Here is a 459,476-nt window from a genome sequence, read left to right as displayed (position 1 = left end):
GCACGTTGTTCGGCCTGCAATCGGGCGGGCGTACCGAGTCGATCCTGATGTCGCTGCCGCCGCAGGTTCGCTGGGGTTACGACTGGAAAGCCGAGCCCGGCAGCGAAGAAGCGCGCCTGACCGAGTATTTCCTGCAAGACCGCGACTGGTTGGCCGAAGCCTGAACGAGGAATACCGATGGACCGTTACGTTGTTTTCGGCAACCCGATTGGCCACAGCAAGTCGCCATTGATCCACCGTTTGTTCGCCGAGCAAACCGGGGAGAAACTGGATTACACCACCTCCCTGGTGCCTCTCGATGACTTTTCCGACTTCGTCCTGGCATTTTTTCGTGAAGGTCGTGGCGCAAACGTGACGGTGCCGTTCAAGGAACAGGCATATCGTCTGGCGCACAGCCTGACCGCTCGGGCGCAACGCGCCGGCGCAGTGAACACCCTGAGCAAACTCGCTGATGGCTCATTGCTGGGTGACAACACTGACGGCGCCGGACTGGTGCGCGACCTTACGGTCAACGCCGGTTTCAGCCTAACCGGCAAACGCATTCTGCTGCTGGGTGCCGGTGGCGCAGTGCGTGGTGCGCTGGAATCTTTACTGGCCGAGCGCCCTGCCTCGGTAATTATCGCTAATCGCACGGTAGAAAAAGCCGAGTTGCTGGCCGAGTTGTTCGCCGACCTTGGGCCGGTGTCGGCCAGCGGTTTCGATTGGTTGCAGGAGCCGGTCGACCTGATCATCAACGCAACCTCTGCCAGCCTGACCGGTGACGTGCCGCCGATAGCCAGCAGCCTGATCCAGGCAGGTGAGACGGTGTGCTACGACATGATGTACGGCAAAGAGCCGACTTCGTTCTGCCGTTGGACGGCACAGCATGGCGCCGCCGTGGCGATGGATGGCTTGGGGATGCTCGCTGAGCAAGCGGCAGAAGCCTTCTTCCTGTGGCGCGGTGTGCGCCCGGACACGGCGGCGGTGCTGGCCGAACTGCGCCGCCAGCTCGCCGCATAAATCTTGTAGGAGCCGGCTTGCTGGCGATAAGAACTGCATGAGTTCCGTAGGAGCCGGCTTGCTGGCGATGAAAACGCCGCGGTGATTCAGACAGACCGAGTTGGCGCTGATCGCCGGCAAGCCGGCTCCTACAAAGTCGCTCTCAATCCTCAAACCGGATCGGGCATTTCTCCGCGCCTTCCAGCTTTCTTAATTCCTCGATTACCGGCGGCCGCGCGCCGCGCAAGGTCAGGCTGCGACCCTGCTTGCGCAATCGCCGTGCTTCCTGATGCAGCATTTCCACACCCGAATAATCGATGAAGTTGATCTGCTGCGCCTCGATCACCACGCGCTCGGCGTGCATCCGTTGCAGGCGCACCTGCAGATAATGGCTGGCGCCGAAGAAGATCGAGCCGCCGACGCGCAGGACATCTTCATCACCATTGCGCCAATGCTGTACCCGGGGTTGCGAGGTGCGTTTCAGATAGAAAAACAACGACGCCAGCACACCCGCGTAGATCGCTGTCTGCAATTCCAGCAGCAGCGTGGCTATACAGGTCAGTGCCATGACCACGAATTCGGCGCGACTGACCCGCCATAAGGCGCGGATGCCGCGATGATCAATCAATCCCCAAGCGATCAACAGAATGCTGCCCGCCATGGCCGGGATCGGAATGTGCGCGATCAGCTTCGCCCCGAATATCGCAAACAGGGCGACCCACAACGCGGAAAAAACCCCGGCCAACGGCGAACAGGCCCCTGCTTCGTAGCTCAGCCCCGAACGCGTGAAGGAGCCGGCGGACAATGAGCCGGAAAAAAATGCGCCGACGATGTTCGATAAACCCTGCGCGCGGACTTCCTGATTCGCATCGAGCATCTGTTGCGAACGAGCGGACAGCGAGCGGGCAATTGACAGACTGGTCACCAGCCCGAGCATGCCGACGGCCACGGCACTGGGCAGCAGGCGCAGGATCAGGTCAAGGTCCAGCGGCAGCGGACTGAACGGCGGCAGGCGCCCGACAAAGGCGCTGACCAGGTGCACATGGCCGAACATCGAAGGCCACAGCCACACCAACAGCCCGCTTAAAACCAACGTTATCAACAAGGTCGGCCAGCGAGGCAGCAGCATTTTCAACGTCATGCCAACCACCACCGTTGCCACGCCCAGTAGCAGCGAGGGCTGGTCTGCTTCACCGAGGTGATGAAAGAGCATCATGAAACTGTCCAGCGCGGTGGCCTGGTTCGGCACCTCCAGCCCCAGCAGATTCGGCATTTGCCCGATAGCTATCACCACGGCCGCCCCGAGGGTGAAGCCCAGCACCACCGAATGTGAGACGAAATTCACCAGAGCGCCGAAACGCAACAGGCCGAGTAGCCACTGGAAAATGCCCGCCAGGAGGGTCAGCAGCAGTATCAAGGTGACGTAGTCCTGCGAGGCGGGCACGGCCAACGGGCTGACGCTGGCGTACAGGACAATCGAAATGGCTGCCGTCGGACCGCAGATCAGATGCCACGATGAACCCCAAAGGCAGGCAATCAGTACCGGAACGATTGCTGCGTACAAGCCGTATTCCGGTGGAAGACCGGCAATCAGGGCGTAGGCAATGGATTGCGGTAACGCGAGGATCGCGCCGCTAAGGCCGACGATCAGGTCTCGACCGACACTGGCGCGAGTCTGCCGTGGCATCCACCTGAGGAATGGAAACAGTGAATGGCGGCTGGGTAAGGCCATGGGTCCTCTCAGGCTGGAGTTTTGCGCAAGGGTAACAGGAGCAGATAATGGCAGGTGCGAGCTTGCTTGCGAAAAACCTGATGGCGCCTTAGGGCACCAGGCTTCCGGCGTTATCGTTAACGCCCATCGCGAGCAGGCTCGCTCCCACAGGAATCACAGGGTGATTCTCAGGTGAATCAGAGTTTGGCTTTCACCGCCGCCAAAGCCTCTTTCCCGTCAATGGTCTTCACGCCATCCAGCCACTTGTCCAGCACTGCCGGATTCGCCTTGATCCACGCCTTGGCGGCCTGGGCATTGGTGACTTTCTTGTTCACCACCTCAGCCATGATGCTGTTCTCCATGTCCTGAGTGAAACTCAGGTTGGTGAGCAGTTTGCCGACGTTCGGGCAGGCCTCTGCATAACCTTTGCGGGTTAACGTGTGGACGCTGCCGGTGTCACCGAAATACTTCTCCCCGCCCTTCAGATAATGCATTTTCAACTGCACGTTCATCGGGTGCGGCGTCCAGCCGAGGAAGGTCACGAATTTCTGCTTCTTCACCGCACGCGAGACTTCGGCCAGCATGGCTTGCTCGCTGGACTCGACCAGTTTCCACTGACCCATGTCGAAGTCATTCTTCTTGATGATTTCCTGCAGCGAGATATTCGCCGGTGCGCCAGAGCCAATGCCGTAGATCTTCTTGTCGAACTTGTCAGCGAATTTGTTCAGGTCGGCAAAGTTATGCACACCCGCGTCCCAGACATAATCCGGCACCGCCAAGGTGAATTCGGTGCCGTCCAGATTCTTCGCCAGCTGCGTGACATCGCCGGTGGCGACAAACTTGTCGTAGAAGCCTTGCTGCGCTGGCATCCAGTTACCCAGGAACACATCCACCTGACCATCCTTGAGCCCGCCAAAGGTAATCGGCACGGCGAGCGTGTCGACTTTGGCCTTGTAGCCCATGCCGTCCAGCAGAAACCCGGTGATGGCGTTGGTCGCGGCAATGTCACTCCAGCCAGGATCCGCCATCTTCACCGTCTCGCAGCTTTGCTCGGCAAATGCCGATGCGCTGCCGAGCGCCAGTAGCCCGACCGTCAGTACTGTGGATAACTTTTGCATGGACTTCCCCTTAACATTATTGGTTTTGGCAGGGTTGTGGATAACGTGCTTTGCGCTCCAGATCATCCAGATCGATGTGGTTGCGCATGTATTGCTGACTGGCGTCCACCAGCGGCTGGTGATCCCAGCTCTTCAGCTTGCCGACCGTCAGTGCCTCGGCGACGAAACGCCGGCGACGCTGGCTGGCGAGCACCTGTTGATGAATCGCCGGGATATCCCATTTGGCCCGTGCTTCGGCCAGAAACTCTTCGAACAATGGGCGATGCTGCGGCGACTGGCTCAGTTCTTCCTGTTCGCGCGGGTCGTTGTGCACATCAAAGAGTAGGCAAGGGTCGTCTTCGCTGTAGATGAATTTGTAAGCACCACGGCGAATCATCATCAGCGGGCTGATGGTGCCTTCGGCCATGTACTCGCCGAACACCTCATCGTGGCCGCCCTGACCTTGCAGATGCGAGACCAGCGATCGGCCATCCAGCGGCAGGCCGGGCTCCAGCGAACCGCCGGCCAGTTCGACGAACGTAGGCAACAGATCCGCGGTCGAGACGGCAGCACTCACTCGGCCGGCGCCGAATTGTCCCGGTGCACTGATCAGCAGCGGCACGCGTGCGGCCATCTCGAACCAATGCATTTTGTACCAGAGCCCACGCTCGCCGAGCATATCGCCGTGATCACCGGAGAAGACGATGATGGTGTCATCAATCAGGCCTGTATCCTCGAGCGTTTGAAGGAGTTTGCCAACGTTGCTGTCGATATAGCTGCACGCGCCGAAGTAGGCGCGGCGGGCATCGCGGATCTTATCCACAGGCAGCGACTTGTCCCACAAGTCGTAAACTTTGAGCAGACGCTGCGAGTGTGGATCGAGGTCGGCCTGGGCCGGCGTTTCAGGCATCGGAATGTCGGCGTCGTCGTACATATCCCAGAAAGGCTTGGGAATCGTGTACGGATCGTGCGGGTGAGTCATCGATACCGTGAGGCAAAACGGCTGATCGCCGTCTTCGCGAATATGGTCGAACAGATATTGCTGGGCCTTGAACACCACTTCTTCATCGAAATCCAGCTGATTGGTGCGCACGCAGGGACCGGCCTGCAACACCGACGACATGTTGTGAAACCAGGTCGGGCGCACATCGGGCTCGTCCCAATTCACCGACCAGCCATAGTCGGCCGGGTAGATATCGCTGGTCAGGCGCTCTTCATAACCGTGCAATTGGTCCGGACCGCAGAAGTGCATCTTGCCCGACAGCGCGGTGCGGTAACCGAGGCGCCGCAGGTAATGTGCATACGTCGGCACGTCGGCAGGAAAGTCGGCGGCGTTGTCGTAGGCGCCAATTTTGCTCGGCAGCTGACCGCTGACCAAGGTAAAGCGCGAAGGCGCGCACAATGGGCTGTTGCAATAAGCGGCGTCGAACACCACACCTTCGGCGGCGAGGCGGCTGAGATTGGGCAGTTTGATAGGCGAAGGGCCGTAGAACGGCAACATTGGCGCGGCCATTTGATCGGCCATGATGAAAAGAATATTTTTGCGCTTCATGTGATCGCGGCATTCCATAGTGAATATTTATGCGAGAGTGCTGCGACCGAGCATGGAGTCCATATACTTTGTGGTAAAGCCCATGTCAGGCAATGACTAGGATAAGCACAGCTTATGTATGACGCGTTGGGAGATTTGTCGCTGGATTTGCTCCGCGCCTTTGAGGCAGCGGCCCGGCAGCGCAGCTTTACGGCGGCGGCGGTCGAGCTTGGCACTACGCAACCGGCGATCAGCCAGCAGATCAAACGGCTGGAGGACCAACTCGGGGCGCGATTGTTTGATCGGATCTATCGAGGCATTGAGCTGACCGAAGCGGGAACGATCCTTTTCGAGCAGGTTCAGCTCGGATTGCAGAACATCGACGCAGGTTTAAATGCGATCAGCGCGCAGCAACAGCATGAAGTCCTGCAAGTCGCCACCGATTTCGCCTTCGCCGCCTATTGGCTGATGCCTCGTTTGCACCGTTTCCATGCCGCACATCCGCAGGTGGACGTCAGCCTGGTGACCAGTGAGCGCAGCCATAACATGTTGCGCACCGATATCGACGTGGCGGTGCTGTTTGGTGATGGGCGCTTCAAGCAGGGCGAGAGTCATTGGCTGTTCAGCGAGGAAGTGTTCCCGGTGTGCAGCCCACTGCTGGTGAAAGACCGCCCTCTGCCCTTGCCTGCCAAAGCTTTGCTGGATTTGCCGCTGCTGCACTTGCGCGGGGAAAACAGCAGCAACTGGTTCGATTGGAGCGGCGTGTTTCGTGAGTTGGGCATCACTTCAGCGCCAGCGCCCGGGCAATTACGTTTCGACAATTACACCTTGCTGATTCAAGCCGCGATCGGCGGTCAGGGCGTGGCAATCGGTTGGCGGCACCTTGTGGATAACTTATTGGCCCAAGGTCTGTTGTGTCGACCGGTTACTGACGCGGTCATTTCGCGATTGGGTTATTACGTGGTGCTGCCGCAGCGTAAGCGGCGCGGGGAATTAATTCAGACATTCCTGGATTGGTTGATGGCCGAGCAGGCAAGCAGCGCGCAGTCGTTGAATGGCCTGCCGCTGCCGTCGGTTGCGGTTTGAATCAAGACGAGGCAGCCACAAAATTCACATGCTCACCTACATGCAGATTGAGGTGCAGCTCATCGGCAATCCCCACCGCTACACGGTTCAAGCGCTCGAGCGGTTCTTTCAATCCAGGCTCCAGGCTGCTGCTGACGTGGCTGAAATGCTCAATCGTCAGCCCGGCAACTCCGCGCGGCGCATTCACCAAGGTCCACTGCAGGCCACTGCTTTCCAGGGCTTCACGGATTTCTTCGGCGGCGTGACGCTGCAACCGGTCCTCGATTTCGGGGTCGTCCAACAGTTCGAAATCCCCTACCACAAACAATCTGGCGATGCCGGCAGCCTGCATGCCATCGATCAATGCATCTACGGCCAGGACTTGCTCTACCGGGCCTGGAACCACTTTTTCCACATGCTCGCTATTAAACGGTAGCCCCGGAGCGTCCAGCAGGCACACCACTGCCGAACAACCCGCGACGCTTTGCTTGACCCGCTCGGCGTCAAACAGATCCCCGGTCTTGGCGCGCAAGCCGGGACGCGGCGCGAGTGCGGTCAGGTCATCGAGAATCGCGATCACTTCATGCTGACGTCGCAGCATTTCAGCCATCAGCGCACTGCCCAGGCTACTCATGGCACCATAGAGCACCACTTTCACCACCTGGGTTTCTGCATTTTTCATGGCTGAGGTCCCCTCTTGTTATGCGTATATGGCGTGTGACCTGCGCGCATCGTTGAGGGTTCGAAGATTTGGAGGGTTACCCGATGCAAGCGATCAAGGGCTATCACGCTCACGTCTATTTCAACGCCGGCACTATCGATCAGGCGCGCGCCTTGTGTGAGCAGGCGGTGCAGTTGTTCCCGGTGAAAATGGGGCGAGTGCATGAGCGCCCGGTTGGGCCGCATCCCGACTGGAGCTGTCAATTGGCTTTCGAACCGAATGCAATCGGCGACGTGCTGCCGTGGCTGGCGCTCAATCGCAACGGCCTGGTGATATTTCTGCACCCAGACACCGGCAACGATTTGCTCGACCACACCGAGCATGCGATCTGGATGGGCGCCATGCGCCCGCTGAATCTGTCTAGTTTTTGATCAACAAACCCCGCCGTGCCCGTCCGACGACCGGTTGTACTTCCGGTCAATGCTTTCATCGGCGAAAGGTCGGTGAAAGCTTGCGCGATTAGGATCGCCCTCACTGCCGGCAACAGACCGGTGGCCAATGCCAGGTTTTTCTGACTCGCACGGCCCATTTAACAACAACAATGGTGATCCTGATGTCCTTCGCAACCCGCCGCTTCGCTGTCACTCCGTCCGTACGTTTCGTGCTTCCCGTTCTGCGCTGACCTCACCCGGTTCGCTCATTCCCTAGCCGCGCTACGCCTGGAGTATTCCCATGCTGACTTTCCTTGGCTTCGCCATGGTCATCACGTTCATGTTCCTGATCATGACCAAGCGCCTGTCCGCGCTGATCGCTCTGATCATCATCCCGATTGTGTTTGCGCTGTTCGGTGGTTTTGCGCCGAAGATCGGTCCGATGATGCTCGAAGGCATTACCAAGCTGGCGCCGACCGGCGTGATGCTGATGTTCGCCATCCTCTACTTCGCCTTGATGATCGACTCCGGCCTGTTCGACCCGGCGGTGCGCAAGATCCTCAAACTGGTCAAGGGCGACCCGCTGAAAGTGTCGATCGGCACCGCCGTGCTGGCTCTAGTCGTCTCCCTCGACGGTGACGGCGCGACCACCTATATGATCTGCGTCGCCGCCATGTTGCCGCTGTACAGCCGCATCGGCATGAGCCCGCGGATCATGGCCGGCCTGATCATCCTCGCCGGCGGCGTGATGAACATGACGCCGTGGGGCGGCCCGACCGCGCGTGCCGCCAGCGCGCTGCATGTCGACCCTTCGGACATTTTCGTGCCGATGGTGCCGGCCATGCTGGCGGGTGTGGTGGCCATTCTGGCGATCGCCTACTTCTACGGCATGCGTGAACGCGCACGTCTGGGTGAGCTGCACCTGGTGGGCGATGAGATTGATCACAGCGAAATCAGCGTTTCGCAGTTTCCGGATGCCCGCCGTCCGAAGCTGATCTGGTTCAACGCCGCCCTCACGCTGGTGTTGATGTGCACGCTGGTGGCCGGTCTGTTGCCGCTGCCGGTGCTGTTCATGGTGGCTTTCAGTATCGCCATGATCGTCAACTACCCGTGCCTGCAGATGCAGAAGGACCGCATCGCCGCCCACTCCGGCAGCGTGCTGGCGGTGGTCGGGTTGATCTTCGCCGCCGGGATTTTCACCGGTATCCTCTCCGGCACCGGCATGGTCGACGCGATGTCGAAGAGCCTGCTGGCGGTGATTCCGGACTTCCTCGGGCCATACCTGGCCGTGATCACCGCACTGGTGAGCATGCCCTTCACGTTTTTCATGTCGAATGATGCATTTTATTACGGCGTGTTACCGGTACTTGCCGAAGCAGCCAGTCATTACGGTATAACCGCGGTGGAAATGGCACGTGCCTCGATCGTCGGTCAACCCGTCCACTTGTTGAGCCCGCTGGTACCATCGACTTATCTGTTGGTGGCGCTGGCCGGGATCGACTTCGGCGATCATCAGCGCTTCACGCTGAAGTGGGCAGTGCTGGTTTGCCTGTGCATACTGGTCGCCGCATTGCTGATGGGGATTTTTCCGCTGTTCAGCACTCTATAAGCCCAAGACTCATCACGTCGGGTCCAGGCTTTGTGGTTTGAAGTCGGGACCCTTCGTGGTTTAACAATCGCTCAAAGGAATACACATGGAATGGCTGACCAACCCTGAGATCTGGGTTGCCTTCTTGACACTGACCGCCCTGGAAATCGTCCTGGGTATCGATAACATCATCATGATTTCGATCCTGGTCAGCCGCATGCCCAAGCACATGCAGCAGCGCACCAGGATTTTTGGCCTGGCCCTGGCCATGATCACGCGGATTCTGTTGCTGCTGTCGATCACCTGGGTCATGCGCCTTACCGCCGACCTGTTCGAAATGTTCGGCCAGGGCATTTCCGGGCGAGACCTGATCCTGTTCTTCGGTGGCCTGTTCCTGCTCTGGAAAAGTTCGCAGGAGATGTACCATGCGCTGGAAGGTGAGGATGAGACTCACGATGAGCCGAGCGTCAAGGGCGGCAACTTCCTCTACACCATCATCCAGATCGCGATCATCGACATCGTGTTCTCGCTGGACTCGGTAATCACTGCCGTGGGCATGGTGTCGCATGTACCGGTCATGGTCGCGGCGATTGTAGTCGCGGTACTGGTAATGATGCTCGCGGCGGGCACCATCAGCGCATTCATCGACAAGCACCCGTCGCTGAAGATGCTGGCACTGTCGTTCCTGTTGCTGGTGGGCACCGTGTTGATCGCCGAGTCCTTCGAAGTTCACTTGCCAAAAGGCTACGTGTATTTCGCCATGGCGTTCTCGCTGGCGGTGGAAGCCATCAACATCAAAATGCGCACCGCAATGGCCAAGAAGCGCAAACAGCAGGATCCGGTGAAACTGCGCAAGGATGTTCCTGGGCAGTAATGCTTTCACTGGAACCCCTGTGGCGAGGGAGCTTGCTCCCTGGCCGCGAAGCGGCCCTGAAACAGGCGCCTGCGATTATCAATAAAATCGCGGACGTCTGTTTTGCGCTTGCTTCGCAACCGAGCGGGAGCAAGCTCCCTCGCCACAAAACACAAGGGCCTTCGGGCCCTTTGTTCGTTTTTGCATCGAAATTGCTTTCATGACGCTTTTGTTTCAATCACTTCTTTAGCTATGCGATGCTGGCGCGCAGACCGTTAGCCAACTACAGCTTAAGTAAACCAACGTAGATCGTCGCGCGGCACCGTCAACTTGTCCCTATGGGACGCTGCCACCCCAGGGGGCCTTTATGCTCACCCTGCTCAATCTGTTATCTGCCGTGGCTCTGTTGATCTGGGGCACGCACATCGTCCGAACCGGCATCCTGCGGGTTTATGGTTCCAATTTGCGCCATGTGATTGGCCAGAATATGTCCAAACGCGGGTTGGCGTTCCTTGCCGGGATCATCGTGACCGCGATGGTGCAGAGCAGCAACGCTACCGCCATGCTCGTTACGTCCTTCGTCGGTCAAGGCCTGATGGCGCTGACTCCGGCGCTGGCGACCATGCTGGGGGCCGACGTGGGTACCGCGCTGATGGCGCGGGTGCTGACCCTAGATCTGTCGTGGTTGTCGCCGCTGCTAATCTTCCTCGGAGTTATTTTCTTTCTGTCGCGCAAGCAGACCCGTCTTGGCCAGATGGGCCGCGTCAGTATTGGTCTGGGTCTGATCATCCTGGCGCTGCAGCTGATTGTTGAAGCGGCGGCACCGATCACTCAGGCCCAAGGCGTGAAGGTGATTTTCGCTTCGCTAACCGGTGACATTCTTCTCGATGCCTTGGTCGGCGCGCTGTTCGCGATGATTTCCTACTCCAGCCTCGCCGCCGTCCTGCTGACCGCAACGCTGGCGGGTGCGGCGGTGATCAGCTTGCCAGTGGCGATCGGTCTGGTGATCGGCGCCAACATCGGCAGCGGCATCCTGGCGTTCATGAGCACCAGCATGCAGAACGCCGCCGGGCGCCAGGTTGCGCTGGGCAGTCTGCTGTACAAACTGATCGGCCTGCTGTTGATCATTCCGGTGCTCGACCCGCTGGCGCACTGGATCGACGGCCTGGACTACAGCCCGCAGGAAATGGTCATCGGTTTTCACCTGCTCTACAACACCGCGCGGTGCCTGATCCTGCTGCCCAGCGTCGGTCCGATGGCCAGGCTGTGCGCCTGGTTGCTGCCGCAGCGACCGGAAACCAATGGCACCGCCAAACCCCGTCATCTCGACCCGACGGCGCTGGTCACGCCAAGCCTGGCACTGGCCAATGCGGCTCGGGAAACGTTGCGCATCGGTGACCTGATCGACAACATGCTCGAAGCCATGCTCGACGTGTTGAGCGGCAAACAGACTGCCGTCACCCAGCAAGTGCGCTGCCTGACTGATGACGTCGAATCGCTTTACAGCGCGATCAAGCTGTATCTGGCGCAAATGCCAAGGGAAGACCTCAGCGATCACGACAGCCGGCGCTGGGCGGAAACCATCGAGCTGGCGATCAACCTCAAACTCGCCAGTGACCTGATCGAACGCATGCTGCGTAAAGTGCAGCAGCAAAAGACCTCGCAGCGACGGTCGTTTTCTGAAGTCGGGCTGGAAGAGCTGGCGGGACTGCACAGCCAGTTGATCGCCAACTTGCGACTGGGGTTGTCGGTATTTCTCAGCGCCGACAAGGAAGGCGCCCGCCAGTTGTTGCGCGAGAAACGCCGGTTTCGCGCGCAGGAACGCCGCTTGGCCCACGCGCATGTCAGTCGCCTGCAACGCAAGATCGTGCAAAGCATCGAGACCAGTTCGCTGCACCTGGAGCTGATCGCCGACATGAAGCGCCTCAATTCATTGTTCTGCAGCAGTGCCTATGTGGTGCTGGAAACGTCCGACACCGGCGCGCTGGCGGCGGATGATTTGGCCGACATCACGCATTCGCCTTGAACGACTGGCGGCAGGGTTAGTCAGTAACTTTGGTTCCGGTTCAAGATCATCCGAGCAAGCTCGCCCCGCACCTTACAGGTAGGAGCAAGCTTGCTCGCGATGGTTGCCCGGAAAGCGACACGGATCTCCAATCAGTCGTATGGAAGCTCGCTATGCGTTGTCTGTTGCTCGCCTGTCTATTGCTTGGCTCACTCCCCGCGTTCGCCCTGGATCGTTTTCAGGTCGAAGGTTACACGCTGCCCAACGGCCTGCAGTTGCTGCTCAAACCGGGCACGGAGCGTGGGCATGTGGCGATCCGCCTGGTGGTCGGCGTTGGCATGGATGATTTCGCCTGCAACGAAAAAGAGCTGCCGCACCTGCTTGAACATCTGCTGTTCAGCGGCATAGATGCGGCGGGCGAAGGCGGTCTGGAGGAGCGCATGCAAGCGCTGGGCGGTGAATGGAACGCTTTCACCAGCAACGCCGACACCACCTTCGTGATTGAAGCACCGGCGAAAAACCAGCGCAAAGTCCTCGACCTTCTCCTCGCGCTGCTGACCCAGACACGCATCGATGACAACGCTATCAACGCCGCCAAACAAGTGGTTGAGCGTGAGGAAGGGGGTCACTACACGCACTTGCAGCGTTGGCTCGATCGCCAGGACCTCGGGCACACGGCCAGCAATCAGCTGGCAATTGAGCTCGGCCTGAAATGCCCGGAGCGCGCCGAGGTCGACCACCTCACCCAAGAGCAACTCGAAACCGTGCGCGCGGCCTGGTATGCACCCAACAACATGACCCTGATTATCGTCGGTGACCTTGAGCGCTTGCTACCGGCTTATCTGGAGCGGGCCTGGGGCGCACTGGAACCCGTAGACCCCACCGATCACCCGCCACTGCCGGAGATCAATGCCAGCGCGGCGCATGAGCGTACGCTGAGCCACGGTCTGGTCGGCGGAAGCGCCAAATTGCATTGGTTGGTGCCGGAACCGGTGCTGGAAAATCAGCACGATCAAACCTTCGATTTGCTCAAGGACTATCTGGATTGGGCGCTCTATCGACAGCTTCGCCTGAGCCATGGTTTGTCCTACGGGCCTTCCGCCGAGCGCGAACTGTTCGGCGGGGTCGGCTTCATGAGCCTCAACGCTGACCTGGAGCGCGACGACGTGCCCCAGGCCGAACAGGTGCTGGAACAGTTGAAGGCCGAGCTGCTCAAGGACGGCTTGAATGCCGAAACCTTCGACCGTCTCAAGCAGGCTGCCATCGCCCGTCAGGCCTGGGCGGTTCAAGGCAACAGCGCGCTGGCCGATTACTATTGGAGCGCTTTGGGAAATTATCAGGACGGCCGTTTCGCCGACCCTGCCAGAGAGCTCAAGGGCGTGACGCTGGCCGAGGCCAACGAGGCCATGCGTGAATTGCTCAAGCAGCCCGGTTACCTGCGAGTCGAGAAGCCACTGATGAGTGACGATCAGTTTGTCTGGGCGGTTGCCGGGAGCCTGGCGCTGGTCGTGCTGGTGTTGTTGAGTTGGCGTGTTTATCGCAGAAAGTAACCGTTTCCTGTGGCGAGGGAGCTTGCTCCCGCTGGGGTGCGAAGCGCCCCTCAATACCCGAAAATCGCTTTTTTCTGCCTGGATAGGACGCGTCGGTTTTGGGGCGCATCGCGCCCAGCGGGAGCAAGCTCCCTCGCCACAGGAGCGGATTGGTAGCAGACGTATCCCCTCGCCACGCCGCCCCACCGGGCGGTACTCTGGCGAGGATTTTCCCTACGACTATTTGTGAATCGCCGAATGCAGACAATGAACGTGTACCTACAGCGCATTCTGGAGTTGATGAAGCGCTACCCAGGCGTCATTGCGCTCGGCGGATTCATCTCCGGGGTCGGCAGTTTCATGCTGGTCGATCGCCAGCAAGGGCTGGCGTCCTGGATCGCCGTCATCATGCTGATCAGCTGGATCTGGCTGATGCTGGAAAACAGCATGACCCGGCTGTTCGCGAAAATTTTCAAACGCGAAATCCCTCAGCCTTTACTGCGTTACGGCACGCAAATGATCCACCAGGAAAGCCTGTTTTTCGTCCTGCCGTTCTTCTTCATCACCACTACCTGGAACAGCGGACAGTTTTTCTTCACCGGCATGCTCTGCCTCGCGGCACTGATTTCCATCATCGACCCGATTTACTACAAATGGCTCGCGCCGAGGCGTTGGGCGTTTTTGGCGTTGCACACGCTGACCCTGTTTGCCGCCCTGCTCACCGCCCTGCCCGTCATCCTGCACCTGACCACTTCCCAGAGTTTCAAACTGGCACTGGGCATTTCCGTGCTGCTGTCGTTTCCCAGCCTGGCGTCGATCTTTCCGATTCGCACGGTGCGTAACGCCGTGGCGATTCTCTGCATCACGGTGGGCATTGGCGGCGTCGGTTGGGTCTTGCGTTCGTGGGTGCCGCCAGCGACGTTGTGGATGACTGATGTTGCGATCAGCACCCAAATGCAGGACCGCACGCCCGGCAAGAGTCTGGACGAGGTCAGCGCCGAACAGATTAGCGGCGACGGCCTGTACGCCTACACCGCGATCAACGCCCCGCGTGGCCTCGACGAGCGGATTTATCACGTCTGGCAATTCAACGGCAAAGAGGTCGACCGCATTGCGCTGGATATCCGCGGCGGGCGCAAGGAGGGCTATCGCGCCTGGACCCACAAGCGCAATTTCCCCGGCAACCCGGCAGGCAAGTGGCAGGTTCGGGTGTTGACCGAAGATGGCCAACTGATCGGCGTACTGCGCTTCAAGATCAAGGACAGCACACCGGTCAAAGAAAAGTCGGCCGGTTCGTGATATTACCTAACCCTGCGCAACAGCCACGCAAGCACGGAGCTTATGATCAGCAGCCCAATGGCCGGCGATGCCCGACTGGACACCACCAACACTCCCGCGCAATTGCGGATTACGGGTGACTGGACGCTCGCCCATTACGCGGCTCTGAAAAGCCTGAGCGAAAAGCTCCACGGCCAATACACCGGCAGCACCCACATCGACCTCAATGGCCTCGGCGCGCTCGATACCGCCGGCGCATCGCTGTTGGTGGAGTTGCTCGGTTCCGAGCGCCTTGGTAAATCCGCCGAGCACCCGGACTGCACGTTGTCGGCCGCCGACCGTGCGTTGTTGCAGACGGTGTATTGCTCGATGACCGATTTCTGCGTGCCGATCAAAGAGCCGGAAATCAACGTTGGCATTCAACTGCTGACGCGCATTGGCCGCGCAGTCGATGCCGTCTGGCAAGACACCTTGCAACTGCTCGGTTTCGTCGGTCTGATCATGGAAACCATCGCTCGCGGCTTGTTTCGTCCAAAACGCTGGCGCCTGACGCCGATGGTCGCGCACATTGAGCAGACCGGCCTCGACGCCGCCCCCATCGTCGCCCTCCTCACTTTTCTGGTGGGTGCTGTGGTGGCATTTCTCGGTGCGACGGTGCTGGCCGGTTTCGGTGCGACGATCTTCACCGTGGACCTGGTAGCGTTTTCCTTCCTGCGCGAGTTCGCCGTGCTGCTCACCGCCATCCTCATGGCCGGACGTACTGCCAGTGCGTTCACCGCGCAGATTGGCTCGATGAAAGCCAATGAAGAAATCGACGCCATCCGCACCCTCGGCCTCGATCCGATGGAGCTGCTGGTAGTGCCGCGTGTGTTGGCGTTGCTGGTGGCGCTGCCGATGCTGACCTTTCTGGCGATGCTCTCGGGGATCATTGGCGGTGGCGTGGTGTGCGCGGTGTCGCTGGATATCTCGCCGGCGATGTTCCTCTCGCTGCTGCAATCGGACATCGGCGTTCAGCATTTTCTGGTGGGCATGGTCAAAGCACCGATTTTTGCTTTTCTGATCGCCGCGATCGGTTGCCTGGAAGGCTTTAAAGTCAGCGGCAGCGCCGAGTCTGTTGGCGCACACACCACGTCGAGTGTGGTGCAGTCTATTTTTGTGGTGATCATCCTGGACGCCATTGCCGCGCTGTTTTTCATGGAGATGGGCTGGTGAGTCGTCAATCCCGAGCGCCCTGCGAGGCGGTGATCGAAGTGCGTGGGCTGTGCAACCGTTTCGGCAGCCAGAGCGTGCACGAGAACCTTGACCTGGACTTGTACAAAGGCGAGATCCTTGCGGTGGTTGGCGGGTCCGGCAGCGGCAAATCGGTATTGCTGCGCAGCATCGTCGGCTTGCGCCAGCCGAGTGAAGGCGTGGTCAAGGTCTTGGGCAAAAACCTGCCGACGCTCTCCGAGCACGAACGCTCACTGGTCGAACGGCGTTTTGGCGTGCTGTTCCAGAAAGGCGCGCTGTTTTCTTCGCTGACGGTCACCGAGAACGTCGCCCTGCCCTTGATCGAGCACGCCGGCCTTAGCCGCGAGGATGCCGAGCATCTGGCTGCGGTGAAACTGGCCCTCGCGGGTTTGCCCCTGTCGGCGGCCGATAAATACCCGGCGTCGCTGTCCGGCGGCATGATCAAGCGCGCGGCGCTGGCCCGGGCCTTGGCGCTAGACCCGGATATTCTGTTTCTTGATGAACCTACCGCTGGCCTCGATCCGATTGGCGCGGCGGCGTTCGATCAACTGATCCTGACCCTGCGTGATGCGTTGGGCCTGAGTGTGTTTCTGGTCACTCACGACCTCGACACGCTTTACACCATCACCGACCGTGTGGCGGTGCTGGCGCAGAAAAAAGTGCTGGTGGCGGACGCCATCGATGTGGTCTCGGAAACCGACGATCCGTGGATTCACGAATACTTCCATGGCCCTCGCGGCCGCGCGGCGCTTACCGCCGCCCAACAGCTCAACGAGGTCTGACATGGAAACCCGAGCCCATCATGTGTTGATTGGTCTGTTCACCGTGATCGTGGTGGCTGGCGCCCTGCTCTTCGGTCTGTGGCTGGCCAAGTCCAGCGTCGACACCCAGTTCAAGGATTACGAAGTCGTCTTTAACGAAGCGGTCAGCGGTCTGTCCCAGGGCAGCGCTGTGCAGTACAGCGGGATCAAGGTGGGCGATGTGGTGACCTTGCGCCTGGACCCGAAAGACCCGCGCCGGGTGCTGGCGCGAATCCGCCTTGGCGGCGACACACCGATCAAACAGGACACCCAGGCAAAACTGGCGCTGACCGGGATAACCGGCACGTCGATCATCCAGCTCAGCGGTGGCACGCCGCAGAGCCCGGCGCTGGAAGGCAAAGACGGCAACCTTCCGACCATCATTGCGTCGCCCTCGCCCATCGCCCGTTTGCTCAATGAGAGCAATGATTTGATAGGGGGCGTGAGCAGCTTGATGAACAACGCCAACCTGATGTTCTCCGAGCAAAACATCGAGCGCATCAGCAAGACCCTTGAACACCTGGAGCAAACCACCGGGACCATCGCCGAACAACGCGGCGACATCCGCCAGGCCATGCAGCAACTGGGCGCCGTCGGCAAACAGGCGTCGGCCACGCTCGAGCAGACGGCGGCGTTGATGCGTAACGCCAACGGTTTGCTCAATGATCAGGGCAAGCAAATGTTCGGCAGTGCCGAGCAGGCGATGAAATCGCTGGAGCACAGCAGCGCGACGATCAACACGCTGCTGACGACCAACAAGGATTCAATCAATAGCGGCATGCAAGGTCTCAACGGCTTGGGCCCGGCCATTCGCGAGCTACGCGAGACGCTGTCGTCGTTGCGGGCGATTTCCCAGCGACTGGAAACCAACCCCGGCGGTTACCTGCTGGGCAATGACAAGAACAAGGAATTCACGCCATGAAATTGCGCCTCGCTGCCCTCCTCGCTGCTGTTGCGCTGAGCGGAGCCTGCTCGATCCTGCCCGAGTCGCCGCCATCGGATGTCTATCGCTTACCGTCCGCGCATAGCCCTGCGGTTAACAACGGCATGGCGCAGCGCTGGTCGTTGCGGTTGAACAAACTGCAGGCGAGCGAAGCGTTGAACAGCGCGCACATCGCCGTGATACCGCAAGGTGATCTGATCAGCAGCTACGCCGCCTCGCGCTGGAGCGATCCGGCACCGGTGCTGCTGCGCAATCGTCTGCTCGATGGTTTTCAGCGTGATGGTCGGGTGTCATTGTTGAGCACTGATGACAGCAATTTTCAGGCGGACCTGGAGCTGGGTGGCAATTTGCAGGCGTTCCAGACCGAATATCAGGGCAGCACCGCGAGTGTCGTGGTACGCCTGGATGCCTTGCTGGTGCGCAGTTACGACCAGCGCATTCTGGCCAGTCGCCGCTTTGAGGTGAGGCAGCCGCTGAGCGATGTAAAAGTACCTGCGGTGGTGGCCGGGTTTGGTCAGGCCAGCGACCGCTTGACCGCGCAGGTGGTGAGCTGGGCCGTAGAGCAGGGCCAGAAAATCGCCCCGCCCGTCAGGAATACCGCGGAGACCCTGTAGCAGCTGGCGAAGCCTGCCTCCGGCTGCGAAGCAGTCGCAAAACATACCTTACAGATTCCGTATTACGGCTGACGGCTGCTTCGCCGCCGGACGCAGGCTTCGCCAGCTGCTACAAGGTTTCGGTCAGCCAAAGAACCAGTAGCAAACCCCGATAGCCCCAATCACTCCGGCCAACTCCGCCAGCAACGCACACCCCACGGCATGCCGCGCCCGCTGGATGCCCACCGCGCCGAAATACACCGCCAACACATAAAAGGTCGTTTCGGTACTGCCCTGCACCGTCGCCGCCACCAGTGCCGGGAAGCTGTCCACACCGGACGTCTGCATGGTTTCGATCAGCATCGCCCGGGCAGCGCTGCCGGAGAACGGTTTGACCATGGCCGTCGGTAGCGCATCGACGAAACGGGTGTCCCAGCCGGCCCATTCCACCAAATGCCGAATTCCGTCCAGGCCGAAGTCCAGAGCGCCGGACGCGCGCAACACGCCAACCGCACACAGCATCGCCACCAGATACGGCAGCAGATTTTTCGCCACGTCGAAGCCTTCTTTCGCGCCTTCGACGAACGCTTCGTAGACCTTCACTTTGCGTAATGCGCCGACGATCAGAAACATCATGATCAGACCGAACAGCGTCAGGTTGCCGAGGATCGAGGACAAGCCCGCCAGCGCGGTCGCCGAGAGCGTCGCCAGCAAGGCCATGAACGCACCGAGTGCGAGGGCCCCGGGTATCAGGTACGCAAGCACCACCGGGTCCCACAGCCGCAGGCGTTGCATGAACGCCACCGACAGCAGGCCGACCAGCGTCGAGCAACTGGTGGCGAGCAGGATCGGCAGGAATACCAGCGTCGGATCCGGCGCGCCTTGTTGGGCGCGATACATGAAGATCGTCACCGGCAACAGTGTCAGGGAGGACGCGTTGAGCACCAGAAACAGGATCTGCGCGTTGCTGGCGATGGTGGGGCTGGGGTTGAGCTCCTGCAGCGCTTTCATTGCCTTGAGGCCGATCGGCGTGGCTGCGTTGTCCAGGCCCAGACCGTTGGCTGCGAAGTTGAGCGTGATCAGACCGATGGCCGGGTGTCCGGCCGGCACTTCCGGCATCAGCCGCAAGAACAGCGGCCCCAGCGCCTTGGCCAGCCATTCGACAATCCCGGCCTTTTCGGCAATGCGCAGGAAGCCCAGCCACAGCGTCAAGGTGCCAAACAGCAGGACCATCACTTCGACCGACAACTTGGCCATGGCAAAGATGCTTTCTACCATCGCCGCGAAGATCCCGGCATTGCCGCCGATCAGCCACTGCGCCAGCGCCGATACTGCTGCCACGATGAAGAAGCCAAGCCACAGGCCATTGAGCATCAGTTGAATCCCCCAAAGAATGCGGCGAATGATAGCGGGGTCGCCAGAAACGACAAACCCCGGATTTCTCCGGGGTTTGCATATTCGACTCGTTCCCTTGTAGGAGTGAGCCTGCTCGCGATGAGGCAGCACATGCAACATCTCTGTTGTCTAGTGTACCGCTATCGCGAGCAGGCTCACTCCTACAAGGGGTGGTGTTAATTGCGGGAAATCTCACCCGCCGGCATTGGGTCCTTGCTGCGCCAGTGCGGCAGGGAATTCCAGTAGCGCTCGCCCTTCGCGTCGTCGTACATGCCTTCCCAGCGAGAGATGACCAGCACGGCCAGTGCGTTGCCGATCACGTTCAAGGCGGTACGGGCCATGTCCATGATGCGGTCGACACCGGCGATAAACGCCAGACCTTCCAGCGGAATGCCGACGCTGCCCAGCGTGGCCAGCAACACCACGAAGGACACGCCCGGAACACCGGCGATGCCTTTGGAGGTGACCATTAGCGTCAGCACCAGCAGCAATTGCTGACTGATCGACAAATCGATGCCATACAACTGCGCAATGAAGATGGCTGCAATGCTCTGATACAGCGTCGAGCCATCGAGGTTGAATGAGTAACCGGTCGGCACCACAAAGCTGCAGATCGCTTTCGGCGCGCCGTACGCTTCCATTTTCTCGATCACGCGCGGCAGCACGGTTTCGGAACTGGCGGTGGAGTAAGCCAGTACCAGCTCATCCTTGAAGATGCGCATCAGCTTGAGCACCGAGAACCCGAACAGGCGCGCTATCAGGCCCAGCACCACGAAGGCGAAGAAGATAATCGCGACATAAACCAGGATTACCAATTTGGCCAGCGGCAAAAGCGAGGCGAAACCGAAGTTGGCCACGGTCACGGCGATCAGTGCGAAAACGCCGATCGGGGCGTAGTTCATGATCATGTGGGTGACTTTGAACATGCTTTCCGACACGCCCTGGAACATCGTCACCAGCGGGTCGCGCAATTCCGGTTTGAGGCTCGACAGACCGAGGCCGAACAACACCGAAAAGAAGATGATCGGCAGCATTTCGCCACGGGCAACGGCGGCGAAGATGTTCGAAGGGATCAGGTTGAGGATGGTTTCGATGAACGCGTGTTCATGTTGAACCTCGGCGGCCGTCGCCTGGTACTTGGAAATATCCACTGTACCGAGGGTGCTCATGTCGATGCCGGCACCGGGGTGGAACACGTTGGCCAGCACCAGGCCGACAACGATGGCGATCGTAGTGACGACTTCGAAGTAGAGGATGGTCTTGAGGCCAATGCTGCCGAGCTTCTTCGCATCACCAACGCCGGCAATACCAACGATCAAAGACGAGATCACGATTGGAATCACGATCATCTTGATCAGACGGATAAAGATATCGCCTGCCGGTTGCAGGACGTTGCTGATCCACCAGGCTTTCTCGGCACTGAAGTGGTTAAGCAACGCACCGATTGCAATCCCCAACACCAGACCGATCAGGATCTGCCAGGCGAGGCTGATTTTTGCCTTCTTCATATCTTTACCCTTACTTGCGTTTGACTCAGGCAGATGCTGGAACTGGAACGCCCGCGGCGAAAAAATTCAGTGCATCTGCCCCCGTATAAGGTGCCCCCGGTTCGCGTTTTGACGGCGTTCTGGCAGGCGAAAAAAGGCGCAACTATTCCGATGCAAGGAAGCGACGTCTAATGCCGTAAACGACTACCCTATGCCGAATCGGCATGAGCTTTTTTGTTACAAAGTCGCGTCCCAAGCGGTTCGGTTACGACATTTCGGCAAACTTTTGTGCCGTGAACCGGCCATATACGGGACTATCGGGTGATATTCAGCGGACGCGGAAGCGGAGTATTTCGAGACTTTTCAGCTGACACTCAGAAAAAATCACGTTGAAAAACAGCGACTTTTTCTAGATATACGGTCGTAAAAAGGCATCGAAAGAAATGTTCAAGAGGAAAAAACGAGATGAAGCGAGCAGCGCTGCCGAATGGCTCGCTGGGGATATAGCGATTCGGGCATAAGCCCTTCGCAAGTTCGTCGGGCGTATGCCCGGCGAACTCGCGACGCAGCTATTACCTGACCCGGCCCTTGCGCAGGCACTCCCTGTGCCCGTAGGTCACTCCGCCCCTGACACAGGCAGAACATCCCGACCCCTTGGTCATGCGCCAACCTTCTTCAGGTGGCGCATTTTGAAAGAAGCCATGGGGCTTCTCTCAAGTCTTGAATCTTGAAATCAATACCAGTTCGGATCTTTTTTCAGCTGTTCCATCAGAAGCGTCTGCATGCCCTCATCGGGTTTGCCGAGGAACCGATAGTCCGCATGTCGCGTTGGCGACTTGTCGGCCGGCAGTCCTGCAGGCACCTCGACCAGCATTGCGTAAGCATCCTTTTTGTCGAAGCTAACGGCTACGATCAAGCGTTTGTTCAGGCAGGTGCTCTGTGTTTCGCACAGCGGCCCGACCAAATACTTGTCGCCATCTTCTTCTACTGCATTCATTTGCTGAGCGTCCCCGGTCAGGTTCATCACCCACTCCGGCAGCCGCTCTTCATCTTCCACCACGTCTGTCCATGTTTCGCGGTATTGCGGGTCGGCAGTCAACAACTCGTTGACCCGCGCCTGGCCGTCATTGGCCGCCGATGCCATGGCACTGCCGCCCAAAAGCAGGGCGGCTGCCAGCATTTTCAGTGAAACGTTCATCTTCAACCTCGACCGCGACGGCCAAAGAAGAACGAAACAACAAACATCACCAGGAATACGACAAAGAGAATCTTGGCGATACCCGTGGCGGTGCCCGCGATACCACCAAAGCCCAACACTGCAGCGATGATGGCAATGATCAAGAAAGTGATTGCCCAACTCAACATGGTGATTCTCCTTACGTTTCTATTTTGAGGTAATGCTTGTGGTGCTTTTCCCGGCGCCTGCAGCACGCCAAGTGTGTTGATTTTAAAAAACCCAGCGTTCCTGATGCGGCATGTCGTCTGCAGATTGAGCCTGATCGACGTCCATCATCCGCATCGAAGTGCTCTCGGCAGCGGTAACGCTGGCGGCGCTGAAGTGGGTTTGCATCGGATGTTGGATCGACACACGTGGCGCTTCTTGCTGCTGGCTCTGCTCCCAGTGCTGGTACTGCTGGACGGCGATCAAAGTGATCAGTAGCGCCAGAACAGCAAACAGACCTTGCTGGATATGCAGTGGAGAGATACGCAATTGGGCGGCACGTTGACGAGTCATCCTGAAGCTCCTCCCACATCGGGTGAATTTGGTAGAAGGCATCGCTAGGAATGCCTTGGATAACCAGACCATTGCAGCCTGCATGCCAGTTTTTTGTCGATTGTAAAATCTATATAAATCAATAAGTTGAGAATGAATAAAAATATCTCACGGACGCATCCTGCACGATGGTCCTTTTCCTGTCGTGCGTAATGCACGATAAATTTGTAGGAGATTTCATTATTTTTGAATTGCTGACGGTCAGTGGATGTCAGAAAGGGGCTTCAGAGGTTGGCTTAGGGCCGCTTATCCGATAAAAAAACAACAAAATCAGTCGATTAGCCGTAGGGTGCGGAGAGAGCTACCCCGTAGTGGACGAAATCGACCAGAATCAACCATGCAACTTGCCCGATTTTTCCGGGACTAACCAAGATCATTCATTAAGGAGCGTAGGAAAGATGGAATCAGCCACTGAGAATCAAGGCCGCATTCTGCTGGTGGACGATGAGTCCGCCATCCTGCGTACTTTTCGCTATTGCCTCGAAGACGAGGGCTACAGCGTCGCCACTGCCAACAGTGCGACTCAGGCTGAAGCGCTGCTGCAACGTCAGGTGTTCGATCTTTGCTTCCTCGATTTGCGCCTGGGTGAAGACAATGGCCTTGATGTGCTGGCGCAAATGCGGATTCAAGCGCCCTGGATGCGGGTGGTCATAGTCACGGCGCACTCGGCGGTCGATACCGCGGTGGATGCGATTCAGGCGGGAGCCGCCGATTATCTGGTCAAGCCTTGCAGTCCGGACCAGTTGCGTCTGGCCACCGCCAAGCAACTGGAAGTGCGTCAATTGTCGGCGCGTCTGGAAGCGCTTGAAGGCGAGATACGCAAACCCAAAGATGGCCTTGATTCCCACAGCCCAGCCATGAAAGTAGTGCTGGAGACGGCGCGACAGGTGGCCGGCACCGACGCCAACATCCTGATTCTCGGTGAGTCGGGCACTGGTAAAGGGGAGTTGTCCCAGGCCATTCATGGCTGGAGCAAGCGTGCGAAGAAGTCCTGCGTAACGATCAACTGCCCATCCCTCACCACCGAATTGATGGAAAGCGAGCTGTTCGGTCACACTCGCGGCGCGTTCACCGGCGCCAGCGAGAGCACTTTGGGGCGAGTCAATCAGGCGGACGGCGGCACGCTCTTTCTTGACGAAATCGGCGATTTTCCCCTCGCGCTGCAGCCAAAGTTGCTGCGTTTCATCCAGGACAAGGAATATGAGCGGATCGGCGACCCGGTCACCCGACGGGCTGATGTGCGAATCCTTGCCGCGACCAACCTCAATCTGGAAGACATGGTCCGCGATGGCCGCTTCCGTGAGGATTTGCTCTATCGCCTGAACGTCATCACGTTGCACCTGCCGCCGTTGCGCGAGCGTCGCGAGGACATCCTTAACCTGGCGGACCGTTTTCTCGCCCGCTTCGTCAAGGAATACGCGCGCCCGGCGCGCGGCTTCAGCGAGGAGGCGCGTGAAGCGCTGCTCGGTTACCGCTGGCCCGGCAATATCCGTGAGCTGCGCAACGTGGTGGAGCGGGCGAGCATCATCTGCCCACAGGAAAAGGTCGAGGTCACGCACTTGGGTATGGCCGAAACCCCGGTCAACAATGCGCCACGCATCGGCGCGGCATTGAGCCTGGATGAGTTGGAAAAGGCTCACATCGGCGCAGTACTGGCCACCGCCGATACCCTTGACCAAGCCGCGAAGACTCTCGGGATTGACGCTTCAACGCTTTACCGCAAACGCAAGCAGTACAACCTGTGAGCCTGCTCCGATGAAACTGGCGATGAAGTTGCGAACACGGCTCTTCCTGAGTATTTCCGCCCTGATCACTGTTGCATTACTGGGTCTGTTGCTTGGGCTGGTTAGCGTGATGCAGATGAGCGCCACGCAGGAAATGCTGATTCGCAACAACTTCGTGACCCTGGATCTGGGGCTCAAGTTGCGCCAGTCCCTGGGTGATCAGCTAATACTCATGTTGGGCGAAAAACCGGATCCTGCGGCGTTTGAGGCGTCTAAACGTCACTACTTTCAGCTGCTCGATCAGGGCATCGCCCATGAGCAAGGTCGCACCGACAGGCAATATGGTTTCGTCCAGGCCAAAGATGATTACCAGAGTTTCCTGAGGGCGCTCGACCAGTCTCGCGATCCGGCTCATGCATTCAGCGGCAATGAAGAACTCACGGCGAAATTCAATATTCTGCGTAACGGCCTGATCATCGAGCACAAGCAAGCGCTGGATAACATCGATGCTACCCAGCGCGAGGCCCGTGATCGCGCACTGCTGATTGCCGGAACACTAGGCCTGGTCGGGCTGGCTGTACTGATCATCGGCTTCATCACTGCCCATGCGATCGCGCGGCGTTTTGGTGCGCCCATCGAGGCACTGGTCCAAGCGGCGGACGATATCGGCCAAGGCAACTTTGAGGTGACCCTGCCTGTGTCTTCCGCAGAGGAAATGAATCAGCTGGCCCAACGCTTCGGGATCATGGCCGAAGCATTGCGTCAGCATCAGGCGACCAATGTTGACGAATTGCTCGCTGGGCAACAGCGGCTGCAAGCGGTGCTCGACAGCATCGACGATGGTTTATTGATGATCGATCGCGATGGCCATCTCGAACACCTCAACCCGGTGGCTCAGCGCCAGTTGGGCTGGGACACCGATCGTCTGGGTCAGGGACTGGGTTCGGCGCTTGAACGTCCCGAACTGGATGCGCAGCTGCATCTGGTACTGCGCGGCGGCACCCTGGAGCGGGCACCGGAAGATCTCAGTATTGAAGTGGACGGCGAATCGCGCTTGCTGACTTACAGCCTGACCCCGGTCAGCCACACGCAAGGCCATATCCTCGGCGCTGTGATGGTGTTGCACGACGTGACCGAGCAGCGTGCTTTCGAGCGAGTGCGCAGCGAATTTGTCCTGCGCGCGTCCCATGAATTACGTACCCCGGTGACCGGTATGCACATGGCATTCGGCCTGTTCCGCGAGCGGGCGCATTTCCCGGCTGATTCACGGGAAGCTGATCTGCTCGATACTGTCAACGAAGAAATGCAGCGCCTGATGCAGCTGATCAACGATTTGCTGAATTTCTCCCGCTATCAGAACGGCTTGCAAAAACTCACCCTGGCGCCGTGTTCCATCGACGAGTTACTGGAGCAAGCACGCTTGCGATTTGCCGAGGTTGCCAGCGAGCGGGGCATTGAGCTGGTGGTGGAAGTGCAGGGGCCGTTGCCGTGGTTACAGGCTGATCAACCGCAACTGGACCGGGTACTCGACAACCTGATCGACAACGCGCTGCGCCATACCGGCACGCAAGGGCAGATTCGCTTGCAGGCCCGGCGTCATGGGGAGCGGGTGATCATCAGCGTCGAAGACAATGGCGAGGGCATTGCGTACGGCCAGCAGGGGCGCATCTTTGAGCCGTTCGTGCAGGTGGGCCGTAAAAAAGGCGGGGCCGGACTTGGCCTGGCACTGTGCAAGGAAATCGTTCAGCTGCACGGCGGGCGGATGGGTGTCTATTCGCGGCCGGGGCAGGGGACGCAGTTCTACATGGCCTTGGCGGTATGAGGCCGTTTACGCTTCGTCATCGATTCGCCGCCCGGCCAGACGCCGACCTCGGGTAATCAGTTCGATGAACTGCACGGCACTTAGCGCATGGGCAAATAACCAGCCCTGGCCGAACTTCACCCCCTCGCTGGTGAGAAAGGCAGCTTGCGCTTCATGCTCGATGCCTTCGGCAATCACCTTGAGCTGCAGCGCCTGAGCCATGTGAATGATGTGTGGCGCCACGCCACTGCTGGCGGCGTCATGCCCCAGCGCATCGATGAAAGCCTTGTCGATTTTCAGACAATCCACCGGCAGCGTCTGCAGGTAGGCGAGGCTGCAATAACCGGTGCCAAAATCATCGATCAGTACCTGATGCCCGACATCGCGCAAGGCTTGCAGGTTTTCCCGGGCCACCACCACATCGACCAGGCCTCGCTCGGTGACTTCGAAAGCGATCTGCTGCGCGGCAACCCGATGCAGTGTCAGCAGGCGCGCCATCACCTGGCCGATGCGCGGCACCATGACGTCACACGCGGCCAGGTTGACCGAAATGTACAGTTGGGGATTGGCCCGCAACAAATGCCCCAGCTGTTCAAGCAGGCGCTGCAAGACGAAATCGGTCATCTGCCGGATTTGCCCGGTGTTCTCCGCCATCGGGATGAACAGGTCCGGGCTGGTCAGCGTGCCGTCCGGTCGGCGCCAGCGCAGCAGGGCTTCAGCGCCGACGCAGTTGCGGCTGTCGAGGTCGAAGATCGGTTGATAGAGCACTTGCAATTCACCGCGGCGTATCGCGCCTGCCAGCTCGGCGTCCAGGGACTGGCGCTGCCGCACCAGCAAAAACACCAGAAAACCCATCAAGCCGCCCAACGCCAGGCTGCCGGGAAGCAGCCACCACCAGACGGTGGGCACATGAGTGCCGGTGCGTGGAGTGATCAGCACCAGTTGGTACTCAGGATTGTTGGTGGGCATGCGGTAAATCAGGCGAGTCTCGGTCACTTGCAGCGCATCGCGATTGTTCGGCGGCCACGGTGCAGTAGGCGGCCATCGCTGGGCGGTACCTAACACCGGAATTGCCCGCGAGCCATGGTCGAGCACTACCAGCAGACTGCTTCCTGGGGACAGGTCGACCATATCGGTCAGGTGTCCGCGAGAGGTCGCCACGCGAAAGTTGCCACGCCCGAGCATCAGCGCCGCGCGGTTTTCATCGGGTTCGGTGGTGGTGTTCAGCCAATAGCTGTAGGTCGGCCCCTGGATGTCCGGCGCGCGAATCAGTGACAAACCTTCTTGGCGCGGGCGGTTGGAACAGATGCGCGAGGCATCCATGTAAGCGGCTTCATAGACGAAACGGTAATTGAAGGTGACCTGCTGCAGTGTCGCGATCATCTCGTCATCGCAACCTCGCAGCGGCTGCGCCTCGAGGTCATCCAGGCTCTCGCGTAGCTGACCGAACAATTGCTCGAGTCGGGCCAGAAAGCGCTCGCCCTGGGCGTTCATTTCCTGACTTTCACTCAGCTCGACCTGGCGCATGGCAACAAAAAGACTGAGCGCCATCAGTAGCGTTGCACTCATGGCAGCAGCCAGCATCGCCAAAAACCACGGGCGATAGAACCAGCTACGTAATGTCTCTCGAGCAACAGTCATCTAGGGAATCCGAAGATTTACCAATGAGTTATAGCTGCTGATTGAGAAAACGCCCTGACCGTCGGGCGGTCGTCATTATTTTGTCTGGTTCAGAACTGTCAACAGCGCCGCAGTTTGTGCGTCGGGCATGCCGTCGAAGCGGGCAGGGCGGAAGTGCATTTGAAACGCGGACAACACATGACGGGTGGCGACATCCAGTTCGCCGGTTTGTGGCGTCACATAGCCCAGACGGGACAGTTGCCCCTGGAACCAGCTGATGCTCGGCAGCCCGGTGTTGAACTGTTGTTGCTGTCGCGCCACAGCTTGCTCGTTCGGCCATACGCCAAGACCTTCGGCGGCCAAACGCTTCCACGGGAACAGCGGGCCTGGATCGAGCTTGCGCAGGGGCGCGATGTCGCTGTGGCCGATGATGTTGCGGGGATTGATGGCGTAACGTTTGCTGATGTCCTTGAGCAGAACGATCAACGATTGAATTTGCGCTTCGCTGTAAGGGTACCAGAGGCGGCTGCCGTCAGGATTGTCGGTGAAGCCGGGGTTGACGATCTCGATACCGATCGAGCTGGAGTTCAGCCAGGTCCGACCCTGCCACTCGCTTTCGCCGGCATGCCATGCGCGCAGGCTTTCATCCATCAGCTTGTAGATTGTGCCGTTGTTGTCGTCACCGATCAGGTAATGGCTACTGACTTCGCCATGGGTCAACAACTTCAGCGAGCGTTCCAGTGAGGCGGAGGTGTAATGCACCACCACGAACTGAATGCGACTGTCGTAATTGACGGAAGCGTGACTGGTGTCGATTTTCGGGCCGCTGGCACAACCGGCCAGCAGGATCAGCGACGTGATGAGAGCAAGAAATTTCATGGCAGGAGGCAGCACGCGAGAGACAGTAATGCAACAGTGTAACGTACCGCTTCGCCGGAGGACGGGCGGCAGGTCGATTTAAATAAAATGGAACACTTTCTCGTCAGCCCGATTCCACCCGGTTGCGCCCCGCGTGTTTGGCGCGGTATAGCGCCTGATCGGCTCGTTTCAGTACGACGTCACTGTGTTCTCCAGCCCTGAACGCGGTCAGACCCATGGAAAGGGTGATGGTGACTGGCTCACCTTTGAAGTGGAATGGGCAGGCTTCAATCGAGACGCGCAGATGTTCGAGAAGCTTGAGGCCGGTGGCTGGAACGGTAGCCGGCAATAACAGGACAAACTCTTCGCCGCCGAAACGAGCGATGAAGTCCGTACCACGCAGGCGTTTGCGCAACACGCTGGCAATAATCTTCAGTACCTTGTCGCCGGCCAGATGGCCGTAATTGTCGTTGATGCGTTTGAAGTTGTCGAGGTCGAGTATGGCCAGCAGAAGGGTGTTGCCGTGTTGCTGCCATTGACTGATTTCCTGCTCGAGCCGCTCGCCCCAAGCGGCGCGATTTGGCAGCCCGGTCAGCGGGTCGATCAAGGCTTTCTGGCGCTGTTCTTCCAGATGCTCGCGGTAACCCATGGCTTCCTGCTCCATATGGGCCACGCGCTCGGCGAGCCCTTGCAGGCGCACGGCCACTTCCTGCTCGCGCTCATCGCGCTGCTGGCGGTGCTGATCCATCGTGCCGAGCAAACCTTCCAGATGATTTTCCAGCACATGCTTGAGGTCTTCCAGATCGGCAGCTTCCTGCATGCTGCTGTGCAATCCGTCGACCTGTTCGCGAATTTGCGTGTCCATCTCGCGGGCGGCAGAGCGGCTGTCCGCATGCCCGTCGCTGGCGGCACGCAGGTTGCTCTGGAAAGCTTCCAGGCGTTCGTTGAGCTGTTGCAGGTACGCTTCGAATTCATGCTGGCCGCTGTCGGTAATGGCCAGCATCAGGGTGGCCAGATCATCGAGTATCGGCAGCAGCTCGTACCAGTTCAGCCCGTTCTGCAAACGTTCGCGCATGGCCTCGGCTTGTGGCCGATGCCGCTCCGGCAATGACAGGTCGTCGAGCAGGCCCAGCAACGTGTCTTCAATATGCTTGGCCACCGAGCTGTAGGACGGCTCGGGCGAATCCGGCAGCGCGTAGAGAATGTCGTGTTCCGCTTGTTCCGGATCGATGGCCGCCAGCGCCTGGGCCATGGCTGGTGGCAGAGGCAAACGGTCGAGAAACAACGTTACCGCCAATTCGTCAGGATTGTCGCTCGGCCGGACGCGCGGGGGCGGGGCGATATCCGGTTGTTCTGCCAAGGCTATGTCGGGCTGGCGCTGCGCAGGTGCAATCGTTGCCGGTTGCAGCGCTTCGACTGCGGGGGCTGGCTCGACGATTTCTGCGGGCGCAAGGGCCTCGGGTGCCGCGGGTCTGGCAATGGTCGCGGCTGCAACCGGCGGCGTCAGGGATTCATCAGTAGATTCCCGGATTGCCGGCGATGGCTCTGGAGTCCGGGCGACAATCGCTTCAACAGGCACAGGTCTGGACGGCAAGGTGTCTGCGACGGTGGTCTGCTGGGCGGTTTCATCCGTTTCGCGACTGCCGAACAAGCGTTGCAGCAATCCCGGACGCTCAGGCTCTGCGGGGGACTCCGCCCGACTCAGGGCCTTACCTTGCAGCCCGCTCAGTTCGCTGAGCAACAGCGGAATTTCGCGGGCGTGGCTGACGCGCTCGTCCAGCTGCTTGGCGAAACTCTTCAAAGGCCGGCTGACTTCGCGGGGCAGCGGCAATGCCTGCAACTGCGTTACCAGCGCAGACAGCGCAGCACTGGTCTGGCTGACGCGGGTTTCACGGCGTTGTTCGGAGTCGAGGACGGCTTTTTCCAGGCGAGGGAGCAGAGCGGCCAGGCCGGCGTCCATGTCATCGGTGCGAATAACGTCGCGGATTTCCTTCATGCATTGATCAACCGCGCGGTCCGTTCCTTCCGCGGCGAGGGTGCTGCGCACGAGCCCGCGGCGCAACAAGTCGAGCCGCGCCTCCCAGCGCCGCTCAAGCTTTTCCTGTTGTTCGATGCTTTTGAGGTATTTTTCTTTCCAGCGCTGTGCTTCGTCGCTCATTCAATGGATCCGCGATGGGCAGGACTCAACGCGGGCAATGCATCGGCCGTGAGCGAACCCGGCAGACGAATCTCTACCGCGACCGGCAGGTGATCGGAAATGGGGTGGGCCAGCACCTGGACCTTTTCAAGGGTCAGTGTCGGGCTCAATAAAATATGATCCAGGCAACGCTGCGGACGCCAGCTCGGAAAGGTGGCTTCCAGTTGCGGCGCGATCAGGCCGAGATCACGCAACGGCGAATTTTGCAGCAGATCACTGGCGTGGGTGTTCATGTCGCCCATCAACACCTGATGCTTGTAACCGCCAATCAGCTCGCGGATATAAGCCAGCTGTATGCTGCGAGTACGTGCGCCAAGAGCGAGGTGCATCATGACCACCACCAGCGCTTCCGGGCCTTCGCCAAATCGCACCAGAATGGCCCCGCGACCTTTCGGCCCCGGCAGCGGATGATCTTCAATCGCCCACGGCCGCAGGCGGCTCAAGACCCCATTGCTGTGCTGGCCAAGCCGGCCGAGATTGCGATTGAGTTGTTGATACCAGTAAGGGAAGGCGCCCAGTTGGGCCAGGTGCTCGACCTGATTGACGTAGCCTGAGCGCAGGCTGCCACCATCGGCCTCCTGCAAGGCGACCAGATCGAAGTCGCCGAGCAGATTACCGATTTTTTGCAGATTGTCGGCACGCCCGATGTGCGGCAACAGATGCTGCCAGCCTCGGGTCAGGTAATGCCGATAGCGCTCGGTACTGATGCCGACCTGGATGTTGAAGCTGAGCAAACGCAGACGGCCGTCTGCGGGCAGGCCCGTCGATTGCAGATGATGCTCGTTGACCCGCGGATCATGCAGGCCAACGACGCGTTCATTTTTCCAGCGACGCATGGCCGTCGCCGCGCTTAGTTGGTAGCAGCCTTGGTTGCTGCTCGTTCCTGATCGACGAGTTTGTCGGCCAGTTGCAGGGCTTGCTCGGCGCCGCCGGCGGAACCGATGTCAAAGCGGTATTTGCCGTTAACGACCATGGTAGGTACGCCAGTCACTTGATATTTCTTGGCCAGTTCGCGAGCCTGAACCACCTGGCCCTTGATGGCGAAGGAGTTGAACGTTGCCAGGAATTTATCCTTGTCTACGCCCTGCGTGGCCAGGAATTCGGCCATTTCTTCCGGATCAGTCAGTTTCTTCTTTTCTTCCTGGATAGCCTTGAAGACCGCAGCGTGAACCTTGTGCTCAGCGCCCATCGATTCCAGGGTGAGGAACATTTGGCCGTGGGCATCCCACGGGCCGCCGAACATGGCAGGAATACGTTTGAAGTTAACGTCGGAAGGCAGCTTTTCAACCCACGGGTTGATCACAGGCTCGAATTTGTAGCAATGCGGGCAGCCGTACCAGAATAGTTCCACGACTTCGATCTTGCCGGGCACTGCTACCTGAACCGGATTGGCCAGCTCAACATACGGTGCGGCGGGTGCTTCGGCAGCCTGGGCAGTCATGCCGAACAGGCTGGCAGCGACGAGTGCGGCGCTGATGATCAGATTACGCATGCTTTACTCCTGGACAAATGGGGTCGCCTCGCGCGACCTGTTTTGAGACAGGTCATGGCGGGCTTGAGTTCTGTAGTGTAACGGCAGCGGCCACAAAAAAGGGCAGCCTGAGCCACCCTTTTTATACTTGCTGCGACGGATTAATCGAGCGTTAACATTGCAGGAGATGTACATCCCGCTTGACGCTCAGTCGCCAGTCTTAGTGCAGGCCCTGAATGTAGCTGGACACTGCGGCGATATCTTCGTCGCTCAGCTTTTTCGCAATGCTCTGCATCGGTTTGGTATCGCCGTCGTTATTGCGGCCGCCTTCTTCCTTGCGAAAATCGGTCAGTTGCTTGGCGATGTATTGAGCATGCTGGCCACCCAGGTGCGGGAAGCCTGCTGGTGCGTTGCCCTTGCCGTCTGGCGAGTGGCAACCGGTGCAGGAGGGCAGGCCCTTGGCCAGGTCACCGCCGCGGAACAAAGCTTCACCGCGAGCCACCAGTTTCGGGTCGGCGGCGCCCACGCTGCCTTTCTGGCTGGCGAAGTAGGCAGACATATCAGCCAGGTCCTGATCGCTCAGGTTGGTCAGCAGGCCGGTCATTTCAAGTACCACGCGTTTGCCGGACTTGATGTCATGCAACTGCTTGTTCAGATAACGCTCGCCCTGGCCTGCCAGTTTCGGAAAGTTAGGCGCCATGCTGTTGCCATCCGGGCCATGACAGGCGCCACATACTGCGGCTTTCGCCTGACCAGCAGTTGCATCACCTGCAGCATGGGCTACGCCCGAGATCCCCACGGTCAACAGCAGACTCACGATCAATTTGTTCATCAGCTAATCCAACTACGGCTAAGGGTTAAAGAGTTATGGGCCGGGATCACTCGCTCATCCACTGGATGATGGCTTGGTAATCCTCGGCACTGCAGTCCATGCACAAACCACGCGGCGGCATCGCCTTGAAACCCTGGGTCACGTGTTGCACCAGCGTCTCCATACCTTTCGCCAACCTCGGCGTCCAGGCTGCCTGATCGCCCTTTCTGGGCGCCAAGGGTAGTTGGCCGGAATGACAGGCCCCACAAACACGGTTGTACACAGCTTCCGGATCCTGTGTAGCCTGAGCGCTATAAAGCGGCATCAAGACACCGGCAGCTAGCAGCCATTTCGTCATAAAACGACCTTTTCAGGGTTGAGAGCGTTCTGCGTTCTAATGCGCAATCAAGGTCAATCGCTCTCGTGAACTTCATCCTACGCTGGGACAAAGCGCACACAAAATCTGCGGCATTATATACTGGCGTCACTGAAACGGAAACGACACCGCTTGCCGCGTCCATTCCCGGCGCCGCCCACATCGGAAATCCCATGCAACTCAAGAATCCCATCCTCGGCCTGTGCCAACAGTCCACCTTCATGCTCAGTGCCGCCAAAGTCGACCAATGCCCCGACGACGAAGGCTTTGAAGTGGCCTTTGCCGGCCGTTCCAACGCCGGCAAGTCCAGCGCGTTGAACACCCTGACGCATGCCAGCCTGGCGCGGACCTCGAAAACCCCGGGTCGCACGCAACTCTTGAACTTCTTCAAGCTAGACGATGATCGTCGTCTGGTCGACCTGCCGGGTTACGGTTACGCAAAGGTGCCCATCCCGTTGAAGCTGCACTGGCAGCGTCACCTGGAAGCTTATCTGGGTGGTCGCGAGAGTCTGAAAGGGCTGATCCTGATGATGGACATCCGTCATCCAATGACCGATTTCGATCTGTTGATGCTGGATTGGGCGGTTGCCAGCGGCATGCCGATGCACATTCTGCTGACCAAAGCAGACAAGCTGACCTACGGTGCGGCGAAGAACGTCCTGCTCAAAGTCCAGGCAGACATTCGCAAAGGTTGGGGCGATGCGATCAGCATTCAGCTTTTCTCGGCACCTAAACGACTGGGCCTGGAAGACGCTTACACTGTACTGGCAGGCTGGATGGAGCTGGCAGATAAAGGCGCGGAACCTGTCGCGCAGTAAATCACAGGCAAAAAAAACCCCGGACTTCTTATGGGGAGAGGAAGTTCCGGGGTCCAAGCTCCGAACCGCTAGGGCGGGGTCCGGATATCTGCCAACACTTAACACAACATAGGAGCATTGAACGGCTTCACCAGCCGTCCAGTAACTCTGAGTGAGCGTTCACAGATTTAGTTCCGGGCGATCAGAAACGATTTGAAATAAATCGGTTCGAATTCCGAATATGCATGCTCCGCAGGAGCGAATCTCGCTCGCGATTGGAGCTAACCGGCACGGTGCCGCCAACGTCCAACCGCGAGCAAGCTTCGTTCCGGCAACGCGATCAGTGCGCTTCGTCCCAGTTATTCCCCACGCCCACTTCCACCAGCAGCGGCACATCAAGCTTCGCGGCCTGGCTCATGTGCAAGCGAATTTCCTCGCGAACCTTGTCAACCAGGTCTTCCCGCACCTCGAGCACTAATTCATCGTGCACCTGCAAGATGACTTTGGCGTCCAGACCGGACAGGGTCAGCCAGTTATCCACAGCCACCATGGCCTTCTTGATGATGTCCGCAGCGGTGCCCTGCATCGGCGCGTTGATCGCGGTGCGTTCGGCGCCTTTGCGCAAGGCCGGGTTCTTCGCATTGATGTCCGGCAGGTACAGGCGACGGCCGAAGATGGTTTCAACGAAGCCCTGCTCGGCAGCTTGCGCGCGGGTGCGTTCCATATACTCCAGCACGCCGGGATAACGGGTGAAGTAGCGGTCGATATAGGCCTGGGACTGCTTGCGATCCACGCCGATCTGCTTGGCCAGACCAAATGCGCTCATGCCGTAGATCAAACCGAAGTTGATCGCCTTGGCACTCCGGCGCTGATCAGTGCTGACATCTGCCAGCTCAACCCCGAACACTTCCGCCGCTGTGGCCCTGTGCACATCGAGGTCGTTACGAAAGGCGTGCAGCAAACCCTCGTCCTTGGCCAGGTGCGCCATGATCCGCAGTTCGATCTGCGAGTAGTCGGCGGCCAACAGTTTGTAGCCTTTTGGTGCGACGAACGCCTGACGAATCCGTCGGCCTTCGGCGGTACGGATAGGAATGTTCTGCAGGTTGGGATCAATCGACGACAAGCGCCCGGTGGCGGCGACGGCCTGTTGATAAGTTGTATGGATACGGCCGGTGCGAGAATTGATCTGTTCAGGCAGGCGATCGGTATAGGTGCTCTTGAGTTTGCTCAGCGAACGATATTGCATGAGCACTTTAGGTAGCGGGTAGTCCTGCTCGGCCAGTTCGGCCAACACCGCTTCGGCCGTGGAAGCCTGGCCCTTGGCGGTTTTGCTGAGCACCGGCAAGCCGAGCTTTTCGTAGAGAATCACACCCAATTGCTTCGGTGAGCCAAGGTTGAACTCCTCACCGGCGATGGCGAAGGCTTCACGCTCCAGCGCCACCAGTTTTTCGCCCAATTCGACGCTCTGGATACCTAACAGGTTGGCATCGACAAGTGCGCCCTGGCGTTCAATCCGCGCCAGCACCGGCATCAATGGCATTTCGATTTCGTTCAGCACCTTGCCCAGGCTCGGCGTTGCCGCCAGTTTTTCCTGCAGCGCCAGGTGCAGACGGAACGTGACATCGGCATCTTCAGCCGCATACGGACCGGCCAGCTCCAGCGAGATCTGATCGAAGCTCAGCTGTTTCACACCCTTGCCGGCAATGTCCTGAATATCGGTTTTGCTTTGTCCCAGGTACTTCAGCGCCAAACTGTCCATGTCGTGACGGGTGGCGGTCGAATCAAGCACGTAGGACTCAAGCATCGTGTCGAAGGCAATGCCCTGAACGAGAATCCCGTTGGCCTGATCACCACCGATTGCGCAGTTGGCAAGGATGTTGGTTTCGAACTTGGCATGCTGGCCGACTTTCAGCTTCTGCGGGTTTTCCAGCAGCGGCTTGAGGGCCCGCAGCACGTTGTCACGGTCCAGCTGATCCGGCACGCCCATGTAGGAATGAGTCAGCGGGATGTAGGCCGCTTCGTTGGCTGCGACGGAAAACGCCAGCCCCACCAATTGCGCGTGCTGCGCATCGATACCGTTGGTTTCGGTCACGAGGGCGATCAGCGGCGCCTTCTCGAGCTTGTCCAGCCAGACGTCGAAGCGCGCCTGATCGAGGATGGTTTCGTATTGGGCTTCGACCGCATCCGCCGGCTGCTCCTCGGCGACTTCGACAATCTCCTGGCCGGAACGCTTGGCGTCGCGCTGGTTTTCGTCGGACCAACTCTTGAATTCCAGCAGGGCGTAAAGCTCGGCGAGTTTGTCGTGATCGGGCTGGCCCATCTGCAGGTCATCGAGGCCGATATCCAACGGCACGTCGATTTTGATCGTCGCCAATTGATAAGAGAGAAAGGCCATCTCGCGATGCTCTTCAAGCTTGGCCGCCAGGGTTTTTGCGCCGCGAATCGGCAGCGTCGGCACGATGTCGAGCTGCTTGTAAAGCTCTTTCAGGCCACCGTTGACGCCCATCAGCAAGCCGGAAGCCGTCTTCGGCCCGATGCCTGGCACCCCCGGGATGTTGTCGGAGGAATCGCCCATCAGCGCCAGATAATCGATGATCTGCTCGGGAGCGACGCCGAATTTCTCTTTCACGCCTTCTACGTCCAACGCGCTACCGGTCATGGTGTTGACCAAGGTAATGTGCCCGTCGACCAGCTGCGCCATGTCCTTGTCGCCGGTGGAGATGACCACCGGTCGGTCAGCCGCCGCGCTGCTGCGGGCGAGGGTGCCGATTACGTCATCGGCCTCGACGCCATCGACGCACAGCAGCGGAAAGCCCAGTGCCTTGACGCTCTGGTGCAGCGGCTCGATTTGCACGCGCATGTCGTCGGGCATGCTCGGCCGATTGGCCTTGTACTCAGCGTACATGTCATCGCGAAACGTCCCACCCTTGGCGTCGAACACCACGGCGAACGGGCTGTCCGGGTACTGCTTGCGCAGACTCTTGAGCATGTTCAACACGCCCTTGACCGCACCGGTCGGCAGTCCTCTGGACGTGGTCAGCGGTGGCAGCGCATGGAAGGCGCGATAGAGGTAAGAAGAACCGTCCACCAGGACGAGGGGGGCTTGGCTCATGAGCACGATCAACCTTTTCGGCGGGTCCGGCGCTAGAATAGCGGGACCATTGACGACAAAGGGACAAGGTTATCATGCGCACACTAAATCGCTTGCTGCTGGCTGGCTTGTTTGCAATCGCACCGCTGGCTGTCATGGCTGCCGATGATGCGCCGACATCCGAACCTGACGTCACAATCCGCACGGAAGGGGACAAGGTTATTCAGGAATACCGCCAAAACGGATTTCTGTATGCAATCAAGGTCACGCCGAAGGGCGCACCGCCGTATTTTCTGGTGCGTGCAGACGGTACCGATGCGAATTTCATCCGCTCGGATCAGCCGGATATGCTGATACCGTCGTGGAAGATTTTCGAGTGGAAATAGGTTCTTAATCTCAACCGGCGTTGGCTCAAGCAGCGGCGCCCGTACTGGCAGTTTAAACATGTCTGTGTTCACCCCGCTGGCTCGGCCCGAGCTGGAAACCTTTCTCGCCCCTTACGGGCTCGGCCGCCTGCTTGATTTCCAGGGGATTGCCGCCGGTAGCGAAAACACCAATTTCTTCATCAGCCTGGAGCAGGGCGAGTTTGTCCTGACGCTGGTGGAGCGTGGTCCGGTACAGGAAATGCCGTTCTTCATCGAGCTGCTCGACGTGCTGCATGGCGCCGACCTGCCGGTGCCTTACGCGTTGCGCACCATTGATGGCGTCGCCTTGCGTGAGCTCGCCGGCAAGCCTGCCCTGTTGCAGCCGCGCCTGGCTGGTAAACACATCAAACAGGCCAATGCGCAGCACTGCGCTCAGGTCGGCGAATTGCTGGGTCACCTGCACCTGGCGACGCGCGACAACATGATCAAGCGCAAAACCGATCGCGGCCTGGACTGGATGCAGGAAGAGGGCACGCAGCTGCTTTCGCATCTGAATGACGAGCAGCAAGGTCTGTTGCAGCGGGCGCTGGAAGAAATCGCACAGCAGAAAGCGAAAATCCTGGCATTGCCACGCGCCAACATCCACGCCGACCTTTTCCGCGACAACGCGATGTTTGAAGGCACACACCTGACCGGTTTGATCGATTTCTACAATGCCTGCTCAGGGCCGATGTTGTACGACGTGGCCATTGCGTTGAACGACTGGTGCTCGGACGACGACGGCGTCATCGACGGGCCGCGGGCGAGGGCGTTGCTGGGAGCGTATGCGGCACTGCGTCCGTTCACGGCGGCCGAGGCCGAGTTGTGGCCGACCATGCTGCGCGTGGCTTGTGTACGATTCTGGTTGTCGCGCCTGATTGCGGCGGAATCGTTTGCCGGCCAGGACGTATTGATTCATGACCCGCAGGAGTTTCAGCGGCGCCTGGCGCAACGGCAGAAGGTCAGTACGCCGTTGCCTTTCGCCCTTTAAAAGCATCGCGGGCAAGCCATGCTCCCACAGGTTTGTGTCGTTCACACCATTGGCGAACGACATAAACCCTGTGGGAGCGTGGCTTGCCCGCGATTGGAGTCGACACAACTTACTGCACTACAACGACTCCAGGCACCCCGCCAGCTCATTCCCCAACTTCTCCAGCACCTGCTCATACCCCTGAGCAGTCGCTGGCGTGTATCCGCCTAACGCATCCAGTTCTGCCAGTTTCACCGGCAACCCCGCCACCAGCGTTTCCGCCAGACGTGGACGCAGCGGCGGCTCACTGAACACGCACGTCTTGCCCACTTCCTGCAATCGTGTGCGCATTGCCGCTACGTGCTGGGCGCCAGGCTGAACCTCTGCGGCGACACTGAATACACCGGCATGCTTGAGGCCGTAAGCCTCTTCGAAATAGTCGAACGCTTCATGGAAAACGAAATAAGGTTTGCCCGCGATCCCCGCCAGACGCGCCTTCAAACGCAGGTCCAGCGCATCCAGACGCTCATCGAATGCTTTCAGGTTGCTTTGGTAGCGCGCTGCGTTGGCGGAATCGACAGCACTTAAGTCAGCCGCCATTTTCGCTGCGATCACCCGAGCATTGACCGGGGATAACCACAGGTGCGCATCCAGGGTGCCGGGACGATGATCGTGGTCATGGTCATGGTCATGGTCATGGTCATCAGTTTCTTCCGCATGGGAGTGGCTATCTTCGGCGAAACGGCGAAGTTTCATGCCTGGGAGATCCTGCACTGCAACGCTCGGCAATGTCCGCCCATTGAGCACGCGCGGCATGAAGCCCTCCATGTCCGGACCGATCCAATAGAGCAGATCGACCGATTGCACCTTCCGTACGTCGGAAGGGCGCAGCGCGTAGTTATGGGGTGAAGCGCCCGGTGGTAACAGCACTTGCGGAATCGCCACGCCGTCCTGCACCGCTGCAGCAATCAGCTGCAGCGGCTTGATGCTGGTCAGGACCTTGACCTCGGCATGGGCTGCGCCAATCAGTAAGAAACTTGCGAGAAAAGCGACAAACACGGAAAAAAGTCGGGACACGATGACCACTCGAAGAGGCGAGAACGGGTAACATAATAACGTCTCTCACAAAACTCGTCGCCGCCCATGCCAAAAACTCCGATAGCCAGCCGTCCCCACGACCACTCTCATTGCGTTCACAGCGCTCTGTCGGAGGCCGATGCCTTGTGCGCCCGTCAAGGCCTGCGCCTGACCGCGCTGCGTCGGCGGGTGCTGGAACTGGTCTGGCAAAGTCACAAGCCGTTGGGCGCCTACGACATCCTTGCCGTGCTCAGTGAGCAGGACGGTCGCCGCGCCGCACCGCCGACTGTTTACCGTGCGCTGGATTTCCTCCTGGAAAACGGCCTGGTGCACCGTATCTCCTCGCTGAATGCCTTTGTTGGCTGCAACCACCCGGAGCACGCGCATCAGGGCCAGTTCCTGATCTGCCGCGAATGCCACGCCGCCATCGAGTTGGAACAGAAATCCATCAGCGACGCGATTGTCAGCAGCGCTCTGGATGTTGGCTTCATCGTGGAAAGCCAGACGGTTGAAGTGGTCGGTCTCTGCTCGGGCTGCCAGGGGGCTTGATGAGCGACGCTCTGATTCGTCTCGAGCACGTAACCGTTACGTTTGCCGGACAAAACGTATTGGATAATATTCAGCTGAGCGTTGAGCCGGGGCAAATTGTCACCTTGATCGGCCCTAACGGCGCCGGCAAGACCACGCTGGTGCGCGCCGTACTCGGCTTGTTGAAGCCCAACAACGGCAGCGTCTGGCGCAAGCCGAAATTGCGCGTCGGTTACATGCCGCAAAAACTTCACGTCGATCCGACGTTGCCGCTGTCGGTTCTGCGCTTCCTGCGCCTGGTGCCGGGGGTCGACCGCGCTCGCGCCCAGGCTGCACTGAAAGAAGTCGGCGCCGAACACGTGATCGACAGCCCGGTGCAAAGTGTTTCCGGCGGTGAAATGCAGCGGGTGCTGCTGGCGCGGGCGCTGTTGCGTGAACCCGAACTACTGGTGCTCGACGAGCCCGTGCAAGGTGTCGACGTCGCCGGTCAGGCCGAGCTTTACAGCCTGATTACCCGGTTGCGCGATCGTCACGGCTGTGGCGTGTTGATGGTCTCCCACGATTTGCACTTGGTGATGAGCACCACCGACCAAGTGGTTTGCCTCAATCGCCACGTATGCTGCTCCGGACACCCTGAGCAAGTCAGCGGCGACCCGGCCTTCGTCGAGCTGTTCGGCAAGAACGCGCAAAGCCTGGCGATTTATCACCACCATCACGATCACGCCCACGATCTGCATGGCTCGGTCGTCACTACGGCCCCGGCGGCCCAAACCCACGTTCACGGAGATGGCTGCAAGCATGGCTGATTTTCTGCTTTACGCCCTGCTTGCAGGTCTGGCTTTGGCGGTTGTCGCGGGGCCGTTGGGTTCCTTCGTGGTCTGGCGGCGCATGGCCTATTTTGGCGACACCCTTTCGCATGCCGCGCTACTTGGCGTGGCCTTGGGATTCCTGCTGGACGTCAGTCCGACGGTGGCCGTGACCGTAGGCTGCCTGCTGCTGGCGGTGTTGCTGGTCACCTTACAACAGCGCCAGCCGCTGGCGTCCGACACGCTTTTGGGAATTCTCGCACCCAGCACGCTCTCTTTGGGCCTGGTAGTACTAAGCTTCATGCACGAAGTGCGGATCGACCTGATGGCCTATCTGTTCGGCGACCTGCTGGCGATCAGCCCGAGCGACCTGGCGTGGATACTCGGCGGCAGCGCGGCGGTTCTGGGGGTCTTGGTGGCGATGTGGCGACCGCTGCTGGCAATCACGGTGCATGAAGAGTTGGCCAGAGTGGAAGGCTTGCCGGTACCGGCCTTGCGCCTGATCCTGATGCTGTTGATCGCCGTGGTCATTGCGGTGGCAATGAAGATTGTCGGTGTGTTGTTGATCACCTCGCTCTTGATCATCCCGGCCGCTGCGGCACAACGTCACGCCCGGTCGCCGGAGCAGATGGCCCTGGGCGCGAGCCTGCTGGGCATGCTCGCCGTGTGTGGCGGGCTGGCCTTGTCCTGGTTCAAGGACACCCCGGCCGGCCCATCGATTGTGGTAGCGGCGGCCGGGTTGTTTTTGCTGAGTTTTGTCCTGCCCCGTCGAGGGGTGTAGACTTGCTCGTTTTTTGCGCAAATAGAGAGTCGCAGGAATGAAGCCGTTCGCCTCCCGTTATCTGCTCCTTGTCGCATTTTCTCTGCTACTGGGTGCCTGCCAAAGCACGCCACCGGCGGCTACTGAAGCCCCCGATGCGCGGGCCACGGCCATCGCGCAGCTGGAGCAAAGCCTGGCCAGCAGCGAGTTAGCCACCGCCGAAGGGCAGTTGGCCGCTTTGCAGGCCGAATCACCGAATGATCAATCCCTTGAGCAATACCAGCGGCAATTGGCTGAAGCCTATCTGCGCCGCAGCCAGATCGTTCTGCAGAAAGGTGACGTCAACGCCGCCGCCACAGCGCTGAGCCGCGCCCGGGTATTGATGCCCAAGGCTCCAGCGCTGACGGGTGGAGTGAACGGAGCCATTGCAGAAGCACGCAAAGCCGAGCTGGAAAAAGCTGAAGCCGCGCTGCAGGCAGCCGAAGCCAAACCGCCGGCGAAAGTGATCGATCCGACCGCAGAAAGCACCACGGTGGCATTGAATCTTACTGACATGGCCAAGCTTCGCCGGCAGTTGGACGCGATCGCGGCCGACGTGGTGAATTATCAGTGTGATGTGAGTATTCAGGCACCGCGCAAACAGGATTTCCCCTGGTTGACGACATTGCTGAACAAGCGTGTGAAGAGGCTGGATTCAGCGTTCGAGCTGAACCTGGAGAAGCAGTTGTTGCGCAATATTCCGGTGCAGATGGTATTGAGTCCGCGTAAACCGTAAGAGCATCGTCGGAACGCCGCCCGGAGCAAGCTCGCTCCCACATTTGACCTCCGGCTTACACAATTGTGAGCCACTGAGATGAATTGTGGGAGCAAGCCTGCTCGCGAAAGCGTCCTTGCTATCGCAGCAAAACCTTAAGCCGGAACAGCCTTGGCTTTAGGTTCGCGATCCCAGACCCGATGCTGTGCAATCGCAGCGAAGAACGGCTTGATCAGGCTCGCATCCGTGCCCACGACCAGTCCCGCATCGACTTCCAGTTTCAGCACATCCAGTAACTGCTTGGCCTCGCCATGCAGGGCAATCGCTTTCAGGTGCTTGTACGCTTCGAGCACGTAGTGCAACGCGACGCCATCACCGCTCAACGCCTTGATCGACGCCGCGCCGCCCGGAACGAATACCGCATCGAACGCAATAGACGGCATGCCTTCCATCGACGCATCAACTGGCAGCGCTTTGCCGTCCGCCGTGGTCACCGGCGCCGAGGTCGGGCCGAGCAATTTGGCATGCGCGCCTTCTGCTTTCAGCGCAGCCTTCATTGCATCGATTGCCGCGCCATCGACGCCGTTAGCCGCCAGAATCGCAACTTTACGAGTCTTGATGTCGCCCGGCAGCAGGTTGGCCTGGCTCAGCGCCGGCGAACGGTCCAGAGAGGTTTTCGGCACATCGACGGTGCCTGCTTTTGGTGCTGGCAGGCCAAGGTTCTTAGCAACGCGAGCCGCCAGTTCCAGGTCAATGTTGGCGAGAATCTCGTTCACTTCACGGGCGCGGATGTACTCACGCTCGACTTTGCCCAGCTCGAAGCTGTAAGCCGCAATGATATGTTCCTGCTCGTGCTTGCTCATGCTGTGGAAGAACAGCCGTGCCTGCGAGAAGTGGTCACTGAACGATTCGCTGCGTTGACGAATCTTGTTCGCGTCGATGCGCTCCGGGTACGACTCGAAACCGCCATCCTGTGCAGCAGGTGGTGTTTCTTTCGGCCAGCCGCCGTCGATGGAGTTCGGTTCGTAAGAAGCGCGTCCCTTGTCGATCGTAGTGCGATGCAACGCATCTCGCTGACCGTTGTGGAACGGTGCGACCGGACGGTTGATCGGGATTTCATGGAAGTTCGGCCCACCGAGTCGGCTGATCTGCGTATCGGTGTAGGATAACAGCCGACCCTGCAGTAGCGGATCGTTGGAAAAATCGATGCCCGGCACGATATGACCAGGGCAAAACGCGACCTGCTCGACCTCGGCAAAGAAGTTGTCCGGGTTACGGTTGAGCACCATTTTGCCCAGTGGCGTGATCGGGACGATTTCCTCGGGAATGATTTTGGTGGGGTCGAGGATGTCGAAATCGAAAGAATGTTCGTTTTCCTCCTCGACGATCTGTACGCCCAGTTCCCATTCCGGATAATCGCCCATCTCGATCGCTTCCCACAGGTCGCGACGGTGGTAATCGGTATCTTTACCCGCCAGTTTCTGGGCTTCATCCCAGACCAGCGAGCAGGTACCGGCAGATGGGCGCCAGTGGAATTTGACGAAGCGCGATTTGCCTTCGGCATTGATCAGACGGAACGTGTGCACGCCGAAGCCCTGCATGCTGCGCAGGCTTTTCGGGATCGCCCGGTCGGACATCGCCCAGATAACCATGTGCGCCGATTCCGGCACCAGCGAGACAAAGTCCCAGAAGGTGTCGTGAGCCGAGCCGCCGGTTGGAATTTCGTTGTGCGGTTCAGGTTTTACCGCGTGCACGAAGTCAGGAAACTTGATCGCGTCCTGAATGAAGAAGACCGGCATGTTGTTGCCGACCAGATCAAAGTTGCCTTCGTCGGTGAAAAATTTCACGGCAAAACCGCGTACGTCGCGCACGGTATCGCCCGAGCCGCGTGGGCCCTGCACCGTGGAAAAGCGTACGAACACCGGGGTCTTTTTCGCCGGGTCTTGCAGGAAGCCGGCCTTGGTCAGCACGGAATGATTGTCGTAGCTCTGAAAATAGCCGTGAGCTCCGGTACCGCGGGCATGCACGATGCGCTCTGGAATGCGTTCATGGTCAAAGTGCGTGATTTTTTCACGCATGATGAAATCTTCCAGCAGCGATGGGCCACGGGCACCGACTTTCAAGGTGTTTTGGTTATCGGCGATCTTTACACCCTGGTTAGTACGCAGGGCCTGATCGGTGGCATCGGAGCGAAATTGTTCCAGGCTTTCCAGCTTGGCATTGGTGTTGCTGCGGTCCAGGGTGTCGGTCCCGGCCAACGCGCTTGTTGGGGCGCCAGGTTTTTTTGTACTCATCGGTCGTAAACTCCTCGTTGCGATTCCCGTCGTAGCCAGGAAGCTTGTCCATACCCCGGTCACGGCACCGGGGGCGGTGTGAGTTGCTTTATTAATGACTGATGACCTTTTGCGCCGTTCCTTTTTTTCTTACCTTTGATCGCGTTATTGCCAAATGGCAGGTTCAATGCGAAATAAATGCTAAGAACCTCTATACGGACAGGCTAAAATGCGCGCCCGGCTAACCGCTGATCCTTTTCCAACGCGCCCCACAAGGTTCGCTACGTGATCGAGTTTCAAAACGTCCACAAAACCTACCGCGTCGCCGGTAGGGATATTCCCGCCCTGCACCCGACCAGTCTGTCGATTGGAAACGGTCAGGTCTTCGGCCTGATCGGCCATTCCGGTGCGGGAAAAAGTACCCTGCTGCGTCTGATCAATCGCCTGGAAAACTCCAGTGGCGGCAAAATCTTCGTCGACGGCGAAGAAGTTACCGCGCTGGATGCCAACAGCCTGCGGCGTTTCCGTCAGCAGGTCGGGATGATTTTTCAGCATTTCAATTTGCTGGCCTCCAAGACCGTGGCTGACAACGTCGCACTGCCGTTGACTCTGGCCGGCGAGCTGTCGCGTAGCGAGATCGACCTGCGCGTCGCAGAGCTGCTGGCGCGAGTCGGCCTGTCTGATCACGCGAAAAAATACCCCGCGCAGTTATCTGGCGGTCAGAAGCAACGTGTCGGCATCGCCCGAGCCTTGGCGACCAAGCCGAAAATTCTGTTGTGCGATGAAGCCACCAGCGCGCTGGACCCGCAGACCACTGCGTCGGTCCTGCAACTGCTGGCCGAGATCAATCGCGAGCTGAAGCTGACCATCGTGCTGATCACCCATGAAATGGACGTAATCCGTCGCGTGTGCGATCAGGTAGCGGTCATGGACGCTGGCGTGATCGTTGAGCAAGGCTCGGTCGCTGAAGTGTTTCTGCACCCGAAACACCCGACGACCAAGCGCTTCGTGCAGGAAAGCGAGCAGATCGATGAAAGCGAGCAGCGTGATGACTTCGCCCACGTGCCGGGTCGCATTGTGCGTCTGACGTTCCAAGGCGAAGCGACCTACGCGCCGCTGCTCGGCACCGTCGCTCGGGAAACGGGTGTGGATTACAGCATCCTCGCCGGTCGCATCGACCGCATCAAAGACGTGCCTTACGGCCAATTGACCCTGGCGGTCACCGGTGGCGACATGGAGGCGGCGTTTGCCCGCTTCACCGCTGCCGATGTCCACATGGAGGTGCTGCGCTGATGGAAGCCCTGACCACATTCTTCGCCAACATCGACTGGTTCGAAATCTGGCTGGCCACTGGCGACACGCTGCTGATGTTGTTCGGTTCGCTGCTGTTCACCGTGCTGCTGGGCCTGCCGCTGGGCGTGCTGTTGTTCCTGTGCAGCCCGCGCCAGTTGCTCGAAGCCAAAGGCATTTACGCGATGCTGTCGCTAGCGGTGAACATTCTGCGTTCGCTGCCCTTCATCATTCTGCTGATCGTGATGATTCCGTTCACGGTGCTGATTACCGGCACATCCCTGGGCGTTGCCGGCGCCATCCCGCCACTGGTGGTGGGCGCCACGCCGTTCTTTGCGCGACTGGTGGAAACCGCCCTGCGCGAAGTTGATCGCGGCATTATCGAAGCGACCCAGGCCATGGGCGCGACCACGCGGCAGATCATCACCAATGCGCTGCTTCCGGAAGCGCGCCCCGGCATCTTCGCGGCGATTACAGTGACAGCGATTACACTGGTTTCCTACACTGCCATGGCCGGTGTGGTCGGCGCGGGCGGCTTGGGTGACCTGGCGATCCGTTTCGGCTACCAGCGTTTTCAGACTGACGTGATGGTCGTTACTGTGGTGTTGTTGCTGGTACTGGTTCAAGTGCTGCAAACCGTGGGCGACAAGTTGGTCGTCCACTTTTCACGTAAGTAAGCTTTTTAATGAAATGCATGAGCCGGCCATTCGCTGGCAGGTGCCAAGCGGGCACCCACATGGAGTTAGCTGAATGAAAAAATTACTCGTCGCATTTGCTGCCGTTGCAGCTTTTTCCGCCCACGCCGACACCCTGACTGTAGCGGCCACCCCGGTCCCGCACGCGGAAATCCTCGAATTCATCAAACCGGCTCTGGCTAAAGAAGGCGTCGACCTGAAGGTTAAAGTCTTCACCGATTACATTCAGCCAAACGTGCAAGTGGCCGAAAAACGCCTCGACGCCAACTTCTTCCAGCACCAGCCGTACCTCGATGAGTTCAACAAGGCCAAGGGCACCAACCTGGTATCGGTTGCCGGCGTGCACCTTGAGCCGTTGGGCGCTTACTCGAGCAAGTACAAGGCGCTGACCGAATTGCCTGGCGGCGCCAACGTGGTAATCCCGAACGACGCCACCAATGGCGGCCGTGCCCTGTTGCTGCTGGCGCGGGCTGGTTTGATCAAGTTGAAGAACTCGAACGATATCCTGTCGACCTTGAAGGACATCACCGAGAACTCCAAGGACCTGAAATTCCGTGAACTGGAAGCCGCGACCATCCCGCGCGTGCTGACCCAGGTCGACCTGGCGCTGATCAACACCAACTACGCGCTGGAAGCCAAGCTCGATCCGGCCAAGGATGCACTGGTCATCGAAGGCAGCGATTCGCCATACGTGAACATCCTGGTGGCGCGCCCGGAAGACAAGGACAGCGCTGCAATGCAGAAGCTGATCGCCGCGCTGCACAGCCCGGAAGTCAAAGCGTTCATTATCGAGAAGTACAAAGGCGCGGTTGTGCCGGCGTTCTGATTTGCAGCGGTAACTAAAAATGGGGCGCATTGATTGCGTCCCATTTTTTTATGCCTGAAATACCGAGTCTGTAGGAGCCGGCTTGCTGGCGATGGCGTCGGTGAAATCGCTATCGCCAGCAAGCCGGCTCCTACAAGTGTGTGTCGTTACTGTCGCTTCAGCATCACCGGCAATTGCGCGACCAACTTGGCGTTATTCAACGGCGCCCGGATAAACCCGCGCTGCGTGCCGTCCGGGCCGATCACTGCCAGGTTGCCGCTGTGATCTACCGTGTAATTAGGCTTGCTGGTGTCCGCCGGGATAAACGGGATGCTCACCGCGTTGGCGAACTTTTGCAGGTCTTCGATCGAGGGCGGGGTCAGGCCAATGAACTGCGGATCGAAGTAACCGAGGTACTGCTTTAGTTGCTTGGGCGTGTCGCGGTTCGGGTCGACGCTCACCAGAACGATCTGCAACTTGTCCCTGACGTCTGCTGGCAGTTCGCTTTTGATCTGACGCAACTGGGCGAGGGTGGTCGGGCAGATGTCGGGGCAGAAGGTGTAGCCGAAGAACAGCAGGCTCCACTTGTCTTTCAACTCGTTGACCTGCACCGCTTTGCCGTCCTGATCGGTCATCTTCACGTCAGGCAGATTGCGGCTTTGCGGCAACAGGATAATCCCGGCGTCGATCAGCGCCGTCGGATCGCCCTGGGCTTTGCCGGACAGCACTTTGTTGATGGTCAGGCCGAGGATCAGTGCGACCAGGGCGACGAGAATGAAGACGGTTTTCTGGGTTCGAGTCATAGGTTCAACAGTAAGTAGTGATCTACGAGCAACGCGATGAACAGCAGGAACAAGTAGTAAATAGAGTACTTGAAGGTGTTGATCGCCGCGTGCGGCCGAGTGCCACGGTACAGCACGATGGCCCATTGCAGGAACCGCGCGCCGAGTGCCAGTGCACAGATCAGGTAGAGCATGCCGCTCATGTGGATCACAAACGGCAGCAGGCTCACGGCCAGCAGCACGAAGGTATAAAGCAGAATGTGCACTTTGGTGTAGTGCTCGCCATGAGTGACCGGCAGCATGGGAATGTCGGCCTTGGCGTATTCCTCTTTGCGATGGATCGCCAGCGCCCAGAAGTGCGGCGGCGTCCAGGCAAAAATGATCAGCACCAGCAACAGCGGTTCGGCGCTGATATGACCGGTGGCCGCCGTCCAGCCGAGCAGCGGCGGGGCGGCACCGGCGAGGCCGCCGATGACAATGTTCTGCGGCGTCGCGCGCTTGAGGAACCCGGTGTACACCACCGCGTACCCGAGCAATGAGGCAAGGGTCAGCCAGGCCGTCAGCGGATTGGTGAAGGTTAGCAGCAAGGCTTGCCCCAGCAGCGCCAATACCAGTGCGAAGGTCAGCGCGGCGGCGGGTGATACCCGGCCTTCAGCCAAGGGCCGTTTATGGGTGCGCGCCATCACCGCATCAATGCGCCGGTCAACCACATGATTCACCGCTGCCGCACCACCCGCACACAGCGCGATGCCCAGATTGCCGAACACCAGCACCGTCCAGGGCACCCCGGCGCGGGTCGCCAGAAACATGCCGACCAGCGAGGTGATCAGCATCAGCACCACGACCTTTGGCTTGGTCAGCTCCAGGTAATCACGCCAGATCGCCTGGGTGGGACGTTCGCCAATCAGAGTCGCCATGGCATTTCTCCTTTTATTGTTATGGGCCCGGCCGAGTGTTTACGCGGACTGAATCGCCAGCGGGCGAAGCGCTGTTGCTTGACCCGAACCAGGCTGGTTCGCGCGTGATAATTGACCAGCACCATCGTCAGCAACAGGGCGGCGCCACCGGCGTTATGCGCGACCGCCACTGGCAGCGGCAGGTGAAACAGCACGTTGCTGATGCCGAGCATGATTTGCGCAGCGAGGGCAATCAGCACCAGTTTGGCCAGACGGCTCATGCCGACCACTTTCAGCTGCCATGCCAAACCCAGCAGCACCAGTGTCACCAGCAGCGCGCCGATACGGTGAGTCACATGAATTGCGGTGCGCGCATCGCTGTCCAGTTGTCCGCCGAGGTAGTTGGGGCCGATGTGTTGCGTCAGGTGAAAACCGTTGGCAAAGTCCGCCGGTGGCAGCCATTCGCCGTGGCAGGTCGGGAAATCGATGCAGGCCACCGCCGCATAGTTGGAACTGACCCAGCCGCCGAGGGCAATCTGCCCGATCACCAGCAGCAGGGCGGCCGTCGCCCAGTGCTGCAAGCGTCTGGGCACGGTGAGCGCTGGCAGCACCGCAGACAATCGCAAGGTCAGCAAAAACAGCAGGCTCAAGGTCGCAAAACCGCCAAGCAAATGCCCGGTGACCACTTGCGGCCATAGCTTGAGCGTCACCGTCCACATACCAAATGCCGCTTGAGCGATTACCACCGCCAGCAAAAACAACGGCAACTTCACCGGTTGGCCGGGATCACGCCGATGCATCCAGGCGCGTCCGGCCAGCACTGCAATGAGCAGGCCGAGTGTGCCGGCGAAGTAGCGGTGGATCATCTCGTTCCAGCCCTTGTGAGCTTCGACCGGAGCGTCCGGAAAATGCAATTCGGCATGGGCCAGTTGGGCTTCGCTTTTCGGCACGCTGATAAAGCCGTAACACCCGGGCCAGTCCGGACAGCCAAGGCCGGCGTGGGTCAGGCGGGTATAAGCGCCGAGCAACACCACAATCAGTGCCAGCAGCGTGGCAAACAGCGCGAGGCGAAATCCAGGTTTGGCCATGACGATGCCCTTATCCGATGTTCGACAGTTTCAACAGGTGGCGCAGGTCGTTGAGGAGGTCCTTGCCTTTGACCGTCGGCTCGTAGCGCAGCACCAGATTGCCGTGAGGGTCGATGATCCACAGCTGCGGCACCGCCTGATCGCCTGTGGCCTTGCTGAACGTGGTGAGGTCCAGTGGGTAACGCTGCAATTGCGGATACTCGCGTGTCAGCTTGGCGTCGTAATCACTGCTGAGCGGTTGCGCCGCGGCCAATGCGTGGGTGGCGCGTCCGGCTTCACGGCCGAGGCCGATCTGGATTTGTCGCGCCATATACACCAGTTGCTGACAGTCCACCGAGCAGCCTTTTGGAGCAGTGACCAACAGTTGCCAGCGCTCCTCCTGCGCCTGCACGCCAAGGTCGGCGCGGGTCTGGCCATTGCCGATCAGTTCACCGTGATAGCTGCGGCCCTCCGGCACCCAGAACTGCAGCTTGTACATGCCGGTGGCGAGGATCATCGGACCGACGACGCCGAACAGAATCAGCAACAACTGCAGGCGTCCCTTGCGCCGGTTCAACGGCGTTTTCGCCTCAGACATGCTGGGTGGATTCATGGCCGCTCCCATGGTGTTTCTCCTTTGCGTTGTGCCAGCCGAGATAGAGATAGAGGCCGAGCAGGGCGATCGCCATGGCGAACCATTGCACGGCATAAGCGAGGTGTTTTTCCGGGCCCATGGCCACGACCGGCCAATCGGCCTGATACGTGACGGCGCCGGATTCAGCGCGTAATTCGTGGGCAAAACCTTCACGTTCGAGCGTCGCCCATAGCCGGGCCGGCTCGATGGCGGTGACCAGTTGCGGCCAAGTGGCGCTGTTCGGGTCGGCATGCAGCTGGAACGTGGCGCCCGGCGGCACGTACACCCAGGCGTCGAGACTCAGCGCGTGTTCAGGCGTGGTGAATGGCGGCGGCGTGCGCCGATCCGGCCAGGGCAACCAGCCGCGATTGACCAGTATCCAAAGCCCGGTCGCTTGATCCTGAAAGGGCTGCAGCAATTCCACGCCGACCTTGCCGCCCCGCTGGCGGTTGTCCAGCAGCAAACTGTGCGCTGCATCGAACTGGCCGTGCAAACGCACACGGCGAAAGGCTGGATCTTCAAGCCCCGGCAGCGCATTGCTCGCCATCGGTTCGGCTACCCGGCGTTCGGCATAGGTGTGCAGCAGCGCGGTTTTTTCCGCTCCCCGGCTCAGTTGCCAGCAACCGAGCGCCACCATTAACGGCAGCAGGATCGCAACCACCAGGGTTGGCACGACGCCCGGGCGAAAGCGCTTCATGACGTCGCCAGAAAGTCGTTGGTCGCGATAGCTATACTCAAGTGCATCGCCTTTCCCCCGGGAGTTTCGCCATGCTCAAAACAGTCATCGGCGTGATGCTGTTTGCCACGGTTGTCAGCCTGTTCAGCGGCCTGTTTTTTCTGGTCAAGGACGACAGCAGCTCGAACCGCCTCGTCATTGCCTTGAGTGTTCGTGTGGCCCTGGCCGCCATTACAGTAGGCTTGATCGCCTGGGGATTCTTCAGCGGCCAGCTGGTGTCCCAGGTTCCCTGGTAGCTGCAAGCTGCAAGCTGCAGGCTATAAGCCTCAAGCTTCGTGCGCTTTAAACTTGAGGCTTGGAGCTTGCGGCTTGCGGCTTGCGGCTGCTTCTAAAGCACATAAACGAAGAAGAACAAGCCGATCCACACCACGTCCACGAAGTGCCAATACCAACTCGCCGCCTCAAAGCCAAACTGGTGCTCGTTGTCAAAGTGTCCGCGCAGAATGCGCATCAGCATCACGAACAGAATGATGGTGCCGATGGTCACGTGGGCGCCGTGGAATCCGGTGAGCATGAAGAATGTCGCGCCGTAAATGCCGGAGCCCAGAGTAAGGCCCAACTCTTTATAGGCGTGCACATACTCTTCGACCTGGAAGCCGAGGAACGCGCAGCCCAGCAAAACCGTAATGGCCAGCCAGAGTTTCAGCGCGCCGCGGTGACCTTTTTTCAAGGCATGGTGGGCGAAGGTGATGGTGACGCTGGAACTCACCAGCAACACCGTGTTGAGTAGCGGCAAACCCCACGGGCTGATCACGCCTGTGGGCGCGGGGAACAGTTTCGGGTCCGGATTGTTGAGCAGCGGCCAAGTGAACTCGAATGCCGGCCAGAGCATGTGTGCAACGCCTTTGGCCCCCTCACCCCCCAACGCCGGACCGGCGAGGACGCGCACATAAAACAGCGCGCCGAAGAAGGCGAAAAAGAACATCACCTCGGAGAAAATGAACCAGCCCATGCCCCAGCGGAACGAGCGGTCCATCTGCGGGCTGTACAAGCCCTGACGGCTTTCCTTTATGACCGTGCCGAACCAGCCGAACAACATGTACGCGACCAGCAGGCTGCCGACGAAGAAAATCAGCGGGCCGTTGGATTCCGGCCGCGCCGCCTTCAGATCATTGAACCAGGTCGCCAGGCCGAACACCGTGATGAACAGGCCAATCGTGGCGATGATCGGCCATTTGCTCTGCGCCGGAACGTAATAATGCTCATGAGTTGCCATTTATTGTTCTCCTTATCGGGCACGCTCAGCCGCCAGTGTTGACTGCCACCGGTGGATGTCGGGCGGTGATATCGAACAGCGTGTAGGACAGCGTGAGGTGCTTCACTTCCTTGGGCATGTCGCGATCAACGATGAACCGCACGGGCATCTCGATCCGCTCACCGGGTTGCAACACTTGCTGGGTAAAGCAAAAACATTCGGTCTTGTGGAAATACGCCGCCGCGTTGCTCGGCGCGATACTCGGCACGGCCTGGGCGCTCATCGGCTTGTCGGTCGGGTTGTGAGCGATGAAGACCATCTCGTTGACTGCTCCGGGATTGGCGGTCAGCTCATCGCTCTTGGGGTAGAAATTCCACGTCATTTCGGCGGAGTTGGTCGACAGAAACTGCACGCGTACCTGCCGCGAGGTGTCGACCGTTTGTTCGCCCTGGTACTGCCCCCCCGTCTTGCCGTTGATGCCGAACGCCTTGCACATCACGTCGTAAATCGGCACCAGGGCGAACCCGAAAATGAACATGGCCACCACCACCAGCAACAGGCGGGTGATCAGCTTTTTCATCGAGATCGAGTCAGCCATGATTTAAACCCTCCACCGATGTTTTTGCTGGAACCGGTGATGCCCTTGTGGCGAGGGGATAAATCCCCTCACCACATTGGCTTCGTCCTCTACCGTATTCATTTCACTTCCGGCGGCGTTGTAAACGTGTGATACGGCGCCGGTGACGGCACGCTCCATTCCAGACCTTCCGCGCCATCCCACGGTTTGGCAGGTGCCGGCTCGCCGCCGCGGATGGTCTTGATCACGATAAACAGGAAGAAGATCTGCGTGGCGCCAAACAGGAAGGCGCCGATCGAGGAGACCATGTTGAAGTCGGCGAATTGCAGGTTGTAGTCCGGAATCCGCCGCGGCATGCCGGCCAGGCCGACAAAGTGCATTGGGAAGAACGCCATGTTCATGCCGACGAAAGACAACCAGAAATGCAGCTTGCCCAGCGTTTCGTCATACATGTGGCCGGTCCATTTCGGCAGCCAGTAATAGGCCGACGCGAAAATCCCGAATATTGCGCCGGGCACCAATACGTAGTGGAAGTGCGCCACCACAAAGTACGTGTCCTGGTACTGGAAATCCGCCGGGGCGATGGCCAGCATCAGGCCGGAGAAGCCGCCGATGGAGAACAGAATCACGAACGCCACTGCAAACAGCATCGGTGTCTCGAAGGTCAGCGAGCCTTGCCACATGGTGCTGGCCCAGTTGAACACTTTGACCCCCGTGGGCACCGCGATCAGCATGGTCGCGTACATGAAGAACAATTCGCCCACCAATGGAATGCCGACCACGAACATGTGGTGCGCCCAAACGATGAACGAAAGGAACGCGATGGCGGCCGTGGCATAGACCATTGAGGTGTAGCCGAACAACGGCTTGCGCGAAAAGGCCGGGATGATCGAGCTCACCGCCCCGAAGGCCGGCAGGATCATGATGTACACCTCGGGGTGGCCGAAGAACCAGAACACATGCTGGAACAGCACCGGGTCACCACCCCCGGCGGCACTGAAGAAACTGGTGCCGAAGTGGATGTCCATCAGCATCATCGTCACGCACCCGGCCAGCACCGGCATCACTGCAATCAGAAGGAATGCGGTGATCAGCCAGGTCCAGACGAACAGCGGCATTTTCATCAGCGTCATGCCGGGGGCGCGCAGGTTGAGAATGGTCGCGACCACATTGATCGCGCCCATGATCGAACTGATCCCCATAAGGTGGATGGCGAAGATGAAGAACGTCACGCTTTCCGGGGCGTAGGTCGTCGATAGCGGCGCGTAGAACGTCCAGCCGAAGTTCGGCCCGCCACCGGCGGTGAACAAGGTCGAGATCAACATCCCGAATGCCGCCGGCAACAGCCAGAAACTGAAGTTGTTCATGCGCGGCAGGGCCATGTCCGGCGCGCCGATCATCAACGGGATCATCCAGTTGGCCAGCCCGACAAACGCCGGCATCACCGCACCGAACACCATGATCAGGCCGTGCATGGTGGTCATCTGGTTGAAGAATTCCGGCTGGACGATTTGCAGTCCGGGCTGGAACAGTTCGGCGCGGATTACCATGGCAAACGAACCGCCGAGCAGGAACATGGTGAACGCGAACCACAAATACAGCGTACCGATGTCCTTGTGGTTGGTGGTCAGCACCCAGCGCATCAGGCCTTTGGCTGGGCCGTGGGCGTGGCCGGCATGACCGTGGTCATCGATGACGGCGCTCATGGCTTGTCTCCTGTAAACAGATGGGCTGGGCAGGTCGGGGCGCAGTGCCCCGGCCGGTTCCTGAAGTGCGCAATAGACCGGGTCATTTGCTTTCCGCCTGTTTCAGTTCCAGCACTTCTTTGGGCGTGACCATGTCACCCTTGTTGTTGCCCCAGGCGTTGCGTTCGTAGGTCACGACCGCAGCGATATCAACTTCCGAGAGCTGCTTGCCGAACGCTGCCATCGACGTGCCGGGCTTGCCGTGGAAGACAATATCCAGGTGATCCTTGATCGGGCCGGTGGCAATTTTCGAGCCTTTGAGTGCCGGGAACATTGGCGGCAGGCCTTGGCCTTCAGCCTGGTGACAGGCCACGCAAGTGGTGTGATAGACCTTGTCGCCGCGCTCCTTGAGCTCTTCGAGGGTCCATTCCTTGCTGGTCAGCTCTTTGAGTTGAGCGGCTTCGGCCTTGCGCTCGCCGAGCCATTTTTCGTAATCGGCCTGTTCCTTGACCTCGACCACGATCGGCATGAAGCCATGATCCTTGCCGCACAGCTCGGCACATTGGCCGCGGTAGATGCCGGGTTTGTCGACACGGGTCCAGGCTTCATTGACGAACCCGGGAATAGCATCGCGTTTGACCGCGAAGGCCGGGACCCACCAGGAGTGGATCACGTCGGCGGAGGTCACCAGGAAGCGCACCTTGGCGCCGATCGGCAGCACCAGCGGGTTGTCGACCTCGAGCAAATAGTGCTCGCCCTTGGCTTCCTTGTTGTGGATCTGGTCGGCGGGGGTGGTCAGATTGCTGAAAAACTCAACGTCCTGGCCCAGATATTTGTAATGCCACTTCCACTGATAGCCTGTGACCTGGATATCGATATCCGGCTCGCTGCTGTCATACATCTGGATCAGGGTCGCTGTCGCAGGCACCGCCATGACCACCAGAATCAACAGGGGCACGATGGTCCAGAGCACTTCTACGGTCGTGTTTTCATGAAATTTAGCGGCCACCTGCCCGGTCGAGCGACGGTGGAGAATCATCGACCAGAACATGGCGCCGAAGACGATGATGCCGATCACCACACAGATCCAGAAAATGATCATGTGCAGGTCAAACACTGCGTGACTGATTTCAGTCGCTCCCGGCGCCATATTCACAGTCCATGCGGCGTGCGCAGGGCTGAAAATCGACCACAACAGGAGGCCCATCCAGACATGTGGATGTCGCATCATTGCGGGTTCCCCTTATCGTTCTTGTTATCCCGCCGGCTTTCACCTGCGGCAAGGGAGCGGCTGCATCAGACTACGAACTTGATTGCCGGGCCTTGCTGCGTGTGCAGTCGGGCGTCATCAGCTAACTCCATTCCAACCCGAGTATAGACAGCGACCGGCACCTCGCAATGTGCTCGCGCAAATGATCTGAAACGTCTGTGACTTGCGCTCAAGGTCACGAATGGAGAAGGATGCAGACGAGTGGCGGTAAATGGATATAACGGAGATGTCTCAAGGATGAAACAATTATGACAAATGCGTCTTAGCATTCTTCGTAAGCCAGCTAAGTTATGTTTTTCCTATTTCATTGCCATTGTTTCCTGGAGTTTTCATGAACACCGCCGCATTGCGCGAGCAGATCCAAAAAGCCCAACAACATGAAGCCGAGACCGGCCTGCTGACCCGTCAGCTGGAAAGCAAACTGCCTCATCTCCACCCCTCGATCCAATTACCGGAAGCTGATGCCAATGGCGTGCTGACGCGTTTTGTCGCCGCTTACATCGATGAAGTGCCTGATCTGCTGGATGCAGCCAATGAAGTGGCCAAGGAAGCGGGTATCGAATCGCAGATCAAACCGGTGCTGAAAATTGCCGAGCAATATTTCCTTCAGCCGCCGACGATCATGGCCGGTCACGTCGGCCTCGACAGCCTGCTGGATGAAGCGTACCTGGCGCATCGCTTTGTTGAAGAGGTAAACGATCTGTACATCAAGCATTTTGACCAGCCGTTGATCCCATTGGACATGACGGTGGCCAACCTTATTGCACACCAGTTGATCGGCGAAGAATTCGCCAACCAGCTCGATGAGGCCGTGCATCACGCAATAGACCAAATGCTCGACGACGAGAGCTTTGCGCTGGAGTCGGTGGAAGCCTACCGCGAGAAACTCAGCAGTCCCGACACCGGCGCCGCGTGGAAACGCTGGCCGTGCATGTCGCGGCGACTGGGGTTGAGTCTGGAGCTGGATCAGCCGGCTGCCTGACATTCAGGACCACCGATACCCCTGTGGGAGCGGGCTTGCTCGCGAATGCGGTCGATCATTCAACGTTGATGTCGACTGACACTTCGCTTTCGCGAGCAAGCCCGCTCCCACCATCCATTTGTTTTTTATGCCCCAGATCCTACGCCGGTGGTGGTGCGCAAACGCCCCTCCAGCCTGCGCTTCAGCCCGCGCGCCTCAATCAATAGCGTCGAACCCTTCGCCGCATTGGCCCGCCCCCAGTCCTCCAGCAATTCCAGGCACGAATGGTCGATGTAGCTCAGATTATTGAGCGGTACATGAACGGTCGCGCCCGCAGGAATTGTCCCCAATACTTGCGTCAACGCCGGCACCTTCAGAAAGGTTGCAGCACCCATCAGGCGCAGCTCCATCTCGCCTTCCTGGGGCAAATCGATCAGGCTGATCTTCAGTCTCGAGGCTTTCCAGGCGAGTTTGGCCAGGGTCAGACCAAAGCCGATCAAGACGCCGGTCAGCAAGTCGGTGAAGATGATTGCCAGCGCCGTCGCGGCATAGGTGAACATTGGCATCCGCCCATAACGACCCAAGCCTCGGAAGACTTTCAGATCGACCAGTTTGAACCCGGTGTACACCAGAACGCCCGCCAGGCTCGCCACCGGGATGCTTTGCAGCACGCTCGACAGCAGCAACACGAAAGCCAGCAGCCAGAGGCCGTGGAAAATCGTCGACATGCGCGTAGTGGCGCCGGCTTGGACGTTGGCCGAGCTGCGCACAATCACACCGGTCATCGGCAGTGCGCCGAGCAGACCGCAAAGCATGTTGCCGACACCTTGCGCGGACAATTCCCGATCAAAATCCGAGCGCGCGCCGCTGTGCATGCGGTCTACGGCGGCCGCCGACAACAAGGTTTCGGCGCTGGCGATAAACGCCACGGCGAATGCAGCGATCAGCAGGGTAGGGTCCGCCAGGTTAAGCAAATCCGCAGGCTTCAACCAATCGATGGCTTCTGCGAGATTCGCCGGCACCTCCACACGTTTGACCTGCAATGCCAGCACCAGGCTGGCGACCGTCGCCAGGCCGACACCGAGCAAAGCTCCGGGCACAAAGCGCAGAGAGTGCGGGCGCAGTTTTTCCCAGAGGTACATCACGGCGATGGTCGACAAGCCGAGCAGACCGGCCTGCCAGCCAAAAGACGGCAATGCCTGGGCCACGGCTGCCGGGAACGCCGTCAGGTTCTCCAGCCCCGATGGCTTGGGCACCGCGTCGAGCATCACGTGCACTTGCGACAGCACGATCAGCACGCCAATCCCGGCGAGCATGCCGTAAACCACCGCAGGTGCCGTCACGCGAAACCAGCAGCCCAGTTTCAGGCGCCCGGCGACCAGTTGCAGGAAACCCGCCAGCAGCAGAATCGGCCCGAGCATGTCGATGCCATGCTGGCGCACCAGTTCGAAGACCAGCACCGCCAGGCCCGCCGCAGGCCCACTGACCTGCAGCGGCGACCCGGCGATCCAGCCCACCACCAGACCACCGATGATACCGGTGATCAGGCCTTTGGCCGGCGGAAGTCCCGAGGCTATGGCGATGCCCATGCACAGGGGCAGGGCGACCAGAAAGACAACCACTGAAGCCAGCAGCTCTCTTGGCAGAACAGCTTTGAGTTGCGCAGCACGCATGATGATTCTCCCGAAGTTTTCTTCAGGCATGGCAAAGCCGTGCTGCTCAATCGGCAGCCACGGCTTTACCACACTGGGTGTTTAGGAGGATTTAGAAGCGCGCTTTGGGCGTCGCCACCGGAATCGGATGGCTGCCATCGAGCGGCAGGAAGCAGCCCTGATCCGCGTCGTAAGCTTTGATTTCGCTGGTTTCAATGCTGTAGACCCAACCATGGATGAACAGCTGACCGTTGGCCATGCGCGATGCTACCGAGGGATGCGTGCGCAAATGTTGCAACTGAGCGATGACATTCTCTTCGGTGAGAATCTTCATGCTTTCGCCTTCATTGGCGCAATTGCAGTTTTCCGAGACCATGGTTTTGGCCACTTCGGCGTGGCGCAGCCAGGCTTTGACCGTCGGCATTTTTTCCAGGCTTTGCGGGTTGAGTACCGCACGCATGGCGCCACAATCGGAATGTCCGCAAATGATGATGTGCTGCACGCCGAGCGCGAGTACCGCATACTCGATCGCGGTCGACACGCCACCGTTCATCTGTCCGTAAGGCGGCACTACGTTGCCAACGTTGCGGGTGACAAACAGGTCGCCAGGGGCACTTTGGGTGATCAGTTCAGGCACGATGCGCGAATCAGCGCAGGCAATGAACATTGCTCGCGGGCTCTGGGCCGTGGCGAGTTTCTTGAAAAGCTCTTCCTGCTGCGGGAAGACTTCGTGATGAAAATGCAAAAAGCCGTCAACGATATGCTTCAGCGCTGCATCGGCGGTCTCCGCCTCTGGTTGGGCTGAAGCCGACGCAGCCAGCGGCTGTTTATCCTTGTCACTCATGAATTCATCCTCTTGATCGGAATCAGGGAAGGGTCCCGTTTTTTCCGGTTGGAAGCCAGTGGCTGTTTAAAAAACGAGCGGGTCATAACCGTCGACCCGTCAGTCACTCGATGAACACGGTAGCTGTCGAAACTTAACTCAAACTGAATAAACCGCTCTAGAACGTGTGTTCCAGGTCACAAAAAACGTGACCGGCGTAGTGTCCAAGCGCTATTACACCTGCTCGACAACAGGTCTATTGTCCTTAAATCAGTGACATCTGGCGACCCGGCGGACAAAAGGAATCGCAGTCCAGAATGTAGCCGTCACGGCGATTGATCCCCAGCCGCTTGATGGCTTTGGCGAAACGTTGCGCCAACAGATCAGCAAACGGCCCCTCACCGCGCATGCGAGTGCCGAATCGACTGTCATAGAGCTCGCCGCCGCGGCTTTGGCGGATCAGGCTCAGCACGTGAGCCGCGCGTTGCGGGTAATGCGCCGCCAGCCATTCTTCGAACAGCGGCGCCACTTCCAGGGGCAAGCGCAGCATCATGTAGGCGGCACTCTGCGCACCGGCGGCGTAGGCTTGTGTCAGCAAACTTTCGAGTTCGCTGTCATTGATCATCGGAATCATCGGTGAACACAACACCCCGACCGGAATCCCCGCCTCACGCATCACGCGAATCGCCCGCAATCGCGCCTTGGGTGCTGCCGCGCGAGGTTCGAGAATCCGTTTCAATTCATCGTCCAGCGTGGTCAGGCTGATCATCACGGCCACCAGGCGTTGCTCGGCCATTTCGGCCAGCAGGTCGAGGTCACGAAGAATCAGCGAGCCTTTGGTGACAATGGTTACCGGGTGACGGTAACGCAGCAGTACTTCGAGTGTTTTGCGCGTAATCCGGTGTTCACGTTCGATCGGCTGATAAGGATCTGTGTTAGTGCCCAAGGCGATGGGTGCGCATTGATAACCGCGCCGGGAAAGCTGTTCTTCCAGGACATCGGCGGCGTTGGTCTTGGCGATCAGTTTCGTTTCGAAATCCAGCCCCGGTGACATGTCCCAATAGGCATGACTGGGCCGGGCATAGCAGTAGATACAGCCGTGCTCGCAGCCTCGATAAGGATTGATCGAGCGATCGAACGGCAGGTCTGGCGAGCTGTTGCGGGTGATGATGGTTTTCGCCGTTTCGATGCGCACCTCGGTCCCTTGCGTCGCCGGGACTTCCTGATACCAGCCGTCATCCTCGGCCACGGAGCGATTGGGGGCGAAACGGTTGTGCGGATTGGTCGCTGTGCCGCGTCCGCGGGGTGGCAATGGCGGGATCATGGGCAGAACTCTCTAGCTGTATGTGCATACAGTATCCGAGGGTTGCGAATTCGGCGAGTACCATTCGGCGCCTGCTGCCAATACTTCAATCTGGTTCAACTTGAAGCAATGCCGGGAAACATATAACGAATAGCACTTGCTGATTAAGGCTTAGTAGTATCCGGTTGGCACTACTTAATATTAATTACTAGTTTAAATGGAATTTAATCATGTCGTTTTTTAATCAGCGCGGTATCTTTCTGCAGTTGTTGGCTCCAACTATTACCAATCCGCGGGAGGCGCGAGTATCCATGCAACTGGGCCGTAAGGAATCAGGCTGGGATGCGGAGGCCGGCGCAGTGATGGATGTACTGGTGGACTCGGTCTACGTCGATGCGGTTTCCAATGATGGCGGGCGTTCTTTCAGTATCAAATCGGTCAATAGCGATGTTGATGGAGATGGCGATATCGACAATGACGACAAGGCAAAACTGTTGGCACTGGCAAAAGCTTACTCAAGCATAGTTAATCCTTGATTCATGGATACACCTGAATGAATCTTCATTCAGGTGTACTTGGATAATGCCAAGGAGAGACGCGGTATTTATAGGCGTTCAACTAATCAAGGCGTCGGGAAAAGATCCTGGTCAATCGTACGTTCAAGGAACACTTCAAGCGAAGTTAGCAGAGAGCGCGCATCACCCGGTGTAAAGACGGCCTCTCGAAAGGCCTTACCCGTTGCCACATGGAATACACCGTCTCGTTGAAACCGTTTGAAGGCTTCAGTTGCCAATACCCCTGACCACTTATAGGCATAAACCGATGCCTCGTAACCCGTCACCATGTAGTCGAAGCTGTTGGCGAACCGGCAATAGCTCGGCAGTTGCAGGTGCGGGATTTCTTTTTGAATGTCGTCAAACACCTGCTGCACGCTGCGGCCATCGCCGTGGCAGCGATGCAATTCAAAGTCGAAGAGCGCGCTCATCAACAGCTCTGCGGTTTGCCAACTGGTCTGAGCCTGAGTAGCAACCAGTGCCCGTTCGATCCGCTCGGCGCTCAAGCGCGCTCCGGTTTGATACTCGGCCGCAATCCACAGCAAAAACTCTTTCGACTGACACCAGAGTTCAAACATCTGCCCAGTGAATTCGGCGCCGTCCCGGGCGAATTCGGAGATTCCCGATAGGGTGAAATGGGGAGTGCGCGTCAGCACATGCTGCAGGCAATGGCCAAACTCATGGAACAGCACGCGCAGATCCTGATGCACGAGTAGACAGGGCATGTCAGCCACGCCCTCAGTGAAGTTTCCATAAAGAACGGCTATGGGTAGCGCCACTTGCCCTTCAGCGTCGCGATGCCTGTTTCGTAGCGTGGCGGTCCACGCATAGTCCGTGGACCCTACTCGATGGAAAGGATCAAGATAGATATACCCAACCACGCGATCATGTTCGCTGATTTCGAACAGTCGAACATTTTCGTGCCATTGATTGAACGCTTTCTGCTCGACAATTTTGATCCCGAACATCCGCTCGCCGAACAGGCACAACCGTCGCAACGTCCCATCGAGCGGGAAGTACGATTTCAGATTTTTGAGCGCACCGTCATGCGTGTGGCGGCGCAACTTTTCGGCAAGGAAAGCGCGATCCCACGGCTGAATATCGGCAATTTCATGCTCAAGGGCGAAAGCCTTGAGTGCTTGAACATCGATTTCGAGATCCGCTGTTACCAATGCGATTTGCTGGCGCAGGAAGGCGCTGACGTGCGCTTCGGATGCGGCCATTTTTGTTGCCAGACCCAGTTGCGCAAAGTTTGCGTACCCCAGCAGTCGGGCTTTACGTTGGCGCAGGTCCATTAACGATTCCAGCGCCGGACCGTTATCGTACTGGCCTGCGTGGGGACCTTGATCCGAGGCCCGGGTCGTGTAGGCGATGAAGTATTCCTCGCGAAGTGCTCGGTCCTCGGCGTGGGTCATCACGTGCTGGTAAGTGTTCTGGTCCAGCCGCATCAGCCATCCGGCGTGGCCCGCCTGTTGCGCATTGAGAGCAAGGCTCGCTTTCATGGCTGGGGACAAACCGTTGAGTGGCGCTTCGTCATCGAAGCGTTTATCCCAGGCTTGCGTGGCGATTTCCAGTTTCGCGATGAACAGGCCTTCGAACGTACCGATAGCATCATTGGTGCGCGCCAGTACTTGCTGTTGTTCGTTATTCAAATCGATGCCGGACATTTGAAACTTGCGCAGGATCTTGCGTAGCACAGCCTGACGAGGCTCATCAAAATTGAGCGCAATCGGACTATTTGCCAGCCGTTGATAAGTCTCGAACAACGCCCTGTTGTTCATCTTTTCGGATGTGTATCGCATAGCGGCGTTGCGACTCCAGTTGCTCGCCGTCTGCCAGACTTCGTCGTCGACGTTAACCCCGTCGAGGGTGTCGATCACTGCCATGGTCTCGGCGAGACGTGCATCCGTTTCGTCGACGGCAATCACCAGATCGTCCCAGGTTGGAAAAACGCTTTGGCTGGCCATGATGTCGGCGAGGGCCTGACGATTGTCCGCAATGATTGCATCGATGGCCGGCGCAAGATGCTCGGCGCGGATGGCAGTCCACGGCGGCAGTGTCCATTTTTGTAAAAGCGGATTGGTGAGGGTCATGCTGTCTTCCTTGAATGAGGGCTGATCGGTCAGCCTATTCAGGAAGCACAGGGGAAGGGCGGTACATAGTTACCACCTCTCGCGCTGTTCAGGCGAGAGAGGTGGCAGATTTTACTCTGGTTTTTTCTTCAACTTTGGATTGGGGAAGAACTGCACAGCCTGCACTTTTGTATCCGGCGCTTTCAACGCTGACGTATTGACCCGGGTGCCCAATTCTTTCGGCACCGACAGACCTTGTTCATTCAGCGTGTCGGCATAACCGCAGGCCACACACTCACGGTGCGGAACGTCATCTTCGCTCCACATCCGCAACTTGTCCGGCTCGCTGCACGCCGGGCATACGGCCCCGGCGATGAAGCGTTTTTTAGTGATCACTGGCCCCTCACTCATGCTGCGGCGTCCTCACTCAGGCCGCTATGACGCAAGAGTGCGTCAATCGATGGCGCACGGCCACGGAAGTCGACGAACAGCACCATCGGCTCTTGGGAGCCCCCGCGCGCGAGGATCGCTTCACGGAATGCGCGGCCGGTTTCGGCATTGAGCACGCCGTCTTCTTCAAATTTTGAAAAGGCGTCGGCCGACAGCACTTCAGCCCATTTATAGCTGTAGTAACCCGCTGCGTACCCCCCTGCGAAGATGTGCGCGAAGCTGTTCGGGAAACGGTTGTAGGCTGGCGGACGCATCACCGAGACTTCGTCGCGCACGCCTTCCAGCACTTGCAGGGGGCTACGGCCATCGCCGCGGGTGGCGTGCAGTTCGAAGTCGAACAGCGAGAATTCCAGTTGGCGCACCATCATCAGTCCCGACTGGAAGTTCTTTGCCGCGAGCATTTTTTCCAACAGATCCTGCGGCAGCGGCTCGCCGGTTTCGTAATGGCCGGAAATCAGCGCCAGTCCTTCTGGCTCCCAGCACCAGTTTTCCATGAACTGGCTCGGCAGCTCGACCGCATCCCAAGCCACACCATTGATGCCGGACACGCCGGCGTGATCGACGCGAGTCAGCAAGTGGTGCAGGCCGTGCCCGAATTCGTGAAACAGGGTAGTGACTTCATCGTGGGTCAGCAGCGCAGGTTTGCCGCTGTCGGCCGGGGTGAAGTTGCACACCAGATTGGCCACCGGGCTTTGCAGCACGCCGTCAGCGGTACGGCGACGGTCACGGGCGCCGTCCATCCAGGCACCGCCGCGTTTGTTGGCGCGGGCGTAGAGATCGAAGAAGAAACGGCCGACGTGCTGACCATTTTCCTTGATTTCGAACAGGCGAACGTCCGGGTGCCAGGTGTCGAAGCCTTTCTGTTCAGCGATTTCGATGCCGTACAGGCGCTGGACGATGGCGAACAGGCCGCTCAGCACTTTATCGATCGGGAAGTAGGCGCGAAGGGCTTCCTGGGCAACGCTGTAGCGCTGTTCGCGCAACTTCTCCCCATAGAAACCGCTGTCCCAGCTTTGCAGGTCCGGGCAGCCTTGTTCGGCCGCGTAGGCTTTCAGTTGCGCCAGGTCCTGTGCAGCGAATGGCTTGCTGCGCTTGGCCAGATCACGCAGGAAGGTCAGCACCTGATCGCTGGATTCAGCCATTTTGGTGGCCAGGCTCAGCTCTGAAAAACTGGCGAAACCCAGCAGTTTTGCCAGCTCCTGACGCAGGTCGAGGATCTCTTCCATGATTGGGCCGTTGTCATTCTGACCGGCGTTCGGGCCTTGGTCCGAGGCGCGGGTGCAGTAGGCCGCGTACACTTCTTCACGCAGGGCGCGGTCCTGGGCATAGGTCATCACCGCGTAGTAGCTCGGAAATTCCAGGGTAATGAGGAAGCCGTCGAGGCCTTTGGCCTGTGCCGCCGCAGCCATCTGCGCTTTGGCCGAATCGGTCAGGCCGGCGAGGACGGTTTCATCGGCAACGTGTTTGGTCCAGGCTTGCGTGGCGTCAAGCAGCTGATTGGAGAAGCGGCTGCCCAGCTCGGACAATTTGCTTTGGACCTCGGCGTAGCGCTGCTGCTCGGCAGGCGGAAGATCGATACCCGACAAACGGAAGTCGCGCAGCGAGTGCTCCAGAATAGTTTTTTGCGCCACGTCGAAACCGGCGGCTTCCGGGCTGTTTGCCAAGGCTTCGAAGGCCTGGAACAGCTCGCGGTTCTGGCCCATCTCGGTCGAATAGGCGCTGAGGGCTGGCAGGCACGACTCGTAGGCTTCGCGCAATTCGGCGCTGTTGCACACGGCATTCAAGTGACTGACCGGGCTCCAGGCCGCGCCCAGTCGATCATTGAGTTCGTCCATCGCCAGCACCAGGCCGGCCCAGGTCGGTTGTTTTCCCTGGGTTTTGAGGATTTCGATAATGGCGGCGCGGTTGTCAGCCAGGATCTGTTCAATCGCCGGTTGCACGTGTTCGGCCCGGATCGCCGAGAACGGCGGCAGGTCGTAGGACTGCAAAAGAGGGTTGTTCACGCTCACGTTTGGCACCTTGGCTGGAAGAAACATGCGCCCATCTTAATTACAATCGACGCTCACCGCAGCTATCAGCAAAAGAGAGAGAGCCTATCGTGACCCTTCGCAAGTATCAGAATCACACGCCGCTACTGGGCAAAGGCGCTTTTGTCGACAGCTCGGCGGTGGTAATCGGCGACGTCGAAATCGGCGAAGACAGCTCAGTATGGCCGCTCACAGTGATCCGTGGCGACATGCACCGTATCCGCATTGGCGCCCGCACCAGCGTGCAGGATGGCTGCGTGCTGCATATCACTCACGCCGGTCCGTTCAACCCCGATGGCTTTGCCTGTCTGATCGGTGATGACGTGACCATCGCTCACAAGGTCATGCTGCACGGTTGCAGCGTCGGCAGCCGGGTGTTGATCGGCATGGGCAGCATCGTCATGGACGGTGCAGTGATCGCCGACGATGTGATCATCGGTGCCGGCAGCCTGGTGCCGCCGGGCAAGCGTCTGGACAGCGGATTTCTCTATGTCGGCAGTCCGGTCAAACTGATCCGCCCGCTGACCGACAAGGAAAAAGCCTTTTTCACCTACAGCGCGGCGAATTACGTGAAGTTAAAGGATCTGCATCTGGCCGAAGGCTACGACAAAGATTGAATCATCCCGCCACTGGCCAGGAATTTTCATGCATTACCAAACGATTTTGTTCGACCTCGATGGCACGCTGACCGACCCGCGTGAGGGCATCACCCGTTCGATCCAGTTTGCCTTGAGCAAGCTGGGGATCGATGAGCCGGACCTGACCCGACTTGAACACTTCATCGGCCCGCCGTTATTGCAGGCGTTCATGCAGTTCTATGACTTCGATGAAGCGAAGGCCTGGCAAGCGGTGAACTTCTACCGCGAGCGCTTCAAAGTCACCGGACTGTATGAAAACCGTGTGTTCGATGGCGTCACGCCACTGCTGGAAACCCTCGGCGGTCAAGGGCGACAGCTGTATATCGCCACGTCCAAGCCGTGGGTATTTGCCAGGGAAATCGCCCGACACTTCGACTTCGCCAAACACTTCAAGGTGATCTACGGCAGCGAACTGGATGGTACCCGCACCAACAAAGTCGAGCTGATAGCGCATCTGATGGCTGAAGAAAACCTCGACCCGGCCAATACGCTGATGGTCGGCGATCGCAAACACGACCTGATCGGCGCCCGTAGCAACGGGCTGCATGCCGCTGCGGTGGGTTACGGGTTTGGCAGCCGGGAAGAGCTGTGCGCGGAACTGCCGACGTATCATTTCGAGACGCTGGATGAGATGCATCGGGCGTTTTTACGGAGTTAACGAATTCACCTTCGGCGGCGCGGTCTTTGGTTTGCGATTTGGTGGTAGGGCGCCATTGCGGGCAAGTCGGAGTGCCGCTCCACCTGCTCCCACAGGTCGCATAGCAGGCGATGTTGTGAACGATGATATCTGTGGGAGCAAGGCTTGCCCGCGCGATCGCTGGATCACCTCAAATCTTCGCCTCTGCCAACACCTTCAGTGCTGCTTTGCGCTCCACAACCGGCAACTCCGCGAGCTTCTCAGCTGCCGCATAAAACCTCACCCAGTCCCCGCCTGCCTGCCGAAACAACGCAGCAAATGCCGGTACCCATTGATCGTACAAACCAAACGGCAGCAACCGGGCATTGTTCATCGGTGCGTAGATCCAGGCGTCATAACGTTTGTCTCCCGCCCATCGGCTGTCGCGCAACTGCCGGTACTCGGTACGCAGTCGTTCAAATTCAGCGCCTTTACGCGCGCGCATTTCTTCCACAGTCAGAGGCTGGGCATACAACCGTTCCAGCCGCGAGCGGGTGTCCAGAACCAGCTGAATAAACTGTTCCCGCTGCTGGGCCCGGGCGTTGTCTTCAGGCGGCAGCTCACGAATCGCCCGCCACTGCCGCGTACCTTCCTGCTCGACAAACGTGGCGAAAGACTCGTTGAACTCGGTGTCGTCCTTCACATACAGCCGCTGGTGCGCCAGTTCATGAAAGATCAACGTCGCCAGCCTTTCGTCTCCCCAGCCCATCATCGAACTCATGATCGGATCATTGAACCACCCGAGCGTCGAATAAGCCTCGACGCCGCCAACCGACACGTCCATACCTTGCAACTGCATGACTGCCGCCGCGCCTCGTGCCGCGCCTTGGTTGTAGTAACCGCGATAAGCGACGCAGCCGGCGATGGGAAAACAATGGTTTTGTGGTGCCAGGGAAAATTCCGGCGTGGCGAAGACATTCCAGACTACGTAACGCCGATCGATGTCGGCATACAGTCTGTAACTCTGGTTGTCCGGCAGATGCAGATGCTGGCTGGCAAATGTCCGGGCTTTTTGCGATTGGGCGAGATGGTTGCGCAGCTTCTCATCGCGCGAAGGATCGGCGATCACTTGTGCGACCGGCACGCGAGCGTTCAGCAACCGCAGCTGGCCACTGACCAATTGGCCGTAATAGCTGACGCTGGTGCACCCACTGAGCAACAAAAACATCACGCCCGGAAACAAAATGCGCAAAACGCGATCAAGTAACCCAAGGCTTGGAAGCGGCCTGATCAAAATAAAATCATCCCTGGAAAGTCTGCTCGCAAGACTATCCCGCCTGACTGGAGCTCCGCTATGCGTAAGATGATGCTGACGAGCGGCTTATTAATGCTGACTGGCTGCGCTGGTTTTGGTTTGCCTGAACAAGACCCGGCCCAAGCCTGGATCGACCTGCACCCGCAGCAGGAAGACACCGCGCTGCAGGCTATGGAGGTCGACGACAAGGCCTCCACCGACAAACGCTATTTCGAAGTACAGCCCGGCAGCCATGAGTTGACGGTGCGCTATCAATTCCCGGTGCAGCCGACCAACATTGGTCCTGACGCCCAGCCTCTGTGGCGCGATTGCCAATTGAACGTGAAATTCAACGATTTCAACGCGGGGCAGAAGTACCAACTGCAAGCGGGAAACATCGGCTTTCGGCCGTGGGCAAAGCTCTATGATCAACAGCGAAAAGTGATTGGCGAAGGCACGCCGGCAGGCTGCCAACGTACCTGAACAGCGCTATGCTGAATGATCAGACATCGGGACATTTATCATGCGCAGGTTGACGTTGTTGCTCGCTGCCAGTGTGATGGCCGGCTGCACAAGCCCACTACCGGCGGTTAATCCGCAGATGGCGTGGGTCGATTTCTCAACGCCTTTTCCGAACGATAAACTGCTGATGGCCGAGCGCCTGGACAATCAGCGGACGCAGGACGGGCGTTACTTTCAGGTCACACCCGGCAGTCATGAGCTGATTGTTCGCTTCGATTTTGAAGTACCCGGTGGCGGTGGCATGAGCACGATGAGCAGCCCCAGGGAACGGTTGTGTTACCTGACCATCAACTACGATCATTTCGAAGCGGGCCAGCGCTATGTGCTGGAAGGACGGTCGATTTCGTTTACCCCGAGTGCTCGGCTGTACAACTCCAAGCGGGAGATCGTGGCAGAAGATCGGCAGGCCTACTGCATCATCTGAAGCCGATCATCAATCTTCGTTTTTTTGATAGATGATGCGTTTGGTGCCGTTTTCGCAGCTGCCAACGACCATGGCTACATCGTGCTTCTCACCCTCTTCCTTCGACACGATTTCCAACGTGTAAGAGGGCACTGCTTTAGCCTGAATATCGACTTCAATCTCTTTCCTGAGCTCTTCACAGTCTTTGGGTGCCGCGAAAGCCGACGTTGCCAGCGCACTGCAGAGAACCGCCAGGGCAAAACGTTTCATGGTTGAAGCTCCTTGATGCAGCACGCACGGAAGTGCGCTTCAGCTGCTGTCATTTATTGGACCACAGCGACGCCAGCGGGGTTTTGTTTCAGGACAAAAAAATCGCAGCCTGTCGAAGGCTGCGATCGCGCGTTGCAACTAAGCGACTTAGCTGATCAGCGTTGCATCCAGGCTGATCTTCGCGTTCAACACTTTGGAAACCGGGCAGCCTTCTTTGGCCTTGTTGCTCAGCTCTTCAAATTGCGCCTGGCTTGCACCAGGGATCCTGGCTTTCAGGATCAGCTTCACCGCAGTAATTGCGAAGCCACCTTCGACCTGGTCCAGCGTCACTTCAGCGTCGGTGTCGATGCTGTCAGCCTTGAGGCCGGCGTCGCCCAGGATCATCGAAAATGCCATCGAGAAACAGCCTGCGTGCGCAGCGCCGATCAGCTCTTCAGGGTTTGTACCCTTGCCACCTTCGAAACGCGCCTTGAAGCCGTAGGGCGCTTCTCTGAGGACGCCGGTTTCGGTTGAAATGGAACCGATGCCGGTTTTCAGGTCACCTTCCCAATGCGCCGATGCTTTCTTGGTAATAGCCATGTCTGCCTCCTCGAGTTCAGGCGCGGAGCGTCGCACCCTGATGATTTTCGGTTGCTAGGGTTCTGAGGATAGACGGTGGTGCAAAGTTCACCCGATCTGATTAGTCCTACCATTTTCGTAGGAAATTTTGCCCTGGCTATTGAATCTCGGGTATATGCCCTCATTGCATAGAGCACGCTTATGGATTCGGCAGGTTTTCGCTTACAAGAAAAAACCTGCGTCCTCAAATTGGAGAAGCAGGCTTATGAAACATCTGTCCGATATCAAATTCTCAGCGCTTGATCTGGTGCCCGTGCGCGAAAATGGCAGCCCGGCGGAGTCCTTGCGCAACTCGCTGAACCTGGCACAGCGTGTCGAAAAGTTCGGCTACAACCGCTTCTGGGTAGCCGAGCACCACAACATGGACGGGATCGCCAGTTCGGCGACCTCGGTGCTGCTCGGTTACCTGGCCGGCGGCACCTCAACCATTCGCGTCGGGTCGGGGGGCGTGATGCTGCCCAACCACGCGCCGCTGGTAATTGCCGAGCAGTTCGGTACGCTCGAAAGCCTTTACCCGGGCCGAATCGACCTGGGCCTGGGCCGCGCGCCCGGCTCCGATCAGATGACGGCTCGCGCCCTGCGCCGTGAACGTTCCGGCAGCGCTGATGATTTTCCCGAAGACGTTGCGGAGCTGATGCGTTACCTCGGCCCGCGAACTCCGGATCAGCGCGTCATTGCCATGCCGGGCACCAACACCAATGTGCCAGTCTGGTTGCTGGGCTCGAGCCTCTTCAGCGCACAGCTGGCCGGTCAGCGCGGTTTGCCCTACGCGTTCGCGTCCCATTTCGCACCGCGTTTCATACATGAAGCGATCCGCGTCTACCGCAATCACTTCAAGCCTTCAGCGGTGCTGGATAAACCCTACGTCATGCTCGGCGTTCCGTTAGTGGCTGCCGACACCGACGAGCAGGCTGATTATCTGGCGACGTCGGTGTACCAGCGAATTCTCGCGCTCATGCGTGGACAGAGCTTGGTGCAGCGTCCTCCGGTAAAGACCATGGACGGTCTGTGGTTGCCGCACGAGAAGGAGGCGGTGGGCGATTTCCTCGGACTTGCAATGGTGGGCAGCCCTGAAAAAATCCGTGCGAAGCTGGATGTGCTTATCGAGCAGACCCAGGCAGACGAGCTGATTTTCACCAGCGATCTTTACGAGCACGCTGATCGCGTACGTTCGTATGAGCTGCTCGCGCAGGTGATGAAGGGCTGATCCACAGGCACAAAAAAGCCGACGTCATGCGTCGGCTTTTTAATTGGCAGTGTCATCAGCCTACCTTTTGTAGACGATTACCTTGGTGCCTTTTTCGCAAGAGCCAACGACTTTGCCGTCAGCAGCAGCACCTTTTTCCACGATTTCCAATGAGTAGCCAGACACGCCCTTGGCATCGAGCTTCGCGGCAATCTCGGCTTTCAAATCCTCGCATGGCTTGCCTTGAGCCAACGCTGTACCGGCAAGGCTTAACAAACCTAACGCCAAAACAAAATTCTTCATCAGTCGCATTCCCTGGTCGGGTCATTAGGGACATCCGACGACCACGCCGGATGTATTCATGTAGCGCTTTGCCATTCCCTATGGCATTCGGCCAGCGCGCAAGTTCAGAAGACTAGCGCAAACTCAACTGCTGGCAATACGGAATCCGACCTTGAGCGTCACCTGGAAATGGGCGGCTTTACCGTTCTCGATGTGCCCGCGGGTTTCCGTCACTTCAAACCATTCCAGATTCTTGATGGTCTTGTTGGCTTCCGCCAGCGCGTTGTTGATAGCGTCTTCGATACTGCTCACGGACGAGCCAACGAGCTCGATTTTCTTGTAGGTGTGGTGATCGGTCATGGCGTTCTCCTCGGGGTTTGAATACAGCCTAGCAGTGATTTTTCCTATTTCTTCAGTGGGTAATTCCGACATGGAAGTTCAGATTTACTGCACTTTCTCGATCCACCGCAGTCCCAACCAACACACGCCACTCATCACCAATGCAGGAGAGCCACCATGGCCAACACTTCTTTACGTAAAGCCTCATTGCAAAGCATGGAAGCCGAGATCGAGAGTCTGCTGAAGTCTTTGGAAAACCTGAAGGACGACGCTTCCGACGAGTCGCGTAAAACCCTCAAAGTCTTGAAAACCAACGCCGAGAACGCGCTGAAGCATTCGCGCCATTTGCTCAGCGATGCGTACGAAGAAGTCAAAGTCAAAACCCGTGAAACCGGGATTGCGACGCGCGATTACGCTCAGGAGCACCCTTGGACTACAGCCGGCGTAGCAGTCGGCGCAGTCGGTTTGCTGGCGGCCTACTTGCTGTGCAAGCGCGGTAACTGATCTGATTGGCGCAGCTCATTTTTTAACCACTGCGCCAATTGCCGAGCGCGCCCGTCTGCGGCGCGCTTGGGCAGCCACAACGCCAGTTGCGCCGGGGTTTCACTGAAACCCCAAGGCGCAACCAGGCGGCCGGCTTTCAAGTCCTCGGCCACTAACGGCTCAGGCGCTATCGCTACACCAAGCCCCGCCACCGCTGCTTCCAGCAAATAATACAAATGCTCAAAACCCTGGCCGTACTTCAACGCATTGGCGTCGAGGTTGCTTTGCCGTGCCCAGCTTGGCCACGCCTGCGGGCGCGAAGTGGTGTGCAATAACGGTTCTTCCAGCAGCGCGCTCGGTGGCGCTTGTTTCAGCGATTCATAGGCGGCATAACGCGGGCTCATAACCGGGCCAATGCGTTCGCTGGTCAGTTCGTAGACTTGCATATCCGCCGGCCAGGGCGGCTCGGCGAACACCAGCAATGCATCCAGGCCAGGGCGGCGTGGGTCGAGATCGCCTTCGCCGGCGGACAGGTGCAGGCGCAGGTCCGGCAAATCCGCGTTCAATCGTCCCAGCCGCGGAATGAACCAGCGGGCCAGCAGACTACCCGAGCAACCAAGGACGAACGGTGCATCAGCAGTGCTCTGGGTAAGTTCGGCACACACCGTCCGCAGTCGCTCGAAGGCCTCAGTGCTGACATCACGCAGGCGAGCGCCTGCATCTGTGAGTTTAAGGCCGCGTCCTTCCTTGATGAAAAGACTCACGCCAAGATGTTCTTCAAGGACCTTTATTTGTCGGCTAACCGCACCATGAGTAACGTGCAGCTGCTCAGCGGCCTGACTGACGCTGTTCAAGCGAGCAGTGGCTTCAAAGGCGCGGAGGGCGTTCAGCGGAGGAAGGTCGTGGCTCATGATATCTGTGAGTTTTCCTGACAGGTTGTGGCGATCTTATCGGTTTTCAGCGCAGGGCGTCAGCGGTAGAGTTAGATCATTGTTCTCTCACGCATTCAACTGGAGCGACTCATGACCCAGACCAATCTGCGCAGCGGCCCCGACGTTAATGGCCTGTTTGGCGATTTCGGCGGCCGCTACGTTGCCGAAACCTTGATGCCGTTGATCCTTGAACTGGCTCGCGAATACGAGGCGGCCAAGGAAGATCCGGCGTTCAAAGAGGAATTGGCCTACTTCCAGCGTGATTATGTCGGACGTCCAAGCCCTCTGTATTTTGCCGAACGTCTGACCGAGTTCTGCGGCGGCGCGAAGATTTATCTCAAGCGTGAAGAGCTCAATCACACCGGCGCGCACAAGATCAATAACTGCATTGGCCAGATTTTGCTGGCGCGGCGCATGGGCAAAAAACGCATCATTGCCGAGACCGGTGCCGGCATGCACGGTGTGGCAACCGCCACCGTGGCCGCACGTTTTGGTCTGGATTGCGTGATCTACATGGGCACTACGGACATCGAGCGCCAACAGGCCAACGTGTTCCGTATGAAGCTGCTGGGCGCTGAAGTGATTCCTGTTGTTGCCGGCACCGGCACGCTGAAAGATGCGATGAACGAAGCGTTGCGCGATTGGGTCACCAACGTCGACAGCACGTTCTACCTGATCGGTACCGTCGCTGGCCCGCATCCGTATCCAGCCATGGTCCGCGACTTCCAGGCGGTAATCGGCAAAGAGACCCGTGACCAGCTGCAAGCTCAGGAAGGTCGGCTGCCGGACAGCCTGGTCGCCTGCATCGGTGGCGGCTCGAACGCCATGGGCTTGTTTCACCCGTTCCTCGACGACAACAGTGTCGAGATCATCGGTGTCGAAGCAGCGGGCCACGGTATTGAAACCGGCAAACACGCCGCCAGCCTGAACGGCGGCGTACCGGGTGTGCTGCACGGCAACCGCACGTTCCTGCTGCAGGACGACGATGGCCAGATCATCGACGCTCATTCGATTTCCGCTGGCCTCGATTACCCGGGCATTGGACCCGAACACGCCTGGTTGCATGACATCGGTCGCGTTCAATACACCTCGGTGACCGACGACGAAGCCCTCGATGCGTTTCACAAATGCTGCCGCCTCGAAGGGATTATTCCTGCACTGGAAAGCGCCCATGCCTTGGCCGAAGTGTTCAAGCGGGCACCGAATCTGCCGAAGGAACACTTGATGGTGGTCAACCTGTCCGGCCGCGGCGACAAAGACATGCAAACCGTCATGCACCACATGGAGCAGGCTCAACAAGAGCGCTCCCAGCAGGAGAAACACTGATGAGCCGCCTGCAAACACGTTTTGCCGAACTCAAAGAGCAGAATCGCGCTGCCCTGGTGACCTTCGTCACCGCAGGCGACCCCGGTTATGACACTTCTCTGGCGATCCTCAACGGCTTGCCCGGCGCTGGCGCTGATGTGATCGAGCTGGGCATGCCCTTCACCGACCCAATGGCTGACGGCCCGGCAATCCAGCTGGCTAACATTCGTGCATTGGCCGCCAAGCAAAACCTGACGAAAACCCTGCAAATGGTTCGTGAGTTTCGTGAAGGTAATAGCGAAACGCCGTTGGTGCTAATGGGGTACTTCAACCCGATTCACATGTATGGCGTAGCGCGTTTTATTGCTGACGCCAAAGAGTCCGGGGTTGATGGCCTGATCGTGGTTGACCTGCCACCAGAGCATAACGGCGAGTTGTGCGAGCCAGCACAAGCCGCCGGGCTGGACTTTATCCGCCTGACCACGCCGACCACCGATGATGTGCGTCTGCCGACCGTATTGAATGGCAGCTCCGGTTTTGTCTATTACGTGTCGGTCGCCGGTGTGACCGGTGCGGGCGCTGCGACCTTGGAGCACGTGGAAGAAGCAGTGGCGCGTTTGCGTCGCCACACTGATCTGCCGATCAGCATCGGTTTTGGCATTCGTACTCCAGAGCAAGCCGCATCGATCGCGCGTCTGGCCGATGGCGTCGTGGTGGGTTCGGCATTGATCGACCACATCGCGACGGCCGATACTCCGGAGCAGGCTATTGATGGGGTATTGAGTCTATGTGCGGAATTGGCTGAGGGTGTGCGTAACGCCCGTGGAAATGCGGCGGCGTAATACAGAAAAAAAAAGATCGTCCAAACGGACGATCTTTTTTCAGGGCAACTCCAGCCCACCTGCCGCCTTGTGCAATTTCCGCAAATGCTCGCCAACCTGTTTCAGGTTGGCTTCATTGGCGGCCATTTCCGCCGCACGGCTAGGCTCCAGCAACGCCCTCACTTCCTTGTCCAGATCCCCGGTTAGCGCTTGCAGCTGCTTCTGGCGCAGGCTGCTTTCCGATTCCAGACGCTGCCATTCGCTCGGTTGCGGTAATCCATAACCGCCAGTACCCAGCAGCTCCGCAGGGCGGCTGAGGAAACCACTGTTGGCGAGAATCTGTTGCAAGGTCGCGTTGGCCTTGTCCATGCCGCCGTTCTTCAACTCGCGGGCTCCCAGGTAACGCTGCTTGACCTCATCCTGTGCCAACACCATTTGCTGACGAAAACTGGCTTGCTCAAGCAGCAGCAACGCCGCGCTGGTGCGCAGGTTAGCCTGATCAATCCACGGTCGACGTTCTTCAGCCTTAAGGGCCAGCCAGTCTTCAACCTTGTCCTGTTTGATTGGCAGATGCTTTTTCAGCACCTCGAACATCGCTTGGTAACGATCCCGGAACGAATCGAAGCGATACCCCAGGCGGAGCGCCTCGCGAGGATCATCCAGCACGCTGGTGTCGGCCAGCCCGCGGCCTTTGAGCACTTCCAGCAAACCGTTGGGCATGATGCTGTCGAGGCCAACCAACTGTGAATTGTTGGAACCGCTGCGCAACAATTTCAGGCCTTCAACCGCACAGTTATTGGACAGGAAGAAATAATTACCATCGTAACTCCAGTGCATCTCGGCGGCGTGTTCCACCACGTCTTCTACTTCGCGACGCGACAAATTCAGCGGGATAGACGCCAGGCTGCGCAGTTCTGTCTTGGTGTATTCATCAATGACTTGAGCCAGCGGCAAGACGAACAGGCGCGAAGGGTATTTGCCCACCAGCCCGTCCCAACTCGACAGCTGCACATCGCCCACGAATGCGCGATAAGACAGCACCAGGTGCTGGTCAAGATCCAGTCGACAATCCGGACCCCGTGGCCGACCCGGGGCGCAGATCACCAGACGCAACATGCTGTGGCCCCAACGGCTGACCCAATTCTGGTTGGCCTCGGCGAGCAGGTAATCGACGGCGTAGACGCGCTCCGGATCGACCTGCCCCAACGGTTGCTTGGCGAAATCGTTGCCGGCATTGAGAAAGGCGAAGGATTTACCGCAAGTGGCTTTGTCCGCAGGCGCCCAGCCGAAATGGTCTTTGTAGTAGCGGTACAGCGCCGGACGACGGCAGGCATAGCTCGGGTCGAGCAGGAAATACTCCATGTTGACCGCGACAAATTCTTTCGGGCTGCTGATCTCGTAGATGTCCGGGCTGCGAGCAACCTGGCGGTTGTGCTGCTCGCGTTCCCCGCGACGGCCGACGTATTGCGGCCAGCCGGCCAGATCGAGCAGGCGCGGATCGTCACTCAGGGTGAAGCGTCGATCGGACTGCCCACGGCACTGATCAGGAATGCCAATGAGGCCAGAACTGTTGCTGCGCTGTGTGCAGCGCAGGATCAACGTCCGGTCGGCATCAGGCCACAACCGCGAGCGGTCATAAATATGGGTCAGTTCGTGCAGGACCGTCGCCAGCATCTCGCGGCGCACGGTGCCATGAGGTCGATTGGTTTTCCGGGTGGCAGCGCTGCCATCCGTGAGGCTGTCGAGAAGATTGCGGTTCAGATCGAGTTGGGAGACCAGCGATGCCTGACCGTAGGCATTGCTGGGCATCTTGTCGGTCCAGCCAACATCAATGCGTCGGTCGAGTTGCTCGATGAAGCGCGGCGGCAACGCCCGCATGGCTTCATCAAGCAGCATCTGGCTCGCCTGCTGTTGCGCGGGGGTCAGACCTTCGGTCTTGAGCTTTAATTGCAAGCCAGCCTGGGCCGTGTTGCCAAGCAGCAACATGAACCCGGCCAGCAGCCAGGCGAACGACGGTTTCACAGTGCGAGGATGGCTTCGGCGAGCACCTGATCACTGGCATCACGCGCTTCCGGTACCCGGGTACGCAACGTGCTGAAGGCCGCTTCGAGGTGCGCGCCGCGAATATCGCCCTCGCTGGCGACAAAGCTGGCCGCGTCATCATGGGCTTCGCGAATGATTTTCGAGTCGCGGATGGAAGTCGTTGTATCAGAGGTGAAATCGATGGTGCGGCGGGTGGCATTGACCAGAATGTTACTGGTGGCAACCAGGGTCTGCGCCTGGGCCATATCGGCGATAAACAGCAAGCCAAGGACGGCAGCAATCAAAGGGTTACGCATGGATCGACTCCGCAAAAATTAGGATAACTATTGGACGAGAATTGCCTGCGCCAGTTCAAGGTCGCTGGCATGAAGTTTTGGCTCGGTTCTGCGCAAGTAATCGAGTGCTGATTCCAGACGCGCTCCACGCAGTTCACCGTTGCTGGCGATGAACGCCGCCGCGTCATCCTGAGCGTCAATCAGCAGCTTACGATCGAATGGAGCCGAGGTCACCATGCTCGAGGCGTACCCCGTGACTACGATGCCTTGAGTAGACAGGTTGAACGCATCGAAAGCGTAAGCCGAACCTGTCCAGCAGGTCGTGAGAATCGGTATGAACAGGAGATTTTGGAGAAAACGCATGGGACTCGATGACAGGAAATGAGTCCCAAGGCTAGCGCAACGCCCGATCCAGAGCCAGTTCCGAAACATCGGGACACGCAGGGCATGTCCCGTCGGAACGGTGATTACAGTGTCAGGATAGCTTGGGCCAGTTGCGAGTCTGTGGCGTCCAGTTGCGGAGCCTGGACGCGGATGTGATCAAGCGCGCTTTCCAGCTTCACGCCGCGAATGGCACCTTCGGTGGCGACAAAACTTGCCGCATCGTCACGCGCTGCGCGGACGATTTTGTCATCGCGAAACGAGGATGTTATGTCGGAGGTTGCGTCCGAAGTGGCCTTCAGTGCGCCGACGATGGAGTCAGTGGTCACAATGAAGCTGGAGGCGTTGGAATTGGCAGCCACGGCAAGCAGGGCTGCAGCGCTGAGCAGGCGAAGACGGGACATGGTGTAACTCCTGTGATTGATCTGATTAGAAGTGATGCTGTTGGATCAGACGTCAGTGACACGTCGTTCGCTACTTCTAACTGCATTTTAGGCCTGCACGTCAGAATTCGCACAGCCTGTAATTCATTGAAGCTCTATGGTCGAGGTCGTCGTTTATAACTGTACTGGTTGATGTGCGATTATGAATAACTGTACTTATCGAGGATTTGAACAACCACAAACGACAAAGCCCGTCGCAGTTTCCCGCGACGGGCTTTGTTTTCTGAATTCGGTGCTGGCGGTGGACCCGGTGGGTCAGAGCCAGCGACGCTGATTTAGCGCCAGAACGGCTTGCTCAACTCTTCGTAGCGTTGTGCTTCGCTGATACCGGCGTCAGCCAGCAGACGCGAATCCAAGCGAGCCAGTTGATGGCGGCTGGAGATGCGACGCTGCCACAACATCAGGTTGGCGATAACGCGCAAAGGCATGGAAGCCTGAGTTTTTGCTGCAGTGTTTTCGAAGAACAGGTCGGAACTGAGTGTACGTTCCATGATTGACATCCTTCCGCTTGTGGCGGGATCAGGTAGTGGTTTAACTGATGCCAATGATCCTCTCGTTTGGCCAGTCTCTCCAGATACAGTTCACTTGTATTGTGAGAGACCAGTTAACTGTTAAAGGATGGTGTACTGGTCGAAAATGAAGCAACTGTACCTGTCGGCACTGATATGGTGCGTTTTAGCGTGTCTAACCCGCGCAGGTAGGATAAAGCTGTAGGAAAAGACCAGTACAGCAGTACAGTTTTATTCGCGGCAGCGGCTCTTATACGAGGACTGATCGAACCGTGCATTCTTCATCCGCTATCTGTACCCGTTAAGAGGCAAGCATTCTTCCCGTTTCTTCCAGGTTAATGTGCCAGCTCAATGCATCCCGCAGCATATGCGGCGTATGTCCGCCGACTGCACAGGCGGCTGTGAAGTAATCGTCCAAGGCCTGACGGTAATCCGGATGCACGCAGTTATCGATGATCACCCGAGCCCGCTCCCGTGGTGCCAAACCACGCAGGTCTGCCAAACCCGCCTCTGTCACCAGGATGTCCACGTCATGTTCCGTGTGATCGACGTGACTCACCATCGGCACCACACTGGAGATGGCCCCGCCCTTGGCAATCGACTTGGTGACGAAAATCGCCAGATGCGCATTGCGCGCAAAATCGCCCGAGCCGCCAATGCCGTTCATCATTCGTGTGCCGCAGACGTGAGTGGAGTTGACGTTACCGTACAGGTCGAATTCCAGCGCCGTGTTAATGCCGATGATGCCCAGCCGCCGCACCACTTCAGGATGGTTGGAAATCTCCTGCGGGCGCAGAATCAGCTTGTCCTTGTAGCGCTCCAGATTGCTAAAGACATCGGCGTTGCGACGGCTCGACAAGGTGATCGAGCTGCCGGAGGCGAAACTCAGCTTGCCGGCATCGATCAGGTCGAACGTCGAATCCTGCAGTACCTCGGAATACATCGTCAGGTCTTCGAACGGTGAGTCGATCAAGCCGCACATCACCGAGTTGGCGATGGTGCCAATGCCGGCCTGCAACGGGCCGAGCTTGTTGGTCATGCGTCCGGCAGCCACTTCCCGCTTGAAGAAGTCGATCAGGTGGTCGGCAATGGCTTGGGTCTCAACGTCCGGCGGCAACACGGTCGACGGGGAGTCAGGCTGGTGGGTGATCACGATGGCGGCAATTTTTTCCGGCGGAATCGGTATCGCGGTGCTGCCAATGCGATCATCAACCTTCACCAGCGGGATCGGCGTGCGCGTCGGACGGTAGGTGGGGATATAGATGTCGTGCAAGCCTTCAAGATTCGGGTTGTGCGCCAGGTTGATCTCGACAATGACTTGCTTGGCGAAAATGGCAAAGCTGGCCGAGTTGCCCACCGATGTTGTTGGCACGATGTGGCCCTGCTCGGTGATTGCCACGGCTTCAATCACTGCGATGTCTGGAAGCTTGAGCTGCTGATTGCGTAGTTGCTCCACCGTTTCAGAAAGATGCTGATCGATAAACATCACCTCGCCAGCATTGATGGCCTTGCGCAAAGTGCTATCGACCTGAAACGGCATACGTCGCGACAGTACGCCCGCTTCGGTGAGCTGCTTGTCGAGGTCGTTGCCCAGGCTGGCACCGGTCATCAAGGTAATTTTCAGCGGAGAGATTTTTGCGCGTTCGGCCAGTGCCTGAGGCACGGCTTTGGCTTCACCGGCGCGAGTGAAACCACTCATGCCGACGGTCATCCCGTCTTCAATCAGCGCGGCCGCCTCAGCGGCACTCATCACTTTATCCAACAACGAAGACAGGCGAATACGATCACGGTACATGGAGGGTTTCTCGGGTGTCGAAAGCAAGGTCCGCAGTTTAGTGAATCTTGCGGGTGCCCGTCTCGCTACAAAGGTCGCATTCGAGGCGTCTATTTAGCGGGTTTCAGACAAAACATCGTTGCCGGATCGGTAACAGACGCAAACAAAAACGCCCCGAATGTCGGGGCGTTTGTTTAGCAGAACGGCTTATTCGACGGCTTTGACCATGTCCTCGATGACTTTCTTGGCGTCGCCAAAGACCATCATGGTTTTGTCCAGATAGAACAGCTCGTTATCCAGGCCGGCATAACCGCTGGCCATCGAGCGCTTGTTGACGATGATCGTCTTGGCCTTGAAGGCTTCGAGAATCGGCATGCCGGCGATTGGCGATTTGGGATCGTTCTTCGCCGCCGGGTTGACCACGTCGTTGGCGCCGAGAACCAAGACCACGTCGGCCTGACCGAACTCGGAGTTGATGTCTTCCATCTCGAACACCTGGTCATAAGGCACTTCCGCCTCGGCCAGCAAGACGTTCATGTGCCCCGGCATACGACCCGCGACCGGGTGGATCGCGTACTTCACGGTCACACCACGATGGGTCAGTTTTTCCGTCAGCTCTTTCAGTGCGTGCTGGGCGCGCGCTACCGCGAGACCGTAGCCTGGAACAATGATCACGGTGTCGGCGTTGGTCAGCAGGAATGTTGCATCGTCAGCCGAACCGGATTTGACCGGGCGAGCTTCCTTATCGCCTGCAGGACCTGCCTCGGCGGTGTTGCCGAAACCTCCCAGCAGTACATTAAAGAAGGAACGGTTCATCGCCTTGCACATGATGTAGGAGAGGATCGCACCCGACGAACCTACCAGCGAACCGGCGATGATCAGCATCGAGTTGTTCAGCGAAAAGCCGATTCCCGCTGCCGCCCAACCGGAATAACTGTTGAGCATCGACACCACCACCGGCATGTCTGCGCCGCCGATAGGGATGATGATCAGCACACCCATCACGAACGCCAGGACCAGCATCAGCGCGAAGGCAGTCAAGCTGCCAGTCAGCATGAAGGTGATACCCAGGGCCAGCGTTGCAAGGCCCAACAGCAAGTTCAGTTTGTGCTGACCGCTGAACTGTACCGGTGCGCCCTGGAACAGGCGGAACTTGTATTTGCCCGAGAGTTTGCCGAACGCGATCACCGAGCCGGAGAAGGTAATTGCACCGATAGCTGCGCCGAGGAACAACTCCAGACGGTTGCCGGCAGGGATCGCATCGCCCAGCTGTTTGACGATGCCCAGGGATTGCGGCTCAACCACTGCAGCGATCGCGATGAACACCGCTGCCAGCCCGATCATGCTATGCATGAAGGCAACCAGCTCCGGCATCTTGGTCATTTCAACGCGTTTGGCCATGATCGAACCGGCAGTGCCGCCGACCAGCAAGCCGACGATGACGTAACCGATGCCGGCCGTTGCCAGCTCCGCGCCAAGCTTGTAGATCAGGCCAACAGTCGTGAGAATCGCCAGGCCCATGCCGAGCATGCCGAACAGGTTGCCGCGCCGCGATGTGGTCGGGTGCGAAAGGCCTTTGAGGGCCTGGATGAAGCAGATGGACGCGATCAAGTAGAGCGTCGTTACAAGATTCATGCTCATTACTTTGGCGCCTCTTCTTTTACTTTCGGGGCTTTTTTCTTGAACATCTCGAGCATCCTGCGGGTGACCAGGAAGCCACCAAATACGTTGACCGCCGCAAGCGCTACCGCCAGCGTGCCCATGGTTTTGCCCAGAGGCGTGACGGTCAACGCTGCTGCCAGCATGGCGCCGACGATCACGATCGCCGAGATCGCGTTGGTCACCGCCATCAATGGCGTGTGCAGTGCAGGTGTGACGTTCCAGACCACGTGATAACCGACATAAATCGCCAGCACGAAGATGATCAGGTTGTAGATACCGGGGGAGATAAGCTCTTCCATCGTCTGAATCCCTGCTTAGGCGTTTTTACGGATGACTTGGCCGTCGCGGCACATCAGGCACGCGGCGACGATGTCGTCTTCGAGGTTCACTTCGAATTGGCCTTCTTTATTGAAGACCAGCTTGAGGAAGTCCAGCAGGTTGCGCGCATACAGTGCCGAAGCATCTGCCGCTACCGCGCCGGCGAGGTTGGTCGGGCCGCAAATGGTCACGCCATTTTCGACGACGACCTGGTCGGCCACGGTCAGCGGGCAGTTGCCGCCTTGCGCAGCAGCAAGATCGATGACCACAGAGCCCGGCTTCATCTGCGCCACGGTTTCGGCGCTCAACAAAGTCGGTGCCTTGCGCCCCGGAATCAGTGCGGTGGTAATGACGATGTCAGCCTGTTTGGCACGCTCGTGTACAGCCAGGGCCTGGCGTTGCATCCAGCTGGCCGGCATGGGCCGCGCATAACCGCCAACACCGACGGCGCATTCGCGCTCTTCATCGGTCTCGTACGGCACGTCGACGAATTTGGCGCCGAGGGATTCAATCTGCTCCTTAACCGCAGGCCGCACATCGGAAGCCTCGATTACTGCACCCAGCCGTTTGGCTGTGGCGATGGCCTGCAGACCGGCCACGCCGGCGCCCAGGATCAGCACGCGCGCCGCTTTTACGGTACCCGCAGCAGTCATCAGCATTGGCATGAAGCGGGGATAATGGTGCGCAGCGAGCAGGACAGCCTTGTAACCGGCGATGTTCGCTTGAGACGACAGCACATCCAGACTCTGCGCACGGGAAGTGCGCGGCGCGGCCTCCAGTGCGAAAGCGGTAATCCCGCACTCAGCCAGTTTGGAAATCGTTTCATTGCTGAACGGGTTGAGCATGCCAACCACCACGGTGCCGCTCTTTATCAGCGCCAGCTCGCTGTCACTGGGGGCGACCACCTTGAGAATCAGCTCGGCACCAAACGCATCGTTGGCGCTGCCAATCGTCGCGCCTGCCGCTTCATAGGCGCTGTCAACGACACTGGCATTTAAGCCGGCGCCGCTTTGAACGGTAATCCTATGACCTTGGCCGATCAGCTTCTTGATGGTTTCCGGGGTTGCAGCAACCCGCGTTTCACCCGTTTGGGTTTCGAGAGGAACACCAATGTGCACGTCAAATCTCCTGCGTGATCTTGTTGAGTAAACCCAGGCACTTCGGATGGTGCGCTGGGGCGGCCGATCAGCACGACCCCGCGAATCAGGGCGGGGCGCGGCATTTTGCAGGCGAACTTTGTGCCCTTCAAGGGATTATGACGGGTGACGGAAAATTAACTACAAGTCACCCCGTGACCGAATGTCGCAACTATACGACTCAATGCCTTGCAGGCCGTGCTCTGCAACGATTTTGGCGAAATTCCGACAGTTTCCATATCGGCACCATGAATGAGGCGTTATTGCTCCGTGATAGAGGCTGAAGGCCACGTCTTAAGGCGCTTGTGGGACGTTTGTGCCGTCTTTCGGTACAGTCTATGAATATGCGACAAATACTTATATCTGTAGGGTTATAAAATTACTGACTACGGGGTCAGCTAACGATGAAAGCCTTTATTCATGCAGGTTGTAGCTGTGCGCCTGATTTACTAACCAGTCGCGGAAAGCCTTCAATGAGGCGGATTCGACTTTTCGTTCCGGAATCATCAAGTAGTAGGCCTTGATGCTGGCGAGTGCTTCGGGGTTGGCAATCACCAGACGCTTCTCCGCCAGCTCACGCTGAATCAGAAACGGCGGGATCAGCGCGATGCCCATGTCATGCATCGCCGCCTGGGCAAGCATGGAGAATAGCTCGTAGCGTGGACCTGTCATGTCTCGGGGGATATTGAGGTGTTGCGAGTTGAACCACTGACGCCAGGCATAGGGGCGGGTGGTTTGCTGAAGCAGCGGCAGCTCGGCGATCTCAGCGGCACTCAGACTTGTCATCTCGGCAAGCAGGACGGGGCTGCACACGGGCATAGGATTTTCGCCCATCAGCCTGTGGGATTCGGTACCTGACCAGTCCGCATCGCCGAAGTAGATAGCGGCATCGAAGTCGGTGTCGGCGAACAGAAAGGGCCGGGTGCGGTTAGTGAGGTTGACCGTCACCTCTGGATGCTTCTGCTGAAAATCCTTGAGTCGTGGCAGCAGCCATTGAGTGCCGAAGGTCGGCACCACCGCCAGTTCAATCACGTTGGCGCCCTGTTGGCCCATGACCGACAGCGTATCCCGCTCGACGGCATCCAGTTGAGTTGCAACCCTGCGGCTGTAGGAAAGCCCGGCTTCCGTCAACTTCACGCCACGTCGCGAACGTCGGAACAGCTCCACGCCCAGGAATTCTTCGAGGCTGGCAATCTGTCGGCAAATGGCTCCCTGCGTGAGGGAAAGCTCCAAGGCCGCCTTGGTAAAGCTTTCGTTGCGTGCCGCCGCCTCAAAGCTGATCAGCGCCGTAGTACTGGGTATCTTTCTGCGCATGTACTTCAACCTCACTAATACATCGCGAAAAGCCGGTTTCGCAACGTTACGGAGTGAGAAATTAGCACAACAGTATGCAAATTCCTCGTTTGCGCACACGCTAAACGGCGCCTAGGATCAGTCCACGTTATTTGACCCGATTCGAGAGGACGCACTCATGGGCGGCAAAGCTAGCTTCAACTGGATCGATCCCCTGCTACTGGATCAACAGCTCACCGAAGAAGAACGCATGATTCGCGACACGGCAGAGCAATTCGCTCAGCAGAAGCTTGCGCCGCGCGTGCTTGAAGCTTTCCGTCATGAAAAGACTGATCCGGCGATTTTTCGCGAGATGGGTGAAGTGGGCCTGTTGGGCGCAACTATCCCGGAGCAGTACGGCGGCAGCGGTCTGAATTATGTCAGCTACGGGCTCATTGCTCGTGAGGTGGAGCGCGTCGATTCGGGCTACCGCTCAATGATGAGCGTGCAATCCTCTCTGGTGATGGTGCCAATCAATGAGTTTGGTACCGAAGCCCAGAAGCAGAAATATCTGCCGAAACTGGCGACTGGCGAATGGATTGGCTGCTTCGGTCTGACAGAGCCTGACCACGGTTCCGACCCGGGTGCGATGATTACTCGTGCGCGCAAGGTGGAAGGCGGCTACAGCCTGACCGGCAGCAAGATGTGGATCACCAACAGCCCGATCGCTGACGTATTCGTGGTCTGGGGCAAGGACGACGCGGGCGACATCCGTGGTTTTGTTCTGGAAAAAGGCTGGAAAGGCCTGAGCGCACCGGCGATCCACGGCAAAGTGGGACTGCGCGCCTCCATTACCGGTGAAATCGTCATGGACAACGTTTTTGTACCGGAAGAAAACATCTTCCCTGATGTACGTGGCTTGAAAGGTCCGTTCACCTGCCTGAACTCGGCACGTTACGGAATATCCTGGGGTGCACTCGGCGCTGCCGAATTCTGCTGGCACACCGCTCGCCAGTACACGCTGGATCGCAAGCAGTTCGGTCGCCCGCTGGCCGCTACTCAACTGATCCAGAAGAAACTCGCTGACATGCAGACCGACATCACCTTGGCGTTGCAAGGCTGCCTGCGTCTGGGGCGCATGAAGGATGAAGGTACGGCAGCAGTCGAGATCACCTCGATGATGAAGCGCAACTCCTGTGGCAAGTCGCTCGATATCGCTCGCATGGCACGTGACATGTTGGGTGGTAATGGTATCTCTGATGAATTCGGCGTGGCCCGTCACCTGGTCAACCTGGAAGTGGTGAACACTTATGAGGGGACTCACGACGTGCATGCGCTGATCCTCGGCCGCGCGCAGACCGGCCTTCAGGCGTTCTATTAATAGGAGAACGTCATGGGCGCGCTTTCTCATTTGCGAGTACTGGATTTGTCGCGAGTACTCGCCGGCCCCTGGGCCGGGCAGATACTGGCGGACCTTGGCGCTGAGGTGATCAAGGTTGAGCGTCCGGGCAATGGCGATGACACGCGCGCCTGGGGGCCTCCGTTTCTGAAAGACACCTATGGCGAGAACACCAGCGAGGCGGCCTACTACCTGTCAGCCAATCGCAACAAGCAATCGGTGACCATCGATTTCAATCGCCCGGAGGGTCAGGCGCTGGTGCGCGAACTGGCGGCCAAGTCGGACATCCTGATCGAGAACTTCAAAGTCGGCGGGCTGGCGGCTTATGGGTTGGACTATGAGTCGTTGAAGGTGGCCAATCCGAATCTGATTTATTGCTCGATCACGGGTTTCGGTCAGACCGGTCCTTACGCCAAGCGCGCCGGATACGACTTCATGATTCAAGGATTGGGCGGCTTGATGAGCCTCACCGGTCGACCGGAAGGAGATGAGGGTGCGGGACCGGTGAAAGTCGGCGTGGCATTGACGGACATCCTGACCGGCCTTTATTCGACGGTAGCGATTCTTGCTGCGCTTGCGCATCGAGAACAGGTAGGTGGTGGTCAGCACATCGATATGGCATTGCTGGATGTTCAGGTGGCGTGCCTGGCTAATCAGGCGATGAACTACCTGACAACGGGGAATGCCCCGAAGCGGTTGGGTAACGCGCATCCGAATATCGTTCCCTATCAGGATTTTCCTACGGCAGATGGCGATTTTATCCTCACCGTGGGCAATGACGGCCAATTCCGTAAGTTCGCAGAGGTGGCGGGGCAGCCGCAGTGGGCAGATGACGTGCGCTTCGCCACCAACAAGTTGCGCGTGGCAAACCGGGCGGAGCTGATTCCGTTGATAAGGCAGGCAACGGTGTTCAAGACTACGGCTCAGTGGGTGACGCAATTGGAGCAGGCGGGTGTGCCGTGTGGGCCGATCAATGATCTGGCGCAGATGTTTGCAGATCCTCAGGTGAAGGCGCGTGGCTTGGCCATTGAGTTGCCTCACGTATTAGCTGGACTAGTGCCGCAGGTCGCCAGTCCTATTCGCCTGTCCGAAACGCCTGTGGAGTACCGCAACGCGCCGCCTTTGTTGGGTGAGCACACAGCGGACGTTTTGCAGCGGGTATTGGGTATGGATGCCAGTGCGGTGTCGGCTCTGCAAGAGTCGGGTGTGCTGTGACTACCTCTTCTATATAGAAGGCCTGGTTTTACTATCTATATAAGAGGCAGAACGGCTGTTTCTGGTCTTCCTGCAAGTTATTGATAGAAAAGCATAAATTAGGGGTTGACGGCAGATTCTGGAAGTCTATAATTCGCCCCACTTCCGGCGCAGTCGAAACGGAAAACTCCTTGGTAAACAATGAGTTAAGCGGTTTTCGACAGCGGCTTGCTTCAGATCATCGAAGCCTGGAAGGAGTTGGAAGAGCGGTGTTGTTTGGCTCTTTTGACGATTCGATCTTCTCGGTCGAAAGCGGAGAAAAAGAGGTGTTGACAGCAGCGAGTAACGCTGTAGAATTCGCCTCCCGCTAACGAGAGATCGGAAGCGCAAGTGGTTGAAGTTGTTAAGGATTTCCAAGCGAAACTTTGAAAACTTCTTAAAATAACCGCTTGACAGAAACACGGAGCGCTGTAGAATGCGCGCCTCGGTTGAGACGAAAGATCTTAACCAACCGCTCTTTAACAACTGAATCAAGCAATTCGTGTGGGTGCTTGTGAAGTCAGACTGATAGTCAACAAGATTATCAGCATCACAAGTTACTCCGCGAGAAATCAAAGATGTAACCAACGATTGCTGAGCCAAGTTTAGGGTTTCTTAAAAACCCAAAGATGTTTGAACTGAAGAGTTTGATCATGGCTCAGATTGAACGCTGGCGGCAGGCCTAACACATGCAAGTCGAGCGGCAGCACGGGTACTTGTACCTGGTGGCGAGCGGCGGACGGGTGAGTAATGCCTAGGAATCTGCCTGGTAGTGGGGGATAACGCTCGGAAACGGACGCTAATACCGCATACGTCCTACGGGAGAAAGCAGGGGACCTTCGGGCCTTGCGCTATCAGATGAGCCTAGGTCGGATTAGCTAGTTGGTGAGGTAATGGCTCACCAAGGCGACGATCCGTAACTGGTCTGAGAGGATGATCAGTCACACTGGAACTGAGACACGGTCCAGACTCCTACGGGAGGCAGCAGTGGGGAATATTGGACAATGGGCGAAAGCCTGATCCAGCCATGCCGCGTGTGTGAAGAAGGTCTTCGGATTGTAAAGCACTTTAAGTTGGGAGGAAGGGCAGTAAATTAATACTTTGCTGTTTTGACGTTACCGACAGAATAAGCACCGGCTAACTCTGTGCCAGCAGCCGCGGTAATACAGAGGGTGCAAGCGTTAATCGGAATTACTGGGCGTAAAGCGCGCGTAGGTGGTTTGTTAAGTTGGATGTGAAATCCCCGGGCTCAACCTGGGAACTGCATTCAAAACTGACAAGCTAGAGTATGGTAGAGGGTGGTGGAATTTCCTGTGTAGCGGTGAAATGCGTAGATATAGGAAGGAACACCAGTGGCGAAGGCGACCACCTGGACTGATACTGACACTGAGGTGCGAAAGCGTGGGGAGCAAACAGGATTAGATACCCTGGTAGTCCACGCCGTAAACGATGTCAACTAGCCGTTGGGAGCCTTGAGCTCTTAGTGGCGCAGCTAACGCATTAAGTTGACCGCCTGGGGAGTACGGCCGCAAGGTTAAAACTCAAATGAATTGACGGGGGCCCGCACAAGCGGTGGAGCATGTGGTTTAATTCGAAGCAACGCGAAGAACCTTACCAGGCCTTGACATCCAATGAACTTTCCAGAGATGGATTGGTGCCTTCGGGAACATTGAGACAGGTGCTGCATGGCTGTCGTCAGCTCGTGTCGTGAGATGTTGGGTTAAGTCCCGTAACGAGCGCAACCCTTGTCCTTAGTTACCAGCACGTAATGGTGGGCACTCTAAGGAGACTGCCGGTGACAAACCGGAGGAAGGTGGGGATGACGTCAAGTCATCATGGCCCTTACGGCCTGGGCTACACACGTGCTACAATGGTCGGTACAGAGGGTTGCCAAGCCGCGAGGTGGAGCTAATCCCAGAAAACCGATCGTAGTCCGGATCGCAGTCTGCAACTCGACTGCGTGAAGTCGGAATCGCTAGTAATCGCGAATCAGAATGTCGCGGTGAATACGTTCCCGGGCCTTGTACACACCGCCCGTCACACCATGGGAGTGGGTTGCACCAGAAGTAGCTAGTCTAACCTTCGGGGGGACGGTTACCACGGTGTGATTCATGACTGGGGTGAAGTCGTAACAAGGTAGCCGTAGGGGAACCTGCGGCTGGATCACCTCCTTAATCGACGACATCAGCTGCTCCATGAGCTCCCACACGAATTGCTTGATTCATTGAAGAAGACGATAGAAGCAGCTTTAAGCTCCAAGCTGATAGCTCATGGCTAACAGTTACAAGCTCGAAATTGGGTCTGTAGCTCAGTTGGTTAGAGCGCACCCCTGATAAGGGTGAGGTCGGCAGTTCGAATCTGCCCAGACCCACCAATTTTGTTATGGGGCCATAGCTCAGCTGGGAGAGCGCCTGCCTTGCACGCAGGAGGTCAGCGGTTCGATCCCGCTTGGCTCCACCATAAACTGCTTTGACACGTTAGAGTTTAGAAATGAATATTCTGCAGTGAATATTGATTTCTAGTCTTTGATTAGATCGTTCTTTAAAAATTTGGGTATGTGATAGAAAGATAGACTGGACCACACTTTCACTGGTGTGGGATCAGGCTAAGGTAAAATTTGTGAGTTGCTCTTAATTGAGTATTATCGAATTTTCGGCGAATGTCGTCTTCACAGTATAACCAGATTGCTTGGGGTTATATGGTCAAGTGAAGAAGCGCATACGGTGGATGCCTTGGCAGTCAGAGGCGATGAAAGACGTGGTAGCCTGCGAAAAGCTTCGGGGAGTCGGCAAACAGACTTTGATCCGGAGATGTCTGAATGGGGGAACCCACCTAACATAAGTTAGGTATCTTAAGCTGAATACATAGGCTTAAGAAGCGAACCAGGGGAACTGAAACATCTAAGTACCCTGAGGAAAAGAAATCAACCGAGATTCCCTTAGTAGTGGCGAGCGAACGGGGACTAGCCCTTAAGTGGCTTTGAGATTAGCGGAACGTTCTGGAAAGTACGGCCATAGTGGGTGATAGCCCTGTACGCGAAAATCTCTTAGTCATGAAATCGAGTAGGACGGAGCACGAGAAACTTTGTCTGAATATGGGGGGACCATCCTCCAAGGCTAAATACTACTGACTGACCGATAGTGAACTAGTACCGTGAGGGAAAGGCGAAAAGAACCCCGGAGAGGGGAGTGAAATAGATCCTGAAACCGTATGCGTACAAGCAGTGGGAGCCCACTTTGTTGGGTGACTGCGTACCTTTTGTATAATGGGTCAGCGACTTATTTTCAGTGGCGAGCTTAACCGAATAGGGGAGGCGTAGCGAAAGCGAGTCTTAATAGGGCGTCTAGTCGCTGGGAATAGACCCGAAACCGGGCGATCTATCCATGGGCAGGTTGAAGGTTGGGTAACACTAACTGGAGGACCGAACCGACTACCGTTGAAAAGTTAGCGGATGACCTGTGGATCGGAGTGAAAGGCTAATCAAGCTCGGAGATAGCTGGTTCTCCTCGAAAGCTATTTAGGTAGCGCCTCATGTATCACTGTAGGGGGTAGAGCACTGTTTCGGCTAGGGGGTCATCCCGACTTACCAAACCGATGCAAACTCCGAATACCTACAAGTGCCGAGCATGGGAGACACACGGCGGGTGCTAACGTCCGTCGTGAAAAGGGAAACAACCCAGACCGTCAGCTAAGGTCCCAAAGTTATGGTTAAGTGGGAAACGATGTGGGAAGGCTTAGACAGCTAGGAGGTTGGCTTAGAAGCAGCCACCCTTTAAAGAAAGCGTAATAGCTCACTAGTCGAGTCGGCCTGCGCGGAAGATGTAACGGGGCTCAAACCATACACCGAAGCTACGGGTATCACTTAGGTGATGCGGTAGAGGAGCGTTCTGTAAGCCTGTGAAGGTGAGTTGAGAAGCTTGCTGGAGGTATCAGAAGTGCGAATGCTGACATGAGTAACGACAATGGGTGTGAAAAACACCCACGCCGAAAGACCAAGGTTTCCTGCGCAACGTTAATCGACGCAGGGTTAGTCGGTCCCTAAGGCGAGGCTGAAAAGCGTAGTCGATGGAAAACAGGTTAATATTCCTGTACTTCTGGTTATTGCGATGGAGGGACGGAGAAGGCTAGGCCAGCTTGGCGTTGGTTGTCCAAGTTTAAGGTGGTAGGCTGAGATCTTAGGTAAATCCGGGATCTTAAGGCCGAGAGCTGATGACGAGTGTTCTTTTAGAACACGAAGTGGTTGATGCCATGCTTCCAAGAAAAGCTTCTAAGCTTCAGGTAACCAGGAACCGTACCCCAAACCGACACAGGTGGTTGGGTAGAGAATACCAAGGCGCTTGAGAGAACTCGGGTGAAGGAACTAGGCAAAATGGCACCGTAACTTCGGGAGAAGGTGCGCCGGTGAGGGTGAAGGACTTGCTCCGTAAGCTCATGCCGGTCGAAGATACCAGGCCGCTGCGACTGTTTATTAAAAACACAGCACTCTGCAAACACGAAAGTGGACGTATAGGGTGTGACGCCTGCCCGGTGCCGGAAGGTTAATTGATGGGGTTAGCTAACGCGAAGCTCTTGATCGAAGCCCCGGTAAACGGCGGCCGTAACTATAACGGTCCTAAGGTAGCGAAATTCCTTGTCGGGTAAGTTCCGACCTGCACGAATGGCGTAACGATGGCGGCGCTGTCTCCACCCGAGACTCAGTGAAATTGAAATCGCTGTGAAGATGCAGTGTATCCGCGGCTAGACGGAAAGACCCCGTGAACCTTTACTATAGCTTTGCACTGGACTTTGAATTTGCTTGTGTAGGATAGGTGGGAGGCTTTGAAGCGTGGACGCCAGTTCGCGTGGAGCCAACCTTGAAATACCACCCTGGCAACTTTGAGGTTCTAACTCAGGTCCGTTATCCGGATCGAGGACAGTGTATGGTGGGTAGTTTGACTGGGGCGGTCTCCTCCTAAAGAGTAACGGAGGAGTACGAAGGTGCGCTCAGACCGGTCGGAAATCGGTCGTAGAGTATAAAGGCAAAAGCGCGCTTGACTGCGAGACAGACACGTCGAGCAGGTACGAAAGTAGGTCTTAGTGATCCGGTGGTTCTGTATGGAAGGGCCATCGCTCAACGGATAAAAGGTACTCCGGGGATAACAGGCTGATACCGCCCAAGAGTTCATATCGACGGCGGTGTTTGGCACCTCGATGTCGGCTCATCACATCCTGGGGCTGAAGCCGGTCCCAAGGGTATGGCTGTTCGCCATTTAAAGTGGTACGCGAGCTGGGTTTAGAACGTCGTGAGACAGTTCGGTCCCTATCTGCCGTGGACGTTTGAGATTTGAGAGGGGCTGCTCCTAGTACGAGAGGACCGGAGTGGACGAACCTCTGGTGTTCCGGTTGTCACGCCAGTGGCATTGCCGGGTAGCTATGTTCGGAATAGATAACCGCTGAAAGCATCTAAGCGGGAAACTAGCCTCAAGATGAGATCTCACTGGGACCTTGAGTCCCCTGAAGGGCCGTCGAAGACTACGACGTTGATAGGTTGGGTGTGTAAGCGCTGTGAGGCGTTGAGCTAACCAATACTAATTGCCCGTGAGGCTTGACCATATAACACCCAAGCAATTTGCTTGCTCTAATGAGCACCAGATTGCGGTGTGTGAAGACGAGATGAACCGAAAGTTCGATGCTCACAAACACCGAAAGCTGTCACATACCCAATTTGCTGAAGCGCGGCCAGCTGGCCACGACTCAGTACCCGAATTTCTTGACGACCATAGAGCATTGGAACCACCTGATCCCATCCCGAACTCAGCAGTGAAACGATGCATCGCCGATGGTAGTGTGGGGTTTCCCCATGTGAGAGTAGGTCATCGTCAAGATTAAATTCCGAAACCCCTATCTGCGTATGCAGGTAGGGGTTTTGTTTTAGTAGAAGTCACGAATTTTACTGGCACGTTTCCTTTTAACGGGCTGGTCACAGATTTTCTTGACGACCATAGAGCATTGGAACCACCTGATCCCATCCCGAACTCAGCAGTGAAACGATGCATCGCCGATGGTAGTGTGGGGTTTCCCCATGTGAGAGTAGGTCATCGTCAAGATTGAATTCCCAGAACCCCTGTCTGCTAACGCACACAGGGGTTTTGTCGTTTTGGGCTGGTTTTACTGTGGTCTTGCCCGCTAAAGCAGTTGATCAGGCACGCGGTCAAAGCAAGCCTCAAGCAAATATCTTCAAAACATTTCCCATTGCATCGTCCGCAAACCCCTGCACGAATGCCTTGAACGCCGGCAGCCCCGCTTCACCACCTTGCGCCGGTTCGGCGATGATCGTCCAGGTTGCGCGGGATGTGTCAGTATTCAAGGCCTCGACACTCATGGCTGCCCACAGATTGGCTACGCCCAAGGTGTTGTAGATGGTTGTCCACGTCATGCTCCGTGCATCGTCGTCGCGCGTGTTCAATTGCTCGACCACCAGGTTACCGTCCCTGAAAAACTTCTTGCGCAGGGAAGACACACCTTCGCCCGTCATCTCAATGTGCGACAGCGCCGGAATGAAAGCGTCGAATCCGGCGAAGTCGCCAACTACGGCCCAGACCTTGGCCGCATCCGCGGGTACCTCTACGGAAGACGTAACGTGGCAGCCTTGTGGATTTTTGACGAGGGTATCGGGTTGCAGATTTTTCATGGTGTTGCTCCGCTTCAGTGACTCAGATGAAGTTGATTTCTTTGAGGTAGTCGCAGCCACGCCGTAGCAGCGCCGCGGATTTATGCGGGTAACACGCGCCCATCTGCCGCACGCCAGCGTGGGCGTTGGCATGGCCAATCAATGAGATGTCGCCGATGTCTTCTTCAAAGCCGTTGAGGTAAAAACCGAGCACGCCGAACAACGCATTGCTACTGTCGACCCGGCCCAACTGCTGTTGCCAGTCGGCCACGCTGACCATGGAAAACTCCCGACCGCTTTCACGGAAAGAAGCCACATAAGTGTCCCAGCTCAAAGGTTCGGGGTTGTGCAGGTTGAACACCGCTTGTTCAGGCTGATAGCGGCTTGTATGGAAGGCGATGAAACGGGCGAGAAAGTCCACCGGCATCAGGTCGAAGTTGAGTGCCAAGTCCGGCACCTGTCCCAATTGGATAGAACCCTTGAGCATCAGCATCAGACGGTTTTTGTGCGGTTGGCAGACGCCACTCACACTGTTGAAACTGATGTTACCGGGGCGGTAAAGATTGACCCGAACACCCCGCTCACGCGCGCGTTCAAGAATGCGTTCGGCGACCCACTTCGAGAGGTTGTAACCGTTCTTGATGTAGATCGGGGGAGTGGGCGCGGCGGGTAATTCTAGCACCCGGCCATCGCTGCCGATCGTGCTTGAGGCTGACAACGTAGAGACGAAGTTGAAGATCTTTTTGCTGCGTCCTTCGCACAGTCGCAGGCATTCAAATATTGGCTCGACGTTGTCGTTTGCCAGCGAATCGTAATCGAGCACATGATTGACGTTCGCGGCGTTGTGCACCAACGCACCATAATCCTGGTCAAGACGCGCGTAATCGTCTGCCGAAAGAGCCAGCAAGGGCCGCGTAATGTCCGCCGCATAGACTCGCACCCGGCTCATATCCAGATGCCCCAGACGATTTTCCTGCAACGCCTGCGTAAATCGTTCAGCCGCCGATTGGCTCTCGCTTTCGCGTACGAGACAGGCGACCTCGCTCGCCCCCCACTCCAGCAGCGCTTCGACGATGTGCACGCCGACGAAGCTATTGGCGCCGGTGACGATCACCTTGTGCACATCGCCCATACGACTTAACGGTAGAGCCTGCACAGCGAGTTCACGGCAGGCATCCGCCAGAGCCTGTTGGCTCAGCACTTCCTCCGTGCCCGAACCGCGGACGAGTGTCGCCAGCTTGGCGATGGTCGGCTGTTCGATGAAGCGGTTAATGGAGATGCTGCGACCGAACTCTTCCCGCAGGCGCAACAGCATTCGCGACAGCAAAATCGAATGTCCGCCCAGATTGAAAAAGCTTTCGTCGGTAGAAATCTCGCTGGCTGGCAATTCCAGCAACTCGCCCCAGATGTCGACCAACAGCGCTTCATCGGCATTGGCCGGCAGGCGCCGTTGCGGGTTCTCGACGATGCGGACGGGCAACTCCAGCAGCACCTTGCGATCCACCTTGCCGTTACTGGCAAAAGGCATGCTTGCCAGTTCCGTCCACGCTGTGGGCTGCATGTAGTCGGGAAGAAATTGCCTCGCATGCGTCTTCAGTGCTTCGAGCGCCGCACCTGGGTGATCGCCTTGGGGTTGTGCCATGAATGCGAGGATTCGCCGTTTGTGGTCGATCACAACCGCCACTTGCCGATAGCGCTGGCCATCACGCAGGCAGCGTTCTATTTCCTCCGGCTCGACCCGAAAACCACGGATCTTTACCTGGTTGTCCAAGCGTCCGCACAGCTCGATCCCGGCTGCCGTCCACTTCGCCATATCGCCGGTGCGATAGGCTCGTAAACATTGGCCATCCGGTAGGTTCAGATTCAGATACCGTTCAGCCGTCAGCTGCGAGTTGTTCAGATAACCCAGGCATACGCCCGGCCCGACGATAAATACCTCGCCCACGGTTTGCTCGACGACCGGCTGCAAATCTTGATCGAGAATGAGTATCTGGCTATTGGCGATCGGTGCTCCGAGCGTGCGGTTATTGTCACCGTGGCGCAGTTGTCGTGCGGTGATCAACACTGTGGCTTCGGTGGGGCCGTAAAGGTTATAGAGCTTACCCTCACGCGTCAGTTGCTCGATCACAAAAGGCTCGCAGACATCACCGCCCGTCATGACGTGATCCAGCGCCTGCAATTGATCAAGCGGCAGAATGCTCAACAACGCAGGCGGCAGAAAGGCGTGGCTCAATGTCCGCTGGCGGATCAATTTCACCAGTTGCAGCGGGTCACGCTTTTGATCGTCGTTGGGCACGATCAATTCGGCGCCTTGCACCAGTGTCGGAAAGATATCAATCAGCGACGAATCGAAACCCAGCGACGAGAACTGCAACACACGGCTGCGCTCGTCCAGTTGCACATAGGCGGCGTACCACGCGGTGAAGTGCGCAAGGTTCGCCTGACTGAGCAACACGCCTTTTGGAACGCCCGTGGTGCCCGAGGTATAGAGCGCCATGCACGGTGCTTCCAGGGCAGGGCGCTGGCGCATCAGTGGTTGATCGGCTGCCAGGCTTTCAGCGTCGATTGCCGTGATGTCCAGACCGGGTATCTCGGTCGCGAGCGGGTGTTTGCCGTCGTGCAGCAACAGCGCCGCCTTGGCATCCGACAGAATGAAACGCTGACGTTCCAAGGGATGGTCAGGTTCCAGCGGCAGGTAGATCGCGCCGCTGCCAAGAATCGCCAAAATTCCCGCGTACAAGGCGCTGCATTTTGGCAAACAAATGCCTATCACCAATGGCCCTTCGTGCTGCCTTGAAACCGCCTGCAACTGCTGCTGAATCGCGCGGCTGTGAGCGTGCAATTGGCGATAGGTCAGGCAGGTGTTGGCGATGTGCAGCGCGGGTCTGTCGGCGGACTTGATGAAGCGCTGTTCGAGCCGCTCAATCATTGGTATTTGAGCGAGTTGCAGCAGCCCGGAGTCTGTTGTCGCATTGAAGCGATGGACGAACGCCAGGGATTGGAGAAATAGCAGACCTTCCACCCTTTCGTAATCGAACGGCGCTAAAGGCTTGGCCTGTAGCAAATACTCCGTGTCCCGCGAGAAACGACTGACTAGCAATGCCGCCTGATCTATCAGTTCGACGACCGCGCACTGACGCAGCGCCTGACCGTTACCTGACAGTTCGTCTGCAATCGGCACACGGCAGATTGCTGCCGAACCGTACAGACACAGCAGGTCCAGCGACGGCAATCCGGATGTTCCGGGCGCGTTCACCCCCAGGCACACTGTCAGCCGCGCTGTACTGCCGAAGTCCTGCGGGGGCAGGCTAGCATCGTCGATCCACAGGTCGACATGGCCTGACGGCTGCACGTCGAGGGTGGTCGACAGCCTCACCGCATGCCCTTGATGTTCGAGCTCAAGCGCCAGGTCGTTCAACGCCTGGCTGCGACCGCTGAGCAAAATGTCGAGACGTTTCATGCTGTGCTCCTCGCTAAACCAGGTAATCGCTCAAGGCCGACTGGATGCACGGCGAATCCAGCAACGAACTGCTGCGGAAGAAACGCACAATGTTGGCGACCAAGGGATGATGTCGGCTGATCGGGAAGGCCATTGCCGACACTTCGCTGTTGAGTGCACTGCGCGCGGTATCACTGATCTGCAGGGATGCAATCAGGCGCAAATCGAACGATTTCTGGATGTCGTGGGTCAGGTACTGCCCGATGAACACCGGCAGAATCTGTGCGATGCACTGACGGTCATCTTCGTTCGCGGTGTGCCAGTAGATGCGCACCAGACGCGACCAGAATCCCGAGTGCCGGCCCTCGTCGAGCAGGTGATCGGCCATCAACCCCTTGATCGACTGCTTGACCGTGTCGTCCTTGGCGAATGCCGCCACATCGCCGGTCACGGTGTTCTCGGCGATGGCCACGCAAATCAACTCGATGACACCGCGCAAGTGTTCGGGGGCGAGAGCGACGGCGGCCGGGATCGCCCGGCTCAGCTCGATTTCATCCGGCAGTTCAATCGGTGCGATGCCGGTCATGGCGATGGTTTGTTGCATGAAGTCCATGGCCACCAGCGCGTGGTAATCCTCGTCCACCACCACGGTCATCGCGTCGTAGCGACAGGCAAACGGGAAGGCGACCGGGAAACGGTTCTTGGCGATGTTGCGAGCGGTCTTGTCGACGATCTCGGTTTCGAAAATCACCACGTCGTTGATAAATTTGTAGAGCGTCTGTACCAAAGCGAAATCACGTTGCTCGGGACATCCGCGCAGGAAGGTATCGCTCAGCACCAGCGGTTGACGGCTCAGCGGATAAATCAGTTTCTCGTCGTTCTCCAGGATGCGGCGCGGGCGAGTGCGGATAGTTGCGCGGCTTTCCCATGTCTCGGCAAAGGATTGGTAATCGGCAGCGTTCATGCGACCACCTGCGCAGCCGGCGCGCTCATGCTCAGGCGCAAACCGTCCCATAGCGCGAGACGGCTCTCCACGGCTGCAAGGGCACTTGCGTAAACGTCTTTTTCGCGTTGCGGGTCACCACCGACCAAGCGCGCGAGCAGTCTTTCCGCCGCCGGGCCGTGGTCTTCGGAGTCGACTTCGATATGCCGCTGCAAGTAATAACGGAAGGTTGGCGCCTGCTCGAGGCCGATGCCCCAGTCGTCGAGAATCCGCTGGAACATCTGCGGGATGACGCTCTCTCGACCATGCAGAAATGCAGCCGCCACGCAATGGCCAGGCGCATGCAGCGCGATTTGCAAGGTGTGCCGTACAAAGCGCGCAGTCGCCGGGTCGACATCGACGCTCTGCAACGCCACTTCGTAACCCACACCCTGCTGTTGCAGGCTGATAAAACGTTCGATGGCTGCGGTGCTTGCGCCGACTTCGCGCATCGCATCCAGATACAACTCGAAATGACTGTAATGACCTTCTGCCGGACGATCATCGGATTCTTCGCCCAGTACGATCTCGTTGATCAATCGTGTCGCCTGTGGATCTCGCGGTGGCAACCACGGCAGCTGAACGCAGGTCAGTTCCTGCTGCAGGCGTTTGGTCAATGACATGAAATCCCATACTGCAAATACATGCGATTCCATAAAGCGTTGTAATACCGGAAGCGAATCAATTTCGGAGAATATTGGATGCGCGCCGAGTGCTGTTTTCTTCTGATCTAAAAGTTGTTTTGTTAAATTCATTGTATGACCTTTAGGTGTTCTGAAGAGCAGTGGTTGAAGTGTCTTGTCAGTTCTGAAGGTTTTCCATTGGCGAACGAGTGCCTCAAACGAATTGATGGCATTCGTCAGCAAAAGCTATGCGTTGTGCGGCGTTCCGCCAGGTCCAGTGGCGGCTGAAGAAAACTAATACATGTAGAAAGGCCCGAGCAAGATATTTTTATATTATTTAAATGCTCTAATAAACTGGGCGCGATAAGTTTCAATAAAACTTTTATTTAATGTTTTATTTGGGCGTAGTTGCTCCTTCCGACGCTAACAGGTCAGAATTAAAATGAAGAGTGAATGCCTCACTCGAAGCAACTTTCAAAGTGCATTTCATTTGGTGATTTGGGGAGGAAGTCGACTGGACGCCGGATCTTCCTTGCCCGTGACAAGACTCCTTCCGTAGGTTCTTGATGCGGGCGCGCGAGACGTCACCCGTTGATTGCATATTGGCAGTCCAAGAGTGAGCGTAAATCAAGGCAGCCGCTATCACCGCCGCTTCATGCTGTCAGGGTGAGCAGGGACGCAAACAGCAACCTGGCGTGAGGCTGCATCATGCAATGCGCGAGCAGATCGACCTGCTCGCAGAAGGGCAACTACGTTTATTTCGAGGTTTTTCTGCTTTGAGCTTCTGGGCTGGCGAGATAGCGGGTGATCACCTCGACGCCCCTGTTGAGGTGCGATTCAAGCAGCCCCACCGAGCGTGCGACATCGCGGTTTTCCACGGCTCGCAGCAAGGCGCGGTGATCTTCCTGAGAGAGCTTGCCCAGGCCCATCGCTTCCAGATTGAACCGCAGGAAGCGTTCCTCTTCGTTCAAACCGTCTTCCACGAGGTGCAGAAGCCGGCGGTTGGGCGCTTTTGCGTACAGCGCCATGTGGAAGAGGCGATTGAGCCGGCCGATCTCAGTGTAATCGTGCTGGATGTCCAGCTCTTCGATGTAACGCGCAGCCAGCGCGATGTCCTCGTGGGTGAGTAGAGGGACCGACAGACGCAAGGCTTCTGACTCGAGCAGAATGCGCAGCGAGTAGGTCTCAACGGCATCGCCCTGAACCAGTGGCGCCACCACTGCGCCTTTGTGAGCAATGACATTGAGCAGCGATTGCGCTTCGAGCTGCCGCAGGGCTTCACGTACGGGCATGCGACTGACGCCGAACAGGTCAGCCAGGTCTTGTTGGCGAAGGGCCGTGCCACACGGGATACGACCATCGAGAATCGCTGCTCGCAGGGTTTCCTCAATCACCGAGCGGGCCAGGTGCGCGGGTATCGGGCCGTTAACCTTTATGCTGTGGAGCGGATTAGGCTTTTGTGTCACGAAAACGCACCCTGACTGACTGGGAATTCTGGATCCGAGAGGGACACTAGTGAGTGCCTGCCGGGTTGTCAAACACACCAAAGTTCATCCTTAAGCGTAGTCCGTCGACAGTGATCTCATCGTGCCATTGTCTTTTGAACGGCTAACCTTCAACATCAATCGATTCCATCTGCCTACCTGGATGCCTCGCATTGTCGGTACGTTTCGCGATCCCCCGGATATTGCGCTGGCTGTGCTGCGCGTTGCTGATCGCCGGCTTCTTGCCGGGCGGTCTGCATGCCGATTGGGATTTTTCCGTGATCAGCCGCAAGGCTCAGGCCCTTTACGGGCCTTTGGGCGACGGTCAGCGACGGATCGATGCCTGGCAGCAGTTGCTGGCGACGCAAAAGCAAATCGGCGAGCTGGAGCAGCTCAACGTGGTCAACAAGTTCTTCAACAAGCAGATGCGTTATGAAGAAGACACCGATTTGTGGCATGCGGTCGATTACTGGGAAACCCCGATCGAAGCGTTGTGGAAGGGTGCCGGTGATTGCGAAGACTATGCCATTGCCAAATATTTCAGTTTGCGTCGCCTCGGCGTACCCAGTGCCAAATTGCGCATTACTTATGTCAAAGCCGTGAGCCTGAATCGCGCGCACATGGTACTGACTTACTACGCCAGCCCTGAGGCCATGCCGCTGGTGCTCGACAGCCTGATTGATTCGATCAAGCCGGCCAGCCAACGAACCGATCTTTTGCCCGTCTACTCTTTCAATGCCGAAGGGTTATGGTTGCCGGGTGCGAAGGGCAACAAGAAAGTCGGCGACACAAAACGTTTGTCGCGCTGGCAGGATGTATTGAAGAAAATGCAGGCAGAAGGTTTCCCGGTCGAGACGACTAACTAGGAGCACACGCTCAGATGTCTTTGTTCAAACAGCTGTTGATTGCTATCTGTCTGTTCCTGGTGATCGCCTTCACTGGCAGCTTCATGGTCAGCCTCGAGAGCTCGCGCGCTCAATACGTCAATCAATTGCGTTCCCACGCTCAGGACGCGGCCACCGCGCTGGCGCTGTCGTTGACGCCGAATATCGATGATCCTGCGATGGTCGAATTGCTGGTCAGCTCGATTTTTGACAGCGGTTATTACGCGAGCATTCGAGTCGTGGATGTGGCGAACAACACCACGCTGGTGGAGCGCAGCGGTATCCCGGCGGTGAATAACGTACCGGACTGGTTCGTCAAATTGATTGGTCTGGAACCGGCCGGCGGCGACGCAATCATCAGTCGAGGCTGGGAGCAGGCGGCGCGCGTCGAGGTGGTCAGCCATCCAATGTTTGCGCTCGCCAAGCTGTGGCAAAGCGCACTCGGCAGCCTTGGGTGGCTGCTGCTGTGTGGCGCGGTCAGCGCGGGGTTGGGCGCGCTGCTGTTGCGTCGACAACTGAAGCCACTGGACTACATGGTCGAGCAGTCCCACGCCATTGCCCGCCGCGAATTCCTCAGCCTGCCGGACTTGCCGCGCACACCCGAATTGCGACGGGTGGTGCAGGCCATGAATCAGATGGTCGAGAAACTGAAGGCGTTGTTTCAGGAGCAGGCCGAGCGCAGCGAGAAACTCCGTGACGAGTCTTATCAGGATGCGCTGACCGGGCTGGCGAACCGGCGCTATTTCGAAATGCAATTGAACGCCCGCGTGAGCAATCCGGAACAGGCCAGTTCGGGGTATCTGTTGCTGCTGAGGGTTAGCGATCTGGCTGGACTGAATCAGCGTCTGGGTGGCCAGCATACGGATGGGTTGCTTAAAGCCGTCGGCCAACAACTCACGCGCGTGTGCGCCAAATATCCGGAAACGCTGAACCTGGTGACACGTGTGCGCGGTGGCGAGTTTGCTGTGCTGGCGCCTGGGTTGATGCGCACCGAAGCGCTGCAACTGGCGCAAACCCTGGAGAACGCGCTCGCGAGTCTGCACGCGACCGGCGCCACCGATGTTATTTCGGTGGCGTCTATCGGGCTCGCACCGTTTGCCCATGGCGATACGCCGCAAGCGGTGATCGGGTTGGCTGATCAGGCTCTGGCCCAAGCCGAGGCGCAAAGTGATTGCACCTGGGTCTGCCTCGACCACAGCGTCTCCGCCAGCGTCGGCGAAGATCATCACGCCTGGCACACTCTGCTTGATCAGGCGTTGAGTCAGCGTCGTCTCGAGTTGTATTTTCAACCGGTGGTGGCCAGCCAGGACACCACCCTGGTGCTGCATTACAAAGTGCTCTCGCGTCTGATCGACGAACAGGGCCAGGTGATTCCCGCCGGACGATTCCTGCCGTGGCTCGAGCGTTTCGGCTGGACCGCGCGGCTCGATCGCCTGATGCTGGAACTGGTGCTGGCTCAAATGACCCGGCACGAGGCGTCACTGGCGCTGAACCTCTCTTCTGCAACCCTGACCGACCCGCAGGCGCTGAGCAAAATCTTCGACATTCTGCGCGCGCATTCCAATCTGGGTTCGCGCCTGACGCTGGAAATCGGCGAGGAACAACTGCCGGCTCAAGCAGGCCTGGAGGCGCTGACGCGGCGGCTGCGTGAACTGGGCTTCTCATTGAGCCTGCAACATTTTGGTGGCCGCTTCAGCATGATCGGTAACCTTGCGCGGCTCGGGCTGGCGTATTTGAAGGTTGATGGCAGCTATATCAGGGCGATTGATCAAGAAGGCGACAAACGTCTGTTCATCGAGGCGATCCAGCGAGCCGCGCACAGCATCGATCTGCCGTTGATCGCCGAGCGGGTCGAGACCGAAGGGGAATTGTCAGTGATTCGCGAGATGGGAATTTATGGGGTGCAGGGCCAGTTGGTGGGTGAGCCGAAGCCTTGGGAGTAAAGGGTCGGCTCTACCGTTAATTACTTTCGGAGGCTAGATCAGCCCCGCGTCATCATCATCCACCAGATGACTCAAACCTCCCAGCGCCTCCCGCGCCTGGGAGCGGTCCATCAGCTTGGCCTGCGCCGCCGCCGGCAGGTCGGTGACGCGGATCACGCCTTTATCGGTCAACACCTGAATCAAGTCATCGAGCACCCGGATCATGTCCAGGTCGCTCTGCTTGAGTTGCCTCAGATTGCTCGCAACCACCTCGCTGGCGAACCAGGCCTGAACGTCGGGGTGATCAGCCGGCAGCGTCTCGCTGAAATTGGCATAAGCCTGAGCTTCCACGCGCATCAATTGGCCTTGCGCATTGCGTTGCACGTAGAACATTGGGCATCCCTCAGTCATGGAGCAGTCATCCTGTCAGCAGGATAGGCGAGCCCCGCCATATGCTCATCCGCTAACAGTATTTAATTCTCGTCTTATACCCATCATGTCACCTTCCTGCGTACCGTGCCCAAAGAGGCGCTGCTGAGCGTGCAGCTGAGCTCGTTCACCCTGCCGATTCCGCTGCCAACGTTGATGCTGACGCAGGCCTGGCACCCGCGGTTCGACAAGGCCCCGGCGCACCGATGGATACGTGAAACCCTAAAAAGCTGTTGCGGCGAAATCCTGAAGGCCAGGGCGCAGCTAAAAAACGCGCGTGATGCTCAAAGCTCCCTCGCCACGGTGCCGTTTGATCATTCTCTAGCGGACAAATCCGCCATGCCTTTGAGCAACTCGATGGGCAGCGGGAAGACGATGGTGGTGGTTTTATCGCCGGCAATCGAGCTCAGCGTCTGCATGTAGCGCAACTGCATGGCGCCCGGCTGGCGTCCGAGCATCTCGGCGGCCTGCATGAGTTTTTCCGAGGCCTGCAACTCGCCTTCAGCGTGGATCACTTTGGCCCGCCGTTCGCGCTCGGCTTCAGCTTGTCTGGCGATGGCGCGGACCATCGATTCGTTGAGGTCGACGTGTTTGATTTCGACATTGGCCACCTTGATGCCCCAGGCGTCGGTCTGGGCATCGAGCACTTGCTGAATATCGACATTCAGCCGTTCGCGCTCCGCCAGCAATTCATCCAGTTCATGTTTGCCCAGCACTGCACGCAAAGTGGTCTGAGCCAATTGGCTGGTGGCCATGAGAAAATCTTCAACCTGAATAATCGCCTTCTGCGGATCGAGAACGCGGAAGTACAGCACTGCGTTGACCTTGACCGAGACGTTATCGCGAGTGATCACGTCTTGCGTCGGCACGTCGAGAACGATGGTGCGCAGGTCTACACGGACCATTTGTTGCACCACCGGAATCAGCAGAATCAGCCCGGGGCCTTTGACCTGCCAGAAGCGTCCCAGCTGGAACACCACGCCTCGCTCGTACTCGCGCAGGATGCGAAAAGTCGCTGCCGCGAGGACGATCAGTAACAGCAGCAGTGCGGCAAATCCCAGTTGCAAACCCATGACTATTCTCCACCCGGCGCCGCATCAGCTGCGGCCACTTCCAGCAGTAATCCCTTGCGCGCAATGACCCGGACTTTTTGCCCGGTCTGCAACGGCGTCGGGCTCAGCACTTGCCATTCTTCTCCCTGCAAATGGACCCAGCCATTGCAGGCGTTGCCGGCCTGTAGCGACTGTACGGCAGTGACGCTGCCGACAAGCCCTGCGTCGCCACTGACGCTTTCGCGCGGTCGGGTTTTTAATGCGCGAATCAGCAGGAAAGCCAACAGCGCAGCGCTGATCAAGCCCAGGCCGATCATCATCGGCACCGGCAGCTGTGCGTCGGTCAGAATCACCGCGCCGATCACGAACATCACGATGCCGCCGAGGCCGATCACGCCATAATTGGGCAGCGCTGCTTCAGCAATCAGAAAGCCGAGTCCGAGGACGATCAGCCACAATCCGACCGGGTTGGCGCCCCACAGCAAGGTCTCTGCCGCGAAGGCTGACCCGCTCGCGATCAGCAAGGGTGCAAGGGCGTAACGGCAAATGTTCACTCGACCCTCCGGGAGCGTCTGAAGTGGTTCTTCAATACAGTCTAGTCGAGTGGGGGGGCGTACAATTTTTTATGCAGGGTGTCTGTCAGGCCAGCCACGGTTTACTGTGGGAGCGTGTTTTGCCCGCGATTGACTGCGCAGCAGTCACCTACTCTCTGAATCCTTTAAAGGAGCCCAATATGGAATCCCCAACTCACAGCCTGCCTTCGCTATTCAAACAACTCGGCTTGGCCGACGACGCCGAAAGCATCGACAAATTCATCGCCACCCATTCACCGCTCAAACCTGAACTGCATCTGGCTGATGCGTTTTTCTGGAGCGAGAGTCAGTCAGAACTGTTGCGGGAAGAAATTCTCGATGACGCCGATTGGGCGGTGGTGGTGGATCAGTTGAACGTGTTGCTGAGGAAGGGGCGGGGGGTATAAAAATCAGGATTCAGGTGGCCACATTCGGGATGTATGGACGAGTGCGAGGATCCAGACTGCACCTTGGTCAAGTTCATAAATGACGCGATAACTCTGATGCGGGATCAACTCGCGAGTGCCAGTGATGATCCCTGCAGGCCCCGCTTCCGGAAACAGTGGAAGCCGGGATATCGCTTCTTTGAAGCGGTCATCCATGTCTACAGCGGCTTTCGGATTGACGTTAATGAGGTAGTCCCAAATATCTGCACGATCCTGTGCGGCAGCGGTCGTCCATACAATCCTCATCTTCTGTGGGTTACTCCTGCACGCCTGGCGGCAAACTGAGCCTCCACTTCATCGTTGGTCAAGCCGCTGCCTGCAAGCTTTTCAACGCGCGCGGCGTCGACCTTATGTTGCAAGAAAGCTTCGTATTCACGCGACTCACGTTGGCTCTGCACAAATTGTCGCATCATTTCTCTGACAATCTGGGACGCCGGACGATGAGAGGCCTCGGCTTCAGCCATGAATTGTTCACGCAGTTCCGCTTCGAGTTTCATTGTAAAAATTGCCTGTTTCGACATTTCCTTCCTCCCGCTCACGTGCTGACGAAGTATATACCTTGTAAGTACTCGCCGAATGTCAGATTATTTTTTTGTCGATGAAAGCGAAATTGTTTCAAAACTTGACCAACTTTCCCGTGTTCCTTCACACTGATAGTTAGCAAACTAACAGTGTGTACATCCTCCCGTGCCGAAAAACCTCGACGCCCTCCAGATGAACCTCAGCAGTTCCATGGTGGTGGCCGCCCGTCATTGGCGAAAAATCTGCCAGACCACGCTGGTCAACTATGGAATCTCCGAAGCCTGCGCCGTCCCGCTGTTGATGATCGGGCGCTTGGGCGAGGGTGTGCGGCAGGTGACGGTGGCGCAGGCGGCCGGGATGGAAAGTCCGTCACTGGTGCGGTTGCTCGATCAGTTATGTCACGCCGGTTATGTGCGCCGCACTGAAGACGAACACGACCGCCGCGCCAAATGCCTGAGCCTCACCGAGGCCGGGCGCGTGCTGGTGCAAGCGGTCGAGATTGAACTGGTACGCCTTCGCAGCGAAGTCCTTCAAGGCATTTCCCAGAGTGATCTGGAGGCGACGCTGCGGGTCTTGCAAGCCTTCGAGGCTGCTAACTCGCCATCGACGGTGATCCGGTGAACGGTTTTTTCACCGGCGTCCCGCCCGCGCGCGACTGGTTCTACGGCGTGCGCACATTTGCCGCGTCGATGATCGCGTTATACATCGCCATGCTCATGCAAATGCCGCGTCCGTATTGGGCGATGGCCACGGTTTACATCGTCTCAAGCCCCTTCGTCGGCCCGACCAGTTCCAAAGCCTTGTATCGCGCGGTGGGCACTTTGATGGGCGCAGCGGCGGCGGTGTTTTTCGTGCCGATGTTTGTACAGAGCCCCTATGTGCTGGTGGTGGTCATCGCACTATGGACCGGGATTCTGCTGTTCCTCTCGCTCCATTTGCGCACCGCCAACAGTTACGCATTGATGCTTGCCGGCTACACCTTGCCGCTGATCGCTCTGCCGGTGGTGGATAACCCGCTTGCCGTTTGGGATGTGGCGGAAGCGCGGACTGAAGAAATCTTCCTGGGCATCGCCGTGGCTGCAGTCGTTGGCGCGATGTTCTGGCCGCGAAGGCTGGCGCCCGTGTTCAACGACTCGGTCAACAAATGGTTTGCCGATGCATCGACATACAGCCTGCGCTTCCTCAGTCGAGCAGTGTCACCGGATGAAGTCAGTGCGTTGCGCGCTTCGATGGTCGCCACCTTCAACACGCTGGAACTGATGATCGGCCAATTGCCTCACGAAGGCGCGCGTCCGCAAACCGTGCGTAATACCAAAGAACTGCGCGGGCGCATGATTCATCTGCTGCCGGTGGTTGATGCCCTCGACGATGCCCTTTACGCCCTCGAGCGACGCACGCCTGAGCTGGTCGATAAATTTGCGCCGTTGCTCGCAGCCACCCGCGAATGGCTGGATCACAAAGACGCCGATCTCGATCGCTGGCAAGTGCTTAAAAGTCAACTTGAAGCGCTGCAACCCGATGCCCGAGCGCTTGATGATCGAAAGCAACTGTTGTTCTCCAACGCGTTGTACAGGCTCGGCGAGTGGATCGAGTTGTGGCAAGACTGTCGCAGCCTGCAACACGCCATCCAGTGCGAAAGCCAGGACAACTGGCGGGCGGTGTATCGCCACTGGCGGCTCGGTCGCCTGTCACCGTTTCTGGACAGTGGCTTGATGTTGTATTCGGCGGCATCCACGGTATCGGCGATCATTGTCGCCTCGGTGCTGTGGATTCTGCTCGGCTGGACTGACGGCGGCGCGGCGGTGATTCTGGCCGCCGTAGCGTGCAGTTTCTTCGCCTCGATGGACGACCCGGCGCCGCAGATCTACCGCTTCTTTTTCTGGACGGCGATGTCGGTGCTGTTCGCCAGCCTGTACCTGTTTCTGGTCCTGCCCAATCTGCATGATTTCCCGATGCTGGTGCTGGCGTTCGCGGTGCCGTTCATTTGCATCGGCACGCTGACGGTCAAGCCGCAGTTCTACCTGGGCATGCTGCTGACACTGGTCAATACCTCATCCTTTATCAGCATTCAGGGCGCGTACGACGCGGACTTTCTCAGCTTCGCCAATTCCAACCTGGCGGGCCCGGTGGGTTTGCTGTTCGCATTTATCTGGACGCTGGTGGCGCGGCCGTTCGGTGCGGAGCTGGCGGCCAAGCGCCTGACCCGTTTCAGTTGGCGCGACATTGTCAGCCTTACCGAACCGGCGTCGCTTGCCGAGCATCGGCAATTGGGCGTGCAGATTCTCGATCGATTGATGCAGCATTTGCCTCGGCTGGCGATGACCGGGCAGGACACCGGCATCGCGCTGCGCGAAGTACGCGTGGCGTTGAACCTGCTCGATTTGCTCGCCTACACGCCGCGCGTGGTGGGCGCACCGCGGCAGTTGTTGCACCAAGTGGTCGCCGAAGTTGGCGAGTATTTCAAAGCCTGCCTCAAGGCCGGCGAACGTTTGCCGGCGCCGAGCCCACTGCTGATGACCCTCGACCGCACCCGTCGCGCGCTCAACACCGAGTGCGATGACGGCGCCCGCCTGCACCTGCTGCACGCCCTGAGCGGTTTGCGCTTGGCCTTGTTGCCGGGGGTCGAATTCGTCGGCAGTGGCGAACTCGAAGAACCGCTTCCCCATGGCATCGATGGAGCGCCTTTATGATCGGTGATCTGGACATCAGCGGGGTTTTCCTGCCCACGCTGCTGGTGCTGATGGGCATTACCTATGTGTTGTTCCTGCTGGTGCACGGGCTGCTGACGCGTCTGCACTTTTACCGTCTGGTCTGGCACCGGGCATTGTTCAACGTGGCTCTCTACGCCTTGCTGCTTGGCGCCGTGGATTCACTCAGTCGATACCTGATGACATGAAAAAACCTTTTTTGACCCTCGGTCGTGTGGTCCTGACCTTGCTGATCGTGACCTTCGCCGTTGTCGTCGTCTGGCGCATGGTGATGTATTACATGTTCGCCCCGTGGACCCGCGACGGGCACATCCGCGCCGACATCGTGCAGATTGCGCCGGATGTGTCCGGGCTGATCCAGCAAGTGCAAGTGCGCGATAACCAACCGGTAAAACGCGGGCAGGTGCTGTTCACCATCGATCAGGACCGTTTCAAACTGGCCTTGCGTCAGGCCAAGGCCGCCGTCGCCGATCGTCAGGAAACCCTGGCCCAGGCGCAACGGGAAAACAAACGTAATCGTGGCCTCGGCAATCTGGTGCCGGGCGAGCAACTGGAAGAGAGCCAGTCGCGCGTCGCGCGTGCCGAAGTTGCGCTGATGGAAGCGCAAGTGGCGGTGGACAGCGCGCAGCTCAACCTCGATCGCTCGACCATCCGCAGTCCGGTTGATGGCTACGTCAATGACCGCGCGCCGCGCTCGCAGGAATTCGTTACGGCCGGGCGGCCGGTGCTGTCGGTGGTCGACAGCAATTCTTTTCACATCGACGGCTATTTCGAAGAGACCAAGCTGGACGGCATCCATGTCGGCCAAAGCGTCGATATCCGCGTGATCGGCGACCGGGCGCGGCTGCGCGGACATGTGGAAAGCATCGTCGCCGGCATCGAAGACCGCGACCGCAGCAGCGGCAGCAACCTGTTGCCCAACGTCAATCCGGCCTTCAGCTGGGTACGCCTGGCGCAGCGGATTCCGGTGCGAATCGCCTTCGACGAGGTGCCCGCCGACTTCCGCATGATTGCCGGTCGCACGGCCACGGTGTCGATCATCGACGAGCAGACGGGGGAGCCCGCGCAATGAGCAAGGCCTCGGGTTTGGCGATTGCCGGATTGGCTCTTCTGCTGTCGGCCTGTCAGGTGGTGGGGCCGGATTACCAAGTGCCGGACGACGCTGCCATTCATCGCGAAGATTTACAGGGCAAGCTGGCGGTGGACGGCGACACTGTTGTGTCTGCCCCGGTGCCCGGCGACTGGTGGCGGCTTTACCAGGACCCGCGACTGGATCAACTGGTGCAGCAGGCCATGGCGTCCAACACTGATCTGCGGGTGGCGGCGGCCAACCTTTCCCGCGCCCGTGCCCAGGTCGACGAGGCGCAGGCGGCCGGTGGCTGGAGTGGCGGCGTGAAGATCGGCGCGCAGCGCTTGCAGGAATCCGGCGAAGCGTTTCTGCTGGCGGACAAAGTGCCGGTGGCCAACGTCGGCGACGTCGGTATTACCACCTCCTATCAGTTCGACCTGTTCGGCACCTTGCAGCGCGGCATCGAGGCGGCCAAGGCCAATGCCGATGCGACGCAAGCGGCGGCCGACACCGCACGCATTACGTTGGTAGCGGAGGTTGTTCGGGCCTATACCCAAGTTTGCGCGGCCAACGAGGAAGAGGAAATCGCCCGGCATTCCCTCGACTTGCAAGCCCAGAGCACCACACTGACCCAACGCCTGCGCGACGCCGGGCGAGGTGATGAAACCCAAGTGACGCGCTCGCAAACCCAATTCAAATCCCTGCGTGCCGACATGCCGCGCTATGAAGCGGCGCGTCAGGCCGGGCTGTTCCGCTTGTCGATGCTGCTGGCCAAGCCGCTCGACCAACTGCCTGCCGGCACCGGCGAATGCGCCGAACTGCCAGAAATCACTCAGCTGTTGCCGGTCGGCGACGGTGCAACCCTGCTCAAACGGCGTCCTGACGTGCGCCAGGCCGAACGGCGACTGGCCGCCGCCACTGCCGGCATCGGCATTGCCACCGGTGAGTTGTACCCGGACATCAGCATCGGCGCGAGCGTTGGCACGGTAGGTCTAGTGGAAAACCTTGGCAAGCCGGCAGCCAACCGTTGGGGCTTCGGTCCGCTGCTGACCTGGACCGTACCGTCGAACGGCTCACGCGCGCGAATTCGCGAGGCCGAAGCCATGAGCCAGGGCGCGCTGGCGCATTTTGACGGCGTGGTGCTCAACGCGATTCGCGAAACCCAAACCGGTCTCGCGCAGTATTCCGCGCTGCTGCAGCGCCGCGATGCGTTGGCCGATGCCGAACAGTCGGCACAACTGGCGGCCGACCAGACGCATCGCTTCTTTACCGCCGGTCGCGCTTCATTCCTCGCGGACCTGCAAGCCACTCGCACTTACACCGACGTACGGGCGCAGCTGGCGGCGGCCAACACCCAAGTGGCGATGAGTCAGATCGATCTGTTTCTGGCCTTGGGCGGCGGTTGGGAAAGCGGACGAACGCAAGCTTCAAACCCCGGCAAACCCTGAGCCCATTGCTATGCTTTGACGTGATGGGATCGCGAGCCGATTTCATCGGTCAAGGCTTGTGTTGGTCATGGGGATACAATAATGAGAAACCCTTATGCTCCCGGCTTCTGGTGCGCAATCGTGGCACTGGTGTTGCTCTCGGCCACTTATTTCTACGGCATCATGCTGGCGCATCAGATTGACACGGCGCTGATTTTCCTCGACAGCGCCGCCGCCCTGATCGCGGTGATGGCAATCGTCGTGGTGGCGTGGTCTTCGGTCCAGAGTAAGCGCATCCAGAAAAGACAGTGCGAACGCGGTAAGACGCGGGTGTTGATCTGGGACACCAAAGTCGCTTTGCGTCGCGTCGAAACGGTATTTGATCGTTATTTCTGGGGCAGTTACTGGCAACCGGGGCGTACTTTCCAGGAAGTCATGGGCGAGCTCACCGGCACGCCTCTGGAAAAAAGCCTCGAAACCCTCAAGAAGCAATGTCTGGAACTGGACAAGCAAATCGCCGACGAAGACTGGCACTGGCTCAACAACGCCCGTGAACTCTCCGCTGTCGCTACCGCCATGGCGCGGGAACGCTATCAGCTGGACTTCTGCGACCCCCGCGCAGAAGTGACGGGCGGGGCGGTGATCAACCGTGACTTTGAGGTGCTGGTGTATACGTGGACCGCGCGGCTGAAGAGCTTTGATCATCAGCTGGATGAGATCGAGGTTCAGTATTCCTGATTGTTATCCGGCGTTATGCCCTGTGGGAGCAGGCTTGCTCGAGATGGCGGACGCCGCTTCAATACCTTTCCGTCTGTGGGAACGCTATCGCGAGCAAGCTTGCTCCTACACGCGATGGCGATTTTGTGCGCGCAGAAACTCTCGCCTGATGCCCACAGTCCATAGACACTCTTTAACCTTTAAACATTGGGTCGTGCGGCGCGGCTGATGCTAATCTCCACGGCACTTTCAGCGCAGTCGTGTCCAAACCCGTCACGGGTTCAGGGAAGACGGCCACATTTCAACTACGGACATTGATCGGGTCATTATGAATAAATCAGCAGGCGTGCTTCTTGGGATTGTTGTGGCCATCGGTGCAATCAGCGCGGGCGGTGCCTGGTACACCGGCACCAAAATCGAAGGCGTCTTGAACACCTCGATCGCCGACGCCAACAAAGAACTGCAAGCCGCGCTGGTCGGGTCCAACAGCACTGCATCGCTGGAACTGGTATCGCTCGAGCGCCACGTGTTCAGCAGCACCGCGCATTATCGCCTCAAGGGCGAAGGTGAAATGTTCGGTGAAGCGCCGGTCGAGTTGCTGTTGGTCGATAACATCGAGCACGGTCCGTTGCCGTTCTCGCGCCTGGTGTCGCTGAAGTGGCTGCCGGTCATGGCCACCAGTCACTACGAACTGGAAAGAACGCCGCTCACCGAAAAATGGTTCGCCGCCGCCAAAGACAAATCGCCGCTGACCGGCGTGGTCAACATCGGCTACGACCGCTCCACCAACGGCACGCTGCGGTTGCAGCCGCTGGACATGGCACTCGACGCCAAGTCCAACCTGAAATTCTCCGGCCTGAACATGGACGTTGCTGCCAACGCCCAGGCGCAAAAAGTCAAAGCCGATGGCTACATGGACAACCTTGTACTGACCAGCGTCGCTGAAGACCAGACGCCAGTGAGAGTGGAGCTGAACGGCCTCACCGTTGCCAGCAACCTGGTGAAAAGCACTTACGGCTATTACACCGGCGAAAACACCATCGAGCTGACCGACAGCAAAACCACGTTCGGCGCCAAGCAATCGGTGTTGGGCGTGAAAAAGTTTGAAATGAAGAACCAGACCGAAGAGACAGGCACCAGCGCGTCCGGGCGGGCCGATTACAAGGTCGGTGAAGTGTCGCTGAACGGCAAGACTGTCGGTTCGGCACAAATGGCCATGAGCCTGAAGAACCTCGACATTCCGGCGAGCATGTCGCTGATGCAGGTTTACCAGACCAAATTGCAGCCCTACGAAGAAGCGGCTGCCGAGGCTGCTGCTGCGGGTCAGCCGGCGCCTGAACTGGTCCTGACCCCGGCCGAAGAGGCTCAGGTCAAAACCGGCCTGGAGAAGCTGTTGGCCGCCGGTCCTCAAGTGGCCCTGGAGAACCTGTCGTTCAAAACCACCAACGGTGAGAGCCGCGCCAATCTGGTGCTCGACCTGACCAAGCCGCAATCCATGGACCTGCCGCCAGATCAGTTGATCAAACAGCTGATTGCGCTGCTGGATCTCAATCTGCAAGTGTCCAAGCCAATGCTGGTTGATCTGCTCAGCGTGCAAAGCCAGCTCGACGGTCAGACCGACGCCAAGCTCGTCGCCGATCAAGCAACCGCCACGGCGGACATGTTCGGTGCCATGGCGGTGGGTTCGCAGTTTGCCAAGGCTGAAGGCACCAACATCGTGACCAAGCTGCATTACGCCAACAATCAGGTGGAATTCAACGGCCAGAAAATGACCGTCGAAGAGTTTGTCGGCTTCATCATGAGTAAGGTGGGCGATGTCGGCGTTACCCAATAACGCCTAAACGTCCCGAATCAGCCGCCACGCCTCGTCCACCGGCAGCGGCTGTTTCATTCGCTGCGCAAGCATCGCCATCGCCCGCTCTTCTTCGCAGGCGATGGCGGCGACCACCAGCCCTTTCTCTGCAAATAAACCGATAAAGGGCGGATGGTACGGATCGCCCTTGAACTCGACCTCATCCCAACTTTCGGCATGGCCGAGGTAGTCGTAGTTTTTGCCGAAGTGCCACGTCCAAAAGAACGGTACATCCAGGTAATGTTCATCGCCACCCAGCATGTTGGCTGCAGCGATGCGCGCGTGTTGCTGCGCGAGTCGCCAATGTTCGATTCGGGTGGGCTGACCGTTGAACGGGAAAGTCACAATGTCGCCGGCGGCCCAGAGCCCATCGGTCACGCGCATGCCACCGTCAACTGTCAGTGAGTGATCATCTTCCATCGGCAATCCAGTAAACGCGTCGGTCGCCGGACTCACGCCAATACCGACCAGTACCAGATCGGCCGGCAAACGCTGACCGTTTTCCAGCAGCACTGCTTCGACTTTCTGCACACCTTCAACCTGCACCGCCTCGCTGTCGCTGCGAAATACCACGCCGTGGGCGACATGACGGGCGAGAATCGCCTTGCCGACCGTTTCGCCAAACTGCTTGGCAAACGGCACCGCGTGTTTCGCCAGAACCGTCACGTCCAGACCGTGTTCGCGCAAAGCGCCGGCAGATTCCATGGCGATAAAGCTGTCGCCGATGATCACCGCGCGTTGGCCGGGTTTGGCGGCTTCGAGGATTTGCTGCGCCTGATCTTTTGAACGCAGCAAGAACACTTGCGGCAAATCGGCGCCGGGCAGCTTCAATGGATTTGGCGTGCCACCGGTAGCGAGGACGGCCGCGTCATACGTAAGATTTTGGCCGTCTTTCAAGTGGACGGTGCGAGTCGCCGCGTCGAGTTTTGCAACTTCACCGTTGATACGGTCGATGCGTTGCTGACGATAGAAGTCTTCATCACGCAACGGCGACACCTCGTCGGGAGGCATCTCGCCGGCGATCACAAATTTGCTCAGCACCGTGCGGTCGTAACCGGCCTCGGGCTCGCGATCGACCAGCTGAATCCGGCCGCCAAACCCTTTTTCGCGTAGCGCGGCAGCGCATGCCGTGCCTGCGGCGCCCGCTCCTACGATCACAAAGGTCCGGTCATCATCGGCCGGCGGAGTGTGAGCATTGGGCAGTGGATATTCGTCGACCCAAATCTCATCGTCGCGCAGCTCTAGCGGGTAACGCTTGAGGCTGTCCAGCGACGGCGGCTCACACAAGGCACCATCCTCGATCCGGAACGCGGCTTTGTGCCAGGGGCAAACCAGCCGACCGTGACACAACGCACCTTCGGCCAGCGGCGCTCCAGCGTGCGGGCACTGCCCCTGGTAAGCGCGCAGTTGATCACCGACCCGCAGCAGGACGATTTTAGTTTCGCCGATGCTGACTTCCAGGCCACGGTTTTCGGGCACATTGGCGTAACGTGCGACGCGGTGCAGGGCCATGATTGCTCTCCAGTCAGGCGTTTAACTTGAGAGTTGAATGCTTGACGGGAGGTTCAGCCAATTGCCACTGCCACCGTACGAACGGTCCGGCTATAGTTTGCACGCCGACCACGGCCTCACCCGCACAAGGTGCTCCGGTATGACCCGACCCCTCTTTTTGAACCCTTGGCTGGCGGCGGTTGCTGTCGTTTTTTGCGTGCAATTTCCAGCACAGGCCCAAGAACGCTTCACGCTCAGCATGCCCGGTGTCTCCGACAACCGGCTGTTTACCTCGGTAGCGGCCAGCGACGCGAACGGCTGCGGCGGCAAGAATCAGTCCCCGGCCCTGGCCTGGAACGCCGGCCCTGCCGGTACCTTGAGTTACGCGATCGTCATGCACGACCCGGATGGTCAAAAAGGCCTTGGCGTGGATCACTGGATTCATTACGGCATCCCCCCAACGACTCGGCAGATTCCGGCTGGTGTGGGCGCCAAGTCCGCCTTCGAGGGTGCTGCGGGTGTCAACAGCAAAGGCAGCACGGGCTACATCGGCCCCTGCCCACCGGTGGGTGATAGCTCTCACCATTACATTATTCAGCTCTATGCTCTGGACCTTGCCCCGCAGGCATTGCCTGCCGGTTTGACCCGCGCGCAACTGATGGAAAAAATCAAAGGGCATGTGCTGAGAAACAGCAGCGTGGTGCGGCGTTATCACCGCTGAATAGTGAATAAACCCGCGCGCCGCCATTTGGCATCAGCCCTCGAAGCGCGCACTATCGGGCTTATAGCTGACGCGTTGGAGGATGCCGTGGCAAAAAAAATCGATCGCATCGCCCAAATGCTCAACTGCCCGGAAAAGGGTCAGGACTTGCGGCGAGCTATTACTGAGAGTCGCAAGGAGTTTCTGCTGGCGAAGCAGGCGGAAGAAGCACTTGAGGACGACGTTCTTGACGAGGAAGAAGTCGAGGACGACGCGGATGATTACGATGAGTTTGATTGGACGACTGAGTGAAAGATGGCCTCAGCGGCAAACGCCAGCCTGTCGGGTGAGCGCTACGCCTTGTAGGAGCAAGCTTGCTCGCGATGGACGTTAACGATAACGCGTTCTTTCTGAATAAACGCATCGCCCTTTAGTCTCGATTCGAAACGCCGCCAGGAGCAAGCTGCCGAAACGGTGCTCGCAAAGCTTCACGCGCTCGTTGATGGCATTGAAGCGAGCAACGCATCACTTGGCTATTCTTTCAGATTGCGGATCTCGACCAATCAGGATCCGCAATTTGAAGGATGGGTTGCCGCTATTCGGTGGCTTGTTCCTTCCGCGACGCTGGCCCTCGCGTCAGTACTTTCACCACATCATCAACCAACGCGTTACTCAACGCCGTCAGATAATGCGCAGCCCACGCATGACGATCACTTTCCCTGTCGTAGGCAGCGTCTTTGGACAATTCTTTGGCGAGGAACAGAAAGTCGGAAGCCATGGATAACGCGTCGCCAAGAGGCACACCGCGAGTGACGTGAAACACCACCTGATCCGAGCAATAGAGCGCGGGTGTTAAACCAATGGTTTTGAGCTGTAAGGATCGGTCATTTGCCACCTCCGTTGAGGGAGGTGCGGTGGGACTGCGATTTAGGATCGCGTTGGGGAATGATGCGAATTTTGTACGGATTTATAGTGCGCATGGTCTAGCTCCTTGACGTGGAACTGCCACTTTTTCGTTACCAAGCGAATGGGTGGCAGCTGTGCGCAGGTTGGTAAACCGGGAGTCAAGGAATCCGGCACGCCCTAAGACGTCCCACGCACAGCCGCCATAACGCAAAATTGCGGGCATAAAAAACGCATGCATATCTGATTGAGGCGCTGTTGCGCTCAACTCTCGGGTTACCAAGCCCGGTCGCTGAACTGGCAGCGACGGCGGAAGAGTATTGTGCGGGTGTCATGCAACCAAGGACGTCAGGCGAACTAGCAACGGCGATTGTCAGAGCGCAGATGAGCACTTAATACCGAAGGACTCCCCAAGCTATCCATCAAGCGGAACAGGACAGCTGAAAGATGTAATCAGGATTACTGAAAGTTCTTCCGATCATGCTTTCAAGGCGACTCACCTGCTCTGGTGAAAGGTCGTATTCGTAGATGGAGTCTTCGATCTCTGTCTAGGCCATCAGCTCCGTCAGTTCACCGAGGTGGTCGGCAGGGATATCAATGGTAAAAACCAATTGCTCGGTTTTCTTATCGAACGCAAGAATTTCATGTCGCATTTGCGGTTTCGCTCAAATTCAGAGCTTACGTCCCATCGAATTGTCTCCGTCGTCGCCTGCGAGAACCCCGTAAACTCTAAAAACATTTCCCTCTCCCATATCATTTTGCCGTGGTCCGCCCTGACTCAGCAGCTTTGGCATATTCCCCTATGTCGGACAGGGCCGATGACTCAGTATCCACGGTTGCTTTCTTCTCCGCGGTATCATAATTTCATACCATGAACAATAAACAGCTCAGCACTCTGAAAGCAGTATTCTCACGGCCGACCCCTTCCGGGCTGGAGTGGGCACGTATTGAGTCTCTATTCGGTGCCGCTGGCGCCAAGACCGTTGAAGGCAATGGGTCGCGTGTGCGCTTTGAGCTGAACGGTGTGATCGCCACCTTCCACCGGCCACACCCGGACAAAGAAGCAAAGCCCTATCAGGTTCGTGATGCTCGGGCTTTCCTTGAACAAGCAGGAGTCACCCCATGAGCGTAATGAACTACAAAGGCTATGCCGCCCGCATCGAATACAGTGAGGAAGACGGCCTGTTTGTCGGCCACATTGCTGGTATCAGAGACATCGTCGGGTTTCATGGCGAGTCGGTGCAAGAGCTTCGAGCTGCGTTTGAAGAGGCCGTCACTGATTATCTGGAGACTTGCGCCAAGCTCGACCGCACGCCGCAAAAACCCTATTCTGGCCACCTCAGTCTGCGTTTAGCGCCAGCACTCCATGCAACTGTCGCTGTTAAAGCACAGCTCGCTCACAAGAGTATCAATCAGTGGGTAGCGGACGTGCTTGATCGTGAGGTGCATGCCTGAGCACTGCCGTCGCAACATCCTGATGAGAAGCCAGAAAGTGCAAACCTTATTCAGGACGAGACAACACCCACAAAAAAGCCCCAGACCTTTCAGTCTGAGGCTTTCTCGTTTCCACAATTATGGTGCACCAGGCGGGATTCGAACCCACGACCACTGCCTTCGGAGGGCAGTACTCTATCCAGCTGAGCTACTGGTGCAAGCGGGCGCCATGATACTCATATGCACTGCGGGCGTCCATGCTGCTGAATCGACAGCGCTTTCTCGAAGCGTAACCTGCCTTTGCTACGCTGATCTGAAAATTTGGGCAAATGCGCCGTTTTCGTTCTTTTTTTCGAACAGGCTATTGTCCTTTACCCCCCTTTGATCCTAGGATTCGTTTGAGATTTCAAACGCTCTTGTCTGGGTGCTGAACCGCACGAGACCAATCCGTGCGCTATTTATGTGCTTCAGCCCGGTGAATGATTTCCCTGACGGCAGCCTAAAAGGCGCCTTTCTACAATCATAAATTGCTCCGCGCGTGCCGCGGTGCTGTTAAGGAAAGCCGACATGCAGCTTAAAGACACCCAGTTGTTCCGCCAGCAAGCCTTCATCGATGGCGCTTGGGTCGATGCGGACAACGGTCAGACGATCAAAGTCAACAACCCGGCAACGGGCGAAATTCTGGGCACTGTGCCGAAAATGGGCGCTGCCGAAACCCGTCGTGCGATCGAAGCCGCTGACAAAGCGCTGCCGGCCTGGCGTGCACTGACCGCCAAGGACCGCGCGAACAAGCTGCGTCGCTGGTTCGAGCTGATCATCGAAAACCAGGACGACCTCGCGCGTCTGATGACGATGGAGCAAGGCAAGCCATTGGCCGAAGCCAAAGGCGAAATCGTTTACGCCGCGTCCTTTATCGAGTGGTTTGCCGAAGAGGCCAAGCGCGTCTACGGCGACGTGATTCCAGGTCACCAGCCAGACAAGCGCCTGATCGTGATCAAGCAGCCAATCGGCGTGACCGCAGCGATCACCCCGTGGAACTTCCCTGCCGCGATGATCACCCGCAAGGCCGGTCCAGCCCTGGCCGCCGGTTGCACCATGGTGCTCAAGCCTGCTTCGCAAACCCCGTTTTCCGCATTCGCGCTGGCTGAACTGGCTCAGCGTGCCGGCATTCCCAATGGCGTGTTCAGCGTGGTGTCCGGCAGTGCCGGCGACATCGGCAGCGAGCTGACCAGCAACCCGATCGTGCGTAAATTGTCCTTCACCGGCTCGACCGAAATCGGTCGTCAGCTGATGGCTGAATGCGCCAAGGACATCAAGAAAGTATCCTTGGAGCTGGGCGGCAACGCGCCATTCATCGTGTTCGACGACGCGGACCTGGATAAGGCCGTTGAAGGCGCGATCATTTCCAAATACCGCAACAACGGCCAGACCTGCGTTTGCGCAAACCGTCTGTACATTCAGGATTCGGTGTACGACGCGTTCGCCGAGAAGCTGAAAGTGGCAGTGGCCAAGCTCAAGATCGGCAACGGTCTGGAAGACGGCACCACCACTGGCCCGCTGATCGACGAGAAAGCTGTGGCCAAGGTCAAAGAACACATCGCCGACGCGGTTTCCAAAGGCGCCACTGTGCTGTCCGGCGGCAAGTCCATCGAAGGCAACTTCTTCGAGCCGACCATCCTGACCAACGTGCCGAACAACGCCGCCGTGGCCAAGGAAGAAACTTTCGGCCCATTGGCGCCGCTGTTCCGCTTCAAAGACGAAGCCGAAGTGATCGCGATGTCGAACGACACCGAGTTCGGTCTGGCTTCGTACTTCTATGCACGTGATCTGGGCCGTGTGTTCCGCGTGGCGGAAGCCCTGGAATACGGTATGGTCGGCGTCAACACCGGGTTGATCTCCAACGAAGTCGCGCCGTTCGGCGGCATCAAGGCGTCGGGCCTGGGCCGTGAAGGTTCCAAGTACGGCATCGAAGACTATCTGGAAATCAAATACCTCTGCCTGGGCATCTGATCAGCTCGGCAAGGCATGGCTTTAAGCGGAAAGGGCACGAGAGCGCTGACCCTTTCTGCGTTTCAACCGTAATTTCTCTGTGGCCGAGAACGCTGCAGCAGTCGATCATCGTATGCTGCTGCAGTGGCTTCCGCGCCGCATTTCCTTGAATCACGCCGCCCGATGAGCGGCGAATGAGGACTTTATGAGCAAGACTAACGCCTCCCTGATGAAACGCCGTGAAGCCGCTGTACCGCGCGGTGTTGGCCAGATTCACCCGATCTTCGCCGAATCGGCAAAGAACGCTACCGTGACCGACGTTGAAGGTCGCGAGTTCATCGACTTCGCCGGCGGTATCGCTGTACTGAACACCGGCCACCTGCACCCGAAAATCATCGCTGCCGTGACCGAGCAACTGAACAAGCTGACTCACACCTGCTTCCAGGTGCTGGCGTACGAACCGTATGTAGAACTGTGCGAAAAAATCAACGCCAAGGTACCCGGCGATTTCGCCAAGAAAACCTTGCTGGTTACCACCGGTTCCGAAGCCGTTGAAAACGCCGTGAAGATCGCCCGTGCCGCCACTGGCCGCGCCGGCGTGATCGCATTCACCGGCGCTTACCACGGTCGCACCATGATGACCCTGGGCCTGACCGGTAAAGTCGTGCCTTACTCGGCCGGCATGGGCCTGATGCCAGGCGGCGTGTTCCGCGCGCTTTACCCGAACGAACTGCACGGTGTGAGCGTCGACGATTCGATCGCCAGCATCGAACGCATTTTCAAGAACGATGCCGAGCCGCGCGACATCGCTGCGATCATCATCGAGCCGGTGCAGGGCGAAGGCGGTTTCTACGTCGCGCCTAAAGAGTTCATGAAGCGACTGCGTGCACTGTGCGACCAGCATGGCATCTTGCTGATCGCTGACGAAGTGCAAACCGGCGCTGGCCGTACCGGCACTTTCTTCGCGATGGAACAGATGGGCGTTAGCGCCGACCTGACCACCTTCGCCAAGTCCATCGCTGGCGGCTTCCCGTTGGCCGGTGTGTGTGGCAAGGCTGAATACATGGACGCCATTGCTCCAGGCGGTCTCGGCGGCACTTACGCCGGTAGCCCGATTGCTTGCGCCGCGGCCCTGGCCGTGATGGAAGTGTTCGAAGAAGAACACCTGCTTGACCGCTGCAAGGCAGTCGGCGAGCGTCTGGTCACTGGCCTGAAAGCCATCCAGTCGAAGTATCCGGTGATCGGCGAAGTGCGTGCCCTGGGCGCGATGATCGCGGTCGAGCTGTTCGTCGACGGCGATAGCCACAAGCCGAACGCTGCTGCCGTTGCATCTGTTGTGGCCAAGGCGCGCGACAAGGGCCTGATCCTGCTGTCCTGCGGCACTTACGGCAACGTTCTGCGCGTCCTGGTACCGCTGACTTCCCCGGACGAGCAGCTGGACAAAGGTCTGGCGATCATCGAAGTGTGCTTCTCCGAGCTGTGATTTTTAGTTCGGTGAATGTGTGAGCTGATCTACAAAAAAACCCGCTTCGGCGGGTTTTTTTGTATCCCGGAAATACTCGTGCTGTCTTGCATGGCCAGCATTGGCTAAGGTGCAGGCATTGAGAGGGAGCTTGCTGCATGACTGCCGTTGTTTTGCCTGCTTTACCCCGGGTATTGATTGCCGAGGCTGATCCCTGGTCGCGCGACCTGCTCAAACAAGTGCTGCTCAACGTGCGCTGTGACGCGCGCCTGGACGTGTGCGCCGATGGCCACGAAGCGCTGGCGCGGTTGGCGGAAAATTCGTATGACCTGGTCATCGTTGATTGGGAATTGCCCGGCGTGGATGGCTTGAGTGTTCTGCGCAGCGTTCGTCAGCGCAAACGCAGTCCGCCATTGCCCTTCATCCTGATGAGCAGTCGTAACGACAGCGCCAGCGTGCGCGAAGCCTTGCCCTTGGCACCCACGGCATATCTGACCAAACCATTGAACATGGAGGGCCTGACGCAGCGTTTGCAAGGCTTGCTGCTCAATGCGGGGGAGGAGGTTTTCTGTGCGGTGCCAGCGCTGGCTGCGGGCATGACCTTGTCGGTTTACCTGGAGCGTCGACGTGAAATCACCGACGGTGCGCCGCTGATGATGGACGTGCAACGGGCGATCCAGCGCAGTCTCAATCCTGCTGGCCTCGATTTGACCAAGCTTTACGATGAGACTCGTTCCGATCCGCAGATCACCGCTGTGCTGGTCGCGGCTGCCAACAGTGCTGCGCAGCACCATGGGAAGGCCGTGCAGACATTGTCTCAAGCGTTGCATCGCCTGGGCTCCGGGCAGAGCATGAATCTGATTCTGGGGTTGGCGCTCAAGCGCAGTGCGCGTCTGAGCGATCCTTTCCTGGCGGATTACGCCGAGCGTTACTGGGAGTTGTCGCTGCACACTGCCGAATATGCGCGAAAGTTGGCGCGTTTGCTGGACCTTGATCAGGATCGTTGTTATTGCGCAGGCATGCTGCACCGACTGGGCGATCTGGCCCTGCTGCGTTGTTTACAGGAATGGAAGCAGGCAGGCGGCGAGCTGGATGAGCGGGAGGAGGTCGGCAATGCGCTGGCCGAGTTCGGCGCAGGTTACGGCTCGGAATTACGCACGCGCTGGCGATTGCCGCTGGAGTTGCGTGAGTTGATTGCAGCGGTGTATCAGCTGGGTGGTGGGGTGTATTCGCGCGAGGCTTTAGTGATGAACATGGCCGCACAATTGGCACTGCTGACTGAGCATGAAGGTATCGAGGTGCTGGCCAGGAGCCGCACGGCCCGGTTGCTGAAAATCGGTCTGCCGGAGTTGATGCGGCTGCGCAAAAAGTAAAAAGTTATCGGCTCAGACAGCAACAATCCGGTTCTTTCCCTGACGCTTGGCTTCATACATCGCAGCATCCGCCCGAGCGAACAGCGCTTCTACGTTCTCGTCTTCAGCAGTGAGGCTGGTCAGGCCCTGGCTGACGGTGATGCCGAATGGCTCGCCGTCATGGCTGAAGCTCAACCGCTGAATTTCCTTTTGCAGGCGTTCGGCCACTTGCAGCGCCATATCGGGCGCGCAGCCTGGGAAAACCGCCGCAAACTCCTCACCCCCAATGCGCCCGAACACATCGCCACGGCGCAACGTTTCGCGACCCGTTTCCGCAATCCGCTGTAGCACGTTGTCGCCCTCTGGATGGCCGTAGGTATCGTTGATCTTCTTGAAATCATCAATGTCCAGCAACAAAAAGGCGAGGGGCGTGCCGTGCTGGCGTGCGTGGTCGAATTCGCGATGCGCGCAGTCGAAAAAATGCCGGCGATTGCTGCTTTGGGTCAGCACATCGGTGGTTGCCAAGCGATGCAACTCGGATTCCATGTGCTTCTTTTCGGTAATGTCTTCGGCAATGCCGACAATGATCAACGGTTTGCCTGGTTCGGCCTGACGGTTGATAAAGCACTTGTCGCTGAGCCAGCGAATTTGTCCGTTGGCATCGATGATTCGGTACTCGCGGTCTTCGACCGCACCTTTGTCCAGCACTTCGGCCAGACTGCGCTCGGCGTAGTCCAGATCATCAGGGTGAATACTGTCGCGCCACTGGTTGTAGTCCGACAGCAACTGACCTACGGAATGACCAAAAATACGCTCATAGGCGGGGCTGACGTAGATCATTTGACGGGTTTCCCAGTTGAACGCCCAAAGCACCGCGTTGACGCTTACCAGCAGGGAGCTGAAAAGCTGTTCGCGTTCACTCAGGCGAGCCACTTCACCCTGGGCGTGCATCAACGCCATCAAGGTTTGTGCGGCTTCAGGCCACTGGGGTAAAGATGAGTCTTGCGGGTTCTTGTTGACCATCGACACAAATCTCAAAGGATGTGCCGCTCATTCGACAGCGGCTACAGCAAAGCCCGCCGTGGTGGCGAAGTGTCTTTGAGATAGGCGATTTGTAACGAAGTTCCTGAACGGGGCGCCCCTGTGCGGGGCGCACCGATCAACGGCGTCAGACTGCAGCCGGCCGCAGCGAGTAGGTTTTCAATTGGTCGGCGAAGTCGCGCAGGGATTGAATACCGCTGGCTTCAGCTTCCTGGATCCAGTCTTTGATCGCGGCGAGCATGTCGTGACCGTTGGTGCTGGTCTTGAGCCAGATCTGTTGCAAGGCCAGGCGCTTTTCGTAAATGACCTTCAGCGCGTGACTGTGCTCCAGCATGGTCTGGATGCGCAGATGGTGCTTGTCATCCAGCAGGCTGGTTTCGCGCGAGAGCAGACGTTTGGCTCGGTGAAACTGGTGGCGGACCGAGTGATCGACCTTCTCCAGTTCCTGTTTGACCAGCGGCGCGATAACCAGCTTGCGGTACTGAGCCATGATCTGGAAACGGTTGTTGAGGATGGCCATGGCGGTGTCCATGTCCAGGCTGCCCTTGCCCTCAACACGGTGGGCAATCGGTGCAACCCGCTGAACCTTGGCGAGCCCCAAAAAGCTGAAGACCTGGATCCACGCCCAACCGAGGTCGAACTCCCATTTTTTCACCGACAGTTTTGCCGAATTCGGGTAGGTGTGATGGTTGTTATGCAGTTCTTCGCCGCCGATCAGGATGCCCCACGGCACCAGATTGGTTGCTGCATCGCGGCATTCGAAATTTCGATAGCCGATGGCATGGCCCAAGCCATTGACCACGCCGGCGGCCCAGACCGGAATCCACATCATCTGAATGGCCCAGATAGTGATGCCGATGGTGCCGAACAGCAGCAGATCGATAACGCCCATGATCGCAATGCCGAGCAACGGAAAACGACTGTAGAGGTTGCGCTCGATCCAGTCTTCCGGGCAGTTCTTGCCATAGATACGCAGGGTCTCCGGGTTCTCTGCCTCGGAGCGATACAGCTCGGCTCCTTTGCGCAGCACCGTGGACAAACCTTTGATCACCGGGCTGTGCGGGTCATCAACGGTTTCGCATTTGGCGTGATGCTTGCGGTGGATGGCGGTCCACTCGCGGGTATTCTGCGCCGTGGTCAACCACAGCCAGAAGCGGAAAAAATGTTTCAGGCCGGCATGCAGCTCAAGCGAGCGATGGGCTGAATAGCGATGCAGATAAACCGTGACGCCGATAATCGTGACGTGGGTCATGAGCAAGGTGACTGCCACCAGTGACCAAGGCGACAAGCCGAGAAAACCTTCGTACCACATAGGCTATTGGGCCCTCAAAAAGTGTAGAACAGCCGTTGCATTATCACTGAGCCAACAGATAAAACCAGTCACCCTTTCAGATAAGAGTGGCTGAATGTTTCTTTACTCTATAATTCCGTCTTTTTTGTAGGGACATGGACTGCCGTATGTCTGCCTCTAATCGCGATGCCTTGCGAGCCGCGTTGCTGTATTTGTTGATTTCGCTCATTTGGCTGCAATTGAGCGGCCATTTATTGAACAGTTTCTTCGATAGCTCCCTCGAGCTGTTGCGATGGCAACTGATCAACGGTTATGCCTGGGCGGTGCTCACTGCCGGGCTGATCTTTCTGACTCGGGCGCGTTTGTTTCGTTTCCTGGAAGTCGATGCGCGATTGCTGGACCGGGCTGATGACCGCGAGCGTTTGCGCCAGGCCGCCGCCGTATTCGATTGCACCCGTGAAGGGGTGCTGGTGACTGATAAAAACGGCGTGATTGTCCACGTCAACCGGGCGTTCATCCAGATCACCGGCTACCAGAGTCCGGAAGTCCTCGGCCAGAAACCCAGCGTGTTCAAATCAGGGCATCACCCTTTAGCGTTCTATCAGGCGATGTTCACGAAACTGGACAATGCCGGCGAATGGAGCGGGGAAATCTGGAATCGCCGTAAATGCGGCGAGATTTACCCGCAATGGCAGACCATTCGCGTGATTCATGACGACCAAGGGCACGTCAGTCATTACGTTGCTGTTTTTTCCGACATCAGCGCGATCAAGGATTCCGAGTACGAGCTCAAGCACCTGGCCCATCACGACCCACTGACTGATCTGCCCAATCGTCTATTGTTCACCGACCGCGCCGAGCAGGCACTGGCCTCGGCGCAGGTCCACAAGCGCAGCTGCGCGCTGCTGCTGGTCGATCTCGACCATTTCAAAATGATTAACGACAGCCTCGGCCACACCATTGGCGACCAGCTGCTCAAAGCGGTTGCCGAGCGCCTGTCCACGCTGTTCGACCCCGGCGTAACCCTCGCGCGCCTGAGCGGCGACGAGTTTGCCGTACTCGCCGAGAGTTGCCCGCAACTGGGGCATGCGCCAGCGTTGGCGCAACGCATTCTCGACGCCCTCAAGAAGTCGTTTGAAATTGAGGGGCATGCTCTGTTCATTAATGCCAGCATCGGCATCAGTCTGTTCCCCGGCGACGCGTTGAATGCCGAACAGCTGCTGCGCAACGCAGACTCGGCGCTGTTCAAGGCGAAAAGCACAGGGCGCAACGGCTTTGCGCTTTACACCGAGGAGCTGACCGCTCACGCGCAGCAACGGGTGGAGACTGCGTTCGAATTGCGCCGTGCACTCGAGCAGGATGAACTGCGCGTGTATTTCCAGCCAGTTCATGACCTGAAGACTTGCCGTCTGATCGGCGTCGAGACGTTGGTACGCTGGGAGCACCCGCAGCGTGGATTGGTGTCTCCTGCAGAATTCATCCCTATCGCCGAACGCACCGGTTTGATTGCGGAAATTGATGCCTGGGTGATGCGTCAGGCTTGTCAGCAGATGTGTGAGTGGCAGCAGGCCGGCGTGGTGTTGTCGTTTGTCGCGGTGAATGTTTCGTCGCGGCTGTTCGCGCGGCGGGAGCTGTATCAGCAGGTAGCGCAGGTGCTGCAGGAGACCGGGCTGGAGCCCGCGTTCCTGGAGCTGGAAGTTACCGAAAGCGCGGTGATGGATGACCCGGAAGTAGCGCTTGAGCAAATGCATCGATTGCGCGAACTGGGCGTGCGCTTGGCCATCGACGATTTCGGCACCGGTTATTCGTCGCTGCTGCGGCTCAAACGCTTGCCGGTGCAAAAGCTGAAGATCGATCAGGGTTTCGTCGCCGGTTTGCCGTGGGATGAGGATGATGCGGCGATTGTCCGGGTGATCATCGCGTTGGCGCAAAGCATGGGCATGCAAGTGCATGCCGAGGGGATTGAGCAGGTCGAACAGGCGGGTTTCCTGCTCGAGCAGGGTTGTGATTTGGGGCAGGGGTACTGGTTTGGCCGGCCGGTGCCGGCTGAGCAGTTGGATTGGGATCGGCTACTGGTGATTGAGTAAACAAGCGGTTTTTGTGGCGAGGGAGCTTGCTCCCGCTCGGCTGCGCAGCGGACGCAAGATTTTCAGGGCTGCTTTGCACCCCAGCGGGAGCAAGCTCCCTCGCCACATGGGGCCGGCCAGCGGTGAAGTCAGGCGCACGCCGCAAGTCCATCCCAGTTAACAGACTTAAGTTTTGGTTATATAAACATTCTTAAATAGTATTTTTAAGAATAACCGCGCTTATCTATATTGCTCTCACGCCGCAAGCAGTGCCGCCCACTGCCGGGCGATCTCTCAGTTGAAGGAGCAGCCCATGAGCGCATCCCTGCGTAGCGTTGACGGTCAAGACGAAGCCACCATTTTGCGTGAAATTCAGAGTGCTTTGCGCGATCTGCGCTTCGGCGCGGTGGAGATCACTGTGCATAACGCTCAGGTGGTGCAAATCGAGCGCAAGGAAAAATTCCGTCTGCAGAACCCAGGTGCCAAGCCGAGCTGAGGCAACCCCATTTCAGCCACCATAAAAAAGCTAATACACCCAGAATTCCAGGAGCTTTCACCATGTTGTCGATTCGTCATTTCGCTTTGGCCGCGCTGGCCAGTGCCTTCTTTGCGGGTTCTGCGGTTGCCAAGGATTACGAGCTGCTTAATGTGTCGTACGACCCGACACGCGAGCTGTACCAGGAATACAACGCTGAGTTCGTCAATTTCTGGAAGAAAGACCACGCCGGCGACAACGTGAAAATCCAGCAATCCCACGGTGGCTCCGGCAAGCAGGGCCGGGCGGTGATTGATGGTTTGCGCGCCGACGTAGTGACTCTGGCGCTGGCCGGTGACATCGACGAAATCGCCAAGCTCGGCAAGACCCTGCCGACGGATTGGCAGAAGCGTCTGCCGCAAGCGAGCACGCCGTACACCTCGACCATCGTTTTCCTGGTGCGCAAGGGCAACCCGAAAGGCATCAAGGACTGGGGCGACCTGACCAAAAGCGGCGTCGAAGTGATTACACCGAACCCAAAAACCTCCGGTGGTGCGCGCTGGAATTTCCTCGCGGCGTGGGCCTACGGCCTGAAAGCCAACGGCGGCGACGAAGCCAAGGCCAAAGAATACGTTCAGACATTGTTCAAGCACGTTCCAGTGCTGGATACCGGCGCTCGCGGTTCGACCATTACCTTCGTCAACAACGGTCAGGGCGACGTGTTGCTGGCCTGGGAAAACGAAGCGTTCCTGGCTTTGAAAGAAGACGGCGGTGCGGAAAAGTTCGACATCGTCGTGCCTTCACTGTCGATCCTCGCCGAGCCACCAGTGGCAGTGGTCGACAAGAACGCCGAGAAGAAAGGCAACGCCGAAATCGCCGAAGCGTACCTCAAGCACCTGTACAGCCCGGCCGGACAGGAGATCGCCGCGAAAAACTTCTATCGTCCACGGGACAAGGATGTGGCCGCCAAGTACGCCCAGCAGTTCCCGACGCTGGAACTGGTGACCATCGACAAGGATTTTGGCGGCTGGAAAAACGCTCAGCCGAAATTCTTCAATGACGGTGGCGTGTTCGACCAGATCTATCAGGCGCAGTAATCTGCATTAGCCATCAACGAGCCCCGGACTGACCATCGGGGCTTTGCGCGTTCTCAACCAAGGACTTTTATGTCGCGTCGTATCTCCCCCGTCATACCCGGCTTCGGGCTGACGCTGGGTTACACCTTGGTGTACCTCAGCCTGATTGTGCTCATACCGCTGGCGGCGATGTTCGTGCATGCCGCTCAACTTACCTGGGATCAGTTCTGGACGATCATCTCGGCGCCTCGTGTGCTGGCGGCGTTGAAGCTGAGCTTCGGGACCGCGCTGTGTGCCGCGATCATCAACGGCATTATCGGCACGCTGCTCGCCTGGGTGCTGGTGCGCTACACCTTCCCGGGGCGGAAAATCATCGATGCGATGATCGATTTGCCGTTCGCATTGCCCACGGCGGTGGCCGGTATCGCCCTGACCGCGCTGTACGCACCGAACGGCTGGGTGGGTCAATTCGCGGCCGACCTGGGATTCAAGATCGCGTATACCCCCCTCGGCATCACGCTTGCGCTGACGTTCGTTACGCTGCCATTCGTGGTACGTACCGTACAGCCCGTACTGGCCGATATCCCCCGTGAAGTGGAAGAAGCGGCGGCGTGTCTGGGTGCGAAACCCTGGCAGGTTTTCCGCCATATTCTGGTGCCGGCGCTGCTGCCTGCCTGGTTGACCGGTTTCGCTTTGGCCTTTGCCCGTGGGGTCGGCGAGTACGGTTCGGTGATTTTCATTGCCGGCAACATGCCGATGAAAACCGAAATTCTGCCGCTGCTCATCATGGTCAAACTCGACCAGTACGATTACACCGGCGCTACCTCCATCGGTGTACTGATGCTGGTGGTTTCTTTCATTCTGTTGCTGCTGATCAATTTGCTGCAGCGGCGCATCGAAACCCCCTAAGGAGGCGCAATCATGTCCCAATCGTCTATTGCTGCTGCTTCCTCCAACGCTTCACGCCGCGGCAGTGCCTCATCGCGTCGCGTGTTGATCGGGCTTGGCTGGCTGATTTTTGCGCTGTTTTTGCTATTGCCGTTGGTGATCGTCGTATCCCAAGGTTTGAAGATGGGGGTCGGTGCTTTCTTCACGGCGATCTTCGAGCCGGATGCACTGTCCGCATTGAAGCTCACAGTGTTCGCCGTGCTGATTTCGGTGCCGCTGAACCTGGTGTTCGGGGTCAGCGCAGCATGGTGTGTGAGCAAATACTCGTTCCGTGGCAAAAGTATCCTCGTAACCCTGATCGACCTGCCGTTCTCGGTCTCGCCGGTCATCGCGGGTCTGGTTTATGTGCTGATGTTCGGTGCGCAAGGTTTGTTCGGACCGTGGCTGCAAGATCACGACATCCAGATCGTCTTCGCCCTGCCGGGTATCGTGCTCGCGACGATTTTCGTCACCGTGCCATTTGTGGCGCGTGAGTTGATCCCGCTGATGCAGGAACAAGGCACCCAGGAAGAGGAGGCTGCGCGCCTGCTCGGCGCCAATGGCTGGCAGATGTTCTGGCACGTCACTGTTCCCAACATCAAATGGGGCCTGATCTACGGCGTGGTGCTGTGTACCGCGCGGGCGATGGGTGAGTTCGGTGCGGTGTCGGTGGTTTCCGGGCACATTCGCGGGGTGACCAACACCTTGCCGTTGCACGTCGAGATCCTCTACAACGAATACAACCACGTGGCCGCGTTCGCCGTGGCGAGCCTGTTGCTGATCATGGCGCTCTTCATCCTGCTGCTGAAGCAGTGGAGCGAAAATCGTATTAACCGCCTGCGCGCCAGCGCCGCGGAGGAATAATTCATGTCGATCGAAGTGCGTAACGTCAGCAAGAATTTCAACGCGTTCAAGGCGCTGGACAACATCAGCCTGGACATTCAGAGCGGCGAACTGGTCGCGCTGCTCGGCCCGTCGGGTTGCGGCAAGACCACGCTGCTGCGGATCATCGCCGGTCTGGAAACGCCGGATCAGGGCAGCATCGTCTTCCACGGCGAAGACGTTTCCGGCCACGACGTGCGTGATCGCAACGTCGGCTTCGTGTTCCAGCATTACGCGTTGTTCCGCCACATGACGGTGTTCGACAACGTCGCGTTCGGCCTGCGCATGAAGCCGAAAAACCAGCGCCCGAGCGAAAGCCAGATCGCCGGGAAAGTCCACGAACTGCTGAACATGGTGCAGCTGGACTGGCTGTCGGACCGTTACCCGGAGCAACTCTCCGGTGGTCAGCGCCAGCGTATCGCGCTGGCCCGTGCACTGGCGGTGGAGCCGAAGGTTTTGCTGCTCGATGAGCCTTTTGGTGCACTCGACGCCAAGGTCCGCAAAGAGCTGCGCCGCTGGTTGGCGCGGCTGCACGAGGACATCAACCTGACCTCGGTGTTCGTGACCCACGACCAGGAAGAAGCCATGGAAGTCGCCGACCGTATCGTGGTGATGAACAAGGGCGTGATCGAGCAGATCGGCTCACCGGGCGAGGTCTACGAAAGTCCGGCCAGCGATTTCGTTTATCACTTCCTTGGTGACTCGAATCGTCTGCATCTGGGCGAAGACAACCACGTGCTGTTCCGCCCGCACGAAGTGTCGCTGTCGCGCCATGAACTGGAAGATCACCACGCGGCTGAAGTGCGCGACATTCGACCGCTGGGCGCGACGACCCGAGTGACGCTGAAGGTGGAAGGGCAGAGCGAACTGATCGAAGCGGAAGTGGTGAAGGATCACGACAGCCTGACCGGGTTGGCGAAGGGTGAGACGTTGTTCTTCAAGCCGAAGGTCTGGCAGAAAGTGGCCAACATCTGATCTTGTAGGAGCCGGCTTGCTGGCGATTAACGATAACGCGGTGCACCAGTTACACCGCTATCGCCAGCAAGCCGGCTCCTACAGGATTTGTGTGGTTCACAAGTTCTCCTGTGGAAGCGACTGTTCGGCGCTCCGACTTGTTTGCGAAGGCGATCTACGCCGCGGCCCGGCGCGGATTAACCCGCACCCCACCCGCCCGCTCCTCGATCTGCTCCTTCAACTCACGCCGCAAACCCAGTAAAAACGCCAGCTCCGCCACCACAAACAACGGCCCGATAATCAACCCGGTCACGTCATCGACAAACGCCGGTTTGCGGCCTTCGTAGTGATGCCCGACAAACTGAATCGCCCAGCCCACCACAAACAGTCCGAGACCGCTCGCCAGCCACACCAGCGTGCTTTGCTGCGCGAGTACCTGGCCGGCCCAGACACACAGCCCCAACAATACGGTCATCAGCAGGCCAAGACGCAGCTCCAGCCGCAGGTAAAACCACGCTGACGCCAGCGCCACCAGCATGGCCGGCGACAGCCATCCTCCCATCCACTGCGGACGCGAGAGCAACACGGCCACGGCCACGACAATCAGCGGAATGCCGACAAAATGCGTGGCAATATTGCGCGGGTCGCGATGGTAGGCGGCGTATTGGCTGAGATGGTCAACGAGGCTTTTCATTGTTATTCCTCCTGTAGGGTGATGGATCATGCCCCGGGTGCAGATTTGGCTCTGTCAGCCAGGCGACAATCTCCAGGAGTTTTCATTTGGGCATGCAGCTCTGGCGTTCGCGCCTGATGGCGGGGCAGTGGTTCAGCCATTTGCCTGACTCTTTACAGGATAGTCTGCTCACGGCTGCGCGGGTCCGGCAGTTGGTGTCGGGTCAGCGACTGTTCCAGCGCGGTGACTCACCGTGCGGGCTGTACGCCGTACTTGAAGGTTCGGTGCGCATTGGCGCGGTGAGCGAGCAAGGCAAGGAGGCCTTGCTGAGTGTGGTTGAAGCGCCGCACTGGTTTGGCGAGATTTCCTTGTTCGACGGTCAGCCGCGAACTCATGATGCGTTCGCTGCGGGCCCATGCACCTTGCTGCATGTGCCGCAAAATGCACTGCTGGCGTTGCTGGATGAGCAGCCCGTTCACTGGCGGCAATTGGCACTGTTGATGAGCCAGAAACTGCGCCTGACCTTCATCAGTCTCGAACAACTGAGTTTGCGGCCAGCCTCGGCGCGATTAGCCCATCGACTGCTGATGATTGCGCAGGGTTACGGCGAAATCGATCCACCACGCCGCGTCCTGCAATTGCCCCAGGAGCAGCTGGCGTCGATGCTTTCGCTGTCGCGGCAGACGACTAACCAGCTGCTCAACGATCTGCAGGCCCAAGGCATCGTTCATCTCAAGTACGGCGAGATAGAAATCGTGGATGCCGAGCGGTTGAGGGTACTGGCGACATCCTGACACTCAGTACCGCTCTGCCGTAGAAGCGGGCCTACGATCCGCGATAAGTCGAGAACCCATAAGGGCTCAACAGCAGCGGAATGTGGTAGTGCTGATCCGTCTGCTTCACTTCAAAAATCACCGGAATTTCCGGAAAGAATGTCTCGTGTTTAGTCTTCTTGAAATATTCGCCGGTCTTGAACACCACGCGATATTGCCCCGCTTCAAAGGCCTGTTTGGCCGGGAACAATTCGGCGATGCGCCCCTGTTCGTTGGTAGTGCCTTCAGCCAGCGGCTGCCAGTTCTGACCGACGTGTTTTTCCAGGGTCACGTTGATGCCCGGTGAAGGCAAACCGTTTTCCAGATTGAGCACGTGCACGCTCAAAGGGTTGCCGGCCGCGAGGGCCAGCGTCGACAAGCTGCTAAGGCCAATGGCGGCCAGGGTCATGCGCAGGGTTTTCATGGTGCAACTCCTCAGATGGATTTTTTGATCGACAGGCCGACGGTGTCAGCCGCTTTGATGGCGCAATTTTCGTCCTGCTCGGCACCGCCGGAGCCGGCTACGCCGAGCGCGCCCACCAGTTCATCGCCGGCAAACAACGGCACGCCGCCGCCCAGCAACAGCAATTCGTCGAGGGTGTTGAGGTTGGCGGCTTCCGGGTTGTTGCGAGCGCGTTCGGCAAACAGACGGGTCGGGGTTTTCGTCGACAGCGCGGTGTAAGCCTTGCGTTGGCTGGCGGCGGTGTTGTGCGAACCGATGCCGTCGGCACGCAGGGTCACCAACAGATTGCCGCCGCGATCGAGCACTGAGACGGTTCCTGTGCAATTGGCCAGGGTGGCGTCGGCCAGCAATCTGGCGGTGCGCAGATCAAGGTCGGCGTGGCGAGGCAATTCGGCAGCGGCAAACGCGCTACCGGTGAGGCCGAGTGCAAGGCTTGTGACGAGGGTTTTGAACAGCATGGCCAGGCTCCGTAAGTCGAGGTGGCCACCTTACCCAGCCATTCCCGTCAGAACCCCGTCAGCAGGATTACAAGTTTGTAATGGGCAACGGGGCCGAAGACGCCTAGCCTGTACGTCTGAATAATCGAGGTGTGCCATGCGTTTGCTGGTCGTTGAAGATGAAGCCAAAACCGCGAACTTCCTGGCCAAGGGCCTGGGCGAGTCGGGTTTTGCCGTGGACGTGGCGCTGAATGGACTCGATGGGCGTTACTTTATCGAGCAGCAGGAATATGACCTGATCATTCTTGATGTAATGCTGCCAGGCTTGAACGGCTGGCAATTGCTGCAGCTGATTCGCCAGCGCGGAGCGACGCCGGTGCTGTTTTTGACAGCCAAGGATGCCATCGAAGACCGCGTTCGTGGCCTCGAACTCGGCGCCGACGATTATTTGCTCAAGCCGTTCGCCTTCGCCGAATTGCTCGCGCGCGTGCGCACCTTGCTGCGGCGTGGGCCGATGCGCGAAGCCGAGTCGTACAGCATCGCCGACCTCGAAATTGACGTCTTGCGCCGCCGGGTCAGTCGCGGCGGGCAACGCATCAACCTAACCAACAAAGAATTCACCCTGCTGCAATTGCTCGCCAGTCGCCAGGGTGAAGTGCTGTCGCGCACGCTGATTGCCTCGCAGGTGTGGAACCTGAATTTCGACAGCGACACCAACATGGTCGAAGTTGCAGTGCGCCGCCTGCGCTCCAAGGTCGACGATCCCTACATGCCGAAGCTGATCCATACCGTGCGCGGCGTCGGCTATCAACTGGAAGCACCGGACGATGCGCTCTAATTCCATCGCCTTCAGGCTGGCGCTGGCGTTCGCCGCCGTTTGTGCGTTGGTACTGAGCGTGATCGGGGTTTTCCTCTACCGTTCGCTGGCCTCGGAAATCGCCTATCGCGACGACCTCGCGTTACTCGGTCGCCTGGAGCAAGTGCGCGCGCTGCTCGCCGACAGTGACAGCCTTGGCGCCTTGCAGGCACGGCCGCGTTTGTACCAGAACATGCTCGGCAATCAGGACAGTTTGTTGCGTGTAACGCGGGCCGATGGCTCTACCGTCATTGGCATCAACCCGCGTCAGCAGAAGCTTCCGGCCCTGGACGCGATTGCCCCCGAGCGGGCGCCTCAACGCAGCGACGTCATCACCTGGCAAGCGCCGGACGGTGCGGCGGTGGCGTTGCTGTCCGGGCAGGCCCGAGGCCCCAGCGGCGAAGCATTGACGGTGGTCGCTGGCAAGGTATTGAGCGAGCGTGAGCAGATGCTCGCCAGTTACCGGATGCAGCTTTATCTGGCGGTCAGCCTGGGCGCATTGCTGGCCTTCGCATTGGGCCTGATGCTGTTGCGCCGCGGCTTGCGACCGCTACGGCAGCTGAGTGAAGCGGTGCGTGGCATCGATTTGCGCAGTCTTGATCAACGGCTGCCGGCGGCCGGCATTCCGGCGGAACTGCACGAGCCGGTACACGCCTTGAACGGCATGCTGACCCGGCTCGATGATGGCTTTCAACGGCTGTCGCAATTCTCGGCCGACCTCGCGCATGAAATCCGCACGCCGCTGCACAACTTGGTCGGCAGCAATGGCCTGGCGCTGAATCAACCGCGCAGCGCGGCGGAATATCAGGAAGTGCTCGCCTCCAACATGGAAGAGTTCGAGCGGCTCAAACGCATGGCGGAAAACCTGATGTTCCTCGCCCGCGCCGAACAGGCCGAACGCGCGCTTGATTTGCGCGTGCTGGACCTGGCCAGCGTCGGCGATGAACTCTGCGATTACTTTGAAGCGCTGGCTGATGATCGGGATATTGGTTTGCAAAACGCCCTGTCCGGTGAATTGCTGGCGGATCAGTTGTTGCTGCAGCGCGCGCTTGGCAATCTGCTGGCTAACGCGGTACGGCACGCCGATGCTGGTTCCGTCATTACGTTGCAGCGGCGCGATGACTCGGGGATGTGTTGGCTGGAGGTGCACAACGTCGGCCCGGCCATTGCATCAGAGCATCTGGGTAAAGTGTTTGACCGGTTTTACCGGGTCGATCCTTCGCGGGCAGAACCAGGTGATTCAGGCGGTTTGGGGTTGGCGATCGTGAGTTCGATCATGGGGTTGCATGGCGGGCGGGTGCGGGTGAGCAGTGATCAGACCGGCACGGTGTTCGGGTTGGGTTTTGTCTTGGATTGACCGGCCTCATCGCCAGCAAGCTGGCTCCCACAGGGATCTCCATCGAGTGCATAGTTTGGGTTTACTGAAGTTCAAATGTGGCAGCTAGCTCCCACACTGATCAGCCTGTCTGTATCCGACCGAGATCCCTGTGGGAGCTAGCCTGCTAGCGATGGGGCAGATCAGGCACTAGATCTCTATGATCAATCACCGCAACCCATCCCGAAACTGCCCCGGTGTCATCCCCGTCCAGCGCTTGAACGCGCGGTTGAAACTGCTGGTATCGGCAAACCCGAGTAGATAACTGATTTCGCTCAACGAGCATTGCAGATCACGCAAATGCACCAGCGCGAGATTCTCGCGGCTTTCATTGAGCAACGTATCGAAGCGGCAACCTTCGTCCGCCAGATGCCGTTGCAGGCTGCGCAAGCTCAGGTGCAAAGTCTGGGCAATGTGCTCGGCGCTTGGTTCGCCTTCCGGCAATTGCTCTTCAATTGCGTCGCGCACCTTGCGTTCCCAGGTCAACGGCTTGAGCTGGGCCAGCGTGCGTTTCAGCACGGCTTCGTTGTGTTCTGCCAGTTCCGGATTGGCGTCGTCCAGATGGCTCTCGAAGTCCGTCAGCGAGAATTCCAGGCAGTCTTCCTCGGCCGCAAAAAACACTGGCGAGCGGAAGACTTTGTGCCATTGGTGGGCATCGATAGGTTCCGGGCGGCGCAGATACACAGCCAGCGGTGCATAGTCGCGACCGAGGCGATTGCGGCAGGTGCGCACGTAGATTGCGCTGAACGCGTCAATCGCCTCGAACGCCGGTGCCGGATTACCGGCCGGGATTTTCAGGTGAAAACGGTAGCGGTCGTCGCCGCGCGTCAGCTCCAGTTCCAAGGCATCGCTGACCACCTGGTGATAACGCACGATGCGCTCAAATACTTCGCGCAGGCTGGCGCTGGCGACCAACGCATAGCCCAGTGCGTGAAAGGTGGTGGGACTGACGAAACGCGACACGCGCAAGCCAATTGCCGGATCGCCACTGACCTTCACCGCGATTTCCCACAAACGCGTGGTGCCCGACAACGGATAACGGGCGTTAGGGTCGTCCATCAATTGCGAGTCGAGCCCCGCCTGGTGGCACAGGTCGGTGCTGTCGAGGCCCAGCGCATCGAGTTGCTTGCGCAAGGCACGGGTCCAGCTGGCGAGGGAGGTCGGTTCAGTCATACTGATTGGCGCTTCCGGTCAACAGGTTGGCGTTCACGGCTACCACGGTTTGCCGGTTCACACGGCAGGATGCAAACACCTATAACCAGAGGATGGAAGCATGGACAGTACTTCTGCAAGTCCCCAGCGACTGAATGCAGCACAGCGATCTGCGCATATTCGCGAAGTGGTGCTGGCCAAAGGCGTGGAATTACGTCAGCGCTACCCGGTTCTCAATCATCAGGATGCGATCGGCGCGGGCATTCTAGCTTTCGCGCTGGCCGGCATGATTGCTTCGGCGATGCTCTACATCAACGGTTCCATGGCGTGGTGGATGTGCCTGTTGCTCAACGCGTTCTTCGCCTCGCTGACCCACGAGCTGGAACACGATCTGATTCACAGCATGTACTTTAGAAAGCAGCGCGTGCCGCACAATTTGATGATGGGCCTGGTCTGGCTGGCGCGGCCAAGCACGATCAACCCGTGGATTCGCCGGCACCTGCACCTCAACCATCACAAATTCTCCGGCACTGAAGCGGACATGGAAGAGCGCGCCATCACCAATGGCGAGCCTTGGGGATTTGCGCGATTGTTGATGGTCGGCGACAACCTGATGTCGGCGTTCATCCGCATGCTGCGGGCGAAAACCTGGGCGCACAAGCTCAGCATCTGCAAACGCGTACTGAAGGTTTATGCGCCGCTGGCGTTGCTGCATTGGGGCGCATGGTATGTGTTCCTCGGGTTCCACGCGGCCAACGGTGTCGCCTGGTTACTGGGTGTTCCGATTGACTGGTCGGCTAGCGCACTGTCCGTCATGCTGGTGATCGATATTGCTGTTGTCGTGATCATCGGGCCGAACGTGTTGCGCACTTTTTGCCTGCACTTTGTCAGTTCGAACATGCACTACTACGGCGACGTCGAGCCGGGCAACGTGATCCAGCAGACCCAGGTGCTGAACCCGTGGTGGATGTGGCCGTTGCAGGCGTTCTGCTTCAATTTTGGCAGCAGCCATGGGATTCATCATTTTGTGGTGAAAGAGCCGTTTTATATTCGCCAGATGACCGTGCCGGTAGCGCATAAGGTAATGCGCGAGATGGGCGTGCGGTTTAATGATTTCGGCACGTTTGGACGGGCGAATCGGTTTGTGCAGCAGGACGTTCCTGTTACCCGGAAGATGCCAGTCGCCTCTGGTTGATGAACATAGAAAGGATGCTCAAGGGTTTCGTCATCAATCTGACCCAAACAGCCTTTACGTTGAATGCCAGCGTTGGACGCTTAAGGCGCTGCAGTGTCGATTGTTTATGCCATCGTGATCTATTAATCGAATTAAATATTCCTTTAAAGGATATCGATTGGTATGCGATTGTCGCTTCAGATTGATCACACGAAACATTGAGTTTTCCGGGGCCGTCTCCTTGGCAGGGTGCGGTCCTTTTTTTATTCTGCTTTCCAATCCCCATCACAACCCCTGTAGGAGCTGGCTTGCCAGCGATGGCGGGTGCCTGGACACCCGATGAGAGTCAGTGGAGACGCTATCGCTGGCAAGCCAGCTCCTACAGTTTTTGCAGCTGCTTATATTCTTTATGGGTCTTAATAAATAGCTTCTTATTCCTTAGAGGATATAACTCTCGTCTTTATACTCGGCCAGGAACAGACACGCAGCAGGAGAGCTCCCCATGCGCAACGAATCAATTCGCTACCTGATTGTGCCGGGCTGGCAAGGATCGCCGGAGGATCATTGGCAAAGCCATTGGCACAACAATCTGCCGAACAGCGCACGGGTTGAGCAGGACGACTGGCTGACACCGCGACGTGAAGACTGGGTCGCCGCGCTCGCCGAAGCCATTGCCGCCGACAGCACCCCGGTGATCCTGATCGCCCATAGCCTGGGCTGCATCACCGTTGCGCATTGGGCCGCGAGTGCTCCTGCGCATTTTTTGCGGCAGGTGCGTGGTGCGCTGCTGGTTGCGCCGGCGGATGTCGAGCGTCCGGCGTGCGCGCCGGCCCTGCGCAACTTCGCGCCAATCCCGAGCGATCTTTTGCCTTTCCCCAGCCAGGTCGTCAGCTCCGACAACGACAGTGCAGTCAGTGCGCCACGTGCGCTGGAGTTGGCGCGTAATTGGGGCGCCGAGGCGGCAATTCTCACGGGCGCCGGGCACATCAATGTGAAGTCCGGGCATCAGCGGTGGGAGCAAGGTTTCGCCTACCTCTATCGTCTGCAACATCGCATGGAACATCACGCCCTGCGTCGCGCTTGAGCATCATTTTTTTCTAAACGCCCCCGTCTGCCGGCGGTTTCGGGCGGGAGCCTGCCATGAATTTTGAAGCCTTCGGTCAGCCACTGCTGACCTTTCCCGATGCAGAAAAAAGCCCGCTGAGCATTCGCGCCAAAGCATTGGTTTTCGTCGATCCGCGCTCGCGGCAATTGCGCCAGGAGCTTGAGCAACTGGCACTGCGCTCGATTTCGGTGTTGATCCGCGGCGAAACCGGCACCGGTAAAGAGTTGCTGGCGCGGCACATTCATCGTGCGAGTGATCGCGGCGGGCTGTTCGTTTCAGTCAATTGCGGCGCGATCAGCCCGACGTATGCCGACGCCGAATTGTTCGGCTACGCGGCTGGCAGTCACAGCGGATCGGCCAGCAGTCGCGCGGGCTGGTTTGGTTCGGCCAACGGCGGCACGTTGTACCTGGATGAAATCGGCGATTTGCCGCTGCTGATTCAGGTCAAACTGCTCACGGCCCTGGAGAATCACGAAGTCACCCGCGTGGGTGCCCATCAACCTAGCCCGGTGGACGTGCGTCTGGTTGCCGCCACCAGTATCGACCTGGCGCAAGCGGTCGCCGCCGGGAAATTCCATGAGCGCCTTTATCACTACCTCAAAGAAGGCCAGCTCGAATTGCCGGCATTGCGCGAGCGTGTCGGCGATATCCTGTCGCTGTCCGAATATTTTCTCGGCATCTATAGCCAGCGTCTCGCTCTGCCGGTGCCATTGATCAGCCATGCGGCGCAGCAGGTACTTGAGCAGCACAGCTGGCCGGGCAATACGCGAGAGCTGGAAAACGTGATTCATTTTGCATTGCTGGTGAGTACCGGGGACGAGATCCTGCCGGCGCATTTGAATCTGCCTGAGCCTCTGGCCTCGCGGCTGCAAATCGAACAGCAGGTTGCCCAAATAATCAAAAATGGCACGCCAACCGAGCGATCCGAGTTGAAGCATTTGCTGGAAAAGCTGACGCAAAATCTGTAGCAGCTGCCGATGGCTGCGTCCGAGTGCGAAGCGCTCGTAACCTGGACGCTGCGCTTTTGCACAGAACTCAAATGTCCTTTTTGCGACTGCTGCGCAGTCGAACGCAGCCTTCGGCAGCTGCTACGACGGAGTCTCTCGCTGTTTGAGCAGAATGGAAACGCAGTCTTCGGCAACTGCTACAACACTAGCGCTCGCTGTACGAACGAAATGGAATATGGAAGTGAATAAAAGATATTGTTCCGGAATAAAAAATCCCGGTATTGTCCGCGTCACGCCAGCGATAGCACTTCACTGGCACTCGTACTAAACAAGCCGTCGTCGATGACGACCGTGATATTCGATAAGGACACTGCATGAAAAAGGTTCTGTTGTTCACCGCATTGGCGGCTGCCCTGACTGCGGGTCTGGCTAATGCTGGCGAAAAACTGGTGGTTGCGGCGACTCCGGTTCCGCACGCCGAGATTCTCGAACTGATCAAACCAGCCCTCGCCAAAGAAGGCGTGGACCTGGAAATCAAAGTGTTCACCGATTACGTTCAGCCGAACGTGCAGGTTGATCAGAAGCGTCTGGACGCCAACTACTTCCAGACTCTGCCGTACCTGAAAAGCTTCAACGAAGGCAAAGGCACCAATCTGGTGACCGTGATCGGCGTTCACGTAGAACCCTTCGGCGGCTACTCGAAAAAGGTCAAGTCCCTGGCTGAGCTGAAAGACGGCGCGACCATTGCCATCCCGAACGAAGGCAGCAACAGTGGCCGTGCGTTGATCCTGCTGCAGAAGGCTGGCCTGATCGAATTGAAAGATCCGAAAAACGCCCTGGCCACGCCAAAAGACATCGCCAAGAACCCGCGTAACTTCAAGTTCAAGGAACTGGAATCCGCCATGCTCCCGCGTGTTCTGGATCAAGTCGACCTGGACATGATCAACACCAACTACGCGCTGGAAGCGGGCCTGAACCCGGCTAAAGACGCGCTGATCATCGAAGGCGCCGACTCGCCTTACGTGAACTTCCTGGTGGCGCGTCCGGACAACAAGGACAGCGCTGCGATTCAGAAACTGGCCAAAGCCTTGACCAGCCCTGAAGTGAAAGCTTTCATCGAGAAGAAGTACAGCGGCGCGGTATTGCCGGCGTTCTGATTGGCGAAGTAACGCTCCAAAAAAACGCCGACGGCTAGCAATAGCGTCGGCGTTTTTATTGTGTGCATCCAAAGCAAAAGATCGCAGCCTTCGGCAGCTCCTACACAGGGTGTACGGAGCTGCCGAGGGTGTGATTCTTTTCTTGAAAGGTTCAGGCCATCCTGCCCTTCAACGCTCTGCGCAACGCTATCAACCACTTCACGATATCCTGCGGGTCCAACCGCTGAGGCACTTTTACATCAGCCATTTTCTCTTCCTTGCGAGGATTTGACCGGGTAAGTCTGGGCAAAAACGGCGCGTCCTAGGAGGGGTTGTACGAAAAAAGGAGTCTTCCTACAACGAAAGGGAAAATAGTCGTCGTCCTTCGACTTGGTGACGCACCCCCTCAGTCCGGCCAATACCACGCGGGCTCGTCCAGCAGCCGTTGGCCAACCAGTCCGGTCTGGCCGAGGGTTTTTTCCAGCACGATGCAATTGCATTCCGGGTCTTCCTGCAAAGCAGAGATCAAACGTCGTGCATGCGATACCACCCACACCTGACATTGCTCGGACGCGCGAATGATCAACCGCGCCAAGGCCGGTAACAGGTCAGGGTGCAGGCTGGTTTCCGGCTCGTTCAGCACCATCAACGACGGTGGGCGAGGCGTCAGCAATGCTGCGACCAACAGCAAATAACGCAACGTGCCGTCCGACAGTTCGGCTGCCGACAAGGGCCGCAGCAAACCCTCCTGATGAAATTCGATGGCGAATCGTCCGCCCTGCAAGGTGGCGATGTTCAGTCTTGCCCCGGGGAAGGCATCGCTGATCGCCAGTTGCAAGGCTTCGGGATCACCGATTTCGCGGATGGTTTGCAGCGCGGCAGCCAGGTCTCGTCCGTCGTGATGCAGCACCGGAGTGCGCGTGCCCAGTTGCGGTTGCCGCACCGGTGCATCGGCGTCGCTGCGAAAGTGATCGTAAAACCGCCAGCGACGAATGAACTCGCGCAGTTGCATGACTTCCGGTGATGTCTGGAAGCTGCCGACCTGATCGAACAGGCTGTCGAAAATCGGTGTGTGTTGCGCCAGCACTTCCCAGCTGCGGCCTTCACGTGCACGGATCATTGGGCCATTGCGCTCGACCAGCAGACTGGCGGGGCGGTAAAACGGGCCGCTCCAGATGCATTCCTTTTTTATTTCCGGGTCCAGCGAAAAGGCCGAATGGCTGGGCTCTGGCAATCCAAGGGCGATTGCGTAGCTGAAATCCTCACCCGCAAACCCCAGTCGCAGACGTTTGACGCCGTGGCGAACGGTGGCCTCGATCGGTACTTCACCATTACGCATGCGCCGGGTGATGTTTTCCGGCCCGGCCCAAAACGTTGAATCCAGCCCGCCTTCACGGGCCAGCGCATTCACCACACCGCCCTGAGCGGTTTCCGCCAGCAGGCGCAGCGCGCGATAGAGATTGGATTTGCCGCTGCCATTGGGGCCGGTTATCAGATTCAATCGGCCCAGCGGAATCACCAATTTGTTGATCGAGCGGTAATTGGCTACCGCGAGCGTTTTGAGCATGAGAAGCTTCCTTGTAAATGGGTCGTCAGGCTCGTTCTCACAGAGTGCTAAGCAAACCTGTGCGCCTGTTGAACCCTGTTCTAAGCTCACAGTCGTATCGTCACTGGCACGTCCGTACAACGCAAAGGAGTTTGCATGGCTGGTCCCCGATTGAAAACAGTGGTTGGCCTGAGCCTGCTGACGTTGCTTACCGCGTGTGGTGATAAACCGCAGGTCGAAAAGGACCGTCCGCGGGTGTTCGTGCAAGCCGTCAAATCCACCGATTATGCCGCTTCAGTGACACTCACCGGCGATGTCCAGGCGCGGGTCCAGACTGAACTGTCGTTTCGCGTAGGCGGCAAAATCATTCAGCGAATGGTCGATGTGGGCGATCGCGTGACGGCCAAACAGGTGCTGGCAAAACTCGATCCCAAGGACCTGCAGACCAACGTCAACTCTGCGCAAGCACAAGTCGCCGCCGAACAGGCGCGGGTCAAGCAAACCGCTGCAGCTTTTGTACGCCAGGAAAAACTCTTGCCCAAGGGCTACACCAGCAAAAGCGAATACGACTCCGCTCAGGCCGCGTTGCGCAGCAGCCAAAGTGCGCTGGCGGCGGCTCAGGCGCAGCTGGCCAACGCGCGCGATCAGTTGAGCTACACCGCGCTGATCGCCGACGCGCCAGGCGTGATCACGGCGCGTCAGGCTGAAGTCGGCCAGGTGGTGCAGGCCACGATGCCGATTTTCAGCCTGGCCCGGGACGGTGAGCGCGACGCCGTGTTCAACATCTATGAATCGCTGTTGAGCGAAGCCCCTTCCGACAAGACGGTGGAGGTCAGCCTGCTGGACAACCCAGCGATCAAAACCACCGGCACCGTTCGGGAAATTACCCCGGCGGTGTCAGCGCAGACCGGCACCGTGCAAGTCAAAGTCACCCTTGATCATTTGCCACAAGGCATGCAACTCGGTTCGGTGGTCAGCGCCACCGCCAAGACACCGGGCAAATCGGCGGTTGAGCTGCCATGGTCGGCGCTGACCAAAAATCTCAGCGATCCGGCCGTGTGGCTGGTGGATGCCGAAGGCAAGGCGCAGTTGCATACAGTCACTGTCGGCCGTTATCTGACCGGCCACGTGGTCATCAGCGAGGGCCTCAAGGGCGGCGAGAAAGTTGTGATCGCCGGCGGCCAGTTGCTGCACCCGGGCGTGAAAGTGGAAATAGCCGAAAACACCTATAAAGATCTTGTCGAAGGAGACCAGCCGTGAAGCGTCTGTGGTTGGTGGTCGCTGGCCTGATGCTCGCGGCCTGCTCGAAAGAGGAAGCGCCGCCGGAGCCGGTGCGCCCGGTATTGTCGATCAAGGTCGAGGCCTTGAACGAAGAAACCCTTGGCCGTTTCGCCGGAAGCATCCAGGCGCGTTATGAAAGCAACCTGGGCTTTCGTGTGCCAGGGCGCATCGCCAGTCGCAACGTCGACGTGGGTGCCGAAGTCGAGAAGGGCGCCTTGCTCGCGACCCTCGATCCCACTGATCAGCAGAACCAGTTACGTTCGGCCCAGGGCGATCTCGCCCGCATCCAGGCACAGCTCATCAACGCCCAGGCCAACGCCCGCCGCCAGCAGGAATTGTTCAATCGCGGTGTTGGCGCACAGGCGCAACTGGACATCGCCCAGACTGATCTGAAAACCACTCAGGCCTCCCTCGATCAGGCGAAAGCAGCCGTCGACCAGGCCAAAGACCAGCTTGGTTACGTCGAATTGCGCACCGATCAGAAATCCATCGTCACCGCGTGGAATGCTGAAGCCGGGCAAGTGGTGACGGCCGGCCAGCAGGTCGTGACCCTGGCACAACCGGACATCAAGGAAGCCGTGATCGACCTGCCTGACACCCTGGTTGAGCAGTTGCCCACGGACGTGGTGTTTCAGGTCGCCGCGCAACTCGACCCGAGCATCACCACTACGGCCATCGTTCGCGAAATCGAACCCCAGGCACAAAGCGCCACCCGCACCCGGCGCGCGCGCCTGACGCTGACCGACACGCCGCCCGGCTTTCGTCTGGGCACAGCGATCAGCGTGACCCTCAGCTCGACGATCAAACCGCGTATCGAATTACCGATCAGCGTGCTGCAGGAAGTCGACGGCAAGACGCGCATCTGGGTCGTCGATCCGCAAACGCAAACCGTTTCCCCACGGGACGTCAGCCTGGTCAGCCGCACTGACAGCAGCGTCGTGTTGACCAACAGCGTGAAAACCGGCGAGCGCGTTGTCAGTGCTGGCGTGAACAGCCTCAAACCTGGCCAGAAAGTGAAAATCGACGAGGAAAGCCCGCAATGAAAGGGAGCTTCAATTTATCCGAGTGGGCCCTCAAGCATCAGTCGTTTGTCTGGTATCTGATGTTCGTTGCGCTGCTGATGGGCGTGTTCTCGTACATGAACCTCGGCCGCGAGGAAGACCCGTCGTTCACCATCAAAACCATGGTGATCCAGACCCGCTGGCCCGGTGCGACTCAGGAAGAAACCCTCAAGCAGGTGACTGACCGCATCGAGAAAAAACTCGAGGAGCTCGACTCCCTCGATTACGTCAAAAGCTACACCCGCCCCGGCGAATCGACGGTGTTCGTGTACCTGCGCGACACCACCAGCGCCGAGGACATCCCGGACATCTGGTATCAGGTGCGCAAGAAGATCAACGACATTCGCGGTGACTTCCCGCAAGGCCTGCAAGGGCCGGGGTTCAACGACGAATTCGGTGATGTGTTCGGCTCGGTCTACGCCTTCACCGCCGACGGTTTGTCGATGCGTCAGTTGCGCGATTACGTCGAGCAGGTGCGCGCCGAGATCCGCGAAGTGCCGGGGCTCGGCAAGGTCGAAATGGTCGGCGAACAGGACGAAGTCCTCTACCTGAATTTCTCCACGCGCAAACTGGCCGCACTGGGTATCGATCAGGGCCAGGTGGTGCAGAGCCTGCAATCGCAAAACGCCGTGACCCCGGCGGGCGTGATCGAGGCCGGCCCGGAGCGAATTTCCGTGCGCACCACCGGCCAGTTCAAATCCGAGAAAGACCTGGCCAACGTCAACCTGCGGCTCAACGACCGCTTCTATCGCCTTGCTGACGTCGCTGAAATCAGTCGCGGTTACGTCGACCCGTCAACCCCGGAATTCCGCTTCAATGGCCAGCCCGGCATAGGCCTGGCGATCGCGATGAAGAAGGGCGGCAACATTCAGGAATTCGGCAAGGCGCTGCACCTGCGCATGGATGAACTGACCGCCGACTTGCCGGTGGGCGTCGGTGTGCACAAGGTGTCGGACCAGGCAGAAGTGGTAGAAGAAGCCGTTGGCGGTTTCACCAGCGCATTGTTCGAAGCGGTGGTGATTGTGCTGATCGTCAGCTTTATCAGCCTCGGCGTGCGGGCCGGGCTGGTGGTGGCGTGTTCGATCCCGCTGGTGCTGGCGATGGTGTTTGTGTTCATGGAATACAGCGGCATCACCATGCAGCGGATTTCCCTCGGCGCGCTGATCATCGCCCTCGGCCTGCTGGTGGACGACGCGATGATCACGGTCGAGATGATGGTCACGCGCCTGGAAATGGGCGAGACCAAGGAACAGGCGGCGACGTTTGCCTACACCTCGACCGCGTTCCCGATGCTCACCGGCACGCTGGTGACGGTGGCCGGTTTCGTGCCGATTGGTCTCAACGCCAGCTCGGCGGGCGAGTACACCTTCACGCTGTTCGCGGTGATTGCCGTGGCGATGCTGGTGTCGTGGGTTGTCGCGGTGCTGTTCGCGCCCGTGATCGGCGTGCACATCCTCAGCGCCAAGGTTAAGCCGCACAACGAAGAGCCTGGCCGCATCGGCCGCGCCTTCAACGGCGGCATGCTCTGGGCGATGCGTAATCGCTGGTGGGCGATCGGCATCACCATCGCGCTGTTCGCCGCCTCGGTGTTTTCCATGCAGTTTGTGCAGAACCAGTTCTTCCCGTCCTCGGACCGCCCGGAAATTCTGGTCGACCTGAATCTGCCGCAGAACGCCTCGATCGCCGAAACCCGCAAGGCTGTCGACAAGCTGGAAGAATCGCTCAAGGGTGACCCGGACATCGTGCGCTGGAGCACCTACATCGGCGAAGGGGCAATCCGTTTCTACCTGCCGCTCGACCAGCAATTGCAGAACCCGTACTACGCGCAACTGGTCATCGTCAGCAAAGGCCTGGAATCGCGAGCGGCCCTGAGCGCGCGCCTGAACGAACGTTTGCGCAGAGAGTTCGTCGGCATCGGCAGCTACGTGCAAGCGCTGGAAATGGGCCCGCCGGTTGGGCGGCCGATCCAATATCGGGTCAGCGGCAAAGACATCGATCAGGTGCGCAAACACGCGATCGAGCTGGCCACTGAACTGGACAAGAACTCGCACATCGGCGAGATCATCTACGACTGGAACGAGCCCGGTAAAGTCCTGCGCATCGACATTGCACAAGACCGGGCGCGGCAATTGGGGTTGTCGTCGGAAGACGTGGCCAACCTGATGAACAGCATCGTGGTGGGGGCGCCGGTGACTCAGGTCAACGACGATATCTACTTGATCAACGTGGTCGGGCGGGCGGTCGACGCAGAGCGCGGCACGCCGGAAACCTTGCAGAACCTGCAGATCGTCACGCCGGGCGGCACGTCGATTCCGCTGCTCGCCTTCGCCACGGTGCGCTATGAACTCGAGCAGCCACTGGTGTGGCGCCGCGACCGCAAGCCGACCATCACCATCAAGGCGGCAGTGCGCGACGAGATTCAGCCGACCGATCTGGTCAAGCAACTGAAGCCTGCCATCGACAAGTTCGCCGAAGGTTTGCCAGTCGGTTACAAGGTCGCTACCGGCGGGACGGTCGAGGAAAGCGGCAAGGCCCAAGGGCCGATCGCCAAGGTCGTGCCGTTGATGCTATTCCTGATGGCGACCTTCCTGATGATCCAGTTGCACAGCGTGCAGAAGATGTTCCTGGTGGCCAGCGTCGCGCCGCTTGGCTTGATCGGCGTGGTGTTGGCGCTGATCCCGACGGGCACGCCGATGGGCTTCGTGGCCATCCTGGGGATTCTCGCACTGATCGGCATCATCATCCGCAACTCGGTGATTCTGGTGACGCAGATCGATGCCTATGAGAAAGACGGCTACGCGCCGTGGGACGCCGTGCTGCAGGCCACCGAACATCGCCGTCGACCGATCCTGCTGACAGCGGCCGCCGCGAGCCTGGGGATGATTCCGATCGCCCGGGAAGTGTTCTGGGGGCCGATGGCCTACGCGATGATTGGCGGGATCATTATTGCGACGTTGCTGACGCTGTTGTTTTTGCCGGCGCTGTACGTGGCTTGGTACAAGATTCGCGAGCCGAAGAAAGACGCTGCTTAAGCAAGGCGAGCGTTGCGCGCTCATCGCGGGCAAGCCACGCTCCCACAGATTTTGAGTCGACCTCGGAGTTTGAGAACGACGTAAAAACCTGTGGGAGCGTGGCTTGCCCCCGAAGGCGTCAGCTCAAGCGACATAAATCTCAAGGCTTCACACCTTTACGCCAGACACTCGCCAACCAAGGCTGCTGCTCCCGCGGCAGCCCGGCCGGCCGAAAGTAATGCTCCAGCTCGACGAAACCTGCTTCCGTCAACAATGCCTGCCATGCCTGCAGGTCGTGATACGAGCCGTAGCGCGGCCCATTCCAGCCTTCCTGATTGTCGCCACGGGGGTTGGAACTGAACAACACGCCATCGGGTTTGAGGCTTTCGAGCAATTGCTTCAACACCCGCGGCAGCTCCTGACGCGGGATGTGAAACAGCACCGCATTGGCAAAAATCCCGTCGAAGCGTTCGGCAGGTAAATCCAGCTTCAGAAAGTCTTGCTGCCACACCTCGCAACCGCTGTCATCGCGCGCCATCTGCGCAAACTTCTCCGAGCCATCCAGCCCGACTGCGTGATGCCCCATGCGCGTGAACGTTTGCAAATCACGACCAGGGCCACAGCCGAAGTCGAGAATGTCGAACGGTGCCGCACCGTGGATATGCCGCAACAGCGCATCAATGTTCTGACTGACGTCGTGATCGCGCGTCCCTTGGCGAAACCCCTCGGCCACCGAGTTGTAATGGCCGAGGGTGGTGGCGGTGATCTGCTGGAGGTCGTCGGGGGTCTGTTTCATCGGGGCGGCTGCGCAGGCAATTGGGATTTGCAGAATATACGCTCTCAAGACCTACGCTGCTGCGCAGCCAATCGCGAGCAGGCTCGCTCCCACAGTTGATCTCCAGCGCACACCAGATTTGTGTGCGCGACGATCCTCTGTGGGAGCGAGCCCGCTCGCGAAGGCGAGCTGACAGCCACCGACCTGTTACTTCTTACAGTATCGGTCCTGCTCGAAACGGCTCAGTCTTGCTTGACCCTTGAAGGACCGTGGATACCGTGAACGCCCACTCTCACACCCCGACCTTGACGGCCATGGACCCGCGTTCGCTGGCGATCCTCAGCGTGGCCTACTGTCGGCGTCCGGATAACGCCGTCATTGAGTCTCGCATTACCCGGCAGATTTTCGACGCTCAGGGGCGGATGGCTGAAACCTGGGACCCGCGATTGTGGGGAACAGCGCCCAAGCCGAATCTGAGCACCGTCCACGGCTTGAGCGGACAACCATTGTTGACGGACAGCGTCGATGCCGGTTGGCAGTTGAGCCTGCTGGATCAGGCCGGCTCGCTGTGTTCATTCCGGGATGCGCGGGGCAGTCAGCGTCACATCGATTATGACGATCAACGCCGTCCGATCAAGGTCGCGGAGCAGGCGGCCGGCGAACCGTCGCGTGTGCTGGAGCGCTTGGCCTACGGTGGCTCCGATCCAGCGTTCACGCTGCACAATCAGTGCGGACGGCTGATCCGTCATGACAATCCGGCCAGCACGCAATTAGTCGTCGACTACGGGCTGACCGGTTCGGTGTTGATTGAAAACTGCTGCTTTCTCATCGACCTCGAAATACCCGACTGGCCGTTACAGTTAGAAGACAGAGACAGGTTGCTGGAAGAGCAGTCATTCGTGACCTGCTACGCGTTCAATCCCTCTGGCGAACTCCAGCGTCTGACCGATGCCATGGGTAATGAGCGGACCTTCGGCTACGACGCGGCGGGCAATTTGCGTGAGAACTGGCTATTACTGGACGGGGCGGGAAACCCTCAACGGCTGATCAGCGACATCCACTACAACGCCCATGATCAGATCGAAAGCGAAACCGCCGGCAATGGCGTGGTAACACGTGCCAACTACAGCGCCGATGACGGTCGGTTGATCAGGCTGATCGCGCAAATCGGCGATGAACAACCACTGCAGGATCTGCACTACCGCTACGACCCGGTAGGCAACATCGTCGAGTTGGAAGACCAGTCCCAACCCGTTTCCCATTTCAACAATCAGCGCATCGACCCGATCAACCGCTACCGCTATGACAGCCTCTATCAACTGATCGAAGCCAGCGGCTGGGAGGTGAGCCAACCCAGCCACGGGCCTGCGCTACCGGACTTGCTGCCCACCCCGCTGGACCCGGCTCAGCGGCGCAACTACACCCAACGTTTCGATTACGACCCGGCAGGAAACCTGATCACCCGTCATCACAGCGCAGCGCCGGGTTTCTCCATGTTCACCTCCGCCCGCAGTAACCGCAGCCTGGCGCAGCGGGAGGACGGTTCCCTGCCGGGCGAGGCGCAAATCGATTCCGGCTTCGATGCCTGCGGCAATCAACGGGAGCTGCAACGCGGACAAACCATGATCTGGGACGGCCGCAATCAGTTAAGCCGGGTGACCTTGGTCAAGCGAGCAAACGAGCCCGACGATTACGAGTGCTACACCTACGACCGCCCCGGTCATCGCCTGCGCAAAGTGCATGTCAGCCAGGCCAACAATCAAACCCTGCGTATGGAAGTGCGTTATCTGCCCTGTCTGGAAATCCATCGGCAGGCCGCCGGCGAAGCGCGCCATGTGATCAGCGTCGACGCGGGACGCTGTAGCATTCGAGCTCTGCATTGGCCAGATGGCGCGCACACCGATCAACTGCGTTACAGCGTTAGCGATCATCTCGGGTCCAGCACACTGGAACTGGATCACGAAGCAGGCGTGCTGACGCGAGAACATTACTATGCCTTCGGCGGCACGGCCTGTTGGGCGGGGAAAAGTGCATTGGCCGCGAAGTACAAAACACATCGTTATTCGGGCAAGGAGCGGGATGCGACGGGGCTTCATTACTATGGATATCGCTATTACGCGCCGTGGCTACAGTTATGGTTAAGCCCCGACCCGGCCGGACTTGTGAACGGTCTCAACCTTTTTACCTTTGTCTCCAATAGTCCTGTTAATCGAAAGGATGTGGATGGGCACTGGTATGAAGGGGAGAATGATGGGTTTGAGAGCAACATTCCGGTTGGGGCTGTGATAGTCGCTCGTGGGTTAACACAACTCCAAACAGAGCAGAGAGCCATTGTCAAAGCAGAGTTGTTAGAAGCTGAGCGCTTTTTTTCTGGCGCACAGGAAGCCCTTAAGAGCAATTTTGCGGAAAGCGAAACAATTATGCAGCAGTACTTTGGTCCTGCTTATAGGGATGTTGTCGGCAAGGTTTTCGACGCTTGGACGCGAGGGCAGAAAATGGCAAAAGAGTATCAGGGGGCTTGGGGGGACGGTAAGTTTTTAGCTTACAGGGGAAACCCAAAATATCAGGCTCACATCTCCACGGAGGATTTTTATGGTCGGGTGGCTCTTAATACTCATCATATAAAAGCCGGTTCCCTGAGCATGATATTGGGTCATGAAATTTTGCATTTAAACAGAGTGAACAGGTTTTCAAATATAGGGGCTGGTGCGTTAGATCATTTTTATTTGAGTCCCATTGCGTCGCGGCTTTCTCCACCGCGAACACAATTTGATATTCCTGAGCAGGGTGTGTCTGAAATCATTATGCAAGGCGGGATGGTTGTCGAATATATGAATGACTTTACGCTGGATCACGAAAGCTTTATTAGCGCTGTCGGAGAACATTTTGGTCGCGTAAATTCGGGTATCGATGTTGATACCGCCGTTTATTTTTTTAACAGGAGTCCAGATCTGAGGGCCAAAATGGCCTCTGAAAATGCTGACAGCTTGGTATTTGCGGCACATAGCATGAACCAGTTGTATCAGGCCAGGCTTGCAGATAGCCAATTGTTTAGCGGTCTCCTGAGCAGTTAAGACTTACCGCGCGCGAGTTGGCTATGTGCTGCATAATCAGATCTTGAAAGGGCAGGCACACTCTGTCTCTAAAGTGTTATTACCGTTCGTGTATGCTCAGGCACTCGGTGGACTAGCGCTTATTCAACCCCCGAGCCAACCGATCCCCACCCAACTGAATCACCGCCACCAATACCACCAGCAACACAATTACCGTCAACATGATTTGACTATCAAACCGCTGATACCCGTACCGATAAGCAATATCCCCAAGCCCGCCGGCACCAATCGCGCCGGCCATGGCCGAGGAGTTGATCATGGTCACCAGGGTGATCGTGAACCCCCCGACAATCCCCGGCAGCGCCTCAGGCAGCAGCACATGCCAAACGATATGCCAACGCCGGCAACCCATCGCCTGCGCCGCTTCTATCAACCCATGATCCACTTCGCGCAAACTGACTTCGGCGATCCGCGCAAAAAACGGCGTGGCGGCGATGGTCAGTGGCACGACCGCTGCCCAGACGCCGTAGGTGGTGCCGACGATCAGCCGGGTGAACGGAATCAATGCCACCATCAAAATCAGAAACGGAATCGAGCGGAACAGGTTCACGAACGCGCCCAATGCGCGGTTCAGCGCGGGTGCTTGGTAGATGCCGCCTTTGCCGCTGGTGACCAGGATCACCGCCAGTGGAATGCCCGCCAGCAGCGCGATCAACGACGACACGCCGACCATCAAAAAGGTATCGATGAACCCCTGCAACAAGCGATCAAACCACATAACCGAGCACCTCTACCTGTTGCGCCCATTGACTCGCACGCTGCCGCAAGGCTTCAGTTGCGAGCGATGAACCCGTCACCGCCAACAACAACTGCCCGAGCGCATGCCCCTGAATCCTTTCCACGCCACCGTGCAGCAAACGCACACGCCCGCCGAGCGCCGCGAACAGTGCGGCCAGGTCCGGCTCGTCGGTCGCACTGCCGGTGAAGCGCAGCCGCAGCACGACTCCCGCATCGGGCGACGGCGGTTGCGCCTGAAGGCGGCTCTGCAGATCCTCCGGCAAGGCGTGTTGCAGCGGCGCCAGCAAGGTTTTACTGACCTCGTGCTGCGGGTTGCCGAACACTTGCCACACCGGCCCTTGCTCAACGATGCGCCCTTGTTCCAGCACCACCACGCGGTCACAGATATCGCGGATCACCGCCATTTCGTGGGTGATCAAAACGATGGTCAGACCAAGGCGCTGATTGATCTCGCGCAGCAGTCCGAGGATCGATTGCGTGGTCTCAGGATCGAGTGCGGAGGTGGCTTCGTCACACAGCAGAATCTGCGGGTCGTGCACCAGCGCCCGGGCAATGCCGACGCGCTGTTTCTGGCCACCGGACAGCTGCGCCGGGTAGGCCTCATGTTTTGATTCCAGACCGACCAGTTCCAATAACTCGCGTACTTTCCTTTCACGTTTTTCTTTCGCTACTCCGGCTACTTTCAAGGGCAGCTCAACGTTCTGCCACACGGTCTTGGCCGACATCAGATTGAAGTGCTGGAAGATCATGCCGATGCGCCGACGCAGCTTCACCAGACTGTTTTCATCGAACTCACCGATGTCTATTTGATCGATCAGTACGCGGCCGCTGCTCGGTTGTTCGAGACGGTTGATGGTGCGAATCAGCGAAGATTTGCCCGCGCCACTGCGGCCGATGATGCCGAACACTTCCCCGCGCTGTATCGCCAGGTCAATGCCCTGTAACGCCGCCACGGGGCCTTGTTGACCGTTGTAGGTTTTGCCCAGACCAATGAAGCGCACGTGGGCTCGGTTCAGCTCCGGGTGCAGTTCTGTCTGTCGCGCGTGTTGAGGCTCTGGAGTCTCCAGTCGCCGTTGGATAGCAGCCGTCATGCTCAGCTTTCCCAACCAGCTTGATACAGCTTGCCGTGCGCTTTATCGAGGGCGGCGCGAACGGACGGGGAGTGCTGATAGATGTCGACGAATTTGATCAGTCGCGGGTCTGTCTTGCTCTTCGGCTGGATCACGAACTGAATCACGTATTCCTTGTGATCGAGGCCGTCGAACAGCAGCGCCGAGCCGGCATCGAAGGTCTTCGACAGGCGAATGTAGGCCGGGTAGCCCTGAACCAGATCGGCGTCGTCATAGGCGCGCACCAGTTGCACGGCTTCGACTTGAAGGATTTTGATGTTCTTCGGGTTGGCGATGATGTCTTCTTCGGTGGCCTTGTAACCGACACCCGGTTTGAGCGTGATCAGGCCGGCCTTGGCCAGCAGTTGCAAGCCACGACCGCTGTTGATCGGGTCGTTGGCGATGGCGACGCTGGCGCCGTCGGGTAACTCGTCGAAGCTTTGGTACTTTTTCGAGTAGAGGCCGACGTTGTTGATGATGCCTGGCGCAAAGGGCACCAGGTCAAACCTGGCGGCGGTCTTGGCGTTCTCCAGAAATGGAATGTGCTGAAAATAATTCACGTCGATGTCGCCGGACGCGAGGCTGACGTTGGGTGCGATCCAGTCGCTGAACTCGACGAGTTCGACCTTGAGGCCTTGTTTGTCGGCTTCTTCGACGGCCGCTTCCAGCGGGATGGCGAAGGCTGCAGTGGTGCCGACCTTGAGCGGCGCGTCGGCGGCGAAGGTGATGGAACTGAAGAGGCCGAAGGCCAAGGCCAGTGCTTTGACTGGGTGAGAGAGGCGGGTCTTTTTCATGGGGTATTTTCCAGTCAGTGCGTAAGAGTTTGGGTGTTTGCACGGGCCTCATCGCTGGCAAGCCAGCTCCTACAGGGATCGCGTTGCCCCTGTAGGAGCCGGCTTGCTGGCGATGTTTCAGCGGCGGAACGCAGCGCCCGTATGTCGCTCAGGCAAATACGCTTCGCCGTGAAACAGCTTTTCCCGCAGGCTGCCGGTGTCGTAAGCGGTCTTGTACGAACCACGGCGCTGCAACTCCGGAATTACCAGCTCAATGAAATCCACATAGCTTTCCGGCGTGACGATCCGCGTCAGGTTGAAGCCATCCAGCCCGGTCTCGGCGATCCACGATTCCAGCTCATCGGCCACCTGCCCGGGCGAGCCGACCACGGTGATGTAGCGGCCACCGAGGGCGTGTTGCTCGAGTAATTTGCGGCGGGTCCAATCGTTGTTCTGCAGGTGTCTGGTGGCCGACTGAATCGCGTTGCTCTTCACGTACTGGATCGGCTCGTCGATGGCGTATTGGGAAAAATCGATCCCGGTGGACGCTGAGAAATGCGCCACGCCGGCCTCGGCACTGGCGTAGCTGAGGTATTCGGCGTGCTTCTGCCAGGCGAGCTCTTCAGTGGCGCCGACGATCACGTTCAATCCCATGAAGACTTTGATGTCCTCAGGATTTCGCCCGGCCGCAATGGCGCTGGCGCGCACCTTGTCCACCTGCACCTTGGTCGATGGTTTGTTCTGAGCGCTGATGAACACGCACTCGGCATGCCGCCCGGCGAACTGCAAACCGCGGTCGGAGCTGCCGGCCTGAAACAGCACCGGCGTGCGTTGTGGCGACGGTTCACAGAGGTGATACCCCTCGACCTGATAGAACTCGCCCTTGTGCTCGACCTTGTGCACCTTGTCTGGCTGGGCGTAAATCCGCTGCTTCGGATCGTTGAGCACCGCGTCATTTTCCCAACTGCCTTCCCAGAGTTTGTAGAGCACCTCAAGGTACTCATCGGCCTGGTCGTAACGCCGGTCGTGTTCGACCTGCTTACTCAGGCCCATGGCTTTGGCGGCGCTGTCGAGGTAACCGGTGACGATGTTCCAGCCGACCCGGCCACGGCTCAGGTGATCGAGCGTCGACATGCGCCGGGCGAACAGGTACGGCGGTTCGTAGGTCAGGTTGGCGGTAAGACCGAAACCAAGATGTCTGGTGACGGCAGCCATCGCTGACACCAGCAACAGCGGATCATTGACCGGCAGCTGGATCGACTCTTTCAACGGCACATCAACCGAGTTCTGGTAAACGTCGTACACCCCGACGATGTCGGCGATGAATAGCCCATCGAACAGACCACGCTCAAGCAGTTGCGCCAGTTCGGTCCAGTATTCGAGGGTGTTGTAGTGGGTCGACGTGTCGCGTGGATGCGTCCATAAACCGTGATTGATATGGCCGATGCAATTCATGTTGAACGCATTGAGCAGGATCTTCTTTTTCGCATCAGCCATCAGATCGTCCCCCGCAGCGGCGGGTTTTCATCGTTGAGGTAGTAGTTGCCGACGGCGTGATATTTCCAGCGCACCGGGTCGTGCAGGGTGTGCACCCGGGCGTTGCGCCAATGCCGGTCCAGGCCATGCTCGGCCAGTGTTGCCTGACTGCCCGCCAGCTCGAACAAAGTGCTGCCGGCCGCGAGGGAAATCTCGGTACTGATGGCGCGCGCTTCGGCGACGGCAATGGACGCCGCCGCGACTGTCTCGGCGTTGGTGTGCGCCTGAGCCTTGTCGAGGAATTCGCCGGCGCGTTCCAGCAGTGCTTCAGCCGCATGCAGGCGAATGCTCAGGTGGCCGAAACTCTTCAGGGTCAGTGGATCATCGGTGGCTTTTTCATGCGTGGCGTCGATCCACGGCCGGGTTTTGCTGCGCACGAAGTGCAAAGCATCTTCGTACGCGGCGCGGGCGATGCCGGTGTCGATGGCCGCGTGAAGAATCTGCGCCAAGGGCCCGACAGGCGTCGGCCGTTCGAAAGCGCTCTGGAACGGGATGACGTCTTCGGCAGCGACGTACACGTCTTCAAACACCACCGAGCCGCTGCCGGTGGTGCGCTGGCCGAAACCACTCCAGTCATCGATGACGGTCAACCCTTTGCTGTCACGGGGCACGAAGGCCAGTTGCTGCACGCCGTGTTCATCCACCACTGAAGTTGGGATACGTTGCGCATAGATCGCGCCCGTGGCGTAAAACTTGCGGCCGCTAATGCGATATCCATCGCCGTCGCGGGTCAGGCGGGTGATGCGGTCATGGGCGGTTTTGGTGCCGAGTTCGGCCAGCGCATTGCCGAAGCGCCGGCCGGCCAATACTTCGGCATAAAGACGTTTTTGCTGCTCGGCGCTGCCGTTAACGCGCAGCACTTCCAACGCATAAAAATGATTCTGCGGGATCTGCCCGAGCGACCCATCCGCTTGGGCGATCAGCGCGATCACCTTGGCCAGCGTGACGTTGGAAACGCTGGCACCGCCGTACGCTTTTGGCACGCTGATACCCCACAGGCCCGAACGGGAAAACACTTCCAGTTCCGAATGTGGCAAACGCCGCTCGCGGTCACGCAGAGCGCTGTCGCGTTTGAAGTCATCGGCCAGATCGCTGGCAACAATCAAGGCTTGCTCGTCGCTGGTAATGACCGCGACGTGGTGAGAATGCGTCATGTATTTCTCCAGAGCTCTGGTAAAAATTGTCGGGTCATCAGATCCATGAGTGGCGGCGGGGCAACGTGCCGTTCAGGTGGTAGTTGCCGACGGCGTGATATTTCCACCGCACCGGATCGTGCAGGGTGTGCACGCGTGCGTTGCGCCAGTGACGATCGAGGTTGAATTCGGCGAGGGTGGCGCGACTGCCGGCCAGTTCGAAAAGCTTCTCGCTGGCCAGCAATGAGATCTCGGTGGTCAGCACTTTGGCTTCCGCCACGGCAATCGAAGCGCGTGCGGCGGACTCGGCAGTGATCGGTGCAGCATTGACCTGATCAAGCACGCCCCCGGCCTTGCGCAGCAGCGCTTCGGCGGCGTGCAATTCGATTTTGAGTTTGCCGATGTCGGCGATGACATACAGGTCGTCACTGGCGCGCTCGACCTTGGCGTCGATCCACGGCCGTGCGCGGGTTTTCACGAACTCGATAGCGTCATCGATGGCGCCCCGGGCGATGCCGGCGTCAATTGCTGCCTGGATCAGCTGCGACACGGCGCCCTGAATATTGGGCGTGTCGTTGATCTTCCAGTTGTCCACGACCAGCTCGGCCTCGACACGCACGTTGTGCAGCAAAAGGGTGCCGCTGGCGGTGGTCCGCTGGCCGAAACCGGACCAGTCATCAACGATGCGCAGCCCCGGCGTCCCGCGACGGACGAAGGCGAGCACCTGTCTACCCTCGTCATTCAGCGCCTTGACCGCGACCCAATGAGCGAACAGTGCGCCAGTCGAATAAAATTTCTGCCCGCTGAGGATAAATCCATCGGCGTCTGCAGTGATTCTTGCTGTCAGTTCCAGAGTGTTTTTGGTGCCCCGTTCCGGGCCTGCGTTGCCGATGCGCCAGCCTTCCAGCACGCTGTTGAACAGCTGTTTTTTTTGCGCGTCAGTGGCGCAACTCAAGACCAGATTGAGAATGCCGAACTGATTCTGCGGGATCTGCCCCAGCGCCGGATCGGCTGCCGAAATGATCGCGAACACGTCGGCGATGGTGACGAAGGAAACCTGCGGGCCACCGTACTTACGCGGTATGGCAATACTGCCCAGACCGCTGCGGGTGAACTGTTCGATTTCTGACCACGGTAACTTGCGCTGACGGTCGCGTTTGGCCGCTTGCACGCGGGCGGCTTGCGCCAGCTCATGGGCGGCCTTTATGGCCTGGGCATCGTTGCGCAGGATTTGCGCGGGCAACAACAACGGAGCGACATCCAGATCACTCTGAATGATTGCATCTGCCAGACTGGACATCAGCGCCGCTCCTTGGCTGCACGCAATGCCCTGGCGATCTGCACTGGGGTGATTGTGTTCCGGACCATACCTACCTCACATCTCATGGGCGCCGCGGGTGGCGGCGACGTATAAACAAGAATGTCCGGTGGTCCGGTTCATATACCCTAAACGCGTATAAAAAATTAATACACTAACTTTTAGGAATATAGATAGAAGATGGCGATCCACCTCCGTCGGAGCAAAGCTAGCTCGCGAAGAACGATTACACGGAATGGCTGGACTGACGCCATCGCGAGCAAGCTTTGCTCCTACGGTTGTTGAGATTCAGCGTTTGCGTGGCTCTGCGGCCATCAACAGTTCTTTCGAACGGACTTGCAGATACGGATTCACGCAACCAATCTTCAACGTCCGTGCCGGCGCCCAGCGAGAGTTGTTGCCCACCCGGTCGAGGATGCAATAGGTCACGTCGAGCCGCGGATCTTCGCCGGCCTCGATGATGATCGCGGGGGGTACCCAGACCTGGATCGGCTGGCCGACATCACTGGCGGTGAGCTTGGGCAAGTCCATGCGCACGTCGCCCCAGCGCAAGGTGACCTCGTCGTCGACGGCCATGTTCAGATAGGGCGCGATGGTCAAGGGAACGCCGCGCTTGATCTGGCTGGGATTGACGCCTTTGCGGCGGATGGCCTCGGGGATGTGCACCGGCTCCAGACGCTGGTTTTCATCCGTGTACAACGCCAGGGTCTGACCACCCGGGCAGTCGAGCTTGACCTGCACCTGCGTGGTTGGCGACTGCGCCGGCCCCTGACCAACCTGCATCAGCCGGTAGTGAATCCGTGAAGCGCCGTTCGCGATAAAGCTTTCCGGTATGCGCAGAGCGACGGCGTTGCCGACGTCATCCGCCTCCAGCACTTTCGAAGCTACGTAGCAGTCATCCCAGAACAATTCGATCAGGTCGCCTGCGTCCATGCCAGCGTAAGGCGGCACATCGATCAGCAGAAATGCCGCCGAGGTGATGTTGATACCGCTTTTGTGCGATTGCGCCACGATCGGTGCCGCAAGTTCAGTTGTGTTCGAATTGTTTTTCATGGGTCTTTCCTTGAAGTCTAGCGGCGAAGTCCGTTTCTGAGATCAATTAGAAAACTGCAACATAACGAACGGTTTTGTAGTGCTGTGAATAACGGCTGTGTGCAGCGAAGGATGTCTGAAGTTTGACTAGATAAGAGATCGGCTTAATAGTTGTCAATAGTTGAAATTAGTTATGCGCGATATCTTGCGTTATTCAGAAAGTTCCTACGCTTCACGGTTAATCTGCGCCATCGTTCAGTCGAACATGCCCGCAAAACCGGGCCTTTGCGCGCTTGATTCGCGATGATCCCTTCACACCGGGAGTGATGGATTTGTCTGATTTTAGGCGAGCGAAAATGTCGCAGGACATATATATGTACCGCTCGAAGCTACAAAATCAGGTTATTGTGTTTGAGTTAAATGTATTGGAGAGATGGGGTGTAGAGGATAAAAAGAAAGAAGCTTCCATCCATGGAAGTTGACGTCCGGGAATTAACTCAGTGATGGGCGTTGTTAAGAAACTTGCTGAGGAATTGCTGCGTCCGTTGTTCTTTTGGATTGGCAAACAGTTCCTTCGCCTCACCCTGTTCAACGATCACGCCCTTGTCGAAAAACACCACGCGATTGGCGACGTCACGGGCAAAACCCATTTCGTGGGTGACGATGACCATGGTGCGTCGTTCCTCAGCCAGGCTGCGAATAGTCGCCAGTACCTCGCCCACCAGCTCCGGATCAAGCGCTGAGGTCGGCTCATCGAACAGGATCACTTCCGGTTCCATCGCCAGCGCACGGGCAATCGCCACGCGCTGCTGCTGACCACCTGACAGTCGACGCGGGTAGGCGTCTTCCTTGCCCGCCAGGCCAACCCGGGCCAAGAGCTTTTTGCCAAGGGCGATCGCTTCGGCCTGGGCCATTTTTTTCACCACGATCGGTCCTTCGATGACGTTTTCCAGCGCGGTGCGGTGAGGGAACAGGTTGAAGTTCTGGAAGACGAAACCCACGTGCTGGCGCAAGCGTCGCACCAGGGTTTGCTGCTGGTTCAGCGGGCGGCTGCCATCGATCTCGATGTCGCCGACCTTGATCCGGCCGCTGGTGGGTTCTTCAAGAAAATTCAGGCAGCGCAGGAACGTGGTCTTCCCCGAACCGCTGGGCCCGATGATGGCGACGACCTCGCCTTCCTTCACTTGCAGATCGATGCCGTTGAGCACGACTTGACCCTTGAACTGCTTTGTCAGTTTTTCCACGACAATCATTGGGTCAGGACTCCTGATCGTGCCGATTGACCCGCTCTTCCAGCTTGTTCTGCAGGTGCGAAAGCACCGTGGCCAGAATCCAGTAGATCAGCGCGGCGGCAAGGTACATGGTGAAAATTTCGAAGGTCCGAGCGGTGATTAGTTGCGCCTGGCGGAACAGTTCCGGAACCTGGATGGTGGCGGCCAGCGCCGTGTCCTTGACCAGCGAAATGAAGCTGTTGCCCAACGGCGGCAGGGCCGTGCGCATCGCTTGCGGCAGGATCGCCCGGCGCAAGGTTTGTGCTCGGGTCATGCCGATGCTCGCTGCTGCTTCCCACTGGCCGCGCTCGATGGAGCTGATCGCGGCACGCAGGATTTCGCAGGCATAAGCCGCCATGTTCAGCGAGAAGCCAATCAGGGCCGCCGGCAATGGATCAAGTTCGACGCCCAGTTGCGGCAAGCCGTAATAGATCACGAACAGTTGCACCAGCAACGGCGTGCCGCGGAAAAACGACACGTAGATGCGCGCAATCCAGCTCACCAGTTTGAAGCGCGACAGGCGCATCAATGCCAGGCCGAAGCCCATCAACAGCCCGAAGAACATACCGCCCAGGCTGAGGACCACCGTGTAATACGCACCCTTCAAAAGGAAGGGCGCGGAATCCAGTATGAGTTGGAAAGCCTCTTCCATTATTGAGTGACGTCAGCGCTGAAGTATTTTTCCGAAAGCTTCTTCAACGTCCCGTCGGCACGCAGCTTGTCGATCGCCTTGTTCACTTCTGCGAGCAGCTCAGGCTCGCCTTTGCGCAGGGTGACACCGGCTTCCTGACGAGAGAACGCTTCGCCGGCAGCAGTGGTGTCCTTCGCCTTTCTGGCGTATTCCAGCGCGGCGAGACGATCAATCAGGATGGCGTCGATACGGCCAACACGCAGGTCCTGGAACTTGGTCGGATCATCTTCATAGGTGCGGATGTCAGCGGTCGGCACGTTGGCTTTGAGCCACTGCTCGTAGTTGGTGCCGAGGCCGACGCCGACTTTTTTGCCACCCAGGTCTGCGGCGGTCTTGATGCTGTCTTTATTCTTGGTCAGAACCAGTGTCTGGATTCCGGAGACTGTGTAAGGCTCGGAGAAGTCATACTTCTTCTTGCGCTCTTCGGAGATGGTCACCTGGTTGATCACCGCGTCCAGGCGTTTGGATTCCAGCGCCGGAAGGATGCCGTCCCATTTGGTCGGTTGAAGTTTGACCTTCACGCCCAGCTCTTTGGCCAGCGCCTCGGAGAACTCGACCTCGAAGCCGGACAGTTTGCCGTCGGCATCGACGAAACTGAACGGTGGGTAGGTGCCTTCCAGGCCGACGTTGATCACGCCCGCGTCCTTGATTTTCTGCAGTTGCTCACCGGCAACCGCTTGCCCAAGCAGGCCTGCGCTGAGTGCCAGACCCAGCGAACCCACCAGCAGATTTCGACGTAGTGCGGAAAAATTCATGACAAGCCCCTGTGTTTTCTTATGAAGACGCTTTTAGGAAAGTTGGCAAAACGGGATTCGGACGACTGCGATATCCTGCCCTAAAAGCAGCGTATGCGTCTCGCTGCAAATCGCCTACAGGAAGTCTTTATACGCAAACAACGCCGGCGCCCCACCGGTATGCAGGAAGATGATCGGGCCTTCATCGAAACGCCCACGTCCAATCCCGTCGAGCAAACCGGCCATGGCCTTACCGGTGTAGACCGGGTCCAGCAGCAAGCCTTCCTGAGACGCCATCAATTTCACCGCCGCCAGCGTACCGGCATTCGGCTCGCCATAACGCGGGCCGAAATATTCGTCCCATAATTCGATCTTGAAACTCGCTGGCAGACTCAGGCCCAGCAACTCGGCTGTGCGCTCGGCCAAGCCCTGCACCTTTGGCCGCTGATCCTCGTCGCTGCGCGATACCGTCACGCCAATGACCGGCAGATCCGGCAGCACTTCGCTCAGGGCCAGCGCCAATCCACTGTGGGTGCCGGCGCTGCCCGAGGCCAGCACCAGGGCAGCGAAGGTCAGGCCGGTGTCCTTGATCTGCTCGGCCAGCTCCAGCCCTGCGCGCACATAACCCAGCGCGCCGAGCGCGTTAGAGCCACCGATGGGAACGAGATAGGGCTTCTTGCCGCTGTTGCGCAAGCGTGCCGCCAGCGCCTCCAGTTGCTCGTCGGCGTTATCAAGGTTTTCCACCAGTTCGACTTTCGCATCAAACAAGTCCAGCAGGAGCCGATTACCGTTGCCGAGATAGTTGGCATCGTCGGTGCCTAACGGATTTTCCAGCAACGCGACGCAGGCGAGACCCAGGCGTGCCGCCAGAGCGGCAGTCTGGCGCACGTGATTGGATTGCAGCGCGCCGGCGGTAATCAGTGTATCCGCGCCCTGGGCCAGTGCATCGGCGCCGAGGTATTCAAGCTTGCGCAGCTTGTTGCCGCCCAGCGCCAGTGGCGTCAGATCATCGCGTTTGACGTACACATCGCGGCCCAGCCATGTAGACAGACGTTCGAGTTTTTCCAGCGGAGTCGGATGGGCGAGCAGATCGAGGCGGTCAAATCGGGCGAGCTGTTGTTTGATCATGGTTCCGTACTGGCGGAGGAGGATGACAGGACTATAAGCACGGCTTTCTACCCGGGCAACCGCCGATGCGTATATAGCGCAAAGTGCTGAGCACAGCACAATCAGTTCTTAATTCGAGTTGATGGCCTTGCCGTAAAGTATCGCCGTCAGCGCGGCCCGGCAGTCCGGTCGCCCCAGAGGAGTTTCAACCGTGAGCGAGCGTTCCAGCCATTGGCAATTGCAGACCATCGTCAGCCAGCTGCGCACCGCGCGCGACCAATGGCGTGCGCAAAATGGCCGTGTCAGCGGCGAGCAGGGTGGCCGTGAGTTGCCGTCCCGTGCGGCGATGGCGGAGATTCTCGAAGCGTTGTGCGGCGCATTGTTCCCGATGCGCCTGGGGCCGGTGGACCTGCGTGAGGAAAGCGAAGACTTCTACGTTGGCCATACGCTGGACGTTGCGCTCAATGCCTTGCTCGCTCAGGCGCGTCTCGAACTGCGTTACGCCGCCCGCCACAGTCTCGCGGCCGACACCGAAGTTGAAGCGCGCACCATCCAGATCATTCAGGATTTCGCGCTTGCCTTGCCCGGCCTGCGCAGCTTGCTGGATACCGACGTGCTGGCGGCCTATCACGGCGATCCGGCGGCCCGCAGCGTGGATGAAGTATTGCTGTGCTATCCGGGAATTCTGGCGGTGATTCACCATCGCCTCGCCCATCATTTGTACCGTGCCGGGCTGCCATTACTGGCGCGGATCAGTGCGGAGATCGCGCATTCGGCGACCGGCATCGACATTCATCCCGGTGCGCAGATCGGCCGCAGTTTCTTCATTGATCACGGCACGGGCGTGGTCATCGGCGAAACGGCGATCATCGGCGAGCGCGTGCGCATTTATCAGGCCGTGACACTCGGCGCCAAACGCTTCCCGGCGGACGAAGACGGGCAGTTGCAGAAAGGCCATGCGCGCCATCCGATTGTGGAGGATGACGTGGTGATTTATGCCGGTGCGACGATTCTGGGGCGAATCACGATTGGCCAAGGCTCGACCATCGGCGGCAACGTCTGGCTGACCCGCAGCGTGCCGGCGGGGTGCAATCTGACCCAGGCCAATTTGCAGCATGATGACGGGACGCAGAAGTAAGGCCCGGAATATTTAGTGTTCTCGCTGACGCCATCGTCGGAGTGCCGCCCAGAGCAGCCACGCTCCCACACTGGTTCTGTGTCGAGCCGGAGATTTTTGAACGCTACAAATCCTGTGGGAGCGTGGCTTGCCCGCGATGGTTTCAAGCAGGATTGAAATACTGGCATTCAGCTGAATTCCCTCTGAACGAATCCCGCAAATCGCCCCTCATACCCTTCCTTGAACTAGCGTAGGAAAGATACCGCCGAGCCCTGCGATTAGTCCTTAGCACCCTATTATGTTTAACTTGAACGCTCAATCAAGTTAAACCACTGGTTTGCTGCCCGTTCATAACAGGAGGCTTGCCCTTGCCGAGTCCGTTACCGATTGCCCTGTTTCACCCTATCGAGGTGCCCGTTTCATGAGTACTTCGTCTCTTCCTCCTAGCGGTCAGGTCCGCATGAACCCGCCGGTGTTCTACTTCGCGGCGACGTTCATTCTGCTGTTTGGCATCGTCGTCATTGCCATGCCTGAGCAGGCCGGCGCCTGGCTGCTTGAAGCGCAAAACTGGGCGGCCAACACGGTCGGCTGGTATTACATGCTCGCGATGACGCTGTATCTGGTCTTCGTGGTGGTCACCGCCTTGTCCGGCTACGGCAAGATCAAGCTCGGTGCCGACCACGACGAGCCCGAATTCAGTTACCTGTCCTGGGCCGGCATGCTGTTCGCCGCCGGGATCAGCATCACGCTGTTCTTCTTTTGCGTGTCCGAACCGCTGACCCACCTCTCGCAACCGCCCCAAGGTGAGGCCGGTACTGCCGATGCAGCGCGTCAGGCGATGCAGATTCTGTTTCTGCACTGGGGCCTGCATGGCTGGGGTGTATTCGCTTTCGTCGGCATGGCGCTGGCCTACTTCGCCTACCGCCACAATCTGCCGCTGGCCTTGCGCTCGGCCCTGTACCCGCTGATCGGCAAGCGCATCAACGGCCCGATTGGTTATGCGGTGGACGGCTTCGGCATCATCGCCACGGTGTTCGGCCTCGGCGCGGACATGGGTTTTGGCGTGTTGCACCTCAATTCCGGTCTGGATTACCTGTTCGGCATCGCTCACACCCAGTGGATTCAGGTCGGCCTGATCACGTTGATGATGGGCGCGGCGATCATTGTCGCGGTGTCCGGCGTCGATAAAGGCGTACGGGTGATGTCCGACATCAACATGCTGCTGGCCTGTGCGCTGCTGCTGTTCGTGTTGTTCGCCGGCCCGACGCAGCACCTGCTCAACACCTTGATCCAGAACATCGGCGACTACCTCGGCGCATTGCCGATGAAGAGTTTCGACCTCTACGCCTACGACAAACCAAGCGACTGGCTGGGCGGCTGGACGGTGTTTTATTGGGCCTGGTGGATTGCCTGGTCGCCGTTCGTGGGCCTGTTCATTGCACGGATTTCCCGTGGCCGTACCATCCGTGAATTCGTTTTCGGCGTGCTGTTGATTCCGCTCGGTTTCACCCTGGCGTGGATGTCGATTTTCGGCAACAGCGCGATCGATCAAGTGCTCAATCACGGCATGAGCGAGTTAGGCATGTCGGCCATCGAAAACCCGTCGATGACCCTCTACCTGCTGCTGGAAACCTACCCGTGGAGCAAAACCGTGATCGCGGTCACGGTGTTCATCAGCTTCGTGTTCTTCGTCACCTCGGCAGACTCCGGCACCGTGGTGCTGTCGACCCTGTCTGCGAAAGGCGGTAACCCGGACGAGGACGGGCCGAAATGGCTGCGCGTGTTCTGGGGCGCGATGACCGCGCTGGTGACCAGTGCCCTGCTGTTCTCCGGCAGTATCGATGCGCTGAAATCAGCGGTAGTGCTGACGTCCTTGCCGTTCTCGATGATTCTGCTGTTGATGATGTGGGGGCTGCACAAGGCGTTCTATCTGGAATCGCAGAAGCAGATCGCACAGATGCATTCGCTGGCGCCGGTCTCCGGTTCGCGGCGCGGTGGCTGGCGTCAGCGCTTGAGTCAGGCTGTGCACTTCCCGTCTCGCGACGAGGTGTACCGCTTCCTTGAGACGACGGTGCGCCCGGCGATCGAAGAGGTGACGGCGGTGTTCGTCGAGAAGGGTCTGAACGTGGTCACGCAGCCTGACCCGGCGAATGACAGCGTCAGCCTGGAAATCGGCCATGGCGAGCAGCATCCGTTCATCTATCAGGTGCAGATGCGTGGCTACTTCACGCCGTCTTTCGCCCGCGGTGGCATGGGTTCCAAACAGCTCAATAACCGCCGTTACTACCGTGCGGAAGTGCATTTGAGCGAGGGCAGTCAGGACTACGATCTGGTGGGTTACACCAAGGAACAGATCATCAACGACATTCTCGACCAGTACGAACGGCACATGCAGTTTCTGCATCTGGTGCGCTAGTCGCGGGTCCGGTGGCGGTCAGGCTTCGCTGTTCATCACCATGAACAGCACCAGAGCCGCCACCGGAATGCCGAACACCACACTGCCGACCACCAGTTCCGTGGTCACGGACTGGCCAGCGGTGACCACGCCGATGGCACCGTTGATCATCGTCAGCGCCAGCCACAGGATGATGAAGCTGTAGGTCAGCGTCTGGCGGCTAAAGCCGATTTTCTCGCCGATGAACAGCATCAGCGCCAGGAGGATCAGGCCGAAGGTGATGATGATGGTGGTGTGCATGATGGGGTTCTCCCTTTAGAGGTGGGCTGCTTTCGAGACAGCCTTCGCGGGCAAGCCCGCTCCCACAGTGGATCACTGGTGAACAGAATTCGGGTTCGCAGCTATCCCTGTGGGAGCGGGCTTGCTCGCGAAAGGGTCACTGTGCAGTCAGTTCAAGCAAGTCCTCAATACCCATGCGCTTTGCAAAGTCGATCCGAAGCCGCTCCGAAACCTCCAGTACCTCAGCCGCGCCATCCCCGACGAAATCGATCACCGACCGAGCCGGCCGTAATCCCTGCGGCAAGCCGACGATCCGCACTATGTCATCCGCTACCGCTTGCGGGTCGGCATCCTCCGGAGTCAAGGCGCTCAGTCGCTCGCCGACCTTATCCATCACCCCGTCATATCGAGCATAGGCATCACTGCGCGCTACGTCCGCCGGTTTGCCTGCACTCGGAAAATGATCAGTACCGCGAGTGAACGCGCCAGGCACCACGATCGAGGTTTCGATACCGAACCGCGTCAACTCGTAGGACATGCTCACGGCCAGGGAATCCATCGCCGCTTTCGCCGCCGCGTAAGGCCCCATGAACGGTGGAAAACCGCCTTTGGTCGTGGTGCTGCTGATCCACAGCACCAGCCCCGAGCTCTGGGCCCGCATCTGCGGCAACACCGCACGGCTGACCCGTTGGGCGCCATAAAAATTGGTGTCGAACACTTTCATGATTTCTTCGGCAGTGAAGGCCTCCGTCGGGCCAATCACCAGGTGCCCGGCGTTCTGCATCACCACGTCCAGCCGTCCTTGCTCGGCGACGATGGTTGCGACCGCCGTGTTTGCCGAATCTTGCGACAACACGTCCAGCTCCAGGGGATGCAAATCAACCCTCTGCTCTTGGGCCCAGAGGCGGATGCCCTCCGCCCGGGCGGCGTTGCGACCGTTCACGTCACGCATGCTTGCGTAAACGATGTGCCCGGCCTGGGCGAGGGCTTCTGCGGCGAGTTTTCCGATGCCGGTGCCGGCGCCAGTGATGAGAATGACTGATCTCATAGTATTAACCTCCTGAGTTTGATTGGGTCACTTGCGGCTTCAGGCTTGACGAGAAAGGCGCTGTTGCGCGGCATGGGAAAACCAGCCTGCGAGGGAGCCGAGGCTGCCCGCGCTGCCCAGTTCAACGAAGCTTTCCAGCGACGGTTCCAGATGCGCAGCGAAGTAAGCGATCAGGCCGAGGAAGTAGGCGACGAGGTTGTTCATCACCCTCAAGGCTCGAAGTGACACCACGACCATCGCCACCACAAACACCACGATGGGTAAGGCGAGCAGTCCGAGGCTGGGTGTCAGCGCGCCGATGCTCAGCGCCGCGCCAATACCGAAGGCTATGCCCATCAGCACGCAACCGAGGTTGACCAGGCCATCGCGCAAGGTCAGGCCGCGGCTGAAGAAAGCAACCCATCCTATAAACATCGCCCAGACCGGCAGTGTCAGCAGCAAGCTGGAGCCTGCAGCCAATGCGGCGGTGGCCGCCGCCACTGCGGTGAACAATGTGAACATCAGTTTCGATTGCCCGGTGCGGGTCAAGGTGTTGGCTGACTTCTTCATGATCATCACTCCTCTCGATGTTGGGTGCGGCGGCTCAAACGAGGCCGCCGTTGACGCGCAGGACCTGGCCGTTCACCCAGGCCGAATCAGGGCCCACCAGGAAAGAGACGACACGGGAAATGTCTTCCGGCTGAGCCAGACGTTCCAGCGGCGGCATCTTGGCGAAGGCCTGAATTTGCTCCTCGCTCTTGCCGTGCAAGAACAGTTCAGTCGCCACTGGCCCAGGCGCGACCGCGTTGACGGTGATATCGCGACCGCGCATCTCTTTGGCGAACACCTGAGTGAGGGATTCCACGGCCGCTTTGCTGGCGATGTACACCGCGTAACCCGGCAGGTTCATGCCGACGGTGCTGCTGGAGAAGTTGACGATGCGGCCGCCGTTGTTCAGGCGCGTCGCCGCTTCGCGCAGGGTGTTGAAGGTGCCGCGAGCATGGATGTTGAAGTTCTGGTCGAACAATTCGTCCGTGTGTTGTGCCAGCGGCAGCACTTTGAGGATGCCGGCGTTGTTGACCAGCACATCGACCTTGCCCAGTTGCGCTTCGGTTTCATCGAACATCCGGCGTACGTCTCCGGCATTGGACACGTCAGCCTTGATCGCTAGGGCTTGATGACCGGCCTGACGCAGTTCAACAACCAGCTTCGACGCTTCGCTGGCACTGCTGGCGTAGTTGATGGCTACAGCGAAACCGTCGCTGGCCAGTTGTCTGGCGATGACGGCGCCGATGCCGCGGGAGGCGCCGGTCACGATGGCGACTTTAGAGATTTGAGTAGTCATGGCGGTGATTCCTATGAAGGTTTTTGCTTGGGTGAAGCCAGATTCACATGTTTACTCAGGCTGATAAATGCAGCAGAGTTGGCTTGACTGTTCAATAATCACCAACAATCGAAAGCAGGAGCGCAGCGTGGATCAAGTCAAGGCGATGAAGGTGTTCGTCCGCATTTACGAGCGCAGCAGCTTCACCCTGGCGGCCGATGACTTGAATTTGCCGCGGGCGACGCTGACCCATACGTTGAATCAGTTCGAAGCCTGGCTCGGTACGCGTTTACTCGAGCGCAGCACGCGCAAGGTGCGTCCGACGCTGGACGGCGAGGCGTATTACTTGCGTTGTGTGCAGCTGCTGGCGGAGCTGGAAGAGGCTGAGCTGGCGTTTCGCAGCGTCGCTCCAAAAGGGCGGTTGCGAGTCGATTTACACGGCACGCTGGCCAAGAGCTTTGTCATTCCCGCATTGCCGCAATTCATGGAGCGTTACCCGGACATCGAACTGTCCATCAGCGAGGCCGATCGCCTGGTCGATCTCATTGCCGAAGGCGTCGACTGCGTACTGCGCGCCGGTACGCTGGGTGATTCGGCACTCATCGGCAAACGCGTGGCCAACCTGCGCCAGATCACCTGCGCGAGCCCGTCTTATCTGCGCAAGTACGGCGAGCCGAAAACCCTCGAAGACTTGAAGCATCACCGCGCGGTGAACTACGTCTCTCGCACCACCGCGAAGCTGTTCCCCTTTGAATTCATGGTCAATGGCGAGTTAAAGGAATTGGCCATCGAGGGCGCAATCTCGGTGTTCGGTGCGGAAATCTACGCAGCTTCGGCGATTGCCGGGCTGGGCCTGATCCAGTGCCCGCATTACCGAATGGAAACGCAGATCGCCCTAGGATTGGTACAGGAAGTCCTGATCGACACACCGCCACCACCGATGCCGGTTTCGGTGCTGTATCCGCACAACCGGCACATGTCGCCACGGGTGCGGGTATTTGTGGACTGGTTGGGGGAGGTGTTTTCGGACGCCGTTTGAGATCAAAAGATCGCAGCCTTTGGCAACCCTACAGGGCTCCCGGTCGGCGTAAGCTGCAGAGGGCTGCAAGACTGGCGACAGCGCTCACGCCGAAGATGAAATCTATGAAACGTTTCAGCATTTACTCAGATTCGAGGTTTTTCGGCGTTTGCCTCGGCGTATGCTGGGCAGCTTGCGAAGCAGTCGATACCAATTTCAAGACACACAAGAGAGGATTCGATGACCTACACCGCTGCCGAGAACCGCTACGACTCCATTCCATACCGCCGCGTCGGCCGCAGCGGTCTGGTGCTGCCGGCACTGTCGCTGGGCCTGTGGCACAACTTCGGCGACAGCACGCCGATCGACACCCAGCGCTCGCTGCTGCGCACCGCGTTCGATCTGGGCATCAACCATTTTGACCTCGCCAACAACTATGGCCCGCCGTACGGTAGCGCCGAGATCAACTTCGGCCGTTTGCTGCGCGAAGACTTCAAGCAGTATCGTGACGAACTGATCATCTCCAGCAAGGCCGGTTGGGATATGTGGCCCGGTCCTTACGGCCAGGGCGGCGGATCGCGCAAGTACGTGCTGGCCAGCCTCGACCAGAGCCTGCAGCGTCTGGGTCTGGACTACGTGGATATTTTCTACTCGCACCGCTTCGACCCCGACACGCCACTGGAAGAAACCGCCAGCGCACTGGCGACCGCTGTGCAGCAGGGCAAGGCGTTGTACATCGGCATCTCGTCCTATTCCGGCGTGAAAACCCGAGAAATGGCCGCGTTGTTGAAAGAGTGGAAAGTGCCGTTGCTGATTCACCAGCCGGCGTACAACCTGCTCAATCGTTGGGTTGAGAAGGATTTGCTGGATACGACCGAAGAACTCGGCACCGGCGTGATCGCCTTCACGCCGCTCGCTCAAGGTTTGTTGACCGACAAATACCTCAATGGTGTGCCGGCGGATGCGCGGGTAAATCGCCCCGGGGGTGGTTCTCTGCAGGCTGCGCATTTGTCCGAGGCCAACATTGAACATGTGCGTGCGTCGAACGAGATCGCCAAGCGACGCGGGCAAAGCCTGGCGCAATTGGCGCTGGCGTGGACGCTGCGTGATCCGCGCGTCACGTCGGCACTGATCGGCGCGAGCCGGCCCGAGCAGATTATCGAAAACGTCGGCGCGTTGAAGAATCTGAGCTTTAGCCCTGAGGAGCTGGCAGAGATTGACCGGTTTGCCCAGGAAGGCGGGATTAATCTGTGGGAGAAACCGTCGACGGCTGAATAGCGTTTTCAGACAGTCGAGCGGACCGCATCGCCAGCAAGCCGTCTCCTACAGGTTTTGGGTAACACGGGGAGCTTGCGTCATCCCCGAATCTGTAAGGGCAGGCTTGCTGGCGATTAACGTCCGCAGGCCCGCCAACGCTAGTTACTGATCGCCAGAATACTCGCCTGGTACGACCCGACAAACACATCGAAATCACCCACTTCGTTGCGCTCAATCTCCACTTGCTCAGCCAGCGACGCACGCGCTCGCTCTTCAAAGTTCGCCTGGTCTTCGCCATTCAACGGCTCGCTGCGGAAGAACTCGGCATGCGCCTGGCTCTGACGCAGGGAGAACTGGCTGAAGCTTTCCTTGTGCTCCGCCATCGCCGCCAATACCTGAGCGGAAGGCGTCAGCGAGGGATCCTTGACCTTGGCCAATTGTGCATCGAGCGCCTGGCTATGATTCTCGCCGCCATGGCTCTGATCCAGCAATGCCGCCAGCGGGGCGATTTGCTCCAGCAGTTCTGCTGCCCACTCCTTCAAGTCGACCGGCTGACCGTCGAGCTGCAATTGCAGGCCCGGACGGCGACCTTCCTTGACCACGCTGAGGAAGTTGGAGGTCGCGTTGCTGCAGGAATCGTTGGTCAGCAGCGGGCTGTCATTGAACGCGCAGTACAACAGAAATGCATCGAGGAATCGCGACTCGGTGAGGTCAATGCCCATCGGCAGGAACGGGTTGATGTCCAGGCAACGCACTTCGACGTACTGAATGCCACGAGAGACCAACGCCTGAATGGGCCGCTCGCCGGTGTAGGTCACGCGCTTGGGGCGAATGTTGGAGTAGTACTCGTTTTCGATTTGCAGGATGTTGGTGTTGAGCTGAACCCACTCACCGTCCTGATGCGTACCGATTTCAACGTACGGTGCATACGGCGTGGCCACGGCTTTACGCAGGCTGTCGGTGTAACTGGTGAGATCGTTGTAGCACGGCGTCAAACCGGCCTGGGCGTTGCTCTGGTAACCCAGATCGCTCATGCGCAAACTGGTTGCGTAGGGCAGATACAAGGTGTCCGGGTCCAGTTGTTCCAACTGATGCGAACGGCCGCGCAGGAAACCGGCGTCCAGCGCCGGCGACGCACCGAACAGGTACATCAGCAGCCAGCTGTAACGACGGAAATTACGGATCAGCGCGATGTAGGCCGACGACTGATAATCGCGGTCGGTACCGACGAACCCTTCGGATTCCTTGAGCAGCGGCCAGAGCTTTTCCGGCAGGGAAAAGTTGTAGTGAATGCCGGCGATGCATTGCATGGTCTTGCCGTAGCGCAGGGCCAGGCCCTTGCGATACACATACTTGAGCTGACCGATGTTGGAGGTGCCGTAATAGGCAATCGGGATGTCTGCCTCGGCCGGCAACGGACACGGCATCGATGGACTCCACAGGTACTCGGTGCCGAGCTTGCTGTAGGCAAAGCGGTGAATCTTGTCCAAGCTCGCCAGCGTGTCTGCCGGGTCGGGCAGGGCGGGCGTGATGAACTCCAGCAGCGACTCGGAATAGTCGGTGGTGATTTGTTCGTTGGTCAGCGCGGAACCCAGTTCTTCCGGGTGCGGCGTTTGCGCCAGGCGACCTTCGCCGGTTACGCGCAGGCATTCACGTTCGATACCGTGAAGACACTGCTCGAGCAGAGAGAGGTTAGCGCGCTCGCCGAGCAGAGCCAGGCGGCGGTTGAGAAGTTCGCTCAAGTTGGATTCCTTCACGCGTCAGTCGCCCCAATATGGGGGTGGGCAAGACGGTCTACAAGGGTGAAGTTAAAACTGGCGTTTTCGCCTGGTTTTTGCAACCGCGCAAGCCATGCCGGTCAGTAAAGAACTGCGCAATCCTTGTAGGAGTGAGCCTGCTCGCGATGGCGATGTGTCAGACGACTCATATGTCGACTGACAGACCACCATCGCGAGCAGGCTCGCTCCTACAGGTTTCGTTGCGCTGAAATTACCTCAAATCAGTGACATCTCGCTATAGGACTGCGAACGTGCCTTGTGCTTTTGCGACAAGTTTTTCGCCCTGCATCACCTCGGCTTCGACCACCAGCGTGCGCCGACCCGGGTGAATCACCCGCGCCGTGCACATCACTTCACCGTCTGAAACGGCGCGAATATAGTTGATCTTGCATTCGATGGTCGCACTCTGCTGGTCAAAGCCGTGGGAGCTGGAACAGGCCAACCCCATGGCGATGTCCACCAGACTGAACAATGCCCCGCCGTGCAGCTTGCCGCCGCGATTGCGCAGTTCAGGCGCCAACGCCAGGGCGACTTGCGCCACCCCGGTATCCAGGCTGTGCAAGCGACAGCCCAGTAGCTTGAAATACGCGCTTTCGGTCAGGCCGGCAGGAATGTCCATCAACGTTTCTTCAACTGTTTGGCGTTGGCGAACAGCGAAGCCATGGCGTTGTTGGCCGGCGCCGCAGTGGCGGTTTCCTTGCGCGGTGCAGTGTTCTGGGACTGGCGTGGCGCCGACCCCGGACGCGCACCACGGGCACCGTCGATTTTCTCGCCTGGCGTGTCGCTCATGCGCATCGACAGGCCCACGCGTTTACGCGGAATGTCGACTTCCATGACCTTCACTTTAACCACGTCACCGGCCTTCACCGCTTCACGAGGGTCCTTGATAAACTTCTCCGAAAGCGCGGAAATGTGCACCAAACCGTCCTGATGCACGCCGATATCAACGAATGCGCCGAAGTTGGTCACGTTGGTCACCACGCCTTCGAGGATCATCCCCGGCTGCAGGTCCTTGAGCTCTTCGACGCCTTCCTGGAACGCCGCGGTCTTGAACTCCGGACGCGGATCACGACCGGGTTTTTCCAGCTCCTGGAGGATGTCGGTAACAGTCGGCAAGCCGAAGGTTTCATCGGTGTATTTCTTCGGATCAAGGCGCTTGAGGAACGCGGCGTCGCCGATCAGCGAGCGAATGTCACGATCGGTTTCAGCGGCAATGCGCTGTACCAGCGGATAGGCTTCCGGGTGAACCGCCGACGAATCCAGCGGATTGTCGCCGTTCATGACGCGCAGGAAACCTGCGGCCTGTTCGAAGGTTTTTTCGCCCAGACGCGCAACTTTTTTCAACGCCGCACGGGTTTTGAACGCGCCGTGTTCGTCGCGGTGGCTGACGATGTTCTGCGCCAGCGTCGCGTTGAGGCCGGAGATCCGCGCCAGCAGCGCCACCGAGGCGGTGTTCACATCGACGCCGACAGCGTTCACGCAATCCTCGACCACGGCGTCAAGGCCGCGCGCCAGTTTCAGCTGTGACACGTCGTGCTGATATTGGCCGACACCGATGGATTTTGGATCGATTTTCACCAGCTCAGCGAGTGGATCCTGCAAGCGACGGGCAATCGACACCGCGCCACGAATCGACACGTCCAGGTCCGGAAATTCCTTGGACGCCAGTTCCGACGCCGAGTAAACCGACGCGCCGGCCTCCGAGACCATGACTTTGGTCATCTTCATCGCCGGGTACTTTTTGATCAGCTCAGCAGCAAGCTTGTCGGTTTCGCGGCTGGCGGTACCGTTGCCGATCGCAATAAGGTCCACCGCGTGCTTGGCGCACAGAGCGGCCAGAATCGCGAGGGTCTGGTCCCACTTGTTATGCGGCACGTGCGGGTAAACTGTGGCGTGATCGAGCAACTTGCCGGTGGAATCAACCACCGCCACCTTGCAGCCGGTGCGCAGGCCCGGGTCGAGGCCCAGTGTGGCGCGCGGGCCCGCAGGAGCGGACAGCAGCAAGTCGTGCAGGTTGTGCGCGAACACGTTGATCGCTTCGGTTTCCGCGCCATCGCGCAGTTCGCCGAGCAGGTCGGTTTCAAGGTGCGTGTAAAGTTTGACCTTCCAGGTCCAGCGCACCACTTCGCCCAGCCATTTGTCGGCGGCGCGGTTCTGGTTCTGGATACCGAACTGCTGGCCGATCATGCCTTCGCACGGGTGCATGGTGCCGGGCAATTCATCGCCCACTTTCAGTGCGGAGCTCAGTATCCCTTCGTTGCGACCACGGAAAATCGCCAGCGCGCGATGCGAGGGCATGCTTTTCAGCGGTTCGTCGTGTTCGAAATAGTCGCGGAATTTGGCGCCTTCCTCTTCCTTGCCGGCGATCACGCGGGCACTCAGGGTGGCTTCCTGCTTCAAATAGCTGCGCAATTTGTCGAGCAGGCCCGCGTCTTCGGCGAAACGCTCCATGAGGATGTATTTGGCGCCTTCGAGGGCGGCCTTCACATCGGCCACGGCTTTCTCGGCGTTGACGAAGCGCGCAGCTTCGGTTTCCGGGCTCAGGGTCGGGTCGTTGAACAGGCCATCCGCCAGGTCGCCGAGGCCGGCTTCAAGAGCGATCTGGCCCTTGGTGCGGCGCTTCTGTTTGTACGGCAGGTACAAGTCTTCAAGGCGGGTTTTAGTGTCGGCGAGCTTGATGTCGCGCTCGAGTTGCGGGGTCAGCTTGCCTTGCTCATTGATGCTGGCGAGGATGCTGATGCGCCGTTCGTCGAGTTCTCGCAGATAGCGCAGGCGCTCTTCCAGATGACGCAACTGGATGTCATCGAGGCTGCCGGTCACTTCCTTCCGGTAACGGGCGATGAAGGGAACGGTAGAGCCTTCATCGAGTAGCGCGACGGCCGCTTCGACCTGTTGTGGGCGTACGCCGAGTTCCTCGGCGATGCGGCTGTTGATGCTGTCCATAAAACCACCTGACAAATTGTGAAAGCAGGCTCGCGGGCACAGGGATAAAGGCCCGGCGAGTCTGGTTGAGCGGCCTGGCCGGCGCCGCTACCTGAATCAACAGGCATCCCGTTGACCCGTGAAATCGAACATTTACTGCCGGCACCATGGAAATAAAAAGCGGCGACCGCAGCAGAAATCAGACGTTGCCTGACACAAAAGGCCGCGCATTATAACCAGCGTTATGTCATTCGGGGGCATCACAGGCTGTAGGCACAATGCCGGGTTTCCTGGCGATCGAGGAAAAATCTGCTAACAATGCACACGGTGCGTATAACGGCAGCTACGCCATAATGCGCGCCGAGATCAAAGGAGCATCTAATGAGCAGCACTGCAAACATTGCTGAAGGCGAAAAAATTCTCATCGTTGACGACGATCCAGGGCTTAGCAGCCTGCTGGAACGCTTTTTCGTCAGCAAGGGCTATCGCGCCCGCGCCGTCCCGAACACGGAACAAATGGATCGCCTGCTGGCGCGTGAAGTGTTCAACCTGGTCGTCCTCGACCTAATGCTGCCCGGCGAAGACGGTCTGACCGCCTGCCGCCGTCTGCGCGGCGCGAACAACCAGATTCCGATCATCATGCTCACCGCCAAGGGTGATGAGCTGAGCCGTATCAAGGGCCTGGAACTGGGTGCCGACGATTACCTGGCCAAGCCGTTCAACCCGGACGAGCTGATGGCGCGCGTCAAAGCAGTCCTGCGTCGTCAGTCGGCGCCGGTGCCGGGCGCGCCAGGCAGCGAAGATGAAAGCGTGACCTTTGGTGATTACGAGCTGTCGCTGGCGACCCGCGAACTCAAGCGCGGTGACGAAGTACACATGCTCACCACCGGCGAGTTTGCCGTGCTCAAGGCGTTGGTGATGAATGCGCGTCAGCCGTTGACCCGCGACAAACTGATGAACCTGGCCCGTGGTCGCGAGTGGGATGCCCTGGAGCGCTCCATCGACGTGCAGATTTCCCGTCTGCGCCGGATGATCGAACCGGATCCTTCCAAGCCGCGCTACATCCAGACTGTCTGGGGCGTGGGTTACGTGTTCGTCCCTGATGGCGCCGCCACCAAGTGATCGGCGATTTGTAGGAGCGGGTGTGCGGACTTCCATGTCCGCAGACTCGCGATCCGCAATGTGCGAGCATCGCTCGCTCCTGCAAGTGTGTAACGGTTATTCATGAAAACCCCCGTTTGGTTCCCCCAGAGTTTTTTCTCCCGCACCTTGTGGCTGGTGCTCATCGTCGTCCTGTTCTCCAAGGCGTTGACCCTGGTTTATCTGTTGATGAACGAAGATGTGCTGGTGGACCGCCAATACAGCCACGGCGTCGCCCTGACGCTGCGCGCCTACTGGGCCGCCGATGAAAACAACCGCGACAAGATTGCCGAAGCCGCAACGCTGATTCGCGTGGTCGGCACAGGTGTACCTGCAGGCGAGCAGCATTGGCCGTATAGCGAAATCTATCAGCGACAGATGCAGGCCGAGTTGGGCGCCGACACTGAAGTGCGCCTGCGCATGCATTCGCCGCCGGCGCTATGGGTTCGCGCGCCAAGCCTGGGCGATGGCTGGCTGAAGGTGCCGCTGTATCCGCACCCTCTGCGTGGCCAGAAAATATGGAACGTGCTCGGCTGGTTTCTCGCCATCGGCTTGCTGTCGACCGCCTCCGCCTGGATCTTCGTCAGTCAGCTCAACCAGCCTTTGAAGCGCTTGGTCTATGCGGCCAGGCAGCTTGGTCAGGGCCGTAGCGTGCGCCTGCCGATCAGTGATACGCCCAGCGAAATGACCGAGGTTTATCGCGCCTTCAACCAGATGGCCGAAGACGTCGAGCAGGCCGGTCGAGAGCGCGAGCTGATGCTGGCCGGGGTGTCTCACGATCTGCGCACACCGCTCACGCGGTTGCGTCTGTCCCTGGAACTGATGGGTGACCACAGCGATCTGTCGGACGACATGGTTCGCGACATCGAGGACATGGACGCGATACTCGACCAGTTCCTGGCGTTTATTCGCGATGGTCGCGACGAGTCCGTGGAAGAGGTCGATCTGACCGAACTTGTGCGCGAAGTGGCTGCGCCGTATAACCAGAATGAACAAAAAGTGCAGTTACGCCTCGAGCCGATTCAGCCATTCCCCCTGCGCCGGGTGTCGATGAAACGCCTGCTGAACAACCTGATCGGCAATGCCTTGAATCATGCCGGCACCGGGGTTGAAGTGGCCGCGTATGTGTCTGGCGATGTCAACGCACCGTATGTGGTACTGAGCGTGATGGATCGCGGGGCGGGGATTGATCCGTCAGAGCTTGAGGCGATTTTCAATCCCTTTACCCGGGGTGACCGTGCCCGAGGTGGCAAGGGGACCGGGTTGGGCCTGGCGATCGTGAAACGGATTGCGTCAATGCATGGCGGCAATGTCGAACTGCGCAACCGCGCCGGCGGCGGCCTGGAAGCGCGGGTACGGTTGCCGCTTGGGTTAATGCTGCCACGGGACGCGGTATAAAAGCAGCCGCAAGCTTCAAGCAAAAGCGGCGTTTCCTTCCGTCTTGCAGCTTATAGCTGCCCTTATCCCTTGCCTTTGGTCCGGGTCATGTTCGGCCCGCCATTCTTCTCGAGATGCTCAATAATAATCCCCGCCACATTCTTCCCGGTGGTGGTCTCGATCCCCTCCAGTCCCGGCGACGAATTCACTTCCATCACCAACGGCCCGTGATTGGAGCGCAAGATATCCACACCCGCCACGGCCAACCCCATCACCTTGGCCGCACGCAATGCCGTCATGCGTTCTTCCGGCGTGATTTTTATCAGGCTGGCACTCCCGCCGCGATGCAGATTGGAACGAAATTCCCCAGGCTTGGCCTGACGTTTCATCGCCGCGATCACTTTGTCGCCAACCACAAAACAACGAATGTCAGCGCCACCGGCTTCCTTGATGTATTCCTGCACCATGATGTTCTGCTTGAGGCCCATAAATGCCTCGATTACTGATTCCGCTGCAGTCGCGGTTTCACACAGCACCACGCCGATCCCCTGCGTCCCTTCGAGCACCTTGATCACTAGCGGCGCGCCGTTGACCATGGCGATCAAATCGGGGATGTCGTCGGGTGAGTGGGCAAAACCTGTCACCGGCAAACCGATGCCGCGACGCGAGAGCAATTGCAGCGAGCGCAATTTGTCCCGGGAGCGGGCGATGGCCACCGATTCGTTCAGTGGAAACACCCCCATCATTTCAAACTGGCGCAGCACCGCGCAGCCATAAAACGTCACCGACGCACCGATCCTCGGGATCACCGCGTCGAAACCTTCCAGCGGTTTGCCGCGGTAGTGGATCTGCGGCTTGTGGCTTGCGATGTTCATATAGGCGCGCAAGGTGTCGATCACCACCATTTCATGTCCACGCTCGGTTCCGGCTTCGACCAGACGACGGGTGGAATACAGACGCGGATTCCGCGACAGCACAGCGATCTTCATGCAACACCTGTGGAGGAGGTAGATACCGGGAACACCGGCTTGTCTTGTACGTACTTGATGCCTGGATTGACCACCAACTGGCCGTCGATCAGGGCTTTGGAGCCGAGTAGCAGGCGGTATCGCATTGATTTGCGGCAGGCGAGGGTGAACTCGACCCGCCAGACCCGATCACCGAGTGCCAGGGTGGTGCTGACCACGTAGCGCATCTGCGCATGGCCGTTGGAGCTCTTGATGGTTTTTTTGGTCACCAGCGGCGCTTCACAGCGCCGGTGACGCAGTTGAACCACCGTGCCCAGATGCGCTGTAAAACGAACCCAGCGTTCGCCGTCGCGCTCGAACGGTTCGATGTCGGTGGCGTGCAAACTGGAGGTGCTGGCGCCCGTGTCGATTTTTGCTCGCAGGCCGGCGACTCCCAGATCAGGGAGCGCAATCCACTCGCGCAGACCGACAACGGTCAAATGGTCAAATGTCTTCAATAGGAAAAAACCGGCGGTTAACGCGCCCAGGCTTCAGGCTGTACCTGAGCCAACGCTTTGAATGCAGGTTTGGCGAACCAGTAACCCTGCATCAGAAAAATTCCACAGTCCGCCAGGAAATCCCGTTCACCAGCGCTTTCGATGCCTTCGGCGATCACTGTAACGTTCAGCTCCGCACACATTGTGACAATCCCGCGGACGATGGCCTGACGAACACGATCGCGGTCGATATCGCGTATGAGCGCCATGTCGATCTTGATCAGGTCCGGTTGGAAATCTGCCAGCAGATTGAGCCCCGAATAGCCCGCTCCGAAGTCGTCGATAGCGGTCTTGAAGCCGAATTCGCGGTATTCACGCAGAATATTAGTCAAATGGCGATAGTTATCTACGTGATCACTTTCGAGGGTTTCGAAAATCAGTCGTTCAACTGGAAAATCGTATTTTTTTGCCGCTTCCAGCGTGCTGCGAATACACAGCTCGGGACGGTACACGGCGCTGGGCATGAAGTTGATCGACAAGTGTGTCTGCATATTTATCGTCGCCGCACCCTCAATGGCGCGGATCCGGCAGAGCTGGTCGAAGCGGTAACGGTTTTCGTCCGTGACCTGATCAAGCACCGAGAATGCCCCCTCCCCGGCGAGCCCTCGCACCAGTGCTTCGTTGGCGAAAATTGAACGGTCGCGAACGTCCACGATCGGTTGATAAGCGAATGCAAAATCAAAGCCCAGTGGTTCGCTTTGCTGGCAGCCCTGACAACCCGTCTTGGACGAGGTCAATGAAGACGGAAATACAGTCATTTGATCACTCCATGCCGGTGAGTCGGCCTTGATCACATTCTATCTGGCGGGCGGGATTGTTGCGCCCGACAGAAACGGTAGTACAGTTCCGACTATGGGCCAAAAGAGGAATTCAAGTGACACAAAAACAGGAAGAGGACGACAAGGTCCGTCTCGATAAATGGCTATGGGCGGCGCGTTTTTACAAAACCCGTGCCTTGGCCAAGGCGGCAATCGAGAGTGGCAAGGTGCATTGCCGGGGCGACCGCTGCAAACCGGGTAAGGAGCCGAGGATCGGCGACGAGTTTCAGATTCGAATGGGCTTCGAGGAACGTACCGTGGTGGTCCAGGCCCTGTCTATCGTGCGCCGTGGCGCGCCGGAGGCTCAAACGCTGTATGCCGAAACCGAGGCCAGCATCGCCAAGCGTGAAGCGGCCGCAGCCATGCGCAAGGCTGGCTCGCTGGGTGTGAGCACGGATGGCAAGCCGAGCAAGAAACAGCGTCGAGACCTGTTTAAATTTCGTGGGAACAGCAGCGCCGAGTGACGCTTACCGATGCTCTCAGTATGAGAAGGGCAGCGAAAAGATCGCAGCCTGCGGTAGCTCCTACACGAGGATGCGCACACCGTAAGAGATTCCAAAGGCTTCGAACCTCGAGGGAGCGCGGACTTGTAATTGCCCGCAACTGCAGCCATATCGGGTGAGTGCTGCGGGGCAAAGAGAGTTGGTTGAACAACCGCTCGTCGAAAACCACACACAACATCTGGCCCGTGAGCCATAACCAGACTGCCCGCAATGCCAATGCCATCGCATTACATTACGCCAACCGGCGCACGTTCCACCTTGCTTGGAACAAACCCGGATTGTTCATAAAATGCCTCCCATGGCTGAACAATGCGCACCCGGTGGTGCCGCATACGCGCAATTTCCATTGTTTGAAATCATCTTGTCATTACTTCAGATACCCAGACCTATGACCGATCTAACGGATTCCGACTACACCCAACGCTTCATCTTCGATGACAGCGACACCCGCGGCGAGCTGGTTTCGTTGGAACGCAGTTACGCCGAAGTCCTCGCCAAGCACCCGTACCCAGAGCCGGTCGCGCAATTGTTGGGCGAACTCATGGCCGCAGCATCCTTGCTGGTCGGTACGCTGAAGTTCGACGGGTTGCTGATTCTCCAGGCCCGTTCCGACGGTCCGATTCCGCTGTTGATGATCGAGTGCAGCAGTGAGCGCGAGATCCGTGGCCTCGCGCGCTATGAGGCCGATCAAATCGCCGCCGATGCGACGCTCGCCGACCTGATGCCCAACGGCGTCCTGGCGCTCACCATCGATCCGACTCAGGGCCAGCGTTACCAAGGCATCGTTGATCTGGACGGTGAGACGTTGTCCGAGTGCTTCACCAATTATTTCGTCATGTCGCAGCAAGTGGGCACGCGTTTCTGGCTGTATGCCGACGGTCGTCGCTCGCGTGGCTTGTTGTTGCAGCAACTGCCGGCCGATCGCTTGAAGGATGAAGAAGATCGCGCCGCGAGCTGGCAGCACATCACCGCACTGGGCAGCACCCTGACCGCAGATGAATTGCTCAGTCTGGACAATGAAACCGTGCTGCATCGTCTCTACCACGAAGAGCAGGTTCGCCTGTTCGATGTGCAGAAACTTCGTTTCCGCTGCAGCTGCTCGCGCGAACGATCGGCCAATGCGCTGGTCAGTTTGGGACTGGAAGATGCGCAGGACCTGGTTGTCGAGCACGGTGGCAACATCGAGATCGACTGCCAGTTCTGCAACCAGCGCTACCTGTTCGATGCCGCGGATATCGCTCAGTTGTTCGCGGGCGCAGGCGTCGACACACCGTCAGATACCCGTCACTAAAACGGTTCAGCGCAGGTAAATTCACTGGTAAGCGCCGGAATAACGCCGTTACGACGGGAGGGCCCTACTCTTTTTGGGCTTTTCTGGCATAATCCGGCCCACTTTTTGTCGCGGTAGTAGTGCACGACTTTCTACTACAAAACGTTTGGAGCACACTCGGCCACTGGCCGACGGGGAATCTCATGACGCAAGCCAATAACGCCGTGTACACCGATCTGAGTGTTGATGATCTGGTAAAAGAAGCTCTGAATCGCGGTGAAGGCGAGCTTGCCGATACCGGCGCGCTGGTTGTTCGCACCGGTCACCGCACCGGTCGCTCGCCAGTCGACCGTTTCATCGTTGAAGAGCCGAGCACTCAGGCAGCCATTGCCTGGGGCCCGATCAACCGCAAGTTCCCGGCCGACAAGTTCGATGCCTTGTGGGCTCGCGTCGAGGCGTTCAACAACGCGCAAGAGCATTTCGTTTCCCACGTGCATGTAGGTGCCTCGGAAGATCACTACCTTGCCGTCAAGATGACTACGCAGACTGCCTGGCAGAACCTGTTCGGTCGCTGCCTGTTCATCAATCCGGCCCAGTACAACCCGGCTGGCCGTGAAGAGTGGCAAGTGCTCAACGTTGCCAACTTCGAATGCGTGCCAGAGCGTGACGGCACCAACTCCGACGGTTGCGTGATCCTCAACTTCGCACAGAAGAAAGTGCTGATTGCCGGCATGCGTTACGCCGGTGAAATGAAGAAAGCCATGTTCTCGGTGCAGAACTTCCTGCTGCCGGCCGCTGACGTGCTGCCAATGCACTGCGCTGCCAACATCGGCGAAGCGGGCGATGTAACCCTGTTCTTCGGCCTGTCCGGCACCGGTAAAACCACCCTGTCCGCCGATGAAAGCCGTTACCTGATCGGTGACGACGAACACGGCTGGGGCGAAGGCGTTGTGTTCAACATCGAAGGCGGTTGCTATGCCAAATGCATCGACTTGTCGGAGAAGAACGAGCCGGTTATCTGGAAAGCCATCAAGCACGGCGCAGTCCTGGAAAACGTCGTTATCGATGACGCCAAGCACGCCGACTACGCTGATGTCAGCCTGACCCAGAACAGCCGCGCCGCCTATCCGCTGGAGCACGTTGCCAAGCGTTCCGAGAAGAACCTCGGTGGCGAGCCAAACGCGGTGATCTTCCTGACCTGCGACCTGACCGGCGTGCTGCCGCCAGTGTCGATCCTCAGCGAAGAACAGGCGGCCTACCACTTCTTGTCCGGCTACACCGCTCTGGTGGGCTCGACCGAAATGGGTTCCGGCAGCGGCATCAAATCGACCTTCTCCACCTGCTTCGGCGCACCGTTCTTCCCGCGTCCGGCCGGCGAATACGCCGAGCTGCTGATCAAGCGCATCCGCGGCTTTGGCTCCAAGGTGTACCTGGTCAATACCGGCTGGACCGGTGGTGGCTACGGCGTCGGCAAACGCTTCAACATCCCGACCACTCGCGGCGTGATCGCAGCGATTCAGAGCGGCGCGTTGATCGGCGCAGAAACCGAGCACCTCGACACCATCAATCTCGATGTGCCTTTGGCTGTACCGGGCGTTGAGACTGGCCTGTTGAACCCGCGCAACACCTGGGCCGACAAGGCCGCTTATGACGAAGCTGCGAAAGCACTGGCCGGTTTGTTTGTCGAGAACTTCAAGAAGTTCGAAGTGAGCGACGCGATCAAGGCTGCCGGGCCGAAGTTATAAGATTGGTCTGATGTGATGAAAAAGCCGCCCTCTGAGGCGGCTTTTTTCTGCGCGTCTGGTTCATGTTTTCACGTGCAGGACGAACGCGCCGACCAGCACTAACACCACGCCGAGCACCTGAATCTTCGCCAATCTTTCTTTGAAGAACACGTAGCCCAGAATTGCTGCGATGCCTCCCGAGAGTGTGCTGATCACTGTCACCACTGACACAGATCCGGCGACTGCGCCCCACGCGAACGATGAGAAGCCGCCCAGGTTCATCAGGCTTGCGCCGGTCAGCGTCATACAGTTTTTCAGCGGCGGCATCTTCAAGCCGTCCTTGATCCTCGCCACGATCAGCACCAACACGATCAGTCCGATCAAATACGCCAACCAGAGCATCGTTACCGGTCCGAGCACGGGAAGGACGAACCGGCCTTGCAGCCAGAAACTGGTGCCGTAAAACATCGCCGCTAAAAGAGCGTAAGCGATTGAGCTGCTGGCTTGAGTGGAATGTGGAATTTTCGAATCGGAATGGATACTGGAGAAAATCACTCCAATGACGCACAGGCCAATGCACATCAATTGGATCAAGCTGATCTGTTCACCACCGGCCCAGGACAACAGTGTTGTCACCACGCCGTAAGAGGTCACCAAAGGCGCAACGATGGATGCTTTGCCCAGGGCAAATGCTTTGGACAGAGCAAGCGCGCCGGAAACGGTGAGCGCGGCTGCGGCAGCGCCGATCAACCAGATGTCGAGCGGCGCAGCCATAGATTTGAGAATGAACGCCGGGAACGCGATCAACAGCAGGCTCATGATGCAGAAGCCCAGTGCCTGTCCGAAATATACCGCTCGTTTGACCCCAACCGCCCGGGCGTTCAGACCCACCAGAAAATCCGTGCCGCCCCACAACAAAGCGGCGAGCAAACCCATCATTACGTCCATGTTATGTCCTTGCTGTGTGTGCTCACTCTCCCAGAATACGCGCGACGAGCTGCGCTTTACGGGCAACCCTTGACGTGGATTCCAACGTTCGCAAAGCGGCTCCTCATTGCGCAATCATGATTTTGCTTCACGCAGTGATCTTCGGGAGGCGCTGGTGTGCGATTTCGAGCAGATCGTGGCCGTCTTGGGTAAGCAGGTAAAGCGCGCTGACGATGTTGGGAATGTCGCTTGAATCGGCTTGGTTGAAGCACAGGCAGTAAAGTGTTTCGAGCAGGTCGCTGGCGGCGCGAATGCGTTGGCGGGCGGCGTCGAGAATTTCGTGTGGGTCGGCCTCGGTGTCAATAACCAGGACAGGGGTGTCGCTGTAGCTGCTTTTGAGTGGGCGGTAGCGGTCTTGCATCTAAGTCAGTCCTGTAAGAAGTCGGGCAGGCCGACACGCTGTTTCAGCTGCGCCGGAAACTATGAGGCGAGCGACGCGTTGCGGCAATACAGCCGCAATGGACACGGTGTGTAGGCGTTTTAACGACCATCGGGTATCCGTCCTACGTGCTTCTACGGACTTTTTAGGGTGCGTCGTCACAGGTGACATTTCCTACGTGATTCTCAGGCGAATCGCGGAGGGCCTCAGCCTGTGCGCTTCAGAATAGGTAGGGGGTTTCGATCCCCTGCACCACACGCGGTATCATCCCGTATCGTTTTTACCCCTGACCTTTTCTCGACGCGCAGCGATCACCGGCTAGGCTTTGGGCTTCGCAGCGGTCAACGGAGTGACAGCTTATGCACAACACCCTGGAACAGGTTTTCGGTTATCCACAGTTTCGGCCCGGCCAGGAAGCAGCGATCAGCGCTGTGCTGGCAGGTCGCTCGGCCGCGGCGATTTTCCCGACCGGCTCGGGCAAATCGCTTTGTTATCAACTGTCGGCCTTGCTGCTGCCGCACCTGACGCTGGTGGTCTCGCCGCTGTTGGCATTGATGCAGGACCAGTTGGCGTTTCTGCAACGGCATGGCATCAGCGCGGGCAGCATCGATTCCGCGCAGAATCGTGATGACACGAGTGATGTGATGGCTCGCGCCAAGTCTGGCGAACTGAAGATTCTAATGATTTCGGTCGAGCGTCTGAAAAACGAACGTTTCCGTAATTTCCTGCAGCAAGTGAAAATCTCCCTGTTGGTCGTGGATGAGGCGCATTGCATTTCGGAATGGGGCCATAACTTTCGTCCGGACTACCTCAAACTTCCGGACTATCAGCGCCAGTTCAATATCCCTCAGGCCCTCCTGCTGACGGCCACTGCCACGCCGAACGTGATCGCCGACATGCAGGCGAAATTCGCGATTGCACCGAATGACGTGGTGACCACGGGTTTCTATCGGCCAAACCTTAACCTGTTGGTTGAGCCGGTACGCGGGCAAGACAAGCGCCAACGCCTCGTCGAGTGGATGAGTGAACGCCCGGGTCAGCCGAGCATTGTCTACGTCACGCTGCAAAAAACCGCCGAACACATCGCCGAGCATCTCGAGCGCAACGGTATTCAGGCTGAGGCCTATCACGCCGGCTTGCCTCACGAGCAACGGGAGGCTATCCAGAAACGCTTCATGGGCGGCCAGTCCAATTGCATCGTTGCCACGATCGCGTTCGGCATGGGCATCGACAAGAGCGACATCAGGAACGTGGTGCATTTCGACTTGCCCAAATCCATTGAAAACTACAGTTAGGAAATCGGCCGGGCCGGGCGTGACGGGCAGCCTTCGGATTGTCTGGTACTGGCTAACCGCGACAGTCTCAACGTGCTGGAAAACTTCGTTTATGGCGACACGCCGGAACTTGATGGCATCCGTCACGTCCTTGACGAATTGCAGGCAGCTGCGCCGCACGGCCAGTGGGAATTTCTGCTGGGGCCGCTGGCGGATCAAAGCAACATTCGTCAGTTACCGCTCAAGACATTGCTGGTTCAACTGGAACTGCGCAAAGTCATCGCGCCGCGTTACGCCTATTACGCCGAGTATCGCTTCAAATATTTGCTGGAGCCTGAGGAATTGCTTGCGCGCTTCGAAGGCGAGCGCAAGGATTTTGTGGCGGCGATCATCCAGACTTCTCCGCGTGCGCGGACATGGGCGACGGTGAATTTCGACGCGTTGTACGAGCAACACTCAGCTGAGCGAACCCGGGTGGTCAAGGCGCTGGATTACTTCCAGGAAAAGGGCTGGGTCGAGCTGGAAAGCAAGCAGATGACCGAGGTCTACAGCCTTCTGCATACGGACTTTGACAGTCAGGCGCTGAGCACCGAGCTGCGCCACTATTTTTCCAGACACGAGCACACCGAGGTCGCGCGTATTCACGCCATGCTGGCGCTTTTCGCCACCGATCACTGCCTGGGTTATCGCTTGGCCGAATACTTCGGCGATGAAAACGCACCCCGGCAATGCGGACATTGTTCGGTGTGTCACGGGAACGTAGCGCAACTCCCTTCGCCCCCCGAGCTTCCAGCGCTTGTGGATAAAAGCTTCGAAGCGTTATCCAGCGATTTTATCCACAGGCACGAGCAGCACACTGGTGATGTTCCCTCGGCGGAACGTATAACCAGGTTCTTGTGCGGCATCAGCGTGCCGTTGTTTACCAAACTCAAGGCGCGCTCGATTCCGGGGTATGCAGCGCTGGAGTCATATCCGTATGGCGAGGTCCGAACGTGGGCTGAACACCATCTCTCGGGCTAATGAGATCCTTGTAGAAACTCTGTTCCCGGCCAAGCTCTGCTCAGGTTTGCGCCTTGCTTTCAGAATGCATCCATCCGCTGAATGTCCCCCATCACAGGAATAAATTTCAAAAATGGGCGGCGGCTGACTATGGTGAGGGCTGTCTAAGGATCGCCAACAAGAGAACAATCATGAGCCAGACATCGTTCGATATTCAGCGCGCCGCCGTGATTGGCGCGGGTACCATGGGCCGTGGCATTGTCATGTGCCTGGCGAATGCCGGGGTAGCGGTGCAATGGGTCGACAATAATCCGCAGATGCTGGAGCAGGCGATTGCCAGCGTTGCCGAGACCTGCGCCCACAACGTACGCCAAGGACGGATTGATCAGGCTGAAGCGCAGTCGCGGATTGCGCGAGTAACGGCGGCTGCGGATTACGCGGCGATTCGCGATGTCGATCTGGTCATTGAAGCGGTCTACGAAAACCTCGAGCTGAAACAGAAAATCTTCCGCGAACTGGATGGCCTGCTTAAACCCGAAGCCATTTTGGCGAGCAATACCTCAGCGCTGGATATCGATGCGATCGCCGCCGTCACTCGCCGTCCCGCCCAAGTGCTTGGCCTGCACTTCTTCAGTCCGGCGCATATCATGAAGCTTCTGGAAATCGTTCGTGGCGCCCAGACATCGCCAGCAGCACTCGACGCCGCCCTGGCGTTGGGTCAGCGCATGGGCAAGGTCAGCGTGGTATCGGGCAACTGTCACGGTTTCATCGGCAATCGCATGCTGCACCCGTATGTGCTTGAAGCACGCAAGATGCTGCTCGAGGGCGCCTATCCACACCAGGTCGACGCTGCGCTGCAAGGTTTCGGCTTTGCGATGGGACCTTTCCGCATGTACGACGTGGTCGGGATCGACCTGGAATGGCGCGCCCGGGAATTATCCGGCAAAGGTCAGGATGCTCCGGAAGTACAGGTGGATAACCGGCTGTGCGAGCTGGGTCGGTTTGGCCAGAAAAGCGGCAATGGCTATTACCATTACGAGGCGGGTAGCCGTCAGGCTGAACACGATGTGGAGGTCGATGCGCTGGTGCTGAAAGTCAGTGAGGAATCAGGCTTCCAGCGTCGCGAGATCGGCCCTGAGGAGATTCTGGAGCGCTGCTTGCTGGCATTGGTCAACGAAGGCGCGAAAATTCTTCAGGAAGGAATCGCTGACTCGGCACATGACATCGATCTGGTTTACCTCAATGGTTATGGATTCCCGGCAGAAAAGGGCGGGCCTATGGCCTGGGCGGATCAGCAAGGTCTGGCAGATATTCATCAGCGGTTGTTGGCGCTTGAGACCCGGCAAGGTGATCATTGGAAGCCGGCGCGGTTGATTGGCGAGCTGGCGGCTGCAGGCAAGAAATTCGCTGATTCCGAGACGGTGTCGATGTAATAACGCCGTCGTCGGCAGGTTCGCGAAAGATCCGCCGCGGCCTGCCTTGGAATGCCATCCCACTTCAGGAACAGACATTGATGTCCAACCCCATGCCGCAACGTTCCGATTACCCGCATTTCCTGCCGGTCACCACGCGCTGGCACGACAACGATGCTTACGGCCACATCAATAACGTCACCTATTACAGTTTCTTCGACACGGCTGTGAACACTTACCTGATCGAGGTCGGTGGGCTTGATATCCATGACGGCGAAGTAGTCGGTTTTGTGGTGAGTTCAGCCTGTGATTACTTCGCCTCAATTGCCTTTCCGGATCGGATAGAGATCGGCTTGCGCGTCGGCAAGCTGGGAAACAGTTCGGTGCAGTACGAGTTGGCGGTATTCAAGGTCGGTGAGGCTGAAGCCTGCGCAGCGGGTCGCTTCGTGCATGTGTTTGTGGATCGTGCATCGAATCAGCCGGTCGCGATTCCTGCTGATTTACGAACGGCACTTGAACGCTTGGTGATTTGACCGGCAAAAAAAATCGCAGCCCGGGGGCTGCGATTTTCATTTACTCGTCAACGGGTGATCAAGACTTAATCATGACGATAGTGTTTTTTGTGCTTGCGATGCCCGTAAGCATGACCGCGGCCGGGGTGGCCATCTCGGTAGTAGCGACGATCGCCACCACGATGGGAGCGTCGATCATCGTCAGCGTCGCTTTTATTACCCATGTAGTTGCCCAGCGCGCCACCGGCGCCGCCGCCTGCTGCGGAACCGATCAGGCTGCCGGTGCTGCCGCCCAGGCTACGACCGACCACGTTACCGCCTGCTGCGCCCAGCGCACCGCCGATAGCGGCTTCGCCACGGCTGCGTTTGTCTGCGCCGACTGCGCTACCACCCGCGCCGCCCAAGGCTGCGCCAATGGTGGAGCCTGTATTGCCGCCTAACGACTGACCGACGACCGAGCCCAAAACCCCGCCCAATGCGCCGCCCACGCCTGCTTCGGTGGTGCCGCCTGCAGATGCGAAACCACTGACCAGGCCAAGGGACAACAAGAGAATCGAGGAGAACTTCATAGAGAAACCTCAAGGGGATGACGACGCGATCCTGAGGCGATCTTATGATTGTGACAATCGAAATCCGACGAGTAACACGACTTGTACACAATTCTCCAAGTTACTGTTTTAACTGGGGAACTTAAGTGTTTTTTGCCGGTCTTTAACTACTTCGGAAAGCCGTTTTTGTGAAAAAACGGCCTTTTTTGTGGGCGATAGAAAAGCATTCGAATGGTCCTGGTATCCAACCCGTAAGAGCCGCAAACAGGCCAAGCCTGCTATCGCATCAAGCCGACCTGGCCATGATCAAACCGCTTTCACTCGCCGCCTCCAGCCGAATCGCTACAAACTTCGACGTTGGCGTATGACTGCCATCCCCCGTGCTTTCCAGCGGCACCAACGGATTCACTTCCGGGTAATACGCAGCCGCCTGTCCCGCTGGAATATCAAACGCCAGCAATGTGAAGCCTTTCACCCGGCGCTCACGGCCATCGTCCCAGATTGAAACGATATCGGCCTTCTGTCCCGGTTTGAAGCCCAGGCGAATGATGTCCGCCTCGTTCACAAACAACACATCTCGCTGGCCTTTAACCCCGCGATAACGGTCGTCGAGGCCATAGATAGTGGTGTTGTACTGATCGTGGGAACGCATCGACTGCATGATCAGGTCCGGCAGAACGCCGGTGGCGCGGGTGCGTTCGTGCACCAGGTCTTCAGGCAGCATGTTGGGACGGAAATTGGCGCGACCCGACGGCGTGTTCCAGCGACGGGCGCCGGCGCTGTTGCCCAGGTAAAAACCGCCCGGGTGCTTGATCTTTTCGTTGAATTCCTTGAAGCCCGCAATGGTGTCGGCGATCAGGTCGCGGATGCGACTGTAATCGGCCACCAGCCAGTTCCAGTCCACCGGTTTGCTGCCCAGCGTCGCAGCAGCAATCCCGGCAATGATCCACGGTTCGGAGCGCATCTGGTTCGACAGCGGCTGCAACTGACCGTTTGAGGCGTGAACCATGCTGAACGAATCTTCCACGGTCACCGCTTGCGCGCCTTCGGTCTGGATATCGATATCGGTACGACCCAGGCACGGCAGGATCAGCGCTTCCTTGCCGTGGGCCAGATGACTGCGGTTGAGCTTGGTGCTGATCTGCACCGTCAGGTCGCAGTTGGTCAGCGCCTTGAATGTGCGATGACTGTCCGGAGTCGCCTGAGCGAAATTGCCACCCAGGCCGATGAACACCTTTGCGCGGCCCTCAGCCATGGCGTGGATCGCCTCGACGACGTTATGGCCATTGTCACGCGGCACCTTGAACTGGAAGCGCCGTTCAAGAGAATCAAGGAACGCCACCGGCGGACGCTCATTAATGCCCATCGTGCGGTCGCCCTGCACGTTGCTGTGGCCACGCACCGGGCACAGACCGGCACCGGGCCGACCAATGTTGCCGCGCAGCAGCATCAGGTTGGCGATTTCCTGAATGGTCGCCACTGAATGGCGGTGCTGGGTGATACCCATCGCCCAGCACATGATCACATTCTTGCCCTTGGCGTACATGCGCGCCGCTTGCTCGATCTCCACCAGCGGCAGACCGGACTGCTCGACAATCTGCTCCCATGGCGTGTCATCAATCACGCCGAGGTATTCCAGAACGTTAACGCTGTGTTCGTTGAGGAAGTCGTGATCGAACACGGCCGGCGCGCCAGTCTTCTGCGCTTCGCGCTCCCACTGCAGGAGAAACTTGGCCATACCGCGCAGCACGGCCATATCGCCGCCCAATGCCGGGCGGAAATACGCAGTGTTGGTCGGCTTGTCACCGTTGGTGAGCATTTCGATCGGGTGCTGCGGATGCTGGAAACGTTCCAGGCCACGCTCTTTCAGCGGGTTGACACACACCACTTGAGCACCGCGTTTCACCGCTTCGCGCAGCGGTTCGAGCATCCGCGGATGGTTGGTGCCAGGGTTCTGACCCCAAACGAAAATGGCATCAGCGTGTTCGAAGTCGTTAAAGGTCACCGTGCCTTTGCCGACGCCAACGCTTTGCGCCAACGCTACGCCACTGGCCTCGTGGCACATGTTCGAGCAATCAGGAAAATTATTGGTGCCGTAGGTGCGCACGAACAATTGATAGAGGTACGCGGCCTCGTTGCTGGCGCGCCCCGAGGTGTAGAACTCGGCCTGGTTCGGGCTCGACAGGCCCTGCAAATGTCTGGCGATCAAGGCGAATGCCGCTTCCCAACTGATCGGCTTGTAACGATCGGTTTCAGCGTCATAGCTCAACGGCTCGGTCAGCCGGCCCTGATATTCCAGCCAGTAGTCACTCTGTTCCAGCAAAGAACTGACGCTGTGTTTGGCAAAAAACGCACTGTCGACGCGGCGCTTGGTCGCTTCCCAATTCACCGCTTTGGCGCCGTTCTCACAGAACATCACCATGCCTTTTTCGGGAGAATCGCCCCAGGCACAACCGGGGCAGTCGAAGCCGCCGTTCTGGTTGGTCTTGAGCATGATGCGCAGGTTTTTCAGCGCGTTATCGCTGGTCAACCAGGCTTGGGCGACACTGATCAGTGCGCCCCAGCCGCCGGCCGGGCCTTTGTAGGGCTTGTAGCGGGGGACGGGTTTCTGGTCGGCTTGACGATGTTGACTCACGCTTGTTTCTCCAACGCTGGGCTGTAGACCCGCGGCGCACTTTTCTGCGGCAGGTGGATGAGATTGAGGTTGTGGCGACGGGCCCATTGCACGGCAAGGCCCGTGGGCGACGACAGGCTGACCAGGGTCTGAATACCTGCGCGCAAGACTTTCTGAATCAGTTCGAGGCTGCATCGGCTGGTGACAATCGCCAGGCCGCCGGCAGTGGGGATGTTCTGGCGAATCAGCCCGCCGATCAGCTTGTCGAGGGCGTTGTGTCGACCGATGTCTTCACGGCCAAGCAACAACTCGCCCTCGGCATTCATGAACACCGCCGCATGCACCGCGCCACAATGCTGGCCCAGTGGCTGGAACGCACCGATGCGCTGTCGCAATCCATCGAGCCATTCAGCCGGCGGCAGTGGCGAACCGGGCAGCACCTTGAGATCGGGCAATGCTTGCTCGACCGCTTCCACGCCGCACAGCCCGCAACCACTGGTGCCGGCCAGTTGCCGACGCTGTTGTTTGAGGTTCCAGAAGGCGCGATTGGCAATGGTCACTTGCGCGTATTGCGCCGAGCCTGAGCCGCTGAGCTGCAGGTCGTAGATATCGGTGGGATCTTCGATAATGCCGCTGCCGAGGCTGAAGCCGACGATGAAGTCTTCAAGATCCGTCGGTGTCACCAGCATTACAGCCTGACTGATGCCGTTATAGGCAATCGCCAACGCCACTTCTTCGGCCAGCTCGGTGCTGGCTGAATCGATGTGTTGCAGGTCGCAATAGCTGTAAGTCTGGCTGGCAGCGGGCGTTTCAAGGGCTGGCGCCGCGCAGGCAGGGCGCTTGGCGTTCATGAGGCATCACCGACGGTTTGGTCAGCTTCAAGCCTAGGCGCGTCAATAGGTCGCGTCTAATCGCTAATACTGATGTACCGATAGATGACGTCGATCAAGAGTCTGCTGGCGATTTCTGATAGAGCGCAAAACATGCCTCCGCCAGCGCTGAGCGTGGGGCGCTGCGGCGCATGATCAACCCTAGCCTGGCGAGGGTTTGCGCGTTTTCGATAGGCTGCAAGCGCAAGTGATCGGTGAGATTTTCCAGGCCTCCGTCCAGTGGCATCACGGCGCAGCACAAGCCACCGTGTACGGCTTGTAACAGTTGATGCACGGCGTCGGTCTGCAGCAGAGGCTGCGGAGTCAGCCCACGGCTGTGAAAATTGTGGTCAATGGACTGGCGGAAATGCATGCCGCTGGTCAGCATGCCCAACGGCAACTCGATCAACGCTTCCCAACTCAGCGGTGCGTCGCTGAAGCTGAAGAAACGTTGATCATAAAGCAGGCCCATACGGGTTTCGCTGAAGGCCAGCGAGTCAAAGCGCTCGCCGTCCAGCCTATCCAGGTACGACACGCCAAGGTCCAGACGATTGTTGGCCAGTTGTTCGAGGATCTGCTCGGAACTCAACGCCGACAATTCAAAGCGCAGATTCGGGTGCTCGGTGTGCAGCCGTTGCATCAACAGCAACGGATCGAAACTCGACAGCGGCACCACCCCTAGACGCAATGTGCCGACCAGATTGCCGCGACACGCGGCGGCCTCGGCTTGCAATCCATCGTAGGCCGCCAGCACCGTGCGCGCCCATGCCAGAACACGCTCGCCCGGCGCCGTGAAACTTTCAAAGCGCTGGCCGCGATTGACCAGGGGCAATTCGAGTTCTTCTTCAAGGCTGCGCAGACGCATGGACAGGGTCGGCTGAGTGATGTGACAGCGTGCGGCGGCCTGGCCGAAATGGCGGGTTTCGTCGAGAGCGATGAGGAATTTGAGCTGCTTGATGTCCATCTTCGCTCCATGGGTGCGGTGAGGAACGGATTCTAGCGCTTGCACCGGACGGACGTCATTGATCGGTTTGGAACCGCGCATTGCAGGGTTGGTCTAGTCTCTTGCGTCCGGACACTTAATTACCAAGGAGAGCACACGATGAGCCTTTTCAGCTTTTTGAAAGATGCAGGTGAAAAAATCCTCGATGCGTTGACGCCCGACAAGGCCGAAGCCAACAGCGAGAAGTTGACCAAGCACGTCAAGGATGCCCTCACAGGTATCGACACTTCCAAGATTCAGGTGAAAGTCGAGGGCGAGAAAGTCATCGCTACAGGCGAAGCGACCAGTCAGGAGGAGAAGGAGAAAATCCTTCTGGCGCTGGGTAACGTGGCCGGTATCAGCGGTGTTGATGACCAGATCACTGTGACCGGGCCAGTAGTTGTTGCGGCCAAGTTTGTGGTGGTCGAAAAGGGCGACACCCTCAGTGCGATTTCTTTGCGCGTTTATGGCGATGCCAACAAGTATCAAAAGATCTTCGACGCCAACAAACCGATGCTCAAGGATGTGAACAAGATTTACCCAGGGCAGTCGTTGCGTATTCCTGAGTAATTTTTTGAAAGCAATCGCGGGCAAGGCTTGCCCGCGATGCTGCTGACTCGGTCTAGAGTCCCGCAATCAATTCCCGGTAATCACCCACTGCTGCAAACTCCCCCGTGTCCTTCGGCCCTTTTCGGCTATCCGGCTCACTCACAGCCAATAAATGCGCCACGCCAAACTCCCGCGCACTGCGCAGGATCGGTAAGGTGTCGTCGATAAACAGGCTGCGGGCCGGGTCGAAATCGAGGTCTGCCTGCAAGGCGTCCCAGAACTGCGGGTTTTCCTTGGGGAAGCCGTAATCGTGAGAGCTGATCAGCCGCTCGAAATACGGCGCCAGTTCGATCCTTTCCAGTTTCAACGACAGAGAATCACGGTGCGCATTGGTGATCATCACCACGCGCTTGCCGGCCTTTTTGATCGCCGCAAGAAAGGTGTCGGCGTCCGGGCGGAGCGCGATCAAGTGAGCTGTTTCCAGTTTCAGCTCGCGCACCGAAAGCTTCAGCTCGGCACTCCAGAAGTCCAGGCAATACCATTGCAACTGACCGGCATGCCTTTCGAACAGCGGCTGCAACTCCATTTCGGCCATTGCCCGGCTCACCCCATGCAACTCGGCGTAGCGCTGAGGCAGGTGCTCCAACCAGAAATGGTTGTCGAAATGCAGGTCGAGCAACGTGCCGTCCATGTCCAACAGAACGGTGTCAATGTCGTGCCAGGGCAGGGCGGCCATAAAAAAACTTCTCCAGCGCTAAAAAAGATATCCGGGATCAACAATCAGGATAGGCCGGGTATAGTAACCCGCTATCGCCAAGGAGCCGCTCATGCGCCAGAAACCCACCATCCTCGCCCGCGAGATTGTCGCCACCAGCCGTTTGTTCTGCGTAGAAGAGCTGAAGTTGCGATTTTCCAATGGTGTTGAGCGGACTTACGAGCGGCTGGTCGGCAAGGGTGCCGGTTATGGCGCGGTAATGATCGTTGCGATGCTCGATGCGGATCACGCGGTGCTGGTCGAGGAATACTGCGGTGGCACCGATGAATATGAGCTGTCGTTGCCCAAAGGCTTGATCGAGCCTGGCGAAGACGTGCTGGCGGCGGCCGAGCGGGAGCTCAAGGAAGAAGCCGGCTACGGCGCACGGCAGTTGGAACATCTGACCGAGCTGTCGTTGTCGCCCGGTTACATGAGCCAGAAAATCCAGGTGGTGCTGGCCACTGATTTGTACGAAGAACGACTCGAGGGTGACGAGCCGGAGCCGATGGGCGTAGAGACCATCAACCTGCGCGAATTGTCGGCGCTGGCTCAAAATCCGAAATTCACTGAGGGCCGGGCCTTGGCGGCGCTGTATCTGGCCCGTGATCTGTTGACTCAGCGTGGGGTCTTCCTGCCATGAACTTCCCGCATCCGTTGATGGCGCCGGTTATCGAACTGGCGCTAAAAGCTGGCGAGGCGATCCTGCCGTTCTGGCGCACTGACACCGAAGTGACCGCCAAATCCGATGACTCCCCTGTGACGGCAGCCGACCTGGCAGCCCACCATCTGATTCTCGCCGGGCTGACGGCGCTGGATCCGAGTATTCCGGTGTTGTCCGAAGAGGACGCCGACATTCCCTTGAGTATTCGAGCCGGCTGGCAGCGCTGGTGGCTGGTCGATCCTCTGGACGGCACCAAGGAGTTCATTTCCGGCAGTGAAGAATTTACCGTCAACATCGCGCTTATTGAACAAGGGAGGGTGGTGTTTGGTGTGGTGACGATGCCGACCAGCGGACGTTTCTATGTCGGCGGCTCCGGGTTGGGTGCCTGGCGTGGCGATGGCGGCGTTGAACCGATGCCCATTCAGGTCCGCCCGGAACCAGGCGCAGGTGAGACCTTTACCGTTGTCGCCAGTCGTCGTCATTCAAGTCCCGCGCAAGAGCGCTTGCTTGCCGGGTTGAGTGCCAGTCTGGGCGAACTGAAATTGGCCAATATCGGTAGTTCGCTGAAGTTCTGCCTATTGGCGGAAGGCGCTGCGGATTGCTACCCGCGCTTGGCGCCGACTTCGCAATGGGATACGGCGGCCGCCCAGGGTGTGCTGGAAGGCGCTGGCGGTGAGGTGCTGGATCTTGGCGGTGCACCGTTCAGCTATCCGGCGCGAGAGTCGTTGTTGAATGAGTTTTTTCTTGCGCTGCCGGCTAAGGCGAACTGGCGGGGGAAGCTGCTGGCGCTGGCGCTGGCTCGGGGTTGAGGTTAAAAGATCGCAGCCTCGCTTCGCTCGACAGCTCCTACAAGTCCTACAATTCCTGCAGGTCCCGCGGCGGGGGATTTTTTGTAGCAGCTGTCGAGCGAAGCGAGGCTGCGATCTTTTACGTCAACGATGCAGAACGTACTGCCCGGTAAACCTCACCGCATCGACATCATTGTCGGCATTTACAATCCGCGAGTGCAGGGTCAGCCGCGCCCGCCCATAACGTTCGTACATCGCCAGAAACTTCTTCCACACTGCTGCACTCGGCGCCTCGCAGATCGCTATCGCATCCATCGTTACCGGCAGCGGATAACTGATCTGACCTTCCTGAATAACTATGTGACCCTCTTCCACCCGTTCCTCGCGCAAACGCAGGTGAAGCCAGCCCCAACCGGCCAACACCGCGCCGCAATACAGGCTGCCACCGAACATGGTGCTCTTGTGGTTGACGTTGGCGTCCAGCGGAAGATGCAGGCGCAATTGCTGATCGTGCCAGTCGAGCACTTTCAGGCCCATGTCCCGCGTCAGGGGAATATCGCGATGGAGGATAGACTCCAGGTGACGACTGTCGCGGTTCATGAATTGGCCTTGTCGTTCAAGTGGATGAAATGAAGCTGGCTCAGTCAGTTTCGTCAGTGTGGCTGCCAGCACCAGCGTCGGCGAAATTCAGCCCATGCTTGCGCAGTTTGTCGTGCAGGGTTTTGCGCGGTATCCCGAGGGCTTCGGCGAGGCTGCGCACCGAGCCATGGGAGCGTGCGAGCTCGGCGGCAATCAAGGATTTCTCGAAGTTCTCGACTTGCTCGCTGAGACCGCCGCTGACCATCTCCACCGCCAGCCCGACAGCTCCGTCCGGCACGCTGTTATCCAACGCCAGCTCCAGACCCAGGGCGAAACGTTCCGCCGCGTTTTGCAGTTCCCGCACGTTGCCGGGCCAGGTGTGACGCAGCAACAAAGCGCGGTGGCCGGGTTGTAATTCATGGGTTGGCAGACCGTGGCGTGCACTGGCTTCTTCGGCAAAATGCTGGAACAGCATCAGCGCATCCTCGCCACGCTCGCGCAGTGGCGGAATGCGCAGGGGGGCGACGTTCAAGCGGTAGTACAAGTCAGCGCGGAAACGGCCCTGATCGGCTGACTGGCGCAAATCTTCCTTGGTGGCGGCGATGATGCGGATGTCCAGCGGGATCAGTTGATTACCCCCCAGACGTTCGACGACGCGCTCTTGCAGCATTCGCAGCAATTTGACTTGCACATCCAGACTCATGCTTTCGATTTCGTCGAGAAACAACGTGCCGCCGTTGGCGAATTCGAACTTGCCGATACGCCGTTTCTGCGCGCCGGTAAAGGCGCCTGGCTCGTGACCGAACAGCTCGCTTTCCACCACCGATTCAGCCAGCGCCCCGGCGTTGATCGCCACGAACGGGCCGTTGCGCCGACTCGACAAATCATGCAGCGCACGGGCGACGACTTCTTTGCCGGCGCCGGTCTCACCGAGAATCAGCACGTCGGCTCGGGTCGCCGCGAGTGCGCCGATCTGCTCGCGCAGGCGCCGCATCGGGGCCGAGTGGCCGACCAGTCGGGTACTCAGCTCAGTGCGATCGCTCAGCGCCAGGCGCAAGCTGCGGTTATCCAGCACCAGACGGCGCAGGGCCAGGGCGCGGCGGACGCTGTCGAGCAATGAGTCGCTGGCGAAGGGTTTTTCCAGAAAGTCATACGCCCCTGCCCGCATCGCCTGGACGGCCAGCGGCACATCGCCATGGCCGGTAATCAGCAGCACTGGCAGTTCCGGGTCTTGCGCATGCAGTTCGGTCAGGAGCTCGAGGCCATCCATGCCTGGCATGCGAATGTCGCTGACCACCACGCCGGGCCAGTCGCGCTCGAGTTGCGCGGCCAGACCCTTGGCTTCGGCGAGCGGCAGGATCTTCAGCCCGGCCAGATCCAGCGTCTGGCTCAATGCCTGGCGCAGGTGCGGATCATCGTCGATCAATACGACCTGGATGCGGTTATCGATGGTCATGCACTTCGGTCCTCGGACGGTTGCAGGCTTACGCCCGGAGCGCCTGCGCGCAATTTCAGAGTGATCAGGGCGCCGCCGTCTTTATGATTGGCAAACGACAGTTCACCGCCAAACGCGCGCATCAGGGTTTCGCAAATTGCCAGCCCCAGCCCCAGACCTTGCGTGCGGGTCTTGGTGGTGTAAAACGGCTCGCTGGCACGCCCCAGCGCTTCCATGCAGAAGCCCGGGCCGTTGTCGCGAATGTACAGCGTCACGCCGTCGGCGGTGGACTGTGCGCTCAACCAGAGTTTACGGGGCGGGCCTTTTTCCGTCAGCGCGTCCAGCGCGTTCGCGAGCAAATTGCCCAGTACCTGCCGCAGTCGTGTTTCTCCCGCTTCCACCCATAACGCCGCAGCCGGCAGATCGCGGATCAGCTCGACTTCCATGCTCCGTCGGCGCTTGGCCAGTAATGCCAGGGCGTCGTCGAGCGCCGGTTGCAGGGCGACGCTTTCCGGAGCGTGGCGATCGCGTCGGGCGAAGGCACGCAGGTGCGCAATGATCGATGCCATGCGCCCGGTCAGTTCGCTGATGAGTTTGAGATTGCCCCGCGCATCGTCGGTGCGCTGGTGATCCAGCAGCACTTCGGCGTTTTCCGCATAGCTGCGGATCGCGGCCAGCGGTTGATTGAGTTCGTGACTGATGCTCGCCGACATCGTGCCCAGCGCCGACAACTTGCCGGCCTGCACCAGATCATCCTGAGCGCGGACCAGTTCCTGCTGCGCCTGTTCGCGCTCCAGCACTTCTTCCTTGAGGCGACGATTGAGGCCTTCCAGGTCGCTGGTCCGCTCCGCAACCCGGCCTTCCAGTTCACGTCGGGCCTTGGCTTCGAAGGCGATACGTTCGAGGTAATGCCGCCGCCGCTGCATCATCAGACCGAGCAAAAGCATCAGCACCAGCAAAGTCGCTCCGCCGATGGCTACAACTGTACGCACCGGCCGGTCGATCAAGGTGCGGGGCGCAAGGATGCTGACGCTCCAGCCTGTTTCATCAATCTGCTGGGTCTGGGTCAGCCAGGCGTCTGTATTGAGATCCAACGGTTTCGGGTCGCGGGTCGGATAAGGCTGGATCGCGATGATCGCTTTGCGCTCTGCGTCGCTCAGTAGACGGGTCGCGCGGAATCGCCATTCCGGCCGGGAAGTGAGGATCACCACGCCGTTGTGGTCGGTCACCAGCAATTGTTCCGGAGTTTTGCCCCAGAGGCTTTCGGTATGGTCAAGGTCAACCTTGACCACCAGCACCCCGACAATTTTTTCCCGTTCACGCACTGCCGCGGCGAAGAAGTAACCACGCTTGGCCGAGGTAGTGCCCAGGCCGAAGAAGCGGCCCAGACGGCCGGCCATCGCTTCGCTGAAATACGGGCGGAAGGCAAAGTTGCGGCCGACAAAACTGTCATGTTTGTCCCAGTTGGAGGCGGCCAGCGTCTTGCCCGTGGTGTCCATCAGGTACATCACTTCGGCGCCGGTCTGCGCGCTGATGTTCTTCAGAAAACGATTGGCGTTGCCTTGCGTCACGCCGTCGTCCGGCGCGGCCAGTGCGGCGCGCAGGGCGGGCAGATCTCCGACGATCTGCGGTAATACTTCGTAACGGTGCAGGGTGCCCAGCAAGTTGGCGACGTACAGGTCGAGCGTCTGGCGATTTTGCCCGGCCAGTTCGCTGCGGTAATAACGCTCGGCCAGGTGCTCCAGCGGCCACAGCAAAGGCGCCAGACACAGCGCGAGCAGGGCCAGGCTGCGCCAACGGGGTCTGCGGGGGAGGGTCGGAGTCATGAGCATCAAGCGCCTGTGGGTACAGGCGCATTATGCCTAGGCTTGCGAGCGCAGTCTGCGCGCCATGGCCCAGGCATGTGTCGAGGTGAAATTTCGCACAACGATTCAGGAAAACACGTCAGCGTCCTTGAAGAGCGATGCCACTTGATCCTTGCCGGACAGTTGCGGCGCTGCGTCCAGTTGCCAATCGATCGCCAGATCGGGGTCGTCCCAGCGAATGCTGCGCTCGGCGGAGGGCGTGTAGTAATCGGTGGTCTTGTACAGAAACTCGGCGAAATCGCTCAGCACCACAAAACCATGGGCGAAACCTTCCGGCACCCACATCTGCCGATGGTTCTCGGCCGACAGCCGCACCGCGACCCACTTGCCAAAATGCGGCGAGCTGCGACGAATGTCCACGGCCACATCGAGCACTTCGCCAGCCGTCACCCGAACCAGTTTGCCTTGAGTGTTTTCCAGTTGGTAATGCAGACCGCGCAACACGCCTTTTTGCGAGCGGGAATGGTTGTCTTGAACAAACTGCACGTCCAGTCCCGTCGCCTCATTGAAAGAACGGGCATTGAAGCTTTCATAAAAGAAGCCGCGCTCGTCGCCAAATACCTTGGGTTCAATCATCAGAACGCCGGGCAGGTCGGTCGTGACAACATTCATGTGATTCTCCAGCAATAGACGTCAATGGCCGACATTCTTGCGCAAGGCGGCGGCCGAAGCGAGTGCCGATGTTCAGGCGAATCTGGTCGGCGTGACTAGCGTCTAAAACTCGCCCGTTCGCGCGAGGAGGCAATCCGAGATTCATGTAGGAAAGTTCGGACGGTGCGCAGTTGAGCGTGTGCTGCGCTCCTGAGCTTGTCCGCAACGGGTATAAGGTACTTGCGCATCGTCCATCGCAGTGGCGATATAGGCGCCTAACAAAATTTTCAGGGGTCGTTGTATGCCGCTTGCCACGTTGATTCATCGCGCCAGTTTGCCCGGCCCACAGGTTTCGGAGGATCAGGCTTCAGCGCTGCTTTTCGAGCATTACGGGTTGCGCGGCAGGTTGCAGGCCCTTGGCAGTCAGCAGGACCTCAACTTCCGGGTCGACAGTGAGCAAGGCCGGTTCGTCCTGAAAATCTGCCGGGGTGATTATTCGGCACTGGAGCTGCAGGCCCAGCACGCCGGGCTCAAGCATCTGGCAGAGCACTCCGGCGTGCCGGTACCCAAGGTGATCCCCGGCAAAACCGGTGAAGATTTGCTGTCGCTGGTGGTCGCAGATCAAGCCTTGCACGTGCGCCTGCTCGAGTACATCGAGGGTCAGTCACTGACGCAGCTTGATCATCTGCCTGCTTCGGTGGTGGCCGGCTTTGGGCGGCTCTGTGGCGAGATGGATCTGGCGCTAGCCGGTTTCGATCACGCCGGACTGGAACGCACTCTTCAATGGGACGCCCGTCATGCCAACGCGTTGATCGCTCACTTGTTGCCGGTGATTACTGATGACGTGCAGCGCGCGCAGATCGCCCACGTTGCAGAAGAGGCCAAGCGACACCTGCAACCGTTGATCGACAGGTTGCCGGTGCAGGCCATTCACATGGACATCACTGATGACAATGTGGTTTGGCAGCGAGATCCGCAACGGCATTGGCAACTGCAAGGCGTTATCGATTTTGGCGATCTGATCCGCACCTGGCGCATTACCGATTTGTCGGTGACTTGCGCGGCACTCCTGCATCACGCTGCGGGAGATCCGTTTTATATCCTGCCGGCCGTTCAGGCGTATCACTCGGTCAATCCGTTGCAACATGAAGAGTTGCTCGCATTGTGGCCGTTGATCATCGCGCGGGCGGCGGTGCTGGTACTCAGTGGCGAACAACAGGTCTGCATTGATCCGGGAAATGACTACAGCCGTGACAATCTGATTCACGAGTGGGAAATCTTCCGCGTTGCCACATCGGTACCGCTGGAGCTGATGGAGGCCGCGATCCTCAGCACGGTTGGTCATAGCCAGTCGAGCATCGCTATCGAAGGTTTCGCTCCGATGCTGCCAAGCCTGGTGGGTCGTGAGTTTGCCCTGATCGATCTTGGCGTACTCAGCGCGCATTTTGAGGCGGGTAACTGGGAAGAGCCGGGGATCGATCAGCGTCTGTTGAGCGAAGCCGCGGCAGCACATGGCTTGGCGGCGAGTCGTTATGGTCAATACCGGTTGTCACGTACTCGCCCGGACAGTGCTGCGGAACCGGACACCTTTGCATTGCATGTCGAGTTGCGGGTGCCCCTTGGCACCGAGGTCGCCTCGCCGTTTGCCGGTGAGCTCCATCAGCCGGCACCAGGTGTGCTGCAACTGGATGGTGCGCAACTGAGTGTGCGAATGTCGGGCGTGACGCCGACGCTGCTCGCGGGGGCAGCATTGGCTTCGGGACAGGTATTGGGGACCGTCAGTGGACCTTTGACCGTGCAGCTGTGCCGCAGTGGTGTGCTGGATTCGCCGTTGTTCTGCACCCCATCGCGCGCGGCGGCGTGGCAAGCGTTGTGCCCATCACCCGCAATGCTGCTGGGGCTGGCCTGCGACGCCGAGCCCGAACTCGATTCAAAGACCTTGCTCGCGCGCCGCGATGCCAGTTTTGCGCGGACCCAGAAGCACTATTACGTTGACCCTCCGCGCATCGAACGCGGCTGGCGCAATCACCTGATCGACATGCAGGGCCGTTCTTACCTCGACATGCTCAACAATGTCGCGGTGCTCGGTCATGGCCATCCGCGCATGGCCGCCGTGGCCAGCCGCCAGTGGTCGCTGCTCAACACAAATTCGCGATTCAACTATGCAGCGGTCGCTGAATTTTCCGAGCGCTTGTTGAAATTGTCACCGGACTCCATGGACCGGGTGTTTCTGGTCAACAGTGGCAGCGAGGCCAATGACCTGGCAATCCGCCTGGCATGGGCTTACAGCGGCGGGCGCGATATGGTCAGCGTGCTGGAGGCCTATCACGGCTGGACCGTGGGTGCGGATGCGGTCTCGACCTCGATTGCCGACAATCCCAAGGCATTGAGCAGCCGCCCCGACTGGGTGCATCCGGTGCCCGCGCCGAATACCTATCGCGGTGAGTTTCGCGGCGCGGACTGTGCAGCGGACTACGTGCGTAGCGTCGAACACAACCTGGCGAAAATCGCTTCGCAAGGGCGGCGGCTCGCCGGGTTCATCTGCGAGCCGGTGTACGGCAATGCGGGCGGTATCTCGCTGCCGCCAGGCTATTTGAAGCAGGCTTATGCTCTGATTCGTGCACACGGTGGCGTGTGCATCGCCGACGAAGTGCAGGTCGGCTATGGCCGCATGGGCAATTTCTTCTGGGGATTTGAAGAGCAGGGCGTTGTGCCCGACATCATCACCATGGCCAAGGGCATGGGCAACGGTCAACCATTGGGCGCGGTAATCACTCGCCGGGAAATCGCCGAAGCGCTGGAGTCGGAGGGGTACTTTTTCTCTTCGGCAGGGGGTAGCCCGGTCAGTTGCCAGATCGGCATGGCGGTGCTCGATGTCATGGAGGAGGAGAAACTCTGGGAAAACGCCCAAGTGGTCGGCGGTTATTTCAAAAAGCGTCTTGAAGCGCTGATCGATATTCATCCGCTGGTCGGCGCAGTGCACGGCTCCGGTTTCTATCTGGGCGTCGAGTTGATCCGCAACCGCGAAACTCTGGAGGCGGCGACGGAAGAGACCGCGGCGTTGTGTGACCGGCTCCGAGAGCTGGGGATTTTCATGCAGCCGACGGGGGATTACCTGAACGTCCTGAAGATCAAACCGCCGATGGTAACCTCGCGTCGGAGTGTGGATTTCTTTGTCGATATGTTGGCGAAGGTGTTGGCCGAAGGTCTGTAGCCCCGTCAAAGTGGCAGTATTTACCGATTTATATCGGCAAATTACGCTGATGATTTTAGCGTATACCGTGAAAATCTCTTTTAAAGCCGATTTTTATCGGTTATAAAGTCGTCATTGCTCACTGGCGACTGACTGCTCGTGCGCCTTTCACCGGTCGACGCAAACATCGACCCATCAGCACTGCCCGGAGATGATTCATGAGCCGTATCGTTACCGTCGCCGCCACCCAGATGGCCTGTTCGTGGGACCTCGAAGCCAATATCGACACTGCCGACAGGCTTGTTCGTGAAGCTGCGGCCAAAGGCGCGCAGATCATCCTGATACAGGAACTGTTCGAGGCTCCGTATTTCTGCCAGAAGCCCAATCCGGACTACTTGCAGCTGGCAACGACGGTGGAAGATAACGTCGCCATCAAGCATTTCCAGAAGGTTGCGAAGGAATTGCAAGTGGTCCTGCCGATCAGCTTCTACGAGCTGGCGGGCCGCGCGCGTTTCAACAGCATCGCGATCATCGATGCCGATGGTTCCAACCTCGGGATTTATCGTAAAAGCCACATTCCGGACGGTCCTGGCTATCACGAGAAGTACTATTTCAACCCTGGTGATACCGGCTTCAAGGTGTGGAACACCCGTTACGCAAAAATCGGCGTGGGCATCTGCTGGGATCAGTGGTTTCCGGAGTGCGCGCGGAGCATGGCGTTGTTGGGCGCGGAAATTCTTTTGTACCCGACCGCCATCGGCAGCGAGCCCCACGACAAGACCATTTCTTCCCGTGACCATTGGCAACGTGTGCAACAAGGCCATGCCGGTGCCAACCTGATGCCGTTGATCGCCAGCAATCGCATCGGTAACGAAGAGCAGGACGGCTACGACATCACGTTTTACGGCTCCTCGTTCATCGCCAATCAGTTCGGCGAGAAGGTTCAGGAACTGAACGAGACCGAAGAAGGCCTATTGATTCACCGTTTTGATCTTGATGAACTGGAGCACATCCGCAGTGCATGGGGTTCGTTCCGTGACCGTCGCCCCAACCTGTATGGCACACTGAAGACCCTCGACGGTTCCCTGGAGTCCTGATCGCATGACCACTTTGAACAGCACCCCTCGCGCTGATGGCTTTTACATGCCGGCCGAGTGGGCGCCGCAAACCCAAACCTGGATGATCTGGCCGGAGCGCCCGGATAACTGGCGCCTGGGCGGCAAACCTGCGCAAGCCGCACATGTCGCGGTGGCAAAAGCCATCGCGCGTTTCGAACCTGTGACCGTGGCGGTGTCCGCCGGTCAGTACGAAAACGCTCGCGCCCGTCTCGACGTGCCGAATATCCGCGTGGTCGAGATGTCCAGCGACGACGCGTGGGTTCGCGACACGGGTCCGACATTCGTGATCAATAACAATGGCGAAGTTCGCGGTGTGAATTGGGATTTCAACTCGTGGGGCGGTTTTGACGGCGGTCTGTATTCGCCTTGGAATCGAGATTCGCAAGTCGGCGGCAAAGTTCTAGAGATCGAACGCAGCCAGCGCTATCGCACCGAGGGCTTCGTGCTCGAAGGCGGATCGATTCACGTAGATGGCGAAGGCACGCTGATCACCACCGAAGAATGCCTGCTCAACCGCAATCGTAATCCGCACCTGAACCGCGCGGAAATCGAAGCGGTACTCAGCGCGAACCTGGCTGTGGATAAAATCATCTGGCTGCCGGACGGTTTGTTTAACGACGAAACCGATGGGCATGTGGATAACTTCTGCTGCTACGTTCGCCCGGGCGAGGTGTTGCTGGCCTGGACCGATGACCCGCAAGATCCGAACTACCCGCGCTGCCAGGCTGCAATGAAAGTGCTGGAGGGCAGCACTGACGCCAAAGGGCGCCCCTTCATAGTGCACAAGATGCCGATTCCGGGCCCGCTGTACGCAACCGAAGAGGAGTGCGCCGGTGTCGATCCGGTAGACGGCACACAAGAGCGCAATCCAAGTGTGCGTCTGGCCGGTTCGTACGTGAACTTCCTGATTGTCAACGGCGGCATCATCGCGCCGAGTTTCGACGACCCGCTGGATGGCCCAGCCAAGGAGATCCTGCAGAGTCTGTTTCCCCAGCACGAAGTGGTGATGGTGCCAGGGCGTGAGTTGTTACTGGGCGGCGGCAATATTCACTGCCTTACCCAACAACAACCCGCTCCGCACAAAGAGTGAGTGCCGTCGTAACAGCATGAGCGGCTTGCAAAATTCGCGATGCATCAGTTTCACAACGACAGATGAATGAAACCCGCAGCCCGTCAGGACTGCGGGTTTTTTTGTGCCCGCCAGCTGTCGTTGGCGACGCTTTGGCACAGCTCTTGTATCGGTCATACCGTGAAACAGGTAAGGCAGAGACCTTCGTTGTTCTGTCATAAACCTTGGATAAGTTAGCCGCTCACAACCCAGGAGAGCGCGATATGAACGCCGAAGTGAATGTGATGGGCGAGCGGGCGTTGCATCCCCTGGCAGTAAACAGCGAATCGCTCCAGGTTCTGGCGCGCTGGTTGAAATCCAATGGAACGCGTCAGATCAGGAAACCTGATCCGCGCCGGATGATCATCGAGCGCTATCCCGCTGGTTTATTCAGCGAAGCAGAACTGGATGCGTTGCGGGATGTGATGGAAGGATAAGAACCAACAAAGGATTGATAAAAGCGCTGCCGGGATGGCGGCGCTTTTTTTATGCGCGCTCAATACGCAGCGGGTATCGACGTCGGAGCAGTAGCAGAATTTCTTAGACGATTTCGACCTATTCTCAGACGATTCGTGAAATTGACACATAGCAAAAGGCGCGGCTACGATTCGCCCCAACGCCTGTGGCGAACCGCCATGTCTCAAAAAATAATAAAAGGCCCGCCGCGATTGCTCGTGCGCGGGCCTTTTTTGTTTCGGGGTGAAAAAAGAGTGCGATAGCGCCGTTTCAGCCGTTCGATGCAGTGCGTATCAACCCGTATAAGGAAAAGAATAAATGTTGACTAAGCGGATCAGCTTGATCGCTCTGGGGATGTTGAGCGCTACACAGGCCATGGCAAACGACCAGGCCGAATCCAAGGGATTCAAAGAAGACAGCAGCCTGAAAGTGCTGCTGCGCAACGCTTATATGAATCGTGACTACAAAGACACGCGCGAAGACAAAGCCGAGTGGGGCCAAGCGGCTATCGGTACGTTCTCGTCCGGTTTCACCCAGGGCACCATTGGTGTCGGCGTGGACGCTTTTGGTCTTTACGCACTGCGTCTGGACGGCGGCAAAGGTCGCACCGGCGCGCAGGGCATCGACTTTTTCAAGAAGGGTGAAAGCGGCAGCGCAGCCGACGATTTGTCCAAGGCCGGCGCGGCGGTCAAGTTCCGCTTCTCCAGCACCACGCTGACTTACGGCGACCAGATGCCGGCGCTGCCGGTGCTGAGCTACGACAACGTGCGCCTGCTGCCGGAAAGCTACACCGGCACTTTGATCACCTCGAAAGAGATCAAAGGCCTGGAGCTGAACGCTGGTCGTTTTACCGCCGAATCGCGTAAAAGCGCTGAAGGCCGTGACAGCGGTGGCTTGAAGTCGATCAACGTATTGGGCGGTAGCTATCAGTTCACCGATCAATTCAAGGCAGCCCTTTACGCCTCCGACGTTGAAGATGTGTTGAAGAAGCAGTACGTAAACGCCAATTACGTATTCCCGATCGACAAGGATCAGTCGCTGACCCTGGACTTCAACGGGTACCGCACCAAGCTGGACAATGCCTACATCCAGAAAAGCGGCGCCACCGGCGACGACAACAAAATCTGGAGCCTGGCCGCCGTCTTCGCCACCGGCCCGCACTCGTTCACGCTCGCGCACCAGCGCAGCACCGGCGACAGCAACCTTGGTTATGCCTACGGCGGTTATCAGCGCGACCAAGGCCGCGTCGGCGACGGCGGCAACACCATCTACCTGGCTAACTCCTACTGGTCCGACTTCAACGCTGAAGACGAACGCAGCTGGCAGTTGGGCTACGGCCTCGACTTCACCAACTTCGGTGTTCCAGGCCTGACCTACAACTTCGCTTACGTGCGTGGCGACAACATCACCACGTCCACCAGCGAAGGCGGGACCGAGCGCGAAATCTTCAACCAGTTCAAATACGTCGTACAAACCGGCCCGGCCAAAGACCTCAGCGTCCGCCTGCGCAGCTCGGTTCTGCGCGTGTCGCAGAAATCGAGTGAGTACAACGTCAGCGGTAACGAAGTGCGCGTGTTTGTGGATTACCCGATCAACGTTTTTTGATGATGGGTTGAGTTTGTAGTACTCGATAAAAACCCCGACTGGTTCGGGGTTTTTTTTGGATAGAAATTGGACGCTGCGGATTCAGTATTTGCACTGAGTCATGCAACAACCCATTACACCGCGTAACTAATGATGTTCCCGCCCCCCTCTTTTTCCCGTCCCTCCAAACTCCTACATTGAGCTCCAACGCCTACCCATCATCCCGATGAGCAGGTCACTGGAGATTTTCCTCATGCCTTTCGTAAGCGTACGCATTACCCGCGATGGCGTTACCCGTGAGCAAAAAGCTCAGGTGATCGCTGAAATCACTGAAACCCTGCAACGCGTGCTCAAGAAAGATCCGCACCTGACCCACATCGTGATCGAGGAAGTCGATACCGATAACTGGGGCTACGCCGGCATCTCCACTACGCAGTACCGACAGCAACTCGCTGAAGAGGGGGACAAGTCGTGACGACCGCGGTCTCCATCGATTTCATCTCCGACGTGGTGTGCCCGTGGTGTGCGTTGGGCGCGACGGCGCTGGAGCAAGCGATCGAGAACGTGGCCGGGGACATTTCGGTCGAGCTGACTTACAAGCCGTTCGAATTAAACCCGGACATGCCGGCAGAAGGTGAGAAGGCCGTCGAGCACTTGATGCGCAAGTACGGACGCACCGCTGAAGACGTAGCTGCCGGCAAAGCCATGCAGATCGCTCGAGGCGAGGCCATCGGTTTCAAGTTCGATCTGGAAAAGCGCAGCCACTTTTACAACACCTTTGATGCGCACCGGTTGCTGTTATGGGCGTTGCAGGAAGGACGGCAAGTTGCACTGAAAAAAATCCTGCTGCGCGCTTACTTCGCCGAAGGCCAGAACCCGAGTGATCGCGAGACGCTGGTTCGACTGGCTGCAGAAGCAGGACTGGATGCAGCAGCTGCGCAAGACGTACTGGCCTCCGGTGCTTTCGCCGAGGACGTCCGCGAACTTGAAATGTTCTACCGGCAGCGCGGCATCAATTCGGTACCGGCTCTGGTTCTTAACGGTCGTCACCTGGTATCCGGTTCACAGTCGATCGAGTACTACGAACAGATGTTGAGACAAATGGCCACGGCCTCCGCCAACGCCTGATTACTTATCTTTTTTAATCATCATTAATGAGTAGAGGTTCATCATGAGCAATTCGAAAAAAGTCATCGTTATCACTGGCGCTTCCCAAGGCCTCGGCGCAGGCATGGTCAAAGCGTTCCGCGATCTGGACTACAAAGTGGTCGCCACTTCGCGCTCGATCAAACCGTCCACCGATCCGGACATCCACACCGTCGCCGGCGACATCGGCGACCCTGCAGTGGCGCAGCGTGTCATCCGTGAAGCCGTGGAGCGTTTTGGTCGTATCGATACTCTGGTCAACAACGCCGGCATCTTCGTCGCCAAACCGTTCACCGACTACACCCCGGAAGACTACGCCGCCGTGCTGTCGGTGAACTTGAACGGTTTCTTCTACATCACCCAACTTGCAATCACCGAGATGGAAAAACAAGGCAGCGGCCACGTTGTCAGCATCACCACCAGTCTGGTCGACCACGCTATCGACGGCGTGCCATCGGTGCTGGCTTCGCTGACTAAAGGTGGCCTGAATGCCGCAACTAAATCACTGGCCATCGAATACGCCAAGCGCGGAATCCGGGTGAACGCGGTGTCCCCTGGCATCATCAAAACGCCGATGCACGGCGAGGAAACTCACGCAGCGCTGGGCAGCTTGCACCCGGTCGGGCATATGGGTGAGATCAGCGACATCGCGCAGGCGGTTGTGTATCTGGATCGCGCGAACTTTGTTACTGGTGAGATTCTGCATGTGGATGGGGGGCAAAGTGCGGGGCACTAAGAGCACTTTCTCCAAACGCCAGAAACAACAAAGCCCTCACTTGAGGGCTTCGTTGTTTGGGTCGAAAAATCGTGCAGATACGTCCGCAGATGATCAGGCGTCTGCTTGATCAGATTGGCCTCAACTTCACCAGCGACTTTTACGGAATTACCAGCCTTTGGCATCAGCCCTCCAGAGCTCAGGAAAGCCCATGCGCTGGAAGTGTGCAGCACCACACCTTTCGTCCAACGACGAAATGAAAGCGAGTCAGCGCGCTTTGTGCGACATCCATCTATCCCCTCTACGACTGAATCTACGATTGAATAGATAATGATGCAGTCATTTGCGCGTGACACACCGCCAGAATTTCATCGGCCAGCGCCGAGTCGTCAGGACAGGCGCGCGATAACATGATCGCGCCGACCGCTCGCGCCAGCAGATCAATCATTTTCACCCTCGCCTCACTCGGCGCTGTATCCGGCACGGTCCGGTATTTTTCCCCGAGCGTTTGCAACGTGCGCTCGATGCCTTCAGCGAATGCCGACTTCAAATCGCCCGACTGACGCGCCGCGTCACCGCACAACGCCGCCATGGTGCAACCCGTGGCGCGCCCGTCGCGATGATCCCTGGACACATACACGTCGATGAAATCCTTCACGCTCAATGCTTCGGCGCTTGCCAGTGAGTACGCAAGACTGTTGGCCGAGGCTTCGGCCATCAGGTCAGCCTTGGAACCGAAATGTTTGTAGAAGCCACCATGAGTGAAACCGGCGGCGGCCATCAGGTCGGCCACGCCGACACCGTCAAAACCGCGCTCGCGAAACAAGACTGAGGCTGTTTCGACGATGTGCTCCCGATTTGCCTGGGCCTGGGTCTTGGACACACGCATGTTCGATACCTCGCTACCGCTCAAATTTATCGGCTGATGATACATAGATGTTGATCATAATCAAAATCGTTGACAGTTTAGATTTAGATCATCATCCTAATCTCAAGCGATATGACCATTTTCCAACGGGCACGGAACAAACACCCATGAGCGACCTGAATCTGTTTACTCCCTACACGCTCGGCGCACTGACGCTGTCGAACCGCGTGGTTCTCGCTCCACTGACGCGCAATCGCGCAGGCAAAGGCTTTGTGCCGAGTGAGTTTGCTGCTGCCTATTACAGCCAGCGGGCCAGCGCGGGCTTGCTAATTTCCGAAGCCTCGCAGATCTCGCAGCAGGGGCAGGGCTATCAGGATACCCCGGGCATTTACACGCAGCCGCAGATAGAGGGATGGCGCAAGGTGACCGATGCCGTGCACGCCAAGGGCGGGAGAATTTTCCTGCAGCTGTGGCATGTGGGCCGTGTTTCCCACGTGGATCTGCAACAGCAAGGCGCGGCGCCGGTAGCCCCTTCCGCGCTTCGTCCCGCGACCAAGGTGTTCGTCAACAATCGCTTCGAGGACGTTTCCGAGCCGCGAGCGCTGGAGACTGACGAACTGCCGGGCATCGTTAACGATTTCCGCCAAGCGGCGGCAAACGCCATTGTGGCAGGCTTCGACGGCGTGGAGATCCACGGTGCAAACGGCTATTTGCTGGATCAGTTCATCAAGGACGGCGCCAACCTGCGTACTGATGCCTACGGCGGCTCAATCGCAAACCGTGCGCGCCTGCTGCTGGAAGTGACGGCCGCGGTGGCCGCCGAGATTGGTGCTGATCGAACGGGTATTCGCCTTTCGCCTGTCTCGCCAGCCAATGGTGTATCGAGCAGTGATCCACAGGCTCAGTTCGATTACATCGTCGACCAACTCAATGCTCTGGACATCGTATATCTGCACGTCGCCGAAGGTGCAACCGGTGGGCCACGCGACGTGGCGTTCTTTGATTTCGACGCCTTGCGCCACCGCTTCAAGAACACTTACATCGCCAACAACGGCTATGACCTGGACTTGGCCACGACACGCCTTGCGCATGACAAGGCCGACCTGATCGCCTTTGGCCGCCCTTTTATAGGCAACCCTGATCTGGTGGAGCGGCTCAAGGCCGGTGCGCCACTGTCCGCCTTCGACCCCTCCACGCTCTACGGCGGCGGAGCGGCGGGATACATCGACTACCCGACGCTTGCCGAATCAAGCGCTGCCGCGAACTAGGCACTGGCTGATCGAGCCTGGTTTTGTTCGTGCATCAATCCCAATCCATGTTCCTGAGAAAGAGCTGACATCATGACTACTCGCCCTACCGTTCTCATCACTGGCGCTTCCACCGGCATCGGCGCGGTTTACGCCGAGCGTTTCGCCGAACGCGGGCATGATCTGGTGTTGGTCGCCCGCGACCACTCGCGCCTGGAAACGCTCGCAGCAAAGTTGCGTGGCGAACACACCGTCGCCATTGAAGTGCTTCAGGCCGACCTGACTCAACTCAGCGACCTGCACTCCGTCGAAACGCGCCTGCGGGATGACGCGCGCATCGGCATCCTCGTCAACAATGCCGGCGCCGCACAGTCCGGCAACTTCATCGAGCAAAGCACCGAAAGCGTTGCGCAACTGGTGGCTCTCAACACCACCGCGCTGGTGCGGCTCGCCAGCGCCATCGCGCCACGCCTGTCCAAAGCAGGTGAAGGCGCGATTATCAACATTGGTTCGGTGGTGGGGCTGGCTCCTGAGTTCGGCATGTCGGTCTATGGGGCGACCAAGGCGTTTGTGCTGTTCCTTTCCCAAGGCCTAAGCCTGGAACTTTCGCCTCAGGGTGTTTATGTGCAAGCCGTACTGCCCGCCGCCACCCGCACGGAGATTTGGGATCGCGCCGGAATCGACATCAACACCTTGAGCGAAATCATGGAAGTGGGTGATCTGGTCGATGCCGCACTGGTGGGCTTCGACCGTCGCGAGCCAGTGACCATTCCTCCACTGCATGAAGGCGAGCGTTGGGATGCCCTGCAAACCGCGCGTCAGGGTCTTTTGTCGCAGATCAGGCAGTCCGCCGTGGCGCAACGCTATTTGACTCAAGTCTGACCCATGCCGAGCAGGCCGGCCTCGCCCCGCAATCGGACGGAGTAAACATGACCCTTATAGCTACATGCAATCACGCGGGTTCGCAGTCGACATTTATCAGCGCGGCGAACCAGTCGGTTCTGATTGGCGGGATACCCTTCGCCTATCGTGACCTGGGACCCAGGACGGAGGTCCCGCTGGTCATGTTCAACCATTGGGGAGCAGTGTTGGATAACTTTGACCCTAGGATCATCGACGGTCTGGCGAAAAACCGGCGTGTCATCACTACTGATTATCGCGGTATCGGTGGCTCGGGCGGCGCCGCGCCATTGACCGTCGGTGAGATGGCTGACGATGCAATCGGGCTGATTCGTGCGCTGGGTTTTGACAAGGTTGATCTGCTCGGCTTTTCACTCGGCGGCTTCGTCGCTCAAGACATCGCCCTGAAAGCACCCGAACGAGTGCGCAGATTGATCCTCACCGGAACCGGACCGGCCGGTGGCACAGGCATCGACTGCGTCGGTTCGGTGACCTGGCCATTGATGATCAAAGGTTTGCTGACGCTGCGAGACCCCAAGTTCTACCTGTTCTTTACTACCACGGCCAACGGCAAACGTGCCGCGTCCGAGTATTTGCAACGTTTGAAAGAACGCCAGCACAACCGGGGCAAAGGCCCGACCCCCGGCGCATTTTTTCGGCAGTTCAAAGCCATTACTGCGTGGGGCAAGCAAGCGCCGCAAGATCTCAGTCGTCTGCGGATGTTGACCCTGATTGCCAACGGGGACAACGACATCATGGTACCCACCGTGAACTCGATTGAGCTGGCGAAGCGAATCCCCAACGCGCAACTGATCATTTATCCCGACGCCGGGCACGGCAGCATTTTCCAGCACCATACCGATTTCGTGGCCAAGGCTATGGTGTTCCTCGACTCCTGACAGCCTGCACGTCTAATCGCATCAACGTTGTCGGGGCCGCGCCCCATTCTCATTCCACCGACAAGAGCAGCTGCAACATGAAGGCATTTTTTATCGACTGCTACGGCAAGCAGAACGGGATGATTGGCGAAGTGCCCGACCCTGCGGTCGGTGTACATGACGTTCTGATCCAAGTGCATGCGACTAGCGTGAACCCGTTGGACTCGAAGATCAAAACGGGGGAGTTCAAACTGATCTTGCCCTATACATTTCCATTGGTATTAGGCAATGACCTGGCCGGTGTGGTCGTTCGCACGGGTTCGGCGGTGAAGCGATTCAAGCCTGGTGACGAAGTCTACGCACGTCCTCCCGAGGCACGGATCGGGACGTTTGCTGAACTGATCGCCGTGAACGAAAACGCGCTCGCGCTGAAACCCTCGAATCTCGACATGGCCGAAGCGGCTTCCATCCCCTTGGCTGTCTTGACGGCCTGGCAGGCGCTGGTTGAGACCGCCCAGGTGAAAAAAGACCAGAAGGTGTTGATTCATGCCGGATCCGGCGGTGTCGGCACACTTGCCATCCAGCTCGCCAAACACCTTGGCGCCTTCGTTGCGACCACCACCAGCACGGCGAACGTCGAATGGGTGAAAGCACTCGGGGCGGATGTGGTCATCGATTACAAACAGCAGGATTTTGCAAACGAGTTGCGCGATTTCGACGTGGTGTTGAACAGCCTTGGCGCCGATGTACTGGAGAAATCGGTCAAGGTTCTCAAGCCTGGCGGACAGCTCATTTCCCTTTCGGGGCCGCCGACCGCGCAATTTGCCCAGGAGCAAGGTTTGTCTTGGCTGCTGGGGCAAGTCATGCGCCTGCTCAGCAGCGGTATTCGCCGAAAAGCCCGCAAACATGGGGTGAGCTATGCATTTTTGTTTATGCGTGCCGACGGGATACAACTGCAAAAAATCACTTCGCTCATCGAGGCTGGCGTCATCAAACCGGTCATCGATCGTTCCTTCCCTTTTGAATCGACTGCAGAGGCGTTGCGGTACGTCGAGCAGGGCAGATCAAAAGGTAAAGTCACCGTAACAATCAAATAAGCGCACTACACAAAATGTCAGTAGATAACGTACATGACGCCAAGTATCAGACTCCAGCGCTTGAACCAGAGGAGCCGCCACCGCACAACAGGCACACGCAGGAGCAGTTGCAACCGGATGTCGCACCTGTAGAAAAGCCGACGATCATTTGGCGTAGCTTGATGCTTGAGCAGTAACGAGCAATGGGTCATGCCACTCCTCAATTGAAGCAATGCTTCGCTACAAGCTGGTAGCGAATGGCAAGTCTTTGCGGCCATTGGGTTGGCCTAGGAGATAGAGGCCATCGCCGTCGAAAAGCTTGTAGGCTCGGTCTGTAGGTTTTGCCAAGCGGCTAGCTGCATCGGAAAGCGGGGCTGTGGTGCGCGACATGGGTACTCCCTTTTATAGAAGCGACCTGTATCCCAGACTCTACCCTTAAAACGGTTGGACCAGTTTCTGACGTAAATAGACGCAACCCCAAAACGAAAAAACCCGCCATAACAGACTGTGTGAAAACCTAGCAATCTGCCTGGCGATCAAAGAAAATGCTCCGCATCGAAAGATACGGAGCATTTTTCGTTATGGGCTACATTCAGGGACAGTCCCGCAGCCAGACCAGCCTGTTTCCGGTCTCGCTGGAAGAGTTGATCTCCGAGGATCACCTCGTTCGCGTTATCGACGTCTACGTCGCCAAGCTGGATCTGGCGCGACTGGGCTTTGATAAAGCACTTCCCAAGAGCACCGGCCGGCCCTCTTACGATCCAGCCGATCAGCTAAAACTTTACCTCTACGGTTATTTCCAGCGGATCCGTTCATCACGGCGCCTCGAAGCCGAGTGCCAGCGCAATATCGAAGTGATGTGGCTGATCAATCGACTCAAGCCCGATTTCAAGACCATCGCCGATTTCCGTAAAGACAACAAACCCGCTTTCATCGCGACGTGCCGGGCCTTCGTCCAGTTTTGCCGGACGGCAGGATTGATCGCGGGTGATCTGGTGGCGATTGATGGCAGCAAGTTCCAGGCTGTTGCTTCCTCGCGGCGCCATACAAGCTTGCAACGGCTCAAACACCAGGAGCAGAAGCTGGATAAACGCATTGCCCAGTACTTGGCCGAGCTGGATGAGGCGGATAAAACCGAAGCCGGCGAGAGGGTTGACCGCAGTGCGATCAAGACGGCGTTGCAAAGAGCAGTGTGGTTTCAACCGCAGGATGCGAGAGACAGCTTTTGGCCCAGAGTGTGTAAAAACGTTTTTCAGCGCGATTGGTATCCAAAGTAGAACAGCAAATCGCGTTTCTACGCAAAATCTAGGTCTGCAACCCAGCCGATAAACTTCAGATTTGGCATAGAAGCGCCAACTTCAATTTTGGATCAGCGTTTTTACACACTCTGGGCCGATAGCTGCCATTTCTACTTCACATTTCAACCGCCACAAAATCAAAAAACGCTTAGCATGGCCTATCGCCATACTGCGCAAGAAGTTGCGCAGTAGGTCGTAATATTTCAGGGCGGCAATCCTCTGCAGCCCAAGCGCTGCAAGGCCTGCAGCCAAGTGCGCAAGAAGTTGCGCAGTACTGCGCAACTTCTTGCGCACTTTCTCCTGATTATTCCGCTGAAAATCGCCCCGAAAGATGATCGACCACCGTGGCGACCCCGCCAGCCGGGCACTTCGCAAAACCTGGCACGCTCCTTGATAACAGTCAGGCACCCACCGGGCGATTTCGCCTCCCGGGCACTCTTATTTATTCAGCAAGGAGCACACCCATGGCTACACCAGCGTACATGTCGGTAACCGGCGAAAAACAAGGCCTGATCACTGCAGGCGCATTCACCGCCGACTCCGTTGGCAACACCTATCAGGAAGGTCACGAAGACCAGGTCATGGTTCAGGCTTTCAGCCACGACGTGATCATCCCGCGTGACCCGCAATCCGGCCAGCCAACCGGTCAGCGCGTACACAAGCCAGTCTCGATCACCAAGGTCTACGACAAGTCTTCGCCACTGCTGCAAGCCGCACTGACTTCCGGCGAGCGCATGAGCGAAATCGTTATCCAGTGGTTCCGTACTTCTGCTCAGGGCACCCAAGAGCACTACTACACCACCAAACTGGAAGACGCGATCATCGTCGCCATCAACAACAAGATGCACAACTGCCAGGACCCAGGCAACTCGCACTTCACCCACCTGGAAGAAGTGCAGTTCACCTACCGCAAAATCACCTGGACCCACGAAGTATCCGGTACTTCGGGTTCCGATGACTGGCGTTCCCCAGTCGTTTAATCGCGGCTGATCGTTACCCGCATCGGCCAGCTCTGCTGGTCGATGTCGTTTACGCCCTTTCAGAATTTTGCGTCTGCTGATTCCTTATTCAGGTCTTGGCAAACGCCGCAGTACTGCACGAGGAACAAGGGATGTTCGCGCCGGCCAATCAGACTCACTTTGCCCTGACCATTGAAGGCATTGCCCACGACTTTCAGGTGCTTGCCCTGCAAGGTCGGGAAGCCATCAGCCAGCCTTTTGTGTTCGAGGTGCAACTGGTCAGCGAAAAACCGGCCCTGGACCTCGAAACCATCCTGCACAAACCCGCCTTCTTGCAGCTATCGCCTGACGGCAGCGGCATTCATGGCCAGATCTATCGTGCGGCCCAGGGTGATGCCGGCAAACGCCTGACCCGCTATGCGGTGACCCTGCGCCCGCAACTGTCGTACCTGGCGCACCGCATCAACCAGCGCATTTTCCAGAACCTGACGGTGCCGAAAATCATCGCCAGTGTCCTCGAAGATCACGGCATTCAAGGCAATGCCTACGCCTTCAAGGTCGGGGCGGTTTATCCCGAGCGCATCTACTGCGTTCAGTACGACGAGTCAGACCTGCAGTTCATCCAGCGCCTGTGCGAGGAAGAAGGGATTCACTACCACTTCGAGCACACCACCACTGGCCACAAACTGGTGTTCGGCGATGACCAGACGGTGTTCCCGAAACTGTCCCCGGTGGCCTATCAGCAGGACTCCGGCATGGTCGCCAGCGACCCGGTGGTCAAGCGCTTCGACCTGCGCCTGGAAACCCGTACCAGCAGAACGACCCGTCGCGATTACGACTTCGAAAAACCCCGCATCACCCTCGAAAGCGAAAAGCGCGGCGACGCCCTGCCCGACCTCGAAGACTACGATTACCCCGGCAGGTTTGTGGACCGCGAGCGCGGCAAACACCTGGCCAACCGCGCCCTTGAGCGCCACCGTAGCGACTTCCAGCTGGCCGAAGGCAGAAGCGATCAGCCGATACTGGTCAGCGGCCATTTTCTCGCCCTGACTCAGCATCCAAAAGCCAAGTGGAACGATCTGTGGCTGCTGACTGAAGTGCTGCACGAAGGCAAACAGCCGCAAGTGCTGGAAGAGTCAGTCACCAGCGACACCACCGCACTTAAAGACGATTTCCATCAGGGCTACCGCAACCGCTTCCAGGCGACGCCGTGGGACGTGCCCCACCGCCCGCCCCTGACCCGGAAAAAACCGCGCATCCTTGGCAGCCAGAGCGCCGTCGTCACCGGCCCCAAAGGCGAAGAAATCCACTGCGATCAATACGGCCGCGTCAAAGTGCAGTTTCACTGGGACCGCGAAGGCCAGGCCGACGACAAAACCAGTTGCTGGCTGCGCGTCTCCTCGGCCTGGGCCGGCGCTCACTACGGCAGCATCGCCATCCCGCGCATCGGCATGGAAGTACTGGTCACCTTCCTGGAAGGCGACCCCGATCAACCTCTGGTCAGTGGTTGCCTGTTCCACAAGGAAAACGTCGTCCCCTACCCTCTGCCGGCCAACAAGACGCGCACCACCTTCAAGACCCTCAGCTCCATGGGTGGCGGCGGCTACAACGAACTGCGCATCGAAGACAAGAAAGGTCAGGAACAAATCTACCTGCACGCCCAACGCGACTGGGACGAGAACGTCGAGCACGACCAGAAGATTCGGGTCGGCAACGAGCGTCACGACACCGTCGAAAAGAACAGCTACACGGAATTCAAGGCCGAAGAACACCACACGGTTTATGCCGATCGCAAAGTTGAGGCCCGGGCGAATGATCACCTGACCGTGGGCGTCAATCAGCACATCAAGATTGGGACTGGGCAGTTCATTGATGCGGGGCAGGAAATCCACCTGAGCAGTGGTATGAAAGTGGTGATGGAAGCCGGAGCGGAACTGACATTGGTCGGTGGTGGCAGCTTTATCAAGATCGATGCTGGCGGCGTAACCATGAGCGGGCCGGTGATCAATATGAACTCTGGCGGCAGCCCCGGTAGCGGCACCGGCGCCGCGCCGCTGATACCCGGCATCCTGAAACAGGCCGATGCCGACAAGGCCGGCCAAGTGCTGACCCCGGCCCAGATCAACACCCTCAAACGCAACGCGCCGTTCTGCGAAGAATGCGAAAAATGCAAGGCAGGTGCCTGTGCCATCTGAACGACTGACACCCAAAGACTGGCTGGCACAACAGCCGCTGCTGACCGGCGAACGCCTGCACCTGATCATCAGCGCGACCAGCGACAGCGACGCCCTGAAAAACCTGTACCTGACCGAACCCACCGCCCAGCTCGTCCCGATCTGGGGCGGCACGCCCTACTCCACCTGGCAACCGGTGATGCCCTACGTCACTGAGATCAAACCGAACTCCGCGTTCCTACCGTGGATCGCTGAAACCGCCGCCCTCGACTGGGGCTGGCTGGCGGTATCACGCGCAGAGCCGAACGAAGTGTTCGAGCATTTGCGCAGCCTGACGCAGGTGAAGATGCCGGACGGCACCGAGGTGTTTTTCCGGTTCTGGGATGGGCGGCATATCTACCCGATCCTGCATGGGCTGGGGGAAAAAGCCGGGGAAGTGATGCCGATGTTTGAGCGGTATTTGATTAATGGGGAAGCGTTACAGGTTGGACCGAGGGCGCTGCCAAGAGTGAAGGATTGGCCGTGGTGGGAGGTGCCGAAGGATTTACTGGATGGGTTGATGGCCGAGAACCCGTCGACTGTTATCGGCAACATGATGCAGTGGCTGCTGGATGAGCATGCCGATCTGTACTTCTCGTTCCCTGAGTCGAACTTGAAACAAAAAGTGGCGCGATTTGTAAAACGCACGCCGCTCACGGAAGAAAATTTTACCGGCCTGCTGAAGGCCCATCTGGAAAGTGAGGTAGATGTATGAGCTTGGGCGAAACTTTTATTTATCTCACCGAGAAACAGCCGGACGAAAAAGAGATAATCTCCGATTTTAAGAGCTGCCTCTCGGAATATCGCTCTTACGCCACATATTTGGATGGCCTTGATGTGGAACAACAGTTCAAGGTCGGCGACGAAGTGGCAAAGGTAGCGCCTAAGGACAGCAAAAAAAAAGCCGTAGACTATGCTACATGCCCTGAAAACGGAAAACTTACACTTATTCATAGTTTCGAATCCGCACGATTCGTACCAATTGGAAACACTCCAGTCGTACTAGTCCCCGTCGATACGACAGGCAAGCCGATGGGGGCTGCCATAAAAAAGCAAATCGGCCCTACCGGGATCGAGGTCATTCCTGGTCTGACGCCTCATCAGCGATATATGGTGACCTTCTTTCCCAATCCTACATCTGCAGACCTCAAACGTTTGTTCGACTCCTACGATGGCGTCATTGGTGATTTGGCGACATGGTTAGAGAACGAATGGAAGATAACATGCCTGCCGCTCTGGCAAAAACACAACGAAGCATCCCTGTCTGAGAAGTTTTTTCAAAAATTACAAGCTGACTGGGATGGATTCTGGAGCTTCGTGATGAGTATATGGGGCGATATAAAATCGCTCTACAAATTGGTTGCGCACCCTCTAGATAATTATAAAAAACTCAAAGAATATTTCACCGAAGAGCAAATCAAAAAAATCTATAACTCATCGAAAGAGTCACTTCGAACCGCATTCTTGATTGCATGCGATGAACCACTTCTATGGGTTTATGTTTATGCAGTTTGGTCTTGGGTCACTATGCTGCCGCCGCAAACGCGCGCTGAGGTTGTCGCAAGACTCAAGACTGAAATCGTTTACATCATCCTCGGGATTATCTTCACCGCTGGTCTTGGCATTGCATTACGTGCTAGTGCAAAAGCGGTCAAGTCAACGTTGCAGGCTCAAAGAGCTTTCGAATTGGTAGAGAAGGTCACGGCCAAGCTGATTGAGATCAGTCGAATTCGCTTCAAAGCACACGCTGAAGCAGCCGCCCCGGTAAGGCTTTCTGGTGTAGGAGTAACCAACGCAAGCAAAAAAGCAGCGGCGGAGATCTTCCCTCATACGCCGGCACAATCGGTCGTTCCTCCAAAACATCCCACACCGGCGGCCGGTGCCAAGGTTGAACCAGACTCTCAGGTTCACGCGAGGAGCAAAACTCAGAACGAAACCCAACTGCAGCAAATAGAGCCGGTTCAGAACGTTCCGGAACAACCGAAGAACCCAGCAGACAAACCCAGCGACTGTGTAACAGCAACGTGCAAGAACGGTGATCCGGTTTCTATGGTAACCGGAGAAGAGTTGCTGACGCTTACCGATGGTACGCTGGCTGGACTGCTGCCCTTCGAATGGACGCGTCTGTATCGCAGCAGTGCAGTTGAAATAGACAGTCGTCTGGGTCATGGGTGGAGTCATTCGCTTTCCCACAGCTTGCAACTCGATAATGAGGGCGTGCTGTGGACTGACAATGAAAACCGCCAGACTCGCTTTCCAATACCGACTGAACAACGTCCGGCCATTACCAACAGTCTGGCTAAGGCGGCAATTTTCCTGGGCGATGCGCCTGGAGAGCTAATCCTCAGTCAAGCCGGATCAACAGTACGCTTCTACCACTTCCGTGCCGGGCGCCTGACAGCTATCAGCGACGCCTACGACAACCGGTTGCACATCAGCTACGACCTGGTTGATCGTATTCAGCGCATCGATAACAGGGCTGGTCGCTCACTGCTTTTACGTTACGACGACAGGCACATCGTCGCAGTCGATTACCAGCAACAGCGTTCAGAATACAACGAGCGTGGTGAACGCCAGGATCCCTGGGTGACCCTTCAGACACTCGTCAGCTACCGCTACAACACGCAGAAACAATTGGTCTCCTCGACCAATGCTGCCGGCGAAAGCGAGCACTATCGTTACAACGACCAGCACGTCATCCTTGAGCGTCAACTAGCGGGTGGCGCCAGTTTCTTTTGGGAGTGGGAATACGAAGGTAAGCACTCCCGTTGTATCCGTCATTGGACGAACTACTCGTCACTCGAAACACGATACGAGTGGGACGATAACGGGTCGGTCACCGTATACAACCCCGATGGCAGCGAGCAAATCTATGTGCATGACGAAAATGCACGCCTGGTCAGCGAAACCGCAGCAGACGGTGGTGAAACACAGAAGGCCTATGACGATGAAGGGCGACTGGTTGCGGTCAAGGATCCGTTGGGCGCTGTCGTCGAGTACCAATACAGTAAAGCTGGCCGCCTAATTGCGGTAATTCCCCAGGAAGACGAGCCTACACGGTACAACTACTTCAACGGCCAGCTTGTTGATGTTCAATGTGGCAAGGCACGTTGGCAGTACATCCGTAACCGTCAAGGCGACATCACCCAGCAAATCGACCCTGAGGGTAACGAAACCCACTACAGCTACGACCGCCATGGCCGCCTGCTGGAAATTCGTCACCCCGACGGCAGCCGTCATCAACTGGGCTGGAACAACCTCGGTCAGTTGCTGGAAGAGCGCTTGCCCGACGGTGGCCAGCGCAAGTACCGCTATGATGCGCTGGGTCGGCAGATCACCCGACAGGACGAATTCGGCGCCATCACTCAATACCAGTGGGACGCCGCCAACCGTCTAACGCAGGTCACCCTACCGGGTGGCGCGAGCCGTGCGTATGCTTACAACGCGTATGGTCGCGTTACCGCCGAACGTGACGAGCTCGGTCGTATTACCCGCTACGAATACGCCGACAACCTGCATCTGCTCAGCCGCCGCATCAACCCGGACGGCAGCCAATTGCGCTACCGCTATGACAATGCCGGCCTGCTGCTCACTGATATCGAAAATGAACGCGGCGAGCACTACCACCTTGACTATTACAGCAACGGCCTGATCCAACAGGAAACCGGTTTCGATGGCCGCCGCACCGCATACGAATACGACCTCAAAGGCCAGTTGCTGAAGAAAACCGAATTCGGCGACGACGGCAGCGAACTGGTCACCGAGTATCAGCGCGATGCTGCTGGTCGACTGCTGGTGAAAACCCTCGCCGATGGCGAAGAGATTCACTACAACTACGACGCCCTGGGTCGTCTGGTGAATGTCGACGACGGACACTGGCCGCTCGCCTACGAATACGACGTGCAGGATCGCCTGATCACCGAGCACCAGGGTTGGGGCACCACGCGCTATGAATACGACAGCGTCGGACAGCTGAGTCACTGCCGCCTCCCCGACGGCAGCACACTCGACTACCGTCATCTCTCGGGTGGACGCCTGAGCAGCATCGACCTCAACGGCTCACGCCTCACCAGCCACCAATTCAACGCCGGTCGCGAACAGCAGCGCCAGCAGGGCCTGTTGCTCAGCCAATACCAGTACGACGAACAAGGTCGCCTGCAAGCGCACAGCGTCAGTCAGCGTGAAAAAAACCTGTTCCAGCGTCGCTATAACTACGACGCCAACGGCAACCTCGCCAGCATCGACGACAGCCACAAGGGTAACCGCAGCTTCCATTACGACCCGCTGAACCGCTTGACCAGCGTGCGTGGCGCGACACCGGAAACCTTCGCCCACGACCCAGCCGGCAACCTGCTCGGCCAGAACAACGAAGGCACAGCCAACCTCGCCAACGTCAAAGGCAACCGCCTGCTGATGCAAGGCGACCGCCATTACGACTACGACGCTTATGGCAACCTGATCCGGGAGCGTCGCGGCACCGGCCAGAAACTCGTCACCGAATATCGCTACGACTGCCAACATCGACTGATCGGCGCAAGCCTGCCGGGTGGCAGCACCGCGTCCTACAAATACGACGCCTTCGGTCGCCGCATCGAGAAAACTGTTGATGGCCATACCACCGAATTCTTGTGGCAAGGCGAACGCCTGATCGCCGAAAGTGGCGACAACCGTTATCGCACTTACATTTACGAACCCGGTAGTTTCCGTCCACTGGCGATGCTGGACGGCGAAGGCCCGCGCAGGGCAACGCCGTTCTACTACCAGCTCGATCATCTGGGCACACCGCAGGAACTCACTGACTACAGTGGCGAGATCATGTGGTCCGCGAAGTATCGCGCCTACGGCAATCTTGCCGCGCTGGACGTCAGCGAAATTGACAACCCGTTGCGGTTCCAGGGTCAGTACTTCGATGCGGAGACAGGCCTACACTACAACCGTCATCGCTACTACAATCCGGGGACTGGGCGGTTTCTGACTCCGGATCCGATCAAGCTTGCGGGTGGCTTGAACAGCTACCAGTACGTGCCTAACCCTACAGGGTGGGTGGATCCGTTGGGGCTAAACAACTGCCCCCCTCCCGAGGTAGATGGGCAAGAGTCCCTATTAAAGCCCCCTGAAACTGCCGCTACGGTAAATGAGGGTGCACCGAAGGCTCCGGGACCTGAGCATGGTAAAAATCCTAAGTTTTTCAAGACTGAAACCACATGGAAAGCAAGCGGAAAAGGAACGGGTAATGAATATAAAGTCTTCCAGCAGGACATTGACTGGAGTCTAGAACACAAAGGCGTGTCTAATTTGGATAGAGCGAAAGATGGTGGTGCACCTTACATTATGAAGGATGGAGTTCCTCAGCAGCTTCAGTTACACCACTCAAGGCAAAATGGAAAGGGCCCGCTTTTTGAGCTGAGTCGAAAAACTCACCTGACCACTTTGAAGGGACGAGGACGAGAAGCGGTGCATCCTTATGGGCACAGCCAACACCCAGAGCAGCCTGTAGATAGGGAACTTTTCAAGAAAGAAGTTCCACAATACTGGAAAGACCGAGCAGCCGAGGCTTCGAAATGATCCCTAATGAACTAGTAAAGCTTATTGAGAAACAACCTGGTGACATTCATCGGAAAGATAAAAAATCCGTTTTGAAAGAACTGGCAGTGTTAGGTATAGACCCGAGCAGTGAACTGGCCGAGTTTTTTTTAAACTACACCATAACTTTTTTCAAAAGCAGTTCTTCAGATGAGGAACTATGTGACATCGCCGACCCCAGTAACGAAATAGAGGTCGGCACGGATTTTATTCAGGAGGTGTGGGAGCTTCCAGAAAATTTCATTTGCCTTACAAATGTTCAGGGCGAGGGATGCTACCTGTACGAAAAAAAAAGTGGTGAGGTTTTAGATTTTAGCCTAGCTAAGCGAGATGAGTTCTTGGCTGGCACAGTGCAGAAAAAATGGAGCGGTTTTTTTGAGTTCCTGACTTGGTATCTATCGTAATGCAGATTTGTTATTTGTGAAGTTGCACCGGCTCACCAGCTTTGCGCCCAAATAACTGGGTTTCCGTGGTTTGGACAAAGGTCCGGCCCTGTAACCAGAATCCATCATGTCAAAGCTCAAGACGTAGCAGTACCCCTGCTCGTCCATCAGCAGCGCGCCTTGGCCATGATGGATTTCGGGGATGCTCACCAAGGTACTGCACGGGCATTGCTGCCACTCAAGGAATTCTTCGCTGTAATGCAGATGTTCAAAGGTGTCAAATTCGACATCCTTGTAGCGCACTCCTCGCCAGCACTGAAGGTGCCAACCTAAAGCGGGCAATTTTTTCAAACACCGCCGCGGCCGGGTGTTCAAGTGTGACGAAGCCCGGCAATGGTTCGGTGCAAGTGGTACAGCCAGCGTGCGGCCAGAATCTTTGTTAGCAAAAACAAGGTGCATTTCAGACAGACGCCCGCCTGGCTATTTCAGAACCTCGGCCTCATTGCGCGCCGCCCTCCATCAAGGGCTATTTTTTCAGCTACCTGTTCAAATGCCTGACCGAAATCGCCAATACTGTTGATCATCTCGAAATACCACTGAAAAGACTCCAGCACGAAATCCTCATCCGAAACCCTATCAGGGTACATTGAATCGACACCAGATTCGTAGTCACTTTTTTGGATGGACCCGCGAGGAAGGGCGGACAACGGTGATATCACCGGCTTACCCACGTTTGGATGCGCCACGGCTATTTTGTAGGGCCGTGATGTTGTCGCCGACTGGGTGAGCGAATTCGTGGGGTGTCACATGCCCATGGCGGTTGGCGTCGATGTAGTTACTCCACCACGCCATGATCAGCCTGCGCTGCTCCAGAAATTCAGCTTTGTGGATATATGCGGCGCGCACGCGGTTGCGTTCCTTGTGGCTCATTTGTCTTTCGATGGCTGCGTCTGTCCATAACCCGGACTCCAGGAGGGCGCTACAGGCCATGGTCCTGAAGCCGTGGCCGCAAACGTCCTTGCTGGTGTCATAGCCGACGTTGCGGAGCATGGTGTTCACCGTGTTCTCGGACATGGGCTTCCAGTACTTGTGGTCGCCCGGTAGCACTAACTCTGAAAAACGACTGAGGCTGCGCAGGCGCTCCAGTATTTCGATGACCTGCGGCGACAGCGGAACCATTTGAATGTCGCCGTTCATCTTGGTCCCACGTGTAGAGTTGCGTACCCCTTCAATCGGTGCGCGCGTATCGGGGATTTCCCACATGGCGCGTTGGAGGTCGAACTCACTCCATCGCGCGAAGCGCAGCTCGCTGGAGCGGACGAACACATGCAGAGTCAGCAGCACGGCAAGGCGCGTCAGCTCGCGGCCGTTGTAGTTGTCGATACGGTGTAGCAGTTCGGGTAGGCGGTTGAGGGAGAGGGCCGGGCGATGGACTGTGCGCGGCGCGTGAATCGAGCCTGCCAGATCCAGTGCAGGATTCATGGTGATCTGCCGAGCCCTTTTGGCCCCGCGCATGATGGTGGATAAGTAGTTCTGTACCCTTAACGCCACATCCATGGTGCCGCGTTCCTTGATGCGCTGGGTGATCTCTAGCAGGTCATGGGTATCGAGTTCGGCGATGGGCCGTTGGCCGATCAGCGGGAAGACGTGGGTGCGCAGTCGGCTCATTACGGTTTTTGCGTGGCCTTCGGTCCAGCGGCGGGACATATCGGCGTGCCACTCCAGGGCAACGGTTTCGAAAAGCAGTGCCGCCCGTTGGGCTACGATCTTGGCCTTCTTCTTTTCTTCCATTGGGTCGAGGTTGTCGAGCAGCAACGCCTTGGCTTCGTCTCGCTTACGTCGTGCGACGGAAAGGGTAACGATGGGGTAATTGCCGATGATGAGCGTACCTTCCTTGCCGCTGGGCTTGGTGTACTTCAAGCGCCAGGTCTTCACGCCATTGGGTTTGACGAAAAGGTACATGCCGCCGCCGTCGAACAGTTTGTAGGCGCGTTCGCGGGTTTTGGCCGTGCGGCATTGCAGGTCGCTGAGGGGGATCGCTAGACGTGGCATAGGGGTACGCGCTCCTGACCGGGAAATCGCAGTACCCCTAACATACCCTCGGGGAAGGGGGATTTTGTTGGATCCCGACGGAGGGTTCTGGAACGAAAAAATCCGCCAAAGGGCGGGTTTTCGGGGCTTCCAGAGCATGCGGTGGAATGCAGTGGAGCCTAATGTGGTGCCGGCACCAGGAGTCGAACCCGGGACCTACTGATTACAAGTCAGTTGCTCTACCAACTGAGCTATACCGGCGTGTTAGGGCGACGATTATAGCGATTGGAATGGTTCTGTAAACCCCTGAATTCAGACTATTTTTGCGAAGGCGTCATGTGAGGTCTACGAGCCCTGATAATGCTGATGAGATCCAGCAAAAACGCCCGTATTCGGCCTCCTAAATTCCCGTAATCCATCGCCGATCAATGCGGCACTTGGGAAACACAGCCAAGCACGGAAAGCTGTTTATGTTGTTTCGGCTTAACGCTTATGCACAACGCGGCATATGTATCGCGCCACGACGAGCAATTTTGTGGATCTGTTCTCATTAAGCACGCAAATCCCTGTTTTAGCGGTTTTTTATGCGAGTGTATGAAAAGTGAACAACAGCGTTTCACCCCTGAAACAGCTGTAAATATTGGATCCACTATAATTTCATCAACAGACTTATCCACAGGCGCTCGGCGTCTAGGTCTTCTCCGCGAGCAAGATGAAATTACGCGGTGTGAGCGGTGTTTCACAGAAGGTGCCGAGTCTGACGTCGTAACCTTGATCAATCAGGAAAAGTGCCCGATCAAGTACCAGCCAGAGCTCAAGCGGGCGTCGGAAAAGTCCGCGCAGCAGCTCAAGATTGCGCACCTCGGCCAACCGCTGCCATCCAGCAGCTTCAAGCGCTGGCCAATCCTGCGTGCCCGTTGTGGATAACTCTTTCAGCGCAGCCAAATGATGGCAGTAATCAGCGAACGACTTATCCAGCCATGAGCTTGGCAGGGAAGGCGTAGACAAGTATTCATCAACACCGCGAAACTTCCGTTGCAGCAGGTCGAAAGCCAGCCGCCGAGCCATCGAAGTATCGCGCTGACGTCTGACCCGGGCACCCGCTGTAACGGTTTCACTCGCAGGTAGCGACAGATCGTCGAGTGAAAGCTGTAAGTCGGATCTCAAGCCAGCGCGGGAAATTGGCTGGTAAGCGGTAGAACTGATCCGGTTGTAACAGCACGGCGCGATCGCCAGTTGTTTGCAACCGGCCGCGCTGGCGAGCTGAATCAGCCGCACGTGCAGATCACCGCAAGCGTGCAACGCGACCGGCGTGTGCGAGGCGTTCAATAAAGAAGCGACGCCTGGCGCCAGAACATCCTGCTCGACATGTAGAGCGTGCAACTGATGACGCTGGCTGAGCGCTTGCCCACTTATGACCAGCGCCGGATCGTATTCCAGGCAAGTGAGCTGCTGAGAATGTTGTAACAAGCGTCGACCCAAGTGGCCTTTGCCTGAACACCAGTCCAGCCAATGGGTCGCGGTGGCGGTAAATATCAACCGACTGGCAAACGCCTCGATCTGCTGCCATTTACGCCCCGGCACATCAACGTTCAAGCGATGGCCTGCCGCTTCAAGTTCACGCGAAGGCAAATCACCCACAGCACTCAGCTCAATCGACATGGCCGCTAGTGAAGCGAAGGGTTCTGGCGCATCGAGAAGTGCAGGCTGGTTGTGCGCGTTTTCTGCATCCTCCAGTGTCCGAACCCGCAGCCATGCAGCCAATTGCGGGTAGGACGCTTCCCAAGGCAAATGCAGATGTGTGAACGGCCGAGGCTTCCACAGCGCCTGATGCACTGTCAGAAACGCATCCAGCGCCGCGAAGCGGGCGAGCAGGTCCTCGCCCGTCAACACGCAGGGATCAGCGCCCTTGGCAGGCATCAACGCGCAGCCAGCGCTCCAGCAGCTTGAAGCCGCGGACCAGTACAAACGCCATCAGCAGATAGAACATGCCCGCGGCGAAGAAGATCTCCACCGGCAGGTACGTCCGGGCAATGATGGTGCGGGCCATGCCGGTCAGCTCCAGCAACGTCACGGTACTGGCCAGGGCGCTGGCCTTGAGCATCAGGATCACTTCGTTGCTGTACGCCGGTAACCCGATGCGGGTCGCACGAGGCAGGATGATGTAAAACATTGCTTTGGCGCGAGACATGCCCAGCGCCCGGGCGGCTTCGATCTCTCCCTTCGGGATCGCCTGGATCGAACCGCGCAGGATCTCGGCAATGTAAGCGGCAGTGTGCAGCGTCATGGTGGCGGTCGCGCACCAGAACGGGTTGCGCAGATAAGGCCACATTGAGCTGTTACGCACCGCGTCAAACTGCGCCAGGCCGTAGTAGACCAGGAACAGCTGAACCAATAACGGCGTACCGCGGAAAAAGAAGATGTAGGCGTAGGGAAACGCGCGCACGTACCAGAGACGTGATGACCGGGCGATGCCCAGCGGGATCGCCAGCAGCAACCCGGCGATCACTGCAATGGCCACCAGCTCCAGGGTCAGCGTGGCGCCCTGGGCCAGTTTCGGCAGCCATTTGATGATGACTTCCCAGTTCATTGGGTGCTCCTCGCGAAGCCGCGAGCGGCGCGTTTTTCCATGAAGTGCATGCCGGTCATGGCCAGAATCGTCAGGCCCAGGTACATGAACGCAGCCACCATATAGAAGGTGAACGGTTGCTTGGACACGGTCACGCCAATTTGCGCATGGCGCATGATTTCTTCCAGGCCGATCACCGACACCAGCGCGGTGTCCTTCATCAGGATCATGAACAGGTTGCCCAGGCCGGGCAGGGCGATGCGCCACATCTGCGGCATGATCAGCTTGGTGAAGATGCGAAATTTCGACAGGCCCAAGGCGACGCCAGCTTCACGGTGTCCTTTGGGGATCGCCAGGATCGCACCCCGGAAAACTTCCGTGGCATACGCGCCGAAGCACAGGCCCAGCGCGATAACGCCAGCGGAGAACGCGTTGAGTTCGAGGTCGGGCTTGCCGAAAAATTCGCCCAGGGCACGCATCAGATTGACCGTGCCGAAGTAGATCAGCAGCACCCAGAGCAATTCCGGAATGCCGCGAACCAACGTGGAATACGTGCCGCCAAGCCATTGCAGCGGCTTGTACGGGGAAGTCTTGGCCAAAGCGCCGAGCAGGCCGAGCACCAGCCCGAGACACAAGGCAGAGAGTGCCAGTTTCACAGTCATCAGCGCGCCAGCGGCGAGCGCGGGGCCGAATCCGTAGAGATCGATAGTCATGGAATTCTTTTCAATCGCGGCAGGCAATGCCGGGGACCGGCGCCGTCAGAGAACAGCGTCGGTCCGGCAGGTCAGAATCAATAGATGCTGAACGGGAAGTACTTGTCGTTGATTTTCTTGTAGGTGCCGTCGGCAACGATTTCTTTCAGAGCGGTGTTCAGCCTGTTGCGAATCTCATCGCCTTTACGGACTGCGATACCGATCTTGTCGCTTTCTTCCACCGGGTCGCCTTTGAATTCGTACGACTTGCCAGCGTCGCTTTTCAGCCACTCGTAGTTCACGTATTTGTCAGCCAGGATGCCGTCGAGACGACCGGAGGTCAGGTCGAGGTATGCATTTTCCTGGGTGTCGTAGAGTTTGACTTCGACGCCTTCCATGTTGTCTTCCATCCAGGTGCCGGCGAGGGTCGCACGTTGTGCGCCGATCACTTTGCCTTGCAGGGAATCCTTGTCGGTTTTGAATTCGACGTTTTTCGGCGCGATGAATTGCAGTTTGTTGGAGTAGTACGGGTCGGTGAAGTCGACCGCTTGCTTGCGCTCGTCGGTGATCGACATCGAAGAGATCAGGAAGTCGAACTTCTTCGCGTTCAGGGCCGGGATGATGCCGTCCCAGTCAGACGTGACCACGGTGCATTCAACTTTCATCTTGGCGCACAGCGCGTCGCCGATTTCCTTGTCGAAGCCGACAACGTTGCCGCTGGCATCTTTGTTATTGAACGGCGGGTAAGCCGCTTCGATGCCCATCTTCAAGGTTTCGGCGGCGGCACCGGCGCTGAACGCCAGGGTGACGGCGGCTGCCAGGAAGATCTTTTTGAAGTTCTGCATGTGGATAGCTCCGTTAGCGGTTGCTGGACATGAATTGTTTGCAGCGCGCCGAAAGCGGGTTGTCGAACACCTGCTGTGGCGATCCTTGCTCTTCTACCAGGCCCTGGTGGAGGAACACCACTTCGCTGGAGACCTGACGGGCAAAGCCCATTTCATGGGTCACGAGCAACATGGTGCGGCCTTCTTCGGCCAATGCACGGATGACATTAAGTACTTCCTGGACCATTTCCGGGTCAAGCGCGGAAGTGGGTTCGTCGAACAGAATCACCTTGGGCTGCATCGCCAGTGTGCGGGCGATGGCCGCGCGTTGCTGCTGGCCGCCGGACAGTTCGGCGGGGTAGGCGTGGCGTTTGTCGGCGATGCCAACCTTGGCCAGCAAGGCCTCGGCGACTTCGGTGGCCTCGGCTTTACTCTGACCGAGCACGCGGCGCGGGGCTTCGATGATGTTATCGAGCACGCTCATGTGCGGCCACAGATTGAAGTTTTGAAACACAAAACCGATTTGACTGCGCAGGCGATTGATCTGCTTGCCATCGGCAGCAACCAGTTCGCCGTTCTTCGCGGCTTTGAGCTTGAGTTCTTCACCCGCCACCAGAATCTGACCCTGATGCGGGTTTTCCAGCAGATTGATGCAACGCAGGAACGTGGACTTGCCGGAACCGGAGGAACCCAGGATCGAGATCACATCGCCGTCGCGGGCGGTCAGCGAGATGCCTTTGAGCACTTCGAGCTGGCCGTAGCGTTTGTGCAAGTTGCGGATTTCAAGCGCGGGCGTGGCCTCAGCCATGTGCGTTCCTCATAATATTTCGCTCCTGCTGTTAGCGGCCTTCCTGGCGAGGCGGCCAAGCTAGCATAGCGTCTGAATGGCAGCCAACAGCGGTTGGAGCGGTAAACGGGTGGCGTGCGGTCGGTTGTCGCATCGGCGCAGCAGACTGTCGCGCTGCTATCAACCGAACAGCTGTTTGAAGCCTGCTTTTAGCTATAACGCTGCAGGTGTCGCCTAAAAAAAGGCGCGATGGTGCCAGCTTTGGCGGGGTACTGGAAGCGCTATCCGGACAAACGTGGCTGATCTGCACATTTATTGGGCGACCGGCATTTTTATGCTGGGTTTCTGGTGCGGGTATTCGTCCTGAAAGTGAGTCGCAGGGTAACGCTCTGGCGAATTGCCATTAATCTCAATGACTTGCGATGACTGTCCGGTCAGTCCTCAGCCCTCGGGTTTACAGACTTTGTTACATTTTGGCGCAATTATTGCGTGCGGAATAAGAAACGCCCCGTTGGTTTCTTTTTACGAGAAAGGAATGTCGGCGGGATGGACGCACACCGCTTTCCCTTACAAAGGTAGTTTTATGAGCAGTAACCCAAGCTCCAACGGCCTCGAACAGGGGCTTAAACCGCGTCATGTGACCATGCTGTCGATCGCCGGGGTTATCGGTGCCGGCCTGTTCGTCGGCTCCGGCCACGCCATCGCTGCGGCAGGCCCAGCTGTGCTGTTGGCCTATGCGGCCGCCGGTACGTTAGTCGTGCTGGTCATGCGCATGCTCGGCGAAATGGCTGTCGCTTCACCGGACACTGGCTCGTTTTCGACCTACGCCGATCGTGCGATCGGCCACTGGGCCGGTTTTACCATCGGCTGGTTGTACTGGTGGTTCTGGGTATTGGTGATTCCGCTGGAAGCCAACGCCGCTGCGACCATTCTTCATGCGTGGTTCCCGAATATCGCGATCTGGGCGTTCACGCTGGTGATCACGCTGCTACTTACCGCAACCAACCTATTCAGCGTGAAGAATTATGGTGAGTTCGAGTTCTGGTTCGCTCTGATCAAGGTCATTGCGATTGTCGGCTTCATTGCGTTGGGTGTTCTGGCCATTTTCGGCTTCCTGCCGACCAGCCAGGTCAGCGGCGTCTCGCACCTGTTCGACACTCAAGGTTTCCTGCCGAACGGCATGGGCGCGGTACTCGCTGCCATGCTGACCACCATGTTTTCCTTCATGGGTACGGAGATCGTGACCATCGCCGCGGCGGAGTCCAAGGACCCCGGCAAGCAAATCTCCAAGGCAACCAACTCGGTGATCTGGCGGATCGGCTTGTTTTACCTCGTGTCGATTTTCATCGTCGTGGCGCTGGTGCCTTGGAACGACCCGGTACTGGCCAGCGTCGGCTCCTATCAGACCGTGCTTGAGCGGATGGGCATCCCGAACGCCAAGCTGATCGTCGACATCGTGGTGCTGGTGGCTGTCACCAGTTGCCTGAATTCGGCGCTCTATACGGCTTCGCGGATGATGTTTTCGCTGGGCAAGCGCGGCGATGCGCCGGCCGTCTCCACGCGCACCAATCGCAGCGGCACGCCGTATTGGGCCGTCATGCTGTCGACCGGCGCTGCATTCCTGGCGGTATTTGCCAACTACGTAGCACCGGCTGCCGTGTTTGAATTCCTGCTGGCTAGCTCGGGCGCCATCGCGTTGCTGGTTTATCTGGTGATCGCGGTTTCCCAGCTGCGCATGCGTCAGAAACGTAAAGCGGCCGGGGAGAAAGTCGAGTTCCGGATGTGGCTGTTCCCGGGCCTGACCTACGCCGTCATTGTGTTCATTGTCGGTGTGCTGACGATCATGCTGTTCCAGGAAGCCCATCGTGTGGAGATTCTCGCAACCGGTTTGCTGAGCGTACTGGTTGTCGCTGCGGGACTGATCGTGTCTCGGCGTCGCAAGCTGCAGAGGGTGGGCGCAGCTGCGCTGAATTAATGGTTTGTGGATGACGCAAAACGGCCGCTGTCAGGGATGACAGGCGGCCGCGGTTTGTTCTCGATGGCGAACATGCAGATGTTGATGTCGTGAAGCCAGAAACAGCCGTATCCACGAAAAAGCGACCTCTGCCGTGATTTACTCAGCCTGCTTTGGTTCCATCACGATATCGATTGCCTGGCGGTAGCTATCCAGGGCGGTACCGAAGTCCTTGATGACTTCGGGATCCTCCAGCCAGCGCTGCGCAGCTTCCCGGTCGATGCCATCAGCCCACATCCGATAATCGATCAGCATGTCTGCAGCCAGGTGTGTAGCAGCCATGGCTTCGTCATCAGCATTTTCCATGTCAAGGAGATCAGGCTCTTCGCTGATGATGACGCTCAAAGACACCAACATGCTCACCAGCATATTGACGCGACCCTGTTCTTCTTCCATTTGCATGTTGCTGAACATGATCAGGATATTTTCAGGAATCCCGTCTTCTCCTTCCGAAAGCTCGTATGGATCGTAAAGTCCGTCTGTTTCGGCTGGATCATTGATGCCAGCCAAAGGAGCTCTGCCACTGACACGGATTTGCTTGGCTTTCGCTTTTGCGCGCTTTGCGCGTTTCTGCTGCTTATTCAGGGAGGCCATGGGAACTCAGTCTGGTTTCTGTGGATTTTGGGCCGCGATGGCTTCGGAGGCCGCTACGTAATCGACCTGGAAGGCTGGGGATTCGATCCAGGCCAGCGCGCCGGCTTCGTCTGTTTCGGTGGACCATTGGCGATACTCGATCAAGGCGCCGATGATGAAATCTGTCGCGGTTTCTTCACCTTCCTGCTGCAGCACGAGAGCGAGCAGTGGGTGTTCAAGAAAGGCTGTGCACATGGCTTTCTGGCTGATCTTTTCCGCGTCGATCATTTCCTTGAACAGGTCCGTCAGATCGACCGACTCGAAGTCGATGCGATCATCATTCGGGTCCAGCTCCACCGGCGCGGCAGCCCGCTGGGTGCGGTTTTGCTTGGCCTTGGCTTTGGCGCGGGTGGCACGTTTTTGCTGTTTGCTGGCGGAAGCCATGGTTTTGATCCGTTGTACGTTAAAGGGGCTGACTGCGCGGCACTGTCCGCCCGGGCGTATCGGGGGCCAGTTCGCCGTGTTGCAGCCAGGACAATGCAATGGGCCATAGTGTGGCTTGGTATGCGCTGCGGAAAAAGGCGAAATGTCCAACTTCTTGTTCGCCGATATCTTCCGGGGCGATCCGCAGGTGGGTGTTTGTGCTGTTGATGAAGTAGGCGAGCAGGCGTTCGATGGCGGGAATCGTACCGTAAGGATCGTCTGCGATGCTGATGGCGAGTATTTTTGCGATGACATTGGCGAAGGGCAGGCTGCCGCCGGCCGCGTGGATGATGCGACCACTGGGTCGTGTTTCGTACCGCGCTGTGGGTGTACTCCAGTCGCGGACGACGCCAGCGGGCGTATCTTCGAGCCAGCTAAGGCGTTTGCCGGGAAAGTAGCCGCAGAGCATCGTGATCAGTGGCATCGCCACGTGCCACCTGCCAAACATCCGCCAGCGTTGCGCCGGGGCATAGTCGCGCCAATAGGCGAATTGCGCGCCGACGGTGACCATGTGCCGGATGACGTGTCCGGATGCGCCCAAGCCTGCAGCACAGCCACCAAAGCTGTGGCCGACGACATCAATGGCTTGCCCGGGAAATTCACGCTCGGCGCGCTTGAGTATCGCCTCGAAATCCAGCGCGCCCCAGTCGGACCATGACGCCTGCAACTGTCTCAGTGATAACGGTCGCGACTCGCCAATGCCGCGGTAATCATAAGTGATGACGTCGAAGCCGTTGTCGAAAAGGTAATCGGCGAAGCGCGAGTAATGCCGGCAGCGAACCGAGGTGGCGGCGTTGATGATCACCACTGGACGAGTGATGTCTTGAGACGAATGCCGCCAGGTGTAACCGCCAAGGGTGTAGCCGTCTGCGGCGGGCTCTTTGAAGGGGTGGCCGGAAACGGACTGTGCTGGCGGCGGCTCCACTTGAGTGGTGGGCAGTGCGATGTCCAGATTCATCAGGTATGACCTTTGCCAGTGGCTGTCAACGATAGACTTTATCCGGTGTTCTGAGCGAGTCTCCGCTCTTCGACCGCCGCGCGTTCGCGATCCAGTTCCGCACGTAATTCTTCTTCGCTAGGCAGAACCAACTTGTACTTGCTGGCGAACAATTGCTCATGACCTTCCAGCATCGAGTAACGCACTACCGATTCATCTTTTTGTGCGCAAAGAATAATCCCTACGGTCGGACCATCCTCCGCACCACGTTTGAGGTCGTCATACATGCGCACGTACATGTCCATCTGCCCTACGTCCTGATGGGTCAACTCGCCACGTTTGAGATCAAAAATGACAAAGCACTTCAGCAGGTAATTGTAGAACACCAAGTCAATATAGAAGTCTTTGCTCTCTGTGCTGATCCGTTGCTGCCGGGCGATGAAAGCGAAGCCTTTGCCTAGCTCAAGCAAGAAAGCCTGAAGTTGATTGATCAATGCCTGTTCGAGACTGGTTTCCTGCGTAAGCCCTGCATTGGGCAGGCCCAGAAATTCGAGCATTACCGGGTCTCTGATGAAATCTCTGGGTTGTGCGTTCATTTGCTGAATGGTGGTGTAGGCCTCCTGCTCAACGGCAGATCGGTCGCGGCTAACCAGCAGGCGCTCGTAGTAGAGCGTGTTGATCTGGCGTTCCAAAGCCCGGCTGGACCAGTTCTGAACGGCCGACTCGTTCATGTACCAATGTCGGGCGCGATCATTCTCTACGCGGAGCAGGCGGCGATAATGGGTCCAGCTCAATTCGGAACGCAGTGCGCTCCAAATTGGAAAAGTCTGATAGAAATCCCGCATGTATCGCAGGTTGCGTTCGTCAAACCCCTTGCCGAACTGGCTAGTCAGGTTGATCGCGAGGGTTGGAAGTAAGCGTTTACCGTACGCCGCCCGACGAGCCCCCTCCTGCTCGAACTCCACGATATGCCGTCCAATCTGCCAGCAGGTTTGCACCTGAACGGTATCAACCGTGCGCAGAATTTTCAGCCGTGCTTCTCGGATCAGCTTGCCCAAATCACCGAGCAGGGTGTCGAGGTGTGAGTCTTGAGTATTGCCAGGTCTGAGTACGCTCATGAAGTCTTCCACTGCTGAATGAACAGGTGGAAATCATTGCAAGGAAGCCAGGTCTCCGATGCCGGGCGCGGCTGATAAACCGGAAGGAAGGTTCGGTTGATTTTGCGGGACCATACCGACTGCGAGCAGGGCTCAAGGAGCGCGCCCTGTAGTCCGTTTCGCAGTGACTTGGGGTGCTAATCACTCTGGAATTGGAGCATCCAGTGTGGCCTTCATGCCGAGTCTCACAGGAAAGCCAGCGACCGCATGACCGCAACGCGCAACGGGTTGGTTTCTACGCTCAGCAACTTGATGGCCAGGGCGCAGCAGACGACGATCAGCATCGGCTTGATGAGTTTTGGACCGACCCGCACGGCGGCTCGCGCGCCCAATTGAGCGCCCACAAATGCGGCGAGAGCCATGGCTATGGCGACGGGCCAGACAATCACGCCCTTGGTGATGAAGATCGACAGGGAACCCAGGTTGCATGAGGCATTGGCGAGTTTGGTAAAACTCATGGCCCGCATCATCCCCAAGCCGCACAGGAGCACGAACCCGACGATAAAGAACGAGCCGACACCGGGGCCAAAAATACCGTCGTAAAAGCCCAGAATCGGCGCCACGGTAAACGAGAAAAGCAGAATGCCAATTTTTTTGCGCCGGTCTTCGTTAGTCAGTTTCGGTGACAGCGCAAAATAGATGGCCACCAGTATCAGCATGATCGGTACGCACACTTCCAGATAACGCTTATCTACCGAACTGACCAGCAAGGCTCCGCCTGCGCCACCCAAAAATGCGCAGATAACCAGCCAGCGGCCCTCGCGCCATTCGATCAATCCTTTACGAGCGAAAGTGACCGTCGCAGAAATCGTTGCTGAAGCCGCTTGAAACTTGTTTGTTGCAATAGCGCTGATGGGGTCCATTCCGGCCAAAAATAATGCGGGCAACGTGATCAACCCACCGCCCCCTGCAATAGCGTCGAAAAACCCTGCGCAAAATGCGACGAGTGCCAATATGCCAATGACATCCCAAGACATCTTATTTCCTCTTTTTTACATCCTGGCCACTTCACCAAGGACTGGTGATCGGGCAATTGAGCGTTAAACAGGAGTCATCCCCGCAGCAGCAACGGGTCTTCTGAAATAACAATCGGAGAGGAAAATTTTGACAGGCCGAAAATCCGCACCAGTACACGTCTGTTGTCCTTGATAACATCGCGACAGTGCAGGGCCCGGACGTTATTGATGATCATGGCCGACTCTTGAGTAAGTGTGTGTTTGACTGGATTTGCCTCGTCTATCGTCTGGCAAAGCGCGGCGTAGGCTCTTGCGACCAAATGGGAGGCATTGTCTTGGAGCGAGAAACGGTATGAGTTAAAGCGTGCTGCCCAGCCGACCTTTTCATCGAACTGCAGAATTGAGACATTCCGACCGTCCTCACCCTTGCCATCGACGAAAGAGTCACTGCGAGTAAATTGAAAATTAGGAGTGGTCAGCGCGAGGCTGTGGGTAATGCCGATTTTCTCCAGTATTGGCGGAAGCGGTATCACCAAGGTGGGTTCCAGGCCCGGATTCCACAGGGCCGAGAGAATCAGCGAAGAGGGCGAGGGAGAATGCCCTCTTTCCGCGTTCACTGCGCACCAGTAAGGCGCCTCCGTGTGCGGGCCGAGCGCCAGGCCGGAGTGGGAGCTCAGTTCTTTGATGGTGGGCTCGTCGTGGATCACCGTCAGCCCGCCGCCCTTGAAGTTGGCAACCAGTCGAACCAGTTTTCCTTCGTTATCCATGTCGTAGGCGAAGGCGCTGTTGTCCACCAGCTTCAACAGGATTTGATTGCGGCCGGCCAGACAGAGGACGTCATGTCGCTCCTCCAGGGCTGCCAGGTCGGGGAGCTGGGCGGGCGGACTCGCGTCGGTGATCCGTTGCAACCCATCAAAGATCAGCAGAGAAACCAGCCCATCCGAATAAGCCGTCAGAAGTGCATTTTGATCATCGGAGAACGAACGCTTCAGCTCTGTGGCCCCGTCGCAGGCCTTGGCGTTGGCACTTGAGAATTGCGGCCCGCCCAAGTCGGCCAGCTCTTCAGAGAAACGGTGAAGCAGCTTTGATTGTGCAGTGGTGAAGCTGAGGGTTCCAACTTCCTGTTCGACGCAGGACTCAACAGTCCGAACGCGTCGCTTGATAGCTTCCGTCATTATTCCATCCGTGGGGGGAGCGATTTATTGCACGTTTTCAAGCAGTCCGTGGCGAGTGTCCTACTCGCCGAGCAAGGCTACCATCTAACTTTTGGCTGACGGGGGGATTGTTGTTTCGGAAGAATTCGCCCGAAAATTGCAGAGAAAGGCGGTTCGCGGCGAGCGCGGCTCTGGCACGTCGGATGCTCTTACGGACCCGTGATCAAATCCCAGGCATAAAAAAACCCTGAATCTTGCGATTCAGGGTTTTCGGTATTTGGTGCCCAGAGACGGAATCGAACCGCCGACACGGGGATTTTCAATCCCCTGCTCTACCGACTGAGCTATCTGGGCAACGGGGCGCATTAAACGGGTTTTTCAGGGGGTCGTCAAGCAAGTTTTCAAAAAATATTTAATTATTACCGTCGCTTACGATCCGACCCCAGAGAAATCGGGATTATTCAGCGGGTGGCACGTAGCCGTCGGCCTTGGCGTATTCCTCGCCGGAAAAGAACTTGTCCATCTCGCCCTGCAGATATTTGCGGTCTTCGGCGTTCATCATGTTCAAGCGTTTTTCGTTGATGAGCAGGGTCTGGTGTTTCTGCCAGTCGGCCCAGGCCTTGGCCGAGACGTGGTCAAAAATGTCCTGACCTTTTGCGCCCGGGAATGGAGCGCGCTCAAGGGCGGGCAATTCTTCTTTGTACTTGCGGCACATGATGGTGCGGGTCATGACGACTCTCCTGCGTTCAATACGGCGGCCGCGCGTTCGAGCAAGGTTTTGACCGGGGCGGCAAGGCCCAGGCGCGGCGGGGTGGCGAGGTTATACCAGAGCCAGTCGGCCTCGGCCACGTGATGGCCGGCCTCCTGAACCTGAACCAGCCAGGGTTCGATGGATAACTGAAAATGGCTGAAGGTGTGCACCAGGCTCGGCAGCGCTTGTTGCGTCCCCAATTCCAGCGAGTGCTGCGTGGCCAGATGCTGCAGGTCATCGAGGTCGTCGAGTTCCGGCAGGCTCCAGAGGCCGCCCCACAAACCTGTGGAAGGACGGCGGTAAAGCAGAATCGCACCGTCATCGTTGGCGAGCATCGGCATCAGTGTGCGTTTCTGCGGCACGGCTTTACGCGGCTTGGGAATCGGGTAGCGGGTTTCCAGGCCAAGCATGTGCGCTTCGCAGCCTTTTTCCAGCGGACACAGCAGACAACTCGGTTTGCTGCGCGTGCACAGCGTGGCGCCCAGATCCATCATTGCCTGCGTATAGGCGTTGACTCGATCGTGCGGTGTGAAACGCTCGGCATTCGCCCACAGCTGTTTGGCCACCTTAGGCTCGCCGGGATAGCCCTCCTGCGCCGTGAAGCGCGCCAGGACGCGTTTGACGTTGCCATCCAGAATCGGTGCGCGCAAACCCATGCTCAGGCTGGCGATAGCGCCGGCGGTGGACAGGCCGATGCCCGGCAGCTCAACCAGTTTTTCGACATCGCGCGGAAACTCGCCGCCATATTCAGCCACGACGATTTTTGCGGTCTTCTGCAGATTGCGCGCGCGGGTGTAATAACCGAGGCCCGTCCACAGGTGCAGCACTTCATCTTCCGGGGCGGCGGCCAAAGCTTCCACCGTCGGCAAGGACGCCATGAAGCGGTCGAAGTAATTCAGCACGGTGCTGACCTGGGTTTGCTGCAACATGATTTCCGAGACCCACACCCGATACGGCGTGATGCCTTGCTGCCAGGGTAAATCGTGGCGGCCATGGCGGTCGTACCAATCCAGCACGGCCGCTGAAAACTGCTCCGCTCTCATCGCTTGAACAGCCCCTTCAGCGCGTCTTTCAGCTCAGGGCTGACCTTGTCGCCCAGTTTCTCGTCAATTTTGTCGCTGAGCTTGTCGCCTGCAAGTTTGGCAGCGACCTGGCCCATGCGTTCGTTGTCGAGACGGCATGCCTTGGCGCCGAGTTCCAGCGGGCCACGGCAGCGCAGCGGCCATTCGATGCCGACGAATTTCTCGCTAACCTGGCAGGCCGGATCGGGCATGTCGCTCTTGTCGCCCTCGACGATGATGCCGACGCGATAATCCATGCCCAGCACCCGCAGATCGACGTCGCCGTCACCCTTGACGGTCATGCCGGGGATGCGAACCCGCAAATCCGGATTGCTGGCCACGCCGTTACGGAAGGTCAGGTTGCCGTTGAGCTCCTGAAACGGCGTGTCCTTGCCGCGCGGTTCGCCGCTCAGGGTTTTGCGGTTGAGCGTGGCGATGCCTTTGCACAGTTGCTGCTCGAGGTTCGCGTTGAGGAGCACGCCGTTGTTGATGACGAAGCTGGCATTGCCGTTAAGGCTTTCGATCAGCGCCTTCTGGCTATTACCGCTGCCGCTCAGGTCGCTGTTAAGTGTGATCAGGCCTTTGACCGGCGGATTTTTACCCTGGCTTTCGAGGATTTTTTCCACCGGGACTTTGCTGATATTGGTCTGCATGCTCAACGCGGGCACTTGTTGACGCACGTCGAGTGTGCCCCTGGCTTCGAAGTTGCCGTTGTACAGGTCGCCGCGCAGATTCTCGAGTGTCAGCAGGCCGCCCTCGCCGGTGGCTTTGAGTGCGGCATTCTCGATTGGCAATTTGTCGAGGGTCAGCAGGCCGAAGGTCAGGTCGGCGTCCACGTCGAGCTTGCTCAGGCGCTCCACCGGCAACAGACGCTCGGTGCTCCAGGCGCCTTTGGTGGGTTTGTCCGGCAGCGGTGTGCTGCCCGCGCCTGCCATGGCACTGGCTTCGGTACTCGCCACTTCGGCCTGACGCACTTGCGTTGCGCTGCTGGCTTCGGCGGACTTCGGCGGCAGGTAGCGATCAACATTAAACGTATCGGCCTTGAGAATGGCCCGCAGCGATTGCTTGGCGAAATCCTCGACGGCAATGCGCCCACTGAAATTGCTGTCGTCGACTTTTAGATTGATGTTGTCCAGCGAAAGGCTGTTGGGTGTGCCTGCAACGCGGCTGACCAGTTCGACCTTGCTCAGGCTGCCCTCGGCCATGGCCGGCAGTTTCTGGCCAATACTGTCGACGAATTTCGCCAGATCGAACTGGGCGATCGAAATACCGCCGGTGATCTGCGGCGTTTTGTCGAGGTCGTTGACCTTCAGTTCACCGAGTGCGCGCATTTGGTTGGCAGAGATCTTGATGCCCGTCCATTCGGCGACGTTCGCGGCTTTATCCAGCAACAGTTGACCCTGAGCAGCGAACGTCATGGTCTTGCCTTGCAACGGCTCGCCGGCCACTTCACCGGACAATTTCATGTCTTCGAATTTGTAACGCTGCAACGCGCGCTCAAAGCGCAGCTCGCCATTGAGCTCGGTACGCACGCGCAGGACAGGCTGGTTGGCGCCCAGGAATGCTGTGAGTTTCACCGGGATATTGGTCGAGTCGTGAACCGGGCCGGTACTCAGCTGGATGCTTTCAGCGCTGTACAGCTTGCCGGTTTTTTCATCGGTGTACTCCACGCGAGCGTTGTTGACGGTCAGGCTGTCGATGTCGAGCCGGATCGGCTGCGCCGGTTTTTCTGGCTTGGCGGCTGTGTCAGTCGCGGGTTCACCGGTCGTCGGCGCAGAGGCGGGATCCGCCGGCGCCTTGCCGATGTCTTCCCAGTTGCCATGACCATCCTTGTCGCGGTTCAGGCGCAGGTTCAGGCCTTCGACACGGACATCGCTCATCTGCACTTCACGGCGCAGCAGCGGCAATACGCGAACCGACAAGCCGAGCATTTGCAGATCGGCAAAGGGCTCGGTGGGCTTGTTCAGGGTTGCGACACTGGCTTCATGCAGCTCCAGGCCCAGCCATGGGAACAGGCTCCAGCCGATATCGCCATTGAGCGTCAGCTCGATGTGAGCCTTATCGCGGGCTATCTGGCGAATCTCGTCTTTATAGTCGTTGGGATCGAAGAGATGGGTCAGGGCAAAGCCCAGCGCCACTATGATCAGCAACAGCCCGAGAAGTACCAGACCCAGGATTTTGCCGAACGCTTTCATGGGCGAGTCCTTGTAGTTAGTCGAATTCGAAATTTAGCCGGGGAGTATAGCGCTCCAAAGCACATGACTGGCAGCGATCAGCCCGGCAGCATATTCGGTGTCAGCTTCAGCCTGGCTTCGGCTCGCAAACCAGGCGACTTGCAAATAGTGATATCAGATTGGTTTTTCTGTCACGTTCAGATGGTAACCTCTGCCGGTTCGTCCGTCCTTCTGCGGCAAGCTGTCGCACCAAAATGGAGCTTCAACCCTATAAGACAGTCATGCGTGCGCATAAGGCTGGGGTTAAGCAGTGGCTGACGAACCATACTAATAATTGGGGGATACACAATGACAACGAGTACTACGGCGGACGGCTACAGCCCCGCCCAGCCAGCGTTCCTGTCCAAGGAGCGCATTATCGCCAAGCCCGGTTTCAACCGTTGGCTGGTCCCACCGGCCGCGCTGGCCATTCACCTGTGCATCGGCATGGCCTACGGCTTTTCGGTGTTCTGGCTGCCACTGTCCAAAGCTTTGGGCGTGACCAAGGCAGTTGTCTGCGCCCCGGAAATGGGTTTCATCGAGCAGATTTTTTCGTCGCAATGTGACTGGCCGATTTCCATGCTCGGCTGGATCTACACCCTGTTCTTCATCTTCCTCGGCTGCTCGGCAGCGATCTGGGGTGGCTGGCTGGAACACGCCGGGCCGCGCAAGGCCGGCGTCGTGTCGGCGCTGTGCTGGTGTGGCGGTCTGCTGATTTCAGCGCTCGGCATCTATACGCATCAGATCTGGCTGATGTGGCTCGGTTCTGGCGTGATTGGCGGTATCGGTCTGGGCCTGGGTTACATCTCGCCGGTCTCGACCCTGATCAAGTGGTTCCCGGACAAGCGTGGCATGGCGACCGGCATGGCGATCATGGGTTTCGGCGGTGGCGCAATGGTCGGCGCTCCCCTGGCGGCAGCCTTGATGAGCCACTTCTCGTCGCCAACCAGCGTCGGCGTTTGGCAGAGCTTCCTGGTAATGGCCGCGATCTACTTCGTGTTCATGATCGGCGGCGCACTGTCCTACCGCGTGCCGCCAACCGGCTGGAAGCCTGAAGGCTGGACTGCCCCGGCGAAAAAAGCCTCGAACGCTATGATCACCCATCGCCACGTGCACGTGAATGTGGCGTGGAAAACCCCGCAATTCCGTCTGGTCTGGCTGGTGTTGTGCCTGAACGTATCGGCCGGTATCGGCATCCTCGGCATGGCTTCGCCACTGTTGCAGGAAGTGTTCGGTGGCAAGCTGATCGGTGTTGACCTGCCGTTTGGTCAACTGGACGCCGGGCAACTGGCATCGATCGCTGCGATTGCTGCGGGCTTCACCGGTTTGTTGAGCCTGTTCAACATCGGCGGTCGGTTCTTCTGGGCTTCGTTCTCGGATTACCTGGGCCGCAAGAACACCTATTTCGTGTTCTTCGCCCTCGGTTTCGCGCTATACGCGTTGATCCCGAACCTTGGTCATCTGGGTAACGTTGCGCTGTTCGTGGCCGCGTTCTGCATCATCCTGTCGATGTACGGCGGCGGTTTCGCGACCGTTCCAGCCTATCTGGCTGATCTGTTCGGTACGCAGATGGTCGGCGCGATTCACGGTCGTCTGCTGACAGCGTGGGCGGCGGCGGGTGTGTTGGGTCCGGTGCTGGTGAACTACCTGCGTGAATATCAGTTGAGCATCGGCGTTGAACGCGCGGCCGCTTACGACATTACGCTGTACATCCTCGCTGGCCTGCTGGTGCTGGGTTTCATCTGCAACCTGCTGGTGCGTCCGGTGGCGGACAAGTACTTCATGACCGACGCGGAACTGGCTGCCGAACAGGCGCTGGGCCATGACAAGGGTGCTGATGCCAGCACCGTGCTGGAGTGGAAAGCCGCGCCAGGCACCAAACCGCTGGCGCTCGCCGCATGGCTGGTGGTTGGGATTCCGTTGGCGTGGGGTGTTTGGGTCACGCTGCAGAAGACTGCGGTGTTGTTCAACTAAGTAAGACGTAGTACCCCTGTAGGAGTGAGCCTGCTCGCGATAAGGGTCTGACAGTCGACAGAAATGTTGACTGTGAGGCCCTTATCGCGAGCAGGCTCACTCCTACAATTGTTTTGAGGTGTCTGAAATAGCTTGTATGGACATGTCTACCCGCCAAACCCCCGAAATCACTCCGTCAGTCATATCACCTCCCGTGTTTCTGTTTCCCGTCCGCGTGCCTATAATGGCTGCCTTTTTCGCCCAATGATTTGCGGAGCTGGTGATGGCCGAACGTATGGCGTCAGTCGAGCGCGACACTCTGGAAACCCAGATTAAAGCCTCGATCAACCTGGATGGCACCGGAAAGGCCCGATTTGATATCGGTGTTCCTTTTCTTGAGCACATGCTGGACCAGATCGCCCGTCACGGGCTGATCGACCTGGATATCGTCAGCAAGGGCGACCTGCATATCGACGACCACCACACCGTGGAAGACGTCGGTATCACCCTCGGTCAGGCATTCACCAAAGCCATCGGCGACAAGAAAGGCATCCGTCGCTACGGTCACGCCTACGTGCCGCTCGATGAAGCGCTGTCGCGCGTGGTGATCGATTTCTCCGGCCGTCCTGGCCTGCAGATGCATGTGCCCTACACCCGCGCCACCGTCGGCGGTTTCGACGTTGACTTGTTCCAGGAATTCTTCCAGGGCTTCGTCAACCACGCCAACGTCACGCTGCACATCGACAACCTGCGTGGGCACAACACTCACCACCAGATCGAAACCGTATTCAAGGCTTTCGGCCGCGCACTGCGCATGGCCGTAGAGCTGGACGACCGCATGGCCGGTCAGATGCCGTCGACCAAAGGCGTTCTGTAATGCAGACGGTCGCGGTTATCGATTACGGCATGGGCAACCTGCACTCGGTGGCCAAGGCCCTCGAGCACGTCGGTGCCGGCAAGGTTCTGATCACCAGCGATGCCAATGTGATTCGCGAAGCCGACAGGGTTGTGTTTCCCGGTGTTGGCGCGATTCGCGATTGCATGGCGGAGATCCGTCGTCTGGGCTTCGATTCGCTGGTGCGTGAAGTCAGCCAGGACCGTCCGTTCCTCGGCATCTGCGTCGGCATGCAAGCCTTGCTCGACAGCAGTGAAGAGAACGACGGCGTCGACTGCATCGGCCTGTTTCCGGGTGCGGTGAAGTTTTTCGGCAAGGATTTGCATGAAGACGGCGAGCACCTGAAAGTCCCGCACATGGGCTGGAACGAAGTGAAGCAGACGGTGAGTCATCCGCTGTGGCACGACATTCCGGACCTGGCGCGTTTCTACTTCGTGCACAGCTACTACATCGCCGCCGGGAATGCGCGGCAGGTGGTGGGTGGCGGTCACTACGGTGTCGATTTCGCTGCTGCGCTGGCTGAAGGGTCGCGTTTTGCCGTGCAGTTCCACCCGGAGAAAAGCCATACCCATGGCCTGCAATTGCTGCAGAACTTCGCCGCGTGGGATGGGCGCTGGTAAATGGCCGTCAAAAAGAAGCCGCCGATCCTGACCCTCACTCCCGAACAGGAGAACGAGGCCAATCATAAGATCAAGCGCTTCATGGAGGATCGTTTCGAACTGGACCTGGGTTCGTTCGAAGCAGCCGAGATCCTTGAGCTGTTTACCCGTGAAATTGCTCCGCACTATTACAACAGGGCGATTTTCGATGTGCAGACGCACCTCAAAGAGAGGTTCGAAAGCATCGAAAGCGACTTGTGGGCGCTCGAGAAAAACTGATTTCCGAGCGAAGCTGAATACTCGAATTTGAAGGTTTGCCAGATGCTGATTATTCCCGCTATCGATCTCAAGGACGGTGCCTGTGTACGTCTGCGCCAGGGCCGCATGGAAGATTCCACGGTGTTCTCCGATGACCCGGTGAGCATGGCTGCCAAGTGGGTGGAGGGCGGTTGCCGTCGTCTGCATCTGGTCGACTTGAACGGTGCTTTCGAAGGCCAGCCGGTCAACGGCGAAGTGGTCACCGCCATCGCCAAGCGCTACCCGAATCTGCCGATCCAGATCGGTGGCGGCATCCGCTCGCTGGAAACCATCGAGCACTACGTCAAGGCTGGCGTGAGCTATGTGATCATCGGCACCAAAGCCGTGAAAGATCCGGCATTCGTCGCAGAAGCCTGCCGCGCGTTTCCGGGCAAAGTGATTGTCGGTCTGGATGCCAAGGACGGTTTTGTCGCCACTGACGGCTGGGCTGAAATCAGCACCGTTCAGGTCATCGACCTGGCCAAGCGATTTGAGGCCGACGGGGTTTCCGCGATCGTTTATACCGACATCGCCAAAGACGGCATGATGCAGGGCTGCAACGTTCCCTTCACCGCTGCGCTGGCTGCGGCGACGAAGATTCCGGTGATCGCCTCCGGTGGCATTCACAACCTTGGCGACATCAAGTCGCTGCTCGATGCAAAAGCCCCAGGCATCATTGGTGCAATCACCGGCCGGGCGATCTATGAAGGCACCCTCGACGTCGCTGAAGCGCAAGCTTTCTGCGATTCGTACAAAGGCTGAGGACTGACCATGGCGCTGGCCAAACGCATCATCCCTTGCCTGGACGTGGATAACGGCCGGGTCGTCAAAGGTGTGAAGTTCGAGAACATCCGCGATGCCGGTGACCCGGTGGAAATCGCCCGTCGCTACGACGAGCAGGGTGCCGACGAAATTACGTTTCTCGACATCACCGCCAGCGTCGACGGTCGCGATACCACGCTGCACACCGTTGAGCGCATGGCCAGCCAGGTGTTCATCCCGCTGACCGTGGGCGGCGGCGTGCGTACCGTGCAGGACATTCGCAATTTGCTGAATGCCGGTGCAGACAAGGTGTCGATCAACACTGCCGCAGTCTTCAATCCGGAATTCGTCGGCGAAGCGGCGCAGCATTTCGGCTCGCAATGCATCGTCGTCGCCATTGATGCGAAAAAGGTTTCCGGCCCCGGCGAAACCCCGCGCTGGGAAATCTTCACCCACGGCGGGCGCAAACCCACCGGCCTCGACGCTGTCGAGTGGGCGAAAAAAATGGAAGCCCTGGGCGCCGGCGAAATCCTGCTGACCAGCATGGATCAGGATGGCATGAAAAACGGCTTCGACCTGGGCGTCACCCGCGCCATCAGCGATGCGCTGGGCATTCCGGTGATTGCTTCGGGCGGGGTCGGCAATCTGCAGCACCTGGCCGACGGCATCATCGAAGGCCACGCCAGCGCGGTACTGGCGGCGAGTATTTTCCACTTCGGCGAATATACCGTGCAGGAAGCCAAAGCCTATATGGCCCATCGCGGCATCGTAATGCGCTAAACATTCCGTACAGGCCAGTGGACATCATGGCGGGCTCAAGGCACTCTTGGGTACGCCATGGATCTCGGTAGCCAGACATGCTCAAACGTCTCCTTCTCGCTCTCACCAGTACTGCTCTGTTGCTCATCAACGGAGTGCAGGCTGCAGAAAATCCAGACACCGATCTGGTGTTGCTGACCGAAAACTTCCCGCCTTACAACATGGCGAAAAACGGCAAGAACTTCGCTCAGGACGAGAACATCAACGGCATCGCTGTGGATATCGTTCGTGAGATGTTCAGACGCGCCGACATGACTTACAGCCTGACGCTGCGCTTCCCCTGGGAGCGAATCTACAAGCTCGCCCTGGAGAAACCGGGTTACGGCGTGTTCGTGATGGCGCGCTTGCCGGACCGCGAGAAGTTGTTCAAATGGGTCGGCCCGATTGGTCCCGATGATTGGATCATGCTGGCCAGTGAAGACAGCAAGATCAGCCTGGAAACGCTGGATGACGCGCGCAAGTTCAAGGTCGGTGCGTACAAGGGTGACGCGATTGCCGAGACGCTGACCAAACAGGGGCTCAAACCTATCGTCGTGCTACGCGATCAGGACAATGCGAAAAAACTGGTGAACGGCCAGATTGATCTGTGGGCCACCGGGGATCCGGCCGGTCGCTATCTCGCGCGCCAGGACGGCGTGACCGGGCTCAAGACCGTGTTGCGTTTCAACAGCGCCGAGCTTTACCTCGCGCTGAACAAAGACGTGCCGGACGAGACCGTTAGCAAGCTGCAAGCGGCCCTCGATCAGATGCGCAAGGACGGTGTGGTCGAGCAGATCATGGCGCGGTATCTCTGATACCGATGATCCAAATGTGGGAGCGGGCTTGCTCGCGAAAAGCGGTGTGCCAGTCGACATCCTTTGTTGACTGACACGACGCCTTCGCGAGCAAGCCCGCTCCCACAGTCGATTTAGGGTGTGGCGATCACCGGTACACCCCATCCTTCCCATGCCCGGCCATCGCCCGATTGCCGCGTACGCTGATCATCATTTTGATATCGATCCAGTCGATTCCCTGAGCCTTGAGCTTCGGCAGTTCTCGCTCAAGCACCGCCAGCGTCTGCGGATACGGATGCCCGATCATGACGGCCGAGCCTTGCTTGCGCGCCAGACTGACCGCCGTTTGCAACTGAGTAAAAATCGCCTCTTCCGTGCGCTCGTCATCCAGAAACACGTCCCGCGAAATGCTCGCCAAACCGATTTTCTGCGCCTCGGCTGCAGCGACCGTTTGCGCGCTGGTACGGCTGTCGACAAAGACTTTGTGGCGACGCTGCAAATCGGCCATTAGCCAGGCCATGGCCCCCGGTTGCGCGGTCATGCGGCTGCCCATGTGATTATTGATGCCGGCGGTGTACGGCACCACTTTGAGCGCCGCGTTCAAGCGCTTCTCGAACTCTGCGACGGGCAGTTCCGGGTGCCAGGCGAAAGGGCCAGTGGCCGGGTCCATGGGCATGTGCAGAATGACGATTTTGCCGGCGCGATGAGCCTCGCGAGCAACTTCGGTAGCGTGCGGGGTGTCCGGCATGATCGCCGCCGTGACCGGGCCGGGCAGGGCCAGCACGCGACGATCCCGAGGCAGGTTCTGCCCCAGGTCGTCGATGATCAAACTCAGATAGGCTTTTTGAGGGGCGGGCGATGCATGCGCAACACCCGCCAGGCAGCACAGCAGACCGAGAACTAGCCGCAAGCGCATCTCAGCGGCCGGACGTGATGCTCAGCCCTTTGAGCAGGCTCAGGGCCTGGGCCAATTGGTAATCGTCGTCCTGCGGCATGGCCTTGGGCTTGCCACCGGAACCAGTCGGTTTATCGGCGCCGCCGTTGCCATTGCCCAGGTGGCCCTGTAGATCGGCTTCCTTGAAGTATTCGCTGTCCTGCTCGGTGGTGATCTTGGCCTTGCGCACTTCGATGTCCGGGACGATGCCCTGCGCCTGAATCGAGCGACCGTTCGGCGTGTAATACAGCGCCGTGGTGATCTTCAATGCGCGTTCGTTGTTCAGTGGCAGCACGGTTTGTACCGAACCTTTACCGAAACTGGTCGTGCCCATGACCACTGCGCGTTTCTGGTCTTGCAAAGCGCCGGCAACGATTTCCGAAGCCGAGGCGCTGCCACCGTTGATCAGCGCGACCATCGGCACCGCTTCGCTTTCGTCCTTGCCGGTGGCGGAGAAGCGCAGCTCGGAGTTGGCAATTCGGCCCTTGGTGTAAACGATCAGGCCCTTGGTGATGAAGTGGTCGACCACTTCTACCGCTGCTTGCAGCACGCCGCCCGGGTTGTTGCGCAGGTCGAGAATGATGCCGTTGAGTTTCTTGCCGTTGTCTTTGCGCAGTTTCGCCAGCGCCTTGGAAACTTCGTCGCCGGTCTTGACCTGGAACTGGGTGATACGAATGTAGCCGTAGCCGGATTCCAGCAACTGCGCCTTGACGCTTTTCACCTGGATGATCGCGCGGGCCAGGGTCACGTCGAACGGTGTGCCACCGTCGCGAACCAGTGTCAGGGTGATTTTCTCGCCGATCTTGCCGCGCATCTTGTCCACGGCTTCGGTCATGCTCTGGCCGCGTGTTGGCTGGCCGTTGATCTTCACGATGAAATCGCCGGCCTGAATGCCAGCCTTGGACGCCGGGGTGTCATCGATCGGCGAAACCACCTTGATGAAGCCGTCTTCGGCGCCGACCTCGATACCGAGGCCGCCAAATTCACCGCTGGTGCTTTCCTGCAATTCTGCGAAATCTTCCGGCCCGAGGTAAGCGGAGTGCGGATCAAGGTTGCTGAGCATGCCTTTGATCGCATTCTCCAGCAGTGTTTTGTCGTCGACAGGTTCGACATACGCCGCCTTGATCCGGTCCATGACCTCGGCAAAAGTGCGCAACTCTTCCAGCGGCAACGGCGCTTTGGTGGTTGCAGCAGTGCCCGCAGGCGCGACCGCCGGAGCCGGTTGGGCAGCGAACGCCAGAGGCGCGCCGATCACCAGGGCGATCGTCAGGGCCAGCGAGGTAAGGCGGGACAAGTGCAGCATGTCGAACGAACTCCTGAATTAGGTAACGTGCTTATCCTTGCGCACGACACCATTGCGCCGGATCACTCGGGTGACCCTGCTGACGAATAGCGAAATACAGCGCTGGCGTGTCCTGGCCGCCACTGCTACCCACAGTGGAGATGGACTCGCCGGCTTTAACCACGTCACCCGCAGACTTGAGCAGCGTCTGGTTGTGACCGTAAAGACTCAAAAAACCATTGCCGTGGTCGAGAATCACCAGCAGCCCGGCACCGCGCAACCAGTCGGCAAACACCACGCGACCGCCGTGCACCGCGTGAACCTGGCTGCCCGCGGAGGCGCTGATCATCACCCCGTCCCATTTGGTGCGGGTATCGTCGCCACGGGATTCACCGAAACGCGCAAGCAATCGACCATCAACCGGCCACGGAAGTTTGCCCCGGCTTGAAGCAAATGGGCCGCCGAAGGTTTCGCCGGAGCTGGACACCAGCGCTCCGGAGGTAGATTTGACGGGTTTGCGTGGGGCGTCAGTGGCATCAGCATCTGCTGCAGCCTGGGCCTCACGTAAACGCTTTTTTTCGGCTTCCTGCTGGGCGATCAGCGCTTTTTGCCGCGCCTCTTCTGCCTCACGAGCCTGACGCGCCAGGGTCTCTTCGATGGTTTTGAGGACTTTAGACAGGTCTGCCTGGTCCTGCTCGCGGGCAGCCAGCTTCTGGTCGCGGGCTTTTACGTCGACATTGAGTTTGGCCAGCACCTGCTGGCGTTCCTTGCGGACCTTGTCGAGTTCTTCTCGCTGGCTGTCGAGGCTGCTTTTCTGCACCAGCAGCTGCGCCTGTTGCAGGGCGATGTCTTGTTCGACATTGGCCAGCTGGCGCAGGGTTTCGTTGAAATTCTTCAGCTGCTCCAGGCGGGCCTGGCTCAGGTAGTCGTAGTAGGTGAGGGTGCGGGCGAATTTTTCCGGGTTTTGCTGGTTGAGCAACAACTTCAGATATTCCTGACGGCCGTTCTGATAGGCCGCGCGGGCCTGAATGGCGATCAGTCGCTGCTGTTCAATGCGCGCGCTCTGGAGTTTTTTTTTCTCGGTATCGAGTCGGTTCAGCTCGGATTCGCTTTTCTTCAGCTCTTTCTGCAGGGCTTCGACCTGCTTCTCGAGCTTGCCCATCTCGGTTTCGGTGCCCTTGAGATCCTTTTGCACACCGGATTTTTCTTCCTGCAGCTTGCCCAGCAGTTTTTTCAGCTCGGCAATGTCCTGACGCGTCGCGTCCAACTGTTGCTGGGTTTGCGCGCGCTCGTCGGCGAAGGCCGGTTGGAGCAGGCAGGTAAGGGCAAAGGCAATCAGGACGCGGAGCATAGAGGCGGGCGACACCAGGGAAAGGGACGGCCTAGTATGCCCGCCAAGCGCTGCAAAAAAAACGCCCAATTGGGGCTGTGTGATAACTGGCCGAAAAAACAACGCAAACCAATGTGGGAGCGGGCTTGCTCGCGAAGGCGGTGTGTCAGCTGACATCAAAGCTGGCTGACACTCCGCCTTCGCGAGCAAGCCCGCTCCCACAGGGTTTTGCGGTGCTTTAAGAGCTGGTTATACCAGTATCGAAGTGCCAGTCATTTCCGCCGGTTTCTCCAGGCCCAGCAGTTTCAGCATGGTCGGCGCCACATCCGCCAGGACGCCACCCTCACGCACTTTGAGGTCACGCTTGCCGACATAAATGAACGGCACCGGCTCGGTGGTGTGCGCCGTGTGGGCCTGACCGGTGGATTCGTCGGACATTTGCTCGACGTTGCCGTGGTCTGCGGTGATCAGCGCCTCGCCACCAACCTTGTCCAGCGCCTCGACAATGCGGCCAACGCACAGGTCCAGGCATTCCACCGCTTTGACGGCAGCGTCAAACACGCCGCTGTGACCGACCATGTCGCCGTTGGCGTAATTGACCACGATTACGTCATAACGCTGGTTTTCAATGGCATCGACGATGCGGTCGGTGACTTCCGGCGCGCTCATTTCCGGCTGCAGGTCGTAGGTGGCGACTTTCGGCGACGGGATCAGGATGCGCTCTTCGCCGGGGAACGGTTCTTCGCGGCCGCCGGAGAAGAAGAAGGTCACGTGCGCGTATTTTTCGGTCTCGGCGATGCGCAACTGCGTCTTGCCGTTCTGCGCCAGGTAATCGCCCAGCACGTTGTCCAGGCTGCCGGCGGCGAAGGCCGAAGGCGCGGGAATGCTGGCGGCGTATTGGGTCAACATGACGAAGCCAGCCAGTTTCGGCTGACGCGCGCGTTCGAATTCCTTGAAATCGTCTTCTACGAACACGCGGGTCAGTTCGCGGGCGCGGTCGGCGCGGAAGTTCATGAACACTACGGCATCGCCATCTTCGACTTTTACCGGTTCACCGATGGAGGTTGCTTTGACAAACTCGTCGCTCTCGCCACGGGCATAGGCGGCTTCGAGGCCCTCCTGCGCGGTGGCGGCATTGAACTGGCCGTTGCCGTCGACGATCAGGTTGTATGCCTGGGACACGCGGTCCCAGCGATTGTCGCGGTCCATGGCGAAATAGCGGCCGATGATGCTGGCGATCCGGCCTTTGCCCAGCGCCTGGAAGGCTGCGTCGAGCAATTCGATGGACGATTGCGCACTTTTCGGCGGCGTGTCGCGGCCGTCGAGAAAAGCATGCAGATAGATTTTTTCAGCGCCGCGCTTGTAGGCCAGTTCGGCCATGGCGACCAGGTGATCCTGATGGCTGTGAACACCACCGTCGGACAACAGGCCCATGAAGTGCACCGCTTTACCGGCGGCAACGGCTTTATCGACGGCAGCCACGATCGTCGGGTTTTCGAAAAACTCGCCGTCGCGGATCGATTTGGTCACCCGCGTAAAGTCCTGATACACAACGCGGCCAGCACCGAGGTTCATATGGCCCACTTCGGAATTGCCCATCTGACCGTCCGGCAGGCCGACGTCCATTCCACTTCCCGAGATCAACCCGTTCGGCAAGGTGGCACAGAGGCGGTCCAGCACAGGCTTCTTCGCGGCAAAGACAGCGTTGGATTCCGGGCTCTCACTGTGACCGAAGCCGTCGAGAATAATCAGGACCAAAGGTTTAGGCGTGGTAGTCATGGATTCCACTCGTGGCTGAATTAAAAGAGGCGATGGAAAAAGTGAGTCGCAGTTTAAAGCTAAGTTCCGACGCCGTCACCGCCGGACGGGGTTTGGCCCACCATAGTGGCTGTGTATACTGGCCGACATTTTAACGCCCTGGAACCTCCTTCGATGGTTGCTAACCTGATTCAATTCGCCACTAATCACTATCTGCTCGTCGGTATCTTCGTCGTACTGCTGGCGTTGTTGATCGCTTACCAGATGCAGGGCGGCGGTCGCAGCCTGAGCACCGGTGAACTGACCGGGCTGGTCAACAAGGATGCCGGCGTGGTGATCGACATTCGTCCGGTCAAGGATTTCGCCGCTGGTCACATCGTCGGCGCGTTGAACATTCCGCACGACAAACTGACAGCTCGCGTTGGCGAACTGGAAAAGTACAAGTCCAAAACCATTATTCTGGTCGACGCCATGGGCCAGACCGCTGGTACCCACGCTCGCGAACTGATGAAGTCCGGCTTCACCGCCGCCAAGCTGTCCGGCGGAATTTCCAGCTGGAAAGGCGACAACCTGCCGTTGGTGAAGTGACATGAGCAACGTCATCGTCTACTCCAGCGATTACTGCCCCTACTGCTCGCGAGCCAAGTACCTGCTTGAGAACAAAGGCGTGGCTTTCGAAGAGATCAAGGTCGATGGCAAGCCGCAGGTGCGTGCCGCCATGGCTCAGAAAGCGGGACGCACCTCCGTGCCGCAGATCTGGATCGGTGAGCGCCACATCGGCGGCTGTGATGATTTGTTTGCCCTTGAGCGCGCCGGCAAGCTCGACGCGCTGCTCAAGGCCTGAACGCCTTCCCTATAAGACCCCAAGATCAGAAAGGATCTGAGATGACTGACCAACAGAACACTGCAGCCAGCGAAGAAGAAACCGCACCGCAATTTTCCTTGCAGCGCATCTACGTTCGTGACTTGTCCTTCGAAGCCCCGAAAAGCCCGGCGATCTTTCGCCAGCAATGGGAGCCGAGTGTCGGTCTGGATCTGAACACCCGTCAAAAGGCTTTGGAAGGTGACTTCCACGAAGTCGTGCTGACCTTGTCGGTTACCGTGAAGAACGGTGAAGAAGTGGCCTTCATCGCTGAAGTGCAACAGGCCGGGATCTTCCTGATCAAGAACCTCGACGACGCTTCGATGAGCCACACCCTCGGCGCGTTTTGCCCGAACATCCTGTTCCCGTACGCTCGCGAGACCCTGGACAGCCTGGTCACTCGCGGTTCGTTCCCGGCACTGATGCTGGCCCCGGTGAACTTCGACGCACTGTACGCGCAAGAACTGCAACGCATGCAGGCTGAGGGCGAGACGCCGACTGTTCAATAAGCGGTTGATGCCATCATGAAAAAAGCGCCTCGAAGGCGCTTTTTTCGTGGCTTTAATTCTGTAGCAGCTGCCGAAGGCTGCGTCCGGCCGCGAAGCGGTCGTTGCTTCCAGGTCGCCGCGACCCTTCGGGTCGAACGCAGCCTGCGGCAGCTGCTACAGGGACGTGGGTTACTTGAATCCCAGCTGGCGCCAGCCTTCGTAGACGGCGACGGCCACAGTGTTCGACAGGTTCAGGCTGCGGCAGCCTTCACGCATCGGCAGGCGCAAACGTTGTTCGGCGGGCAAGGCATCCAGCACCTCCGCGGGCAGGCCGCGGCTTTCCGGGCCGAACAGGAACGCATCACCCTCGGCGAAGCTGGCATCGTGGAACGGCCTCGAGCCCTTGGTGGTGAAAGCGAACAGGCGTGGATGACCGAGGCTTTCCAGGCAACTGGCGAGGTCCGCGTGACGTCGCAGGGTGGCATACTCGTGGTAGTCGAGACCGGCCCGGCGCAGACGTTTGTCGTCCATCTCGAAACCCAGCGGCTCGATCAAATGCAGGTGGCAGCCGCTGTTGGCGCACAGCCTGATAACGTTGCCGGTATTCGGCGGAATTTCTGGTTGGAAAAGGATGACGTGAAACATGCACGGCTCCGAAGATAAAGATGAGCGGCATTCTACGCCGCCTGCGGTTGATCGATCGAAACTATTGCCACGGGTAATGGGTTCTTTAGTGATCGTCGGCGTTATGGTGGGGCTGATGATCGGTCGCCTGACCACGCCCGACCCCACTGAACTGCAGCAAGTCGAAGTGACCAACGATGGCCTGGTGGTCTGGTTCAACAATGAACCCAAGTCCCATGGCGAGTTTGTCGATGGCAGCCTGGCGCTACTATTCGAGGCTACCGGCAAGGCGCAGAAAGGCCAGCTCAAGCTCAACGACAAGAACGTGAACTGGCGAGTACGTTTGAGTGATGGGGGGTTATTGCTGTCGGTGGTTGCGGCCCGGCCGCTGCAGGGCGAGTGGTCCGGCAGTGAGGTCGATGACCGTTGGCGGTTGGAGATCCATCTCCGGGAGCAATAAAAGAGGGAATCCCCGGCCTGCCTGTACCAAGGTTCCCGAAAGGGGCGGGCTCGCGCATTGCGTCGAGCCCGGTGTAAAGAAGGAACCCCTGACCTGCCTGTATCAAGGGCCCCAAAACGGCAGGACTCGTCGCCTTGTGCGGTGTGAGTCCGATGTAAAGAGGGGAATCCCCGGCCTGCCTGTACCAAGGTCCCCGAAACCGGGTAGTGAACTGAACCACTGATTGGACTATTGCAGGCGGCGTGCCAGGTTTTAACAATTTGAAACACGGAGCCCCGTTAAAACGTCGAAAGCCCCGTAATACGGGGCTTTCGTGTTTTTTCGGTAGGGGTTCGATTGCGAATTCAGGCAAGATTTTCAACCGGTGACCGTGCGCGATTGCGGGTCACGGTGCGTTCAGTCGGTGCACAGAGCCCGAAGTGTGGGAGCGAGCCTGCTCGCGAAAGGGGCGGTTCCGTGCGAATCAATGTTGAATCGTCCGGCCCCTTCGGGAGCAGGCTCGCTTCCACAGGTTTTTTTGATATTCACTCGACGGTGAAAATACGTAAATCCATTGTAGGAGTGAGCCTGCTCGCGATCAGATCTAGCTGTCAGCGAATATCTACAGGCTGCTTAACCCTCTTCCCCTTCATCCTCATCCGCCCCATCAACCTTCATCCCTAATTCCTTGATCTTGCGCGTCAGGGTATTACGCCCCCAACCCAACAAAACCGCCGCATCACGACGGCGCCCGGCGGTGTGTTTCAGCGCCGTCTCGATCATGATCCGCTCGAACGTAGGCACCGCGCTATCGAGCAGGCTCGACTGGCCACGCGCCAGTGCCTGATCCGCCCACTGACGCAACGCTTGCTCCCAGTTGGTCACAGGTGCCGAGTCTTGCGGCAGGTTCAGCAGTTCCGGCGGCAGGTCGCTGATGTGCACTTCGCGGCCTGAAGCCATCACCGTGATCCAGCGGCAGGTGTTCTCCAGCTGACGCACGTTGCCGCCCCACGGCAGGTTCTTCAGGTATTCCTCGGTCTCGCTTTTCAGCAGTTTCGGCTCGACGGCCAATTCTTGCGCTGCGCGGCTGAGGAAATGCCTGGCGAGGGTCGGAATGTCTTCACGACGGTCCGACAGCCGTGGAATGTGAATACGAATGACGTTGAGACGATGGAACAAGTCCTCACGGAATTTACCGGCCTGTACCAGGGTTTCCAGATTCTGGTGTGTCGCGGCGATGATGCGCACATCGACCTTGACCGGCACATGACCGCCGACGCGGTAAAACTCGCCATCGGCCAATACGCGCAGCAAACGAGTCTGCGTATCCGCCGGCATGTCGCCGATTTCATCCAGAAACAGCGTGCCGCCGTCAGCCTGTTCGAAACGACCGCGACGCAGGTTGGCCGCGCCGGTGAACGCGCCTTTTTCGTGGCCGAACAGCTCGGATTCCATCAAATCTTTCGGAATCGCCGCCATGTTCAAGGCGATAAACGGTGAAGCTGCACGCGGGCTGTGACGGTGCAGGGCGTGGGCCACCAGTTCTTTGCCGGTGCCGGATTCGCCGTTGATCAGCACGGTGATGTTGGAGTGACTCAAGCGGCCGATGGCGCGAAACACTTCCTGCATCGCCGGCGCTTCGCCGATGATTTCCGGCGTACGGGTCAAGGCGACGGGTACTTCCAGGCCTTGTTGCTCCTGAGCGTGCTGATTGGCCCGTTTGACCAGGGACACTGCTTCATCAACGTCGAACGGCTTGGGCAGGTATTCAAATGCACCACCCTGATAGGACGCGACAGCGCTGTCCAGATCCGAGTGCGCCGTCATGATGATTACCGGCAGACGTGGGTGTTGCTCGCGAATCCGCGCCAACAGGTCCAGGCCGCTGGCGCCGGGCATGCGAATGTCGGAAATGATCACGTCCGGCTGCTGGCGGGCCAGGCGGCTCATCACACCATCGGCGCTATCGAAGCTTTGCGTGGTCATGCCTTCCTGTTGCAAGGCTTTTTCCAGGACCCAACGAATTGATCGGTCGTCATCGACGATCCACACGGTTTCACTACGGCTCATGTCGATGTGGCTCCTTGTTCCAGTGGCAGAAAGATCGAGAACGTGGTGTGGCCTGGGTGGCTCTCACACTCGATCAGGCCCTGGTGCTGGCTGATGATGTTCTGGGTAATGGCCAGGCCTAGCCCGGTACCGTCCGGACGGCCGCTGACCATTGGGAAGAAAATGGTTTCCTGCAGTTCGGCAGGAATGCCAGGACCGTTGTCGATGATTTCGATCTTGGTCACCAGGCGATGGCGCACGTGGCCGATGGTGAACTGGCGCATGGCGCGGGTGCGCAGCGTGATGCGGCCCAGGCGCAATTCGTTCTGGCTGCTGATGGCCTGCATCGCGTTGCGGACGATGTTCAATACGGCCTGAATCATTTGTTCACGATCGATCAATACGTCAGGGATGCTCGGGTCGTAGTCGCGCGCCAAGGTGATGCAACCCTGGCTTTCGGCCTCGACCAGGTGCGAAACCCGTTCCAGCACCTCGTGAACGTTGCACATGGCCAGTGATGGCAATTTGTTCGAGCCGAGCATGCGGTCGACCAGATTCCTCAGGCGATCGGCTTCCTCGATGATCACGTTGGTGTAATCGCGCAGGCTTTCCTCAGGCAGTTCGCGAGCCAGCAGCTGCGCCGCGCCGCGAATCCCGCCCAGCGGGTTTTTGATCTCATGAGCGAGTCCGCGAACCAGCATCTTGCTGGTTTCCTGCTTCGACAGCTGCGCTTCTTCCTTGGTAATCCGCAAAAGGCGATCGCGCGGGTGCACTTCCAGCAGCAGCAGGGTGGCGCCGTTGGAGAGGATTGGCGTTACCGCGTAATCGACCGTCAAGGTCTGACCGGTCAGGGCAGTGAGCATCGCTTCGCGTTTGGTAAACGGGTGCGCCTGTTCGACGGCCTGACGCAGTGAGTTGAGCGCCTCGGGCGATTCAGTGAACAGTTCGCTGATGAATTGACCATGACTTCGCTGGCCGCTGATGGCCAAAAGCATTTCCGCCGCCGGGTTCATGTATTCCAGACGCAGCTCGGCATCGAGCAGAATGGTGGCGGTGGTCAGGTTATCGAGCAGCAATCGATGCAGTGCGTCGCTTATGGTCATCAGGACCTCTTTTGGAGCAGGGCATGCGCGGGAATAACGCGCCGATGCAGTGAAAATGCAAAAACCAAACCAAGGCTCCGAAAAGAAGCGTTTAACCCCTGAAACCGGCGTTTAACGCTCGTTTGCGTGGCGTTCTGCCAGCTCTGACGGGTACTTTCGAACCAAAATGGGTTGCGATAAGGTTGTTGGGCAGCGTATCGCACCAACATAGTGCGCAAACTCTCGTGACGTTAAAAGAATCGCAGAAAGGGATTTTTTTCTTCTTTGGGTTTGTCCTTGAGCGGACATTCCGGTCTGTGGCCGTAATCGGCGAGGGCGCAGGGTTTGACTTGGCGTTTCTGTGCGAGGGAAATACGCAGCATGTGGAAGGGTTGATTGGCGGTGCGCTCGACGGTGCGTCCCTGCTCGTCGACGATTTCGACCGACAGGTTATGCGTGCCACGATCGATATCGGTCAGCGCAAACACCGGGCTGGGGCCAGGTTCGCCGGTGGGTTGGCCGTCGAGTAGCAAACGGTACCGATGGCCGCGTTGCAGGCCGGGTTCACTGGTGGCAGTGACGATCACTTCGCCGGCAGTGCTGCGGACGGTGGCGTCGGGTTCGGGAATCAACAACCGCAGCATGTTGTAGTGGAGCAGTGGCTTGGCCTTCGGTGTTTTTTCTACCGCCGCCGGCGCAGCGCCGGTCGGGTTGGCGGACATGCGATTACTCGGCGCCAGCGGTACACGTTTGGCGTTGCCCGAACCGGGCTGGTCGGTGAAAACCCGATTACCCTGGGCATCGATATACGTGAAAACCTCTGCCGAAACCGGTAGCGAACTCAGGCAAGCGATCAGGAGCCACCACCTCACGGCGTATGCACCCGCTGAACGGTGAAGGTGACGGATGGGCTTTGTTGAACCACCTCTTCGCCGCTGATGACTTGCACCGCGAGGCTGTGGGTGCCGCGATCAATGTTGACCAGTTGCAGGATTGGCACGTTGCTCGGCTGACCATAGGGCTGGTCGTCCAGCAACAGCCTGAACAGATGAGAGCCTTGCAGGCGCGGCTTGATCAGTACATTCACGGTAAACGTGCCGTTGTTGGCGCGCAGGGCTTCGGTGGTTGGCAGGTTGGTCAGCTCAAGCACCTCGTACGCGCTTTGTAATTGCTCGCTGCTGTCGGCTTCGGGGGGGGGCGCAGGTGCTGTCGTCGGTGGCGACTCAATGCTGTTGAGTGGCGGCAGCTCGACTGCTTCGGCCTTGACACCATCGGGTGGCTGATTGCTGTAGGCGGTATTGCCGGCGGCGTCGGTGTACTTGTAGATCTGCGCTGCGGCGGGCAGGGCGATCAGCAGCAGGATGAATAGAAAACCACGACCCATAACATCGACCCGATCTCAAAGCGTTGGCTTGCAGCATAGGCCACGGGTGGCGGTAGACCCAAGCGGTTAACATTTGGGCATGATTGACCCACTCGTCCAAACACCACCCAACCCCTGTGGGAGCGGGCTTGCTCGCGATGAGGCCGTGTCAGTCGATAGAGAACTTGACTGAAAGACAGCATTCGCGAGCAGGCTCGCTCCCACAGGTCTGCGTCAGGCCTGAATCCCGCCCATAAAAAAGACCTCCCGAAGGAGGCCTCTTTTGTCACGCCGCTTGCGCAGGCGCTACTGGATCAGCAGCTGTAGTACAGCTCATATTCCAGTGGGTGTACGAAGGTGCGAACCTTGATTTCTTCTTCGCTTTTCAGCGCGATGTAAGCGTCGATGAAATCGTCGGAGAACACGCCGCCTTTGGTCAGGAATGCACGACCCTTGTCCAGCTCTTCCAGGGCTTCTTTCAGGCTGCCGCAAACTTGTGGGATCTCTTTCGCCTCTTCAGGCGGCAGGTCGTACAGGTTTTTGTCAGCAGCGTCGCCTGGGTGGATCTTGTTCTGGATGCCGTCCAGGCCAGCCATCAGCAGTGCAGCGAAGCCCAGGTACGGGTTGGCTGCCGGATCCGGGAAGCGTGCTTCGATACGGCGAGCTTTAGGGCTGGACACGTATGGAATACGGATCGAGGCGGAACGGTTGCGAGCCGAGTAGGCCAGCATGACCGGTGCTTCGAAACCTGGGACCAGACGCTTGTAGGAGTTGGTCGACGGGTTGGTGAAGCCGTTCAGGGCCTTACCGTGCTTGATGATGCCGCCGATGAAGTACAGAGCGGTGTCGGACAGGCCGGCATAACCTTCGCCAGCGAAAGTGTTCTTGCCATCTTTGGCGATGGACAAGTGGACGTGCATGCCCGAACCGTTGTCGCCGTACAGAGGCTTGGGCATGAAGGTCGCGGTGCGGCCGTATGCATCAGCAACGTTGTGTACGCAGTACTTCAGGGTCTGAACTTCGTCAGCCTTGGCAACCAGGGTGTTGAACTTCACGCCGATTTCGTTCTGGCCGGCAGTCGCCACTTCGTGGTGGTGAACTTCGATGACCAGGCCCATCTCTTCCATGGCGTTGCACATGGAGGTACGGATTTCGTGGTCGTGGTCGAACGGCGGAACCGGGAAGTAGCCGCCTTTGACGCCTGGACGGTGGCCACGGTTGCCGCCTTCCACGTCCTGGTCGGACATCCACGAACCTTGTTCGGAGAAGATTTTGAACATCGAGCCCGAGATGTCGGACTTGAATTTCACTTCGTCGAAAATGAAAAATTCTGGCTCTGGGCCTACGAATACGGTGTCGCCGATACCGGTCGACTTCAGGTATTCCTCGGCACGCTTGGCGATCGCACGTGGGTCGCGGTCGTAGCCTTGCATGGTCGACGGCTCGATCACGTCGCAGACCAGAATCAGGGTCGGCTCTTCGGTGAACGGGTCGAGCACGGCGGTGGTGTCGTCCGGCATCAGGATCATGTCGGAGGCTTCGATGCCTTTCCAGCCAGCGATGGAGGAACCGTCGAACATCTTGCCTTCTTCGAAGAAAGCGTCATCCAGCGCGTCGCGAGCCGGCATGGTCACGTGATGCTGAGTGCCTTTAGTGTCCGTGAAGCGCAGATCAATCCACTTGACGTCATGATCTTTGATGAGTTGAACCGACTTCGACATAGTGTCCTCCGGGTGGCTTCGGGCTTTAGTAGTGGATGGCCCTGATAATGTTTGTGATGCCGGCGCGAATACTCTGCCAAGGCAACCTGCCTCACAAGGGAGCAAATTGCATGCCAGTGCCCCAGCATGGGTTTTTTGCCCCAATATCACGCTTATTAAGGCCATTTATGCGACGAGGCTAAATTAATCGCCCTGTAATGTCGCGCTTTAATCTGTGAATGACCCGTTTTGGTGCGCCAAAAACCTTCTGCACATTAACTGGTTAAACCTTGAGCAATTTCCGCTATAATCCGCGCCCCCCTTTTTCGGCTGGCCCAGCGCGCGCTGTTTTCATGAAACTAATCGTAAAAGTCTTCCCCGAGATCACCATCAAAAGCCGCCCGGTACGGATGCGTTTCATCCGCCAATTGGCCAAAAACATCCGCACCGTGCTCCGTGACCTGGACCCGGCGGTGGTGGTGAACGGTGTGTGGGACAATCTCGAGCTTGAAACCCGCGTGGCCGAGCCCAAAGTACTGAAGGAGATGACCGAGCGCCTGAGCTGCATGCCGGGTATCGCGCATTTCCTGCAGGTCGACGAATATCCGCTGGGTGACTTCGACGACATCGTGGCCAAGTGCAAACTGCATTTCGGTGAGGCGCTGGCCGGGAAGATCTTTTCGGTGCGCTGCAAGCGTGCCGGCAAGCATGAATTCACTTCGATGGACGTCGAGAAATACGTCGGCAGCCAGCTGCGTCGTCAGTGCGGTGCTGCCGGAATCTCGCTGAAAGAGCCGGAAATCGAAGTCCGTATCGAAATTCGCGACAAACGGTTGTTCGTGATCCACAACCAGCACAACAGCATCGGCGGTTACCCGCTCGGTGCCCTGGAACAGACCCTTGTGCTGATGTCCGGCGGGTTCGATTCCACCGTTGCCGCCTACCAGATCATGCGCCGTGGCCTGATGAGCCATTTCTGCTTCTTCAACCTGGGCGGCCGGGCCCATGAACTGGGCGTTATGGAAGTCGCGCACTTCATCTGGAAGAAGTACGGCAGCTCCCAACGCGTGTTATTTGTCAGTGTGCCGTTCGAGGAAGTCCTGGGAGAAATTCTCGGGAAAGTCGATAACAGTCATATGGGTGTAGTTTTGAAGCGTATGATGTTGCGCGCTGCTTCCCGTATTGCCGATCGGCTGGAAATCGAAGCGCTGGTCACCGGTGAAGCGATTTCCCAGGTGTCGAGCCAGACATTGCCGAACCTGTCCGTGATCGACTGCGTGACCGACAAGCTGGTCTTGCGTCCGCTGATCGCCAGTCACAAGCAGGACATCATCGACCTGGCTAACGAAATCGGGACTGCCGATTTCGCCAAGCACATGCCGGAATACTGTGGGGTCATCTCGGTTAACCCCAAGACCCACGCCAAGCGTCCGCGCGTGGAGCATGAAGAGAAAGAATTCGACATGGCAGTCCTTGAGCGTGCGCTCGAGAATGCCAAGCTGGTGCCGATCGATCGCGTGATCGACGAATTGGGCCAGGACTTGCAGATTGAAGAAGTCAGCGAAGCACTGGCGGGCCAGATCATCATCGACATCCGTCATCAGGATGCCGTTGAAGACGAGCCGCTGGAACTCGCTGGCGTTGAGGTACAAGCGATGCCGTTTTATGCATTGAACGCTCGTTTCAAGGAACTGGACCCTACTCGCCAGTACCTGCTGTATTGCGACAAAGGCGTGATGAGTCGCCTGCATGCCCACCATTTGCTCAGTGAGGGGCATGCCAATGTGCGCGTTTATCGACCGAGCTAAGAGCCCGGGGCTGTTTGCCTGTGGCCTGCGTCACCGGCCCCCCGACTCTGCCGTAAAGCTGTAACGGCAAGGCCTGACTCTACTGTTAATCGCTGCCAAGACTTGTCAGCACACCGAATCCTCTGATCGAGATACACAAGTGATCGAAAATCTACGCAACATCGCCATCATTGCTCACGTTGACCATGGTAAAACCACCCTGGTAGACAAACTCTTGCGTCAATCCGGCACCCTGGAGCGCAACGAGCTCAACGACGAGCGCGTGATGGACTCCAACGACCAGGAGAAAGAGCGCGGTATTACCATTCTGGCGAAAAACACCGCCATCAACTGGAACGGCTTCCACATCAACATCGTGGACACCCCGGGTCACGCCGACTTCGGCGGCGAAGTTGAACGCGTAATGTCGATGGTTGACTCCGTTCTGCTGCTGGTTGACGCTCAAGACGGCCCTATGCCGCAAACCCGTTTCGTGACCAAGAAGGCTTTCGAAGCCGGCCTGCGTCCAATCGTGGTGATCAACAAGGTTGACCGTCCAGGCGCGCGTCCGGACTGGGTTCTGGACCAGATCTTCGACCTGTTCGACAACCTCGGTGCCACCGAAGAACAGCTTGACTTCAAAGTCGTCTACGCCTCGGCCCTGAACGGCATTGCCGGTCTGGAACACACCGACATGGCTGAAGACATGACCCCGCTGTACCAGTCGATCGTCGACAACGTACCTGCGCCGCAAGTTGACCGTGACGGTCCGTTCCAGATGCAAATCTCGGCTCTGGACTACAACAGCTTCCTGGGTGTTATCGGCGTTGGCCGTATCGCTCGTGGTCGCATCAAGCCGAACACTCCGGTTGTCGCTATCGACGCCGACGGCAAGAAGCGTACCGGTCGTATCCTCAAGCTGATGGGCCACCACGGTCTGCACCGCATCGACGTTGACGAAGCAGCTGCCGGCGACATCGTCTGCATCAGCGGTTTCGATCAGCTGTTCATCTCGGACACCCTGTGCGACCCGTTGAACGTTGAAGCGATGAAGCCGCTGACCGTTGACGAGCCGACTGTTTCCATGACCTTCCAGGTAAACGACTCGCCTTTCTGCGGTAAAGAAGGCAAGTTCGTGACTTCCCGTAACATCAAGGAACGTCTGGACAAGGAACTGCTCTACAACGTTGCTCTGCGCGTTGAAGAGGGCGACAGCGCCGACAAGTTCAAAGTCTCCGGCCGTGGTGAGCTGCACCTCTCGGTACTGATCGAAACCATGCGTCGCGAAGGCTTCGAAATGGGTGTTGGTCGTCCGGAAGTGATCATCCGTATGGTTGATGGCGTCAAGCACGAACCGTACGAAAACGTGACCATCGACCTGCCGGAAGAATCGCAAGGTTCGATCATGGAGCAGATCGGTATCCGTAAGGGCGACCTGACCAACATGGTTCCGGATGGCAAGGGCCGTGTGCGCCTTGAGTACAACATCCCGGCTCGTGGCTTGATCGGTTTCCGTAACGAGTTCCTGACCCTGACCTCCGGTGCAGGCATCCTGACCTCGATCTTCGACCGTTACGACGTAATGAAGTCCGGCGACATGTCCGGCCGTCAGAACGGCGTGCTGGTTTCGGTTGCTACCGGTAAGGCTCTGACTTACTCGCTGGAAACCCTGCAAGCTCGCGGCAAATTGTTCCTGGGTCACGGTGAAGACGTGTACGAAGGTCAAATCGTCGGCATCAACAGCCGCGACAACGACCTGGGCGTTAACCCTACCAAAGGCAAGAAGCTCGACAACATGCGTGCTTCGGGTAAAGACGAAACCATCGCTCTGGTTCCGCCTATCCGTTTCACCCTGGAGCAGGCTCTGGAATTCGTTCAAGAAGACGAATTGTGCGAAGTCACTCCTAAGTCCATCCGTCTTCGCAAGAAGATCCTGGGCGAAAGCGAGCGTACCCGCGCTGCCAAGAAAAGCGGCAACTGAGTTTCGACTTAGTTAGCGCTTGAAAAAACGCCCCCGATCGCGAGATCGGGGGCGTTTTTGTTTGTCTGGGATTTTTACGGTGTTTGTGTCGGCCTCATCGCGAGCAGGCTCGCTCCCACAGGGCTCGGCGGTGAGCACCGATTTTGTGAACGCCACCGGCCACTGTGGGAGCGAGCCTGCTCGCGATGAGGCCCGGGCAGGCGGCGAAATGTTGGATCAGAACTTCTCGAGAGTACGACGGCTCTCGCTGGTCTCGCGCGCCACTTCCTTCGGCTTGTAAGCGCAATACCCCGGCCGCGGGCCGATCTTCGGGTGATTGCGGCAAGTATCAGGACGCTTTTCATAAATCGTGCACAAACGGCTTTTACGATCCAGATACAGGCAATCGTTATTGCTCATGCGCTGTAGCGTGAAGATTTCCGATTTCTGGTTGTAGCGCTCGACGATCCCTTCCTTCTGCAAACGCTTGGCAATGTTTTTCGCCGGTTCACCACGCTCGAACTCATCGACGATGCCGATGCGGATCAGATCCTTGATCTTGACCTCGACGGGCAGCGTGCAGCAGCTGGATACGCAGGAGCCGCACATAGGCGCAGAGTACTTGGCCCAGGTATCGAGGCGATCAATCTCGGCGGCAGCGATCAGGTTGGACTTCATCATCGGTTGTTACCAGCGTGTGCATCAGGGCGCGCGATCATACCGGGACTGGTGGATTTTTGAACAACCTTTCGCCAGATTTTTTCCCGGATCATGCGAAACGCCCGGTCTTTCGGCACGGCCCCTGCATTGATTCAGGCATCTGCCAAAGTAATGACGACGGATTTCGCACTATCAGGGAAAACTGCCGAACAAGAGCCCCGGCAACCTGTCAGAGCGTCTAGGCTCAGAAACTTCACGCTCGCTCGAGGTCCTATCGATGACTCAAGAACCACTAGTTCGCGAAGCAGAGGTGGCCGCATTTCGCGACGCCGTCTTGACCAAACTCACCTACGCGGTGGGCAAAGACCCGGATCACGCCTTCGACCACGACTGGTTCGAAGCCATTGCGCTCGCCGCGCGCGATCACATGGTCGAGCACTGGATGGACCACACCCGGCAGATCTACCGCAAAGGTCAGAAACGGGTTTATTACCTCTCTCTCGAATTCCTCATCGGCCGGTTGCTCTACGACAGCCTGAGCAACCTCGGCTTGCTCGACGTCGCCCGCGAAGCCATGACCGAGCTCGGCGTCGACATCGAGCGCATCCGCTTGCTCGAACCCGATGCTGCTCTGGGCAACGGCGGCCTCGGCCGTCTGGCCGCGTGCTTCATGGAAAGCATGTCGACCCTCGGCATTGCCGGTCACGGTTATGGCATTCGTTACGAACACGGTTTGTTCCGCCAGGCCATCGTCGATGGCTGGCAGCAGGAGCAGACCGAACACTGGCTGGATTTCGGTAACCCGTGGGAGTTCGAACGACCAGAAGTGGTGTATCCGATCGGGTTCGGCGGCAGCGTCGAAACGGTCACCGACGAATCGGGCAAAACCAAACAAGTCTGGACCCCGGCGGAGACCGTGCGCGCCATTGCGTACGACACGCCAGTGGTCGGCTGGCGCGGAGCCAGCGTCAATACCTTGCGGCTGTGGCGCGCCCGTGCCGTGGAAGACTTGCACCTTGAGCGCTTCAACGCCGGCGACCACTTGGGCGCCGTGGCGGAAGTTGCCCGGGCCGAAAGTATCTCCCGCGTGCTTTACCCGGCGGACAGCACCGAGGCCGGCCAGGAACTGCGCCTGCGTCAGGAATATTTCTTTGTTGCAGCGTCGTTGCAAGACTTGCTGCGACGCCATCGCAACATGCACACCTCCGTGCTGACCTTGGGTGACCACGCGGCCATCCAGCTCAACGACACTCACCCTTCGATTTCAGTGGCCGAGCTCATGCGGCAGTTGGTCGACGTCTATGACGTGGCGTGGGATGCGGCATGGCAGGTCACGGTGGACACGCTGTCGTACACCAACCACACGCTGTTGCCCGAAGCGCTGGAAACCTGGCCGGTCGGGCTGATGGAGCGCATGCTGCCGCGGCACATGCAGATCATCTACCTGATCAACGCGCAACACATCGACTCGCTGCGCGCCAAAGGCGTTCACGATTTTGATGTGCTGCGCGCCGTATCGTTGATCGAAGAAGACAACGGCCGCCGCGTGCGTATGGGTAACCTGGCGTTCCTCGGTTCGCACAGCGTCAACGGCGTATCGGGGCTGCACACGCAGCTGATGCGCAAAACCGTGTTCTCCGAGCTGCACAAGCTCTACCCGGAGCGAATCAACAACAAGACCAACGGCATCACCTTCCGCCGCTGGCTGTATCAGGCCAACTCGGAATTGACCTCGATGCTGGTCGATGCGCTTGGGCCGGATCTGCTGGATAACCCGGAAGAGCGTTTGCTCGATCTGGAACCGTTCGCCGAACAGCCGGCGTTCCGCAAAGCCTTCGCCGAGCAGCGTCTGCACAGCAAAAAAGCCCTGGCCTACATCATTCACGAGCGGCTCGGCGTGGCGGTCAACCCGGCGGCGATGTTCGACGTGCAGGTCAAACGGATTCACGAATACAAGCGCCAGTTGCTTAACCTGCTGCACACCGTCGCGCTGTATCAGGCGATTCGTGCCGAGCCGGAAATCGACTGGGTGCCGCGCGTGAAGATTTTCGCCGGCAAGGCCGCTGCCAGTTATCACCAGGCCAAGCTGATCATCAAACTGACCAACGACATTGCCCGGGTGGTCAATAACGACCCGACCGTGCGCGGCTTGCTCAAAGTGGTGTTCCTGCCCAACTACAACGTCAGCCTCGCGGAAAGCATTATTCCGGCGGCGGATTTGTCGGAGCAGATTTCCACCGCAGGTTTCGAGGCGTCCGGCACCAGCAACATGAAGTTCGGCCTCAACGGCGCGTTGACCATCGGCACGCTGGACGGCGCGAACGTGGAAATGTGCGAGCGAATCGGCGCCGAGCATATGTTCATTTTCGGCCTGAGCGCGCAGCAGGTAGAAGCACGCAAGCAGAACCACGAGTTCAATGCGACGCCGGACATTGCTGCTTCGCATCGCCTCAATGATGTGCTGCAAGCGATCCGCGGCGGGGTGTTCTCGCCGGATGATCCGTCGCGTTATGCCGGCTTCATCGATTCGTTGATCGACTACGACCGCTTCCTGGTGTGTGCCGATTTCGATTCCTACTGGGATGCGCAGATGCGCGTCGAAGCGCATTGGCATGATTCGCAGCAATGGTGGCGTTCGGCAGTGTTGAACACTTCCCGTATGGGCTGGTTCTCATCGGATCGGACCATTCGCGAGTACGCCACGGAGATCTGGAAAGCGTTGGAGTAACTTCCTCAACAAATGTGAGCAAGGCCCAACGGTTGTTGGGTCGGATCGATATACTGAGCGCCCGCTTAACCCTTGTGGGGGCGGGCTTGCTCGCGAATGCGCACTGACATTCACTATAAAATGTTGAATGTGATGCCCCTTTTCGCGAGCAAGCCCGCTCCCACATTGGGTTTGTGGGATCCGCCCGGCAGTGGGCTGCTTAGGGATATCTGTGACCCTTCATTTCACCCTCGACGAAATTCCTGCCGCTTCCCCGGAATTGATCTGGGAGTTGCCTGCCGAACTCAAACCAATAGCCGCCACCTCTGCACAGTCCAGCCGTCCGCTGCTCGATGACCTGTGAAAACCCGCGCGCCATAGGCGGCGAGCATGCCTGGCAGTGCTTGCTCGCTGAGCGGGAAGCGCGAACGAGCGAGGGTCTGCGCTGGTTCTGGCTGGCGCACGGCTCACCATTGGGGCGTCGTTGGGCACGGCAGCGGTAGATGAAGCGGCGATGGTCGCATCGGGATCAACGGCAACCTCGACATCTCAGGCTGAAACCGACTGGAAGAAGTTCGGCTTGTGGGCAGTGCTGTTGCTCAGCGTCGTATTCCTGGCTGCGATGGCATTCAGCTTGCTGCGTAAATCCTCTGAGAAATCCTGAGGAGACTGTCTTTCAATCGAAGAAAAATTCGAAAATGCCGTGAATCTCAACGCTCATCCAATCTGTTTCCAACTACGCTGAACCCGACACATGAACTCTCTTGGGCGGATCACGTCTGATAGGAGCAAATGCACCGCGACTCGCGCTAAACTGCGCGGGTTTTTAGCCCCCCATTCCACCGGAGCCTTCCATGTCCCGCGTTACCCTGAGTCGCTATCTGATTGAGCAGACCCGTAGCAACAACACGCCTGCCGATCTGCGTTTCCTGATCGAAGTGGTGGCGCGCGCCTGTAAAGAAATCAGCCACGCCGTGTCCAAAGGCGCCCTGGGTGGTGTTCTGGGCAGCATGGGCACCGAAAACGTTCAAGGCGAAGTGCAGAAGAAACTCGATGTGATTTCCAACGAGATTCTGCTCGAAGCCAACGAATGGGGCGGCCACTTGGCTGGCATGGCGTCCGAAGAGATGGACAACGCCTACCAGATCCCGGGCAAATACCCAAAAGGCGCCTACCTGCTGGTATTCGACCCACTGGACGGTTCGTCGAACATCGACATCAACGCTCCGGTCGGCACCATTTTCTCGGTACTGCGTTGCCCGAGCGAATACCTCAGCCAGAACGAAGCCCTGAATGAAAAGGCCTTCCTGCAGCCAGGCACCGAGCAAGTAGCGGCCGGTTATGCCATTTACGGCCCGCAGACCATGCTGGTGCTGACCCTGGGCGACGGCGTCAAAGGCTTCACCCTGGACCGTGAAATGGGCAGTTTCGTGCTCACTCACGAAGACATCACCATTCCTGAGTCCACCCAGGAATTCGCCATCAACTCGTCCAACCAGCGTCACTGGGAAGCACCGGTGCAGCGTTATGTCAGCGAATTGCTGGCAGGTGAGGAAGGCCCGCTGAAGAAGAACTACAACATGCGCTGGGTGGCCGCGATGGTTGCCGACGTGCACCGCATCCTGACCCGTGGCGGTCTGTTCATGTACCCACGCGACAGCCGCGAGCCGTCGAAGCCGGGCAAACTGCGCCTGATGTACGAAGCCAATCCGATGTCGTTCCTGGTTGAGCAAGCGGGCGGTGCGTCCACCGACGGCCATCAGCGCATCCTCGACATTCAGCCTGAAGGCCTGCACCAGCGCGTAGCGGTGTACCTCGGTTCGAAAGAAGAAGTTGCACGTGTTACGGCTTACCACAAGGAATAAAGCATGACCGCGCCTTGGCAGCCATTGCTCGACTGGTGGTTCGGTTCCTCCGAATCAGTGCAAGAGACAGTGGCTGACAAGGGCAAGTTGTGGTTCGGCAAACGCGACAGCCAGGACCTCGACGCGCAAATGCGTTTCGGGGACTGGGTCGAGCAGGCACTGGCCGGCGAATTGACCGAGTGGGCGCAACGCCCCGAAGGTTGGCTGGCACTGGTGCTGTTGCTCGATCAATTGCCACGCATGATTTTTCGCAATTCCCCCAAATCCTTTTCCGGCGACCTCAGAGCTCAAGCGCTGGTGGCGCAGGGTATTGCTGCGGATTTCGATCGGCAGTTGCGGCCCATCCAGCGGGTGTTCATCTACTTGGTGTTCGAGCACTGCGAAAATCTTGCAGTGCAGAACGAGTCGGTGTCGCGACACATCGATCTGCTCGCGCAGCAGCCGCAGGCCGATCGGGCATTGTTTGCCGATTACCTGAACTTTGCCGAGAAGCATCAGAAGGTCATTGCGCGGTTTGGACGGTTTCCCCATCGCAACGCGATGCTGGGAAGGGAGTCGACGGCTGAGGAGTTGGTGTTTCTTGCGCAGCCTGGGTCCAGATTCTAATTCTTCGTTGTTGCTGATGCCGCCATCGCCAGCAGGCTGGCTCCCACATTTGGTTTGTGTCGTTCACAAATCCTCTGTGGGAGCCAGCCTGCTGGCGATGAGGCCAGTGAGAGCGCCTTAAATCCTGAAACTACCCACCAACTGCTTCAATCTCGCCGCTTGCTGCTCAAGGTCCGAGCATGCGCGCAGGGTCGAGTGCAGGTTCTCCACACCTTCCTGGTTGAGCATGTTGATCTCGGTAATGTCGACGTTGATCGACTCCACCACCGCCGTCTGTTCTTCAGTCGCGGTCGCTACGGACTGATTCATACCGTCGATTTCGCCGATGCGCTGAGTCACGCTGCCCAGACGCTCGCCCGCCTGGTTGGCAATGCCGACGCTGCTCTCGCTCTGGCGCTGGCTGTCGGTCATGGTGCTGACTGCTTCGCGGGCGCCGACTTGCAGTTCCTCGATCATTTTCTGCACTTGCTGCGCCGAATCCTGCGTGCGATGGGCGAGGTTGCGGACTTCATCAGCGACCACGGCAAACCCGCGTCCCGCTTCCCCGGCACGGGCGGCTTCAATGGCGGCGTTGAGTGCCAGCAGGTTGGTTTGCTGCGAGATGCTGGTGATCACTTCCAGAATCTGCCCGATGTTGACCGTGTTGCTATTGAGCGTTTCGATATTGCCGCACGAATCGCTGATCTTCGCCGACAGCTGCTGCATCGCTGCAATGGTTTTATCCACCACTTGCTGGCCGTCTTCGGCCAGTGCCCGCGCGTCGCTGGAATGCTGAGAGGCGAGGGCGGCGTTCTGGGCGATTTCCTGGGCGGCGGCGCCGAGCTGGTTGATTGCGGCAGCAACGCTGCTGGTGCGCGAGGCTTGCTGGTCGGAGTTGAACATCGACGAGTTCGAGGCGGCAACCACGCGCAGGGCGACTTCGTTGACCTGGCCGGTGGCCGAAGACACCTCACGAATCGAGGTGTGAATTCGCTCCACAAACCGGTTGAACGACGTGCCCAGCGCACCGAATTCATCCTGGCCATGAATGGTCAGCCGTTTGGTCAGGTCACCTTCGCCTTCGGCGATGTCATGCATGGCGCGGCCCATGGTCAGCAAAGGCTGCATCAGAAAACTGATCAGCATGCCCAGCAGCGCAATGATGATCACCACGGCGATGACCATGGCAATGATCGCCGAAGTGCGAAATTCGCTGAGCATCGCGAACGCGGTGTCCTGATCCAGCACCAGCGCGACATACCAGTCTGCCGACGGCACGCCATTGACGTGGGTGAAGGAGATGAACTGGCGCTTGCCGTCGATCTCGACCTCTTTCATGCCGGGGCTGACCTGCGGCGCGCCGCTCGGGTATGCCTCGGCCAGATTCTTCAGCACCAGTTTGCTGTCCGGGTGGATCAGGATCTTGCCGTCGGCACCGACGATGAACGCATGGCCATGGCCACCGAAGTTCAGCGAGTTGATGATTGCGCTGACGCTGGACAGGTCGATGTCAGCACCGGCGACGCCGATCATCTGACCTTCACGCTTCACGGGTGTGGCAACGGTGATGACCAGTTTGCCCGAAGAGGCCGCGATATACGGTTCTGTTACGACAGTCTGCTGCGCACTGTTGGCCGCTTTGTACCAGCCGCGGGCGCGTGGATCGTAGTCGGCGGCGCGATTGCCGGCCGGGATCGAGAACATCACGCCGTCAGTACCGCCGAAATAGCTCAGCTGAAAATTGCTGGTGTAAGCCGGCAGGTCAATGGCGCGTTTGAGGCTGGCCGGCGCACTGCCGTCCACGGCGATCTGCTGGGACAGTGATTGCAGCAGCTGGATGCGACTTTCCAGCCAGGTCTGAATGTTGCTGGTGGTCAGGCTGCCGAGTTCCTGCATCGACGTTTCGGTGCTGGTGCGCAGCGTCTGACGCTGGCGATAGTCGTTGAACATTATGAAACAAGCGAATGCAACGGCCACCACGAGGGCGGCAGCCAACAGGATCTTGTGGCTGAATTTCATGTTTCTGGTCATTAGTTGAGCTACCGCGAAGGGGCTGTTGTAGGCGCAAATTTCTTCCTGATGAATATGTCGACAGCTCAGCGTCAAAGATTAGGCACATTCTGGAAAAGCGACGAAATGCTCAACAGCCAGCGAAAGTTCCTGAAATTTCAAAAAAGCCAGACGAGCGGCTTCACAAATAGCCTGACTATCAGGGAACCAGATAGGGGTTTGCTCTTCTAAGGTTCAGCTTGGCAGCCTCTGCCAACCCCCTTCGCTCCAGGAGTTTCAACATGTCGCTGCGATCCATCGCCTTGCTGTCGTTCTGCGTGCTGCTTGCTGCATGCAGCAAGGTCAATCAGGAAAATTATTCCAAGTTGGAGGCAGGCATGCCCAAGGCTGAAGTAGAAGCCTTGCTCGGCAAAGCCACGGATTGCTCGGGTGCACTCGGCATGTCCAGCTGCACTTGGGGCGACAAGAACAGCTTTATCAGCGTGCAGTATGCCGGTGACAAAGTGCTGATGTTTTCCGGCCAAGGCCTGAAGTAAACCGGGGCAATTGCCCACGGGAGAAAAACAATGAAGCGGTTATTGATCCTCCTTTTTGCCGGCCTGGTATTGGCTGGCTGCGCCACTTCTGGCGAAGATCCTTTGGCGCCGAAAACCGTCGACAGTGTCAATCTGAAGAAGTACCAAGGGACTTGGTACGAGCTGGCCCGACTGCCGATGTACTTCCAGCGCAACTGCGCACAATCCGAAGCTCATTACACGCTCAAGCCAGACGGCAACGTATTGGTATTGAACCGCTGCCTGACTGAAAACTGGCAGTGGGAAGAGGCTGAAGGCACGGCTTACCCGCAAGTGCCGGGCAAGACCGACAAGCTGTGGGTGGAGTTTGATACCTGGTTCTCGCGTTTGCTGCCCGGCGTGGCCAAGGGGCAATACTGGGTGTTGTACGTCAGCGATGACTACAAGACCGCCATCGTCGGCGATCCAAGTCGCAAGTACTTGTGGCTGCTGTCGCGGTCGCCATCAGTCAATGGCGTCGTGCGAGAAGAATTGCTGAGCAAGGCGCGTCAGCAGGGTTACGACACCACGCGGCTGATCTGGCGAGCGTCGGATACTCAGATGGCGAAGACGTCGCATTGATCGCAAATCCTTTGTAGGAGCCGGCTTGCTGGCGATGGTGTGTCAGCTACATCAAAGTTGACTGACACTCCCCCATCGCCAGCAAGCCGGCTCCTACAGGGATCGGTTGTCAGCCCAGGAGGTCGCGCAGAACCTGGGTGAACGCGCGATTACTGTCGTCTTCTGCGGCATGACGCCCGTCCCGCACCACCCACTGACCATTGACCAGCACATCGCGCACCTGGCGATCGCCACCGGCGAACAACCAACGATTCAAAATCCCGTCACCATTGGCCGTCGCCAGGTACGGATCGTTGCCATCCAGCACCAGCCAATCCGCCCGTTTGCCAACTTCCAGCGCACCAATCGGTTGCCCCAGCGCCTGAGCGCCGCCATCCAGTGCCGCGTCATACAGTGTGCGGCCGACCATCGGCTGGTCCGCGCCATACAAGCGGTTACGGCGCTGATCGCGCAAACGCTGGCCGTATTCCAGCCAGCGCAATTCTTCCACCACACTCAATGACACATGGCTGTCGGAGCCGATGCCCATCCGCCCACCCTGAGCCAGAAAGTCCACCGCCGGGAATATCCCGTCGCCCAGATTGGCCTCGGTGGTCAGGCACAGACCGGCAATGGCGCGACTCTTGGCCATCAGCGTGACCTCTTCCGGGTTGGCGTGAGTGGCGTGAACCAGGCACCAGCGCTGATCGACTTCGGCGTTTTCATACAGCCATTGCAGCGGACGGCGACCACTCCAGCTCAGGCAGTCGTCGACTTCCTTTTGCTGCTCGGCGATGTGAATGTGCACCGGGCACTGCTTGTCGCTGGCCGCGAGCACTTCGCTGATCTGCTGTGGCGTGACCGCGCGCAATGAGTGGAAACACAAACCCAGGGATTGCGCGGGCTGCCTTGCCAGGATCGGCTGCAGATGCGCTTGAAGCTTCAGGTAACTTTCGGTGCTGTTGATAAAACGGCGCTGACCGTCGTTCGGGATCTGGCCGCCAAAACCGGAGTGACTGTAGAGCACCGGCAGCAGGGTCAGGCCGATGCCTGCAGAGCGCGCCGCCTGACTGATGTGCAAGGCCAGTTCGGCCGGGTCGGCGTAAGGCTGGCCGCTGGCGTCGTGATGAACGTAATGGAATTCTGCGACCGAGGTGTAACCGGCCTTGAGCATTTCGATGTAAAGCTGTCGGGCGATGACACCGAGCTGATCCGGGCTTATTTTTCCGACGAGCCGGTACATCAGATCGCGCCAGGTCCAGAAACTGTCGTTCGGATTGCCCGCCACTTCCGCCAGCCCGGCCATCGCGCGCTGGAATGCGTGGGAGTGCAGATTCGGCATTCCCGGCAGTAGCGGACCGTTCAGCCGCTCGGCGCCATCAGCGTGGGAATCGGCCTGGATGCGGGTTAGAACGCCGTCGGCGCTGACCTCAAGACGTACATTATTGGCCCATCCACTAGGCAGCAGCGCGCGATCGGCAAAGAAGGCGGACATGGTTCAGCACCCCATCGTGTGTTATTTGTATATACATATACAGACGTTTGCCTGCTCGGTAAACTCCGGCAAGCTAGCCACCATCATCAGACGATCAAGGATTAACCGTGCCGACTCCGCCCCCAGTGTCACCGTTGGCCGCACACATGGGCGACAGTCCGGCGCCCTTGTACGCCCGCGTCAAACAGATGATCACCCAGCAGATCGATAGTGGAAACTGGCCGCCGCATTACCGCGTTCCGTCGGAGAGCGAGTTAGTCAACCAGCTCGGTTTCAGCCGCATGACCATCAACCGTGCCCTGCGCGAGATGACGGCCGACGGTCTGCTGGTGCGCATGCAAGGCGTCGGTACGTTCGTCGCCGAGCCGAAAAGCCAGTCGGCCTTGTTTGAAGTGCACAACATTGCCGATGAGATCGCTTCGCGCGGCCATCGCCATACCTGCAAGGTCATCACCCTCGAAGAAGAGGCGGCGGGTTCCGAACGTGCGCTGGCGCTGGACATGCGCGAGGGACAGAAAGTCTTCCACTCGCTGATCGTGCATTTCGAAAACGATATTCCGGTGCAGATCGAAGACCGCTTCGTCAACGCGCTGGTGGCACCGGACTACCTCAAACAGGACTTTACCCTGCAGACGCCTTACGCCTATCTGAATCAGGTCGCGCCGTTGACCGAAGGGGAGCACGTGGTTGAGGCGATTCTGGCCGAGGCGTCCGAATGCAAGTTGCTGCAGATTGAAAAAGGCGAGCCTTGCCTGTTAATTCGTCGCCGTACCTGGTCGGGCCGTCAACCCGTGACCGCCGCCCGTCTGATCCACCCAGGTTCCCGTCATCGTCTGGAAGGACGCTTTCATAAATAAAGAGCCACAAATGAGCGAATTGAAGGTTTTGCGCGCGGTCGATTATCCGCGCATGCCGTGGAAAAACGGCGGCGGCAGCACTGAAGAAATCACCCGCGACGCGGGGACGGGTCTCGATGGTTTTGGCTGGCGTCTGTCGATTGCCGACATTGGTGAGTCGGGTGGATTTTCCACATTCACCGGCTACCAACGCGTGATCACTGTGTTGCAAGGCCAAGGCATGACCTTGCGGATTGACGGTCAAAACACTCGGCCGTTGTTACCGCTCGACCCGTTTGCCTTCAGCGGCGAGAGCCTGGTTTCCTGCAAATTGCTCGGCGGACCCATCCGCGATTTCAACCTGATTTACGCGCCGCAACGTTACAGCGCACGGCTGCAGTGGCTGGAAGGCGAGCAACGGTTTTTCAGTTCGGCGGGGACGGTGCTGGTGTTCAGTGTCAGCGATGCGCTGGAAGTCAAAGTCGGTAACAGCGCCTCAGAGTTGGGTCGCCACGACTGCTTGCAACTCGACGCAAACAACGGACTGCTGGAAGTCTCCATTACCGGCGCCTGCTGCGTAATCGAACTGACCGCACGCTGATCAACTGCTGAACAGATCCACTGTGGCGAGGGGGCTTGCCCCCGTTGGGTCGCGAAGCGGCCCCAAAAAACAACAGGACTGCTGCGCAGCCCAACGGGGCGGTGCGACGTTTCGCCAAGCCCCCTCACCACAAAAGCCTCTTTACCTGTTTCCCATCGCGCACCATCTTGTTACCGAACGCCCCAGCGTGGCGCAAAGCTACGCTTAAAAATCAACAGCCACCCCTCCGAAAAATCCCCCTGCAAAAATTTCATCTTCGCCAGAACCCACGGTTCAGGCGCTCTCCAGCCCTGCGCCGGTTTCCTCAAAAGATTTGATTCAAAAAGTTGGCCGCTCGATTGCATATGCTTGTATGTACAAGTAAAGACGTATGCGTATGAGTCGATCGAGACTCTCTGCAGCGTCCACTGATTCGTTTGCGCCGCAACGAAGCGCGCAGGCTGCTTGCCCACTGCCAGGGTTGGTTTGAATTGATCGCTGAGGAGTCTTTTTCGTGACTGACAATAAATCTACGACTGCTTCTTTCACCAAGCGCCGTGACGTTGAAATCCGTGCCGCACGCGGTAACACGCTGACCGCCAAGAGCTGGCTGACCGAAGCGCCGCTGCGAATGTTGATGAACAACCTCGACCCGGAAGTCGCCGAGAACCCTAAAGAACTGGTGGTTTACGGTGGTATCGGTCGTGCTGCGCGTAACTGGGAGTGCTACGACAAAATCGTAGAGAGCCTGACTAACCTGAATGACGACGAGACCCTGCTGGTGCAATCCGGCAAGCCCGTCGGCGTGTTCAAGACCCACAGCAATGCGCCGCGCGTGCTGATCGCCAACTCCAACCTGGTGCCGCACTGGGCGAGCTGGGAGCACTTCAACGAACTCGACGCCAAAGGCCTGGCCATGTACGGACAGATGACCGCCGGCAGCTGGATCTATATCGGTAGCCAAGGCATCGTCCAGGGCACTTACGAAACCTTCGTCGAAGCCGGTCGCCAGCATTACAACGACAATCTGAAAGGTCGTTGGGTGCTGACCGCAGGTTTGGGCGGCATGGGCGGCGCGCAACCGCTGGCCGCGACCCTGGCCGGGGCGTGCTCACTGAACATCGAATGCCAGCAGGTCAGCATCGATTTCCGCCTGAACAGCCGCTATGTCGACGAGCAAGCCACGAGCCTTGACGACGCACTGGCGCGTATCGAGAAATACACCAAGGAAGGCAAGGCGATCTCCATCGCGCTGCTGGGTAACGCCGCGGAAATTCTGCCGGAACTGGTCAAGCGCGGTGTGCGCCCGGACATGGTCACCGACCAGACCAGCGCCCACGATCCGCTCAACGGTTATTTGCCGGCCGGCTGGACCTGGGACGAGTACCGCGCTCGCGCCAAAACCGAACCTGCTGCCGTGGTCAAAGCCGCCAAGCAATCGATGGCTGTGCACGTGAAAGCGATGCTGGAGTTCCAGAAGATGGGCATTCCGACATTCGATTACGGCAACAACATCCGTCAGATGGCGCAAGAAGAAGGCGTGGAAAACGCGTTCGACTTCCCGGGCTTCGTACCGGCTTACATCCGTCCGCTGTTCTGCCGTGGCATCGGTCCGTTCCGCTGGGCCGCACTGTCGGGCAACGCCGAGGACATCTACAAGACCGACGCTAAAGTCAAAGAACTGATTCCAGACGACGCCCACCTGCACAACTGGCTGGACATGGCCCGTGAGCGCATCAGCTTCCAGGGTCTGCCGGCACGTATCTGCTGGGTCGGTCTGGGCCTGCGCGCCAAGCTCGGTCTGGCGTTCAACGAAATGGTACGTAGCGGTGAGTTGTCAGCGCCGATCGTGATCGGTCGCGACCACCTGGACTCCGGTTCGGTGGCCAGCCCCAACCGTGAAACCGAATCGATGCAGGACGGTTCCGACGCCGTGTCCGACTGGCCGCTGCTCAATGCGCTGCTCAACACCGCGAGCGGCGCAACCTGGGTTTCCTTGCATCACGGCGGCGGCGTGGGCATGGGCTTCTCGCAGCATTCGGGCATGGTGATTGTCTGCGACGGTACGGATGAAGCGGCCGAGCGCATCGCGCGCGTGCTGCACAACGACCCGGCGACGGGTGTCATGCGTCACGCCGATGCGGGTTACCAGATCGCGATTGATTGTGCGAAGGAGCAGGGGCTGAACCTGCCGATGATTACCGGCAAGTAACACAGATCTGGAGAAGTGCTTTATGTGGGAGCGAGCCTGCTCGCGAAAGCGGTGGGTCATTCAGCATCAATGTTAGATGTGCTGGCCCCTCGCGAGCAGGCTCGCTCACACAGGAAAAGCAAAACGAGTCGAATTCCAAGAACAATCCACAGAGGTTGAATCATGGCTGTTAACAACGCTCGTGCAGGCAGCGAACCGTTGATCGAAAGGCGTTCGATCGACTACATCCCGGAAGCGGAAAGACACGGTCGTCTGTTGAGCCAGTTCACCCTGTGGCTGGGCGCCAACCTGCAAATCACTGCGATTGTCACCGGTGCCCTGGCCGTGGTGCTGGGCGGCGATGTGTTCTGGTCGTTGATCGGTTTGCTGATCGGCCAATTAATCGGCGGCGGGGTGATGGCGTTGCATGCGGCGCAAGGGCCGAAGCTGGGTCTGCCGCAGATGATTTCCAGCCGGGTACAGTTCGGCGTTTACGGCGCGGCCATTCCGATCGTACTGGTTTGCTTGATGTACCTTGGTTTCACCGCCACGGGAACGGTGCTTTCCGGCCAGGCGCTAGGCCAGTTGTTCGGGGTCAGCGACAGCGTCGGTATCCTCATTTTCGCCAGTGTCATCGTGCTGGTCACGGTGCTCGGTTATCGGGTGATCCACTTCATCGGCCGGGTCGCCAGCGTTATCGGAGTGATTGCTTTTGTTTACCTGTTCTACCGTCTGATGAGCCAAACGGACGTGGGCGCTCTTCTGCGAATCCGCCACTTCAGCTGGAGCAGTTTTCTGCTTGCGGTGTCGCTCGCGGCGTCCTGGCAGATCGCTTTCGGCCCTTACGTGGCTGACTATTCCCGTTACCTGCCGAGCAAGATTTCCTCGGTGAAAACCTTTTTCGCCGCTGGCGCCGGTTCGGTGATTGGCGCCCAGGTGGCGATGATTCTCGGCGTGTTTGCCGCCGCATCGGCCAACGGCCAATTCGCCGGGCACGAAGTGGCCTACATTGTGGGTCTGGGCGGTACCGGTGCAACGGCTGCGCTGCTGTACTTCAGCATCGCATTCGGCAAGGTCACCATTTCAACGCTGAACTCCTACGGCAGCTTCATGTGCATTGCGACGATCATCAGCGGTTTTCGAGGTCACTTGCAGGTCACGCGTTTGCAGCGTCTGGTCTTCGTACTGATTATCGTCGGTACTGCGACCCTGATCGCCTTGCTCGGCCAGCACTCGTTCCTCGGTGCGTTCAAGTCGTTCATCCTGTTTTTGCTGGCGTTTTTCACACCCTGGAGCGCGATCAATCTGGTGGACTACTACTGCATCACTCGCGAGCGCTATGACGTGCCGGCGCTGGCTGATCCAAACGGTCGCTACGGTCGCTGGAACGCCTTGGGCATCAGCGTCTATGTTTTCGGTGTGCTGGTGCAGTTGCCTTTCATTGCGACCAAGTTCTATACCGGTCCGTTGGTGGAAACCCTGGGTGGCGTGGATATTTCCTGGATTATCGGTCTGGTGCTTCCCGCCGCCCTGTATTACCTGTGCGCAAAAAAATGGCACGGTTCGGTGCCCGATCATCTGATTCTGCCGGTCGAGCAGGACAGCGTTGCACAACCTGAAACAAGAGTGGCCGGTGGCGCTGCGGCGCAGGCCTGATTGGGACGTGGACAGGGCTGGATGCCTCTTGACTGCCGTAAGCCAATTCATGATTAGGAGCGTCACGACAATGAAATCCAACAAGACCCTGCTGACCGCATTGCTTGCCATGGGCGTGCTGACCGGTGCCGGCGCCACTCAGGCGGCTGGCTGGTGCGAATCGGGCAAACCGGTGAAGTTCGCCGGCCTGAACTGGGAAAGCGGCATGCTGCTGACCGACGTGCTGCAAATCGTTCTGGAGAAAGGCTACGACTGCAAGACCGACAGCCTGCCGGGCAACTCCATCACCATGGAAAACGCCCTGAGCAGCAATGACATTCAGGTGTTTGCCGAAGAATGGGTTGGCCGCAGTGAAGTCTGGAACAAGGCCGAGAAGGCCGGCAAAGTCGTGGGTGTCGGCGCGCCGGTCACTGGCGCGATCGAAGGCTGGTACGTGCCGCGCTACGTGATCGAGGGTGATGCCAGCCGCAAGCTGGAAGCCAAGGCCCCCGACCTGAAAAACATTGCTGACCTGAGCAAATACGCAGCAGTCTTCAAGGATCAGGAAGAGCCGTCCAAAGGCCGTTTCTACAACTGCCCTGCCGGCTGGACCTGTGAGCTGGACAACAGCGAAATGCTCAAGAGCTACGGTCTGGAAAGCACTTACACCAACTTCCGTCCGGGCACCGGCCCGGCGCTGGATGCGGCGGTGTTGTCGAGCTACAAACGTGGCGAGCCGATCCTGTTCTATTACTGGTCGCCGACCCCACTGATGGGTCAGGTCGACCTGGTCAAACTCGAAGAGAAACCGGGCGTCGACAAGAGCGTGACCATCAAGGTCGGCCTGTCCAAAACCTTCCACGACGAAGCCCCGGAACTGGTGGCCGTGCTGGAAAAGGTCAACCTGCCGATCGACCTGCTCAACCAGAATCTGGGGCGCATGGCCAAGGAGCGGATTGCTTCGCCGAAACTGGCGAAAATCTTCCTCAAGGAACATCCTGAAGTCTGGCATGCATGGGTGAGCGAAGACGCCGCCAAAAAAATCGACGCGGCCTTGTAGGTCGAGTTTTCCGACTGCCGGCACCGGCAGTCGAACGCTTGATCGCAACCCCTTGATTGAGAGTCTCCTATGTTTCCCGAAAGCTTTACCTTTTCCATCGCCGACTGGGTCAACGGTTGGGTCGATTCGCTGGTCACCAATTACGGCGATGTGTTCCGCAGCATCTCTGACACGCTGCTCTGGGCCATCGTCAATCTGGAAGGCCTGCTGCGTGCGGCGCCATGGTGGTTGATGCTGGCTATCGTCGGCGGCGTTGCCTGGCACGCCACGCGCAAAGTGGTGACCACCGCCGTCATCGTCGGTCTGCTGTTTCTGGTGGGCGCAGTCGGCCTCTGGGACAAGCTGATGCAAACGCTGGCGCTGATGATGGTGGCGACGGTCATTTCGGTGCTGATCGGCATCCCTCTGGGAATCCTTTCCGCGCGCAGCAATCGCCTGCGCTCAGTGCTGATGCCGTTGCTGGACATCATGCAGACCATGCCGAGTTTCGTGTACCTGATCCCGGTACTGATGCTGTTCGGTCTGGGCAAGGTCCCGGCGATTTTCGCCACGGTGATTTACGCTGCGCCGCCGCTGATCCGCCTGACCGACCTGGGCATTCGCCAGGTTGACGGCGAAGTGATGGAAGCGATCAATGCGTTCGGCGCCAACCGCTGGCAGCAACTGTTTGGCGTGCAACTGCCGCTGGCGCTGCCGAGCATCATGGCCGGGATAAACCAGACCACCATGATGGCCCTGTCGATGGTGGTGATTGCCTCGATGATCGGCGCCCGAGGCCTGGGTGAAGACGTGCTGGTGGGGATTCAGACCCTCAACGTCGGACGCGGCCTTGAAGCCGGTCTGGCGATCGTGATTCTGGCAGTGGTCATCGACCGGATTACTCAAGCGTACGGTCGGCCACGGCATGAGGTGAGCAAATGAGCAACGAAGCCATCAGCAAGATCGAAGTCAAAAACGTCTTCAAGATTTTCGGCAACCGTTCCAAGGAGGCGCTGGCCATGGTGGGGCAGGGCAAAACCAAGGATCAGGTGCTCGCCGAAACCGGCTGCGTAGTCGGCGTGAATGACCTGTCGTTGAGCATCGGCACTGGCGAGATCTTCGTGATCATGGGCCTGTCCGGTTCGGGCAAATCCACGTTGGTGCGCCACTTCAATCGCCTGATCGACCCCACCAGCGGCGCGATCCTGGTGGATGGCGTGGACATCCTGCAGTACGACATGGAAGCCCTGCGCGAATTTCGCCGACACAAGATCAGCATGGTGTTCCAGAGCTTCGGCCTGTTGCCGCACAAGACCGTGCTGGACAACGTCGCTTACGGCTTGAAAGTGCGCGGCGAGAGCAAGCAGATGTGCAGCGAACGCGCGCTGCACTGGATCAACACCGTGGGCCTCAAAGGCTACGAAAACAAATACCCGCATCAGCTCTCCGGCGGCATGCGCCAGCGCGTCGGCCTGGCCCGCGCTTTGGCGGCAGACACCGACATTATCCTGATGGACGAAGCGTTCAGCGCCCTCGATCCGTTGATTCGCGCCGAAATGCAGGATCAGTTGCTGGAGCTGCAGAAAACCCTGCACAAGACCATCGTCTTCATCACCCATGACCTCGACGAAGCGGTGCGGATTGGCAACCGCATCGCGATCCTCAAGGACGGGCGGCTGATTCAGGTCGGCACGCCGCGGGAGATCCTGCATTCGCCGGCGGATGAGTATGTCGACCGGTTTGTGCAGCGGCGGGCTGCGGTGGTTTGAAGTTGAAGGGTGACGAGACTGCTTTTGTGGCGAGGGAGCTTGCTCCCGTTCGACCGGGCTGGCGCTCCAGCGCGAAGCGGTCGCAAGATTTTTGGGGCTGCTTCGCAGCCCAGCGGGAGCAAGCTCCCTCGCCACAGGTGTCATACGACCATGAATTTTGTATGAGGCTCCAGATGTCCAAGGCTGAAAAAATCGTTATCGCCAACGCCCCCTTGCGTTGGCAGGATGTGGTCGCCGTAGCTCGCCACGGCGCGCAGCTCGAGCTGTCCGCAGACGCCTGGGCGCGCATTGAAAATGCCCAGGCGATCGTCCAGCGCATTGTCGCCAGCGGCGAGCGCGCTTACGGTGTCAACACCGGCCTCGGTGCGCTGTGCAATGTCTCGCTCAAGGACGAACAACTCAGCCAACTGTCGCGCAACACGCTGCTCAGCCACGCCTGTGGCGTTGGCGCACCACTGGCCGACGAACAAACCCGAGCGATCATGTGCGCGGCCATCATCAACTTCAGCCAGGGCAAATCCGGCCTGCATCGGCAAGTGGTCGAAGGCTTGCTGGCGCTACTCAATCGCGGCATCACCCCGCAAGTGCCGTCGCAAGGTTCGGTCGGTTACCTGACCCACATGGCTCATATCAGCATCACGCTGCTGGGCGTCGGCAACGTCAGCTATCGCGGGCAGATTGTTCCAGCGCAACAGGCGTTGGCCGAAGAAGGTTTGCAGCCGGTTCAGCTCGGTGCGAAAGATGGCCTGTGCCTGGTTAACGGCACGCCGTGCATGACCGGGCTGAGCTGCCTGGCGATTGCTGATACGACGCGCCTGCTGCAGTGGGCCGACGTGATCGCTGCGATGAGTTTCGAAGCGCAACGCGGTCAGATCGCTGCCTTCGACGCCGAGATCATCGCGCTCAAGCCGCATCCGGGCATGCAACGGGTCGGCAGCAATCTGCGCTCGTTGCTGAAGGGCAGTGAAGTGATCGCATCGAGCAAAGGCATTCGCACCCAGGATGCCCTGAGCATCCGCTCGATTCCTCAGGTTCACGGTGCTGCCCGCGATCAGCTTGAACACGCGACAAAACAGATCGAAATCGAGCTCAATGGCTGCACCGACAACCCGCTGCTGCTGGGCACGCCGGACGCCTATCGGGTGATGTCCCAGGCCAACCCGCATGGCCAGTCAGTGGCAATGGCGGCCGATCTGCTGGCCATCGCCATGGCCGAAATCGGTTCCATCGCCGAGCGGCGCCTGGACCGTTTGATCAACCCGCATGTCAGCGGACTGCCGGCCTTTCTGGTGGCCAACCCCGGCGTGAACTCGGGAATGATGATCGTGCAATACGTCGCCGCGTCATTGTGTGCGGAGAACCGCCAATTGGCGCAACCGGCGGTGCTCGACAACTTCGTCACCTCGGGCCTGCAGGAAGATCATCTGAGCATGGGCACCAACGCCGCACTGAAGCTGCACCGCGCCTTGGAAAACTGCACGCAGATCCTCGCCATCGAGTATCTGCTGGCGGCCCAGGCGTTTGAATTTTTCAAGGATCAACGCTTCGGCGCCGGTACTGATATCGCCTGGCGTCTGCTGCGCGAACAGGTTCCGGCCTATGACCAGGATCGCTGGCTGGCGCCGGACATTGCTGCCGCCGCCAGCGTTCTCAGAGATCCTCAACGGCTGCGCAACGCGCTACCTGATTTGCACTGATCAATACCCATACCAGCGTGCCAAGGCGCGGATCGTCCAAAAGACGCGAGGCGACGGATAACGGAATGCTCCGGAGCGACTGGTAGTTAATAACAAACTCTCAAAAGGAGCATTTGAATGACTGCGCTTAACCTGATTCCCGGCCAACTGAGCCTTGCCCAGCTGCGTGACATTTATCAGCAGCCGGTGCGGATTACCCTCGACGACAGCGCCTCGGCGCAGATCGAAGCCAGCGTCGCCTGTGTGGAGCAGATCCTCGCCGAAAACCGCACTGCTTACGGCATCAACACCGGTTTCGGCCTGCTCGCCTCGACGCGCATTGCCAGCGAAGACCTGGAAAACCTCCAGCGCTCGCTGGTGTTGTCGCACGCTGCCGGTGTCGGCGAGCCGATCAGCGATGCTCTGGTGCGACTGGTCATGGTGCTCAAGGTCAACAGCCTGAGCCGTGGTTTTTCCGGGATTCGCCGGGTGGTGATCGATGCGCTGATCGCGCTGATCAATGCCGAGGTATACCCGCACATTCCGTTGAAAGGTTCGGTCGGTGCATCCGGTGACCTCGCGCCGTTGGCGCATATGTCGCTGGTGCTGCTGGGTGAGGGCAAAGCGCGTTACAAGGGTGAATGGCTGGACGCGACCGAAGCACTGCAAGTCGCAGGCCTCAAGCCGCTGACCCTGGCCGCGAAAGAAGGTCTGGCGCTGCTCAACGGCACGCAGGTGTCGACCGCTTATGCGTTGCGCGGTTTGTTTGAAGGTGAAGACCTGTTTGCCGGCGCCGTCGCGCTGGGCGCGCTGACGGTTGAAGCGGTATTGGGCTCGCGTTCGCCATTCGATGCACGCATCCATGCTGCCCGTGGCCAGAAAGGCCAGATCGACGCCGCTGCCGCCTATCGCGATTTGCTCGGAGAGCGCAGTGAAGTGTCCGATTCGCATCAGAATTGCGACAAGGTTCAGGACCCGTATTCCCTGCGGTGCCAGCCGCAAGTTATGGGCGCCTGCCTGACCCAGTTCCGACAGGCTGCCGAGGTGCTCGCTGTCGAAGCCAACGCAGTGTCCGACAACCCATTGGTGTTCGCCGCTGAAGGCGACGTGATCTCCGGCGGTAACTTCCACGCCGAGCCGGTGGCCATGGCGGCGGACAACATGGCGCTGGCCATCGCGGAGATCGCCTCGCTGAGCGAACGTCGAATCTCCTTGATGATGGACAAGCACATGTCGCAACTGCCGCCGTTTCTGGTGGCCAATGGCGGCGTCAATTCCGGGTTCATGATCGCTCAGGTGACTGCGGCAGCGCTGGCCAGCGAGAACAAGGCTTTGTCGCATCCGCATTCGGTGGACAGCCTGCCGACGTCGGCGAACCAGGAAGACCACGTGTCGATGGCCCCGGCTGCCGGCAAGCGCTTGTGGGAAATGGCAGAAAACACCCGCGGCGTGCTGGCGGTGGAATGGCTGGCGGGGTGTCAGGGGCTGGATCTGCGTAAGGGTTTGAAGACCTCGGCGAAGCTGGAAAAAGCCCGCGCGATCCTGCGCGCTGAAGTGCCGTTTTATGAGAAGGACCGGTTTTTTGCGCCGGACATCAATGCGGCGACTCAATTGTTGGCGACGCGTTGCCTGAATGAATTGGTGTCGGTGAAGTTGTTGCCGAGCCTGTAAGGGCCCCATCGCGGGCAAGCCCGGCTCCCACAGGGATTGTGTGAACGCTGCAGATCCAGTGTGGGGCTGAGGCCATCGCGAGCAGGCTCGCTCCCACAGGGATTGTGTGGACGCTGCAGATCCAGTGTGGAGCTGACGCCATCGCGAGCAGGCTCGCTCCCACAGGGATTGTGTGAACGCTGCAGATCCAGTGTGGGGCTGAGGCCATCGCGAGCAGGCTCGCTCCCACAGGGATTGTGTGGACGCTGCAGATCCAGTGTGGAGCTGACGCCATCGCGAGCAGGCTCGCTCCCACAGGGATTGTGTGAACGCTGCAGATCCAGTGTGGGAGCGAGCCTGCTCGCGAATCGATTTTGAACAAGACGAGGAACCCGGGATGAAAACCCTCTGGCACAACTGCCACGTCGCGACCATGGCGCAAGGCGTCTACTCGATCATCGAGGACGCAGCCATCGTGACGTCCGGTGCGCACATCGAGTGGCTCGGCCCCCAGGCTGAACTGCCGCCGGGAGACTATTCGGCCACCACCGATTTGCACGGAGCCTGGGTCACCCCAGGCCTGATCGACTGCCACACCCACACGGTGTTTGGCGGTAACCGTAGCGGCGAATTCGAGCAGCGTCTGCAAGGCGTCAGTTATGCCGAAATCGCGGCGGCCGGCGGCGGTATCGCCAGCACCGTACGCGCCACCCGTGCCGCATCGGAAGACGAGCTGTTCGCCAGTGCCGCCAAGCGTCTGAAAAGCCTGATGCGCGACGGCGTGACCACCGTCGAAATGAAATCCGGTTATGGCCTCGACCTGGCCAGCGAGCGGAAAATCCTGCGGGTCATTCGTCGTCTCGGCGCGGAACTGCCAGTCAGCGTGCGTAGCACCTGCCTCGCGGCGCACGCCATGCCGCCGGAATACGCGGACCGCGCCGACGACTACATCGAGCACATTTGCACACAGATGCTGCCAGCGCTGGCGGCCGAAGGTCTGGTGGATGCGGTCGATGCGTTTTGCGAGTACCTGGCGTTTTCGCCCGCGCAGGTCGAGCGCGTGTTCATCGCCGCGAAACAACTGGGCCTGCCGGTGAAGCTGCACGCCGAGCAATTGTCGTCGCTGAACGGCTCAAGCCTGGCCGCGCGGTATCACGCCTTGTCCGCCGATCATCTGGAATTCATGACCGAAGACGACGCCATCGCCATGGCCGCCTCCGGCACGGTCGCTGTGCTACTACCCGGTGCGTTCTACTTCCTGCGTGAAACACAGTTGCCGCCAATGGACGCGTTGCGCAAACACGGCGTGAGAATCGCCATCGCCAGCGACCTCAATCCCGGCACCTCACCGGGACTGTCACTGCGCCTGATGCTGAACATGGCTTGCACTTGCTTCCGCATGACCCCGGAAGAAGCGCTGGCGGGCGCGACGATTCATGCCGCTACCGCGCTGGGCATGGCCGACACCCATGGTTCGCTGGAAGTGGGCAAGGTCGCGGATTTCGTCGCCTGGCAAATCGATCGTCCCGCCGACCTGTCGTACTGGCTGGGCGGCGATCTGGAAAAACGCGTCGTGCGCCACGGCGTCGAAACGAATCTGTAGGAGAGCAGTTGTGGACAAGGTTCTGAATTTCAAACAAGGCCGTGTGCCGCTTTTGATCAGCATGCCTCACGCCGGTCTGCGCCTGACGCCGGCCGTCGAGGCCGGGCTGATCGGTGACGCGAAAAGCCTGCCGGACACCGACTGGTACATCCCCACGCTGTATGAATTCGCCGACGCGCTGGGTGCCAGTACGCTGGCGGCTGAGTATTCGCGATTCGTCATCGACCTGAATCGTCCGTCTGACGACAAACCTTTATATGCCGGCGCCACCACCGGTTTATTCCCGGCGACGCTGTTCGACGGCATTCCGTTGTTTCGCGAGGGCATGCAACCTTCGGCAGCGGAGCGGGCGAGTTATCTGGAGAAGATCTGGACGCCGTATCACAGCGCGCTGCGCGATGAACTGGCACGACTGAAAGCCGAGTTCGGTTACGCCCTACTGTTCGATGCGCATTCGATCCGCTCGATCATCCCGCATCTGTTCGACGGCAAACTGCCGGACTTCAACCTTGGCACCTTCAACGGCGCCAGTTGCGATCCGCAGTTGGCCACGCAGCTGGAAGCGATTTGCGCACAACATGCCCAGTACAGCCATGTGCTCAACGGTCGCTTCAAGGGCGGTCACATCACCCGGCATTACGGCAACCCGGCCGACAACATTCATGCAGTGCAGCTGGAATTGTGTCAGAGCACCTACATGGAAGAGTTCGAACCGTTCCGGTATCGGCCGGATCTGGCAGAGCCGACGCAGATAGTGCTCAAGGAACTGCTGCAAGGCCTCTTGGCCTGGGGTGAAAACCACTACAAGCGCTAGCCTGGCGCAAAACCCTGTAGGAGCGAGCCTGCTCGCGAAAAATCCGCAAACGCCGCAATGCGTCAGATTCAACGCATTATCGTTGACGACCATCGCGAGCAGGCTCGCTCCTACAGGGATCGTGCTCATTCACGTAAATCGGGTTTATGATGCCGAACGGCAGAATAATAGAAGTCCCCCCAGGGATGACCTCGACCCCTTACGGAGCGCGCAATGCAGACTTTGTACCCGCAGATCAAACCCTACGCCCGGCATGATCTGGCTGTCGATGAAACCCACACCCTGTACGTTGACGAAAGCGGTTCGCCGGAAGGATTGCCGGTGGTGTTCATCCACGGCGGGCCCGGTGCCGGATGTGATGCGCAGAGTCGCTGTTATTTTGATCCCAATCTATATCGCATTGTTACCTTCGACCAGCGCGGTTGCGGTCGCTCGACGCCCCATGCCAGCCTGGAAAACAACACCACCTGGGACCTGGTCGCCGACCTTGAGCGAATTCGCCAGCACCTGGGCATCGACAAATGGGTGCTGTTCGGCGGTTCATGGGGCTCGACCCTCGCGCTGGCCTACGCGCAAACCCATCCAGAGCGGGTACACGGTCTGATTCTTCGCGGGATATTTCTCTGCCGTCCGCAGGAAATCGAGTGGTTCTACCAGGCGGGCGCCAGTCGTCTGTTTCCGGATTACTGGCAGGACTACATCGCGCCGATTCCGCTGGATGAGCGCGACGACTTGCTCGCGGCGTTCCACAAGCGATTGATCGGCAACGATCAGATCGCGCAAATGCACGCGGCAAAGGCCTGGTCCATGTGGGAAGGCCGCACGGCAACCCTGCGCCCGAACCCGTTGGTGGTCGACCGCTTCTCCGAGCCGCAGCGCGCGTTGTCCATCGCTCGCATCGAATGTCACTACTTCAGCAACAACGCCTTCCTCGAACCCAACCAGCTGATTCGCGACATGGGCAAGATCGCCCATCTGCCAGGCGTGATCGTGCATGGCCGCTACGACGTGATCTGCCCGCTCGATAACGCTTGGGAGCTGCATCAGAACTGGCCGAACAGCGAACTGCAGGTAATCCGCGACGCTGGCCACGCGGCCTCGGAGCCGGGCATTACCGACGCATTGGTGCGTGCGGCCAGTCAGATGGCGCGGCGCCTGCTCGACCTGGCTCCCGACGAAGCATGAAGGGGCTCCTGCAACGGGTGAGTGCCGCGCGGGTCGAGGTCGCGGGCGAGGTGGTCGGTGCCGTCGATCAGGGCCTGCTGGTATTGGTCGCGGTCGAACCCGCAGACACGCCGGCCAGCGCCGACAAACTTTTGCATAAGCTGCTTAACTATCGTGTGTTCAGTGACGCCGAGGGCAAGATGAATCTGTCCTTGGCGGATGTCGGCGGTGGGTTGCTGCTGGTCTCTCAGTTCACCTTGGCCGCCGACACCAAAAGCGGGCTGCGACCGGGTTTTTCCACGGCTGCCCCTCCGGCCTTGGGGGAGGAGTTGTTCGACTATCTATTAGGCAAAGCGAAACAGGTGCATGGCACTGTGGCATCAGGTAGATTCGGCGCGGATATGCAGGTGCATCTGGTCAACGACGGCCCGGTCACCTTCCTGTTGCAGACCTGAAAGCGCTTGAAACAACTTTTTAAGCGTTTTTCGCCTGAAAACAGGGTTTTTTCGCGAAAAATACTTGCTGGCGCCTGATGCGTTGTAACGCAGCCTGCTAGATAATCGCGCGCTACGGGGATCGGCGTTCGTTGGTCCGTTTTTGACTTAGGTAGAGACTTGTCCTGGGCCTGTTGGGGAATCATTTTGCCCCATGGGAGTCGGAACAATGCTCGCCAACTTGGCAAGAGTCGCTGGCAAGGTCGGTTTTTTGAACCGCACACCGAGCTGGCACTTTAACTGGCCGTTGGTTTTTTGATCTGTTTTCGGCGAGGGTTGCTCGTGATTGTTAGTCCCTGTAATGCACCAAAATTGACTGCCAAACGGTTCCGAAGCGCTCTGGTAGCGGGCTCTGCTCTGCTCTGCCTGCTCAGCGCCGGCCAGCTTTGGGCATTCAATCTGGAGGATGTGTCGGTCAAGGCAAAAGAGCTGGCCGGGCAGAAGTACGAAGCCCCGCGCAGTAATCTGCCAAACGAATTCCGCGAAATGAAATTTGCGGACTATCAGAAAATTCGTTTCCGCACCGAAAAAGCTGAATGGGCCGATCAGAAAACCCCGTTCAAGCTGTCGTTCTATCACCAGGGTATGCATTTCGATACGCCGGTGAAAATCAACGAAATCACCGCAAACAGCGTCCAGGAAATCAAATACGACCCTACTCGTTTCGATTTCGGCGATGTGCAATTCGATCCGAAAGCCACTGAGCAACTGGGTTACGCCGGTTTCCGTGTGCTTTACCCGATCAACAAGGCCGACAAGCAAGACGAAATCATGACCATGCTTGGCGCGAGTTATTTCCGCGTTGTCGGCAAGGGGCACACCTACGGTCTGTCCGCTCGCGGTATGGCCATCGATACCGCTTTGCCGTCCGGCGAAGAATTCCCGCGTTTCACCGAGTTCTGGATTCAACAGCCGAAGCCGGGCGACAAGCACCTGGTGATTTTCGCGCTGCTGGATTCGCCTCGCGCTACCGGTGCTTATCGCCTGACCCTGCGTCCTGGCAGCGACACCGTCGTCGACGTCAAGGCGCGGATGTTCCTGCGTGACAAGGTCACCAAGCTTGGCGTCGCGCCGCTGACCAGCATGTTCCTGTTCGGCGCCAATCAGCCGTCCAAGGTGCTCAACTATCGTCGAGAGCTGCACGACTCCAGCGGTCTGTCGATTCATGCCGGCAACGGCGAGTGGATCTGGCGTCCGCTGAACAATCCTAAACATCTCTCTGTGAGCAACTTCTCCATCGAGAACCCGCGTGGTTTCGGTCTGCTTCAGCGTGGCCGTGACTTTAGTCACTACGAAGACCTCGATGATCGCTATGACAAGCGCCCGAGTGCGTGGATCGAACCGAAAGGCGATTGGGGCAAGGGCTCTGTAGACCTGGTGGAAATTCCGACCGCCGACGAAACCAACGACAACATCGTTGCTTTCTGGAGCCCGGAAATACTGCCTGAGCCAGGCCAGCCGCTCGACGTTGCCTACCGCATGCACTGGACCATCGACGAAGCTGCGCTGCACGCTCCGGACAGCGCCTGGGTGAAACAGACTCTGCGCTCCACCGGTGACGTCAAACAGTCCAACCTGATCCGTCAGCCGGATGGCAGCGTTGCTTATCTGGTCGACTTTGAAGGCCCGTCGCTGTTGGCATTGCCGGCAGACACCGACGTTCGCAGTCAGGTCAGCGTTGGCGATAACGCCGAACTGGTCGAGAACAGTGTTCGTTACAACCCGGACACCAAAGGCTGGCGCCTGACCCTGCGCATGAAGATCAAGGACCCGAGCAAGGCCACCGAGATGCGTGCTGCACTGGTCAAGAACATTGTCACGGCCGATCTGGCCAAGACGCTGCCGACCTCCAATTCCTCCGTTGCCAAGGCCGACAAGGTTGCTGCCAAGCAGCAGGAGAAAGAGGACAAGGAAGCCAAGCTCGCCGAAGCCAAACAGGCTGAAGTCAAGCCAGTCGCCGCTACCAAGGAACAGGACAACAAAGACGCCAAGCAGCCAGTCGCTGCCGAAGCGGCCCCAGCCACACCGGAATCGGCACCGACTGAAGAAGTCCTGACCGAGACCTGGAGCTACCAGTTGCCTGCCGATGAGTAATTCTCAAGTACAGCCAGAGACTCTTGCCGAGTATCTGGCGCATCTACCGATGACCGACGAGCAGCGCGCGGAACTCGCGGGCTGCCAGTCATTCAGTGAACTGCACCAGCGTCTGTCGTCCTCGACGTTTGACGCTCCGGTTGAGGCTGCTCAAGCTTCGGTCGGCAAACGTTTGACCTTGAATACCGCCGAAGAACTCGAAGAAGCGGAAATGCTGGCGATGGATGCCAGCGGTCGCGTGGTTCTCAAGGCCACGCCGCCGATCCGTCGGACCAAAGTCGTGCCGGAGCCGTGGCGCACCAATATCCTGGTGCGCGGCTGGCGTCGGCTGACCGGCCGTACCAATCCGCCGCCGCTGCCAAAGGATGAGAACGTGTTGCCGGCCGCCCGCTGGCGCACGGTTGGCTCCATCCGTCGCTATATTCTGCTGGTCCTGATGCTGGGGCAGACTATCGTCGCGGGCTGGTACATGAAAGGCATCATGCCGTATCAGGGCTGGTCGTTCGTCAGTCTCGACGAGATCATGCACCAGCCGTTCCTGCAGACCGTTACGCAAGTGCTGCCGTATGCGCTGCAAACCAGCATCCTGATTCTGTTCGGGATTTTGTTTTGCTGGGTATCGGCCGGTTTCTGGACGGCATTGATGGGCTTCCTCGAGTTGCTCACCGGTCATGACAAATACCGTATTTCCGGTAAAAGTGCCGGCAACGAGCCGATTCCCAAGGACGCGCGCACCGCACTGGTAATGCCGATCTGCAACGAAGACGTGCCACGGGTGTTCGCCGGTTTGCGGGCGACGTTCGAGTCAGTCGCGGCCACGGGCAACCTGGACCGCTTCGACTTTTTTGTACTCAGCGACAGTAACGATGCCGACATTTGCGTTGCCGAGCAGCAGGCGTGGCTGGATGTCTGCCGTGAGGCCAAAGGCTTCGGCAAGATCTTCTATCGTCGTCGTCGTCGTCGCGTCAAACGCAAAAGCGGTAACCTCGACGACTTCTGCCGTCGCTGGGGCGGCGACTACAAGTACATGGTCGTGCTCGACGCCGACTCGGTGATGAGCGGCGATTGCCTGTCCAGTCTGGTGCGCTTGATGGAAGCCACGCCGGACGCCGGGATCATCCAGACGGCGCCGCGTGCGTCGGGCATGGACACCTTGTACGCACGCATGCAGCAATTCGCGACGCGCGTATACGGCCCGCTGTTCACTGCCGGTCTGCACTTCTGGCAGCTGGGCGAATCGCACTATTGGGGCCATAACGCGATCATCCGCATGAAGCCGTTTATCGAGCACTGCGCTTTGGCGCCGTTGCCGGGTAAAGGTGCGTTCGCCGGTGCAATTCTGTCCCACGACTTCGTCGAAGCTGCGCTGATGCGCCGTGCCGGTTGGGGCGTGTGGATCGCTTATGACTTGCCGGGCAGCTATGAAGAACTGCCGCCAAACCTGCTGGACGAACTCAAGCGTGACCGTCGCTGGTGCCACGGCAACCTGATGAACTTCCGCCTGTTCCTGGTCAAAGGCATGCACCCTGTGCACCGTGCGGTGTTTTTGACCGGCGTGATGTCTTACCTGTCGGCACCGTTGTGGTTCTTCTTTCTCGTGTTGTCGACGGCATTGCTCGCGGTCAACACGCTGATGGAGCCGCAGTACTTCCTGGAGCCGCGTCAGCTTTATCCGCTGTGGCCACAATGGCATCCAGACAAGGCGATCGCGCTGTTCTCGACGACCATCGTGCTGCTGTTCCTGCCGAAATTGCTGAGCATCATCCTGATCTGGGCCAAGGGCGCGAAAGAGTTCGGCGGCAAGTTCAAGGTGACGCTGTCGATGCTGCTGGAGATGCTGTTCTCCATGCTGCTGGCGCCGGTGCGGATGATTTTCCACACCCGTTTCGTGCTCGCCGCGTTCCTCGGCTGGGCCGCGACCTGGAACTCGCCACAGCGTGACGACGACTCGACGCCATGGAGCGAAGCGGTTAAACGCCACGGTCCGCAAACGCTGCTGGGTTTCTTCTGGGCGCTGCTGGTGATTTGGCTGAACCCGAGCTTCCTGTGGTGGCTGGTGCCGATCGTCGGTTCGCTGATGTTGTCGATTCCGGTGTCGGTGATCTCCAGCCGCGTTGGCTTGGGCCTCAAGTCCCGTGACGAGAGCCTGTTCCTGATCCCTGAGGAATACAATCCGCCACAGGCACTTATCGACACTGACAAGTACACGCACGAAAACCGCTATCACGCGTTGAAAGACGGCTTTGTCCGCTCGGTCGTCGATCCTCAGCAGAACGCTCTGGCGTGCTCGCTGGCGACTTCTCGTCACCGTGAAGCCGAGCCGATCGAATGGCTGCGGATAGAACGGGTTCGTCACGCTTTGAAAGTCGGGCCGGAAAGCCTGACCAACGACGAGCGTGTGCAGTTGTTGAGCGATCCTGTGGCGTTGGGTCGTCTGCATGAGCAGATCTGGAACGAAGGTCATCCGGAGTGGCTGGAAACCTGGCGTAAATCGGTGACCGCCGATCCCCATGCGCCGCTGCTGCCACTCAGACCTATAAGTGCTCAGCCTCAGTTGGCATGAAGAAAATGAAAAACCCCGCGAAAGCGGGGTTTTTTTTGGCTGATTATCTTTGAATCACTTCAAACCTTGAACCTGCCCACCAGCGTCTGCAAATGCGTACCCAACCGCGCCAACTCAATGCTGGAAGCCGCCGTCTCTTCGCTGGCGGCCGAGGTCTGCTCGGACACATCACGGACATTCAGCACGCTACGGTTTATCTCCTCAGCTACTGCGGTCTGCTGTTCAGCAGCGGCGGCAATCTGCTGGTTCATCGACTGAATCGCCGATACCGTGCGCGTGATGTTTTCCAGTGAGCCGCCGGCCCGACGGGTCAGCTCGACGCTGCTGTCGGTCAGGGTACGGCTGTTGTCCATGATGGTCGCCACTTGCTGGGTGCCGGTTTGCAGGCCGATGATGAGTTCTTCGATTTCCTCCGTGGATTTCTGTGTGCGCTGGGCGAGGCTGCGGACTTCGTCGGCGACCACCGCAAAACCGCGTCCAGCCTCACCGGCGCGCGCTGCTTCAATCGCCGCGTTGAGCGCCAGCAGGTTAGTCTGCTGGGCCACGGATTTGATCACGTCGAGGACGCTGCCAATCTTGTCGCTCTCGCGCTTGAGATGCCCCATGGCTTCGGTGGAGTTGCCGACTTCGAGCGCCAGACGCTCGATTTGTGCGATGGCTTCACCCACCACTTTGTCACCCTCGCGGGCTTGCTGATCTGCAGCGGCAGCCGCTTCGGACGCTTCTTCGGCGTTGCGCGCGACTTCCTGCACGGTGGCGGTCATTTCGTTCATGGCAGTCGCGACCTGATCGGTCTCGATCTTCTGGCTATTGACCCCGGCGCTGGTCTGCTCGGTCACGGCGGACAACTCTTCGGCCGCGCTGGCGATCTGGGTGACACCCTCGCCGATCCCGCTGATCAGTACGCGCAGGCCTTCCGTCATGCTCTGGATCGCGCGTTGCAACTGGCCGAGTTCGTCACGGCGTTGCGACGCCAGGTTGTGCGTCAAATCGCCGGCCGCGATGCGCTCGGCCACCTTAAGCGTTTCGTTCAGTGGCGTGACGATCTGGCGAGTGATGAACCATGCCGCGAAAAGGCTGATAACCAGCGCCAGGCCGGTGGCCCACATCAGCATGTTCTTGGCATGGGCCGCGTCGGTATCACGCACGACGGTCTGTGAAACCGTGAGTTTCGTGCTGGCATCAATCAGGACATCGCCTTGCGCGCTCATACTTTTGAGGGCGGCGGCATTGGCGGTTTGGGAGTCGCGGAACTGGCTGACGGCGGCGCGATAAGTCTTCAACGATTCGCCGGACTGTTGCAGGTTGGCGGCGAATTCCTCCGGAAGACTGGTCGTCAGGCTGCTGAGGGTTTTCAGCGCAGCGTCGATAGCGTCGAGGGCCGGTTGTTCAGCGTCGGCCCGGCCGCTATAGGTGTAGCCACGGACCTGGTAGCGCGCTTGCTGCAGTTGTTTGCTCAGGTCGACCACGCTGTTGAACTGCGCAATGTTGTCGCCTTGCAGCATGGATTTCTCGATCTCCGCGATCTTCGCCACGGCATTATCGGCAGCAGCGCCGAGCTTGCTGCGGGCGTCTTCACGCTGTGCGCTGGCCTGTGTCATCGCGCCGAACGCACGCTTGTATTCGCTTACGGCGGCCAGTTGCTGGTCAATCAAAGCGATGTCTGACGGTTGTTCGATCAGCGTGCGTGCGGTATTCAGTCCGCTGTCGAGTTTACCCAGTAGCTGATTGACCTCCTCAGGGCCCTGTTCGCCACGGCGCATTTCGTAAGCCTGGCGGGCGATGCGCAGCTCTTTGCTGAGGTCGTTGAGGCTGGAGATAAAGCCCAGCTTGTCACCGCGGCTCATCACCTCGCCTAAACCGGTCCAGCCGGTGAAGGTGATCAATAACGTCAACAGCAGCACCAGACCGAAGCCGATCCCCAGTTTGCGATTAACGCTGACGTTTCCCAGTTTCTCGGCTAGCCATCCGTACATTGCTGCAACTCCCACAGACCACAAATTGGTTTTTATGGAAGCTGTATCGGCCCATGGGTGGGATTCTGTAGAAAGTCCCCGGACTTCACGACGGACGTCATCCTTGTAGCAGCTGGCGCAGCCTGCGTTCGGCTGCGCAGCAGCCGTCTAACCCTGATTGCACAATTTCCCTGAACCACTACAGAGGTGGACAAAAGACTGCTGCGCGGCCGGACGCAGGCTGCGCCAGTTGCTAAAGGTATTGAGATAGTCAGAACAGGCGAGCGAGCAACGCGGTGACGGCGGTTTCGACGCGCAGGATGCGTTCGCCCAGTTGCACCGGCTGAAGGCCGGATTTGCCCAGCAGGTCGATTTCGTAAGGAATCCAGCCGCCTTCCGGACCGATGGCGAGGGTCACAGGTTCGTCCAGCCCGCGCGGGCAGGGCGGGTACTTGCCAGGGTGGCCGACCAAACCGAGCGTGCCTTCCGCCATCGCCGGCAAGCGATCCTCAACGAACGGTTTGAAGCGCTTCTCGATGACGATTTCCGGCAGCACGCTGTCTCGCGCCTGTTCGAGGCCCAGTATCAACTGCTCGCGAATTGCCTCGGGCTCAAGGAACGGCGTCTGCCAGAAGCTCTTCTCGACGCGATAGCTGTTCACCAGCACGATGCGCGGCACACCCATGGCCGCGACCGTCTGAAACACCCTGCGCAGCATTTTCGGGCGTGGCAGGGCCAGGATCAGCGTCAGTGGCAGCTTGGCGGGTGGTGACTGATCAAGCGTGACGCGCAGTTCGGCTTCATCGGCGGCCAGGTGTAGCACTTCAGCCGAGCCCATCAGGCCGCCGATGCGCCCGACGCGCATGCTGTCCCCGACTTCGCAGCGATGGACTTCCTGCATGTGCGTCAACCGTCGATCCCGCAGGATCACCCGGTCAGCCGCAATGAAATCGGCCTCTTCGAGCAGCAGCAGGTTCACGCTTGAGTCGCAGGAGGCTGATCGTTGGGGTCGTCGACCGGCTGATCGTCAGGATGATCACCGCGTTTGCTGATCAGACTGCTAAACAGGATGCCGATCTCGAACAGCATCCACATCGGCACCGCCAGCAGCGTCTGCGAAAAAATGTCCGGCGGGGTCAGGATCATGCCCACCACGAAGCAACCGATGATCACGTAGGGGCGAATCTTCTTCAAGTAGGCGACATTGACCACGCCGATCCATACCAGCAAGACCACGGCCACCGGAATCTCAAAGGCGACGCCGAAGGCGAAGAACAGCGTCATGACGAAATCGAGGTAGCTGGCGATGTCAGTCATCATTTCCACGCCGGCCGGGGTGGCGGCGGCGAAGAACTGGAAGATCAACGGGAAAACCAGGTAATAGGCGAACGCCATGCCGGTGTAGAACAGCAGAATGCTCGACATCAGCAGCGGCACCGCAATGCGCTTTTCATGCTTGTACAGGCCTGGCGCGATGAAGCCCCAGATCTGATGCAGGATCACCGGAATCGCCAGGAACAGCGAGACCATCATGGTCAGCTTCAACGGCGTGAGGAACGGTGACGACACATCGGTAGCAATCATCGTCGCGCCGGTGGGCAAATACTGGCGCAACGGCGTGGAGACAAAGGTGTAAATCTGCTGGGTGAAGGCGAACAGCCCGGCGAAAATGATGAAGATCGCCGCTACGCAGCGCAGCAGTCGAGTACGCAGTTCGGTGAGGTGCGACACCAGCGGCATGTGCTGGTCGTTTTCAGGAAGGTCGCTCATGGGGCTCGCGGCGGCAAAGGGGTATCGTGAGGCGCCGGGGTGACGGGCGCGGTGGAGGGCGCTGAGGGCGCGGGTTCAACAGCGGTCACCACCGGCGCCGTGACAGGCGCAGCGTCAGGTTTCGGCGCGTGAATGGTCTGCGGGGCCACGGGCTCGACCGGTGGCACCGGCGTGGGCTCCTGCTGAGTCGGCGTGAAAATCTTCCGCGCCTCCTGCTCCAGCGACAGAATGTGTTCGTTGTGCAGTTGCCGACGGATCTCGTCAGCACCGATTTCACGCTCAACTTCCTGTTTGATCGCGTTGAAGCTGCGCTTCAGACGGCCGACCCACAGGCCGGCTGTGCGCGCAGCACCCGGCAGACGCTCAGGGCCCAGCACCAGCAGGGCGATGAGGCCGACGAGCAGCAGTTCAGAGAAGCTGATACCAAACATTAGTCAGTGCTCACACGTCTTTGCGGGTTGGCTCTTCGACTTTCTGCGCCTGCACGTCGATGGTGTGCGGCGGGTTCACCGGCTGGGCGGCCTGTGGATGAACAGGCTGAGCAGGCGGCACCGGTTGCGCCGGGGTCACGGTCGGGTCGGCCGGTTTTTCGTCATCGTTCATGGCTTTGCGGAAGCCCTTGATCGACTCGCCGACGTCAGTGCCGAGGTTTTTCAGCTTTTTGGTGCCAAACACCAGCACGACAACTACCAGGATGACGATCCAGTGTTTCCAGTCAAAAATGCCCATGGTGCTGCTCCTCTCAAATAGTTGTTCAGGCGGACGGGCGCGAGGCTTTCTCGGCGTGTCCGGACAGACCGAAGCGACGGTCAAGTTCATCGAGCACAGCCTGCGGATGCTGCCCCAGCTGGGCAAGCATGACCATGCTGTGGAACCACAAATCGGCGGTCTCGTAGATCACATCGCTGCAGTCGCCGCTGATGGCGGCGTCCTTGGCGGCAATGATGGTTTCGACCGACTCTTCGCCGACTTTCTCCAGAATCTTGTTCAGGCCCTTGTGATAAAGGCTGGCGACGTACGAACTGTCGGCGGCGGCGCCCTTGCGCTCTTCCAGCACTTCTGCCAGACGGGTCAGCGTGTCACTCATGAGTGTGTCCTGCGCTATAAATGGCGTGCGGGTCTTTGAGCACCGGGTCGACGGTTTTCCAGTCGCCGTTTTCGAAGACACGATAGAAGCAACTCTGGCGGCCGGTGTGGCAGGCAATGTCGCCGATCTGCTCGACCATAAGAATGATCACATCGGCGTCACAGTCCAGGCGCATCTCGTGCAAGACCTGTACGTGGCCGGACTCTTCGCCCTTGCGCCACAGCTTGCCACGGGAACGTGACCAGTAAATGGCGCGGTTTTCGTCCGCCGTCAATTGCAGGGCTTCACGATTCATCCACGCCATCATCAGGACGCGCCCGGTTTTGTGATCCTGAGCGATCGCTGGCACCAGGCCGTCAGCGTCCCACTTGATCTCGTCCAGCCAGTTGTTCATCTTCAGTTCCTGAAGCAGCCCCAAGCTCTAAGCTTCAAGCTGCAAGTAAAAAACAATCTGCGTCGTGTGGCCAAAGGGCTTGAAGCTTGAAGCTTATCGCTTGCAGCTCATTCGTGCTATCGACGCACGACCAGATACAAACCCACCGCCATCATGATTGCTGCCGGCCAGTAAGCCAGTTCGTTCAACGGGCCGCCGATCGCCAGTACCGCACCGCCGGCCAGATGCGCGGTGCCGAGCAGGCGCAGGAACCAGTCGTCACGGCGTCGATGCCAGGGTGGTGGCGGGTCGTAGGCGTGCGGTTGCGACATGCGTTCGAGCAGGTCACGCGCCATGTTGGCCAGGTGCGGCAACTGCTCGAACTGGCTCTGCACGTTGCCGAGCAAGGTTTTCGGGCTGACGCGCTCGCGCATCCAGCGTTCGAGGAACGGCTGCGCGGTGTTCCACAGATCAAGGTCCGGGTACAGCTGACGACCCAGGCCTTCTATGTTCAACAAGGTTTTCTGCAATAGCACCAGCTGCGGTTGCACTTCCATGTTGAAGCGTCGAGCGGTCTGGAACAGGCGCATCAACACCTGGCCGAAGGAAATATCTTTTAACGGTTTTTCGAAGATCGGCTCGCAAACCGTGCGGATCGCCGCTTCGAATTCGTTGAGTTTGGTCTCTGCAGGCACCCAGCCGGAGTCGATGTGCAATTGCGCGACGCGCCGGTAATCACGCTTGAAGAACGCAAACAGGTTGCGCGCCAGGTAATCCTGATCTTCTGGCGTGAGGCTGCCGACGATGCCGCAATCGATGGCAATGTACTGCGGGCTCCACGGGTTCACGGTGCTGACGAAGATGTTGCCGGGGTGCATGTCGGCGTGGAAAAAGCTGTCGCGGAACACTTGGGTGAAGAAGATCTCCACGCCGCGTTCGGCGAGCATTTTCATGTCGGTGCGTTGATCGGCCAGCGTCGCGAGGTCGGTGACCTGAATGCCGTAGATGCGCTCCATCACCAACACTTTCGGCCGACACCAGTCCCAATAGACTTGCGGCACGTACAGCAGCGGCGAACCTTCGAAGTTGCGCTTCAACTGGCTGGCGTTGGCCGCCTCGCGCAGCAGGTCAAGTTCGTCGTAGATGGTTTTTTCGTAGTCCTGCACCACGTCGACCGGGTGCAGCAGGCGAGCGTCGGCTGAAAGTTTTTCGGCGGCGCGGGCGAGAATGAACAGCCACGCCAGATCCTGCGCGATGATCGGTTTCAGGCCCGGTCGAATCACCTTGACCACGACCTCTTCACCGGTTTTCAACTGCGCCGCGTGAACCTGTGCCACCGAGGCCGAGGCCAGTGGTTCAACGTCGAAACGGCTGAACACTTCGCTGATCTTTTTGCCCAGTTGTTCTTCGATCAGCCTGATGGACACTTGCGAATCGAACGGCGGCACGCGGTCTTGCAACATCATCAGTTCATCGGCGATGTCTTCGGGGAGCAGGTCGCGGCGCGTGGACAGAATCTGCCCGAACTTGATGAAGATCGGCCCGAGGTCCTGCAAAGCCAGGCGCAGGCGCGCACCGCGGCTGAGCTCCAGCGTTTTGCGCGGAAACCAGCGCCACGGCAGCGCATAGCGCAGCGCCAGCAGGAACCACGGCAACGGCAACGCGAACAGCAAGTCGTCGAGGCGGTAGCGGATCACAACGCGCTGAATGCGCAACAAACGGCGGACGGCAAGCAGCTTCATGCGTTATCGCTTGGGTCGAGGGATCGGGAAAGGCGCTCGAAGCGCGCCTCGAGACGTTCCAGATCGAGTTTGATCTGGTCCAGTTCACTGAAACGGGCTTCGGCTTCGCGCTGGCCCACCAGGGTGCGCGACTCTTCGGCCAGGTATTCGCCGAGGTTCTGGCCGAGGGCGGTAAAACCCTGCTGATACCAGCGAGCGCGGCTGCGCAGGTGACCGCCCACCAGAGGTGTAGCGATCGGGCCGAGCCAGCGCGAGAGTTCGTACTCCCAGTCCAGCTCGAGGTCCTGAAGAATGGCCGCCAGCTCCAGGAGCACGCCGCTGTCGCCATCGAGTTCGACCTCCGGGCCATGCAGGACGGCGGTCTTGTCTTTGCTCAGCGCCAGTTTGAGCAGGCTCGAGGCCGGGGCGCGCAATGTGCAATCGGCGCCGGACTCCCATTGCGACGCGAGCATCAGGCCTTCATCGCTCGGCAGGATGAACACGTTGAGCGCCGGGCTGCGGCATTCGACCGCAATCACTTTGCCGCTCAAATGCGCCAGACGCGGCAGCGCGGTGCTGTCGAGACGCAGCACGCGGTTTACACCGAGTTCAACGCTGGCGAGCAGCCCGGCCAGCAACATCAGGGCTTGATGCCGCGGTGCAAGGCGACAATGCCTGCGGTCATGTTGTGGTACGTGACGCGGTCGAAACCGGCCTCGACCATCATCGACTTCAAGGTTTCCTGGTTCGGGTGCATGCGGATCGATTCGGCCAGGTAGCGGTAGCTTTCCGAGTCGTTGGTGATCAGCTTGCCCATCAAGGGCATGAAGGCGAACGAATAGGCGTCGTAGGCTTTGGACATCAGCGCGTTGGTTGGTTTGGAGAACTCCAGCACCAGCAGGCGGCCGCCCGGCTTGAGTACGCGCAGCATGGAACGCAGGGCGTCTTCCTTGTGCGTTACGTTGCGCAGGCCGAAGGCGATGGTCACGCAGTCGAAATGGTTGTCCGGAAACGGCAGTTTTTCCGCGTCGGCCTGAACGAATTCGACGTTGCCGGCCACGCCCAGATCCAGCAGACGGTCGCGACCGACCTTGAGCATGGATTCGTTGATGTCAGCCAGTACCACCTGGCCGGTCGGGCCGACGAGGTGCGAGAATTTTTTGGTCAGATCGCCCGTGCCGCCGGCGATATCCAGCACCCGGTTGCCGGTGCGAACGCCCGACAGCTCGATCGCGAAGCGCTTCCACAAACGGTGCATGCCGCCCGACAGGAGGTCGTTCATCAAGTCGTATTTGGCGGCGACGGAGTGGAACACCTCAGCGACTTTTTCCGCTTTCTGGCTTTCCGGAACGTTTTTGAAGCCGAAGTGAGTGGTGGGTTCGGCATCGCTGCCTTTGCGCTGATCAGTCATATCGCTGTCACCAAAAGAGAATGCGGGACATTCTAATCCCGGTGGCCTGCTTTGTCTTGGCAAGGCTGCAGGTAAGATAGGCAACCATCCGGACGTTTTGCCGCAGTGGCGGTCAAGATGCTCAGGAAGTATTTATTTAGCAGGAGTCATGCAATGGCCCGTATCAGTGTTGAACGTACTCACGACCTGGGCAAGGAAGCGGCCCGCGAGAAGGCCGACAAGTTGGCGCAGAAACTCTCCGAGCAATACGGCCTGGAGCCGCAATGGTCCGGTGACACTCTTAATCTCAAGCGCTCCGGCGTCAAAGGGGCAGTGCACGTCAGTGAGGATTTGATCAGGGTAGATGTTGAACTCGGCCTATTGATGTCGGCCATGAGCGGCACGATCAAGTCCGAGATCGAGAAGGCCCTGGATAAAGCGTTGGTCTGATCTCCAATTAAAATGCGCTCCCCTCTGTAGGAGTGAGCCTGCTCGCGATATCGGTGTATTAGCCGACATCAATGTTGACTGACACACCGCTATCGCGAGCAGGCTCACTCCTACATTTGTTTTGCGGTGCACCCACCGTTCACGTCAGTTGTTAGGGTGCCGTTTCTAATTATTCCCCCTACTTTGTGCCTGAGCCCGACACTTTCACGGGCAGTTCCTCAATCCTTCTGCGCGTGAGGTGCACCATGGCCAAAGTTATTTTGAAGAAAAAAATCGACGCATCGACCACTGCTCGAAGCGACGTCAAATCCTATGCCCGCAAGATCTGGCTGGCAGGCCTGGGCGCTTACACCAAGGTCGGCCAAGAGGGCAGCGAGTACTTCCAGGAGTTGATCAAGGCTGGTCAAACTGTTGAAAAGGAAGGCAAAAAAGTAGTGGCTGAAAAACTTGAAGCCGCTAACGCCGAGATCGATGACGCGAAGAGTGAAGTGAGTACTTTCAAGGGCAAGGTCGAAGTTCAACTCGACAAGGTCGAGAAGGCATTTGACTCGCGTGTTGCAACTGCCTTGAATCGTATCGGCATTCCGTCTAAACATGACGTGGAGACACTCTCTGCTAAGCTCGATGAACTGACGGCATTGCTCGAACGCGTCGCGCGTAAATCTTAAGGAGAACGGGATGGCTGGTAAAAAGAACGCAGATAAAGAAGGCAGCTCGTGGATTGGGAAAGTCGAAGACTATTCCCGCAAAATCTGGCTGGCTGGTTTAGGCGTGTACTCGAAGATCGACACTGACGGCAGCAAGCTCTTCGATACATTGGTTAAGGACGGCGAGAAGGCCGAGAAACTGGCCAAGAACGCAGTCGGCGATAAAGTTGATTCCGCTAAAGATTCTGCAACGTCGGCCAAGTCGCGCATGAGCGGCGTGAAAGATCGCGCAATGGGCAAGTGGGATGAGCTCGAAGGCGCGTTCGACAAGCGTCTGAACAGCGCCATTTCGCGCCTGGGCGTTCCGAGCCGCAATGAAGTCAAAGCCCTGCACAGCAAGGTTGATACCCTGACCCGGCAGATCGAGAAACTCACCGGTGCCAAGGTCGCGCCTGTGGCCTCGAAGACCGCTGCAGCCAAACCTGCAACCAAAGCAACTGCCAAGCCATTGGCCAAGGCTGTCGCCAAACCGGTTGCCAAGACTGCCGCGAAGGCAGCCTCTGCAGCGAAAACCGCGACCAAGACTGTTGCCGCCAAAACCGCTACGGCGAAACCGGCAGCCAAGTCTGCCGCCAAATCGGTCGCAGCAAAAGCAGCACCCAAGCCAGCGACGAAAGCAGCTGCCAAGCCTGCAGCCGCCAAGCCTGCTGCGAAAACTGCAGCGGCGAAACCGGCGAGCAAACCGGCAGCAAAACCTGCTACAGCGAAAAAGCCAGCGGTGAAAAAACCCACAGCACCAAAAGCTGCAGCAGCAAAACCGGCGGCGGCTGCCTCCGCCGCTTCGGCCAGCACCACCAACTCGGCTGCTGCGCCGACCACAGCTGCAAGCCCGACTGCAAACTCGACATCGACTCCGTCGACGCCAACCAGTCAGTCCTGATTTTTCAGGGCAAAAAAACGCCCGGCCTGAAGAGGTCGGGCGTTTTTTTTGAACCACGCCATCCATGTACGAGCTGCCGAAGGCTGCGATCTTTTGATTTTCACGGTCAAAAGATCGCAGCCTCGTTACACTCGACAGCTCCTACAGGGCGTAGGGATGGGCTCGTCAGTCGTGCTCTTCCAGATACTGCAAGGCCAATTGCTCAGTCGCCGCCTTCACCGCTGGCAACAGATGCGGCGCCACTAGCATCATGATCTGGTACACCACCAGCCTCACTTCGCCTTGACGCCCCAGAATCCGCTGATAATCCAGCGAGAACAGCAGCGTCAAGGTGATCTGCTCCACCAGTTGCCCCAACGCCTGAGTGTCGCTGACCAGTTGCCCCCGAGCCTGCAACCGTGCCAGCAATGACGCCAGCGTACGTTTCAGCGCATTGAGCAGATTGCGAATCCCTTTCGCCAGTTTCGGCAAACGGCCCGCCAGGTTCGACAGGTCCTGAAACAGGAACCGGTACTGAGCCAGCCGTTCCACGATCAGATGCAAAAACAGCCAGTAATCTTCCGGGGCCAGTTCAACATCCGGGGGTGGATCCAGCAGTGGCGCCAGTTCCGTCTGAAAGCGTTCGAACAGCCCGAGAATCAACGGCTCTTTGCCGTGAAAGTGATAGTAAAGGTTGCCCGGGCTGATCCCCATTTCGTTGGCAACTTCCATAGTGGAGACGTTCGGTTCGCCCTTGTGATTGAACAATTGCAAAGCACATTCGAGAATCCGGTCGCGTGTTTTCATCCAGTCTTCTTAATGGTTTGTTGCACGTCAGCGGACCCGCACGTAAGTACCGGGTGCAGCCTCCATCGGTGGATAGTTCTGATTGCCAAGCGCCATGTGCGTGGGCTTTTGCGCACCCGAACGTTCTTGAACCCAGCTCAGCCATTGCGGCCACCAACTGCCCTCGACAGGCTTGGCGTCGAAATACCAGGCGCGTGGGTCGCTGCTGAGTTTCGCGCCTTCGATATATGTGGCTTTCGGGTTAGACGGCGGGTTGAGGATGCTCTGCACGTGGCCGCTGTTGGACAGCACGAAGCGCCGCTCACCACCGAGCAGCAAGGTGGAGCGATACACCGCATCCCAAGGCGTGATGTGATCGTTCATGCCGGCGACGCTGAAACTGTCCACCGTGACTTTCTGCAAGTCGATTGACGTACCGCACACTTCGAGACCGCCCGGATGGCTCAGCGGGTTGTGCTTGAAGAAGTCCAGCAGGTCGCCATGCAGGGCGGCGGGCAAGCGCGTGTTGTCGTTGTTCCAGTAGAGGATGTCGAACGCTGGTGGCTCCTTGCCCAGCAAGTAGTTATTGACGAAATAACTCCAGATCAAATCGTTGGGGCGCATCCAGGCGAACACCTTGGCCATGTCCCGACCGTCGAGCACGCCCTTCTGATACGAGCGACGTTTGGCCGCCTCCAGCGTTTGCTCATCGGCGAACAGGCTTGCAGGCGTGTCCATCTGGCTATCGAGCAGGCTCACCAGGTACGTTGCGCTGGACACCCGTCGTTGCTGCCGCTTGGCTTGCAAATGTCCCTGCAGTGCGGCGATGGTCAGACCTCCGGCGCAGGCACCCATCAGGTTAACCTCGCGGGCGCCGGTGATCGCCCGGCACACATTCATCGCTTCTTCGGCGGCGGCTACGTAAGTCGACAGACCCCACTCGCGATGACGAATGTCCGGGTTGCGCCAGCTGATCACGAAGGTTTGCAGGCCGTTTTTCAGGGCGTACTGAATGAAGCTGTTGTGCGGGCTCAAATCAAAAATGTAGTACTTGTTGATTTGCGGCGGCACGATCAATAACGGTTTGGAATACTGCTTTTCGCTCATCGGCTTGTACTGAATCAGCTCGAGCATTTCATTGCGAAACACCACGGAGCCCGGCGTGGTCGCCACCGTTCTGCCGACTTCGAAGGCTTGCTTGCTGACCTGCCGGGGCAGGCCGTCGTTGTGCAGGAAATCGTCCAGTAGGTGGCTGACGCCGCGCACCAGGCTGTTGCCGCCGGAGTTGAAGATCTCTTTCACCGCCAACGGATTGAGCAAGGTGTTGGACGGTGCCATGGCGTCGTTGAGCAAGGAGAAAGCAAAATGCGCGCGAGCTCGGTCATCCGGGGGCATGTCGCTTTCGTCGATCCAGTTTTTTACCTGCTTTTGCCAAGCCAGGTAGGCCTGCAGGCTACGACGATAGAACGGATTAAGGCTCCACGCCGGGTCGGCAAAGCGGCTGTCCTGCGGATTGGTCGGGTGCAGGGTTTCACCGAGCAGGACGCGACCCAATTGACCGCCGAGTTTCAAGGCGTGACGAGCGGTGTGCAGCGGGTTGCGCAAACCATGGGCGGCGACGCTGCGCAGCGTCGACAACATATCCTGGCCACGCACACCGGTGATCGCAGTCTGAGCATTGATATACGTGGCGGGCGTCGTTAGAGACTCCCTTGCGGGTCTGTCGCGCATGACTCAACACTCCTTCGTCTTCAGGCCAAAAACAAACACACCGAACCAGAACACCATAGACGCTGTAACGGGTTGTTGCGCGGTGCGGCTTCCTGCCGAACCGATGACGGGTTGATTAACTGCCCAGTGGTGCCGGGTGTGGATGCATGACGGCGCGCTGCCGTTCTTCCTGAAGGAATCGCATGATGATCGGAGCAACCGCTTCGGCCCGGGTGATCAGGAACAGGTGGCCGTCATCAATGATGTGTAGCTCAGCGTTGGGAATGCGCCAGGCCAGCACGCGCATGTTGATCAGCGGGATCAGCGGATCGTCGTCGCCGGCGAGCACCAGCGTCGGCTGATTGATCTTGTGCAGCCAGTGAATGCTGGTCCAGCCAAGGCCGGCGAACAGTTGCCAGTAATAGCCGAGCTTGCCCGCCGAGCGCACTTTCGCCGCGTGCCGCGCGGCAAGGGTTGGATCGCGACGGAACGCGCCGCCGTAGATCATCGGCGCAATGCGAATGACGTGGGACGGCTGGATGTAGCGGCGAGGGCTGGCCATCATCCACAAGACTTTCGGCTTGCCCGGCACCATCACCGCGCCCGCCGCCGTGGCCGCGAGCACCAGTTTTTTACAGCGCTCGGGATAGTCGTAGGCAAACTGCTGGGCGAGGGCGCCACCCCACGACACGCCGATCACGTTGACCTGGCCGTAGTCGAGGTAGTCGAGCATCCGCGCCGTGAGTTTGGCCAGGCCCGGAAAACGATACGGTCGATTCGGCGTCGACGAGCCGCCAACCCCGGGAACGTCGAAGGCAATGACTTCGAGGTCCGGGTCCAGCGCTGCGACAAATGGAAACACCAGCTCCAGGTTGGCGCCGATGCCGTTGAAAATCAGCAAGGGCGTCAAATGAGGCTTGCCGGGGCGCACCGCCGTGCGGAGGGTCTGGCCATCCAGGTCGACGGTACGAAAAATGAACGGTTGCGGCATGCTTCAGGCCCTGTGGGTGAATTCAGCCCCAAATCCCTTGTAGGAGCTGCCGCAGGCTGCGATCTTTTGAATTAAGTTTGAATCAAGATCAAAAGATCGCAGCCTGCGGCAGCTCCTACAGGGGGCGCGGGGTGTCAGTTACCGCTCATGTACATAAGTGCCCGGCGCAGCTTCGCCGACCGTGTAAGTCTTGTTGCCCAGTTTCGTCGGCGCCTTCTTCAGGTTGCCCGAACGTTCCGCTTGCCATACCTGCCAGTGCAGCCACCAGGAGTCAGTGTGCTTGGTGGAGTTTTCCTGCCAGTCCTCGGCCTTGACCGGCATTTCGCTGCTGGTCATATACCGTGACTTCGGGTTGCCCGGCGGGTTCAGAATGCTTTGGATATGTCCGCTGCTGGACAGCACGAACTCGACGTTGCCGCCAAACAATTGCGCGGACTTGTAGCAGGATTTCCACGGCGTGATGTGGTCGTTGGTGCCGGCCAGAGAGAAGATGTCCGCCGTGACCTGCTTCAGGTCGATTGCCGTGCCGCACACTTCAAGTGCATTGGGACGGATCAGTGGATTGTTTTTGAACATCTCGATCAGGTCGCCATGGAACGCGGCGGGCAACCGGGTGGTGTCGTTGTTCCAGAACAGGATGTCGAACACCGGCGGCTCATTGCCGAGCAGGTAGTTGTTAACCCAGTAATTCCAGATCAGGTCGTTGGGACGCATCCAGGCAAACACTTTCGCCATGTCGCGCCCTTCCAGTACCCCGGCCTGATAGGAATGGCGCTTGGCCGCCTCCAGGGTCTGCTCGTCGACGAACAGCGCAACGTCGCTGTCCAGCGTGGTGTCGAGCACACTGACCAGCAGCGTGAGGGCGTTGACTTTGTTCTCGCCGATCGCCGCGTAATGGCCAAGGAGGGCGGTGCAGGTGATGCCGCCAGAGCACGCGCCGAGCATGTTCACGTCTTTGCTGCCGGTGATCGCGGTGACCACGTCGACCGCTTCCTTGAGCGCTTCGATGTAGGTCGAGAGCCCCCACTCGCGCTGCTCCTTGGTCGGGTTGCGCCAGCTGACGATGAACGTCTGCACGTTGTTGCGCAGGCAGAAGCGCGCCAGGCTCTTGTCCGGGCTCAGATCGAATACGTAAAATTTGTTGATTTGCGGCGGCACCACCAGCAAGGGCCGCTCATGCACTTGCTCGGTGATCGGGCGATACTGGATCAGCTCCAGCACGTCGTTGCGAAATACCACTGCGCCCTCGGTCACACCGAGACTCTTGCCGACTTCGAAGGCGCCCATGTTGACCTGGCTGGGCATGCCGCCGTTGTGCACCAGGTCTTTGGCAAGGTGCGAGAGGCCGTCGAGCAGGCTCTTGCCACCGGTTTCAAAAAAGCGTTTGAGCGCTGCCGGGTTCGCCGCGCTATTAGTCGGGGCCATGGCTTCAGTCATGAGGTTGATCACGAAGTGCCCGCGCGCGACATCCTTGGGCGGCAGGTTACTGTCGTCGACCCATTCGTGAAGCTCCTTGCGCCACGCCAGATACGTTTGCAGATAACGTTTGTAGAGCGGGTTCTGGCTCCAGGCCGGATCGGCAAAGCGTCGATCATCGCTGGCGGGTTGCAGTTCGGATTTACCGAACAGCACGTTCTTCAGTTCCAGGCCAAAATGTGCAACATGCCTGGCACTGTGAATCGGTTGTTTGATGGCTTGCCTGAGCACCATCCGAGCAGACGCCAGTAGATCCTTTCCACGTAGCCCAACGACAGGATTCAGCCCGAGAGTGTTTTCCGAGGCCTGATACTTCAAGTCATCGTTATTCTGTTTACTCATCTACGACGCTCCATTGTCCTGAGACGAGTACCGGATCCAGCCATGTAGTCACACAGCCAATGCCAGGTACTACTGCTCGGGGTGACCGTTGATTCTGCCGCTGCTTTTCAGTTCAGAGAGCACTGCAGGGAACTTGCCAGCTCCATTGGTTACCCGAGTTTGTTTTTTTTCGCAAGCAGGCTGATGACTGCCCTCGCGGTCAGGCATTCAAGCAAATGGAGTTAGAAAATGCGCCCTAATGGGCAAGAAGCTCGAGTTAGAGCATCAGCTTGACGATCGACTCGTTCGGATCGCGGGTCTTTCCGGCGGCTTTCAGTTCAGCAAGATAATCGTTCCACAGATCATCCTGACGCACGCCCAACTGGTAGAGGTATTCCCAAGTGAACAGGCCACTGTCGTGACCGTCGTCGAAAGTCAGTTTCAGCGCGTACTGACCGGCCGGTTCGACCTTGGTCAGACCGACGCCGATCTTGCCAAATTGCAGGATGGGTTTGCCGTGGCCCTGGACCTCGGCGGAGGGAGAATGCACGCGCAGAAATTCGGCGGGCAGGTGATGTTCCTCGCCGGACGCGTATTTCAGCGAGAGGGTTTTCGAAGCTTTGTGCAGCTTGATGTCGGTGGGCAGTTGGGTGGGCATGAGCCGGTCATCCGTCGAGAGGGTGGCGGGTGATCCTGTGGCGAGGGAGCTTGTCGAATCGTCGCACCGTCCCGCTCGGCTGCGCAGCAGTCGTAAAGCCGGCGAATGAGGTTTTTTCGATTATCCGCATTCGCCGATTTCGGGATCGCTTCGCGACCCAGCGGGAGCAAGCTCCCTCGCCACAAAAGCCGCTCACACAAAATGTGTCCTACAGGATATAACGCGACAGGTCTTCGTTCTGGGCCAATTCACCCAGGTGGCTGTTGACGTACTCCGCGTCGATCATGATCGCTTTCTCGTCATGCGCGCTGGCCAGATCACCTGCACTGAAAGACACCTCTTCCAGCAGACGCTCGAGCAAGGTATGCAGGCGACGGGCACCGATGTTCTCGGTCTTTTCGTTGACCTGCCAGGCGATCTCGGCAATGCGCTTGATGCCGTCCGGCTTGAATTCGATGGTCAGGCCTTCGGTTTTCAGCAGCGCACAATATTGCTCGGTGAGCGACGCGTGTGGCTCGCTGAGAATGCGTTCGAAGTCGCCCGGGGTCAGCGCCTTGAGTTCGACACGAATCGGCAGGCGACCTTGCAGTTCGGGCACCAGGTCGCTCGGCTTGCTCAAGTGGAAAGCACCGGAGGCGATGAACAGGATGTGGTCGGTCTTGACCATGCCCAGTTTGGTGTTGACCGTGCAGCCCTCGATCAGCGGCAGCAAGTCGCGCTGCACGCCTTCACGGGACACATCGGCGCCGCCGACATTGCCGCGCTTGGCCACTTTGTCGATTTCGTCGATGAACACGATGCCGTGCTGTTCGACCGCTTCCAGCGCTCGGGCCTTCAACTCTTCTTCGTTGACCAGGCGCCCGGCTTCTTCCTCGCGTACCAGCTTCAGCGCTTCCTTGACCTTGAGTTTGCGGCTCTTGCGTTTGCCCTTGCCCATGTTGGCGAACAGGCTCTGCAACTGGTTGGTCATTTCTTCCATACCAGGCGGCGCGGAGATATCGACGCCGGCCATTTCGGCGACTTCGATTTCGATTTCCTTGTCATCCAGCTGCCCTTCGCGCAGACGCTTGCGGAACAGTTGGCGAGTGTTGGAATCGGCTGAAGACCCGGCGTCTTCGTTGTTGAAGCCCATGCGTGCAGGCGGCAGCAACGCATCGAGGATGCGCTCTTCAGCGGCATCTTCCGCGCGATGGCGAACCTTGGTGATTTCCTGCTCGCGAAACAGTTTGATCGCCGCGTCAGCCAGATCGCGAATGATCGATTCGACGTCGCGACCGACGTAGCCGACTTCGGTGAATTTGGTTGCTTCGACTTTGATGAACGGCGCGTTGGCCAGCTTCGCCAATCGACGGGCAATTTCGGTTTTACCGACACCGGTCGGGCCGATCATCAGAATGTTCTTCGGCGTAACTTCTACGCGCAGTTCTTCCGGCAGTTGCATCCGGCGCCAGCGGTTACGCAGCGCGATGGCGACGGCGCGCTTGGCATCGTCCTGGCCGATGATATGGCGATTGAGTTCATGGACGATTTCACGGGGAGTCATGGACATAATATTTGCGGTCCTCAAGCAAAAGTGAGCCGTGGCGTTAACGCCGAATCAGGCTTCTTCTGCGAGGTCCTGCTCCTCAATGGTAAAGGTATGGTTGGTGAATACGCAGATGTCGCCGGCGATGCCGAGCGCGGTTTCGACAATGTCCCGGGCCGACAGATCGGTACGCTTGAGCAGCGCGCTGGCAGCCGCTTGAGCGTAGCCGCCGCCGGAACCCATGGCTATCAGGCCTTCTTCAGGTTCCACGACGTCGCCGTTGCCGGTGATGATCAGCGACGCATCTTTGTTGGCGACGGCGAGCATGGCTTCGAGGCGGCTGAGGGAGCGGTCGGTGCGCCATTCTTTGGCGAGTTCGACGGCGGCGCGCACGAGGTGACCCTGATGTTTTTCGAGCTGGCCTTCAAAACGTTCAAAAAGGGTGAAGGCGTCAGCGGTGGCCCCGGCAAACCCGGCGATGACTTGCCCGTGGTACAGGCGACGAACTTTCTTCGCGTTGCCTTTCATCACGGTATTGCCGAGAGAAACCTGGCCGTCGCCGCCCATGACGACTTTGCCGTGGCGGCGAACTGAAACGATGGTGGTCAAGGGAGAGTCTCCACGCAGCGGGGCGAAAATGCCTTATGCCAACTCATATGGGGGTGGTGGAAAGGATTTCAACCGGCGAGAGCGCAGAGAGACGAGCGGCGAATGATGACTGAGGCGAGGGGATTTATCCCCGTTGGGTCGCGAAGCGGCCCTGGAGGCTGCGATCGCGGCGTATCGGATACACCGCGAACAACGGTTTTACGACTGCTTCGCAGCCGAACGGGGATAAATCCCCTCACCACAGGGTTGTGGCTCACCTCAGATTTGGGTCGCCAGCAATAACAATCAGCGGTTCTGGCGTTGTTGTAGCAAAAGATTGCTGAAGCCCGCGCCGGCCAGCTGTTTCTGCGCCGTGGTCAACTGCTCACGGTTGCTGAATGGTCCGACCAGCACCCGATACCACGTCTCGTCCTTGACCGTTCCGGACTCAACCGCCACTGCCTGGCCCAACAGAATGATCTGTGCGCGAACCTTGTCGGCATCCGCCTCTTTGCGGAACGAACCGGCCTGCAGGAAAAACTTGGTCACCGGTGCCGCTTTCGCTACAGGCGGGGCCGGTGGCGGCGTGATACCGGCCAGGGCTGCCTGGGCACGGGCGGTGTCGATTTTCGCCGCTTCCGCAGGCGTCACCGGTGTGGTCGGTACGGCCGGTGTCGGCGGGGTTTTCTCTGGCACGGCATCCGCCGGCACAATCACTTCCGATTCCGGCAGCAAGGTGTAGAAGTCGTACTTGGGTTTCACCGGTTGCGTCGGGCTCGGCGGCGTCTTGTTGGCCTCGGCGATCTTGCTCGCTTTCTGCTGCTCGATTTTCTCGCGCTTGACGCTTTCGCTGCCCTTGCCCGGCTCCAGCTTCATCAGGAACACGAGGAACGCACCGACCGTCAGGCCGATCGCCATCCACAGCCAACCCGGGATCGGTTGCTTTGCAGGAGCTTGGTAACGGCTGGCGCCACGCTTGGGTGCAGGTTTTTTCTTGGCAGCCAACTTACATACGCTCCAGTGTTTCCAGACCCAAGAGTTCCAGGCCTTGCTTGAGGGTGCGGCCGGTCAGCGCGGCGAGGCGCAGACGACTTTGCATTTGCGCCGGGGTTTCAGCGCTGAGGATCGGGCAGTTCTCGTAGAAGCTGGAGAACAGGCCAGCGACATCGTACAGGTAGGTGCACAGAATGTGCGGTGTGCCTTTGTCGGAAACGTTGTTCAGCACTTCCCCGAACTGCGCCAGTTTGGTTGCCAGCTCATGTTCATGCGCCGCTTCGAGAACGATCTGCCCTTCGACTTCGCTGAAGTCCTTGCCGAGTTTGCGGAATACACCGGCAACACGAGTGTACGCATACAGCAGGTACGGCGCGGTGTTGCCTTCGAAATTCAGCATCAGGTCGAAGTTGAAGCTGTAGTCGCTGGTGCGGTGCTTGGACAGGTCTGCGTATTTCACTGCGCCGATACCGACGACCTTCGCGATATTGCGCAGTTCGGCTTCGGCCAGCTCGGGGTTCTTCTCTTTCACCAGGGTGTAGGCGCGGTCCTGGGCTTCGGTCAGCAGATCAATCAGCTTCACGGTGCCGCCGTCGCGCGTCTTGAACGGACGGCCGTCGGCGCCGTTCATGGTGCCGAAGCCCATGTGTTCCATTTGCATCGGGTGCGTCACGAACCCGGCCTTGTGCGCCACGGCGAACACTTGCTGGAAGTGCAATGCCTGGCGTTGGTCAACGAAGTACAGCGCGCGATCGGCCTTCAGCTTGCCGCTGCGATAGCGCACGGCGGCAAGGTCAGTGGTGGCATACAGATAGCCGCCGTCGGCCTTGACGATGATCACCGGCAGCGGATCGCCATCGGCATTCTTGAATTCGTCGAGGAACACGCACTGCGCGCCGTTGCTCTCGACCAGCAGGCCCGCGGCTTTGAGATCGTTGACCACGTTGATCAAGTCGTCGTTGTAGGCGCTTTCGCCCATCACGTCGGCCATGGTCAGTTTGACGTTTAGCAATTCGTAGATTTTCTGGCAGTGCGACAGCGAGATGTCTTTGAATTTCGTCCACAAAGCCAGGCACTCGGCGTCGCCCGCCTGCAGCTTGACCACCAGGCCACGGGCGCGGTCGGCAAATTCTGCGGATTCGTCAAAGCGCTGCTTGGCGGCGCGGTAAAAGTTTTCCAGGTCCGACAGCTCATCGCTGGTGATCGGGTTTTCCTGTAGATAAGCCATCAACATGCCGAACTGGGTGCCCCAGTCGCCGACATGGTTCTGCCGAATCACGTCGTCACCGAGGAACTCGAGAACGCGGGCAACACCGTCGCCAATGATGGTCGAGCGCAAATGGCCGACGTGCATCTCTTTGGCCAGGTTGGGTGCCGACAGATCGACCACGGTGCGTTGAGCCGGACCGGCCTTGCGTACGCCGATGTGTTCGTCGGCCAGCGCGGCGTCGAGGCGGGAGGCCAACGCCTGGGTGTTCTGAAAGAAATTGAGGAAGCCGGGACCTGCGATTTCAGCCTTGGTGACGTTCTCGTCGGCCGGCAGCGCGGCAATGATTTTCTCGGCCAGGTCGCGCGGCTTCATGCCGGCGGGTTTCGCCAACATCATCGCGATGTTGCTGGCGAAGTCGCCGTTTTTCTTGTCGCGGGAGTTTTCCACCTGGATCGCCGGCGACAGGCCTTCAGGCAACACACCTTCGTTGACGAGTTGGGTGATGGCTTGTTGGATCAGCTGGCGAATGGTGTCTTTCATGGTCTTCTCTTTCGACCGCAAGCGCGGCGGCGCTTCAGTGCGCTGGTGGAAAAACTGGGCATTATCCGTTGCGAACGCGGGCTTGCCAACTATAGCGGGCAGGTTGTGGATATGTGGTGACAAAAAGTCCGCTTTCGCGAGCAGGCTCGCTCCCACAGGGTTCTGTGCATGACACACAGTTGGCGTCACCGCTGATCCTCTGTGGGAGCGAGCCTGCTCGCGAAGGCAATCTTCAGCTCAATACAAATCGACCGGATCAACATCCAGCGACCAACGCACCGCACGCCCGCTTGGCATTTGCTCCAGCGCCAGCAGCCAACTGGCCAGCAGCCGATGCAAGGGTGCGCGAGCGGAGGCTTGCAGTAACAGCTGTGCGCGATATCGCCCGGCCCGACGCTCCATCGGCGCCGGTACCGGGCCGAGCAATTCGATCCCGGTCAGATTCTGCTCGACCAACAAACGCTCTGCCTCGCTGCACGCTTCATCGAGGAAACTTTCAGCTTGCCCGGGCTTGTGCGCCTCTGCCCTCAGCAGTGCCAGGTGCGCAAACGGCGGCAGGCCGGCCGAGCGGCGTTCGCTCAGCGCTTGCTCGGCGAAAGCGAAATACCCTTGTTCGGTCAATTGCACCAGCAACGGATGGTCGGCCAGATGCGTCTGAATAATCACCCGGCCCGGCTCTTCTGCCCGGCCCGCACGCCCGGCGACCTGCACAATCAGTTGCGCCATGCGCTCACTGGCGCGGAAGTCGCCGGAGAACAATCCGCCGTCGGCGTCGAGAATCGACACCAGTGTCACGCGTGGAAAGTGGTGCCCTTTGGCAAGCATCTGCGTGCCGACCAGAATGCACGGATGGCCTTTCTGGATGGTCGCGAACAATTGATTCATGGCGTCCTTGCGCGAGGTGCTGTCGCGATCGACCCGCAACACCGGAAAATCCGGGAACAGGATGGCCAATCGTTCTTCGGCGCGCTCCGTCCCGGCGCCAACCGGGCGCAGATCCACCTTGTTGCACTTTGGGCAGTGGCGAGGCACGCGCTCGACGTAGCCGCAATGGTGGCAACGCAATTCAGCGGAGCGCTGGTGCACGGTCATGCGCGCATCGCAGCGCTGGCACTCGGACATCCAGCCGCAATCGTGGCACAACAACGTCGGGGCAAAACCGCGGCGGTTGAGGAACACCAGGACCTGCTGGCCGGCAGCAAGCGTTTGCCCGATGGCCTGTTGCATCGGCCCGGAAATGCCGCTGTCGAGCGGACGGCTTTTCACATCCAGACGCAAAAAGCGCGGTTGCTTGGCGCCACCGGCGCGCTCGTTCAGACGCAGCAGCCCGTAACGGCCGGTGTAGGCGTTGTGCAGGCTTTCCAGCGAAGGCGTGGCGGAGCCGAGCACGATCGGGATGTTTTCCTGCCGGGCGCGCACCAGTGCCAGATCACGGGCGTGGTAGCGCAGGCCTTCCTGCTGTTTATAGGAGCCGTCGTGCTCCTCATCGATAATGATCAGGCCGGGATTTTTCATCGGCGTGAACAGCGCGGAGCGGGTGCCGATAATGATGTCGGCGTCGCCGTCGCGGGCGGCGAGCCAGGCATCCAGGCGTTCACGGTCGTTGACCGCCGAGTGGATCAGCGCAATGCGTGCGTTGAAGCGCTGTTCGAAACGCGCCAGGGTCTGCGGGCCAAGGTTGATCTCCGGGATCAGTACCAAGGCCTGTTTGCCGGCTTCAAGGGTTTCGCGAATCAGCTGCAGATAGACTTCAGTCTTGCCGCTGCCCGTCACTCCGGCCAGCAGAAACGCGTGATAACTGTCGAACCCGGCGCGAATCGCTTCATAAGCGGCACGCTGCTCGGGATTGAGCGGCAATTCCGGTTGCGCCAGCCAGTGTTCATGACGGGCGCCAGGGGCATGCTTACGGATTTCCACGTGTACCAGCCCTTTGGCCAGCAACAGATCGAGGCTGTCTTTGCTCAGCATCAATTTGCTCAGCAACTGATGGGCGACGCCGTGGGGGTGCTGTGCCAGCGTGGCCAACGCTTCACGCTGGCGCGGCGCGCGGGCGATACGCGGGTCATCGAGGTTTGCCCCGGGGGCCGCAGACCAGAAGCGTTCCTGGCGGGGTTCGGCCAGTTCGCCCTGACGCAGCAACACCGGCAGCGCCCAGCTCAACGTATCGCCCAGGCTGTGCTGGTAATACTGCGATGTCCACAGACAAAGCTTGAACAGCGCGGGCGGCAGCGGCGGGGTGGCGTCGAGCAGCGCCAGTGCGGGTTTGAGCTTTTCCGCCGGGACTTCGCTGGTGTCGGTGACTTCCACCAGAATCCCGATCATCTCCCGCCGGCCAAACGGCACCCGCAAGCGCATGCCGGGGTGCAACTGCTCGCGCAGAACCCCGGCCGGCGCGCGGTAATCGAACAGGCGGCGCAAGGGCGAGGGCAAGGCTAGGCGCAGAATGGCGTCGGGCACGCGGGGGGATCTCGATCAGCAGGCGGTAAAAAGGATCAGGCAAATAATCTTGTAGGAGTGAGCCTGCTCGCGATAGCGGTGTTTCAGACGACTTAAACATTGAATGACAGATCGCTATCGCGAGCAGGCTCACTCCTACAGGGGGCGGTGCTTTGGGTCGGGAGCCTAGCAGACGGTCGGTAGAAGCGACAGCTTGCGCGATCAGCATTGTCTGGTAGAATCCGCGGCCTAATTACGTGCGGTATTCAACAATAGTGTTGAGTGGCGGCACGCTAGCCTGAGGAATACACCATGAAAGCCGATATCCATCCAGCGTACGAAACCATCGAAGTAACCTGCAGCTGCGGTAACAAGTTCGAAACTCGTTCGAACCTGTGCAAGCCACTGGGTACTGACGTATGCAACGAGTGCCACCCGTTCTACACCGGTAAGCAGAAAACTCTGGATACTGGCGGCCGTGTACAGCGCTTCGCAGACCGTTTCGGTGCTTTCGGCAAAGCCAAAGCTCCTGCTGCTGCAGAGTAAGGTTGAAAGGCCCGGTGGGCTTTTCCATGCTGTTAAAAAAGGCGTCCCTCGCGGGCGCCTTTTTTGTGTCTGCGATTTGGCTTTCCACCGCCCAGGCCTTTTGCCCGATCCCGACCGGCCTGGCGTCTGTCACGGTGCAGCGAGTAGTGGACGGTGACACGGTGCGCCTGAGTGACGGTCGCAGCGTGCGCATGATCGGTTTGAATACGCCGGAGCTGGGCAAGAAGGGCCGTTCCGACGAACCGTTCGCGGTCGCTGCGCGCAAACGTCTGGAAGGCCTGGTGGCGACCAGCGATGGGCGCCTCGGTCTGCTCGCGGGTAAAGAGCGCAAAGACCATTACGGTCGAACCCTGGCGCATCTCTACGGTGCCGATGGCCGCAATCTTGAAGCGCAGATGCTCGCCGAAGGCTTGGGTTTCCAGGTCGCTGTGGCACCGAATGTCGATCTGGTCGCGTGTCAGCAAGCGGCGGAGCGCAACGCGCGTCAGGCCGGGCTCGGGGTCTGGCGGCAGTCGCCTGTGGTGAAATCCGGGCAGATCAGCGCGTCAGGCTTCGCCGTGATTAGCGGCCGGGTGAGCAAGGTTCAGCGCAATCGCGGCGGCATCTGGATCGAGTTGCAAGACTCGGTTGTCTTGCGCGTTGCCCCCAATTTACTGCGGCAATTTGACGTCGCTGCGCTTGAGCGACTCAAAGGCAAGCAAATCGAGGCGCGGGGCTGGGTAGTCGATCGGTCGCGACGTGGCGGATTGAAACCTGGGCAAGCACGCTGGTTATTGCCATTGACTGATCCGGCAATGCTTGTTGGCGATCCGAAATAAAAATTGTAGACATTTTCAGCTTTGATTGTGGACAGTCTAGCCCTTGTGTTCCGCGGCTCTTGACCTAAAGTCTTAAGGGTGGGCGCTTGACAGGGGTGACTGACCAGTCTTGTGGGGACTTTGCGAGGCGCGTATCCTCGCTGACCAGTCTGTCCAACAGTAAAAGCGGAATGCCCACATGTCTGATTTGAAAACTGCCGCTCTCGAATATCACGCCCATCCTCGTCCAGGTAAGCTGAGTGTCGAGCTCACCAAGGCCACCGCTACCGCCCGCGACCTGTCGCTGGCTTACAGCCCCGGCGTAGCCGAACCAGTACGCGAAATCGCCCGCGATCCTGAGCTGGCCTACAAATACACCGGCAAGGGCAACCTGGTTGCAGTCATTTCCGATGGCACCGCGATTCTGGGTCTGGGTAACCTCGGTCCATTGGCCTCCAAGCCGGTCATGGAAGGTAAAGGCGTGCTGTTCAAGCGCTTCGCCGGCATCGACGTTTTCGACATCGAAGTCGACTCCGAAAGTCCGCAAGCCTTCATCGACACCGTCAAGCGTATTTCCATCACCTTCGGTGGCATCAATCTGGAAGACATCAAGGCACCTGAATGCTTTGAGATCGAGCGCGCTCTGATCGAGCAGTGCGACATTCCGGTATTCCACGATGACCAGCACGGCACCGCGATCGTCACTGCGGCCGGCATGATCAACGCCCTGGAAATCGCAGGCAAAACCCTCGCCGAGGCCAAGATCATTTGCCTGGGCGCAGGTGCGGCTGCCATCTCCTGCATGAAATTGCTGGTGAGCATGGGCGCCAACATTGAAAACATTTACATGGTTGACCGTACCGGCGTGATCCACTCCGGCCGTGACGACCTGAACCAGTACAAGGCGGTTTTCGCTCACGCGACCGAGAAGCGCACCCTGGCTGATGCGCTCGCCGGTGCTGACGTATTCGTCGGCCTGTCCGGGCCGAACCTGCTCAGCCCTGAAGGCCTGAAGTCCATGGCCGTCAACCCGATCGTGTTCGCTTGCTCGAACCCGGATCCGGAAATCTCCCCGGAGCTGGCTCACGCCACCCGCAGCGACGTGATCATGGCGACCGGCCGTTCGGACTACCCGAACCAGGTCAACAACGTTCTGGGCTTCCCCTTCATCTTCCGCGGTGCTCTGGACGTTCGCGCCAAGCGCATCAACGAAGAAATGAAAGTGGCAGCGGCCAACGCCCTGCGTGAGCTGGCCAAACTGCCAGTCCCTCAGGAAGTCTGCGACGCCTACGGCGGCATCAAGCTGGAATTCGGCCGGGAGTACATCATTCCCAAGCCAATGGATGCTCGTCTGATCACCCTGATCTCCGATGCGGTGGCCAAAGCGGCAATCGAGACCGGTGTGGCGACCCTGCCGTATCCGAAGAACTACCCGCTGAAAAGCGTGGATGATGTGTTCAACGGCTAAGGTTTAGCACTGAAAAAACCCGGCCATTGACCGGGTTTTTTTATGGCGCGCAAGTCAAAAGATCGCAGCCTTCGGCAGCTCCTACAGTAGATGTGTACTCCTGTAGGAGCTGCCGAAGGCTGCGATCTTTGGATCTTTGCGGCAAAAAAAAGCCCCGCGCTTCTTCCGAAGACGGGGCTTTTGCATTGTGCTACCCAATCAGAACAAATCGATCGGCGCCGCTTCATCTGCCGGCAGTGGGCTGCCCGGTGCACTGCCGTTACCCAGTTCACTGGCCGACGGTGGGGTGTCTTCAGCCTTGAACAGCTCGAAGTACGCCCCAGGTGTGCCAGGCGTCGCCGCGCGGCCACTGACCGGATCGACCCGCAGGCTCAGTAGGCCTTCCGGTTCAGCTTGCGTGTGCGGCGGCTTGTCCTTGAGGGCTGCAGCCATGTAGTTCATCCAGATCGGCAGTGCCACGGTGCCGCCGAACTCACGGCGACCCAGGCTTTCAGGCTGATCGAAGCCGGTCCACACCGTTGTTACGTAGTCGGCGTTGTAGCCGGAGAACCAGGCGTCCTTGGACTCGTTGGTCGTACCGGTCTTGCCCGCAATGTCGCTGCGACCCAGCGCCAGCGCGCGGCGGCCCGTGCCGAGCTTGATCACGTCCTCAAGCATGCTGTTGAGGATGTACGTGGTGCGGCCATCGACAATGCGCTCGGCGACGGCAGGCGTTGTTGTCGCCGGCTGCGCCACTGTGGCGTCCGTGGTCGCGTTGACGGTAAAGGCCTCGGCTGCCGGCGCGGCCATCCCGTCCGGTGCAGCTTCGCCTTTTGGCACGCTTGGCGGATTGGCCACGAACAAGGTGTCGCCATTGCGGCTTTCGATCTTGTCGATGATGTACGGGGTGATTTTATAACCGCCGTTGGCAAAGGTGCTCCAGCCTGTAGCGATTTCCATCGGTGTCAGGGTTGCGGTACCCAGCGCCAGCGACAGGTTGCGCGGCAAGTCCTGTTTGTTGAAGCCGAACTTGCTGATGTAGTCGATGGTGCGATCGACGCCAAGCGCCTGCAGCAGACGGATCGACACCAGGTTGCGCGACTTGTACAGCCCTTCACGCAGACGGATCGGGCCAAGGAAAGTATTGGTGTCGTTCTTCGGACGCCAGACTTTGTCGAGGTATTCGTCGACGAACACGATCGGCGCATCGTTTACCAGGCTGGCGGCGGTGTAGCCATTGTCCAGCGCGGCGCTGTAAACGAACGGCTTGAAGCTCGAGCCCGGCTGACGCTTGGCTTGCAATGCACGGTTGTAGTTGCTCTGCTCGAAGGCGAAACCACCCACCAGCGAACGGATGGCACCGTTCTGCGGATCAAGCGAAACCAGCGCCCCTTGCGCCTGCGGGATCTGGCTGAACTTGAGCGAATTGTCTGGCTGACGCTGTACGCGAACCAGGTCGCCGACCTGCGCGACATCCGCAGGCTGCTTCGGGTTGGCGCCCATGCTGTTGGTGTTGAGGAACGGGCGCGCCCATTTCATGGTGTCCCAGCTGACGTGCACCTCGCCGGTGCGGGTCAACACTTGCAGACCATTCTTCTCTACCTGCAACACGATGGCCGGCTCAAGGCTGCTGATCGTGCGTTGCTTGGTCAGCTCGGCCGCCCAGGCTTCACGGGTCTTGCCGGGCAAGCGTGATTCCGGGCCGCGATAACCGTGGCGCTGATCGTAGGTCATCAGCCCTTCGTGGAGTGCGGTATTGGCCATTTCCTGAAGGTTGCTCGGCACGGTGGTCGTGACGCGGAACCCCTCCGTGTAGGCATCGCTGCCATAGCGCCCCACCATCTCGGCACGGGCCATTTCAGCGATGTACGGCGCGTTCACTTCCGGTGTCGGCACATGATAGCTGGCGTTCAGTGGCTCATTGATGGCAGTGGTGTAATCGGCTTCGGTGATCTTGCCAAGCTTGTACATGCGCCCCAGAATCCAGTCGCGACGCTCCTTGCTACGTGCCGGATTAGCCAGCGGGTTGAAGCGCGAAGGCGCCTTGGGCAGGCCGGCGATCATCGCCATCTGCGCCAGGCTGACATCACGAATCGACTTGCCGTAATACACCTGCGCTGCCGCTTCGATGCCGTAAGCGCGGTTGCCGAGATAGATCTTGTTGACGTACAACTCAAGGATTTCGTCCTTGGTCAGCTGCCGTTCTATCTGCAACGCCAGGAGGATTTCAGTGGTCTTGCGCGAGAAGCTGCGCTCGCTGGTCAGGAAGAAATTCTTCGCTACCTGCATGGTGATGGTGCTACCGCCCGACTGAATGTGTCCGCTTTTTACCAATTGTGTCGCCGCACGCATCAAACTGCCTGGATCGACGCCATAGTGATTGGCAAAGTTGTCGTCTTCAGCACTTAGTAACGCATTTATGAAGTTGGGGGGAATGTCGGCGAAACGGATCGGAGTCCGGCGCATTTCGCCAAATTCTGCGATCAACTTGTCGTCGCTGCTGTAGACGCGCAATGGAATCTGCAACTGGATGCTTCTCAGTGTCTCCACTGACGGCAATCCAGGGCTAAGGTAAAGAAACGCGCCGCTGAGACCTAGGAGCAGTCCGCAGAATACGGCGACGATGGACCAACCGAAAAACTTCAGCAGACGGATCAAGGCTTTGAGATATCCAGGGCAAAAAATGAATGTGGCAGCAGGAGTTCAGGTAAAAAGGTGAACGGCCCGCGCTTGAAAAAATAAGCGGAAAAAATCGCTGGGCATTATAAGCAGTTTTTCCGACGCGAGCGTCATTTGCGCTGCTGTCAAGACGGGTGGATTGAACGCAATGGGCGTCCAGAGTTCGTAACTAACGGAAAGTCATAGGGAATTGGTAGTGCTGGGACTCTTCAATAAAAAGGCCAATACGCTTCTGGGGATCGACATCAGTTCCACGTCGGTGAAGCTTCTGGAGTTGAGTCGCCACGGTGATCGCTACCGGGTCGAGGCCTATGCCGTAGAGCCGCTGCCCGCCAGTGCCGTGGTGGAGAAGAACATCGCCGAGCTCGAAGGTGTGGGCCAGGCACTGTCTCGCGTGTTGCTCAAGGCCAAAACCAATCTCAAAAATGTCGCCGTGGCGGTCGCCGGTTCTGCCGTCATCACCAAGACCATCGAAATGGATGCGGGTCTTTCCGATGACGAGATGGAAAACCAGCTGAAGATCGAAGCGGATCAGTACATCCCTTACCCGCTGGACGAAGTGGCCATCGACTTTGAAGTTCAGGGCCCGTCGGCGCGCAACCCTGAACGGGTCAACGTGCTGCTGGCGGCCTGCCGCAAGGAAAACGTTGAAGTCCGCGAAGCTGCGCTTGCGCTCGCCGGGCTGACGGCTCGCGTGGTGGATGTCGAGGCTTATGCGCTGGAACGTTCCTTCGGTTTGTTTGCGGGTCATCTGGGTGCCGCCCAGACGCTTCTGACCGTCGCCGTGGTGGATATCGGCGCGACCATGACCACCCTCAGCGTGCTGCACAATGGTCGAATCATCTACACCCGCGAACAATTGTTCGGGGGGCGCCAGCTGACGGAAGAAATTCAGCGGCGCTACGGGCTGACCGTCGAGCAAGCAAGCGCAGCGAAGAAGCAGGGAGGCTTGCCTGACGATTACGTCAGCGAAGTGTTGCAACCGTTCCGCGACGCGGTGGTGCAGCAAGTGTCGCGCTCGTTGCAGTTCTTTTTTGCATCCGGGCAGTACAACGCGGTCGATCACATTTTGCTGGCAGGCGGCACTGCGTCCGTCCCCGGTCTGGACCGGTTGATCGAACAGCGCCTGGGCACGCCGACTCAAGTGGCCAATCCATTTGCCGATATGACACTTGGCAGCAAAGTCAACGCAGGTGCCCTGGCCAGCGATGCTCCGGCACTGATGATCGCCTGCGGACTGGCGCTGAGGAGTTTCGACTGATGGCGCGGATCAACCTTTTACCCTGGCGCGATGAACTGCGCGAAGAGCGCCGTAAACGCTTTCTACTGGCACTCGCCGGTGTATTGGTGGGTGCGGTCGGGACGGTACTGATCGCGGACAGGGCCATCAGCGACGCCATCGATCGGCAGATTGCCCGAAACGATTACATTGGCAAGCAAATCACCGTGGTCGACGAACGTATCAAGCAGATCAGCGAACTGAAGGCTCGTCGCCAGCAACTGGTCGAACGCATGCGCATCATCCAGGGCCTGCAGGGTAATCGGCCGATCAGCGGACGTATTTTCGATCAGCTGGCGCGCACCTTGCCGGACGGCGTGTATTTCACCGAGGTGAAAATGGACGACAAAACCCTGTCTGTTACAGGCGCCGCAGAATCGAACAATCGTGTCTCTGACCTGATGCGCAATCTCGACGCATCAGACTGGTTCGATGCGCCTACGCTCACCGAGGTCAAGGCGACCACCGCCGGGCAACTGGACCAGGCAAACGTCTTTCAATTGACCGTCCGTCAGACCCAGCCTGCTGACGTGGAGGCTGTTCAATGAGCCTGGCCCAATGGTTCGAAGGGCTGCGCAAGGTCGACATCAACGATCTGGACACCAACAACATGGGCTCCTGGCCGCCCGCCATCAAGGCGCTGGCGGGTATTGTGCTGGCCGGTCTGGTGCTGGCGCTGGGCTACAACTTCTCCATCAGCGATCTTGAAACCCAGCTGGAACTCAAGCGGGATGAAGAGTCGACCCTCAAAGAGCAATTCGCCAACAAAGCGCACATGGCGGCGAATCTGGAGCTGTACGTCCAGCAGATGAAAGAAATGGAGAACTCATTTGGTGTGCTGTTGCGGCAATTGCCCAGCGATACCGAAGTGCCCGGTTTGCTTGAAGACATCACTCGCACTGGCTTGGGCAGTGGCCTGGATTTCGAAGAGATCAAATTGCTGCCGGAAGTCACTCAGCAGTTCTACATCGAATTGCCCATCCAGATCACCGTCACAGGCGCCTACCACGACCTTGCCACGTTCGTCAGTGGCGTCGCCGGGTTGCCGCGGATCGTCACGCTGCATGACTTCGAAATCGCTGCTGCCGACCCCGAAGGTGGCTCGAAACTGCGCATGAGTATTCTCGCCAAGACCTATCGCTACAACGACAAGGGGCTGCAAAAATGAGCCCGATGCGAGTCTTTACGCTGTCCGTCATGCTGTTGATCCTCGCCGGTTGTGACGGCGACAACCACTTCAACGACCTCGACGCCTATATGAATGAGGTGCGTCTGCGCCCCCCGGGCAAGATCGAACCCACCCCAATATTCCGGTCAAACCCGACGTTCACCTACAGTGCTGCCAATCTGCGAAGCCCGTTTTCCCGTCAGGTGCGGGTTGACCTCGCCGGTCAGAAGGCAGGCTCGCGCAACGTCAAGCCCGACCCCAATCGGGCCAGGCAGTACCTCGAAGGTTTCAACATCGAGCAGTTTGAAATGGTCGGTACGATCTCCAATGCCGCTGGCTCCTTTGCGTTGTTGCGCGGGGCGGGGGGTGTGCATCGGTTGAAAGTTGGCGACTATCTGGGTCGCAACGATGGGCGCATCGTCGCCATCAGCGGCGTGCAAGTCGATGTGGTAGAAATCGTTCCGGATGGCGAAGGTGCCTGGCTGGAACGGCCGCGAACCATCCCTTTGAAAGAGCACTCATAGTGGAAACCGAATAATGAACAGGATTTTCACCGCCCTCGGGGTTTCGCTATGGATAGCGTTGCAGTCACCGATGGTACAAGCGGCCAACCTCAAAGCGCTGGACGTTGCCGCGCTGCCGGGAGATCGCGTCGAGTTGAAGTTGTCGTTCGATGCAGCCCCTCCGGCACCCCATGGCTACACGACTGAACAGCCTGCGCGAATTGCTCTCGATCTGCCCGGCGTGGTCAGTCAGCTGACGAGCAAGACTCGCGACCTCGGTGCCGGTAATGCCCGCAGCGCCACGGTGGTCGAGGCCAAGGATCGTACGCGGTTGATCATTAACCTGACGCAATTGGCCCCGTACACCTCGCGGGTGGAGGGCAATAACCTGTTTGTGGTGGTTGGGCGGGGTGCCGGCAACGCGGCCGCACGACCTGCCGCCAAATCGGCACCGTCGCGCGCGGCCACCCCTGTTGCCGCTCCGTCCAAGGCCTATGCGCCGGTGGCCAAGGCCATTCGTGGTGTCGATTTTCAGCGTGGCACCCAGGGTGAAGGGAACGTGGTCATCGATTTGTCCGACCCGTCCATTGCCCCGGATATTCAAGAGCGCGATGGCAAGATCGTCCTCGGTTTCACCCGCACTCAGTTACCCGAGCCGCTGCGTGTGCGCCTGGACGTGAAGGATTTCGCGACTCCGGTGCAGTTCGTCAACGCCAGCGCCACGGGTGACCGCGCCACGATCACCATCGAACCCAGCGGTGCCTTCGACTACTCCACCTATCAAACCGACAACAAGCTGACTGTCAGCATTCGCCCGATGACGGTGGATGACTTGCACAAACGCAATGCTGAACGGTTCGCCTACACCGGCGAAAAGCTTTCGCTGAATTTCCAGGACATTGACGTACGTTCCGTGCTGCAGTTGATCGCCGACTTCACCAACCTCAATCTGGTGGCCAGCGACACAGTGCAGGGCGGCATTACTCTGCGCTTGCAGAATGTGCCCTGGGATCAGGCGCTCGACCTGGTGCTGAAAACCAAGGGTCTGGACAAGCGCATGATTGGCAATGTCCTGCTCGTGGCCCCGGCGGAAGAAATTGCCGCCCGTGAGCGTCAGGAGCTGGAATCGCAGAAACAGATCGCCGAGCTGGCGCCGCTGCGGCGCGAACTGCTGCAGGTCAACTACGCCAAGGCAGCCGACATCGCCAAGTTGTTCCAGTCGGTGACCAGCGCCGAAGCCAAGATCGACGAGCGCGGTTCGATCACCGTTGATGAGCGCACCAACAACATCATCGCCTACCAGACCCAGGATCGCCTCGACGAACTGCGCCGAATAGTCGCGCAGCTGGACATTCCGGTGCGTCAGGTAATGATCGAAGCGCGCATCGTCGAGGCCAACGTCGATTATGACAAGAGCCTGGGCGTGCGCTGGGGCGGTTCGATACAAAAGGGTAACTGGAACGGTTCCGGGGTCAACGGCTCGTCGACCACCATTGGCACGCCGGGCAGCACCAGCACCAACTCTCCATTTGTGGACCTTGGCACCTCGGGCAGCACTTCGGGAATCGGCATCGCCTTCATCACCGACAACGTATTGCTCGACCTGGAGCTGACGGCGATGGAGAAAACCGGTAACGGCGAAATCGTTTCACAACCCAAGGTGGTCACGTCCGACAAGGAAACCGCGAAAATCCTCAAGGGCACGGAGATTCCTTACCAGGAAGCCAGCTCCAGTGGCGCCACCTCGGTGTCGTTCAAGGAAGCATCCCTGTCTCTGGAGGTGACGCCGCAAATCACCCCGGACAACCGCATTATCATGGAGGTCAAGGTCACCAAGGATGAACCGGACTACCTGAACAAGGTGCAGGATGTGCCGCCGATCAAGAAAAACGAGGTCAACGCCAAGGTTCTGGTGAATGACGGCGAGACCATCGTGATTGGTGGGGTTTTCTCCAATACTCAGAGCAAGGTTGTAGATAAGGTGCCATTTCTCGGTGATGTGCCGTATCTTGGCCGCCTTTTCCGGCGTGACGTGGTTTCGGAGAAAAAATCCGAGCTGCTGGTATTTCTCACTCCGCGTATCATGAACAATCAGGCGATTGCTGTGAGTCATTGATTCTGTGCGAAATTTGATTCTTGTTGGACCGATGGGTGCTGGAAAAAGCACCATCGGCCGGTTGCTGGCCAAAGAGCTGCGCCTGCCGTTCAAAGATTCCGATAAGGAAATTGAATTGCGCACGGGCGCCAATATCCCGTGGATCTTCGACAAGGAAGGCGAACCGGGTTTTCGTGACCGTGAGCAGGCGATGATCGCCGAGCTCTGCACCTGTGATGGCGTGGTTCTGGCGACCGGTGGCGGTGCCGTCATGCGCGAGGCTAATCGCCGGGCACTGCATGCCGGTGGTCGGGTGGTTTATCTGCATGCCTCAGTCGAGCAGCAAGTCGGTCGCACCGCTCGTGATCGTAACCGGCCTTTGCTGCGTACCGCAGATCCGGCAAAAACCCTCAGAGATTTGCTGGAGCTTCGCGACCCGCTTTATCGGGAAATCGCCGACCTGGTGGTGGAAACCGATGAGCGGCCGCCGAGAATGGTGGTGCTTGATATTCTGGATCGCCTGCAGCAACTGCCGCCGCGTTAAAGCGCAGCGTGAAATGCGCTATCCTCGGCCTCCCGCCATGCCTGTTCAATGTCGTGGCAGGGGCTAAAATCGGCGTTGGCAGATGCTGTAGACATTCGATTTCTTCAGGCAGGACGCCCTGATTCCATCTTTACTGTGGGGACACATGCAGACACTCAAGGTCGATCTAGGCGAGCGCAGCTACCCGATTCATATTGGCGAAGGTCTGTTGGATCAGCCTGAGCTGCTGGCCCCGCATATTCGCGGACGGCAAGTGGCGATTATCACCAACGAAACCGTAGCGCCGCTGTATCTCGAGCGATTGACCCGCAGCCTTGAGCAGTTTTCGGTGGTTAGCGTCGTGCTGCCCGACGGCGAATCGTTCAAGACCTGGGAAACTCTGCAACTGATCTTTGATGGCTTGCTGACCGCACGGCACGATCGCCGTACCACAGTGATCGCCCTCGGTGGCGGCGTCATCGGCGACATGGCGGGTTTTGCCGCTGCTTGCTATCAGCGCGGTGTCGATTTCATTCAGGTTCCGACCACGTTGCTGTCGCAGGTGGATTCGTCGGTGGGCGGCAAAACCGGCATCAATCATCCGCTGGGCAAGAACATGGTCGGCGCGTTCTATCAGCCGAACGTTGTGCTGATCGACACCGCTACACTCAACACCTTGCCTGCCCGCGAACTGTCGGCCGGGCTGGCGGAAGTCATCAAGTACGGCTTGATTTGCGATGAGCCATTTCTGACCTGGCTCGAAGAAAACGTTGATCGCCTGAGTGCTCTGGATCAGGTTGCCCTGACCTACGCCATCGAGCGTTCGTGCGCGGCCAAGGCTGAAGTGGTTGGCGCCGACGAGAAGGAAACCGGGGTGCGGGCTACGTTGAACCTGGGCCACACCTTTGGGCACGCCATCGAGACGCACATGGGATATGGTGTGTGGCTGCATGGTGAGGCGGTGGCTGCTGGCACCGTCATGGCGCTGGAAATGTCGGCGCGGCTTGGCTGGATCAGCGAGCAGGAGCGTGATCGCGGCATTCGACTGTTTCAGCGTGCCGGCCTGCCCGTGGTTCCGCCTGAAGCGATGACGCCAGCCGATTTTCTCGAACACATGGCAATTGACAAGAAAGTGATCGACGGTCGTTTGCGCCTGGTGCTGCTGCGCCACATGGGCGAGGCGGTAGTGACCGACGATTATCCGAAAGAAGTTTTACAGGCCACGCTGGAAGCGGATTACCGCGCTCTGGCTCAGCTTAAAGGTTAATAAGATCCCGATGACTAGTTTGCACGCCGACGAGGCTTTCCTCGGCCATTTCCAGTTGAGTCACGACCCTTTTGCTCCACGGGTGCCTGGCTTCAAATTCTTCCCGGCCCAGCGCAAGCCGGTCCTGGGGCAACTGCATCATCTGGCTCGCTACAGCCAGTTGCTGCTGGTCGTGACCGGCCCGCACGGCAGCGGCAAGACCCTGCTGCGTCAGGCGCTGGTGGCCAGTACCAACAAACAATCGGTGCAAAGCGTGGTGGTTTCCGCCCGTGGCGCTGGTGATGCGGCTGGTGTGTTGCGCCAGGTAGCGCAGGCCTTGAATGTCGCTCAGGCAGAGATCGGCCCGATCCTGGCTCAGGTGGTTCAACTGGCCCTGACCGGGCAGGAGGTCTATCTGCTGGTGGATGACGCCGAACAGCTCGATGAATCCGCGCTCGAAGCGTTGATGGAGCTGGCCGCTGGTGCACCGGAAGGTCGCCCGCATGTGTTTCTGTTCGGTGAGTCGTCGCTGATCGCGCAACTGGAGGCGCTGAGCCTTCAGGAAGAGCGTTTTCACGTTATTGAACTGCAGCCTTACACCGAAGAAGAAACCCGTGAATACCTGGATCAGCGGCTCGAAGGTGCCGGTCGGGGTATCGAACTTTTCACTGCAGATCAGATCTCTGATATTCACGAAAGCTCCGATGGCTGGCCTGGCAACATCAACCAGGTCGCCCGCGATGCTCTGATCGAAGTCATGATTGCCAGCCGCTCAGCGGTCAAGCGTCCAAGTATGGGGTTCAACATGCCGAAGAAACACGTATTGGCGATTTCCGCCGTAGTCGTGGTCGCGGTAGCCGCCGCCTGGTTGATGCCGGGTCGCAGCAAAGCACCGACCACTGGCGCACCTGCCAATGAACAGGCGCAATTGCCGCTGGGTCAGGGCACGCCACAACAAAACGACGGCGGTGCTCCTGCTGTTGAATTCGCCGGTAATTCGCAGCCGATGCCATTGCCGCTGGTTGGCAGCTCGCAGCCGGTGATGCGCGGCCCGTTGGCTGAAGCGGCCGGTGGCATTACTGAAGGCGACGACGGCGTGCCTGTGGAAGGTTCGAGCGAAGTTCCGCCGACCGTGACCACCACCGCGCCGCCTGCGGGCATTCCGGCCGGCCCTGCGCCGACCGAACCAGCCGCCAAACCGACACCGGCACCCGCGCAGATTGCGACGGCCAAGCCAGTGCCGGTCCCAGCCCCAGCCGCCAAGCCCGCTCCGGCACCGGCCGCTGCTGCCAAACCTGCCGAGAAGCCTATCACTGTGGCCAAGGCTGCCGGCGGCACCTGGTACGCCGGCCAGCCGACCAGCAACTACGTGGTGCAGATCCTCGGCACCAGCTCCGAGGCATCGGCGCAAAACTTCGTCAAAGAGCAGGGCGCCGAGTACCGCTATTTCAAGAAAGTGCTCAACGGCAAACCGCTTTTCGTCATCACATACGGCAGCTTTGGCAGCCGCGATGCAGCCCTCAACGCCATCAAGGCCTTGCCAGCGAAGGTTCAGGCTGGTAAACCTTGGCCTCGCACTGTCGCCAGCGTCCAACAGGAACTGGCAACAACTCGCTGAAGATTCGGCGGCCTTACCCAGGCCGCCTCTCCAAGCACCTCAAAATTTCTACATGTGCGCGCCGTCCCTGCGACCGCGTGCCTTGTGGTGTCTGCGTTACAGTAGTCTTTGAGTCGTTGCAGTCAGAATTAAAAAAGTTTTGACTAGCACAGCAGATCGCTTTAAACCTTTCACAAATGCGACATAGATTTGCGACATTTCGTCGTCAAATTTGTGAGCGTCTGTGTCGCTGTGTACAATGACCACCCTTTTGCCCCCGCTAAGCCGGCGTACGTTCGGCGCGGTTCGCAAGTGGTTGAATTGAAAAGAAATTTGCCTCGAAAAGAGGCAGCCTGGTGAGAAAGTGTCTATGAAAGCAGGTCTGTACCAACCAGATGAATTCAAGGATAACTGTGGTTTCGGCCTGATAGCTCATATGCAGGGCGAGCCCAGTCATACCCTTTTGCAAACGGCCATCGAGGCCCTGACCTGCATGACCCACCGCGGTGGGATCAACGCCGACGGCAAGACCGGTGACGGTTGCGGTCTGCTGATTCAGAAGCCGGATGTATTCCTGCGAGCCATCGCCCAGGAAACCTTTGGTGCCGAACTGCCCAGGCAATACGCTGTGGGCATGGTCTTCTTCAATCAGGACCCGGTCAAAGCCGAAGCCGCTCGCGATAACATGAACCGCGAGATCCTGGCTGAAGGCCTGACCTTGGTCGGCTGGCGCAAAGTGCCGATCGACACCAGCGTCCTCGGTCGACTGGCCCACGAGCGTCTGCCACAGATTGAACAAGTGTTCATCGGTGGCGAAGGCCTCAGCGATCAGGACATGGCGATCAAGCTGTTCAGCGCTCGTCGCCGTTCGTCCGTCTCCAACGCCGCCGATGTCGATCACTACATCTGCAGCTTTTCCCACAAGACTATTATTTACAAAGGTCTGATGATGCCGGCGGACCTCACCGCCTTCTACCCAGACCTCAGCGATCAGCGCCTGCAAACCTCGATTTGCGTATTCCACCAGCGCTTTTCCACCAATACCTTGCCGAAATGGCCGCTGGCTCAGCCATTCCGCTTCCTCGCCCACAACGGCGAGATCAACACCATCACCGGCAACCGCAATTGGGCTCAGGCCCGTCGCACCAAGTTCACCAACGATCTGATGGATCTGGAAGAGCTCGGCCCGCTGGTGAACCGCGTCGGCTCCGACTCTTCGAGCATGGACAACATGCTTGAGCTGATGGTCACCGGTGGCATCGACCTGTTCCGTGGCGTGCGGATGATCATTCCGCCTGCGTGGCAGAACGTCGAAACCATGGACCCGGACCTGCGTGCGTTCTACGAATACAACTCGATGCACATGGAACCGTGGGACGGCCCGGCCGGCGTGGTCATGACCGATGGTCGTTACGCGGTGTGCCTGCTTGACCGAAACGGTCTGCGTCCGGCGCGCTGGGTGACCACCAAAAACGGTTTCATCACCCTGGCGTCGGAAATCGGTGTCTGGAATTACCAGCCTGAAGATGTGATCGCCAAGGGCCGCGTTGGTCCAGGCCAGATCTTTGCCGTGGATACCGAGACCGGCCAGATCCTCGACACCGACGCAATCGACAACCGCTTGAAGTCCCGTCATCCGTACAAGCAATGGCTGCGCAAGAATGCCCTGCGCATTCAGGCGACCATGGAAGACAACGACCACGGTTCGGCTTTCTATGATGTTGACCAGCTCAAGCAGTACATGAAGATGTATCAGGTCACGTTCGAAGAGCGCGACCAGGTGCTGCGTCCGCTTGGCGAGCAAGGCTACGAAGCGGTTGGCTCGATGGGCGACGATACGCCAATGGCCGTGCTGTCCCAGCGCGTGCGCACGCCGTATGACTATTTCCGGCAGCAGTTCGCGCAGGTCACCAACCCGCCGATCGATCCGCTGCGCGAAGCCATCGTCATGTCGCTGGAAATCTGCCTCGGTGCCGAGCGCAATATTTTCCAGGAGTCGCCGGAACACGCTTCGCGCGTGATTCTCAGCTCGCCGGTTATTTCCCCGGCCAAGTGGCGCTCGCTGATGAACCTCGATCGTCCGGGCTTTGAGCGCCAGGTCATCGACCTCAACTACGACGAGAGCGTTGGCCTCGAGGCCGCGGTGCGCAATGTTGCCGACCAGGCTGAAGAAGCTGTTCGCGCCGGTCGCACCCAGATTGTTTTGAGTGACCGTCATATCGCCCCGGGCAAGTTGCCGATCCACGCTTCTCTGGCCACCGGCGCGGTGCATCACCGTCTGACCGAAAAAGGCCTGCGTTGCGACTCCAACATTCTTGTGGAAACCGCGACCGCTCGCGATCCGCACCATTTCGCGGTGTTGATCGGTTTCGGCGCCTCGGCGGTCTATCCGTTCCTGGCGTATGAAGTGCTGGGCGATCTGATCCGCACCGGCGAAGTGCTGGGCGACCTCTATGAGGTGTTCAAGAACTACCGCAAAGGCATCACCAAAGGCCTGCTGAAAATCCTCTCGAAGATGGGTATCTCAACCATTGCTTCGTACCGGGGGGCTCAGCTGTTCGAGGCCATCGGCCTGTCCGAAGAAGTCTGCGACCTGAGCTTCCGTGGCGTGCCGAGCCGCATCAAGGGTGCACGCTTCGTCGACATCGAAGCCGAGCAGAAAGCGCTCGCCGCCGAAGCCTGGAGCCCGCGCAAGCCGATCCAGCAGGGCGGCTTGCTGAAATTCGTCCACGGTGGCGAATATCACGCCTACAACCCGGACGTCGTCAACACTTTGCAAGCTGCAGTGCAGCAGGGCGACTACGGCAAATTCAAGGAATACACGGCGCTGGTGGACAACCGTCCGGTGTCGATGATCCGCGACCTGTTCAAGGTGAAAACCCTCGACACCGCGCTGGACATCAGCGAGATCGAACCGCTGGAGTCGGTGCTCAAGCGCTTCGACTCTGCCGGCATCTCGTTGGGCGCGCTGTCGCCGGAGGCTCACGAAGCCCTGGCCGAAGCAATGAACCGCCTCGGTGCGCGTTCCAACTCCGGCGAAGGCGGCGAAGACCCGGCGCGTTACGGCACCATCAAGAGCTCGAAAATCAAGCAAGTCGCGACCGGCCGTTTCGGGGTGACTCCGGAATACCTGGTCAACGCTGAAGTGCTGCAGATCAAGGTCGCTCAAGGCGCGAAGCCGGGTGAAGGTGGTCAGCTGCCGGGCGGTAAGGTCAACGGTCTGATCGCCAAGCTGCGCTATGCGGTGCCGGGTGTGACGTTGATTTCGCCGCCGCCGCACCATGACATCTACTCGATTGAAGACTTGTCGCAGCTGATTTTCGACTTGAAACAAGTCAATCCGCAGGCGCTGGTCTCGGTGAAACTGGTCGCAGAAGCGGGCGTCGGCACCATCGCTGCCGGGGTGGCCAAGGCTTACGCAGACTTGATCACCATTTCCGGCTACGACGGCGGCACCGGCGCATCGCCGTTGACCTCGATCAAATACGCGGGCGCACCGTGGGAGCTCGGCCTCGCCGAAACCCACCAGACCCTGCGCGGCAACGACCTGCGCGGCAAAGTCCGGGTGCAGACCGACGGCGGCCTGAAAACCGGCCTCGACGTGATCAAGGCCGCCATCCTCGGCGCTGAAAGCTTCGGCTTCGGCACCGCGCCAATGATCGCGCTGGGCTGCAAATACCTGCGTATCTGCCACCTGAACAACTGCGCCACCGGCGTTGCAACGCAGAACGAGAAGCTGCGCAAGGATCACTACATCGGCACCGTCGACATGGTGGTGAATTTTTTCACCTACGTCGCCGAAGAAACCCGTGAGTGGCTGGCGAAACTGGGCGTGCGCTCCCTCGAAGAGCTGATCGGGCGTACCGATCTGCTGGAAATTCTCGAAGGCCAGACCGCCAAGCAGAATCACCTCGACCTGACGCCGTTGCTCGGCAGCGATCACATCCCGGCAGACAAACCTCAGTTCTGCCAGGTTGAGCGCAACCCGCCGTTCGACAAAGGCTTGCTGGCCGAGAAAATGGTCGGCCTGGCTACGTCGGCGATCAACGACATGAGCGGCGCCGATTTCGCTCTGGATATCTGCAACTGCGACCGTTCGATCGGCGCGCGGATCTCTGGCGAAATCGCGCGCAAGCATGGCAACCAGGGCATGGCCAAGGCTCCGATCACTTTCCGCTTCAAAGGGACGGCCGGTCAGAGTTTCGGTGTGTGGAACGCTGGTGGCCTGCACATGTACCTGGAAGGCGACGCCAACGACTACGTCGGCAAAGGCATGACTGGCGGCAAACTGGTCATCGTTCCGCCGAAGGGCAGCATCTACAAGACGCAGGACAGTGCCATCATTGGCAACACCTGCCTCTATGGCGCCACCGGCGGCAAGCTGTTCGCGGCTGGCACTGCAGGCGAGCGTTTTGCGGTGCGTAACTCCGGTGCTCACACCGTGGTGGAAGGCACTGGCGATCACTGCTGCGAATACATGACCGGTGGTTTTGTCTGTGTGCTGGGCAAGACCGGTTACAACTTCGGCTCAGGCATGACCGGCGGCTTCGCCTACGTGCTCGATCAGGACAACACCTTCGTTGACCGAGTCAACCACGAACTGGTGGAAATCCAGCGGATCAGCGGCGAAGCGATGGAAGCCTATCGCAGCCACCTGCAACGCGTGCTGGACGAATACGTCGAGGAAACCGACAGCGAGTGGGGTCGTAACCTTGCTGAGAACCTCGATGACTATTTGCGTCGTTTCTGGCTCGTCAAACCTAAGGCGGCGAGTCTGAAATCTCTGCTCTCAAGTACTCGTGCGAGTCCGCAGTAACGACGCAGCGGTAAGCCGCAAGCTTCAAGCGGCAAGCTAGAAGCAATGCGCGGTGTGGCGGATTAATTTGATTTTCTTGCAGCTTGAAGCTTGTAGCTTGGAGCTGTCGTGTACGAGGTTTTAAAGATGGCCGAACGTCTCAATAACGACTTCCAGTTCATCGATGTCGGGCGCAAGGATCCGAAGAAGAAACTGTTGCGTCAACGCAAGAAAGAGTTCGTGGAAATCTACGAGCCCTTCAAACCCCAGCATTCGGCCGATCAGGCCCACCGCTGCCTGGGTTGCGGTAACCCGTATTGCGAATGGAAGTGCCCGGTGCACAACTTCATTCCGAACTGGCTCAAATTGGTGGCCGAGGGCAACATTCTTCAGGCCGCCGAGTTGTCGCACCAGACCAACACTTTGCCGGAAGTGTGCGGCCGGGTGTGCCCACAGGACCGTCTGTGCGAGGGTGCCTGCACCCTCAACGACGGTTTCGGCGCGGTGACCATCGGTTCGGTCGAGAAGTACATCACCGACACGGCGTTCGCCATGGGCTGGCGGCCGGACATGTCCAAGGTCGTACCCACCGGCAAGCGTGTGGCGATCATCGGTGCCGGCCCGGCAGGCCTGGGTTGTGCCGACGTACTGGTGCGCGGCGGTGTGACCCCGGTGGTGTTCGACAAGAACCCGGAAATCGGTGGTCTGCTGACCTTCGGTATTCCTGAGTTCAAGCTGGAAAAGACCGTGCTGAGCAATCGTCGCGAAGTCTTCACCGGCATGGGCATCGAGTTCCGCCTGAACACCGAGGTGGGCAAGGACGTGACCATTGAGCAATTGCTCGCCGAATACGATGCCGTGTTCATGGGCATGGGCACCTACACCTACATGAAGGGCGGCTTCGCCGGTGAGGATCTGCCGGGCGTGCACGACGCGCTGGATTTCCTGATTGCCAACGTCAACCGCAACCTGGGCTTTGAAAAGTCGCCGGAAGATTTCGTCGACATGAAAGGCAAACGGGTCGTGGTATTGGGCGGCGGCGACACGGCGATGGACTGCAACCGCACTTCAATTCGCCAGGGCGCCAAGTCGGTGACTTGTGCCTATCGTCGCGACGAAGCGAACATGCCGGGCTCGCGCAAAGAGGTGAAGAACGCCAAAGAAGAAGGCGTGAGGTTCCTCTACAACCGCCAGCCGATCGCCATTGTTGGCGAAGACCATGTTGAAGGTGTGAAGGTGGTCGAGACCCGTCTTGGCGAACCGGATGCCCGTGGCCGTCGCAGCCCCGAGCCGATCCCGGGCTCTGAAGAGATCATCCCGGCCGACGCCGTGGTCATCGCCTTCGGTTTCCGCCCGAGCCCGGCGTCGTGGTTCGAGCAGTTCGAGATCCAGACCGACAGCCAGGGTCGTGTCGTGGCGCCGGAGCAAGGTCAATACAAGCACCAGACCAGCAACCCGAAAATCTTCGCCGGTGGCGACATGGTGCGGGGTTCTGACCTGGTGGTGACGGCGATCTTCGAAGGCCGTAATGCGGCTGAAGGGATTCTGGATTACCTGGGCGTCTGAACCCCGATCCTGACCTATAACGCAGTAACCCTGTAGGAGTGAGCCTGCTCGCGATAGCGGTGTAATAGTCGCCAGATTGATTGACTGACCCTCCGTCATCGCGAGCAGGCTCACTCCTACAGTTGTTTCGCGGCGTTGCTTAATGCCGCATTTCACCGCGACAAATTGATCCGATAGACAAAAGGCACGGCTCTTGCCGTGCCTTTTGCGTCGCGCTCTGAGAAAATGCCCGCACTTTTTTTCCGGATGCCGACATGACTGCCCTGAAGAACGACCGTTTCCTTCGTGCCCTGCTCAAGCAACCCGTGGACGTCACGCCTGTCTGGATGATGCGTCAGGCCGGTCGCTATCTGCCGGAATACCGCGCCAGCCGCGCCAAGGCGGGCGACTTCATGAGCCTGTGCATGAACCCGGAGTTCGCGTGCGAAGTCACGATGCAGCCGCTCGATCGCTATCCGCAGCTGGACGCGGCGATTCTCTTCTCGGACATCCTCACCATCCCCGACGCGATGGGCCAGGGCCTGTACTTCGAAACCGGTGAAGGTCCGCGCTTCAAGAAAGTCGTCAGCACCCTGGCCGACATCGAAGCCTTGCCGATTCCTGATCCGCATAAAGACCTCGGTTACGTCATGGACGCGGTCAGCACCATTCGCCGCGAACTGAACGGCCGCGTGCCGCTGATCGGGTTCTCCGGCAGCCCGTGGACCCTGGCTACCTACATGGTCGAAGGGGGTTCGTCCAAGGACTTCCGCAAGACCAAGGCCATGCTCTACGACAACCCGCAAGCCATGCACCTGCTGCTGGACAAGCTCGCACAGTCGGTCACCAGCTACCTGAACGGCCAGATCATGGCCGGCGCGCAAGCGGTGCAGATCTTCGACACCTGGGGCGGCAATCTCTCGGCGGCGGCGTATCAGGAGTTCTCCCTGGCCTACATGCGCAAAATCGTTAGCGGCCTGATCCGCGAACACGAAGGCCGTAAAGTGCCGGTCATCCTGTTCACCAAGAACGGCGGCCTGTGGCTGGAAAGCATCGCCGACGCTGGCGCCGACGCACTGGGCCTGGACTGGACGTGCGACATCGGCAACGCCCGTGCTCGCGTCGGGGACAAAGTCGCCTTGCAAGGCAACATGGACCCGACCGTGCTGTACGCCAAGCCGGAAGCCATTCGTACTGAAGTGGGACGGATTCTTGCCAGCTACGGCAAAGGCAGCGGCCATGTGTTCAACCTCGGCCATGGCATCACCCCTGAAGTCGATCCAGAGCACGCCGGCGCGTTCATGCGCGCAGTGCATGAGTTGTCGGCGCAATATCACCAATAAAACCGGTGAAATCTCTTGAAGCCTGCCTGGCGTAAGTCGGGCAGGTTTTTTTTGGTCCGTTGAATCGTGTCTGTCTAAACCGTTTCTATCTGTAAGAAACGTTTCGTTCTTTGTGGGACGGGTTATTTGAGAGACCGATCCTTCCATCAGCGGCGATTCCCCCTACATAGAATTTTCCGCCATCCCAGTAAGGTTTCTGACCTTCGTTCAACTCTTTGGTGAACGAACTTACGAACAGTGGCGCTCGCAAAGCGCCTTGGTTATCGATAAGCAGTCTGGAATCCAATCATGAAAAATACTTTCTACAAAGGAGGCGCATTCACCGCGTGCACCTCCTCGATGATCCTGTTATCGGCAATGCTCGCTTCACAAACGGCCTCTGCCCATGGCTACCTGGACGTGCCGCCTTCGCGGGCATTGCTCTGCCAGAAAGGCGTCAACACCAATTGCGGTGGCGCTCAGTACGAGCCGCAAAGTGTCGGTGAAACCTTCAAGGGGTTCCCGGCCGGCGTCGGCGGTGCTCCATTGCAGGGGCCGGTCGATGGCAAGATCGCCAGTGGCGGCCATTCCAATTTCTCGGCGCTGGACGCGCAGTCCGCCACACGCTGGCAGCTGACTGAAATCAAAGACCGCAACATTGATTTCCAGTGGCACTACACCGCCGTTCATCCAGCAACCAAACACGAGTATTTCATTACCCGTAATGGCTGGAACCCGAATGAATCGCTGAAACGTGCCTCCTTTGAAAGCACGCCGTTCTGCACCATTGATGGTGGCAACCAGAAACCGGTCTCCGGCACGAAACACAACTGCACCGTGCCCGAAGACAAATCCGGCCATCACGTAATCCTGGCGGTGTGGACAGTCGGCGACACCGACGCAGCGTTCTACAACCCGGCCGACGTCAATATCCTTGCTGAACCTTCGCTGCCTGGCGGTTGGTCTTCGGTAGGGGGCATCGCACCTTCGACCGGGCTGTTGGTTGGCGACAAGGTCAAGGCACGGGCCTTCACTGTCGACGGTGAAAGCACGGAGTACAGCGTCGAAATCTCCATCGACACCGCCGAGCAAGGCCTGGCCAACAACTGGGCATTCAAGCTTGCCGAAAAGATCAACGCGACCCACTCCCTCGTCCGCGCCGGTGTGCGTGATGAAGCCGGCAACATCGAACCGGTGAAAGGCAACAACAGCCTGTACGCGCAAAAAGAAAGCGGCATTACCCGCTACGAAGTGCAGCTGGACATGAAGGAAGATACTGATGCCCGCATGTCGGTCGCTTCTCAGCAAGCTGAGTACGTACTGGACAAAGGTCAAGCCAAGGTCGATTTCAGCATGATCGCCAACCGCAAGATGAACGTGGAAGCGACCCTGTTTGATGAGAGCAACAAGCCAGTCGGTACGACCTCGGCGCAAGTGGACAGCGGCATTACCGGGCTGGTCATGGATGTTCGCAGCAATCCCGGCAAACACACCCTGACACTGGTTGGCACCACGCTCGACGGCCGCACCACCCGCCAGGATACCCAGCCGACCACGCTCACCGGCGAGGGTGCCGGTGCTGAATACGACTTCGTTTTCCCCGAAGGCGTCAGTGAGTACACAGCGGGTACCAAGGTACTGCAGCCGAAGACCAATGAAGTCTTCGAGTGCAAGCCTTTCCCTGAGTCCGGCTATTGCAAGCAATACACCCCGACAGCTAACGGTTTTGAACCCGGCGTCGGTGCGCATTGGCACATGGCGTGGAACAAACTCTAAGTAAGCCGTAATACTTTGGGCGATTCATCAAGGATCGCCCAAAGCTCATTTCTTGTTGAATTCCAGAGTGGCGAATGAAGACTTCGGGTTACTCCGCCCAGCGCGTATGGCTTCACTGGCTGTCGGCCGCTGTAATCATCTGGACCCTGGTGTCCGGCTTTTCCGTGGCCAGTTTTGAACTGCCCGCGGGCATCGAACAATCGATTGCCTTTGTCAATGTCTCGCTGACAACCGTGTTCATTCCGTTCTTCGTCTGGCGTCTGTTCATTTTTATCGCTCATGCCCGGCGCACGAGCGTGAGCGCATTAGTGTTTATGGCAAAACTTGTGCTGCTGGCGCACACATCGATCTACCTCATCGTCGGTGTCGTCTTGGTGACCGGCGTTTTGATGATGGATCGCCCGATCGATGTGTTTGGCTGGATCAGCATCCCTCAACCGTTGAGCGACCCCGAGCTCATTGGCTCGTTTGTCACACTTCACATCGGTGCCTGCGTGGTCCTTTCGTTGTTGATCGTGCTGCACGTTGGCGCGGTGATTGTTCACGAAGCATGCGGGCATCGGCTGCTGCGCCGTATGTCCTGGTGCAAATATCGCCGCAGTGAGCACCTTGAATGAGTTGGCTATGAAACGCATGCCTCAGGCGACTTCCGTGGTGCTGCCTCGTTTGAGCAGCGCAGGTTTGCTGATGTTGCCGATCGCTTATCTGGTGTTTTTGGCGTGGCAGGAATGGCGATTCCGCGACGAATTTGCTGTCCCGTTGCCAATTGTCCCCGCGACGGCGCCGATATTGGCGCGAGAGCCGTTGAACACCGGAGCGATCGCTTCGGTACTCGGTTTGACGACCGCACTGTCGCCGTTGCCCAGCGCCGAGCCGCTGACATTGCACGCCAGTTTCATCCACAGCAACGGCTTGTCCAAAGCGCTGTTGGCAGACGCGCAAGGTCCGCGCATGTATCAGGTCGGCGAGCGATTGCCGGGCGGCAGCATTCTGCGTCGCGTCGAAACAAGACAGGTGGTGCTGTGGAACAAGGGACGCGAAGAAGTATTAGCGCTGCAGCCATCCAGCACGCGTTTTCTGCGTCCGTTCGAAGCGCCGAAACAACCACAAGCGCCCGCTATTTCTACACGTTTTCTACATCCGGTTTCCGGGCAGTCAGAGTGATCAATCCCATGAACAGCTTCACCGGCACGCAGCGGCTGCGCTCCCTGGTTTTATTCGGCATTTTTACGTTGACGAGCATCCCTGGCCTGCTGCTGGCCGAGGAACAGAAGTGGCAACTGGCGATGAACAATGCAGAGCTGCGCGACATTGTCGAAGAGTTCTCGACCATCCTGGGCACGACGGTAGTGCTCGATCCAAGGGTCAGCGGGCGCATCACCGTCATGTCGCAAAGAGCCCTCGACCGCGAGGGCGTCCGCCGGTTGTTCTACTCGGTGCTGGACGCACATAACTTCACCGTGATTGACGAGGGCGACCGGATCCTGATCACGCCGGTCACGGAAGCCAAGACCCGTGCCGGTCAGGGCATCGCGCAAAACGCCACACCGTCGCAGTTCGTCACTCAGGTGATCGAGCTCGACACCAGCAGCGCTTCGGACATTGCCGGGCTGGTGCGGCCACTGGTATCGGTCAACGGCTACGTCGGCCCGTCGGTGTCGGCCAATGCGCTGGTGGTGACCGACACCGCCGCCAATGTCGGTCGTATCGGCAAGGTCGTCCGTCAGCTTGATTCCGGGCAGAACAACCTGCACTCCGTGGTGCAGATGCGCCATGCTCAAGCCGCCGACGTCGCGACCATCATTGAATCCTCCCTGGGCAAACGCAACGCCGATACGACGATCCAGGTGCTCGCCGACAATCGCACCAATCGTTTGATCCTGATTGGCCCGCCGGCGGTTCGAAAACGTCTGCTCGACCTTGCCCACGGCCTTGATGCCCCCGCCACCGCGACCCTCGACAATGCCCGGGTCATTCGCCTGCGCCACAGTGATGCCAAGCAATTGGCCGAAGTGCTGGAGACCATGGGCCAGGGACGGAGAACGGCAGCGGCCATCCCTGGAGTCAAGGACAACGCGTCCAGCGCCACCTTCATGATCAAGGCCGACGAGAGTCAAAATGCGCTGGTGCTAATTGCCGAGCCTGCGCAGATTCGCACCATCGAGAACATCGTGCGTCAGTTGGATCAGCCGCGAGCCCAAGTGCTGATCCATGCCGCCATCGTCGAAATTTCCGGCGACATTGCTGAAGCCGTGGGCGTCCAGTGGGGATTGAATACCGGCAGCGCGACGGGGTTCATCAACCTCCCCGGCACCGATATTCCGATCGTTGGCGGTCTTACATTCAATGAAAAAAAATCCGCACCGGAGGGTGCCATTCTGCAACTGGGCAGCGACCGTTTTGGGGCACTAATCACTGCACTGGCCAGCAATACGCGGAGCAATTTGTTGTCCACGCCGAGCCTGTTAACGCTGGACAATCAGCAAGCGGAAATCATCGTCGGCCAGAACGTGCCGTTCAAGACGGGCTCCTACACCACCAGCAGTAACGGTGCAGAGAATCCGTTCACTACCGTCGAGCGCAAAGACGTCGGCATCAGCCTGAAAATCAAGCCGTACATCAACGAAGGTTCAACGCTGCGGCTGGAGGTCGAGCAAGAAGTTTCCGACATCGCGCCCTCGGTCTCGGGCATCGATTCTTCGGATCTGATCACCAACAAACGCGCGCTCAAAAGCACGATCCTTGCCGACGATGGCGAGATCATCGTGATCGGCGGTCTGATTCGCGACAGCGTGCGTACCCAGCAGAGCGGCGTGCCGTTGCTGCGCGACATTCCCTATCTGGGCGCGCTGTTTCGCTGGAGCCGCGACACGCAAACCAAGAGCAATCTGATGGTGTTCCTGCGTCCGACCATTGTGCGCAGCAGGGAAGATTTGGCGGATGTCAGCCAGCAGCGCTACAACGCGCTGCGCGACTTGAGCCAGCCCGGTGCGCAGGGCAACAACTCCTTGCTGCTGCCTGCCGAATCGCGCCACCTGTTTGACCCGGTCAGCGACGCGTCGGTGTTCGATTTGCGCAAGCAGACGCCGGTGGCCCCATGAGCGAATCGGGTGCAAGCCTTACGCAATTGCCGTTCGGTTTTGCCCGACGTTTCGGTGTGTTGCTGGAGCAAGGGGGGGCTGAGCCGATCCTCGCCATGCGAGCCGATACACCGCTGACCGCCGTGGCTGAAGCGCGTCGGGTGTGCGGCCAGGATCTGCCGCTCCGGATGCTCGCGGCTGGCGAATTCGCCCAGCGCCTGGCAGTCGCTTACCGCGAAGGGCAGAGCGCGGCGGAGCAAGTCGCACAAGGTCTGGACGACGAACTGGACCTGCTCAGCCTGGTCGACCAAGTGCCACAGACCGCCGATTTGCTGGAGCAGCAAGGCGATGCGCCGATCATCCGCCTTATCAACGCTTTGCTCAGCGAAGCGGTGCGCGAGCAGGCGTCGGACGTGCATTTGGAAACCTTCGAGCAGTACCTGTCGGTGCGCATGCGAATCGACGGGCAATTGCGTGAAATGTTGCGGCCACGGCGCGAACTGGCGACCTTGCTGGTGTCGCGCATCAAGGTCATGGCGCGTTTGGACATTGCCGAAAAACGTGTGCCCCAGGATGGCCGAATCGCCCTGCGACTGGCCGGGCACGAAGTCGACGTGCGGGTCTCAACACTGCCTTCTGCGCACGGTGAACGGGTCGTGCTGCGCCTCCTCGATAAACAGGCCGGGCGTCTCGAATTGCCGCGACTTGGCATGTCCGCAGACACCCTCGCTGACTTGCGCCAATTGTTGGGCAAACCTCACGGGATCCTGCTGGTCACGGGCCCGACCGGTTCCGGCAAGACCACCAGTCTGTATGCCGCGCTGAGCAGCCTGAATGATCAGACGCGCAACATTCTGACGGTCGAAGATCCCATCGAATATCACCTGCCCGGCGTCGGGCAGATGCCCGTCAATCCAAAAGTGGACATGACGTTCGCCCGTGGTTTGCGCGCCATTTTGCGTCAGGATCCGGACGTGGTGATGGTCGGCGAAATCCGTGATCGCGAAACCGCAGAAATCGCCGTGCAGGCTTCGCTGACCGGGCATCTCGTGCTCTCGACCTTGCACACCAACAGCGCGGTTGGCGCGGTCACGCGGCTGGTGGACATGGGCGTCGATCCCTATCTGCTGGCGTCATCGCTGGTGGGGGTTCTGGCCCAGCGTCTGCTACGCACCTTGTGCCCGTACTGCAAGGTTGCGTCCACGGCCGATGCCTTGCAGTGCCAGCGTCTGGGGCTGAGCGTTTCGACGTCGCCACAACTGTTCACAGCGGTGGGCTGTGAGCGTTGTCAGCACGGTTATCGCGGCCGTATCGGGATCTATGAGCTGATCGGCATCACGCCGGCAGTCTCGGCCCTCATCCATCAAGGCGCGAGCGAGCAAGCGCTGCTCGGGGAAACGCGCAAGCTCTCGCGCAGCCTGTTTCAGGACGGTCGGCAGCGGGTGCTGGACGGTGTAACCAGCCTTGACGAATTGCTGCGCGTCACTCAGGAGTAGCCGACATTGCCGACCTTCGATTACCGCGCTGACGATGCCCTCGGCCGGCGCTGCAAAGGGCGCCTGGAAGCCGACAGCCCACGCCATGCGCGACAGCTGATGCGTGAGCGCGGCCTGTGGTTGCTCGAACTGAACGAGGTCACGAGCACCGCCGGTTCAGCCGATCAGCCTCGCGGGGCGCGCCTGAGTGCGGCCGATCTGGCGTTGCTGACGTTGCAGCTGTCGACCCTGATTCAAGCGGGCTTGCCGCTGGAAGAAGCGCTGGAGGCCGTGGCAAAACAAAGTGGCAGGCGCAAGGTTGCGGGTGTGCTGTCGGCGGTCCGGAGTCGGGTGATGGAGGGCCATGCACTGTCGATGGCGCTCGGGCAGTTCCCCAAAGCGTTCCCTGAATTGTTTCGCGCCACCATTGCGGCCGGGGAGCGCTCCGGGCATTTGGGTCAGGTACTCGAACAATTGGCGGCCTACACCCAAGCCCGCCAGGCGTCGCGGCAAAAAATTCAGATGGCCCTGGTTTACCCGCTGATTCTGATGCTGGCGAGTGTGGCAATTGTCGGTTTTCTGCTCGGTTACGTGGTGCCCGACGTAGTGAAAATTTTCGTCGACAGCGGTCAGCCGTTGCCCTGGCTTACCCAGGCGCTGATCAGCCTGAGTGACGGCCTGCGCAACCACGGCCTGCTGGTCACCGGTGCTCTGGGCGCGTTGATCGGGCTGTGGCGCTGGAGTTTGCGCCAACCCGATTGGCGTCTGCGCTGGCATCGGCTCGCTTTGCAAATCCCGTTCGCCGGCGAGGTGCTGCGAGCGATGGAAGCGGCGCGCTTTGCCAGCACTTTGGCGATTCTCGGCAAGAGTGCCGTGCCGCTGGTAGATGCGCTGGAGATCGCCGCCGCCGTGATCGGAAACCTGACGATTCGCGCCCGCATGGTCGACGTCGCTCGCTCGGTTCGCGAGGGCGGCACCCTGACCCGAGGTCTGGAGCTCAGCGGCGACATCCCGCCGATGATGCTGCACATGATCGCTAGCGGCGAGCGTGCCGGAGAACTCGATCAGATGCTGGTGCGTGCTGCCGAGCAACAGGAAAACAGTCTGGCGGCGCGCATCGCGCTGGTTGTCAGTTTGTTCGAACCGGCCATGCTGGTGGTGATGGGCGGCGTCGTGCTGCTCATCGTCATGGCCATTCTTCTACCGATTCTCAGCCTCAATCAGTTGGTGAATTGATCCATGAAAGCCTTACACAACAGCCCGCCTCGCGCCCAACGCGGTTTTACCCTGATCGAAATCATGGTGGTGGTCGTCATCATCGGCGTGCTCGGCGCCATTGTGGTGCCGCAATTCATGAGCAGGCCCGATCAGGCCAAAGTCACCGCAGCGAGAGTGGATGTGCAGGCCATTGCCACTGCGCTGGAGATGTACCGCCTCGACAACTTCAACTACCCCTCGACGCAACAAGGGCTGGAAGCTTTGAACAAACGGCCTTCCGGCATGCCTGCTGCGCGGAACTGGAACCCTCAGGGTTATTTGAAGAGTCTGCCGGTGGACCCGTGGGGCACGCCTTATCAATACATCAACCCCGGCGTGCAGTCAGTCGATGGCAGCTACGACCTGTACTCGATGGGGTCCGACGGTGTCGTCGGCGGTGAAGGCCATGCTGCCGATATCGGCAACTGGGGCGATTGACTGATGCGGCATCGCTGTCGGGGTTTTACTTTGCTTGAATTGATGATTGTGGTGGTCTTGATTGGCATCTTGATGGGCATGGTCAGCTTTGCCACCGGCCCTAATCCGGGGCTGCAAGCGCGAGAGCAAGCACAAGGACTTGCCAGCATTATTCGACAATTGCGCGAGCGGGCTGTACTCGATGGCCAGCAGTACGGATTGCGACTGAGCGTGGACGGTTATCGCGCGCTGACGCTCGATGTTCAAACCTGGACGCCGATGTCACCTTTTTATCGATGGCCGGAAAGTCTGCGACCGCACTTGAGGTGGACGGTCAGTTCGTGGACCTGGGCAGCGACGACGGCCCGCCGCACTTGCTGATGCTCAGCAGCGATGAAACCAGCGCTTTTTCGCTGACCTTTTCCAGTGCAGACACGACGTGGCTGAACCTCTCCAGTGACGGTATTGGCGAGGCAGTGATCGATGGTTGAGCGGGTTTCGCTGTCGCGCATGGGTGGGTTTACCTTGCTGGAAATCATGGTTGCCCTGGCGATCTTTTCGACGCTGGCGGCCGCAGTGCTATCGGCCAGTCAGTATGTTGTGAAGCAAACCGGTCGGGTGGAAGAGCGTCTGGTTGCCGCTTGGTTGGCGGATAACCAATTGAACGAGTTGCGCCTGCAAACCGGGGTGGCCATTGGTCAGTCGCAAAGTGTTGTGGCGATGAACCACCGCGATTGGTTGCTGCAACAGCGCGTCAGCACCACGGGTCATCAACGTCTGTTTCAGGTCGACATTGACGTCAGCCTCGCCGGTCGCCAGCAATCAGTCCATCACGCGACTGGCTGGGTACTCGCCCCTTATGAATAGACAGCGCGGCTTCACCTTGCTGGAGCTGGTGATTGCCCTGGCGATTTTCGCTGTGTTGGGGCTGGCCAGTTGGCACTTGTTCGATACCGTTGTGCGCGTGCAAAAAAACGCGGCGGCGCACGAACAGGAGTTTCGCAGCCTTCAACGCGCTGTGGCGGTGATCGAGCGCGACCTGCTGCAGGTCACCGAACAACCCATTGCGCTGACTCAGGGCGTGCTGCAATTGCAACGCAGCAACTGGCGTAACCCGCTGGATCAGCCGCGCAGTGAACGGCAAACGCTGACCTATCGACTCGATAACGGCAGCCTCTGGCGTGAGAGCCAGGCTGACAACGTTCCACTGCTGCAGCGGCAAAAGCTGCTCGACGATGTTCACTCGCTGAGCTGGCGCCTGTTCGACGCTGATGCCGGCTGGCGCAGCGAGTGGCCGGTCCAGCGCGGCTTGAAAGCACCGATGGCGGTGGAACTGCAGGTGTCGACCGGGCGCTTTGAATCGATCCGTCGCGTGTTGCTGTTGCCGGGTGCATTGCCATGAGCAGTCGCCAAAACGGCATTGCCTTGATCAGTGTCCTGCTGGTCATGAGCCTGGCGCTGCTGATCACCGGCACCTTGCTGCGTAACCATCGCGTGGCGCTGCAAAACAGTGGGCAGCAGCTGCAGCAGCTGCATCTGCGCCAGCTCGCCAGTGCTGGTGAAACATGGGCGCTGGCGGTGTTGCAGGAGGCAGCATCGGCGGGGCAGAAAAGTGTCGACCTGACACAGGACTGGGCGCGCTCGGCACCTGATTTTTCCTTGGACGACGCGCAAATCGACGTTGCCATTGAAGACCTCGCTGGACGCTTCAATCTCAATTCGCTGTTGCTCGAGGGCAAAGTCGATCAGGTTATTCTTGGCCGCTGGACCCGTTTGTTGGCCTTGCTCGGTCTGCCGCCGCTGGAGCTCAAGCAAGTGGGGGCTGTGCGCGAGTTGAGCCAGCTGCGACATCTCCCGGGCGTCGACGGGCAATTGCTGCGAGAGCTCGAACCTTGGGTGGCGTTGCTGCCCAAAGACGCGACGTTGAACGTGAACACCGCTCCGGCGCTAGTCTTGCGAACACTCGATGGCATGGAGGCAGCAACAGCGGACGCACTGGTACGCCAGCGCTCCAGCAGTGCATGGACAAGCGTCCAGGCGTTCACTCAAGACCCTATGCTCGGCGGAGCAGCCCCACGCAGCCATGGCCTCGGCATCGGCAGCCGCTGGTTCCGGATCACCGTGAATGTGTCTCAGGGCCAGCGCTCATTGCGGCTTGCCATCGACGTCGAACGCGACCTCAAAACCCATCGTCTGAGCCTCTTGCAACGACGCTTGCTTCCTTCCCGCCCCTACGAGATGTCGCGATGAATACCTGGCTTTACCTCACCCCCCAAGGCTGCGCCGAGGCTTCAACCGAGTGGCCCTGCTGTGTGTGGTCTGGTCCCCGTCAGCGGCGGGTGTTGCCGCTGAATCAAATCGCGAAGACGTTGCAGGGGCAAGCGGTCAGCGTCGTGTTGCCGATGGAGATGTGCAGTTGGGTTCGCAGTAATCCGTGGCCGTCGCGACGCCGGCCAAGCACGCAAACCCTGGTGTTTGCGGTGGAGGATCAGCTGAGCGAGGCGCTGGATCTGTTGCATCTGAGTGCAGGCGCGCGTGACCGTGACGGCCGTTATCCGTTGATGGCGATCAGTCGTGATCGACTCAGCAAGGTTCTGGCGCTGCTGGCGGAGTCCGGCATAGTGGCGCGTTCAGTGTTCGTCGATGCCGATGTCTTGCCCGCCGATCAACCGCTGGGCGTGTGGTGGTTCGGTCGGTGGGTACTGGGCGGAGCACTCGATGTGCGCATGGCCCTTTCGGAGGCAGACCTGAAGCTGCTTGGACCGGCCTTGCCCAGTGACTCGCAATGGCTCCACGAACCTCAGGCGGCGGACGCGATCGAGCAGTGGCTGACTGCACGAAGCACACGGCCAATTGATCTCTTGCAAGGCGATTTTGCTATACGCCGAAAACATCTGCCTTGGCGTCCGGCGGCTTCGGCGCTGCTCATGGTGGCGCTGCTGACCTGGGCTGCCGGGGAAACGCGAATCCGTTTCCTCGCCAGCGAAACGCAACACCTCGCGAGCCGCAACGAAGATCGCTTCAGGACGCTATACCCGGATCGGCAGCGCATCGTCGATGTCGCGACCCAACTCAAAGTCCTCCAGAACCAGCGTACTGAACCACAGCACACACGCATCACCGGCCTGGTGAAACTGGTCGAGCAAGTCGTCGGTGCCAGCCACGTCGAGGTCCGGCGAATCGAATATCGGCTGGGCGATGGCTGGAAGATTCAGCTGAGCGCCAACAGCTTTGCCGAGCTTGAGCAATTGCGCGACCGCGGGCGTCAGCAGGGCATGCCAATCAGCCTCGACAGCGCGAGCAAACAGAGCGACCGAGTGCAGGCGACCCTCACTGTGGAGTGATGAAACATGAAGGCAACATGGCAAGGTATATCCCGTCGCGAGCAACGGTTGCTGCAAGCATTGGGCATTTTTTTGCTGGTGGTCATGGCCTTCAGTCTGATCTGGCAGCCTACGCGTCAGCGTCTGGCCAACGCCGAGCTTCAATATCTGCAGCAGCAACAGCTGTCAGTGCAACTGCAACGGGCGCAACCACAAGGCCAGCTGCCCGCCATCACCCAACCCCTGTCACTGCACGTCAGTGAAAGCACGACCGTGGCGGGGCTGGATATCGCTCAAATGGAAGCCGACACCGAAGGCTTGCGCCTGACCCTCAGCGGTGATGCCAGCGCTTTGCTGCAGTGGCTGGACCGCATAGAGCGCGAAGGCATTGCACTACAGTCGCTGAGTCTGGAAAAACGTGAGGCGGTGCTTGAGGCTCGGGTGGTGCTCAGGTAGTCGGGGTGCGGGTTTGGGTTTCAGTGTTGATAAGTTGCTCAGCATAGCGTGCTATGACGTGGTCGAAGGGCTGTTGATCGGCTACCGCGGTTGAGCGAAGTGCATCAACGAGACGGACCAACTCCTCATCGCTGGCCTGTACCAGGAAGTCGCTATCGAATACTCGCAGGATAGCGTTCTCGCGTCGATTATTGAGGTAGGCAATGTCGAGCGACAGAACTTCGATCATTTTCGCTGCGGCACAATCGTCGCGATCAGCCGATTGAATGTTGCCGGTGCGCAGATAACGGAAGCGAAGTTCGCACCGGTCATCCAAAGGCGAGATGTACAGCGCTTCGTCGAACCAGTTGCTCTTGCCATGACCGCAATGCAGCGGATTGCCCGGTTTTGTTTCGCGTAAGCATGAGGCGTGGAGATTTAGATATTCCAACGCCAGGTCTTGGTACTGTTCCTGAGGCCTGAAGTGTTCGATATGACTGTTGGCCGCATCTATTTCCCTGCCACAGTAGCAGCAAAGAAAACCTTGCTCCTGCAGCAAACTCGCGTGCAGTTCTCGCTTTTGCGGGTTTTGCAGCGTTGGGTAGGAAGGGCTCCACTCATCGTTTGCCGAGCTTTTCCATTCAGTAAATGAAGCGGGTTCAGTTCCTTTGAGCACTCGCTTCATTTGCCAAGAATCTCCTTGCGCCTGATCAGCGCCTCGGCGCCGGCAAATTCTGGAAGGTCGGGAGCGATTTTCTTCAGCGCCTCCAGTAGTACCTTCGCTTTGCTGAGATCGTTGTCTTCGACGGTGGAGAACAACTCTGAAAGGAGTTTCTCAATCTCTGGCTCCCGTTGGGCTACGTCCATGACTTCTTCCAGCACGCTGCTGGAGTCCAGGCCGTAGGTGACTCGGGGATGGCTAGCGTCGCCGTTATGCAAAACAATGACTTCTTCGGGTTTCAGGCTGCCGATGATTTGAGGGGAGTGACTGGCGGCGATGAACTGGATTTTGGGAAATGCCGCTTTCAACGCTGGGACGATACTCCGTTGCCAAGCTGGGTGAAGATGGATGTCCAATTCATCGATGATGATCACGCCTGAGGTGTTTTTCAGCACATCATTACCCATGTGCGGGTTGAGGATGCACATGCGGCGAGCGATGTCTGCGAACAGGGCGACCATGCCGCGTTGGCCATCGCTAAGTGCACTGAATGGGATTGTTTCACCGCCAACGTCGACCAGCAGATTATGTAATCGAAGGTCGTATCGAAGGTCGCTCGCTTGAGGATACGCGAATTGAATAGCCTGATTCACCCACGCCAGTTCATCCTCCTTGATCTCCACGAAATCTGAACCTGCATCTAGAATATTCTGCATCCGTTCGAGGGTTTTGCTGATCAACCAGCCCTCAAAATCCTCGAGATCAGTAACGGCATCCGACCAGTTTTTGTACCCGTCAAAACGTGAGACGCGCTGCTTTGCGGCTAGCTCTGCTGGCACTCCGATACTTTTCCACTGTCGATTAGACCGATAAAAAGCTAACAGTGGGAGGTCAAGTAATTGTCCGTCTGCAACGTTCTTCAGTAGCCCGCGGGTTATAACCACAAGCTCGGGATCAGAAGTGCGCGGCCAATCGGCTGCTAGCCAAATCGTCTCCCAGTCATTCGCTCCAAGAATATCTCCTGTTCCTGACACGATCAGCGGATACTTTCGTTCGAACCGACTCCTTCCTTCAAACTTGTTAAAGACAACACGCACGGATTCGTTTGCTAATGAGACGTCCTGGCCTCCAACTGCGTCGCCAAATTCTACAAACGAGGCAGCCACCGCCTGCAACAACGAAGTCTTACCACTCCCATTAACCCCCACCACCAGATTGAAGCCCGGCTGAAAGTCGAAAGTGGCATCTTCGTAACAACGAAAATTTTGAATGTGGAGACGGTCCAGGCGCATTCTGGCTTCCCTTTACCAAGACTGACGAATGTCGTCAGTGTACCTTGGCTCGCGATTACCGCTAGGACGCGTTTGTGGCTAAACCTGTGTAGCGCCCGGCAGCAGCGGCAATCGCGCCAGCTTCAACGCAATCAGCAACGCCACCACCAGCAACGCGCCAATGAACAGGCCGATCCCGTTCCAGCCACCCAAGTGCCAGAACACGCCGCCCGCCGTCCCCGCAATACTCGACCCGGCGTAGTAACTGAACAGGTACAACGACGACGCCTGCCCTTTGGCTTTGAGGGCGCGGCGGCCGATCCAGCTGCTCGCCACCGAATGGGCGCCGAAGAAGCCGAAGGTGAAAATCAGCATGCCGATGATCACCAGCGGCAGCGGCGTGAACAGGGTCAGGGTGAGGCCGACAAGCATCAACGCGATGGTCGCCCAAAGCACGCGGCGGCGCCCGAGTCGGTCCGCGAGTGCGCCGATTTTTGCCGAGCTGTAAATGCCCGACAGATACACCACCGACAGCAGCCCGACGTAGGCCTGGTCCATGTTGTAGGGCGCGGCCAGGAGGCGATAGCCGATGTAGTTGAACAGCGTGACGAAAGCGCCCATCAGCACGAATGCTTCGAGAAACAGCAGTGGCAGGCCGGCGTCGCGAAAGTGCTGGGTGAAGCCGTCGAGCAGGCTGCGCGGGTGCAGCGAACGCGGACGGAAGTTGCGCGATTCCGGGAGGATCTTCCAGAACACCGCGGCAGCGATCAGCGCTAACCCGCCAATCACCAGCATCGCCGTGTGCCAGGTAACAAAGTCGATCAATACGCCGGTGATCAAACGTCCACTCATACCACCAATGGCGTTGCCGGCGATGTACAGGCCCATCGCCAGACCGATGTGTTGCGGATGAATTTCTTCGCTCAGGTAAGTCATGGCGACCGCGGCCAGACCACTCAGCGACAACCCGATCAAGGCTCGCATCAGCAGCACACCGTGCCAGCTCGGCATCATCGAACTGGCAAGCGTGCACACGGCCGCAGCAAACAGCGCCGCAACCATGACCGGTTTGCGTCCGACCCGGTCCGAGATCGGGCCGGTGATCAGCAGACCGAAAGCCAGCATGCCGGTCGCCACCGACAGAATCAGGCTGCTCTGCGCCGCATTGATCGAATACTCGTGGGACAGCAACGGCATCATCGGCTGCACGCAGTAAAGCAGCGCGAACGTCGCGAAACCGCCGCAGAACAGCGCCAGCACCGTGCGCATGAACATCGGCGTGCCTTTCTCGATATAGATTTCCTTGAGCTCGGCCACGGCATCGTCCAGCGCGGCAGGCGGGACTTCATGGGCGAGTGGAGCGACAGCAGTTTTCACGTCAGACCTCGGAGGGGTGCAGCCGGTCAGGCAATGGAAAAAGCATATAGCCGCCTAATGATTCTATCCAATATATTGTTCGACCTGTTTGAGAGGTTTTGCGACCTATTGGGGTTTTTATGGAATTGCGTCACCTGCGCTACTTCATCGCCGTCGCTGAAGAATTGCACTTCGGCCGCGCCGCTCAGGTGCTGGGCATCTCTCAGCCACCCCTGAGCCAGCAGATTCAAGCGCTTGAGCAGGAAGTGGGCGCGCGGTTGTTTGAGCGGACCAATCGTCGGGTCGAGTTGAGCGAGGCCGGTCGTCTGTTTCTGGAAGAAGCGCGGCTGGTGCTGGCGCAGGTCGACAAGGCCGCCGATGTCGCGAGGCGCGCGCAGCTGGGCGAATTGGGCGAATTGAAGATCGGCTTTACCTCTTCGGCACCGTTCAACTCGACCATTCCACAGGCTATTTTCGCGTTTCGCCAACGCTTCCCAGCCGTGCACCTGCACTTGCGTGAAATGAGCAGCACCCAGGTGGCCGACGCGCTGGTCGATGAGTCAATAGAAGTCGGCATCATGCGGCCGCTGGGATTGCCGGAGTCGCTCAGTGTCGTGGAATTAATGCGTGAACCCTTGGTGGCCGTGCTCAGCTCCAAGCATCCGTTGGTGGCCGAGAGTGAAGATGGTTTATTCCTTTCGGCGCTGGCCCTCGAACCCTTCGTTTTTTTCCCGCGCAGTTACGGCAGCGGTTTGTATGCGCAATTGCTGAGCCTGGCGCGGGACACGGGATTCAGCCCGCATTTCGCTCAGGAAGCGGGGGAGGCGATGACCATTATCGGCCTGGTCGCGGCCGGGCTTGGCGTGTCGGTGTTGCCGGCGTCGTATCAGCGAATGCGCATTGACGGCGTGGTCTACCGAGCCTTGCTGGACCCTGCAGCGGTGTCGGCGGTGTGGCTGGTGCAGCGCAAGGATCAGAAATCGCCGATGGCGAGGGCGTTTGTGGAGTTGTTGACGAGCAAGGTTGAGCCGTTGGAAGCGTGACTGAGTCCTTTTGTCCGAGCAAGCTCGCTTCCGCGCGGAGCGGTTGTGGAGCCCATCAGTGAAACGATTACCCTGAAAACAACACCGTTCCTGTAATTGGATGGACTCGCCCAAGCCGAGGCGTCAATGCGCCACGGTGGCAGTCTAAACAGCCATCGACAGCGAGGGCGAGTCCATGAAAAATCATAGTTCGATTGATCAATCCCTGTCTTCTTCCGATTTGCCGGCCTGCACAACTTTGGCGGTCGATCTGGCCAAGCACGTCTTTCAGGTCGCCGGTGAAGATGTCCTCGGCCAGGTGCGTTATGAGCAGCGGATCAAGTCGCGCGAGGCGTTTTATGAGTTTCTCCAACAGCTGCCGGCTCATGTCGTGGTTTTGATGGAGACCGGCCCGGGTGCTCAAGCCTGGGCCCGGCAGCTGCAAGACAAAGGCAATCTGGCGCGGATTCTTCCAGCCGGTTTGGTGGCCACACACCGCAGCGGACCTAAAAATGATCGCAACGATGCGCTGGCGATTCTGCGGGCTGGGCGCGATGAAAAAATCTGCGCAGTACCGGTCAAAAGCGTTGCGGCGCTGGCAATGCAGGCGTTGCACCGTGCTCGTCAGGGTTATGTACGTCGGCGTACGGCAGTAAGTAATCAGATGCGCGGTTTGCTACTCGAGCACGGCGTGGCCTTGGCGCAGGGCGATGTTGCGATCAACCAGAAAATTCCGCGGGTACTGGAAGATGCGACCCAGCCACTGCCCGGCCTGCTGCGTGAACTGATCGACGAACTGTTGGCCGAGTGGCGCCATTTGGGCGAGCGCATCAGCGTGCTGACGGGACGCTTGGAAGTGGCTGCCAACGCCGACATGACGGCGAAGCGACTGATGACTGTGCGCGGCATCGGCCCAGTCATTGCCACGGCAGTGGTGGCCAAGGAAACCAAGCCTGAGCGGTTTCCCAATGCGCGCAAGTTTGCCGCGTACTTTGGCATGGTGCCTGACCAGCACAGCAGCGGGCAGACGGTCCGGCTGGGTGACATGACCAAGCGAGGTGATGTTTATTTACGCAGCCTGATGATCCAGGGAGCCCATTCGGTGCTGCAACAACTACGACCCGATTCCCAGCAACCCGATGACCGCCGCTTGTTGCGCTGGATGAGCCGACTGGGCCGTAAAGAAGCTGCGATCAGGCTAGCCAACCGCAATCTGCGAATCATCTGGGTGCTTCTACAGAATGACCAGACTTATCGTCGCCACGCTGGTGATAGCCAGCAAGAAACGATAAGCCACTGAGCGACAGAGTTCTGCCACCGAGGTACAGACTGTCCGACCCTTTGCTGAAAAAAATTGACCCCAGGTAAGACCGGCGTGGATTGATGCCTAAGCTGCTAATGGCCTTCGAGGCCTGACTGTAATCGGCATGCCACGAGCTTTTCCAATTTTGGCCAGAAGCCGAAGACGGCTTCCACGAATAGGCCTAATACATAGATGCAACGGGGCGACAGTTTTTCAAAAGCGGGTAGACAGTAGGGGCGAGTCCATACATAGCAGCTGGCGCAGCCTGCGTCCGGTTCCACAGCAGCCGCATCGATGGCTGATGCGACCTGCCGTTTTGACTGCGCCTTACTGGTTAACGACTGCTGCACAGCGGGTGCAGCCAGACGCAGGCTGCGCCAGTTGCTACAGGTCGGGGCGTTGCAACGAGCAATAGCGCTCGCGAACCCCGTGCTTACTGAACCTTGGCCAAATCCCCTTTCAACGCAACGCCCGCCATGATCGCGCCGGCGTGGCATTCGTAGTTTTTGGCGTCTTTGCGCTCGTTGCTTTTGTAGAAGCTGACGATGTTGGTCACGGCGTTGGCACCGGCGTTTTTTGCAGCCTGGTGCAGGCTGATGATGGCCGATTGCGCGACCCATTCGCAGGCGACTTCGTCAGACTTGTTGAAGGCGTTGGTTTTCTTGTTGGTGACCGCGCCCGGGCTGACGACGGTGACTTGGCCGGCCGGGGTGTTGCCGGCGAGGTAGAACTTCACGCTGCCGTCGATTTTGCCGGCGCGCGTGGCTTCGGCGATGGCTTTATCCAGCGGCAGATACACCGCCGTGTCACGCGCCTGACTGACGGCAGGCAAAGTGCAGATCAGCAGGGTGGCGGCGGTAGCGATTTTCTTGAAGTGCATGAGGTCTCCTTGACCTTGAGAGTGTTGGGTTACGACCAGCGACGGAAGATCAGCGAGGTGTTGACGCCGCCGAAGGCAAAGTTGTTGTTCATGACGTACTGATTGCTCATCTGCCGAAACTCACCGCGCAAGTAATCAAGCTTGCCGCAGTGCGGATCGACGTCGTCGAGATTGAAGGTGTGCACGTACTGGTCACTGTTCAGCATTTCGATGCTGAACCAGGACTCCAGCGCACCGCACGCGCCCAGCGTGTGGCCGAGAAAACTCTTCTGCGAACTGATCGGCATGTGCTCGCCGAACAACGCACTGGTGGCCAGCGTTTCAGCGATATCGCCCTGTTCGGTGGCGGTGCCATGACCGTTCACATAGCCAATATCCGACGGTTGCAAACCGGCATCTTCCAACGCCAGTTCCATTGCCCGGCGCATGGTCACCTGCTCCGGACGGGTAGTGTGCTGACCGTCGGCATTGCTGCCGAAACCCACCAGTTCGGCATGGATGTGCGCGCCACGCGCCAGTGCGTGCTCGAGTTCTTCGAGCACCAGCATGCCGCCACCCTCGCCAATCACCAGACCGTCGCGGCCGCTGTCGTAAGGACGGGGCGAGGTCTGCGGGGCATCGTTCTTCAGGCTGGTGGCGTAGAGCGCGTCGAAGACCATGGCTTCGGTGGGGCACAGTTCTTCGGCACCGCCCGCGAGCATCAACGGCAAGCGACCGAACTTGATCGACTCATACGCGTAACCGATGCCCTGGCTGCCACTCGTGCAGGCGCTGGACGTCGGGATGAGCCGACCGGTGAGGCCGAAGAAAATACTGACATTCGCCGCTGTGGTGTGCGGCATCATCCGCACATAAGAGTTGGCGTTCAGGCCTTCGGCCACCGAATTGAGCAGCATGTTGCCGAACGCCTTGATCTCGTCGGTGCTGCCGGTGGATGAGCCGCACGACACGCCCATGCGGCCGTCCTTGATCAATTCGTTGCCGAGCAATCCGGCGTCGGCCAGCGCCCGCTCCGCAGCACCCACGGCCAGGCGCGAGACACGGCCCATGCTGCGCAGCTGTTTGCGAGTCCAGTGACTCGGCACCTTGAAATCGTCGATCGGCCCGGCCAGACGCGTGTTGAGTTCGGTGAAACGATCCCACTCGTCCATGCGCCGAATGCCGCTGCGATTGGCCGCGAAGTTGCCGGCGATGGTTTCCCAATCGCTGCCCAGTGAAGTGATGCCGGCCATGCCGGTGACGACGACGCGCTTCATCAGCACAGGCCTCCGTTGACGGCCAGAACCTGCCGGGTGATGTACGACGCTTCCGCCGAAATCAGGAAATTGACTGCACCGGCCACCTCTTCCGGGGTGCCCATGCGTTGTGCGGGGATCATTTTCATCAGTTCTTCCACCGGCACGTTTTCATCGAGCATCGCCGTGTCGATCAAGCCGGGAGCGACGCAGTTGACGGTAATCTTGCGCTTGCCCAGTTCGATCGCCAACGCTTTTGCTGCGCCGATCAGACCGGCCTTCGAAGCGCTGTAGTTGACCTGCCCGCGATTGCCGATAAGTCCGGAAACCGAGGTAATGCAGACAATGCGGCCCGCCGCGCGACGACGAATCATCGGCATCATCACCGGGTGCAATACGTTATAGAAACCGTCGAGGTTGGTGCGCATCACGACGTCCCAATCATCCTCGCTCAGTGCCGGAAATGCACCGTCGCGGGTCAGGCCGGCATTGAGCACGACGCCGTAATAGGCGCCGTGTGCTTCGACATCCGCTTCGAGAATGGCTTTGCAGCTGGCACGGTCGGACACGTCGAATTGCAGGACCCTCGCTTGGCGCCCCAGCGCCTGGATTTCATTTTGAACGGTGAGGGCATCCGCCATGCCGCTGCGGCAATGCAGCACGATGTCATGCCCGGCCTGGGCCAGACGCAAGGCGATGGCGCGGCCGATGCCACGGCTGGAACCGGTGACCAGTACGGATTCAGTCATGACTGGACTCCTTGGGGTTCATCAAGATATTGGGCAGCCTGCGGCGGTCGATACACGTTCAGACGCGCGGTGGCGTGAATGCCGGGTGCATGGATATGGCATTCGAACACGCCCATGCCGTTGTCGTCTTCCAGTGAGCGAATGCCATGAATGGTCAATTGGGTGCCCAACGGGAAATGCTCGACGTTGCATTCGAATTTTCGCGTGCCAAGCAGAAACCCCAACGCCACCGCATCGCCGCGCTGGCGTGCATGGCAACCCGCGTATGCGGCCACGCTTTGCGCCATCAATTCGATGCCGACCCAGGCCGGCAGGCTGCCGTCGGGCCGGTTGAAGAGGCCATCGGGCCTGACCGTCAGGCGAGTGTGAATCTGCTCTTCGTCGAACGACAGGATCTGCTCGATGAGGATCATGTCGCCCGCGTGGGGCAGCAGTTCGGCGAGCGGCCAGTCAATCATGGGGCGTCTCCGATAATCAGGCTGACGTTGTTGCCACCGAACGCGAACGAATTGCTCATCAGGTAGCGAGGTGCAATGGACGCCAGGCGATCGGCCGGGGTCACCCATTTCAGCGGTGGCAGGTCGGGATCGGCCTGGCCGTCCCAGATATGTGGCGGCAGTGCATGCTGAGGATTGGCAGCGCTCAGGCTCAGCCAGCAGAAAGCCGCTTCCAGCGCACCGGCCGCGCCGAGGGTATGACCGGTCATCGGTTTGCTCGACGAACACGGCACGCCGGACGGGAACAGCGTCGTCACCGCAAGGCTTTCCATGGCGTCGTTATGCTGAGTGGCGGTGCCATGCAGGTTCAGATAGTCAATTTGTTCGGGTTGCAGGCCGGCGCGGCTCAAGGCTTTGCGCATCGCTTGCAGCGCACCCCGGCCGCTCGGCTCTGGCGCGGAAATGTGATGCGCGTCGGAGCTGGCGCCGCTGCCCAACAGGGCGATCGGTGAGCCTGCGCCTGCGCCTGCGCGCTTGGTCATCAGAAACAAAACCGCGGCTTCGCCGATATTGATGCCATTGCGGTTCGCCGAAAACGGGTTGCAGCGTTGCTCCGACACCGCTTCCAGCGCCGAAAAGCCGTTGAGTGTGAGCTTGCACAAACTGTCGACGCCACCGCACAGCACCGCGTCGCACACGCCCAGATCCAACAGGCGCTGAGCGCTCATCAACGCCCGCGCACTGGAGGTGCACGCCGTGGAAATCACATAGGCCGGACCACTCAGTTGCAGCCAGTCAGCGAGAAAATTCGCCGGCGCGCCGAGTTCCTGTTGCTGATAGTCGTAATCGGCCGGGAACTGCTGCTCGCGGATGTAATGAGCGAGTCCGCGACTGGCTTCGTCGATGCCCGACGTGCTGGTGCCGAGGATCACGCCGATGCGGTCACGCCCGTAGGTCTGGATCGCCAGATCGATGTCAGCGCGAATCTGCAGCGCCGCTTCCAGCAGCAATTGATTGTTACGGCTGCTTTGGGTGGTCAGCTCAGCCGGAATTGCCGCCAGTTCACCACGTACGGCGGCTACCGGCAATGAGCGTTCCGGCACCCAGCCGGCTTCAGTGCGCATGCCGGAGCAGTCACCTGCGAACAGGTTGCGGGCGACTTCATCCTTGTCGCGACCCAGCGCGCAAATCACGCCAAGGGCGTTGAGGTAGGCGGTCATGGCAGTTCACCACTGAGGGGCGAGACCAAATAGTAAGGGCCTTTGGGCAGCTTCAACTGAAAACTCGACGGTTGCGAGTAGCGCACTTCCCAGTGCTCGGGCAGAGAACGCTGCGCGCCGTGCTGCCATGCAGCAGGGTAGTTGTCGCGCAATTCATCCTTGGGCGTCAGCGCGAACAGTATGGCCGCGAACAGCGCCCGGGCTTCGGGATTGGGTGGCAGCAAACCATCGGCCTGCCATTCGCCGTCGACCAGTTTCTGACGCGCTTGTGGAATGCCCAGAAGGTCCATCATCGACCAGCGAATTCCCGGACCCTCACGCGCAATCACCAGGACCCAGTCCTGGCGCTGTTCGGCCTCGATGCGCTGGATGTGCAGTTGCTGCGGCAAGGTCAGGTTGGGCGTTTGTGCTGGCAGCGGCGCATGGTTGGCGCAGCCACTGAGCAGCATCATGCAGCCCAGGAACACAAATCTCAGAATATCCATTATCCCTGTGGGAGCGGGCTTGCCCGCGAATGCGGCCTTACATTCAATAAAGTTGTCGACTGACACTGCGCTTTCGCGAGCGAGCCCGCTCCCACAGGGTTGAATTGCACCGAACATCACTCCACACCTTCCAATGGCTTGCGCGCCACCACGTTCACCAACGTTTCTTCCCGTTGGCCGAACGGCTCTGGCCGGCGCAGACCCAAACGTTCAAGCAGCCCGAAATCCTTGGCGCGGCTCCACCACAAGTACGGATACGACACGTTCTGCGCCTCGAACTCGAAGCCCTCGCGGCGAATCATCTCAAGGTAACCGGCGGCGCTCTTTTGCACATGCATCGGATGACGGAATAACCAGCGGATGACCCACGTATCAATGTAAGCCTCGGTGGATTCGGCGAACAGCAGATAACCGCCCGGCTTGAGCACACGGTAGAACTCGGCCAGCGCTTTGTCCTGCTCCACCAGATGATGGAAGGTCTGATGGCAGAACAGCAAATCCACGCTCGCATCCGGCACGGCAAGCGTCGCGCAGTCACTGCCGATCAGCTCGACGTCCATGCTTTGGCGGACGGCTTCTTCGCCGCTCAGCGCCAGGCTGTGCGGGTCGGCATCGACACCGATCAGGCGCTGCGGCGCAAAGGTCTGGCGCAGGTACTGGAACGATTTGCCCTGACCGCACCCGGCATCCAGCAGCACCGGGTGCGCAGGCAAAGGTTCGCTGAACAGGCTGCGCAAATCGTTGATTGCCACGCGCAATACATGATGCTGCCACGTGTAGCTGCGCAGGAACCAGAAACCGAAGCGGGTCTCTTCGACGTAGTTCTCGCTGAGGTAACTCACGAAGCATCACTCGCGCAAAATTCCGAGAGCATGCGCAGCCGGCGTTTGGCTTCGCTGACAAACGGGTTGCGTTCATCCCAGGCATACCCGGCCAGAATCGAGCTGATCATGCGGCGAATTTCTGCCGAGCCGCCGGCGTGATAAATCACATCCTGGAACGTCCCGGCGTACCAGCCTTCAACGTAGCAGCGGAACGTGTCGACGCCGCGCTTCAGCGGTTCGGCAAACTCGGTCTGCCAATCGACGCTTTCGCCTTGCAACTGACGGTTCAGCACGCCGGCGGCCATGCTCGCCGAGCGCATGGCGATGGTCACGCCGGAGGAGAAGACCGGGTCGAGAAATTCCGCAGCGTTGCCCAGCAGCGCAAATCCTGGGCCGTGCAGGGTTTTGACGTTGGCGGAGTAGCCGCCAATGGTGCGCGCCGGGGTATCCCACACCGCGTTCTCCAGCACGCCCGACAAGCTTGGCGTTTCGGCAATGAAACCGCGCAGGCACTCATCCAGATTATCGCTGCGACCTTCGAAGTGTTCCGCTGCTGCTACCACGCCCACCGAGCAACGGCCGTCGCTGAACGGGATGGTCCAGAACCACACGTCACGTTTGGTCGGGTGGGTGGTGACGAGGATTTTCGTGCGGTCGAATGTCGGATGGTCGATGTGATCTTCGACGTGGGTGAACACCGCCTGGCGCACCGGGAAATTCGAGGGTGCTTCAAGGTCGAGCAAACGCGGCAGGACCCGGCCGTAGCCGCTGGCGTCCAGCATGAAATCCGCTTCGATACGGTACTCGCTGCCATCCTCGCGCATCACGCCGAGATGCGGTTTAGCCTGACCGATATCGACGCTGACGATCGCTTCGCCGTAGCGGATTTCCACGCCTTGCAGCGCCGCTTGATCGGCCAGCAGCTTGTCGAAATCGGCACGCAGGACCTGGAAAGTGGTCGGCTTGCCGTTGCTGAACGTGTCGCCGAAATCGAACGCGCTGTACTGCTCGCCCCAGGCAAACGCGGCGCCGGTTTTCAGCTGAAAACCGGCGGCGTTGACCGCATCGAGCATGCCGGCTTCTTCAACAAAATCCAGGCAGTGCGACAGCAGACTTTCGCCGATGGAAAATCGTGGGAAATGCTGGCGTTCAATCACCAGCACATCGTGCCCCTTGCGTTTGAGCAGCGCAGCGGCGATGGCGCCGGAAGGCCCGGCACCGATGACGACTACCTGACGACGTTCCATTTCAACGGTTGGCATGGGGGCTCCTTGCCGGTATGGCAGTTTTCAAAGGGATGCGGTGCATGCCGGCGAATGCCGGCAGCAATGTGGCGATCAGGCCCATCAGCATCAGCGCAAAATAAAGCGGCGCGCTGATGAGTTGTTGTTGCAGCAGCAGGTTGAGGAAGACGATCTCGCTCAAGCCGCGAATATTCAGCAGCACACTTTCGCGCCAGCGACTGGCGCCCGCAAACGAGGCACCGGCCCAGCCGAGGCCGAGCCAGTTGCCGAGCAATTTGCTGGCAATCGGCAACAGCAACAAGGCCGCCAACTGCACCACGCTCAGGCTGTCGAGGGCGCTGTGAACGTTGATCTGCACGATGCCGAACGTGAGGATCAACGGGATCGCGATCCAGCTTTGCAGGCGATTCATCCAGACGGCAGGGATCGGCAGCACCAGCGGAATTTTCAGCGCCGCCATGCACAGCAGATAGCCGATGCCGACGATCAACGCATTGAGTTTGTAGTGCTCGGCCACCACCAGCAGCGCGAAGAAAATCCCGCTGTACAACCGTGGCTGGCGCAAGCCGATAATTCGCAACAGCAAAGGCATGCACGCGCAGGCTAAGGGCAGCAGCAGGCTGCTCAAGTGCAGGCTGCCTTGGGCGATGGCGAAGAGCGTCCAGCACGTCAGGTCGATGACGATTGCGGTCTGCACCAAACGCCGGGTGGCGGCGGCCGGATAACCGATATGCAACAAGTACAGGTACAGCACCGGAATCGCCGTAATGGCGAACAGCAAACCGACCGCCAGCGAACTGAGCCACGGTTGCGGCGGCAGCAACCAGATCGCCGTCGCCAGACCGCAGGCAAAGGGCACGCAAAAACTCGGCAGGGCAATTTTCAGGCTCTGGCGATCCAGGCGCAGATCAATCACGTCGCTGAGAATGTAGCCCAGCAGCAAAGCGAAACTCAGGCTGTAGAGGCTTTTCAACCAGATCGGCGCGACCAGGGCCGCGCCGCTCAATTGCCATTGGGGTTCGATCCAGAAGTACATCAGCAGCGGCAATACGAGTGTCGCCAGCAGCAACTGGCTGACGATCGGAATCAGGCCAAAGTGGCGACCGACACGAGTGGCGATGGCGAACAAAGCCAATGCCATTGCCCAGAACAGAATGACCATCATGCAGCCGGCTCCGCGGCAGGGGCGGCATGCACCTGGCTTCCGGCCCAAGGCGCCAGCATGAAGCTGAACGCCAGACCGAGGCTCACCGACAAACCGAAACTGCTCACCGCGGGCGTGCTCGACACCGCCAGCAGACCAAACGACAGCCACGTCGTCAGTGCCGCAAGCAAGGTGCCCAGCAGGCTCACAGCGGCGCCGCCGACCTGCTCGCGCATGAGGATCGCGTAATCGACGCTGATCGCCGTCACCAGCAGCAGGCCGAACAGGCTGAACAATGTCAGCGGCTGCCCCAGCCAACCGAGGCTGGCGAGGCTGCATAGGGCCGCCAGCAGCGGCAGGGTGACGATTCGCAGAGCGCCGCCCCAGCCGAATGGCAGGATCAGCACCAGCACGATCAACACACATGAGGCCAGTTTCAGTTCGGCGGCGCTGATTTGCGTCTGGGCGAACACTGCGTTCAATTCACCCAGGCGATCCACCAGTTCCACGCCCGGCAGATCCAGCGCCTGCACCCGCAGCAGCGCGGGATCATTGAGGCCTTGCAGACTGACCATCGCCGCCACGCCGTCCTCATTCGCGCCCAGCCACAACGCGCGATAGGGTTCGGCCAAGGGGCCGACCAATGCGCTGTTGATGTCCTCAGCGGGTAGCGCTTGCAACGTTGCCAATTCAGTTTGCAATGCGGCGGCCGGCACGCCGAGGTCGAGCAACGGTTGCCAGAATTGCGGCAGTTTTTTCAGTGCTTCGCGCACCGAGTGTTGCTCGCTTGGCTGGCTGACCAATTGATCGAGTGACAGGTAGCCCTGCAGCTTTTCCAGGTTGACCAACTGATCCAGCCGCTCGCTCAAGGCACTCAAGCGTTCGAGTAATTGCTGCTCATCAGCGGCCCGCACCAGGAAAAACTGGCTGGTGGGTTGATAGCCGGTGATGCGTGCGATGGTCTGCGCTTCATCAGTCAATTGCTGCGGTGCGCCGACCCATTGGCGAATGTCGTTTTTGCTCTCGAGCTGCAGCACGCCCGCAACGCAAAAAGCGATCAGCAGCGCCAACAACGCTGGCGTGCTGATGCGCTTGAGCAGGGCCTCACGGATTCCCAGCAGACATTCCGATATCTGCAGCGGCCACTGCGCCGGACGCAGGTCCGCGCCCTTGAGCAACGCTGGCAGCAGGCACACCGCTGACAGGTAAGCGCCGATCAGCCCGGCGGCGGAGAACACGGCGATTTGCGTCAGCGCCGGGAAGGGCGTCCAGGCCAGCGCCAGGTAACCGATGCAACTGGTGATCAGGCTCAGCGTCAGGCCGGGCAACGTCAGGCGCAGTGCCGGCCAGCTGTGCCAGGGTTTAAGGCTCCAGCTCTTGGACAGGTAATGCAGCGGGTAATCGACGGCGACACCGATCAGGCTCGATCCCAACACCAGGGTCATCACGTGCATGTGGCCAAACAGCGCCACGCAAGCGACGGCGCCGAACAGCATGCCGACCAGCACCGGCACAAACGCCAGCAATACCCGCCAGCGCCGGAACGCCAGCAACAGCAGCAACAGAATGCCGACCGTGGCGCCGCCGCCGACCCAGGTCATTTCGCGGGTGGCCTGTCGCTGGCCGGCCGCCGCGTAGAGCAAGCCGCTGGCAGCCAGCACTTGCACGTCTGACTTTGCAGCGTCTGCGCGGGCCTGCTTGAGCAGATCGGCCACGCGCAGCGGCAGGTTCATGTCGAACGCGTCGCCGGTGGTCTTCGCGCGCAGCAACACCCAGCTTTTGCCTTCAGCGTCAGCGATCAGCGCGCCGCTGCCGATGTCCAGCTGCACCGAACCTTGTTGCGGTTGACTGTTCTGGATGCGCCCGGTCAGGCCTAGCCAGTCTTCCTGGCTGGGCACCAGACTGAAACCGGTGAACGGGTCGAACAACGATTGCACCCGTTGCTGAATGAACGTGTCGGGATGCTCGATGAGTTGCTGGCGATCCTCTGTCGCCAGCATTGCCAGCCGCCCTTGCAGCAATTGCTTGCGCAGCGCCGGCAAGTCCGCTTGCAGGTTCCACTGGACCTTTTCGAACACGCCGCTGGCCTGCCACTGCTCGCCGAGTTTCTGCGCCATGGCGACCGCTTGCTGACGATCGGCATGCCCGACCAGCACCAGCATTTCTCGGTTCAGTGGTTCTTGCATGCGTTGTTCGGCACGCAGTTCCAGCGCATCCGGCGCGGTGCCGGGCGCCAGGTCCATCAGGTTGGCCGACAGCGGTGCGCCGTCACGCCATTGCCAACCCGCGAGCGCAAGCACCGCCAGCAGCAGCATCAAAAACAGCCGTGGGAGCACCCGTTCACTCGGCAAAATCATGCTTCTCCGTATCGCTTAGCGGTTGCGCGCTGGTGCTGTCCTGCAAGCGCAGCAATGTGCTGTCGCCCTGGGTTTCGAGCAGTTCGATGCTGTGCACAAGGTCGCCGCCGGCAATGTTGATCTGACTGAACACCTGCTTGAGCAGCAGCGAACGCGGGATCAGCGTGAGCTTCCAGTCCTGCGCGCTGCCATCCAGCGACAGCTCGAAATCGCGCTGCAGGCCGCTGCTGTCGCCTTGCAGTACGGCGAGGAACAAACGGTTCTGCTCCGCGCCGGCACTTTTGCCCGGCAGTATCTGCCAGCCATTGGCGTCACGGCGGGCGATGCCTTTGGCGTTGATGCGGTAATCCTGCTGCAATGGCGTTTTCAGCAGCCACAGCAGGCCATGCTGTTTCGACAAGACAAACGTGCCCTTGCTGGTCAGCGGTTTGGGCAGTGCGCGCAGGTGTTTTTCCTGAGTGAAGTTGCCGTGGATCACCTCGGGTTTCGCCAGCTGATCGCTGAGTTGCTGCAAGTCGAATGCCTGTGCCAGTGAAGTGAATCCCAGCGCAAATACCAGCGTCACCGCCCACCTGTAGCAGCTGGCGAAGCCTGCGTTCGGTGTCGCGATCGCCTTGGATTTCTTCTGACGCACCGCTTGAGCAGGTTTAGCGACGGCTTCGCCGCCGAACGCAGCCTCGCGGGCTCGGGAGCTGCTACAGATGATTTCTGGCAGGTTCATCGCAGAATCCTTTCAACAGCATCGGTGAAGACCTTTGGCGAGGCCAATTGCATTTCGCGGCTGCTCATCTCGACGGCCACCTGCACGGTGCAGGCACGGGTCAAACGTTCGCCGGTTTGCTGGTCGCTGATCAGGTAATTGATCTTCAGACGGCTCTCCCACTCCACCAGATTGGCGCGCACGTTCAGCTTCTGGCCGAATACGGCGCCGCGCACATAGCGCAACTGCAGATCGATCACCGGCCAGGCGTAGCCCGACTCGACCATCGCGGTGTAGTTGTGACCGATCCGGTCCAGCAACGCGCAGCGGGCAATCTCCAGGTATTTGACGTAATGGCCGTGCCACACGACGTTCATGGTGTCGACGTCGAAAAACGGCACGAGGATTTCCGTATCGACGTGAAGCACTCCCTTGCTACGCATGCAGCCTCCAGTGCTGGTCGGCGATTCTTTGCAGGCACAGGCGTAATTCGCCTTCCAGTGCGCGGTCTTCAATGACCGGCGGGAAGTCCCTGGCCAATTCTTCGTGCATCGCTGCCAGCGCTGGCGGCAATGGGCGCGCATCCTCGGCCTTGCTGCGCAACCACACGCCCTGATTGGCCGCGAGCAGGGTAGCGGCAGCAACCTGTTCGGTCAGCTCCAGTACCCGAATCGCATCGCGCGCGGCGATGGTGCCCATGCTCACTTTGTCCTGGTTGTGACATTCGGTGGAGCGCGAGAACACGCTGGCCGGCATGGTATTTTTCAACGCTTCGGCGGTCCAGGCACTGGTGCCGATCTGCACTGCTTTGAAGCCGTGATTGAGCATCGCCCGGTCTGCGCTGGCACCGGAAAGATTGCTCGGCAAACCGTGGTTGTAACGCTCGTCCACCAGCAGGGCGAGTTGCCGATCCAGCAAATCAGCGACGTTGGCCACAAGGTTTTTCAGGCTGTCCATGGCGAAGGCGATATGACCACCGTAGAAGTGCCCGCCGTGCAACACGCGTTCGGCCTCGGCGTCGATGATCGGGTTGTCGTTGGCGCTGTTGAGTTCAATCTCGATGAACGAACGCAGCCAGTTCAGGCTGTCAGCCAACACGCCGAGCACATGCGGTGCGCAGCGCAGGGAATAGCGGTCCTGCAGGCGATGCAGTGGCGCGGTCGGCGCGTCGATCGCCAGATCCTTGCGCAACCACGCGGCGACTTGCATCTGGCCCGGATGAGGTTTGGCGGCGAACAGGCGTTCGTCGAAATGCTCGGGATTGCCTTGCAGCGCGACCACGTTCAGCGCGGTGATGCGCGTGGCCAGTTGCAGCAGGTAATCGGCGCGGGCGAAGGCGAGGCAGGCCAGACCGGTCATGACGGCTGTACCGTTCATCAGCGCCAGCGCTTCTTTGGGGCGCAGCACCAGCGGTTGCCAGCCCAATTCACGATGGACGTCTGCCGCTTGGCGACGCTCACCGCGGAACATCACTTCACGCTCGCCGGACAGTGTTGCGGCCACATATGACAAAGGCGTCAGATCACCGCTGGCGCCCACTGAACCTTCCTCCGGGATCAGCGGCAGGATGTCGTGCTGCAGAAACGCCTGAAGGCGTTCCAGCAGTTCAACGCGCACTCCGGACACGCCGTGGCACAGCGACTGCAAACGCGCAGCGAGCACCGCGCGAGTCGCCTGAGCATCAAGCAATTTACCCAGGCCGCAGCCGTGGAACGTGTAGAGATGACGCGGCAACGCTTCGACGTGGTGCAGCGGAACGGCGACCACGCAGGAATCGCCATAACCGGTGGTCACGCCATAAATCACGCCTTCCTTGTCCAGCAGGGAATCAAGAAAGCGCGCGCCCTTGGCGATGCGCTCGCGGTACACGGCGTCGTCTTGCAAATGCGTTGGCGCCTGACGATTGGCCGCCGCCAGCACGTCTTCGATACGCAAAGGGAGTTCGCCGAAGGTTACCGGCTCAAGCGTTGGCGTCGTCATCGGTCTTCCAGAAAGGGTAAAAGTTAAACCATTGCTGAGGCGCTTCGAGGCAATAGTGGCCCAAGCGTTCGGCGTAGCGGGAGGTCCACTGATGAATGACCTGCTCGCGGTCGCTGCGCTTCCACACTACGGCGTCGGCGAACGGCTCCAGGGTCAGTCGATACGCGCCTGTCGGTTTTTTCAGGCACAGCAGCAAATTGACCGGGCACTTCAGCAGTCCTGCCAGCAACCATGGGCCCTGCGGGAACGCAGCTGGATGACCGAGGAAGTCCACCGTTACGCTGCGCCCGCCATGCAGCGGCACACGGTCGCCGGCAATCGCCAGCCACTCGCCACGCTCAAGGCGTTCATGCAATTGCAACATGATCAGCGGGTCGAGTTCGCTGACTTGAATCAAGCGCAGATTGGTTGCGCCGGCTTCGCCCAGCAGGCGGTTGAACTGCTCGGCATGCTTGGTGTGTACCAGCACGTTCATCGTGACTTGTTCGCCGATCTCGGCCAGCGCGCGACAGACTTCGAGATTGCCCAGGTGTGCGCCTACCAACAGTTGTCCACGAGTGCCGCGCAGCTGATTACGCAGCAGCGCCGGATCAATGATTTCGATCTGCTCGATGCTCAGTTTGCCGTTCCATACATCGAGTTTGTCGAGCATGGAATCGGCGAACGCCATGAACTGGCCGAACACCCGCCAGTGGGTCGGGCGCAGCTCAATGCGGCCGCTCCAGTCGGCGAGCCGATGCTGGTATTGCCAGGCGCTGTGGCGAGCACTGCGGCCAAACAGGAAAAAGTACAGGACGATGCCGTATAACAGCGGGCTCAGCATTCGGCGACCGAGCAATTTGGCAGCGGTCGCGGTGAATTTCATCAGCCAGAAACTGCCGCGCTCCTGGCGGTCGGCCCAATGCTTTTTATCGGTATCGGCGCTCATGCTCGCCACCGCCGCCAGAGGATCACCGGCGCCCGCAGCAACATGCCGAAGAACAGGCGGGTGTGCATGCTGGAGATCAGCACGTTGTCGTGGAACATGCGGAAATGCGAAACGCCGTCCAAGGGGTAGTGAACCCTGGTCGGCAGCCACTGCATCGGCTGATTGCGCCACGCCAGACGCACCAGAATGTCGGAGTCGAAATCCATGCGTTTGCCTATTTTGGCGGTGTCGATCAGTGCGAGCGTGGGTGGCAGCGGGTAAACGCGGAAGCCACACATGGAATCGCGGATCTGCAGCGACAAGGTATTGATCCAGACCATCACGTGCGTCAGGTACCGTGCGTACAACCGGCCTTTCGGCACGCTGGCATCGTATTGCGGATAGCCGCAGATCACCGATGTCGGGTGCGTGCGGGATTTTTCGATGAAGAGGGCGACATCCTGCAAATCGTGCTGACCGTCGGCGTCGACCTGCAAGGCATGAGTGAAGCCAAGGCGTGAAGCTTCGCGCAGGCCGGTCATCACCGCGCCGCCCTTGCCCTGATTGGCGGCGAGCCGAATCAGATGAACGTCGTCGCGCCGGGCCAGTTGATCCAGTACGTCCGCGCAGGCTTGGTCACTGGCGTCGTCCACCAGAATGCAAGGCAGGCTGCGGGCGGTCAGCGCATCCACCACAGTGGTGACCGCGGTTTCGTGGTTGTAAACCGGGACAATGGCGCAAGGGTTATGCATAACGTCGCACCCCGCCCTTGTAGCAGCTGGCGAAGCCTGCGTCCGGGCGCGCAGCGCTCGCCTCGAGATCACACTGGCTATGTCGAAGTAGGGCGAGCGCCGAATGGCGACCGCTTCGCGCTCGGACGCAGCCTTCGGCAGCTGCTACAGGGGGGCTCGACTCAGTCACGGGCGGCCTCCAGCAAAATCCGTCCGCTGGAACAGGTGGCCATCTCGTTGCGGTAGGAGAAATACAGCTTGTTGCGACTGGCGTCGAAGCGCAGGTGCAGCTGGATCTCGTCGCCTGGGCGTACCAGTTGTTGGAACTTCAGGACTTCCATGCCGGCGAACTTCCCGGGTAGCGTCATCAATCGCTGAGCCAGGTTTAGCGCCCAATCCACCTGGACGACGCCGGGCAAGACCGGCGTCTGCGGGAAATGGCCGCTGAAATACGCAAGGTCTGGCGGCACGGTGATCTGCAGATTCCATTCGCCCTCGGCTTCAATCTGTTGCAGCACTTCCGGTGTTTGCGGACGCGGCGCCAGCAGCAGGGCCTCGACCTCGGCCTGGGGCAATTTGCCTTGAGCGTTCAACGGCAGCTGCCGCAGCAGGCGCCAGCGACGCGGCAACGCGAGGGCTTCACAATGCTGGCGTAAATGTTGACGCAGTTCCTCGGTGAGGGTGCGTCGGCCCTGATTGCGCAGGGCATGCAGGCCCGACTCGCTCAGCACCAGCAACGCCCCGAGCGAGGCGCGGTTCTCCTGCACCACGCCCAGACGCGCCTCGGCGACCCATTCATGGTCCGCCAGCGCCTGCTCCAGCATGGGCAGCGAGATACGTTTTTCTTCCAGTTTGACGATTCGGTCGAGCCTGCCCAGCAACTGGAAGCGGCCATCAGTTTGAATGCGCGCGGCGTCCGCTGTGTGCTCGACATGGCCGGACGGCAAGTAAGGGGAGGCGATCAGTAGCGCGCCGTCGGCGTCCTGGCTCAATTCAACGCCTGCGAAGGGTTGCCAGAGTTCGTCGCCCTGGCGCCAGGCAATGCCACCGGTTTCAGAGCTGCCGAGAATCTCCGTCGGCCACTGCTGCAAGCGTTGCTGAAGACTGTGTGCCGCCTCGGCCGGCAATGCGCCGCCGGAAGAAAATACCCGGCTGACGGCGCTCAATGCCGGCCAGTCGAGGTTATCGCCCATGCGTTTGAGCAGTGCCGGGCTGGCGACCCAGGCGAATGCCGGATGTTCGCGGCTGGCGCGCTGCAGATCTTCCGGGAAAGCCAGTTGCTTGCGAACGAATGTGCGTCCGGCGCACAGGGGCCACAACACCCGAAACAGCAGGCCGTAGATGTGCTGGGTCGCCACACTGCCGATGATGCAGGCGTTGGCGAGATCAGCGCCCCATAACTGCTCCAGCGCTTCAACCTCGTTGGCCAGTTGGCGCAGGGTTTTTTCGATGCGCTTGGGTTCGCCGCTGGAGCCGGACGTGCACAGACTCAGTACGCAGCAATCCAGATCGAGCGCGGCGGCCTGCAATGGCGGATGCAGGAAATCACTCAAATGCGCGTCATCAGCCTGATCGGTCAGCCAAAGATCAACTTCTTCCGACCAGCGCAAGCGCGTGCGGGCTTGCAGATCGGCAGGCAGCAGCACGCTGACCCCGGCGCGCCAGGCACCCAGCAAGGCAATCGCCAGGTCGGCGGCGTCTTCGAAGTGCACGGCAATGCGCCGCACACCTTGGGCTCGCAGACCGGCAGCCAGGCTCAATGCCTTGGCGCACAGCTGGGCGTGATCCAACAGAGGTTCGGCCGTTACGGCGCGTTCCGGTAGAGCCTTGAGCAACAGTTGCTCAAGTTTTATCCAATTCATGGGTGGCCTCGTACCCGTTGTCGTATCAGCCATTCAATGGCAAACAGCAGGCCCATCAGTCCGTAGGAAATCAGGCCGGTGTACAACATCCACCAGCTCAGCGGCGCCCACAGGGTAAGGGCGGCGGCGAGCAGGCCGTTACACAGGAAAAACACGCACCAGACAATTGTTACCTGTCGGGTGTAGACAATCGCCTTTTGCGGCAAGCGAGGTTCGCGCAAGCGCGCCATGCGCTCGATCATTGGCGGGCCATATTTCAGGCTGAAACCGAACAGCCCCAGCATGAATGCGCTGATCAGCACCGGGTACCAGCGCAGCAACAGCGGGCTATTGAACACTGCCAGCAGCAGGCAGAAAACGATCGCGCTCAGTGCCATCCACAAGCTGCCCGGCCGCCGCACCCCGAACATCGCACGGGCCAGCCACAGGCTGCCCAGCAGCAGACCAAACTGCCACGGCGCGAAATGTTCCATGCCGAAATACACCGCGAAGGGGTACAGCAGGCCCGCCAGCAGCAGGCCGAGGCCGATCATTCGGCTCATGCGGCCGGTTGAACCAGACGGTAGACCGCCTCGACCACGTCGCTGACAGTGCGCACGGATTTGAATTCTTCGGCGGCAATTTTCTTTCCGGTCTGACGCTTGATGTGGTCGATCAGGTCGACCGCATCGATGCTGTCGATTTCCAGATCCTGATAGAGGTTGGATTCAAGACTGACGCGTTCAGGCTCCAGCTCGAAAAGTTCAACCAAGGCATCGCGCAAGGTATTGAAAATGTCGTCACGAGTTTGCATGGTCCGGTCTCAAGCTGCCTGTTTTGCAGTGACAAATGCCGCAAGGCTCGTCACGTTGCTGAAGTGATTGCGGGTGTCCTTGGCGTCGGCGTCGATTTTGATGCCGTATTTTTTCTGAATCGCCAGGCCGAGTTCCAGCGCGTCAACGGAGTCCAGGCTCAGGCCGTCGCCGAACAATGTCTGGTCGTTGCCAATGTCGTCGGCGTTGATGTCTTCGAGGCCCAAAGCGTCGATGATGAGTTGTTTGATTTCACGGTGTAGATCGCTCATCTTCGGCGAGCTCCTTGGTAAAGTAGTCATGCAGATAGTCATTGAGCTTGCGCGAGGCTTGTGGCGCAGGGCCCAGCGCAGCGAAGGCCTGTGGATCTATATCGGCCCCGACACGAAAACTGAAGTGCACGCGTCGTTTCGGGATCCGATACCAGGGTTCGGCCTTGGTCAATGTGGTGGGGCTGACCTTGATGATCACCGGCGTGACGATTTTCGCACCGCGCACCGCAATTGCTGCGCCACCCCGATGAAAGGCCGGTGATTCGCCAGGCTGCGTGCGGGTGCCTTCGGGAAAAATGATCAGCGTCTGGCCACTTCTCAGCGCATCAGCCGCAGCGTCGAGCATGTCCATGCTGCCGTCGTTGCTGATGTATTCGGTGCAGCGCAGCGGGCCACGAGTGAACGGGTTTTCCCAGAGGCTCTGCTTGACCACGCAGTTGGCGTGGCGCACCAGGCCGATGAGGAAGACCACGTCGATCAGCGACGGATGGTTGGCGATGATCATCTGCCCAGGCCGGCCCAGTTTTTCCGCGCCTTGAATGTCGTAAGTCAGTACGCCGGTACGCGCCATGAACCGGACGAAAAACCAGAAGCAGCGGCTGACCGTGCGGCGTGAGCGCAACCGGTGAGTCTGGGCGTCCCCGGGGAAGCAACTCAATAATGGGAAAATCACCAGGCGCAGGCACAGCCCGCCCAACCCGAACAGGGTGAAGCTTGCGGCGGTGGCCAGCAAACGCCAGTAGTAGGCGTCGCGGTTTTTTCCGTTTACAGGTTGCGTTGCCAAGTCCATACGCGCTTTTTCCAGGCATGTTGGCAGGTGGTCTGCTGGCCGAGCAGAGTACGCAAGAGATTCAGGGCATGGGGCCAGTTCGCGCAAGGCACATCGGCAGGCGTGCTGCTCAGGGACAACTGCCAGTCGTCGCCCGGGGTGAGCAGCAAAGCCACCGCATAAGGGAAGGGCACGTCATCGATCCAGGCCGAATAGGCTTGTGGCGGCTGCTCTTCAGTCACAATCAGCAAGACCGCCGGGGCGCCTTCGTTCAGCAGCGCGGCGGCCTCTAGCACGCCGTGTTCAAGCCCGTCACCGGCCGCGGCGAGCGCCGTCATTTCGCTGGTTTCGCCGCGCATGATCGACCACAAACCGATGACGGCATTGTGGACCGACAGGCTGAATTGTGTGGGGGATAACGGCTGATCGGCGGCCAGATCGCTGAGAATTTCGAAAGTGCGCGGGGTTTCGCCGTGACGGGAAATAAAGACCAGTGGTAAGTCGTGGCGACCATCGGCCAGAGGCCAGCCCACACGGAACGCCATTCGCGCCAAACGGCTGAGCCGTCGACGTTGCATGGCCGGCAGAAACGAGACGTCGGGGGCGGCATCGCTGCCCTGAGGCACGACCGGTTGTCGGCTCCAGGTCTGCCAATCGTCCACGCTTTCGAGCCCAGGGGCCCAAGCGCGCCATTGGGCGATGTTGAAGTTGATCAAAGCATTCATCCCGCCCCTGCGGGCTTTTTTGACGCAGTGATTCGCACAACCGCGATTCAGCTGACGTGACGCTAAGCGCCGAGTGGCGCGCATTATCCCGGTGCAGCAGGCGTGTAGCAAATGCTGGTTACATTTTGCTCAACGAAATGTATCGGTTGTTCGGTGCTTAGCTGTCGTTTGGCCATTATCCACATCTCTACGAGGAAATCTGTCAGCTACGGTCCTCAGATGCGCGTCGAGTTTTCAACTGAATGAGGTGAGATTGGCGATAACTCTGTAGTCCGAATACCGTCAAGGTAGCTAAGCGGCGCTTCGGACTACTACACTCGGGCATTCTTTGATGCACGGAGGTTTTGACATGCGGCGTGTGGTGTTCAATCAGAAAGGTGGCGTGGGTAAATCCAGCATTGCCTGCAATCTGGCGGCGGTCAGCGCCAGCGAGGGCTATCGCACCTTGTTGGTGGATCTCGATGCCCAGGCTAATTCCACTCAATATCTGACAGGGCTGACCGGCAACGACATCCCCATGGGCATTGCGGACTTCTTTAAGCAAACACTGTCTTCCGGTCCTTTCTCGAAGAAAAACAAAGTCGATATCTACGAAACCCCGTTCGACAACCTGCACGTCATCACCGCGACCGCCGAGCTGGCCGACTTGCAGCCCAAGCTTGAAGCAAAACACAAAATCAACAAACTGCGGAAGCTGCTGGAAGAGCTGGACGAGGATTACGACCGGATCTACCTCGATACACCGCCAGCGCTGAATTTTTACGCGGTGTCGGCGCTGATTGCCGCTGATCGCGTATTGATCCCCTTCGATTGCGACAGCTTCTCGCGTCAGGCGCTGTACGGCGTGCTGGCTGAAATCGAGGAGTTGAAGGAGGACCATAACGAAGGACTGGAAGTGGAAGGGATTGTAGTCAACCAGTTCCAGGCCCGCGCGAGCCTGCCTCAACAGATCCTTGACGAGTTGATCGCCGAGGGCTTGCCGGTGTTGCCGGTGTATCTGGGCAGTTCGGTGCGCATGCGGGAATCACACCAGGCCAACACGCCGCTGATTCATCTGGACCCGCGGCACAAGTTGACTCAGCAGTTTGTGGAGTTGCACAACCTGCTGGAAAACGCCTGATTCCTCTTGGTAACCCCAAACCCTTGTGGGAGCGAGCCTGCTCGCGATGAGGCCGGTGTGGCAACACAGTTGTTGCCTGACCCGCCGCCATCGCGAGCAAGCCCGCTCCCACATTTTGGGTTGTGGGTCTGCCTAAATTCCCTGGCTGCGCAGCCAGCTCATCAACTGCGGCAACGGTAATGCGCCGCTCTGGCGTGCGACTTCCCGGCCGTTCCTGAACAGAATCAGGCTCGGAATCGAGCGAATGCCCAGTTGCGCCGACAGCTGCTGATTCGCCTCACTGTCCAGTTTCGCCAGCCGACATTTGCCCGCCAGCTGCGCTGCAGCCTGTTCGAACACTGGCGCAAACGATTTGCACGGCCCGCACCACTCCGCCCATACGTCGACCAGCAGCGGGAGATCGCCCTTGATCTGGCTGGCGTAATCGCTTTGCTTCAGTTCAAAGGGTTTGTGCAGCAGGACTTCGGCCTTGCAGCGGCCGCATTTCGGATGGTCGCCGAGACGGGCGGCGGGGATGCGATTGAGGCCGTTGCAGTGGGGGCAGGGGATGTGAAGTGGGTCGGTCATGAATTCGGTCCATGGGAGAAGTGGATGACTCCTATCTGGAGACGTTTGCTCATGTTTTCAATCATGCGGCTTCTGATATGGAAACTAGGCTAGGTACTAATGAGTCAGCCGTCGGTCTGATCAAAAATATCGCAGTTTGCGATATTTACAGTCTGTGATTAACTGGTCATAGCGGAATGCGATAGGGAGATTGCATGCGTGTGTTTACTGCGAAACGAATCTGGGATGCTCAAGGCAAGTGGCCTAACTCGGCAGCTGCGCTTGACCAGTGGTACCGGCTGGTAAAGCGAAATAACCCCTGTGATTTTGCCGCCATGAAGTCGTTGTTCCCTTCGACTGACAAAGTCGGGGAGTTTCATGTGTTTGATATAGGGGGAACAAACTGCTTTTGATTGCATTTGTCAGGTATCGGAGCCAGAAGCTCTACATCAAATACGTGCTGGATCATCGCGAATACGAGCGGGGAAAATGGAAGGAGCACAAAGAATGAGTGTGTTGATCAAACAGGTTGCTGAGCATTGGGAGTTTGTATCTCCATTGCTGAGGAGACCAAAAAACCAGGACGATTACGACAGGCTGGCGCTCGCACTCGACGAGCTGCTCGAGGTAACCGGCGATGATGAGTCGCATCCACTGATGAGTCTCGTTGACATTATCGGAGACTGGATTGAGGACTGGGATCACAAGCATCACCCAATGGCCGAAGCCAGTGGTGCCGAGGTTCTCGGCTACTTGATGCGCGAACATCGGTTGAGCCAAAGCCAACTGCCCGGGGTTGGCCCTCAATCAGTCGTATCCGAAATCCTGAGCGGCAAGCGTCAGCTCAACCTGCGGCAGATTCGCTGGTTGGCTGAGCGCTTCAAAGTTTCTGTGGAAACCTTTATCTGACGAGCATCACGAAGAGCAACTGATCTCCAGATGCTTGCCCCACTCTGGGGGCCGCTCGGCGTAGCTGTCCATCCCCGGCTGCTCCTCAAACGGATTGCTTAGCACCGCGTGGAGGCGGCGCACTTCGGAGTAGTCGCCGCCCTCCGCCGCATCAATCGCTTTCTGTGCCAGATAGTTGCGCAAAATGTACAACGGGTTGACCGCGTGCATCCGTTGGCGTCGTTGCGGCTGATCAAGCTCGCCATCACGGGAAACCCGGGCGACATACCGCTCGCCCCAGGCATCAAACCCTTTGATGTCGACAAAATCATCACGCAAGCGCGCGATGGCCTGTTCCGGTGGTTCATCGCCGAGGCGGCGGAAAAACAGGCTGTAATCGACGCCACTGTTTTGCATCAATTGCAGAAGGCTTTCCAGCAACGCCTGGTCATCGTCTTCGGCGATGGTCAGTCCCAGGCGGCGGCGCATCAGGTCCAGGTAATGGGCCTGGAACAACGGCAGGTACAGGCCGAGGGTTTCGCGCAGGGCTTCGACGCTGATGAACGGCGTCAGCGCCTGAGCGAGAGCGCTGAGATTCCACTGACCGATCGGCACCTGATTGCTGAAGGAATAGCGGCCCTGATCATCGGAATGGTTGCAGATGAACTGCGCATCGAAATCATCGAGGAAGGCAAAGGGACCGAAATCGAAAGTAATACCGAGGATCGACATATTGTCGGTGTTCATCACGCCGTGGCAGAACCCATAGGCCTGCCATTTGGCGATCAGTTCGGCATTGCGCTCGACAATTTCGCGGAACATGGCCAGGTACGGTTCGGGCTGCTCGAGGCATTCCGGAAAGTGCGCAGCCAGCACGTGGTCACCAAGTTCTTTCTGCTGTTCGGGGCGTTTGGTGTAATAAAAATATTCGAAGTGGCCGAAGCGTACATGACTCGGCGCCACCCGGAGGACCATCGCCGCACGTTCCTGTTTTTCCCGCCACACCGGCGTGTCGGAGCCGATCACGCAGAGCGCTCGGGTAGTCGGGATGTTGAGCGCATGCAGCGCCTCTGAGGCAAGAAACTCGCGGATCGACGAACGCAACACGGCACGTCCATCGCCCATCCGCGAAAATGGCGTCTGGCCTGCGCCTTTGAGGTGCAGGTCCCAATGCTCGCCGGCTTCGTTGTAGACCTCGCCCAGCAACAGGCCGCGACCGTCGCCCAGCTGCGGGTTGTAGGATCCGAACTGATGGCCGGAATAGACCATCGCTCTCGGCTCCGCGTCTGCCCACAACTTGTGGCCGCTGAACAGTTCGGCAAATTCTGTGCTTTGAGCCACGGCCGGGTCGAGATCGAGCAGTGCCATGGCAGCGGGGCTGGCCACGACCAGACGCGGGTTGTCGATCGGCTCGGGCAGTACATGCGTGGAAAACGCATCGCCGAGGTGGGCGAAGCGATTATCGAAGGTCAGTTCGTCGAGGGCTTTCAAGGGCCATCTCCCAGCAGAATGTCCGAGCATTCTGCTGGGGATATGCCAGTTAGTCGAGCTTGGTGGCCGGCGGCGCTTGCAGCGGCTCGGCGTCAGTCACCGGCGCGATGGTCTTCTTCTCCGACTCAATGGGCACCATCTTGTATTCCTGGCCTTGCATGTTCTTCAGATAAACCTCCATCTGTCGAAACGAAATGTTGATGTGTTGCTTCTTGAACTCGCGATTGATGAAGCGGTTGACCTCATCGAGCACCGGGTTACGGTCGCCGAGATCACGCACGTGCATGCGCAGTTCGTGATCGAGGGTGCTTTCGCCGAAGTTGAGGAAGTACACCAGCGGCTCCGGCTCCTTCAAAACGCGCGGGTTTTCCCGGGCCGCTTTCAGCAGCAGCTCCCTGACCAGGTCCAGGTCCGAGCCGTAATCCACGCCGAGCTTGAGCGTCACGCGGGTGACGGTGTCGGTCAGCGACCAGTTGATCAGTTGGCCGGTAATGAACGTCTTGTTCGGGACAATGATGTCCTTGCGGTCGAAGTCGGTGATGGTCGTGGCGCGGATACGGATCTTGCTTACCGTGCCCGACAAGTTGCCGATGGTAATCGTGTCGCCGATTCGCACCGGACGCTCGAACAGGATCATGATGCCGGAGATAAAGTTGGCAAAAATCTCCTGCATGCCGAAGCCCAGGCCTACCGAGAGCGCCGCCACCAGCCATTGCAGCTTGTCCCAGCTGACGCCGAGGGTCGACAGGGTGGAGACGAAACCGACGCCCGCGATGACATAGGAGAGCAAGGTCGTCGTCGCGTAAGCGCTACCTTGGGCCAGATTCATTTTCGACAGCACCAGAACTTCCAGCAGGCCTGGCAGGTTGCGGGCGAAAGCGAACGTAATGCCGATGATGATCACCGCTCCCAGCATGTCGCCGATGCTGATCGGCACCATGCTCATGTTGGCGCCAGTGCCGCTGGTGTATTCGTACAGGGTGATGTTGTCCAGGTACGAGAACACAGAGATCAGGTCCGACCAGACCCAGTACAAACCGGCGATGAAGCCGCCCAGCAATGCCAAACGAATCAGGCGCAGGGACTGTTCGTTGACCTTTTCAATGTCCAGGGTTGGCTCTTCAACGATCACTTCGCCGTCGCCGGCCTCTTTCGCCGCCTGACGTTTCGCCAGTGCCCGTTGATAGGCCAGGCGTCGTGCCGCGACGCTGAGGAAGCGCACGAACGCAGCTTCGATGACCAGCCAGAACATCAGCAGGTAGAGGGTGTTGATCAGTCGATCGCTGAGTTTGAGTGCGGTGTAGTAATAGCCGAAGCACACGGCGACGAACAAGGCGATCGGCAGCGCGGTGAACATGACCCCGAGGGCTTTTCGGAACAGCGACGCGTTCTGGTGCGTTGGGCTGCTGATCAGCAGACGGCTGAGCAACCAGGCCATCAAGGCGTAGCAGATCAATACGACCGGCATGCCTAGCACATCATCGGCCAGCGCTGCCGGTTGCAACTCCGCAACGGCGACCACGGCCACCAGTGCCATCACCACCAGCCCGAGCCGGCGTACCCAGCCCTGCAGGAATTCGACCTGGGCTTTTTCCCAGCGGAAGTGCAATTCAGCGACGCCGCCCGGCGCCAGGATGCGATAGGCGGTATAGAACACCAGCCACGCTTGCGCCATTTGCAGCAACGCTGCGCCCATGTTGGCGTTCTGGCCGCGAGCGTCGATTTGCAACGCGAGACCGCACAGGGCGAGGCCGAGCGAGACGGGCATCGCCAGCAGAATATTGATCAGAATCGCCTGCGGCGTGTGCCACTGGCTGTCGCGCTTGAAGTGGCCAATGTCCTGGTGGATTTTGCTCAGACGTGCGTACAAACTTTTGCGACGCCATAGCAACGCACCGATCAGCAGCGCCAATGGCAGGAACAGCAGTGGCCGCTGAGTCAGGCCGTCAGACAGTTCGCTGAAGCTGGATGCCCACGGCAATGTGGTCACCTGGCGCTCCAGCCTTTCTGGTACGCCGCGCATCCATTCCGGATCGAGTGGTTTGTTGCTGGGAATCCAGAACATCTGCTCGTCCAGCGTTGAGCGCAGGCTTTGCGCGGTGCTCAGCAATTGCTTCTGATTGAGTTGCAACGTGATCGATTCGTTGAGCACGGCGCTCAGTTCACGGTTCAGCCGCTCCAGCAGGTCGGCCCGGGTTGTGGCCAGTTCCATCAGGCTTTTGCGCAGCTGCGGCGTGACTTGCTCGGGAGGTTGCGACGCCAGCAGGTTGTCGACATAAGTCGCCGGGTTGCTCAGCAGCTCACGTTGCTGGCTGACTTCGAATTGATACAGGCGAATGTCGGCGATCTGGTCCGCCAGGTCACGATCGACCGTGAGTTTCGGCAGGGCCTGCTTCTGCTTATATAGAATCTTCGAGAGCAGCAGGCTGCCCTTGAGCACGTTGATTTGCTCATCCAGCGCTGCATCGCTCTGAGTCACGTTATCCAGTTGCTGCTTGGTCTGCAGATTTTGCTGGGTGACTTCGTTGAGGCGGTCGGTGCTTTTCAGCAAGTAGTCGGACAGCTTGAGGTTCGCCGCGCTTTCCGTCGCCAGCAGCGCACTGCCACCGGACTTCTGCGCTTCGATGGACTGCTGGGTCACCGTTTCCTGAGATTGCGCCAGACGCTTCTGGTTGATCAGGGTCTGCAGTTCCTGGATTTCCTTGTCCAGGCGATCGGATTTCTCCGTGAGCAAATCATGCTGGCTGTTGCCGAGATCCTGTAGCTGGCTGTTGCCGGCCAGTTCCTGGCGACGCAGGGGGATCAACGCATTGAGCGCCGCGAGCTCGGCATTGAGCTGATCGCGTTGTTCGCCGCTCAAGGTCTTGCCGTTCTCTTTGCCGGTCTTGAGCAGGTTGTTGATCTGCTGGATTCGCGTCTGGCTGGCGGAGATTTCCGCTTGAGCACGCTCGGGACGGGTCTGCGCAGTGATGACCAGGCTGTTGGCCTCGGCGAGGGCCTTCTGTACATCGCTCTGCTGAGTCGAGCGTTCAGTCAACATCTGCTCCAGCTGCTGAATCGACTCCTTGGCGTAACGCTGCGCCACGGGCAACTCGCTGGTGGCCTTGAGGCGAGTCAGTTCGCGCTGGTTTTCGATATTTTGTTTCGGTGCGGTGGCAAGCTGCTGTTTGAGCGCGACCAGTTTCTGCTCGTAATCACGCTGGCTGGCGAGCTGGGTCAGCGTGCCTTGCAGAATGCTTTGCAGGGCTTTCTGATCGGCTTCCGGCAGCTTGCGGTCGCCTATCTTGTCGAGGCTCGCTTGCACGGATTCACTGGTGGGCGGTTCGGCCGCTTGCAAGGGACCGACGGACAGGCTCAGGCCCAGCAGGGCCATGATGAAAAAGTTGCGCAGGGTTGACATAGTGACCGATCAAAAACGAGGCGAAGTGGGGGGGCGTGTTGACGTTTAATCGCGGATCGCGTTGGAGCTGTGAGCGATCCGCGCAAGGCGCGGGACGAAGGTAAGGGTTGTTTCCTTACCAAGTCCCGCAACGCAGTGTGGCTCGCTCACAGCTCCAACCCGCAGGGCCCAGCCCCGCAAAGCGCAATCCGTCGTTATTCGTCGTTCATTTAGAGCAACCAAACTTCTCTCCTCATGCCTAGTCTTGCGCTTTGCGGGGATGGGCGCGACCGTGATTAAACGTCAACACGCCCCCCAGTTTAGAGGAACAAGCCCGGGCCTGGGCGACTTCCTTCGGGAAATCTGACGCCGACTTTGCCGATCTTGTTCCCGTCCATGACCGCGACCGTCCAGATGGTGTTGTTCCATTCCACCTGGTCACCGACTACTGGCGCACCGCCCACTTTCTGGGCGATGAAGCGTGCCAGTGACATGTCCGCATCGATGCCTTCGACCTTCAACCCGTACAGGGCAGCAACCTCGGCCAGCTGGGCGTCTCCTTCGAGTACGAAGTCGCCGAAAAAGCGCAAATCCAGGCCCCGTTGCGGCGCTTGGCTGAACAGTTTTCCGAGGGCGGGAAGGTTGTGTTCATGGCCAATAACACACAGTAAATCATCGACTTCGAGCACTGTACTACCCGACGGATGGAGCAGTTGTTGCCCCCGAAACAGTGCCGCGATACGGGTGCCTTCCGGCATTTTCAGTTCGCGCAGCGGCGAACCGATGCACCATTTCTCGGCGCCGAGCCGATAAACGAACAGCTCCCACTCGCTGGTGACGTGTACTTCGAGTGCGGCTCGGGAGATCGGCGCGGGCTCTGGCGGAACGGTCACTTTCAGAAGTTTCGCCACCCATGGCAGGCTGGTGCCCTGGACCAGCAACGAGACCAGCACGATAAAGAACGCGAGGTTGAAATACAGCTGCGCGTTCGGCAGCCCGGCCATCAGCGGGAATACCGCGAGAATGATCGGGACTGCTCCGCGCAGGCCGACCCACGCAATGAACACCTTTTCGCGACCGTGAAACGCTTTAAAGGGCAGCAGACCGACCATCACCGACAGCGGGCGGGCGAACAGAATCATCCATAAAGCCAAGCCAAGGGCGGGCAGGGCGATCGGCAGCAAATCATGCGGCGTCACCAGCAAGCCCAGCACCAGGAACATGCCGATCTGCGCCAGCCAGGCCATGCCGTCGAGCATGTGCAGCATGCCGTGGCGGCTGCGCACCGGGCGGTTGCCGATGACCAGACCGCACAGGTAAACCGCGAGGAAGCCGCTGCCGTGCAAGGCGTTGGTCAGTGCAAAGACTACGAGGCCACCGGCGATGACCAGGATCGGATAGAGGCCGGTGGCGAGGTTGATCCGGTTGACCAGTTGCAGCATCACCCAGCCACCGCCCAACCCGATCACGCCACCGATGCCGAACTCTCGCACCAGATGCACCAGCAGGTTCCAGTGCAAACCGGTTTCGCCGCTGGCGAGCATGTCGATCAGGGTGACGGTGAGGAACACCGCCATCGGGTCATTACTGCCGGATTCGATTTCAAGGCTGGCGGAAACCCGCTCGTTCAGGCCCTTGCCGCCCAGCAGGGAAAACACTGCCGCCGCGTCGGTGGAGCCGACAATGGCGCCGACCAGAAGGCCCTGCATCATGTTCAGGTCGAACAGCCAGGCGGCAGCCATGCCGGTCAGCCCGGTAGTAATCAACACCCCGACCGTGGCCAGCGACAGTGCCGGCCATAACGCCACGCGGAAACTCGAGACCCTGGTACGCATGCCGCCGTCGAGCAGAATGATCGCCAGCGCGAGGTTGCCGACCAGATAAGCCGTGGGGTAGTTATCGAAAATGATCCCGCCGCCATCGACGCCGGCGGCCATGCCTACAGCCAGGATAATCACCAGAATCGGGATGCCGAGACGCGAGGACAATGAGCTCACCAGAATGCTCGCACCCACCAGCAACGCGCCGATCAAGAACAGGCTGTTGATGGTCGTCGCATTCAAAGGCATTACTCCAGAAAACCGAAAGGGCGGGCACGAACTGACCATGCAGTCTGCGTGCCAGCGATTCTAACCTGTTGAAATGTGATGCTGTCAAAAAGGTTTTGCAGATCAAAAAATCGCAGCCTGCGGGTTCACCTACGCCTTGTAGGAGCTGCCGCAGGCTGCGATCTTTTCGGTCATGAGGCCTTTTCGGTTAAAGGCTGAACCGCCCAACCATATTGTTCAGGTCCAGCGCCAGACGCGACAGCTCGTTACTCGCAGCACTGGTCTGATTCGCGCCGGTCGCCGACTGCACCGACAGGTCACGAATGTTGACCAGGTTGCGATCCACTTCGCGCGCCACCTGCGCCTGCTCTTCCGCTGCGCTGGCGATTACCAGATTGCGCTCGTTAATCTCGACGATGGCGCTGTTGATCGTGTCCAGCGACATGCCGGCGCCGCGCGCGATGTTGAGCGTCGACTCGGCGCGCTCGGTGCTGTTGCGCATCGAATCCACCGCGTGCTCGGTGCCGCTTTGAATACTGCCGATCATGCGTTCGATTTCGCTGGTCGACTGCTGAGTGCGGTGCGCCAAAGCCCGCACTTCATCGGCCACTACCGCAAAACCGCGACCCGCTTCCCCGGCGCGCGCAGCTTCGATCGCGGCGTTCAAGGCGAGCAGGTTGGTCTGATCCGCCAGGCCGCGAATCACGTCGAGCACCTTGCCGATGTCGCGGGACTCGTTGGCCAGGTCGCCGATCAGGCTGGCGGTGCTCTGCACATCGGCGCTCATGCGCTCGATGGCGGTGACGGTTTCCTGAACCAGGTCGCGGCCATCACCGGCGGAGGTGGTGGCATTCTTCGAGGCTTCGGAAGTGCTAACAGCGTTACGCGCGACTTCTTCCACCGCACTGGTCATTTCGTTGACGGCAGTAGCAGCCTGCTCGATTTCGTTGTTTTGTTGGGTCAGGCCACGGGCGCTTTCATCGGTGACGCTGTTGAGTTCTTCAGCAGCGGAGGCCAGTTGTGTGGCCGAGCCCGAAATCCGTTGCAGCGTGTCGCGAAGTTTTTCCTGCATCTTCGACATGGCCAGCAACAAGCGGCCGGCTTCATCCTCGCCATCCACCGTAATCGGACGGGTCAGATCGCCTTCGGCGATTTCTTCGGCAGCGCTCAACGCCTTGGCGATCGGCTTGGTGATGCTGTTGGTCAGCAGCCAGGCAAACAGCAGCGTCAGGGCGCTGGCGATCACCAGCAAGGTGATCACCAGATTCAGCGAGGTCGAATACTGCTCGCTGGCAAGGGTGTCGGTTTCATTGATCTGTTGCGTGTTGATTTCAAGCAGCTTCGCCAGCGCAGCGTTCACCGCCTCTGAGTTGGACAGCAGTTCGCTGTTCAGCATGCTGCGCAGTTCATCGATCTGATTGTTGCGCGAGAGCGTTTTCATCCGCTCTTCGAGTTGACGGTACTGCGCCAGCAGCTGCACGTATTGATCATACGCGGCGCGCTCCTGCGGACCATCGATCAGCGGTTCATAGATACGTTGCGCGTCGCGGATCTGCTGATTGCGCATATCAAACAGTTCGAAGGTTTTCTGTTGCACGTCGGGCTCGCGGTTGACCAGCAAGCGGTACGACAGCACCCGCAAGCGCAACGTCAGTTGAGTGAATTCATCAAGGCTCTTGATGCTCGGCACACTCATCAAGGCGATGTCTTCGCCAGCGCCACGGATCTTGCTCATCTGATTCAGCGCAAACACGCCCAGCACCAGCATCAGGCCGCCAATCAAGGCAAAGCCGAGGAACGCCCGTGGGGCGATGTTCATATTACGAAGGGACATGGTGTTTACCAAAAAAGGCGCATCCGTGCGACGCTGGAGACTTACGTATGGGTGACTTATCGGTCATGCGACTAAAGTCTTGAGGCGCTGTGCGCTTTTGTCGCACGAACGACCCAGCGACGAAGTGCAGGAACCAGATCGGTCAATCACAGTCTTTAAAGTTCGCAAGATCCGTCATCTGCCAGCAAAATCAAGGCTTTGCGCCTGAATAACCCTGGCAACCGTGGTGACTTTTCTTTATCGTACGCGCCCTTTGAAAATGCCTGGAAAATCAAAATGTTGGAAGCATCCCTAAACCAATTGGAACAGTTGGTCAGCGACCTGGTGCAACAGAACCAGACCTTGCTCGGCACCAATCAGACCCTGAGCGCCGAGTTGGCTCAGGCCAAGGATGAAAACGAAACCTTGCAACTGAGCCTGATGGAGCAGGAAGAAAAACACGGCGCCACCGCCGCACGTATTCAGGCCCTGGTTGAGCGCGTCAGCGCCGGTCCGGTCAACGCATGAGTGCCGGCGCCGCAGGGGTAAAAGTCGTCTCTATTCTGGGGGAGGACTATTCGATCAAGGCGCCGGCCGGGGAAGAGCAAACCCTGCTGGACGCCGCCATGATGTTGAAAGCCGCGTTGGCCGACACCAAGAGGAAATACCCGACGCTGATCGGCGACCGCTTACTGGTATTGGCTGCGATGAATCTGTGTTCGCAGCAGATCGAAATGAAAAAGCAGCACAAACTCGAACTCGACCGTTATCAAGAGCAAGTCAGCGCCACGGTTGAAGTGATTTCCAAGACGATCAACCAGGTCTGATCGGTTTGCGCACAACCAGAGAATAAGATTGCCGATTGTTTTGTATACAATCGGCACGACTGTTGCAGGGTTTCAGTCTCTTATTCTCTGGGGGTGAACCATGCAGTTCTGGCGACGCAGCATTCAATGGCAGCTGATTCTGAGTATGGGTACCGCCCTGCTGGTCAGCATCCTGATCGTGGTTGGCATTTATACCCTTGTGGTCAATCGTCTCGCCCAGAGCTATCTGGTCGAGCAAGCGCTGCCGTCGAGCATCGAAGCGATGCGCAACGACATCGAGCGCATCCTCGTTCAACCGCTCACCGCCGCCAAGGACATCGCCAGCAACAGCATGGTCCGGGACTGGTTGGCCGACGGCGAAAGCAGTGCCCAGACCGCGACGTTCGTTAAGTACCTGGAAGGCATTCGCGCCGAGCACAATGCTTTTACCGCGCTGATTATCGGCACGGCATCCAACCACTATTTCACAGAGAAAGGCCAGGACCGGACGCTCAGCCGCGCCAACCCCAAGGACGCCTGGTTCTATACCTTTCTCGACAGCAATCAGCCACGCACTCTCAATATCGACAATGATGCCGCTACCGGAGAATTGGCGCTTTTCATCGACTTCAAAGTTGAACAGGCAGGCAAAGTCGTGGGCGTTGCCGGGCTCGGCCTGAGCATGAAAGAGCTGTCTGAGCTGATCCACAATTACAGTTTTGGTGAGCGCGGCAAGGTCTATCTCGTGCGTTCCGACGGTTTGATTCAGGTTCATCCGGAATCGCAATTCAGCGGCAAACGCACATTGGCGGAGCAAATTGGCGCCCCGGCGGCGCAGTCTGTCATGGGTCAAAAAGTTGCCGCAAACAGCAGCTTCATCCGCGATGGCGAAGACTTTCTGGCGTTAAGCCTGCCACTGCGCGATCTCGGCTGGACCCTGGTGGCCGAAGTGCCACAGTCGCAGATCTATGCCGAAGCCCGTAAAGCGATGTGGATGAGCAGCTTTATCGGTTTGGCAGTGGCGCTGGTTTGTCTTCTTCTGGTGGTGGTGTTGGCCCGTGGCCTGGTGCGGCCGATTCGTCAGGTAACAGCGGCGCTGGTAGACATCGGTAGCGGTGGTGGAGATTTGACTCACAGGTTAGATTCCAGTCGCGCCGATGAGCTGGGCGACCTCGCCCGCGGCTTCAACCGGTTCCTCGACAGTCAGCGCGAAATGATCGGTGAAGTGCTGACCACCAGCGAGCGTCTGCGCACAGCAGTCAGCCAGGTAGCGAAGGTGGTCGATAACACCGCTGAGCGTTCCGGGCGTCAGCAGGAAATGACCGACATGGTCGCCACCGCCGTTCACGAAATGGGCCTGACCGTACAGGAAATCGCGCAGAACGCCGGCAATGCGGCATTCGCCTCACAAACCGCCCGCGACGAAGCAATGCAGGCACGCGAAGTGGTCAGCGGCTCGATTCGTCACATCGAAAGCATGTCCGATGAGATCGGTCTGGCCGCCAGCGCAGTGGGCGAGTTGGCGAACCAGGTGGCGTCCATCGATCAGGTCCTGGCGGTGATCCGCGGGATCTCCGAGCAGACCAACCTTCTGGCATTGAACGCCGCCATCGAAGCGGCACGCGCGGGGGATATGGGCCGCGGGTTCGCCGTGGTTGCCGACGAAGTGCGCACGCTGGCACGGCGCACGCAGTCTTCCACCGACGAGATTCAACAGATGATCGGCAGCCTTAAGCAAGGCGCGGAGAATGCGGTGTCGTCGATGCACACCGGACAAGCGGCGACCGGCACTGGCGTAGAGTCGAGCCAGCGCACCGGCGCGTCGTTGACGGCGATTACCGGGCAGGTTGAGCGGATCAGCGACATGAACCACCAAGTGGCGACTGCGACGGAAGAACAGTCAGCAGTGACGGAGGAGATCAACCGCAACGTGCAGGGGATTTCGGATTTGGCGCGAGCGACGGCGGGGGAAGTGAGAGCTTGCCGAGAGGATTGTCAGACGTTGCAGCGGTTGGCGGATGATTTGGCGCGGCAGATGGGCAGTTTCAAACTCAGCTGATGACGCCATCGCGAGCAGGCTCACTCCTACATTGGATCACTGGTGTTCACAAGTAATGTGTTCACCACAGAACTACTGTAGGAGTGAGCCTGCTCGCGATTGGCCTTCAGCAACACCAAAGATTCAGGATCAAAACCACTCATCCTGCATCCCGAGACACACATCGTCCCGGGCTTCGAGAATCGCCAGCTCATGATGACAACCCGGGACTTCCCACGTCAGGAAATACCGCGCCGCCTGCAGCTTGCCCTTGTAGAAATTCACATCCGCCGCATTGCCCTTCGCCAGCCCTTCCTCGGCGCGGATCGCTTGTTCCAGCCAGCGCCAGCCGATCACCGCGTGCCCAAATACTTTCAGGTACAGCGCCGAATTCGCCAGGCTGCTGTTGACCTTGCCTTGCCCTAAATCCGTCAGTAACCCGATGGTCACCGTCTGCAGGCGCGCGACCAGTTTCTCCAGCGGTTCACGCAAGGCCGTCAACGATTCGTAAGCTTGCGCACGTTCGGCCGTATCGGCAATCAAGCGGATCAGCTGCTTGAGCCCCGCACCGCCGTTCTGCGCCAGTTTGCGGCCCAGCAAGTCCAGCGACTGAATGCCGTGCGTGCCTTCGTGAATCGGGTTCAAGCGGTTATCGCGGTAATACTGCTCAACCGGGTATTCGCGGGTGTAGCCGTGGCCGCCGAGAATCTGGATCGCCAGCTCGTTAGCCTTGAGGCAAAACTCCGACGGCCAGGATTTGACGATCGGCGTGAGCAAATCCAGCAGCTCGTGAGCGTGTTTGCGTTCGGCTTCGGTGGCGAGGGTCGTTGTGTCGTCGAACAGTCGAGCCGCGTACAGCCCGAGGTCGAACGAGCCTTCGACATAGGCTTTCTGAGTCAGCAACATGCGCCTGACGTCGGCGTGCTGGATGATCGCCACCGGCGCGGTATTCGGATCCTTGCTGTCCGGCACTCGCCCCTGCGGACGTTCGCGCGCGTATTCCAGCGAATACAGGTAGCCGGCATAACCGAGCATCACCGCGCCCATGCCGACGCCAATGCGCGCTTCGTTCATCATCTGAAACATGTAGCTCAAGCCCTGATGCGGCTTGCCCACCAGGTAGCCGACGCACTGTCCGTTATCACCAAAATTCAGCGCAGTGGAGGTGGTGCCGCGCCAGCCCATCTTGTGGAAAAGCCCTGCCAGCAATACGTCGTTGCGCTCACCGAGGCTGCCGTCATCGTTGACCAGGAATTTCGGCACGATGAACAGCGAAATTCCTTTCACCCCGGCCGGTGCATCCGGCAGTTTGGCGAGGACCATGTGCACGATGTTCTCTGACAGCGGGTGATCACCGCCGGAGATGAATATTTTGTTGCCCTTGAGTCGATAACTGCCGTCGGACGCAGGCTCCGCACGTGTGCGAATATCCGACAACGACGAACCGGCATGCGGTTCGGTCAGTGCCATGGTGCCGAAAAAGCGGCCGTCGATCATCGGTTGCAGGAAGCGTTGCTTCTGCTCGTCGGTACCGAAGCTTTCGATCAGATTGGCCGCGCCCATGGTCAGGAACGGGTAGGAGGTCGAGGCTGCGTTGGCCGATTGGAAATGTGCGAAACAGGCTTGCGATAACAGCGTAGGAAGCTGCATGCCGCCGGCGTCAAAACTGCGCGCGGCGTTGAGGAAACCGGCTTCGAGGAAGGCGTCCACCGCCGGTTTCACTTCCGGAATCAGAATCGCCTCACCGTTTTCATAGCGCGGCTCGTTCTCGTCGTTCTTGCGATTGTGCGGGGCGAAGAACTTTTCGGCGATGCTGCGGGCGGTGCCGATCGCGGCATCGAACGTCTCGCGATTGTGCTCGGCGAAACGCTCACGCTGAGTCAGACCTTCGGCATCGAGGACTTCGTACAGCTCGAAAGCCAGATTGCGGGAACTGAGCAACGTCTCGGACATGGCGGCCTACCTTTTTTGGAATGGGCCGAGTCTAGGCGTGGGATGGGGGAGGTGAACAGGATGATTGATGAGCGTGATGGTAGTGCAGAGAGACGGCTCAACTCACGCCACAAAACAAATGTGGGAGCGAGCCTGCTCGCGATAGCGGTGCGTCATCCAACACATGTGTCGGATGACGCACCGCTACCGCGCGCTGGCTCGCTCCCACAGGGGATTTCGCATCCGGGCGCCTACTACGGCGCCCGGTCTTATTGCTGTTTAACCAATCGTCATCAAGCTGGCATTACCACCCGCAGCAGCGGTGTTAACGCTCAACGCCCGCTCGATCACCAGACGCTCCAGCGCAATGTTGGTTTCCCCCTGGGACAACCCGTGGACCCCGACAATGGCGCCAGCACGCTTGGCCACTTGCTGGCACGTTGCACGCAACTGGTCGGAGTGGCCGTGATGCAGAACTGCATCGAACACCACTTCGTCCTTGCTCCAGTCGGCGACCCGCTTGATCTTCGCCTGAACGTCCTTCGGCAAACGTGCGAAAACGGCCTTGGTCAGCTCCGTCTCCGGCCACACTGCCGAACCGCCGACGGCCAGGACCGCCGCCAGCTGGGTCAGCAAATCGCCTTCAACGTCGGCCAGGCACAGCACGTGTTCGCGCGGCAGGATGGCGTAGCTGTTGCGCTCGCCGGTCGGGCCCGCCAGCTGACGAGTGATCCCGCTTTGCGATTGTGCCGCGAACTGCACGCACAGGGCGCTCAGTTCAGCCAGCTTGTGGCTATCGGCCCACGCTTTTAATGCGGTCAGCGGTTTGCTCATGGCATCGCGCAGACGAACGTCCGGTGCTGCGATAGCGTCACCGCGAGCGAAGGATTGTTCGATCGCATCGGTAGGACGCGTCGACAGCAGACGGTACAGGTACAAAGGACCACCGGCTTTCGGACCGGTGCCCGACAAACCTTCGCCGCCAAACGGTTGCACACCAACCACAGCACCGACGATGTTGCGGTTCACATAGACGTTACCGGCATTGACGTTGTCGATCACCTTGGCGATGGTCTCGTCAATGCGAGTGTGCACGCCCAGGGTCAAACCGTAACCCGATGCATTGATCTGACCGATCAACTGGTCGATGTCTTTGCGCTTGTAACGAACCACGTGCAGCACCGGCCCGAAGATTTCGCGCTGCAACTCATCAAAGCTTTCCAGCTCGATCAGTGTCGGCATCACGAAGGTGCCGCGTTTGACTTCGTCGGAATCGGCGATCGCCACCTGATACACGTTGCGACCTTTGTCACGCATGGCCTGGATGTGCTTCTCGATGCCGGCCTTGGCTTCGGCGTCGATGACCGGGCCGATGTCCACGGACAGCCGCTCAGGGTTGCCAAGACGGCATTCAGCCATGGCACCTTTGAGCATTTCGATGACGCGGTCTGCCGAATCTTCCTGCAGGCACAGCACGCGCAGTGCAGAGCAACGCTGCCCGGCGCTGTCGAAAGCCGACGACACAACGTCGATCACGACTTGTTCAGTCAGTGCCGAGGAATCTACGATCATTGCATTCTGGCCACCGGTTTCGGCGATCAGCGGGATCGGACGACCCTGCGCATCCAGACGACCGGCGACGTTGCGTTGCAGCAGACGAGCAACTTCGGTGGAGCCGGTGAACATCACGCCCTTCACTCGATCGTCGCCGACCAGACGCGCGCCAACGGTTTCGCCACGGCCCGGCAGCAATTGCAGCACGCCTTCCGGAATGCCCGCTTCAAGCAGCAAGCGCACGGCTTGCGCCGCTATCAGCGGAGTTTGTTCTGCAGGTTTGGCCAATACCGGGTTACCGGCAGCCAATGCCGCAGCCACTTGGCCGCTGAAGATTGCCAGTGGGAAGTTCCAAGGGCTGATGCACACCACCGGACCCAATGGGCGGTGGGCGTCGTTGGTGAAGTCGTTACGAGCCTGCACCGCGTAATAACGCAGGAAATCCACAGCTTCACGCACTTCGGCGATGGCGTTGGCGAAGGTCTTGCCGGCTTCGCGAGCCAACAGGCCCATCAGCGGCTGAATTTCGCCTTCCATCAAGTCAGCAGCACGTTCGAGGATCGCCGCACGTTCCGCGGGCGGTGTAGCCTGCCAGATCGGCGCAGCGTTCAGGGCGCACTGGATCGCGCTGTCGACGTCCTCGACGGTCGCTTCCTGGACATGACCCACCACATCACGCAGATCGGACGGGTTCAACACGGCTGCAGGTGTTTCGGTGCTGGAAGCGCAACCGAGCATCGGCGCCGCTTTCCAGTCGTTATGAGCGGTTGCCAGCAAAGCACAGGACAGCGAGGCCAGACGATGTTCGTTGGCCATGTCGATGCCGCTGGAGTTGGCGCGCTCGGCGCCATAAAGATCACGCGGCAGCGGGATACGCGGGTGCGGCAGGCCGAAGCCGCCTTCCAGCGTCGCCATCTGCTCGATGCTGGCCACTGGATCGGCCACCAATTCCTGAATGGAAATAGACTGGTCGGCAATGCGGTTGACGAACGAGGTGTTCGCGCCGTTTTCCAGCAGGCGACGCACCAGGTACGCCAACAGGGTTTCGTGAGTGCCGACCGGTGCGTACACGCGGCACGGACGATTCAGCTTGCCTTCGGAAACTTTGCCTACAACCTGTTCGTACAACGGTTCGCCCATGCCGTGCAGGCACTGGAACTCGTACTGACCCGGGTAATAGTTCTGACCGGCGATGTGGTAAATGGCCGACAGGGTGTGGGCGTTGTGCGTGGCAAATTGCGGGTAGATGACTTCCGGCACCGAGAGCAATTTACGCGCGCAGGCGATGTAGGAAACGTCGGTGTACACCTTGCGGGTATAGACCGGATAGCCTTCCAGACCTTCAACCTGTGCGCGCTTGATTTCGCTGTCCCAGTACGCGCCTTTGACCAGGCGGATCATTAGGCGATGACGGCTGCGGCGAGCCAGGTCGATGACGTAGTCGATCACATACGGGCAACGCTTCTGATACGCCTGGATAACGAAACCGATACCGTTCCAGCCGGTCAGTTGCGGCTCGAAGCAAAGGCGCTCAAGCAGATCCAGCGACAGCTCGAGGCGATCGGCCTCTTCAGCGTCGATGTTCAGGCCAATGTCATATTGCTTGGCCAGCAAGGTCAGCGACAGCAGGCGCGGGTACAACTCTTCCATCACGCGTTCGTACTGCGCACGGCTGTAACGCGGGTGCAGTGCCGACAGCTTGATGGAAATGCCCGGGCCTTCATAAATCCCACGGCCGTGGGACGCTTTACCAATCGAGTGAATGGCTTGTTCGTACGAAGCGAGGTACTTCTGCGCATCGTGCTCGGTGAGTGCCGCCTCACCCAGCATGTCGTAGGAATAGCGGAAACCCTTGCTTTCGAACTTGCTGGCGTTGGCCAGGGCTTCGGCGATGGTTTCGCCGGTGACGAACTGCTCACCCATCAGGCGCATGGCCATGTCGACGCCCTTGCGGATCATCGGCTCGCCACTCTTGCCGATGATGCGGCTCAACGACGAAGTCAGGCCGGCTTCATTGTGGGTAGAAACCAGTTTGCCGGTCAGCAGCAGACCCCAGGTCGCGGCGTTGACGAACAGCGATGGGCTGTTGCCCAGGTGCGGATGCCAGTTGCCGGTGCTGATCTTGTCGCGGATCAGCGCGTCACGGGTGCCCTTGTCCGGAATACGCAGCAGCGCTTCAGCCAGGCACATCAGCGCCACGCCTTCCTGGGACGACAGGGAAAATTCCTGCAACAGGCCCTGAACAATTCCGGCACGGCCGCCGGCGCTTTTCTGGTTGCGCAGTTTTTCGGCAATCGAAGCAGCCAGCTTGTTAGTGGCTTCAGCCATGGCGGCTGGCAGCCGCGCCTGCTCGATCAGCATCGGCACCACTTCCGGCTCGGGGCGACGGTAAGCGGCAGTGATCGAAGCGCGTAGTACCGATTGCGGCAGGATGCTTTCGGCGAATTCGAGGAAGCACTGGTGGGCGTGATCCAGCGGCGCATCGACGTGATCGTCGGCATCCTTGGTCAAACCGTTCAGCTCGGTCAGGGTTGCACCACCCTCGAGTTTTTCCAGGTAATTGAAAATCGCCTGTTTGATCAGCCAGTGCGGCGTGCGATCAATCGAGGTCGCGGCGGCCTTCAGGCGCTCGCGGGTCGGGTCATCAAGTTTGACCCCAAGGGTGGTGGTAGCCATATTTTTATCCTCATGTTTACCACGACTGCGTGGCATCAGCTGGCGGCAAGATTAGCTGCGCCCACTTCGAGGTGCAACCGGGTGCAACCCTTTTTTGTCGGATTTATCTGCAACTCGTCAGGAAATAAATTCCGGAACGAATGTGCCGCTCCTGCTTGGTGCTTTTGCTTATAGCAAAGTGCATGAACTGCGCTAAAAGGGAGCAAAAAAGCGCGTTTGTCCGATATTTACCATTAGGTGCAACTTATTCACGAGAAACTGGTTGCACCTTATTTGCTTTGTTGAATAGGATTCGCGGCCAAGGTGCAACCGACACAAGTCAGGTGCACCGGCTGATGGCTTTCCTGGGGAAACATCAGTCATAAATGCGTGGGTCTATAATCGTCTGTCAAACGTCGTCGTTTGCGAGCGGTTTACAAAAACCGCCGCTACATAAAAACAAAGCCAGGGCGTAACTCAATGAGCGTTAGCAATCCAACCTTGATCACCTTCGTGATCTACATCGCAGCAATGGTGCTGATCGGCTTGATGGCCTATCGCTCCACCAACAACCTTTCTGATTATATTCTGGGCGGTCGCAGCCTGGGCAGCGTCGTGACTGCATTGTCCGCCGGCGCCTCCGACATGAGCGGCTGGTTGTTGATGGGCCTGCCGGGCGCCATCTACATGTCCGGCTTGTCCGAAAGCTGGATCGCCATCGGCCTGATCGTCGGTGCTTACCTGAACTGGCTGTTCGTCGCCGGCCGTCTGCGCGTGCAGACCGAGCACAACGGCGATGCATTGACCCTGCCGGACTACTTTGCCAGCCGATTCGAAGATAAAAGCGGTCTGCTGCGGATTATCTCCGCAGTCGTGATCCTGGTGTTCTTCACTATCTATTGCGCATCCGGCATCGTTGCAGGCGCCCGTCTGTTCGAAAGCACCTTCGGCATGTCCTACGAGACTGCGCTGTGGGCCGGTGCTGCGGCGACGATTGCTTACACCTTCATCGGCGGTTTCCTGGCCGTGAGCTGGACCGACACCGTACAAGCTACCCTGATGATTTTCGCGCTGATTCTGACGCCGATCATCGTTTTGCTGGCCACCGGCGGCGTCGACACCACCTTCCTGGCGATCGAAGCACAGGATCCAAGCAACTTCGACATGCTCAAGGGCACAACCTTCATCGGCATCATTTCGCTGATGGGCTGGGGTCTGGGCTACTTCGGCCAACCGCATATTCTCGCGCGCTTCATGGCCGCTGATTCGGTGAAGTCGATTGCCAAGGCACGTCGCATCTCCATGGCCTGGATGATCCTGTGCCTGGTCGGCACCGTGGCGGTAGGTTTCTTCGGTATCGCTTACTTCTCGGCGCATCCGGAAGTTGCAGGTCCGGTGACTGAAAACCCTGAGCGCGTGTTCATCGAACTGGCCAAGCTGCTGTTCAACCCATGGGTTGCCGGTGTCTTGCTGTCGGCCATTCTGGCTGCCGTCATGAGCACCCTGAGCTGCCAGTTGCTGGTGTGTTCGAGCGCCCTGACTGAAGACTTCTACAAAGCCTTCATCCGCAAAACCGCCTCCCAGGTTGAATTGGTCTGGGTCGGCCGTTTGATGGTGTTGCTGGTTGCCTTGATCGCCATCGCGATGGCCGCTAACCCGGAAAACCGCGTACTGGGTCTGGTGAGCTACGCCTGGGCTGGTTTCGGTGCTGCATTCGGCCCGGTTGTGCTGATCTCGGTGATCTGGAAAGACATGACCCGCAACGGCGCATTGGCCGGCATCCTGGTCGGCGCGATCACCGTGATCGTGTGGAAACACTTCGAGCTGCTCGGTCTGTACGAAATTATCCCGGGCTTCATCTTCGCCAGCCTGGCGATCTATTTCGTCAGCAAAATGGGCGCGCCGACTCAAGGCATGCTTCAGCGTTTCGAAGCTGCCGAGGCTGATTTCCGCCTGAACAAGTGATTGCGATGAGCTGATGCTCTGACCTTTCGCCGAACATGAAACGGCCCGCTTCCTTTGGAGGCGGGCCGTTTTTTTGCCTACCCAAATCTGGAATGTCTATTTGTACCCTGTAGGAGTGAGCCTGCTCGCGATAGCACCGGGTCAGTCGACATGAATGTTGAATGATTAACCGCTCTCGCGAGCAGGCTCACGCCTACAGGAGGGGTGGTAGTTTTGAAGGAGATGTCTGTAGCCGGATACGCCAAGTCTTGCAGGATAAATCTCTAAAAAAGCAGGGCAAATCTGATTTCCCTGTCCCTCCCTCGGCAGTCCTTGTCGCTCATGCAGAATCGCCGGTCTCCCTCCAGCAGAGACACATCGGATGTCCACTTCTGCCAACCATGCGCGTTTCACGTTAACGATCGACGGCGACCGGAATGAGCTCAAGGTGCTTGAGTTCACGGGTGAGGAAGCCATCAGCCAACCTTTTCGATTTGACCTGGAACTGGTCAGCGAGCGGCCCGACATCGATCTCGAAAGCCTTCTCCATCGTCAGGCATTTCTGAGCTTTGGTCCGCAGAACTCCGGTATTCACGGTCAGATTTACCGTGTAGGACAAGCCGACTCCGGGAAACGTCTGACGCGCTATCAGGTCAGTCTCGTGCCGCATTTGGCCTACCTCGGTCACCGAATCAACCAGCGGATTTTCCAGCACAAAAGTGTGCCGACGATCATCGAGCTTCTTCTCAAAGAGCACGGTATCCAGCGCGATGCGTTCGGGTTTCAGCTGGGCAGTGAATACGCAGAGCGCGAGTACTGCGTGCAGTACGCCGAAAGTGATCTGACGTTTATCCACCGTCTATGTGCCGAGCTCGGCATTCACTATCACTTTCAGCACAGCCCGGCTGGTCACTTGCTGGTTTTTGGCGATGATCAGACGGTTTTCCCCCGGTTGCCCGAGCTTGTTCCGTATCTGCCCGGCAGCGGCATGGCTGCCGAGGCGCCTGTAATCAGACGCTTCAACGTAAACCTGGAAACCCGATCAACGGCGGTGACCTTGCGTGATTACGACTTCAATAAACCCCATCTGCTACTCGAAAGTTCTACTGACAACCTCCAGTTACCGGCACTCGAGAACTATCAGTTTCCCGGGCAGTTCACCGAGCGCGAACACGGCAAAAAGTTGGCTGTGCGCGCGTTGGAATGTCACACCGCAGATGCCCGCCAAGCGCAAGGCGACAGCGATCAGGCGTTCATGCTTAGCGGACATTTCCTGCAGCTGGCTGATCACCCGCGCACGGATTGGAATGATCTGTGGCTGATCACTCGCATCAAACACGAGGGCCGACAGCCACAAGTTCTTGAGGAAATGAGCGGTAGCGGTGCTGAGGGGGACTTCCAAGGCTATCGCAATACTTTTCTGGCCACACCGTGGGACGTTTCGTTTCGCCCGACGCTTGTCCAGAAACCCCACGTGGCGGGCTACCAACCCGCAGTGGTCACCGGCCCGACGGAGAGCGAAATCCATTGCGATGAATATGGCCGGGTCAAGGTTCAACTGCGATGGGACCGCGACGGCCAATTCAACGAGCACTCCAGTTGCTGGCTCCGGGTGGCCACCGGTTGGGCGCATGACCGTTACGGCAGCGTGATGATTCCGCGAGTCGGCATGGAAGTGCTGGTGGGTTTTGTAAACGGTGACGCTGACAAACCACTGATTGTGGGGTGCCTGCCTAACGCCGCTACACCGGCGCCCCTCGACCTGCCAGCCGACAAAACCCGCAGCATTTTCCGCAGCCAGAGTAGTCCCGGAGGCGGCGGTTACAACGAATTGCGCATCGAGGACCGCAAAGGCGCCGAGGAAATTTACCTGCGCGCACAGCGAAACTGGACGCAGCATGTGCTGGAGGATTCGTTCATTGAAGTCGGAAACCAGCGCAGCGCCGACATCGGTGGCGGCGATAACTTGCGCGTTCACGGCGATCGGCACATCAGCGTCAGCAGCCAGGTGCTAAAGGCCAGCGGCCAATATCAGGTCTGCGCCGCACAGCAGATTGTGATCGACGCTGGCGTTAACGCCTCGATTCAGGCGGGCGGGCACTGGATCAACATCGGCCCCGCCGGGATCTTCAGCAGCGTGCCCATACAACTCGGCGGAGCACCTATGCCGGCCATGGGGGTTCCAGACACTTCCAGACAACTATCAGCTTTGAGTGCCGCTCAGATCCTGAGCCTCACAAGCGATGCGCCGTTCTGCGAAGAATGTGAGCGCTGCAAGGCAGGTGTCTGTGCAGCCTGATCGCTTGTCACCTTATGCCTGGCTGGAGCGACAGCCGATTCAAGCTTCCGAGCAATTGTTCGCGGTGTTTGGAAGCGCCAGTGCTGCGCAAGTATTCAAAGCCTGGCAGCGCTCAAATCCCCTGCAAACGCCACGTTCGATCTGGGCTGAAACCGCGTATGCCGAGTGGGAAGCGGTGATGCCTTATGTAGGAATCGTCGCCGCTGAAAGTGAGTTTCTGCAGTGGGTTGCCACCACCGAATCGCTGGACTGGGGTTGGCTGGCGGTTTCCTCCGCTCCGCTGGAGGCGGTGGTCGAGCATCTGCGTAGCCTGACGCAAGTGTTGCTGCCGAATGGCAACGAGGTTTTTTTCCGCTTTTGGGACGGACGTTATCTGTTGCCGATTCTTCAGGCTCGCGAAGTCGACGGCGCTCAACTGCTGCCCGTGATCGGGCGCTGCCTGATCAACGGCCAGTCGCTGGAGGTGGGCGGCGCGGCACAGACGACTGCCCGGGTTTTTCCATGGTGGGAAGTTCCAGCGACGCTGCTCAAGCAGCTTGCGGAGCAGTCCAGCGCAGCGCTGGTCTCCAACTTGATCCAGTGGCTGAGCGAAGACCGGCCTGATCTTTACGAGGCGTTTTCGCAAGTTGTTCTGACGCACAAGATTGCGAACTTTCTGGAAACACCCGAACTGCCGCCGGTGCCGAAAGCCGAGTTGGTGGAATACCTGATGCTGGAGCTTGACTGATGGGTCAGATCGTCCGGATTGAGCAGGAGCTCGACGGTTTCACCGACACGCTGAGTGTGTATCGCCAGCAACTGAAAGGAGTTGTAAGCCAGAGCGCCGACAGGGTCAGCCGTTTTGCGGACATGCCTTCGTTGATGGGCATGGAGCGAGTCACTCGGTTTGGCGGTACCCCACTGTGTGAGCAGTGGCGATGGCGAATTTTTCTCTATCGTCGTGAATAAGGAGTGATCCTTCCATTTTGATTGCTGGAAGGATCGTCCTTACTTTATTGGATGATCTACTTTGGCAGGTATTGATCCTGGGACTGAATGAACGCCTCGAACTCCTTGGAGTTGTAAACCTCGAGGCAACTATAAAAAACCATTTTTTTATCAGAGTGCTTGCTGACGGATGAGGTCTTTGCATAGGCATTACGCATGTACTTCTCGGTTTCTGCGTAAGGGTCGTGTGTGACCTCGAAAGTGTTCTCGTTTTGAATGATTAAATGCTGACCTTTGCCCATCGAGGAATAGCTGCCAATCGCAAGCCCGATATCTGATTTTATTTCTGACTCGTCCTTGAATTGGCCGACTACACAGTTGGCCAGCCCATAGTTTTTAAGCGTTTCTCGCGCCTGATCGATATTAATTTCAGTAGATATAGCTCGCTCTGAAACGAGTAGCAGTGCCAGCACAATTAACCGCGAGTGTGTCATCCCTTCAACTCCCAAAAATTTATTCTTTCCAGCTTTACCCTTGGATTGTCATAGGTGTGGCTGTCTTGTCTGTGGTAGTCACTGTCGTCACCTGTCACGCTTCCGTTCCAAAGGGTTGCGTGGCCTGACGCGTCGCTCCATCCAGTGATTTCCATGACAATGACGCCTTTTCTTCCTTGTATGAAATTTGAATTGGTTTGCGTCAGCGTCTGGTCGGGCTCGCCCCAGTTATGTCTGAGAAAAGCGAGGAAATCGACCACTTTCATAATGTAGGGCAGCTGGTCCGCCCCACTTAGTCGATAGATGGACTGGTTTTGTATGATCGTGCCTTTAGGGATTTTGTACCCGCCGTAATTGAACGCTCTGCTTATCCTCAATGCGCAGGCATTCGCATATGCATCAGGCTTCTCCGCTCTTGCCGCTTCGACTCCGCCTCCGACAAGTCCGTAAACCTCGACTGAGCCCTTATGACCTACTTCTGCATATGCGCTCCATAAAGTGCTGAAGCGAGGCCTTTTAACCGAGATGCGGGAAGACGCCCCGCCAGCGTTGATGACAACCTGAGCCATTATGCTTCCCCTTCCATGTCAATGAATTCGCTTCCGAATGCGTTTGGAATAATGGCTACGCCTTTGGCCCCGACTACCCCGGTCAGCGCTTTCTCGGTCGGGCCGCTTACGTTGACGGTAACCGTCTCACCGAGCAAATAGCCCGAAGTTTTCACATGAATATTCAGGTCGGTGTAAAAACGGGAAACTGACTCAACGGAAATCTGCTCATCGCCATAGGACAGGGAAATACTGGTGATGGACTTTGGGCGATTGAGCAGGGCAGTGATGCCTGAAAAATCTGCTTTGTTATGTTCCGCTCCGCCATATACAGATGACTGTGCAAACATCAACTTGTTGGAATGTGGAGGGCAGCCGCAGGCCACGTAGTCACCTTCCAGGGCAACCAGCCCGGCTGGTAACGTGATGGTTCTGGGCCCGACCGCTACGATAGGGCCCTTTCCTTGACTGCAGGCTGGGCAACTTGCCAAGTGTCCAATGGATGAGGTGCTGACAGCGCAATCGATGTTGATGCCAAGGTTCCCTTCCAGTACGGAGCCGCCAGTTGAGGTGGGCGCGCCGATGCCAATCATTTTCCTTCCCATGTAAATCTCCATTTTACGGGCGTCAGGTCGGTCCGATCTTCGCACTCATGTGTAAGCTCCACGATGGCAGCTCTTCGGCAAAGTGGGACTTGATGTTGCTCGTCAAATAACCGAGATCAAAAAATCACAGACTGCGGCGGCTCCGACGCGGTAGGCGTGATTGCGATCGCTAGACCGTATGGCCGCTCAGCCCCCACCCCCTGACGTCCGTCGCCGTACAAGGTAAACTCCTCGGCCCTCGCAGGAGCAATCATGAATTATCGTCACGCCTTCCATGCCGGCAATCACGCCGATGTGTTCAAACACCTGACTTTGACCCGCCTCATCGCCTTGATGTCGCGCAAGGAGCAGCCGTTTGCCTATCTCGACACGCACGCCGGTATTGGTCTGTATGACCTGCAGGGTGATCAGGCGAGTCGTACCGGTGAGTATCTGGAAGGCATTGCGCGTTTGTGGGATCAGCCGGATCTGCCGGCGTTGACCGCTGATTACATGAAGGTTCTGCATGACATGAACCCGGACGGGCAGCTGCGTTATTACCCGGGCTCGCCCGAGTTGGCGCGGCGTCTGACGCGCCCGCAGGATCGGGTGATGCTCAACGAGAAGCACCCGCAAGACGGGTTGTTGCTCAAGGACAACATGGCCGGTGACCGTCGTGTGAAGGTGCATCTGGGTGAGGGCTGGCATGTGCCGCGCGCGATGTTGCCGGTGCAGGAAAAGCGTGCGGTGATGCTGATTGATCCGCCGTTCGAACAGCTCGATGAAATGCAACGCTGTGCCGCGTCGCTGAAAGAAGCGATCGGGCGGATGCGTCAAACCGTGGCAGCGATCTGGTACCCGGTAAAGGACCAGCGCATGTTGCGCCGTTTTTATCAGGATCTGGCCGGCACGGGCGCGCCAAAGTGTTTGCGTGTGGAATTGCTGGTGCATCCGCTGGACACGCCGAACAGCTTGAACGGCTCGGGATTGGCAATTGCGAATCCGCCGTGGGGGCTGGAAGAGGAATTGCGTGAGTTGCTGCCGTGGTTGTCCCAAAAGCTGGGGCAGACCCAGGGTGGCTGGCAGATGGACTGGTTGATTGCCGAGTAGCAGCGGCAAGTTGCAAGCGGCAAGCTACAAGTAAAAGCGAAGTGCGCAGGGCATTTCGCTTGAAGCTTGAAGCTTAAGGCTTGCCGCTTGTAGCTATTTTAAATCGGGCAAGTCACGCCTGTGCCGCCAATCCCGCAATACCCTTCCGGATTTTTCGCCAGGTACTGCTGGTGATACGCCTCTGCGAAATAGACCGTCGGTGCTTCATCGATTTCTGTGGTGATTTCGCCTTTGCCAGCCTTGCTCAACTCAGCCTGAAACACTTGCGCGCTGCGTCTGGCCGCTTCCAGTTGCGTCGGATTGGTCGCGTAAATAACCGAGCGGTACTGAGTGCCGATGTCATTGCCCTGGCGCATGCCCTGGGTCGGGTTGTGCAATTCCCAGAACATTTTCAGCAGCTCGTCGTAGCTGACTTTCGCCGGCTCGTAGACTACCAGCACCACTTCGCTGTGGCCGGTCAGGCCGGAGCAGACTTCTTCATACGTAGGGTTTGGCGTAAAGCCGCCAGCGTAACCCACGACCGTGCTGACCACGCCTTCGCGCTGCCAGAACTTGCGTTCCGCGCCCCAGAAGCAGCCGAGGCCGAAGATCGCGAAATCCACATCCGTAACGAATGGGCCCAGCAGCGGGGCGTCGTGGACGAAATGCTTTTCCGGCAAAGACATCGGGGTTTCGCGGCCAGGCAGAGCTTGTTCTTTAGTCGGGAGCACGTTTTTGTTCACCAGAATTTCCGAGCGCAAGACCATTTTCAGTCCTCTCAGTCAGGTTGAATGTTGGAAGTCAGACCGCCAGTGTGCCCAATGATGCCGGGTTAATCACTAGTCAAAATGTGAGGGTATTCAACCTTGTGGCAGCTAGCCTGCTAGCAATGACGGTGTGTCAGCAGCAAGACGCTTATTGGACTGGCGCAATCGCTAGCAGGCTAGCTCCCACATAGGAAATCACTTGCAGGCGAGGAGCGTTACAGGCAGAGCGGCCCACGCGGGTAGCGCTTCAGCTTTTCGACCAGCTCCGAACCCGGTATCGGGCGGTCGAACAGGTAGCCTTGGCCGACATCGCAGCGGTGACGGCGCAGGAAGGCCAACTGCTCGGCGGTCTCGATGCCTTCGGCCACGACCTTGAGTTTCAGGTTGTGGGCCATGGCGATCACGGCGGAGGTGATCTCCATATCGTCCTGGTTGTCCGGAATTTCGTGGATGAAGCTTCGATCAATCTTGATGATGTCGATCGGGAATTTTTTCAAGTAGCTGAGTGACGAGTAACCGGTGCCAAAGTCGTCCATGGCCAGCGTCAGCCCGAGGCGCTTGAGCTGATCGAGCTGCAAGTGCGTGTCTTCGGTGGCTTCGAGCAACAGCCCTTCAGTCAGCTCCAGCTCCAGCAGCCGGCCCGGTAGCGCCTCTTCCTTGAGAATGTTGGCAATCGAAGCGACCAGATCCGGGTCGGAAAACTGTTTCGGCGACAGGTTGATCGCTACCTGCAGATCGCCCAAGCCTGCCGCCGAAAGTTCTTTGCTCATCCGGCAGGCCTGACGCGCAATCCACTTGCCGATCGGAATGATCAACCCGGTTTCTTCGGCGACACTGATGAACTGGTCCGGGCGGATCATGCCTTTTTCCGGGTGATTCCAGCGCAGCAATGCCTCCATGCCCAGCAAACGGCCGCTGCGCAGGCACAGCTTGGGCTGATAGAACACGTCCAGCTCGTTTTGCGTCAGGGCGCGTCGCAGGTTGTTTTCGACGAAGAGTTTGTAACTGGCCTCGGCATTCAGCGCCTCGGTGAACAAATGAACCTGGTGTTTGCCATTGGCCTTGGCCTTGTGCAGAGCCAACCCGGCGTTGCGCATCAGGGTCTGCGGATCGCGCCCGTGCAGCGGCGCGCAGGCCAGGCCGACGGAACCGGTGACGCTGATCAGCTGGTTGTCGACAAACATCGGTTTATCGAGGGTCGCCAGCAATTGGTTGGCAATTTGCTGACCCGTCGAGAGGTCGGTGTTGTCCAGCAATACGGCAAATTCGTTACTGGCGAAACGTGCCAGGCTGCCACTTGGGCTCAGGCTGTTGCGCAGGCGCCGGGCGAGGCTGATCAGCAGTTTGTCGCCGGTCTGATGGCCCAGGCTGTCGTTGATGCGCTTGAAGTTGTCGATGTCTACCAGCAACAGGCAGATCGGTGTGTCGGAGTCGCGGGCGAAGCGTTCGTCGAGGTTGCGAATGAACGAGGGGCGATTGCCGAGGTTGGTCAGGTTGTCGGTGTAGGCCAGGCGCTCGATGCGTTGCTGGGCGAGTTTGGTCTGAGTGATATCTTCGTAAATGCCGATGTAATGCGTCAGTTCGTGGTTATCACCGTAAACCTTGGAAATCGACAACTGGCCCCAATACGGTTCGAGGTTTTTCCGCCGGCTTTTGAATTCACCCTGCCAGCTATTGCTTTTGGCCAACGCCGAGGGCGCGTCGAACAGCAGCTCGCTGAGATTCTCCAGAGCCGGCAATTCCGACAGTCGCTGGCCGTGGACTTCTTCGGTGGTGTACTGAGTGATGGCCGTGAAACTCGGGTTTACGTATTCGACCACGCCGTCGCAATTGACCAGCAAAAAGGCGTTGGCGCTTTGTTCCACAGCCCGCTGGAACAAGTGCAAAGCGCTGGTGGCAGTGCGCCGATTGTGATTGTTGATGACCTGCGCAAACTGGTCGGCGAGCTCACCCGCGAAGGCAATTTCGTCGGATTGCCAGGCACGGCTGGCACCGATTTGCTCCAGGCACAGCACGCCTACCACTTGCCCGTCGACGCGGATGCTCGCGTCGAGCATGGCGTTCACATCGCGCGGTCGCATACTTTCAGCCATGCCTCGGGTGCGCGGATCATGCATGGCATTGTGCGCATCGATCGCGCGGCTGCTCTGTAACGCTTCGAGATAATCGGGGAAGCCACTGATATCAATCGGCGCTGGCATCACGTAGCCGCCCGAGGCGCGATCGTAAGCCGAGATCGGCACCAGCATCGAGCCGTCGAGATTCCACAGGCTGGCGCAGTCAATTTCGTAAATGTCGCAGGCGCTGCGGGTGATCAGTTTGGCGGCTTCCTGCAGGGAGTTGCTGTTGCTGTAGCGCTGGCGGGTCAGCAGCAGGATCAGATCCTGTTGCGCGCGTACGCGGTCCAGATGCAGAAGCTGTTCCTGCTGGGCTCGCTGATTGAGCTCGAGGGCGATTTGCAGGCGTGAATTCTGAGTCTCGAGATCAAGCGCAGCCGTCAGTGGCTCGCCTTCGACTACTCCGTCGATGACCATCAAATAGCCGCGCAACAGGTGTCGATTGTGTTGGCGGTAACCTTCGCCGACTTCCAGCAGGCTCAATGCCCCGGCGGTCGTGTGCAGGGTGTAGCGGATCAGGTAGTGCGGACTTTGCGTCAGTTGCTGCTGGACGGCGTCATGCAGTTGATAGCGCGCCTCAGGCTCCATCAGGCTGGCGTAGGGCGAGCCGATCAGGGCACACAGCTCAACGGCCGGCAAGCCGAACTGGCGCTCGCAATTGGGATCGAGAAACAACAGCGCCCAGCTAGGTTCATTCAGCCGTTCGAAACGCAGCATGCCGAGCCGCGAGGGCACGGGCAATTGCGTCACTACCTCGGCCACCATACGGCTGGTGGCATCAGGTTGGCTTTTCATAGGGAGGGAAACTCGCTTCGATTTATGCTGATCTCGCCGGGCTCTCGCCCTCTTGTCTGTTGTCTGCGGCAAGGTTGCATCATTGCAATACCGACTGACAAGAGACATGAAGGCCAAGTGCTATAAGAATATGTCGGCAGGTAGAAGGATTTCTGCAGCAGACGGCTAAAACTAACGCTTTCAGCCGCAAAAATTATCGAAGCATTACTGATATCGACTGCAGTAATTTGCCGTCGCGATCATGGTAATTGATGTGAATGTGCTCGGCGTCAACGACCAGATGGGCAAAGTTATCCTGGCTGATGACTTGGCTGGTCAATTCATGTCGGTAATCGCCGGCCGCAGTTTTTGCCAATGGCTGGTCGAGAATGAACGTCGCTGCCTTGGCGTACGGCAGCATTTTGCTGTTGCACAGGGGGGACGACACGATGGTATGCACCTCAAAGTCCGGGTCTTCGCTGTGGGTCAGTCGACTGGTCAGCGAGCCATGCACATCGCCTGAGATGAAGAAGACGTTTTTGAGCCGGTGCGTACGAATGGTTTCCAGCAGTCGCAGGCGTTGCTCGGGGAAAGCCTTCCAGGCGTCGTCGCCGAGGCGTTTACGGTCGGGGTAGAACATGACGCTGGTGACCACCAGCTTCACCCGCGCAGAGCTGTTGATCAGCCATGTGCACAGGGCTTGCTCCTGATCCGCATCGAGGATACGACGGTCATCCGCTGATAAATTTCGTCGGGTGCGGCTGTCGGTGACAAACCATTCGATATCGCCGTCGGCGAACTGATACCAGTAGCGTTCCAGTTTCTCGCTGACCTTGCCATTGGCCAGAAGCACAGGCACCGGGCTGTGACTGGCCTGGTACAGTTCATAAGCAGCAATGGCGTTCTTGTACAGGAATTCATCATTGTCATTTTTATTGGCAGGCCAGTTATCTTCAATTTCATGATCATCCAGGATCATGTAGGTCGATACGCCCGACATTAACTTGCTTATATGTGGCTGAGAAAAAGCTGCCCGATACTTGCTCAATATTTCTTTGTATTCGCGGTCGGGGGCGATGATATTCAAATCGTCGACGTAAATTTGATCGCCGGTCATCAGCATGGCGCTGATGGCAGGTTCTGCACGTTGTGCCAAATTATTGATCGAAGCAAATATGCGGTCGCCCAAATGCGGCGCCGAAGGAATGCCCGCGGTCATCCGCAAGTAACGACAAGAGCCGATAATATAAGCCCGTGGAGCGCTGAGCTGGTTCGACAACGTGCGAAACCGGTAAAGGTCTTTGGGCCACTGCAGCGGCAACTCCTGAACCGAATCTACCGTGTGCGCCGGGTTCATGGGGCTGAACCAGCCTGCCTGATATTCATATTCAGTGTCGGCCGCCAGATCATTCAATACGATGACGTTAGCCATATCCCGCGATGAAGTCAGTGGCGCAAATGTACCTTTTGTCCACTGTTGTTCGCGAACTCGTCGATAACGGATGCCCGCAAATGTTATGGAGTTTTGTTCATGTTCGCCGCGCAAGAGAATGCGCGCGTGATGAGAAGTTGTGTGGCCGATAATAGGTCCGACGGTAGGTTTCAGCATGTTCGAGTCCATTCGAAGTTCATTATGATTTCAGGGGTTACTTGTCTTTGAGGCTTGACAAGCCTAAGTATTGAAGCCTGAAAAATATCGAGCCGAAATGGATGCGAGTTGTAGGTGAAGTCAGCTACAAAAGTAGGAAGTGGTTGTAAGATTAAAAAACCCAGGCAAAAAAAAGCCCCGCCAAGTTGACGGGGTTGAGGTACGAGCGTGGCGCTCGGAAAACGTGGATCACAACAGGCCCTCCGGTAAAGGAGGGCCGATGCGGTTACAGCAGAATGGTGCGGATGTCGGCCAGCAGATCGCTCAGGCGCTTGGTGAAGCGTGCAGCCGCAGCGCCGTTGATCACACGGTGATCGTAGGACAACGACAGTGGCAGCATCAGTTTCGGCTGGAAGGCTTTGCCATCCCAGACTGGCTGAATGGTTGCCTTGGAAACACCGAGGATCGCCACTTCCGGCGCGTTGACGATCGGCGTGAAGCCGGTGCCGCCAATGTGACCGAGGCTGGAAATGGTGAAGCAGGCGCCTTGCATGTCGTCAGCGGTGAGCTTCTTGTCGCGGGCCTTGGCAGCCAGCGCAGCGGCCTCGGCAGCCAGCTGCAGCAGGCTCTTCTGGTCGACGTTCTTGATGACCGGGACCAGCAGGCCTTCAGGCGTATCCACCGCGAAGCCGATGTTCACGTACTTCTTGCGGATGATTGCCTTGCCGCTTGGCGCCAGCGAACTGTTGAAGTCCGGCAGTTCCTTGAGCAGGTGCGCGCAGGATTTGAGTAGCAGCGGCAGGATGGTCAGCTTGACGCCGGCCTTCTCTGCAACGGTTTTCTGAGCGATGCGGAACGCTTCCAGGTCGGTGATATCAGCAGAATCGAACTGAGTCACGTGCGGAATGTTCAACCAGCTGCGGTGCAGGCTCGACGCGCCGATTTGCATCAGGCGAGTCATCGGCACTTCTTCGGTTTCACCGAAACGGCTGAAGTCCACTACCGGAATCGGCGGAATGCCCGCGCCACCGGTTGCACCGCCAGCAGCGGCCGGTGCTTCCTTGGCCTTCTGCATCATGGCTTTGACGTAAACCTGCACGTCTTCTTTCAGCACACGGCCGTGCGGGCCGCTGGAGCTGACCGCGCTCAGTTCGACGCCGAATTCGCGGGCCAGTTGGCGTACTGCCGGGCCTGCATGAACCTTGGCGCCCGGTTTGGCCGGGGTAGCAGCCGGTGCGGCCGGTGCTGCGGCGGCAGGAGCCGCTTCAGGCTTGGCAGCTGCAGGTGCCGAAGCCGGTGCGGCAGCAGCCGGAGCAGCAGCAGGCGCAGCGCCTTTGACTTTCAGCTTGAGGATCAGGTCGCCGGTACCGACTTCGTCGTCCAGCTTGATCGAAACGCTTTCGACGACGCCAGCGGCAGGCGACGGGATTTCCATGCTCGCCTTGTCGGATTCCAGGGTGATCAGCGACTGATCGGCGGTGACGGTGTCGCCAGCCTTGACCAGCACTTCGATGATCTTGGCCTTGCCCGACGAGCCGATGTCCGGCACGTGGATGTCCTGAACGGTGTCGGCAGCCGGCGCAGCCGGAGCAGCATCAGGCGCTGGAGCAGCGGCGGCGGCGGGTGCAGCAGCCTGAGCTGGCGCGGCAGCGGCCGGTGCCGCAGCACCTGCCACTTCCAGGTCCAGAATCAGGTCGCCGGTACCGACTTCGTCGTTGAGCTTGACGCTGATGGCTTTGACCACGCCAGCGGCAGGCGACGGGATTTCCATGCTTGCCTTGTCGGATTCCAGGGTGATCAGTGACTGATCAGCCTCGACGGTGTCGCCGACCTTGACCTGGATCTCGATGATCTGGGCTTTGCCCGACGAACCGATGTCCGGCACGTGCACTTGCTGAATCGAAGCAGCAGCAGGTGCAGCGGCTGGAGCAGCGGCAGCAGCAGGTGCGGCAGCCGGTTTCTCTTCAGCCTTGGCAGCCGGCGCAGCGGCAGCCGCAGGAGCCGCTTCAGCAGCGCCCTCGACTTCCAGCTCCAGCAACTCGTCGCCTTCTTTCAGACGATCGCCCAGTTTCACTTTCAGGCTTTTGACGATACCTGCTTTCGGCGCAGGCACTTCCATGCTCGCCTTGTCCGATTCCAGCGTCAGGATGCTTTGCTCGGCTTCGATACGGTCGCCGACCTTCACAAACAGTTCAATTACTTCACCTTCACCGCTGCCGATGTCAGGTACGCGAATGAGTTCGCTCACAGAGTGTCTCCTCAGCAGTCCAGTGGGTTGCGTTTTTCCGGGTCGATGCCGAACTTGGCGATGGCTTCTGCCACCACTTTAGGTTCGATGTCGCCACGGTCAGCCAATGCTTCCAGGGCTGCCAACACCACAAATTGACGATCGACTTCGAAGAAGTGACGCAGCTTCTTGCGGCTGTCACTGCGGCCGAAACCGTCGGTGCCCAAGACTTTGAATTCCTTGGACGGGACCCACTGGCGGATTTGCTCAGCGAACATCTTCATGTAGTCGGTAGACGCAATGACCGGACCTTTACGGCCGTTCAGGCACTGTTCGACGTAGCTCAGTTGCGGCTTCTGACCCGGGTGCAGACGGTTGCTGCGCTCGACGGCCAGGCCATCGCGACGCAGCTCGTTGAAGCTGGTAACGCTCCAGACGTCAGCGCCGATGTTGAACTCTTCACGCAGGATCTTCGCTGCTTCACGCACTTCACGCAGGATGGTGCCGGAGCCCATCAGCTGAACGTGGTGCGCCGCTTCGCGGGTGTCTTCCTCGAGCAGGTACATGCCTTTCTTGATGCCTTCTTCGGCACCGGCCGGCATGGCTGGCTGCTGGTACGACTCGTTCATCACGGTGATGTAGTAGAAAACGTCCTGTTGCTCTTCGGTCATTTTCTTCATGCCGTCCTGAATGATCACCGCCAGCTCGTAGCCGTAGGTTGGATCATAGGTGCGGCAGTTCGGGATGGTCGCGGCCAGGATGTGGCTGTGTCCGTCTTCGTGTTGCAGGCCTTCGCCGTTCAGCGTGGTCCGGCCGGCGGTGCCGCCGATCAGGAAGCCACGGGTACGGCTGTCGCCAGCGGCCCAGGCGAGGTCGCCGATACGCTGGAAGCCGAACATCGAGTAGAAGATGTAGAACGGCAGCATTGGCTGGTTGTGGCTGGAGTACGAAGTACCGGCAGCGATGAAGGAGCTCATGGCGCCCGCTTCGTTGATGCCTTCTTCGAGAATCTGGCCCTTCTTGTCTTCCTTGTAGAACATCACCTGGTCTTTATCGACTGGCTCGTAGAGCTGGCCGACGGAGGAGTAGATGCCCAACTGACGGAACATGCCTTCCATACCGAAGGTACGGGCTTCGTCCGGGATGATCGGAACGATGCGCGAGCCGATTTCCTTGTCCTTGACCAGTTGCGCGAGGATCCGCACGAAAGCCATGGTGGTGGAAATTTCACGGTCGCCCGAGCCGTCCAGGATAGCCTTGAGGGTATCGAGCGGCGGTGTCGGAATGTCGAAGCTCTTGGCGCGACGCTGTGGCACGAAACCGCCCAGTGCGGTGCGGCGCTCGCTCAGGTAACGGGCTTCGGCGCTGTTCGGCTCCGGCTTGAAGAACGGCAGGTTCTCGAGTTCGTCGTCGCGCACCGGAATGTCGAAACGGTCGCGGAACAGCTTCAGGCTGTCGACATCGACTTTCTTGGTGTTGTGTGCGGTGTTTTTCGCTTCGCCGGCACCGGTCCCATAACCCTTGATGGTCTTGGCCAGGATGACGGTTGGTTGTTCTTTGTGGTTGACCGCTTCGTGGTACGCCGCGTAGACCTTGTACGGGTCGTGGCCGCCACGGTTGAGTTTCCAGATTTCGTCGTCGGACAGGTCTGCAACCATCGCTTTGAGTTCAGGCGTGTTGAAGAAGTGTTCACGCACGAACGCGCCGTCTTTGGCTTTGTAGTTCTGGTACTCGCCGTCGATGACTTCGTCCATGCGACGTTGCAGGATACCGTCGACGTCTTTGGCCAGCAGTGGGTCCCAGAAACGGCCCCAGATCACTTTGGTCACGTTCCACTGAGCACCGCGGAACACGCCTTCGAGTTCCTGGATGATCTTGCCGTTGCCGCGAACCGGGCCGTCGAGGCGCTGCAGGTTGCAGTTGATGACGAAGATCAGGTTGTCGAGCTTCTCGCGGCCAGCCAGCGAGATTGCGCCCAGGGATTCCGGCTCGTCACACTCGCCGTCGCCCAGGAAGCACCAGACTTTCTGCTTGCCTTCAGGGATGAAACCACGCGCTTCCAGGTACTTCATGAAGCGTGCCTGGTAGATCGCCTGGATCGGGCCCAGACCCATGGATACGGTCGGGAACTGCCAGAAATCAGGCATCAGCCAAGGGTGCGGGTAGGACGACAGGCCCTGACCGTCGACTTCCTGGCGGAAGTTGTTCATCTGGTCTTCGGTGATGCGGCCTTCCATGAATGCGCGGGCGTAAACGCCTGGCGAGGTGTGGCCCTGGAAGTAGATCAGGTCGCCGCCGTGTTCATCGGTCGGGGCCTGGAAGAAATAGTTGAAGCCGATGTCGTACAAGGTTGCGCTGGAAGCGAAGCTGGAGATGTGACCGCCCAGGTCAGAATCCTTCAGGTTCGTGCGCATCACCATGGCCATCGCGTTCCAGCGTACCAGCGAGCGAATGCGGCGTTCCATGAACAGGTCGCCAGGCATGCGTGCTTCGTGGGTAACGGGAATGGTGTTGCGGTATGGCGTGGTGATGGCGTAAGGCAACTGCGAACCGCTGCGGGTCGCGAGTTCGCCCAAACGGGTCATCAGATAATGAGCGCGGTTTTCGCCTTCTTTGTCGAGAACCGATTCCAGGGCGTCCAGCCATTCCTGGGTTTCGACGGGATCGAGGTCTTGCATGGCTTGCTCCAGGGCGGAAAGGCTTCCAGAATCGGTTGCCTGAGTTTGCGACTGGCCTTGTGGGCAGACGATATAAATTCTTGGATTGCCGAGAGGTAGGTTCCGGCGGCGTGTAGTTTTACTACAAATCTTCGGGCATTTCAGCTATCCGAATGTATATACGAGTAGTAAAACTACAGATGAGCGGCTTGTGGCCTCCAGCTGCGTTGTGAGAATAATCGTTAAGGTTGGTCTTTTGCCAACCGAAAAAGGTGAAAGCTTGATGCTCTCTGCCAACATTAAAGAATTATCAGCTATTTCTAACCTTTGTTCGACAGTCGGTCGCGTAGTGCTTTTTGAAAATTCACTACATCCAGCCTTACACACGCCGATCAAGGATAGACCATGAGCCTGCCCGCGCTTGCCGAACTGCCCGGCATTCTCCTGCCATTTGTCACTCGTGCCGAGCAGTCGTTCCGCACGGCCGTCGGCGAACTGGATGACGATCATGGGCTGTCCGCATGGACGCCTGAGCGCTGGGCGCAGTTCGCTCGCGTGACCGCCGCCAGCGACTTTGTCATTGAACAGAGTGTGCGTGACCCTTTGATGTTGCTGGCGCTGGTGCAGTCCGGCGAACTCGACCGCAGCTTTGCCCCTGGCGAGTTATGCGCACAGATCGCAGCGGCGGTGAATGCCGCTGAAACCGAAGACGAGCTCGGCCGCGCACTGCGCCGCCAGCGCACCCGTCATCAGGTGCGGATCATCTGGCGTGATCTGAACCGTCAGGCCGATCTGATCCAGACGTGCCGTGACCTTTCCGACATGGCGGATGCCAGTATCGATCAGGCCTATCAGTGGCTGTACGCGCGTCATTGTCAGCAATTCGGCGTGCCCACAGGACGGCGTAGCGGTGAACCGCAGCAAATGGTCATCCTCGGCATGGGCAAGCTGGGCGCGGTCGAGCTGAACCTGTCGTCCGACATTGATTTGATCTTCGCCTACCCCGAGGGCGGCGAAACCGTCGGCGTGAAGCGCTCGCTGGATAACCAGGAATTTTTCATCCGTCTCGGCCAACGGCTGATCAAGGCGCTGGACCCGATGACGGTGGACGGTTTCGTCTTTCGCGTCGACATGCGCCTGCGCCCTTACGGCTCATCCGGAGCGCTGGTGCTCAGCTTCAACGCACTTGAGCAGTATTACCAGGATCAGGGTCGCGACTGGGAACGTTACGCGATGATCAAGTCGCGGGTGGTCGCCGGCGATCAGGTCGCCGGTGCGCAGCTGCAAGAAATGCTGCGTCCGTTCGTTTACCGGCGTTACCTGGATTTCTCCGCCATCGAAGCACTGCGCACCATGAAGCAGCTGATCCAGCAGGAAGTGCGGCGCAAGGGCATGGCCGACAATATCAAGCTCGGCTCGGGTGGCATTCGCGAGGTGGAATTCATCGCCCAGGCATTCCAGCTGATCCACGGTGGTCGCGACCTCAGCCTGCAGCAGCGTCCGCTATTAAAAGTACTGAGCACGCTGGAAGGCCAGGGTTATCTGCCGCCAGCGGTGGTGAGCGAGCTGCGCGAAGGCTATGAATTCCTGCGTTACACCGAGCACGCGATCCAGGCGATTGCCGATCGCCAGACCCAGATGCTGCCGGAAGGCGCAGAGGATCAGGCGCGCATCGCATTCATGCTGGGCTTTACCGATTGGCCCGCTTTCCACGAGCGACTAATGCATTGGCGCGGTCGCGTGGCGTGGCACTTCGGCCAGGTGATTGCCGATCCGGACGAAGAGGAGGGTGTCGAGAGCGAAGTGGTGGTCGGCGGTGAATGGCTGCCGCTGTGGGAAGAGGCTCAGGATGAAGAGGCCGCCTGCCGCCAGTTGGGCGAGGGCGGTTTCGTCGATGCGACCAAGGCGCTCAAAGCGCTGGCCGGTCTGCGCGCCAGCCCGCAATTGCGCGCCATGCAACGTTTGGGGCGCGAGCGTCTGGATGCGTTCATCCCTCGCTTGCTGGCTCAGGCCGTGGAACACGCCAACCCCGATCTGGTGCTGGAGCGCGTTCTGCCTCTGGTTGAAGCCGTCGCCCGGCGTTCTGCGTACCTGGTGTTGCTGACCGAGAATCCCGGCGCACTGCGACGCCTGCTGACCTTGTGCGCCGCGAGCCCGTGGATTGCAGAGCAGATCACCCGTTTCCCGCTGCTGCTCGACGAATTGCTCAATGAAGGTCGGTTGTTCAAGCCGCCCTTGGCGCCGGAGCTGGCCGCCGAGTTGCGCGAGCGCCTGACGCGGATTCCCGAAGATGACCTCGAACAGCAAATGGAGGCCTTGCGCCATTTCAAACTGGCGCACCGCTTGCGGGTGGCTGCCTCGGAAATCGCTGGCAGCCTGCCGTTGATGAAAGTCAGCGATTACCTGACCTGGCTCGCCGAAGCGATCCTCGAACAAGTGATGGCGCTGGCATGGCGGCAGACCGTGGCCAAATACGGCACGCCGCTGCGCAACGACGGTACGTTTTGTGATCCGGGTTTTATCGTTGTCGGTTACGGCAAAGTGGGCGGTCTGGAACTGGGGCACGGTTCGGACCTCGATCTGGTGTTCATCCACGACGGCGATCCGCAGGCGGAAACCGACGGGCCGAAACCCATCGACGGCGCGCAATTTTTCAACCGGCTGGGGCAGCGCATCATTCACTTGCTGACAGCGCAGACCAACTCCGGCCAGTTGTACGAAGTCGACATGCGTCTGCGGCCGTCCGGTGCCTCCGGGCTGTTGGTCAGCTCGCTCGGAGCGTTTGCCCGTTATCAGGAAAATGAAGCCTGGACCTGGGAGCATCAAGCGCTTGTTCGCGCGCGGGTGCTGGTCGGAAGTCAGGACGTCGGTCAGGCGTTCGAGAAAGTTCGAGCGGCAATATTGGGCCGGTCGCGAGATTTGCCGACGCTCCGTCAGGAGGTCAGCGAGATGCGCGCGAAGATGCGCGATAACCTCGGCACAAAGAGCACTGCGGCCGGCACCGGGGCAAATGCCTTTGAGGCCACGGCGCGGTTCGATCTCAAGCAGGACGCCGGAGGTATCGTCGATATTGAATTTATGGTGCAATACGCGGCCCTGGCGTGGTCGCATACACACCCGCCATTGCTGCGCTGGACAGATAATATTCGCATTCTGGAAGAGCTGGAGCAGGAAGGGCTGATGCCCGCCGAAGACGCCGGTCTGCTGCGCGAGGCCTACAAAGCCTACCGCTCCGCCGCGCACCGGCAGGCTCTGCAGAAGGATCCCGGGGTGATTGCGGGTGATCAGTTCGCGGATGAGCGCCGGCAGGTCATGCGGATCTGGCGTGAGTTGGGGCTAAGCTGAAACTGGATATTTGAAACACCCATTACCCTGTAGGAGCAAGCTTGCTCGCGATAGCGGATTGTCAGTCGTCATCGATGCCGGAAGTGATGGCCTCATCGCGAGCAAGCTTGCTCCTACAGATTCTGCGATTTTATTGTAGATTTTGGCAGCTCAGCTGCACCGCGCAGGATGCTCACCAGTACTTAATGTGGGAGCCCGCTTCCACAGTAAATCCGCAGTGTTATGTAGAATTCTCGAGGCGGGGAGGCGTATGCCTCCCCGGCTCGTTTTTGGAAGCCACATGAAAATTCTGATCGTTGGGCCCAGTTGGGTCGGTGACATGGTGATGGCGCAGACACTGTTTCAGTGCCTCAAACAGCGCCATCCGCAGTGCGAAATCGACGTGCTGGCCCCCGAGTGGAGCCGGCCGATTCTTGAGCGCATGCCCGAAGTGCGTCAGGCCTTGAGCTTTCCGCTCGGTCACGGCGTGCTGGAGTTGGCGACGCGTCGGCGTATCGGCAAATCCCTGGCCGGTCAGTACGATCAGGCGATCCTGCTGCCCAACTCCCTGAAGTCGGCGCTGGTGCCGTTCTTCGCCGGCATCCCGAAACGCACGGGCTGGCGTGGCGAGTTTCGCTACGGCCTGCTCAATGACGTGCGCACGCTGGATAAGGAACGTTATCCGCTGATGATCGAGCGCTTCATGGCCCTGGCGTATGAGCCCGGCTTCGAGCTGCCGAAACCCTATCCGCGTCCGACCTTGCAGATCGATCCGGTGACCCGCGAAGCGGCATTGGCGAAATTCGGCCTGACCCTCGATCGTCCGGTCCTGGCGCTGTGCCCCGGCGCAGAATTTGGTGAGTCCAAACGCTGGCCCTCCGAGCATTACGCTCAGGTTGCCGAAGCGAAAATTCGCGAAGGCTGGCAGGTCTGGCTGTTCGGTTCGAAAAACGATCACGCCGTCGGCGAAGACATCCGCGCGCGGCTGATCCCGGGTTTGCGCGAAGAATCAGCGAACCTCAGCGGCGGCACGTCCCTCGCCGAGGCCATCGACCTGCTGTCCTGCGCCGACTCGGTGGTGTCCAACGACTCCGGGCTGATGCACGTCGCTGCCGCGTTGAATCGCCCATTGGTGGCGGTGTACGGTTCCACGTCGCCAGGCTTCACCCCGCCGCTGGCCGAGCATGTCGAGATCGTTCGCCTGGGCATCGAATGCAGCCCATGCTTCGATCGCACGTGCCGGTTCGGTCATTACAACTGCTTGCGCCAGCTCCTGCCGCAAACTGTTAACGAAGCCTTGCAACGGTTGCAGGGCACTGTGGTCGAGGTTCAATAGTTTGCGGGTTCTGTTGATCAAGACGTCTTCGCTGGGCGACGTGATTCACGCGCTTCCAGCGCTGACCGACGCGGCCCGGGCGATCCCCGGGATCACATTCGACTGGGTCGTGGAAGAAGGCTTTGCCGAAATCCCGACCTGGCATCCCGCCGTCGGCAAAGTCATTCCGGTGGCGATCCGGCGCTGGCGCAAGAACCTCTGGCAAACCTTCAAGAGCGGCGAATGGAAACGCTTCAAGCAAAGCGTTCGCGCCAACAAATATGACCTGGTGATCGACGCCCAGGGTTTGCTCAAGAGCGCCTGGCTGACGCGCTACGTCAAAGCCCCGGTGGCCGGCCTCGATAAAGACTCGGCGCGCGAGCCGATGGCTGCACGTTTCTATAACCGGCGCCTGGCGGTTGGCCGTGGTCAGCACGCGGTGGAGCGAGTGCGTCAGCTGTTTGCCATCGCCCTCGGTTACGACTTGCCAAGAGGCCTGGGCGACTACGGCCTCAACGTCGAGCGCCTGGTGGAATTGCCGCGCAAAAATCCGTACGTGTTATTCCTGCACGGCACCACGTGGGACACCAAACACTGGCCCGAAGCCTACTGGCGGGAACTCGCCGAGCGGGTCGGCTATCTGGGCGTCGGCGTCAAGCTGGCGTGGGGCAATCCGGCCGAGAAGGCTCGGGCTGAGCGCATTGCCAAGGACATGCGCCACGTCGAAGTGCTGCCAAAACTGAACCTGGCGGGCGTCGGCAAAGTGCTCGCCGGCGCGCAGGCTTGCGTCGCGGTAGACACCGGTCTGGGTCATCTCGCCGCTGCGCTCGACGTGCCGACCCTGTCACTGTTCGGCCCGACCAATCCGGGCCTGACCGGTGCCTATGGCAAGGCGCAGATTCACATGGCCAGCGACTGGCCATGTGCGCCGTGCCTGCAAAAGAAATGCACCTATCAACCGACGGCCGGAGATGCCCGTCAGTTCGACCTGAAACGCGAGTGGCCACTGTGCTTCACGCGTCTGAATCCCGAGCGTGTCGCCACCCGACTGAGCACGTTGTTACTGGCTGAGGAGCTGCGCTGATGCAACTGGCATTCGTCTTGTACAAGTACTTTCCATTTGGTGGCCTGCAGCGTGATTTCATGCGCATCGCTCTGGAATGTCAGCAGCGCGGCCACCAGATTCGCGTTTATACCTTGATCTGGGAAGGTGATGTACCGCCGGGTTTCGAAGTGCTGGTGGCACCAGTGAAAGCCTTCTTCAATCACCGCCGCAACGAGAAGCTCAGCGAGTGGATGGCGGCTGACCTGGCCAAGCGTCCGGTGGACCGTCTGATCGGTTTCAACAAGATGCCTGGCCTCGATGTTTACTATGCCGCCGATGGTTGCTTCGAAGACAAGGCGCAGAACCTGCGCAACTCGCTGTACCGGCGCTGGGGCCGCTATCGGCATTTCGCCGAGTACGAGCGTGCGGTGTTCGCCAGAAACGCGAAGACCGAGATATTGATGATTTCCGAAGTGCAGCAGCCGCTGTTCATCAAGCATTACGACACGCCGCTGGAGCGCTTTCATCTGCTGCCGCCGGGCATCTCTCAGGATCGCCGCGCGCCGCCCAATGCCGCTGAGATTCGCGCGGATTTCCGCCGCGAATTCAGCCTTGAAGACGATGACCTGTTGCTGGTGCAGATCGGCTCAGGGTTCAAGACCAAAGGCGTCGATCGCAGCCTCAAGGCACTGGCCGCATTGCCCGCTGATCTGAAGAAACGCACCCGGCTGTTTGTAATCGGCCAGGATGACCCCAAGTTATTCCAGATGCAGAGCGCCACGTTGGGCCTGGGTGACAACGTCACGTTCCTCAAGGGCCGTAGCGACATCCCGCGTTTTCTGCTCGGTGCCGATCTGCTGATCCACCCGGCGTACAACGAAAATACCGGGACCGTGCTGCTTGAAGCCTTGGTGGCCGGGCTGCCGGTGCTGGTCAGCGCGGTCTGTGGTTACGCTCATTACATCGCCGAGGCCGATGCCGGCCTGGTGCTGGATGATCCATTCGATCAGCTGCAATTGACGCACTACCTGACCGGCATGTTGAACGATGCAACGGCCCGCGCGGCCTGGAGCCGCAATGGTCTGGCCTTTGCCGACACGGCCGACCTCTACAGCATGCCGCAACACGCGGCTGATGTGATTCTGGCGGAGCACGCTTAATGAAGTTGATGCTGACTGAACCGTTCAAAAGCCTTTGGGCCGGACGCGACCCGTTCGCCGAAGTCGAACGTCTCGAGGGCGAGGTTTACCGAGAACTGGAAGCGCGCCGCACTTTGCGTACTGAAGTGAATGGCCATGGTTTTTTCGTAAAGATTCACCATGGCATCGGCTGGCGCGAGATCTTCAAGAACCTGCTGACGGCCAAGTTGCCGGTGCTCGGCGCGGGTCAGGAATGGGCCGCCATTCAGCGCCTGCAGGAAGTCGGCGTACCGACCATGACCGCCGTCGCCTACGGCGAGAAGGGGGCCAACCCGGCGGACCATGATTCGTTCATCATCACCGAAGAATTGGCGCCCACCATCAGTCTTGAAGATTTTTGCATGAATTGGCCCGCGCAGCCTCCCGAGCCGACACTCAAGCGGGCGCTGATTGCCGAAGTCGCACGCATGACCGGCATGATGCACCGTGCCGGGGTCAACCACCGCGATTGCTACATTTGTCACTTCCTGTTGCACACCGACAAACCGGTGGCCGCCAATGACTTGAAGCTCTCGGTCATCGACCTGCATCGCGCCCAGACCCGTCCGACGATTACCCCGCGCTGGCGGAACAAGGACCTGGCGGCGCTGTACTTTTCCGCGATGGATATCGGCTTGACCCGGCGCGACAAGATGCGTTTCCTCAAGGGCTATTTTCAGCGCCCCCTGCGCCAGATTCTGGGCGACGAAAGTGGTTTGCTGGTGTGGCTGGAAAGCAAGGCCGACAAGCTCTACGCCCGTAAGCAGCGCTACGGGAATGCGCTCTGATGTCGGGTTGGAAACTGGAGCCCGCCTACAGCGATCTGGCTGACGATTTCGGTAGCCTGGACGCGGTGTTTGCCCTGCAAGGCGAGCGTTTGACGCGTGATCCGTTGTCCGAAGTCATCCGCGTGCAGCGCAATGGCGTGAACTATTACGTCAAGCGCTACGTGGGCGCCGGTAAAGGCCTGCGTCGGTATCTGGGCAAACCCCGGGTGAAGGCCGAGTGGCAGAATCTCAAACGTTTCGCCAAGTGGGACATCCCCACTGCCGAAGTGGTGGCCTGGGGCCTGGAACGGCGCGGCGCGACCTACGATCGGGGGGCGATGATCACCCGGGAATTGCCGCATACCGAAGATCTGTCGGCCCTGGCCGAACGACACGATCCTAAACTGGCAGACCGCGCCTGGGTCGACACTGTCAGCCGCCAGTTGGCCCGCTATACCCGGATCATGCACGACCACCGCTTCACCCATAACGATCTGAAGTGGCGCAACTTGCTGATCGACGATCATGCGCGGCTGTTCCTGATCGACTGCCCCAACGGTGATTTCTGGCGCGGTTTCTGGCTCAGGTATCGCATCACCAAAGACCTCGCCTGCCTCGACAAGGTTGCCAAATATCAGTTGTCGGCCACTCAGCGCCTGCGTTTTTACCTGCAATACCGGCAACAGCCCCGGCTCGATGCCGCGGATAAAAAGCGCATTCGTCATGTGCTGAGATTTTTCGAGGGTCGCGAATGACAGATTTTCTCGCCGCTGAAGACCGTGCGCTGCTTGAGCGCCATGGCCTCGGTACCTTTGACGCGCTGTGGGCCAGGGAGCTCGACGTAGTGGACGAGCCCAACAGCGTGCGTGGTGGCTGGAGCAGCGTGTCCCGGCTGGACCTGGAGGGGCAGGGGTTCTACCTCAAGCGCCAAAGCAATTACCAGATGCATACGTTGCATGCGCCGTTGGGTGAGCCGAGTTTCGCCCGTGAGTTTCGCAACATCAGTCGCTACGAAAAGCTGGGTATTCCGGCGCTGAAGGCGTCATACTTCGGGGAGCGCAAGGTCGATGGTGAAGTCCGGGCGATCTTGCTGACGCGCGCGCTCGACGGCTGGGATGATCTGGATTCGCTGTTGCAGCACTGGTCGGATCTGAGCGCGGCGCAGCAGTCGGCGATCCTGCAGGCCTGTGGCCGGCTGGCCCGGCGTCTGCACGGTGCGCGTCAGGTTCACGGCTGCTTTTATCCCAAACACATTTTTCTTCAGGTTGCTGACGCCGGTTACGTCGCTCAGCTGATTGACCTGGAAAAAACCCGGCCCCTGTTGTTCGGTCAGCGTGATCGGGTCAAGGATCTGGAGCCGTTGACGCGGCGGGCGCCAGAGTGGAATGAAGGGCACTTGCGCGAGTTGCTCGCGGCCTACCTCGAGCAGCCACAAGACGCTTCGCTGATCGACGGCTGGCTGACGCGCCTGACCGCGCGGCGCAGTTACAAGGGTGCTATCTGATGCGATTGTCCGAACTGAAAAACGCCGGCCGTCAACCTGAGCTGCCCCTGAACATTGCCCTGGCCGATGCGGCCGGGCCTGCCGATTTGCAACTGCTGAGTCTGTTGCGGGTGTTGCCGGGCCAGCGCTATGTTGGCGCCGGCATCTGGCGCGGTCGCCCGGTACTGGCCAAGTTGCTGGTGGGCAGCAAGGCTGCTCGGCATTTTCAACGCGAGCTGGGCGGCGTGCGCTTGCTCGCGGCGCAGGGGCTGACCACGCCGCAGCTGTTGGCCGACGGTTTGAAGGATGGCGAGGGCGGCTGGCTGCTGTTCGATTTTCTGGAAAATGCCGAAAGCCTCGGGGATGCCTGGCAACAGGTCGAGCACTTGCCAATGCTGGCGGATGAGCAATCGGCGGTGTTGGCCGATGCGCTGGGCGCGGTCGGGCAAATGCATCGCAAGGGCCTTTGGCAGGAGGACCTGCACCTGGACAATCTGCTGCGCCAAGGCGGTCGACTGTACCTGATTGACGGTGCCGGTATCCGGGGCGAAACGCCGGGTCAGCCGTTGTCGCGCCAGAAAGTGCTGGAAAATCTCGGGGTGTTTTTCGCCCAGCTACCCAAGTCGCTGGCGCCCTTCACCGAAGAATTGCTGGTGTATTACCTGTTGAGCAATGGCGAACATGCGTTGCCCATGGAGGCGTTGCAAAAGCAGATCGACAAGGTCCGCGCCTGGCGCCTCAAGGATTATCTGGACAAGGCCGGTCGCGACTGTACGTTATTCAGCGTTCAGCGCGGGCCGTTCGGTCTGCGCGCGACACGCCGCGATGAAGAGGCGGCGATGCTGCGGGTGCTGGAACAGGCCGATGCGTTGCTCGAACAAGGCCACTTGTACAAAACCGGTGGCACGGCCAGTGTTGGCAAGGTCGAGGTCGGCACTCGCACGTTGCTGATCAAGCGCTACAACATCAAAGGGTTCGCTCATTGGCTCAAGCGTTTCTGGCGTCCAAGCCGAGCGTGGCATTCCTGGCGCGAAGGTCATCGGTTGGCGTTCCTGGGTGTTGCGACGCCCAAACCCTTGGCGGTGCTCGAGAAACGCTTCCTTGGATTGCGCAGTCGGGCTTATCTGGTGACCGAGCACTTGTCTGGTCCAGACGTCATCGCGCGTTTTGCGCCCTACGTTGAACGTGGCGATGCGCCCGAAGCCGAGCTGGCGGCCCTGGATCATTTGTTTGCCGAGCTGATTCGCGAGCGGATCAGCCACGGCGACTTCAAGGGCCACAACCTGTTCTGGCAAGACGATCGCTGGGTGCTCATCGATCTCGACTCGATGCGCCAGCACGGCTCAGTGGAAAGTTTCGCCCCGGCCTATGCGCGAGACCGGGCGCGGTTCATGCGTAACTGGCCACAAGGCAGTGCTTTATATCAGCTGATTGATCAGCGTTTGCCGCGCGATGTTTCCAGCGCTGTCTGAACAGACCTGGTGAGTGGACAAGATTTTGTGAAAAGTCCTACATGATTTTCGGAGCCCATGAACTGTGCCCTGAATAAGCCCGATGCTAGTTTGCCCTGACGTTTTCGGAGCGCATTTGCCGGAGACGTGGTCCTTGGAATACGGCTTCTCGCGCTTTCCCGGCATCTTCCTGATGCAGGTAATTACCGCTGGGTCATTCCTGCCGTGTTTACGCTATAATCCCGCCCTTTAGCTGCCCGTCGCCCCATCGCGAAGGCACATTAATTTTTGAGGCGCATTGCGCCTGCATGCAGACTTAAGAGGCTAGACCCCTGTGGCATTGACGATTCTTGGCCTGTCCGGCGCCCTTAGCCATGATCCTTCAGCAGCGTTGTACATCGACGGCAAGCTGGTCGCTGCAGCTGAAGAAGAGCGCTTTGTGCGCGATAAACATGCAAAGAACCGCATGCCATACGAATCGGCGAAGTTCTGCCTCGAGCAGGCCGGCATCAAACCGTCGGACGTAGACGTGGTGGCGATTCCGTTCGCGCCGATCAGCCTGTTCGGCAAGGCGCGCTGGCACTATGCCAAGCGTTACTGGTACGCCCCGGATCGTGCGCTCGACGCGATCCTCATGGGCAACCGCCGCTACAAGCGCTATCGCAACAAGATCGTCTGGTGCCTCGAGCAACTGGGCTTCGATCCGAAGAAGATCAAGATCGAACCGGTCGAGCATCACCTGGCCCACGCCTCCAGCGCTTACCACTGCTCCGGTTTCAAAGAGAAAACCGCGATCCTCGGAATCGACGGCAAGGGTGAGTACGCCACAACGTTCTTCGGTTACGGCGAGAACGGCAAGATTCACAAGATCAAGGAATTCTTCGACCCGGACTCCCTCGGCGGCCTGTACGGCGCGATCACCGAGTTCCTCGGTTTCGAGATGCTCGATGGTGAATTCAAGGTCATGGGCATGGCGCCGTATGGCGATGCCGGCAAATATGACTTCTCGCGTCTGGCCTCGTTTGAAAACGGCGAGCTGGTGATCAACACCGACTACGCCAACGTGATCGGCCTGCGTCGCTATAAAGAGAAGGGCAAGGGTTTTTACTTCTCGCCAAAACTGATCGAGTGGCTGGGGCCCAAGCGCGAAGGCGACATTGCCGACGAGCCGTACATCCACTACGCCGCGAGCATGCAAGCGCTGTTCGAGAAACTGGCGTTGCAAATGATCGACCATTACCTGGGCGATGTGCTCAAGGAAACCGGCAAACTCGCCTTCGCCGGTGGCTGCGCGCTGAACGTCAAACTGAACCAGAAAATCATCGCCCGCGATGACGTCAAAGAGTTGTTCGTTCAGCCTGCCTCCGGCGATGCCGGCACTGCGGTCGGTGCGGCGGCGTACGTGTCTCACGCCCGTGGCGTGCCGGTCGAGAAGATGGAACACGTCTACCTCGGTCCGTCGTACAGCAACGAAGACGTGCTCGCCGCCTGCGCTCGTCACCCGAGCAAACCTGTGTGGCGCAAGCTTGAGAACATGCCGGAAAACATCGCCAAAATCATGGTCGATGGCAACCCGGTCGCCTGGTTCCAGGGGCGCATGGAGTTTGGCCCGCGTGCGTTGGGCGGTCGTTCGATCATCGGTTGCCCGAGCGCGACCGGCGTTGCCGACCGGATCAACCACCAGATCAAGTTCCGCGAGCGCTGGAGGCCTTTCTGCCCGTCGATGCTCGATACGGTTGCTCCACAAATGATCAAGATCGATCATCCGGCGCCGTTCATGACCTTCACCTTTGAAGTATCTGAAGAGTGGAAGACCCGCGTGCCGGAAGTGGTTCACGAGGACGGCACTTCCCGGGCCCAGGTGCTCAAGCGCGAATACAATCCGCGCTACTACGACATGATGAAGGCGCTCGAAGTACTGACCGGCAACGGCGTGTCGCTGAACACCTCCCTGAACCGTCGCGGCGAGCCGATGATCTGCTCGCCGACCGATGCCCTGAACATGTTCTTCGGATCCGATCTGCAGTATCTGATTATGGAAGACATTCTGGTGGTCAAAGAGGGCGCAGACGCATATGACACGCTCGGCTGAACGCCATGTGCTGCAGTTCTGTCACGGCTATGACGGGCCGTTTCTGGACTGCGCGCGGCAGTACGCCAGCCTGTTCGCGGGGACCGGCTATCGCGTGACCACGGTGTTTCTGACCGGGGTCGCCGATGCCGAGGTCGCTGCGGGGTGCGCCTCTGACGAAGTGTTGTTCATGGAATACAGCTCCAAGGCCATTCGTGGCCTTAAGCTGGGCGCCATCATCGACTTGCGCAAGATCGCCGCTTCCCGCAATTTCAGTTTTTGCATTGCCCATCGTTTCAAGCCGATCTACATCGCTTTGCTTGGGACATCTTTGCCGGTGATCGGCGTGCATCATGCGCTGGGCGATTACACGCGCGACACACGCAAACTCTTCGCCGGTATCTTCCGCAAGCGCCTGAGTCTGCTCGGGGTTGCCGATGCGGTGCGCGATGACATCCGCCACAGCTTGCCGAAATGGCCGGCCGGAGAAATCCAGACGCTCTACAACCGCATCGATGTGCTTGCGTTGCAAGAGAGTCAGGTGTCAGTTCGCGAGGCCCGGGAAGCCCTTGGTTTGTCGATGGATGCCTGGGTTGTCGGCAACGTTGGCAGGCTGCACCCGGACAAGGACCAGGCCACACTACTGCGTGGGTTTGCCGCGGCGTTACCGGGGTTGCCGACGGACAGCCAGTTGGCGATTCTCGGCATTGGCCGGCTGGAGCAGGATCTGAAGACGCTGGCCCGCGAACTGGGGGTCGCCGACCGTGTGCTGTTCCTTGGCCAGGTTCCCGAGGCCCGGCGCTATTTTCGCGCCTTCGATGTGTTCGCGTTGAGCTCCGATCACGAACCCTTCGGCATGGTGTTGCTGGAGGCGATGGCTGCTGGTTTGCCCTTGCTCGTGACCGCGTGCGGCGGTGCGAAGGAAGTGGTCGAAGGCGTCGGCATTCTGTTCCCGCTGGGCGATGCCGAGCGCATGGCTCAGGGCCTGCAACGTCTGGCCGCGATGGATGATCAGGAGCGTCAGCAGTGTGCGCAGCTGATGCTCGACCGCTTGCACGAGCGCTTTTCCGATCGCGCGGTGCGTGACGTTTTCTGGCAGCTGCCCTTCGTCATTGAACGTGAGGCAAGGGCTTGAAGCTGAAGCAGGGAAGACGATGAAAGTTTTATTTCTGGTCCAGAAAGATCAGCGAGCCATTCTCGACCGCTTGTACGAAGGCGTTGCCGCGCACTGCGAATGCGAGATGCGCTGGCTCGGCAGTGAGGAGCAACGCAACCTGCGTGGCTACTTCCGTCGTGAGGTCGACCTGTCGCGCTATGACCGCATCGTTTTCTTTCTGCGCTTCAAGCAGGAGATTCGCCAGGCCGGGTTCATTCGGACAATCCCCAATCTGGTGATTCTCGAGCACGACGCCTACCAGAACTACATTCCCTGCAAGTACGCCGGCAAGTTCAGCGCGCATTATCGGCGTATGCCGTGGGCCCGAATCATCACCTCCGGTTTCGTGGTTGGCGAACGCTTGCGCGCAGAAGGGTTTGACGCCGTGTTCGTTCCCAAGGGCTATGACCAGGCGTTGTTGCAGGACCAGGGCCGCGAGCGCGATATCGAACTGGCGTTTGTAGGCAGCACCAGTAGCGCCGCCTACAGCGCTCGCAAGGCATTGCTTGATGAGTTGGCACGTGTCGAACCCTTGGTGGTCACCCGCACCAATTCAGGTGACGAGTACCGCGACACGCTCAACCGCATACGCTTTTTTGTCAGCGCGGATGTCGGCATGGGCGAGTTCATGATCAAGAATTTCGAAGCCATGGCTTGCGGCTGTGTGTTGCTCGCCTATGATCAGGGCGCGGCAGAAAGTAATGCATTGGGCCTGGAGGATATGCACAACGTGGTGTTCTATCAGGACATTGCACAACTCCAGGAAAAGCTGCGCAGGTTACGCGCGGATCCGCAGCTGGCTGAGCGTATTGCGTGCAACGGTCGTGACCTGGCAGTCAGCCAGTTCAGCTTTGCACGTATCGGTCAGCGGATCGTTGAGGAACTCGAGCCGGCATTGCGTGCGCGTGCGCCGTTGAGTTTCCTGCAGACAGTTCGCCTTAATCTGGGCATTTGACAAGGTTCACTCGGCGATTGATATTGCTGCCGACTTCGACTTTATTGAGAATCAGGTGCAATTTTCCCAACAAAGCAACATTACATTGGTGGTCACCAGTTGTGGCCGGCTGGATTTGCTCAAGGCGACGCTCGAGAGCTTTGATCGATTCAATACGGCTGCCATTCGTGAGGTGTTCATCACCGAAGATGCCGGCGACGAGGGCGTTCGCTCGATCATTCCCGCTCACTGGAAGGATCATTGCACGGTATTCGTCAATCGCCCGAAGCTGGGTCAACTGGCATCCATCGACCTGGCCTATGAACACGTCAAGACGCCGTACATCTTCCATTGCGAAGACGACTGGCAGTTCTACCGCTGGGGGTTCGTCGAAGACTCCATGACCATTCTCGATGCGCGTGAGGAGATTCTCCAAGTCTGGCTTCGCAACTATATTTACGACTTGAAGGTGCACAGCCCCTACATTCATCGTGGAGCAAGGGAAGTCATCGGCGGCGTGGCCTGCTACCCGCTGATCTCCGAAAAACCGGAATGGCAGGGGTTCTCGCTCAATCCCGGGTTGCGCCGACTCAAGGAGTATCGTTTGTGTGCCCCGTTCTCCGCGCACGGTGGCGAGAAAGCGCTCTCGCAACGCTATGCACAGCTCAACCTGAACGCCGTAACGCTCGAGGCTGACGCCGTTTTGCATACCGGTTTCGGTGAGCACGTGCAAACGCCTGCCGAGCGGCAACGCAAGGCGCGCCGCAGTCGTCGCGAACAGATCAGGTCCGCATTATTTTTGTTGCTGGGAGTCTGCATTGGCTGGTTTATCAACTAGGTGCACCGCAGCTCGTTTGCAGATTTCCAGACATTGGCTCCCCCGCCTATGAGTATTCTCAACGTCATGTGGGCCGGCGGAGCGCCGTTTGCCTCGATTCACAAGGTGCATCAGCAGATATTGTCCCAGGCGGACCCTTCCATGCCGATCAAGACCTGGTTGCTGCAGGGTTCGGCGGCCGGTTGCGGCGGCAATGTTGATGAAGCCAAGGAGTGGAAGCTGTCATCCGCCCGATTGAAGGGACGCCATTTCTGGCGCTTGACCAGACCCTGGATGCTGGCCAGGTTCCACAAGGCTTTGAAGGACAGCGATGCGCGCGTGCTGCTGATTGACGGCTTGGGTGTTGCGCGCATCTTGTTGCCTTTACTCCAAGCGCTGCCGCATATCCGCGCCGTGGTGATTTTTCACGGGTCGTCACGACTCTATCCGGCTGACCCGGCGCTCTTTCACAGACTTGCGCCTGGCCAACTCACCCTCGCTGCGGTATCGAATACGCTTGCAGCTTCGTTGAGCCAGGAGCTGCAAATGCCGGTCAAGACGCTGCGTAGCGCGTTTGATCCTGTGGCCTTTCGCGCGGCCGCACTTTCTCGACAGCAAGCCCGGAGTCGGTTGGGGTTGCCCCAGGATGGCTCGCCGGTGCTGGGTGCGGTGGGGCGTCTGGTCGCGGAAAAAGGCTTCGGCTGCCTGCTCGACGCTTTTGCCGCAGCGCTACAGGAGCGTCCCGATCTGCGACTGGTGATCATTGGCGAAGGGTCGGCGCGAGCCGCGCTTGAAGCGCGCGTCGAGCAACAGGGCTTGCGCAGTAGCGTCTCGTTGCCGGGCCATCTGGACGACGCAGCGCTACTTTACCGGGCGTTTGACTGGGTAGCGATTCCATCGTTGAGCGAAGGGTTGGGGCTGATCATGCAGGAGGCGGTCATGGCGGGCGTTCCCGTGCTGGCCAGCGAGCTGCCGGTATTTCGCGAACAACTGGCCAGTGCCGGCTGGTATGCCCCGATTGACGATGTGCGTGGCTGGAGCGATGCCATCGTCAATGCCTTCAGCGTTTCCCCTGAACAAATCGCCGCCGATCAATACAGGGTGCTGGCTCCCGAGGACGCCTGGCTGCGTTTCAGTCAGGACGCCCGTGCATTGCTTTCATGATGCCAGCACTGCCCTTTCCAATGCTTGCATTGGAAAGGTGTCGTTCAGCTTCTCCCGTGCAATATAGCGAGCGAAGTGTTGCAAGTTGCGCTTGACCAGGCGCTTGGGTAAAGGTCCTCGGAAGAAGCGCATATCCGCTACATCAATCAGGCCCATTTGGTTGTCCGGTGTGACCACGATGTTGCCCAGATGCAGGGAGCGGAAATAGATCCCCGACTGGTGCAGCCGGTGTATCAACCCGGTCAGGGCCGGCAGCACCTGTTGCCAGTCGAAACCCTGTTTTTCGGAGAGCTGTCGCAGGGTCTCCCCGGCCAGGGGGCGGTAGAGCACAGCGGTCATGCCTGGAGCCGGCAGTCGATGAAACCGCAGCACTTGCAAGGTCGGCACGCCGCGCGTTTGCAGTTTGGCAACATTGTCGATAAAGCGTTTCGAATACGGACGAAACAGCGCTGATGAGAAAAGACGCTTGCGCCGAAACACTTTGAGCATATTCCCATCCTGTAACAGGTAGACTTTCGGCCCAAAGCCGTCGGCCTCCAGTATTCTTGCGCCTTCAATCATCTGATCCAGTGCGACTTGCGGAAGGCGGGAGCATTGCATCGTAGAGAAGCCTTGTTGAAATGGCGGGGCACAGTAGCAGGCAATGATGCCGAAAAGTTTCGGCTTTAACCATCCGGGTTATCGGGTGGACTCTCTCAGGAGCAATCTGATGCACGAAACACGCTGGGCGCAAACATGGATGACGGTGGGGTTGTTGTGGTTTCTGCTGGCCATCGCACTAGCGCCTACGAACAAGGTTTTTCAGCAAGGGCTTATCGCCTTGCTCTGGTTGCCGGCCCTGGTGTTTTGCTGGTCGGCGCGGGTCCGGGTCGTGGAATTGCTCCGTGAGCAACGCTGGATTTATTTGCCGATGCTCGGGTTGCTGATCTGGTCGCTGATCAGTCTTTCATGGACGAATACTGAAGAACCCAGTCGTGAAGCCAAGCGTCTGCTCTACATCATGCTGTTCTTGCTGTTTTTTCCAGTGTTTGCCAATGGCCGCTCCGAGCGGGTGATTCGCGTCATGCAATGGGGCGGCATCGGGTTGGCGGTCACGGCATTGATGGCCATTATCCGGTTTTACGGGATCAATCAGAACGGCTGGGTTGCGCGCGTCGAAGGATTAGGCGAGTTGTCGCATCCGATTCTGGGCGGATATGTCATCGGTCTGGCCGCCGTCTGGCTGCTCCATTGGGTGCCACGCTCACGCTGGATGCAGGTGGGCTGGGTGATAGCGCTGAGCTTCCTGTGCGTGTTCGTGATGCTCAGCCAGAGTCGAGGCGCGGCGTTGGCGCTGCTGCTCACGGTCCTTGCGATGCCGATCTGGTGTCGCGACAAGCGCAGCCGGGTCATTGCCGTCTCTGCGTTGGTGGTGGCAATGCTGGCTTTCTGGGTGCTCGAACCTCTGGTCCTGGCGCGTGGCGTGTCCTATCGCCCGCAGATCCTGGTCGCTAGTTTGCAGATGATTAGCGAGCATCCGTGGCTCGGACTCGGTCTCGGCGGCAACTACAAGGTGTTCGCTGACAGTGTGTACTTCGATCACTCGCACAACCTGTTCACCCATGTGGCCATCGAGTTGGGGCTGCCGGGGCTGTTGTTGTGGTGCACGGTGTGGCTGGCGGTGCTGCGCGAGGCCTGGAAAGCCAGGGAAACGATTTATGCGCAAGGCGTTATCGGCATCTGGTTGTTTTCCTCGCTGGCCCTGCAATTCGATGCCGCCAACCTGACCGGAACACCCCGGCCCGAATGGTTTATCACTTGGCTGCCCGTGGGCCTGGCCAGCGTTTTGGTCTGGGTGCGGGTCAAGCCCAATGCTTGTGATAAAATTCCGCGTTCTACCTAACCAGTGAGCTCTACGATGAGTGACGCACCGCCCAAAGCGGGACAGGATTCCAGCCTGAAAATTTATTTTCGGCTGTTGGGGTATGTAAAGCCCTATGTTGGCCTTTTCCTCCTGAGTATCGTGGGCTTCGTGATCTTTGCCTCCACCCAGCCAATGCTGGCGGGGATTCTCAAGTATTTTGTCGATGGTTTGAGCAACCCGGAAGCCGTGCTCTTCCCCAACGTGCCCTATTTGAAAGACCTGCAGCTGCTGATGGCGGTGCCGCTGCTGATCATCCTGATTGCCGCATGGCAGGGCCTTGGGTCTTTTTTGGGTAATTACTATCTGGCGAAAGTCTCGCTGGGGTTGGTGCACGATCTGCGCGTCGAACTGTTCAACAAGTTGCTGGTGCTGCCCAACCGTTATTTCGACACCCATAATTCAGGGCACCTGATTTCACGCATCACTTTCAACGTGACCATGGTTACCGGCGCCGCTACTGACGCCATCAAAGTGGTTATCCGCGAAGGGCTGACCGTGGTGTTCCTGTTTGCCTACCTGGTGTGGATGAACTGGAAGCTGACGCTGGTGATGCTGGCAATTCTGCCGGTGATCGCGTTCATGGTCGGCAATACCAGCAAGAAATTTCGTAAGCAGAGCAAGAAAATCCAGGTGGCCATGGGCGACGTGACTCACGTCGCGTCTGAGACTATTCAGGGTTATCGCGTGGTGCGCAGTTTCGGTGGCGAAGGCTACGAACAGCAGCGTTTTGCCAACGCCAGCCACAGCAACACCGACAAACAGCTTCGGATGACCAAGACGGGAGCGATCTACACCCCGATGCTGCAATTGGTGATTTATACCGCCATGGCGGTGCTGATGTTCCTTGTGCTGTTCCTGCGCGGCGATGCGACTGCCGGTGACCTGGTGGCCTACATCACCGCAGCCGGCCTGTTACCCAAGCCAATTCGGCAACTGTCGGAAGTCAGTTCGACAATTCAGAAAGGCGTCGCCGGCGCAGAAAGTATTTTCGAGCAGCTGGACGTCGAACCCGAAGTTGATAAGGGTACTGTCGAGAAAGATCGGGTCAGTGGACATCTGGAAGTCCGCAACTTGAGCTTCACTTACCCTGGAACAGAACGTGAAGTGCTGAAAAACATCAGCTTCACAGCGGCGCCGGGGCAGATGATTGCGCTGGTAGGGCGCTCCGGCAGTGGCAAGTCGACACTGGCCGCGCTGATTCCGCGTTTTTATCATCACGAAATCGGCGAGATTTTGCTCGATAACGTGGAAATCGAAGACTATCGCCTGCGCAATCTGCGGCGCCATGTCGCTCAGGTGACCCAACACGTCACGCTGTTCAATGACACGGTCGCCAATAACATTGCCTATGGAGACCTGGCCGGCGCACCGCGTGAGGACATCGAGAAAGCCGCTGCAGACGCCAATGCGATGGACTTTATCGCTCAGCTGCCACAAGGGCTGGACACGGATGTCGGCGAGAACGGCGTATTGCTGTCCGGCGGCCAGCGCCAGCGTCTGGCGATTGCCCGGGCACTGCTGAAAAACGCCCCGCTGCTGATTCTTGATGAAGCCACATCCGCCCTGGATACAGAGTCTGAGCGCCACATCCAGGCGGCGCTGGACAAGGTCATGAAAGGTCGCACAACACTGGTTATTGCGCACCGCCTGTCTACCATCGAGAAGGCTGACCTGATCCTGGTCATGGATCACGGTGAAATCGTCGAGCGGGGTACCCATGCTCAACTGCTGGCCGAGGGCGGTTACTATTCGCGCTTGCACGCCATGGGTCTGGACGAACCTGCTCCGCACGGCATCACCTGATTGCCGCTGCGGCATGCTGAACGGCTTTCCGCGTCGCTAAAAACATCCGGTGTACCCTGAGGTACCCGGGTGTCCTTGTCTGAACGTGAACATTTACACTTCTTGACTCCAGCCCGGTAAAGCCGCTGCGCAAGCTCTGGCCAACCCTGTGCTAATATCGCGGCCCTGTTCATTTTGTATGTGGGTTGCTCCATGAAGTTGTCCATGCCGCGATTCGATCAAGCCCCTGTCTTGGTGGTCGGCGATGTCATGCTCGACCGTTACTGGCATGGTGGTACCTCGCGGATTTCCCCTGAGGCACCTGTTCCGGTGGTCAAGGTCGAGCAAATCGAGGACCGCCCGGGCGGTGCCGCCAACGTTGCGTTGAACATTGCCGCTCTCGGCGCACCTGCCTCCCTGGTCGGCGTGACCGGCGACGATGAAGCCGCCGACAGTCTGGTCAATAGCCTCAACGGCGCCGGCGTACGGGCTCTTTTTCAGCGCATTGCGCATCAGCCAACCATCGTCAAGCTGCGGGTCATGAGCCGGCACCAGCAACTGCTGCGTATCGACTTCGAAGAACCCTTTGCCACCGACGCGCTGGCGTTAGCCGAGCAGGTCGACGAGCTGCTCGAAGGCATCAAGGTGCTGGTGCTGTCCGATTACGGCAAAGGCGCGCTGAAGAATCACCAGGTACTGATTCAGGCCGCCCGTGCCCGGGGCATTCCGGTACTGGCCGACCCCAAGGGCAAGGATTTCTCGATCTACCGGGGCGCCAGCCTGATTACGCCAAACCTCAGCGAATTCGAAACCATCGTCGGCGGTTGCGCCGACGAGCACGACCTCGTGAGCAAGGGTGCGCAGCTGATGCAGGACCTGGATCTCGGCGCTTTGCTGGTGACCCGCGGCGAGCACGGCATGACCCTGCTGCGCCCGGACCATCCGGCGCTGCATTTGCCAGCGCGCGCACGCGAAGTGTTCGACGTGACAGGTGCCGGTGACACGGTGATTTCCACCCTCGCTGCCGCCATCGCCGCAGGTGAAGAATTGCCGCACGCGGTGGCCCTGGCCAATCTGGCAGCGGGCATCGTTGTTGGCAAACTCGGTACAGCGGCCATCAGCGCCCCGGAGCTGCGTCGCGCCATCCAGCGTGAAGAAGGTTCCGAGCGCGGCGTGCTGGGCCTCGAACAACTGCTGCTGGCGGTCGACGATGCGCGTGCGCACAAAGAGCGGATCGTCTTCACCAACGGTTGTTTCGACATCCTGCACGCCGGCCACGTAACCTACCTCGAGCAAGCACGGGCCCAGGGCGACCGTCTGATTGTCGCGGTCAATGACGATGCGTCGGTCAGCCGTCTGAAAGGGCCGGGCCGTCCGATCAACAGCGTTGACCGCCGCATGGCTGTACTTGCAGGTCTGGGTGCGGTGGACTGGGTGATCAGCTTTGCTGAAGGCACACCTGAAAACCTGCTCCGCGAGGTCAAGCCGGATGTGCTGGTGAAGGGTGGCGACTACGGTATCGATCAAGTGGTCGGCGCGGACATCGTCAGCGCTTATGGCGGGGTCGTAAAAGTGCTGGGGTTGGTGGAAAACAGCTCGACCACGGCAATTGTCGAAAAAATCCGCAAGTCGTAGTCGCTGTTCCGGCATCACCTGAATCGTAAAATCAAGATCGTCCGAATGGACGATCTTTTGCTTTCAAGGGCTGACCTTTTTTCGCGGTACGATTTTCTTCAGCAGTTGCTTCGCTTTCCCGCCTAATCGGGCTAACCCGGAATTTTTCCCCGGCGGGCTCAGACCTTGCTGCCGCACCCAATCCTTCCAGCGAATCCGCTCGTCGCGCACCAGCCAACCCTCCTGCCGGGAAAAACTTTCCGCCAGGTACAAGCCGCGGGTACTCGCCGGATAGAGCTGATCTTTTTTCAACGTATACAGTTCGGCCATCGGCTGACCGTCGTGCAGTGGCATCAGATACAGATCGGGGCGCTTGCGATCCAGTCGGGTCACCAGTTGATCACCTTCAAGTCGTTCGTCAACATGGAACAGACTCAGGGATTTGGCTTCTTTCGGCACTTCGAGGCGCAAGTCATAGATCAATTGCAGCGAAGCAGTCGGCAAGTGCACATACGCCCACGGACGCTCCAGCAGTTGCAATTGGCCGCAGCGTACCGGCCTCGGCGCGCCGGACAGCGGGGTCAGACGAAACGGCAGCGCCTCGCGATAGTGAAGCGCCGAAGCATAGGGTGCCGGCAGCCAGGTATCGTTGAAGCGCCCGCCGAGCCAGCCCTCCGGGGTTTCCAGCATGCATTCTTCAGCAATTTCCTGAATTGCGGTGTGTAGCGGCAGGTTCAGTTCGTGGGCCGGCACGTACCCGGAGATCAGCTTGAGCACCACATCGCCACGGTCTTGCCGGCGCTGGCGCACCAGAATCCAGTAATCGCGGTTCTGCCAATGCAGGGTAAGTCGCACCGACACCCCAAGATTGGCCAGCTCAAGCGTGAACCGTTCAGGGTCGTCGACGGAGACCGGGCGGCGGCGTTGCAGGGTTTGCGCGAAATTGAGCGGCATCCCGATGCTCTGATAACTCAAGCCTTCGGGAGTCGCTTCGACAGATAACGGCAGGGTCTTGAAGTTGCTCGGATTCTTTCTGATGAGCGTGCGCGGCATGTCGGCTCCTGCTTAAGGCCGCGTGGGCGGCATCAGTTTCTACGTAGGACGTTGGCAACGGTCGCGACGTTGTGGGCGAGGTGCAGCGGATTGATGGTGCCGACAATAGCACTGGCAATACCCGGATGTTCAAACAACAGCTCGAAGCTGGCGCGCACCGGATCGACGCCCGGGCTCAGGCAGACATGGCCGCTGGCGAGGGCTTTTTTCACCAGGATGGCTTTGCCGTGTGCAGCAGCATAGTCAATGACCGGCTTCTCGCTCTGTTCGTTCAGATTGTAGGTGACCATCGCGCAATCACCTTGCTCCAGAGCCTTCAGACCACCTTCGACGGTTTTTCCGGAGAAACCGAAACCGCGGATTTTGCCTTCGGCCTTGAGTGCGGCGAGGGTCGCGTAAACTTCGCAGCCTTCAAGAATCGCCAGATCGTTGCCGTGGGAGTGCACCAGTACCAGGTCGATAAAATCCGTTTCCAGACGTTGCAGACTGCGCTCCACGGAGAGGCGAGTGTGCGCGGCGCTGAAATCATGGCTCGATTGACCGTCAACAAACTCTTCGCCGACCTTGCTGACGATCACCCAGTCCTGACGCTGGCCACGCAGTAACGGGCCGAGGCGTTCTTCGCTTTGACCGTAGGCCGGCGCAGTGTCGATCAGGTTGATGCCCAGGTTGCGGGCAAACGTGAGCAGCATGCGTGCTTCTTCGTCATCGGGGATCTTGAAACCGTTAGGGTATTTCACGCCCTGGTCACGGCCGAGTTTGACCGTGCCCAGGCCCAGCGGTGAAACCGAAAGGCCAGTGCTGCCCAGCGGGCGATGCAGTTCGTGCAGTGTCGGTTGGCTCATGGCAGCAGTTGCTCCCAGGCGGGCACACCCATCGGTGGTTTTGGCAAGTCGGGCAGGGGCGCGGCCTGGCTCGGCTGGATGCCGTCGCGCTCAAGGCTGGCGATAACGCGATCGGCAAAGTCCGGTGCCAGCGCCAGTTTGGTCGGCCAGCCAACCAGCAGTCGGCCTTCTTCGGCCAGAAAAGCATTGTCCGGGCGGGTCAGGCCGGTTTGCAGCGGTTCGGCACGATCCACACGCAATGTCGCCCACTGCGCTGTGCTCAGGTCGATCCAGGGCAATAATTGGCCGAGCTCTTTCTGCGCCGTGGCAATTTGCTCGGCCGGTTGACGGTTGACCCCGTCGGTTTCGGCGATGTCACCGCCGAGGTACCAGACCCATTGGCCATCAGCCGCCGGATGCGTGGTAATGGTGATGCGCGGTTTGGTCCCGCCGCCCAGGCAGTGGGCATACAGCGGTTTGAGGCCGGGGCCTTTGGCAATGATCATGTGCAGCGGCCGGCGTTGCATGGCCGGGCGGCTGATGCCGAGGGTTTCGAGCAAAGTCGCTGTGCCGGCGCCGGCGCTGATGACGATGCGTTGCGCGCGAATCTCGTGCTCATCGACTTTCAGTCCGACCAGTTTTCCACCTTCGAGCAACGGTTCGATGCTGTGACCGGCGAGCAAACCGTCGCCCGCCAGATCGGCCAGCCGCTGGATCAGGCTCGGCACGTCCACGACCAGTTCCGCCAGTCGATAGACCTTGCCCTTGAAGCGCTTGTCTTGCAGGGCCGGCGGCAGTTGGTCACCTTTGACCTGATCGACACGGCCACGCACGGCCTTGCTGGCGAAGAAACTGGTGAGGTTGCCGGCGAGTGTGCCGGGGGACCACAGGTAATGGGCATCGGACAACAGGCGCACGCCGGACAGGTCCAGCTCGCCGTCGCCAGCCAAGGCTTCACGCCAGCGCCGTGGCATGTCGGCGATGGCTTCCGAAGCGCCGGTCAGCGCGCCGTGCAGCGCGTATTTGGCGCCACCGTGGATGATGCCCTGAGACTTCATGCTCTGCCCGCCACCGAGTGTGGCGCTTTCCACCAGCACGGTCGAAAACCCTTGGCGGCGCAGGCGCGCATTCAGCCAGAGGCCGGCGACACCAGCGCCGACAATTAGAACGTCGGTGGAAATAACAGATGGCATGCAGCGACCTCAGTGTTCAAGACGAGGGCGCAGTATACAGATTCGAAGTTTGCAGCGGCCGATGGACCTGTAGGAGTGAGCCTGCTCGCGATAGCGGTATACCCAGCAACAAATGCGTCGATTGGTAAACCGATATCGCGAGCAGGCTCACTCCCACTGATAGCAGTTCGGGCTTTAATGCCCTGCGGTTTTCGAGAACAGCTGGATGACGACGACGCCCAATACGATCAGCGCCATCCCCAGCATCGCCGGCACGTCCAGTTTCTGCCCGTAAATGAACAGCGCCGCGACGCTGACCATCACGATCCCCAAGCCGGCCCACACCGCGTAAGCCACGCCCACCGGTACGGTGCGAACCACCAGGGTAAGCATCCAGAAGGCAATGCCATAACCGACAATGACCAGAATCAGCGGCAATGGCGTGCTGAATCCTTTGACGGCTTTCATCGAAACTGTCGCGATCACTTCGGCGCAGATGGCAATGGCCAGGTAGTAATAAGCGGTCATAGAGGCATCCTCGTGTGAAGTGTTGCTGATGAGGTCGGCATTTTAGAGATTCCCTGGATGCGGTAAAGTCATTACCTATCTGATTCGAAGATGGGTGGTGCGCATGCAGTGGAATCTTGAACAGCTACGCCTGTTCGTCAGCGTCGCGGAACGTCGCTCGTTTTCGGCGGTGGCGCGCGATCAGCGTAAAGCGCAATCAGCGGTCAGCAGCGCAATTGCATTGCTTGAAGCGGATCTGGGCGTGGGCCTGTTCGAGCGCAGCAGCGGTCGTCAGCCAAGGCTGACCGAGGCGGGCACTGCCTTGCTCGACGAGGCGCGGGAAGTGCTCCGCCAGTGCGAGCGCCTCAATGGTCGGGCGCTGGCGATGATGCGCGGCCAAGAGGCTCGCCTGCGGGTGGCGCAGGACGAAGCGATGCCGTATCAGCCGATCATCGAGAGCTTCGAGGCGCTGGCCGATAAATTTCCCAGCCTGGAGGTGCAACTGACCAGCGCCGCGCAGGGCGATGTGGCACGCAAACTGGTGGAGCGCAGGGCGGATCTGGGCTTGCTGTTCTATCACGACCAGATTTCCGAAGCGCTGGAGCGACGAGTGCTCGGCAGCGTCGAGATGGTCACAGTGTGCGGCGTGGGCCATCCGCTGGCGCAACAGCACAAGGTGGACCGTCAGCAACTGGCGCAACACCGGCAATTGCTGATGTCCACACAGTCCAGCGTCTACCCCGGCAGCGAGCCCGCTAGCCCGCAGGTATGGCGGGCTGACAGTTTTTACGTGATGGCCGAGTGGCTAGTGCGTGGCCTCGGTTGGGCGTGGTTGCCACGGCACGTTGTGCAATACCCGGCGTATCAGGGGCAGATGGTCGAACTGGACAGCGAATGGACGCCGCCGGCGCTGATCGTCGAACTGGTGTGGCGCCGTGATGAGCCCTTGGGTCCGGCCGCCCGTTGGCTGGCGGAACGTTTTGCCGTGCACTTGCAGGCGATCGGTGAGAAAAGCCGATAAACTCCGCCGCCATGAATAGAACTCTCTACACCGCGCTGTTTTACCTGGGGCTGCCATTGGTAGCGATTCGGCTGTGGCTGCGAGCGCGCAAAGCGCCGGCGTACGCCAAGCGCGTCGGCGAACGGTTTTCCCTCGGCTTGCCGACGATGCAATCTGGCGGCATCTGGGTGCACGCGGTGTCCGTGGGCGAGAGCATTGCGGCCGCGCCGATGATTCGCGCCTTGCTGCAACGCTATCCGGCGCTGCCCATGACCGTGACGTGCATGACCCCGACGGGCTCGGAGCGCATCCAGGCACTGTTCGCCAACGAGCCACGGATTCAGCATTGCTACCTGCCGTATGACTTGCCGTGCGCAGCGGCGCGGTTTCTCGATCGGGTCCAGCCGAAACTGGCCGTGATCATGGAAACCGAGCTGTGGCCCAACCATATCCATCAGTGCGCCAAGCGAGGTATTCCGGTCGCGCTGGCCAATGCGCGATTGTCCGAACGTTCGGCCAAAGGTTATGGGCGCTTCAGAAAGCTGACCGGGCCGATGCTCGCCGAGATGAGCCTGTTTGCCGTGCAAACCGAGGCGGAGGCCCAGCGTTTCCGCCATTTGGGCGCTCGTGCGGAAACTGTCGAAGTCACCGGCTCGATCAAATTCGACCTGACCATCGACCCGCAACTGCTCGAGCGCGCCGCCGTGTTGCGCGGGCAATGGCAGGCGCAAGACCGTCCGGTCTGGATCGCCGCGAGTACCCACGACGGCGAAGACGAAGTGGCGCTGGCGGCTCATCGGCGCTTGTTGGCGGATCATCCCGATGCGTTGCTGATTCTGGTGCCGCGCCATCCCGAGCGTTTCAACGCCGTGTTCGAGTTATGCCAGCAACAGGGGTTCGCCACGGTGCGTCGGTCTTCCAGCGAGGCAGTAACTGCCAGCACTTCGGTGATGCTGGGCGACACCATGGGCGAGTTGCTGTTTCTCTATGCCTTGGCCGATATCGCATTTGTCGGTGGAAGCCTGGTGGCCAATGGCGGGCATAACCTGCTGGAACCGGCGGCACTGGCCAAACCGGTGCTGAGCGGGCCGCACCTGTTCAACTTCCTCGAAATCGCAGCGCAGTTGCGCAGCGCCGGAGCATTACAGGAAGTGGACGATGCCGAAAGCCTGGCGCTGGCGGTGCAGCGGCTGTTCGAACTGCCGCGCGATGCGCAGCGGATGGCGGAGGCGGGGTTGCAGGTGATGCGGCGTAATCAGGGCGCGTTGCAGCGCTTGCTGGATGGGTTAGGGCGTTTGATCTGAAACACTGTGGCGAGGGGATTTATCCCCGTGGGCTGCGTAGCGGCCCCGAATGTTTACGACGTCTTCGCCGCCGAACGGGGCGGTGCGACGTTCGCTAAATCCCCTCGCCACAGAATGTATTCCATTCGGAGGTTAAGGCCGGGCCTTGAGTTGTTCGGCCGCAGCCTTGGCCAGATCCGGCGGGAGGAAATCCTTGTCCGGGTTGTAGTCGGCCTTGAGGTAACGCTTCAGGTCCTCCAGATCCCCCGGGTTCAACGTGCCGGCCGCTTGCTTCAGGCGCAGGTTGTCGAGGATGTAGTCATAGCGGGTGTTGTTGTAATTGCGCACCGAGGTGTACAGCTGACGCTGGGCATCCAGCACGTCGACGATGTTGCGCGTCCCTACCTGATAACCGATTTCGGTCGCTTCCACCGCGCTCTGGTTGGAGATGATCGACTGTTTGCGCGCCTGCACCTGTTCCACATCGGTATTCACCGCGCGGTGCAGGTTGCGCGTGTTTTCCACCACTTGCCGACGCAAGCCTTCACGCTGTTGCTCGGTCTGATTCAGGCGCGCATAAGACTCACGCACCTGCGAGCTGGTCAGGCCGCCGCTGTAGATTGGAATATTCAACTGCAACGCCAGCGTGCGCTGCTCGACCGGGCCACCGTAAGCCTGGCCGAATGCGTTGGGGTTGCTGAAGCCGAAGGAATCGTTGTCGCCCTTCTCGTAGCGGGCCACCGCATCCACGGTCGGCGCATGCCCGGCCTTGCGCTGCTTGAGGGTTTCTTCGGCGGCGCTGACCGCGTAGTTGCTGGCCAACAGATTGAGGTTCTGGCGGGCGGCGGTGTCGACCCACGACTTCGCGTCATTCGGCGCCGGCGGCAGAATCGGCAAGGTGTGGACGATGCCTTGAATCGAGTTGTACTGACGGTTAGTCAGGGTGATCAACGCTTCGAACGCATCATCCACCTGGCGCTGCGCAACAATCCGGTTGGCCCGCGCGGTGTCGTAGCTGGCCTGGGATTGCAGCACATCGGTCTTGTCCGACAGGCCGACGTCAAAGCGTTCGTTGGACTGATCGAGCTGACGTTTGAACGCGGCTTCTTCGGCTTTGGTCGACGCCAGGTTGTCCTGACTGCGCAGCACGTTGAAATAGCTCTCGGCACTTTGCAGAATCAGGTTCTGTTCGGTCGCCGAGAGTTGCAGCGCGGCTTGCTCGTTGACGTCCTTGGCCGCCTGATACTGGAACCAGCGATCGGCGCGGAACAGTGGCTGCGAAAGCGTCGCCTGATACGAATTGGCGCTGCGGCTGGCGACGGCCGACGGCTGATTGATGTCGGTGCGCACATCGGCGATCTGGCCACCACCGGACAGGTTCGGCAGCAGCCCGGCACGGGCCTGGGGCACGACTTCCTTCTGCGCGCCGTATTGCGCCCGTGCAGCGGCGAGGTCGGCGTTGTTGTCTACCGCTTCCTGATAAACGCTGACCAGATCGGTATAGGTGGATAAGGGCGCTTCGGCAGCCCCGGCCATTCCATTGGAAGCACAAGACACGGCAAGGGCCAGTGAAAGTTTGCGCAGCATGCGGCCATCCCTAAAAATTACACTGATGATTCGCGCCGGTTAACAGCGCGACGTGGTCGATTCTGATGCGCAGCTTCGATCAGCTGCGCGGCGTAGCGAGTGTAGTTGCGCACACGTTCGGCAACAATCCTGTAATTGCGCCATTCATCACGGTGTTTGCTGCGGTGTTGGCGTTCTTTGTCCGTTGTGTCTAGACTGGCCGGGTTCTTGTCGGGGTGCCTTGCTATGAGGCTGAGATCGAATAATTTCGGATCCCGTTGAACCTGATCAGGTTAACGCCTGCGTAGGGAACAAGATTTCTCGTCACCCGGCGAGTCCTCTTGTGCTTCGTCCGGGATGTTGTTCGACAATCGACAGTCGACAGCCCTCGAGCACCGAGCACAGCACCAACAGCGTTTTGCAGCTGATTGGTCGCGTCCATTCGTTACAGGTTCGCTCCGACAAAAATCCACTGCCTGGATGCTGTCTGGAGAGCCCGTGATGACGATAAAACTAAAAAACACTACGAACCTGAGTGACTCGGCGCAAGTTGATCAACAGTCTGTTCAGCCGTTTACCCGCTCGCAAAAAATCTACGTTCAGGGCTCGCGTCCGGACATCCTCGTGCCAATGCGCGAAATCAGCCTTGATGTCACGCCGACCGACTTCGGCGGCGAGATCAATGCGCCTGTCGTCGTGTACGACACCTCGGGCCCGTACACCGACCCCAACGTCATCATCGACGTGCGCAAAGGCCTCGGCGATGTGCGTTCGCCGTGGATCGAATCCCGTGGCGACACCGAGCGCCTGCCGGGCCTGAGCTCCAACTTCGGCCAGGAACGCCTCGCCGATGCCGAGCTGACCAAGCTGCGTTTCGCCCACGTCAACAACCCGCGTCGCGCCAAGGCCGGGGCCAACGTCAGCCAGATGCATTACGCGCGCAAAGGCATCATCACCGCCGAGATGGAATACGTCGCCATCCGCGAAAACATGAAGCTCGAAGTGGCCCGCGCCGCCGGGCTGCTGGACCAGCAACACGCCGGTCACAGCTTCGGCGCCAGCGTGCCGAAAATCATTACTCCCGAGTTTGTCCGTGACGAGATTGCCCGTGGTCGCGCGATCATTCCGGCCAACATCAACCATACCGAACTGGAACCGATGATCATCGGCCGTAACTTCCTGGTGAAGATCAACGGCAACATCGGCAACAGCGCTTTGGGTTCGTCGATCGAAGAAGAAGTGGCGAAACTGACCTGGGGCATTCGCTGGGGTTCGGACACGGTCATGGACTTGTCCACCGGCAAACACATCCACGAAACCCGCGAGTGGATCATCCGCAACTCGCCGGTGCCGATCGGCACCGTGCCGATATACCAGGCGCTGGAAAAAGTCGGCGGTGCTGCCGAAGACCTGACCTGGGAGCTGTTCCGCGACACGCTGATCGAACAGGCCGAGCAGGGCGTCGACTACTTCACCATCCACGCCGGCGTGCTGCTGCGCTACGTGCCGCTGACCGCCAAGCGCGTGACCGGGATCGTCTCCCGTGGGGGTTCGATCATGGCCAAGTGGTGCCTGGCGCATCACAAGGAAAACTTCCTCTACACCCATTTCGAAGACATCTGCGAAATCATGAAGGCCTACGACGTCAGCTTTTCGCTGGGCGATGGCCTGCGTCCGGGCTCGATTGCCGACGCCAACGACGCTGCGCAATTCGGTGAACTGGAGACCCTCGGCGAGCTGACCAAGATCGCCTGGAAACACGATGTGCAGTGCATGATCGAAGGGCCGGGCCACGTGCCGATGCAGTTGATCAAAGAGAACATGGACAAGCAGCTCGAGTGCTGCGACGAGGCGCCGTTCTACACCCTCGGCCCGCTGACCACCGACATTGCGCCGGGTTACGACCACATCACGTCTGGTATCGGTGCGGCGATGATCGGCTGGTTCGGTTGCGCGATGCTTTGTTACGTCACGCCGAAGGAACACTTGGGCCTGCCGAACAAGGATGACGTGAAGACCGGGATTATCACCTACAAGATCGCCGCCCACGCTGCGGATCTTGCCAAAGGTCATCCGGGTGCGCAGATTCGTGACAATGCCTTGAGCAAGGCGCGCTTCGAATTTCGCTGGGAAGATCAGTTCAACCTGGGGCTGGACCCGGATACGGCGCGTTCGTATCACGATGAAACCCTGCCGAAGGATTCGGCCAAGGTCGCGCATTTCTGCTCGATGTGCGGGCCGAAATTCTGCTCGATGAAGATCACCCAGGAAGTCCGCGAATACGCGGCCAACCAACGGATCGAAACCGTCGACGCCGAAGTCGCCCAAGGACTGGCGGACCAGGCCGAGCGGTTCAAGCAGGAAGGCAGTCAGCTGTACAAGAAGGTTTGATCTGACCTGAAAGGATGGGGCCTGCACAGGCCCCATCGCCAGCAGGCTGGCTCCCACAGTGGATTTGTGGCGTTCACAAGTCCCCTGTGGGAGCCAGCCTGCTGGCGATAGCGATCAAAAGAACAACAAATGTCCCTCTGAGATAACACCCTTGAGCATTCAACCCAGCACTTATTCCCCTGACATTGCCGTGCCCGCCGACAAGCGTGTGTTCGGCGGTCGCGACCTCTTTTCCCTGTGGTTCTCCCTCGGCATCGGCCTGATGGTGCTGCAGACCGGCGCACTTCTCGCACCAGGTCTGGGCCTGTCCGGTTCGCTGCTGGCGATTTTCCTCGGCACGTTGGTTGGTGTTCTGCTGCTCGCCGCCGTCGGCGTGATCGGCAGTGACACCGGCTTGTCCTCGATGGCTGCCCTCAAGCTCAGCCTCGGCAAACATGGCGCAAGCCTGCCGGCGGTGCTGAATTTGCTGCAACTGATCGGTTGGGGCTCGTTTGAAATCATCGTCATGCGCGACGCCGCCACGCTGCTCGGCGCTCGTGCGTTCAGCGAAGGCAGCCTGCTTGCGAATCCACTGCTGTGGACCGTGTTTTTTGGTGGCCTGGCGACCTTGCTGGCCGTCAGCGGTCCGCTAACCTTTGTTCGGCAGATCCTGCGCAAGTGGGGCATCTGGCTGCTGCTGGCGGCGTGCATCTGGTTAACCTGGAATCTGTTCGCCAAAGCTGATCTGGCGGCATTGTGGGCACAGGCCGGTGACGGCTCGATGCCGTTTGCGGTGGGTTTCGACATCGCGATCGCCATGCCGCTGTCGTGGTTGCCGCTGATTGCCGACTATTCGCGTTTTGGCAAACGAGCGAAAAACGTTTTCGGCGGCACTGCGATCGGCTTCTTTATCGGTAATTTCTGGCTGATGAGCCTCGGCGTCGCCTACACCCTGGCGTTCGCGCCGAGCGGTGAAGTGAATGCGTTGCTGTTGGCGCTGGCCGGTGCCGGTCTGGGCATTCCACTGTTGCTGATTCTGCTTGATGAGTCGGAAAACGCCTTCGCCGATATTCACTCGGCGGCGGTGTCCAGCGGGATTCTGCTGCGCTTGAAAGTCGAGCACCTGGCACTGGCCATCGGTGTGATCTGCACCTTGATCGCCTTGCTGGCACCGTTGGCCCAGTATCAAAACTTTCTGCTGTTGATCGGCTCGGTGTTCGCGCCGCTGTTCGGCGTGGTGCTGGTGGATCATTTCATCCTGCGCAAACGCAGTGCCCAGGTCGCGTCAGCCGCATTGCGCTGGCAGGCGCTGCTTGCCTGGCTGGGCGGGGTGAGCACGTATCATTTGCTGGCGAATCTGTATCCGGACATTGGCGCAACCCTGCCAGCATTGATCGTGGCAGGGCTGCTTCAACTGGTGCTCGGTCGAGCCTTCAGCTACGGCCGGGAAACAGCTCGGGCTTGAGGATGCCGTTCAGGCGCGGATAAGGGATCTTCAATTCGACGTGACCCAGCGCATACGGTGCGATGGTGCTGGTTTCGTACTTGAGGATCACGCCGCCGTAGGTCAGCGCCACGTTCGGGGTTTTCTGGAATTGCCACTGCTTGAGGAATTCCGGTTCCTGATCGAGCTTGGTGCTGATCAACCAGCTGTTGTGCGCCACTTGCGCCGCTTTCCAGAATGCTTCTTCCTGGCCCGGCAGCAACATGTCCGACAGCGTCAGCACTTTATGCTGCTGGCGCGAATAGTTGATGAAACTGCGACCCGGCGTGCCATGCGCACCGCCGGTGTCCAGGTAGCTGGAAAATTCGATGATCACCAAGCCGTCATGCTGCTCGCGTACTTTCGCTTGCAGGTAGCTGCTGTTGCGTGGGCCTGCGTTGCGCAGGAACTCGTCGCGATAGGCGGCCAGGGTAGGCGCCACCGGTGCGTCGGGGGCGGTGCGGGTCATTTGCAGCAGGCGTTTTTCAACGATACCGTCCAGCTGCGGTTCGCCGGGAAAACGCAGCGTGTCGATGTTCACCAGCGGACAATCCTGACTGGCGCAGCCGGGTTTCAGTTGTTCGGAAGCATCGCGGGTGGTCTCCAGCGGCGCCCGATAGTTGGGCTGGAACAAACTCTGGCAGGCGCCCAGGGTCAGGGCGATTGCAGCCACGGAGGCGATTTTAAAAAGCGACATGGGCGTCCTTCATAAAACAGGGAAAGGCGAAAAGTTACCCGCTTCGACTGCCAGCGAGGGAATCAGTTCGCCACTAAGCTCATTAGAGTTGCTTTCGCCCTCACCGTCTATCCCGCTGGCTGGAAAGGGGCTGCATCAAAGGTCGCGAGCGCGTTAGGATGGCGCGAAGTCGAGGCTGGAGCTTCGCAACGGATTTGTTTAAACGAGGATTGTCATGACTGATTTTGCCAACGCCATTCCGTCCGCCGTCGAGATCGTCCGGCGCGAAAAGTGCTACGAGGGTTTTTACAAGCTCGATCGCGTGCACTTGCGCCACGAATTGTTCGCTGGCGGCATGAGCCGCGAAATCAATCGGGAAGTGTTTGTCCGCCACGACGCCGTGTGTGTGCTGCCGTACGACCCCCAGCGTGACGAAGTGGTGCTGATCGAGCAGTTTCGCGTGGGCGCCATGGGCAAGACGGATAACCCGTGGCTGATTGAGCTGGTCGCCGGTCTTATCGACAAGGATGAAGTGCCGGAAGAAGTTGCTCACCGCGAGGCGCAGGAGGAAGCTGGGCTGGTATTCGGGGCGCTGTGGCCGATGACCAAATATTTTCCATCGCCGGGCGGCAGCAATGAATTTGTGCATTTGTTCCTGGGCCGTTGCGAGACAACCGGGGCTGGCGGTCTGCATGGGCTGGAGGAAGAAGCGGAAGATATTCGCGTGACGGTGTGGGCTTTCGAAGATGCCCTGCAAGCCGTGCGCGACGGACGTATTGCCAACGCGGCCAGCATCATCGCCTTGCAATGGTTGGCGTTGAACCGCGCTGAAGTGAGGGGGTTATGGTCGTAAACAAGCTGCGCGATCGCTATCGGGTTGACCTTGTAAGCCTGCAAGCCTCCTGCGAGGCCAACTACGCACGCCTCATGCGACTGCTGCCGGACATGCGCAGCGAGCCGGCGGCACGGCGCATTGCCGTGACCCACGGTGATCAGATGCTGGGCGTGCTTGCCCTCGAAGTGCTGCAGGTCTGCCCATACACCACGACCTTGCAAGTGCGCCAGGAGCACAGCCTGCCGTGGCTGCCGGTGCCGCAACTGGAAGTTCAGGTCTATCACGACGCCTGCATGGCCGAAGTGGTCAGTGCCGAGCATGCACGACGTTTCCGCGGCATCTATCCTTACCCGAACGCCGCGATGCACCAGCCGGACGAGAAAGCCCAGCTGAACCTGTTCCTCGGCGAGTGGTTAAGCCATTGTCTCGCGCTGGGGCATGAGTACGAAGTCGTACGCTAAGTGTGAACTGCGTCAGGTTCATGCGTTCCTCTTTTGATCATCCCCCAGCATAATCGCGGCATTCATCCATCCCGTGACCAGCCCTGGGAGAACGCCTTGCCGAGCGTATCGACATTGACCACCGCCGATTCGGCGCTGCTGGTGCAGCTCACCGACAGCCATTTGTTTGCCGAAGCGGACGGTACGTTGCTGGGCATGAAAACCCGCGAGAGCCTGCAACAGGTGATCGAACTGGTCAGGCAGCAGCAGCCGCAGATCGACCTGATCGTCGCCAGCGGCGATATTTCCCAGGATGGCACGCTGGAGTCCTATCAGCAGTTTCGCGATCTGACCCGCCAGCTCGATGCGCCGGCCCGCTGGATTCCGGGCAACCACGATGAACCGCAGATCATGGCCGAGGCTGCGGTGCAAACCGCGTTGCTGGAGCCGGTGGTGGACGTCGGCAACTGGCGCGTGACCTTGCTCGATTCGGCGGTGCCGGGCTCGGTGCCGGGGTTTTTGCAGGACGAACAGTTGCAACTGCTGGCCTGCTCGCTGAGCGAGGCACCGGAGCGCCATCATCTGGTGTGTTTTCACCATAACCCAGTCCCCATCGGGTGTCCGTGGATGGCGGCGATCGGATTGCGCAATCCCGAAGCGTTGTTTGCCGTGCTCGACCGGTTTCCGCAGGTGCGCGCGGTGCTTTGGGGGCATGTGCATCAGGAATTCGACGAGATTCGTAACGGCGTGCGTCTGATGGCTTCACCGTCGACCTGCATTCAGTTCGAACCGGGCAGTGAAGATTTCAAGGTGGGGACGCAGGCGCCGGGGTATCGGTGGTTGCGGCTTTTGCCCGATGGCCAAATTGAAACCGGGGTAGAGCGTGTGATCGGGTTTGAGTTCGAGGTTGATTACGGCTCGAACGGCTACTGAATATCTGCGGTGCAGCCATCGCCAGCAGGCTGGCTCCCACATTGAATCTGCGTCGTGCACAGAACCCTGTGGGAGCCAGCCTGCTGGCGATGGCGTCCGCTCGGACGACATCAATGCCACGGATATCCCCGATCCCCCCAACACCCTGTAAACTCCGCCTTCTTTACCCAAGGCACAGGGAGCTCAGATGTCCGGTTCGATCCTTTATATCCACGGTTTCAACAGCGCGCCTTCGTCGAAGAAGGCCTGCCAGTTGATCGACGTGATGGGCCGTCTGGGCTTGAGTGATCATCTGCGTGTGCCGGCGCTGCATCACCATCCGCGCGAGGCCATCGGTCAGCTCGAAGAGGCGATTTTGCAGCTGGGGCGGCCATTGCTGGTCGGCAGCTCACTCGGCGGCTACTATGCGACTCACCTGGCCGAGCGCCATGGCCTCAAGGCTCTATTGATCAACCCTGCCGTCAGCCCGCACAGGATGTTCGACGGGTACCTGGGCACGCAGAAAAACCTGTACACCGAAGAAACCTGGGAATTGACCCATGACCACGTTGCGGCACTGGCCGAACTGGAAGTGCCGGCTCCCCAGGACCCGCAGCGCTTTCAGGTGTGGTTGCAGACCGGCGACGAAACGCTCGATTATCGCCTCGCCCAACAGTATTACCGAGCCTGTGCCCTGCGCATCCAGGCCGGTGGCGATCACAGTTTTCAGGGCTTTG

Annotated in this window: 405 protein-coding genes, 5 tRNA genes, 4 rRNA genes, 7 pseudogenes and 1 riboswitch (2 of these 422 cut by a window edge); of the genes and pseudogenes, 217 read left to right on the top strand and 204 right to left on the bottom strand. The window is 58.8% G+C overall.

Annotated features, from left to right (window positions below):
• Positions 1-164 carry the 3' end of an oxygen-dependent coproporphyrinogen oxidase gene (gene hemF / locus ACYZTS_RS07150; RefSeq protein WP_028620351.1) on the top strand. 751 nt of this gene lie to the left of the window's left edge, so the window shows 164 of its 915 coding nt (coding positions 752-915); the start codon falls outside the window, past its left edge; its stop codon occupies positions 162-164.
• 13 nt (positions 165-177) lie between these two features.
• Positions 178-999 carry a shikimate dehydrogenase gene (aroE, locus tag ACYZTS_RS07145; protein ID WP_461995000.1) on the top strand — a complete coding sequence of 274 codons (822 nt, stop codon included), beginning with the start codon at positions 178-180 and terminating at the stop codon, positions 997-999.
• A 142-nt stretch (positions 1,000-1,141) separates the two neighbouring features.
• On the opposite strand, the gene ACYZTS_RS07140 is transcribed toward aroE, so the two are convergent.
• The 3 genes from ACYZTS_RS07140 to betC all read right to left on the bottom strand — a co-directional run bounded on the left by ACYZTS_RS07140 (position 1,142) and on the right by betC (position 5,338).
• Entirely contained in the window at positions 1,142-2,710 is a 1,569-nt protein-coding gene (locus ACYZTS_RS07140) for a SulP family inorganic anion transporter (protein ID WP_461994998.1), read from the bottom strand.
• Between the two features lie 176 nt (positions 2,711-2,886).
• Positions 2,887-3,807: a choline ABC transporter substrate-binding protein gene (gene choX / locus ACYZTS_RS07135; protein WP_461994996.1), complete on the bottom strand. Its 921-nt coding sequence runs from the start codon at positions 3,805-3,807 to the stop codon at positions 2,887-2,889.
• Positions 3,808-3,823: 16 nt separating this feature from the next.
• Positions 3,824-5,338: a choline-sulfatase gene (gene betC / locus ACYZTS_RS07130; RefSeq protein ID WP_461994994.1), complete on the bottom strand. Its 1,515-nt coding sequence runs from the start codon at positions 5,336-5,338 to the stop codon at positions 3,824-3,826.
• A 114-nt stretch (positions 5,339-5,452) separates the two neighbouring features.
• On the opposite strand from betC, the gene ACYZTS_RS07125 reads away from it, so the two are divergent.
• A complete protein-coding gene (locus ACYZTS_RS07125; protein WP_461994992.1) occupies positions 5,453-6,403 on the top strand; it encodes a choline sulfate utilization transcriptional regulator in 951 nt (316 codons plus the stop codon).
• Between the two features lies 1 nt (position 6,404).
• Here ACYZTS_RS07125 and ACYZTS_RS07120 read toward each other — a convergent pair whose 3' ends face one another.
• A complete protein-coding gene (locus tag ACYZTS_RS07120; protein ID WP_028620357.1) occupies positions 6,405-7,064 on the bottom strand; it encodes an NAD(P)-dependent oxidoreductase in 660 nt (219 codons plus the stop codon).
• An 83-nt stretch (positions 7,065-7,147) separates the two neighbouring features.
• Here ACYZTS_RS07120 and ACYZTS_RS07115 point away from each other — a divergent pair, with 83 nt between their 5' ends.
• The 10 genes from ACYZTS_RS07115 to ACYZTS_RS07070 all read left to right on the top strand — a co-directional run bounded on the left by ACYZTS_RS07115 (position 7,148) and on the right by ACYZTS_RS07070 (position 18,314).
• Positions 7,148-7,474 carry a DOPA 4,5-dioxygenase family protein gene (locus ACYZTS_RS07115; RefSeq protein WP_461994990.1) on the top strand — a complete coding sequence of 109 codons (327 nt, stop codon included), beginning with the start codon at positions 7,148-7,150 and terminating at the stop codon, positions 7,472-7,474.
• Positions 7,475-7,775: 301 nt separating this feature from the next.
• Positions 7,776-9,083 carry a CitMHS family transporter gene (locus tag ACYZTS_RS07110; RefSeq protein ID WP_028620358.1) on the top strand — a complete coding sequence of 436 codons (1,308 nt, stop codon included), beginning with the start codon at positions 7,776-7,778 and terminating at the stop codon, positions 9,081-9,083.
• An 85-nt stretch (positions 9,084-9,168) separates the two neighbouring features.
• Positions 9,169-9,936, top strand: a complete 768-nt coding sequence (locus tag ACYZTS_RS07105; RefSeq protein ID WP_028620359.1) for a TerC family protein — start codon at positions 9,169-9,171, stop codon at positions 9,934-9,936.
• A gap of 346 nt (positions 9,937-10,282) precedes the next feature.
• On the top strand, positions 10,283-11,941 hold the full coding sequence (locus ACYZTS_RS07100) for a Na/Pi cotransporter family protein (protein WP_461994987.1): 1,659 nt from the start codon (positions 10,283-10,285) through the stop codon (positions 11,939-11,941).
• Between the two features lie 152 nt (positions 11,942-12,093).
• A complete protein-coding gene (locus ACYZTS_RS07095; protein ID WP_461994985.1) occupies positions 12,094-13,470 on the top strand; it encodes a M16 family metallopeptidase in 1,377 nt (458 codons plus the stop codon).
• A 237-nt stretch (positions 13,471-13,707) separates the two neighbouring features.
• Positions 13,708-14,748 (top strand): DUF5924 family protein, encoded by a 1,041-nt coding sequence (locus tag ACYZTS_RS07090; protein ID WP_461994983.1) that lies wholly within the window; start codon positions 13,708-13,710, stop codon positions 14,746-14,748.
• A 42-nt stretch (positions 14,749-14,790) separates the two neighbouring features.
• A complete protein-coding gene (locus ACYZTS_RS07085; RefSeq protein WP_461994981.1) occupies positions 14,791-15,939 on the top strand; it encodes an ABC transporter permease in 1,149 nt (382 codons plus the stop codon).
• A complete protein-coding gene (locus ACYZTS_RS07080) occupies positions 15,936-16,739 on the top strand; it encodes an ABC transporter ATP-binding protein (protein ID WP_461994979.1) in 804 nt (267 codons plus the stop codon). Before ACYZTS_RS07085 ends, ACYZTS_RS07080 begins: the two co-directional genes overlap by 4 nt.
• A 1-nt stretch (position 16,740) precedes the next feature.
• Positions 16,741-17,679: an MlaD family protein gene (locus tag ACYZTS_RS07075; RefSeq protein ID WP_028619903.1), complete on the top strand. Its 939-nt coding sequence runs from the start codon at positions 16,741-16,743 to the stop codon at positions 17,677-17,679.
• On the top strand, positions 17,676-18,314 hold the full coding sequence (locus ACYZTS_RS07070; protein ID WP_461994977.1) for an ABC-type transport auxiliary lipoprotein family protein: 639 nt from the start codon (positions 17,676-17,678) through the stop codon (positions 18,312-18,314). Before ACYZTS_RS07075 ends, ACYZTS_RS07070 begins: the two co-directional genes overlap by 4 nt.
• A gap of 123 nt (positions 18,315-18,437) precedes the next feature.
• Here the strand turns inward: ACYZTS_RS07070 and ACYZTS_RS07065 are convergent, their stop codons facing one another.
• From ACYZTS_RS07065 to ACYZTS_RS07045, 5 genes are all read right to left on the bottom strand, one after another.
• Positions 18,438-19,667 (bottom strand): nucleoside recognition domain-containing protein, encoded by a 1,230-nt coding sequence (locus tag ACYZTS_RS07065; RefSeq protein WP_028619901.1) that lies wholly within the window; start codon positions 19,665-19,667, stop codon positions 18,438-18,440.
• A gap of 197 nt (positions 19,668-19,864) precedes the next feature.
• Positions 19,865-21,196 (bottom strand): glutamate/aspartate:proton symporter GltP, encoded by a 1,332-nt coding sequence (gltP, locus tag ACYZTS_RS07060; RefSeq protein WP_028619900.1) that lies wholly within the window; start codon positions 21,194-21,196, stop codon positions 19,865-19,867.
• Positions 21,197-21,908: 712 nt separating this feature from the next.
• Positions 21,909-22,373 (bottom strand): inhibitor of vertebrate lysozyme family protein, encoded by a 465-nt coding sequence (locus ACYZTS_RS07055; protein ID WP_028619899.1) that lies wholly within the window; start codon positions 22,371-22,373, stop codon positions 21,909-21,911.
• A gap of 2 nt (positions 22,374-22,375) precedes the next feature.
• Complete coding sequence (locus ACYZTS_RS07050) at positions 22,376-22,540, bottom strand: DUF1328 domain-containing protein (RefSeq protein ID WP_003380232.1); 165 nt, start codon at positions 22,538-22,540, stop codon at positions 22,376-22,378.
• An 82-nt stretch (positions 22,541-22,622) separates the two neighbouring features.
• Complete coding sequence (locus ACYZTS_RS07045; protein WP_028619898.1) at positions 22,623-22,910, bottom strand: hypothetical protein; 288 nt, start codon at positions 22,908-22,910, stop codon at positions 22,623-22,625.
• A gap of 437 nt (positions 22,911-23,347) precedes the next feature.
• Here ACYZTS_RS07045 and algB point away from each other — a divergent pair, with 437 nt between their 5' ends.
• Together algB and ACYZTS_RS07035 are read left to right on the top strand one after the other, a co-directional pair.
• Complete coding sequence (gene algB / locus ACYZTS_RS07040) at positions 23,348-24,694, top strand: sigma-54-dependent response regulator transcription factor AlgB (RefSeq protein WP_028619897.1); 1,347 nt, start codon at positions 23,348-23,350, stop codon at positions 24,692-24,694.
• A gap of 10 nt (positions 24,695-24,704) precedes the next feature.
• A complete protein-coding gene (locus tag ACYZTS_RS07035; protein WP_028619896.1) occupies positions 24,705-26,495 on the top strand; it encodes an ATP-binding protein in 1,791 nt (596 codons plus the stop codon).
• A gap of 6 nt (positions 26,496-26,501) precedes the next feature.
• Here ACYZTS_RS07035 and ACYZTS_RS07030 read toward each other — a convergent pair whose 3' ends face one another.
• From ACYZTS_RS07030 to ACYZTS_RS07000, 7 genes are all read right to left on the bottom strand, one after another.
• On the bottom strand, positions 26,502-28,115 hold the full coding sequence (locus tag ACYZTS_RS07030; protein WP_461994972.1) for an EAL domain-containing protein: 1,614 nt from the start codon (positions 28,113-28,115) through the stop codon (positions 26,502-26,504).
• Between the two features lie 75 nt (positions 28,116-28,190).
• Complete coding sequence (locus ACYZTS_RS07025; RefSeq protein ID WP_028619894.1) at positions 28,191-28,973, bottom strand: N-acetylmuramoyl-L-alanine amidase; 783 nt, start codon at positions 28,971-28,973, stop codon at positions 28,191-28,193.
• Positions 28,974-29,076: 103 nt separating this feature from the next.
• The gene (locus tag ACYZTS_RS07020; protein ID WP_461994970.1) at positions 29,077-31,110 is read right to left on the bottom strand and encodes a GGDEF domain-containing protein; all 2,034 of its coding nucleotides are present in this window, start codon (positions 31,108-31,110) and stop codon (positions 29,077-29,079) included.
• Positions 31,107-31,985, bottom strand: coding sequence for an endonuclease/exonuclease/phosphatase family protein (locus ACYZTS_RS07015; protein WP_028619892.1), 879 nt, complete (start codon positions 31,983-31,985; stop codon positions 31,107-31,109). Before ACYZTS_RS07015 ends, ACYZTS_RS07020 begins: the two co-directional genes overlap by 4 nt.
• Positions 31,986-31,999: 14 nt before the next feature.
• The gene (locus tag ACYZTS_RS07010) at positions 32,000-32,641 is read right to left on the bottom strand and encodes a thiol:disulfide interchange protein DsbA/DsbL (RefSeq protein WP_461994968.1); all 642 of its coding nucleotides are present in this window, start codon (positions 32,639-32,641) and stop codon (positions 32,000-32,002) included.
• A 199-nt stretch (positions 32,642-32,840) separates the two neighbouring features.
• Positions 32,841-33,452, bottom strand: coding sequence for a c-type cytochrome (locus ACYZTS_RS07005; protein WP_028619890.1), 612 nt, complete (start codon positions 33,450-33,452; stop codon positions 32,841-32,843).
• 46 nt (positions 33,453-33,498) lie between these two features.
• Positions 33,499-33,789: a c-type cytochrome gene (locus tag ACYZTS_RS07000; RefSeq protein WP_028619889.1), complete on the bottom strand. Its 291-nt coding sequence runs from the start codon at positions 33,787-33,789 to the stop codon at positions 33,499-33,501.
• 191 nt (positions 33,790-33,980) lie between these two features.
• Here ACYZTS_RS07000 and yihA point away from each other — a divergent pair, with 191 nt between their 5' ends.
• Entirely contained in the window at positions 33,981-34,625 is a 645-nt protein-coding gene (gene yihA, locus ACYZTS_RS06995) for a ribosome biogenesis GTP-binding protein YihA/YsxC (RefSeq protein ID WP_028619888.1), read from the top strand.
• A gap of 319 nt (positions 34,626-34,944) precedes the next feature.
• Here yihA and polA read toward each other — a convergent pair whose 3' ends face one another.
• The gene (polA, locus tag ACYZTS_RS06990; protein WP_461994964.1) at positions 34,945-37,716 is read right to left on the bottom strand and encodes a DNA polymerase I; all 2,772 of its coding nucleotides are present in this window, start codon (positions 37,714-37,716) and stop codon (positions 34,945-34,947) included.
• A 74-nt stretch (positions 37,717-37,790) separates the two neighbouring features.
• Here polA and ACYZTS_RS06985 point away from each other — a divergent pair, with 74 nt between their 5' ends.
• Positions 37,791-38,081 carry a DUF2782 domain-containing protein gene (locus ACYZTS_RS06985; RefSeq protein ID WP_461994962.1) on the top strand — a complete coding sequence of 97 codons (291 nt, stop codon included), beginning with the start codon at positions 37,791-37,793 and terminating at the stop codon, positions 38,079-38,081.
• 58 nt (positions 38,082-38,139) lie between these two features.
• Complete coding sequence (locus ACYZTS_RS06980; protein WP_461994960.1) at positions 38,140-39,090, top strand: homoserine kinase; 951 nt, start codon at positions 38,140-38,142, stop codon at positions 39,088-39,090.
• Positions 39,091-39,207: 117 nt separating this feature from the next.
• Here ACYZTS_RS06980 and znuA read toward each other — a convergent pair whose 3' ends face one another.
• The gene (znuA, locus tag ACYZTS_RS06975; protein ID WP_461994958.1) at positions 39,208-40,146 is read right to left on the bottom strand and encodes a zinc ABC transporter substrate-binding protein ZnuA; all 939 of its coding nucleotides are present in this window, start codon (positions 40,144-40,146) and stop codon (positions 39,208-39,210) included.
• Positions 40,147-40,212: 66 nt separating this feature from the next.
• On the opposite strand from znuA, the gene zur reads away from it, so the two are divergent.
• Genes zur through ACYZTS_RS06955 form a run of 4 tightly spaced genes read left to right on the top strand, consistent with a single transcriptional unit; the run spans position 40,213 to position 43,015 of the window.
• Positions 40,213-40,695, top strand: coding sequence for a zinc uptake transcriptional repressor Zur (zur, locus tag ACYZTS_RS06970; RefSeq protein WP_028619883.1), 483 nt, complete (start codon positions 40,213-40,215; stop codon positions 40,693-40,695).
• Positions 40,695-41,480 carry a zinc ABC transporter ATP-binding protein ZnuC gene (gene znuC, locus ACYZTS_RS06965; RefSeq protein ID WP_461994956.1) on the top strand — a complete coding sequence of 262 codons (786 nt, stop codon included), beginning with the start codon at positions 40,695-40,697 and terminating at the stop codon, positions 41,478-41,480. Before zur ends, znuC begins: the two co-directional genes overlap by 1 nt.
• Positions 41,473-42,261 (top strand): zinc ABC transporter permease subunit ZnuB, encoded by a 789-nt coding sequence (znuB, locus tag ACYZTS_RS06960; RefSeq protein WP_461994954.1) that lies wholly within the window; start codon positions 41,473-41,475, stop codon positions 42,259-42,261. The genes znuC and znuB overlap by 8 nt, the downstream gene beginning before the upstream one ends.
• Before the next feature lie 37 nt (positions 42,262-42,298).
• On the top strand, positions 42,299-43,015 hold the full coding sequence (locus ACYZTS_RS06955; protein WP_461994952.1) for a PA5502 family lipoprotein: 717 nt from the start codon (positions 42,299-42,301) through the stop codon (positions 43,013-43,015).
• Positions 43,016-43,149: 134 nt separating this feature from the next.
• Here ACYZTS_RS06955 and katE read toward each other — a convergent pair whose 3' ends face one another.
• Positions 43,150-45,312 (bottom strand): catalase HPII, encoded by a 2,163-nt coding sequence (gene katE / locus ACYZTS_RS06950; protein ID WP_461996367.1) that lies wholly within the window; start codon positions 45,310-45,312, stop codon positions 43,150-43,152.
• A gap of 240 nt (positions 45,313-45,552) precedes the next feature.
• Between katE and ACYZTS_RS06945 the strand changes: the two genes are divergently transcribed.
• The 3 genes from ACYZTS_RS06945 to ACYZTS_RS06935 all read left to right on the top strand — a co-directional run bounded on the left by ACYZTS_RS06945 (position 45,553) and on the right by ACYZTS_RS06935 (position 48,078).
• A complete protein-coding gene (locus ACYZTS_RS06945) occupies positions 45,553-46,560 on the top strand; it encodes a methionine ABC transporter ATP-binding protein (RefSeq protein ID WP_461994950.1) in 1,008 nt (335 codons plus the stop codon).
• Positions 46,560-47,234 (top strand): methionine ABC transporter permease, encoded by a 675-nt coding sequence (locus ACYZTS_RS06940; protein ID WP_150581135.1) that lies wholly within the window; start codon positions 46,560-46,562, stop codon positions 47,232-47,234. The genes ACYZTS_RS06945 and ACYZTS_RS06940 overlap by 1 nt, the downstream gene beginning before the upstream one ends.
• 73 nt (positions 47,235-47,307) lie before the next feature.
• The gene (locus ACYZTS_RS06935) at positions 47,308-48,078 is read left to right on the top strand and encodes a MetQ/NlpA family ABC transporter substrate-binding protein (protein ID WP_461994947.1); all 771 of its coding nucleotides are present in this window, start codon (positions 47,308-47,310) and stop codon (positions 48,076-48,078) included.
• A 146-nt stretch (positions 48,079-48,224) separates the two neighbouring features.
• On the opposite strand, the gene ACYZTS_RS06930 is transcribed toward ACYZTS_RS06935, so the two are convergent.
• From ACYZTS_RS06930 to ACYZTS_RS06910, 5 genes are read right to left on the bottom strand one after another with little or no spacing between them, the layout of a single operon-like run.
• Positions 48,225-48,860 carry an SCO family protein gene (locus ACYZTS_RS06930; protein ID WP_461994945.1) on the bottom strand — a complete coding sequence of 212 codons (636 nt, stop codon included), beginning with the start codon at positions 48,858-48,860 and terminating at the stop codon, positions 48,225-48,227.
• On the bottom strand, positions 48,857-49,756 hold the full coding sequence (gene cyoE, locus ACYZTS_RS06925) for a heme o synthase (RefSeq protein WP_461994943.1): 900 nt from the start codon (positions 49,754-49,756) through the stop codon (positions 48,857-48,859). The genes ACYZTS_RS06930 and cyoE overlap by 4 nt, the downstream gene beginning before the upstream one ends.
• A complete protein-coding gene (locus tag ACYZTS_RS06920) occupies positions 49,744-50,823 on the bottom strand; it encodes a COX15/CtaA family protein (protein ID WP_461994941.1) in 1,080 nt (359 codons plus the stop codon). The genes cyoE and ACYZTS_RS06920 overlap by 13 nt, the downstream gene beginning before the upstream one ends.
• A 10-nt stretch (positions 50,824-50,833) precedes the next feature.
• Positions 50,834-51,427 (bottom strand): hypothetical protein, encoded by a 594-nt coding sequence (locus ACYZTS_RS06915; protein ID WP_461994939.1) that lies wholly within the window; start codon positions 51,425-51,427, stop codon positions 50,834-50,836.
• On the bottom strand, positions 51,393-52,133 hold the full coding sequence (locus ACYZTS_RS06910; protein WP_461994937.1) for an SURF1 family protein: 741 nt from the start codon (positions 52,131-52,133) through the stop codon (positions 51,393-51,395). The genes ACYZTS_RS06915 and ACYZTS_RS06910 overlap by 35 nt, the downstream gene beginning before the upstream one ends.
• Before the next feature lie 71 nt (positions 52,134-52,204).
• On the opposite strand from ACYZTS_RS06910, the gene ACYZTS_RS06905 reads away from it, so the two are divergent.
• Complete coding sequence (locus ACYZTS_RS06905) at positions 52,205-52,408, top strand: twin transmembrane helix small protein (RefSeq protein WP_461994935.1); 204 nt, start codon at positions 52,205-52,207, stop codon at positions 52,406-52,408.
• A gap of 92 nt (positions 52,409-52,500) precedes the next feature.
• On the opposite strand, the gene ACYZTS_RS06900 is transcribed toward ACYZTS_RS06905, so the two are convergent.
• The 4 genes from ACYZTS_RS06900 to coxB all read right to left on the bottom strand — a co-directional run bounded on the left by ACYZTS_RS06900 (position 52,501) and on the right by coxB (position 56,860).
• Positions 52,501-53,388: a cytochrome c oxidase subunit 3 gene (locus tag ACYZTS_RS06900; protein ID WP_461994933.1), complete on the bottom strand. Its 888-nt coding sequence runs from the start codon at positions 53,386-53,388 to the stop codon at positions 52,501-52,503.
• Positions 53,389-53,413: 25 nt separating this feature from the next.
• Positions 53,414-53,965 (bottom strand): cytochrome c oxidase assembly protein, encoded by a 552-nt coding sequence (locus ACYZTS_RS06895; protein ID WP_461994931.1) that lies wholly within the window; start codon positions 53,963-53,965, stop codon positions 53,414-53,416.
• A 98-nt stretch (positions 53,966-54,063) separates the two neighbouring features.
• Positions 54,064-55,650 (bottom strand): cytochrome c oxidase subunit I, encoded by a 1,587-nt coding sequence (ctaD, locus tag ACYZTS_RS06890; RefSeq protein WP_028619867.1) that lies wholly within the window; start codon positions 55,648-55,650, stop codon positions 54,064-54,066.
• An 82-nt stretch (positions 55,651-55,732) separates the two neighbouring features.
• Positions 55,733-56,860 (bottom strand): cytochrome c oxidase subunit II, encoded by a 1,128-nt coding sequence (gene coxB / locus ACYZTS_RS06885; protein WP_461994929.1) that lies wholly within the window; start codon positions 56,858-56,860, stop codon positions 55,733-55,735.
• 370 nt (positions 56,861-57,230) lie between these two features.
• Between coxB and ACYZTS_RS06880 the strand changes: the two genes are divergently transcribed.
• Positions 57,231-57,881, top strand: a complete 651-nt coding sequence (locus tag ACYZTS_RS06880; RefSeq protein WP_028619865.1) for a hypothetical protein — start codon at positions 57,231-57,233, stop codon at positions 57,879-57,881.
• Positions 57,882-58,006: 125 nt separating this feature from the next.
• Here the strand turns inward: ACYZTS_RS06880 and ACYZTS_RS06875 are convergent, their stop codons facing one another.
• The 3 genes from ACYZTS_RS06875 to ACYZTS_RS06865 form a co-directional block, all read right to left on the bottom strand.
• Complete coding sequence (locus ACYZTS_RS06875) at positions 58,007-59,533, bottom strand: SulP family inorganic anion transporter (protein ID WP_461994927.1); 1,527 nt, start codon at positions 59,531-59,533, stop codon at positions 58,007-58,009.
• A 91-nt stretch (positions 59,534-59,624) separates the two neighbouring features.
• The gene (locus ACYZTS_RS06870) at positions 59,625-60,356 is read right to left on the bottom strand and encodes a carbonic anhydrase (RefSeq protein ID WP_028619863.1); all 732 of its coding nucleotides are present in this window, start codon (positions 60,354-60,356) and stop codon (positions 59,625-59,627) included.
• Between the two features lie 244 nt (positions 60,357-60,600).
• On the bottom strand, positions 60,601-61,659 hold the full coding sequence (locus ACYZTS_RS06865) for a PA0069 family radical SAM protein (RefSeq protein WP_461994924.1): 1,059 nt from the start codon (positions 61,657-61,659) through the stop codon (positions 60,601-60,603).
• 209 nt (positions 61,660-61,868) lie between these two features.
• On the opposite strand from ACYZTS_RS06865, the gene ACYZTS_RS06860 reads away from it, so the two are divergent.
• Positions 61,869-62,174: a hypothetical protein gene (locus ACYZTS_RS06860; RefSeq protein WP_461994922.1), complete on the top strand. Its 306-nt coding sequence runs from the start codon at positions 61,869-61,871 to the stop codon at positions 62,172-62,174.
• Between the two features lie 86 nt (positions 62,175-62,260).
• Here ACYZTS_RS06860 and ACYZTS_RS06855 read toward each other — a convergent pair whose 3' ends face one another.
• From ACYZTS_RS06855 to prlC, 3 genes are all read right to left on the bottom strand, one after another.
• Positions 62,261-64,285 (bottom strand): M3 family metallopeptidase, encoded by a 2,025-nt coding sequence (locus ACYZTS_RS06855; protein WP_461994920.1) that lies wholly within the window; start codon positions 64,283-64,285, stop codon positions 62,261-62,263.
• Between the two features lie 111 nt (positions 64,286-64,396).
• Entirely contained in the window at positions 64,397-64,675 is a 279-nt protein-coding gene (locus ACYZTS_RS06850) for a YheV family putative zinc ribbon protein (protein WP_028619859.1), read from the bottom strand.
• Positions 64,672-66,750: an oligopeptidase A gene (prlC, locus tag ACYZTS_RS06845; protein WP_461994918.1), complete on the bottom strand. Its 2,079-nt coding sequence runs from the start codon at positions 66,748-66,750 to the stop codon at positions 64,672-64,674. The genes ACYZTS_RS06850 and prlC overlap by 4 nt, the downstream gene beginning before the upstream one ends.
• A 62-nt stretch (positions 66,751-66,812) precedes the next feature.
• Between prlC and ACYZTS_RS06840 the strand changes: the two genes are divergently transcribed.
• Positions 66,813-67,358 carry a gamma carbonic anhydrase family protein gene (locus ACYZTS_RS06840; RefSeq protein ID WP_028619857.1) on the top strand — a complete coding sequence of 182 codons (546 nt, stop codon included), beginning with the start codon at positions 66,813-66,815 and terminating at the stop codon, positions 67,356-67,358.
• 28 nt (positions 67,359-67,386) lie between these two features.
• Entirely contained in the window at positions 67,387-68,037 is a 651-nt protein-coding gene (locus ACYZTS_RS06835; RefSeq protein WP_028619856.1) for an HAD family hydrolase, read from the top strand.
• 169 nt (positions 68,038-68,206) lie between these two features.
• Here ACYZTS_RS06835 and ACYZTS_RS06830 read toward each other — a convergent pair whose 3' ends face one another.
• Positions 68,207-69,289, bottom strand: coding sequence for an aminopeptidase (locus ACYZTS_RS06830; RefSeq protein WP_028619855.1), 1,083 nt, complete (start codon positions 69,287-69,289; stop codon positions 68,207-68,209).
• A 60-nt stretch (positions 69,290-69,349) separates the two neighbouring features.
• Here ACYZTS_RS06830 and ACYZTS_RS06825 point away from each other — a divergent pair, with 60 nt between their 5' ends.
• Together ACYZTS_RS06825 and ACYZTS_RS06820 are read left to right on the top strand one after the other, a co-directional pair.
• Positions 69,350-69,772: a PA0061/PA0062 family lipoprotein gene (locus tag ACYZTS_RS06825; protein ID WP_028619854.1), complete on the top strand. Its 423-nt coding sequence runs from the start codon at positions 69,350-69,352 to the stop codon at positions 69,770-69,772.
• Positions 69,773-69,812: 40 nt separating this feature from the next.
• A complete protein-coding gene (locus ACYZTS_RS06820) occupies positions 69,813-70,235 on the top strand; it encodes a PA0061/PA0062 family lipoprotein (RefSeq protein ID WP_028619853.1) in 423 nt (140 codons plus the stop codon).
• A 9-nt stretch (positions 70,236-70,244) separates the two neighbouring features.
• Here ACYZTS_RS06820 and ACYZTS_RS06815 read toward each other — a convergent pair whose 3' ends face one another.
• Both ACYZTS_RS06815 and ACYZTS_RS06810 read right to left on the bottom strand, forming a co-directional pair.
• Positions 70,245-70,484 (bottom strand): DUF1161 domain-containing protein, encoded by a 240-nt coding sequence (locus ACYZTS_RS06815; RefSeq protein WP_028619852.1) that lies wholly within the window; start codon positions 70,482-70,484, stop codon positions 70,245-70,247.
• A 147-nt stretch (positions 70,485-70,631) separates the two neighbouring features.
• On the bottom strand, positions 70,632-71,063 hold the full coding sequence (locus ACYZTS_RS06810) for an OsmC family protein (protein WP_028619851.1): 432 nt from the start codon (positions 71,061-71,063) through the stop codon (positions 70,632-70,634).
• Between the two features lie 244 nt (positions 71,064-71,307).
• Between ACYZTS_RS06810 and ACYZTS_RS06805 the strand changes: the two genes are divergently transcribed.
• Complete coding sequence (locus ACYZTS_RS06805; protein WP_461994914.1) at positions 71,308-72,309, top strand: LLM class flavin-dependent oxidoreductase; 1,002 nt, start codon at positions 71,308-71,310, stop codon at positions 72,307-72,309.
• A 60-nt stretch (positions 72,310-72,369) separates the two neighbouring features.
• Here ACYZTS_RS06805 and ACYZTS_RS06800 read toward each other — a convergent pair whose 3' ends face one another.
• Together ACYZTS_RS06800 and ACYZTS_RS06795 are read right to left on the bottom strand one after the other, a co-directional pair.
• A complete protein-coding gene (locus tag ACYZTS_RS06800; RefSeq protein WP_461994912.1) occupies positions 72,370-72,591 on the bottom strand; it encodes a DUF1161 domain-containing protein in 222 nt (73 codons plus the stop codon).
• A gap of 123 nt (positions 72,592-72,714) precedes the next feature.
• A complete protein-coding gene (locus ACYZTS_RS06795) occupies positions 72,715-72,930 on the bottom strand; it encodes a dodecin (RefSeq protein ID WP_461994910.1) in 216 nt (71 codons plus the stop codon).
• A 156-nt stretch (positions 72,931-73,086) separates the two neighbouring features.
• Between ACYZTS_RS06795 and ACYZTS_RS06790 the strand changes: the two genes are divergently transcribed.
• On the top strand, positions 73,087-73,413 hold the full coding sequence (locus tag ACYZTS_RS06790; RefSeq protein WP_028619847.1) for an ElaB/YgaM/YqjD family protein: 327 nt from the start codon (positions 73,087-73,089) through the stop codon (positions 73,411-73,413).
• On the opposite strand, the gene ACYZTS_RS06785 is transcribed toward ACYZTS_RS06790, so the two are convergent.
• The gene (locus ACYZTS_RS06785) at positions 73,386-74,303 is read right to left on the bottom strand and encodes a LysR family transcriptional regulator (RefSeq protein ID WP_028619846.1); all 918 of its coding nucleotides are present in this window, start codon (positions 74,301-74,303) and stop codon (positions 73,386-73,388) included. The genes ACYZTS_RS06790 and ACYZTS_RS06785 overlap by 28 nt on opposite strands.
• Positions 74,304-74,414: 111 nt before the next feature.
• Between ACYZTS_RS06785 and trpB the strand changes: the two genes are divergently transcribed.
• Together trpB and trpA are read left to right on the top strand one after the other, a co-directional pair.
• Positions 74,415-75,650 carry a tryptophan synthase subunit beta gene (gene trpB / locus ACYZTS_RS06780; RefSeq protein WP_028619845.1) on the top strand — a complete coding sequence of 412 codons (1,236 nt, stop codon included), beginning with the start codon at positions 74,415-74,417 and terminating at the stop codon, positions 75,648-75,650.
• Positions 75,650-76,471 carry a tryptophan synthase subunit alpha gene (gene trpA / locus ACYZTS_RS06775; protein ID WP_461994907.1) on the top strand — a complete coding sequence of 274 codons (822 nt, stop codon included), beginning with the start codon at positions 75,650-75,652 and terminating at the stop codon, positions 76,469-76,471. Before trpB ends, trpA begins: the two co-directional genes overlap by 1 nt.
• A gap of 39 nt (positions 76,472-76,510) precedes the next feature.
• Here trpA and ACYZTS_RS06770 read toward each other — a convergent pair whose 3' ends face one another.
• From ACYZTS_RS06770 to ACYZTS_RS06725, 10 genes are all read right to left on the bottom strand, one after another.
• Positions 76,511-78,436, bottom strand: a complete 1,926-nt coding sequence (locus tag ACYZTS_RS06770) for a DUF7844 domain-containing protein (protein WP_461996365.1) — start codon at positions 78,434-78,436, stop codon at positions 76,511-76,513.
• A 32-nt stretch (positions 78,437-78,468) separates the two neighbouring features.
• Complete coding sequence (locus tag ACYZTS_RS06765) at positions 78,469-78,789, bottom strand: DUF2388 domain-containing protein (protein WP_028619842.1); 321 nt, start codon at positions 78,787-78,789, stop codon at positions 78,469-78,471.
• A gap of 27 nt (positions 78,790-78,816) precedes the next feature.
• Entirely contained in the window at positions 78,817-79,131 is a 315-nt protein-coding gene (locus ACYZTS_RS06760; RefSeq protein WP_028619841.1) for a DUF2388 domain-containing protein, read from the bottom strand.
• A 104-nt stretch (positions 79,132-79,235) separates the two neighbouring features.
• A complete protein-coding gene (locus ACYZTS_RS06755; RefSeq protein WP_028619840.1) occupies positions 79,236-79,553 on the bottom strand; it encodes a DUF2388 domain-containing protein in 318 nt (105 codons plus the stop codon).
• Between the two features lie 314 nt (positions 79,554-79,867).
• Positions 79,868-80,083 carry a DUF1127 domain-containing protein gene (locus ACYZTS_RS06750; RefSeq protein WP_028619839.1) on the bottom strand — a complete coding sequence of 72 codons (216 nt, stop codon included), beginning with the start codon at positions 80,081-80,083 and terminating at the stop codon, positions 79,868-79,870.
• Between the two features lie 319 nt (positions 80,084-80,402).
• Positions 80,403-81,896 carry an acetyl-CoA hydrolase/transferase family protein gene (locus ACYZTS_RS06745; protein WP_461994903.1) on the bottom strand — a complete coding sequence of 498 codons (1,494 nt, stop codon included), beginning with the start codon at positions 81,894-81,896 and terminating at the stop codon, positions 80,403-80,405.
• A 186-nt stretch (positions 81,897-82,082) separates the two neighbouring features.
• The gene (locus tag ACYZTS_RS06740) at positions 82,083-83,516 is read right to left on the bottom strand and encodes an NAD(P)(+) transhydrogenase (Re/Si-specific) subunit beta (protein WP_461994901.1); all 1,434 of its coding nucleotides are present in this window, start codon (positions 83,514-83,516) and stop codon (positions 82,083-82,085) included.
• The gene (locus ACYZTS_RS06735) at positions 83,516-83,836 is read right to left on the bottom strand and encodes an NAD(P) transhydrogenase subunit alpha part 2 (RefSeq protein WP_003187417.1); all 321 of its coding nucleotides are present in this window, start codon (positions 83,834-83,836) and stop codon (positions 83,516-83,518) included. Before ACYZTS_RS06735 ends, ACYZTS_RS06740 begins: the two co-directional genes overlap by 1 nt.
• A gap of 15 nt (positions 83,837-83,851) precedes the next feature.
• Positions 83,852-84,973 carry a Re/Si-specific NAD(P)(+) transhydrogenase subunit alpha gene (locus tag ACYZTS_RS06730; protein ID WP_028619836.1) on the bottom strand — a complete coding sequence of 374 codons (1,122 nt, stop codon included), beginning with the start codon at positions 84,971-84,973 and terminating at the stop codon, positions 83,852-83,854.
• Between the two features lie 432 nt (positions 84,974-85,405).
• The gene (locus ACYZTS_RS06725; RefSeq protein WP_461996364.1) at positions 85,406-86,305 is read right to left on the bottom strand and encodes a LysR family transcriptional regulator; all 900 of its coding nucleotides are present in this window, start codon (positions 86,303-86,305) and stop codon (positions 85,406-85,408) included.
• Positions 86,306-86,462: 157 nt separating this feature from the next.
• On the opposite strand from ACYZTS_RS06725, the gene ACYZTS_RS06720 reads away from it, so the two are divergent.
• The 8 genes from ACYZTS_RS06720 (at position 86,463) to rrf (ACYZTS_RS06685) (ending at position 94,981) form a co-directional block, all read left to right on the top strand.
• The gene (locus tag ACYZTS_RS06720) at positions 86,463-87,644 is read left to right on the top strand and encodes an acyl-CoA dehydrogenase (RefSeq protein ID WP_028619834.1); all 1,182 of its coding nucleotides are present in this window, start codon (positions 86,463-86,465) and stop codon (positions 87,642-87,644) included.
• Between the two features lie 12 nt (positions 87,645-87,656).
• On the top strand, positions 87,657-88,877 hold the full coding sequence (locus ACYZTS_RS06715) for a CaiB/BaiF CoA transferase family protein (protein ID WP_461994896.1): 1,221 nt from the start codon (positions 87,657-87,659) through the stop codon (positions 88,875-88,877).
• A 653-nt stretch (positions 88,878-89,530) separates the two neighbouring features.
• Positions 89,531-91,069 (top strand): 16S ribosomal RNA (locus ACYZTS_RS06710).
• A gap of 123 nt (positions 91,070-91,192) precedes the next feature.
• Positions 91,193-91,269, top strand: a tRNA-Ile gene (locus tag ACYZTS_RS06705).
• 10 nt (positions 91,270-91,279) lie between these two features.
• A tRNA-Ala gene (locus ACYZTS_RS06700) sits at positions 91,280-91,355 on the top strand.
• A gap of 240 nt (positions 91,356-91,595) precedes the next feature.
• A 23S ribosomal RNA gene (locus ACYZTS_RS06695) occupies positions 91,596-94,487 on the top strand.
• A gap of 156 nt (positions 94,488-94,643) precedes the next feature.
• Positions 94,644-94,759, top strand: a 5S ribosomal RNA gene (gene rrf / locus ACYZTS_RS06690).
• A 106-nt stretch (positions 94,760-94,865) separates the two neighbouring features.
• Positions 94,866-94,981 (top strand): 5S ribosomal RNA (rrf, locus tag ACYZTS_RS06685).
• The 16S, 23S and 5S rRNA genes sit together here with 2 tRNA genes alongside, the layout of an rRNA operon.
• Before the next feature lie 116 nt (positions 94,982-95,097).
• Here the strand turns inward: rrf (ACYZTS_RS06685) and ACYZTS_RS06680 are convergent.
• From ACYZTS_RS06680 to ACYZTS_RS06660, 5 genes are all read right to left on the bottom strand, one after another.
• Entirely contained in the window at positions 95,098-95,565 is a 468-nt protein-coding gene (locus tag ACYZTS_RS06680; protein ID WP_461994894.1) for an SRPBCC family protein, read from the bottom strand.
• A gap of 22 nt (positions 95,566-95,587) precedes the next feature.
• Entirely contained in the window at positions 95,588-99,004 is a 3,417-nt protein-coding gene (locus tag ACYZTS_RS06675) for an amino acid adenylation domain-containing protein (RefSeq protein WP_461994892.1), read from the bottom strand.
• 13 nt (positions 99,005-99,017) lie between these two features.
• Positions 99,018-99,947, bottom strand: coding sequence for a diiron oxygenase (locus tag ACYZTS_RS06670; protein ID WP_461994890.1), 930 nt, complete (start codon positions 99,945-99,947; stop codon positions 99,018-99,020).
• Positions 99,944-100,720 carry a DUF3050 domain-containing protein gene (locus tag ACYZTS_RS06665; protein WP_028624103.1) on the bottom strand — a complete coding sequence of 259 codons (777 nt, stop codon included), beginning with the start codon at positions 100,718-100,720 and terminating at the stop codon, positions 99,944-99,946. The genes ACYZTS_RS06670 and ACYZTS_RS06665 overlap by 4 nt, the downstream gene beginning before the upstream one ends.
• 623 nt (positions 100,721-101,343) lie before the next feature.
• Positions 101,344-102,054, bottom strand: coding sequence for a GntR family transcriptional regulator (locus ACYZTS_RS06660; protein ID WP_461994888.1), 711 nt, complete (start codon positions 102,052-102,054; stop codon positions 101,344-101,346).
• 191 nt (positions 102,055-102,245) lie between these two features.
• Between ACYZTS_RS06660 and lapG the strand changes: the two genes are divergently transcribed.
• Together lapG and lapD are read left to right on the top strand one after the other, a co-directional pair.
• A complete protein-coding gene (gene lapG, locus ACYZTS_RS06655; protein WP_028624105.1) occupies positions 102,246-102,938 on the top strand; it encodes a cysteine protease LapG in 693 nt (230 codons plus the stop codon).
• A 14-nt stretch (positions 102,939-102,952) separates the two neighbouring features.
• On the top strand, positions 102,953-104,899 hold the full coding sequence (gene lapD, locus ACYZTS_RS06650) for a cyclic di-GMP receptor LapD (protein WP_461994886.1): 1,947 nt from the start codon (positions 102,953-102,955) through the stop codon (positions 104,897-104,899).
• Positions 104,900-104,932: 33 nt separating this feature from the next.
• Here lapD and ACYZTS_RS06645 read toward each other — a convergent pair whose 3' ends face one another.
• Positions 104,933-105,271, bottom strand: coding sequence for a hypothetical protein (locus ACYZTS_RS06645; RefSeq protein WP_028624107.1), 339 nt, complete (start codon positions 105,269-105,271; stop codon positions 104,933-104,935).
• A gap of 123 nt (positions 105,272-105,394) precedes the next feature.
• Here ACYZTS_RS06645 and ACYZTS_RS06640 point away from each other — a divergent pair.
• A pseudogene (locus ACYZTS_RS06640) lies at positions 105,395-105,550 on the top strand (LysR family transcriptional regulator); the annotation flags it as partial.
• Between the two features lie 71 nt (positions 105,551-105,621).
• Here the strand turns inward: ACYZTS_RS06640 and ACYZTS_RS06635 are convergent.
• Positions 105,622-106,380 carry a slipin family protein gene (locus tag ACYZTS_RS06635; protein ID WP_028624108.1) on the bottom strand — a complete coding sequence of 253 codons (759 nt, stop codon included), beginning with the start codon at positions 106,378-106,380 and terminating at the stop codon, positions 105,622-105,624.
• A 2-nt stretch (positions 106,381-106,382) separates the two neighbouring features.
• Entirely contained in the window at positions 106,383-106,913 is a 531-nt protein-coding gene (locus ACYZTS_RS06630) for an NfeD family protein (RefSeq protein WP_461994883.1), read from the bottom strand.
• Between the two features lie 179 nt (positions 106,914-107,092).
• On the opposite strand from ACYZTS_RS06630, the gene ACYZTS_RS06625 reads away from it, so the two are divergent.
• A complete protein-coding gene (locus tag ACYZTS_RS06625; protein WP_461994881.1) occupies positions 107,093-107,338 on the top strand; it encodes a DUF2789 domain-containing protein in 246 nt (81 codons plus the stop codon).
• Positions 107,339-107,341: 3 nt separating this feature from the next.
• On the opposite strand, the gene ACYZTS_RS06620 is transcribed toward ACYZTS_RS06625, so the two are convergent.
• Both ACYZTS_RS06620 and ACYZTS_RS06615 read right to left on the bottom strand, forming a co-directional pair.
• Positions 107,342-107,623 carry a type II toxin-antitoxin system RelE/ParE family toxin gene (locus ACYZTS_RS06620; protein WP_461994879.1) on the bottom strand — a complete coding sequence of 94 codons (282 nt, stop codon included), beginning with the start codon at positions 107,621-107,623 and terminating at the stop codon, positions 107,342-107,344.
• Positions 107,620-107,898, bottom strand: a complete 279-nt coding sequence (locus ACYZTS_RS06615) for an antitoxin of toxin-antitoxin stability system (protein WP_461994877.1) — start codon at positions 107,896-107,898, stop codon at positions 107,620-107,622. The genes ACYZTS_RS06620 and ACYZTS_RS06615 overlap by 4 nt, the downstream gene beginning before the upstream one ends.
• Positions 107,899-108,091: 193 nt before the next feature.
• Between ACYZTS_RS06615 and ACYZTS_RS06610 the strand changes: the two genes are divergently transcribed.
• The 7 genes from ACYZTS_RS06610 to ACYZTS_RS06580 all read left to right on the top strand — a co-directional run bounded on the left by ACYZTS_RS06610 (position 108,092) and on the right by ACYZTS_RS06580 (position 115,654).
• Positions 108,092-108,520, top strand: a complete 429-nt coding sequence (locus ACYZTS_RS06610) for a MarR family winged helix-turn-helix transcriptional regulator (RefSeq protein WP_461994875.1) — start codon at positions 108,092-108,094, stop codon at positions 108,518-108,520.
• On the top strand, positions 108,517-110,589 hold the full coding sequence (locus ACYZTS_RS06605; RefSeq protein ID WP_461994873.1) for an FUSC family protein: 2,073 nt from the start codon (positions 108,517-108,519) through the stop codon (positions 110,587-110,589). Before ACYZTS_RS06610 ends, ACYZTS_RS06605 begins: the two co-directional genes overlap by 4 nt.
• On the top strand, positions 110,586-110,795 hold the full coding sequence (locus ACYZTS_RS06600; RefSeq protein ID WP_008148151.1) for a DUF1656 domain-containing protein: 210 nt from the start codon (positions 110,586-110,588) through the stop codon (positions 110,793-110,795). Before ACYZTS_RS06605 ends, ACYZTS_RS06600 begins: the two co-directional genes overlap by 4 nt.
• Positions 110,792-111,679, top strand: coding sequence for an efflux RND transporter periplasmic adaptor subunit (locus ACYZTS_RS06595; RefSeq protein WP_461994871.1), 888 nt, complete (start codon positions 110,792-110,794; stop codon positions 111,677-111,679). The genes ACYZTS_RS06600 and ACYZTS_RS06595 overlap by 4 nt, the downstream gene beginning before the upstream one ends.
• Entirely contained in the window at positions 111,676-113,124 is a 1,449-nt protein-coding gene (locus ACYZTS_RS06590) for an efflux transporter outer membrane subunit (protein ID WP_461994869.1), read from the top strand. Before ACYZTS_RS06595 ends, ACYZTS_RS06590 begins: the two co-directional genes overlap by 4 nt.
• Positions 113,125-113,205: 81 nt before the next feature.
• Complete coding sequence (locus ACYZTS_RS06585) at positions 113,206-113,841, top strand: hypothetical protein (protein WP_028624116.1); 636 nt, start codon at positions 113,206-113,208, stop codon at positions 113,839-113,841.
• A gap of 307 nt (positions 113,842-114,148) precedes the next feature.
• The gene (locus ACYZTS_RS06580) at positions 114,149-115,654 is read left to right on the top strand and encodes a YdgA family protein (RefSeq protein WP_461994867.1); all 1,506 of its coding nucleotides are present in this window, start codon (positions 114,149-114,151) and stop codon (positions 115,652-115,654) included.
• A 3-nt stretch (positions 115,655-115,657) separates the two neighbouring features.
• Here the strand turns inward: ACYZTS_RS06580 and ACYZTS_RS06575 are convergent, their stop codons facing one another.
• On the bottom strand, positions 115,658-117,184 hold the full coding sequence (locus tag ACYZTS_RS06575; protein WP_461994865.1) for an FAD-dependent oxidoreductase: 1,527 nt from the start codon (positions 117,182-117,184) through the stop codon (positions 115,658-115,660).
• Positions 117,185-117,323: 139 nt separating this feature from the next.
• Between ACYZTS_RS06575 and ACYZTS_RS06570 the strand changes: the two genes are divergently transcribed.
• Together ACYZTS_RS06570 and ACYZTS_RS06565 are read left to right on the top strand one after the other, a co-directional pair.
• On the top strand, positions 117,324-117,884 hold the full coding sequence (locus tag ACYZTS_RS06570) for a YbhB/YbcL family Raf kinase inhibitor-like protein (protein ID WP_461994863.1): 561 nt from the start codon (positions 117,324-117,326) through the stop codon (positions 117,882-117,884).
• An 87-nt stretch (positions 117,885-117,971) separates the two neighbouring features.
• A complete protein-coding gene (locus ACYZTS_RS06565) occupies positions 117,972-118,175 on the top strand; it encodes a hypothetical protein (protein ID WP_028624120.1) in 204 nt (67 codons plus the stop codon).
• Positions 118,176-118,458: 283 nt separating this feature from the next.
• Here ACYZTS_RS06565 and ACYZTS_RS06560 read toward each other — a convergent pair whose 3' ends face one another.
• On the bottom strand, positions 118,459-118,758 hold the full coding sequence (locus ACYZTS_RS06560) for a DUF3077 domain-containing protein (RefSeq protein WP_461994861.1): 300 nt from the start codon (positions 118,756-118,758) through the stop codon (positions 118,459-118,461).
• An 879-nt stretch (positions 118,759-119,637) separates the two neighbouring features.
• Here ACYZTS_RS06560 and ACYZTS_RS06555 point away from each other — a divergent pair.
• Together ACYZTS_RS06555 and ACYZTS_RS06550 are read left to right on the top strand one after the other, a co-directional pair.
• Positions 119,638-119,892, top strand: coding sequence for a type II toxin-antitoxin system HicA family toxin (locus ACYZTS_RS06555; RefSeq protein ID WP_461994859.1), 255 nt, complete (start codon positions 119,638-119,640; stop codon positions 119,890-119,892).
• Positions 119,889-120,221: a type II toxin-antitoxin system HicB family antitoxin gene (locus ACYZTS_RS06550; RefSeq protein WP_461994856.1), complete on the top strand. Its 333-nt coding sequence runs from the start codon at positions 119,889-119,891 to the stop codon at positions 120,219-120,221. The genes ACYZTS_RS06555 and ACYZTS_RS06550 overlap by 4 nt, the downstream gene beginning before the upstream one ends.
• 120 nt (positions 120,222-120,341) lie before the next feature.
• Here the strand turns inward: ACYZTS_RS06550 and ACYZTS_RS06545 are convergent.
• Positions 120,342-120,418, bottom strand: a tRNA-Arg gene (locus ACYZTS_RS06545).
• 349 nt (positions 120,419-120,767) lie between these two features.
• Between ACYZTS_RS06545 and gabD the strand changes: the two genes are divergently transcribed.
• The 3 genes from gabD to ACYZTS_RS06530 all read left to right on the top strand — a co-directional run bounded on the left by gabD (position 120,768) and on the right by ACYZTS_RS06530 (position 125,024).
• Positions 120,768-122,210 carry an NADP-dependent succinate-semialdehyde dehydrogenase gene (gene gabD, locus ACYZTS_RS06540; RefSeq protein ID WP_461994854.1) on the top strand — a complete coding sequence of 481 codons (1,443 nt, stop codon included), beginning with the start codon at positions 120,768-120,770 and terminating at the stop codon, positions 122,208-122,210.
• Between the two features lie 184 nt (positions 122,211-122,394).
• Positions 122,395-123,672: a 4-aminobutyrate--2-oxoglutarate transaminase gene (gene gabT / locus ACYZTS_RS06535; RefSeq protein WP_461994852.1), complete on the top strand. Its 1,278-nt coding sequence runs from the start codon at positions 122,395-122,397 to the stop codon at positions 123,670-123,672.
• Between the two features lie 137 nt (positions 123,673-123,809).
• Entirely contained in the window at positions 123,810-125,024 is a 1,215-nt protein-coding gene (locus ACYZTS_RS06530; RefSeq protein WP_461994850.1) for an HDOD domain-containing protein, read from the top strand.
• A 12-nt stretch (positions 125,025-125,036) separates the two neighbouring features.
• Here the strand turns inward: ACYZTS_RS06530 and ACYZTS_RS06525 are convergent, their stop codons facing one another.
• Together ACYZTS_RS06525 and desA are read right to left on the bottom strand one after the other, a co-directional pair.
• Entirely contained in the window at positions 125,037-126,026 is a 990-nt protein-coding gene (locus ACYZTS_RS06525; protein WP_028624127.1) for a sensor domain-containing diguanylate cyclase, read from the bottom strand.
• A gap of 145 nt (positions 126,027-126,171) precedes the next feature.
• Complete coding sequence (gene desA, locus ACYZTS_RS06520; protein ID WP_461994847.1) at positions 126,172-127,356, bottom strand: delta-9 fatty acid desaturase DesA; 1,185 nt, start codon at positions 127,354-127,356, stop codon at positions 126,172-126,174.
• 146 nt (positions 127,357-127,502) lie between these two features.
• Here desA and dibA point away from each other — a divergent pair, with 146 nt between their 5' ends.
• The 6 genes from dibA to ACYZTS_RS06490 all read left to right on the top strand — a co-directional run bounded on the left by dibA (position 127,503) and on the right by ACYZTS_RS06490 (position 133,736).
• Positions 127,503-129,422 (top strand): phosphodiesterase DibA, encoded by a 1,920-nt coding sequence (dibA, locus tag ACYZTS_RS06515; RefSeq protein ID WP_028624129.1) that lies wholly within the window; start codon positions 127,503-127,505, stop codon positions 129,420-129,422.
• A 292-nt stretch (positions 129,423-129,714) separates the two neighbouring features.
• Complete coding sequence (gene oscA, locus ACYZTS_RS06510) at positions 129,715-129,897, top strand: sulfur starvation response protein OscA (protein WP_028621060.1); 183 nt, start codon at positions 129,715-129,717, stop codon at positions 129,895-129,897.
• Positions 129,898-129,962: 65 nt separating this feature from the next.
• Positions 129,963-130,973, top strand: coding sequence for a sulfate ABC transporter substrate-binding protein (locus tag ACYZTS_RS06505; protein WP_461996362.1), 1,011 nt, complete (start codon positions 129,963-129,965; stop codon positions 130,971-130,973).
• A gap of 69 nt (positions 130,974-131,042) precedes the next feature.
• Positions 131,043-131,861, top strand: coding sequence for a sulfate ABC transporter permease subunit CysT (gene cysT / locus ACYZTS_RS06500; RefSeq protein WP_150582803.1), 819 nt, complete (start codon positions 131,043-131,045; stop codon positions 131,859-131,861).
• A gap of 12 nt (positions 131,862-131,873) precedes the next feature.
• On the top strand, positions 131,874-132,743 hold the full coding sequence (gene cysW, locus ACYZTS_RS06495; protein ID WP_461994846.1) for a sulfate ABC transporter permease subunit CysW: 870 nt from the start codon (positions 131,874-131,876) through the stop codon (positions 132,741-132,743).
• Positions 132,744-132,746: 3 nt separating this feature from the next.
• A complete protein-coding gene (locus ACYZTS_RS06490; RefSeq protein WP_461994844.1) occupies positions 132,747-133,736 on the top strand; it encodes a sulfate/molybdate ABC transporter ATP-binding protein in 990 nt (329 codons plus the stop codon).
• 154 nt (positions 133,737-133,890) lie between these two features.
• On the opposite strand, the gene ACYZTS_RS06485 is transcribed toward ACYZTS_RS06490, so the two are convergent.
• The gene (locus tag ACYZTS_RS06485; protein WP_461994841.1) at positions 133,891-134,409 is read right to left on the bottom strand and encodes an Mpo1 family 2-hydroxy fatty acid dioxygenase; all 519 of its coding nucleotides are present in this window, start codon (positions 134,407-134,409) and stop codon (positions 133,891-133,893) included.
• Between the two features lie 86 nt (positions 134,410-134,495).
• On the opposite strand from ACYZTS_RS06485, the gene ACYZTS_RS06480 reads away from it, so the two are divergent.
• Complete coding sequence (locus tag ACYZTS_RS06480; protein ID WP_461994839.1) at positions 134,496-135,182, top strand: Crp/Fnr family transcriptional regulator; 687 nt, start codon at positions 134,496-134,498, stop codon at positions 135,180-135,182.
• 31 nt (positions 135,183-135,213) lie between these two features.
• Here ACYZTS_RS06480 and uraH read toward each other — a convergent pair whose 3' ends face one another.
• Both uraH and ACYZTS_RS06470 read right to left on the bottom strand, forming a co-directional pair.
• Entirely contained in the window at positions 135,214-135,624 is a 411-nt protein-coding gene (gene uraH / locus ACYZTS_RS06475) for a hydroxyisourate hydrolase (protein WP_461994837.1), read from the bottom strand.
• An 11-nt stretch (positions 135,625-135,635) separates the two neighbouring features.
• Positions 135,636-136,121 carry a GlcG/HbpS family heme-binding protein gene (locus ACYZTS_RS06470; protein ID WP_461994835.1) on the bottom strand — a complete coding sequence of 162 codons (486 nt, stop codon included), beginning with the start codon at positions 136,119-136,121 and terminating at the stop codon, positions 135,636-135,638.
• Positions 136,122-136,257: 136 nt separating this feature from the next.
• On the opposite strand from ACYZTS_RS06470, the gene ACYZTS_RS06465 reads away from it, so the two are divergent.
• Both ACYZTS_RS06465 and ACYZTS_RS06460 read left to right on the top strand, forming a co-directional pair.
• Positions 136,258-136,938 carry a heavy metal response regulator transcription factor gene (locus tag ACYZTS_RS06465; protein ID WP_028621051.1) on the top strand — a complete coding sequence of 227 codons (681 nt, stop codon included), beginning with the start codon at positions 136,258-136,260 and terminating at the stop codon, positions 136,936-136,938.
• Complete coding sequence (locus ACYZTS_RS06460) at positions 136,928-138,313, top strand: heavy metal sensor histidine kinase (protein ID WP_461994833.1); 1,386 nt, start codon at positions 136,928-136,930, stop codon at positions 138,311-138,313. Before ACYZTS_RS06465 ends, ACYZTS_RS06460 begins: the two co-directional genes overlap by 11 nt.
• Before the next feature lie 186 nt (positions 138,314-138,499).
• Here ACYZTS_RS06460 and ACYZTS_RS06455 read toward each other — a convergent pair whose 3' ends face one another.
• Positions 138,500-139,504, bottom strand: a complete 1,005-nt coding sequence (locus tag ACYZTS_RS06455) for an AraC family transcriptional regulator (protein ID WP_461994831.1) — start codon at positions 139,502-139,504, stop codon at positions 138,500-138,502.
• 100 nt (positions 139,505-139,604) lie between these two features.
• Between ACYZTS_RS06455 and ACYZTS_RS06450 the strand changes: the two genes are divergently transcribed.
• The 4 genes from ACYZTS_RS06450 (at position 139,605) to ACYZTS_RS06435 (ending at position 143,866) form a co-directional block, all read left to right on the top strand.
• Complete coding sequence (locus ACYZTS_RS06450; protein WP_461994829.1) at positions 139,605-140,678, top strand: fatty acid desaturase; 1,074 nt, start codon at positions 139,605-139,607, stop codon at positions 140,676-140,678.
• Positions 140,679-141,159: 481 nt separating this feature from the next.
• Positions 141,160-141,741, top strand: a complete 582-nt coding sequence (locus ACYZTS_RS06445) for an alpha/beta hydrolase (RefSeq protein WP_461994827.1) — start codon at positions 141,160-141,162, stop codon at positions 141,739-141,741.
• Between the two features lie 56 nt (positions 141,742-141,797).
• Positions 141,798-142,730 (top strand): sigma 54-interacting transcriptional regulator, encoded by a 933-nt coding sequence (locus tag ACYZTS_RS06440; protein WP_461994825.1) that lies wholly within the window; start codon positions 141,798-141,800, stop codon positions 142,728-142,730.
• 353 nt (positions 142,731-143,083) lie between these two features.
• Complete coding sequence (locus tag ACYZTS_RS06435; RefSeq protein ID WP_028621045.1) at positions 143,084-143,866, top strand: MetQ/NlpA family ABC transporter substrate-binding protein; 783 nt, start codon at positions 143,084-143,086, stop codon at positions 143,864-143,866.
• Positions 143,867-144,251: 385 nt separating this feature from the next.
• Here the strand turns inward: ACYZTS_RS06435 and ACYZTS_RS06430 are convergent, their stop codons facing one another.
• Positions 144,252-145,412 (bottom strand): AAA family ATPase, encoded by a 1,161-nt coding sequence (locus tag ACYZTS_RS06430; protein ID WP_028621044.1) that lies wholly within the window; start codon positions 145,410-145,412, stop codon positions 144,252-144,254.
• Between the two features lie 135 nt (positions 145,413-145,547).
• Here ACYZTS_RS06430 and ACYZTS_RS06425 point away from each other — a divergent pair, with 135 nt between their 5' ends.
• Genes ACYZTS_RS06425 through ACYZTS_RS06415 form a run of 3 tightly spaced genes read left to right on the top strand, consistent with a single transcriptional unit; the run spans position 145,548 to position 150,765 of the window.
• A complete protein-coding gene (locus ACYZTS_RS06425; RefSeq protein ID WP_461994822.1) occupies positions 145,548-146,651 on the top strand; it encodes an efflux RND transporter periplasmic adaptor subunit in 1,104 nt (367 codons plus the stop codon).
• Positions 146,648-147,715 (top strand): efflux RND transporter periplasmic adaptor subunit, encoded by a 1,068-nt coding sequence (locus ACYZTS_RS06420; protein ID WP_461994820.1) that lies wholly within the window; start codon positions 146,648-146,650, stop codon positions 147,713-147,715. The genes ACYZTS_RS06425 and ACYZTS_RS06420 overlap by 4 nt, the downstream gene beginning before the upstream one ends.
• Complete coding sequence (locus tag ACYZTS_RS06415) at positions 147,712-150,765, top strand: efflux RND transporter permease subunit (RefSeq protein WP_461994818.1); 3,054 nt, start codon at positions 147,712-147,714, stop codon at positions 150,763-150,765. The genes ACYZTS_RS06420 and ACYZTS_RS06415 overlap by 4 nt, the downstream gene beginning before the upstream one ends.
• Positions 150,766-150,904: 139 nt before the next feature.
• On the opposite strand, the gene ACYZTS_RS06410 is transcribed toward ACYZTS_RS06415, so the two are convergent.
• Positions 150,905-151,540 carry a class I SAM-dependent methyltransferase gene (locus ACYZTS_RS06410; protein WP_461994816.1) on the bottom strand — a complete coding sequence of 212 codons (636 nt, stop codon included), beginning with the start codon at positions 151,538-151,540 and terminating at the stop codon, positions 150,905-150,907.
• Between the two features lie 248 nt (positions 151,541-151,788).
• Here ACYZTS_RS06410 and ACYZTS_RS06405 point away from each other — a divergent pair, with 248 nt between their 5' ends.
• Positions 151,789-154,593, top strand: a complete 2,805-nt coding sequence (locus ACYZTS_RS06405) for an RHS repeat domain-containing protein (RefSeq protein ID WP_461994814.1) — start codon at positions 151,789-151,791, stop codon at positions 154,591-154,593.
• Between the two features lie 112 nt (positions 154,594-154,705).
• Here ACYZTS_RS06405 and ACYZTS_RS06400 read toward each other — a convergent pair whose 3' ends face one another.
• The 11 genes from ACYZTS_RS06400 to ACYZTS_RS06350 all read right to left on the bottom strand — a co-directional run bounded on the left by ACYZTS_RS06400 (position 154,706) and on the right by ACYZTS_RS06350 (position 166,095).
• Entirely contained in the window at positions 154,706-155,350 is a 645-nt protein-coding gene (locus tag ACYZTS_RS06400; protein WP_461994812.1) for a methionine ABC transporter permease, read from the bottom strand.
• Positions 155,340-156,461 carry a methionine ABC transporter ATP-binding protein gene (locus ACYZTS_RS06395; protein ID WP_461994810.1) on the bottom strand — a complete coding sequence of 374 codons (1,122 nt, stop codon included), beginning with the start codon at positions 156,459-156,461 and terminating at the stop codon, positions 155,340-155,342. Before ACYZTS_RS06395 ends, ACYZTS_RS06400 begins: the two co-directional genes overlap by 11 nt.
• Before the next feature lie 2 nt (positions 156,462-156,463).
• On the bottom strand, positions 156,464-157,273 hold the full coding sequence (locus tag ACYZTS_RS06390) for a MetQ/NlpA family ABC transporter substrate-binding protein (RefSeq protein WP_461994808.1): 810 nt from the start codon (positions 157,271-157,273) through the stop codon (positions 156,464-156,466).
• 117 nt (positions 157,274-157,390) lie between these two features.
• Complete coding sequence (locus tag ACYZTS_RS06385) at positions 157,391-158,749, bottom strand: LLM class flavin-dependent oxidoreductase (protein WP_461994806.1); 1,359 nt, start codon at positions 158,747-158,749, stop codon at positions 157,391-157,393.
• Complete coding sequence (locus ACYZTS_RS06380; RefSeq protein ID WP_461994804.1) at positions 158,749-159,942, bottom strand: SfnB family sulfur acquisition oxidoreductase; 1,194 nt, start codon at positions 159,940-159,942, stop codon at positions 158,749-158,751. The genes ACYZTS_RS06385 and ACYZTS_RS06380 overlap by 1 nt, the downstream gene beginning before the upstream one ends.
• 37 nt (positions 159,943-159,979) lie before the next feature.
• Entirely contained in the window at positions 159,980-161,221 is a 1,242-nt protein-coding gene (locus tag ACYZTS_RS06375; protein WP_461994802.1) for an SfnB family sulfur acquisition oxidoreductase, read from the bottom strand.
• Positions 161,222-161,527: 306 nt separating this feature from the next.
• Positions 161,528-162,292, bottom strand: a complete 765-nt coding sequence (locus ACYZTS_RS06370; protein ID WP_028621031.1) for a hypothetical protein — start codon at positions 162,290-162,292, stop codon at positions 161,528-161,530.
• Between the two features lie 476 nt (positions 162,293-162,768).
• Complete coding sequence (gene tcyN, locus ACYZTS_RS06365) at positions 162,769-163,524, bottom strand: L-cystine ABC transporter ATP-binding protein TcyN (protein WP_028621030.1); 756 nt, start codon at positions 163,522-163,524, stop codon at positions 162,769-162,771.
• Between the two features lie 4 nt (positions 163,525-163,528).
• Entirely contained in the window at positions 163,529-164,194 is a 666-nt protein-coding gene (tcyL, locus tag ACYZTS_RS06360) for a cystine ABC transporter permease (protein WP_028621029.1), read from the bottom strand.
• Positions 164,194-164,988 carry a cystine ABC transporter substrate-binding protein gene (gene tcyJ, locus ACYZTS_RS06355; protein WP_028621028.1) on the bottom strand — a complete coding sequence of 265 codons (795 nt, stop codon included), beginning with the start codon at positions 164,986-164,988 and terminating at the stop codon, positions 164,194-164,196. Before tcyJ ends, tcyL begins: the two co-directional genes overlap by 1 nt.
• Positions 164,989-165,102: 114 nt before the next feature.
• Positions 165,103-166,095, bottom strand: coding sequence for a D-cysteine desulfhydrase (locus ACYZTS_RS06350; RefSeq protein WP_461994798.1), 993 nt, complete (start codon positions 166,093-166,095; stop codon positions 165,103-165,105).
• A 190-nt stretch (positions 166,096-166,285) separates the two neighbouring features.
• Here ACYZTS_RS06350 and epsC point away from each other — a divergent pair, with 190 nt between their 5' ends.
• The gene (gene epsC, locus ACYZTS_RS06345) at positions 166,286-167,212 is read left to right on the top strand and encodes a serine O-acetyltransferase EpsC (protein WP_461994796.1); all 927 of its coding nucleotides are present in this window, start codon (positions 166,286-166,288) and stop codon (positions 167,210-167,212) included.
• 439 nt (positions 167,213-167,651) lie between these two features.
• Complete coding sequence (betT, locus tag ACYZTS_RS06340) at positions 167,652-169,607, top strand: choline transporter BetT (protein WP_461996360.1); 1,956 nt, start codon at positions 167,652-167,654, stop codon at positions 169,605-169,607.
• A gap of 18 nt (positions 169,608-169,625) precedes the next feature.
• Here betT and ACYZTS_RS06335 read toward each other — a convergent pair whose 3' ends face one another.
• The 4 genes from ACYZTS_RS06335 to ACYZTS_RS06320 all read right to left on the bottom strand — a co-directional run bounded on the left by ACYZTS_RS06335 (position 169,626) and on the right by ACYZTS_RS06320 (position 172,237).
• On the bottom strand, positions 169,626-169,886 hold the full coding sequence (locus ACYZTS_RS06335; protein ID WP_461994794.1) for a hypothetical protein: 261 nt from the start codon (positions 169,884-169,886) through the stop codon (positions 169,626-169,628).
• A 136-nt stretch (positions 169,887-170,022) separates the two neighbouring features.
• Positions 170,023-170,913, bottom strand: a complete 891-nt coding sequence (locus tag ACYZTS_RS06330) for an SDR family oxidoreductase (protein ID WP_461994792.1) — start codon at positions 170,911-170,913, stop codon at positions 170,023-170,025.
• A gap of 39 nt (positions 170,914-170,952) precedes the next feature.
• Positions 170,953-171,462 carry a DUF1097 domain-containing protein gene (locus ACYZTS_RS06325; RefSeq protein WP_461994790.1) on the bottom strand — a complete coding sequence of 170 codons (510 nt, stop codon included), beginning with the start codon at positions 171,460-171,462 and terminating at the stop codon, positions 170,953-170,955.
• Positions 171,463-171,496: 34 nt separating this feature from the next.
• Positions 171,497-172,237 carry an SDR family oxidoreductase gene (locus ACYZTS_RS06320; protein WP_461994788.1) on the bottom strand — a complete coding sequence of 247 codons (741 nt, stop codon included), beginning with the start codon at positions 172,235-172,237 and terminating at the stop codon, positions 171,497-171,499.
• Positions 172,238-172,364: 127 nt separating this feature from the next.
• Between ACYZTS_RS06320 and ACYZTS_RS06315 the strand changes: the two genes are divergently transcribed.
• Together ACYZTS_RS06315 and mgrA are read left to right on the top strand one after the other, a co-directional pair.
• Entirely contained in the window at positions 172,365-173,255 is an 891-nt protein-coding gene (locus tag ACYZTS_RS06315) for a LysR family transcriptional regulator (protein WP_461994786.1), read from the top strand.
• 219 nt (positions 173,256-173,474) lie between these two features.
• Positions 173,475-174,512: an L-glyceraldehyde 3-phosphate reductase gene (gene mgrA, locus ACYZTS_RS06310; protein WP_461994784.1), complete on the top strand. Its 1,038-nt coding sequence runs from the start codon at positions 173,475-173,477 to the stop codon at positions 174,510-174,512.
• Positions 174,513-174,649: 137 nt separating this feature from the next.
• On the opposite strand, the gene gshA is transcribed toward mgrA, so the two are convergent.
• The 3 genes from gshA to ACYZTS_RS06295 form a co-directional block, all read right to left on the bottom strand.
• On the bottom strand, positions 174,650-176,233 hold the full coding sequence (gene gshA / locus ACYZTS_RS06305; RefSeq protein WP_461994782.1) for a glutamate--cysteine ligase: 1,584 nt from the start codon (positions 176,231-176,233) through the stop codon (positions 174,650-174,652).
• 271 nt (positions 176,234-176,504) lie between these two features.
• Positions 176,505-176,888: a PaaI family thioesterase gene (locus ACYZTS_RS06300; RefSeq protein WP_028621018.1), complete on the bottom strand. Its 384-nt coding sequence runs from the start codon at positions 176,886-176,888 to the stop codon at positions 176,505-176,507.
• Positions 176,888-179,212, bottom strand: coding sequence for a Tex family protein (locus ACYZTS_RS06295; protein WP_461994779.1), 2,325 nt, complete (start codon positions 179,210-179,212; stop codon positions 176,888-176,890). Before ACYZTS_RS06295 ends, ACYZTS_RS06300 begins: the two co-directional genes overlap by 1 nt.
• Positions 179,213-179,572: 360 nt before the next feature.
• On the opposite strand from ACYZTS_RS06295, the gene ompR reads away from it, so the two are divergent.
• Together ompR and ACYZTS_RS06285 are read left to right on the top strand one after the other, a co-directional pair.
• Positions 179,573-180,313, top strand: coding sequence for an osmolarity response regulator transcription factor OmpR (gene ompR / locus ACYZTS_RS06290; protein WP_008032260.1), 741 nt, complete (start codon positions 179,573-179,575; stop codon positions 180,311-180,313).
• Between the two features lie 102 nt (positions 180,314-180,415).
• Positions 180,416-181,729, top strand: a complete 1,314-nt coding sequence (locus ACYZTS_RS06285) for an ATP-binding protein (protein WP_150582295.1) — start codon at positions 180,416-180,418, stop codon at positions 181,727-181,729.
• A 62-nt stretch (positions 181,730-181,791) separates the two neighbouring features.
• Here the strand turns inward: ACYZTS_RS06285 and rimK are convergent, their stop codons facing one another.
• From rimK to rimA, 3 genes are read right to left on the bottom strand one after another with little or no spacing between them, the layout of a single operon-like run.
• Positions 181,792-182,697, bottom strand: a complete 906-nt coding sequence (gene rimK / locus ACYZTS_RS06280; protein ID WP_121731683.1) for a 30S ribosomal protein S6--L-glutamate ligase — start codon at positions 182,695-182,697, stop codon at positions 181,792-181,794.
• The gene (gene rimB, locus ACYZTS_RS06275) at positions 182,694-183,173 is read right to left on the bottom strand and encodes a retropepsin-like aspartic endopeptidase RimB (protein WP_028621014.1); all 480 of its coding nucleotides are present in this window, start codon (positions 183,171-183,173) and stop codon (positions 182,694-182,696) included. The genes rimK and rimB overlap by 4 nt, the downstream gene beginning before the upstream one ends.
• Before the next feature lie 17 nt (positions 183,174-183,190).
• Entirely contained in the window at positions 183,191-183,970 is a 780-nt protein-coding gene (gene rimA, locus ACYZTS_RS06270; protein ID WP_028621013.1) for a S6 modification regulatory phosphodiesterase RimA, read from the bottom strand.
• A 116-nt stretch (positions 183,971-184,086) separates the two neighbouring features.
• Between rimA and ACYZTS_RS06265 the strand changes: the two genes are divergently transcribed.
• The 3 genes from ACYZTS_RS06265 (at position 184,087) to ACYZTS_RS06255 (ending at position 187,548) form a co-directional block, all read left to right on the top strand.
• Complete coding sequence (locus tag ACYZTS_RS06265) at positions 184,087-184,494, top strand: RNA-binding S4 domain-containing protein (protein ID WP_461994776.1); 408 nt, start codon at positions 184,087-184,089, stop codon at positions 184,492-184,494.
• A gap of 427 nt (positions 184,495-184,921) precedes the next feature.
• Complete coding sequence (gene hslO, locus ACYZTS_RS06260; protein ID WP_461994774.1) at positions 184,922-185,824, top strand: Hsp33 family molecular chaperone HslO; 903 nt, start codon at positions 184,922-184,924, stop codon at positions 185,822-185,824.
• A 182-nt stretch (positions 185,825-186,006) separates the two neighbouring features.
• On the top strand, positions 186,007-187,548 hold the full coding sequence (locus tag ACYZTS_RS06255) for a phosphoenolpyruvate carboxykinase (RefSeq protein ID WP_028621010.1): 1,542 nt from the start codon (positions 186,007-186,009) through the stop codon (positions 187,546-187,548).
• A gap of 60 nt (positions 187,549-187,608) precedes the next feature.
• Here the strand turns inward: ACYZTS_RS06255 and ACYZTS_RS06250 are convergent, their stop codons facing one another.
• Entirely contained in the window at positions 187,609-188,463 is an 855-nt protein-coding gene (locus ACYZTS_RS06250) for a DMT family transporter (protein WP_028621009.1), read from the bottom strand.
• A gap of 139 nt (positions 188,464-188,602) precedes the next feature.
• Positions 188,603-188,875, bottom strand: coding sequence for a hypothetical protein (locus ACYZTS_RS06245; RefSeq protein WP_461994772.1), 273 nt, complete (start codon positions 188,873-188,875; stop codon positions 188,603-188,605).
• Between the two features lie 377 nt (positions 188,876-189,252).
• On the opposite strand from ACYZTS_RS06245, the pseudogene ACYZTS_RS06240 reads away from it, so the two are divergent.
• The 3 genes and pseudogenes from ACYZTS_RS06240 (at position 189,253) to ACYZTS_RS06230 (ending at position 193,111) form a co-directional block, all read left to right on the top strand.
• Positions 189,253-191,187: pseudogene (locus tag ACYZTS_RS06240) on the top strand (RecQ family ATP-dependent DNA helicase).
• A gap of 170 nt (positions 191,188-191,357) precedes the next feature.
• Entirely contained in the window at positions 191,358-192,599 is a 1,242-nt protein-coding gene (locus tag ACYZTS_RS06235) for a 3-hydroxyacyl-CoA dehydrogenase (RefSeq protein WP_461994770.1), read from the top strand.
• An 80-nt stretch (positions 192,600-192,679) separates the two neighbouring features.
• Positions 192,680-193,111 carry an acyl-CoA thioesterase gene (locus ACYZTS_RS06230; protein WP_461994768.1) on the top strand — a complete coding sequence of 144 codons (432 nt, stop codon included), beginning with the start codon at positions 192,680-192,682 and terminating at the stop codon, positions 193,109-193,111.
• A gap of 65 nt (positions 193,112-193,176) precedes the next feature.
• Here the strand turns inward: ACYZTS_RS06230 and ACYZTS_RS06225 are convergent, their stop codons facing one another.
• The 4 genes from ACYZTS_RS06225 to ACYZTS_RS06210 all read right to left on the bottom strand — a co-directional run bounded on the left by ACYZTS_RS06225 (position 193,177) and on the right by ACYZTS_RS06210 (position 198,085).
• The gene (locus ACYZTS_RS06225) at positions 193,177-193,659 is read right to left on the bottom strand and encodes a glycine zipper domain-containing protein (RefSeq protein WP_028621004.1); all 483 of its coding nucleotides are present in this window, start codon (positions 193,657-193,659) and stop codon (positions 193,177-193,179) included.
• A gap of 265 nt (positions 193,660-193,924) precedes the next feature.
• Entirely contained in the window at positions 193,925-196,273 is a 2,349-nt protein-coding gene (locus tag ACYZTS_RS06220; RefSeq protein WP_461994766.1) for an FdhF/YdeP family oxidoreductase, read from the bottom strand.
• Positions 196,270-197,103 carry a formate dehydrogenase accessory sulfurtransferase FdhD gene (gene fdhD, locus ACYZTS_RS06215; protein ID WP_461994764.1) on the bottom strand — a complete coding sequence of 278 codons (834 nt, stop codon included), beginning with the start codon at positions 197,101-197,103 and terminating at the stop codon, positions 196,270-196,272. The genes ACYZTS_RS06220 and fdhD overlap by 4 nt, the downstream gene beginning before the upstream one ends.
• A 94-nt stretch (positions 197,104-197,197) precedes the next feature.
• Positions 197,198-198,085, bottom strand: coding sequence for a LysR family transcriptional regulator (locus ACYZTS_RS06210; protein ID WP_028621001.1), 888 nt, complete (start codon positions 198,083-198,085; stop codon positions 197,198-197,200).
• A gap of 138 nt (positions 198,086-198,223) precedes the next feature.
• On the opposite strand from ACYZTS_RS06210, the gene lysM reads away from it, so the two are divergent.
• The gene (gene lysM, locus ACYZTS_RS06205) at positions 198,224-198,673 is read left to right on the top strand and encodes a peptidoglycan-binding protein LysM (protein WP_028621000.1); all 450 of its coding nucleotides are present in this window, start codon (positions 198,224-198,226) and stop codon (positions 198,671-198,673) included.
• Positions 198,674-198,725: 52 nt separating this feature from the next.
• On the opposite strand, the gene yrfG is transcribed toward lysM, so the two are convergent.
• Positions 198,726-199,388 (bottom strand): GMP/IMP nucleotidase, encoded by a 663-nt coding sequence (gene yrfG / locus ACYZTS_RS06200; protein ID WP_461994761.1) that lies wholly within the window; start codon positions 199,386-199,388, stop codon positions 198,726-198,728.
• 91 nt (positions 199,389-199,479) lie between these two features.
• Here yrfG and nudE point away from each other — a divergent pair, with 91 nt between their 5' ends.
• Entirely contained in the window at positions 199,480-200,046 is a 567-nt protein-coding gene (gene nudE / locus ACYZTS_RS06195; protein ID WP_028620998.1) for an ADP compounds hydrolase NudE, read from the top strand.
• Positions 200,043-200,876, top strand: coding sequence for a 3'(2'),5'-bisphosphate nucleotidase CysQ (gene cysQ, locus ACYZTS_RS06190; protein ID WP_461994759.1), 834 nt, complete (start codon positions 200,043-200,045; stop codon positions 200,874-200,876). Before nudE ends, cysQ begins: the two co-directional genes overlap by 4 nt.
• A 123-nt stretch (positions 200,877-200,999) precedes the next feature.
• On the opposite strand, the gene ACYZTS_RS06185 is transcribed toward cysQ, so the two are convergent.
• The 4 genes from ACYZTS_RS06185 to rfbC all read right to left on the bottom strand — a co-directional run bounded on the left by ACYZTS_RS06185 (position 201,000) and on the right by rfbC (position 205,346).
• Positions 201,000-201,455 carry a YiiD C-terminal domain-containing protein gene (locus ACYZTS_RS06185; protein ID WP_461994757.1) on the bottom strand — a complete coding sequence of 152 codons (456 nt, stop codon included), beginning with the start codon at positions 201,453-201,455 and terminating at the stop codon, positions 201,000-201,002.
• Between the two features lie 40 nt (positions 201,456-201,495).
• On the bottom strand, positions 201,496-202,890 hold the full coding sequence (locus ACYZTS_RS06180) for a sigma-54-dependent transcriptional regulator (RefSeq protein WP_461994755.1): 1,395 nt from the start codon (positions 202,888-202,890) through the stop codon (positions 201,496-201,498).
• On the bottom strand, positions 202,887-204,695 hold the full coding sequence (locus tag ACYZTS_RS06175; RefSeq protein ID WP_461994753.1) for a sensor histidine kinase: 1,809 nt from the start codon (positions 204,693-204,695) through the stop codon (positions 202,887-202,889). Before ACYZTS_RS06175 ends, ACYZTS_RS06180 begins: the two co-directional genes overlap by 4 nt.
• Before the next feature lie 105 nt (positions 204,696-204,800).
• Complete coding sequence (gene rfbC / locus ACYZTS_RS06170; RefSeq protein ID WP_461994751.1) at positions 204,801-205,346, bottom strand: dTDP-4-dehydrorhamnose 3,5-epimerase; 546 nt, start codon at positions 205,344-205,346, stop codon at positions 204,801-204,803.
• Between the two features lie 280 nt (positions 205,347-205,626).
• Here rfbC and ACYZTS_RS06165 point away from each other — a divergent pair, with 280 nt between their 5' ends.
• The 8 genes from ACYZTS_RS06165 to ACYZTS_RS06130 all read left to right on the top strand — a co-directional run bounded on the left by ACYZTS_RS06165 (position 205,627) and on the right by ACYZTS_RS06130 (position 214,666).
• Complete coding sequence (locus tag ACYZTS_RS06165; RefSeq protein ID WP_461994749.1) at positions 205,627-208,539, top strand: aminotransferase; 2,913 nt, start codon at positions 205,627-205,629, stop codon at positions 208,537-208,539.
• Between the two features lie 197 nt (positions 208,540-208,736).
• Positions 208,737-209,615, top strand: a complete 879-nt coding sequence (gene aguB / locus ACYZTS_RS06160; RefSeq protein WP_461994747.1) for an N-carbamoylputrescine amidase — start codon at positions 208,737-208,739, stop codon at positions 209,613-209,615.
• Positions 209,616-209,619: 4 nt separating this feature from the next.
• Positions 209,620-210,726, top strand: coding sequence for an agmatine deiminase (gene aguA / locus ACYZTS_RS06155; RefSeq protein ID WP_461994745.1), 1,107 nt, complete (start codon positions 209,620-209,622; stop codon positions 210,724-210,726).
• 242 nt (positions 210,727-210,968) lie between these two features.
• The gene (locus tag ACYZTS_RS06150) at positions 210,969-211,181 is read left to right on the top strand and encodes a hypothetical protein (RefSeq protein WP_028620989.1); all 213 of its coding nucleotides are present in this window, start codon (positions 210,969-210,971) and stop codon (positions 211,179-211,181) included.
• A gap of 337 nt (positions 211,182-211,518) precedes the next feature.
• The gene (locus tag ACYZTS_RS06145; protein WP_461994743.1) at positions 211,519-212,805 is read left to right on the top strand and encodes an OprD family porin; all 1,287 of its coding nucleotides are present in this window, start codon (positions 211,519-211,521) and stop codon (positions 212,803-212,805) included.
• Positions 212,806-213,037: 232 nt separating this feature from the next.
• Complete coding sequence (locus tag ACYZTS_RS06140) at positions 213,038-213,259, top strand: tautomerase family protein (RefSeq protein ID WP_150579518.1); 222 nt, start codon at positions 213,038-213,040, stop codon at positions 213,257-213,259.
• Positions 213,256-213,912: a DsbA family oxidoreductase gene (locus ACYZTS_RS06135; RefSeq protein ID WP_461994741.1), complete on the top strand. Its 657-nt coding sequence runs from the start codon at positions 213,256-213,258 to the stop codon at positions 213,910-213,912. The genes ACYZTS_RS06140 and ACYZTS_RS06135 overlap by 4 nt, the downstream gene beginning before the upstream one ends.
• A 43-nt stretch (positions 213,913-213,955) precedes the next feature.
• Positions 213,956-214,666: an SDR family NAD(P)-dependent oxidoreductase gene (locus tag ACYZTS_RS06130; protein WP_461994739.1), complete on the top strand. Its 711-nt coding sequence runs from the start codon at positions 213,956-213,958 to the stop codon at positions 214,664-214,666.
• A 292-nt stretch (positions 214,667-214,958) separates the two neighbouring features.
• On the opposite strand, the gene ACYZTS_RS06125 is transcribed toward ACYZTS_RS06130, so the two are convergent.
• Entirely contained in the window at positions 214,959-215,534 is a 576-nt protein-coding gene (locus ACYZTS_RS06125) for a TetR/AcrR family transcriptional regulator (protein WP_461994737.1), read from the bottom strand.
• A gap of 146 nt (positions 215,535-215,680) precedes the next feature.
• Here ACYZTS_RS06125 and ACYZTS_RS06120 point away from each other — a divergent pair, with 146 nt between their 5' ends.
• From ACYZTS_RS06120 to ACYZTS_RS06100, 5 genes and pseudogenes are all read left to right on the top strand, one after another.
• Positions 215,681-216,781: an alkene reductase gene (locus ACYZTS_RS06120; protein ID WP_461994735.1), complete on the top strand. Its 1,101-nt coding sequence runs from the start codon at positions 215,681-215,683 to the stop codon at positions 216,779-216,781.
• Between the two features lie 72 nt (positions 216,782-216,853).
• Entirely contained in the window at positions 216,854-217,642 is a 789-nt protein-coding gene (locus tag ACYZTS_RS06115; protein WP_461994733.1) for an SDR family NAD(P)-dependent oxidoreductase, read from the top strand.
• Between the two features lie 47 nt (positions 217,643-217,689).
• Positions 217,690-218,559, top strand: a complete 870-nt coding sequence (locus ACYZTS_RS06110) for an alpha/beta fold hydrolase (protein ID WP_461994731.1) — start codon at positions 217,690-217,692, stop codon at positions 218,557-218,559.
• A gap of 77 nt (positions 218,560-218,636) precedes the next feature.
• Positions 218,637-219,635, top strand: coding sequence for an NADP-dependent oxidoreductase (locus ACYZTS_RS06105; RefSeq protein ID WP_028620980.1), 999 nt, complete (start codon positions 218,637-218,639; stop codon positions 219,633-219,635).
• A gap of 560 nt (positions 219,636-220,195) precedes the next feature.
• Positions 220,196-220,795 (top strand): annotated as a pseudogene (locus tag ACYZTS_RS06100) (transposase); the annotation flags it as partial.
• 177 nt (positions 220,796-220,972) lie between these two features.
• Here ACYZTS_RS06100 and ACYZTS_RS06095 read toward each other — a convergent pair.
• Positions 220,973-221,206, bottom strand: a complete 234-nt coding sequence (locus ACYZTS_RS06095; RefSeq protein ID WP_461994729.1) for a hypothetical protein — start codon at positions 221,204-221,206, stop codon at positions 220,973-220,975.
• A 170-nt stretch (positions 221,207-221,376) separates the two neighbouring features.
• Between ACYZTS_RS06095 and ACYZTS_RS06090 the strand changes: the two genes are divergently transcribed.
• From ACYZTS_RS06090 to ACYZTS_RS06070, 5 genes are all read left to right on the top strand, one after another.
• The gene (locus ACYZTS_RS06090; protein WP_461990698.1) at positions 221,377-221,892 is read left to right on the top strand and encodes an Hcp family type VI secretion system effector; all 516 of its coding nucleotides are present in this window, start codon (positions 221,377-221,379) and stop codon (positions 221,890-221,892) included.
• 131 nt (positions 221,893-222,023) lie between these two features.
• Positions 222,024-224,066, top strand: a complete 2,043-nt coding sequence (locus tag ACYZTS_RS06085) for a type VI secretion system Vgr family protein (protein ID WP_461994727.1) — start codon at positions 222,024-222,026, stop codon at positions 224,064-224,066.
• Positions 224,056-224,799 (top strand): DUF4123 domain-containing protein, encoded by a 744-nt coding sequence (locus tag ACYZTS_RS06080; protein ID WP_461994725.1) that lies wholly within the window; start codon positions 224,056-224,058, stop codon positions 224,797-224,799. Before ACYZTS_RS06085 ends, ACYZTS_RS06080 begins: the two co-directional genes overlap by 11 nt.
• Complete coding sequence (locus ACYZTS_RS06075; RefSeq protein ID WP_461994723.1) at positions 224,796-229,649, top strand: RHS repeat-associated core domain-containing protein; 4,854 nt, start codon at positions 224,796-224,798, stop codon at positions 229,647-229,649. Before ACYZTS_RS06080 ends, ACYZTS_RS06075 begins: the two co-directional genes overlap by 4 nt.
• The gene (locus tag ACYZTS_RS06070) at positions 229,646-230,071 is read left to right on the top strand and encodes a hypothetical protein (RefSeq protein ID WP_095188753.1); all 426 of its coding nucleotides are present in this window, start codon (positions 229,646-229,648) and stop codon (positions 230,069-230,071) included. The genes ACYZTS_RS06075 and ACYZTS_RS06070 overlap by 4 nt, the downstream gene beginning before the upstream one ends.
• Before the next feature lie 702 nt (positions 230,072-230,773).
• Here ACYZTS_RS06070 and ACYZTS_RS06065 read toward each other — a convergent pair.
• The 7 genes from ACYZTS_RS06065 to ACYZTS_RS06035 form a co-directional block, all read right to left on the bottom strand.
• Entirely contained in the window at positions 230,774-232,102 is a 1,329-nt protein-coding gene (locus ACYZTS_RS06065) for a tyrosine-type recombinase/integrase (RefSeq protein WP_024645034.1), read from the bottom strand.
• Positions 232,103-232,266: 164 nt separating this feature from the next.
• Positions 232,267-232,342: transfer RNA gene (locus ACYZTS_RS06060), tRNA-Thr, on the bottom strand.
• A 429-nt stretch (positions 232,343-232,771) separates the two neighbouring features.
• A complete protein-coding gene (locus tag ACYZTS_RS06055) occupies positions 232,772-234,001 on the bottom strand; it encodes a methyltransferase (RefSeq protein WP_461994720.1) in 1,230 nt (409 codons plus the stop codon).
• Positions 233,982-234,671: an ABC transporter permease gene (locus ACYZTS_RS06050; RefSeq protein ID WP_150579546.1), complete on the bottom strand. Its 690-nt coding sequence runs from the start codon at positions 234,669-234,671 to the stop codon at positions 233,982-233,984. The genes ACYZTS_RS06055 and ACYZTS_RS06050 overlap by 20 nt, the downstream gene beginning before the upstream one ends.
• Positions 234,668-235,363, bottom strand: a complete 696-nt coding sequence (locus ACYZTS_RS06045; protein WP_028620966.1) for an ABC transporter permease — start codon at positions 235,361-235,363, stop codon at positions 234,668-234,670. Before ACYZTS_RS06045 ends, ACYZTS_RS06050 begins: the two co-directional genes overlap by 4 nt.
• A gap of 77 nt (positions 235,364-235,440) precedes the next feature.
• The gene (locus ACYZTS_RS06040; RefSeq protein ID WP_028620965.1) at positions 235,441-236,187 is read right to left on the bottom strand and encodes an ABC transporter substrate-binding protein; all 747 of its coding nucleotides are present in this window, start codon (positions 236,185-236,187) and stop codon (positions 235,441-235,443) included.
• 13 nt (positions 236,188-236,200) lie between these two features.
• Positions 236,201-236,974 carry an ABC transporter ATP-binding protein gene (locus ACYZTS_RS06035; RefSeq protein WP_150579548.1) on the bottom strand — a complete coding sequence of 258 codons (774 nt, stop codon included), beginning with the start codon at positions 236,972-236,974 and terminating at the stop codon, positions 236,201-236,203.
• A gap of 562 nt (positions 236,975-237,536) precedes the next feature.
• On the opposite strand from ACYZTS_RS06035, the gene gabP reads away from it, so the two are divergent.
• Positions 237,537-238,928, top strand: a complete 1,392-nt coding sequence (gene gabP, locus ACYZTS_RS06030; protein ID WP_461994717.1) for a GABA permease — start codon at positions 237,537-237,539, stop codon at positions 238,926-238,928.
• Positions 238,929-239,066: 138 nt separating this feature from the next.
• Here the strand turns inward: gabP and ACYZTS_RS06025 are convergent, their stop codons facing one another.
• The 10 genes from ACYZTS_RS06025 to ACYZTS_RS05980 all read right to left on the bottom strand — a co-directional run bounded on the left by ACYZTS_RS06025 (position 239,067) and on the right by ACYZTS_RS05980 (position 248,234).
• Complete coding sequence (locus ACYZTS_RS06025; RefSeq protein ID WP_461994716.1) at positions 239,067-239,561, bottom strand: hypothetical protein; 495 nt, start codon at positions 239,559-239,561, stop codon at positions 239,067-239,069.
• A 6-nt stretch (positions 239,562-239,567) separates the two neighbouring features.
• Positions 239,568-239,984, bottom strand: a complete 417-nt coding sequence (locus ACYZTS_RS06020) for a hypothetical protein (RefSeq protein WP_461994714.1) — start codon at positions 239,982-239,984, stop codon at positions 239,568-239,570.
• Positions 239,985-240,003: 19 nt separating this feature from the next.
• A complete protein-coding gene (locus ACYZTS_RS06015) occupies positions 240,004-240,981 on the bottom strand; it encodes an alpha/beta hydrolase family protein (RefSeq protein ID WP_461994712.1) in 978 nt (325 codons plus the stop codon).
• A 38-nt stretch (positions 240,982-241,019) separates the two neighbouring features.
• Positions 241,020-242,078 carry a PDDEXK nuclease domain-containing protein gene (locus ACYZTS_RS06010; protein WP_461996358.1) on the bottom strand — a complete coding sequence of 353 codons (1,059 nt, stop codon included), beginning with the start codon at positions 242,076-242,078 and terminating at the stop codon, positions 241,020-241,022.
• A 224-nt stretch (positions 242,079-242,302) separates the two neighbouring features.
• Positions 242,303-243,094 carry a TSUP family transporter gene (locus ACYZTS_RS06005; RefSeq protein ID WP_028620958.1) on the bottom strand — a complete coding sequence of 264 codons (792 nt, stop codon included), beginning with the start codon at positions 243,092-243,094 and terminating at the stop codon, positions 242,303-242,305.
• A 74-nt stretch (positions 243,095-243,168) separates the two neighbouring features.
• A complete protein-coding gene (locus tag ACYZTS_RS06000) occupies positions 243,169-244,248 on the bottom strand; it encodes a hypothetical protein (RefSeq protein WP_461994710.1) in 1,080 nt (359 codons plus the stop codon).
• Positions 244,249-244,505: 257 nt separating this feature from the next.
• A tRNA-Phe gene (locus ACYZTS_RS05995) sits at positions 244,506-244,581 on the bottom strand.
• Positions 244,582-244,684: 103 nt separating this feature from the next.
• Complete coding sequence (locus ACYZTS_RS05990) at positions 244,685-244,957, bottom strand: oxidative damage protection protein (RefSeq protein WP_008149405.1); 273 nt, start codon at positions 244,955-244,957, stop codon at positions 244,685-244,687.
• A complete protein-coding gene (mutY, locus tag ACYZTS_RS05985) occupies positions 244,954-246,021 on the bottom strand; it encodes an A/G-specific adenine glycosylase (protein ID WP_028620956.1) in 1,068 nt (355 codons plus the stop codon). The genes ACYZTS_RS05990 and mutY overlap by 4 nt, the downstream gene beginning before the upstream one ends.
• Complete coding sequence (locus ACYZTS_RS05980) at positions 246,018-248,234, bottom strand: AsmA family protein (RefSeq protein ID WP_461994708.1); 2,217 nt, start codon at positions 248,232-248,234, stop codon at positions 246,018-246,020. Before ACYZTS_RS05980 ends, mutY begins: the two co-directional genes overlap by 4 nt.
• 327 nt (positions 248,235-248,561) lie before the next feature.
• Here ACYZTS_RS05980 and ACYZTS_RS05975 point away from each other — a divergent pair, with 327 nt between their 5' ends.
• The 7 genes from ACYZTS_RS05975 to ACYZTS_RS05945 all read left to right on the top strand — a co-directional run bounded on the left by ACYZTS_RS05975 (position 248,562) and on the right by ACYZTS_RS05945 (position 254,371).
• Positions 248,562-250,226: an OFA family MFS transporter gene (locus tag ACYZTS_RS05975; protein ID WP_461994706.1), complete on the top strand. Its 1,665-nt coding sequence runs from the start codon at positions 248,562-248,564 to the stop codon at positions 250,224-250,226.
• A 262-nt stretch (positions 250,227-250,488) separates the two neighbouring features.
• Positions 250,489-251,082: an imidazoleglycerol-phosphate dehydratase HisB gene (hisB, locus tag ACYZTS_RS05970; protein ID WP_007939452.1), complete on the top strand. Its 594-nt coding sequence runs from the start codon at positions 250,489-250,491 to the stop codon at positions 251,080-251,082.
• On the top strand, positions 251,082-251,720 hold the full coding sequence (gene hisH, locus ACYZTS_RS05965) for an imidazole glycerol phosphate synthase subunit HisH (RefSeq protein WP_461994704.1): 639 nt from the start codon (positions 251,082-251,084) through the stop codon (positions 251,718-251,720). Before hisB ends, hisH begins: the two co-directional genes overlap by 1 nt.
• Positions 251,721-251,978: a DUF2164 domain-containing protein gene (locus ACYZTS_RS05960; protein ID WP_008024930.1), complete on the top strand. Its 258-nt coding sequence runs from the start codon at positions 251,721-251,723 to the stop codon at positions 251,976-251,978. It begins immediately after the preceding gene.
• 42 nt (positions 251,979-252,020) lie between these two features.
• The gene (hisA, locus tag ACYZTS_RS05955) at positions 252,021-252,758 is read left to right on the top strand and encodes a 1-(5-phosphoribosyl)-5-[(5-phosphoribosylamino)methylideneamino]imidazole-4-carboxamide isomerase (protein ID WP_028620951.1); all 738 of its coding nucleotides are present in this window, start codon (positions 252,021-252,023) and stop codon (positions 252,756-252,758) included.
• A 9-nt stretch (positions 252,759-252,767) separates the two neighbouring features.
• Positions 252,768-253,538, top strand: a complete 771-nt coding sequence (gene hisF, locus ACYZTS_RS05950) for an imidazole glycerol phosphate synthase subunit HisF (protein WP_150579559.1) — start codon at positions 252,768-252,770, stop codon at positions 253,536-253,538.
• 77 nt (positions 253,539-253,615) lie between these two features.
• Complete coding sequence (locus ACYZTS_RS05945) at positions 253,616-254,371, top strand: substrate-binding periplasmic protein (RefSeq protein ID WP_461994701.1); 756 nt, start codon at positions 253,616-253,618, stop codon at positions 254,369-254,371.
• Between the two features lie 127 nt (positions 254,372-254,498).
• On the opposite strand, the gene ACYZTS_RS05940 is transcribed toward ACYZTS_RS05945, so the two are convergent.
• The 4 genes from ACYZTS_RS05940 to gpmI form a co-directional block, all read right to left on the bottom strand.
• Positions 254,499-255,266 carry a divergent polysaccharide deacetylase family protein gene (locus tag ACYZTS_RS05940; RefSeq protein ID WP_461994699.1) on the bottom strand — a complete coding sequence of 256 codons (768 nt, stop codon included), beginning with the start codon at positions 255,264-255,266 and terminating at the stop codon, positions 254,499-254,501.
• A 1-nt stretch (position 255,267) separates the two neighbouring features.
• On the bottom strand, positions 255,268-256,587 hold the full coding sequence (locus tag ACYZTS_RS05935; protein WP_461994697.1) for a S41 family peptidase: 1,320 nt from the start codon (positions 256,585-256,587) through the stop codon (positions 255,268-255,270).
• Positions 256,588-256,618: 31 nt separating this feature from the next.
• Positions 256,619-257,917: a murein hydrolase activator EnvC family protein gene (locus tag ACYZTS_RS05930; RefSeq protein WP_461994695.1), complete on the bottom strand. Its 1,299-nt coding sequence runs from the start codon at positions 257,915-257,917 to the stop codon at positions 256,619-256,621.
• Positions 257,918-258,145: 228 nt separating this feature from the next.
• Positions 258,146-259,675 carry a 2,3-bisphosphoglycerate-independent phosphoglycerate mutase gene (gpmI, locus tag ACYZTS_RS05925; protein WP_461994694.1) on the bottom strand — a complete coding sequence of 510 codons (1,530 nt, stop codon included), beginning with the start codon at positions 259,673-259,675 and terminating at the stop codon, positions 258,146-258,148.
• Between the two features lie 153 nt (positions 259,676-259,828).
• On the opposite strand from gpmI, the gene ACYZTS_RS05920 reads away from it, so the two are divergent.
• The 3 genes from ACYZTS_RS05920 to secB are packed head-to-tail and all read left to right on the top strand — an operon-like array spanning position 259,829 to position 261,025.
• On the top strand, positions 259,829-260,242 hold the full coding sequence (locus tag ACYZTS_RS05920) for a rhodanese-like domain-containing protein (protein WP_461994692.1): 414 nt from the start codon (positions 259,829-259,831) through the stop codon (positions 260,240-260,242).
• Position 260,243: 1 nt separating this feature from the next.
• On the top strand, positions 260,244-260,498 hold the full coding sequence (gene grxC, locus ACYZTS_RS05915) for a glutaredoxin 3 (protein ID WP_028620943.1): 255 nt from the start codon (positions 260,244-260,246) through the stop codon (positions 260,496-260,498).
• A gap of 41 nt (positions 260,499-260,539) precedes the next feature.
• Positions 260,540-261,025, top strand: coding sequence for a protein-export chaperone SecB (secB, locus tag ACYZTS_RS05910; protein ID WP_028620942.1), 486 nt, complete (start codon positions 260,540-260,542; stop codon positions 261,023-261,025).
• A gap of 168 nt (positions 261,026-261,193) precedes the next feature.
• Here the strand turns inward: secB and ACYZTS_RS05905 are convergent, their stop codons facing one another.
• A complete protein-coding gene (locus tag ACYZTS_RS05905; RefSeq protein ID WP_461994689.1) occupies positions 261,194-261,649 on the bottom strand; it encodes a tRNA (cytidine(34)-2'-O)-methyltransferase in 456 nt (151 codons plus the stop codon).
• Here ACYZTS_RS05905 and ACYZTS_RS05900 point away from each other — a divergent pair.
• Positions 261,648-262,088 (top strand): hypothetical protein, encoded by a 441-nt coding sequence (locus ACYZTS_RS05900; RefSeq protein ID WP_081832443.1) that lies wholly within the window; start codon positions 261,648-261,650, stop codon positions 262,086-262,088. The two genes, ACYZTS_RS05905 and ACYZTS_RS05900, sit on opposite strands and share 2 nt — an antisense overlap.
• Positions 262,089-262,700: 612 nt before the next feature.
• On the opposite strand, the gene ntrC is transcribed toward ACYZTS_RS05900, so the two are convergent.
• The 5 genes from ntrC to glnA form a co-directional block, all read right to left on the bottom strand.
• Positions 262,701-264,137, bottom strand: a complete 1,437-nt coding sequence (gene ntrC, locus ACYZTS_RS05895) for a nitrogen regulation protein NR(I) (RefSeq protein ID WP_028620939.1) — start codon at positions 264,135-264,137, stop codon at positions 262,701-262,703.
• Positions 264,134-265,219 carry a nitrogen regulation protein NR(II) gene (gene glnL, locus ACYZTS_RS05890; RefSeq protein WP_028620938.1) on the bottom strand — a complete coding sequence of 362 codons (1,086 nt, stop codon included), beginning with the start codon at positions 265,217-265,219 and terminating at the stop codon, positions 264,134-264,136. Before glnL ends, ntrC begins: the two co-directional genes overlap by 4 nt.
• A 230-nt stretch (positions 265,220-265,449) precedes the next feature.
• Positions 265,450-266,070, bottom strand: coding sequence for a DUF4124 domain-containing protein (locus tag ACYZTS_RS05885; protein ID WP_461994686.1), 621 nt, complete (start codon positions 266,068-266,070; stop codon positions 265,450-265,452).
• On the bottom strand, positions 266,067-266,582 hold the full coding sequence (locus ACYZTS_RS05880; RefSeq protein ID WP_461994684.1) for a DUF4124 domain-containing protein: 516 nt from the start codon (positions 266,580-266,582) through the stop codon (positions 266,067-266,069). Before ACYZTS_RS05880 ends, ACYZTS_RS05885 begins: the two co-directional genes overlap by 4 nt.
• Before the next feature lie 293 nt (positions 266,583-266,875).
• Positions 266,876-268,282 carry a glutamate--ammonia ligase gene (glnA, locus tag ACYZTS_RS05875; protein ID WP_028620935.1) on the bottom strand — a complete coding sequence of 469 codons (1,407 nt, stop codon included), beginning with the start codon at positions 268,280-268,282 and terminating at the stop codon, positions 266,876-266,878.
• A 332-nt stretch (positions 268,283-268,614) separates the two neighbouring features.
• On the opposite strand from glnA, the gene thiI reads away from it, so the two are divergent.
• Positions 268,615-270,069, top strand: a complete 1,455-nt coding sequence (gene thiI, locus ACYZTS_RS05870; protein WP_028620934.1) for a tRNA uracil 4-sulfurtransferase ThiI — start codon at positions 268,615-268,617, stop codon at positions 270,067-270,069.
• Between the two features lie 139 nt (positions 270,070-270,208).
• On the top strand, positions 270,209-272,029 hold the full coding sequence (gene typA / locus ACYZTS_RS05865; RefSeq protein WP_028620933.1) for a translational GTPase TypA: 1,821 nt from the start codon (positions 270,209-270,211) through the stop codon (positions 272,027-272,029).
• Between the two features lie 216 nt (positions 272,030-272,245).
• Here the strand turns inward: typA and ACYZTS_RS05860 are convergent, their stop codons facing one another.
• On the bottom strand, positions 272,246-272,686 hold the full coding sequence (locus ACYZTS_RS05860; RefSeq protein WP_102136469.1) for a YkgJ family cysteine cluster protein: 441 nt from the start codon (positions 272,684-272,686) through the stop codon (positions 272,246-272,248).
• Positions 272,687-272,945: 259 nt separating this feature from the next.
• On the opposite strand from ACYZTS_RS05860, the gene ACYZTS_RS05855 reads away from it, so the two are divergent.
• From ACYZTS_RS05855 to ACYZTS_RS05835, 5 genes are all read left to right on the top strand, one after another.
• The gene (locus tag ACYZTS_RS05855) at positions 272,946-275,396 is read left to right on the top strand and encodes a glycogen/starch/alpha-glucan phosphorylase (protein ID WP_461994681.1); all 2,451 of its coding nucleotides are present in this window, start codon (positions 272,946-272,948) and stop codon (positions 275,394-275,396) included.
• 211 nt (positions 275,397-275,607) lie between these two features.
• Positions 275,608-275,739, top strand: a complete 132-nt coding sequence (locus ACYZTS_RS05850; protein ID WP_461994679.1) for a hypothetical protein — start codon at positions 275,608-275,610, stop codon at positions 275,737-275,739.
• Between the two features lie 81 nt (positions 275,740-275,820).
• A complete protein-coding gene (locus ACYZTS_RS05845) occupies positions 275,821-276,039 on the top strand; it encodes a DUF3999 family protein (RefSeq protein ID WP_461996355.1) in 219 nt (72 codons plus the stop codon).
• Positions 276,040-276,229: 190 nt separating this feature from the next.
• Entirely contained in the window at positions 276,230-277,240 is a 1,011-nt protein-coding gene (locus ACYZTS_RS05840) for a class 1 fructose-bisphosphatase (RefSeq protein ID WP_028620929.1), read from the top strand.
• A 3-nt stretch (positions 277,241-277,243) separates the two neighbouring features.
• Positions 277,244-277,846: a DUF924 family protein gene (locus ACYZTS_RS05835; RefSeq protein ID WP_461994677.1), complete on the top strand. Its 603-nt coding sequence runs from the start codon at positions 277,244-277,246 to the stop codon at positions 277,844-277,846.
• Positions 277,847-277,963: 117 nt separating this feature from the next.
• Here ACYZTS_RS05835 and ACYZTS_RS05830 read toward each other — a convergent pair whose 3' ends face one another.
• Both ACYZTS_RS05830 and ACYZTS_RS05825 read right to left on the bottom strand, forming a co-directional pair.
• Positions 277,964-278,728 carry a methyl-accepting chemotaxis protein gene (locus ACYZTS_RS05830; RefSeq protein WP_461996353.1) on the bottom strand — a complete coding sequence of 255 codons (765 nt, stop codon included), beginning with the start codon at positions 278,726-278,728 and terminating at the stop codon, positions 277,964-277,966.
• Positions 278,729-278,821: 93 nt separating this feature from the next.
• Positions 278,822-279,775: pseudogene (locus ACYZTS_RS05825) on the bottom strand (HAMP domain-containing protein); the annotation flags it as partial.
• A gap of 341 nt (positions 279,776-280,116) precedes the next feature.
• On the opposite strand from ACYZTS_RS05825, the gene ACYZTS_RS05820 reads away from it, so the two are divergent.
• Complete coding sequence (locus tag ACYZTS_RS05820; protein WP_028620925.1) at positions 280,117-280,371, top strand: hypothetical protein; 255 nt, start codon at positions 280,117-280,119, stop codon at positions 280,369-280,371.
• Between the two features lie 30 nt (positions 280,372-280,401).
• Entirely contained in the window at positions 280,402-280,971 is a 570-nt protein-coding gene (locus ACYZTS_RS05815) for a lipocalin family protein (protein WP_461994675.1), read from the top strand.
• Positions 280,972-281,080: 109 nt separating this feature from the next.
• Here ACYZTS_RS05815 and ACYZTS_RS05810 read toward each other — a convergent pair whose 3' ends face one another.
• A complete protein-coding gene (locus ACYZTS_RS05810) occupies positions 281,081-282,445 on the bottom strand; it encodes a formimidoylglutamate deiminase (protein ID WP_461994673.1) in 1,365 nt (454 codons plus the stop codon).
• Between the two features lie 146 nt (positions 282,446-282,591).
• Between ACYZTS_RS05810 and hutC the strand changes: the two genes are divergently transcribed.
• The 15 genes from hutC (at position 282,592) to mdoH (ending at position 302,553) form a co-directional block, all read left to right on the top strand.
• Positions 282,592-283,302 (top strand): histidine utilization repressor, encoded by a 711-nt coding sequence (gene hutC, locus ACYZTS_RS05805; protein ID WP_177326944.1) that lies wholly within the window; start codon positions 282,592-282,594, stop codon positions 283,300-283,302.
• A gap of 10 nt (positions 283,303-283,312) precedes the next feature.
• The gene (locus tag ACYZTS_RS05800) at positions 283,313-283,882 is read left to right on the top strand and encodes a HutD/Ves family protein (protein WP_461994671.1); all 570 of its coding nucleotides are present in this window, start codon (positions 283,313-283,315) and stop codon (positions 283,880-283,882) included.
• A gap of 493 nt (positions 283,883-284,375) precedes the next feature.
• On the top strand, positions 284,376-286,073 hold the full coding sequence (hutU, locus tag ACYZTS_RS05795; protein ID WP_461994669.1) for a urocanate hydratase: 1,698 nt from the start codon (positions 284,376-284,378) through the stop codon (positions 286,071-286,073).
• A gap of 162 nt (positions 286,074-286,235) precedes the next feature.
• Positions 286,236-287,708, top strand: a complete 1,473-nt coding sequence (locus ACYZTS_RS05790; protein ID WP_028620918.1) for a purine-cytosine permease family protein — start codon at positions 286,236-286,238, stop codon at positions 287,706-287,708.
• 70 nt (positions 287,709-287,778) lie between these two features.
• Entirely contained in the window at positions 287,779-288,747 is a 969-nt protein-coding gene (locus ACYZTS_RS05785; protein WP_461994667.1) for an ABC transporter substrate-binding protein, read from the top strand.
• Between the two features lie 69 nt (positions 288,748-288,816).
• On the top strand, positions 288,817-289,668 hold the full coding sequence (locus tag ACYZTS_RS05780; RefSeq protein WP_028620916.1) for an ABC transporter permease: 852 nt from the start codon (positions 288,817-288,819) through the stop codon (positions 289,666-289,668).
• The gene (locus tag ACYZTS_RS05775) at positions 289,665-290,495 is read left to right on the top strand and encodes a quaternary amine ABC transporter ATP-binding protein (protein WP_461994664.1); all 831 of its coding nucleotides are present in this window, start codon (positions 289,665-289,667) and stop codon (positions 290,493-290,495) included. Before ACYZTS_RS05780 ends, ACYZTS_RS05775 begins: the two co-directional genes overlap by 4 nt.
• 173 nt (positions 290,496-290,668) lie before the next feature.
• A complete protein-coding gene (hutH, locus tag ACYZTS_RS05770; RefSeq protein WP_461994662.1) occupies positions 290,669-292,192 on the top strand; it encodes a histidine ammonia-lyase in 1,524 nt (507 codons plus the stop codon).
• A 117-nt stretch (positions 292,193-292,309) separates the two neighbouring features.
• Positions 292,310-293,842, top strand: a complete 1,533-nt coding sequence (gene hutH / locus ACYZTS_RS05765; protein WP_461994659.1) for a histidine ammonia-lyase — start codon at positions 292,310-292,312, stop codon at positions 293,840-293,842.
• Positions 293,843-294,218: 376 nt separating this feature from the next.
• Positions 294,219-295,424, top strand: a complete 1,206-nt coding sequence (gene hutI, locus ACYZTS_RS05760; RefSeq protein WP_461994657.1) for an imidazolonepropionase — start codon at positions 294,219-294,221, stop codon at positions 295,422-295,424.
• Between the two features lie 10 nt (positions 295,425-295,434).
• Positions 295,435-296,238, top strand: coding sequence for an N-formylglutamate deformylase (gene hutG / locus ACYZTS_RS05755; RefSeq protein ID WP_461994655.1), 804 nt, complete (start codon positions 295,435-295,437; stop codon positions 296,236-296,238).
• A gap of 213 nt (positions 296,239-296,451) precedes the next feature.
• A complete protein-coding gene (pip, locus tag ACYZTS_RS05750; protein ID WP_461994653.1) occupies positions 296,452-297,423 on the top strand; it encodes a prolyl aminopeptidase in 972 nt (323 codons plus the stop codon).
• A complete protein-coding gene (gene dtd, locus ACYZTS_RS05745; protein WP_028621777.1) occupies positions 297,420-297,857 on the top strand; it encodes a D-aminoacyl-tRNA deacylase in 438 nt (145 codons plus the stop codon). Before pip ends, dtd begins: the two co-directional genes overlap by 4 nt.
• Before the next feature lie 321 nt (positions 297,858-298,178).
• A complete protein-coding gene (locus ACYZTS_RS05740) occupies positions 298,179-299,990 on the top strand; it encodes a glucan biosynthesis protein G (protein WP_461994650.1) in 1,812 nt (603 codons plus the stop codon).
• Positions 299,983-302,553, top strand: a complete 2,571-nt coding sequence (mdoH, locus tag ACYZTS_RS05735; protein ID WP_461994648.1) for a glucans biosynthesis glucosyltransferase MdoH — start codon at positions 299,983-299,985, stop codon at positions 302,551-302,553. Before ACYZTS_RS05740 ends, mdoH begins: the two co-directional genes overlap by 8 nt.
• Before the next feature lie 59 nt (positions 302,554-302,612).
• Here mdoH and ACYZTS_RS05730 read toward each other — a convergent pair whose 3' ends face one another.
• The 10 genes from ACYZTS_RS05730 to ubiE form a co-directional block, all read right to left on the bottom strand.
• Entirely contained in the window at positions 302,613-304,529 is a 1,917-nt protein-coding gene (locus ACYZTS_RS05730; RefSeq protein ID WP_028621774.1) for a methyl-accepting chemotaxis protein, read from the bottom strand.
• Between the two features lie 250 nt (positions 304,530-304,779).
• A complete protein-coding gene (locus ACYZTS_RS05725; protein ID WP_461994646.1) occupies positions 304,780-305,487 on the bottom strand; it encodes a 16S rRNA (uracil(1498)-N(3))-methyltransferase in 708 nt (235 codons plus the stop codon).
• On the bottom strand, positions 305,484-306,278 hold the full coding sequence (gene tatC / locus ACYZTS_RS05720) for a twin-arginine translocase subunit TatC (RefSeq protein ID WP_028621772.1): 795 nt from the start codon (positions 306,276-306,278) through the stop codon (positions 305,484-305,486). The genes ACYZTS_RS05725 and tatC overlap by 4 nt, the downstream gene beginning before the upstream one ends.
• Complete coding sequence (gene tatB, locus ACYZTS_RS05715) at positions 306,275-306,709, bottom strand: Sec-independent protein translocase protein TatB (protein ID WP_028621771.1); 435 nt, start codon at positions 306,707-306,709, stop codon at positions 306,275-306,277. The genes tatC and tatB overlap by 4 nt, the downstream gene beginning before the upstream one ends.
• A 10-nt stretch (positions 306,710-306,719) precedes the next feature.
• Positions 306,720-307,007, bottom strand: a complete 288-nt coding sequence (locus ACYZTS_RS05710; protein ID WP_028621770.1) for a twin-arginine translocase TatA/TatE family subunit — start codon at positions 307,005-307,007, stop codon at positions 306,720-306,722.
• 25 nt (positions 307,008-307,032) lie between these two features.
• Complete coding sequence (locus ACYZTS_RS05705; protein ID WP_008047820.1) at positions 307,033-307,365, bottom strand: phosphoribosyl-ATP diphosphatase; 333 nt, start codon at positions 307,363-307,365, stop codon at positions 307,033-307,035.
• On the bottom strand, positions 307,358-307,759 hold the full coding sequence (hisI, locus tag ACYZTS_RS05700; RefSeq protein WP_028621769.1) for a phosphoribosyl-AMP cyclohydrolase: 402 nt from the start codon (positions 307,757-307,759) through the stop codon (positions 307,358-307,360). The genes ACYZTS_RS05705 and hisI overlap by 8 nt, the downstream gene beginning before the upstream one ends.
• Positions 307,760-307,875: 116 nt before the next feature.
• A complete protein-coding gene (ubiB, locus tag ACYZTS_RS05695) occupies positions 307,876-309,480 on the bottom strand; it encodes a ubiquinone biosynthesis regulatory protein kinase UbiB (protein ID WP_028621768.1) in 1,605 nt (534 codons plus the stop codon).
• Positions 309,477-310,100: a ubiquinone biosynthesis accessory factor UbiJ gene (locus ACYZTS_RS05690; protein WP_461994642.1), complete on the bottom strand. Its 624-nt coding sequence runs from the start codon at positions 310,098-310,100 to the stop codon at positions 309,477-309,479. The genes ubiB and ACYZTS_RS05690 overlap by 4 nt, the downstream gene beginning before the upstream one ends.
• Positions 310,100-310,870: a bifunctional demethylmenaquinone methyltransferase/2-methoxy-6-polyprenyl-1,4-benzoquinol methylase UbiE gene (gene ubiE / locus ACYZTS_RS05685; protein WP_007948968.1), complete on the bottom strand. Its 771-nt coding sequence runs from the start codon at positions 310,868-310,870 to the stop codon at positions 310,100-310,102. The genes ACYZTS_RS05690 and ubiE overlap by 1 nt, the downstream gene beginning before the upstream one ends.
• Positions 310,871-311,023: 153 nt before the next feature.
• Between ubiE and ACYZTS_RS05680 the strand changes: the two genes are divergently transcribed.
• The 3 genes from ACYZTS_RS05680 (at position 311,024) to ACYZTS_RS05670 (ending at position 312,886) form a co-directional block, all read left to right on the top strand.
• Entirely contained in the window at positions 311,024-311,299 is a 276-nt protein-coding gene (locus ACYZTS_RS05680; RefSeq protein ID WP_461994640.1) for a polyhydroxyalkanoic acid system family protein, read from the top strand.
• A 245-nt stretch (positions 311,300-311,544) separates the two neighbouring features.
• Entirely contained in the window at positions 311,545-311,967 is a 423-nt protein-coding gene (locus ACYZTS_RS05675; RefSeq protein WP_028621765.1) for a phasin family protein, read from the top strand.
• A 10-nt stretch (positions 311,968-311,977) separates the two neighbouring features.
• Positions 311,978-312,886, top strand: coding sequence for a phasin family protein (locus tag ACYZTS_RS05670; RefSeq protein WP_461994638.1), 909 nt, complete (start codon positions 311,978-311,980; stop codon positions 312,884-312,886).
• A gap of 165 nt (positions 312,887-313,051) precedes the next feature.
• Here the strand turns inward: ACYZTS_RS05670 and ACYZTS_RS05665 are convergent, their stop codons facing one another.
• The 10 genes from ACYZTS_RS05665 to ACYZTS_RS05620 all read right to left on the bottom strand — a co-directional run bounded on the left by ACYZTS_RS05665 (position 313,052) and on the right by ACYZTS_RS05620 (position 326,120).
• On the bottom strand, positions 313,052-313,672 hold the full coding sequence (locus ACYZTS_RS05665) for a TetR/AcrR family transcriptional regulator (RefSeq protein ID WP_461994636.1): 621 nt from the start codon (positions 313,670-313,672) through the stop codon (positions 313,052-313,054).
• 27 nt (positions 313,673-313,699) lie between these two features.
• Entirely contained in the window at positions 313,700-315,382 is a 1,683-nt protein-coding gene (gene phaC / locus ACYZTS_RS05660) for a class II poly(R)-hydroxyalkanoic acid synthase (protein ID WP_461994634.1), read from the bottom strand.
• A 115-nt stretch (positions 315,383-315,497) separates the two neighbouring features.
• Positions 315,498-316,352 (bottom strand): poly(3-hydroxyalkanoate) depolymerase, encoded by an 855-nt coding sequence (phaZ, locus tag ACYZTS_RS05655; protein WP_028621761.1) that lies wholly within the window; start codon positions 316,350-316,352, stop codon positions 315,498-315,500.
• 138 nt (positions 316,353-316,490) lie between these two features.
• A complete protein-coding gene (gene phaC / locus ACYZTS_RS05650; protein ID WP_461994632.1) occupies positions 316,491-318,170 on the bottom strand; it encodes a class II poly(R)-hydroxyalkanoic acid synthase in 1,680 nt (559 codons plus the stop codon).
• A 256-nt stretch (positions 318,171-318,426) separates the two neighbouring features.
• The gene (locus ACYZTS_RS05645) at positions 318,427-318,807 is read right to left on the bottom strand and encodes a gamma-butyrobetaine hydroxylase family protein (protein WP_461994631.1); all 381 of its coding nucleotides are present in this window, start codon (positions 318,805-318,807) and stop codon (positions 318,427-318,429) included.
• 208 nt (positions 318,808-319,015) lie between these two features.
• Positions 319,016-320,356 (bottom strand): ATP-dependent protease ATPase subunit HslU, encoded by a 1,341-nt coding sequence (gene hslU, locus ACYZTS_RS05640; RefSeq protein ID WP_028621758.1) that lies wholly within the window; start codon positions 320,354-320,356, stop codon positions 319,016-319,018.
• A 48-nt stretch (positions 320,357-320,404) separates the two neighbouring features.
• Positions 320,405-320,941 carry an ATP-dependent protease subunit HslV gene (gene hslV / locus ACYZTS_RS05635; protein ID WP_461994629.1) on the bottom strand — a complete coding sequence of 179 codons (537 nt, stop codon included), beginning with the start codon at positions 320,939-320,941 and terminating at the stop codon, positions 320,405-320,407.
• A gap of 285 nt (positions 320,942-321,226) precedes the next feature.
• Positions 321,227-321,925: an SPOR domain-containing protein gene (locus ACYZTS_RS05630; RefSeq protein ID WP_028621756.1), complete on the bottom strand. Its 699-nt coding sequence runs from the start codon at positions 321,923-321,925 to the stop codon at positions 321,227-321,229.
• A gap of 1 nt (position 321,926) precedes the next feature.
• Entirely contained in the window at positions 321,927-323,663 is a 1,737-nt protein-coding gene (gene argS, locus ACYZTS_RS05625) for an arginine--tRNA ligase (protein WP_028621755.1), read from the bottom strand.
• A gap of 237 nt (positions 323,664-323,900) precedes the next feature.
• The gene (locus tag ACYZTS_RS05620) at positions 323,901-326,120 is read right to left on the bottom strand and encodes a primosomal protein N' (protein ID WP_461994626.1); all 2,220 of its coding nucleotides are present in this window, start codon (positions 326,118-326,120) and stop codon (positions 323,901-323,903) included.
• Between the two features lie 291 nt (positions 326,121-326,411).
• Here ACYZTS_RS05620 and rpmE point away from each other — a divergent pair, with 291 nt between their 5' ends.
• From rpmE to ACYZTS_RS05605, 3 genes are all read left to right on the top strand, one after another.
• Positions 326,412-326,645: a 50S ribosomal protein L31 gene (gene rpmE / locus ACYZTS_RS05615; protein ID WP_028621753.1), complete on the top strand. Its 234-nt coding sequence runs from the start codon at positions 326,412-326,414 to the stop codon at positions 326,643-326,645.
• A 26-nt stretch (positions 326,646-326,671) separates the two neighbouring features.
• Positions 326,672-327,463, top strand: coding sequence for a thermonuclease family protein (locus tag ACYZTS_RS05610; protein ID WP_028621752.1), 792 nt, complete (start codon positions 326,672-326,674; stop codon positions 327,461-327,463).
• Between the two features lie 178 nt (positions 327,464-327,641).
• Complete coding sequence (locus ACYZTS_RS05605; protein WP_461994623.1) at positions 327,642-328,910, top strand: malic enzyme-like NAD(P)-binding protein; 1,269 nt, start codon at positions 327,642-327,644, stop codon at positions 328,908-328,910.
• A gap of 198 nt (positions 328,911-329,108) precedes the next feature.
• On the opposite strand, the gene ACYZTS_RS05600 is transcribed toward ACYZTS_RS05605, so the two are convergent.
• Positions 329,109-331,544: a penicillin-binding protein 1A gene (locus tag ACYZTS_RS05600; protein ID WP_461996351.1), complete on the bottom strand. Its 2,436-nt coding sequence runs from the start codon at positions 331,542-331,544 to the stop codon at positions 329,109-329,111.
• A gap of 220 nt (positions 331,545-331,764) precedes the next feature.
• On the opposite strand from ACYZTS_RS05600, the gene ACYZTS_RS05595 reads away from it, so the two are divergent.
• From ACYZTS_RS05595 to gspM, 25 genes are all read left to right on the top strand, one after another.
• Positions 331,765-332,829: a pilus assembly protein PilM gene (locus tag ACYZTS_RS05595; protein ID WP_028621749.1), complete on the top strand. Its 1,065-nt coding sequence runs from the start codon at positions 331,765-331,767 to the stop codon at positions 332,827-332,829.
• Positions 332,829-333,395 (top strand): PilN domain-containing protein, encoded by a 567-nt coding sequence (locus tag ACYZTS_RS05590; protein WP_461994621.1) that lies wholly within the window; start codon positions 332,829-332,831, stop codon positions 333,393-333,395. The genes ACYZTS_RS05595 and ACYZTS_RS05590 overlap by 1 nt, the downstream gene beginning before the upstream one ends.
• Positions 333,392-334,015: a type 4a pilus biogenesis protein PilO gene (gene pilO / locus ACYZTS_RS05585; protein ID WP_028621747.1), complete on the top strand. Its 624-nt coding sequence runs from the start codon at positions 333,392-333,394 to the stop codon at positions 334,013-334,015. The genes ACYZTS_RS05590 and pilO overlap by 4 nt, the downstream gene beginning before the upstream one ends.
• On the top strand, positions 334,012-334,539 hold the full coding sequence (locus ACYZTS_RS05580; RefSeq protein ID WP_028621746.1) for a pilus assembly protein PilP: 528 nt from the start codon (positions 334,012-334,014) through the stop codon (positions 334,537-334,539). The genes pilO and ACYZTS_RS05580 overlap by 4 nt, the downstream gene beginning before the upstream one ends.
• A gap of 13 nt (positions 334,540-334,552) precedes the next feature.
• Positions 334,553-336,634, top strand: a complete 2,082-nt coding sequence (gene pilQ / locus ACYZTS_RS05575; RefSeq protein ID WP_461994618.1) for a type IV pilus secretin PilQ — start codon at positions 334,553-334,555, stop codon at positions 336,632-336,634.
• 4 nt (positions 336,635-336,638) lie between these two features.
• On the top strand, positions 336,639-337,157 hold the full coding sequence (aroK, locus tag ACYZTS_RS05570) for a shikimate kinase AroK (protein WP_028621744.1): 519 nt from the start codon (positions 336,639-336,641) through the stop codon (positions 337,155-337,157).
• Positions 337,158-337,302: 145 nt separating this feature from the next.
• Positions 337,303-338,403 (top strand): 3-dehydroquinate synthase, encoded by a 1,101-nt coding sequence (aroB, locus tag ACYZTS_RS05565; RefSeq protein ID WP_461994615.1) that lies wholly within the window; start codon positions 337,303-337,305, stop codon positions 338,401-338,403.
• 10 nt (positions 338,404-338,413) lie between these two features.
• Positions 338,414-340,000, top strand: a complete 1,587-nt coding sequence (locus tag ACYZTS_RS05560; RefSeq protein WP_461994613.1) for an AAA family ATPase — start codon at positions 338,414-338,416, stop codon at positions 339,998-340,000.
• A gap of 349 nt (positions 340,001-340,349) precedes the next feature.
• The gene (gltB, locus tag ACYZTS_RS05555) at positions 340,350-344,795 is read left to right on the top strand and encodes a glutamate synthase large subunit (RefSeq protein WP_461994611.1); all 4,446 of its coding nucleotides are present in this window, start codon (positions 340,350-340,352) and stop codon (positions 344,793-344,795) included.
• 126 nt (positions 344,796-344,921) lie between these two features.
• On the top strand, positions 344,922-346,340 hold the full coding sequence (locus tag ACYZTS_RS05550) for an FAD-dependent oxidoreductase (RefSeq protein WP_461994609.1): 1,419 nt from the start codon (positions 344,922-344,924) through the stop codon (positions 346,338-346,340).
• Between the two features lie 254 nt (positions 346,341-346,594).
• Entirely contained in the window at positions 346,595-347,662 is a 1,068-nt protein-coding gene (gene hemE, locus ACYZTS_RS05545) for a uroporphyrinogen decarboxylase (protein WP_028621739.1), read from the top strand.
• Between the two features lie 288 nt (positions 347,663-347,950).
• Positions 347,951-349,417, top strand: a complete 1,467-nt coding sequence (gbpA, locus tag ACYZTS_RS05540; RefSeq protein WP_461994607.1) for an N-acetylglucosamine-binding protein GbpA — start codon at positions 347,951-347,953, stop codon at positions 349,415-349,417.
• Positions 349,418-349,491: 74 nt separating this feature from the next.
• Positions 349,492-350,034, top strand: a complete 543-nt coding sequence (locus ACYZTS_RS05535; RefSeq protein ID WP_461994605.1) for a cytochrome b — start codon at positions 349,492-349,494, stop codon at positions 350,032-350,034.
• Positions 350,035-350,041: 7 nt separating this feature from the next.
• Entirely contained in the window at positions 350,042-350,581 is a 540-nt protein-coding gene (locus tag ACYZTS_RS05530) for a hypothetical protein (protein WP_461994603.1), read from the top strand.
• An 8-nt stretch (positions 350,582-350,589) separates the two neighbouring features.
• Positions 350,590-352,518, top strand: a complete 1,929-nt coding sequence (gene gspD, locus ACYZTS_RS05525; RefSeq protein WP_461994601.1) for a type II secretion system secretin GspD — start codon at positions 350,590-350,592, stop codon at positions 352,516-352,518.
• Positions 352,515-353,993 (top strand): type II secretion system ATPase GspE, encoded by a 1,479-nt coding sequence (gene gspE / locus ACYZTS_RS05520; protein ID WP_461994599.1) that lies wholly within the window; start codon positions 352,515-352,517, stop codon positions 353,991-353,993. Before gspD ends, gspE begins: the two co-directional genes overlap by 4 nt.
• Before the next feature lie 6 nt (positions 353,994-353,999).
• On the top strand, positions 354,000-355,208 hold the full coding sequence (gene gspF / locus ACYZTS_RS05515; RefSeq protein WP_461994597.1) for a type II secretion system inner membrane protein GspF: 1,209 nt from the start codon (positions 354,000-354,002) through the stop codon (positions 355,206-355,208).
• 3 nt (positions 355,209-355,211) lie between these two features.
• Entirely contained in the window at positions 355,212-355,667 is a 456-nt protein-coding gene (gene gspG, locus ACYZTS_RS05510; protein WP_461994595.1) for a type II secretion system major pseudopilin GspG, read from the top strand.
• Between the two features lie 3 nt (positions 355,668-355,670).
• Complete coding sequence (locus ACYZTS_RS05505; protein WP_461994593.1) at positions 355,671-356,027, top strand: pilus assembly FimT family protein; 357 nt, start codon at positions 355,671-355,673, stop codon at positions 356,025-356,027.
• Positions 355,943-356,137, top strand: coding sequence for a hypothetical protein (locus ACYZTS_RS05500; protein WP_461996558.1), 195 nt, complete (start codon positions 355,943-355,945; stop codon positions 356,135-356,137). The genes ACYZTS_RS05505 and ACYZTS_RS05500 overlap by 85 nt, the downstream gene beginning before the upstream one ends.
• Positions 356,130-356,513, top strand: a complete 384-nt coding sequence (gene gspI / locus ACYZTS_RS05495; protein WP_461994592.1) for a type II secretion system minor pseudopilin GspI — start codon at positions 356,130-356,132, stop codon at positions 356,511-356,513. The genes ACYZTS_RS05500 and gspI overlap by 8 nt, the downstream gene beginning before the upstream one ends.
• Entirely contained in the window at positions 356,506-357,048 is a 543-nt protein-coding gene (locus ACYZTS_RS05490; protein WP_461994590.1) for a type II secretion system protein GspJ, read from the top strand. The genes gspI and ACYZTS_RS05490 overlap by 8 nt, the downstream gene beginning before the upstream one ends.
• Positions 357,045-357,896, top strand: a complete 852-nt coding sequence (locus tag ACYZTS_RS05485) for a type II secretion system minor pseudopilin (RefSeq protein WP_461994588.1) — start codon at positions 357,045-357,047, stop codon at positions 357,894-357,896. The genes ACYZTS_RS05490 and ACYZTS_RS05485 overlap by 4 nt, the downstream gene beginning before the upstream one ends.
• On the top strand, positions 357,893-358,990 hold the full coding sequence (gspL, locus tag ACYZTS_RS05480; protein WP_461994586.1) for a type II secretion system protein GspL: 1,098 nt from the start codon (positions 357,893-357,895) through the stop codon (positions 358,988-358,990). Before ACYZTS_RS05485 ends, gspL begins: the two co-directional genes overlap by 4 nt.
• Positions 358,991-358,996: 6 nt before the next feature.
• A complete protein-coding gene (gene gspM / locus ACYZTS_RS05475) occupies positions 358,997-359,425 on the top strand; it encodes a type II secretion system protein GspM (RefSeq protein ID WP_461994584.1) in 429 nt (142 codons plus the stop codon).
• Here gspM and ACYZTS_RS05470 read toward each other — a convergent pair.
• From ACYZTS_RS05470 to ACYZTS_RS05460, 3 genes are all read right to left on the bottom strand, one after another.
• The gene (locus ACYZTS_RS05470) at positions 359,418-360,089 is read right to left on the bottom strand and encodes a retron system putative HNH endonuclease (RefSeq protein WP_461994582.1); all 672 of its coding nucleotides are present in this window, start codon (positions 360,087-360,089) and stop codon (positions 359,418-359,420) included. The two genes, gspM and ACYZTS_RS05470, sit on opposite strands and share 8 nt — an antisense overlap.
• Positions 360,086-361,357: an AAA family ATPase gene (locus tag ACYZTS_RS05465; RefSeq protein WP_461994580.1), complete on the bottom strand. Its 1,272-nt coding sequence runs from the start codon at positions 361,355-361,357 to the stop codon at positions 360,086-360,088. Before ACYZTS_RS05465 ends, ACYZTS_RS05470 begins: the two co-directional genes overlap by 4 nt.
• Positions 361,358-361,435: 78 nt before the next feature.
• Positions 361,436-362,665, bottom strand: coding sequence for an MFS transporter (locus tag ACYZTS_RS05460; RefSeq protein WP_461996349.1), 1,230 nt, complete (start codon positions 362,663-362,665; stop codon positions 361,436-361,438).
• Between the two features lie 167 nt (positions 362,666-362,832).
• On the opposite strand from ACYZTS_RS05460, the gene ACYZTS_RS05455 reads away from it, so the two are divergent.
• Positions 362,833-363,735, top strand: coding sequence for a LysR family transcriptional regulator (locus ACYZTS_RS05455; RefSeq protein WP_461994578.1), 903 nt, complete (start codon positions 362,833-362,835; stop codon positions 363,733-363,735).
• A gap of 175 nt (positions 363,736-363,910) precedes the next feature.
• Positions 363,911-365,014: an IS110 family RNA-guided transposase gene (locus tag ACYZTS_RS05450; RefSeq protein WP_461990253.1), complete on the top strand. Its 1,104-nt coding sequence runs from the start codon at positions 363,911-363,913 to the stop codon at positions 365,012-365,014.
• Between the two features lie 436 nt (positions 365,015-365,450).
• On the opposite strand, the gene ACYZTS_RS05445 is transcribed toward ACYZTS_RS05450, so the two are convergent.
• From ACYZTS_RS05445 to ACYZTS_RS05345, 21 genes are all read right to left on the bottom strand, one after another.
• Positions 365,451-365,897: an excinuclease gene (locus ACYZTS_RS05445; RefSeq protein WP_461994576.1), complete on the bottom strand. Its 447-nt coding sequence runs from the start codon at positions 365,895-365,897 to the stop codon at positions 365,451-365,453.
• Positions 365,898-365,926: 29 nt separating this feature from the next.
• Positions 365,927-367,153: a beta-ketoacyl-ACP synthase gene (locus ACYZTS_RS05440; protein WP_028622180.1), complete on the bottom strand. Its 1,227-nt coding sequence runs from the start codon at positions 367,151-367,153 to the stop codon at positions 365,927-365,929.
• The gene (gene fabG / locus ACYZTS_RS05435) at positions 367,153-367,881 is read right to left on the bottom strand and encodes a 3-oxoacyl-ACP reductase FabG (protein ID WP_461994574.1); all 729 of its coding nucleotides are present in this window, start codon (positions 367,879-367,881) and stop codon (positions 367,153-367,155) included. The genes ACYZTS_RS05440 and fabG overlap by 1 nt, the downstream gene beginning before the upstream one ends.
• On the bottom strand, positions 367,878-368,339 hold the full coding sequence (locus ACYZTS_RS05430) for a hotdog family protein (RefSeq protein ID WP_461994572.1): 462 nt from the start codon (positions 368,337-368,339) through the stop codon (positions 367,878-367,880). Before ACYZTS_RS05430 ends, fabG begins: the two co-directional genes overlap by 4 nt.
• The gene (locus ACYZTS_RS05425; RefSeq protein ID WP_461994570.1) at positions 368,336-369,538 is read right to left on the bottom strand and encodes a beta-ketoacyl-[acyl-carrier-protein] synthase family protein; all 1,203 of its coding nucleotides are present in this window, start codon (positions 369,536-369,538) and stop codon (positions 368,336-368,338) included. Before ACYZTS_RS05425 ends, ACYZTS_RS05430 begins: the two co-directional genes overlap by 4 nt.
• On the bottom strand, positions 369,535-370,140 hold the full coding sequence (locus ACYZTS_RS05420) for a hypothetical protein (RefSeq protein ID WP_461994568.1): 606 nt from the start codon (positions 370,138-370,140) through the stop codon (positions 369,535-369,537). Before ACYZTS_RS05420 ends, ACYZTS_RS05425 begins: the two co-directional genes overlap by 4 nt.
• Positions 370,140-370,865, bottom strand: a complete 726-nt coding sequence (locus tag ACYZTS_RS05415) for a class I SAM-dependent methyltransferase (RefSeq protein ID WP_461994566.1) — start codon at positions 370,863-370,865, stop codon at positions 370,140-370,142. The genes ACYZTS_RS05420 and ACYZTS_RS05415 overlap by 1 nt, the downstream gene beginning before the upstream one ends.
• On the bottom strand, positions 370,862-372,109 hold the full coding sequence (locus tag ACYZTS_RS05410; protein WP_461994564.1) for an NAD(P)/FAD-dependent oxidoreductase: 1,248 nt from the start codon (positions 372,107-372,109) through the stop codon (positions 370,862-370,864). The genes ACYZTS_RS05415 and ACYZTS_RS05410 overlap by 4 nt, the downstream gene beginning before the upstream one ends.
• Positions 372,096-373,256: a sodium:proton antiporter gene (locus tag ACYZTS_RS05405; protein WP_461994562.1), complete on the bottom strand. Its 1,161-nt coding sequence runs from the start codon at positions 373,254-373,256 to the stop codon at positions 372,096-372,098. The genes ACYZTS_RS05410 and ACYZTS_RS05405 overlap by 14 nt, the downstream gene beginning before the upstream one ends.
• Positions 373,253-375,592 (bottom strand): MMPL family transporter, encoded by a 2,340-nt coding sequence (locus ACYZTS_RS05400; protein ID WP_461994560.1) that lies wholly within the window; start codon positions 375,590-375,592, stop codon positions 373,253-373,255. Before ACYZTS_RS05400 ends, ACYZTS_RS05405 begins: the two co-directional genes overlap by 4 nt.
• Positions 375,576-376,313: an outer membrane lipoprotein carrier protein LolA gene (locus tag ACYZTS_RS05395; protein ID WP_461994559.1), complete on the bottom strand. Its 738-nt coding sequence runs from the start codon at positions 376,311-376,313 to the stop codon at positions 375,576-375,578. The genes ACYZTS_RS05400 and ACYZTS_RS05395 overlap by 17 nt, the downstream gene beginning before the upstream one ends.
• Positions 376,310-376,735: an acyl-CoA thioesterase gene (locus tag ACYZTS_RS05390; protein ID WP_461994557.1), complete on the bottom strand. Its 426-nt coding sequence runs from the start codon at positions 376,733-376,735 to the stop codon at positions 376,310-376,312. The genes ACYZTS_RS05395 and ACYZTS_RS05390 overlap by 4 nt, the downstream gene beginning before the upstream one ends.
• Positions 376,728-378,272, bottom strand: coding sequence for an HAL/PAL/TAL family ammonia-lyase (locus ACYZTS_RS05385; RefSeq protein WP_461994555.1), 1,545 nt, complete (start codon positions 378,270-378,272; stop codon positions 376,728-376,730). The genes ACYZTS_RS05390 and ACYZTS_RS05385 overlap by 8 nt, the downstream gene beginning before the upstream one ends.
• Positions 378,253-379,200 (bottom strand): LpxL/LpxP family acyltransferase, encoded by a 948-nt coding sequence (locus tag ACYZTS_RS05380; RefSeq protein ID WP_461994553.1) that lies wholly within the window; start codon positions 379,198-379,200, stop codon positions 378,253-378,255. Before ACYZTS_RS05380 ends, ACYZTS_RS05385 begins: the two co-directional genes overlap by 20 nt.
• Positions 379,197-379,931 (bottom strand): glycosyltransferase family 2 protein, encoded by a 735-nt coding sequence (locus ACYZTS_RS05375; RefSeq protein ID WP_461994551.1) that lies wholly within the window; start codon positions 379,929-379,931, stop codon positions 379,197-379,199. Before ACYZTS_RS05375 ends, ACYZTS_RS05380 begins: the two co-directional genes overlap by 4 nt.
• 161 nt (positions 379,932-380,092) lie before the next feature.
• Positions 380,093-381,772 (bottom strand): AMP-binding protein, encoded by a 1,680-nt coding sequence (locus ACYZTS_RS05370; protein ID WP_461994549.1) that lies wholly within the window; start codon positions 381,770-381,772, stop codon positions 380,093-380,095.
• A complete protein-coding gene (locus ACYZTS_RS05365; protein WP_028622165.1) occupies positions 381,769-382,314 on the bottom strand; it encodes a COG4648 family protein in 546 nt (181 codons plus the stop codon). The genes ACYZTS_RS05370 and ACYZTS_RS05365 overlap by 4 nt, the downstream gene beginning before the upstream one ends.
• Positions 382,311-382,565, bottom strand: a complete 255-nt coding sequence (locus ACYZTS_RS05360) for an acyl carrier protein (protein ID WP_028622164.1) — start codon at positions 382,563-382,565, stop codon at positions 382,311-382,313. The genes ACYZTS_RS05365 and ACYZTS_RS05360 overlap by 4 nt, the downstream gene beginning before the upstream one ends.
• A 9-nt stretch (positions 382,566-382,574) precedes the next feature.
• A complete protein-coding gene (locus ACYZTS_RS05355) occupies positions 382,575-382,835 on the bottom strand; it encodes a phosphopantetheine-binding protein (RefSeq protein ID WP_028622163.1) in 261 nt (86 codons plus the stop codon).
• Positions 382,816-383,625: a lysophospholipid acyltransferase family protein gene (locus ACYZTS_RS05350; RefSeq protein ID WP_028622162.1), complete on the bottom strand. Its 810-nt coding sequence runs from the start codon at positions 383,623-383,625 to the stop codon at positions 382,816-382,818. Before ACYZTS_RS05350 ends, ACYZTS_RS05355 begins: the two co-directional genes overlap by 20 nt.
• Positions 383,601-384,329, bottom strand: a complete 729-nt coding sequence (locus ACYZTS_RS05345; protein ID WP_461994546.1) for a beta-ketoacyl synthase chain length factor — start codon at positions 384,327-384,329, stop codon at positions 383,601-383,603. The genes ACYZTS_RS05350 and ACYZTS_RS05345 overlap by 25 nt, the downstream gene beginning before the upstream one ends.
• Before the next feature lie 349 nt (positions 384,330-384,678).
• Here ACYZTS_RS05345 and ACYZTS_RS05340 point away from each other — a divergent pair, with 349 nt between their 5' ends.
• On the top strand, positions 384,679-385,449 hold the full coding sequence (locus tag ACYZTS_RS05340) for a ParA family protein (protein WP_028622160.1): 771 nt from the start codon (positions 384,679-384,681) through the stop codon (positions 385,447-385,449).
• A 132-nt stretch (positions 385,450-385,581) separates the two neighbouring features.
• Here the strand turns inward: ACYZTS_RS05340 and trxC are convergent, their stop codons facing one another.
• The gene (trxC, locus tag ACYZTS_RS05335; protein WP_461994544.1) at positions 385,582-386,016 is read right to left on the bottom strand and encodes a thioredoxin TrxC; all 435 of its coding nucleotides are present in this window, start codon (positions 386,014-386,016) and stop codon (positions 385,582-385,584) included.
• 194 nt (positions 386,017-386,210) lie between these two features.
• Between trxC and ACYZTS_RS05330 the strand changes: the two are divergent.
• Positions 386,211-386,506 (top strand): annotated as a pseudogene (locus ACYZTS_RS05330) (type II toxin-antitoxin system HigB family toxin).
• Complete coding sequence (locus ACYZTS_RS05325; RefSeq protein ID WP_461994542.1) at positions 386,503-386,904, top strand: helix-turn-helix domain-containing protein; 402 nt, start codon at positions 386,503-386,505, stop codon at positions 386,902-386,904. Before ACYZTS_RS05330 ends, ACYZTS_RS05325 begins: the two are co-directional and overlap by 4 nt.
• 6 nt (positions 386,905-386,910) lie before the next feature.
• Here ACYZTS_RS05325 and selO read toward each other — a convergent pair whose 3' ends face one another.
• The 5 genes and pseudogenes from selO to ACYZTS_RS05300 form a co-directional block, all read right to left on the bottom strand.
• Entirely contained in the window at positions 386,911-388,374 is a 1,464-nt protein-coding gene (gene selO, locus ACYZTS_RS05320; protein ID WP_461994540.1) for a protein adenylyltransferase SelO, read from the bottom strand.
• A 49-nt stretch (positions 388,375-388,423) separates the two neighbouring features.
• Positions 388,424-391,774: a mechanosensitive channel MscK gene (mscK, locus tag ACYZTS_RS05315; protein ID WP_461994538.1), complete on the bottom strand. Its 3,351-nt coding sequence runs from the start codon at positions 391,772-391,774 to the stop codon at positions 388,424-388,426.
• Positions 391,775-392,073: 299 nt separating this feature from the next.
• Positions 392,074-393,816, bottom strand: a complete 1,743-nt coding sequence (locus ACYZTS_RS05310) for a potassium/proton antiporter (protein WP_461994536.1) — start codon at positions 393,814-393,816, stop codon at positions 392,074-392,076.
• A gap of 193 nt (positions 393,817-394,009) precedes the next feature.
• Positions 394,010-395,116, bottom strand: coding sequence for a methyl-accepting chemotaxis protein (locus ACYZTS_RS05305; protein ID WP_461996348.1), 1,107 nt, complete (start codon positions 395,114-395,116; stop codon positions 394,010-394,012).
• Between the two features lie 48 nt (positions 395,117-395,164).
• Positions 395,165-395,569: pseudogene (locus tag ACYZTS_RS05300) on the bottom strand (MCP four helix bundle domain-containing protein); the annotation flags it as partial.
• Between the two features lie 342 nt (positions 395,570-395,911).
• Here ACYZTS_RS05300 and ACYZTS_RS05295 point away from each other — a divergent pair.
• The 4 genes and pseudogenes from ACYZTS_RS05295 to ACYZTS_RS05280 all read left to right on the top strand — a co-directional run bounded on the left by ACYZTS_RS05295 (position 395,912) and on the right by ACYZTS_RS05280 (position 398,479).
• Positions 395,912-396,142 carry a hypothetical protein gene (locus tag ACYZTS_RS05295; protein ID WP_461994534.1) on the top strand — a complete coding sequence of 77 codons (231 nt, stop codon included), beginning with the start codon at positions 395,912-395,914 and terminating at the stop codon, positions 396,140-396,142.
• Entirely contained in the window at positions 396,139-396,441 is a 303-nt protein-coding gene (locus ACYZTS_RS05290) for a cell division protein ZapA (protein ID WP_028622151.1), read from the top strand. The genes ACYZTS_RS05295 and ACYZTS_RS05290 overlap by 4 nt, the downstream gene beginning before the upstream one ends.
• Positions 396,442-396,541: 100 nt before the next feature.
• A pseudogene (locus ACYZTS_RS05285) lies at positions 396,542-397,615 on the top strand (HAMP domain-containing protein); the annotation flags it as partial.
• A gap of 18 nt (positions 397,616-397,633) precedes the next feature.
• Positions 397,634-398,479 (top strand): methyl-accepting chemotaxis protein, encoded by an 846-nt coding sequence (locus tag ACYZTS_RS05280; protein WP_442961300.1) that lies wholly within the window; start codon positions 397,634-397,636, stop codon positions 398,477-398,479.
• Between the two features lie 129 nt (positions 398,480-398,608).
• Here the strand turns inward: ACYZTS_RS05280 and ACYZTS_RS05275 are convergent, their stop codons facing one another.
• Both ACYZTS_RS05275 and putA read right to left on the bottom strand, forming a co-directional pair.
• Positions 398,609-400,411, bottom strand: a complete 1,803-nt coding sequence (locus ACYZTS_RS05275) for an acyl-CoA dehydrogenase (protein WP_028622149.1) — start codon at positions 400,409-400,411, stop codon at positions 398,609-398,611.
• 258 nt (positions 400,412-400,669) lie between these two features.
• Complete coding sequence (gene putA, locus ACYZTS_RS05270) at positions 400,670-404,620, bottom strand: trifunctional transcriptional regulator/proline dehydrogenase/L-glutamate gamma-semialdehyde dehydrogenase (RefSeq protein WP_461994531.1); 3,951 nt, start codon at positions 404,618-404,620, stop codon at positions 400,670-400,672.
• A gap of 459 nt (positions 404,621-405,079) precedes the next feature.
• Here putA and putP point away from each other — a divergent pair, with 459 nt between their 5' ends.
• The 4 genes from putP (at position 405,080) to ACYZTS_RS05250 (ending at position 409,790) form a co-directional block, all read left to right on the top strand.
• On the top strand, positions 405,080-406,564 hold the full coding sequence (gene putP, locus ACYZTS_RS05265) for a sodium/proline symporter PutP (RefSeq protein WP_461994529.1): 1,485 nt from the start codon (positions 405,080-405,082) through the stop codon (positions 406,562-406,564).
• Between the two features lie 361 nt (positions 406,565-406,925).
• Positions 406,926-408,842 carry a type VI secretion system Vgr family protein gene (locus tag ACYZTS_RS05260; protein ID WP_461994527.1) on the top strand — a complete coding sequence of 639 codons (1,917 nt, stop codon included), beginning with the start codon at positions 406,926-406,928 and terminating at the stop codon, positions 408,840-408,842.
• Positions 408,832-409,569 carry a DUF4123 domain-containing protein gene (locus ACYZTS_RS05255; RefSeq protein ID WP_461994525.1) on the top strand — a complete coding sequence of 246 codons (738 nt, stop codon included), beginning with the start codon at positions 408,832-408,834 and terminating at the stop codon, positions 409,567-409,569. The genes ACYZTS_RS05260 and ACYZTS_RS05255 overlap by 11 nt, the downstream gene beginning before the upstream one ends.
• Complete coding sequence (locus ACYZTS_RS05250) at positions 409,569-409,790, top strand: hypothetical protein (RefSeq protein ID WP_461994523.1); 222 nt, start codon at positions 409,569-409,571, stop codon at positions 409,788-409,790. The genes ACYZTS_RS05255 and ACYZTS_RS05250 overlap by 1 nt, the downstream gene beginning before the upstream one ends.
• Positions 409,791-409,846: 56 nt before the next feature.
• Here the strand turns inward: ACYZTS_RS05250 and ACYZTS_RS05245 are convergent, their stop codons facing one another.
• The 3 genes from ACYZTS_RS05245 to ACYZTS_RS05235 are packed head-to-tail and all read right to left on the bottom strand — an operon-like array spanning position 409,847 to position 411,416.
• Positions 409,847-410,263: a hypothetical protein gene (locus ACYZTS_RS05245; protein WP_461994521.1), complete on the bottom strand. Its 417-nt coding sequence runs from the start codon at positions 410,261-410,263 to the stop codon at positions 409,847-409,849.
• On the bottom strand, positions 410,260-410,832 hold the full coding sequence (locus tag ACYZTS_RS05240) for a type VI secretion system amidase effector protein Tae4 (RefSeq protein ID WP_461994519.1): 573 nt from the start codon (positions 410,830-410,832) through the stop codon (positions 410,260-410,262). Before ACYZTS_RS05240 ends, ACYZTS_RS05245 begins: the two co-directional genes overlap by 4 nt.
• Entirely contained in the window at positions 410,832-411,416 is a 585-nt protein-coding gene (locus ACYZTS_RS05235) for a PAAR domain-containing protein (RefSeq protein WP_461994517.1), read from the bottom strand. The genes ACYZTS_RS05240 and ACYZTS_RS05235 overlap by 1 nt, the downstream gene beginning before the upstream one ends.
• Positions 411,417-411,668: 252 nt before the next feature.
• Between ACYZTS_RS05235 and ACYZTS_RS05230 the strand changes: the two genes are divergently transcribed.
• The gene (locus ACYZTS_RS05230) at positions 411,669-412,505 is read left to right on the top strand and encodes a 23S rRNA (adenine(2030)-N(6))-methyltransferase RlmJ (RefSeq protein ID WP_461994516.1); all 837 of its coding nucleotides are present in this window, start codon (positions 411,669-411,671) and stop codon (positions 412,503-412,505) included.
• 98 nt (positions 412,506-412,603) lie between these two features.
• On the opposite strand, the gene msrA is transcribed toward ACYZTS_RS05230, so the two are convergent.
• The 5 genes from msrA to aceE all read right to left on the bottom strand — a co-directional run bounded on the left by msrA (position 412,604) and on the right by aceE (position 422,635).
• On the bottom strand, positions 412,604-413,251 hold the full coding sequence (gene msrA, locus ACYZTS_RS05225; RefSeq protein WP_461994514.1) for a peptide-methionine (S)-S-oxide reductase MsrA: 648 nt from the start codon (positions 413,249-413,251) through the stop codon (positions 412,604-412,606).
• 215 nt (positions 413,252-413,466) lie between these two features.
• Complete coding sequence (locus ACYZTS_RS05220; RefSeq protein WP_028624001.1) at positions 413,467-416,163, bottom strand: sensor domain-containing phosphodiesterase; 2,697 nt, start codon at positions 416,161-416,163, stop codon at positions 413,467-413,469.
• 193 nt (positions 416,164-416,356) lie between these two features.
• Entirely contained in the window at positions 416,357-417,751 is a 1,395-nt protein-coding gene (locus ACYZTS_RS05215) for an alkaline phosphatase D family protein (RefSeq protein WP_461994511.1), read from the bottom strand.
• Positions 417,752-418,016: 265 nt separating this feature from the next.
• A complete protein-coding gene (aceF, locus tag ACYZTS_RS05210; protein WP_461994510.1) occupies positions 418,017-419,978 on the bottom strand; it encodes a dihydrolipoyllysine-residue acetyltransferase in 1,962 nt (653 codons plus the stop codon).
• 11 nt (positions 419,979-419,989) lie between these two features.
• Positions 419,990-422,635 (bottom strand): pyruvate dehydrogenase (acetyl-transferring), homodimeric type, encoded by a 2,646-nt coding sequence (gene aceE, locus ACYZTS_RS05205; protein WP_028623998.1) that lies wholly within the window; start codon positions 422,633-422,635, stop codon positions 419,990-419,992.
• A gap of 384 nt (positions 422,636-423,019) precedes the next feature.
• On the opposite strand from aceE, the gene glnE reads away from it, so the two are divergent.
• The 13 genes from glnE (at position 423,020) to ACYZTS_RS05140 (ending at position 439,319) form a co-directional block, all read left to right on the top strand.
• Positions 423,020-425,959: a bifunctional [glutamate--ammonia ligase]-adenylyl-L-tyrosine phosphorylase/[glutamate--ammonia-ligase] adenylyltransferase gene (gene glnE / locus ACYZTS_RS05200; RefSeq protein ID WP_461994507.1), complete on the top strand. Its 2,940-nt coding sequence runs from the start codon at positions 423,020-423,022 to the stop codon at positions 425,957-425,959.
• A gap of 280 nt (positions 425,960-426,239) precedes the next feature.
• The gene (gene waaF, locus ACYZTS_RS05195) at positions 426,240-427,274 is read left to right on the top strand and encodes a lipopolysaccharide heptosyltransferase II (RefSeq protein WP_461994505.1); all 1,035 of its coding nucleotides are present in this window, start codon (positions 426,240-426,242) and stop codon (positions 427,272-427,274) included.
• Position 427,275: 1 nt separating this feature from the next.
• Positions 427,276-428,337 carry a lipopolysaccharide heptosyltransferase I gene (gene waaC / locus ACYZTS_RS05190; protein ID WP_461994503.1) on the top strand — a complete coding sequence of 354 codons (1,062 nt, stop codon included), beginning with the start codon at positions 427,276-427,278 and terminating at the stop codon, positions 428,335-428,337.
• Complete coding sequence (locus tag ACYZTS_RS05185; protein WP_461994501.1) at positions 428,337-429,458, top strand: glycosyltransferase family 4 protein; 1,122 nt, start codon at positions 428,337-428,339, stop codon at positions 429,456-429,458. The genes waaC and ACYZTS_RS05185 overlap by 1 nt, the downstream gene beginning before the upstream one ends.
• The gene (rfaP, locus tag ACYZTS_RS05180; protein WP_461994499.1) at positions 429,458-430,264 is read left to right on the top strand and encodes a lipopolysaccharide core heptose(I) kinase RfaP; all 807 of its coding nucleotides are present in this window, start codon (positions 429,458-429,460) and stop codon (positions 430,262-430,264) included. Before ACYZTS_RS05185 ends, rfaP begins: the two co-directional genes overlap by 1 nt.
• Positions 430,264-430,998 carry a lipopolysaccharide kinase InaA family protein gene (locus tag ACYZTS_RS05175; protein WP_028623992.1) on the top strand — a complete coding sequence of 245 codons (735 nt, stop codon included), beginning with the start codon at positions 430,264-430,266 and terminating at the stop codon, positions 430,996-430,998. The genes rfaP and ACYZTS_RS05175 overlap by 1 nt, the downstream gene beginning before the upstream one ends.
• Positions 430,995-431,747, top strand: a complete 753-nt coding sequence (locus tag ACYZTS_RS05170) for a lipopolysaccharide kinase InaA family protein (RefSeq protein ID WP_028623991.1) — start codon at positions 430,995-430,997, stop codon at positions 431,745-431,747. The genes ACYZTS_RS05175 and ACYZTS_RS05170 overlap by 4 nt, the downstream gene beginning before the upstream one ends.
• Positions 431,747-433,198: a lipopolysaccharide kinase InaA family protein gene (locus ACYZTS_RS05165; RefSeq protein ID WP_461994496.1), complete on the top strand. Its 1,452-nt coding sequence runs from the start codon at positions 431,747-431,749 to the stop codon at positions 433,196-433,198. Before ACYZTS_RS05170 ends, ACYZTS_RS05165 begins: the two co-directional genes overlap by 1 nt.
• 313 nt (positions 433,199-433,511) lie before the next feature.
• The gene (locus tag ACYZTS_RS05160) at positions 433,512-435,269 is read left to right on the top strand and encodes a carbamoyltransferase family protein (protein WP_028623988.1); all 1,758 of its coding nucleotides are present in this window, start codon (positions 433,512-433,514) and stop codon (positions 435,267-435,269) included.
• Positions 435,253-436,383 (top strand): glycosyltransferase, encoded by a 1,131-nt coding sequence (locus ACYZTS_RS05155; RefSeq protein WP_461994494.1) that lies wholly within the window; start codon positions 435,253-435,255, stop codon positions 436,381-436,383. Before ACYZTS_RS05160 ends, ACYZTS_RS05155 begins: the two co-directional genes overlap by 17 nt.
• 19 nt (positions 436,384-436,402) lie before the next feature.
• Positions 436,403-437,359 (top strand): glycosyltransferase family protein, encoded by a 957-nt coding sequence (locus ACYZTS_RS05150; RefSeq protein WP_461994492.1) that lies wholly within the window; start codon positions 436,403-436,405, stop codon positions 437,357-437,359.
• Between the two features lie 55 nt (positions 437,360-437,414).
• Entirely contained in the window at positions 437,415-438,176 is a 762-nt protein-coding gene (locus ACYZTS_RS05145) for a glycosyltransferase family 2 protein (protein WP_461994490.1), read from the top strand.
• 48 nt (positions 438,177-438,224) lie between these two features.
• Complete coding sequence (locus ACYZTS_RS05140) at positions 438,225-439,319, top strand: glycosyltransferase (protein ID WP_028623984.1); 1,095 nt, start codon at positions 438,225-438,227, stop codon at positions 439,317-439,319.
• Here the strand turns inward: ACYZTS_RS05140 and ACYZTS_RS05135 are convergent.
• On the bottom strand, positions 439,314-439,880 hold the full coding sequence (locus ACYZTS_RS05135) for a BUD32 family EKC/KEOPS complex subunit (protein ID WP_461994488.1): 567 nt from the start codon (positions 439,878-439,880) through the stop codon (positions 439,314-439,316). The genes ACYZTS_RS05140 and ACYZTS_RS05135 overlap by 6 nt on opposite strands.
• A gap of 148 nt (positions 439,881-440,028) precedes the next feature.
• Between ACYZTS_RS05135 and ACYZTS_RS05130 the strand changes: the two genes are divergently transcribed.
• The 3 genes from ACYZTS_RS05130 (at position 440,029) to hldE (ending at position 444,639) form a co-directional block, all read left to right on the top strand.
• Positions 440,029-441,201: an O-antigen ligase family protein gene (locus tag ACYZTS_RS05130; RefSeq protein WP_461994486.1), complete on the top strand. Its 1,173-nt coding sequence runs from the start codon at positions 440,029-440,031 to the stop codon at positions 441,199-441,201.
• A gap of 15 nt (positions 441,202-441,216) precedes the next feature.
• Positions 441,217-443,025, top strand: a complete 1,809-nt coding sequence (msbA, locus tag ACYZTS_RS05125) for a lipid A export permease/ATP-binding protein MsbA (RefSeq protein WP_028623981.1) — start codon at positions 441,217-441,219, stop codon at positions 443,023-443,025.
• 192 nt (positions 443,026-443,217) lie between these two features.
• Complete coding sequence (hldE, locus tag ACYZTS_RS05120) at positions 443,218-444,639, top strand: bifunctional D-glycero-beta-D-manno-heptose-7-phosphate kinase/D-glycero-beta-D-manno-heptose 1-phosphate adenylyltransferase HldE (protein WP_461994484.1); 1,422 nt, start codon at positions 443,218-443,220, stop codon at positions 444,637-444,639.
• A gap of 63 nt (positions 444,640-444,702) precedes the next feature.
• On the opposite strand, the gene ACYZTS_RS05115 is transcribed toward hldE, so the two are convergent.
• From ACYZTS_RS05115 to ACYZTS_RS05100, 4 genes are all read right to left on the bottom strand, one after another.
• On the bottom strand, positions 444,703-445,671 hold the full coding sequence (locus ACYZTS_RS05115; protein ID WP_028623979.1) for a hypothetical protein: 969 nt from the start codon (positions 445,669-445,671) through the stop codon (positions 444,703-444,705).
• Between the two features lie 32 nt (positions 445,672-445,703).
• Positions 445,704-446,516 carry an aldo/keto reductase gene (locus ACYZTS_RS05110; RefSeq protein WP_461994482.1) on the bottom strand — a complete coding sequence of 271 codons (813 nt, stop codon included), beginning with the start codon at positions 446,514-446,516 and terminating at the stop codon, positions 445,704-445,706.
• Complete coding sequence (locus ACYZTS_RS05105; protein WP_461994480.1) at positions 446,513-447,688, bottom strand: NAD(P)/FAD-dependent oxidoreductase; 1,176 nt, start codon at positions 447,686-447,688, stop codon at positions 446,513-446,515. The genes ACYZTS_RS05110 and ACYZTS_RS05105 overlap by 4 nt, the downstream gene beginning before the upstream one ends.
• Positions 447,689-447,862: 174 nt before the next feature.
• Positions 447,863-448,195 (bottom strand): DMT family transporter, encoded by a 333-nt coding sequence (locus tag ACYZTS_RS05100; protein WP_028623976.1) that lies wholly within the window; start codon positions 448,193-448,195, stop codon positions 447,863-447,865.
• 103 nt (positions 448,196-448,298) lie between these two features.
• On the opposite strand from ACYZTS_RS05100, the gene ACYZTS_RS05095 reads away from it, so the two are divergent.
• Positions 448,299-449,195 (top strand): LysR family transcriptional regulator, encoded by an 897-nt coding sequence (locus tag ACYZTS_RS05095; protein WP_461994478.1) that lies wholly within the window; start codon positions 448,299-448,301, stop codon positions 449,193-449,195.
• Between the two features lie 11 nt (positions 449,196-449,206).
• Positions 449,207-450,478, top strand: coding sequence for a lipid IV(A) 3-deoxy-D-manno-octulosonic acid transferase (waaA, locus tag ACYZTS_RS05090; RefSeq protein ID WP_461994476.1), 1,272 nt, complete (start codon positions 449,207-449,209; stop codon positions 450,476-450,478).
• A 132-nt stretch (positions 450,479-450,610) separates the two neighbouring features.
• Here waaA and ACYZTS_RS05085 read toward each other — a convergent pair whose 3' ends face one another.
• Positions 450,611-452,044, bottom strand: coding sequence for a TolC family outer membrane protein (locus tag ACYZTS_RS05085; protein ID WP_461994474.1), 1,434 nt, complete (start codon positions 452,042-452,044; stop codon positions 450,611-450,613).
• 201 nt (positions 452,045-452,245) lie between these two features.
• A riboswitch (TPP riboswitch) is annotated at positions 452,246-452,351 on the top strand.
• Positions 452,352-452,524: 173 nt separating this feature from the next.
• Here ACYZTS_RS05085 and thiC point away from each other — a divergent pair.
• Both thiC and cytX read left to right on the top strand, forming a co-directional pair.
• Positions 452,525-454,414: a phosphomethylpyrimidine synthase ThiC gene (gene thiC, locus ACYZTS_RS05080; RefSeq protein ID WP_028621973.1), complete on the top strand. Its 1,890-nt coding sequence runs from the start codon at positions 452,525-452,527 to the stop codon at positions 454,412-454,414.
• 151 nt (positions 454,415-454,565) lie between these two features.
• Positions 454,566-455,858, top strand: coding sequence for a putative hydroxymethylpyrimidine transporter CytX (cytX, locus tag ACYZTS_RS05075; protein ID WP_461994471.1), 1,293 nt, complete (start codon positions 454,566-454,568; stop codon positions 455,856-455,858).
• Here cytX and ACYZTS_RS05070 read toward each other — a convergent pair.
• Positions 455,827-456,573: an RsiV family protein gene (locus ACYZTS_RS05070; protein WP_028621975.1), complete on the bottom strand. Its 747-nt coding sequence runs from the start codon at positions 456,571-456,573 to the stop codon at positions 455,827-455,829. The two genes, cytX and ACYZTS_RS05070, sit on opposite strands and share 32 nt — an antisense overlap.
• Positions 456,574-456,787: 214 nt before the next feature.
• Here ACYZTS_RS05070 and ACYZTS_RS05065 point away from each other — a divergent pair, with 214 nt between their 5' ends.
• The 4 genes from ACYZTS_RS05065 to ACYZTS_RS05050 form a co-directional block, all read left to right on the top strand.
• Positions 456,788-457,405: an NUDIX domain-containing protein gene (locus ACYZTS_RS05065; protein WP_461994469.1), complete on the top strand. Its 618-nt coding sequence runs from the start codon at positions 456,788-456,790 to the stop codon at positions 457,403-457,405.
• Entirely contained in the window at positions 457,396-457,848 is a 453-nt protein-coding gene (locus ACYZTS_RS05060; protein WP_028621977.1) for a DUF1249 domain-containing protein, read from the top strand. Before ACYZTS_RS05065 ends, ACYZTS_RS05060 begins: the two co-directional genes overlap by 10 nt.
• A gap of 96 nt (positions 457,849-457,944) precedes the next feature.
• A complete protein-coding gene (gene cpdA, locus ACYZTS_RS05055) occupies positions 457,945-458,760 on the top strand; it encodes a 3',5'-cyclic-AMP phosphodiesterase (RefSeq protein WP_461994467.1) in 816 nt (271 codons plus the stop codon).
• 187 nt (positions 458,761-458,947) lie between these two features.
• On the top strand, positions 458,948-459,476 hold the 5' portion of the coding sequence (locus tag ACYZTS_RS05050) for a YqiA/YcfP family alpha/beta fold hydrolase (protein WP_461994465.1). 80 nt of this gene lie beyond the right edge of the window; only the first 529 of its 609 coding nucleotides appear in the window; it begins with the start codon at positions 458,948-458,950; its stop codon lies off the right edge, out of view.

Source organism: Pseudomonas sp. TMB3-21 (genome assembly GCF_054898145.1).
Note: the sequence above shows the minus strand (reverse complement) of the source record. Positions and strands in the feature narration are given on the sequence as shown.

What these genes read in the sequence shown, in the direction of transcription:
- aroE (WP_461995000.1), top strand. Translation starts at nt 178, where the DNA reads ATGGACCGTTACGTTGTTTTCGGCAACCCGATTGGCCACAGCAAGTCG.
- ACYZTS_RS07140 (WP_461994998.1), bottom strand. Translation starts at nt 2,710, where the DNA reads ATGGCCTTACCCAGCCGCCATTCACTGTTTCCATTCCTCAGGTGGATG.
- choX (WP_461994996.1), bottom strand. Translation starts at nt 3,807, where the DNA reads ATGCAAAAGTTATCCACAGTACTGACGGTCGGGCTACTGGCGCTCGGC.
- betC (WP_461994994.1), bottom strand. Translation starts at nt 5,338, where the DNA reads ATGAAGCGCAAAAATATTCTTTTCATCATGGCCGATCAAATGGCCGCG.
- ACYZTS_RS07125 (WP_461994992.1), top strand. Translation starts at nt 5,453, where the DNA reads ATGTATGACGCGTTGGGAGATTTGTCGCTGGATTTGCTCCGCGCCTTT.
- ACYZTS_RS07120 (WP_028620357.1), bottom strand. Translation starts at nt 7,064, where the DNA reads ATGAAAAATGCAGAAACCCAGGTGGTGAAAGTGGTGCTCTATGGTGCC.
- ACYZTS_RS07115 (WP_461994990.1), top strand. Translation starts at nt 7,148, where the DNA reads ATGCAAGCGATCAAGGGCTATCACGCTCACGTCTATTTCAACGCCGGC.
- ACYZTS_RS07110 (WP_028620358.1), top strand. Translation starts at nt 7,776, where the DNA reads ATGCTGACTTTCCTTGGCTTCGCCATGGTCATCACGTTCATGTTCCTG.
- ACYZTS_RS07105 (WP_028620359.1), top strand. Translation starts at nt 9,169, where the DNA reads ATGGAATGGCTGACCAACCCTGAGATCTGGGTTGCCTTCTTGACACTG.
- ACYZTS_RS07100 (WP_461994987.1), top strand. Translation starts at nt 10,283, where the DNA reads ATGCTCACCCTGCTCAATCTGTTATCTGCCGTGGCTCTGTTGATCTGG.
- ACYZTS_RS07095 (WP_461994985.1), top strand. Translation starts at nt 12,094, where the DNA reads ATGCGTTGTCTGTTGCTCGCCTGTCTATTGCTTGGCTCACTCCCCGCG.
- ACYZTS_RS07090 (WP_461994983.1), top strand. Translation starts at nt 13,708, where the DNA reads ATGCAGACAATGAACGTGTACCTACAGCGCATTCTGGAGTTGATGAAG.
- ACYZTS_RS07085 (WP_461994981.1), top strand. Translation starts at nt 14,791, where the DNA reads ATGATCAGCAGCCCAATGGCCGGCGATGCCCGACTGGACACCACCAAC.
- ACYZTS_RS07075 (WP_028619903.1), top strand. Translation starts at nt 16,741, where the DNA reads ATGGAAACCCGAGCCCATCATGTGTTGATTGGTCTGTTCACCGTGATC.
- ACYZTS_RS07070 (WP_461994977.1), top strand. Translation starts at nt 17,676, where the DNA reads ATGAAATTGCGCCTCGCTGCCCTCCTCGCTGCTGTTGCGCTGAGCGGA.
- ACYZTS_RS07065 (WP_028619901.1), bottom strand. Translation starts at nt 19,667, where the DNA reads ATGCTCAATGGCCTGTGGCTTGGCTTCTTCATCGTGGCAGCAGTATCG.
- gltP (WP_028619900.1), bottom strand. Translation starts at nt 21,196, where the DNA reads ATGAAGAAGGCAAAAATCAGCCTCGCCTGGCAGATCCTGATCGGTCTG.
- ACYZTS_RS07055 (WP_028619899.1), bottom strand. Translation starts at nt 22,373, where the DNA reads ATGAACGTTTCACTGAAAATGCTGGCAGCCGCCCTGCTTTTGGGCGGC.
- ACYZTS_RS07050 (WP_003380232.1), bottom strand. Translation starts at nt 22,540, where the DNA reads ATGTTGAGTTGGGCAATCACTTTCTTGATCATTGCCATCATCGCTGCA.
- ACYZTS_RS07045 (WP_028619898.1), bottom strand. Translation starts at nt 22,910, where the DNA reads ATGACTCGTCAACGTGCCGCCCAATTGCGTATCTCTCCACTGCATATC.
- algB (WP_028619897.1), top strand. Translation starts at nt 23,348, where the DNA reads ATGGAATCAGCCACTGAGAATCAAGGCCGCATTCTGCTGGTGGACGAT.
- ACYZTS_RS07035 (WP_028619896.1), top strand. Translation starts at nt 24,705, where the DNA reads ATGAAACTGGCGATGAAGTTGCGAACACGGCTCTTCCTGAGTATTTCC.
- ACYZTS_RS07030 (WP_461994972.1), bottom strand. Translation starts at nt 28,115, where the DNA reads ATGACTGTTGCTCGAGAGACATTACGTAGCTGGTTCTATCGCCCGTGG.
- ACYZTS_RS07025 (WP_028619894.1), bottom strand. Translation starts at nt 28,973, where the DNA reads ATGAAATTTCTTGCTCTCATCACGTCGCTGATCCTGCTGGCCGGTTGT.
- ACYZTS_RS07020 (WP_461994970.1), bottom strand. Translation starts at nt 31,110, where the DNA reads ATGAGCGACGAAGCACAGCGCTGGAAAGAAAAATACCTCAAAAGCATC.
- ACYZTS_RS07015 (WP_028619892.1), bottom strand. Translation starts at nt 31,985, where the DNA reads ATGCGTCGCTGGAAAAATGAACGCGTCGTTGGCCTGCATGATCCGCGG.
- ACYZTS_RS07010 (WP_461994968.1), bottom strand. Translation starts at nt 32,641, where the DNA reads ATGCGTAATCTGATCATCAGCGCCGCACTCGTCGCTGCCAGCCTGTTC.
- ACYZTS_RS07005 (WP_028619890.1), bottom strand. Translation starts at nt 33,452, where the DNA reads ATGAACAAATTGATCGTGAGTCTGCTGTTGACCGTGGGGATCTCGGGC.
- ACYZTS_RS07000 (WP_028619889.1), bottom strand. Translation starts at nt 33,789, where the DNA reads ATGACGAAATGGCTGCTAGCTGCCGGTGTCTTGATGCCGCTTTATAGC.
- yihA (WP_028619888.1), top strand. Translation starts at nt 33,981, where the DNA reads ATGCAACTCAAGAATCCCATCCTCGGCCTGTGCCAACAGTCCACCTTC.
- polA (WP_461994964.1), bottom strand. Translation starts at nt 37,716, where the DNA reads ATGAGCCAAGCCCCCCTCGTCCTGGTGGACGGTTCTTCTTACCTCTAT.
- ACYZTS_RS06985 (WP_461994962.1), top strand. Translation starts at nt 37,791, where the DNA reads ATGCGCACACTAAATCGCTTGCTGCTGGCTGGCTTGTTTGCAATCGCA.
- ACYZTS_RS06980 (WP_461994960.1), top strand. Translation starts at nt 38,140, where the DNA reads ATGTCTGTGTTCACCCCGCTGGCTCGGCCCGAGCTGGAAACCTTTCTC.
- zur (WP_028619883.1), top strand. Translation starts at nt 40,213, where the DNA reads ATGCCAAAAACTCCGATAGCCAGCCGTCCCCACGACCACTCTCATTGC.
- znuC (WP_461994956.1), top strand. Translation starts at nt 40,695, where the DNA reads ATGAGCGACGCTCTGATTCGTCTCGAGCACGTAACCGTTACGTTTGCC.
- znuB (WP_461994954.1), top strand. Translation starts at nt 41,473, where the DNA reads ATGGCTGATTTTCTGCTTTACGCCCTGCTTGCAGGTCTGGCTTTGGCG.
- ACYZTS_RS06955 (WP_461994952.1), top strand. Translation starts at nt 42,299, where the DNA reads ATGAAGCCGTTCGCCTCCCGTTATCTGCTCCTTGTCGCATTTTCTCTG.
- ACYZTS_RS06940 (WP_150581135.1), top strand. Translation starts at nt 46,560, where the DNA reads ATGGAAGCCCTGACCACATTCTTCGCCAACATCGACTGGTTCGAAATC.
- ACYZTS_RS06935 (WP_461994947.1), top strand. Translation starts at nt 47,308, where the DNA reads ATGAAAAAATTACTCGTCGCATTTGCTGCCGTTGCAGCTTTTTCCGCC.
- ACYZTS_RS06930 (WP_461994945.1), bottom strand. Translation starts at nt 48,860, where the DNA reads ATGACTCGAACCCAGAAAACCGTCTTCATTCTCGTCGCCCTGGTCGCA.
- cyoE (WP_461994943.1), bottom strand. Translation starts at nt 49,756, where the DNA reads ATGGCGACTCTGATTGGCGAACGTCCCACCCAGGCGATCTGGCGTGAT.
- ACYZTS_RS06920 (WP_461994941.1), bottom strand. Translation starts at nt 50,823, where the DNA reads ATGGCCAAACCTGGATTTCGCCTCGCGCTGTTTGCCACGCTGCTGGCA.
- ACYZTS_RS06915 (WP_461994939.1), bottom strand. Translation starts at nt 51,427, where the DNA reads ATGGGAGCGGCCATGAATCCACCCAGCATGTCTGAGGCGAAAACGCCG.
- ACYZTS_RS06910 (WP_461994937.1), bottom strand. Translation starts at nt 52,133, where the DNA reads ATGAAGCGCTTTCGCCCGGGCGTCGTGCCAACCCTGGTGGTTGCGATC.
- ACYZTS_RS06905 (WP_461994935.1), top strand. Translation starts at nt 52,205, where the DNA reads ATGCTCAAAACAGTCATCGGCGTGATGCTGTTTGCCACGGTTGTCAGC.
- ACYZTS_RS06900 (WP_461994933.1), bottom strand. Translation starts at nt 53,388, where the DNA reads ATGGCAACTCATGAGCATTATTACGTTCCGGCGCAGAGCAAATGGCCG.
- ACYZTS_RS06895 (WP_461994931.1), bottom strand. Translation starts at nt 53,965, where the DNA reads ATGGCTGACTCGATCTCGATGAAAAAGCTGATCACCCGCCTGTTGCTG.
- ctaD (WP_028619867.1), bottom strand. Translation starts at nt 55,650, where the DNA reads ATGAGCGCCGTCATCGATGACCACGGTCATGCCGGCCACGCCCACGGC.
- coxB (WP_461994929.1), bottom strand. Translation starts at nt 56,860, where the DNA reads ATGATGCGACATCCACATGTCTGGATGGGCCTCCTGTTGTGGTCGATT.
- ACYZTS_RS06880 (WP_028619865.1), top strand. Translation starts at nt 57,231, where the DNA reads ATGAACACCGCCGCATTGCGCGAGCAGATCCAAAAAGCCCAACAACAT.
- ACYZTS_RS06875 (WP_461994927.1), bottom strand. Translation starts at nt 59,533, where the DNA reads ATGCGTGCTGCGCAACTCAAAGCTGTTCTGCCAAGAGAGCTGCTGGCT.
- ACYZTS_RS06870 (WP_028619863.1), bottom strand. Translation starts at nt 60,356, where the DNA reads ATGAGTGACAAGGATAAACAGCCGCTGGCTGCGTCGGCTTCAGCCCAA.
- ACYZTS_RS06865 (WP_461994924.1), bottom strand. Translation starts at nt 61,659, where the DNA reads ATGATCCCGCCATTGCCACCCCGCGGACGCGGCACAGCGACCAATCCG.
- ACYZTS_RS06860 (WP_461994922.1), top strand. Translation starts at nt 61,869, where the DNA reads ATGTCGTTTTTTAATCAGCGCGGTATCTTTCTGCAGTTGTTGGCTCCA.
- ACYZTS_RS06855 (WP_461994920.1), bottom strand. Translation starts at nt 64,285, where the DNA reads ATGACCCTCACCAATCCGCTTTTACAAAAATGGACACTGCCGCCGTGG.
- ACYZTS_RS06850 (WP_028619859.1), bottom strand. Translation starts at nt 64,675, where the DNA reads ATGAGTGAGGGGCCAGTGATCACTAAAAAACGCTTCATCGCCGGGGCC.
- prlC (WP_461994918.1), bottom strand. Translation starts at nt 66,750, where the DNA reads ATGTTTCTTCCAGCCAAGGTGCCAAACGTGAGCGTGAACAACCCTCTT.
- ACYZTS_RS06835 (WP_028619856.1), top strand. Translation starts at nt 67,387, where the DNA reads ATGCATTACCAAACGATTTTGTTCGACCTCGATGGCACGCTGACCGAC.
- ACYZTS_RS06825 (WP_028619854.1), top strand. Translation starts at nt 69,350, where the DNA reads ATGCGTAAGATGATGCTGACGAGCGGCTTATTAATGCTGACTGGCTGC.
- ACYZTS_RS06820 (WP_028619853.1), top strand. Translation starts at nt 69,813, where the DNA reads ATGCGCAGGTTGACGTTGTTGCTCGCTGCCAGTGTGATGGCCGGCTGC.
- ACYZTS_RS06815 (WP_028619852.1), bottom strand. Translation starts at nt 70,484, where the DNA reads ATGAAACGTTTTGCCCTGGCGGTTCTCTGCAGTGCGCTGGCAACGTCG.
- ACYZTS_RS06810 (WP_028619851.1), bottom strand. Translation starts at nt 71,063, where the DNA reads ATGGCTATTACCAAGAAAGCATCGGCGCATTGGGAAGGTGACCTGAAA.
- ACYZTS_RS06805 (WP_461994914.1), top strand. Translation starts at nt 71,308, where the DNA reads ATGAAACATCTGTCCGATATCAAATTCTCAGCGCTTGATCTGGTGCCC.
- ACYZTS_RS06800 (WP_461994912.1), bottom strand. Translation starts at nt 72,591, where the DNA reads ATGAAGAATTTTGTTTTGGCGTTAGGTTTGTTAAGCCTTGCCGGTACA.
- ACYZTS_RS06795 (WP_461994910.1), bottom strand. Translation starts at nt 72,930, where the DNA reads ATGACCGATCACCACACCTACAAGAAAATCGAGCTCGTTGGCTCGTCC.
- ACYZTS_RS06790 (WP_028619847.1), top strand. Translation starts at nt 73,087, where the DNA reads ATGGCCAACACTTCTTTACGTAAAGCCTCATTGCAAAGCATGGAAGCC.
- ACYZTS_RS06785 (WP_028619846.1), bottom strand. Translation starts at nt 74,303, where the DNA reads ATGAGCCACGACCTTCCTCCGCTGAACGCCCTCCGCGCCTTTGAAGCC.
- trpB (WP_028619845.1), top strand. Translation starts at nt 74,415, where the DNA reads ATGACCCAGACCAATCTGCGCAGCGGCCCCGACGTTAATGGCCTGTTT.
- trpA (WP_461994907.1), top strand. Translation starts at nt 75,650, where the DNA reads ATGAGCCGCCTGCAAACACGTTTTGCCGAACTCAAAGAGCAGAATCGC.
- ACYZTS_RS06770 (WP_461996365.1), bottom strand. Translation starts at nt 78,436, where the DNA reads ATGTTGCTGCTTGGCAACACGGCCCAGGCTGGCTTGCAATTAAAGCTC.
- ACYZTS_RS06765 (WP_028619842.1), bottom strand. Translation starts at nt 78,789, where the DNA reads ATGCGTAACCCTTTGATTGCTGCCGTCCTTGGCTTGCTGTTTATCGCC.
- ACYZTS_RS06760 (WP_028619841.1), bottom strand. Translation starts at nt 79,131, where the DNA reads ATGCGTTTTCTCCAAAATCTCCTGTTCATACCGATTCTCACGACCTGC.
- ACYZTS_RS06755 (WP_028619840.1), bottom strand. Translation starts at nt 79,553, where the DNA reads ATGTCCCGTCTTCGCCTGCTCAGCGCTGCAGCCCTGCTTGCCGTGGCT.
- ACYZTS_RS06750 (WP_028619839.1), bottom strand. Translation starts at nt 80,083, where the DNA reads ATGGAACGTACACTCAGTTCCGACCTGTTCTTCGAAAACACTGCAGCA.
- ACYZTS_RS06745 (WP_461994903.1), bottom strand. Translation starts at nt 81,896, where the DNA reads ATGTACCGTGATCGTATTCGCCTGTCTTCGTTGTTGGATAAAGTGATG.
- ACYZTS_RS06740 (WP_461994901.1), bottom strand. Translation starts at nt 83,516, where the DNA reads ATGAGCATGAATCTTGTAACGACGCTCTACTTGATCGCGTCCATCTGC.
- ACYZTS_RS06735 (WP_003187417.1), bottom strand. Translation starts at nt 83,836, where the DNA reads ATGGAAGAGCTTATCTCCCCCGGTATCTACAACCTGATCATCTTCGTG.
- ACYZTS_RS06725 (WP_461996364.1), bottom strand. Translation starts at nt 86,305, where the DNA reads ATGCGCAGAAAGATACCCAGTACTACGGCGCTGATCAGCTTTGAGGCG.
- ACYZTS_RS06720 (WP_028619834.1), top strand. Translation starts at nt 86,463, where the DNA reads ATGGGCGGCAAAGCTAGCTTCAACTGGATCGATCCCCTGCTACTGGAT.
- ACYZTS_RS06715 (WP_461994896.1), top strand. Translation starts at nt 87,657, where the DNA reads ATGGGCGCGCTTTCTCATTTGCGAGTACTGGATTTGTCGCGAGTACTC.
- ACYZTS_RS06680 (WP_461994894.1), bottom strand. Translation starts at nt 95,565, where the DNA reads ATGAAAAATCTGCAACCCGATACCCTCGTCAAAAATCCACAAGGCTGC.
- ACYZTS_RS06675 (WP_461994892.1), bottom strand. Translation starts at nt 99,004, where the DNA reads ATGAAACGTCTCGACATTTTGCTCAGCGGTCGCAGCCAGGCGTTGAAC.
- ACYZTS_RS06670 (WP_461994890.1), bottom strand. Translation starts at nt 99,947, where the DNA reads ATGAACGCTGCCGATTACCAATCCTTTGCCGAGACATGGGAAAGCCGC.
- ACYZTS_RS06665 (WP_028624103.1), bottom strand. Translation starts at nt 100,720, where the DNA reads ATGAATTTAACAAAACAACTTTTAGATCAGAAGAAAACAGCACTCGGC.
- lapD (WP_461994886.1), top strand. Translation starts at nt 102,953, where the DNA reads ATGTCTTTGTTCAAACAGCTGTTGATTGCTATCTGTCTGTTCCTGGTG.
- ACYZTS_RS06645 (WP_028624107.1), bottom strand. Translation starts at nt 105,271, where the DNA reads ATGTTCTACGTGCAACGCAATGCGCAAGGCCAATTGATGCGCGTGGAA.
- ACYZTS_RS06635 (WP_028624108.1), bottom strand. Translation starts at nt 106,380, where the DNA reads ATGGGTTTGCAACTGGGATTTGCCGCACTGCTGCTGTTACTGATCGTC.
- ACYZTS_RS06625 (WP_461994881.1), top strand. Translation starts at nt 107,093, where the DNA reads ATGGAATCCCCAACTCACAGCCTGCCTTCGCTATTCAAACAACTCGGC.
- ACYZTS_RS06620 (WP_461994879.1), bottom strand. Translation starts at nt 107,623, where the DNA reads ATGAGGATTGTATGGACGACCGCTGCCGCACAGGATCGTGCAGATATT.
- ACYZTS_RS06615 (WP_461994877.1), bottom strand. Translation starts at nt 107,898, where the DNA reads ATGTCGAAACAGGCAATTTTTACAATGAAACTCGAAGCGGAACTGCGT.
- ACYZTS_RS06610 (WP_461994875.1), top strand. Translation starts at nt 108,092, where the DNA reads ATGAACCTCAGCAGTTCCATGGTGGTGGCCGCCCGTCATTGGCGAAAA.
- ACYZTS_RS06600 (WP_008148151.1), top strand. Translation starts at nt 110,586, where the DNA reads ATGATCGGTGATCTGGACATCAGCGGGGTTTTCCTGCCCACGCTGCTG.
- ACYZTS_RS06595 (WP_461994871.1), top strand. Translation starts at nt 110,792, where the DNA reads ATGAAAAAACCTTTTTTGACCCTCGGTCGTGTGGTCCTGACCTTGCTG.
- ACYZTS_RS06590 (WP_461994869.1), top strand. Translation starts at nt 111,676, where the DNA reads ATGAGCAAGGCCTCGGGTTTGGCGATTGCCGGATTGGCTCTTCTGCTG.
- ACYZTS_RS06585 (WP_028624116.1), top strand. Translation starts at nt 113,206, where the DNA reads ATGAGAAACCCTTATGCTCCCGGCTTCTGGTGCGCAATCGTGGCACTG.
- ACYZTS_RS06580 (WP_461994867.1), top strand. Translation starts at nt 114,149, where the DNA reads ATGAATAAATCAGCAGGCGTGCTTCTTGGGATTGTTGTGGCCATCGGT.
- ACYZTS_RS06575 (WP_461994865.1), bottom strand. Translation starts at nt 117,184, where the DNA reads ATGGCCCTGCACCGCGTCGCACGTTACGCCAATGTGCCCGAAAACCGT.
- ACYZTS_RS06570 (WP_461994863.1), top strand. Translation starts at nt 117,324, where the DNA reads ATGACCCGACCCCTCTTTTTGAACCCTTGGCTGGCGGCGGTTGCTGTC.
- ACYZTS_RS06555 (WP_461994859.1), top strand. Translation starts at nt 119,638, where the DNA reads ATGAACAATAAACAGCTCAGCACTCTGAAAGCAGTATTCTCACGGCCG.
- ACYZTS_RS06550 (WP_461994856.1), top strand. Translation starts at nt 119,889, where the DNA reads ATGAGCGTAATGAACTACAAAGGCTATGCCGCCCGCATCGAATACAGT.
- gabD (WP_461994854.1), top strand. Translation starts at nt 120,768, where the DNA reads ATGCAGCTTAAAGACACCCAGTTGTTCCGCCAGCAAGCCTTCATCGAT.
- gabT (WP_461994852.1), top strand. Translation starts at nt 122,395, where the DNA reads ATGAGCAAGACTAACGCCTCCCTGATGAAACGCCGTGAAGCCGCTGTA.
- ACYZTS_RS06530 (WP_461994850.1), top strand. Translation starts at nt 123,810, where the DNA reads ATGACTGCCGTTGTTTTGCCTGCTTTACCCCGGGTATTGATTGCCGAG.
- ACYZTS_RS06525 (WP_028624127.1), bottom strand. Translation starts at nt 126,026, where the DNA reads ATGGTCAACAAGAACCCGCAAGACTCATCTTTACCCCAGTGGCCTGAA.
- desA (WP_461994847.1), bottom strand. Translation starts at nt 127,356, where the DNA reads ATGTGGTACGAAGGTTTTCTCGGCTTGTCGCCTTGGTCACTGGTGGCA.
- dibA (WP_028624129.1), top strand. Translation starts at nt 127,503, where the DNA reads ATGTCTGCCTCTAATCGCGATGCCTTGCGAGCCGCGTTGCTGTATTTG.
- oscA (WP_028621060.1), top strand. Translation starts at nt 129,715, where the DNA reads ATGAGCGCATCCCTGCGTAGCGTTGACGGTCAAGACGAAGCCACCATT.
- cysT (WP_150582803.1), top strand. Translation starts at nt 131,043, where the DNA reads ATGTCGCGTCGTATCTCCCCCGTCATACCCGGCTTCGGGCTGACGCTG.
- cysW (WP_461994846.1), top strand. Translation starts at nt 131,874, where the DNA reads ATGTCCCAATCGTCTATTGCTGCTGCTTCCTCCAACGCTTCACGCCGC.
- ACYZTS_RS06490 (WP_461994844.1), top strand. Translation starts at nt 132,747, where the DNA reads ATGTCGATCGAAGTGCGTAACGTCAGCAAGAATTTCAACGCGTTCAAG.
- ACYZTS_RS06485 (WP_461994841.1), bottom strand. Translation starts at nt 134,409, where the DNA reads ATGAAAAGCCTCGTTGACCATCTCAGCCAATACGCCGCCTACCATCGC.
- uraH (WP_461994837.1), bottom strand. Translation starts at nt 135,624, where the DNA reads ATGAAAACCCTGCGCATGACCCTGGCCGCCATTGGCCTTAGCAGCTTG.
- ACYZTS_RS06470 (WP_461994835.1), bottom strand. Translation starts at nt 136,121, where the DNA reads ATGCTGTTCAAAACCCTCGTCACAAGCCTTGCACTCGGCCTCACCGGT.
- ACYZTS_RS06465 (WP_028621051.1), top strand. Translation starts at nt 136,258, where the DNA reads ATGCGTTTGCTGGTCGTTGAAGATGAAGCCAAAACCGCGAACTTCCTG.
- ACYZTS_RS06460 (WP_461994833.1), top strand. Translation starts at nt 136,928, where the DNA reads ATGCGCTCTAATTCCATCGCCTTCAGGCTGGCGCTGGCGTTCGCCGCC.
- ACYZTS_RS06455 (WP_461994831.1), bottom strand. Translation starts at nt 139,504, where the DNA reads ATGACTGAACCGACCTCCCTCGCCAGCTGGACCCGTGCCTTGCGCAAG.
- ACYZTS_RS06450 (WP_461994829.1), top strand. Translation starts at nt 139,605, where the DNA reads ATGGACAGTACTTCTGCAAGTCCCCAGCGACTGAATGCAGCACAGCGA.
- ACYZTS_RS06445 (WP_461994827.1), top strand. Translation starts at nt 141,160, where the DNA reads ATGCGCAACGAATCAATTCGCTACCTGATTGTGCCGGGCTGGCAAGGA.
- ACYZTS_RS06440 (WP_461994825.1), top strand. Translation starts at nt 141,798, where the DNA reads ATGAATTTTGAAGCCTTCGGTCAGCCACTGCTGACCTTTCCCGATGCA.
- ACYZTS_RS06435 (WP_028621045.1), top strand. Translation starts at nt 143,084, where the DNA reads ATGAAAAAGGTTCTGTTGTTCACCGCATTGGCGGCTGCCCTGACTGCG.
- ACYZTS_RS06430 (WP_028621044.1), bottom strand. Translation starts at nt 145,412, where the DNA reads ATGCTCAAAACGCTCGCGGTAGCCAATTACCGCTCGATCAACAAATTG.
- ACYZTS_RS06425 (WP_461994822.1), top strand. Translation starts at nt 145,548, where the DNA reads ATGGCTGGTCCCCGATTGAAAACAGTGGTTGGCCTGAGCCTGCTGACG.
- ACYZTS_RS06415 (WP_461994818.1), top strand. Translation starts at nt 147,712, where the DNA reads ATGAAAGGGAGCTTCAATTTATCCGAGTGGGCCCTCAAGCATCAGTCG.
- ACYZTS_RS06410 (WP_461994816.1), bottom strand. Translation starts at nt 151,540, where the DNA reads ATGAAACAGACCCCCGACGACCTCCAGCAGATCACCGCCACCACCCTC.
- ACYZTS_RS06400 (WP_461994812.1), bottom strand. Translation starts at nt 155,350, where the DNA reads ATGTGGTTTGATCGCTTGTTGCAGGGGTTCATCGATACCTTTTTGATG.
- ACYZTS_RS06395 (WP_461994810.1), bottom strand. Translation starts at nt 156,461, where the DNA reads ATGACGGCTGCTATCCAACGGCGACTGGAGACTCCAGAGCCTCAACAC.
- ACYZTS_RS06390 (WP_461994808.1), bottom strand. Translation starts at nt 157,273, where the DNA reads ATGAAAAAGACCCGCCTCTCTCACCCAGTCAAAGCACTGGCCTTGGCC.
- ACYZTS_RS06385 (WP_461994806.1), bottom strand. Translation starts at nt 158,749, where the DNA reads ATGGCTGATGCGAAAAAGAAGATCCTGCTCAATGCGTTCAACATGAAT.
- ACYZTS_RS06380 (WP_461994804.1), bottom strand. Translation starts at nt 159,942, where the DNA reads ATGACGCATTCTCACCACGTCGCGGTCATTACCAGCGACGAGCAAGCC.
- ACYZTS_RS06375 (WP_461994802.1), bottom strand. Translation starts at nt 161,221, where the DNA reads ATGTCCAGTCTGGCAGATGCAATCATTCAGAGTGATCTGGATGTCGCT.
- ACYZTS_RS06370 (WP_028621031.1), bottom strand. Translation starts at nt 162,292, where the DNA reads ATGAAAAACAATTCGAACACAACTGAACTTGCGGCACCGATCGTGGCG.
- tcyN (WP_028621030.1), bottom strand. Translation starts at nt 163,524, where the DNA reads ATGATTGTCGTGGAAAAACTGACAAAGCAGTTCAAGGGTCAAGTCGTG.
- tcyL (WP_028621029.1), bottom strand. Translation starts at nt 164,194, where the DNA reads ATGGAAGAGGCTTTCCAACTCATACTGGATTCCGCGCCCTTCCTTTTG.
- tcyJ (WP_028621028.1), bottom strand. Translation starts at nt 164,988, where the DNA reads ATGAATTTTTCCGCACTACGTCGAAATCTGCTGGTGGGTTCGCTGGGT.
- ACYZTS_RS06350 (WP_461994798.1), bottom strand. Translation starts at nt 166,095, where the DNA reads ATGATCAAACAACAGCTCGCCCGATTTGACCGCCTCGATCTGCTCGCC.
- betT (WP_461996360.1), top strand. Translation starts at nt 167,652, where the DNA reads ATGAACCCGCCGGTGTTCTACTTCGCGGCGACGTTCATTCTGCTGTTT.
- ACYZTS_RS06335 (WP_461994794.1), bottom strand. Translation starts at nt 169,886, where the DNA reads ATGCACACCACCATCATCATCACCTTCGGCCTGATCCTCCTGGCGCTG.
- ACYZTS_RS06330 (WP_461994792.1), bottom strand. Translation starts at nt 170,913, where the DNA reads ATGAGATCAGTCATTCTCATCACTGGCGCCGGCACCGGCATCGGAAAA.
- ACYZTS_RS06325 (WP_461994790.1), bottom strand. Translation starts at nt 171,462, where the DNA reads ATGAAGAAGTCAGCCAACACCTTGACCCGCACCGGGCAATCGAAACTG.
- ACYZTS_RS06320 (WP_461994788.1), bottom strand. Translation starts at nt 172,237, where the DNA reads ATGACTACTCAAATCTCTAAAGTCGCCATCGTGACCGGCGCCTCCCGC.
- mgrA (WP_461994784.1), top strand. Translation starts at nt 173,475, where the DNA reads ATGACCTACACCGCTGCCGAGAACCGCTACGACTCCATTCCATACCGC.
- ACYZTS_RS06300 (WP_028621018.1), bottom strand. Translation starts at nt 176,888, where the DNA reads ATGGACATTCCTGCCGGCCTGACCGAAAGCGCGTATTTCAAGCTACTG.
- ACYZTS_RS06295 (WP_461994779.1), bottom strand. Translation starts at nt 179,212, where the DNA reads ATGGACAGCATCAACAGCCGCATCGCCGAGGAACTCGGCGTACGCCCA.
- ompR (WP_008032260.1), top strand. Translation starts at nt 179,573, where the DNA reads ATGAGCAGCACTGCAAACATTGCTGAAGGCGAAAAAATTCTCATCGTT.
- ACYZTS_RS06285 (WP_150582295.1), top strand. Translation starts at nt 180,416, where the DNA reads ATGAAAACCCCCGTTTGGTTCCCCCAGAGTTTTTTCTCCCGCACCTTG.
- rimK (WP_121731683.1), bottom strand. Translation starts at nt 182,697, where the DNA reads ATGAAGATCGCTGTGCTGTCGCGGAATCCGCGTCTGTATTCCACCCGT.
- rimA (WP_028621013.1), bottom strand. Translation starts at nt 183,970, where the DNA reads ATGACTGTATTTCCGTCTTCATTGACCTCGTCCAAGACGGGTTGTCAG.
- hslO (WP_461994774.1), top strand. Translation starts at nt 184,922, where the DNA reads ATGACCGATCTAACGGATTCCGACTACACCCAACGCTTCATCTTCGAT.
- ACYZTS_RS06255 (WP_028621010.1), top strand. Translation starts at nt 186,007, where the DNA reads ATGACGCAAGCCAATAACGCCGTGTACACCGATCTGAGTGTTGATGAT.
- ACYZTS_RS06250 (WP_028621009.1), bottom strand. Translation starts at nt 188,463, where the DNA reads ATGGGTTTGCTCGCCGCTTTGTTGTGGGGCGGCACGGATTTTCTGGTG.
- ACYZTS_RS06245 (WP_461994772.1), bottom strand. Translation starts at nt 188,875, where the DNA reads ATGCAAGACCGCTACCGCCCACTCAAAAGCAGCTACAGCGACACCCCT.
- ACYZTS_RS06235 (WP_461994770.1), top strand. Translation starts at nt 191,358, where the DNA reads ATGAGCCAGACATCGTTCGATATTCAGCGCGCCGCCGTGATTGGCGCG.
- ACYZTS_RS06230 (WP_461994768.1), top strand. Translation starts at nt 192,680, where the DNA reads ATGTCCAACCCCATGCCGCAACGTTCCGATTACCCGCATTTCCTGCCG.
- ACYZTS_RS06225 (WP_028621004.1), bottom strand. Translation starts at nt 193,659, where the DNA reads ATGAAGTTCTCCTCGATTCTCTTGTTGTCCCTTGGCCTGGTCAGTGGT.
- fdhD (WP_461994764.1), bottom strand. Translation starts at nt 197,103, where the DNA reads ATGAACGCCAAGCGCCCTGCCTGCGCGGCGCCAGCCCTTGAAACGCCC.
- ACYZTS_RS06210 (WP_028621001.1), bottom strand. Translation starts at nt 198,085, where the DNA reads ATGGACATCAAGCAGCTCAAATTCCTCATCGCTCTCGACGAAACCCGC.
- lysM (WP_028621000.1), top strand. Translation starts at nt 198,224, where the DNA reads ATGAGCCTTTTCAGCTTTTTGAAAGATGCAGGTGAAAAAATCCTCGAT.
- yrfG (WP_461994761.1), bottom strand. Translation starts at nt 199,388, where the DNA reads ATGGCCGCCCTGCCCTGGCACGACATTGACACCGTTCTGTTGGACATG.
- nudE (WP_028620998.1), top strand. Translation starts at nt 199,480, where the DNA reads ATGCGCCAGAAACCCACCATCCTCGCCCGCGAGATTGTCGCCACCAGC.
- cysQ (WP_461994759.1), top strand. Translation starts at nt 200,043, where the DNA reads ATGAACTTCCCGCATCCGTTGATGGCGCCGGTTATCGAACTGGCGCTA.
- ACYZTS_RS06185 (WP_461994757.1), bottom strand. Translation starts at nt 201,455, where the DNA reads ATGAACCGCGACAGTCGTCACCTGGAGTCTATCCTCCATCGCGATATT.
- ACYZTS_RS06180 (WP_461994755.1), bottom strand. Translation starts at nt 202,890, where the DNA reads ATGACCATCGATAACCGCATCCAGGTCGTATTGATCGACGATGATCCG.
- ACYZTS_RS06175 (WP_461994753.1), bottom strand. Translation starts at nt 204,695, where the DNA reads ATGACTCCGACCCTCCCCCGCAGACCCCGTTGGCGCAGCCTGGCCCTG.
- rfbC (WP_461994751.1), bottom strand. Translation starts at nt 205,346, where the DNA reads ATGAATGTTGTCACGACCGACCTGCCCGGCGTTCTGATGATTGAACCC.
- ACYZTS_RS06165 (WP_461994749.1), top strand. Translation starts at nt 205,627, where the DNA reads ATGCCGCTTGCCACGTTGATTCATCGCGCCAGTTTGCCCGGCCCACAG.
- aguB (WP_461994747.1), top strand. Translation starts at nt 208,737, where the DNA reads ATGAGCCGTATCGTTACCGTCGCCGCCACCCAGATGGCCTGTTCGTGG.
- aguA (WP_461994745.1), top strand. Translation starts at nt 209,620, where the DNA reads ATGACCACTTTGAACAGCACCCCTCGCGCTGATGGCTTTTACATGCCG.
- ACYZTS_RS06150 (WP_028620989.1), top strand. Translation starts at nt 210,969, where the DNA reads ATGAACGCCGAAGTGAATGTGATGGGCGAGCGGGCGTTGCATCCCCTG.
- ACYZTS_RS06145 (WP_461994743.1), top strand. Translation starts at nt 211,519, where the DNA reads ATGTTGACTAAGCGGATCAGCTTGATCGCTCTGGGGATGTTGAGCGCT.
- ACYZTS_RS06140 (WP_150579518.1), top strand. Translation starts at nt 213,038, where the DNA reads ATGCCTTTCGTAAGCGTACGCATTACCCGCGATGGCGTTACCCGTGAG.
- ACYZTS_RS06130 (WP_461994739.1), top strand. Translation starts at nt 213,956, where the DNA reads ATGAGCAATTCGAAAAAAGTCATCGTTATCACTGGCGCTTCCCAAGGC.
- ACYZTS_RS06125 (WP_461994737.1), bottom strand. Translation starts at nt 215,534, where the DNA reads ATGCGTGTGTCCAAGACCCAGGCCCAGGCAAATCGGGAGCACATCGTC.
- ACYZTS_RS06120 (WP_461994735.1), top strand. Translation starts at nt 215,681, where the DNA reads ATGAGCGACCTGAATCTGTTTACTCCCTACACGCTCGGCGCACTGACG.
- ACYZTS_RS06115 (WP_461994733.1), top strand. Translation starts at nt 216,854, where the DNA reads ATGACTACTCGCCCTACCGTTCTCATCACTGGCGCTTCCACCGGCATC.
- ACYZTS_RS06110 (WP_461994731.1), top strand. Translation starts at nt 217,690, where the DNA reads ATGACCCTTATAGCTACATGCAATCACGCGGGTTCGCAGTCGACATTT.
- ACYZTS_RS06105 (WP_028620980.1), top strand. Translation starts at nt 218,637, where the DNA reads ATGAAGGCATTTTTTATCGACTGCTACGGCAAGCAGAACGGGATGATT.
- ACYZTS_RS06090 (WP_461990698.1), top strand. Translation starts at nt 221,377, where the DNA reads ATGGCTACACCAGCGTACATGTCGGTAACCGGCGAAAAACAAGGCCTG.
- ACYZTS_RS06085 (WP_461994727.1), top strand. Translation starts at nt 222,024, where the DNA reads ATGTTCGCGCCGGCCAATCAGACTCACTTTGCCCTGACCATTGAAGGC.
- ACYZTS_RS06075 (WP_461994723.1), top strand. Translation starts at nt 224,796, where the DNA reads ATGAGCTTGGGCGAAACTTTTATTTATCTCACCGAGAAACAGCCGGAC.
- ACYZTS_RS06070 (WP_095188753.1), top strand. Translation starts at nt 229,646, where the DNA reads ATGATCCCTAATGAACTAGTAAAGCTTATTGAGAAACAACCTGGTGAC.
- ACYZTS_RS06065 (WP_024645034.1), bottom strand. Translation starts at nt 232,102, where the DNA reads ATGCCACGTCTAGCGATCCCCCTCAGCGACCTGCAATGCCGCACGGCC.
- ACYZTS_RS06055 (WP_461994720.1), bottom strand. Translation starts at nt 234,001, where the DNA reads ATGCCTGCCAAGGGCGCTGATCCCTGCGTGTTGACGGGCGAGGACCTG.
- ACYZTS_RS06050 (WP_150579546.1), bottom strand. Translation starts at nt 234,671, where the DNA reads ATGAACTGGGAAGTCATCATCAAATGGCTGCCGAAACTGGCCCAGGGC.
- ACYZTS_RS06045 (WP_028620966.1), bottom strand. Translation starts at nt 235,363, where the DNA reads ATGACTATCGATCTCTACGGATTCGGCCCCGCGCTCGCCGCTGGCGCG.
- ACYZTS_RS06040 (WP_028620965.1), bottom strand. Translation starts at nt 236,187, where the DNA reads ATGCAGAACTTCAAAAAGATCTTCCTGGCAGCCGCCGTCACCCTGGCG.
- ACYZTS_RS06035 (WP_150579548.1), bottom strand. Translation starts at nt 236,974, where the DNA reads ATGGCTGAGGCCACGCCCGCGCTTGAAATCCGCAACTTGCACAAACGC.
- gabP (WP_461994717.1), top strand. Translation starts at nt 237,537, where the DNA reads ATGAGCAGTAACCCAAGCTCCAACGGCCTCGAACAGGGGCTTAAACCG.
- ACYZTS_RS06025 (WP_461994716.1), bottom strand. Translation starts at nt 239,561, where the DNA reads ATGGCCTCCCTGAATAAGCAGCAGAAACGCGCAAAGCGCGCAAAAGCG.
- ACYZTS_RS06020 (WP_461994714.1), bottom strand. Translation starts at nt 239,984, where the DNA reads ATGGCTTCCGCCAGCAAACAGCAAAAACGTGCCACCCGCGCCAAAGCC.
- ACYZTS_RS06015 (WP_461994712.1), bottom strand. Translation starts at nt 240,981, where the DNA reads ATGAATCTGGACATCGCACTGCCCACCACTCAAGTGGAGCCGCCGCCA.
- ACYZTS_RS06010 (WP_461996358.1), bottom strand. Translation starts at nt 242,078, where the DNA reads ATGAGCGTACTCAGACCTGGCAATACTCAAGACTCACACCTCGACACC.
- ACYZTS_RS06005 (WP_028620958.1), bottom strand. Translation starts at nt 243,094, where the DNA reads ATGTCTTGGGATGTCATTGGCATATTGGCACTCGTCGCATTTTGCGCA.
- ACYZTS_RS06000 (WP_461994710.1), bottom strand. Translation starts at nt 244,248, where the DNA reads ATGACGGAAGCTATCAAGCGACGCGTTCGGACTGTTGAGTCCTGCGTC.
- ACYZTS_RS05990 (WP_008149405.1), bottom strand. Translation starts at nt 244,957, where the DNA reads ATGACCCGCACCATCATGTGCCGCAAGTACAAAGAAGAATTGCCCGCC.
- mutY (WP_028620956.1), bottom strand. Translation starts at nt 246,021, where the DNA reads ATGAGAGCGGAGCAGTTTTCAGCGGCCGTGCTGGATTGGTACGACCGC.
- ACYZTS_RS05980 (WP_461994708.1), bottom strand. Translation starts at nt 248,234, where the DNA reads ATGAAAGCGTTCGGCAAAATCCTGGGTCTGGTACTTCTCGGGCTGTTG.
- ACYZTS_RS05975 (WP_461994706.1), top strand. Translation starts at nt 248,562, where the DNA reads ATGACAACGAGTACTACGGCGGACGGCTACAGCCCCGCCCAGCCAGCG.
- hisB (WP_007939452.1), top strand. Translation starts at nt 250,489, where the DNA reads ATGGCCGAACGTATGGCGTCAGTCGAGCGCGACACTCTGGAAACCCAG.
- hisH (WP_461994704.1), top strand. Translation starts at nt 251,082, where the DNA reads ATGCAGACGGTCGCGGTTATCGATTACGGCATGGGCAACCTGCACTCG.
- ACYZTS_RS05960 (WP_008024930.1), top strand. Translation starts at nt 251,721, where the DNA reads ATGGCCGTCAAAAAGAAGCCGCCGATCCTGACCCTCACTCCCGAACAG.
- hisA (WP_028620951.1), top strand. Translation starts at nt 252,021, where the DNA reads ATGCTGATTATTCCCGCTATCGATCTCAAGGACGGTGCCTGTGTACGT.
- hisF (WP_150579559.1), top strand. Translation starts at nt 252,768, where the DNA reads ATGGCGCTGGCCAAACGCATCATCCCTTGCCTGGACGTGGATAACGGC.
- ACYZTS_RS05945 (WP_461994701.1), top strand. Translation starts at nt 253,616, where the DNA reads ATGCTCAAACGTCTCCTTCTCGCTCTCACCAGTACTGCTCTGTTGCTC.
- ACYZTS_RS05940 (WP_461994699.1), bottom strand. Translation starts at nt 255,266, where the DNA reads ATGCGCTTGCGGCTAGTTCTCGGTCTGCTGTGCTGCCTGGCGGGTGTT.
- ACYZTS_RS05935 (WP_461994697.1), bottom strand. Translation starts at nt 256,587, where the DNA reads ATGCTGCACTTGTCCCGCCTTACCTCGCTGGCCCTGACGATCGCCCTG.
- ACYZTS_RS05930 (WP_461994695.1), bottom strand. Translation starts at nt 257,917, where the DNA reads ATGCTCCGCGTCCTGATTGCCTTTGCCCTTACCTGCCTGCTCCAACCG.
- gpmI (WP_461994694.1), bottom strand. Translation starts at nt 259,675, where the DNA reads ATGACTACCACGCCTAAACCTTTGGTCCTGATTATTCTCGACGGCTTC.
- ACYZTS_RS05920 (WP_461994692.1), top strand. Translation starts at nt 259,829, where the DNA reads ATGGTTGCTAACCTGATTCAATTCGCCACTAATCACTATCTGCTCGTC.
- grxC (WP_028620943.1), top strand. Translation starts at nt 260,244, where the DNA reads ATGAGCAACGTCATCGTCTACTCCAGCGATTACTGCCCCTACTGCTCG.
- secB (WP_028620942.1), top strand. Translation starts at nt 260,540, where the DNA reads ATGACTGACCAACAGAACACTGCAGCCAGCGAAGAAGAAACCGCACCG.
- ACYZTS_RS05900 (WP_081832443.1), top strand. Translation starts at nt 261,648, where the DNA reads ATGCACGGCTCCGAAGATAAAGATGAGCGGCATTCTACGCCGCCTGCG.
- ACYZTS_RS05905 (WP_461994689.1), bottom strand. Translation starts at nt 261,649, where the DNA reads ATGTTTCACGTCATCCTTTTCCAACCAGAAATTCCGCCGAATACCGGC.
- ntrC (WP_028620939.1), bottom strand. Translation starts at nt 264,137, where the DNA reads ATGAGCCGTAGTGAAACCGTGTGGATCGTCGATGACGACCGATCAATT.
- glnL (WP_028620938.1), bottom strand. Translation starts at nt 265,219, where the DNA reads ATGACCATAAGCGACGCACTGCATCGATTGCTGCTCGATAACCTGACC.
- ACYZTS_RS05880 (WP_461994684.1), bottom strand. Translation starts at nt 266,582, where the DNA reads ATGGGTCGTGGTTTTCTATTCATCCTGCTGCTGATCGCCCTGCCCGCC.
- glnA (WP_028620935.1), bottom strand. Translation starts at nt 268,282, where the DNA reads ATGTCGAAGTCGGTTCAACTCATCAAAGATCATGACGTCAAGTGGATT.
- thiI (WP_028620934.1), top strand. Translation starts at nt 268,615, where the DNA reads ATGAAACTAATCGTAAAAGTCTTCCCCGAGATCACCATCAAAAGCCGC.
- ACYZTS_RS05860 (WP_102136469.1), bottom strand. Translation starts at nt 272,686, where the DNA reads ATGAAGTCCAACCTGATCGCTGCCGCCGAGATTGATCGCCTCGATACC.
- ACYZTS_RS05855 (WP_461994681.1), top strand. Translation starts at nt 272,946, where the DNA reads ATGACTCAAGAACCACTAGTTCGCGAAGCAGAGGTGGCCGCATTTCGC.
- ACYZTS_RS05840 (WP_028620929.1), top strand. Translation starts at nt 276,230, where the DNA reads ATGTCCCGCGTTACCCTGAGTCGCTATCTGATTGAGCAGACCCGTAGC.
- ACYZTS_RS05835 (WP_461994677.1), top strand. Translation starts at nt 277,244, where the DNA reads ATGACCGCGCCTTGGCAGCCATTGCTCGACTGGTGGTTCGGTTCCTCC.
- ACYZTS_RS05830 (WP_461996353.1), bottom strand. Translation starts at nt 278,728, where the DNA reads ATGTTCAACTCCGACCAGCAAGCCTCGCGCACCAGCAGCGTTGCTGCC.
- ACYZTS_RS05820 (WP_028620925.1), top strand. Translation starts at nt 280,117, where the DNA reads ATGTCGCTGCGATCCATCGCCTTGCTGTCGTTCTGCGTGCTGCTTGCT.
- ACYZTS_RS05815 (WP_461994675.1), top strand. Translation starts at nt 280,402, where the DNA reads ATGAAGCGGTTATTGATCCTCCTTTTTGCCGGCCTGGTATTGGCTGGC.
- ACYZTS_RS05810 (WP_461994673.1), bottom strand. Translation starts at nt 282,445, where the DNA reads ATGTCCGCCTTCTTTGCCGATCGCGCGCTGCTGCCTAGTGGATGGGCC.
- hutC (WP_177326944.1), top strand. Translation starts at nt 282,592, where the DNA reads ATGGGCGACAGTCCGGCGCCCTTGTACGCCCGCGTCAAACAGATGATC.
- ACYZTS_RS05800 (WP_461994671.1), top strand. Translation starts at nt 283,313, where the DNA reads ATGAGCGAATTGAAGGTTTTGCGCGCGGTCGATTATCCGCGCATGCCG.
- ACYZTS_RS05790 (WP_028620918.1), top strand. Translation starts at nt 286,236, where the DNA reads ATGGCTGTTAACAACGCTCGTGCAGGCAGCGAACCGTTGATCGAAAGG.
- ACYZTS_RS05785 (WP_461994667.1), top strand. Translation starts at nt 287,779, where the DNA reads ATGAAATCCAACAAGACCCTGCTGACCGCATTGCTTGCCATGGGCGTG.
- ACYZTS_RS05780 (WP_028620916.1), top strand. Translation starts at nt 288,817, where the DNA reads ATGTTTCCCGAAAGCTTTACCTTTTCCATCGCCGACTGGGTCAACGGT.
- ACYZTS_RS05775 (WP_461994664.1), top strand. Translation starts at nt 289,665, where the DNA reads ATGAGCAACGAAGCCATCAGCAAGATCGAAGTCAAAAACGTCTTCAAG.
- hutH (WP_461994662.1), top strand. Translation starts at nt 290,669, where the DNA reads ATGTCCAAGGCTGAAAAAATCGTTATCGCCAACGCCCCCTTGCGTTGG.
- hutH (WP_461994659.1), top strand. Translation starts at nt 292,310, where the DNA reads ATGACTGCGCTTAACCTGATTCCCGGCCAACTGAGCCTTGCCCAGCTG.
- hutI (WP_461994657.1), top strand. Translation starts at nt 294,219, where the DNA reads ATGAAAACCCTCTGGCACAACTGCCACGTCGCGACCATGGCGCAAGGC.
- pip (WP_461994653.1), top strand. Translation starts at nt 296,452, where the DNA reads ATGCAGACTTTGTACCCGCAGATCAAACCCTACGCCCGGCATGATCTG.
- dtd (WP_028621777.1), top strand. Translation starts at nt 297,420, where the DNA reads ATGAAGGGGCTCCTGCAACGGGTGAGTGCCGCGCGGGTCGAGGTCGCG.
- mdoH (WP_461994648.1), top strand. Translation starts at nt 299,983, where the DNA reads ATGAGTAATTCTCAAGTACAGCCAGAGACTCTTGCCGAGTATCTGGCG.
- ACYZTS_RS05730 (WP_028621774.1), bottom strand. Translation starts at nt 304,529, where the DNA reads ATGTACGGATGGCTAGCCGAGAAACTGGGAAACGTCAGCGTTAATCGC.
- tatC (WP_028621772.1), bottom strand. Translation starts at nt 306,278, where the DNA reads ATGAGCGACCTTCCTGAAAACGACCAGCACATGCCGCTGGTGTCGCAC.
- tatB (WP_028621771.1), bottom strand. Translation starts at nt 306,709, where the DNA reads ATGTTTGGTATCAGCTTCTCTGAACTGCTGCTCGTCGGCCTCATCGCC.
- ACYZTS_RS05710 (WP_028621770.1), bottom strand. Translation starts at nt 307,007, where the DNA reads ATGGGCATTTTTGACTGGAAACACTGGATCGTCATCCTGGTAGTTGTC.
- ACYZTS_RS05705 (WP_008047820.1), bottom strand. Translation starts at nt 307,365, where the DNA reads ATGAGTGACACGCTGACCCGTCTGGCAGAAGTGCTGGAAGAGCGCAAG.
- hisI (WP_028621769.1), bottom strand. Translation starts at nt 307,759, where the DNA reads ATGAACAACTGGCTGGACGAGATCAAGTGGGACGCTGACGGCCTGGTG.
- ubiB (WP_028621768.1), bottom strand. Translation starts at nt 309,480, where the DNA reads ATGAAGCTGCTTGCCGTCCGCCGTTTGTTGCGCATTCAGCGCGTTGTG.
- ACYZTS_RS05690 (WP_461994642.1), bottom strand. Translation starts at nt 310,100, where the DNA reads ATGTTGCTGGCCGGGCTGCTCGCCAGCGTTGAACTCGGTGTAAACCGC.
- ubiE (WP_007948968.1), bottom strand. Translation starts at nt 310,870, where the DNA reads ATGACTGATCAGCGCAAAGGCAGCGATGCCGAACCCACCACTCACTTC.
- ACYZTS_RS05680 (WP_461994640.1), top strand. Translation starts at nt 311,024, where the DNA reads ATGGCCCGTATCAGTGTTGAACGTACTCACGACCTGGGCAAGGAAGCG.
- ACYZTS_RS05675 (WP_028621765.1), top strand. Translation starts at nt 311,545, where the DNA reads ATGGCCAAAGTTATTTTGAAGAAAAAAATCGACGCATCGACCACTGCT.
- ACYZTS_RS05670 (WP_461994638.1), top strand. Translation starts at nt 311,978, where the DNA reads ATGGCTGGTAAAAAGAACGCAGATAAAGAAGGCAGCTCGTGGATTGGG.
- ACYZTS_RS05665 (WP_461994636.1), bottom strand. Translation starts at nt 313,672, where the DNA reads ATGAAAACACGCGACCGGATTCTCGAATGTGCTTTGCAATTGTTCAAT.
- phaC (WP_461994634.1), bottom strand. Translation starts at nt 315,382, where the DNA reads ATGCGCGACAGACCCGCAAGGGAGTCTCTAACGACGCCCGCCACGTAT.
- phaZ (WP_028621761.1), bottom strand. Translation starts at nt 316,352, where the DNA reads ATGCCGCAACCGTTCATTTTTCGTACCGTCGACCTGGATGGCCAGACC.
- phaC (WP_461994632.1), bottom strand. Translation starts at nt 318,170, where the DNA reads ATGAGTAAACAGAATAACGATGACTTGAAGTATCAGGCCTCGGAAAAC.
- ACYZTS_RS05645 (WP_461994631.1), bottom strand. Translation starts at nt 318,807, where the DNA reads ATGCCCACCCAACTGCCCACCGACATCAAGCTGCACAAAGCTTCGAAA.
- hslU (WP_028621758.1), bottom strand. Translation starts at nt 320,356, where the DNA reads ATGTCCATGACTCCCCGTGAAATCGTCCATGAACTCAATCGCCATATC.
- argS (WP_028621755.1), bottom strand. Translation starts at nt 323,663, where the DNA reads ATGAAAGACACCATTCGCCAGCTGATCCAACAAGCCATCACCCAACTC.
- rpmE (WP_028621753.1), top strand. Translation starts at nt 326,412, where the DNA reads ATGAAAGCCGATATCCATCCAGCGTACGAAACCATCGAAGTAACCTGC.
- ACYZTS_RS05610 (WP_028621752.1), top strand. Translation starts at nt 326,672, where the DNA reads ATGCTGTTAAAAAAGGCGTCCCTCGCGGGCGCCTTTTTTGTGTCTGCG.
- ACYZTS_RS05605 (WP_461994623.1), top strand. Translation starts at nt 327,642, where the DNA reads ATGTCTGATTTGAAAACTGCCGCTCTCGAATATCACGCCCATCCTCGT.
- ACYZTS_RS05590 (WP_461994621.1), top strand. Translation starts at nt 332,829, where the DNA reads ATGGCGCGGATCAACCTTTTACCCTGGCGCGATGAACTGCGCGAAGAG.
- pilO (WP_028621747.1), top strand. Translation starts at nt 333,392, where the DNA reads ATGAGCCTGGCCCAATGGTTCGAAGGGCTGCGCAAGGTCGACATCAAC.
- ACYZTS_RS05580 (WP_028621746.1), top strand. Translation starts at nt 334,012, where the DNA reads ATGAGCCCGATGCGAGTCTTTACGCTGTCCGTCATGCTGTTGATCCTC.
- pilQ (WP_461994618.1), top strand. Translation starts at nt 334,553, where the DNA reads ATGAACAGGATTTTCACCGCCCTCGGGGTTTCGCTATGGATAGCGTTG.
- aroB (WP_461994615.1), top strand. Translation starts at nt 337,303, where the DNA reads ATGCAGACACTCAAGGTCGATCTAGGCGAGCGCAGCTACCCGATTCAT.
- ACYZTS_RS05560 (WP_461994613.1), top strand. Translation starts at nt 338,414, where the DNA reads ATGACTAGTTTGCACGCCGACGAGGCTTTCCTCGGCCATTTCCAGTTG.
- gltB (WP_461994611.1), top strand. Translation starts at nt 340,350, where the DNA reads ATGAAAGCAGGTCTGTACCAACCAGATGAATTCAAGGATAACTGTGGT.
- ACYZTS_RS05550 (WP_461994609.1), top strand. Translation starts at nt 344,922, where the DNA reads ATGGCCGAACGTCTCAATAACGACTTCCAGTTCATCGATGTCGGGCGC.
- hemE (WP_028621739.1), top strand. Translation starts at nt 346,595, where the DNA reads ATGACTGCCCTGAAGAACGACCGTTTCCTTCGTGCCCTGCTCAAGCAA.
- gbpA (WP_461994607.1), top strand. Translation starts at nt 347,951, where the DNA reads ATGAAAAATACTTTCTACAAAGGAGGCGCATTCACCGCGTGCACCTCC.
- ACYZTS_RS05535 (WP_461994605.1), top strand. Translation starts at nt 349,492, where the DNA reads ATGAAGACTTCGGGTTACTCCGCCCAGCGCGTATGGCTTCACTGGCTG.
- ACYZTS_RS05530 (WP_461994603.1), top strand. Translation starts at nt 350,042, where the DNA reads ATGAAACGCATGCCTCAGGCGACTTCCGTGGTGCTGCCTCGTTTGAGC.
- gspD (WP_461994601.1), top strand. Translation starts at nt 350,590, where the DNA reads ATGAACAGCTTCACCGGCACGCAGCGGCTGCGCTCCCTGGTTTTATTC.
- gspE (WP_461994599.1), top strand. Translation starts at nt 352,515, where the DNA reads ATGAGCGAATCGGGTGCAAGCCTTACGCAATTGCCGTTCGGTTTTGCC.
- gspG (WP_461994595.1), top strand. Translation starts at nt 355,212, where the DNA reads ATGAAAGCCTTACACAACAGCCCGCCTCGCGCCCAACGCGGTTTTACC.
- ACYZTS_RS05505 (WP_461994593.1), top strand. Translation starts at nt 355,671, where the DNA reads ATGCGGCATCGCTGTCGGGGTTTTACTTTGCTTGAATTGATGATTGTG.
- ACYZTS_RS05500 (WP_461996558.1), top strand. Translation starts at nt 355,943, where the DNA reads ATGGCCGGAAAGTCTGCGACCGCACTTGAGGTGGACGGTCAGTTCGTG.
- gspI (WP_461994592.1), top strand. Translation starts at nt 356,130, where the DNA reads ATGGTTGAGCGGGTTTCGCTGTCGCGCATGGGTGGGTTTACCTTGCTG.
- ACYZTS_RS05490 (WP_461994590.1), top strand. Translation starts at nt 356,506, where the DNA reads ATGAATAGACAGCGCGGCTTCACCTTGCTGGAGCTGGTGATTGCCCTG.
- ACYZTS_RS05485 (WP_461994588.1), top strand. Translation starts at nt 357,045, where the DNA reads ATGAGCAGTCGCCAAAACGGCATTGCCTTGATCAGTGTCCTGCTGGTC.
- gspL (WP_461994586.1), top strand. Translation starts at nt 357,893, where the DNA reads ATGAATACCTGGCTTTACCTCACCCCCCAAGGCTGCGCCGAGGCTTCA.
- gspM (WP_461994584.1), top strand. Translation starts at nt 358,997, where the DNA reads ATGAAGGCAACATGGCAAGGTATATCCCGTCGCGAGCAACGGTTGCTG.
- ACYZTS_RS05470 (WP_461994582.1), bottom strand. Translation starts at nt 360,089, where the DNA reads ATGAAGCGAGTGCTCAAAGGAACTGAACCCGCTTCATTTACTGAATGG.
- ACYZTS_RS05465 (WP_461994580.1), bottom strand. Translation starts at nt 361,357, where the DNA reads ATGCGCCTGGACCGTCTCCACATTCAAAATTTTCGTTGTTACGAAGAT.
- ACYZTS_RS05455 (WP_461994578.1), top strand. Translation starts at nt 362,833, where the DNA reads ATGGAATTGCGTCACCTGCGCTACTTCATCGCCGTCGCTGAAGAATTG.
- ACYZTS_RS05450 (WP_461990253.1), top strand. Translation starts at nt 363,911, where the DNA reads ATGAAAAATCATAGTTCGATTGATCAATCCCTGTCTTCTTCCGATTTG.
- ACYZTS_RS05445 (WP_461994576.1), bottom strand. Translation starts at nt 365,897, where the DNA reads ATGCACTTCAAGAAAATCGCTACCGCCGCCACCCTGCTGATCTGCACT.
- ACYZTS_RS05440 (WP_028622180.1), bottom strand. Translation starts at nt 367,153, where the DNA reads ATGAAGCGCGTCGTCGTCACCGGCATGGCCGGCATCACTTCACTGGGC.
- fabG (WP_461994574.1), bottom strand. Translation starts at nt 367,881, where the DNA reads ATGACTGAATCCGTACTGGTCACCGGTTCCAGCCGTGGCATCGGCCGC.
- ACYZTS_RS05430 (WP_461994572.1), bottom strand. Translation starts at nt 368,339, where the DNA reads ATGATTGACTGGCCGCTCGCCGAACTGCTGCCCCACGCGGGCGACATG.
- ACYZTS_RS05425 (WP_461994570.1), bottom strand. Translation starts at nt 369,538, where the DNA reads ATGACCGCCTACCTCAACGCCCTTGGCGTGATTTGCGCGCTGGGTCGC.
- ACYZTS_RS05420 (WP_461994568.1), bottom strand. Translation starts at nt 370,140, where the DNA reads ATGTTCGGTGCAATTCAACCCTGTGGGAGCGGGCTCGCTCGCGAAAGC.
- ACYZTS_RS05410 (WP_461994564.1), bottom strand. Translation starts at nt 372,109, where the DNA reads ATGCCAACCGTTGAAATGGAACGTCGTCAGGTAGTCGTCATCGGTGCC.
- ACYZTS_RS05405 (WP_461994562.1), bottom strand. Translation starts at nt 373,256, where the DNA reads ATGATGGTCATTCTGTTCTGGGCAATGGCATTGGCTTTGTTCGCCATC.
- ACYZTS_RS05400 (WP_461994560.1), bottom strand. Translation starts at nt 375,592, where the DNA reads ATGATTTTGCCGAGTGAACGGGTGCTCCCACGGCTGTTTTTGATGCTG.
- ACYZTS_RS05395 (WP_461994559.1), bottom strand. Translation starts at nt 376,313, where the DNA reads ATGAACCTGCCAGAAATCATCTGTAGCAGCTCCCGAGCCCGCGAGGCT.
- ACYZTS_RS05390 (WP_461994557.1), bottom strand. Translation starts at nt 376,735, where the DNA reads ATGCGTAGCAAGGGAGTGCTTCACGTCGATACGGAAATCCTCGTGCCG.
- ACYZTS_RS05385 (WP_461994555.1), bottom strand. Translation starts at nt 378,272, where the DNA reads ATGACGACGCCAACGCTTGAGCCGGTAACCTTCGGCGAACTCCCTTTG.
- ACYZTS_RS05380 (WP_461994553.1), bottom strand. Translation starts at nt 379,200, where the DNA reads ATGAGCGCCGATACCGATAAAAAGCATTGGGCCGACCGCCAGGAGCGC.
- ACYZTS_RS05375 (WP_461994551.1), bottom strand. Translation starts at nt 379,931, where the DNA reads ATGCATAACCCTTGCGCCATTGTCCCGGTTTACAACCACGAAACCGCG.
- ACYZTS_RS05370 (WP_461994549.1), bottom strand. Translation starts at nt 381,772, where the DNA reads ATGAATTGGATAAAACTTGAGCAACTGTTGCTCAAGGCTCTACCGGAA.
- ACYZTS_RS05365 (WP_028622165.1), bottom strand. Translation starts at nt 382,314, where the DNA reads ATGAGCCGAATGATCGGCCTCGGCCTGCTGCTGGCGGGCCTGCTGTAC.
- ACYZTS_RS05360 (WP_028622164.1), bottom strand. Translation starts at nt 382,565, where the DNA reads ATGCAAACTCGTGACGACATTTTCAATACCTTGCGCGATGCCTTGGTT.
- ACYZTS_RS05355 (WP_028622163.1), bottom strand. Translation starts at nt 382,835, where the DNA reads ATGAGCGATCTACACCGTGAAATCAAACAACTCATCATCGACGCTTTG.
- ACYZTS_RS05350 (WP_028622162.1), bottom strand. Translation starts at nt 383,625, where the DNA reads ATGGACTTGGCAACGCAACCTGTAAACGGAAAAAACCGCGACGCCTAC.
- ACYZTS_RS05345 (WP_461994546.1), bottom strand. Translation starts at nt 384,329, where the DNA reads ATGAATGCTTTGATCAACTTCAACATCGCCCAATGGCGCGCTTGGGCC.
- ACYZTS_RS05340 (WP_028622160.1), top strand. Translation starts at nt 384,679, where the DNA reads ATGCGGCGTGTGGTGTTCAATCAGAAAGGTGGCGTGGGTAAATCCAGC.
- trxC (WP_461994544.1), bottom strand. Translation starts at nt 386,016, where the DNA reads ATGACCGACCCACTTCACATCCCCTGCCCCCACTGCAACGGCCTCAAT.
- ACYZTS_RS05325 (WP_461994542.1), top strand. Translation starts at nt 386,503, where the DNA reads ATGAGTGTGTTGATCAAACAGGTTGCTGAGCATTGGGAGTTTGTATCT.
- mscK (WP_461994538.1), bottom strand. Translation starts at nt 391,774, where the DNA reads ATGTCAACCCTGCGCAACTTTTTCATCATGGCCCTGCTGGGCCTGAGC.
- ACYZTS_RS05295 (WP_461994534.1), top strand. Translation starts at nt 395,912, where the DNA reads ATGTTGGAAGCATCCCTAAACCAATTGGAACAGTTGGTCAGCGACCTG.
- ACYZTS_RS05290 (WP_028622151.1), top strand. Translation starts at nt 396,139, where the DNA reads ATGAGTGCCGGCGCCGCAGGGGTAAAAGTCGTCTCTATTCTGGGGGAG.
- ACYZTS_RS05280 (WP_442961300.1), top strand. Translation starts at nt 397,634, where the DNA reads ATGATCGGTGAAGTGCTGACCACCAGCGAGCGTCTGCGCACAGCAGTC.
- ACYZTS_RS05275 (WP_028622149.1), bottom strand. Translation starts at nt 400,411, where the DNA reads ATGTCCGAGACGTTGCTCAGTTCCCGCAATCTGGCTTTCGAGCTGTAC.
- putA (WP_461994531.1), bottom strand. Translation starts at nt 404,620, where the DNA reads ATGGCTACCACCACCCTTGGGGTCAAACTTGATGACCCGACCCGCGAG.
- putP (WP_461994529.1), top strand. Translation starts at nt 405,080, where the DNA reads ATGAGCGTTAGCAATCCAACCTTGATCACCTTCGTGATCTACATCGCA.
- ACYZTS_RS05260 (WP_461994527.1), top strand. Translation starts at nt 406,926, where the DNA reads ATGTCCACTTCTGCCAACCATGCGCGTTTCACGTTAACGATCGACGGC.
- ACYZTS_RS05250 (WP_461994523.1), top strand. Translation starts at nt 409,569, where the DNA reads ATGGGTCAGATCGTCCGGATTGAGCAGGAGCTCGACGGTTTCACCGAC.
- ACYZTS_RS05245 (WP_461994521.1), bottom strand. Translation starts at nt 410,263, where the DNA reads ATGACACACTCGCGGTTAATTGTGCTGGCACTGCTACTCGTTTCAGAG.
- ACYZTS_RS05240 (WP_461994519.1), bottom strand. Translation starts at nt 410,832, where the DNA reads ATGGCTCAGGTTGTCATCAACGCTGGCGGGGCGTCTTCCCGCATCTCG.
- ACYZTS_RS05235 (WP_461994517.1), bottom strand. Translation starts at nt 411,416, where the DNA reads ATGGGAAGGAAAATGATTGGCATCGGCGCGCCCACCTCAACTGGCGGC.
- ACYZTS_RS05230 (WP_461994516.1), top strand. Translation starts at nt 411,669, where the DNA reads ATGAATTATCGTCACGCCTTCCATGCCGGCAATCACGCCGATGTGTTC.
- msrA (WP_461994514.1), bottom strand. Translation starts at nt 413,251, where the DNA reads ATGGTCTTGCGCTCGGAAATTCTGGTGAACAAAAACGTGCTCCCGACT.
- ACYZTS_RS05220 (WP_028624001.1), bottom strand. Translation starts at nt 416,163, where the DNA reads ATGAAAAGCCAACCTGATGCCACCAGCCGTATGGTGGCCGAGGTAGTG.
- ACYZTS_RS05215 (WP_461994511.1), bottom strand. Translation starts at nt 417,751, where the DNA reads ATGCTGAAACCTACCGTCGGACCTATTATCGGCCACACAACTTCTCAT.
- aceE (WP_028623998.1), bottom strand. Translation starts at nt 422,635, where the DNA reads ATGCAAGACCTCGATCCCGTCGAAACCCAGGAATGGCTGGACGCCCTG.
- glnE (WP_461994507.1), top strand. Translation starts at nt 423,020, where the DNA reads ATGAGCCTGCCCGCGCTTGCCGAACTGCCCGGCATTCTCCTGCCATTT.
- waaF (WP_461994505.1), top strand. Translation starts at nt 426,240, where the DNA reads ATGAAAATTCTGATCGTTGGGCCCAGTTGGGTCGGTGACATGGTGATG.
- ACYZTS_RS05185 (WP_461994501.1), top strand. Translation starts at nt 428,337, where the DNA reads ATGCAACTGGCATTCGTCTTGTACAAGTACTTTCCATTTGGTGGCCTG.
- rfaP (WP_461994499.1), top strand. Translation starts at nt 429,458, where the DNA reads ATGAAGTTGATGCTGACTGAACCGTTCAAAAGCCTTTGGGCCGGACGC.
- ACYZTS_RS05175 (WP_028623992.1), top strand. Translation starts at nt 430,264, where the DNA reads ATGTCGGGTTGGAAACTGGAGCCCGCCTACAGCGATCTGGCTGACGAT.
- ACYZTS_RS05170 (WP_028623991.1), top strand. Translation starts at nt 430,995, where the DNA reads ATGACAGATTTTCTCGCCGCTGAAGACCGTGCGCTGCTTGAGCGCCAT.
- ACYZTS_RS05165 (WP_461994496.1), top strand. Translation starts at nt 431,747, where the DNA reads ATGCGATTGTCCGAACTGAAAAACGCCGGCCGTCAACCTGAGCTGCCC.
- ACYZTS_RS05155 (WP_461994494.1), top strand. Translation starts at nt 435,253, where the DNA reads ATGACACGCTCGGCTGAACGCCATGTGCTGCAGTTCTGTCACGGCTAT.
- ACYZTS_RS05150 (WP_461994492.1), top strand. Translation starts at nt 436,403, where the DNA reads ATGAAAGTTTTATTTCTGGTCCAGAAAGATCAGCGAGCCATTCTCGAC.
- ACYZTS_RS05140 (WP_028623984.1), top strand. Translation starts at nt 438,225, where the DNA reads ATGAGTATTCTCAACGTCATGTGGGCCGGCGGAGCGCCGTTTGCCTCG.
- ACYZTS_RS05135 (WP_461994488.1), bottom strand. Translation starts at nt 439,880, where the DNA reads ATGATTGAAGGCGCAAGAATACTGGAGGCCGACGGCTTTGGGCCGAAA.
- ACYZTS_RS05130 (WP_461994486.1), top strand. Translation starts at nt 440,029, where the DNA reads ATGCACGAAACACGCTGGGCGCAAACATGGATGACGGTGGGGTTGTTG.
- msbA (WP_028623981.1), top strand. Translation starts at nt 441,217, where the DNA reads ATGAGTGACGCACCGCCCAAAGCGGGACAGGATTCCAGCCTGAAAATT.
- hldE (WP_461994484.1), top strand. Translation starts at nt 443,218, where the DNA reads ATGAAGTTGTCCATGCCGCGATTCGATCAAGCCCCTGTCTTGGTGGTC.
- ACYZTS_RS05115 (WP_028623979.1), bottom strand. Translation starts at nt 445,671, where the DNA reads ATGCCGCGCACGCTCATCAGAAAGAATCCGAGCAACTTCAAGACCCTG.
- ACYZTS_RS05110 (WP_461994482.1), bottom strand. Translation starts at nt 446,516, where the DNA reads ATGAGCCAACCGACACTGCACGAACTGCATCGCCCGCTGGGCAGCACT.
- ACYZTS_RS05105 (WP_461994480.1), bottom strand. Translation starts at nt 447,688, where the DNA reads ATGCCATCTGTTATTTCCACCGACGTTCTAATTGTCGGCGCTGGTGTC.
- ACYZTS_RS05100 (WP_028623976.1), bottom strand. Translation starts at nt 448,195, where the DNA reads ATGACCGCTTATTACTACCTGGCCATTGCCATCTGCGCCGAAGTGATC.
- ACYZTS_RS05095 (WP_461994478.1), top strand. Translation starts at nt 448,299, where the DNA reads ATGCAGTGGAATCTTGAACAGCTACGCCTGTTCGTCAGCGTCGCGGAA.
- waaA (WP_461994476.1), top strand. Translation starts at nt 449,207, where the DNA reads ATGAATAGAACTCTCTACACCGCGCTGTTTTACCTGGGGCTGCCATTG.
- ACYZTS_RS05085 (WP_461994474.1), bottom strand. Translation starts at nt 452,044, where the DNA reads ATGCTGCGCAAACTTTCACTGGCCCTTGCCGTGTCTTGTGCTTCCAAT.
- thiC (WP_028621973.1), top strand. Translation starts at nt 452,525, where the DNA reads ATGACGATAAAACTAAAAAACACTACGAACCTGAGTGACTCGGCGCAA.
- ACYZTS_RS05070 (WP_028621975.1), bottom strand. Translation starts at nt 456,573, where the DNA reads ATGTCGCTTTTTAAAATCGCCTCCGTGGCTGCAATCGCCCTGACCCTG.
- ACYZTS_RS05065 (WP_461994469.1), top strand. Translation starts at nt 456,788, where the DNA reads ATGACTGATTTTGCCAACGCCATTCCGTCCGCCGTCGAGATCGTCCGG.
- ACYZTS_RS05060 (WP_028621977.1), top strand. Translation starts at nt 457,396, where the DNA reads ATGGTCGTAAACAAGCTGCGCGATCGCTATCGGGTTGACCTTGTAAGC.